Source organism: Noviherbaspirillum saxi (assembly GCF_003591035.1).
Classification (GTDB): Bacteria; Pseudomonadota; Gammaproteobacteria; order Burkholderiales; family Burkholderiaceae_D; genus Noviherbaspirillum; species Noviherbaspirillum saxi.
In genome coordinates, this window is sequence record NZ_QYUO01000001.1 from 908,189 (window position 1) to 1,369,561 (window position 461,373).

Here is a 461,373-nt window from a genome sequence, read left to right on the forward strand (position 1 = left end):
TCATGGCCCAGATACGCCCACGGCGATTGCGGCGCGAAAAAATATTCACAAACCTTGGCCATGCCGTTCTCCTGAAGAGGTTGAATGGTCCGGGCTTAGAGCGCTTTCACCCTGACCAGCTCGTCGATCCCGGTCGCCTTGCCCCCGGCACGGCGTTGCATCTCCTTGCCATGGCTCGCCATGTCGCGTCGCTGCGCCTTGTGCCACGGGCAATCCGCCTCGGCCTCGACTGAGCCGGTCAGGGTGAAAGCGCTCTAGAATGGCTTGACCACGACCAGGATCGTTACAAGCAGCAAACCGATGACCGGCACTTCGTTGAACCAGCGATACCATTTGTGGCTGCGGACATTGCGGCCGTTCTCAAATTTCTTCAGCAGCGAACCGCAAGCATGGTGGTAGCCGATCAGCAGCACGACGATGGTCAGCTTCGCGTGCAGCCAGCCGTTGCCCGGGCCCTTGCCGATGCCATAGCCGAGCCACAGCCACAGGCCCAGCAACAAGGCGGGAATCGCCAATATCGACATGAAGCGATACAGTTTGCGGGCCATCAGCAGCAGGCGCGTGGTGGCGGTCGCATCGGTTTCCATTGCCAGATTGACGAAGATGCGCGGCAGATAGAACAGGCCGGCGAACCACGAAGCGACAAATACGATATGCAGTGCCTTGACCCAGAGCATGCTCATTCCCGCACTTCGCCGTGGCCGAACACCACGTATTTCAGCGAAGTCAATCCTTCAAGTCCGACCGGGCCGCGTGCATGCAGCTTGTCGTTGGAAATGCCGATCTCGGCGCCCAATCCGTATTCGAAGCCATCGGCGAAACGTGTCGATGCATTGATCATCACCGACGCCGAGTCGACTTCGCGCAGGAAGCGCATCGCGCGGCTGTAGTCTTCGGTCACGATGGAATCGGTATGCTGCGACGAGTAGGTGTTGATATGCTCGATCGCTTCATCCATATCGCCGACTATCTTGACCGAGAGAATCGGCGCGAGGTACTCGGTGCTCCAGTCTTCCTCGGTAGCAGCAACCAGCCTTGGATAGGCGGCCAGGATAGTGCGCGCTTCATCGTCGCCGCGCAATTCCACTTCCTTGGTGTCGTACAGTTCGGCCAGCTTCGGCAGCACTTGCGCCGCGATGCCGCGCGCCACCAGCAGGGTTTCCATCGTGTTGCAGGTGCCGTAGCGATGGCACTTTGCATTAAACCCTATTTTCAGCGCTTTTTCGATGTCGGCCTTGTCGTCGATATACACATGGCAAATGCCGTCGAGGTGCTTGATCATCGGCACCTTCGATTCCTTCATCAGGCGCTCGATCAAGCCCTTGCCACCGCGCGGCACGATCACGTCGACATACTGGGGCATGGTGATCAGTTCGCCGACGGCGGCGCGGTCGGTGGTTTCGATGATCTGTACTGCGTCTTCCGGCAGACCGGCGCCGGCCAGTCCAGCCTTCACCAATTTTGCCAGTGCCTGGTTGCAATGAATGGCTTCGGAACCGCCACGCAGGATGGTCGCGTTGCCGCTCTTGATGCAGAGGCCGGCGGCATCGACGGTGACGTTCGGACGCGCCTCATAGATGATGCCGATCACGCCGAGCGGCACGCGCATCTGGCCGACCTGGATGCCGGTCGGGCGATATTTCATGTTGGACATTTCGCCGATCGGGTCGGACAGCGCGACGATTTGTTCCAGGCCTTCGGCCATGGTCGCGATTGCCTTGTCGGACAGGGTCAGGCGATCCAGCAGCGCCGGCGCAAGGCCGTTGGCGCGTGCGGCTTCCAGGTCTTTCTGGTTGGCGGCGCGCAGGGCGTCCGCCTGGTCACGGATGGCGGCGGCGATCAGCGACAGCGCCTTGTTCTTGGCGCCGGTATCGGCCTTGGCCATCGCGCGCGATGCCTTGCGTGCGCGCTGACCAACTTCGTTCATGTAGTGCTTGATGTCCATGTGTTGACTCTTGTAAATGCAGAATTCCCGGAGGGACTCCATGTAGATCGTAACCGCTCGCGCATCGCCGTTTTGCTCTCCTTGCAGGGCTATGCTATGCACATAAGCTTGTAATACATTGGATTGCTTGCATGCGGGTACCGACAGCTGACTTGCCAATGTCTTTTCCCCGTCGTCCTCGCGAAGGCGGGGACCCATAAGCCGGATGACCAAGCAAGCTCACATGGGTCCCCGCCTTCGCGAGGACGACGGGAGGCGTATGCAGCACGACCGACCACCAATACCCGCCAGCCTACCCCCGCGCCACCTTCAACCCCAACTGCAGCAACGCATCCCACGCATCCCCCGCGAACGCCTTTGCTCGTAATCCCTTGACCATCTTATCGATTTGCGCCGCTTCCTGCAGCGCCGTTTCCAGCGTCGACAGCTTCAGCCGCCGCAATGCCGGCTCCATCAGCCGCTCGCGCGGTCCCCAGATCCGGTATTCCTTGAGCAGCATGCCGACCGACTTTCCTTGCGCGGTGCCGGCCTTTATCTTCAGCAAGGTGCGGATTTCTTCCGCCATTGCCCACAGCACCAGCGGCAGCGCTTCGCCTTCGCCTTTCAAGCCTTCTATCATCCGCACCAGGCGGGCAGTGTCGCCCGACAGCATCGCTTCATTCAGCTTGAACACATCGTAGCGGGCGACGTTCAGCACTGCATCCTGCACCTGTTCGAACGCTAGCTTGCCTTCCGGATAGAGCAACGCAAGCTTTTGCAATTCCTGATGCGCGGCGAGCAGATTGCCTTCGACCCGGTCGGCGATGAAGTCGATGCCTTGTCTGTCCGCACTCTGTTTCTGCGCGGCCAGCCGTGTCCCTATCCATGCCGGCAACTGCGCGCGCTCGACCAGAGGAATGTCGATGTACACACCGGTTTGCTGCAGCGCTGCCACCCAGGCCGCCTTCTGCGTCTGCCAGTCCAGCTTCGGCAGCGTAATCAGCGTGACATTGTCCGGATTGAGCGCGCCGACATATTCCTGCATCGCCTGGCCGCCATCCTTGCCGGGCTTGCCGGTCGGGATGCGCAATTCGATCAGCTTGCGGTCGCCGAACAGGGATTGCGACTGGTTTGCCGCCAGCAGCTCGCCCCACTTGAAGCTGCGCTCGACGATCAGCACTTCGCGTTCCGAGTATCCCCGCGCCCGCGCGGCCTTGCGGATCTTGTCCGCGGCTTCGAGCGCGAGCAGATGCTCGTCGCTGGTGATCACATATAGTGGAGCAAGCGATTTCGCCAGATGCGTATCGAGTGCGTCAAGCCGTAATTGCATCCTTGTCCCGTTTGACAGTCATACCGATCAGTTCGCGATCAGGCCGGCTTGAGCGCAGCCATGCGGCGCAACACCTGTTGCACCGCGTCCGACTGCATGTCGCGATACAGCAAGTCTTCTTCCTTTTCCTTGGCGATCACTTGCGACTCGTTGAAACTGATATCGCGCTTCAGGATGATTTCGGTGGCCGGTAGCAATTCCTTTTCCGCGCTGTCCTTCACGCGAAAACGCATCCGGTAGTACAGCGAATACTCACGTATGCGGCCCTGGGTATTGAGCGACAGCGTCGCCTTTTCGCGCGCTTCACTCAATACATCGATGATCGCTTCAGCCTGGCGCGGGTCGGCAACAATAGCCGTGTTGCCACTGGCCCGGATGTAACGCTTGAGCTCGACACCGAGGGGGGACGATTCCGGCACGCCGATGTATACCGTCTTGAACGGCAGGGCCGATTTGCCATCCGCGCCGCGCAGCTGGAAGCCGCAGCCCGAGAGCGTGGCGGCGGCCGCCAGCGTAAGAAGCAATACCGCGCGTCGTGTCATCGGTTCTCCGGATCTCATGCAACGATATTGACCAGCTTGCCTGGCACGATGATGACTTTCTTCGGTGTGCCTTCGACAAACTTCTTGACGTTTTCATTGGCCAGCGCCGCCGCTTCGATCGCTGCCTTGTCGGCTTCCTTAGGCACCTTCACGCTGCCCCGCAGCTTGCCGTTGACCTGCACCATCAGTTCGATTTCCGCCTGTTCCAGCGCGCTTGCATCGACCTGAGGCCACGGCGCGTCGAGGATGTCGCCATGCACCTCGGACAGGCCGAGTTCGCCCCACAATACATGCGTGATGTGAGGAGCAACCGGATTCAGCACGCGCAGGAAGATCGACAAACCTTCGGCAATGACCGCGTTCGATGCCGTGGAATCATCCAGCTTGGCCGCTTCCAGCGTGTTGAGCGTCTTCATGCAAGCCGACACCACAGTGTTGTACTGGATACGCTTGAAGTCGTGGTCGGCCTGCTGCAGGATCTTGTGGATTTCGCGGCGTAAAGCCTTGTGTGTTTCCGGCAGCGCAGCGAAGTCAGCATCGCTTGCTGCAGCAATGCGGCCAGCCTGCGCATGGGCAAATGCCCACACGCGGCGCAGGAAGCGGTTCGCGCCTTCCACGCCGGCACCCGACCATTCCAGTGTCTGTTCCGGCGGCGACGCAAACATCGTGAACAGGCGCGCGGTGTCGGCGCCGTACTGGTCGATCTGTGCCTGCGGGTCGATGCCGTTGTTCTTGGACTTCGACATTTTTTCGGTGCCGCCGATTTCGACCGGCTTGCCGTCGGACTTGAGCAATGCGGACACCGGACGGCCCTTGTCATCGAAGCTCAGTTCGACATCGGCCGGATTGAACCAGGTCTTCTTGCTGCCGGCGTCTTCGCGATAATAGGTTTCATTGAGCACCATGCCCTGGGTGAGCAGGTTGACGAAAGGCTCGTCGAACTTGACCAGGCCGAAGTCGCGCATCACCTTGGTCCAGAAGCGCGCATACAGCAGGTGCAGCACCGCATGTTCGATGCCGCCGATATACTGGTCCATCGGCATCCAGTAATCGTTGCGCGAATCGACCATCGCTTCGTTGCTGCCCGGCGAGCAATAGCGCATGTAGTACCAGGACGAATCGACGAAGGTATCCATGGTGTCGGTTTCGCGCCGCGCCGGCTTGCCGCACTGCGGGCAATCGACGTGCAGGAATTGCTCATGCTTGTTGAGCGGATTGCCGCTGCCGTCCGGCACGCAGTCTTCCGGCAGCACGACCGGCAGATCCTTCTCGGGTACCGGAACATCGCCGCAAGTACCACAATGGATGATGGGGATCGGGGTGCCCCAGTAGCGCTGACGGGAAATACCCCAGTCGCGCAGGCGGTAAGTGACCTTCTTTTCGCCCAGGCCCTTGGCCGCGAGATCGGCTGCAACTGCATCGACCGCAGCCGCATAGTTCAAGCCATCGTACTTGCCGGACGCGACGCAGACGCCATGTTCCTTGTCCGCATACCATTCTTCCCAGGCGTCGGTCGAATAGCTCTTGCCTTCGACCGCGATAACTTGCTTGATCGGCAGATCATATTTTTTCGCGAACGCGAAATCGCGCTCGTCGTGACCCGGCACACCCATCACCGCGCCGTCGCCATAGGTGATCAGCACATAGTTGCCGACCCAGACCTCGACCTGCTCGCCGGTCAGCGGATGTGTGACGAACAGCCCGGTCGGCATGCCTTTCTTTTCCATCGTCGCCATGTCGGCTTCGATTACGCTGCCTTTCTTGCATTCGGCAATGAAGTCGGCGAGTTGCGGATTGCTTCGGGCGGCATGGGTTGCCAGCGCATGTTCCGGCGCAACCGCGCAGAAGGTGACGCCCATGATGGTGTCGGCGCGGGTCGTAAAGACCCACAGCTTGCCGTCATTGATCGCTTGGCCTTCGGCATCCTTGATGTCATGCGGGAACGCGAAGCGCACACCGGTCGATTTGCCGATCCAGTTGGATTGCATGATGCGCACGCGCTCAGGCCAGCCCGGCAGCTTGTTGTCGACGAAGTCGAGCAATTCTTCCGCGTAGGAGGTGATGCGGGCGTAGTACATCGGGATTTCGCGCTTTTCGATCAGCGCGCCGGAGCGCCAGCCGCGTCCGTCGATCACCTGTTCGTTGGCGAGCACGGTCTGATCGACCGGATCCCAGTTTACGGTACCGGTTTTCTTGTAGATGATGCCTTTTTCCAGCATCTTGAGGAACATCCACTGGTTCCACTTGTAGTAATCCGGCTTGCAAGCGGTCATTTCACGCGACCAGTCGATCGCCAGGCCCATCGACTGCATTTGCTGCTTCATGTACTCGATGTTCGAGTAAGTCCACTGCGCAGGCGGAACGCCATTGGCCATCGCGGCGTTTTCCGCGGGCATGCCGAATGCATCCCAGCCCATCGGCATCAACACGTTGTAGCCGTTCATCCGCAGGTAGCGGTACATCACGTCATTGATCGTGTAATTGCGCACATGGCCCATGTGCAGCTTGCCGGACGGGTAGGGCAGCATCGAGCAGGCATAGAACTTTTTCTTGTCCTGGCCGTTCTTGTCTTTGGCGTGTTCGACGGTCTTGTATGCGTCGATCGCGGTCCAGTGGTCTTGCGCCGCTTTTTCGACGTCGCCGGGGAGATATTTTTCTTGCATGACGGATGATGCTGAAAGTGAAATTGAACCCGTCATTATACTTGCTCGCCGGGAGCTGTTGCCGGCAACGGCAGCGGGAATTTCGCCGCAAAATCAATGCGGATGCGGTTTCAAGTCAGCGCAATACCAGGTCGACCGCCGGTTTTTCACCGTTTTCCGCAAATAACTGGTTGACTTCGGCGCTGCACTCTTCCAGTGCCGCAAGAATCTCGGGCGCGTCGCGCCGCAAGACATCGGAGTGAAGAATCTGGATCTGCAGCAGTTCGTCAGGGTGCAGAACGAAGGACGACATCCCGTCGCCGTCGCGCAGTCCGCTCAGGCAATCGATCCAGGCATCCATGTTGTTGCCGTAGAACTCAGGGAAGCCGAAAGCCGCCTTGCAGGTGCGGTGGAATCCAGCCCAGTCGGACATTGTGCGGCCATCGAGTTGTACGGCAGGCATGAAATTATTGTTTCTCTTTGGCGTCGGTCACGAAACCCATCTTGGTCATGCCGTTGTTCTGTGCGGTGGCCATGACTTGCGCAATGATTTCGTACCGTGTGGATTTGTCGGCGCGCAGCTGCAGGTCGGGTTGCGGCTGCTTCTTTGCTGCGACAGCCAGCCGGTTGCCGAGTTCCTGCTGCTCGATCGGGTCGTTGTTCCAGAAAATCGTGCCCTCGCCATTGATGGACAGTGAAATGGTTTCCGGTTTTTCCGGCGAGGCCGCCGATTGCGCATTGGGCAAATCGAGCTTGATTGCGTGGGTAAACAGCGGCGCGCTGATAATGAAAATCACCAGCAGCACCAGCATCACGTCCACCATCGGCGTGACATTGATATCCGCCATCGGTGCCTGCTTCTTGTCGTCGTTGAATCCGCCGAATGCCATGATGGTCCGCTCCGCTTGTGCTTTACTTGCCGACGCGCGCGCCGGTGGTCAGGTAGGCGTGCAGATCGTGTGCGAAGGCGTCGAGTTCCGCCAGCGTGACGCGATTGACGCGGGTGAATGCGTTATAGGCAAGCACCGCGGGAATGGCCACCACCAGCCCGAGCGCCGTCATGATGAGCGCTTCGCCCACCGGCCCGGCCACCTTGTCGATCTGTACCGTGCCCGCAGTCGATACCGCAACCAGCGCATGGTAGATGCCCCATACCGTACCGAACAGGCCGACGAAGGGAGCGGTGGAGCCTACCGATGCCAGCAAGGTCAATCCGCTTTCCAGCCGCGAGGAAACGCGGTTGATTTCCTGGCGCAGGGTGCGTGTGATCAATTCTCCCGGGTCGACATTCGCATTGAGCGAGCCTGCCTGAGCGGTGACATTGGCCGCTTCGGCGCTTTGCACGGCCAACGGCGCATACACTTGTTCGCTGTCGGCGTTCTTGACGATGGCGATGGCGTCGGTGAGCGTCGGCGCTTTCCAGAAGCCGTCGAGCGCGCCCGCGCTTCTGCGGATCCGCCATGAGCTCCAGGCCTTGGAAAAAATGTAATACCAGCTGACGACGGACATCAGCAACAGCAGGTATGCCACCGAATGCGTGACTGCATCGCCTTGGGCCCAGTAATGCGCGAATCCGAGTGTTTCGTTCATGGTGATCGTGAAATGTAAATTAGTTTTGCAGTTTAAACGGAATAGGAATCAGAAACCATTCACTGACCGGCTTGCCGTCGCTGGTTGCCGGTTCGAAGCGCCATGATTGGACCGCGTTTTTCGCCGACTGGTCGAGCAGCGGCGACCCGCTGGAAGTCCGGATTTCGACCGTGCCCGCATTGCCGTCGGCCTGCACGAATACGCGCAGTAACACGGTGCCTTCCTCTTCCATCTGGCGCGACATCCTTGGATATTCGGGCTTGCGGTTGCTTGCCGCATAACGGGCGGGAATCGATACCGGTGTTTTTGCGACAGGAGCAGGCGCCGGAGCTGGCGGCGCCGGTGGGGCCTGCACAACGGTGGTGTTCGATGGTGTCGGCTTGGCGTCGAATGACACTTCCGGTGTTTGAGCACGCGGTGCGGGCGTTTCTTTCGGTACCGGTTTGGGTGTCTGTTTGCGTTCGATGCGCGGCCTGGGCTCGGGTGGCGGCTTGACCGGCGGCTGTGCTGGCGGTTCGGGTAGCGGTTCGGGTGGCGGGGGTGGGGCAGGCGCCACCGGCAACGGTGCCGGCGGCGTCGGTTCCAGCAACGCCACTTCCATGGGTTTGGGCGGCGTGTCAGGCTTTTTCTTTCCAGTCAGTCCGGGCAGTACAATGCCTATCAACGCCGTATGCAGCAACAGGGCGGCGATAGCGGGAATGACCGATGCCGATCGCATGCGGGTTCCGGTGTTCGTCCGCCGTGTTGTCAGTGTCCGCTTACAGTCCGAGCACGGCCTGCATATCGTACAGGCCGGTCTTCTTGTCCGCCAGGAAGCGCGCGGCGCGCAAACTGCCCTGCGCATAGCTCATGCGGCTGGACGACTTGTGCGAAATCTCGATACGCTCGCCGATGCCGGCAAAAAGCACGGTATGGTCGCCGACGATGTCGCCGCCGCGGATGGTGGCAAAACCGATCGAAGAAGGATCGCGTTCGCCGGTCACGCCTTCGCGCGCATAGACGGCCACATCCTTCAGATCGCGGCCGATCGATTCGGCGATGACTTCGCCCATCTTCAATGCCGTGCCGGAGGGCGCATCGACTTTGTGGCGGTGATGCGCTTCGATGATTTCGATGTCGTAGCCGTGTGAAAAGTTTTTTGCCGCCATCTGCAGCAGTTTCATCGTCACGTTGACGCCGACACTCATGTTGGGTGCAAACACGATGGCGGTCTTTTCGGCGGCAGCGGCAATCGCCGCTTTTCCGGCGTCGTCGAAGCCTGTCGTGCCGATGATCACCTTGATGCCGTGCGCTGCGCAGTACTCCAGATGTTTCAGTGTGCCTTCAGGGCGAGTGAAGTCGATCAGGAATTCCGCATTTGCAAGCCCGGCAGCCAGTTCGGATTCGATCGCAACATTGGCCGGCTTGCCGAGAAATGCCGCGGCATCGGTGCCGATGCTGGGCGATCCAGGCACGTCGAGTGCTCCGGCCAGCACCGCATCGTCGGCATTTTGCACGGTTTCAATCAGCATGCGGCCCATGCGGCCAGATGCACCTGCGATGGCAATTTTCAATTGACTCATGATGGCTAGAAATTATTTGGCCGGTTTAGAGCCGGCGATGAATGCAAGATATTCCTGCTCGGTGGGCAGGGTGCCGCCGTCGATGCTGGCCAGGCGGTTATCCTTGAAAAATACCGAGACGCGGCTGGACAGCACTTCGCCTGTGCGCTTCTTGAGACGGAAGACATAATCCCAGCGGTCGGCATGGAAAATATCGGTCAGCAGTGGCGTGCCGAGTACGAAACGGACCTGCTCGCGTGTGACGCCTTCAGGACGCTGCATGCCTTCCTTCAACTGGGCGACCATTTCGCGGGAAACAAAATTGCCTTGCTGGATATCGACCCGATAAGGGGAAAAGACGCCGAGAAAGCGTTGCACGCCGGTCGGTCCGGTGGAGGTGACGCCGCTTGTCGGCGTGTTCGTTGCAGTGGCGGCTTGTGCAGATGCGGCTTCAACCGGTTTTCCCGCTGCTGCGGGCACCGCCGGTTCTTCCATCAACGGATTTTTCGATGCACATCCTGCCAGGCACATTGCAAGCGCCAAGCCTGCCACGCCGCTAACCGACGGTGTACGATCCAGTAAAGCAAACAACATTCGCATAGTGGGTCTCAATTCATTGAGCAATTGGGCCAAAACGCTATATGATAAAGCAGATAACCAGATTCCGACTAACAACATGCCTAGCAATCCTTCCGAACTGAAAGCCAGCGGACTCAAAGCAACCCTTCCGCGGCTCAAGATCCTTGATATTTTCCAGAACAGCTCTGTACGGCATCTGAGTGCCGAAGATGTGTACAAAATTTTGCTTACTGAAAATATGGATGTTGGTTTGGCAACGGTATACCGGGTCTTGACCCAGTTCGAGCAAGCCGGCCTGCTGCACCGTAATCATTTCGAAACCGGAAAAGCGGTCTTTGAATTGAACCAGGGTTCGCATCACGACCATCTGGTTTGTCTCGATTGCGGCCGCGTCGAAGAATTTTTTGACGCTGAAATCGAAAAACGCCAGCAAAGCGTTGCGAACGAGCGCGGCTTCCAGATTGCCGAACATGCGTTGGCGCTTTACGGTCATTGCACCAAGACCGATTGTCCGCATCGGAATCGATAGGCATAGCGGTCGATGATCTCTTTGCCGCGCGTATGACTATCGACACCAGAAGCTTCCCGCGCAAGATCATGCGCTGTCAGGCGATTGTCGTGATTCCGGGTGTGACGCCGATAAGTGCCCGCACGCTGGACATTTCACTCGGCGGCGTGAGTATTGTCATCGCCGAACAATTACGCGTCGGTCAGGAATGCAAGGTGGGATTCGAAGCGCCGCTGAATGGCAAAACCGTCAGGGTGATGGGCGCCGCGAAAGTGGTCTACAGCATACTGAGCGGCGCAGACGGCTTTCGGGTCGGCATGCAGTTTCTCAAGCTGGATCCCGCCAATCACAAGACGGTTGCCGAGCTGATGATGGGGTGAGGCCGGCATGCTGTGACGCAAATTGCGCGCGGCCAGCCGGAGGGTTCAGGTATGGCTGAGCGCGTTGGACAGCAGTTTCGCAGTGATATCGACAATCGGGATCACGCGCTCATAAGCCATGCGTGTCGGACCGATCACGCCAAGCGTACCTACAATCTTGCCATTGACTTCATAGGGTGCGGTGACCACGCTCATTTCATCGACAGGCAAGAGTTGTGAATCGCCGCCGATGAAAATCTGCACGCCGGCTGCTTTGCTGGAGACGTCGAGCAATTGCATCAGGCTGGTCTTTTGTTCGAACAGGTCGAACAGCTTGCGCAGCGAAGTCATGTTCGACGCCAGGTCGGTCACGCTGAGCAGGTTGCGCTCGCCGGAAATCACCATATCCTCGCCGCCCTCGGCCATGGCATCGCTGCCGGCCTCGACCGCCGCCTGCATCAGGCGCGTCATGTCATCGCGCAGCTGACGCAATTCTCCCTGCAGGCGAGTGCGAATTTCATCGAAACCCAGACCGGCGTAATGCTGGTTGATGTAATTGGCCGCCTGGATCAGCTGCGACGGCGTGTAATCGACGTCGGTCAGCAGCAATCTGTTCTGTACCTCGCCATTGGGAGCGACGATCACCAGCAGGATGCGCTTTTCCGACAGGCGCAGGAATTCAATCTGCTGGAAGATCGACTCGTGGCGCGGCGTCATGACCACGCCGGCAAATTGCGATAGCGACGACAGGATCTGCGCTGCATTGGAAATGATTTTTTGCGGCGACTTCAACTGCAGTCGCAGCTGCATCTTTGCTTCGACGGTCAATTCATCGATCGACTGCACGGTCAGAAGCGTATCGACAAATACCCGGTAACCACGCGGAGTCGGAATGCGTCCGGCCGACGTATGGGGGCTGGAGACGAATCCCATTTCCTCCAGGTCCGCCATGATGTTGCGAATGGTCGCGGGCGACAATTCAAGCCCGGAAATCTTGGAAAGCGCACGTGAACCGACTGGCTGCCCATCGGCGATATATCGTTCTACCAATGCTTTCAGCAAAGTTTGTGCGCGAGTATCGAGTTGCATACAGTTATTCTATGCGATGCAAGGCGGCAGGTGCCACCTTCTGTTGCCATCCAACGCCATAAAAAACTTGATTGTTATCAGAGTTTTACCGTTCCGGCTTTACTGGTTGTTACGCAGCCAGTCTTCCAATTCGAACAAGTCCGCGCAGATTGCATCCGGTGTAACGCCATCCGGCAGGGTGCGAACCGGTTCAAGTTCCCTGCGGTTCATCCAGGCGGCACGCAATCCGGCTTTTTGCGCGCCATCCACATCGAGCCAGGGATCGTCACCTACATAGATTGCTTCTTGTGGCTCTACTTTCAAGGCCTCGCAAGCGGCATGGAATATTGCGGCGTCCGGTTTCGCGCAGCCAAAACTGTGCGCCGCCACGGTGGCGTCGAACAGATGAGCAATACCGATCGCATGCAGATCGGACACACCGTTCGATACCGACGCCAGCGCGTAACGATGCCGCAGGCTGGTCAGCGACGGGGCGACATCGGCAAACAGCGGAACTTCGTTGCGGGCGCGGGAAAACACATGCATTGCCTGATCGACCATGCCCGGGTCCTCGCCGGCTGCAGTAAAGGCTTCTATCAGTACTGCATGCCGCAGCGCGCGCAGATCGAGCTGGTACACCGGATCGCTGTCCATCAAGGCTTGGCGCCGCGCGCGCATGCCGTCGATTGAAACGCGGTCGGCGACGCTGGGCACATGGGTTCTCAGCCATTCGAACAGCAGGTTTTCCGCGCGCTTGATGACCGGAACGATGGGCCACAAGGTATCGTCCAGGTCAAACAGCACGGCTTTGATTGTTGACATATCGGGTCCAGGGATCGGTTTCAGAGAGAATTCATGACTGCGCTAACACTCGCTTCCTGTAACAGGTACTGAAATTATGGTCTAATCTCCAGCATGTTGCCTGCCACGCCACCCTCCCGACCGCTTGCTTTCCAGACCATTGCCGTCATCGGCAAGTATATGGCTGCCGGCATTGAACAATCGCTCTCCGACATCGCCGCTTTCCTTTTGGAAAAGGGGCATAAGGTTGTGCTTGAAGCCGAGACCGCCCGCAACGTCGATTTGCCGGGCGTCGAATCGATGACGCCGCAGGAAATCGGCCAGCATGCCGACGTCGCAATCGTTGTCGGCGGCGACGGAACCATGCTGGGCATTGCCCGCCAACTCGCACCTTATCAGGTGCCGCTGATCGGCATCAACCAGGGCCGCCTCGGTTTCATGACCGATATCTCGCAAGACAGCATGATCGCTGTCCTGACCGAAATGTTGCGCGGCAATCTGGAGTCCGAGCAGCGAACGCTGCTTGAAGGTACGGTATTGCGTGACGGACAAGCGATTTTTCATGCATTGGCGTTCAACGACGTCGTGGTGTCGCGCGGTCCGACCACCGGCATGGCGGAACTCAAAGTCGAAGTGGACGGGCGCTTCATGTACAACCAGCGCTCCGACGGTCTGATTATCTCCACGCCCACCGGTTCCACCGCCTATGCATTGTCCGCGGGCGGGCCGCTGCTGCATCCCAGTCTGTCCGGCATTTCCCTGGTGCCGATTGCGCCGCATGCCTTGTCCAACCGGCCTATCGTGGTGCCCGATTCCAGCAATATCGTGATCGAAATCATGGGTGGCCGGGATATCAGCGTCAATTTCGACATGCAGTCGCTGGCAAGCCTGCAACATCACGACCGTATTGTGGTGCGTCGGTCCGCCCACACCATTACCTTCCTGCATCCGCAGGGCTGGAGCTATTACGATACCCTGCGTGAAAAGCTGCACTGGAATGAATATCCGTCAGTCACGGGGAAGTTAAAATAGCGGCCTTGCATCCGATCACCATGGCAAACAGGGAGGGCGCTGCAACCTCAGGTCGCAGCAGCTGCCCGATGCGCCATGATTTATACGATTGAAATAAAAACATGTTGCGCACACTTTCGATACGCGATTTTGTCATTGTCGATTCGATCGAACTGGAATTCGCACCGGGCTTTACCGTGTTTACCGGCGAGACCGGCGCGGGAAAATCCATCCTGATCGATGCCCTCGCGCTTGCTCTTGGCGGGCGCGGGGACGCCAGCGTCGTGCGCGAAGGTGCGGCCAAGACCGACATCACCGCCGAGTTCAGTACTGCACCGGAGATCGAGGACTGGTTATCCGAACACGAATTTGGCAATGAAGACGGCGGAGTCCTGATGCGACGGGTGATCGACAATGCCGGCCGCTCCAGGGCATTCATCAACGGTGTCGTCGCGACTGCCTCGCAACTGCGCGAACTCGGCGAAATGCTGGTCGACATCCATGGTCAGCATGCGCACCAGTCGCTGCTCAAGACCGATGCACAGCGCGTGCTGCTGGATAGCCAGGCTGGCTTGCTGGAAGACGCAAAAGCCGTTGCCTTCGCCTACAAATCCTGGCGCGCGCTGGCCAGACAAAGAGAAGAATTCGAGGCGAATGCAAAGAGTGTGCTGCTGGAGCGAGAACGGCTGGAATGGCAGGTCGGCGAACTGGAAAAGCTGGCGGTCAAGCCGGGCGAATGGGCCGAAATCAGCACCGAGCACAGCCGGCTGTCGCATGCGGCCAGCCTGATCGAAGGGGCGCAGGAAGCGCTCGATGTGATATCGGAATCGGATACCGGCCCTATCCTGTCGCAATTATCTTCGCTGGTACTCAAGCTGGGAAAGCTGGCCGATATCGATAATGCGCTCAAACCGGTGGTCGAAGCGCTTGAGCCTGCACGCATCCAGTTGCAGGAAGCGGTGTATGGACTGAATGACTATCTCGGTCGCGTCGAACTTGATCCCGAGCGCCTGCATGCGGTTGAGGCCAGGCTGGATGCGATTCACTCCACTGCACGCAAATTCCGTGTCGCACCGGACGATTTGCCGCAGGAATACGACAGCCTCTCGGCCCAGCTCAGGCAGTTGGCGGATGCAAGCGATCTCGATGCAATGCGGGCACAGGAAGAGAAGCTCAAGGACGCCTACATGAACGTGGCGCAGAAGCTGTCCAAGGCGCGCGCCAAGGCTGCCAAGGCGCTGGGGCAGGCAGTCAGTGCGGCGATGCAGGACCTGAGCATGGCAGGCGGGCGTTTCGACGTCGCGCTCAATGCCTGCGAGCCGGCCGCCTATGGGATCGAACAGGTGGAATTTCTGGTGGCGGCGCATGCCGGCACTTCCGCGCGGCCGCTGGCCAAGGTCGCTTCGGGTGGTGAACTTGCGCGTATCTCGCTCGCCATTTCCGTCATTACCTCCAGCGCCACGGCAACGCCGACCCTCATCTTCGATGAAGTCGACAGTGGCATTGGTGGCGGCGTTGCCGAAGTGGTGGGGCGCCTGCTCAAGCGCCTGGGGCAGGATCGACAGGTATTGTGCGTTACGCATTTGCCGCAGGTCGCCAGCCAGGCCAACCAGCATTTTCAGGTCAGCAAGCGCAGCAGTGAAGGCCGGACGATGTCGAACATCGATGCACTGGACGCCAAGACGCGTATCGAAGAAATCGCCCGCATGCTGGGCGGTATCGAAATCACCGCGACCACGCGCAAGCATGCGCGCGAATTGTTGGCTTCCTGAGGCTGGGTTCCTGAACCGCCAACCTACATTCCCGATGATTCGACCGGACTTCAAGGCAAGCAATGCGTCCTAACAAGGAACCTTCTTACAAGCATGGCATGATCGCCAGAACGGCTGTCGTGCTGGTCAACCTCGGCACACCCGATGCACCGACGGCGCCAGCCTTGCGGCGCTATCTGAGGCAGTTCCTGTCCGACCCGCGCGTGGTCGAGATCCCCAAAGCGGTCTGGTGGTTCATTCTGAACGGCATCGTCCTGCCGTTCCGCTCGTCGAAATCGGCGGCCAAGTATGCTTCGATCTGGACCAAGGAGGGCTCGCCGCTCCGGGTCCACACCGAGAAGCAGGCCAGCCTCCTGCGCGGTTATCTGGGCGAGCGCGGTCACGACGTACAGGTCGTCCATGCAATGCGTTATGGCCAGCCCGGCTTGCCGGAAGTGCTGGATAAATTGAAGGTCGACGGCTGCGACCGCATTCTTGTCCTGCCCGCTTACCCGCAGTATTCCGGCACCACCACCGCTTCCATCTTCGATGCGGTATTCAAGCATTACTCGCGTGTGCGCAATGTTCCCGAACTGCGGCTGGTCAAGCATTATCACGACCACGAAGGCTATCTGCTGGCATTGAAAAAGGCGATTCTCACGTATTGGGATATGCATGGCCGACCCGACAAACTGGTGATGAGCTTTCATGGCGTGCCGAAACGCACGCTGATGCTGGGCGATCCGTATCATTGCGAATGCCACAAGACGGCACGTCTGCTCGCCGCCCAATTGCAGCTTGGCGCGGAGGAGTATGTGGTGACCTTCCAGTCGCGTTTCGGCAAGGCGGAATGGCTGCAACCGTATACCGCACCGACCTTGAAGGCGCTTGCAAGGGAAGGCAGGCGGCGCGTCGACGTGATTTGTCCAGGCTTTATCAGCGACTGCTTGGAGACGCTGGAAGAAATCGCGATGGAAGCGAAGCAAGACTTTCTTACTGCCGGCGGCAAGGAATTCCATTACATCCCTTGCCTGAACGAAGACAATGCCTGGATTTCAGGAATGGCTGAAATTGCCGAGCAACACATGATCGGATGGCCGACGGTGCTGACCCCACTGATGCGCGATGACCTGCGCAAGGAGGCGGAAGTCTCGCGTCAGCAAGCCACAAGTCTTGGCGCGCGCGAATAGGTAGGAATAGGTAAAGAGAAAACGGCGCCAAATGACGGCAAAGGTCGACGGCCCGCACTGTCTGAAGCGATTCAATCAACAAGCGGCCAAGCGATAATGCAGCACTGCTGCGGGTGCCCGGCTTACAAAAGCGGCATCAGATCCGTACTGCAAATCCAGGCAGTCGCGAGCAGGACATAGGCGACGATAGACAGCGAAATAAGTGGAAGTTTCATGATCTCTGCATATCTGCATGCGGCCACGTAGAAGGCCGCAATGCCTGTAAATTCATGCTAGTACCATCCACGCAAAAATAAAGCAGGTCGAGGGGTAAAGAGTGTAACAAGGCTTAACTTTTAGATAAGCCGACTGGCATTCATCTACGACGGCGTTTGGGTGATTCATCGGAGCATTCAAAATCCCCCTTGAAAAAGTATGGAATACCCTCATGTAGTAAGGCAATTATCGCTAAGTCATTGATTGTTGGAGATTTTTTGTGATGCAAGATCAAGAGAAAATGCAAGAACAGGTGGAACAGTCCACTCAGCCGCAAGAAACCGTGGCAACAGAAGCGCCGGCTCCGCAGGTCGACAATTCGCTGAATGAAAAGCTGGCCGCCGCGGAAGCCAAGGTTGCCGAGCTTCAGGATGCTTTTCTGAGAGCCAAGGCGGATACGGAAAATATCCGTCGCCGTGCGCAGGAAGATATCGCCAAGGCGCACAAGTTCGCGATCGAGAGCTTTGCTGAAGCGCTGGTGCCAGTGAAGGACAGCCTTGAAATGGCGTTGAAACTGGAAACGCCGGCGGTAGAGTCGCTCAAGGAAGGCGTTGAAATGACGCTGAAACAGTTGTCGGCCGCCTTTGAGCGTAATCGCTTGCTCGAAATCAACCCGATGGCGGGCGACAAACTCGACCCGATGAAGCATCAGGCTATTTCCATGGTTCCTGCGGAGCAGGACGCCAATACGATCGTCAGCGTACTGCAAAAAGGCTACATGATTTCGGATCGTTTGCTGCGCCCTGCACTGGTCACGGTAGCGCAGTAAGCGACCAGGCATCAGGGCCTGAAAGATGGCCAAAAGCGTCTGAGCAGCCGCAAAAAAATGAAAAACCGGCGGCAAAAAGTCTTGAAACAGGCGCTTTGTTCCACATATTCAACGCATTAGAAATCCAGATTTTTAAAAGGACAGATTATGGGCAAGATCATTGGCATTGACTTGGGTACGACCAATTCCTGCGTCTCCGTCATGGAAGGCGGTACCTGGAAAGTCATCGAGAATTCCGAAGGTTCACGCACCACGCCATCCGTGGTTGCTTATCAGGATGACGGCGAGATCCTCGTCGGTGCGCCGGCCAAGCGCCAGGCCGTCACCAATCCGACCAATACCCTTTACGCAGTCAAGCGTCTGATCGGTCGCAAGTTCGACGAAAAAGAAGTGCAGAAGGACATCAACCTGATGCCTTACAAGATCGTCAAGGCAGACAACGGCGACGCCTGGGTGGAGGTACGCGACAAGAAGCTCGCGGCGCAGCAGGTTTCCGCAGAAATTCTGCGCAAGATGAAGAAGACTGCCGAAGACTATCTGGGCGAAGAAGTCACCGAAGCCGTGATCACCGTGCCGGCTTACTTCAACGATGCGCAGCGCCAGGCGACCAAGGACGCCGGCCGCATTGCGGGCCTCGACGTCAAGCGCATCATCAATGAGCCGACTGCGGCTGCGCTGGCTTTCGGTCTCGACAAGAGCGGCAAGGGCGACCGCAAGATCGCCGTGTACGACCTCGGCGGCGGTACCTTCGATATCTCCATCATCGAGATCGCGGACGTCGACGGTGAAATGCAGTTCGAAGTGCTGTCGACCAATGGCGACACCTTCCTCGGCGGCGAAGACTTCGACCAGCGCATCATCGATTACATCATCGACGAATTCAAGAAAATCAACGGCCTCGACCTGTCGAAGGACGCGATCGCGCTGCAGCGTATCAAGGCTTCCGCCGAGCGCGCGAAGATCGAGCTGTCTTCTTCGCAGCAGACTGAAATCAACGAGCCCTACATCGCAATGGTCAGCGGCGCACCCGTGCACCTGAACATGAAGATCACGCGTGCCAAGCTCGAATCGCTGGTCGAAGAATTGATCACCCGCACCATCGATCCTTGCCGCATCGCGATCAAGGATGCCGGCGTCAAGGTTTCCGACATTCAGGACGTGATCCTGGTGGGCGGCATGACCCGTATGCCGAAAGTGCAGGAAAAGGTCAAGGAATTCTTCGGCAAGGATCCGCGCAAGGACGTCAACCCGGACGAAGCCGTCGCTGTCGGCGCGGCGATCCAGGGTTCCGTTCTGTCGGGCGATCGCAAGGACTTGCTGTTGCTGGACGTGACTCCGCTGTCGCTCGGTATTGAGACACTGGGCGGCGTGATGACCAAGATGATCCAGAAAAACACCACGATCCCGACCAAGTTCAGCCAGGTGTTCTCGACTGCCGACGACAACCAGCCGGCCGTGACAATCAAGGTGTACCAGGGCGAGCGCGAAATCGCGACCGGCAACAAGCTGTTGGGCGAATTCAACCTCGAAGGCATCCCGCCGGCACCGCGCGGCATTCCGCAGATCGAAGTGACGTTTGACATTGACGCCAACGGCATTCTGCACGTCGGTGCGAAGGACAAGGCATCGGGCAAGGAAAACAAGATCACCATCAAGGCGAACTCCGGTCTGACCGAAGAGGAAATCCAGAAGATGGTGAAGGACGCCGAGCTTTACGCCGACGAAGACAGGAAGCTGAAGGAACTGGCCGACGCGCGTAACCAGGGCGATGCGCTGGTACACTCGACCAAGAAGGCATTGACCGAGTACGGCGACAAGCTGGACGGCGGCGAAAAGGAAAAGATCGAAGCAGCGGTCAAGGATCTGGAAGAAGCCCTCAAGGGTAACGACAAGTCCGATATCGACGCCAAGGTCGCCGCCCTGTCGACTTCCGCCCAGAAGCTCGGTGAGAAGATGTATGCCGACGCGCAGGCGCAGCAGGCAGGCGCCGACGGTGCGGCAGGTGCAGCCGGCGCGGCGGGCGGTGCTTCCGAGTCCAAGGCCAAGGAAGAAGACGTGGTCGATGCCGACTTCAAGGAAGTCAAAGATAAATAACCCAGTCACGCGGCTCGCGCCGTGCTGACCCGCCGAGCCGAAGATCGCGCTGCGATTCTCGACTCGGCTTTTTTGCTTAAATTCAGGATGCCGACAACATGGCAAAGCGCGATTTTTACGAGGTACTTGGTGTAGCGAAAAACGCCTCGGAAGATGAAATCAAGAAGGCATATCGCAAGCTTGCGATGAAATACCATCCGGACCGCAACCCGGACAGCAAAGGTGCGGAAGATAAATTCAAGGAGGCGAAGGAAGCCTACGAGATGCTTTCCGACGGCAGCAAGCGCGAGGCATACGACCGTTATGGTCATGCCGGCGTCGATCCCAACATGGGCGGCGGTGGCGCAGGCGCCGGATTCGGCGGCTTTGGCGACGCGTTCGGCGACATCTTCGGCGATATCTTCGGACAAGGTGCGCGTGGCGGTCGCAGCGCCGGACCGCAGGTCTATCGCGGTGCCGACCTGCGTTACAACCTCGAGATCTCGCTGGAACAGGCGGCACACGGCTATGACACGACCATTCGCGTACCGTCCTGGGACGGATGCGATACCTGTCACGGCTCGGGTGCCAAGCCGGGCACCTCGCCGACCACATGTACTACCTGTGGCGGCCAGGGTCAGGTGCGGATGCAGCAAGGCTTCTTCAGCATTCAGCAGACTTGCCCGAAGTGCCATGGCACCGGCAAGATCATTCCTACCCCCTGCCCATCGTGCAGCGGCGCGGGACGCATCAAGCGCAACAAGACCCTGGAAGTAAAGATCCCTGCCGGCATCGACGACGGCATGCGTATCCGTTCTTCCGGCAATGGCGAACCGGGCATGAACGGCGGTCCGCCGGGCGACCTGTATGTCGAAATCCGGATCAAGCAACACCCGGTATTCCAGCGCGATGGCGACGATCTGCATTGCGAGATTCCGGTGTCGTTCGCCAAGGCGGCGCTGGGCGGCGAAGTTGAAGTGCCTACATTGAATGGCAAGGCTTCGTTCACGCTTCCGGAAGGGACCCAGTCGGGCAAGACCTTCCGTTTGCGCAGCAAGGGTATCAAGGGAGTACGTTCGGGTTATGCGGGAGATCTGTTCTGCCACGTTGTGGTCGAAACTCCAGTCAAGCTCACGGATCGGCAGAAAGAGCTGTTGCAGGAGTTCGAGCAGCTGACCAACGCAGGCGGTTCAAAGCACAGTCCGCAAAGCAAGTCATGGAAGGACAAGGTCAAGGAGTTCTTCGAATAAGAGACGCCGCGCAAGCGTTTTGTGCGGTTTCCATCCAGCTCCATCAAGAAAGCCGCCGTCCCTTATGGGCCGGCGGCTTTTTTCATGAAAATTCGTGAAAACATGAATAAAAGAAACGGTTATTAGAGGTACGTCTCTATTTTTTCTCCGGATAATAAAACGCTCGTTCGTTCTTTTATGTGCCTACCCACATTCTTTCCCGGAGTAGATATGAAATCTGGCTTTTGCATTACCCGCGCACTTGCCGCCGTCGGCATCGCTGCCGCCATGATGTCAAACTCTTCTGCAATGGAAGTCGGCGGAATCAAACTCGATGACAGCGTGCGCCTTGCGAACCAGGATCTCAAGCTCAACGGTGCCGGCATTCGCTACAAGGCAATCTTCAAGGTATATGTTGCCGGTCTCTATCTCCCGGAAAAGAAAACATCGGTGCCCGACGTCCTTTCCGCGCCGGGCGCAAAACGGGTGACCATTGTCATGTTGCGCGACGTGAGCAACGAAGAACTGGGGCGCGGCTTCATGACCGGAATCAATCAGAACAGCGACAGGGCCGAAAAAACAAAATTCATCGGCCAGTTGCAGAAATTCGGCGAAATCTTCGCTTCCATCCCCGAACTGAAGAAGGGCGACGTACTGACCACCGACTGGATTCCGGGCAACGGCACGGTCATTCATGTCAATGGCAAGAAAGTGTCCGACGTGCTGCCCGATCCCACGTTCTACAATGCCTTGCTCAAGATCTGGCTGGGCGACAAGCCGGTTGACGCTGGACTGAAGCCTGCCATGCTTGGCGAAAAGCCGGAACAGTCGCAGCGCGGCAATAGCTGACACGATCTGAGCGCCGCCTTCCCATACCGCGTTCAACAGGCGCTTCATCCTGCCTTGCGATGGCCGCTTTCTGCGGCCATCAAGTTTGCATCTGTATAATTCCATCTGCGCATGGCGATTTCGCCTGCGCACTTCATCGGCCTCCCTACAGACCTTGATCGACGCGCCCTGATGGTCAGCGTAGTGATCGCGCATGGACGGGAGCGCCAGGATCGACGCGATGACAGCCCTGCCGATATACGCCAACATGGTGATGGTGCGCAATCGACCGTGCAGATTATTTCTGTACGCGTCCTTGCATACCGCTTGGCTGCGCGCTCATTGAACCTCTGGACAAGGCATCATGACGACACCGAACGACAACTCACTGGAACACCTGTTCCGCAACAACCGCAACTGGGCAGCGTCCATCGTGGCGAAAGACCCCGATTTTTTCAAAAAGCTTGTAGCCCAGCAATCGCCGGAATACTTGTGGATAGGCTGCGCCGACAGCCGTGTCCCGGCAAATGAAATCGTCGGGCTGCTGCCGGGCGAACTGTTCGTGCATCGGAACGTGGCCAATGTGGTCGTGCATACCGATCTGAACTGCCTGTCGGTACTGCAATTCGCGATCGATGTGTTACGCGTCAAGCACATCATCGTCAACGGCCATTACGGCTGCTCCGGCGTGCATGCCGCGCTGGCGCGCCGGCGCATCGGACTGGCCGACAACTGGCTGCGCCATGTGCAGGACGTGCATCAGAAGCACGAACGCTATCTCGGCGAAACGCTGCCGACCAAGGTGCGTCAGGACCGTCTATGCGAATTGAATGTGCTGGAACAGGTGGCCAACGTATGCCAGACCACCATTGTTCAGGATGCATGGGAGCGCGGCCAGCCCTTGTCCGTCCATAGCTGGATCTATGGCTTGCATGACGGGCTCGCGCGCGATCTCGGTTTGACTATCAGTAACGCGGATGAGCTTGCTGCCAAGCTGCCGGCTTGTTTGGCACGCTACGAAAATCCTTCTGAATGACTATCCGACCTTGATCCGGTCGCGGCCATATCAGCATACGGCCGGATCTTTGCTTCAAACACCGCCTTCAGAAACAATGCTCTGCGGCAGGGAATGATCGATCCTTGACCGCAGCGATATAGCCACGCACCGCTGCCTCGATGCTGGTCTGTCCATCCATGAAGTTTTTCACGAAGCGCGCCTTGCGTCCGGGGAAAACGCCGAGCATGTCGTGCATGACCAGTACCTGACCCGAGCAGTCGACACCCGCACCGATGCCTATGGTGGGCATGGCCAGCAACTCAGTCACTTCCTTGCCCAGTGCGCTGGGAATGGCTTCCAGCACCAGGATCGATGCTCCCGCTTCCTGCAGCGCGAGCGCATCCGCCTTCAGCTTTTCCGCACCTTCAGCCGTCTTGCCCTGCACCTTGAACCCGCCCAGCTGATGCACCGATTGCGGAGTAAGACCAAGATGCGCGCAGACCGGCACCGCGCGCTCGGTCAGAAAACGCACCGTATCGACCAGCCAGGCGCCGCCTTCCAGCTTGACCATCTGGGCGCCGGCCTGCATCAGCTTGACGGCATTGTCGAATGCCGTCTCAGGCGTTGCATACGTGCCGAACGGCATGTCGGCAATCAGCAACGCGTGCTTGTTGCCACGGGCAACCGATGCCGTATGGTAGGCGATGTCGGCCAGCGTAACGGGCAGGGTGGAACTATGTCCCTGGCAGACGTTGCCAAGCGAGTCGCCCACGAGCAGCGCATCCACGCCGCAACGGTCCATCAATGCCGCAAAGCTGGCGTCGTAACAGGTGAGCATGGCGATTTTTTCGCCTGCGGTGCGCATCGCCAGCAGCGATGGCGCGGTGACTGCCTTGACTCGGCCAGCCGGTTCGGCTTCTTGCAGATATCCCGCCATGATGATTATTCCCCGAGATTGAAAAATTCCCGCTTGCCGCGCATCGTGTCGATCCGCTTGAGAAGCAGGTGAAAGTCGTCGTCGCGCTCGATCGGATTCAGGTTTTCCGTATTCACGATCAGCAGCGGTGCGGCGTCGTAATGATAAAAGAAACGACTATAACTTTCACAGAGCCGGTAAAGGTACATTTCCGAAATGCCCGCTTCCATCGGAATCCCGCGCTTGCGCACGCGCTCGACCAGCGTTTCCGGCTGCGCCTGCAGATAGATCACCAGGTCGGGTATCGGTGCCTGCGGACGCAGGTGATCGTAGAGCTGCTGATACAGGTTCAACTCGTCGTCGCCGAGCGTAAGGCGGGCGAAGATAGGATCTTTGTCCAGCAGAAAGTCCGACACCACACGTGCATTGAACAAGTCAGTCTGTGCCAGCTCGCGTAACTGGTTCATGCGCTGGAACAGGAAAAACATCTGCGCCGACAGCGCGTAGTGTGTCGGATCGCGATAAAACTTTTCCAGGAAGGGATTGTCCTGCGGCTGCTCCTGCAGCGTGTGCGCGTGAAAGGCTTCGGCCAGCTTGCGTGTCAGCGTGGTTTTGCCGGCGCCGATAGGGCCCTCGACAACGATGTATTTGTAGCGATCGATACTCATGAACGGAAGATGAAGTAAACGGCGCCAACCAGGCAGAGCGCGGCCCAGACATAGTCCAGCTTGAATGGCTGGTTCATGTAAATCATGGCAAAGGGCACGAACACCGACAGGGTGATCGCTTCCTGCATGATCTTGAGTTGCGCCAGACTGAATTCGGTATAGCCGATGCGGTTGGCCGGGACCTGCAGCAGGTATTCAAACAGCGCGATCGACCAGCTGAGCAGCGCCGCCACCCACCATGGCTTGCTGGCGAGATTTTTCAAATGACCATACCAGGCCACCGTCATGAAGACATTCGACAGAGCCAGCAGACCGACTGTCTGGACGGATATCGGGATTTGCATCGCTTAAATTTTTTGGATCTTTTGCCCGGAGACGCCGGGCACGAAGGTATGCGCAGCGCCCCGGCCGGGAATATGGACAAAGGGATCCACCTGCAGCAAGGGAATGAGCACGAAGGCCCGCTGTATCATGCGCGGATGCGGCACGGTCAGCACATCGCTCGATATGATCTCTTGCCCGTACAGCAGAAGGTCAAGGTCCAGGGTGCGCGGCGCATTTGGATAAGGGCGTTCGCGTCCGAACGCATTTTCCATTGCCTGCAGATGGCCCAGTAGTGCAATCGCCGTGAGCGTGGTATCCAGCTTGGCTACCGCATTGACATAGTCGTCACCACCGGCATCCACCGGCGCCGTCCGAAACAGGCTGGAGCGCGCGGCAAGCGTCGTCGATGGCAGTTGCCCGAGTCCGGCAATCGCACGCTCGACCTGTTCCTGCGCATCGCCCAGATTGGCGCCTATGCCGATGTAGCAGGCCGTGCGCACTACGCTCATTGCGGACTGCCTTCGGCCGGAGTGCTTTTCTTGTTGCGCCCGCCGCGTCGACGACGCTTTTTCGGCGCCTGGCTGTCGCCTTCCGCTTTCGGCTTCCTGGTCAGCAACTCTTCGCGCTCGGCGCCATCGGCCGCCATGAACGCAGTCCACCATTCGCCGATCTCGGCATCGATCTCGCCGGATGCGCAGCGCAGCAGCAGAAAATCGTAGCCCGCACGCAGGCGCAGATGTTCCAGCATCTTGTAGGGCGACTTGCCGGCACGGCGTTCGAAGCGCGGCTGCATGGCCCAGATGTCGCGCATGTCGGTCGCGATCTTGCGCTGCAAGGCCAGCTTCTCGGTTTGCGTATTCAGCACGTCGTCGGCGGCCAGATGCAGCGCCGGAATCGGATATTCGCCGGCGGCCTGATAGGCGTTCCATTTTTCCAGCACCTGATGCCAGAGCAGGGCGGCGAATAGGAAGCCCGGCGACACCGGCTTGCCTTCGCGTACTCGCTGGTCGGTCCCGGCAAGCGCCAACGTGACGAATTTTTCACCCAGCGGCTGTTCCAGCACGACATCCAGCAAGGGCAGCAAGCCGTGGTGCAAGCCTTCCTTGCGCAACTGCTGCAGGCAAGCCAACGCGTGGCCGCTCATCAGCAGCTTGAGCATTTCATCGAACACGCGCGCGGCCGGCACATTATTGATCAATGGCGCCATGATCTGGATCGGCTCACGCGTGTCCGGAGCAATATCGAACCCGAGCTTGGCGGCGAAGCGCACCACGCGCAGCAGGCGCACTGGATCTTCGCGATAGCGCGCTTCCGGAATGCCGATGATGCGCAAGGTCTTGTTGCGGATATCGGCAATGCCCTGATGGTAGTCGAGCACTTCCTGGCTGGCCGGATCGTAGTACATCGCATTGATCGTGAAATCGCGCCGCACCGCGTCTTCGTGCTGTTCGCCGAAGGTATTGTCGCGCAGTACCCGGCCATGTTCATCCTTTGGCGCACTCTCCGCCGACGCGCCACGGAAGGTGGTGACTTCGATGAGGTCCTGGCCGAACATCACGTGCACGATTTGAAAGCGCTTGCCGATGATGAAGGCACGGCGAAACAATTTTTTGACCTGTTCCGGGGTCGCATTCGTCGCCACGTCGAAATCCTTGGGCTTGATGCCCAGCAGCAGGTCGCGCACCGCGCCGCCGACGACGAAAGCCTTGAATCCGGCATCCTGCAGCGTTTGCGTCACGCGTATGGCGTTGGACGACAGCAGTTGCGGATTGATGCCGTGGTCCTTTGCGCCAAGCACGACCGGCTTGTGGTGGCTGGGCGCTTTCTTCTTTACGCCAAGTATGCGATTGATGAACTTTTTAATCATTCGAACAGGGAGAGGATGGGCCAGCCTTGTGCCTGGGCATGGGCTTTCAGCAAGGCGTTCGGGTTGGTGGCGACCGGGTGGGAAACGGCGGAAAGCAAAGGAATGTCGTTTTGCGAATCGCTGTAAAAATAACTGCGCTCGAAGCTGGACAGGGTCTTTCCTTGCGCGCTCAGCCATTCATTGGTGTGCATGACCTTGCCGGGGCCGGAGGTCGGGATGCCGTGCAGCTTGCCGGTAATTTCGCCTTCCGGCGTTTCGACCGGCTCGGCCGCGATCAGATTGGTCACGCCCAGGGCTTGTGCGATCGGTGCGGTCACGAAGCGGTTGGTGGCCGTGATGATGACGACTTCGTCGCCCGCGTCCCGGTGGCGCGCGAGCAGATCGAGGGCAGCCGGCCTGATGCCGGGACGGACGACTTCATCCATGAATTGCCGGTGCCAGGCATCGAGTTGCCGGCGCGGGAATTGTGCGAGCGTGCCGAGTGCGAATTCCAGGTATTCAACCGGATCCAGCTTGCCGGCTTCATACTGCGCATAGAAAGCCGCATTGCGGCGGGCGAATTCGTCGGCGTCGACAGCGCCGATGCGAACCAGGAACTGGCCCCATTCGTAATCGGAGTCCAGCGGTATCAGAGTATGGTCGAGATCAAACAGGGCAAGATTCATTATGCTTTTGGTTCACCTTCGAGTTGCAGCAGGCTGCGTAACAGGGGCAACGTGATCGGGCGCTGGGTTTCCAGGGAATATTGGTCCAGCGCATCGAGCATGGCCGACAAGGAACGCATATCCCGGCGGAAATGGGTGATCAGGTAGGGTAACACGCCCGGCGACAGGTTGACGCCGCGCGCTTGCGCCGCCTGCGTCAGGGCGGCAATCTTTTCGTCGTCGGACAGACCGTGCAGCTGATAGATCAGGCCCCAGCCCAGGCGGGTACGCAAGTCTTCGCGCAACGCGAGTCCGATCGGCGGCTTGTCGCCGGCGCTGACCAGCAGGCCGCCGTTTTCCTTGACCTGATTGAATAGCGCAAAGGCAGCAATCTGCGTCTCGCTCGACAACAGATGACAATCGTCCATCAGGTACAGGCCGGTGCCAGTGTCGTACAGGTAATCATCCACCGCCGCGCCGGCGGGGATGTAGCGTGCGCCATTATTGCCTGCCATGGCATGCAGCAAATGCGTCTTGCCGGACCCCGCTTCGCCCCAGAGATATACGAAACGGTCGGATGGCAAGGCGGCGGTATTTGCTGCAAAAGCGCGCAGCAGCTGGATCAGCTCTGCATTCCTGCCTATGACGAAAGAATCGAGGGTTTGCGGCTTTGACGCACCCAGGTCGAGCAGCATTTGCCTCATGACGCTTGACGGAAGCTGCCGTATTGGTTGGGTTTCTGCTCGGAATGGAAAGAAAATGGCATGAAACTGGAAGCTTGGACGGATCGGTTTGTTAAAATAGCGGTTTGGTCGCCGGATTTTGGCCCCCAACCGCCTATTTTACCGCCTCTGCACCTATTCCTATCATGAGTTCCACTTCCAACGTCCCCCTTTCCTACCGCGATGCCGGTGTTGATATCGATGCCGGCGATGCCCTGGTCGAAGCGATCAAGCCCTTTGCCAAACGTACGATGCGCGAAGGCGTGCTCGGCGGCATCGGCGGCTTCGGCGCGCTGTTCGAGATCAGCAAGAAATACAAGGAGCCGGTACTGGTATCCGGCACCGACGGCGTGGGAACCAAGCTCAAGCTGGCATTCCACCTCAACAAGCACGACACGGTCGGTATCGATCTGGTTGCGATGAGCGTCAACGACATCCTGGTGCAAGGCGCGGAACCCTTGTTTTTCCTCGATTATTTCGCCTGCGGCAAGCTTGATGTGCCGTCCGCGACCGATGTGATCAAGGGTATTGCCAAGGGCTGCGAACTGGCCGGCTGCGCGCTGATCGGCGGCGAAACCGCCGAAATGCCGAGCATGTATCCGGATGGCGAATATGATCTGGCCGGTTTTGCGGTCGGCGCGGTAGAAAAGTCGAAGCTGATCGATGGCAGCAAGATCGTACCCGGCGATGTGGTCCTGGGCCTGGCTTCGTCGGGTGCGCATTCGAATGGCTATTCGCTGGTCCGCAAGATCATTTCCGTCGCCCAGCCCGACCTGAATGCCGACTTCCACGGCCGTCGCCTGGCCGACGTGCTCCTCGAACCGACACATATCTATGTCAAGCCATTGCTGGCGCTGATGCAATCCCTGGAAGTCAAGGGCATGGCGCATATCACCGGCGGCGGACTGGTGGAAAACGTGCCGCGCGTATTGCGTGACAATCTGACAGCGGTATTGCAGCGCGATGCATGGACGATGCCCCCCTTGTTCACCTGGCTGCAGCAGCATGGCAACGTGGCCGACGCGGAAATGCACCGCGTATTCAATTGCGGCATCGGCATGATTGTCATTGTGTCCAAGGAAAACGCCGACGCGGCGATCGCACAGTTGCAGGCCGCCGGCGAAACCGTCAGCCGGATCGGCGAAATCCGTGAACGCCAAGGCCAGGAAGCACAGACCATCGTGCTGTAATTGCAGGCATCAAGGCTTGAAAAGAAAAGGCGCCAATCGGCGCCTTTTCTTTTGGAGAGTCTTCAGTGCTGTTGTCGCGGCCGATTCTGCTCGGCCAAAGTCTGCAGCGGCGCCGGATCGGCATTCGGCGCGGCGATGGCGGCCGGTGGCGCGACACGAACCGGCTGGCTGCGCGACTCCATGGTGGAAAGCGCATTCGGCGACGTATCGGTCGCCGCATTCCATACCGGGTCGTCAATACCTTCGAAAACCGCCTTGAGCTGTTTGCCCCAGGTGGTGCGAATCATGTGGAAATACTGGTTCTTTTCATCGATTGTCACAAAGCGGGTCACGGAAAACTTGTCCGCCTCGTAGATCAGCAGATCCAGTGGTAGTCCGACCGAGACGTTCGAGCGCAGTGTCGAATCCATGGAAATCAGCGCGCATTTCGCCGCTTCATCGAGCGGCGTGGTGGTACTGATCACGCGATCGATGATGGGCTTGCCGTATTTGGCTTCGCCGATCTGAAAATAGGTATTTTCGTTATGCGATTCGATGAAATTGCCGGCCGAGTACACTTGGAACAGGCGGCAGCGCTCGCCCTTGATCTGGCCGCCGAAAATCAGGCTGACATTGAAGTCGATGCCGAATTCGCGCAATGACTTGGCATCCCGTTCATAGACGGTTCGCACCGCTTCGCCAACGATCTGTGCCGCTTCATCCATGGTCGACGCGGTCCAGATGCTTCTGCCGCCGACAGCGCTGCGATCCGCGATGATCTGGCGCACCGATTGCGAAATGGACAAGTTCCCGGCGCTCATCAGCACCAGCATACGGTCGCCGGGGTTTTCAAACACCGTCATCTTGCGGAAGGTGCTCACTTGGTCCACGCCCGCATTGGTACGGGAATCGGACAGGAAAACCAGCCCCGCTTCGAGGCGCATGGCGACGCAGTAAGTCATGATTGCAATACGGAATGCAAAATCCAAATTCTACAGGAAGCATTCTGCCTTCCCCGTGGAATCCGGATTCACTCCCTAATTTTTTGCTGCTTACGACATCGTAGCCACGGTTGGTAATACCAATCCTGACCCATAACGTGACAAATGAAATCGATGGATTTTTTCGTCTGGCAAGGCGCACTCGTCGTCAATAGCAGTGCTATTGACGACGAGTGCAACGCAGGCAGGCGGAAAAAGACGCGATTTCATGTCACGTTATGGGTCAGGATTGGTATAAGACCTCAACCCGGACACTGAGCGATTCATTGCCGCCGCCGCGCCGCACGCCACGGATCGGCGCCGCCGAATCATAGTCTCGCCCGATGCCAAGCCGACAATGCGATGCATCTGTGAAGCGCGCATGCGTCACATCGATGCTTACCCATCCGGAAAACCCGTCTTCATCTACCCACACATCGACCCAGGCATGGCTTTCCGCATGTGACGAGTCGCCGGGATCGATGTAGCCGGATACATAACGGGCAGGAATGCCGTGCACGTGGCAGCAGGCCAGGAAAAGATGGGCGTGGTCCTGGCAGACGCCTTGTTTCAGACGCAAGGCTTCTGCCGCGGTCGAGGTCACCACGGTGGCTCCGGTCTGATACAGCACCGCATCCTGGATGGCATCGGCAAGTTCGAGCAACAGCATGCTGTTTGCGCCTGCACCGGTCCGCAAGCGCGTATGCGCAAATTCCGTCAGCGCCGCATCGGCTTCCGTCAGGCGGGTCGGCACCGTAAATACCAGCGGCGAGAAATCGACCGGTGTCGCAAGCCGGCCGCGATCCAGCGCGGCAACGTCAACCGTGCCGGACGCGACGATACGCACTTCATCATGCCGGCCGCAGATGGTCAGCATATGGCATCGATTGCCGAAAGCGTCTGCGAAGTCGTGCATCCGGCCGGTGCTGCTGATGTTCCAGGACAGCAGGCGCTGATGCGGTTCCACGCGCGGTGTCAGCCGCAGCTGCTGAATGGTGTAATTGAGCGGCGCCGTGTAGTGGTACACCGTCTCATGGCGTATGGAAAGTGGCATGGTCAGGCGGCCAGCGGAACGAGGAAATCGCGGCTGACACGATTGCCCAATTCGTACACGCGCTCCAGAAATTGCGTCAGATAATCATGCAGGCCTGCTTTCAGGATTTCCTGAATATTGCCGAACTTCAGTTCTGCATGCAGGCGTCCGGCAAACCGCTCGGTATCGGACGATACATCGTTGTGAACATGCTGCAGATTGTTGACGACTTCTTCCAGGCAGGCGAGCAGCGAACGCGGCATATCGCCGCGCAGCATCAGCAGTTCGGCTACGCGCTCGGGTGTGATCACGTCACGGTATACCTTGCGGTAAATTTCAAAGGCCGAGACAGAGCGCAGGATCGCTGCCCAATAATAAAAATCCCGTTGCGCTTCTTCTTCTGGATGCGCATCGGTTTCGGTGGTCGACTGGGTGCCGTGAAACTTGACATCGAGAATACGCGCCGTGTTGTCGGCCCTTTCAAGAAAGGTGCCGAGCCGGATGAAATAAAAGGCCTCGTCCTTGAGCATGGTGCCTATCGTCACGCCGCGCGACAGGTGCGAGCGATATTTCACCCATTCAAAGAACTGGCTCGGGTCGTTTTCCAGCCAGCCGTTGCGCAGTTTGCTCTGCAGGTCGAGATAAGTGGCGTTCTGGGTTTCCCAGACTTCGGTGGTCAGCGTGCCGCGCACCGCGCGCGCATTTTCCCGGGCCTGGGTCAGGCATGAAACGATGGATGAAGGATTGTCCGGATCGCGCACCATGAAGTCGAGCACGTCCTTTGGCGTGAGCAATCCGTATTTGTGGTCGAATTCACTCAGCAATTCAGAAATGCCGAGCATGGCGCGCCAGCCCTGTTCAGCCGCTTCGGCCGATTGCGGCAGCAGCGCGGTCTGCACATTCACGTCCAGCATGCGTGCGGTGTTTTCCGCACGTTCGGTATAGCGGGCCATCCAGAATAAATGGTCTGCGGTGCGACTCAGCATGTCATCTCTCCAAAACCCAGGTGTCCTTGGTGCCGCCGCCTTGTGACGAATTGACCACCAGCGAGCCTTCGTTCAAGGCCACGCGGGTCAGGCCTCCCTTGACCATGGATACGGTTTTTCCTGATAGCACGAAAGGGCGCAGGTCGATATGGCGCGGCGCGATGCCGGCATCGACATAGGTAGGGCAGGCCGACAAGGCCAGCGTCGGCTGTGCGATGTAACCGTCCGGCTTGGCAAGCAGGCGCTGCCGGAACGCTTCGATTTCCGCCTTGGTCGATGCCGGTCCGACCAGCATGCCGTAGCCGCCTGCGCCATGGACTTCCTTGACGACCAGTTCCGGCAGATTGTCCAGCGTGTACTGCAGGTCTTCCTGCTTGCGACACTGGTAGGTCGGCACATTGTTCAGGATGGGATCTTCCGACAGATAGAACTTGATCATGTTCGGCACGTAGGGATAGATCGACTTGTCATCGGCCACGCCGGTACCAATCGCATTGGCCAGCGTGACCCGTCCGGCGCGATATACCGACAGCAGTCCCGGCACGCCCAGCGATGAATCGGGGCGGAAGGCAAGCGGATCGAGGAAGTCGTCATCGATGCGCCGATAGATCACATCGATGCGCTTCGGACCGCGCGTGGTGCGCATGTAGACTGCATTATCGTCGACGAACAAGTCCTTGCCTTCCACCAGTTCAACGCCCATTTGCTGCGCCAGGAAGGCATGCTCGAAATAGGCCGAGTTGTACATGCCTGGCGTCATGACCACGACGGTTGGATCTGACACGCCGACCGGCGCGACCGAACGCAGGTTATCCAGCAGCATGTCCGGATAGTGCGCGACCGGCGCGATCTTGTAATGCGCGAACAGTTCGGGGAAGAGGCGCATCATCATCTTGCGGTCTTCCAGCATGTACGACACGCCGGACGGCACGCGCAGGTTATCTTCCAGCACGTAGAACTCGCCTTCGCCAGCACGCACGATATCGACGCCGGCAATGTGCGCATAGATGTCGGACACCACCGAAATACCCTGCATCTCGGGGCGGTATTGGGCATTGCGGAAAATCTGCTCGGCCGGTACCACCCCCGCCTTCACGATATTCTGATCATGATAGATATCGTGAATAAACATATTCAACGCCTTGACGCGTTGCACCAGGCCGGCTTCCAGCTGTGCCCATTCCTTGGCCGGAATGATGCGCGGGATGATGTCGAAAGGGATCAGCCGCTCGGTGCCGGCGTCGTTTCCATAGACCGCAAACGTGATGCCCACCCGGCGGAATATGAAGTCGGCTTCGGTACGCTTGCGGTCTATGACCTCCGGCGGCTGCGTCGACAGCCAGTCCTGGAAGCGCCGGTAGTGGGTTCGGACAGAAGCTTCGTCCGCATACATCTCGTCGAAAAAGTTCGGCATGGCTTTGCTTGGATGGTTATGCAATCAGCTTAGCGCAGACGTTGCCGTCCGCGCTGAGTTTGATCATGGTTAATGCCAGAAACGTGCCAGTAAGGAAGTTTCCGCTGCTTTTCCGTGCGTGACCGACCTTGTTATGGCAAGCGGATATGGTCGACCAAGGCTTCGGTGCGCCGGTCCGGTGCGGCGGTGCACAGGCTGGCCAGCGCGATAGCCAGGAAGCCGGCAGGCACGCCGAACACGCCGGCGGAGATCGGGGCGATCCCGAACCACTGATTCAAGGATGAGCCGCCGAGTGCCGGATAGGTGCGGATCATGTAATACACGCATACGGCAAACCCGACCAGCATGCCGGCGATTGCACCCTGCTGGTTCGCCCGTTTCCAGAAAACGCCCAAAACCAGGGCGGGGAACAAGGTGGATGAAGCAAGCGAGAAGGCAGCGCCCACCATGGACAGGATATCGCCGGGCTTCAGCGAAGCTGCATAGGCGGCGATCAGCGCCACGACCAGCAACAGCAGTTTCGAGATCGTCACACGCTTCTGGGTGGATGCCGTCGGATCCACCGTCTTGTAATAAATGTCGTGCGACAGAGCATTCGAAATGGTCAGAAGCAGTCCGTCGGCAGTCGACAACGCGGCTGCCAGCCCGCCGGCCGCCACCAGTCCTGAAATCACGTAAGGCAGGCCGGCGATCTCGGGCGTCGCCAGCACCACGATATCGCCATCCATCACGATCTCGGCCAATTGCACGATGCCGTCACGGTTCATGTCGGTGATGGTGACAAGCGGATTGATCTTGTCCACGCTCGCCCAGTAGGACACCCAGGACGGCAGTTTGGAGAAGGGAGTGCCAACCAGCGAAGTGTAGATATCGTATTTCACCAGCACCGCCAGCGCCGGCACCGTGATGTACAGCAGCATGATGAAGAACAGCGTCCAGAATACCGATTTTCGTGCCTGCCGCACCGTGGGCGTCGTATAGAAACGCACCAGAATATGGGGCAGGGCGGCCGTTCCCATCATCAGGCACAGGACCAGCGCCAGGAAGTTGTTGCGCTTGGTATCGGATGCTTTCTGGGTCTTTCCGGGAAAGGGCGTTTCATGGGCGACCACTGGTTCCGAGCGCGCCAAGTTGTAGGCCTTTGCTTCGCGCCATTTGCGTTCGGCCTCGGCCACATCACGGGGATACGCCGCCAGCGTTCTGCCGGCGGCCTTTATTTCGATCAGCGACGCATTGCTGCGCTTGAGATCCTCGACATGGTGCTGCATGTCGACCAGGCCGTCTTCCCATGATTTGGGCAGGTTCTTCAGGCGATTGTCATATTCGGCCGCGCGTTGACGGAAGATATCGCGCACCTGCTGTTCCATCGGGTCGCTGTTGAGTTCCTTTTCGCGTTCGCTGAGCTTGGAAAGCGCGGAGCCATAGGCCAACTGCGGAATCGGGACGTTGGTATGCTTGACCGACAGCCACATCACCGGAATCATGTAGGCAATGATGATGATGATGTACTGCGCGACCTGGGTCCATGTGATCGCCCGCATGCCACCCAGAAAGGAGCACACCAGGATACTCGCCAGGCCGAGGAAGATGCCCACCGAAAAATCGACCCCGGTAAAGCGCGAAGTAATCAGGCCGACACCATAGATTTGCGCAACCACATAGGTAAACGACACTACCACGGTTGCAATGACTGCAAGCACGCGCACGATATTGCCGCTATAGCGCCCGGTGTAACGCGCCGCGAGAAAGTCCGGAATGGTGTATTGCCCGAACTTGTTGAGGAAGGGGGCAATCAACAGCGCCACCAGACAATAGCCGCCGGTCCAGCCCAGGATGTACGCCAGCCCGTCGAAACCCATGACGTACAGGCCGCCCGCCAGACTGATGAAGCTGGCTGCCGACATCCAGTCTGCGGCGGTTGCCATGCCATTGAATAATGGCGGCACGCGTCTTCCCGCCACATAGTATTCGGAAACATCCGAGGTGCGGCTGATCACCCCGATCCCGGCATACAGCACGATGGTCGAGAACATGAACATGTAGCCTATCCACGCACGCGGAAACCCTTCTTTCTCGAGGATGGCCAAGGCGATCAGGAATACGATGAAGCCGAGCGTGTACCAGCTGTAATAGATAGAGAGGCGGCGTGAAAACGATTTATTCGGCATCGGCAGGCTCATCGTCAAGCAGCCGGTCGAGGCGGCTCATGTGTTGCATATAAACGGCGACAATCACTAGGTACAACACCGTCAAGCCCTGGCCTGCCATATAAAAGGAAAATGGCCAGCCCAGGATGGTAAAGCCGGATAGTTCGCGCGCGAAGAAAGTCAACCCGAACGTCATCGAAAACCATATCGCAATCAGCACGCCGGTAAAACGCCGCACGCGGCGCCAATACAGGGCGCGGCGATACAAGACGGTCTGGGCATCCATCAGCCGATATCCTCGATGAAGTCGGGCCGCTGTTCCATGCGCAGGATGACGCGGAACAGGCTGCCCGGACGCTTGGGATCATGGCAATGCGGGTTGTTATAGATTTCGACCGTCGCTCCGTGCTGCTGGGCGATCTCGCGCACGATCGACAAACCGAGGCCGCTGCCCTCGACATTGCTGCCCAGGATGCGATAGAAACGCTCGAAGACGTGGCCGCGCTCGGCCGGTGGAATGCCTGGGCCGGTGTCCTCGACTTCAAGTATCGCCTGCTCTTCGGTCACGTTGGCACGCACGCGTACCGTGACGCTGCCGCCTGCCGGGGTGTACCGCAGCGCATTGTCGATCAGATTACTGAGCAACTCGCGCAGCATTACCGCGTTCCCCGTCACCATGATCGGGTGGCCGGGCTGTTCGAAACCGAGATCGATACGCTGGGTGAAGGATTGCTGCACCCAATCGTGCACGACATTGCGCGCCAGTTCCGACAGTTCCAGCGGCATGAGCGGTTTGGATTCCGGTGTCTCATTTTCCGCGCGTGCCAGGGCCAGCAATTGATTGACCAGGCGTGTCGCCGTTTCCGAGCTTTTTGATAATTGTTCGAGGGAGCGGTGGATTTCATCCGGACGGGTTTCGCGCAACGCCAGCTCGGATTGCATGCGCATGCCGGCCAGAGGCGTCTTCATCTGATGCGCAGCGTCGGCAATGAAGCGCTTCTGCATTTCTATGCTTTGCGATAGGCGCTCAAGCAAGTCGTTGAGCGACCGCACGAGCGGAGAAATTTCTTCCGGCACCTGACCTGATTCGATCGGACTCAAATCATCCGGCCGTCGGGCACGGATGCGTTGCTGCAGTTCCGCCAGCGGCGACAAGCCCCGTGACAGTGCGAACCACACCAGGGCCAAAGCGATGGGCAGGATGATGAACTGCGGCAGGATCACGCCCTTGATGATTTCATTGGCCAGTTGGGCGCGCTTGTCCAGCGTTTCGGCCACCTGTACCAGTGCCACATACGGCTCTCTTGCCTTGGGCGCATTGCGCGAGCGCCTGAGATCGACATACACATAGGCGACCCGCACCTCGGTGCCGCGCATGGTATCGTTGCGCAGCTTCACCGCACCGGTCGGCGGTCGTTCCTCATCGACGGGCAGCGGCAGATCATCGTCGCCGTCGATGAATTCCCCCTTGGGACCGATAATCTGAAAAAAGACATTGTCGATATCATCGGCGCGCAGGATATCGCGCGCGGGGCCCGGCAATTGCGGCACCACTTTGCCGTTGACTTCCTTTACCTGCTGGGCGAGAACGATCACATTGTCGTCAAGCGCGCGGTCGAAAGGATGGTTGGCGATCGATTTGGCGACGAGATAAGTGATGGCAATGCTCATCGGCCACAGCAACAGTAGCGGTACCAGCATCCAGTCGAGGATTTCTCCGAAGAGAGAGCGCTGTATATGCTCTTCCGGTTGGGTCGCAACATCGTCATAGGCCGCGAGCGGAGACAGTTCGGAAGCGGTCGGGCTGCCATCCTCACGCGGGGTGTCGCTCATGAGTCGGATCAGCTTGATGCCGGCGCACCATGTGCCGCAGCATCGGAATATTTCTCAAGGCAATAACCAAGGCCGCGCACCGTCGCGATCCGTACGCCGCCCAATTCGATCTTCTTGCGCAGGCGATGCACATACACTTCGATGGCGTTGTTGCTGACCTCTTCGCCCCACTCGCACAAGTGGTCGACCAGCTGTTCCTTCGATACGAGGCGGCCGGTGCGCTGCAAAAGCACTTCCAGCAGGCCGAGTTCGCGGGCCGACAAGTCCAGCATCTGCTCGTTCATGTAGGCGATACGTCCGACCTGATCGTAGGATAGCGGCCCATGCTTGATGACCGTAGGGCCGCCGCCGGCGCCGCGCCGCGTCAGCGCGCGCACCCGTGCTTCGAGTTCCGACAAGGCAAACGGCTTGGCCATGAAATCATCGGCACCCAAGTCCAGTCCCTTTACCCGCTGTTCGACCGAATCGCCGGCTGTAAGAATGAGCACCGGCAGGTGTGAATTACGTGCGCGCAGCCGGCGCAGCACTTCCAGACCCTGCATTTTCGGCAAGCCAAGATCCAGGATCAGCAAGTCGAAATCTTGGGTGGAGAGTGCGGAATCCGCTTCCAGGCCGTTTTTCACGCAATCGGTCGCATACCCGGATTGCCGCAAGGAGCGAGTGAGGCCATCGGCTAGTACACTGTCGTCTTCGGCAAGAAGGATGCGCATGATAGAAAGAACCGCAATCTAAGATAAGTAAGTCTATTGCCTTTAATCCATGTCGGCAAGGCGGCTGATTCCTTGGAGGCGGCAGCCACGCCTACCATCTTAATAAAGTTTGTCGGGATTGGAAAATCCTGCTTGCATCAATCACTGTTTTTTTATACAGTATGCCTTGTGACGTTGAAAGGCGCCTCAATATCCGAGACTCGCTATTCATTAATATTTAACCGTCGAAAGAACACTGTTATGGACGAAAAGAAAGCAGCGCAAAATCCCGAAAAAAGCAAGGCTCTTGCGGCAGCGCTTGCGCAGATTGAAAAGCAGTTTGGCAAGGGCTCCGTGATGCGCATGGTGGACGGCGCCGTTGCGGAAGAAGTGCAGGTGGTTTCGACGGGCTCGCTCGGTCTCGATATCGCACTCGGCGTTGGCGGCCTGCCACGTGGCCGTGTCGTTGAAATCTATGGTCCGGAATCTTCCGGTAAAACAACGCTGACCCTGCAGGCAATTGCAGAGATGCAGAAACTTGGCGGCACCTGTGCCTTTATCGATGCCGAACATGCGCTGGACGTGGTGTATGCCCAAAAACTGGGTGTCAATCTCTCTGAGTTGCTGATCTCTCAGCCTGACACAGGCGAGCAGGCGTTGGAAATCTGCGATGCGCTGGTGCGCTCCGGTAGCGTCGACCTGGTTGTTGTCGACTCGGTAGCGGCATTGACGCCACGTGCGGAAATCGAAGGCGACATGGGCGATTCCCTGCCTGGCTTGCAAGCGCGACTGATGTCCCAGGCGCTGCGTAAATTGACAGGCAGCATCAACCGTACCAATACCCTCGTTATCTTCATCAACCAGATTCGTATGAAGATCGGTGTGATGTTCGGTAATCCGGAAACGACGACCGGCGGCAATGCGCTGAAGTTTTACGCCTCCGTGCGTCTGGATATCCGCCGCACCGGTTCCATCAAGTCGGGCGACGAAGTCATTGGTAACGAAACCAAGGTGAAGGTAGTCAAGAACAAAGTCGCTCCGCCGTTCAGGGAAGCGCATTTTGACATTCTGTACGGAGAAGGTACTTCCCGTGAAGGCGAGATCCTGGATCTGGGCTCTGAAGCAAAGATCGTCGAAAAATCGGGCGCCTGGTACAGCTATAACGGCGAACGGATTGGGCAAGGCAAGGACAATGCACGCAACTACCTGAAAGAGCACCCGGAACTGGCTCGCGAAATTGAAAATAAGGTACGTGCATCGCTGGGCGTTCGGGAATTGCCCCCAACTGCAGCCGAAACTGCTACCGCATCAGACTCCGAGTAACCAGCAACAATGACGTGATTGTGTAGGGCGCATACCTGGTGCTCCCACACATCCTTAACTGCTTACTTCACGTGAAAGAGCCCGCGCCTGTCGCCGGAATATTTCATTGGCGTGCGAAGCAATGGCACCTGAATGCAGTGCTATGCTGCATTCAGATGCCATTATCGAGCAGCCTGTGGCACGAATGGCAATCCTTGTGGGTCGCGAGCCGCAAGGGCCAAACGGCCACTTCTTCCGGAGGTTGCGGAAGCCGATGAATTTTTAGCGCATATATCATGGCAAAATTGCAAATGAGCCTGAAGGCGCGGGCTCTGAAGTATTTATCCGCACGTGAACACAGCCGACTGGAACTAGGCCGCAAGCTGGCGCGCTATGCGCAGGATGGCGACGACATCGAAGCTTTGCTCGATTGGCTTGAAACATCCAAATTTCTATCCCAAACACGTTTTTCCGAATCGCTGATTCATCGTCGCGTAGCGCGCTTCGGGAATTCCCGTATCTTGTCCGAGCTCCAAATGCATGGCATTGCCGGCGATGCGCTTGGAGATATCAAAGCCAGCCTTTCGCAAGATGAGGCTTCCCGTGCGCGCGAAGTGTGGAGCAAGCGTTTCAAACAAGCGCCAGCCGATGCGGTCGAGCGTGCAAAGCAAATGCGCTTTCTGCAGCAACGTGGTTTTTCCAATGCTGCGATTCAGGCGGCCATGCGTGCCGCTGAAGAAGATGCAGACACGCTATAACCCTTCCAAGCCTGTAAGTGCAAGATATACCTTTTACCCAAGGTCTGGATATTCGTTGCGTGAATGACATAATCAAGAAGTTCTGTCATTTGTGCAAAAGCTTCCCCTCGCCAGCATTCTTCCCGTCTGAAAATACCAGGATGGCGATTCGCGCAATTCCTGTGCTACACTTTCGTGGTTTTTGCAGCGCCGCATGAGCGGCTGCTGTCGTAGAAACTGCGACAGCGACACGCAAATGCGGCAATTTTTATAGCCGCTTCACAGGCATTGGTCGTTATGCCCTTATCTCCGCCGTCTTCCCGCCGTGCGTTAAAGCACACGCGCGCAATCCAGATCGAAGCGTTCGCTCGCGACGATGGCTTGTGGGATCTCGACGCGCATATCTCCGATATCAAGACACGAGACAGCAAGCTTGCCTCAGGCATCCGCCAGGCAGGTGACCCGATCCATAGTCTCTACCTGCGCATCACCATCGACTTGCAACTGAATGTGGTCGAAGCCGAAGCTGTCTCTGACGCAGTACCGTATCCAGGCCATTGCGACGCCATAGGCCCCGACTATAAAAAGCTGATTGGCCTGAACCTGATGAAAGGGTTTCGCGACGGCGTCAAACGGCGGCTGTCCGGCACCAGCGGTTGCACGCATCTCACGGAGCTGGCGCAAGTGTTGCCGACCGCTGCCATTCAGGCTTTTGCCGGCGATGTCATCGACACCCGCGACGGCGCTTCCACGGACGACCAGACTCATAAGCCATTTCAATTAGACCGCTGCCATGCCTTGCGCACGGATGGCGAAGCGGTCGCGAAGTATTACCCGCGCTGGGCGGTAAAACCACAGGCAGTATCCGAATCAAGTTAATTTCAACAAGGTTATTTTTACTAAGCGTCTGAAGGGAAGCTCGCATGAAAATCCATGAGTATCAGGGCAAAGAAATCCTCCGTAAGTACGGAGTGACGGTTCCGCGCGGTATCCCGTGCTTTTCCGTAGAAGAAGCGGTCAAGGCGGCCGAAACTCTTGGAGGCCCGGTCTGGGTCGTCAAGGCGCAGATCCACGCGGGTGGCCGCGGCAAGGGCGGCGGCGTCAAGGTGGCCAAGTCGCTCGACCAGGTCAAGGAATACGCTGACGCGATCATGGGCATGCAGCTCGTCACGCACCAGACCGGCCCGGATGGTCAGAAGGTACGTCGCCTGCTGATCGAAGAAGGCGCCGACATCAAGAAAGAACTGTACGTCAGCATGGTGACCGACCGTGTCAGCCAGCGCGTGGTCTTGATGGCCTCCAGCGAAGGCGGCATGGATATCGAAGAAGTCGCGGAAAAGCATCCTGAACTCATCCACAAGGTCGTGATCGATCCGGCTACCGGCCTGACCGATGCCGATGCGGATTCCATCTCCGCCAAAATCGGCGTACCGGCCGGCTCCATCGCCGATGCACGCAAGCAACTGCAAGGCCTGTACCAAGCCTACTGGGAAACCGATTCCTCGCTGGCCGAAATCAACCCGCTGATCCTGACCGGCGACGGCAAGGTCATCGCACTCGACGCCAAGTTCAATTTCGACTCCAATGCACTGTTCCGTCGTCCCGACATCGTCGCGATGCGCGATCTGGACGAAGAAGATCCGGCGGAAGTCGAAGCTTCCAAGTTCGATCTGGCCTACATTTCCCTCGACGGCAACATCGGCTGCCTGGTGAATGGCGCCGGTCTGGCCATGGCCACCATGGACACCATCAAGCTGTTCGGCGGCGAGCCGGCCAACTTCCTCGACGTCGGCGGCGGCGCGACAGCAGAGAAGGTCACTGAAGCCTTCAAGATCATGCTGAAGAACCCCGGCCTCAAGGCCATCCTGGTCAACATCTTCGGCGGCATCATGCGCTGCGACGTGATCGCCGAAGGCGTGATCACCGCATCCAAGGCCGTTTCCCTCAAGGTGCCGCTCGTCGTGCGCATGAAGGGTACCAACGAAGACCTCGGCAAGAAGATGCTGGCCGAATCCGGCCTGCCGATCATCTCGGCCGACACCATGGAAGAAGCCGCGCAGAAGGTCGTTGCTGCGGCCAACGGAAAATAATCGAGGGAAGATAAATGTCGATTCTGATCAATAAAGACACCAAAGTCATTACGCAAGGCATCACCGGCAAGACCGGCCAGTTCCACACACGCATGTGCCGCGACTACGCGAATGGCAAGAATGCATTCGTCGCTGGCGTCAATCCGAAAAAAGCGGGCGAAGACTTCGAAGGCATCCCCATCTTCGCGAATGTGAAAGAAGCAAAAGACAAGACCGGTGCAACCGTATCCGTGATCTACGTTCCGCCCGCAGGCGCTGCCGACGCGATCTGGGAAGCGGTCGAAGCCGAGCTCGACCTCGCGATCTGCATTACCGAAGGCATCCCTGTTCGTGACATGCTCGCACTGAAAGACCGCATGGCGAAAGCCGGCAGCAAGACCCTGCTGCTCGGACCGAACTGCCCGGGCCTGATCACGCCGGACGAAATCAAGATCGGCATCATGCCCGGCCACATCCACAAGAAGGGCCGCATCGGCGTAGTTTCCCGCTCCGGCACGCTGACTTATGAAGCAGTCGGCCAGCTGACCGCACTGGGCCTCGGCCAGTCGTCCGCAGTCGGCATCGGCGGCGACCCGATCAACGGCTTGAAGCACATCGACGTGATGCGCATGTTCAACGACGATCCGGACACCGACGCCGTCATCATGATCGGTGAAATCGGCGGTCCTGATGAAGCCAATGCAGCACGCTGGATCAAGGACAACATGAAGAAGCCCGTCATCGGCTTCATCGCTGGCGTCACCGCGCCACCGGGCAAGCGCATGGGCCACGCCGGCGCGCTGATTTCGGGCGGCGACGACACGGCACAAGCCAAGCTGGACATCATGGAAGCCTGCGGTATCACGGTCACCAAGAACCCGTCTGAAATGGCGAAGTTGTTGAAGGCAGCGCTGTAATACGACTTTCTCCGGCGCTCGCCGGAAGAAATAAAAACGGGGAGCTTCGACTCCCCGTTTTTATTTGCTCTTTTTCCCATATGACGACTTCTGGATTTCAGGAAAGCCAGCGCTTGCGCACTGCAGCGTACGATCTCCCTTGGTGCATTCAAAAATCGTCGCGTCATGCACGTATAATCCGCACATGGCACACAGGCTCGAACTCCAAATCGCCGCAAAGACAGATACAGGAATGGTGAGATCGCACAACGAAGACGCGATCTTTTCCAGTCCTGAGGACGGCATTGCCATTCTTGCCGATGGTATGGGCGGCTACAACGCCGGCGAGGTTGCGAGCGCGATGGCAGTCGACGTGACGACGCAATATCTCAAAGCAGGTCTGCCCGAGCTTACTTCCCAGCGACGCGACACGCGGCTGCATCATCTGGTCGTTGAGTCCATACAGCGCGCCAATACCGCAATACTCGAAGCCGCACACGCCGACGAACGCTACGAGGGCATGGGGACCACCATTGTGGTCGCGATATTCCGCGAAGACAAGCTGACGCTTGCCCATGTCGGCGACTCGCGCGCTTACCGTTTGCGAGCGAATCAACTTACGCAGATCACACGTGACCATTCCTTGCTGCAAGAACAGATCGACGCTGGCCTGGTTGATCCCTCATGGGCTCCCTATGCACAGAACAGAAATCTGGTAACGCGGGCGGTCGGTGTCGATGCGAATATGGAGGTCGAAATCCATGAGCATCAGGTTGAAGAGGGAGATGTGTATCTGCTGTGTTCCGATGGCTTGTCCGACATGCTGTTGGACGAAAAAATCAGGGAAATCATGTCGCAAAGCGATATGCCGCTTGAGATAGCATGCGACACGCTGGTACAAGCTGCAAACGGTAATGGCGGGAATGACAATATTTCCGTCATGCTTGTCGGCGTGCATTTGCTTCAGGTCACACGCGGCGGTTTGTTTACTCGCCTGGCGAACTGGGCATCTCGTTTCACCACCACAATTTCGTAACCACAGGTTGGAGAATATTGTGGCAAAAATAATTCTGTCCTCGGGTAATGCAGTTTTGCGCGAGCTTCCGCTAGTAAAAGCCCGTATTACGATAGGCCGAGCGCCCCAGAATGACTTGGTGATCGACGATCCGGCCATCAGTGCCGAACATGCTGCCATCACGACGGCGCATGATGGATCGTATTTGGAAGACCTGAACAGTACCAATGGCACGGAGATCAATGGACAGCCTGTCAGGACGCATTTTTTGCAGGACAAGGACGTTGTCACGCTGGCGCGTTATACCCTTATTTATCTGTCCAGCAATTTGTCGCATTTTCCCGGATCCCTTGACCTCGATATCACAGTAGGCAGTAGCAATACCCGGGGCGCTGGAATCATAAAATTAAGAACCGAACTTGGTGCGGACCGAGAAATCGCTTTGTCCAAACCGCTGACGACAATCGGCTTACCCGGCTCCTGCGTTGCCTTAATTGCAAATGATGCAGGAAGCTATGCGGTGGCTCGCATTGAGGGCAGTATTCAGCCTTTGCTTAATGGACGTCCGCTCGGCGACATGCCGGAAACGCTCAGGCATGGCGATATGATCAAAGTTGCAAATAGTGAATTACACTTTCTTCTTCTTTAGATCTGTAACAACTTTTGCACACAATGTCGTTATGCTCGACAAAATTTGGTTCCTGGTTCTTGAAATGACAAAAATTGTCAGGAAGACTTAGAAATCACCTCCGACTGTGACAAATTTTATTCATTTGCATCGCTGAAACAAGAGTTTCTCACTGGCACGTCACTTGCTGTAAGGGAAGCAAGACAGACAAGCTGTCTTCTTTCAAAGGGAGAAACATTATGAAATCAATGAAAATGGTCCAAACAGCACAGCGCGGCTTTACTCTTATCGAACTGATGATCGTTGTTGCGATTATCGGTATTTTGGCTGCGGTTGCGTTGCCGGCGTATCAGGATTACACGAAGAAGGCGCGCTTCAGTGAAGTCCAAGGGTTGGCTGAAGGGCTGAAGAGCCTTGTTACGACGTGCGCTTCCGAAGATAGCGGAAGCTTTACCAATTGTGATAGTGGCAGCAGTGGCATCCCGGCTGCTCTTGCAGCGGCGACGACCAATACCGCTACGCTTTCGGTTGCGGACGGCGTGATTTCCGGGGCTGCTACTGCAGCGGCAGATAGCATTACGACTGAATTGCGCCCGGCCTTCAATTCCGCTTCTTCGATCATCACGTGGACCAACGCCGGCGGCTGCGTTGCTAAGGGCTGGTGCAAGGCTAACTAATTTCCTGATGCTTCTGTAATAGGAAACTGCTCTGTATAACCGGTGACCGAAAGTTGATCCCGGTTTGTTCGACAAGGCGGATAATTTACTCAGTCTTGGATGTATCCGACACCTCGATTCAACTTTGAATCGAGGTGTTTTTGTTTCCCTTTGAAAGTACGGAGTCTGGGAAGCAGGGTGATGAAACTGGGAGTCGAGAAAGCCGCGGCGAATATACGGTAGGCGCACGGGTTGGTGAAACACTTGCTTTGTAAAACTGTGCTCATCCGAACGATGAGCGGTCAGCATTGGAATAATAAAAACATGAAGCAAATTGCACTTGAAGATGTTGTCAAAACCTACCGACGTTATGCTCCATTTTATGACCGTCTCTTCGGGGCGGTTCTAGAGCCCGGTCGTCGTGCTTTAGCGGATGTAGTGTGTAAATCAAGTCCTGCTTCAATATTGGAAGTAGGGGTTGGAACAGGATTGATGCTCTCTCGCTATCCGGCTGATTCATCAATTGTTGGTGTCGACGTTTCAAGTGAAATGCTTGAGGTCGCAGGTAAAAGAATAAAAAGCGGCACTACACGTGAAATTCATCTCATCAAAATGGATGCAGAGACAATGAATTTCTACGATGCGCACTTTGATTGCGTGACCGTGCCTTACGTCTTATCTGTCACACCCAACCCCGACAAGCTGATCGCTGAAATAAGGCGCGTCTGTCGCAAAGGAGGACTAATTTTTATCCTTAACCATTTTAGCGGCAGCCATTTTTGGTGGTTTCTGGAGCGAGCCGTACGGTCGATTGCCGACAAAATCGGATTTCGTTCAGACTTCGGTTTCGATGAACAGATTCTCAAGCATGACTGGGAAGTACTGTCAGTAAAGAATGTCAACTTCCTGGGTCTTTCCAAACTCGTTGTTATTCGCAATGTTTAATATGCGAACAACGCAACTGATCAGACTAGCCGGAATGGATGTAGCGGTTTGGTATTGCATCCCATCGATTTTTCTCTTCTTTTACGTTCATTACCACGCTGTTTCCAGTGAGGCAATTGGCCCGCATCTTTATCTGTTGCTTATTGGCCTGTTGAGCCTTGTCCTGTCGAGGCTTGTGTTGTATCGGTTGATTCCTGATCGGCGCGTGGCACATATAGTTACGTCATGCGTGATTTCCGCCGTACTGTTGTCGATGCTGCTGTACTACGGACTGGTATTGATTGGCCTTGGGTCATGGGCACGCGTGATTTCATGGGACTTGATAACAAGTTATACGATGCAGTTGCCGGGACTGATGGACTCTCTTGGTGTCCCTGTGTATGTCATGTTTGCGCTCTTTGCTGTGGTCTATGTCGCTCTCACATATGCAACGCATGCCTACATCCAGAGGTTCGAGTGGGTGTCGCGCGTGCTGCCCGTAATTCCCGGTTGGCTCCACCTGTTTATTGTCACCGCCGGATTTGCGGTCTGCTCCATTGCCGTGTACCGGTTCATGCAATCCCCTCCAGTACAGAAATCCGAGCCGCTGAGCCTCACCTTCTTCCCGATGTTTGCGGCGAGAGATCTGCAAGGCCATGCGATTGACAAAATCATGGCGCAAAAGCTGGATCGCCTGGAAGACGCAGCCAGATCATCCTATATGGCGAAGAAAGAAGGGCTCGGGAAAAGGAATTTGATCCTGATCGTTGTCGATGCCCTTCGACCAGATCATATGGGAATCTATGGTTATCGGCGGAATACAACACCGAATCTCGCACACATGATTCAATCAGGACAGGCTCGCATAGTAAAGAATGTTCGGTCATCGTGTGGGGAGTCGGCGTGTGGCCTTCTCAGTCTGGCCAGTTCAAAGTTTGTATATCAATTTTCAAATAAGCCTTTTACACTGCAGCAGGTGTTGCGACGGCAAGGTTACCAAGTCCAAATGATATTGGGTGGTGATCACACCAGCTTCTACGGGCTCAAAGAGTTGTACGGAGAAGTTGATAGTTATTTCGATGGTTCGATGGCGACAGGCTACTACGTAAATGATGACCAACTTGTTCTCGACCACACCGGACGCCTTCCATCTTGGGACGGTAAGCCCGTCATGATGCAGTTCCATCTGATGTCCACCCATGTTATGGGAAAACGTCATGGTCGATTTGCACAATATGCTCCCTCGGAAAACTATATGTTTCATGCAAACCGCATTGCCAAGAACAACGACAAACATATCAATTTCTATGACAACGGTGTTGTACAGGCTGATGCAGTCATCCATGATCTGCTGGCTGCACTTCAGAGCAAGGGCTATTTGAAGGATGCCCTCGTTGTCATTACTGCCGATCATGGCGAAGCTTTAGGAGAACATGGTCTCTATGCCCATGCGAATAGCGTGCGCGAAGAAGCCTTGCGTATCCCCTTGATCTTTATTCCATACGGCTATCAATCCGGCCTCAGAGGCGAGTTTAGGACCGCTGCCGCACAAGTAGACATTGCGCCTACAATTCTCGCTGAGTTTGGTTTTTCTATTCCAAGTACGTGGGCGGGCAGTTCGATGCAAGACACACAACGCAAAAGCTATTCATATTTTCAGGAAGGGCAAGCTGCGGGGGTGATTGATTACCGTGACCCGGAGAATTTATGGAAATACTGGTTCGATGCGAAGAGCGGTCATGAGCATGCATATAATCTCACGCGCGATCCAATGGAGAAAGACAATGTAATCAGCCAAGTTGCATCGGGCCTAAAACAGGATTGGCGCTTGCAACAAATGCAATTAATGCCGGGTATTCAGGATGCTTCTCACCTAAGGCGGGAGTGAGGATTTTATTCAGTGCAAGTATTGCCTAAAATGTAGGCGTTTTTAGAAAACGTAATCGTTGACGATTCAATTGAAGATACAAAGATGCGCGCATCCATGAACCGGTTTACTGCCTCATTCGTTCATATGCTTGGCAGTGCATGTGTTGTTGCACTCGTTTTTTTATTGGTTTGGCTGGTCTGGTACCCGGGAAGAATGTTTGAGGCGGCCAGCGGCACCAATTTGATGATGATTCTGATTCTCGTCGATGTTACGCTCGGTCCGCTGATTACATTGATTATTTTCTCTCCGGGTAAGCCATCGCTCAAATCGGACCTGACAGTCGTGGTGGTATTGCAGATAGCTTTTCTGCTCTATGGTATATGGTCCATTTATTCGGCGCGGCCCGTATATATCCCTTTTGACGAGGATCGCTTTTACTTGGTGACGGCGAGCGACATCGATCCAGAGGACCGGAAAAAAGTAAAAGATCCGGTGTTTCAGTCGTTTCCCGCCTTAGGGCCGAAGATCGTCGGCACAGTACTGCCTGATGACCCGAAAATGCGGGAAAGAATCAAGTTTGGCGGATTGCTCGGCATGGGCATTCAGCTCTTGCCGCAATATTATGTGCCCTATGGACAGGCGGCAGCGAGCGTCAAGGCTGTCGCACTACCTGCCAAGCAACTCATGAAGAAGATGACTGGCGTCTCGGAGGACGATGTTTCCCGCTTGCATGCATATGAGGAGAAAAAACGCGTGGCCGGGAAGAACGTAGTTTTCGTCCGACTTGTGACCCGGAAATTCATGTTGTATGTTGCGGTGGATGAAGCCAGTGGCGAGGTCATCGAGATACTTTAATTTTCAGACTCAACTCCCGTCCGTGCAGTCGGTTCAGGCATGCCAGTCGCCAGATTTTCCGCCTCGCTTTTCCTGAACACACACATCGGTCATCACCATGCCACGGTCAACTGCTTTGCACATGTCATAAATCGTGAGCAGGCCAATCTGAACAGCGGTCAGCGCTTCCATTTCGACACCGGTTTTCCCGTAGGTTTCGACGACAGCTTCACAGCGTATGGACGATGCTTCGGGATCGCTGGAGAAATCGACAGTCACTTTCGTTAACGCCAGCGGATGACATAGCGGAATTAGATCACTCGTCTTCTTTGCGCCCATGATCGCCGCAATCCTGGCGATTCCCAGCACGTCTCCCTTCTTCGCCGAGCCTGACTGGATAATTGCCAGTGTCTCCGGCTTCATCCGTATGGTCCCGGTCGCCACTGCCATGCGGTGCGTTTCTGCCTTCGCGCCAACATTGACCATATGCGCTTGCCCGGTCGCGTCGAAATGCGTAAGACCGCCATTATCAGCGTCATTGTCTTTGTGTTCTTTTGTGTCCATAAGTAACAAACCTGAGTCCGTATTGAAGAGGTTGCGTGTACGGGTATCATAGCATCGTGAAATCCAAATTCTTTTTCCGAAACGGGGTTCCCGCAATGCGGGCGATGACGGCGCTGACGCTGGCAGCCGCGCTTGTCTTCCCTGCCTGGCATCCCTCCGTGGCAACTGCCCAAAACCTTCCCAGCCTCGGCGACACCGAGCGCGAAGCCCTGTCCCCGTTAATGGAACGCAAGCTCGGCGAGCAGATCATGCGGGAAATCCGCCGTGACCGCGATTTCCTCGATGACGATCCGACGCTGGAATATCTGAACAATTTCGGCACCAATCTGTTGGCGGTGCAGCCGGAAGCGCGCGGCGAGGCGCTCTACGATTTTTACTTTTTCGCAGTACGCGATTCCATGCTCAATGCCTTCGCCTTGCCAGGCGGATTCATCGGCGTACATTCGGCCCTCGTACTTGCCGCCCAGAACGAGTCCGAACTGGCCTCGGTAATGGCGCATGAAATCGGTCACGTCTCCCAGCGGCATATCGCACGCATGCTGGGCAAGCAAAAGCAGGATGCACTGATTCCTTTGGCTGCGGCCGTCCTGGCTGCCTTGGCTGCGCGCTCCAGCCCCGATACTTCGGCGGCCTTGCTGATGGGTGGGCAGGGCGTTGCCATCCAGCGGCAACTCAATTTCAGCCGCGATGCCGAGCGTGAGGCCGACCGGGTCGGGCTGCAGATTTTGCGGGATGCAGGCTACGATACGTCGGGCATGATCGCCTTCTTCGGGCGTATGCAGAATGCGACGCGGTCGTACACCGATTCGGCGCCGGCTTATCTGCGCTCGCACCCGTTGACGACCGAACGCATGGCAGACATCGAGGCGCGCACCCGTAATCAGCGTTACCGGCAACGCGCCGACAGCCTCGACTTTCATTTGATTCGCGCCCGTCTTCGCATCTTGCAGGATCCGTCCTCGCATGGATTGCGTACCGCTTCCACGGACTTCGACAATCAGTTGCAGCTCAAGACACGTATGCAAGTCGTGTCAGCCAAGTATGGTCAGGCCGTGATTGCGCTGCGACAGGGCAATGCCGGCAAAGCGCAAGCCTTGCTGCAGGAGGTATACGCAGCGGCCCAAGGACCTTCTGCTCCGGTGCAAAGTCCGGTACTGTCCAGCCTGGCGATCGAGATCAAGCTTGCAGTCAATGACGTGGACGCGGCATTGAAGGAAGCAGAAAGCGCCAAGGCAAAGTTTCCGCTTTCGCGCGGCATCGCAAGGCAATATACGGATGCACTGATACGCGCCGGTCGCAACGACGAGGCGGCGAATTACCTGCGCGACCAGATTCAGCTATACCGCACAGATGCCAAGCTGCAGGACCAGCTCGCGCGTGCCTATGCGGCGCAAGGAAAGCAGGCTCTGCAGCATCTGGCGTTGGCAGAGGCATATGCAATCAATGGCGCAATGCCGGCCGCAATCGACCAGCTAGGTATCGCGCGCCGGGCGCCTGATGCGTCGTTCTATGATCAGGCAGTGATCGATGCGCGCGAACGCGAGCTCAAGGCGCGCTGGATGGAAGAAATGAAGGAAGCGCGCGAACGTTAAGACGCTCTATGCTGCGGGCTTGCCGTCGGGTTGCGGCGCGCTGACAAAATTAAAACGTTCCGCGAGCGCATCGCGCCGGAGATATCCGACTGAAGTGCGCCGCCTACCATCGTCGAAATCGAGCTTGCCTGACTTGCCCTTGTCTTCAAGCCAGGCAAGCAATTCTTCGTCGCTGATGACGTTCCCGCCTGATCGCAAGAAGGGCAGGCATTGCGCCATATCTCGGTCGTCGACCAGCACGATTTTCTGTCCACTCCGGAATACCAGTTGCCCGCCATCGGTGAGCCATGCCTCATCGACCGCCGCCAGCGGATCGCCCGTATGCAGCACAAAGCCATGGGATGGATCGGTGCGCGCAATATAGGGCGTCGCTTCCAGGTTCACATACACCCTTTGCGGCCCGTTCTGGAAATACCATCGCCCCTGTTCATCCGAAGTGTAGTTGCGGTTGATGAATCCCAGCAGCGCGGCATTCGCTATCTTGTCGCCCGGCAGGCGCAGTGTCTGCGCGCGCTCATCGCGCATGCGCCAGACGCCGCGCGCATCGAGCCCCAGCCAGCCGTAGCAGTGCGGTACGTTCGGCCATTTGGTCATTGCCTGCTTGACGATCTCGTCCATGTGTCTTCTTTCTTATGCGATGCTTGCAGGTCTGCGAATGTGGACCTGCTCACGCGGCTTGCAGAAAATCCGTTATGCGCCTTGGCAGCCAATCGAGGCGGCCCGGCAATCCGCCGATCGCAAAACCGACATGCCCGCCCTCTGCAGGATAGTCGAGCGTTACGCTCGACGATGCCGATCGCGGCAAATGATGCGCGGGCAGAAAGGGGTCGTTCTTCGCGTTCAATACCAGCGTCGGCACCGTGATGTCGCTCAGTACATGCTTTGCGCTGGCGCGATGCCAGTAGTCGTCGGTATCGCGATAGCCATGCAGGGGTGCCGTCACGATATTGTCGAACTCGTAGAGGTTGCGCGCACGCAGCATGGTTTCCTGATCGAACAAGCCCGGAAACTGCTTCAGCTTTTGCATGCATTTCGGCTTGAGCGTTTGCAGGAAGACGCGTGTGTAAATCATGTTGAAACCGCGTGACAGTGCAGCACCGCCACCGGCCAGATCGAGCGGTGCGGAGACCGCGCACGCGGCGTCGATGATATTTGCCTGCTGCTGCGATTCGCCTAGCCAGCGCAGTAGCGCATTACCGCCGAGCGACACGCCGCTGGCATAAAATTTTGCGGCGGGATCCTGTGTCTTGCGCAGCGCATGCAAGCGCCGGATGATCCAGTCGACTTCGCCGGCATCGCCGGAATGATAGAAGCGCGGTGCATGGTTGAGTTCGCCCGAGCAGCCGCGAAAATGCGGCACTGCGCCCGACCAGCCGAGTGCGGCCGCTTGCGCCATCAGCGAGCGTGCATAGTGGCTGTCGGAAGAACCTTCCAGGCCATGGAATAAAACGACAAAGGGTTGCCCGCGCTTGCCGTCGACAAAATCGACATCGATGAAATCTCCGTCCGGTGTCGGCCAGCGTTCGCGCCGGAAATTCACATTCGGCTTGGGAATGCATTTGGCCGGGTAGATCGTTTGCAGATGTCCGCCGGGCAGCCAGGAAGGAGCAGGATAGTTCATCGATAAACTCAATGCAGCAATGCACTCACCGAAATATCGGGCGGCGCTTCGCCCGGCACTACCGACGCGTGGTGCGTCACGATCCGCCAGCCCATATGCGTCTTGACATAGACATTGGTCGCAAGGATGTGTATGTCGCGCTGGCGGGACACCGTGCGATGGACTTCCTCGATGATGTTGTGCACGGAGGTCAGCATGTTTTGCGTGACATGCAGTTGTACCGGCCGTATGTGTACGCCGCCTTGTTCAAAAATCGATTCCCAAGCCGTGCGGATCGATGCATGGCCAACCAGACGCGGCGCGCCGGGATGGATGCAGACGATGTCTTCTTCATCCGCCCAAAGCGCCATCACGGCATCCACATCGGCACGGCTGATCGCTTCATAGAATGCCGCTTCGGTTTCTTCAGGGGTTTCGAGTATTTTGTTGAATGTAGGCATGGTGGGTCGATGTCCTTTCCGGACGGAATGTGTCCGAAAGTAAAGCAGGAAAAGCTTACGCCGGAAAGAAGAGTATAGAGCAACGGCCTGTGGTCGAAGGTTCGCATCGCGAGGTATGTCGTGACGCTGTTCCGTGAAAAGGAAGGTGTCACGACAAGCGACTTTCAATATCAACCGCGATGGCGCTTAATGTCCTTTCACTACCGCACCCGGCTTGAGGCGATAGACGGTGCCGCAATACGAACACTTGCCTTCGCCGTGGTGATCCAGTGAGATAAAGACGCGCGGATGCGAAGACCAGATCGGCATGGCCGGGTTAGGGCAGTGTGCGGGAAGATCCTTGCCGTCGAGTTCGACGTAACTCATGTTCTGTTGCTGCTGTGCTTGGGTCATGGAATGTGTGCTTGAGAGTAGTTAAACCAGGGTCAGCCAGTGCTGGTATTGCGGCGCCTTGCCTGCGACGACATCGAAGAACAGTGATTGCAGCTTTTCGGTGATCGGGCCGCGCTTGCCTTCGCCGATCTGACGGTTATCGAGTTCGCGGATCGGCGTGATTTCTGCGGCGGTGCCAGTGAAGAAGGCTTCGTCGCAGCAATACATTTCATCGCGCGTGATGCGCTTCTCGATGACTTCGATACCCAGGTCGCGCGCCATGGTCAGCACCGCGTCGCGCGTAATACCGTCGAGGCAGGAGGCGAGGTCAGGAGTGTAGATCTTGCCGTTCTTGACGATGAAAACATTTTCACCCGAACCCTCCGACACATAGCCTTCGGTATCGAGCAGCAGCGCTTCATCGTAGCCGTCGGTCAGCGCTTCCTGATTGGCCAGAATCGAATTGATGTAATAACCGCAGGCCTTTGCGCGCACCAGCGAGACATTGACGTGATGGCGGGTGAAGGACGACGTCTTGACGCGAATGCCCTTGGCCAGACCGTCTTCGCCGAGATACGCGCCCCACGGCCATGCGGCGACGGCGACGTGGATGGTGTTGCCCTTGGCGGAAATGCCGAGCTTTTCGGAACCGATCCAGACCAGCGGACGCAGGTAGCAGGATTCGAGCTTGTTTTCGCGTACCACCTGAAGCTGCGCCTGCACGATGGTTTCCATGTCGAAGGGAATATTCAACTGGAAGATCTTGGCGGAATTGAACAGGCGCTGCGTATGTTCCTTGAGGCGGAAAATCGCCGTGCCCTTGTCGGTCTTGTAGGCGCGCACGCCTTCGAATACGCCCATCCCATAGTGCAGTGTATGAGTGAGCACATGCACCGTCGCGTCGCGCCAGTCGATGAGTTCGCCGTCTTTCCAGATTTTTCCATCGCGGTCGGACATGGACATAGTGAGGTCTCCAAAAATTGTCACAAAACTTCGATTTTAGCCCATCCCAACAGGGGTGAAAATTCATCTGTAGAATGAGGCCCCAAGGTTTCAGTATTCATTCACTTCATGACCGGTCGAGGATGACGATTCATCGCATTCGCAACAGCCACCGGTTGTCAATCAGACATGACAGCGTCACAAGCGCGGTTCTGCCTGCAGGCTAAACCATATGAGCAATACACAAGCAAGCACGACGGAGCTCATGTCCGCCGGCGTCGAAAAGCGCGCTTTCCGCGATGGCTTCAAGGCGTGCGCACCCACGATTCCGGGAATCTTCGCCTGGGGTATGGTCGCCGGGATGGCGATGGTCAAAAGCGATCTGTCGATTCTCCAGTCCTTGGGGATGACTTTCCTGGTATTTGCCGGTTCCGCACAGCTGGCATCGCTGCCGCTGATGGCAGCCAATGTACCGCTGAGCGTCGTGTTTCTCACCGCGCTGGTGGTCAATCTGCGTTTCGTGATCTTTGCTGCCGCCATTGCGCCGCATTTTGCGCATCTGCCTTGGTACAAGCGCTTGTGGCATGGCTATTTCAACGCCGACGTCACGATGGGATTGTTTCCGCAGCGGTTTCCGGCTGAAACGGTGCCGCACAAGGAAGGAAAGGTCGGTTACTTCACTGGCATTGGCTATCCAAACTGGTGTGCATGGCAGTCAGGTTCCGTGGCGGGTATTTTGCTGGCAAGCCAGATCCCGCAGAGCTGGGGCATCGGTTTCGCCGGGACGCTGGCGCTGCTGGCCATCACGATTCCGCTGACGATTAACATGGCGGCACTGGCTGGCGTGGTAGTGGCCGGCGCGGTGGCGGTTGCCGCCGCCGGGCTGCCGTACAAGCTCGGCCTGTTGGTGGCGGTCATCGTCGGCATGATGGCGGCAATGGCGGTCGATACCGTCCTCGACCGGAAAAAGGGGGAAGACGAATGAGCGATCTGGATGTCTGGGCTTCGATCGGACTGCTGTTGCTTGCCACACTGCTAACAAGGGGCTCGTTTTTCCTGTTCGGTCATGCCGTCAAGATTCCAGCCAAAGTGCAGCATGCGCTGCGCTACGCCCCGGCTGCCGCGCTGGCTGCGATTATCGTGCCCGACATGGTGTTGATGAACGGTGCGTTGCAACTGAACTGGATGAACCCGAAGCTGATGGCCGGCCTGGCGGCGACAGCCTTCTTCCTGGTCAAGCGCCACATGCTCGGCACCATCATTGTCGGCATGGCCGTGTACAGTTTGCTTAGAATCATCTTATAAGCTGAAAACGGTTCTTCGGGCAGTGCGGTGGAGTAAAATACGCGCTTTTCCATTCTTTCAATAATTGTCTGCCTGCCATGCAATTCAACCGTTTGAGCGACCTTACCGCAAGCAACCAACTCCAGGGAAAACGCGTTTTTATCCGCGCCGACCTTAACGTTCCCCAGGACGCCGCCGGCAATATCACCGAAGACACACGCATCCGGGCTTCGGTGCCGGCGATCCAGCAGGCGTTGCAGGCCGGGGCTGCCGTGATGGTGACTTCGCACCTCGGCCGCCCGACCGAAGGAGAATTCAAACCGGAAGACTCGCTTGCGCCGATCGCCGGGCGCCTGTCGGAATTGCTTGGCAAGCCGGTTGAGTTGAAGCAGAACTGGGTCGATGGCGTCGACGTCGCGCCGGGACAGGTCGTGCTGCTGGAGAACTGCCGCGTCAACAAAGGCGAAAAGAAGAACAGCGACGAATTGGCGCAGAAAATGGCCAAGCTGTGTGACGTCTACGTGAACGATGCATTCGGTACCGCGCACCGCGCCGAAGCCACCACGCATGGCATTGCCAAATTTGCACCGATCGCCTGCGCCGGCCCCCTGCTGGCCGCCGAACTCGATGCGCTCGGCAAGGCACTCGGCCAGCCGGCGCGTCCTCTGGTGGCGATCGTTGCAGGCTCCAAGGTCTCGACCAAACTGACCATTCTCAAATCGCTGGCAGACAAGGTCGACAACCTGATCGTTGGCGGCGGTATCGCCAACACCTTCATGCTCGCGGCCGGCCTCAAGATCGGCAAGTCGCTGGCCGAAGCCGATCTCGTCGGCGATGCGAAAGCCATTATCGATATGCTGTCCGCGCGCGGCGCCTCGGTGCCGATTCCGGTCGATGTCGTCTGCGCGAAAGAGTTCTCGCCGACTGCAGTCGCTACGGTCAAGGATGTCAAGGACGTGGCGGACGATGACATGATCCTCGATATCGGCCCGAAGACTGCGGCGCAGCTCGCGCAGCAACTCGCTACGGCCGGCACCATCGTCTGGAACGGACCGGTCGGCGTGTTCGAATTCGACCAGTTCGGCGAAGGCACCAAGACGCTGGCGATGGCCATTGCGGAATCGAAGGGCTTTTCGATCGCAGGCGGCGGCGATACGCTGGCTGCGATTGCGAAATACAACATCGCAGACAAGGTCGGCTATATCTCGACCGGCGGCGGCGCTTTCCTGGAATTCCTGGAAGGGAAGACCTTGCCTGCTGTCGATATCCTTTTGCAACGGGCGAAGTAATTGCGCTTGTCGCGGCGCGCGTCAGTATGGCGCGTCGCAGTCCGGTCTCCTCGTCCATTGAAAGTTTCATAATGATCAGAGCTACCAAAATCGTCGCCACCGTCGGACCTGCTTCCAGCGATCCCGATACGCTGACCAGAATGATCAAGGCCGGCGTCAACGTCGTCCGGCTGAACTTTTCGCATGGCAAGGCCCAGGACCATATCGACCGGGCCGGTCTGGTGCGCAAGGTGGCGACCGAGTGTGGTCGCGAGATTGCGATCATGGCTGACCTTCAGGGCCCGAAGATCCGCATCGGCAAGTTCGAGAACGGCAAGATCTTTCTCGAAAACGGCAGCAAGTTCATTCTCGATGCCGACTGCGAGCTGGGCAACCAGGCGCATGTCGGTCTCGACTACAAGGAATTGCCGCGCGACCTGAAGCCGGCGGATGTGCTGCTGCTCAACGACGGCCTGATCGTGCTAATCGTCGACAGGATTATCGGCAGCGCGATCCATACCACCGTTAAGATCGGCGGCGAGCTCTCCAACAACAAGGGCATCAACCGGCTCGGCGGCGGTTTGTCCGCTCCCGCGTTGACCGCGAAGGACATGGAAGACATCAAGACAGCGATGAGCTTCCATGCCGACTATATCGCGGTGTCGTTTCCGAAAAATGCGACCGACATGATCATGGCAAGGCAGCTTGCCAATATCGCCGGCGAAAGCAGTCGCCACAAGCCGCAGATGATCGCAAAGATCGAGCGTGCGGAGGCCATTCCCGCGCTGCAGGAAATCCTCGATGCCTCCGACGGGATCATGGTTGCGCGCGGCGATCTCGCGGTCGAGGTTGGCAATGCGGCGGTACCGGCACTGCAAAAGCGCATGATCAAGATGGCGCGTGCATCTAACAAGCTCGCCATCACCGCCACGCAGATGATGGAGTCGATGATCGTCAATGCGGTGCCGACCCGTGCTGAAGTCTCCGACGTCGCCAACGCTGTGCTGGACGGCACCGATGCCGTGATGACTTCCGCGGAAACCGCGTCCGGCAAGTATCCGGTCGAAACCGTCGAGATCATGGCTGCGGTCTGCCAGGAAGCGGAAAAGTCCGATGTCGTCAAACTGGATGCGGACTTCCTGAATGCAACATTTACCCGTATCGATCAGTCGATCGCCTACGGCGCGCTGTTCACCGCCTATCACCTTCGGGTGAAAGCCATCGCTGCGCTCACCGAATCCGGTTCGACTGCGCTGTGGATGAGCCGCCACAACATCGACATCCCGATCTATGCGATCACGCCGATTCTCGGTACTCAGCGCAAGGCTGCCCTGTACCGCAACGTGACCACCTTTGAACTTGCGCATTCGACCGACCGCGAAGCGGTATTGAAAGCTGCGCAGGATTTGCTCCTCGCCAAAGGCGTGGTTCAGAAAGGTGACATGATTGTTGTTACCTGGGGAGAACCGATGGGTCAGGTCGGCGGCACGAACGCCTTGAAGATCATGAAGATCGGTGAATACTAAGACTTAAGATCACGGATCGCTAAAAACGAATTTTATTGTTTGGAGAACATCATGCCTCTCGTATCCATGCGTCAACTGCTCGACCACGCTGCTGAAAACGGCTACGGTCTGCCCGCATTCAACGTCAACAACCTGGAGCAGGTCACTGCGATCATGGAAGCCGCCAATGAGGTCGGCTCACCGGTGATCATGCAAGCTTCCGCAGGTGCCCGCAAATACGCCGGCGAAGCCTTCCTGCGTCACCTGATCGAAGCCGCAGTCGAAGCCTATCCGCACATTCCGGTCGTCATGCACCAGGACCACGGCCAGTCGCCGGCGGTGTGCATGGCCGCGATCAAGTCCGGCTTCACTTCCGTGATGATGGATGGCTCGCTGATGGAAGACGGCAAGTCGGTCGCCAGCTATGAATACAACGTCGAGGTGTCGCGCAAGGTCGTGGAGTTCTCGCATTCGATCGGTGTCACGGTCGAAGCCGAACTCGGCGTGCTCGGTTCGCTCGAAACCATGAAGGGCGACAAGGAAGACGGCCACGGCGCGGAAGGCACGATGACCCGCGAACAGCTGCTGACCGACGTCAACCAGGCTGCCGACTTCGTCAAGCTGACCCAGTGCGATGCGCTGGCAATTGCAATCGGCACCTCGCACGGCGCCTACAAGTTCTCGCGCAAGCCGACCGGCGATATCCTCGCGATCGAGCGTATCAAGGAAATTCACCAGCGTATTCCAAACACCCACCTCGTGATGCACGGTTCTTCTTCGGTACCGCAGGAACTGCTGGCCGAGATCCGCGAGTTCGGCGGCGACATGAAGGAAACCTATGGCGTGCCGGTTGAAGAGATCCAGGAAGGCATCAAGCATGGCGTACGCAAGATCAACATCGATACCGACATCCGTCTGGCGATGACGGGCGCGATCCGTCGCTTCTTCATCGAAAATCCGTCGAAGTTCGATCCGCGCGAATACCTGAAGCCGGCGCGCGAAGCCGCAAAGAAAGTTGTCAAGTCGCGCATGCTCGCTTTTGGTTGCGAAGGTCAGGCAGCGAAGATCCAGCCGATTCCGCTCGAAAAAATTGCCGAAAAATACAAAAAAGGCGAGTTGTCGCAGATCGTGCAGTAAAATCCGGCCTTGGCAATAAACCAACCGGCGGCGTGCAGCGAGCACCCGCCGGTTTAGCTTTTTGAGAACCTCATGCACAGCCTCTACCAATCCACTATTTCTTCACTGCCGCTGCTCGGTCGCGGCAAAGTGCGCGACAACTATGCGGTCGGCGACGACAAAATATTGATAGTTACCAGTGACCGCCTGTCGGCCTTCGACGTCGTGATGAACGAACCGATTCCCGGCAAGGGCAGGGTGCTGAACCAGATGTCCGATTTCTGGTTCCAGAAACTTGGCGACATCGTGCCGAATCACCTCACAGGCATCGCGCCGGAATCGGTGGTGGCAGCGGAAGAAGCGGATCAGGTGCGCGGCCGTGCGGTCGTCGCCAAGCGCCTCAAGCCCATCCTGGTGGAAGCGGTGGTGCGCGGCTACATCATCGGCTCCGGATGGAAGGATTACCAGGCCACCGGCGCGATCTGTGGTATCGCCCTGCCTGCAGGCCTGCGTCAGGCCGACAAGCTGGCCCAGCCGATCTTCACGCCGGCCGCGAAGGCAGATCTCGGCGAGCATGATGAAAACATCAGCTTCGAAGAAATGGAAAAGCGCATCGGCAAGGAGCTCGCCGCCAAGATGCGCGACATCAGCATCCAGCTATACCAGACCGCGGCCGACTACGCGGCAACGCGCGGCATCATCATCGCCGATACCAAGTTCGAATTCGGTCTCGACGACAACGGCACCCTGCATTTGATGGATGAAGTGCTGACCGCCGACTCGTCGCGCTTCTGGCCGGCCGACTCCTATGCGCCCGGCATGTCACCGCCATCGTTCGACAAGCAGTTCGTGCGCGATTACCTCGAAACATTGAAAGACTGGAACAAGACAGCGCCTGCACCTGCGTTGCCTGCCGACGTGATCGACAAGACCGGCGCAAAATACCGCGAAGCCCTGGAACGCCTGACTGGAACAACGCTGAAGGATTGAGATGAGCACACCGTCTGCCGCGCCGCTGGTCGGCGTCATCATGGGATCGTCTTCCGATTGGGACGTGATGCAGCATGCGGTCGCCATGCTCAAGGAATTTGGCGTGCCGCATGAAGCGAAAGTGATTTCTGCGCACCGCATGCCGGACCAGATGTTCGCGTATGCCGAAGCCGCGCGCGGACGTGGCCTGCGCGCCATCATCGCCGGTGCTGGCGGCGCTGCCCATTTGCCTGGCATGGTTGCGGCGAAAACCATTGTGCCGGTGCTGGGCGTGCCCGTACCGTCGAAATATCTGCGCGGCGAAGACTCGCTGCTATCCATCGTGCAAATGCCCAAGGGTATCCCGGTCTCCACCTTTGCGATCGGCGAAGCTGGCGCCGCCAACGCCGCGCTGACCGCAATCGCAATCCTGGCCACGACCGACGATCAGCTTGCCGCGCGTCTGCAAGAGTTTCGCGCCAGGCAGACCCAGGCAGCAATGGATATGGCATTGCCGACATGAGCGACAACAAGTTTCCACCGCTGTCGCCAACCGCAACGCCGCCTACCTGGCTCGGCGTGATGGGCGGCGGACAGCTTGGGCGCATGTTCGCCCATGCCGCGCAAATGATGGGTTTCAAGGTCGCGGTGCTGGAGCCGTCCAGGGATTGCCCGGCCGGTCATGCAGCCGACCACCTGATCGCGGCCGACTACGGCAACGAGGCGGCGCTGGCCGAACTCGCCTTGCAGTGTGCCGCCGTGACGACGGAATTTGAAAACGTGCCGGCACAAAGCCTGTCGTTCCTCGCCGATCGCAGCTTTGTCGCACCGTCCGCATCCTGCGTATCGGTTGCGCAGGACCGCATCGCGGAAAAGCGTTTCTTCACCCAGTGCGCACCGACCTCCGGCGTCCTGCCCGCGCCATATCACATCGTCGCAGCCGAAACGGATATCGATACGATTCCGGACACACTGTTTCCCGGCATCCTCAAGACGGTGCGCATGGGTTACGACGGCAAGGGACAAGTGCGCGTCAAGACGCAGGACGAGGTACGCCAGGCCTTTGCGGCAATGAAGGGCGTGCCCTGCGTTCTCGAACAGATGCTGCCACTGGCCTACGAAGTGTCGGTGCTGACCGCGCGTGGCGCGGACGGCGAATCGGTTGTCTACCCAATCGCGGAAAACGTGCATCGCGACGGGATTCTATTCACTACGACTGTGCCCGGACCGAACGTGTCGGCCGCATCGGCCGAGCAGGCGCAAAAGGCCGCGCTCGCCATCGTCGCCCAGCTGGGTTACGTCGGTGTGCTGTGCATTGAATTCTTCGTGCTGCAGGATGGTTCGCTGGTGGTCAATGAAATGGCGCCGCGCCCGCACAACAGCGGGCACTATACGATCGATGCCTGCGTCACGAGCCAGTTTGCGCAGCAGGCGCGCGCGATGGCGCGGCTACCGCTGGGCGATGTACGTCAACACTCGCCGGCGGTGATGCTCAACATCCTTGGCGATATCTGGTTTGACGGCGACGGCGATCAGGTGCGTGAACCGGCCTGGGACAAGGTGCTCGCGCTGCCCGGTGCGAATCTGCATCTGTATGGCAAGGACGATCCGCGCCGCGGCCGCAAGATGGGGCATGTGAGCTTTGTCGCGCCGACGCTGGAAGCGGCACAGGCAAGCCTGCATGCCGCCTGCGCGATACTGCGGATCGCACTCTGAGAATACATCCGCGCCATGCCTGAGCACAATCCAGATCTGTCCGTGATCCAGCACGCCGCTCGCCAGCTCGAAGCCGGCGGGCTCGTCGCTTTTCCGACCGAGACCGTCTATGGCCTCGGCGCGGATGCGGAAAACCCGGAAGCGGTCGCCAAAATCTATGTCGCCAAGGGCCGTCCCTCGAACCACCCGGTGATCGTGCATCTCGCGCCGGGAGCCGACATCAGTTATTGGGCGAGCGATATTCCGGAACAGGCGAATAGACTGATTGCCGCATTCTGGCCGGGTCCGCTGACGCTGATTCTCAAGCGCGCCGCGCATATCCCGGACGCAGTCTCCGGCGGTCAGGATTCGATCGGCTTGCGCTGCCCTTCGCATCCCGTGGCGCAGGACTTGCTGCAGGCATTCAAGAACGGCAAGGGCGGTGTCGCCGCCCCATCCGCCAACAAATTCGGCCATGTCAGCCCGACTACCGCGCAGCATGTGCGCGACGAGTTCGGGATCGGCGCCGGCAGCCCGCTTGCAGCCGTACTAGACGGCGGCCAGAGCGCGGTCGGTATCGAATCCACCATCGTGGATTTGTCGCGCATGGCGACGCATGGTCCTGTGTTGCTGCGTCCCGGGCACATCAGTGCAGCGGATATTGCCAATGTTATCGGCGCCGAGCCGCGTCAGCCTGATGCCGCCGCTCCGCGCGCCTCGGGGACGCTGGAAGCGCACTACGCGCCCAGCACACCGGTCGCCCTGGTGAATCGTGCCGAGATCGGCAACACGCTGGCACAACTCGCCGCTGCGGGGAAATCGACGGCCGTGATTTCTTATGCGGCGAATGGACTGCCCGGACTCAAGACCGGGCTTGTGCTGCCATCCACCCCGGATGGTTATGCGCACGACCTCTATGCGGCCCTGCGTGCAGCCGATGCAGTTCGTGCCGACATCATTCTTGTGGAAGCACCCCCGCCTGACCCTTCCTGGCAAGGCGTCAACGATCGCTTGCGCCGCGCAGCGCATGACTCGACAGGCATCCTGTCGCGCATGTTGAATAGCTAAATTTGCTTGCAAAAAAAGCAATAAAACATATCTCTGTGACATAATGTTTGACGGAAATTCCGTTTCGTCAAACATTGATTTTTCTACAGGGAAGATTCATGCGCGCAAAACATGTCGGCGTCGTGGCGACTCTTATCGTACTGCTTGCCGCCGTCTACTGGTTCATTGCTCATCGCCAGTCCGACACTGATAGTGCGGCCGATCCGAATGCCGCCTTTATGCTGGTCGATGCCGCCGACCGCAGTTTCGATGGCGCGCCTGCACTCGCCCTGACATTCAGCCTGCCACTCGATAGCGGCAAGTCCTACGACAAATATCTGCGCGTTTTCGAAATGCCCGGTGCGATACAAGGCCAGGCACAGCAGGGCACCGAGGACGAAGACGACGAACCGCGCGCCAACAAGGGCGGGGGTTCGGTAGTCAGCACCGCGCCAGCCGATACCGACACCAAGGACGGCAAAGTCGTCGCCGGCGCCTGGGTCGTCGGCGAAAATCCACGCCTCTTGTACTTCCCGCATATCAAGCCTCAGACCCGCTACGTCGTACAGGTGCTGGTGGATCTGCCGGCGCGCAACGGCAAGAAGCTTGCATCCGAGTCCCGTTATTCCATCCTGACGGCGCCGGTCGCACCGGCCTATTATTTCGCGAGCAACGGCATGGTATTGCCCCCGAAGCAAAACGGCGGCGTGCCGGTAGTGACCGTCAACGTGTCGGAAGTCGACATCCAGTTCCTGCGCGTGAAAAGCGACCAGCTGCCGCGTTTTTTCGACCGCGTGATCAGCGGCGCCCCAAAGAAGCAGGAGATCGCACAAGGCGAAGAAGGCGAACAGGAAAACCATGATTGGCGCCGCAGCTCGCTGCGCGGCGCAGTGCACAATTACCAGCTCGACGATTTGCGTAACCTGACAGAAAGCGTCTACATGGGACGCTTTCTGACCGAGCAAAAAGCCAACCGTCGCAGCGTCACTTACATTTCCGTCGAAGACATCAAGGAATTGAAAGAACCCGGCGTGTATGTCGCCGTCATGAGCCAGCCCGGCCGCTTCCGTTACGACTACCAGACCACCTATTTCTACGTCAGCGATCTGGGTTTGCACGTGCGCCTGTTCGACAAGGGTGCGGATGCCTTCCTCAGTTCGCTCACCACAGGCAAGCCGCTCAAGGCGGTGGATGTCGCGTGGATCGACGAGCAAGGCAAAGTCCTCGCCCATGCCGAGACCGATGGCGATGGTCATGCCGCATTTGCCGAGCGGCCAAAGAATGCGCGCGTGATCATGGCGCGCAGCGACAAGCAGGTCGCCATGCTGGCGCTCAAGGAACCGGCGCTGGACCTGTCCGAATACGATGTGACCGGTGCGCCATTCAAGCCGGTGAGATTATTTGCCTATTCCGGCCGCAACCTGTACCGGCCCGGCGAAAGCTTCGATCTATCGGTGCTCGCGCGCGATGCCGACGGCAGGCCGGTACCGGCGCAACCGGTGCAGGCGGTACTCAAGCGACCTGACGGCAAAAGCCAGTTCACCGCAACCTGGCGCGCCGACGACCGGTTTGCCGGCTATTACGTAAAGCGGCTGGATTTGCCCGCCGATGCGCCGACCGGATTCTGGACGCTGGAATTGCGCAGCGATCCGGCCGACAAGGTGCCGGCCACGGTGTTTCGCTTTGGCGTCGAGGAATTTCTGCCTGAACGCATGAAGCTTGACCTCAATACGACACAGGCGACGCTGACCCCGGACCAGTCATTCACCATCGATGTGCGCGGCACCTATCTGTACGGTGCACCGGCCGCCGGCAACCGCCTGCTCGGAGTGGCGCAATTCGAGCGCAACAAGAACCCGCTGGCGAAGCAGTTTCCCGGATTCGAATTCGGCGATGTCGGAGACGACAGCGCCAGGACGCGCCAGGAAATCGCCGAGCAGACCCTGGACGACAAGGGTGCCGGCCAGACGGTGATCGATCTGTCCCCGATTGAAAAACGCCGCTCGCCCTTTACTGTGCGCGCGACGATGAGCCTGCTGGAAACAGGCGGCCGGCCCGTGGTGCGCAGCATCGACCGCGTGGTATGGCCAGGCAATGTACTGGTTGGCGTGCGGCCCATGTTTTCCGGCGACTATGCACCGGAAAACAGCCCGGTCGAGTTTGAAGTGGTGCGGGCCGACCGTGACGGTAAATTGCAGGCGGCTGCAGCGATGCCGGTGCGCCTGTTCCGCGAGAATCGCGACTATTACTGGCGCTTCGACGATCAGCGCGGTTGGAATTCAGGCTTCACCGAAACCGATGAACTGGTCGAGACTTCCTCTGTCAGCGTGCCGGCGAGCGGGCGCGGCAAGCTGCGTCTGCCGGTGCGCTATGGCCGCTACCGCCTTGAGATCGCCGATCCGGAAACGGGCTTGCAGACCGTGTACCGCTTCTACGCCGGCTGGAGCGCACGCACCGACGAAACCCAGGGCGTGCGTCCGGATCGGGTTGCACTCAAGCTGGACAAGGCCGCTTACCGCGACGGCGATACCGTGCGCTTGACAATCACGCCGCCGCATCAGGGCGAAGCGCTGGTATCGGTCGAGGGTGATCGCACACTCTGGTTCAAGCGCTTATCCGTTTCCGGCGGCAGCACCACGGTCGATATCCCCCTGCACCGAGACTGGAAACGTCATGACCTCTACGTGTCGGTCATGGTGCTCAGGCCCGGCAATGAAGGCGACCGCGTGACGCCGGCACGCGCGCTTGGCATGATGCACCTGCCATTGGAACGCGGGGAACGTAAATTGAATGTCAGCCTCGATGCACCGCAAAAGGTGCGGCCGGAAACAACGGTCAAGGTCAAGGTGAAAGCACCCGAGGCCAAGGGACAGAAAGCCTTCGTGACGCTGTCGGCGGTCGATGTCGGCATTCTCAATATCACGAAGTTCGCGTCGCCGGACCCGCATGGGTTCTTCTTCGGCAAGCTGCGCTATGGAGCTGACCAGCATGATATCTACGGCCGTCTGATCGAAAAGATGCAGGGCCAGAAAGGCAAGCTCAAGTTCGGCGGCGACAATACGCCGAAACCGACGCGCAGCCTGCCAAAGAAAGTCAGGCTGGTGGACCTGTTCAGCGGCCCGGTCATGCTCAACGAGCAGGGCGAAGCCGAGATACCACTGGCGCTGCCCGATTTCAACGGTACGCTGCGCCTGATGGCGGTGGTGGCCGCGCCCGATCGCTTCGGCGCGAAGGATGCGGAGATGACTGTCGCGGCGCCGCTGGTGGCGGAACTTGCGACGCCGCGTTTCCTGTCGTTCGGCGACAGCGCGATCATTGCGCTCGATCTGCATAACCTGTCCGGCGCCCAGCAGCAATTGAAGATCGCGGTTAGCGGCGGCGAAGGAATCAGCGTCCAGGAAGCCGAGCGCACGCTGACATTGAAAGACCAGGAAAAACGCACGCTGCGTTTCCCGGTCGATGCACGCGCCGTCCCCGGTTTGCATACGGTTGCAGTCAAGGTAAGCGGCGAGCAGATCAAGCTCGAACGCAGCTTTCCGCTGATGGTGCAGGCGCCCACGCCGCAGCAGCAATTCACTCAGCGCTATAGCATCAAGCCCGGTGAATCGCTCGACATCAAGGATGCCGAACTGTCGGGCCTGCACCGCAGCTCGGTACTGTCGCATATCGTCGTTTCCAACAAGGCGCCGATCGACGTCCGGTCCGCGATTCAGGGGCTGCTGACCTATCCGTATGGATGCGCAGAACAGACCACCAGCACCGCTTATCCGCATGTCTTCATCGACGAAGATGCAGCGCGTCGTTACGGCCTGAAGCCCTACACCCGCGAGAAGCGGGCGGAAATGCTCGATCAGGCGATTGCCCGCCTGGGCGCGATGCAGACGCAGAATGGTGGCTTCTCGCTTTGGGGCAACATGTCCGAGTATGAATACTGGCTGTCCGCACACGTGACCGGTTTCCTGCAGGATGCGCGCGAACAAGGCTTCGGTGTGCCGGATGCGATGTACGGCAAGGCGATGGACTTTCTGCTGCGCGGCTTGCAGGAAGGCGTATCGCGCCTGCCGTCCAATGCCGCGCCAAGCACCGCTTCGACCGGCGCCAACGGTTTGTGGCAGGAAGACCGGCAACGCGACAATGGCCGATTCGGCGTATTGAGCTATGGCGCCTATATCCTGGCCCGCGACAAGAAAGCGCCGCTGTCGACCATACGCCAGTTGCACGAATTGCGCGTGCAGGCGCATTCCGGCCTGCCGCTGGTCCAGCTTGGACTGGCGCTGCAATTGATGGGTGACCAGGAAAAAAGCAGGGTTGCCCTTGCCGAAGGCGTACGCAAGAACCGCAACGACGGCTACTGGTGGTGGGATTACGGCAGCACCTTGCGCGATGCGGCGATGTCGTATGCCTTGCTCGATCGTCATCAGGTCACGGTCTATGGCCGCGAAAACCTGGTGGCGGTGGTAGCGGGCGAAATGGAAAAAAACCGCTACTACAGCACCCAGGAAAAGCTTGCGCTCTTCCTGGTGGGCCGCAGCTATGGCACCGATTCAGGTCCATGGGCCGCGAACCTTGCCATCGGCGGCAAGGCCGATGACGTGAGCAGCAAAACCAGTCATTTCCGTGAGCTGTCTGCCGCCGAACTGGCCAGTGGCATCAAGATCGCCAATACGCACAAGGACCGTTTGTTTGTCGAACTGTCGCTGAGCGGTAATCCAATCAAGCTGCCCCCTGCAAAGAGCGATCCGATCGAGCTGACACGCACCATGCATGCGCCGGATGGCAGCGTCATTGCAGGACCCTCGCTGAAGGTTGGCGAAAGCGTGATCGTGCACCTGACCGCAAAATCGAAGACTGCAATCGGCACCGGCATGGTGGTCGACCGCATTCCCGCCGGCCTGGAAATCGAAAACCTGAACATCGTGCAAGGCGAGCAGATGGGCACCGTGACGATTGCAAATGTCAATCCGGCCCAGGCGATGTCGGACCCGCGCATCAAGCATGTGGAGTTCCGCGACGACCGTTTTGTAGCGGCAGTGCGGATGGACAGGAATGTACTGCACCTGTTCTATCGGGCGCGCGTCGTCACGCCGGGCAGGTTCAGTGTGCCGCCGCTCTATGCGGAAGACATGTATAGACCGGATCTGTACGGTTTGAGCGGAGGCGGAGAAAATCTGACCGTGATCGATGCCAACGCCAAACCCTAAGCCGGCAGGCAACCAGGCCGTGGTTAATTTATGGGATTGATTCCGGATTCGGCAAATCGCCTGCGCAATGTGTGGGCTCGCATTTGGTTTGCCATGATCCGGCCCTACCGCACATGGTGGATCGCTGCGTTGTGCGCGGCGTCTGCGGTGCTCATTCTCGACCGCATGTTTCCATTGCCCGCGCCGGGACGCGATTCACCTTACGCGGTCGTGGTCGTCGCGCGCGACGGCACACCGCTGCGTGCCTTTCCCGACAAGGATCATGTCTGGCGGCATCCGGTTGCGTTGAATGAAGTGTCGCCCCTTTACCTGGAAGCCTTGACCGCCTACGAAGACCGGGCGTTCTGGTGGCATCCGGGCGTCAATCCATTTGCACTGGTTCGCGCCGGCTGGCAATGGCTGGTGCACGGCAAAGTCGTTTCCGGCGGCTCGACCATCACAATGCAGGTCGCGCGCATCATCGATCCGACGCCGCGTACGGTGCACGGCAAACTGCGGCAGATCCTGCGTGCGTTGCAACTCGAACTGCATCATTCGAAGGCCGACATTCTCACCCTCTATGTCAACTATGCGCCGATGGGCGGTGTGCTGGAAGGCGTCGAAGCCGCCAGCCGCGCCTATCTCGGCAAGCCGTCCAACCGGCTCACGCATGCCGAAGCGGCGCTGCTGACGGTGCTGCCGCAGATGCCGTCGCTGTTGCGGCCCGACCGCTTTCCGCAAAGGGCACAGGTAGCCCGCGACAAGGTGTTGCGCCGCATGCAAGGGCGCTGGAGCGCGCCGGCGGTGGCCGACGCGCTGAGCGAACCGGTCTATGCGCAAAGCCTCAGGGAACCGATGCTCGCACCCTTGCTCGCGCAGCGGCTCAAGCGCAGCGAACGCCGGCAGAACCGGATCGGCACCACGATCGACGTGCAAGCGCAATCGACGGTCGAAGCCTTGCTGATCGATCGCGCCCGCATGCTGCCGCCGCGCGTCTCGCTGGCCGCGATGGTGATGGACAACGCGACCGCCGAAGTCCTGGCCTATGCGGGTTCGGCCGATTTCACGGACAGGGATCGCTTCAGCCATGTCGACATGGTGCGTGCCGCGCGCTCTCCCGGTTCCACGCTGAAACCCTTTCTGTATGCCTTCGCACTCGACGAGGGGCTGATCCATTCGGAATCTCTATTGTCGGATACGCCGCAATCATTTTCCGGCTACCAGCCCGGCAACTTCCAGCAAGCGTTCAACGGGCCGGTCAGCGTGTCCGAGGCGCTCGTCAAGTCGCTCAATGTGCCGGCGGTCGAAGTGCTCGACCAGCTGGGATCGGCGCGTTTTGTCGCGATGTTGCGGCGTGGCGGCCTGAAACTGGATTTTCCACGCGGCGCCGAACCCAGCCTCAGCGTCATTCTTGGCGGCGCGGCGGCACGGCTGGATGACATGGTGGGCGCTTATGCGGCGTTCGCACGCAAGGGGATGGCGGTGACGCCACGCTTTATCCCGTCGGCATCGAGACAGGAACAACGCATGATGAGCGAAGGCGCGGCATTCATCGTGCGCGATATCCTCGAGACCGGAGGACCGCTCGGACGTGCGGTCGAAGGGCAGGGCGCGTACCAGGGCATTGCCTGGAAGACCGGCACCAGCTTCGGTTTTCGCGATGCCTGGGCGGTGGGCGTGAGCAGCCGCTACAGCGTCGGCGTCTGGGTCGGGCGGCCCGACGGGACGCCGAATCCCGGTTTCTTTGGCGCGAATGTCGCCGCGCCATTGCTCGTGGATATCTTCAATGCCTTCCCCGACGGGCGCAGTCTCAACCCCGAACCTGTGCCTGCCGGAGTAAGCCAGGAAAAAATCTGCTGGCCGCTCGGCATGCGTGTTGCTGAAGGCGATGCGCATCTGTGTCCGGTCCAGCGTACTGCGTGGATATTCGGCGGCACCACCCCGCCGACCTTTGCCGATCGTGTGCGTAATGGCGGCCCCGTGCTGGCTTATTATGTCGACCGCCGCAGCGGCTTGCGCGTGATGCCCGATTGTGCGACTGCCGGATTCGACCGTCGCGAAACCGCACGATGGCCGTCGTCGCTGGAACCATGGCTCGAACCTGCGCTGCGCAAGCGCGTGCTGCCGCCGCCGTGGGCGCCGGAATGCGCGGGCGCCTACCGTCCAGATGGCGGGATCAAGATCGTCGGACTAAGCGATGGCGAAATCATTCGCCGCGCCCCAGGCAAGGCGAATCCCAGGGCGAATCTCGAAATCCGAGGCTCGCGTGCTGAACTGATGTGGATGCTTAACGGCCACTTGATTGGCCGCCAGCGTGGGACCGAAGTGCAGACGGTAGAGTTTCCGACCGCCGGGCGCTACGACATTACCGCCTTCGATGACTTCGGCCAGTTCGATCGCATTAGCGTTAGTGTGATGGCGGGAAACTAAACATGGTTGTGCTTCGGCGGCAATCAGCGTGACGCGGTCGTGGTGAATTTTCCGCCATGAAAAACGAGAGGCGGTTGCGGCGTTACCTCGCAGCGCTCGACTTCGCCGACAAAAATCACATGATCGCCTTCCGGGTAGCGACTGCGGTTATGGCATTCGAACCATGCCGACGCACCTTTGAGGATGGGCAGCCCAGTGTAGGACAGATCGAAGTCGACGCCGTCGAAACGGTTGTCGATGCGCATCGCGAACCGCTCGGCCAGTGCTGCCTGGTTGCCGGACAATATGTTGATCACGTAATGCGAATTGCCGCTGAATACAGGCATGCTGGTCGCGCCTTGCGCCAGGCTCCATAACACCAGGGGTGGATCGAGCGAAACCGAATTGAACGAACTGGCGGTCAGGCCGAGGAAACTGCCGTCCGCCAGCCGGGTGGTGATGACGGTGACGCCGGTGGCGAACTGGGATAGCGCGTGGCGGAAATGACGGGAGTCGAACTCCGGCGGGCCGGCGCTTGAAGATTGTGTAGACATCGAAAATCCGGAAAATATTGCCCATTATGCCCAAAAAGCCTGCGGCACGGAGAGCCCTTACTTCCGGCGATCAAGCAGCGCAGCGATCGATTGCTTCTGACATCGCTATGCGTGCCGCGAGATCCGCATAAGTAATGCCGCGCGCCTTGAGTTCGCGCTTGAGCGAGTCGACGAGGGAAGTGGCCTGGAGCATGATTGCCGTAAGTGAACGAGGAGCAAAAATGATATACCACCAGAGCAACGCTACTGGCGATGCTGCTGGTGCAGCAGTACATCGCCAACCGACTTCGCGCCGGGTGCATACAGCGCCATGGCCCAACCGGAAGCCGCCACCAGGAAAGCCGTCAGCATGAAGGGCCAGACGGTGCGACGCAGCGCCGTCTCCAGCCAGTGACGCGTTTCCAGACCTCGCAACCGGCGATACAGGCTTGCCGATAACACGCCGTCGACCAGCAACTCGGCGAAGAGCAGCGGGGCGGAGTAGACGATGAACAGCGATGAAAAGCACAATGCGGCAACAAGGACCACCGCAGCCAGCGGAATTGCGAATTCGTCGGCATCCGCGATCGAGCCGACCGCATCACCGACAGGGGTGTCGGCATCCTCGACAGCGCCGGTGGGCGTACTGCCCTCATCGGCGCTGTCGAAAGAAGCACTTGCGCCTCCACCGTCGAAGCTGCCGCCTTTGCCTACGACATGCGCGCCGGAATGCCCCGCGTTTCCCGATCCGGAAATAGGCAGATTCGTGAAATGCAAGACATCGGTATAGTCCTCCGCCCGGGTTCGCAGCCAAAGCCATAACAGGCCCAGGAACGCGAGATAGGCGACACCCAGAGCCGCGGGGTACCTGAGCCACATGTCGGTAAGTCCAGCGTGAAGGAAGATGTACGAAGCGATAAAGCCGACCGCGCCGGTCAGCATGACCAGCAATGTCATCTGGAGCCGAGGAAAACCGTCACGCTCGAGCTGGCCCCGAATCCGTTGTATTTGCCGATGACGATGATGAGATAGGGTGATTTTCATTTAGGAATGCATCACGGCGTGCGCGCTTTCTGATGTTGCGGCAGCTGATCCGACAATTTGATCCATCCTAGCCTGCTACGTGTATAGGTATGGTCTTTCGGAGGGACCGATTCCGGATCATCCAGGCTGCATGTCGTCACATCGATTTCGTCCGGGTAGTCTTCGGTCTCGAACGTCAGTTGCGTACCGCATACTGCGCAGAAGCTGCGCGTGGCGTTGGCAGTTGACTTGAAGCGTTTCGGTTCACCGCTCACGATGCGAAACTGCGCACGTCGCATGCTAAACCAGGTGACGAAAGCGGCTCCGGTAGTGCGACGACAGATCGCGCAATGACAGCTGGTCTCGTTGCAAGGCGTGCCATCCGCTTCATAACGAATCTGACCGCAAAAACATCCGCCTTTCAGCATGTCAGTGTCCTCCTTGAACGGGCTGTGTATCGTGCTTTTCTTGCGTTGGCGCTACCTTTGCAGCGCCAAGCTCAACGGCATCGCGGATCGTCGAAATGACCAGTTGCGGCTCCGTGAATTGAGGAAAGTGACCGCTGCTATGCACAATCACCTGTTTTCCGAATGGCGACAGCGACACCAGTTCTTTCTGGTGCTGTGCGCGCGCGGCCAAGGCTTGCGGTGCAGTGGCCCAAGCCATCGCCGGCTTGCCGCCAGAGATGACGGTCATGGGAATGGAAGGAAACGCCGGTGCACGCTGCAACTCGGCGACGGTAGCGGTGACGTGAAGGGTTTCGGCATGTGGATCCTGAGGCTGCAAAAAATTCAGTATGCTGTTCGCGAGTCGCTGCAGGCGTGTTTCATACTTGGGAAGAATCGCGACATCCTGCGGCGACGTCGCTTCCAGCATCACCACTGCGCGCACTTCCGATGGGTGCATCCTCGCATACAGATTGGCGATCAGTCCGCCGAGCGAATGGCCGACCAGCACATAAGGCGGCGCCAGGCCTGCGGTCTTCAACACCGTTCTGAGCGAATCGACCATATGCGAACCGGTCTGCGGTACGGCAGCTTTGGAACTGCCTCCGGTACCTGGCCGGTTGTAGGCGAATACCTTGGAGAATGTCGCCACCGTATCGAATACCTTGTGCCATCCCTCGATCGGTCCACCGGAACCGTTGATGAAAACGACGGCCGGCGCAGAAGTGCCGCTGCAGACGTATTCGATGGTTTCATTTTTCAGGATGGCTTTGGTCTTCGGTGGAAACTTGAACATGAGACGGGCTTCTCGATGTAAGAGGCGCAATCGCCGGGGTTTGCGAGACGCCAATTTAACATGATGGTATGTCACGCGTTCCCGGCTTTCGCATGGAGTTTACAGCGCTGCAGCAGGCGTTGCGTGTCGCCGCAATGGTCGATTTCCTTGCTCAAAGGCTAACTGGCAACATGCTCGACAAATAGTCGTTGTGCCAAAATTGATTCAAGTCAACTTTCTCGGATAGGCATTCTTGTCCGTTTGCGTTAAAGTCAATGTATAGAGATGGAGCACATCATGACGACGGAAATAGCAACACTCGGTGGTGGATGCTTCTGGTGTCTGGAAGCGGTCTACCAGGAATTGAAAGGCGTGCAGCATGTCGAGTCGGGCTATACCGGCGGACATGTCGCGAATCCGACTTATGAACAGGTATGCGACGGTAAGACCGGACATGCGGAAGTCGTGCGGCTGGAATTCGATCCGGCGCAGATCGGTTATCGCGAAATCCTCGAGATTTTCTTTACCATTCACGACCCGACCACGTTGAACCGGCAAGGCAATGATGTCGGCACCCAATATCGCTCGGTGGTCTACTACCATACACCGGAGCAGCACGAACTCGCGAAACAGGTTATCGCCTGCATGGCCAGTGTCTGGGACGCGCCGATTGTGACCGAACTGAGCCCCGCCGAAACCTATTACAAGGCGGAAGACTATCACCAGAATTATTTTCGCCAGCATCCGCTGCAAGGCTATTGCGCATTCGTCGTCGCGCCGAAGCTGGCGAAGTTCCGCAAGGTGTTTACCGACAAGCTCAACACGCCGGCTTAGGCGCGGTGCCTTAGTGGTGGAAACTCTCTCAGCTGCGACTCATTGAGCGTACATGTAGCGACGCGACCAGGGTAATGCACTGCCATTGTCGCCGGTTTTAGCGCAGGTGACCTGATGCAGTGACACCCAGTTATTGGCGAACGCATAGGCGCAGCCGGCCAAATACACGCGCCAGATGCGAAAGCGCCGGTCGTCGACCATCGTCTTCAATCGTTCGGCCTCGTTCTCGAAATTGTCGGCCCAGATGCCGCAAGTCTTTGCATAATGCTTGCGCAGGTTTTCGACGTCATAGGCTTCCAGACCGGCTTCTTGCATCGCCTTGAGGACGGTGCCGATGTGCTGCAGTTCTCCATGCGGAAACACATACTGTTCAATGAATTCCCCGCCGCCATAAGCCGTCTCGCCATCCTGCGGATCGGTGGTCGTGATGCCATGGTTCATCGCCAGGCCGCCATCGGCCAGTAGCTGACGCAGCTTCGTAAAATATTCGACCAGATGCCGTGCACCCACATGTTCGAACATGCCGACGCTGGTGATGCGATCGAAGCTGCCGGTGACATCGCGATAGTCTTGCAGCCGGATCTCCACCTGGTCGGACAGGCCGGCCTGCGCAATGCGTTCTTTTGCAAGATCGAACTGGTTCTGCGACAGCGTGATCCCGACGCACCGGGCGCCGAATTTCTCGGCCGCACGCTTGACCAGCGCGCCCCAGCCGCAGCCGATATCCAGCAGTGTGTCACCGGGATGCACGCGAATCTTGGTGAGGATGTGATCGATCTTCTTCAGTTGCGCGGTGGCGAGGTCTTCGGTGCCGGTTTCGAAATACGCGCAGGAATAGACCATGTTGTCGTCGAGCCAGGCGCGATAGAAATCGTTGGACACATCGTAGTGATAGCGGATCGCTTCTTCGTCGCGCTTCTTCGTATGGTGAAAGCTGCGCACGATGCGCGCAAACTTTCCTTCCGGCCGTAGCGTATGACGGGCCAGCGAATTGGCGACGGAAATGATTTCATTGGCACGGCCGTCGACCTCGATCTTGCCTTCGACATAGGCTTTGCCCAGATTGAAAAGCGAAGGCTTGAGCAGATAGCTCAACGCCGATACATGCGGCACCTTGATTGTGACTTGCGGTGTCGGCGCACCGAAGTCGAGTCGTTGGCCATTCCATAACTCCAGCCGCAATGGCACTATTGCCTGGCTGCGGATGCCTTCGGCCCAGCTTTCCAGTCTCGCTTCCCAAAACACGATATGTCCTCCGCAAGATACGGATTGATCGGGTGATGCGATGTCGTCGTGACAGCTGCGGTGTTTGGATTGCTACGGCTGCAGCCTTTGCCGTTGCCAGGAGCCGTCTTCCTGAAGGCGGTATGCGATCCGGTCATGGAATCGCGACGGACGTCCCTGCCAAAATTCTATGTAGTCGGGTACCAGACGATAGCCGCCCCAGTGCGCAGGGCGGGCCGGTTGTTCGCCAAATTGTTGTTCTATTTGCGCAAAACGCTGTTCCATCGCTTCGCGGCTGTCGATGGGCTGGCTTTGCGAGGAGGCGATCGCGCTCAGCCGGCTTTTCAGCGGGCGGCTTTGGAAGTACGTGTCGCTTTCAACCGCGGAGATGCGCTCGACGCGGCCTTCGATACGGACTTGCCGCTCCAGTTCTATCCAGTAGAACAGCAGGGCGGCATACTGGTTTTGCTGCAGCTCGTTTCCTTTCCTGCTGTCGTAATTGGTAAAGAAGGTAAAGCCGCGCTGATCCACATCCTTGATCAACAGGATGCGGGCCGCCGGCCGGCCGCCGGGGCCGACAGTCGACACGCTCATTGCATTGGCCTCGGGCACCTGAGCGGCAATGGCCTCCGCAAACCATTTCGAAAACTGTTCGATCGGGTTCGGGTTGACATCCTGTTCGGTCAGGCTGGCGCGGCTGTATTCTTTTCGCAGATCTGCTATGGACATCTTGATTCCTGTAACGTGGTTCATGCTGCGTCGCGCTGACGAAGCTGCGACGTGCTGTTTCTGAATTATCGCCGATCGGCAAGATACGGCCGAATCCATTCATGCAAACGCAATGGCCACACATTGAAAGATAGCGCGGCACGCCGAATTTTCCTTGTTTTAAATCAATAATTTCCTGCGGCTTTCGGGTATGACCGCTTAGTCTTGGCGCGCTTTACGCCAAGCCAATGGCAGGCCTGCGCTGATCAATGCACCCATTCCCCAGAACACGGCGCTCACGCCGATGGCCGTACCGGCGCCTCCGAATGCGAGCGGCAGGGCGACCTGGCATGCATTGCCGATCATGACCCGTACGCCGACCGCTTCGGCTTCGCGCCCTGTCGGTGCAAAGCGGTGCAATAGTGCGAGCATGTTCGGTTGGCTTGCGCCGACCGCAAGACCAAGGATCGCCGCCACAATAGCCAGTGACAAAGGTTGTCGGGTAAAGGGAAACAGCACATAACATACCGCCGCCAGCGCGAGCGCTGCAGTGAGTACTTGCCATTCGCTGCGGTGTCGCGCAATCCAAGGCATCGCCAGTCGCACGACAAAAGTCGCCACCGAAAAACAGCCGAGAATCAGTCCGATGGTGGAAGCCGAAAAGCCCGCACGCGTGCCGTGGATAGGCAGCATGAACGTGAACAGATCCCACGCCGACGAGAGCAGGGTGCCCACCAGATAGATACGGCGCATTTCCGGTGTGCGCAGCAGATCCAGCATGCTGCCGGCATGGCGGTCGTTTTCGGTCTTCGGCAGCGCGACATGAATCAGACGAAGTCGCCCGAACAGGCCAAGACCCAGCGCCACTGTCGCGAACAGGCCGAAGACGATATAGGAACTGGTGAAGCTCGCATGGTCGATCATGAAGCCCGCGATTACCGGCCCGCAAAAACCCGAAATGGAAAAGCCGAGCGCGAGCCAGCTGAAGTTGGCGGATCGATTTTCATTGCTGCTCATTGCGCCGACCGTATGCTGGGCCGCCACCTGAATCACCATGAAGCCGGTTCCAATCAACAGCGTCGCAAGGTAGAGCACCGGCAGCCCGCCGATGATGCCCGAGGCCATGCAACCGATTGCCATGGCAATGGCGCCGGCGACGATGGGCGTGACGATACCTATGCGATCGATGATGCGGCCGCTCGTCACGGCGAACAGCATGGGGAACAGAGAAAATAAGGCAATCAGTGTACCGACCGTGAACTCTGTTGCCTGCATGGAAAGGGCATACAGCGACGTGGTGATACGTGCTCCGGCAAGTGCAGCATGTGCCGCCAGCGAAACCAGAATCAGTTTGACAAGGGAAAGGGAAGGAAGCACTGACAAAGTGGAAAGGAAGCGATGTAATTGCCCGGAAAAATCATTCTAGAGGAAAATTTTCATGATTGCCTCGCGTTAAAATGACGGGATGAACGCAATTATTTCTTTCCCCCATCCGGCTGAATACTCTGATAACGACATTGATTTCGATCGTCGGTTCGGCGGCATTGCACGCCTCTATGGCGAAGCGGCGCTTGCCTGTTTCCGCAACGCGCATGTGTGCGTGATCGGTGTCGGCGGCGTCGGCTCCTGGGTAGTCGAAGCGCTGGCAAGAAGCGCGATCGGCCGCATCACCATGATCGATCTTGATAACGTTGCCGAGTCCAATGTGAACAGGCAGATTCATGCGCTGACCGCTACTTTGGGCATGGCAAAAGTCAGTGCGCTGGCTGCGCGCATCGCGCAGATCAATCCGTATTGCAAGGTGACCGAGATCGAAGACTTTATCGATCCTGATAACCTCGATCAAATGATAGGCGCCGGCGACTTTGACTATGTGATCGACGCCATCGACAGCGTCAAGGCAAAGACGGCATTGATCGCCTACTGCCGCGCGAAGAAGATTCCGCTGGTGACGATCGGCGGCGCGGGCGGACAGATCGATCCGACCAAAATTGAAATCCGCGACCTCTGCCGCACCGAGCAGGAACCGCTGCTGGCGAAGGTGCGCAAACGCCTGCGTGCGCAATATGGATTTCCGCGCGGGACCAAGAACAAGTTTGGTATCGATGCGGTGTTTTCTACCGAGCCTTTGCGCTTTCCTGAAATTGCGGAGGCGTGCGAGATTGATGCCGGGGAAGAAGACGGTAACGAGCGCGCTGGGGTGACCGGGTTGAATTGTGCGGGGTTTGGGTCGGCGATGGTGGTGACAGCGAGTTTTGGCTTGGTTGCGGCGGCGCAGGTATTGCGTAAGCTTGCGGTGGGTGCTGTTGAGGTGGAGGTTGTTCGGGTGGCTTGAGGTTGTTGGCTGATTTGTTGGTTTTTTCTTCGGTAATGCGGTGCTGATGTTTCTTCGTGGATGCTAGCGGGGACTGGCCCTGGCGGGCCACTTACGTTCTTTGCTTCGCCAAAGAACGTAAGCAAAGAAAGGCGACCGGCGCTCGCAGCCCCTTCGGGGTTCCCGCCATCTTGAGTGCGCAAGCGGGAGAGGTGCGAACCCCATCCCCACCCTGGCCCTCCCCTTGAAGGGGAGGGAACTGGAGCCTTCTTTACTTTTTCAAAGTTGGACGGTGCCTAGTTCCATGAGCTGCACAATTCTCGCTACCGCTGCAAGGTAAAGAACGCCTGATTCCCTCCCCTTCAAGGGCGCCCGGCGTAGGGGGAGGGTCAGGGTGGGGATGGGGTTCAGGCAGTTTCCCTTGTAGCGACGCCAAAAGACTGCCGTTCAAAACGGATAAGAAGCGCAGTTGTTTGGGCCCGCCGAGGGGAGCCGGAGGCGAGTTCTGCGCTTCCCGTTTTGAACGGCAGTCTTTTGGGCACCCCGAAGGGGCGACGATGCAGGGTTCGGCCTCGGCGGCCCCCCTATTTTTGCCTACTTTTTTGGCGAAGCAAAAAAGTAGGTGGCCCGCCGGGGCCAGTCCCGGTTAGCTCGTCCGAAGAAACACCAGAACAGAATCACCGAAGAGAAAAAACACCTAACCCCCTACCGCGCCCCTCCCGAAATCTGCTCCCCAATCACCTCCCCCGGCACCCTCAACACCTCTCCAAGCGAGCGTGAAGCCAGCACTCGATACTCTGACCCGCCAGCACCAGTAATCGACTGCACCAACGCCACTTCATCCGCACGCCAATCAATGGGATCAAACACCACATCCGGCGGCAACGACGCATCGCGCGCAAGCGTCACATGCGCCTTGAACGACGACGATGCGGTATAGCCAATGCCATGCTTCTTCAATTCCGTGCACAAGTCCTGATAGAGCGCTAACAGCGCTTCGGGCGTCTCGTGCGGTCCGACCCAGGCGATATGGTTGCGCGAGAAATAGCCGAGCTTGTCGAGCGTGATGAGAATGTCGGATGCCGCCAGATGTGCCAGGATTTCTTTGGCGGCTGGCAAAATTGCAGCAGCTTGCTGGCCAAGGAAGGCAAGCGTCAGATGGAAATTGTTGTACGACACCTTGCGCCCGTGCATCGACGTCTGCAACTGTGTCAGCGCGGTGCGCGTTGCATCGTCGGGCCATAGCGCAAAAAACAGGCGTGAAGAGGAAGAAGTGTTGTCTTTCATATTGGCTCCGGTGATGTCGTCGCGATCGTCGTCGGCATACTGCGACGTAAACCGCTCATCATCGTGATCATGCGAGGCCAGCACAAGTTCCGCACCGGTGGCCTGCAAGATGCGTCATGGCAAAACGTATGAACGAGAAAGAGCACGCCGTCACGCTCATCGGCATTCTTTCAGGTGGCGGGAAGCGCAGCTCTTGGATGCGCAGGCAGCAGGAAGCGTTTCTGCAGCAACAATTCCGCTTCGGCAGAGGGCACAGGCCGCGAAATGAAATACCCCTGGATTTCGTCGCAAGCCAGGGCGCGCAAGGCATGGAGCTGCTCTTCGGTTTCCACGCCTTCGGCGACGACGTGCATGCCGAGCGCGTGCGCCATCGACATGATGGCGCGGAAAAACACTTCGCCTTCAGGCTTTTTCACCAGTTCCGATGTGAACGCGCGGTCTACCTTGAGGCCATCCATATCGAGCCGCTGCAATTGCGACAAGGAAGAAAATCCAGTGCCGAAATCGTCCACCAGCAACTTGATGCCCATAGCCCGCAAAGCCGTCAGTTCCGCCGATACTTCGGCTTGCTCGCCCATCATCGACGATTCGGTGATCTCGATTTCGACCAGGGTCGCTTCCAGATCATGCCGCTTCAGGCAGGCGGCAAAAGTGCGGCGAATATCGCCATGGTTGAATTGATAGGGCGAGACATTGATCGATACCGGCACGACTGGCAAATGCAATTGCTTCCATCGCGCAATCTGGGCGCAGGCTTGTTCCAGCACGAGGTCGCCAAGCCGTAGAATCATGCCGGTTTCTTCCGCCAATGGAATGAAGCTGAGCGGAGGCACCAGCCCCAGATCCGGATGGTTCCAGCGCACCAGCGCCTCCAGCGAGCGCAATTCGCCGGTCATGGAATCGACGCGCGGCTGGTAATGCAGGACAAACTGGTTTTGTTCAAGTGCCTGATGCAGCGCGCGCTCCATGTTGAGCCGCGCTTGCAAGCGCTCGGCCAGGCTATGCTCATAAAAGCGAAACGCTCCCTTGCCGTCGGACTTGGTCTGATACATCGCGATATCGGCATTTTTCAACAAGGCTTCAGCATCATGTCCGTCGCGCGGAAACACGCTGATGCCTATCGAAGCACCGATCATATGTTTGCCGCGCGCCAGGTCGAAAGGATGATGGAACGCATCCGCGATCCGCGCCGCGACCGCCGCTATCTCGCCGTGATGAACGATAGGTTGCAGAATCACCGTAAATTCGTCGCCGCCAAGACGCACCACATGGTCGCTCGGCCGCACCACGGATTTCAGCCGATGGGCGGCGGCGCGCAGCAGTTCATCGCCCGCCGAATGGCCATGCGTATCGTTGACGTTCTTGAAGTTGTCGAGATCGACGAAGAGCAGGGCGAGCATGCAGTTCGCTGCGTCGACCGTCACCAGCATGTCGGGAAGATGCTGCTTGAGCCAGTTACGGTTGGGCAGGAAAGTGAGCGCATCTTCATTGGCCATGCGCGACAGTTCGCGCTCATGCGCCTTGATCTGCGAGATATCGCGAAAGGTAATGGCCAGCCCGGTTCCCGAGCGCACCAGCCGGCGATGCACCCATTCCACAATGATCGGGCTGCCCGGCGGGATTTTCATCTCGTCTTCGTAAAAGCCGGATTGCATCGCGCCGCAATAGGTATCCATGACGACGGGGAAGTAGGAAGGCGCATTCAATACCGATGAACGCGAGCCGACGAATTGTTCGCGCGACCGGCCGTAAAACCAGGCGCCGCGCTCATTGCAATCGACGACTTCAAAATCCACGACCACGCCGCTGCGATCGCGCAAGGCGCGCAGCATGTAGAACCCTTCGTTCCCTCCTTCGGTGGCCAACCGGTAGGCTTCCTGTACTTCCACCTGCTGCCGATGTTGCCAGGCATGCCGCGCTGACCAGACAGTCGCTGCCGCGCCAAGCAGAACGAGCAGGATCGTGGCTGAAATGCCGGTCTGGAGATAATTGTGGCGCGTCTGGGCGTAGCGGGCGAAATGCTCTTCCTGCGCCACGCCGGCCATCGCCACCAGCGGATACTTGTGCAACGGTGTAGAAGCGGCATAGCGCGCACGCGCGTCCGGGAACCATTGCGCACCGAGCAGCATGCCATTGCGGTGCGCATCGTCGAGCAAGGGCACGGCGCGCAAAGTATTTCCCGCCGCGCCGGAGGAATCGCCTTTTTCCGACAGACCGACCTTGGCGACACGCACTTCACCGTCGGTGCCGAGGATGGCCAGCATGCCGAGCCGGCCCAGTCCGGAGCCTTCATAAAACGCCGTCAGGTAAGCCGGTTCTATCGACACCAGAACAATGCCGTCGAATTCGCCGTTCGGCTTTTCCAGCCGACGGGTGAACTGAATGATCTTTTTCTGCGATATCCGGCCCAGGCTGGGCGTGCCGATGCGAAGATGACGTGATAGATCATCGCGATGGGAAGTGAAATACTCGCGATCGCTGACCTGGATGGAAATCGGTCCCAGCGGCCGGTTTGTCGTGATGGGTATTCCTTCAGCGCTGATGACGGCGACCAGTGCATAGTGGATGACCGAGAATGCACCCTGCTCGCTGAGTTCTTCCAGCTTGAGCGATTGGCGTGAACGTTCCGACTGATACCGGACCAGCAGCGTCAACTGATCGATTTGCTCGACCGTACGGGTTGCATAGTCAGCGTATGCCTGCGATAGGGACTTGGCTTCGTTAAGGGCGCTTTCTTCTGCGGAGCGCCGCTCGTCGTCGAGCTTGTATGCAATGGCTATCCATAGCGCTCCGCAAACCAGCAAACAGATCGCCGGCCAGGTTGCCATCGGTAGCCAGCTTTTCCCGGTCCGGAAAAATCCGCCATCGCGCAGCCATGCGATGATGCCTGTCGGCTGTTTTGGATCTGCATTGTGAACGCGGCGTTTCATCCAGTCTCTAAGGCATGGACAGTCAAGGTTGGAAATTCCCGGAGCCCGCTCATGGGCAATTTTTTCCAAGGCAATTTACCATATCAAGGCCCATGGTCGAAGCAATTGCTGAATAATGGCAAGAAAACGGACCCATTTGTCCCATGGGCTTTACCTGGAACAGGCGCATAAGAAAAATTCGCTGGCACAGCAGTAAAGTACCGTTTGAAGCTTGGCGTGTGAAGGATGGGAGCACGCTGCATTGCAGGGCGCCAAACTCTACGGTGTGGCGGGCGGCAGCGAATACGCAGGAAAAACCTATCGACTACGCGGATGCTGGCCCGATCCAGCGCTACCATGCCTTGCGGCGCTGGCCGTAGGGCCAGGCCACAATGCAGGGACCTTAAAATTCGTTCTCGGTGAAAGCGCGATTTGCCCGTGCTTCGGCTGCTTGCCATGCCTCGTCTTCGGTTGCGAATACGCCGGCCGGGATATATGTCTCGGCTACTTCGGGTTCGCGCGTCAACCGTACATACACTTGAGCTTCAAAGGTATCGTCGGGCTGTTTTACGGCCAGAATACGCGCCAGATGTGCCCCGCTTTGCAATATGCGACCGTCGGTAGCCGGGGTGCCTGCGTTCAAGTTCAGTTCGTCGCGCTCGACATCCCGCTGCCCCGGCGTTTTCTCTCCGCTGCCGATATCCGCTTCGTCCAGTAAGTGCTTGGTTTCAGGTGCCATGTAATCCTCCTTGGTAATGGCATTGCGCTCATGGCCGATGTCACGTCCATTGGACCAGGCCATCGGGCGTACCCATATGATGGCCGCCCCGGTAGATAGTTCGTCCGTACAAGCTTTCCGTCCTCCGCCAATACCGAACCATCATCGGACGCTCTCGTCTAAATCGAATTGGAGATGAACATGAGCAACGAAAAAAAGAGTACGCCTGAGGTAGGCAAGGGCGATCGTGAAGTCGTGCGCACCAAGGACTATCCGATAGGTATTGACGATATCGGCCTGCCGTCCGGAATGCCGCGCGACGAAGTAACGAAGCTTCAGGATATCCAGGCTGATCCTGACAAGGTAAAAGGCAAATAGATGTTGTCGGACGGACCGGATTCGTACGGCGTTTGTCAATTCGTTTGTCAATTCAAGCCAATAAATTAACTAACGATGCAGGAGAGTGCATATGGCAAGCAAGGCGGAATGCGACAAGTTCGCGGCGCAACTGGCCCAGCGGTTTCAGGAATACACCAAATGGGCGATCGGGCACTGGCCCAACAAGGATTTTCCATTATTGGAGTCGGATTTCAGTGCATCGCGGCGCGAGCTTAGTACTATTCTCGGGGCCAAGCTAAGTGAAGGCGAAGATCCCGCAACGCCAGCAGGAAATCCGGATGCCGGGCAGTTTCGCGATGTGACGCCGATGCCCTGGCCTTGAATGAATTCTACTTGGTTGGGTGGGTGCAGGCGCTGCGACGGCGATATTCCCTTCAAAGTGCGTCGTTATAGTTGGATTCCTTGGTAGTAGTTACGTAATGAGATAGGTGGGAAATAGGTGAACAGGCATGCCGTATGGACGGCATGCCTGTTCACGCCACATCAACGTTTCGGTACTTCAACACGAGTAATCCCTCCGGTAACGGGTACCGGATCGCTTGCAGGAAACGTCATCTCGACTGCATCGTCAAGATGCTCCTGTTCCCTTTCATCAGGATCATCCGAGGTAAGTTTTCTTTCAATAACATCCCTGGATGACGCGTCTTGTGGAGAGACATCCTTAGGTGTCACCGATGCGGAATGAATGCCTGGCGAGGAGCGTTCCTTCGGCTCCTTATCTTCATCCTGCTCGCGCGTTCTCTTTATATTCGACATGGTATTTCTCCGATTAAATGACAGATAGACGAGATTCATCGACCTGTTAACTTGCGATGATTGATAGGGGCGAAAGTTTCAATGACGCAGACGCATTTTTCAGTCATTTTTCAGTCAATAGAGGATTTTCTTCATTGTGAAATTGCGCTGCTTCCCTTGGGGAAAGGACGGCAACATACCGTATAACTTTCACCTCGTCATCCTCTTCTGCGCTTCATGAAAATGGACAACCCGATTATTCTCAAAGGCTATACGGCCTCTGCTTGAGGCGAGACAAGTCGTGCAACTTGCTAACAAGGCTTAATGAAAGCACTTGTCACTGTAAAGAGGAAATCATGTCACCGGCCGAAATAATGAAAATCATTAAGGGATATGAGGCCAATGTGGATGCCTCATGGACAACCATGGTGCGTGAGCACGCACGATGCCTGTCTTCAATCGCGAATAAGCTTTCCGCTGAAGAACTTGCCGGCCTGATTGAGGTCGCTGCCGCGTCCTACCAGAAGGCCAGGCAGGAATACCAGGCCAGCGTTGAATATGATCTGCTGGTTTTGCGTTTGAATGCCGAAGCGGCAAAGCGGCAGCGTTCCAAATAATATGCTTGCCTTATCGTCCAGCCAGCGTCACTGTTTGCGCGAAATCGCTTCGGTCCAGATTGCAGTTTCGCCTTCGCTCATATTGCCTAAGGGGTGGATGCGCGCGTCGCGATAACCCTGCTCCTCCACATCGACCAGATACTGTTCGCGTGACAGCAAGGTGCCTGCGCATATAGGTTGGCCCGTAGGCTGCGCCAGCGCTTCCTGACGCAAGCGATCCAGGAGTTCCACCATCAACCATGAGGGAATCATGTTGCGATGAGCGGGATAGACAAATCCGAACAATGTCAAGTGACTCAACAACACGCGCCAATGAAATGAGAAGCGGCGCAGCAGTCTGTGCCAGTCAATCCTGTCACTGCACGCACGCAGCAGATGAACGATGTCCGCTCCGTCATAACGCTCGCGCTCCATGATGAAGGCCTTGGACCAGATGGTTTCTTCAACCGGACAGATCAGGACGGGAACGCCCAGCACCGCGGCTTTGGGCGCATGTTCCAGCCAGGCATCGTCGACTTCGGCAATGCCGTTTCCCGAGCTGAAAATCAGGTCGACCAGATCGCCGTTCGCGCGAACCTTGGCAAGCCAGTGCGGATAGGGCGTTTCCATCGTGTATCCGGCATGCCGAAGCGTTTCTCCTATGCGTTCGGCATCGTGGCGTCGGATAAAAAGATCCAGATCCTTGGTAGGACGCACCACAGCGGTGTAGTAGCTGAGCGCATAGGCACCGCCGACCAGAAATGGAATATCCGCTTGTGTCAGTGTCTCCAGCACATCCTGGTAAAACGCAAGAGTCGGATCACCGTCCATGTCGCCTGCAGGCGAGTGTAACGAAGAGCTTGGCATAGGGCGCGCTTTAAAAAGATCTAGCAACAGAGAAAGACTGCATCGGGAAACAAAGCAAGAAGCACCGCTTGCGGCATCGTATGAGTAGCAGCAAGACCTGTGCCCGAAGCAAGTTCCTGTCGATGTTTCCGGTACAAGTCTTGCTGACCATTCATGCGCAACAGGTAATGCGCCTTGATCTATTGTTTACGTCAAAGGAGCCCGATGTGATATCCCAAGATAAAGTCCGCTTGGCCGCCGTAGGAGACCTTCATTTCACCGAATCATCAGGAGGACAGCTACGGTCGTTTTTTGCCCAGGCGGCCGATGATGCGGATATCCTGCTGCTCTGCGGTGACCTGACTGATTACGGCACGCCTGCCGAAGCGCATTTGCTCGCGCAGGAGCTCGATGCGGTGCGGATTCCGATTGCTGCAGTACTCGGCAACCATGACTTCGAATCGGGGCAGCAGGCGGATGTACAGCGTATTCTTACCGACGCGGGGGTTCGCGTACTCGATGGCGATGCTTGTGAAATTCATGGAATCGGCATTGCGGGGGTGAAGGGCTTTGCCGGTGGTTTCGGCCGCCGTGCTCTTGGCCCTTGGGGCGAACATGTCATCAAGCAGTTTGTCGACGAAGCGATCCGGGAAGCGCTGAAGCTAGAGCATGCCTTGGCAAAACTACGTACCAGCCAGCGCATCGCGATGCTGCATTACTCGCCGATCGAAGGCACGGTACAAGGCGAGCCAATGGAAATATTCGCTTTCCTTGGCACCAGCCGTCTGGAAGATCCCTTGATCCGTTATCCGGTAACAGCGGTATTTCACGGGCATGCGCACCGCGGCACGCTGGAGGGAAAAACCGTCAACGGCACGCCAGTCTATAACGTTGCCAAGCCGTTGTTGCAGCGTACGTTTCCGGATCGACCTGGCTATCGGATTGTAGAAATTCCAAAAGCCGAGCATGTAGATTTGTAAGAACGGATTTTGCGGGTGGATGAAAGTGCGCAGATATTGTGTAGGGAATACCAGCCCGCCTTGCATTACACCGATCAACGCAGGCTATAGTTTCATTGCTTCTGCTAAATCCGGTTAGTAGATCGTATAGCTCCGTTGACTGGGACTCGGCACTTCGGACCACGCGGGATAAGCTTCTACATCTGGTACTGATTGATTATTTTAATCAACAAGCAATAAAAACGCGGCAAATAAGGTAGCAAGGCACAGCAATATTTTGGAGAAAGTATTGCATCCGAGTGCCCTTTCGCTTCCATGCTCTTCGCAATACCAGTTGCGGCGGAGTTAGCGGAAACCCGCAGGCCGTACAACATGAAGCACTGGGGAAATTCTTTTTCTGGCACTGCGGACAGGAAGTGCTTGCATGGAAATTCCAAGATTTCAAAATGGCAATTAAATGCGGCGCAGGCAGGCGGCTCGGCGCCCCCGGAAGAAGACGCGATTTCATGTCACGTTATGGGTTGGGATTGGTATTACATCCCGACGTAGTTAGGTCCGCCGCCTTCCGGCGCGACCCACACGATGTTCTGCGTCGGATCCTTGATATCGCAGGTTTTGCAGTGCACGCAGTTCTGCGCGTTGATCTGAAGGCGCTCCTTGCCGTTTTCATTCGAAACGAATTCGTAGACGCCTGCAGGGCAATAGCGGCTCTCCGGGCCCGCATAGGTGGCGAGATTCACCTGCACCGGGATTTTCGGGTCGAGCAAAGTGAGGTGTGGCGGTTGATCTTCCGCGTGATTGGTATTACTCACAAAGACCGAGCTCAGACGGTCGAAAGTCAGCTTGCCGTCGGGCTTGGGATAGACGATGGGCTTGCACTGGTCGGCAGGTAGTAGACTCTTGTGGTCGGGTACCTTGCCATGGAGCGTCCAGGGTGGGGCGGAGATGCCAAGCTTGGGCATGAGCCACTGTTCGATGCCTGTCATCAGTGTTCCGACCGTCGATCCCTTTTTGAACCAGAGCTTAAAGTTGCGCGTCTGCTGGAGTTCTTCATACAGCCAGCTTTTCTCGTAAGCTTCGGGATAAGCGGTCAAGTCATCGTAGGCTCTGCCTTGTTTCAATGCGTCGGCCAATGCCTCGGCGACAAGCATGCCTGTCTTGATGGCAGAATGGCTTCCCTTGATGCGGGCGGCATTCAGGTAGCCGGCGTCGCAGCCGATAAGGGCTCCGCCCGGAAAGATGGTCTTGGGCAGGCTCTGCGGAAATCCGTTATTGATGGCGCGGGCGCCGTAACTCAGGCGCTTTCCGCCTTCGATATGCTTGCGAACTACCGGATGCTTTTTCCATTGCTGGAACTCTTCGAATGGGCTCATCCATGGATTGCGATAGTCTAGGCCGATGACGAAGCCGAGGGTCACGCGATTGTTTTCCTGGTGATACAGGAAACCACCGCCAAAGGTATCTGGGCTCATTGGCCAGCCCGCAGTATGCACCACACGTCCGGGTTGTGCCTGTGCCGGATCGACTTCCCAAAGTTCCTTGATGCCGATTGCAAAGCTCGGAGGATCGCGTCCTTCGTCCAGCTTGTAGTGAGCGATCAACTGGCGGCCCAGCTGGCCGCGCGCACCTTCCGCGAAAATGGTGTATTTGCCGCGCAGTTCCATGCCGAGCTGGAAATTATCGGTGGGCTGGCCATCGCGTCCGATACCCATGTCGCCCGTTACAACGCCGACGACGCGGTCCTGTTTATCGTACAGCACCTCGGTGGCGGCAAAGCCTGCAAAGATCTCCACGCCCATGCCTTCCGCCTGTTGGGCAAGCCATTTCACGACGTTGCTCAAACTGATGACATAGTTGCCCTCGTTATGAAAGCAACGCGGCAGCAGAAAATCCGGCGTGCGCCGTGCCCCGGTTTCGCTCAGGAAGTAAAAGTCGTCGCCGGTCACGGGTTGGTTCAGCGGTGCGCCTAGCGATTTCCAGTCGGGCAGGAGTTCATCGAGGGCACGCGGGTCCATCACCGCGCCCGACAGAATGTGCGCGCCGGGTTCACTGCCCTTTTCGAGCAGGGCAATCGATATGTCGGAATTGATCTGCCTGAGCCGGATCGCTGCGGCCAACCCGCCCGGGCCTCCCCCGACGATAACGACGTCATATTCTGCGGCGTCACGCGGCCCGTATCGTTCCAGAATCTCTTTTGTGGTCATGGGCACTTTCCAAATTGGGTTTTGAATGTCGATGGCGCGGCACGCGTCGGCTTGCTTTCAAAGCGAGGTATCCATTCTGGAAAACTGCCCGCCGTTGCAGATCGTCCTGATGGCATGCACGACGGTCGTCTCAGGAGTGGGCTTAGACACATAGCCAACCACACGACCACACGCTGATTGCGGTATATCGAGAAGCCTCATACTGCGGTAGCACATTATATGGCAGGGTCTTGCTACAAAAGCAAGCCATGACGAAATCAGTGGATAAGAGGGTTGAACGTTTAGCAGGTGCTACAAGCTTGCATCTATGCGTTTGCAATGGCCGGCCCTGTCAACTTGAGGCGATTCTCCTAAAGTCATCGAATTTCCCGAGAGCGAAGACAAGACTCTGTCGGCGTTCAAGTCAATGATCGAACTGACAGAGCACCCAAATTTTTTCGTTATTGGATGTGCGCGTAACGGCAATTGCGAACAGGCTGGAAAAGCGGGCTGCGGGCTTGTATGACTTTGCTGCACACGGCAACCCACGCGCCACGAAGTAGGTTGAGCACTCCTGATGTTCAATCCTTCTTGGCGTATTCCTCCAGTCCATGCTGTCGAAGCAAATCCTCAAGCTCCTCGTCTGGAATCTTTCTGCTAGCACGGAGGTTACTTATGACGTATCGGAGTTGGTAGCTACCCTCCACATCCTTGTCGTCAGCGGCATGACAGAGGATATGTCTCACGTGATCAGCCTTAAAGTCTGCGGAGAGTCTCATCATAAACTTACCCCAGTCATGTGCCTCTTCGAAGGAAGATAACTCAAGGTAGAGTGCGATAACGCGGCCTATGACCTCTCGAGGCATAGCGCGGGTTCCAATACGAAGTGCAACTGATGATTAATGAGGTCGGGTGGGAAGATACGATCGCATCCGAGCCTCCAGACCGCAAAGTCAAAGTTGCCCAGAATGCGCTATACACACCTTAGCCAAGACGAACGATACCAGATTCATATTCTCAACAAGGCAGGTCGTGACCAGAGCGAGATTGCCCGAGTGATGGAGCGAGACAAGCCCACCATCAGCCGCGAACTCAAGCGCAACTGCGGCCAGTGCGGCTACCGGCCCAGGCAAGCCAAGCGTTGTCTGTGGGCCGCATGCGCGCCACAGACAACGGTCGTCGGATTGCCGCCCACACGTGAGCATTTGCCGAGGCCCGGCTCGCCGACTGCTGGAGTCCGGAGCAAATCAGCGGTTACCTCAAGGTCAACAAGCTGCCCGGCGTCAGCCACGAAAGCCTCTACCAATACCTCTATGCCGACAAGCGGGCCGGCGGCACCCTGCATACTGCCCTGCGCTACCAGAAGGCGCGCAGGAAGCGCTACGGCGACTGGGAAGGCGATTTGGTCATCGGCGCCAGCCAGCAGCAGGCGCTGGTGACACTCAACGAACGCAAGTCGCGCTACACGCTCATTGGCAAGGTCGACCGTAAAACCGCCCAAGCCGTGTCCGACACCATGATTTCATTGCTGAGGCATTTTGCTGACTGCGTGCATACCCTGACAACCGACAACGGCAAGGAGTTCGCCCAGCATGAGCGCATCGCCACCAGTCTCGACACCCGATTCTTCTTTGCCCATCCGTGCTGCTCCTGGGAGCGCGGCGCCAACGAAAACATGAATGGCTTGATCCGCCAGTTCTTCCCCAAGAAAATGGCCTTCGACAACATCTCTTTCAGGGACATCGTGCTCGCCATGCGCAGCCTTTATCATCGTCCCAGAAAGTGCCTCAACTTCAAAACCCCGCATGAGGTCTTCATGAAACAGCTACACTCTCAATAACTCTTTGTTGCACTTCAGACGTGAATCCGCCAACGACCTTTGTGTTGCGAACAGCAATATCAGTCAGCGCCATAGTGTATGTGACGGTACTTGTGTAAAAAATGTCGAAAATACCGTCATAGATACCGCAACTGACGGTAGCTGATATTGGATCAGGTGAGGTGGATTTAGGCAACAAAAAAGCCGCAAACCGAGACGGCATGCGGCTTTCGCGACTTCTTGATATTTGGTAAGACTCCAATTTGGTGGAGACGGCGGGAATCGAACCCGCGTCCAGAAGCACTCTACAGACAGTTCTACATACTTAGTGCTGCCAATTGGTTTTAACCCAGCCAACGCGGACGCACACGCTTCGTCTAGGCGAGTCACCTAAATTTAACGTTATGCCAAGTAACCCGACATAACGCGATTCCCTGTAAATGACTCTACTGCTGTTGCCAGCCCGCCCCAGGGACAAGACGGTGTAGAGCTAGAAAGTTATTAAGTTTCTAGAGGATTACGCAGCCAGACGAGCTGGAGCGTAAGTTTCATCGTTTGCATTTAAGCATTTCCGGTTGGATTTACGAGGTAGCCAGTCCTCGGTATGCCCTGCGCTGCTTTGCAACCCCTGTCGAAACCAGGTCGTCCCCAAAACAGTACTACCATTGTACCTCAGGAGATGCGGCGCTATTCTCCGATTTCAAGAGGCCGAGCGAATTAATTCGACTACGTGGAGTGGTGATTCGGCAACGGCGTCGGCATCCCAACCTGTCGGCTCCGTATGGCCGCAATAGCCCCACGCGGCGGAGATAGTCGCCATGCCGGCTGCAATTCCGGCTTGAATGTCTCTTAAGTCGTCTCCAACGTACCAGCATTGTTCCGGAGGCAGCCCGAGACGTCGTGCTGCTTCCAGGAGAGGTGCTGGATGCGGCTTTGCATGCGGCGTCGTATCGCCCGAGATCACGCAGCCGGCGTGGCCAAGCCCTATCTTGGGCACAAGGAGGTCGGTAAAGCGCGCTGCCTTGTTGGTAACAATGCCCCAGCGGAGCTTGCGTGCTTCCATTTCCCTGATCAAGGTTTCGATGCCGTCGAACAGCCGGGTTTCCACCGCGATTGCACTTTCGTAGGTATCCAGAAAGGCCGTGCGCAATTCGTCGAAGCCGTCCTCGCCAGGCTTAATGCCGAACGATGCACCGATCAGTCCGCGTGCACCGGCCGAGGCGACGGGGCGCAATATATCGTAAGGCGTCGGCTGCAAGCCGCGTGCTACGCGGACCTGGTTCATTGCGCCGGCAAGGTCAGGCGCCGTATCGGCAAGGGTGCCGTCAAGGTCGAACAGGACAGCACGAGGAGAGGAAAGAGCCATGGTAGTCGCTTGTCGGTGAGCTGTACGGCTTGCGCAGGCAAGCCGCATCGGAGGCCGCCGCTGGCCGTATCAGGCAGGGCGGGTGCAGGCAACCAGGTAATTGACGTCGGTGTCCTGGTTGAGGGAGTAAATCTTCGTCAGCGGGTTGTAGCCCATGCCCTTTAGCTTATCGACGACCAACCCCGCATTGCGCGCAAATTGGGCAAGCTCGGCCGGCGTGATGAATTTGGCGTAGTCGTGTGTACCTTTCGGCAGCAAGCGAAGAATGTATTCCGCGCCTAACACCGCGAACAGATACGCTTTCGGATTGCGGTTGATGGTCGAGAAGTAGACCAGCCCGCCGGGTTTGACAAGCGTTGCGCAAGCCTTCACCACAGCAGCGGGATCGGGCACGTGCTCGAGCATTTCCATGCAGGTGACGACATCGTAACGGCCCGCTTCGCGCGCCGCCAGATCTTCTGCGGCGATCAATTCATAGCGTACCTGTATGCCGGTTTCCAGACTGTGCAGGTCTGCCACTTTCAGCGCTTTCTCGGACAGGTCGATGCCGGTCACATTGGCGCCCTTGCGAGCCATGGATTCGGCGAGGATGCCCCCGCCGCATCCAATGTCGACGACCGTTTTGCCGGCCAGCGACGCACGGGCATTGATCCATTCAAGCCGCAGCGGATTGATTTCATGCAGCGGACGGAATTCAGAGGTGGGATCCCACCATCGATGGGCAAGATCGCTGAATTTTTGCAGTTCTAGGGGATCGGCATTCATAGGGTAAATGATAGCGGGAATAGCGACTGGATGCTGCCCTTGGATAGGAAATTCCATTAGCGCTTTCGACAGAATCTGTTGCGCAAGGGCATAAAAAAACCCCGCCGAAGCGGGGTTGTGCCATCGGTGAATCGATTAGCGGTTACGTGTACCAACAACTTCGATTTCAACGCGGCGGTTCTTTGCGCGGCCAGCGGATGTCTTGTTGTCAGCGACCGGTTGCTTCTCGCCCTTGCCTTCAGTGTAGACGCGGTTGGCTTCAACACCCGTGGAAACCAGATAGGCCTTGACGGCTTCAGCGCGGCGAACCGACAGCTTCTGGTTGTAAGTGTCGGAACCGACGGAGTCGGTGTGACCAACAGCAATCACGACTTCCAGATTCATGCCCTTCAGCTTGGAGGACAGGTCATCCAGCTTCGCCTTGCCGTCCGGCTTCAGGACTGCCTTGTCGAAGTCAAAGAAGGCGTCAGCAGCAAAGGTGACTTTTTCAGAGATTGGAGCGGGAGCAGGTGCCGGAGCAGGTGCCGGAGCCGGAGCAGGTGCGGGAGCTGGAGCGGCAGCCGGTTTTGCGATTTCGCCGTCGCAACCTGGAACCGCATCAGCCGGTGTCCAGGTACCTGTACGCCAGCACAAACCGAACGGGTCACGAGCGATGACGCCGCGGCTGTCTTGCAGGTAGGCGCTGTTCGGAGTCTTGGCTTTGATGTCCTGCTGAGCCGAAGCAGAGAACGAAACAACTGCGGACGCAGCAAAGACGAGTGCTAATTTATTCATATTTTTCCTCTTGGTTGAGATATCCGCAGATTAACTGCGCTACAAGTGCCACTTTTTTAGAACTGAACTTCCGGTCGCTATTAGATCATCTTTTTACAAGGTTGTTCACCTGCAATGATCTTTAGTTAACTACATTTTGCCATAGGCGCGCAATACATCGATTGTTGCCGAATCAATGGTATGGCGATTTTAGCCACTCGTTGGGTTTTTGCAACGGATGCTCAAAAATTAATAGCATTTTCTAATCGATTTGCCAATCACCTTGGCAAATCGACTCAAACCACATCAATTATTTGGCAAAACCGCGTGCTTCAATCACTACGCGACGGTTCGGTGCCAGACACTCAATCAGTTGTTTTCGTGGCAATTTATCATTGCAGGCCTTGATTGATTGGGTCTTGCCGGCGCCAAGCGTATCGACTTCTGCGCGTACGCCTTTGCTCTTGATATAGGCGGCGACGGCATCGGCACGCTTTTCCGAAAGCTTTTGATTGTATTGCTGCGAACCAAGACGATCGGCATGGCCAGTGACGATGATCAGGTCGACCTTGGCGCAGGTATCCAGTTTGGTCATCACTTCGCTGTCGATACGTGTTTTGGCCGCGCCGCTGAGTACGGCCTTGTTGAAGGCGAAGCTCTCGTCGCTGCCTAGCGTAACGGCGAAGTCACAACGTTTCGGCGCAGGCGCGGGAGCCTGGGCGGTAGGGCCGGGGGGCGCGATGGGAGGCGCAATCGCCTTTGTCACTGGCGGCACCAGGTCGCCGTCGCAGCCGGGTACCGCATCGGCAGGGGTCCAGGTCCCGGTACGCCAGCAAAGGCCGAACGGGCTGCGTGCAATGACGCCGCGGCTGTCTTGCACGTATGCGCTGTTACCTTGCTTTGCCTGAATGTCGGTAAGGGATTGCGCGTGAACGCTGGTTGCGCCAATAAGTAAAAGCGCGAAAGCGGTAATTTTAAACATGAGACACCAAGGACTTTTTGAATATGTAGTTAATCTTCCGCAACATTTAATTTAAACACATTTTCCCGAAAACGTCCTGATTCACCGCTAATTCAATACCGATTGACCGCGCGGGCGCGGGAGTGGCGCTTTCCGCCATGCTAAAATCCAACGTTTGACGCGGTGTGATTTTATAAACCGCGTCGCCTGGGATAACCAGTCAACGACAGCACAGAGAAGCCGACTCGACAATGGATCAATTCGCCAAAGAGACTATCCCGATTTCCCTCGAAGAAGAGATGCGCAAGAGTTACCTCGATTATGCAATGAGCGTGATCGTGGGGCGGGCGCTTCCAGATGTGCGTGACGGCCTCAAGCCGGTGCATCGCCGCGTTCTGTTTGCGATGCACGAGACCAATAATGTCTGGAACCGCCCCTATGTAAAATGTGCGCGCGTCGTGGGTGAGGTCATGGGTAAGTACCACCCGCACGGCGACCAGGCGATCTACGACACGCTGGTACGAATGGCGCAGGACTTTTCTTTGCGCTATACCTTGGTGGACGGTCAGGGCAACTTCGGCTCGGTTGACGGCGACAACGCGGCAGCGATGCGTTATACCGAGTGCCGTCTCGACAAGATTTCCAGTGAACTGCTGGCCGACATCGAGAAGGATACGGTCGATTTTGTTCCTAACTACGACGGCAAGGAAAAAGAGCCGTCGGTGCTGCCGACGCGGATACCCAATCTGTTGATCAATGGGTCCTCCGGTATTGCAGTCGGCATGGCGACCAACATTCCCCCGCATAACATCACCGAAGTCATCGACGGCGCCTTGCACGTATTGCGCACGCCGGAATGCACGATCGATGATCTGATCGAAATCATTCCCGCACCCGACTTCCCGACTGCCGGCATCATTTACGGCGTGTCTGGCGTGCGCGACGGTTATCGTACCGGCCGCGGACGTGTGGTCATGCGTGCAAAGACGCATTTCGAGGAATTCGGCAAGGACAACCGAACCGCGATCATCGTGGACGAACTGCCGTACCAGGTGAACAAGAAGTCGCTGCTGGAACGCATTGCCGAACTGGTGCGCGACAAGAAGCTGGAAGGTATTTCTGACATTCGCGACGAGTCCGACAAGTCGGGCATGCGGGTGGTTATTGAACTCAAGCGTGGCGAAGTGCCCGAAGTGGTGCTGAATAACCTGTACAAGCAGACGCAGTTGCAGGATACCTTCGGCATGAACATGGTTGCCCTGGTGGACGGTCAGCCGAAGCTGCTGAACCTGAAGCAGATGCTGGAGTGCTTCCTGTCGCATCGCCGCGAAGTCGTCACCCGCCGTACGGTGTTCGAATTGCGCAAGGCGCGCGAGCGCGGTCACGTGCTGGAAGGCCTGGCTGTCGCATTGGCCAATATTGACGATTTCATCGCGATCATCAAGGCTGCACCGACGCCACCGATCGCGAAATCCGAATTGATGGCGCGTGCATGGGATTCTTCGCTGGTGCGCGAAATGCTTGCCCGTACCGGTGCTGAAAATGCCGGCGGTATTGAAGCCTTCCGACCCGAGAATCTGCCCAAGCACTACGGCATCCAGCCGGATGGACTTTACAAGCTGTCCGATGAGCAGGCGCAGGAAATCCTGCAAATGCGATTGCAGCGCCTGACCGGCCTAGAGCAGGACAAGATTGTCAACGAGTACAAGGAAGTCATGGCGCAGATCGCCGACTTGCTCGACATCCTCGCCAAACCGGAACGCGTCACGGCGATCATCACTGACGAACTGACGGCAGCAAAGAACGAATACGGCGATGGCAACAAGGACATACGCCGCTCGCAAATCGAGTTGAACGCGACCGACCTCGGAACCGAAGACCTGATCACGCCGCAGGACATGGTGGTGACGCTCTCGCACACTGGTTACATGAAATCGCAGCCGGTATCGGAATACCGCGCGCAAAAACGTGGCGGCCGCGGCAAGCAGGCGATGGCAACCAAGGAAGACGACTGGATCGACCAGCTTTTCATTGCGAACACGCATGACTACATCGTGTGCTTCTCGAATCGGGGCCGTTTGTACTGGCTGAAGGTGTGGGAAGTGCCGCAAGGCTCGCGCAACTCGCGCGGCAAGCCTATCGTCAACATGTTCCCGCTGCAGGATGGCGAGAAGATTACCGTGGTATTGCCGCTCTCCGGGGAAAATCGCACCTTCCCCGAAGACCGCTATGTGTTCATGTCGACCAGCCTCGGCACTGTCAAGAAAACGCCGCTGACCGAATTCAGCAATCCGCGCAAAGCCGGCATTATTGCAGTCGATCTCGATGAAGGCGATTTCCTGATCGGTGCGGCGCTCACCGACGGCAAGCATGACGTGATGCTGTTCTCCGATTCCGGTAAGGCGGTGCGTTTCGATGAAAACGACGTGCGTCCGATGGGACGCAATGCGCGCGGTGTGCGTGGGATGAGCCTGGAAGAAGGCCAGCAAGTCATTGCTTTGTTGGTCGCCGAGAACGAACAGCAGTCGGTGTTGACCGCGACCGAAAACGGTTTCGGCAAACGAACGCCTATTCTCGAGTACACACGCCATGGCCGCGGCACCAAGGGCATGATCGCGATTTCGACCAGCGAGCGTAACGGCAAGGTCGTGGCGGCAACCCTGGTTGAGCCGAACGACGAAATCATGATGATCACCACCGGTGGCGTGCTGATCCGTACCCGGGTGTCCGAGATTCGCGAAATGGGTCGTGCAACGCAAGGCGTGACACTGATCGCGGTGGAAGACGGCACCAAGCTGAGCGGCTTGCAGCGCATCGTTGAATCCGATGTGGAAGAAGAAAACGGCGGCGCGGAGGAAGAATGACACGCGTCTATAACTTCTCCGCAGGCCCGGCTGTGCTGCCTCAGGACGTGCTGCAGCAAGCGGCCGAAGAAATGCTCGACTGGCATGGCAGCGGCATGTCGGTGATGGAGATGAGCCATCGCGGCAAGGAATTCATTTCCATTTATGAAGCAGCAGAGCGCGATTTTCGCGAATTGCTCGGCGTGCCGGCAAACTACAAGATCCTGTTCTTGCAAGGCGGCGGCATCGGCGAAAATGCGATCGTGCCACTGAATCTGGTGGCTCGAAAGTCGCAGCCGGCGGTAGTCGACTTCGTGAATACCGGCTCGTGGTCTTCCAAGTCGATCAAGGAGGCGAAGAAATATTGCACGGTCAATGTCGCCGCTTCGTCCGAGGCACAGAAATTTACCGTGATTCCGCCGCGTGACAGCTGGAAGCTGTCGAAAGACGCTGCCTACGTCCATATTTGCACCAATGAAACCATCGACGGTGTCGAATTCCAGTACACACCGGAGATTGGTGCCGAGACTGGAAATGCGCCGCTGGTGGCCGACATGTCGTCGCACATCCTGTCGCGTGCAGTCGATGTGTCGAAGTACGGCGTCATCTTTGGCGGTGCGCAAAAGAACATCGGCCCGGCCGGCCTCACATTGGTGATTGCGCGCGATGACCTGATTGGTCATGCGTTGTCTATTTGTCCGTCGGCCTTCGACTGGAAACTGGTTGCTGAAAACCATTCGATGTACAACACGCCGCCGACGTATTCAATTTACATCGCCGGCCTGGTGTTCCAGTGGTTGAAGAAGCAGGGCGGGGTCGCAGCGATGGAGCAGCGCAACATCGCCAAGGCGGCATTGTTGTACGACTACTTTGACTCGACTGATTTCTACAGCAACAAGATTGCGAAGGATTGCCGTTCCCGCATGAACGTGCCGTTCTTCCTGCGCGACGAGTCCCTGAACGATATCTTTCTCGCCGGCGCGAAGGAACGTCACCTGCTGCAGCTGAAAGGCCACAAGTCCGTCGGCGGCATGCGTGCATCGATCTACAATGCGATGCCCGTCGAAGGGGTGCAGGCGCTGGTCGATTATTTGAAAGAATTTGAAAAGAAGCACGGCTGACGCCGTTACGGCGACGGGGGCAAACCGGCGATGCGCATTGCATGCAGTCAGGCGTGCGTATTCCTGCAAGTAGCTGTGCCTGCCGCGCACCTGAATGACCTCATACAATGATGACGGACGATAAACTTAAACCCTTGCGGGAACAGATCGATGCGATCGATGCCCAGCTGCTCGATCTCTTGAACCGGCGCGCACGCGTTGCGCAGGCAGTCGGCCACGTCAAGGCGGAAACCAATGCGCCGGTGTTCCGCCCGGAGCGTGAAGCGCACGTGTTGCAGAAGGTTGCCGACAATAACGGCGGTCCGCTGCATAGCGGCGATGTTCAGACGATTTTTCGCGAAATCATGTCGGCTTGCCGTGCGCTGGAACGTCGGGTGAACGTTGCTTATCTCGGTCCTGCGGGCACCTTCAGCGAACAGGCGGTTTACCAGCAATTCGGTCATGCGGTCGAAGGCGTGCCTTGCGCATCCATCGATGAAGTGTTCCGTGCAACCGAAGCGGGGACCGCGGACTTTGGCGTCGTGCCTGTGGAAAATTCATCCGAGGGCGCCATCAACCGCACGCTCGATTTGCTGTTGCAGACCACGCTGTCGATCAGCGGCGAACTGTCGATTCCCGTGCATCACAGCCTGATGACAGGCAGCGGCAATATGGAAGGCGTCATTCGCATCTGCGCGCATTCGCAAGCGCTGGCGCAATGCCATACCTGGCTCAATCAGAACTATCCACGAATCGAACGCCAGGCCGTTGCTTCCAACGGCGAAGCGGCACGCCTTGCAAGCGAAGATCCGACGACAGCCGCCATCGCTGGTGAAATCGCTGGCCAGCGCTATAACCTCGGCGTGGTGAAAGCTCATGTCCAGGACGATCCGCACAATCGCACCCGGTTTGCCGTCATCGGTCGATTGCAGCCCACGCCCAGCGGCAGGGACCAGACCTCGCTGGTGCTTGCAGTGCCCAACAAGGCGGGCGCGGTACACAACCTGCTTGCGCCGCTGGCTAAGCACGGCGTATCGATGACTCGGTTCGAATCGCGGCCCGCACGTATCGGCACCTGGGAATACTACTTCTACGTTGACGTGGAAGGACATGCCCAAGACGACAAGGTCATCAATGCGCTGGCCGAGCTCAAGCAGAATGCGGCTTTCTTCAAGGTTCTCGGTTCTTATCCATTCAGTCTTTATTGATTGCCGGCCGATTGTATGGGGAGCACGATTCCCCAATGCGGCCGTGTCGGCAGCTTATTTTTTGGAAACCATCATGACTATTCAATTCGGTCCCGATTACGTTCGTGCCATCGCTCCTTACCAAGGAGGCAAGCCGATCGCTGAAGTGGCGCGCGAGTTTGGCCTTGACGAAGCAAAAATCATCAAGCTAGCGTCCAATGAAAATCCGCTCGGCATGCCCGATTCCGCGAAACAAGCCATGCTTGCCGCGATGGGCGATATCGGCCGCTATCCGGACTCCAACGGTTTCGACCTGAAGCAGACCATCATCAACAAGTACAAGGTACCTGCAGACTGGATCACGCTGGGCAACGGCAGCAACGACATTCTCGAACTGGCTGCACATGCCTTCGTGCAACCGGGACAGTCGGTGGTATATGCGCAGTATTCATTTGCCGTGTATGCACTCGCGACGCAGGCGATCGGTGCGCGCGCAATCGTCGTGGCTGCCAAAGATTACGGGCACGATCTGCCCGCGATGGCGAAAGCGATTACCGCCGACACGCGACTGGTCTTCATCGCCAATCCAAACAATCCGACCGGGACCTTTATTCCGGCCGCCGAAATCGAGGCCTTCCTTGCCAAGGTGCCGCAAGACGTGGTTGTCGTGCTTGACGAAGCCTATAACGAATATCTCGCTCCGGAACTGCAATACGACTCGATAGCATGGGTGCAGCAGTATCCCAATCTGCTCGTGTCGCGCACGCTGTCCAAGGCATACGGCCTGGCCGGGCTGCGTGTCGGTTTCGGCATCGCCCAGCCTGTCATCACGGATTTGCTGAACCGCATTCGCCAGCCGTTCAACGTCAATTCGATGGCACAGGCAGCCGCCGTTGCGGCGCTGAATGACAGCGCATTCCTGCAAAAGAGTGCGCAACTGAATGCCGAGGGCTACCAACAGCTGACACAGGCATTCGATGCGATGGATCTCGAATACGTCAAGTCGTATGGCAATTTTGTGCTGGTGCGGGTTGGAAGCGACGATGCCGCCGGTGCGCGGGTCAATCTCGAATTGCTCAAGCGTGGCGTCATTGTCCGGCCCGTCGGCAACTACGGCTTGCCGCAATGGCTGCGCATCTCCATAGGCTTGCCGCAAGAAAACGCGGCATTCATCAAAGCGCTGAAAGCCGTTCTGTCCTGACGCAATCCTTTTGCCTGGCAACTCATTGTGTTCAAAAAAATATCAATTTTTGGTGTAGGCCTGATTGGCGGTTCATTCGCACTGGCACTCAAAAAAGCAGGTGTCGTTGACAAAGTCATCGGCGCTGGTCGTCGGATGGAAACGCTGGAGCGGGCCAGGCAGCTCGGCATCATCGATGTGGCCAGCAACTCGGTGGCGGAAGCAGTTGTCGACGCTGACCTGATTCTGGTCGCGGCCCCAGTTGCCCAAACTGAAGCCATCCTCGCTTCGATCGCACCGCACTTGCAGCCGGGTACCGTGGTCACCGATGCGGGCAGCACCAAGGGCGATGTCGTCGCGGCTGCACGCAGTGCGCTCGGCGACAAGATCGCGCAGTTCGTGCCGGGACATCCGATCGCCGGTCGCGAGCAAAACGGACCAGAGGCTGCAATTGTCGATTTGTATGTCGGCAAGAAAGCGGTGTTGGCGCCGCTACCCGAAAATACCGAAGAATCCGTCGAGCGCGTCGCGGCCGCTTGGAAACATTGCGGCGCGATCATCCATCGGTTGAGTGCCGAAGAGCACGACCGCGTGTTCGCTGCCGTCAGTCACTTACCCCACCTGCTGGCCTATGCCCTTGTCGACGATATCGCACGCAAGCCGCATGCGGATCTGCTCTTCCAGTACGCAGCGAGCGGGTTTCGCGACTTCACGCGGATTGCAGGCTCGTCGCCGGAAATGTGGCGTGATATTTCCCTGGCGAACCAGACTGCATTGTTGAGCGAGCTGGACGCTTATATGGAACAACTGACAGGTCTGCGGGCTCTACTGGCCCGGCAGGACGGGCAAGCCATCGAAGCGGTCTATGCAAACGCGCAACGCGCTCGGCATAACTGGATCAAGACGATCGAGGCGGCCGAACAACAGAACAAACAGGGCGGCGATTAATGAAGACTCATCCACATCATCTCGACTTGCAGCCGGCGCTACGGGCGCAGGGAACAGTACGCCTGCCCGGTTCCAAGAGCATTTCCAATCGAACCTTGCTGCTAGCGGCACTCGCGCAGGGTACGACCCGTATTCATGACCTGCTCGCGTCCGACGATACCCATGTGATGCTGATGGCCCTGCAAAAGCTGGGCGTGCAGTGGGAGCAGGTCGGCGAGTCGCAGGAATATATCGTGCATGGCGTCGATGGCGTTTTGCCTATCCATCAGGCAGACCTGTTCATGGGCAATGCGGGCACCGCGATCCGTCCGCTGACGGCTGCATTGGCCGCAATCGGGGGCGATTACACCTTGCACGGCGTTTCGCGCATGCATGAACGGCCGATCGGCGACCTGGTCGATGCGCTCAATGCCGTCGGCATGCGCATCGAATATACCGGTCAGCAGGGATTTCCACCCTTGCATATTCGTCGCGGCCAGATTCATACGCGCCGCATGCAGGTCAGAGGTAATGTCTCCAGCCAGTTTCTGACGGCGCTGCTGATGGCGGCTCCGCTGATGGCGCGCGAAGAGGTGGTAACGATCGACGTGATCGGCGATCTTATTTCAAAGCCTTATATAGAGATCACGCTCAATCTCATGCGCCGTTTCAGCGTCGAAGTCGAACGCGACGGATGGCAATCGTTCAGCATTCCTGCGGGGCAGCGATATGTCAGTCCTGGTGAAATCCATGTCGAAGGCGATGCCTCGTCGGCATCCTATTTCCTTGCGGCCGGTGCAATCGCCGGCGGACCGGTACGGGTGGAAGGCGTGGGCCGCGACAGCATCCAGGGTGATGTACGGTTTGTCGAAGCGCTCGAGCAAATGGGCGCGACCATCACCATGGGCGACAACTGGATGGAAGCGACGTCCAACGGCGTGCTCAAGGCAATCGACGCCGACTTTAATCATATTCCCGATGCGGCGATGACGATCGCCGTTGCGGCCCTGTATGCCGACGGCCCCAGCACGCTGCGCAATATCGGTAGCTGGCGCGTCAAGGAAACCGACCGCATCGCGGCAATGGCCACCGAACTGCGCAAGGTCGGCGCGGTCGTGGAAGAGGGCGACGACTATCTGCGCGTCACGCCTCCTGAGCAGATCAAGGCGGCAGCGATCGATACCTATGATGACCATAGGATGGCGATGTGTTTCTCGCTCGCCTCACTGGACGGCGCGGCACGTCGCGGCGCACCCGTCAGGATCAATGATCCTAAATGCGTCGCAAAAACCTTTCCTGACTATTTCGATGCCTTTGCCGCGATAACCCGCGGCGAACTGATCTGAGCGCAAGCGGACTTTACAATGCACACCCATCCGATTCCCGTCATCACGATAGACGGGCCGACCGCTTCCGGTAAAGGTACTGTCGCCCACCGGGTGGCGTTACAACTCGGTTTTCATTTTCTGGATTCCGGCTCACTTTACCGGCTTACTGCATTGAGCGCCTTGCGTCATCAGGCCAGCTTGAACGACGAACATGCCTTGGCCAAGCTTGCTGAAAAGCTGCCCTGCAAATTCGTCGGCGACCAAGTGTGGCTGGCCAATGAAAATGTCACTTCCGCCATTCGCGCTGAGGAAGTTGGCAATACGGCATCGAAGATTGCCGTTCTGCCAACCGTGCGCCGTGCGCTCGTCGGGCTGCAACTCGGCTTCCGGGCAGCGCCGGGACTGGTAGCCGACGGCCGCGACATGGGGACCGTCATCTTTCCGCAAGCAACGGTCAAAGTCTTCCTCACGGCAAGTGTGGAAGCACGTGCATATCGGCGGCATAAGCAATTGATTGACAAGGGTTTTCCTGCTACTATGGAAGACCTTCTCAAGGATTTGAGGGAGCGTGATGCGCGCGATTCCGGTCGCGCCATCGCCCCGTTGAAGCCGGCGGATGGGGCGTATATTCTGGACACTTCGGATATGACTGCAGATCAGGCAGTCGAGCAGGTGCTTCGGTGGTACGCAGCTGTAAAAAAACATGCGTAATCATTACGCTGCTTTTGTAGTGCGATTGGTGTCCGTCCTGGCGCAAGGCCTTGATGGATGTTGATAAACCTGACCCAGTATGCGATCGAAAAATTCCGATGGTGACTGGCTAACCCCTTTTCTAACTTATGTCTACTGCGCAACAAGAATCAACCGGTATGGAAAGCTTTGCAGCCCTGTTCGAGGAGTCGCTCTCCCGTCAGGACATGCGTTCCGGTGAAGTGATTTCTGCTGAAGTCGTTCGTCTCGACCACAACTTCGTGATCGTCAACGCCGGCCTGAAATCCGAAGCTTTCATCCCCGTCGAAGAATTCAAGAACGACAACGGCGAACTCGAAGTCCAGGTTGGCGACTTCATCTCCGTTGCGATCGAATCGCTGGAAAACGGCTTTGGCGACACTATCCTGTCGCGCGACAAGGCCAAGCGTCTGGCATCGTGGCTCTCGCTCGAAAAAGCGATGGAGTCTGGCGAGATCGTTACCGGCACAGTCAATGGCAAGGTCAAGGGCGGTCTGACCGTTCTGACCAACGGCATCCGCGCCTTCCTCCCGGGTTCGCTGGTCGACACCCGTCCGGTCAAGGACACCACGCCGTACGAAGGCAAGACCATGGAGTTCAAGGTCATCAAGCTGGACCGCAAGCGCAACAACGTTGTGCTGTCCCGCCGCGCCGTCATCGAAGCATCGATGGGCGAAGAGCGCGCCAAGCTGATGGAAACCCTGAAGGAAGGTACTGTCGTCACCGGTATCGTCAAGAACATCACCGACTACGGTGCGTTCGTTGACCTCGGAGGCATCGACGGCCTGCTGCACATCACCGACCTCGCATGGCGTCGTGTGCGTCACCCGTCCGAAGTCCTGTCTGTCGGCCAGGAAATCACTGCCAAGGTCCTCAAGTACGATCAGGAAAAGAACCGCGTTTCGCTGGGCGTCAAGCAACTGGGCGACGATCCTTGGACCGGTCTGTCCCGTCGTTACCCGCAAGGTACACGCCTGTTCGGCAAGGTTACCAACCTGACCGACTACGGTGCGTTCGTTGAAGTCGAACAGGGCATCGAAGGTCTGGTACACGTTTCCGAAATGGACTGGACCAACAAGAATGTGGCTCCGAACAAGGTTGTCCAGCTGGGCGACGAAGTGGAAGTCATGGTTCTGGAAATCGACGAAGAGCGTCGCCGTATCTCCCTCGGCATGAAGCAGTGCAAGCCGAATCCTTGGGATGACTTCGCGATGTCGCACAAGAAGGGCGACAAGGTTCGCGGCGCGATCAAGTCGATCACCGACTTCGGCGTGTTCATCGGCCTGGCAGGCAACATCGATGGTCTGGTGCACCTGTCCGACCTGTCCTGGACTGAAGCTGGCGAAGAAGCCGTTCGCAAGTTCAAGAAGGGCGACGAGCTGGAAGCTGTCGTTCTGGCAATCGATGTCGAGCGTGAGCGTGTTTCACTGGGCGTCAAGCAACTTGAAGGCGACCCGTTCAACAACTTTGCTGCAATGAACGACAAGGGCGCTATCGTAACCGGTACCGTCAAGTCGGTTGAGCCGAAGGGCGCCGTGATTCAGTTGTCCGAAGAAGTTGAAGGCTATCTGCGTGCGTCCGAAATCTCCCGTGATCGCGTGGAAGATGCCGGTACACACCTGAAGGTCGGCGACAAGGTTGAGGCTCTGGTCATCAACATCGACCGCAAGGCACGCAGCATCCAGCTGTCGATCAAGGCAAAGGACAATGCTGAAACGCAGGAAGCCATGCAGAAGATGTCTGCTGATTCCAATGCGGCTTCCGGCACCACCAGCCTTGGTGCATTGCTGAAAGCTAAGCTCGACAACAAGCAGTAAGTATCGAGAGTAATACATGACGAAGTCGGAGCTGATTGCCCGTCTGGCCGAGCGTTATCCGCAACTGGTAGCAAAGGATGCGGATTACGCGGTCAAAACTATCCTTGATGCAATGGCCGACGCCTTGTCGAACGGTCAGCGTATCGAAATTCGCGGATTCGGCAGTTTTGCGTTGAACAGCAGGCCGCCGCGTATTGGTCGCAATCCAAAATCGGGCGACAAGGTGATGGTCCCGGAAAAACGGGTGCCGCACTTCAAGCCCGGCAAGGAATTGCGCGAACGGGTAGACGCGATGGTAGGACAGCCAATCAAGGAAGATTGAGTCGCCACTTGCAGCGATAGACAGATACGGGCCACTGGCCGGTATAGTGAGCTTACTCGGCAAAACCAGAGCGCCGTAAGACGGCATCCTGATGAAGTCGACGCATTTTTGTTGTAGCGGATATTTGCAGGAAATCAAAACGGCATCCTCGGATGCCGTTTTTTTTCACGTACAATTTCATCTTCTTCTATACGCTCCAGCAACTTTTCATCTGCGACCGTATAAATCGGATCAGATACAAAAAGGAGCATCGCGGCATGAAAATTCTTTTTCGCATCGTAGCGGCAATCCTTTTCGTCGTTTTCTTTGGATTTGCACTGAAGAATACTCAAGAAGTTGCCTTGCGCTTCTTTTTTGATTACGAAATGCGTGGCCCGCTGGTTATGCTACTGCTCGCATTTTTTGCCGGTGGCGCTAGCCTTGGGATCCTCGCTATGCTGCCGACCGTATTCCGGCATCGACGTGAGTTGGCACGGCACAGGAAAACCATCACAACCATGGAACATGAACAGGTAGTGCAACAGCGCGCACGCGCGCAACCGCCACAACCTGACAGCGTGGTCAATAAATAATCTCCAACAACAAGAAACCGCATGGAATTTGAAACCTGGTGGCTGCTCGGCATCCCAGTCTTTTTCGGCCTGGGATGGATTGCCGCGCGCGTCGATATCAATCAATTGATCTCTGAATCCCGCAGTCTTCCACGAGGTTATTTCAAAGGTCTCAACTTTTTGCTTAACGAGCAGCCGGATAAAGCCATTGACGCTTTCATCGAGATCGTCAAGCTGGATCCCGAAACCATTGACCTTCATTTTGCGCTTGGCAATCTGTTCCGCCGGCGCGGTGAGATCGAACGCGCTATCCGCGTCCATCAAAACCTGCTGGCCCGGCCGGACTTGCCGCTGGAATCCAAAGTGCATTCGCAATACGAACTTGGACAGGACTATCTGAAAGCCGGATTGCTCGATCGCGCGGAAGAAACATTTAACGGCCTGGTCGATAGCCAGTACGGCGCACAGGCAAGACGCGCGCTCCTGGAAATCTACCAGCGGGAAAAGGAATGGATCCGCGCCATCGATGCGGCGCGTGCGTTGCAAGAGTCGGGTGCCGGCGCGCGGCAAAAGGAAATCGCGCAATTCTATTGCGAACTGGCACAGGATGAACTGGTGCACACCCATCCCGATGCCGCGCTTGCGATGCTGGACAAGGCGCTGGCAACCGACCGCAGTAATGTGCGTGCGGCGATGCTGATCGGCGATGCTTATCTCGCCAAGGGTGATACCGAAGCCGCGTTGATGGCGTGGCGCCGTGTGGAACAGCAAAGCGTACCGCATGTGGCGCTCGTGGCCCAGCGCCTGATGGATGGATATCGCGCCGTCGGAAGACCGCAGGAAGGTGTCAACCTGCTGAAAAACTATCTTGCGCAGGCGTCGTCGATCGACTTGCTTGAAGTCGTTTTCAAGGCAGTACTGGAACTCGACGGCGTCGATGCTGCCAATCAGTTGGTGAGCGATGAATTGCGGCGTATGCCGACCCTGCTGGGACTGGACAAATTCCTGGAAGCGAGATTGATGGAAGCGCCGCCTGAAGTGCGGCCCGAGCTATCGCTCGTGAAGAACCTGGTTCATGGGTATACGCAGAAACTGGCCCGCTACCAGTGCAATCATTGCGGTTTCAAGGCCCGTCAGTTTTATTGGCAGTGTCCAGGCTGCAGCCAGTGGGAATCCTATCCACCACGTCGTACGGAAGAACTGAATGTGATGAATTGAATTTTGCCTTTCAAGCCCCCTGATCGGCCAACCTGCAGTACGTGCTTGCCGCTGCCGGCAACATCAGAAGCATATCTCGGCGTAAAGGTCGTCGATCGCTTCGGAGATAATTTGAGCGGCCGGCATTTTGCGATCTGGGGTCTGGCGTTCAAGCCCAATACCGACGATATGCGCGAAGCACCGTCACGGGTACTGATTCACGAGCTGATTTCACCCGGAGCGACCGTCGCCGTCTATGATCCGCTTGCTTCGAAAGACGCACGCCACGTTCTTGAAGCGGATATGGGTGACATACCTGACGGTTATCAGCGCATCCGATTTTGCGATAATTCGAAGAATGCGTTGCAAGATGCCGACGCACTGATCATTATCACCGAGTGGAAAACATTTCGCAGTCCCGACTTTCAGCAAATCAAGGCCCTTTTAAAGAACCCCGTCATCTTCGATGGGAGAAACCTGTTCAAACCATGGGCAATGGCACATGCCGGTATTGAGTACCATGGCATCGGCCGCTCATCTACCAATGAATCATGAGTGAAACAACAATTTCTCTGAAGACGTCACGCGTGCTGGTCGTCGGCGATGTGATGCTGGACCGCTACTGGTTTGGTGAAGTCAATCGCATTTCCCCGGAAGCACCTGTCCCTGTAGTACGCATCGAGCGCCGCGAAGACCGACTCGGCGGTGCCGCAAATGTGGCGCGCAATGCAGTCGCCTTGGGTGCGCATACCGGATTGCTGGGGGTGGTCGGGCAGGATGAAGCCGGCGATGCCGTGCAACGGATGCTGACCGAACTGAACGTCAACGGCCATCTGAGTCGCGATAACTCGATTTCTACCATCATCAAGCTGCGTGTCATTGGGCGCCAGCAACAACTGCTGCGAGTCGACTTCGAACATCCGCCGACCGAAACCGTGCTGCGCGACAAGCTGACACGCTTCAATACCTTGCTGCCCGAATACGACGTGATCGTACTTTCCGATTACGCCAAGGGGAGCCTGGTTAATGTCGCCGAGATGATCGCCGCCGGCCGGGCGCTTGGCAAATGCATTCTGGTGGATCCCAAAGGAGAGGACTTCAGCCGTTACAAAGGGGCTTCCATCCTTACGCCTAACAAATCCGAAATGCGGCAAGTGGTCGGTTCCTGGAAGACGGAAGAAGAATTGACTGCCAAGGCGCAGCAGTTGAGGAAAACGCTGGAGCTGGAAGCCTTGCTGCTGACGCGCTCGGAAGAAGGCATGACCCTTTATACCGATCAGGCTGCCTTGCACATTCCCACCGTCGCGCGCGAAGTCTACGATGTGTCCGGAGCCGGGGACACGGTCATTGCAACCTTGGCTGCCATGCTGGGCGCAGGACGGCCGCTCGCTGAAGCGGTCTCGATTGCCAACCGTGCAGGTGGAATTGTCGTAGGCAAGCTTGGAACAGCTACGGTGACCAGTGAGGAACTATTCGGTAAGCACCCCTAAGGTCCGGCAAGTCAAAAAGTTAACATTTGGCTAATATATTTGTTGTATATTAGATAACCTTCCCGGGCGACATCCTGGGATTGTTAACTTTATCTATCTGGACTTTGGAGAAAAAATGTTGAAAAAACTACTGATTGCGCTCTCACTTATCATCACTTTCGGAACAGCCCTTGCACAGGTCGACGTCAATAAGGCGGATCAGGCCACATTAGAAGGTATCCGTGGCGTCGGGCCAAAGTTGTCGAAGGCCGTTCTCGATGAACGTAAGAAGGGCGGAGAGTTCAAGGATTGGAGCGATCTGGAGTCACGTGTGAAAGGCGTTGGCGATAAAAGCGCCGTCCGGCTTTCCAATGCTGGCCTGACCGTGAATGGTCAAAGTCGTCCAGGCGCTGCCCCGGCTGCGAAAGCCGACAAGCCCACACAAGCGAAAAAGGACATGAAAAAAGAAGACGCAAAGAAGGACGACATAAAAAAGTAATTCTGCGATAGTCGTTCGGCCCCGGAGACGATCGTTCCGGGGCTTTTTCATTTGACCTCCGGGCATTGCAGTATGCGGTAACGGCGGCACATGTTGCCGACTCCGATTAAAATGATGTTTTTATGGAAGCACCGAATCTGCCATGCCTTATCTGACTATAGAAGACACGATTGGCAACACGCCGCTCGTGCAGTTGAAACGACTTCCCGGCGAAGATGCAGCACGCCGCAATAATGTCATCCTGGGCAAGCTGGAAGGCAATAATCCGGCTGGATCGGTTAAGGACCGTCCCGCACTGTCGATGATCAAGCATGCCGAAGAGCGTGGAGAAATCAAGCCCGGCGATACGCTCATCGAGCCAACCAGTGGTAACACCGGGATTGCCCTTGCGATGGCGGCCTCCATACGCGGCTACAAAATGGTGTTGCTGATGCCCGAGAATCTAAGCGAAGAACGGCGCCAAAGCATGGCTGCATATGGCGCCAAGATCGTGCTTACTCCCAAAACGGGGGGTATGGAATATGCACGTGACCTTGCCGAACAAATGCAAAAGGAGGGGAAGGGCATCATCCTCGATCAGTTTGCCAATCCCGACAATCCCCGTTCCCACTATGAAGGTACGGGTCCCGAAATCTGGCGCGATACCGAAGGACGTATCACGCATTTCGTCAGCGCGATGGGGACTACCGGCACCATCATGGGGGTTTCACGTTTTCTCAGGGAAAAAAATCCGAAAGTGCGCATCGTTGGCGCCCAACCTGAAGAAGGTTCTCAGATCCCCGGCATTCGTAAATGGCCGGAAGCATATATGCCGAAAATCTTCGACAAGTCCGGTGTCGATCAGCTGGAATACGTTAGCCAGGCCGCTGCGGAACAGATGGCACGCCGGATGGCGGTAGAAGAGGGGATTTTTTGCGGTATTTCGGCTGCGGGCGCCTGCGAAGTCGCCTTGCGCGTCTCGCAGACGGTGGAAAATGCGACGATCGTATTTATCGTCTGCGACCGTGGCGACCGTTATCTCTCGACGGGAGTGTTTCCGGCTTGAGTGTGTGCTTTACCGGTCGCAATATGCGAAAGTATACTTGCGACCAGACGCGTGCAGAAGCATGTTTCACATGCTTGGTTGCGTGTCAGCCAACAGCGTTTTGCAGTAAAGGCTGGAGCAGGTTCAGAATGGGGAGCGTCCATAGCGGATGGAACGATGGTGCGTACGTCCGCCGTGTACTAATGGCGATAAGAATGCCGGGCCAAAAAGGGCACACTATCTATATGTGCACCTGGTCCGACTGAAACTTATTCCATATCGCCTGCAGGCGCATCCTTGGGCTTGAACTGCTTGTCGCTGATGCGGAATTTGTCGCGGCGATCACCCATGAGGATCCGCAAATCCTTGATGCTCAGGTCGCTGACTTCATGCATGCGGATTAGCAGAGAGGCGCCGACCGGCAGGCGGCGATGACGAATCTTGCTGATCACTGGGGGCGCAACTTCAAGAGCGCGCGACAAGGCAGCGTCATTCTTCAAATTCAGTTTTTCGATCAGCGCATCCAGCAAATTATTTGGATCGTATGCTACCTGATCTGCGAGTCGTGTACCGCGCTTCCCGTTTTCGTTATCGTCCATAACCTTGCCTAACTGAGTAGTCAATTCAATAATTCCCATATTGCAAGTTCATTGTACACAATAAAACTATTAGTGTAGAGACATGTTTCAACTTTGAAACATTATTCCTTTGACACACAATATGGGAAGCGAAAGATTCATGTCTTAAAGACATTAATTGCATCTACGCAATATAGTAACAAAATTCCATAATTACAATATTGATTTGATCTTGACTGCGTATGTAGCGGGGGTGACGCCATCATTCCAGCATATGCGCCACCGATTGCTTGCAAATATTCAACTGCATTCTAACGAAGCGGTCATTTGCGATTTTGATGCGTCGCAACGCTAGCCCGATGCGGCAAGTCTTGCGCAAACCTGACGGCTTACAGTGACTGGTCGTGTTTTGGCTCCGGTCCAACGTTCAAGGCAGCCCAGCCGTCTTTCCCCAGGCGCTTCATTGTTTCGATATTGTGTTCGAAAATGTCGCTGGCATCCGGAAAAGCCGCTACTGCGCGGTCGATGCTGTCCTCTCGTAACAGGTGAAGAATCGGATAGGGCGAACGATTGGTAAAGTTGTCGATGGCGTCCGGCTCGGAATCGGCAAATTGATAAGCAGGATGAAAACTGGCTATCTGGATTTCGCCCGTCAGGCCAAGCTCTTCCAGTACTGCGTCGGCGATGCTTAAAAAAGCGTTGTAGTCCAGGAATTCATTCAATACCCATGGATGCACTAGAACCGTGGTATCGATGACATCGGAGGCGCCGGCTTGCAAGCGTTGAAGTTCGCTTATCAGGTCCTGCATCAATTGATCCGTGTCGCGAGCGTCGCTCACTGCAAAGCGGATCTGCTGTTTGACATGCACAGCTTTTGCAAACGGACAAAGGTTAAGGCCGATGACCGCTTTCTCCAGCCAGCGGGTGGTCGCCGCAATGATTTCTCTAACGGGCGGCGTGAACTGCGATGGAGTGTCCTTGTCCGGGTCCAGGATAGTCATCAGATTCCAGTAACGTGAATGCAAAGCGCAGATTATCGCGCAACTGCATGATGGCGTCGGAATGCGCTTTACGGTACATTTGCGCCTCTACAATTTTGAATGACGCCGCAGCCATGGCCCTGAAATCAACCATTTTCAAAGCCGACCTTCAGGTCTCGGATATGGATCGTAATTATTACGGCACGCATGCGTTGACGATTGCGAGACATCCATCAGAGACCGACGAGCGCATGATGGTTCGCATACTCGCCTATGCATTGCATGCGCATGAGCTGCTTGCGTTTGGCAAGGGTCTCAGTACCGATGACGAACCGGACTTGTGGCAAAAAGACCTGACCGGCGCAATCGACTTATGGATCGAGGTCGGGCAGCCGGATGAAAAACGTTTGCTCAAAGCATGCGGACGCGCGGCCGAAGTGGTGGTGTATAGCTACAGTAGCGCAAGCAACGTATGGTGGAGCCAGTGCGCCGGCAAACTTGCGCGCGCGAAGAATCTTCGTGTGTTCAACCTGCCGGCGGACGCAAGTGCCGCGTTGTCATCGCTAGCACAGCGTACGATGCAGCTGCAGTGTACGGTGCAGGATGGTCAGATCTGGTTTAGCGGTGGCGACAATACCGTGCCAATCGAATTGTCGACATTCAAAGCTGACCGCGCATAACGAATCTTTTTCGGCATCCGGAATGCAGATTGCATACCGGATGCCTCCATCTTTATCGCGTGCGCGCCGCGCGCACCGCGCGTCCCAGATCGATGACCGACATCGCGTAGAAGAAACTGCGGTTGTACTGCGTAATGGCAAAGAAATTGGCCGCACCAAGCCAGTACTCGGTAGGCTCCCCACCGTTTTGCAGATCAACCAGGCCGAACTGCAAGTCGGCTGGCGGTTCCACGCCAGGCGTCACGCCTGCTGCCTTGAGTTCATCAAGCCTGAACTTGGCTTCGAGCCCCTGATTAATAAACATGTCCCAGCTGCGTCCGTTATCGGTGGCAGCAACCATGGCTGGAAACACCATCGGTTCGCCGCGCTTCCAGCCATGTTCGACCAGGAAGTTGGCAACGCTGCCGATGGCATCGACCGGAGAGCCGCGCAGATCGATTTTTCCGTCATCGCTGAAGTCGACCGCGAATTTACGTATGCTTCCCGGCATGAACTGCGGCCAGCCGATCGCACCGGCATAGGAGCCGAACAGTGAAAACGGATCGACATTCGTTTCGCGTGCAAGGAGCAGCGTGTTTTCCAATTCGCCGCGGAAGAACGCCATGCGCGCCTCGCGGTTCGGCGTCGGCGGATAGTCGAAGGCCAGCGTGGTCAGCGCATCCAGTACGCGGAAATTGCCGGTGTTGCGGCCGTACACGGTTTCGACGCCGATGATGCCGACAATGATTTCAGCAGGTACGCCATACCGTTCTTCGGCCTGGGCCAGCGCATCGGCATGCTTGTCCCAGAAGGCCAGGCCGGCATTGATGCGTACCGGTTCGACAAATCGCGCGCGATAGGCGCGCCAGTTCTTCGGCTTGCCGGGCGGCGCGGGTTTGATCAACTGGATAGTCGTATCGACATAGCGCACCTTCTTGAACATCGCTTCCAGCTCATCGCGATCGAACTGATGATTGGTTGCCATGCCGTCCATAAATGCCGCAACTTCTTTCCATTGCGTAAAGTTGGCGAACTCGCCAACCTCGTCGGGATTGGCGACAACCTTGCGAACAGGGGGCTGAGCAGTTTTTTTTGTTGGCGGCTTGGCGCAGGAAGCAAGCGGAAAGACTAGGCCAACAACGAGAGCAGCCGCGACCGCTGAGCAGGTGGCGGACTGGGAAAATTTCATCGACATTCGGCTAACAGGGATTTCAATGTGGAGAGATGGCCCGGACGCATGTTGCTGCCGGGAGCGCCATACCTCACAGTTTCATAGAGTTCGAGAAAGCGCGCAAGGGCCGCCTTCGTTTCAGGTAGCAAGGGCGAGGCATTTTCGGTCAAACGTGTTGCATAGGCACGCGGTCCTTCATGGATTTCACGCGGCAAACCTTTGCGTGCCATGCGCTTGCAGAATTTTTGATAAATGGCATCGACCGGATCGCGTTTCTGTTGCTGCAATATCAAAGGCAAAACTACGACCGCAACAGCGGCAATGCCGAAGGCCACCATCACCGAGATCATCGTACGCCAATCGACATCGGGAAAGCCGATCGATTCAAAGAAGCGCTTTTGTTTTTGCGGGGTGTAATTCAATACCCACTGGTTCCAAGCATTGGTCATTGCGTCAAGATTTTGCCGTAACGACATCCATTTTTGAACAAGCAGGTTCCCAGACCCGTCCAGCGTAAGCAGGCCGCCAAATACACGACGAGGGATGACGCTGCCGAGATTCTGTTCGACCCGGCTCGGTGCGACGGCCGCAGTGGGGTCGATCCGCACCCAGCCGCGTCCCTTGAGCCAGACCTCGGCCCATGCGTGCGCATCGGATTGCCTGACCGTCATGTAGCCATCCGCCGGATTGACTTCACCACCCTGGTAACCGGTCACCACACGCGCAGGGATGCCGACAGCGCGCATCAGCACGACGAAAGCGCCGGAATAGTGTTCGCAAAATCCTGCGCGCGTATCGAACAGGAATTCGTCGACAGCGTGGCGGCCAAGCGTCGGCGGCTCCAGCGTGTAACGAAAATTTTGCTCTCGAAAATCCTTGAGTACCGCATCGATCAGATCGACGTTGGTCTGGGCATTCCGGCTCAGGCGGCCGGCGTAGTCGAGCGTACGCGGATTGAATCCTGTCGGCAGAGCGAGCCATTGCTGCAGACTTGCGGGTGCTTCATTCGGCTGCAAGCGATAGTTGCGATGTGAGACGGCATCGTAGCGCAGGCGGTCGGTGATTGCGGTCGATGCGGATAGCTGCAACTCTTGCGATGCGTTTGCCGCATTGCCTTCCAACTGCGGAAGCTGACGCGGCACGTCCAGGGCAAACAGCCAGCGGCGGCCATGAGGTTCGAGTGTGACCTGGTAATGAAGCGGCTGATCCAGAAAGTCGACATGGATGGTGCTGCGCCGTGGCAGACTCTGCTTCAGTGCAGTCCAGGTTCTACCATCGAAGTCGCTCAACACGATGCCGCGCCAGTACAACTGCACCTTTTCCGGCACGGTGTCGGCAAACTTGACCCGGAATGCGACATCGTCGGAATTCACAAGTTTGGAAATATTCCCGGGTGCCATGGACTCGGACAAGCCGGTGCGACCGCTGCCCTGAGCATCGCCGGGCATGCCCCATAACGGCCCTTCAATGCGCGGAAACAGCAGGAACAGCACCAGTGTCAGCGGCGCGGCCAAGCCGAGTATCGTCGCGCCGACACGCAGCCGCTTACGCAGAGGAGGCACTACCCCGGTGTATTGGAAAGAGACTTGCGTAGTCAGTAACGCGATCACTGCCGTTACCGTGATCAGCGCGGTGCCGATCGACTGCGAATAGAAGAAACTCGACAGGATCAAAAAGAAGTTAAGGAACAGCACGACAAACAGATCGCGCTTGGCATGCATTTCCAGCAGCTTCAAGGTCAGCAACAGGGTGAGCATCGCCACCCCGGCATCGCGGCCAAAGAAGGTTTTGTGGGTCCAGTAGACGCCGGCCATTGCCAGCATCGCGACCGGCAGCAACAGCCAGCGCGGCGGCATGCGGTTGCCGCGGAATGTCACCCAGCCGCGCCATCCGAGTAAGAGCGCGCAACAAGCCATGATCCATGCAGGCAGATGACTGGCATGAGGCAGCAGCACCAAGGCGCAGGCACCGAGCAGGAGCAGCGTATCCGCTTTTTCGCGCGACATCGGCCGGGAGGTGCCCGCAGCAATGGAGCGGAAGATGGCAGTCGGGGTTTTCATGCATCCATCCGATACAGCGCGAGCGCGGTCAGGCAGGCTTCGCGGTGCGCCGGTCCCAGCGCTGCGGCGTAGCTGATCTCGTCGAGCCGGAACGCATAGGCCACGCCGCGTGCTTCTGCTTCGATGACCCAGCGGGTCATGCGCGACAGCTTTTCTTCGATATCGAGCGAGTGGGGCAGCAGCGTCAGATCGATCGCGATTTCAGCGGCAGCGCCACCTTCAAAATGCTTGGTGACGAGCGTGCCGCCATAGTCCACATCGACCCGTGCAATCTGCCGCCATGCCAGCCGTTTAAGCGAGTCGCCGGCTTGATAGCCGCGGATGCCGGCAAAATCGTCGTATCCGGCCGCGCCTTGTCCGTCGTTCTGTTCCGTGGGCGCAAGCGGGAGTTCGGGAGGATTTTCTTCGGGACGCGGATAAACCAATACCCGCGCATCCGGCTGCCAGTAACTCCATGCGCGCAGCAGCCCAAGCGGAAACCGGGTTTGCAGGCGCACCCGTGGCGCCTGCAGCCAGCCGCGCTGTTGTGCCGGCGTCGACAGCAGCACGTGCCGGGTGGCATTGGCCGCAACATCGGCCGCCTGGGCCAGATCGGGGCGATCGTTCGCGACAAAGTCCAGCCAGAGTGCATACCTGTCGTATCGGCGGCGGTTGATCAGGTGGAGTTCGAATTGTGCTTCTTCGCCGGCAAACACGGAAGACGCGCGTCCGGCGACGAGATGCAGGTGTGCCAGGTTGCGGAAAGTGAGATGCATGTCGATCAGCGCACAGCCGGCCAGCAGGAAGGTAAAGCCGAAGCCCAGACTCAGGTTGTAATTGATCGATCCGATGAATAGCGTCAGCAGCATCACGCAGAACAGGATGCCGGGATGCGTCGGCACGATAAAGACCCGGCGCTGGTGCAGAAATACTTCACCCGGCTCCGCACCGCGGCGCCGGTACAGCCATTTGCTCAGGTGCCCGCGTATGCTGTGCTCGAAGCGGGCGTAGAGGGAAAGTGGTTTGATCACACCGGTACGGATTTCATCAATTGCAGGACCAGGTCACGGCTGCCCAGAGCTGAACTTCCGGCTGACTTGAGCGGCCGCAGCCGGTGCGCGGCAATCGGGACCAGCACCGCCTGCACGTCTTCGGGAATGGCATGGTTGCGGCCTTCCATGGCAGCCCATGCACGCGCTGCCTGCAGCAGCGCGATCGATGCGCGCGGGCTCAGGCCTTCCGCAAACAAGCCGCCCTGGCGCGATGCCTGGGCAATGGCTTGAATATAGTCGACCAGGGCGGGCGAAACATGCACTTCGCGCAGCGCCGTCTGCGCGCTCATCAGTTCTTCCGGCTGCATGGCCACCGGTAGTGTCTTGAGCATGGCGCGGCGGTCCTCACCCATCAGCAGCGCGCGTTCTGCCGCGGCGTCGGGATAGCCGAGCGAAAGACACATCAGGAACCGGTCGAGCTGCGATTCGGGCAACTGAAAGGTGCCGATCTGATGCGCCGGGTTTTGGGTGGCAATCACGAAATAGGGGCGAGGCAGATCGCGCGTAATGCCGTCCGCGGTCACTTGCCGTTCTTCCATTGCTTCCAGCAGCGCTGACTGGGTCTTCGGCGTTGCCCGGTTGATTTCGTCGGCGAGCAGCACCTGGGTGAAGACCGGTCCCGGGTGGAAAATGAAGCCATTCTTTTCGCGATTGAAGATCGAGATGCCGACCACGTCCGCCGGCAACAGGTCGCTGGTAAATTGCAGTCGATTGAATTTCATGCCCAGCGAGATTGCCAGTGCGTGCGCCAGGGTGGTCTTGCCGACGCCGGGAACGTCTTCGATCAGCAAATGGCCCCCGGCCAACAGACAGACGAGAGATTGACGAATTTGTACATCCTTGCCGACGACGACCTGACTGACTTGTTTGGCAACGGCGTGAAGTTTCGCGAACATGGGCTTCCGTGATAAGGGTGACATAGCGTAGCGCCATATCAGAAACAGCATTCTTCCGGGCAGGTGCTTACGAAAACGCAATTACTGCCTGTCCGGTTTGTCAACAAAAGGACTGTGGTGGCGCGTTTTCTTCGTTACACTATCAATAGCGGTTTTCGCCGGTACGGTACTGCGATATCGACGGGACCAGCTCAAGATTCTATTCGAGAACTGCCGCATACGTTACCCTGCAGACATGACCACCGCGATTTATTCCCATCCTGATTGCAAGCGCCACGAAATGGGGGAGTGGCACCCCGAATCGCCCGCGCGCCTGCAGGCTATCGAAGACCAGCTCATCGCCAGCCGCATTGACTGCCTGCTGGATTACCGCGAAGCGCCCGTCGTCGATATTACCGATATCCGTCGTGTTCACAGCGAAGGCGCGGTTGCGCGGGTGCGCGAGCATGTGCAGGCGCTGGCCGCTTCGGGAGCCGATTATTACCCGCTCGATGCCGATACCATGGTCAACCGGCATAGCTGGAACGCTGCCTTGCGCGCTGCCGGTGCAGCAGTGGCGGCCACCGATGCGGTAATCGATGGCGAAATCGAGAATGCCTTTTGTGCAGTGCGTCCTCCGGGCCACCATGCGCGTCCGTCGGAAGCCATGGGTTTTTGCTTGTTTGGCAATGTCGCCATTGCCGCCAAGCATGCGATGGAAGTGCGCGGCCTGCAGCGGGTCGCGATTGTCGATTTCGACGTACACCACGGGAACGGGACTGAAGAAGCTTTTCTGACAGACCCGCGTGTACTGATGGTCAGTTTTTTTCAGCATCCTTTCTATCCTTATAGCGCGGTGCGCGATGATGTTCCCAACATGGTGAATTTGCCGGTGCCTGCCTATACCAAGGGCGATGAAGTCCGACGCCTGGTCCAGGAGCGGTGGCTGCCTGCCTTGCATGCTCACCGGCCGGAAATGATCTTCATTTCCGCGGGTTTCGACGCGCACCGCGAAGACGATCTCGGGCAGATGGGGCTGATCGAGGCCGACTATGCATGGATGACCCAACAAATCATGGAGGTCGCCCGTGAACATGCGAACGGACGCATCGTCAGCTGCCTCGAAGGCGGCTACAACTTGTCTGCGCTCGGCCGCAGCGTGGTCGCCCATGTAAAGGCGCTGGCTGCGATCGACTGATCCGTTCAGTGGGGAATACAGCCGCAGCGGTTAAAATAGCGGCTTACTTTCAGAACAGATTCCCGCATGTCCATACAATGGTTCCCCGGTCACATGAACGCCGCCCGCAAAAAGGCGGCCGAATCCATGGAAAAGACCGACCTCGTCATCGAGGTGCTGGACGCGCGCCTGCCCCAAGCCAGTTCCAATCCCATGATCGAACAGCTGCGCAAGGAAAGGCAGCGACCGTGTCTCAAGATACTCAACAAGGCTGATTTGGCCGATCCGGAAGCCACCAAAGCATGGATCGCGTATTACAGCGCACAGAAAGACGTGTTCGCGGTGGCGCTCAGTTGCAAGAAGCCGGCCGATGTGGCGAAGGTGCCCGGTCTAGCGTTGAAGGTCGCGCCGCATCGCGGAACCGCATTGAAGCCGTTGCGCATGATGATCATGGGCATTCCCAACGTCGGCAAATCGACGCTGATGAATGCCTTGCTGAAGAAGCGCGTTGCCGCCGTGGGGGACGAGCCTGCGGTGACCAAGACCCAGCAGCGCCTCTACCTCGGCAACAACATGGTGCTGATCGATACGCCAGGCATGTTGTGGCCCAAGATCGCGCATCCCACCGATGGCCTGATGCTGGCCGCCAGCCACGCGGTCGGCACCAATGCGGTGATCGAGGAAGAAGTCGCGACCTTTCTCGCCGATCAGCTGCTCGTATATTATCCGCGACTGGTATCGGCCCGTTATGGCTTTGCGACGGAAGGCATCGATGGCGTCAGCGTGATCGAAGGCATTGCCAAGCGCCGCGCGTTTCGTCTCAAGGGCGGGGATCCCGATTTCGAGAAGGCCGCGCATACCTTGCTGCAGGATTACCGCAGCGGCGCATTGGGGCGCATCAGCCTGGAAACCCCGGACAGCCGCGCGCACCTGCTGGCGACCTACAACCCGCCGCCGATGCTTGGCGAACGACAGCAACCCGATGTAGAGGACGACGATGAACGGTGATGCGCCTTATGTGCTGCAAGCGACGAATGCCGGTGTTCTGACACTGACGCTGAACCGCGGCGATAAATTCAATCCACTGTCGGAAGAAATGCTCGACGCCTTGCAGGCCGCGCTCGACGAAGCGAAGCGCGATGCCGAAGTGCGCGTCGTCGTTCTCGCTGCAGCGGGCAAGGCCTTCTGTGCCGGGCATGACTTGAAGCAGATGCGCGCGCAGCCATCCGAGGCGTATTACAAGCGCTTGTTCAATCAGTGCAGCAAGCTGATGCTGACCATTCAGCAGATGCCGCAGCCGGTGATCGCACGCGTGCAGGGCATCGCAACCGCAGCAGGCTGTCAGCTGGTAGCGATGTGCGATCTCGCGGTTGCCGCGAGCGATGCGCGCTTTGCAGTATCGGGTGTCAATTACGGCCTTTTCTGCGCCACGCCTTCGGTTGCCTTGTCGCGCAATGTCTCGCGCAAGCAGGCGATGGAAATGCTGCTGACCGGAGAATTCATCGATGCCCAGACCGCCCGCGAACGCGGACTGGTCAATCGCGTCGCGCCGGCCGAACAGCTCGATACGGAAATTGCTGCATTGTGCGCGAGCATACTTGCCAAGCCGGCGGTAGCGATTGCAATGGGCAAGCAACTGTTCTACAAGCAGATCGACATGGGGATCAGCGCCGCTTACCAGCTGGCCGGGCAAACCATGGCCTGCAATATGATGGATGAAGCGGCGCTGGAAGGCGTGCAAGCCTTCATTGAAAAACGTGAGCCGGGCTGGAAGAAATAGGCATTCAATACATACCCGGTTCACCCACCCACGAGAATAAGGCATGAAGGTATTTCTTGCATCGTCGGAACATATCGACTGGCATCATCCATCGATCAGGCTTAAGGCCGAGCAGCTTGCCGCCGATGCGCAGTCCGACCATGACATTGCCGAGCGCTGCTTCGAGTTTGTCCGTGATGGCATCAAGCACAGCTGGGATTACAGACTCAATCCGGTCACCTGTACCGCATCCGACGTGCTGATGCACGGAACCGGATATTGCTATGCCAAGAGCCATCTGCTGGCCGCTTTGTTGCGAGCAAATGGCATCCCGGCCGGACTGTGCTATCAACGCCTGACCATTGCCGACGACCGTCCTCCGTTCTGCCTGCATGGATTGAATGCGGTTTATCTGAAAGACTACGGCTGGTACCGTATCGATGCGCGGGGCAACAAGGCGGGCGTCAACGCCATGTTTTGTCCTCCCAAGGAACAACTGGCATTTCCGATACTGCACGAGGCGGAGCATGATTTGCCCGAAATCTGGCCCGAGCCGCTGCCGGTGGTCATACACGCATTGACTACCCATGCGACCGTGGAAGAGGTGATGACCAATCTTCCAGACGTCGAATTGTTCGCCCGCTGACCGTCATAGGGATTGTCGGATTATCGCGCAGGTATTTGTTGCCCGACACGTGTCGAACGCATAAGACAAAAGGCCCGCCAGACAATGTCTCGCGGGCCTTTCTTTAGCGTCTACAGGACTGCGAAAGGCATTGCTGCCCTTCGCCGGCCGGTAAAAATTACATCATGCCGTCCATGCCGCCCATACCGCCCATGCCACCCATACCGCCCATGCCTGCGCCGCCAGCCGGCTTGTCTTCAACCAGTTCGGACACGGTGCAGTCTGTGGTCAGCATCAGGCCTGCGATCGACGCTGCGTTTTGCAGTGCCGAACGAGTGACCTTGGCCGGATCCAGCACGCCCATTTCAACCATGTCGCCATAGGTGCCGTTGGCAGCGTTGTAACCGAAGTTACCCTTGCCTTCCAGAACCTTGTTGACAACGACCGAAGCTTCTTCACCGGCGTTGGACACGATCATGCGCAGCGGCTCTTCGATAGCGCGCAGAACGATCTTGATACCAGCTTCCTGATCGGCGTTGTCGCCTTTCACGGTGATGTTTGCACGAGCACGCAGCAGGGCAACGCCGCCGCCAGGAACGATGCCTTCTTCAACGGCGGCACGGGTTGCGTGCAATGCGTCTTCGACACGTGCCTTCTTCTCTTTCATTTCAACTTCGGTTGCAGCGCCAACCTTGATCACTGCAACGCCGCCTGCCAGCTTGGCAACGCGTTCTTGCAGCTTTTCACGGTCGTAGTCGGAAGTCGCTTCTTCGATCTGAACGCGGATCTGCTTGACGCGCGCTTCGATAGCGGGATGTTCACCGGCGCCGTCGATCAGCGTGGTGTTTTCCTTGCCGATTTCGATACGCTTGGCTTGGCCGAGATCGGTCAGCGTGGCTTTTTCCAGAGTCAGGCCGACTTCTTCAGCGATCACTTGTCCACCGGTCAGGATGGCGATGTCTTCCAACATGGCTTTGCGGCGGTCGCCGAAGCCAGGAGCCTTGACGGCGCAAGTCTTCAGGATGCCACGGATGTTGTTGACCACCAGAGTTGCCAGCGCTTCGCCTTCGATGTCTTCAGCGATGATCAGCAGCGGACGGCCAGCCTTGGCAACTTGCTCCAGTACCGGCAGCAGGTCACGGATGTTCGAGATTTTCTTGTCGAACAGCAGGATGAACGGGTTTTCCAGAACAGCGACTTGCTTTTCAGGATTGTTGATGAAGTACGGGGACAGGTAGCCGCGGTCGAACTGCATGCCTTCGACGATGTCGAGTTCGTCGTTCAGGGACTTGCCATCTTCAACGGTGATAACGCCTTCCTTGCCGACTTTTTCCATGGCTTCAGCGATACGGTCGCCGATGGATGCGTCGGAGTTGGCGGAAATGGCGCCAACCTGGGCGATTTCCTTGGAAGTGGTGCAGGGCTTGGCGATGTTCTTGAGCTGCTCGACGGTGGCAGTCACTGCCTTGTCGATGCCGCGCTTGAGGTCCATCGGGTTCATGCCGGCGGCGACATATTTCATGCCTTCGCGGACGATTGCCTGGGCCAGCACGGTAGCGGTAGTTGTACCGTCACCAGCGTTGTCAGATGTCTTGGAAGCGACTTCCTTGACCATCTGGGCGCCCATGTTCATGAGCTTGTCTTTCAGTTCGATCTCTTTCGCGACCGAAACGCCGTCCTTGGTGACGGTCGGGGCGCCGAAGGAGCGCTCCAGCACTACGTTACGGCCTTTCGGGCCGAGGGTGACTTTAACGGCGTTAGCAAGAATGTTGACGCCTTCAACCATCTTGGCACGGGCGGCATCGCCGAATACTACGTCTTTAGCTGCCATGTTCGATACTCCTTAATATGATTGTTTGGATATCTGTATTACTTCTGGACAACGGCCATGATGTCTTCTTCGCGCATCACCAGCAGTTCGTCGCCTTCGACTTTCACGGTTTGGCCGGAGTATTTGCCAAACAGGACTACGTCGCCGACTTTGACTTCCAGCGCGCGAACTTTGCCATCTTCGAGGATCTTGCCGTTGCCTACAGCGAGGATTTTGCCCTGATCCGGCTTCTCCGCAGCGGCTTCCGGGAGAACGATGCCGGACGCAGTCTTGGTTTCCTGGTCGAGGCGCTTGACGATGACGCGATCGTGCAATGGACGAAGGTTCATACAAACTCCTTAAAAATCAATAAGTTATAATTGTTTGCGGCTAGTGTGCTGCAAAGCGTATTTCACCGTGCAGCATGACCGCACTGGAAAAATTGGTAGGCTAGAGGAAATTGTTAGCACTCTCCCCTAACGAGTGCTAAGTATATGGGCGACAATTTGTTTTTTCAAGAGCGGCTGTTTTCATGTCATCTCAAACCGGCCGGGCGCTGGCGCAGAAATGCGAACAGGCAGGAATGAATTTTGGGAAAAAGATCGCATGGATGCGCGGCGGGCCCCATTTTAATGGCGGATAGGCGCCGGACTCGGAAGATCGTCGAATCTTTGATTTAAATAAATAACCGTTTCCTCAAAGGAAACTTTTATTCCAGCCTGTGGATGCGACCGATAAGTTATTAATCGCACATAAAACAAAAAGCCCTTTTGGAAGGGCCAAGGGCTTTTTCCCGATTCGCAAATCGCTTCGGTAGCTTTTTTCCAGACAATCAGGCCAGGCCGACCTTCACATCGATATTGCCACGGGTTGCGTTGGAATATGGGCAAACTTCGTGCGCCTTATTGACAAGCGCCTGGGCAGTGGCCTGTTCCAGGCCTGGCAAGGAAACGCTCAACTGTACTGCCAGGGCGAAACCGCCGCGATCGTTCGGGCCGATACCGACATGCGCAGTCACGGCGGCATCCGCCGGCAGCGAAGCCTTGGTTGCCATTGAGACAAACTTTAGCGCCGACAGGAAGCAGGCCGAATAACCTGCAGCAAACAGCTGCTCCGGGTTGGTGCCGTCGCCGCCCGCGCCGCCCAGTTCTTTCGGCGTGCTCAGTTTGGCTTCGAGTTTCTTGTCGCTGGTAACGGCGCGGCCATCGCGGCCGCCGGTTGCTGTTGCTTGCGCTGCGTACAGAATTTGCATGAGATTTTCCTTGGTGAGTTGGGTGCCTGACCGGTGGTTTCGCAGGCGATGGAGATAATATAGCACTCAATTAAATTGTGTGCAATTTAAATTCCGGCCGACTTGTTTGCCATATTCGACTCGTGTGTTCAGCCTTGGGTTTTTGCCAAGTCGTCGCGGATCGTCGATAACTGGCTGCGCAGCATTGCAAGCGCTTCCTGCGGCTGGCCGCTCGCGCACAGCACTTGATGCGGAATATTTTGCGCTTTCTTCTTCAGCGCGCGGCCTTCCTTCGTGAGTGTAATCCTTACTTGTCGTTCGTCGGTTTCGTCGCGCGTGCGGGCAATGAGTTCGGAGGCTTCCAGCCGTTTGAGCAGCGGCGTCAGGGTTCCGGAATCCAGGAAAAGCTTTTCGCCTATGGATTTGACCAGCACATCGTCTTCCTGCCACAACACCAGCATCACCAGGTATTGCGGATAGGTAAGCCCCAACTTGTCGAGAAAGGGTTTGTAGGTTTTGGTCATGGCCAGCGAAGCCGAGTACAGCGCAAAACAAAACTGATTATCCAGTGCAAGCGGGTCAATGGCTGACGGACGGGGAGGGGGGAGGGATTTGGACATGGTCTGCGGGCCCGGCGTGGGATAATCGATTGTGTGTAATCTAATATCCACCATCGTATGCGAATTTCAACCAGTCTCCAAGTTGCGTGTATGTTACTTGTACTCGCATTCCGCGCGCATGCCCAACAAATGCCGATTCCCGTTGCGGATGCCTTGCAACGCGCCGATATTCCCGCCAGTGCTGCCGGTATCTATGTGCAGGAAGTCGAAAATGGGGAGGTAATGGTGGCGTCGAACGACACTACGTCGCTCAATCCCGCGTCGACCATGAAACTGGTGACCAGCAATGCCGCGCTTGAAATCCTGGGCCCGACCTTTTCCTGGAAAACCCAGGCCTATGCGAGCGGCTCACTCCAAGGTGATGTCTTGAATGGAGATCTGATCATCAAAGGCAGCGGCGACCCGAAGCTGGTACTGGAAAACTTCTGGCTGTTCCTGCGCAGGATCAGGGCGCGGGGAATACGGGAAATCAAAGGACATGTCGTGCTCGACCGCAGTCTGTTCGAAAGCCTGCCGCATGACGCCGCGGCATTCGATGGCGACCCGGCCAAGCCTTATAACGTAGGACCGGATGCCTTGCTGTTGAATTACAAGGCGCTCGGTTTCCGCTTCACACCGGACCCGAGGACGCGCTCGGTGCAGGTGACCATCGACCCGCCGCTGGCGCCGTATTCCATCGCGGCGCCACGGCTCGGCAATGGAGATTGCGGAGACTGGCGCAATAGACTGCATGCCAGCATCGATGCTGCGGGAGCGCGGTTTCCCGGCACCCTGCCCGCATCGTGCGGCGAAAAAATCTGGTATGTACATCCGCACCAAATGACGCATACGCAGTACTTTGCGCTGATCTTCCGCAAGATGTGGGCCGACATGGGCGGCACGCTGCAAGGCGACGTGCGCAATGGCGCACTGCCTGCGGCGGCACAGCTTGTCGCCGAATGGGAATCGGCATCGCTGGCGGAAGTTATTCGCGATATCAACAAGTACAGCAACAACGTAATGGCGCGGCAACTGCTGCTGACGCTCGGGGCCGTCATAACACGACTGCCGGCGACGACTGAATACGGGGCCGCGGTGGTGCGGACCTGGCTAGGCAACAAGGGAATCGATGCGCCGGAACTCAGCATCGAAAACGGCTCCGGCCTGTCGCGTACGGAACGCGTATCGGCTCGCACACTCGGCCGCATGCTGGTGGAAGCATACCGCGGACCGACCATGCCGGAGTTCATGTCATCGCTGCCTCTCGTCGCTTACGACGGTACCATGCGCTCCCGTCTGGTGAACCAGAGCGTTGCCGGCAAGGCGCATATCAAGACCGGCTCGCTGAATGAAGTCCGCAGTGTTGCCGGCTATGTGCTCGCGGCGTCGGGCAAGCGCTATGCGGTGGCTTGCCTGATCAATCATCCGAATGCCGAGCGTGGACGCGAAGCGCAGGACGCGCTGCTGCAATGGGTCTACGAAAAAGGTTAGGTCCAGGCAAGACGACCGTTTGCATTCCCTGATTCTCCGATATAAAAACCTTGCTGCAGCGCGCCAGACAGATGGTATTCTTGCCAGCAAGACTGCGGCAACATAGCCCGGCAATACCATAAAAGCCAAATCAGGGATCATGCATGGCGGAGCTTACGATCGAGGGCGCGACCACGGCGCCGACGCTTGCCACGGAAGGCCGTGGGCAGCCGCCGCCTGCCGCTGGACAGCCTCGCCCTGCAAGGCCACAGCCCGATTTTGATCCCGCAGCGCCGCAGGCTTTCCAGTTTACCGGCACCGGTTCCGAATATTTCCGCATCTGGGTGGTCAACCTGCTGTTGACGATACTGACGGCCGGTATCTATTCTGCCTGGGCCAAGGTGCGCCGCCTGCAATACCTTTACCGCAATACGCGGGTAAACGGGACGGTGTTCGATTACCACGGCAATCCCATAGCCATTCTCAAGGGACGTATCGTTGCACTCGTTCTGGTAGCGGCCTACCACATTTCATTTGATATCTCGCCGGTGGTGGCGATTGCAGTCGGCGTCGTGCTGTGTGCGGTCATGCCCTGGCTGCTGGCGCGTGCATTTCGCTTCAAGATGGCCAATTCCAGTTACGGCGGGGTGCATTTCCACTTTCGCGGCACGGGGGGCGAAGCCTATCGCAAGCTGGTCATTTTTCCGGTGATGCTGGGCGCGATCGGCTTATTTGCCTGGAGTGTCGCTACTTCCTTTTCACGTAATCCCGGTATCGGCTTCATTGTTCTGGTCGCCCTGGTGCCCATGCTTGCGCTGGCTGCCACGGTGCCGCTCGCGCATTATTTTCTCAAGCGCTATCAGCACGAACATGCGGATTTTGGTACGACCGCCTTTTATTTTCACGGAAATGCCTCGGGCTTTTTCAAGACCTATGCAAAAGCGGTCGGTTTCCTGTTTCTTGGCTCGATCCCGGCCGGCATCTTCGCTTTCCTGACCGCGCGCGTTTACGCGCTGCTGGCCGATACCCTGTTCGGCTGGCTCTTTACACTGCTGTATGGCGTACTAAGCGCCTACGCGTTTTACCTGTTTGTACGCGCCTATCTGGAAAGCCGTATCCAGAACATGGTGTGGAACCATACCGAAATAGGGCAGCATCGATTCGAGAGCAAGGCAGGCGCACGCAAGCTGCTGTGGATACATGCGACAAATCTGCTCCTCATTACCTTTACACTCGGTCTGTACAAACCATTCGCCACGATCCGCCTGGTCCGGTACAGGGTGGAAAGTCTGAGTTTGGTTCCGGGCGGTCCTCTTGAAGACTTCATGGCCGACAGGATGGATGATAGGGTCGGCGCGGCCGGACAGGAAGCCGGTGATCTGTTTGATATCGATATTGCCCTATGATCGACGCTTATTTCTTCGACGGCAGCAGCACCCGCCGCCATGCGGTCCAATTGTTCATACACAAAGGCATCGTGGCAATGAGCGGCGAGGGCGTACGGCGTTCCGTGCGGCTGTCCAAGGTACAGGTTTCCGAACGGCTCGAACATGCGCCGCGCATACTGCGTTTGCCAGATGGCGGACACATCGAGAGCAGCGATCCTTCGCTTGAAAAGACGTTGCGACGCAACGGCTATCGCGAGCCGCGCGTGGTGCGCTGGCAGCGCAAGTGGCCGCTTTCGCTATGCGCGCTGGTATCGCTGCTGGCGCTGCTGATTGCCGGGTACCAGTGGGGCTTGCCCTGGGCTGCCGATACGCTGGTGCAGAATGTACCACCCGCGATGGAAAAACGTATCGGCGACGAACAATTGGCGCTGATCGATGCAGGCTGGATGGAAGCGTCGCGACTGGATCCGCAGGAACAGGCAAGGCTGCGCCAGCTGTTTGCCGGCCTCAAGCAGCCGCGCGGCGAACAGACGCCATACCGGCTTGAATTCCGCCACAGCACAATGGGACCGAACGCGTTCGCTCTGCCCAATGGCGTGATTGTGATGACTGACCAGCTGGTCAAGCTGGCCAAGGACGACAAGGCCGTGCTCGGCGTGCTGGGCCATGAGCTCGGTCACGTGCAGCGCCGCCATTCCTTGCGGCGCCTGTTTCAGGCTCTGGGTGTGGGCGTCGTGATCAACCTGGTGGTCGGCGATGTTTCCAGTGCGCTGGCAGCGGTACCGACTTTTTTGCTCGATCAAAAATATTCGCGCGACTTTGAGCGCGAAGCCGACCAGTATGCGATCGACATGATGCAGGCCAACGGCATTGCTCTGACCCCGATGGCGGAACTGTTTGAAAAAATGGCTGCGTCGCATGCCCATGACGATGATGCCGAGGACGATGAAGAACAAGAGGACGGACCGACAGCGCCCAACGGCAAGCAGGATGAGGAATCGCGTCTTGTCAAGTCTATTGAATACCTGAGCTCGCATCCCAGCGACGAAGAACGCATCGCGCGCCTGAAGGCGGCGGACGGACAGCGCGGCGTGCCGGGAGCAGGCGGCTGAGCGGATTGCGACTGTCTGCCGCTCTTACACTTTTACAGGACCATCGGTTGATCGGACAGCTGGTTTCTGGTGGAACCGTCATCCGGGTAATGTTGCTGAAGTAAGGCGTTCAAGCGCGTCAGTGCCGCCAGCGTACTGTTGTGATAATCACCGCGCGCAAATCCTTCGGTCATCGTACGGCAAATGGCTTGCCACTCGCTGGCGGGAACGATCTTGCCGACACCGCGATCGGCGACGATCTCGACCTGGTGATCGGCAAGGTTGACGTAGACCAGCACGCCGCAATTTTCTTCAGTATCCCAGACCCCGTATTGGGCGAACAGCGCGCGTGCACGTTCGCGCGGCGGCATCCCGGCCAGGACTTCCTGCAGACCTAACGCCGGCTCGACGATCAGCCTTACCTCGGCACGATGCCGACGTTCACCCTCGGTGATCGCTGCTTCGATCGCGTCGAGCGAATCCGGCGGAAATGCACGCCGTCCTGCGGCGGCAGTGGTGCAGAGATGTTTGAACAGACGATGAAAAGTACTCATTTACCAATTCCCCGATGCACCGCCGCCGTCGGCACCGCCACCGCCGCCGGAAAAACCGCCGCCAGAGCCGCCGCCGAATCCGCCGCCACCAAAACCACCGCCGCCGAATCCGCCTCCCAGACCGCCGCCGAGAATCACGCCCGGCACCGATCGTCCCCAGCCATCCCGGGAGCGTGCATGACGGCGTGAAGAACCGAAGCGCGACATCAGCAGAAACATCAGCACGAAAAAGATGAACACGCCAAGGGAAATTCCGTCGGAAGCTTCTTCCACAGCCGCTTGCCTACGCTCGGGCGCGGGAATACTCTCTTTGTCGAGCAGGCTGGTGATCGCCGACACGCCGGCCGCAAGTCCGCCGTAAAAATCATTTTGACGGAAATGCGGCGCGATCACATCCTGCAGGATGCGTTTCGATTGCGCATCGGTGAGCGAGCCCTGTACGCCGCGTCCGGCTTCGATGCGCAAGCGCCGCAGAGATGGCGGATTGTCTTTCGCCACCAGCAGCAGCACGCCGTCATCGACGCCCTTGCGGCCTAGCTTCCATTCATCGGCCACGCGTATGCTGTACTGCTCGATCGCCTCGGGTTCAGTCTTGCTGACGAGCAGAATCGCGATCTGGCTGCCGGTGCGAGTTTCATATTCCTTGAGGACGTTTTCCAGCGTGGCGCGCTGGCTTTCCGACAGCATGCCGACCTGGTCGGTCACGCGCGCCTGTAGCGGCGGCACCGGCACGAATTCCTGCGCGCCGGCGGATGCGAAGGCAAGGGCAAGGATCACGCCAAGCAGAGCGCCGGACAGCAATCGCAATAGGGAGGTCGGCATGTGCTTGACGTTACTTGCCGAAATTGACGGCCGGCGCGTTCGAAATGGCCTTTTCATTCTCGACCGTGAATGACGGCTTGACGTCATAGTTGAACATCATTGCCGTCAGATTGGTCGGGAAACTGCGCGCCAGCACGTTGTATTCGCGTACGGACTGGATGTAGCGTTGACGTGCCACGGTGATCCGGTTTTCCGTTCCTTCCAGTTGCGACTGCAGGTCGCGGAAGCTGGTATCGGCTTTCAATTGGGGATAATTTTCCGATATGGCCATCAGGCGCGACAGCGCTCCGGACAGTTCTCCCTGCACCTGCTGGAACTTGTTGAATGCTTCCGGGTTGTTCAATACCTCGGGCGTGATCTGGAAACTGGTCGCGGCGGCGCGGGCGCGGGTCACGGCTTCGAGCGTCTCGCGCTCATGGGAGGCATAGCCCTTGACGGTATTGACCAGGTTGGGAATAAGATCCGCCCGTCGCTGATACTGGTTGACGACTTCGCCCCAGGCCGCCTTCACGCGCTCATCCTTATCCTGGAAATCGTTGTAGCCGCAGCCGCCGAGCAGGGCGACTAGCAGGGAGATTGCCAGCCATCGGGTCCACCTTGTCATGATGTGTTTCCTCTTATCGTCCGGTTGAAAATCGCGCAGCCTGAGCAACGCAATTCTTGCATTCTATCCATTGTCTTTTATTTATGGGCGGCGTCTTTGGGTTTCAACAGAACAGTGCTCATTGCCACCAGAATCAAGCCCATCGCTGCATAGTCCTGCCAATGCGGCGTTTCCCCCAGGAACCATGCTCCGGAAAACACCCCAAGGACAGGAATCATCATCACTGACAGGCTGGATGCCACCGGAGGCAAGGTCCGCGCCAGCTTGAACCATACGACATGCGCAAAGCCGAAGATGAGGAGCGCGTTATATACGATCGCTGCCCATGCTGCTGGAGTCGGCCACTGCCATGCAGCGCTTTCCAGTAGGGTGGCCGCAATGGCCATCACCAATGTGGTCAGCGCCAGCATCCAGAAGGTGAGCGAGATGGTCGGCATATTGATGGACGAGCGTTTCATCACGACGGTTCCATAACCCCATCCGGCCGCGGCGACCAGCGCGAAGACCGTGCCGAGCGGATTGCCGGCAAGCGTGGAAAACTCGCTGGAAAGCAACAACAATGCCCCTGCGAATGCGCAAGCCACGCCGAGCCAGGCACTGCGCACCAGTCGTTCTCCAAAAAATGCCAGCGCAAAGAGCGTTGCCCACACCGGCATCGTGTAACCGAGAATGGCAGCACGTCCTGATGCCAGGAGCTTGACGGCAAGAATCATGAAGCTGTGCCAAATCAGCATGTTGGGAACCGCAAGCCAGGCAAGGTCACGAGCCCGCCCGGCGGGAATCGCGAGCGACGCGCCCTGCAGGCGAGCGGCAAGCCAGATGGTGGGCAGGCCGCCGAGCATGCTCAGGGTGCGGAAGCTGAGCGGAGGAAAATCCTGCACGCCGATTTTCATGATCGGCCAGTTGATGCCCCAGAATAAGGTCAGCAGGATGAGAAGGATCCAGTCCTTGCGCGTAAGGGTAGTCATGTCGGTCATGCCGGAACGATATCATGCCGGAACGGCAGGCCGGCACGTTACAATGCCCGGTATCGGTCATTCACTTCTTACTTTTCTGCCGTGACTTTCATAGAAAAACTTTCCGCCGCATGGACGGCGAACAACTCGCTGCTTTGCGTAGGCCTTGACCCGGATATTGCCAAGTTTCCCGCCGCGATCAAAACCAGGCCGGACCCGGTGTATGCCTTCTGCAAGGGCATCATTGACGCGACTGCCGACCTTGCCTGCGCGTTCAAGCCGCAGATCGCCTACTTCGCCGCCTTGCGTGCGGAAGACCAGCTTGAGGCGCTATGTGATTATGTGCGCGAAACCTATCCCCGTATTCCCATTGTGCTTGATGCCAAGCGTGGCGATATTGGCGCGACTGCCGAACAATATGCGCGCGAAGCATTCGAGCGCTACGGCGCCGATGCCGTTACGGTGAATCCGTATATGGGATTCGATTCGGTGGCTCCTTATCTGGAATGGAAAGACCGCGGCGCCATCATCCTGTGCCGCACGTCCAATCCGGGCGGCTCCGACCTGCAGTTCCTGACCGCAGACGGCAAACCCGTTTATCAGCATGTGGCGCAACTGGTTGCGGATAAATGGAATACCAATGGACAGTGCAGTCTGGTCGTCGGCGCAACCTTTCCCGACGAGCTTGCACAGGTTCGCCGCATCGTTGGCGATATGCCGCTGCTGGTCCCGGGGATCGGCGCGCAGGGCGGGGATGTACAGGCGACGGTGAATGCCGGACGCACCAGTGCCGGTACCGGCATGATGATCAATTCCTCGCGTGCCATCCTGTATGCGAAACCGGACCAGGCTGCTGGTGAAGACCATGCAAAGGCTGCGCGTCGCGTCGCTGCGGATACCAGGAACGAGATCAACCGTTTTCGCTAATACCAATCACGTTATGGACCGGGATTGGTATAAGTGTCAGGCGCTTTGCCTTCGTCAAAGAACGACGGCATTTTCCAGCATCATGTCTGCCCTAGAAAACGCAAAAGGCCCTGCAGCGCATGCTGCACGGTGCGCTCACGCACTTCCTGCCGATCGCCGTGAAATATGATGCGTTCGGTATGGGTGCGCCCGTCCAGCGCCCAGCCGAAACAGACGGTCCCGACCGGTTTGCCGGGCACTGCGCCGCCAGGCCCGGCAATGCCCGTGGTCGACAGCGCGACATGAGCATTGCTATGCGATAGCGCACCTGTCGCCATGGCGGCGGCAACTTCTTCGCTGACCGCTCCGCTTTCCTGGATCAGTATTGCGGGTACGCCGAGCATGTCGGTCTTCGCTGCGTTCGAGTAAGTCACGAATCCGCGCTCGAACCATTCCGACGAGCCGGCAATATCGGTCACCGCTTGCGCGACGCCCCCACCGGTACACGACTCGGCGGTTGCCAGCAGCATGCGCCTTGCCTGCAGGGCTTGGCCGACGCGTAGGGCCAGATCCATGATCTCGCTCATGTGATGATGCTCCTTGATCCAGATTCCGGATAAATGATGAGATAGCCTTACTTTACCATCGAGCCAGATTCACTTCGCCGGGCTTGCGTTTCCTGCGCCGCAATTCCAAAGCCGCCACCGCCGGGCGTCTCGATCACGAACACGTCACCTGCCTGCATCTCGGTGCTGGCTACAAAGCCGAGTTTTTCTATGCGCCTATCGTTGCGAATAACATAGTTCCGCCCACATTTGCCCGGCTCGCCGCCCGCGGCGCCGAATGGGGGAACGATGCGATTGTTGGACAGGATCGATGCATTCATCTCTTCGAGGAAGCGCAGCTTGCGTATCCCGCCGTTGCCGCCATGCCATTGGCCGTTGCCACCGGAATGCGGATTGATTTCATAGCTTTCCAGGCGCACCGGATAGCGCCATTCGAGAATTTCCGGATCGGTGAGCCGCGAATTGGTCATATGGGTCTGCACGACGTCGGTGCCGTTGAAGCCATCGCCCGCACCAGAACCGCCGGCGATGGTTTCGTAATACTGGTAAGTCGCATTGCCGAAGGTGAAGTTGTTCATCGTGCCCGGTGCCGACGCCAGTATACCCAGCGCGCCATAGAGCGCATTGGTGACGCAGCTCGATGTTTCCACGTTACCCGATACCACTGCAGCGGGATAGCGTGGATTGAGCATCGAGCCTTCCGGAATGATCACATTCAAGGGTTTCAGGCAGCCGGCATTCAGCGGTATTTCATTGTCCACCAGCGTGCGGAATACGTAGAGCACCGCGGCCATGCAGATTGCGCTCGGCGCATTGAAATTATTGTCGAGCTGCGGCGACGTGCCGGTGAAGTCGATGTCCGCAGCACGGTTTGCATGGTCCACGCGGATCGCGACCTTGATGACCGCACCGTTGTCGAGCCGGTATTCGTAGCTGCTGTCCTTGAGTGCAGTAATGACGCGGCGTACCGCTTCTTCCGCATTGTCCTGCACATGCTTCATGTAGGCCTGGACCACTTCAAGGCCGAAGTGATCGACCATTTTCAGGAGTTCATCGACGCCCTTCTGATTGGCCGCGATCTGTGCCTGCAGGTCGGCCAGATTCTGCCTGATATTGCGGGCAGGGTAGCGACCCGACGAGAGCACTGCGATCGCCTCTTCTTCCAGAAACCGTCCTGCCTTGACCAGCTGGAAATTGTTGATCAATACTCCTTCTTCTTCCACCACCGTGCTGTTCGCAGGCATCGAACCCGGTGTGATGCCGCCGATATCCGCATGATGGCCGCGCGAGCCGACATAGAACAATACGGTTTTACCCGCCTGGTCGAATGCCGGCGTAATAACCGTCACATCGGGCAGGTGTGTTCCGCCATGATAGGGATCGTTCAGCATGTACACGTCGCCGGGCTGCATGCTGGCTGAATTTTCCCGGATGATGGTTTTGATGCTTTCGCCCATCGAGCCGAGGTGCACCGGAATATGCGGCGCATTCGCGATCAGGTTGCCTGTGGCATCGAACAAGGCGCAGGAAAAATCCAGCCTCTCCTTGATATTCACGGAGAATGCGGTGTTCTGCAAACGCAGGCCCATTTGCTCCGCAATGCTCATGAATAGGTTGTTGAACATTTCCAGCATCACCGGATCGGCGGTGGTGCCGATGGCCTCGCGCTGCTTGCGCGCTTCGACGCGATTCAATACCAGATGATTGAGTTGCGTAACTTCCGCACGCCAACCCGGCTCGACGATATTCGTCGCATTCTTTTCTACGATGATGGCCGGGCCATGGATGATGTCGCCGGGACGCGTATCTTCGCGCCGGTATAGCGCCGTATCGTGCCATTGACCGCCCGAGAACAGGCGTACGGTTTCGGCTGCGCGCAAGGGACCGTCGCGTTCCGGGAGTTCTTCGAGGTTGACGGTGTGCTCGCCGGACAATCCGATCGCTTCGACCGAGATCGCCTCCACCACCAGATTCTTGTCCGGCATAAGAAAAGAATAGCGCTTCTTATAGGCAGTCTCGAATTGCGACACCATGGTGTCGACCGTGTCGAAGGGCACCACGATCACCGAATCGGTGCCGTCGTAGCGCAAGTGAACTCGCCGCACGACATCGATACGGGATGGTTCGACGCCTTGCGAAATCAAGTCGCCGCTCGCTTCTTCGGCCAGCAATTGCAGTTTGTCGCGCACGATAGGCAGGATCGCCGGCGCAAGCGTTAGCTCCATCGCCTGCTCGCGCATCGCCGTCTGGTCCGCCAGGCCCATGCCATAGGCCGACAGCACACCGGCAAAGGGATGGGCGAATACGCGTGTCATGCCGAGCGCATCGGCGACCAGGCAGGCGTGCTGTCCGCCCGCGCCGCCAAACGTCGTCAAGGTGTATTCGGTGACATCGTGACCGCGCTGTACCGAAATGAACTTGATCGCGTTGGCCATATTTCCGACCGCGATTTCGATGAATCCTTCTGCGACTTCCTCGGGCGTGCGGCGGTTGCCGGTCGCCTGAAATATTTCCTCGGCCATTTCGGCAAACTTGCGCACCACGATGTCGCGGTCCAGCGCCTGGTCGGCATTGGGCCCGAACACCGCAGGAAAATGATCAGGCTGGATCTTGCCAAGCATGACGTTGCAATCGGTGACAGCCAGCCTGCCGCCGCGACGGTAACTGGCCGGTCCCGGATTCGCGCCGGCGCTGTCCGGACCGACGCGATAACGCGATCCGTCGAAATGCAGGATCGAACCGCCGCCCGCCGCCACGGTATGAATACTCATCATCGGCGCACGCATGCGCACGCCGGCGACCTGCGTTTCGAATTGGCGTTCGAATTCGCCCGCGTAGTGCGAGACATCGGTCGAGGTGCCGCCCATGTCAAAGCCGATGACCTTGTCGAATCCGGCGCTTTGTGCGGTGCGTACCATGCCGACGATGCCGCCGGCCGGACCGGAAAGAATCGAATCCTTGCCCTGGAAGCGATGTGCATCGGTGAGTCCGCCATTGCTTTGCATGAACAGCAGCCGCACGCCATGCATCTGGCTTGCGACCTGGTCGACATAACGGCGCAGGATGGGGGACAGATAGGCGTCCACAACGGTCGTATCGCCGCGCGACACCAGCTTCATCATCGGACTGACCTTGCTGGACACGGAAACCTGGGTAAAGCCGATATCGCGCGCGATGCGTCCGATTGCTTCTTCATGGTGCGGGAAGCGGTAGCCGTGCATCAGCACCACGGCGACTGCGCGATAGCCTTGCGCATGCAAGGCTTGAAGTTCGCGCCTTATCTGCGCTTCATCCAGCGGCAGGATGACATCGCCTTGCGCGCTGACGCGTTCATCGACTTCCACTACCTTTTCATATAGCAGTTCGGGCAGCACGATGTGCCGGTCAAACAGGCGGGGACGGTTCTGATAGGCAATGCGGAGCGCGTCGCGAAAGCCTCTGGTGATGACGAGCGCCGTTGGATCTCCCTTGCGCTCCAGCAGCGCATTGGTGGCCACCGTGGTACCCATCTTGACCGCTTCGACCAGGGCAGACGGGATCGGCGCGTCGGATTCTATGCCCAGCAGGCGCTTGATGCCGGCCACGGCAGCATCCTTGTACTGTTCCGGATTTTCGGAAAGCAGCTTGTGCGTCATCAGCCTGCCGTCCGGCCGGCGCGCGACGATGTCGGTAAAAGTGCCGCCCCGATCGATCCAGAATTGCCAGCGTTTGTCCCGTTTTGGATGTTGCTGCATCATGTGGCTTCACCTTCCTGAAAGAATTGCGCCCGGCGGAACGGCGCGAGACCTTCTCGATGTGTTTTTCGATTGTGCTATTGCCGGAATCTTTGAAGCAGATGACGCCGAAGCCTAGCTGCTCGTGTCATAGGGATTCTACGACCGAGAGGTGCGCTCGGCGACCTCCATGTGATTTTCCTCAATGAGGAGACCGGTCGAAGCACGCACAATGAATTTGCACAGAGGTTGTCCTGATTGAGCGATCAGGCGGCCGGTTTGAGCAGCGATGTGCAGATTCGAGCTTTCGCGGTCTTCGGGCCGCGATTTTTTTTGTGCCAATCTTAAACCGGATACAGCGTGCGCCATAACGCAAACAGCAGCAAGGTATAAAACGCCGCAACGATATCGTCCCACATCACGCCGAAACCGCCCTTGAAGCGACGGTCGAAGTAGCGGATCGGCTCAGGTTTCATCATATCGAAAACGCGGAACCAAAAAAAAGCCAAGCACTGTGTCACCAAGTCCGCCGGTGAAAGAAATACCATCACTGACCAGAACGCAATGATTTCATCCCACACCATGCTGCCGTGGTCGGCGATGCCAAGATTGCGTCCGGTAATGCGGCAAGCCCAGATGCCGATAAAAAATCCGGCAACAATGATCAAAGTCCATATTGCCGGCGTGAAGACGCCCGGCCAGCGTGATGTGAGCACGGCATAGCTCAGCCATGAGAGCAAGGTCCCGGCAGTGCCGGGCATGATGCGCGACAAGCCGCTGCCAAAGCCTTGTGCTAGCAGGTGCGCCGGATGCGAGAGCATGAAGCGGGCGTTGGGCCTGACTATGACAGCGGTGCGCCCGGATTCCAGGGTATTCATGGGGTAGCGAAATGATCGAATGAAGCGGGTTGCAATGCCAGTGGCGCACCGTTGGCATCCAGGAGCCGCAGTCCGGCATCGGCGTCGATGCTGCCGACCCGCGTAACGGGAACGTTTGCTCGTTGCGCCGCAGTCAACACGGCATCGCGGTGATCGGCCGGCGCGGTAAAACACAATTCATAGTCGTCGCCGCCAGACAGCGTAAAGCGGCGCCGCAGCGCATCCGGCTGCAAGGACAGCATCGGTCCGGCAGGCAATGCGTCTACCATCAATGATGCCCCGGTGCCGGATCTGGACAGGATGTGGCCAAGATCGCCGGCCAGTCCGTCCGAGATATCGATCGCAGCATGTGCAATGCCGCTCAACGCCGTACCCAGTTCGACGCGCGGCGTCGGCCTATGCATGCGCTCGCCTGCCTTGTCCAGTGTCGCATCATCAAGAACGATTTCATTGCGGTACCCTGCCAGCGCAAGTCTGGCATCGCCCAGCGTTCCGGAAATCCAGATATCGTCACCCGGCAGCGCGGCATCGCGCCGCAATGTCAGGCCCGGCAGCGCTTCGCCGAATACCGTGATACAGATATTCAACGGGCCCTTGGTCGTGTCGCCGCCGATCAGCGCGCAGTGGTGTTGGTCCGCCAAAGCCAGCAATCCGGACGAGAAGGGCGCTAGCCATGCCGGATCGGCAGATGGCAGCGAGAGCGCCAGCGTGAATGCGAGCGGTCTTGCCCCCATCGCAGCCAGGTCGGAAAGGTTCACTGCCAGGCATTTGTGACCAAGCCTGCCGGCATCAGCCCCGGCAAAAAAATGGCGGCCTTCCACCAGCATGTCGGAGGAGATCGCCAGTTGCATGCCCGGCGAGGGGGTGATCAGCGCACAGTCATCGCCAATACCGAGCGCAACGGCGCTGCCTAAATTGTGCGAGGGGCGAGTGAAATAGCGGGAAATAAGGTCGAATTCTGACAGCATGCCCAGATTGTACCGAAGGAAATGCCATGTACATCGTCTTCTGTTGATGGCTCCTTGCGCATCTTCGCAACCATTTCGAGCCTCTCCTCTGTCTTATATATGTATGTGCAGACCATTTTCGCCATGCAGTATGAACGGCATGAGGTGGAATTGCGAGAATGGGGTGGGTCTGAAAAAATCCCATATCTGACTTATTCCCTATTTGGCATAGCAAAAAAGTGCGCCATGAGATCAGAGCCAATATTAATAAAATTAATTTAAATTAAAAAATCAATAGAAATCTTTATCGCAGACTGCGCAATTCTAGTACCAATGGTCAATCTATCTAGGACAAATACGTATGAATCGCGTCGATTCCCTCTGATAAAATCCAGTGTTTTCCGCAAGCTAAAAAGGAAGGCCACATCATGGAATCGTCGACCGATCAAAAAGAAGAACTTCGACAGCAGCTTCGACAGGCGGCGCTCGAGTACCATGAATTCCCCACCCCTGGAAAAATCAGCGTTACGCCCACCAAGCAACTGACCAATCAGCGCGACCTTGCCCTCGCATACTCGCCCGGCGTGGCTTCGGCTTGTGAAGAAATCGTCGTCGATCCCGCCAATGCGTTCAAATACACCGCGCGCGGCAACCTGGTTGCGGTAATTACGAACGGCACCGCGGTTCTCGGCCTCGGCAATATCGGCCCCCTGGCCTCCAAACCCGTCATGGAAGGCAAGGGCGTGCTGTTCAAGAAGTTCGCCGGTATCGACGTGTTCGATATCGAAATCAATGAAAACGACCCCGACAAGCTGTGCGACATTATCGCGTCGCTGGAACCGACCTTCGGCGGCGTGAACCTCGAAGACATCAAGGCGCCCGAGTGCTTTTATATTGAGCGCAAGCTGCGCGACCGGATGAAGATCCCGGTCTTCCACGACGACCAGCACGGCACGGCGATCATCGTCGGCGCGGCGATCCTGAACGGTCTCAAGGTCGTCGGCAAGGACATCAAGGAATGCAAACTGGTTGTCTCCGGCGCAGGCGCAGCCGCACTGGCCTGTCTCGACCTGATCGTCGACCTCGGCTTCCCGATTGAAAACATCTTTGTCACCGATTTGGCCGGCGTGGTCTACAAGGGTCGCACCGAGCTGATGGATCCCGACAAGGAACGCTTTGCCCAGGACACCAGCGCCCGCACCCTGGCGGAAGTCATTCCCGACGCCGACATTTTCCTCGGCCTGTCCGCCGGCGGCGTGCTTAAATCCGAGATGGTCGCCAAGATGAAGGCACGGCCGCTGATTCTGGCGCTGGCCAATCCGACCCCGGAAATCCTACCGGAAGAAGTGAAGGCGGTCCGCAACGATGCCGTGATCGCGACCGGCCGCTCGGACTATGCGAACCAGGTCAACAACGTTTTGTGTTTCCCCTACATCTTCCGCGGCGCGCTTGATTGCGGCGCCACGACGATCACGCGTGAAATGGAAATCGCCGTGGTCCATGCGATCGCCGACCTCGCGCAGGCCGAACAATCGGACATCGTCGCCACCGCCTACGGCATCAGCAACCTGTCGTTCGGCCCGGAATACCTGATTCCCAAGCCCTTCGATCCGCGCCTGATGATCAAGATTGCGCCTGCAGTCGCCAAGGCGGCGGAAGAGTCCGGCGTCGCGCTGCGTCCTATTCAGGACATGCAGGCCTATAGTAGCCGACTGCAGCAATTCGTCTATCGCAGCGGCACATTCATGAAGCCGATCTTCCAGATCGCGAAGAAGGCGCCGGCCGCGCGCAAGCGCATCGTGTTTGCCGAAGGCGAAGAAGAACGCGTACTGCGCGCGGTGCAAGTCGTGATCGATGAAAAGCTCGCGAAGCCGATTCTGGTCGGACGCCCCGCCGTGCTGGCGCAGCGCATCGAAAAATTCGGCTTGCGCATGCGTCCCGACGTGGACTTTGAAACCATCAACCCGGAATACGACGAGCGCTATCGCGAGTTCTGGCAGGAATACCTGGCGATGACGCGCCGCAAGGGCGTGACCGAGCAGTATGCAAAGCTGGAAATGCGTCGCCGCCATACGCTGATCGGCGCGATGATGATTCACAAGGGCGCCGCCGACGGCATGATCTGCGGAACCTTCGGCACCACGTCGCTGCATCTGCACTATATCGATCAGGTCCTGGGCAAGCGCGAAGGCGTCAATGTCTATGCCGCGATGAATGCACTGATCCTCCCGGATCGCCAGGTCGTCATGGTCGATACCCACGTCAACGAAAATCCGACCGCCGACCAGCTCGCCGAGATCACCATCCTGGCTGCGGAAGAAATGCGCCGCTTCGGCCTGTGCCCGCGTGCCGCGCTGCTGTCGCACTCGAACTTCGGCACCAGCAACAGCGAGTCGGCGCGCAAGATGCGTGCCGCGCTTGAAATCATTCGCGAGCGTGCGCCGGATCTGGAAATCGATGGTGAAATGCACGGCGACACCGCGCTCGATCCGAACTTGCTGAAGTCGGTCATGCCGGATTCACCGCTCAAGCGCGATGCCAACCTGTTGGTTCTTCCCAATATTGACGCGGCCAATATCTCGTACAACCTGCTGAAAACCGCGGCGGGCAACGGTATCGCGATCGGCCCCATCCTGCTGGGATGTGCAAAACCGGTCCATGTGCTGACGCCATCCGCGACCGTGCGCCGTATCGTCAACATGACCGCGCTGTGCGTGATGGACGCAGTGGCTGAGCGTTAATCGGCGGTTAAGCGCACCGATAAAAAAGCGGCTCTTCCATGCGGAAGAGCCGCTTTTTGCTATGGGGAAGGCCGTGTATTTGTGCGCGCACAATTGTTGACGCATGCCATCTATTCGGTGGTGAAATACATCCGCAGTCAGAGATATTGCCAAAAGCTTATTTTTGCCTGCCTATTTTGTCAGGCGGCCTTGCTCAAGCAAGGTTTTGAGCGGTACGCGCCCCGTCTGTACCAGGGGTGCAGCGCGATCGCAATGGCCGGGCTGGTCATCGAAGAAGATATGCGGCTTGAAGGCTGCCAGCACGTCTGACTTGCCAACTCCACCCATGAAGAAAGTCTCATCGATCGCAACATTCCATGCACGCAGCGTGCGGATAACCCGTTCATGCGCGGGTGAAGAGCGCGCGGTCACCAGTGCGGTACGAATAGGCGCGGAGCGTCCGTCGGCCGACTTGAAATTGTTCTGAATATACGAAAGGGCTTTCAGCAGGCGGGCGAATGGCCCTTCCGGCAGCGGCTTGAGGGCATTCTCGCGTTCGTGGTTTTCAAACGCTTCAATCCCTTGGGTTTGATAAATCAGTTCGGATTCATCCGAAAAAATCACGGCATCGCCATCAAAAGCGATTCGGATCTGATCGAGTTCCTCAAAGGCATTGTCCGGCTTCTGATACAGCAGTGCAGACGCCACGCCTGAATTGATCGCCGCCTGTACGTCGTCTTCATGCAGGGACAGAAAAAGACTGACATTGAACGCGTGCAGGTAGGGTGCGAGAGGCGCGCCACCCGACAGTACCGCCCGCGTAATGTCGAGATCGTAATGGCGAATGGAATTAAAAATACGCATTGACGTCTCAGACGAATTGCGCGACATGATGACGACTTCGACAAAGCGCTGATTGTGAACGAGTACGTTCAGCTTCAGCAGGGCACGCACGAGCGCAAAGCCGGAGCCCAGTTTCAGAATTTCGTTTTCATTATCAATCTGATGTTTCCTGTAGGCTTCGAGCCCCTGCGTACGGAAAATCGTTTCCTCGGCTTCGAGGTCAAACAATGCACGCGAGGAAATTCCTACGACCAGCAGGTTATCGAGAGAGACAGGCATGAAGTCGACTAAAGGCGAATGAGGGTGGTGACCGGTCAGTAAGTATAAACCGGGTGTCGAGCTGAGCTGGAAAGACCTGAAGAACAGCCAAAGAAAGACTGTATTGAACAACGAGACCAGAAATGAAAAACGCACCTCGAAGGGTGCGTATCCACTGTTATTGCGATTGGTGCCGAGAGCCGGAATCGAACCGGCACGCTGTCTCCAGCGCGGGATTTTGAGTCCCGTGCGTCTACCTATTCCGCCATCTCGGCGACGCGCCCGCTATTATCACCGATTTGCAGCAATCGAGCAACACGGGCTCCGCGCGATTGCATTGTCATACCGGAATCGAAAGGCGTATCATCGCCTACTTCCTGCCAATTACTATGCATAACAATAATGAAGCCCGCCAAAATCCGCGAAATCGTGCTCGGCAAAGCACTTGACCCGATGAAAACCGAGACCCGGCATTCCCTTGCGCTGGTCGCCTTTTTAGCTTGGGTCGGTCTCGGCGCGGACGGCTTGTCGTCATCGGCCTACGGACCGGAAGAGACATTCCGTGCACTCGGCGAGCACAGTCACCTCGGTCTCTACATGGCGCTTGCCACGGCCATTACCGTGTTCATCATCGCGCTTGCCTATAACCAGGTCATTGAATTGTTTCCCACCGGCGGGGGCGGATATCGCGTTGCCTCCATCCTGGTCGGTCCGTATCTCGGGCTCGTTGCCGGATGCGCGTTGATTCTTGATTACGTGCTGACCATATCGATCTCGGTCGCGGCGGGGGTCGAAGCGCTTGCTTCGCTGTTACCACTTGGATTCCACCCGTACAAATTAGCGGCGGAAGTCTTTTTCGTCGGACTGCTGATCATCCTTAATCTGCGCGGCATGAAGGAAGCGATCCGCATCCTGCTGCCGATCTTCCTCGGCTTCGTCATCACGCATTTTGCATTGATCGTCTACGGCATCTTTGCGCATGCATCTTATCTGCCCGATCTGATTCCCAGCACCTTGTCCGAAACCACTTCGCTTGCCAGCAACATCGGATGGATTAGCGTGGCCGGCATGCTGCTGCTGGCATATTCCCAGGGCGGCGGTACCTACACCGGCCTTGAAGCGGTGTCGAACAACGTCAACATCCTCGCTGAGCCGCGCGTATATACCGGCAAGATGACCATGTTCTACATGGCGCTGTCGCTTGCATTCACCGCCAGCGGCATCATCCTGTTATATCTGCTGTGGGATGCCAAGCCTGTTGCCGGGCAAACCCTGAATGCATCGACCTTCCGCGCCATCATCGAAAGCCTGGGCATGAGCGCGTGGAGCAACCAGATCATACTGACGCTGGTGCTGGCTTTCGAAGCCGGCCTGCTGTTTGTCGCCGCCAATACGGGATTTCTCGGCGGACCGGCAGTCTTGTCGAACATGGCAGCCGACTCCTGGGTACCGCATAAATTCCGTTATCTGTCCACGCGCCTGGTCACTCAGAACGGCATACTGGTGATGGGAATCGCCGCCCTCGCGATCCTGTTCTGGACTGGCGGCAGCGTGACCCTGCTGGTGGTGCTTTATTCCGTGTCGGTGTTTCTGACCTTTGCGGTCTCGCTGTTCGGCCTCTGCCTGTACTGGTGGCGTAATCGCGATCAAAAATACTGGGTACGCCGGCTGCTGCTCTCATTGACCGGTTTCATTATCTGCGCCGGCATTCTTGTAGTGCTGCTGGTGGAAAAATTTACCAAAGGCGGCTGGGCCGCCGCAGTCATCATCGGCGCCATTGCCGCGCTTTGCATCTATATCCGTAATCACTACCGCGATACCAAGAACGCCATTCATTCGGTCGACCAGGTATTCGCCAACCAGCCTTTCGGCGCACGTACCGGCGCGATCGATCCTGACCCCGATAGTCAGACCGCAGTGTTTATTGTCGGGTCATCGCGCGGTGGCGGCCTGCATGCCTTGCTCTGGGTGCAGCGCATGTTTCCCGGGCACTTCAAGAATTTCATTTTCGTGAACGCACGCACGGTCGACTCGCATGCCTACGGCGGTGAAGGTGCGGTGGAGCACATGCGCGCCGAAGCAAATGCCACTCTCAAGTTCTTTGTCGACTTCTGCCATAGCCATGGCATGGCATCCGCCGCCTACCTTGGCTTCGGTACTGATGTGGTGGATGAAGTGACCAAACTGTGTGAAACGGTGAGCAAGGAATATCCGAGTTCGATCTTTTTCACCAGTAAACTAATTTTCGAACACGACAACTGGTTCACCCGGCTGTTGCATAATCAGGCGGCATTGGCGATTCAGCGGAGACTGCATTTTGAGAGTTTGCAGATGGTGATTTTGCCGATGAAAGTGTAGGACCGTGCAGGCTGTTAGGAAATCGCCGATTCTGCGAATTCCAGGCGCATCAAACAAAAACGCCGCTCTTTAGGCGGCGTCTGTTTTAGTGCAAGCAGTATTAGTTGACGTTTGCTGCCTTACCGCCGCGAGCAAGGCGGGAGCCTGCGTTGCTGCCGTTGGTCAAACCTGGATACTGGCCGTCGAACTCCTGGTGCGCCAGTGCGTACGAGCCATCTTCCTGGGCTTGCTTGAGTTCGGCCATTACTTGCGCCCGTGTCTTGGTCGAAGCGAACCGGGCATCGGGCGCGGTAAATTCGTTGCCGCCAGCGACGTAAGTCCCTTGAGCTTGCGCATCCTTCAGTTCTGCGATCACTTCAGCGCGGGTTTTTGTCGATTGGAAGTCGATGAAGTCTACCCATTCAGCCGCAAAAGCGGAGCTTGTACCAGCGAGGATAGCGATAGCGGCAATCAGATTTTTAGCATTCATTTTGATTCTCCAGAAATAACGGTTAGTAACTCAGTCTCGGCGATTCAGGCAAACGTCTGCCGTCGGGGCCTGCCTCGGTGCGTCGCACTCGTTTTGTCGTGTGCTCATCGATGAAGCACAGTTTATTCATTGCGGGAATGGAGATAAACAGCGACTGTAGCAATTGGTTATTTCGAAAAGCGAAATGAAGTTCATCTAAAGGCTTGTTGATTCACAACCATTTGGCTACCAGTAATTGCGGGAGGGGCTATTCACTATTAACTGACCGTGCCTGCCGCCTTGACACCCTATTGCCCTAAAATGGTGTCATGAAACGACTCGCCGCCGCCGCGCTTACGCTCGCCATTCTGCTGGTCCTGGCAAGCTACTTCAGTCCGCACTGGACGCTATATCGCATGCGTAGCGCAATTGAAAACCGCGACTATGAATCCTTTTCCTCCTACGTTGATTTTCCGGCGCTTCGCAGTAGTTTGAAGGAGCAGGTGACCGGTACAACGGGTAGGAAGCCAGGCGTGAACCCGAACCACGGCAATTCCCTGGAATCGCTGACGGAGACCATCGTCAACGGTCTGGCCGGGCCGTTGATCGATGTCATGCTGACGCCGCCGGGCATCATCGAGATGCTCCATGTGGGCAAACCAGGCATCACACGGAATGTTGTTGTCAGCACGCTTACCCAAGTGCCTGATGCGACCGTCTTGCCCGCGATGACGGTGTCTTACCGTGGATGGGAGCGTGTCGTGTTTCGAGGGGCTAACTTGCCGGCCGAGAGCGGGAACTTCGTGCTTCGCCGTCAGAACTTGTGGACATGGAAACTGGCCGAAGTCGAACTGGAGCGTCAGTCCGGGAAAGCAGAGCCCGGATAGCCCATGATAGGGTTTCGCCTCCCATAGACATGGCATGTCATTGCCCGTCGTATACGCTTTAATTGCTCTCTTTGCAATTGCGTGTCGCATGAATTCCATGGAATACAAATTATTGCAGCTCTTGGGCGTGATCCTTCTGGCAGGTGGTTTGATAGCGGCCAACATGGATGCTGCCATGATATCGATTGCCGGGGTCATGATAGGCGCCATTGTCCTGCTATGCGGCCTGGCCGGCGCCTGGTTCAACGATGAATAGCGCAGCCTTCATCGGTGCGGGCGTCGAACCCGACTATTCTCCATCCGCTGTCCATCCAAGGTTTTCTCTTTTCAATGCCACTTCGCCAACAGGCATTGCCCGCCACTTTAAGCTATATTCTGCAGCGGCCGTATATGAAGCTATGAAGCGATCTGTATTGCTTTACGCAATCATGGTTGTCAGCCGACGCATACGGGCAAAGCTTATCAGGCATAAACAAGGAAAATCATGAAGGAAAAGGGCTGGACCATCATTCAAACCATGATCGCACTGCTGATCGCCGGCATTATCGGCAGCATCGCGGTGCGAGCCATTATCGATATGCGTTGCGAAGAGGATCCATCCAGATCGTTTTGCGCCAAGCGATAGCCCTCCCACCACTGCAAGCGTGAAGCGTCCTGCATTGCCAGGATGCGCTTCGCATCACTCCCCCACCGGTATCAACGAGCTTCCTCATTCACCGTAGCGGTCTTCACGGCGTGGTCATGACCCTTGAGTTTGCCGCGCAGGCGGCGCAATACCAGTTCAAGATCGTCGATATAGGTATAGACGGAGGGCACCACGAGCAGGCTGAGCAATGTTGAAGTAATCAAGCCGCCGATGACGGCAATCGCCATCGGTGACCGGAAGCTCGGATCCGCCCCCCAGCCCAGCGCCAGCGGCATCATGCCGGCGCCCATCGCAATGGTCGTCATGACGATCGGACGACTGCGCTTGTGGCAGGCATCGACCAGCGCATCGAAGCGATTCATGCCGGTGAAGCGCGCCAGGATTGCATAATCCACCAGCAGGATGGAATTCTTGGTGACGATCCCCATCAACATGATCAGGCCAATCATCGATGGCATGGACAAGGCTTTTCCGGTAATGAGCAAGGCGACGAAGGCGCCGCCGATCGATAGTGGGAGCGCGGCCAGAATAGTGATCGGCTGCATGAAATCCCTGAACAACAACACCAGCACGCCATAAATGCACAACACGCCGATCAGCATCGCAATACCGAAACTGGCGAACAAGGCCTGCATTTCCTGGGCGTCGCCAAGTTCGGCGATCTTGACTGAGGGCGGCAGATTCTTCATCGAAGGCAATGCTCTGGCTTCGGTATTCAGCTCGCCGAGCGAGCGGTTGCCGAGTTCCACTTCCAGCGTTACATTGCGGCTGCGGTTGAGCCGGTCGATCTGCGCCGGTCCGCTGTCGATGCTGACGTCGGCTACGGTGCCCAGCATGACGGGGCCATGGCGGCCGGGCACGGTAAGGCGTTCGATGGCCGCGAGATCGGCACGCACGGCGTCAGGCAGCTTGACGCGAATCGGTACCTGGCGCTCCGACAGGTTCAGTTTCGGCAGACTGATGTCATAGTCGCCGGCCGTCGCGACGCGGACTGTTTCACCTATGCTTGATGCGGTGACGCCGAGATCGGCCGCGCGCGCGAAATCGGGCCGCACGATGATTTCCGGTCGCACCAGTGAAGCGCTTGAACTGACATTGCCGATACCTTCCAGGGTGCGCAGGTCGCGTGCCACTTTTTGCGCAGCATCTTGTAACGCGACGGGATCTTCACTACGCAAGACCAGCTGCATCTTGACACCGGTATCCGGCGGACCCACGTTAAAGCGTGCGCCGGGAATGTCGGAAAGGCGCTGCCGCAACTCTTGCTCAAGGTCGGTCAAGGATTCGGCGCGCTCGGTGCGATGCACTGTCGACAAGGTCAATACCGCACGGCGCGCTTCCGCTGCAGCGCCGGGCACAAAGGCATCCCCGCTGGAGCCGCCGCCGATCGAGCTGAACACGCTGACAATGCCTTTGACTTGCATGGCTTCGCGCCGTGCACGTTCGGCGACCTCGGCGGTTTCCGCCAAGGTGCTGCCGGGCGGCAGTTCGAGGTTGATCTGTGTCTGGTTGCGGTCGGCGGAAGGAACAAAGCCGGTCGGCAGCAGAGGAACCAAGGCAAGCGATGTGAAAAAGAACACCGCCGAGCCGATCGCCGTTATCAGGCGGTGACGCAGGCACCATTGCATCACGACCAGGTAACGTCGCATGATCCAGCCATCCGTGTGTTCAGTCGGTTTTTCCGGTTTCAACAGGTAAGCCGCCATCATCGGCGTCAGCAATCGCGCGACGACCAGCGATGCAAGGATGGCGATCACCGCGGTCCAGCCGAACTGTTTGAAGAACAGGCCGGGAATGCCGCCCATAAATGCCGTGGGCAGGAACACTGCCACCAGCGCGAACGTGGTGGCAATAACCGCCATGCCGATTTCATCGGCTGCATCGAGTGCGGCCTGCATCGGGCTCTTGCCCATGTGCAGATGGCGTGTGATGTTCTCGATTTCCACGATTGCGTCATCAACCAGCACGCCAACCACAAGTGCTATGGCGAGCAGTGTCACGGTGTTGAGCGTATAACCGAAATAGGAGAGGCCGAGAAAGGTGGGGATGACCGACAGCGGCAGTGCCGCAGCCGAGACAAGTGTCGCACGCCAGTCGCGCAGGAACCACCATACCACCAGCACGGCGAGGAGCGCGCCCTCATAGAGCAGATGCATGGAACCGTCGAAGTTTTCTTCAACCGGCATGGCGTTGTCGATCACTTGCTTGAGCGCGATGTTCGGATACGCCTTCTGCAATTCTTCAATCGCATCGCGCGCGTCGCGTGCCACGGCAACTTCACTCGCACCCTTGGTCCTGAAGATTTCAAAGCCGACTACCTTTCGCCCGTCCTGAGTGGCTTCCGATCGCTGTTCTGCAACGGTATCGCTGACGTTGCCGATCTGGTCCAGTCTGATCCGGCGGCCATCGGCCAGTGGAATATGCAGAGAGGCAAGTTCGGAAGCGGTTTTCACCGTCGCAATGGTGCGCACGGCCTGCTCGGCGCCGCTCACATCGCCGCGTCCGCCCGGCGCTTCCTGTTGCACCAGCCGCAGCTGGCGCGATACATCGATCGCCGAGACGCCAAGCGCCGTCATTTTGCCGGCATCCAGTTCGATACGGATTTCACGCGTGGCGCCGCCGATCCGTTTGATCGCACCCACGCCAGGTACGGCAAGTATTCGCTTGGTGACGGCGTTATCGACGAACCAGCTTAGTTCTTGCTGGTCGAGACGGCTGTCGGCTCCGGCCGCGGTACTGGCAATGAAGCTTAGTACCGCGCGGCCGGCGGTGGGGTTCTTGGTTACAGTCGGATCACGCAGCTCGCTGGGCAGATCGGCGCGGACTCGAGCGACGGCGTCGCGCACATCGTTAACCGCATCGGAAATCTGCTTTTCCAGGATGAACTCGATCGTTATCTGTACTTCGCCGTCGAGCACCTTGGTATGCAGATTCTTCACACCCTGTACCGAAGCAATCGAGTCCTCGATCTTTCGCGCGACCTCGGTTTCGAGCTGGGCCGGCGCCGCACCCGGCAGCGAAGCATTTACGGTGACGATCGGCAGTTCAATATCGGGAAAGTCCTGCACTGCGTTGAAGCGATAGGCGAGCAAGCCGCCCAATGTCAGCAGGGCAAACAGCATGATCGCAGGAATAGGATTGCGGATGGAGAGGGCGGAAAAATTCACGCTACGTTCCTTATTTTGCTTTGGGCGACACGACCTTGACCAGATCGCCGTCATTCAGGAAGCCGGCTCCGCTTGCCACGATGGAGGCATCTTCGGCAATGCCCTCAAGTATCTCGACCCGGTCTGCAAGTCGACGACCGGTCTTTACCTTGACCTGGCTGACCCGATTGTCCTGATTAAGGCGGAAAACATAGCTGAACCCGTCGCGCACGACCAGTGCCTGCTGTGGCACGGTCAAGGCGGACGAGATGCCCAGATCGAATTCGCCTTTGGCAAACATGCCGGCTTTCGCCGGTGCGACATTGTCCGCCGTTGGCGTGAGGTCGACGTAGACGAGCGCGGAACGTGTTTGCGGATCGACCGTCGGCGCGAACTTGCGCACCCGGCCCTTGATTTCGGTGCCGTTGGCCGCAGTGATCAGCGCGGGAGTGCCGGTGCGCAGCTTGCCCAGTTCGGTAGAGGTGACTTCCGCCCGCCATTCCAGCCGACCCTGCCGGATCAGCCGGAACAGCTCGGTGCCGGCCGGTACCACGGCACCGACCGTCGCGTTGCGCGCGGAAATAATGCCGTCATCGGGTGCGATCAGGCGTGCGTATGTCAGCCTGAGTTGCTGCGCTGCGAGCGTGGCCTTTGCCGCCTCGACCTTTGCCTTTGCGGTTTGTTCGGTAGTCAGATATTGGTTGATTTGTTGCGTGCTGAGCGCGCCGGTCTGCTGCAGCGTACGGGCGCGCGCGGCGTTGCCCGCGGCATCGGCGGCATTCGCTTCGGCTTCCATCAGGCCTGCGCGCGCCTGCGCGACATCGGCCTTGACGGTATCTTCCGCGAAGGTGGCCAGCACCTGCCCGGCGCGTACCGTGTCGCCGACATTGACACGCACATCGGTCAGGCGCAAGCCATTGGATTCGCTGCCGATGATGGCTTCCTGCCAGGCGGCGATGTTGCCGTTGGCCGTCATGCGGACTGGCACCTTGGCCTGTGTCGGCTTGACTGTGGTGACTGTCAATGCCGGCTTGGGTGCGGATGGTTTTTTATCTTCAGCGGCGGCGCCCGGCCTGCCGGCGAAAAGCGCAATCCCGACTGCGGCCAGCACGGCGGCGACGATCAGGCCAATGGTCAGCGGCTTGAATTGAATACGTTTCATGTGATGTTTTTGCTCATCGTCATCGGAAATTTCAGGGTTGCGCAATGGCGTTCCAGCCGCCGCCGGCCGCGCGGTACAGGGCGATCCATGCCGCGATGCGTTCACGCTGAAGCGAGACCACGGCGAGTTCCGCGGCAAGGCGGGTGCGGCGCGATTCTTCCAGTTCGACCAGGCTGGCCAGACCGCCACCATACAGCGCCTCGGTAGCCGCAAATGAACGACGGTAGCCTTCGGCCGCAATGCGGGCATCGTCGCTGCGGGAACTGGTGCTCTGAAGACTGACCAGTGCTTGTTCGACTTCGCGCACCGCTTGCCGCACTTGCGCGCGATAACGGACGACCGCATCGTCGTATCGGGCCCGTGCCGCCTCTGCAATGGCGATGCGCCGGCCACCGTCGAACACCGGCACCGACAGCGCAAGCGGTCCGATCGACCAGGTCGTCAAATCCACTTCCGCGCCGCCGGTTCGGAACCGGGTCGCGCCCAGCGAGCCGCTCAGGGTCAGCCGCGGATAGCGCTGCGCCTGTGCACTGCCGAGATCGGCGCTGGCGGCGGCGACTTCGCGTTCCGTATTGAATATGTCCGGACGCTGGGCCAGCACGTTGGCTGGCAGGCGGTCTACCGAAAGCATAAAGCTCTGGGGTAGAACGGCCGACATTGCGCCGAGCCGCTGGCGCAGGGGCGTTTCGGATATTGCTGTGAGGGCGACCAGCGCCTTGACATCCAGCTCGCACTGCGCCTGTTGCTGGGTCGCGCGGCTATTCGCATCCGCCGCGCTGGCACGTGCAAGCGCGGCATTGGCCGGCGACTGAAAGCCGGCTTCGGCACTCAGCTTGGCAAGACGTGCAGTTTCGGCGCGCGAACCGGCATCGGAGCGGGCGATGGCCAGCAGCAGTTCACAGCTGCGCAAGCTGTAGTATTGGCTGGCGAGTTCGGCGGCAACGGAAACACGGGCTTCATGCCAACCTGCTTCCGCGCCTGCCAGACGTTCTTCGGCTGCTGTGCGTCCGGCGCGGTTGCCGCCGAACAAATCGATTTCCCATGCTGTTTGCATGCCTGCCTGTAGTGCACTTCCGGTGGGTGTAGGAGGCTGCGAACGCGCCCGGGTGGCGCTCAGCGATGCATCGGCCGTCGGCAGCAGGGCAGCGGCCGCAGCCACGCGATTGGCGCGCGCCTGCGCAATGCGGGCGCTTGCCGCGGAAACCGTTGGGCTGGCTTCCTGCGCAGCGGCAATCAGCTCGGTCAATAATGGGTCGTTGTGCTGGTTCCACCACTCCGCCAGCTTGTGCGGGTTGCCGTCATGCGGCAAGGGCGCATGCCATTGCGCCGGCGGGTTTGCATCGACCTTGGTCGGCACCGGTTGTATTGCGCAGGCCGTCAGCAAGGGTGTCAGGCAGGCAAGGGCAATGGCTTGAAATATATTCATGCGCTTTTCTTGAGAAGACTGCATGCATGGTGGCAGACAAAATAGCGGCCGCTGCCGGCGGGGGCGGCCTTGCCATTCATCATCGAAAAAGGCGAGTTGATGAAACTTCGCCATGGTATAGGCAAAGATTGTCGGTGACCATGGTCTTCATGCCGTCTGAGGTCGGCTATTCCGCTGGACAGTCCTCAGATACCAGAGCAGCCCGGCGGCGACCAGCGCCAGACTGGCGCTATTTCCCAGCCAGAAGCCAGCTGCACCATGCAGTGCGGGCGGGCTGATGCCGAACGGATCAAGACCGAGCACGTAGCCGCCGCCCAGCCCTATGCCCCATAACGCCACTGCATAAATCAGGGTGGGCACCACCGCGACCTTATAGGCTCGCAGCACGAATGCGGCGGTGACCTGTACCGAGTCGAACAACTGATAAAAGGCGATGAAGAAAAACAGCGGCAGTGCCGCAGCCACCACTGCCGGGTCAGGTGTGTAGGCTTGCACGATCAGACCGCGCAATAGCCAGACCATGCATCCTATGCTTACCGCCAGAATGGCAGCCAGCCGTATGCCGGACACCCCTACGCGGCGCGCGGTTTCCGGTTGGCCTGCACCGATCGCCTGGGCCACCAGTGTGCCGGTCGCATTGGCAATGGCTAGCGGCAGCATATAAAGGACGGTCGCAAAATTTGCCGTAATCTGGTGCCCGGCCAGAGAGGTGGCGCCCAGCCGGGCGATGAACAAGGCCATGAACGTAAAGGCAGTGACTTCGATCAGATAGCTCAGGCCCATCGGGATCCCGAGCCGCAGCAGCCCACGCTGCGCTTTCCAGCTTGGCCTGATAAAGCCGGTACCGAACAAGCCGTAGGCGCGATAAGCCGGGTTGGTATGCAAGATGACGACGCTGGCTATAAAGATCGTCCATGCAATGAGCGTAGTCGCGAGTGCGCATCCTGGGCCTCCCATTGCCGGTATGCCAAATCCGCCGAAAATGAACAGGGCATTCGCGGGAATTTTCAAGGCCAGACCGGCCACCTGCAGTCCCATGACCATCTTGGGCCGGCCGATTGCCGTGTTGAGCGATGCATATAAACGGAAGCCCATGGTGGCTGGCAGTGCCAGTGCCAGCGTGCGCAGGTATAGCGTCGCCTTGTCATTGAGTTCGGGCGAGGCATGTGCGAGCGATAGCAGCGGCGTAGGAAAAAGCAGGGCCATACAACCCGCAATGGTCAGAAACAGCCCCAGCCATGCACCCTGTTTCATTTCCACGCCGATGTCTCTGAACCGGCCGGCGCCGAACAGCTGGCCGATGACAGGAGAAATCGCCGCCAGCACGCCATTGAGTCCGACAAAAATGCTGACGTAAATGGAGGCACCCAGCGCCAGGGCAGCCAGATCGGTTGCCGAAAAGCGCGACGTCATCGCGGTATCGATGACGCCATTGGCGATCACCGCCAGTTGGCCGACGAGTATCGGCCATGCCAGCGCTGCGATCCGGGTCGTGTTGTTGCGCGTTTCTTTCAATTCAGCCGTTCATAAAGGCGAAAACGTTCATCCTTGTCGGACGGACGGCGACCTTCCCACAGCAGGCGCCACTGGTTGCCGGAATGCCGGATAAGTTTGGCGGCATCGCCACTGCGTCTGTTGTCCTGCAGAAGCAAAAACCTGCATGTGTCGTTATCAGAGCGTGAGAACGGTACCTCGCCGAAATACACAAACGAAGTACGCTGCGCTGGGCCGACATTGGTATCGATGCAATAATCCCCGGCCGGCAGGCGCTGTGCAAGCTGATAGGCCACACCAGCATAACTCTTGCCGTAATTAATCCAGGGCAGCCACAACGTCATCAGCAGCAGCCAGCACAGGATGACGCCGCCCGACGACAGCACGACTGCACGCCACAGCACGGATGGACGCCGCGATAACCGCCAGCGTACCAGCATGACCCATCCTATGCTGGCTCCCACCGCGACGATGAATGCGAGCAGGTTGAACTCCGGCTTGAATCCGGGCGCCAGCTTGAAGGCGTTCTTTGCAAGCTGCGCCGGCCAGCCGGTCTGCTTGGCGATCCAGCCGAGCCAGATGAACCCGGCACAAGTGGTCAGAGTCATGACCGAAAACCAGTCGACCGCATTGATCGCGCCGCGCTTCATGGTCGGCAGGCCGAAGGCGGCAAGAATTGCCAGCGGCGGCAGCATCGGCAGCAATACGCCTTCCTCCGAACGGGTATGGAACAGCGCCAGCAGCGCGCACGCGACAAAGAAGGTCAGCGGCAGGGTGATGTGCGGCGCCTGGTATTGACGCCGCCAGGCATATACCGCCCAGCCCGCGAATGGCCAGGCAGGCCATGCAAACCAGATGCCATTCTTGAAGAAGTTGCGCAGCGTGGTGTAGGAAGGCAATCCCAGCTGCCGGTAATTCCACAGCATCCATGCGTCATAAGGGGAACTGTCGAATGGACGCATGATGTTATTCGCGATAATCCACGGACTGGCAACCGCGATCGCAATCGGAAAGGATACCGCCGCCAGTCGCAACACGACGGCGCGCTCGCGAAACGATGCCAGGATCAGTAAGCCTAGCCACAGGGCAAGCGGCACGACCCAGCCGCGCGACAGGATCAGCAGACCGAGACTCAGGCCGAGCAGCGCAGCGGCGCGCAGGGAACGGGTATCGAACAGTAAGGTCGCGGCATACAGGCAAAGGGCGACCATCGATACCTGCAGCGCTTCGGTACTCGTACTATGGCTGTGCAGCAAGAGCCCCAGGCAGCCGAGAAAAATCAGCAGTGCGCCGTCGGCAAGCGTGCGGCCATAATCGCTGGGTTCGGGCTGTCCGCCAAAGGCCAGCTTCAGCGGCTGCGCTTCCGGCCGCCGTCCAAGCAGATACGTGGTGTACCAGACCGCGGACGACCCGAGCAAGAAGAATGCTGCCGGAGCGATGCGCGCGGCGCGTGCATCGCCCACCAGCCAGCCGAACAGCTTGATACAGACCGCACCTATCCAATAAGCAAGAGGCCCTTTTTCAGCCGCCGGCAAACCGACGATGTTCGGCCACAACCAGTCCTGGAGCGAACCATGCGCCATGGTCCACATGATGCCGAAGCCGACCGCATCGTCGGTTTTCCATGGATCGCGCCCGAGCAAGCCCGGAAGAATATACAGCAGGCACAGCGCGAACAAGGCCCAGCGGGGAAGCGCATTGGTAGCCGAGGCTGGGAGACGGACAGGCTTCATGATGGAAACGGGATTGTTCTTTATGCACCGGCCGTGGAATGTTGCCCGTATGAATAACACGCAAACGGGTTATTGGCAGGAAGCTGTTATTGAGTTCGGCGTCATTGTGCCGGAAAAGCCACACCCATGCTGCCTGAAAAACAAAAAAGGCAGCCAAAGCTGCCTTTTTGGGAGTCACGGAAGTACAGGGAATCAGCCTGCTGCTTGTGTCTTCGAACCGCGAGTGCCGAACTTCTGGCGGAATTTTTCCACGCGGCCGGCGGTGTCGACGATCTTGTGCTTGCCGGTGTAGAACGGGTGCGAGCTCGCTGTTACTTCGAGCTTGACGAGCGGGTATTCCTTGCCGTCAACGCTGATTTTTTCTTTGGTCTGGATAGTCGAACGGATGATGAATTTCTCGTCGTTGGACATGTCTTGGAATACGACTTCGCGATATTCCGGGTGTGCGCCTTCTTTCATGCTTTTCCTCTGATTAGTTTGGTAGCCAATCGGCACTTCGTCGGTCGTCCTGCTTCTTGACCCGATTGCCGGTCACTTGCCGGGGGGTGAAAACCGGCGATTATACAATGGAAGAAGGGCGACGCGATACGGTCTCCTATCTCTTGCCATACGATTCTAGCAATGAAGGCTTGTCAGTATTTCAATGACTTTGTCCAATTGCTGTTGAATATTGTTTTGCTGAGCAAATAAAAAGGGCGCCTGCAAAACGCCCTTGTCCCAGCATTCAGGAATGATACGGATCAGTTGCCGCCGCGTCGCATCATGTCGAAGAATTCCAGGTTATTCTTTGTCGACTTCATTTTGTCGAGGATGAATTCCATCGCCTCGATTTCATCCATGCCATACAGCAGCTTGCGCAAGACCCAGATCTTTTGCAACTGGTCTGGCTTGATCAGCAATTCTTCGCGGCGCGTGCCCGACTTGTTCAGATTGATGGATGGATAGACACGCTTTTCGGCCAAGCGTCGCTCAAGGTGGACTTCCATATTGCCTGTGCCCTTGAATTCTTCATAGATCACGTCGTCCATGCGGCTGCCGGTTTCGATCAGCGCGGTGGCGATGATGGTCAGCGATCCGCCTTCTTCGACATTACGTGCTGCGCCGAAGAAACGCTTCGGGCGCTGCAGCGCGTTGGCGTCGACACCACCGGTCAAGACCTTGCCGGAGGCTGGAATGACGGTGTTATAGGCGCGCGCAAGGCGGGTGATCGAATCCAGCAGGATGACCACGTCACGTTTCATTTCAACCAGGCGCTTGGCTTTTTCGAGCACCATTTCAGCGACTTGCACGTGGCGGGTAGCCGGTTCGTCGAAGGTCGACGCCACCACTTCACCGCGTACCGAACGCTGCATCTCGGTCACTTCTTCCGGACGTTCGTCGATCAGCAGCACGATCAGGACGGTGTCGGGATGGTTGGTCGTGATCGCATGCGCAATATGCTGCAGCATCACTGACTTACCCGATTTTGGCGATGCCACCAGCAAGCCGCGCTGGCCGCGTCCGATCGGCGCAATCATGTCGATGATGCGCCCGGTAATATTTTCCTCGCCGCGCATCTCGCGCTCCAGGTGCAGGAGCTTGTTCGGATGCAGCGGGGTCAGGTTTTCAAACAGGATGCGGTGCTTGGACGCTTCCGGCGGTTCGCCATTGACCTTGTCCACCTTCACCAATGCAAAATATCGTTCGCCGTCTTTCGGCGTGCGCACTTCGCCTTCGATCGAGTCGCCGGTGTGCAGGTTGAAACGGCGAATCTGGGACGGCGAAATATAAATGTCGTCGGTCGATGCCATATAGCTGGCATCGGGAGAGCGCAGGAAGCCGAAGCCGTCAGGCAATACTTCGAGGGCGCCATCGCCGAAAATCTGTTCGCCAGCCTTGGCGCGTTTCTTCAGAATGGCAAACATCAATTCCTGTTTGCGCAAACGTGCGGCGTTGTCGATTTCCAGGCCAATGGCCATGTCCAGCAGAGCCGAGACGTGGAGCGCCTTGAGTTCAGATAAATGCATAGTGGGTGTCCCGGGATGGGAAATAAAAGGTGGGGGAGGGAACTGCGAGGAGGGTTAAGCTAATTTATTAAATCAAAACAGTGCAAAAAACAGCGGCGGTGCAAATGCACCGCCGCGGCGATCTTAAATGTTGCTATCGATGAACGAAGTCAGTTGACCCTTTGCCATGGCGCCGACCTTCTGCGCTGCCGGCACGCCGTTCTTGAACAGGATCAGGGTAGGGATGCCGCGAATGCCGAATTTGGCAGGCACCGCTTGATTGGCATCCACGTCCATCTTCGCGATCTGCAGCTTGCCGTCGTATTCCTTGGCAACTTCTTCGAGGATGGGAGCGATCATTTTGCAAGGGCCGCACCATTCGGCCCAAAAATCGACCAGTACCGGCTTGTCGGACTTGAGTACGTCCGAATCGAAGGATGCATCCGTAATGTATTTGATGTTTTCGCTCATGGTTTCCTCGAAAGAGGTTCAAAGGTGTAAATCAGCGCCTGCAACTGACTGTTCTTGCTCGATCCCGTTGACTACTATGTCCGGAATTGCAATAAGCAAGTGGAGACGTCATTGCGCGATTTCAAGACCTTTGAAGGGTCTGCAAGACGTAGTGCGGCGGGGAGTTGGTAAATCATAACCGATTTTCATGAAAAGTGTAGCCGGCGCCTCAATTTTTGCCTTGGCTCACATAAAATGTAGAGCCTGTTATGAACTATCGCAGGGGTCGCGCAGCCCCGGGAACCAGTCGCATGCAAGGCGCAGCGACGCGTCGTAGCGGTGCTACGGCAAGGAGTTGCAACGCCGCAGGCGGCTGGTTCCCGGGGCTGCCCGCAGGGTTCCTCCCAAAAGGGTGCCCCGCGGTGTCGCAGGCCGCTTGCAGTGCTCGCACTGCGGCGCGTCCTGCTCCTAGCGGATGCATCCCTTTTGGGAGGAACCCGACCCCTGGGATAGTTCATAACAGGCTCTAGAGGCGACAGCGGATACATCGTCCTTACCTTCGCCACCCTTCGATATTTTTGAGACCCGATGCTGCCTACGCCCCTACTCATTCCTCCTTCGGCCGACTTCTGGCCGGTGCTTGCGCGGACATTGCTCAGGCAATGGAGGGAGTCGGGGTCGGACAGCGATGCCGGCGACTTCTCCAGTGTCCGGGTGCTGGTACCCAACTTCGTTCATGCGCAGTTGTTGAAGAACGCCCTGGCGAACGAATTGAAGCGCACCTTTATTCCGCCACGGATCACCACGCTGCAGGCATGGCTGAAGATGCTGCCGCCTGACCCGACGGAGCATGTCGTCAGCTCGAGTACCGAGCGAATGATGGCGTTGTATGCGGAGTTGCGTCAGCACGGATGGCTGAAAAAACTGTTTGCCGCACGGCGCAATGTCGATCTGCTGCCGCTGGCGCAAACCCTGATGACGCTGTTCGATGAATTGAGCGAGGCCTTGCTGCCCGCAATGCATCTTGAACCGGAGGCGGCGGAAGACAAATGGCAGGCGGCGCTCGAACACTTGCCATTGCCGGTACGAACCATATTGTCCGACGAGTCGCAGCTCGTATGGTCGCTCTGGAAGAGCCAGCTCGGAAGCAGCGATCCAACCGCCGCCTGTCTGGTACGCATGATGCGCCTGGCTGCCGAAGCCGACGCGCCGCTGGTATGGATCAGTCACGCGCCGGCCGATGCATTGCATGAGGCCTTCCTGAATGCCTATGCTGAATACCAGCCGGTTCTGCGCGTGATGCCCGACTGGCATAAGCACAGTGTTGCAGCGGCCTATGCGGCGGCATGGCCGGAATTGCCGGAACAGGCCCGGCATGAGAACGGCTCGCTTTTCGATACCGACGTTGCAGACATTGCGGCACCGTCCGGCGTCTCACTGCAGGCATGCGGCAGTCTCGAAGACGAAGCGCAGCGCGCCGCGAATACGATCATCAACTGGCTGCAGGCGGGCAAGACCTGCGTTGCCATCATTGCCCAGGACCGCGTGGTGGCCCGGCGCATGCGCGCGCTGCTTGAGCGGGCGGCGATCTATGTGTCCGACGAGACGGGATGGAAGCTGTCGACAACGCGCGCGGCAGCGTCCATCGCGGCGCTGCTCGATGTGGTCAGCACCCGCGCTGAAACCATTGCCTTGCTCGACTTGCTCAAGTCGCCATGCGTGTTTGCCGATATGCCGGACAAGGCCGATCGGGTCATGGAAATCGAACATGCGCTGCGCCGCTTCAATATTCTTGGCGGCTGGGATGCGGTACTGGGTGTACTGGACGACTCCCCGGCGGCGCGGCAACTTGTAGAAGTCATTTTCGAACAGGCGCGCACCTTCGCCGGCAGGAAGACGCTCAGTGAATGGGGTGCAGTCACCGATGACGCGCTGCGGGCGCTGGGCATGCGAGATGCACTGCAAAACGATGGTGCCGGCATACAGGTTGTGAAGCTGCTCGACATGCTGATCCATGATTGCGGCGGCATGCTGCATGCGTTTTCATTCGCCGAATGGCGCGCCTTCCTTAGCCTGCAACTGGAGTCGACGCCATTCGTGCCGGAAGTGTTCGACCGCCGCGTGGTCATGTTGCAGCTCAACGGCGCGCAGCTGCGCCGCTTCGATGCAGTCATCATGGTGGGCGCGGATGCCGACCATTTGCCTTCGCAATTGAATGACGTACTGTTCTTCGCCAATGCGGTGCGCCGCGAGCTCGGATTGGCGACCAGGGAGATGCGGCAACGCATGCAACTGCGCGATTTCGCCGAACTGCTCAGCGTCAATCCGGAAGTCGTACTGTCCTATCAGTCGTACCGTAATGGCGAACCGAACGCCGTCAGCAGCTGGATCGAACGCCTGCAGTTGACGCTTGAGCGGGCGGGCGCCGGCATGCTGCCGGTACATCGTGCCGATATGGCACTGCGTTCGTTGACGACTGCGCTGCCCCACATGCCGTCTCCGGCCGCGCCGCATTTGTTGCCGCGCAAATTGTCGGCCAGCGCGTACAACAGTCTCGTGGCCTGTCCCTATCAATTCTTTGCGACTCGCATGCTGGGGCTGGCCGGTCTCGACGAATTGTCGGACATGCCGGAAAAGCGCGACTATGGCGACTGGCTGCATGCGATTCTCAAGACCTATCACGAATCGATCCGGGATCACAAGGTCGCGCCGGCGGCACGCGAAGGATTGCTGCGCGAGATTTCGCAAAAGGTTTTCGACGAGGCGCTCGCGCGCAGCGCCGCCGCACTCGGGTACTACGCGCGCTGGCAAAAGGTGATCCCGGCCTATCTCGACTGGGCCAATGAGCGCGAGGAAAAAGGCTGGCGTTTCGCATTCGGAGAGCAGCCGTTTGAAAAGACCCTGAACTGGGATGGCGGCCAGATCACCTTGCGCGGATGCATCGACCGCATCGACGAGCATGAGGATGGGTCGCGCGCAATCCTGGATTACAAAACGCGCAGCCTGCAAGCCTTGCGCGACAAGGTCAAGGAGGCCGAGGATCACCAGCTCGCCTTTTATGGCGTGCTGTCGGATCTGCCGGTGTCGGCCGGGCATTTCGTCGCGCTCGAAGTCACGAAAGACAAGACCGGCGACGCGGAGGCAAAAAATTTCATTGAATGGCAGGCGATGCTGGAACAGCAGATTGTGAAAAACGTGCGCGCCATCGCTTCCGGCGCCCCACTGAAGGCCAGTGGCATTGAGCGCGTCTGCGTGTACTGTGAAGTGCGCGGGCTGTGCCGAAAGGGAGCCTGGTGATGAAACAAGCTGCATCGTCGCCGCGCGCCTATGAAGCCAATGGCGAGGCGGTCGGCACCGCGTCATTTACAAGCATGGCCTGCGATCCCATGCGTTCCGTCGTGGTCGAGGCGTGCGCCGGCAGCGGCAAGACCTGGTTGTTGGTTGCGCGCATGCTGCGGCTGCTGCTGGCCGGCGCCGAGCCTGCAGAGCTGCTCGCCATCACCTTCACCCGCAAGGCCGCGCAGGAAATGCGCGAACGTCTGATGCAATTGCTGCACGACCTCGCTTTGCATCCGGCGGATGCCGTGTCGGTATTGCTGCTGGAACGCGGCGTTTCCGAACACGACCTGCCGCGCCTGCTGCCCATGGCGCGCGGTCTGTACGAGCGCGTCCTTGCCAGCCCGCACAGTCTGTCGATCGATACCTTCCATAGCTGGTTCGCAAGGCTGGTACAGATCGCGCCATTGTCTTCCGGCGTGCCGCACGGTTACACACTGACTGAATCGACGGGCGAACTGATGCGCAGCGCCTACAGTCGATTCATGCAGGCGCTGACCGACGAAGAAAACGAGCATATCAAGTCGGCATTGATGCAGTTGTACCAGATGGTCGGCGACTGGAATGCAAGACGCCTGCTGGATGCATTTGTCGACAAACGTGCCGAATGGTGGGCCTCTACGCAGCAATCGGAGGAAGCGCCGATCGAGTGGCTGCGCGACCTATGCGGCGGAGACGGCATCAGCGATGCGCGCCTGAGCGTGTGGGAAGACGACAAGCTTCGTGCACGACTGCTGAATGTTTCCTGGCTACTGGGGCAGGGCGCCAAACGCAACCAGGAACGCGCGGTGGCCATTGAAAGCGCGCTCACGGCCGGCGCCTCCATCGAAGGCTTTGAACAATTGCTCATGCAGTTCTGCGACGACAAGGGCAATCCGCGCGGAAATGACCATCGGCGCGGCAAGCTGCTGACGGCCCTGGAAGCGCATATCGGTCCGGATGGCTGCAATGTGTTCGAAGAAGAATTCGCGGCGCTGGCCGAGACCTTTCTGCAATTGCAGCGGCGTAGCTGCGAACGGCAGGTACTGGCATTGAACGAGGCACTCTTCATCGTCGGTCCGGCGTATCTGGAACACTATCAGGCCGCCAAGGCGGAACAGCGGGTATTCGACTTTAGCGATCTCGAGTGGCAGGCCTATCGCCTGCTGACCGACAATGATCACGCCGCCTATCTGCAGAGCCGCCTCGATGCGCGTTACCGGCATATCCTGCTCGATGAATTCCAGGATACCAACCCGCTGCAATGGAGTATCGTGCAGGCATGGTTGAACGCCTATGGCGACGATGAGCAAAAACCGAGCGTCTTCGTGGTGGGCGATCCCAAGCAATCGATCTACCGCTTTCGGCGCGCCGAACCGCGTGTCTTTACCGCCGCGCGCGACATGCTGGCAACGCAAGGCGCCAGCGTGCTGCGCACCAATCAGACCCGCCGCAATGCGGCGGTCATCGTCGATGTGCTGAACACCGGCTTTATCGGCAACCCGATCTATGCGCCGCAGACCACGCTCGGCGCGGAAGGCGGCACGGTCTGGCGCTTGCCGCTCATTCGCAACGAAGCGGAAGCGCCGGTCGCGGCCGGCGGCTTCACCTTGCGCGATCCCTTGACCGAGGCCCGCGAAGAGGAAGAAGACGCCCGTCGCGTCGATGAGGGAAGCGCGGTCGCACGCGCCATTCAGGCTGCCATGGCTGAACTTGCCGCGTCGCAGGAACGTCCGGCGAAATGGTCTGACGTGATGTTGCTGGTGAAGAAGCGCAGCTACCTGAGCGCGTATGAAAGCGCCTTGCGCGCCGCCGGTATTCCCTTCGTATCCGACAAGCGCGGAGGCTTGCTTGAATCGCTGGAAGTGGCCGATCTGATCGCGCTGCTGAGTTTCCTGATCACGCCGGGCGACAACCGTGCGATTGCCCACGTACTCAAGTCGCCGATTTTCAGCGCGTCGGACGATGACCTGATCGTACTGGCACAGCGACCTGAACCCACATGGTGGAGAAGATTGCTGGCTGCCGCGCCGACCGCGTCACAGGCCTTGCAACGCGCGGTCCTGCTGCTGGAACAATGGCTGGCCGCGGCGCCACGCCTGCCTGTGCATGACTTGCTGGACCTGATTGCGCACCAGGGCGAACTGATCGCACGCTATGCGCAGGCGGCACCGCCCATCGTGCGCGCGCAAGTACTCGGCAACATCGATGCCTTCATCGAACTTGCATTGAATCTGGACGCCGGCCGCTATCCCAGCCTGCCGAAATTTATCGAAGCGGTACGGTTGCTGCGCCGGGGCGCGGAAAACGAAGCGCCCGACGAGGCCTCGGTCGACAGCGCGGTCGACGCAGTGCGTATTCTGACCATCCATAGCGCAAAGGGACTCGAAGCACCGATCGTTGTGCTGGTGGATGCCAACCATAGCGAACCGGCGCGCGACGATGCCGGTATTCTGTGCGACTGGCCTCAGCATGCGAATGCGCCGACGCACTTTTCCTGTTTCGGACGCAAGGCCGAACGCGGCGCCGCGCGCGATCCATTGTTCGCAGCCGAAGAAACTTTCAAACAGCAGGAAGACTGGAACCTGTTATATGTCGCGGCGACGCGCGCAAAGCAGATTCTGATCGTCAGCGGTGTCGCCGGAACTAGAGGCGCCCTGGATGACGGCTGTTATGAAGGCAGCTGGTACCACCGCCTGCAGGCGGTACCCGAGGTGGTGCCGGAGGTCACGGGTTCCGTGCGTGCACAGGCCGCATCGATGGAAACGGAATTCCTGCTTGCGCTCTTCGAGCCGCCGACGCTTCCCGGCGCATCGCGTCCTCCGCAGCAGTTCAGCAATCAAGCGATCGAGGAGGGGCTTGCGCTGCATGCCTTGCTGGAGCGGATGACGAGCGGACGCGACTGGCCACTGAGTCTGCCGGATACCCGCCAGCTTGCCCGCTGGCTGCGCTGCACCCCGGCGATCGCCGCAATCGTCCGCGACCAGGCCAAATGCATACTCTCGCATCCGGCGCTCGAACGGTTCTTCAATCCCGCGCATTTCCATGCCGCGTACAACGAACTGGAAATCATCACTTCTGACCAAGTCATGCGCTTCGACCGCGCGGTAATCAGCAGTGATGAAGTGTGGATCCTCGACTACAAACGCGACTTGCTGGATGCCGAACGCGCGGGATACCAGGGCCAGCTGGAGCGGTACCGAAGGGCGGCGGAAGAGGTTTTTCCCGGCAAGGTGCTCAGGGCGGCATTGATTACCGCCGATGGGCAGTTATGGGATATCGAGGAATTGTAGTCCCTGGCTACTGGAATAAAATTCAGCCGTCGCGCCGTAGTCGCTGGCGCAGCGTTGCGCCGATGTCATCAAGCGGAAGAATAAGGTCAGCAGCGTCGAGGTCCGCCGCGGCGCGTGGCATGCCATACACCGCGCTGCTCGCCATACACCGCGCTGCTCGCCTCCCGAATTTAAGGTAGGAGCATAATTTTGCCGTACCCGTTCCGCAAGCATAACCTTGCCTGCCCGGCAAACTTATTGTTCCAGCGACAGATAGGGCAGAAAGGAGAAGCCGCCATGGTGGAGCGGAGGAGGATCGAACTCCCGACCTTCGCATTGCGAACGCGACGCTCTCCCAGCTGAGCTACCGCCCCATCGATTCGATTGTAGGACGAGGCCGGCAGGGCGGCAAGACAGGCTGCCGCTGTCTTTAAAGAGACGACCCAAGTATTTGAATCTATTGACGGAAATTCCTTTGCCCCACTATAGTGGCAACATGATTGCCGAATTTCATCAACTATCCGACAAAATCACCCAGCTGGCCGAACTGGCGAAATCGCTGCGGCGTGAAAATGCCGACCTGCGTGCCAACCTGGCGTCGACGGCGGCCGAGAATGCCGATTTGTCCAGGCGTATCGAGGAAGCGTACCAGCGCGTCTCTGCGTTGCTGGAAAAGATTCCTGCGTCGGATGAAGCGAACGAGGAGCCTGCATGATCCAGCTTGACGTCACCATCATGGGCCAGCCCTACAAGCTCGCCTGCAAGGAAGGCGAGGAAGATGCGCTGAAGCAGGCGGTCGACTACCTGGACCGGAAAATGTGCGCGATCCGCGACGCCGGCAAGATCAAGGGGACTGACCGGATTGCGGTCATGGCTGCGCTGGGCATTTCGGCGGAATTGTTGTCGACGAAGTCATCCGAGGGGCCATTCGCCGGGATGACGCTGGCCGACGTGACGCAGAAAATTGCCGCGATGCATACAGTTCTCGATACTGCGCTGGCGCCTCAAGAGAACCTGTTTTAGTTCAATGGAAATATCGTCAAAATTTACTGCAAAGTCTTTGACATGCCGCTCGATTGCGGTACACTAAAACCTCCTGCCGTGTTCGCGATTGCCATATATTCCTTGAACCATTTATGTGCATCGGTTGCGGAATTTTGTTCGATGGGCGTGAGCGTCGCTAGTCCGATGGACCCGAAATTGAACTAACTGTGACCACCTTTGAACCGTAAGGTTCGGGATGCCGGCAAAGACGGCACAGGCGGGGCTAATTCCAGAGCGGCTGCATTTATGCAGCCGCTTTTTTGTGCGCGTCGCATTTGTCGCTGCGTGCCGTTTTTAGAGTCGGCGGTTTTGCTGCACTGCCGGATGCGCGCATACTGATCAATTTTCATTCAGGACAATAATCAATCCATGCAGTACTGGCTGATGAAATCGGAACCGGACGAAGTCAGCATCGACGATGCGCTTGCCGCACCGGGAAAAATCGTACCTTGGGTAGGCGTGCGCAATTACCAGGCACGCAATTTCATGCGTGATGCGATGCGCGTCGGCGATGGCGTGCTGTTTTATCACTCGAGTTGCGCCGAGCCGGGCATCGCCGGCCTTGCCGAAGTAGCGAGCACCGCCTACCCCGATCCCACGCAGTTCGATTCCGGCAGCAAGTATTACGACCCCAAATCCACACCCGACAATCCGCGCTGGATGCTGGTCGATGTACGAGCCACGCACAAGACGCGCTTGCTGTCGCTGCCGGAACTGCGCAGTTTGCCCGATCTCGCCGAGATGCAGATTCTCAAGCGTGGAAACCGCCTTTCGATCACACCGGTATCGGCTTTTGAATGGCGGTGTATCATCCAGCACATTCAATAATCTTCAGAAAGACCCGGATGGATATCTCCCTCGTCGCCGGCTTGCTGGCGCTTGGAGCTGCGGTTGGTTTTGCAGCCGGCATGCTCGGCATAGGCGGCGGCATGCTGCTGGTGCCTTTCATGACCATGATCCTGACGGCCAAGCAATTCCCGCATGAGCACATCGTACACATGGCGATTGCCACATCGCTTGCCACCATCATGTTCACTTCGATTTCATCGGTTCGTGCGCATCATGCACGCGGTGCGGTGTTGTGGAATGTGGTCAAGCTTCTCGCGCCCGGCATACTTATCGGCTCATGGATAGGACCGTGGATAGGCGCGCAACTGAATTCGTCGGCGCTGGCCTTGTCGTTCGCGGTCTTCGTCGCGTTTTCGGCCACCCAGATGCTGCTCGATAAGAAACCAGCCGCGGCGAGGAATCTTCCGGCCGCGCCCGGCATGTTCGCAGCGGGTGGCGGAATCGGCGTGTTAGCGGGACTGGTCGGCGCAGGCGGTGGCTTCGTGTCCGTTCCTTTCATGACCTGGTGTAATGTAAAAATTCACAATGCGGTCGCAACCAGCGCCGCGCTCGGATTTCCGATCGCGCTTGCAGGCACGCTGTCGAACGTGTATTTCGGCATGCGCGAGGCAAACCTGCCGAGCGGTTCGCTCGGCTTCATCTATCTTCCCGCACTGCTGGTCATTGCCCTTGCGAGCGTGATGACTGCGCCGCTGGGGGCGCGAACCGCGCACAAGCTGCCGGTCAAGACATTGAAAAAAGTGTTCGCCGTCATGCTGTACTCGCTTGCCGGGTACATGCTCTACAAGTCATTCAATTGATGTCTGCGGACGGCTATGGATGCCCCTTGAACTGATCGCGTAATACGTTCTTCTGTACCTTGCCCATCGTATTGCGCGGCAGGTCGTGTACGAAGAAAACCCGTTTCGGCACCTTGAAGTTGGCGATCCGAGACTTGAGATAGGCAATGACATCGTGTTCGTCCAATGCGGTGTCGGTCTTGGTCACCACGACGGCGATCACGGCCTCGCCAAACTCCGGATGGGGCAGGCCGATCACCGCGGATTCGACGACTTCATCCATCTCGTCGACAAACGATTCGATTTCCTTCGGATAAACGTTATAGCCGCCGGAAATGATCAGGTCCTTGCTGCGGCCGACGATGCTTAAATAGCCCCGTGCGTCGAAGCGACCTACATCCCCGGTCTTGAAATAGCCGTCCGGCGTGAATTCTTCCGCAGTCTTTTCCGGCATGCGCCAGTAGCCCTTGAACACATTCGACCCCTTGACCTGAATGTCCCCGATCTCGTCCATCGCGCAAGCCATGCTGTCGCCATTGACGACCCGTATCGACACGCCCGGTAGCGGCAAACCGACCGTGCCGCCGATGCGGTCGCCATCGTAGGGATTGGAGACCAGCATCGTGGTTTCGCTCATGCCATAGCGTTCGAGGATGGTGTGCCCGGTGCGTTCGGCAAAGCTGTTGAAGGTATCGGTCAGCAACGGCGCGGAACCGGATATGAACAGACGCATGTTCGCGCACAGGGCACGGTCGAATGCAGGCGCGGCCAGCAAGCGCACATAGTAGGTGGGCACACCCATGAATACCGTTGCGCGCGGCAGGGAGCGAAGCACTTCCGCAGTTCCGAAGCGCGGCAAAAAGATCATCTTGCTGCCGTTGAGCAGGGCGCCATGAGATGCGACGAACAAGCCATGCACGTGAAACAGAGGCAGGGCATGAAGCAGCACGTCGCCTGGTTGCCAGCGCCAGTATTCGTGCAGCACCAGGGCGTTCGACGCGAGATTGTCATGCGTGAGCATCGCGCCTTTGCTGCGTCCGGTGGTGCCCGAGGTGTACAGGATTGCCGCAAGATCGTCGGGATTGCGTTCGATTGTCTCGAAACTATTGGATTGCAAGGCCGCGCGTGTGAGCAGGGAACCGGTACGGTCGTCGCCTAGCGTGAAAACATGCTTTGCGTGGCTGGAAAAGGCGATTTGCGATACCCAGCCGAAATTCTGCGGCGAGCAGATCACTACTGAAGGCTCGGCATTCTCGATGAAATAGGCAACTTCGGCAGCACGATATGCGGTATTGAGCGGCAGATACACATAACCGGCGCGCAGCGTGGCGAGATAAAGAATCAGCGCTTCGGGCGACTTTTCGACCTGGGCCGCGATACGCGCGTCTTCCGGCAGGCCCAGGCCGGCAAGCAAATTGGCCATTTTGGCGCTGGCCCGATCGATATCGTTCCAGCTGTAGTAAAGACCGTCATGCGTCTCGATGCAGCATGCCGTCATGTCGCTCGGGAAATGGGCCTGGAACAGAGCGTACAGGTTTGCGTTCATTGTTTCATTTTCCTCTGAATACGGGTCTGCGCTTGGCGAGAAAGCTGTCCACGCCTTCACGGTAATCTTCCGATTCAAGCAGCGCAAAAGTATCCAGCAGTTCCTTGTCGTCCATGGGTGCAGCCGCCACGGAAAGACGCCGCGCCAGCTTTTTGTTCATGCGGGCCGCAAGCGGTGCACCTGCGGCAATACGCTGCGCCGCCTCATGCGCAGCGAGCGCGGGCTCGTCGGCAATGCGGGTAAGGAGCCCCTTTTCCTTTGCCTCGGTTGCGCCGAATACGCGGCCTTCGAGCAGGATTTCCAGGGCGGTGGCTTTGCCGACCAGCGCAAGAAAATGCTGCATCTCGCGTGGAGCCAGCGAAAAGCCGAGCCGGTTGATGGGAATGCCGAACCGCGCATCAGGCGCAGCGATCCTCAGGTCGCAGGCACTGGCGATTTCCAGGCCGCCGCCGACACAAACGCCTTCAATGGCTGCAATCGTCGGGTGGATGCAGCTTACGATGGCGTCCAGCGCCTTGGCAATTGCCTCTTCATGATAGTAAATGCCTTGCTGTACCGAATTGCGGACCTGGCGGAATTCTTCCACATCGGCGCCTGCGGCGAACTGATGATTTTCTCCCTGCACAATGATGCAACGCAGGCTCTCGTCGGCCGAGAGTTCCGTAAAAACCTGTTGCAGGGCCAGCCACATCGATAAGCTAAGCGCGTTCAGCTTTTCCGGGTTCGACAATGTGACGGTTGCGATGAGGTCCTGTCGATGGACGCGTATTTCTCCCATGCTGCTCAAGTGCGATACCTGCGATAAGTAATGATCAAGGCGATAACACCGAATGCGACCATCGGCAATGACAGCATCTGGCCTGCAGAAATCGTGAAGCCGGCAAAACTGACTTCGTAGTCGGGTGTGCGGAAATATTCGGTAAAGACGCGCGCCAGACCGTATAGCCCGACAAACATCGCGCCAACCGCAAGAGGAGGGCGCTGCTTGCGCGCATACATCCAGAGGATGATGAACAGCAGCAGTCCATCCACCAGCGCCTGGTAGATCGGCGACGGATGACGCGGAATCGCGTCGACATTCGGCCAGATCATCGCCCATGGCAGAGAAGGATCGGCAGGGCGGCCCGGCAGTTCGGCATTGATGAAATTGCCGATGCGGCCCGCGGCATAGCCGAGCGGGACCAGCGGAGCGATGAAATCGTAGACGGCGACGGTGCTGCGCCCCATTTTGCGTGCCCACAAGGCCATTGCGAGCAAGACGCCGAGAAAGCCGCCGTGGAAGGACATCCCGCCCTTCCAGATCGCGAAGATTTCCAGCGGATTGCTGAAATAGTATGCCGGGTTGTAGAACAGGACTTCCCCCAGTCGGCCGCCCAGCACGACGCCAAGCACGCCATAAAACAGCATGTCATCGAGATCATGCGGTTTCCATCCCGCCGCCGCCATGTGCGGCTGATTGGCCCGGATGCGGCCCAATATCAGAAATTGCACGAAAGCCAGCAGATACATCAATCCATACCAGTGAACGGACAACGGTCCGATAGAAAAGGCAATCGGGTCGGGAAGCGGGTGAGTCAGCATCGATCTTTCATCTCTTTCGCAGTAGTTCAAGGAAGGCGCGCAAGGCGGGCGACGGGTTGTCCCGTCGCCAGGCTAGTCCGGTTTCCACGGATACGGTCTTGTTGGACAAAGGTTTGTATTCCACCCCGGGCCGCTTGAGGTTCGACACCGATTGTGGCACAAGAGCAACGCCCATGCCGGCGGACACCAAACCCACGATAGTCTGCATCTGTATTGCTTCCTGGCCAATGCGCGGCGTCAACCCGGCATCACGAAAGCTGCCGAGGATCGTGTCATGAAAAGCCGGCGCGATGCGCCTGGGGAAGATGATCAGCGGCATGTCGGCGACTTGCTGCAGGCTTGCCGTCTTTTTCCCGCGCAAGTTCTTGATTCCCTGCGGCACGGCAAGGATCAGCGGTTCCAGCAATACGACCAGGTAATCGAGTTCAGCCTTCGCCTTGTCGTGCAGAGGCGGAATCAGCAAGCCGGCATCGATGCGACCTTGCATCAGGTCGTCAAGCTGCACATCGGTGGTTGCTTCGCGCAGGTCGATCTGGACACGCGGGTAGCGCTCGCGGAACTCGCGCAGCAGAGGCGGCAGCACGCTGTAGTCGGCGGTCGAGACAAAGGACAGGGATAACAGCCCGGATTCGCCGGAAGCGGCGCGGCGCGCGATGTCGGGCAAGCCCTCGGCCTGCAGCAGCAGGCGGCGCGCTTCTGGCAGCAAGGCGGTTCCGGCCGGCGTCAGTGCGACGCTGCGCTTGGTACGCTCGAATAGAGGCGTGCCCAAGGCGGTTTCTAGCGATTGTATGGTCTGCGACAGGGGCGGCTGAGTCATGTGCAGGCGCGCCGCAGCCCGGCCGAAGTGCAGTTCTTCGGCCACCGCTACGAAATATCGCAACTGTCTGAGTTCGATGCTCATCCGGTCTTGGGTTCAGCTTGGCGTTCGGCCAGTACGCTGATATGCAATTCGTCTTAATAAGGAATGAATCATATATTTGACACCTTACTGAGGGCAAGGCAATCTATCGTTCTTTGCCGCCATTTCTGCCGTTCCGGCCGGAATGGCGCGCCCGCCCTGACATCTCTGGAGATGAACATGCCGCAATACCGTTCCCGTACCACAACCCACGGCCGCAATATGGCTGGCGCCCGCGCTCTTTGGCGCGCCACCGGCATGAAGGATGGCGATTTTGAAAAGCCGATCATTGCGGTGGTCAATTCGTTCACGCAGTTCGTCCCGGGCCACGTTCACTTAAAAGACCTCGGCCAGATGGTGGCGCGCGAGATCGAAGCGGCCGGCGGCGTTGCCAAAGAATTCAACACCATTGCTGTCGATGACGGTATTGCAATGGGTCACGGCGGCATGCTGTATTCGCTGCCTTCGCGCGAACTGATCGCCGACTCGGTGGAATACATGGTCAATGCCCACTGCGCGGACGCGATGGTGTGCATTTCGAATTGCGACAAGATCACGCCCGGGATGTTGATGGCTGCCATGCGGCTCAACATTCCCGTCGTCTTCGTGTCTGGTGGACCGATGGAAGCCGGCAAGGTCATCGAGGCGCTGCACGGCAAGCAGGAAGGCATGCAAAAGATCATCAAGGTCGACCTGATCGATGCAATGATCCAGGCTGGCGATCCTACGGTGTCAGACGAGCAGGTGGCCAATATCGAGCGTTCGGCCTGTCCGACCTGCGGTTCCTGCTCCGGCATGTTCACCGCCAACTCGATGAACTGCCTGACCGAAGCGCTCGGCCTGTCCCTGCCGGGCAATGGCACCATCCTTGCGACGCACGCGGACCGCAAGCAATTGTTCCTGCGCGCCGGTCGCCTGGTGGTCGAGATCGCGAAGCGCTATTACGAGCAGGACGATGCGTCGGTCCTGCCGCGCAATATCGCGACCAAGACTGCATTCGAGAACGCAATGGCGCTCGATGTATCGATGGGCGGCTCCACCAATACCGTGCTGCACCTGCTGGCGGCGGCGCAGGAAGCAGGCGTCGACTTCACGATGGCCGATATCGACCGGATCTCGCGCAAGGTGCCGTGTCTGTGCAAGGTTGCGCCTGCGACTCAGGACTACCACATTGAAGACGTTCACCGCGCCGGCGGCATCGTCGCCATTCTCGGCGAACTCGATCGTGCAGGTTTGCTCGATACCAGCGTATCGACGGTGCACAGCAAGACCATGGCCGATTCCATTGCCAGCAACGACATCATGTTGAACAAAGGTGAGGCAGTACAGAAGCTGTTCCTGGCCGCACCGGGCGGGGTGCCGACCCAGGTCGCGTTTTCTCAGGACAAACGCTTCGACAAGCTGGATGACGATCGCGCGCATGGCTGCATCCGCGACAAGGAACACGCGTATTCGAAAGATGGCGGCCTCGCGGTCTTGTACGGCAATCTGGCTGAAAAAGGCTGTATCGTCAAAACAGCGGGCGTCGACGAAAGCATTCTCAAATTCACCGGTACCGCGCGCGTATTCGAAAGCCAGGACGCTGCGGTCGATGCGATCCTGGGCGATGTGGTCAAGGAAGGCGACGTCGTGATCATTCGTTACGAAGGACCGAAGGGCGGTCCCGGCATGCAGGAAATGCTGTATCCGACTTCGTATATCAAGTCCAAGGGCTTGGGCAAGAAGTGCGCGCTGTTTACCGACGGACGTTTTTCGGGCGGCTCGTCCGGTCTCGTGATCGGTCATGCATCGCCAGAAGCGGCAGAGGGCGGGGCGATCGGACTGGTCAACGATGGCGACATCATCGAGATCGATATTCCCGAGCGCCGTATGCATCTCAAGATCAGCGATGCCGAACTCGCGGCACGCCGCGCGGCGATGGAAGCGAAGGGCGACAAGGCATGGAAGCCGGAGAACCGTGATCGCGTCGTATCGCAGGCTTTGCAGGCATACGCGGCATTGGCTACATCTGCAGATCGCGGTGCGGTGCGTGACTTGTCGCAATTGAAGCGATAAGCAGGGCGCGCAAGCGCTTGAGGCATAACAATGGGGCGCCGCGGCGCCCCATTGTTATTTTGATACGTCTAGCTGGCTATTTTTTGAATGCCTTTCCAACGCGCTCCTTGCGTGCTTTCTCCAGCTGTTCGTGCGCCTTGCGCTTGTCGAGCCCTAGCATGCGCTCGATGAATTCGAACCAGATGAATGCCAGTAAAAACAGGCCGCCAATCCACCACCACGAAAACTCGGCAAAAGGTCCGACCTCGAAATAGCGCAGGATTGACAAGAGAACAATGGCAATGATGATGGGCATGACGACTCCTTTCCTGCAGGATAGAAGGAAACTTTGTAACGGTCAATTGCGACCGTCAACCAGCGTTTGATACGATGCGTTTCATTTACACGCGTTACGTGACCCGGATGAACGCTGTAAAATGATGCGGGTTTTTCTACTGGAGAAATGAATGAAACGTTCGTTGTTGGTATTCTTGGCTGCGGGTGTATTGGTGTCCAACGCCGCGATGGCAAACGCCGATCTGGCGAAGGCGAAAAACTGCATGGCCTGCCATGCGGTTGCTAACAAGGTTGTCGGTCCCGGCTTCAAAGAAGTGGCTGCAAAATATGCAGGCCAAAAGGATAGCGAAGACAAGCTCATGCAAAAGATCCTCAAGGGTGGTTCAGGTACGTGGGGCGCGGTCCCGATGCCGGCCAATCCACAGGTCAGCGAGGCCGAGGCACGCACGCTGGTCAAGTGGATTATGTCCCAGAAGTAGTACACGCACATACCGCGGTAAATACTGCGGTCAAGGCAGTTGGAACTGAAAAGCGCTCGAAAGGGCGCTTTTTGTTTTTGATGCGCTTGGTGCAGTGCCATTGGAATTGGTATAAGTACATTGTGCTGCCTGCGCGCCATGCGATAAGCAGGACGAAAAAAAGCCCCGGTCAATCGACCGGGGCTTTCAATCAGCGCGATGCAGATTACTTCACGACTGCCATTTGCGTACGCTTGCCACCCTTGTAGGTGTACAGCGTCAGAGTGCCGTCCTTGATATCGCCTTTGTCATCAAAAACGATATTGCCGGTCACGCCCTTGTAAGTGATCTTCTTCAGTTCAGGCAGGTACTTTTCCGGATCCGCGGAATTGGCTTTCTTCATCGCCTCGACCATGACCATGACGGAGTCATAGACGTACGGTGCATAGATCTGCACATCGACGTTGAATTTCTTCTTGAAGGCCGCACGGAAGTCGTCCATGCCTTTCTTCTGCGATTCTTCCACACCGCCTGCTTCGGCGCAGACGACCTGGCCTTCGCCGATCGCATCGCCAGCCAGTTGTGCCAGCGCTTCGGAACAGATACCGTCGCCGCCCATGAACTTGGCATTGATGCCCAGCGCCTTCATCTGGCGCAGCATCGGGCCGGCAACCGCATCCATGCCGCCGAAGAAGACGGTGTCAGGATTCTTGGCCTTGATGGCGGTCAGAATCGCGTTGAAGTCGGTGGCCTTGTCGTTGGTGTACTGCTGCGCAACGATCTCCGTGCCGCCGCCCTTGCTCTTGACACCCTTGATGAATTCTTCTGCCACGCCCTGGCCGTAGGCGGTACGGTCGTCGATTACCGCAACCTTCTTCGCCTTGTTGATCTGGACTGCATAGCGGCCCAATGTGCCGCCGAGCTGGCCGTCATTGGCCACCACGCGGAAGGCCGACTTGAAGCCTTGCTGGGTGTACTTGGGGTTGGTTGCCGATGGGGAGATCTGCGGAATGCCTGCATCGTGATAAATCTTCGATGCCGGGATGGTGGTGCCGGAATTCAGGTGACCGATCACGCCATTGACCTTGGCGTCGACCAGCTTCTGTGCTGCAGACGTACCCTGCTTCGGGTCCGCGCCGTCGTCTTCCGCCAGCAGTTCGAACTTGACCTTCTTGCCGCCGATGGTCACGCCCTTGGCGTTGAGTTCGTCGATCGCCATGCGGGCGCCGTTTTCGTTGTCCTTACCCAAGTGTGCAATCGCGCCGGAGATCGGGCCGACGTGGCCGATCTTCACGACTTGTTCCTGTGCCGACGCTGCGCCTGCAAAGGCAAACGCTACTGCACCAGCCAACGGAATCATTTTTGTAGTGAACTGCATAAAATATCCTCCTAAGGATTGATAAAACGCGGGGTAACTGCAACACTCACCTCTCAGGCCGCTGCATCGCTCATGCGTGCTTCGAATGGCCGGTTATATCCCCTTACCGCCCATTCGCTTCGCACGCACTGCCTTGCGGCAGCCCGTTGTCTATTCAGAAATCTGAACAGGCAGACGGTACAACAGAAAAAACGGTTCGCAAAGAGTTTTTCTGCGGTTTTTCGTAATTTTCGACAATTTTTATATGCCTAAATTTCATGCACTCGACAAGGTCGATCGCAAGCTTCTGAACCTTCTGCAGAAGGACAACCAGATACCGACCAGGACGCTTGCGGAGAAGGTGCATATCTCCCAGCCTACTTGTCTGAGGCGTATTCGCGAGCTGCGCGAAGCCGGGGTCATCAGTGCCGATGTCGCGATGGTCGATCCGTTCGCGCTCGGGTATGGAATGCTGGCGTTTCTTGAGGTGTCGCTGAACAACCAGTCCGACGAGCATATGCAGGAATTCGAGGCACGCATGGCCAAGGAAACCGAAGTCATGCAGTGTTATTTCGTGTCTGGCGACTATGATTATTTCCTTGTGGTCCATGTAGTCGATATGGATGCGTACTACCAGTTCGTGCGGCGCGTGATCTCGGGTTCGGGCAATGTCAGACACTTCCAGTCGCGCTTTCCGATGAAGCGCGCGAAATTCGCAACGCGCATCGCCTTCGACGAAAAGCAGGCCGAGGTACAGGTCCGCGTATCGAAGTGAACTGCCATGTCTTCGTTCTTACTCCCGCCGTTATCCCCGCCGTAATCCCATAACGCGCTGGCATGGCGACGGATGACAAAAGCCCTCTGAACTTCCATGCTTATCGCAAAAAGAAATTCAGAGGGCTTAATTTGGACGACGCAGATTAGGCGCGTGCCGGTAAGCTAGTAGTGAATTGTCCGGGCGCGCGGCGCGGAACGCCGATGAACGCAAAGTCGACCTCAGGCTGACGGCCGGACACGATATCCGCGATTGCACGTCCGGAACCGCAGCCCATGGTCCAGCCCAACGTGCCGTGGCCGGTGTTGAGGAACAGATTGCCGATGCGCGATTTGCCGATATACGGCACGTTCGACGGTGTAAGCGGACGCAAGCCTGTCCAGTACACGGGATTGTCGTAGTCGCAGGCGCCGGGGAACAATTCCCGGGTACGGCGAGTGATCGCCTCGCAGCGCATGGTATTCAGTTCACGCGTGTAGCCATTGAGTTCGCAGGTGCCCGCTACACGCAGGCGGTCGCCAAAGCGCGACACGACCAGCTTGTAGCCATCATCGGTCAGAGACACGGTCGGTGCGGCGTCGGGATTGGTGACGGCATACGTCGCTGAATAGCCCTTGCCGGGATAGATCATCAGGTCAATACCCAGCGGTTTCAGCAGCGGTACGGAGAAGCTACCCATTGCCATCACGAAGGCATCGGCATGCAAGACCTGATGCCGGCCATCGGGATGAATCACTTCCACGCCTGTTACCTTGGCCGATGCGCCGGAACCTTCGGTAATCAGGCGGGTAATCGTGGTGTTGAACCGGAATTGCACGCCTGCAGTTGCTGCACGCGCAGCAAGCCCGGTGGTGAATTTGTAGACGTCGCCCGATTCATCGGTCGCGGTGAAATCGCCGCCGACTATCTTGTCGCGAATACTCGCCAGCGCCGGTTCGATGCGCACCACTTCATCCGCGCCGATGGAGTCGCGCGGGCAGCCTAGATCGCGCATCAGCTTCGCAGCTGGCAGCGAATCGTCGAACTCTTTCTTGTCGGTGTAAAAATGCAGGATGCCGCTGGTCAGATGGTCGTAGTCAACCCCGGTTTCAGCGCGCACGGCTTGCAGCGTCTGGCGGCTGTACTCGGAAATGGCGACGATCTGGCGGATATTGTCTGCGGTACGGCCGGGCGTGCATTCGCGCAGAAACTGCAAACCCCAGTTCCATTGCAGCCATTCCGGACGGAAGCGATAGAGCAGCGGAGCGTCTTCCTTGCCCAGCCATTTCAGGATCTTGAGCGGCGCAGAAGGATTGGCCCATGGTTCGGCATGCGATACCGAAATCTGGCCGCCATTGGCAAAGCTGGTTTCCTGCGCGACGCCGGGTTGGCGCTCGATGACGGTCACTTCATGGCCTGCCTTGTTCAGAAACCATGCAGAAGCAGTGCCGATAATGCCTGACCCAAGTACGATAACTTTCATGACGACAGAATCTCCGGTTGACGATGACGGAATTGTAAAAAGTTATCGTTATTTTGGGTAATCAAGAAAGGCGTTTGAATTTTTATTCATGAACGCCCGTATAAAAATCTTGTTCAAAAACGTAAAAAACAGAGATCTGTTTTTATTTTTTTGAATTCTGCAGTTTTGTGATTTCCTGCGTGACCGCGCGCCTGACGACGTCCTTGATGGAATTGTGCAGGCCGTCCTTGATTTCCGACGCGAGCCGTTCCACTGCTACCTGTAGCGCATCGGCCAAACTGTCGCGCACACGTTGCTCAAGGACGAAGTCGACCCGTTCCAGGATCTGCACTAGCACGCGCTCCCTGACTTCACGCTCAAGTCGCTCCCATTCGGCCTCATCCCTGATGCTCTGCGTCTGCAAGGCTGGTGTCGCGAGACTTTCTTCGATCGGAGCCGGAACGCTGGTGTCCGAAAGAGGTGTCGCAATTGTCGCCGGCGCGGGAATGATTTCGGTCAGGACCGGGATGCCGGCATCGAGGGTAGGATTGCTCATGCCGGTTCCGCGACAAAGTGAGTAAGTGGATAACCGCGCTGCTGATAAAAGCGATAGCGATCCCGTCCGGCAGTCTTGTCCGCGTCTTCGCCCGAAATGATTTCAAACATGCGCTCGAAGCGAGCGAAATACGTAGGCGTAGTGCTCGACAGATTGATCAGGATCTGGTGATGCGGCAGCTCGGCATCGTCGTTATCGGTAAGGATGATCGGTGTGCTTGCAGCAAGCGGATCGCCGGCCGTCACATGCGGCAGAAAATCCAGTTCGGAAAAGGTCCAGAGCGTCTGGTCGAGGGTATCGAGCAACGGCTTGCCATCGACGCGCAGCACGATATTGAAGTTTGCCGCGCGCGCCTTGCGCACGAGCCGGCAGGCATACAGCAGCTTGTCCGGCACATTGCTATGGAAATCGATGCGGGTCATGGGCGCACGCCTGCGCCAGAGAGGCGGCCCATGTCAGAAGCGGAAACCCGGCGGGGCGTTGCCGATCGCGGGGGGAAGATCGGTCACGACCGGACGCGAGGCCGATGTTTCGGCCGTCTTGTTGCCGGTGATGCTGACGCTTCTCGGCGCGGGCGCAGCTGCCTGGGCCGGTGGATTGCGGTACGTCTTCGGCAGCTTGCTGGTTTCGGGATAACCGGCCGCGGTCAATACATTGCCCCACGCGCCTGCCTCAAAACCTTTTTCTTTGTTGCGTCCGACCGTCATCATCGGCAACTGGCCCTCGCCGCCGGCCTGCTTGTATTGCGCAATGTCGTCGTTGGTAGTGACGGTTTTTTCGCTGAACGGAATCCCGCGTTCGGACAGGAATTTGCGCGCCTCGTCGCAGGCCGCACAATCGCGCGTCGTGTAGAGCGTAACCGGATGAGCCTTGACAGCTTCCGCCAGTTCGAATGGCAGGTTGCTGCCGCCTGCTTCCCCAACCGCTAGCGCCTTGTTTTCAACCTTCGCTGCGTTCGATCGCGGCGGCACGTCGCTATAGGTGACCTTCCCATCCGGGCCGACCCACTTATACAGCTGTGCATGCGCTGCTGCGCTGCACAGCAACAGCAGTATCGAGCAGCCTTGCAGAAAAGCTTTCATTTCACTCCCTTGATGCTTTTTTTATGTCGTCATTCCGTTGTGTCGAAGCAACGCATCGATGCTGGGCTCGCGGCCGCGAAACGCCTTGAAGGAGTCCAAAGCGGGGCGTGCGCCGCCCATCGCCAGGATTTCTTCCAAAAATCTGCGTCCCGTATCGGCGGAAAGGATGTTGCCGCCCACGGCGCCAGCCTCTTCGAATGCGCCATACGCATCCGCGGACAATACTTCGGCCCATTTATAGCTATAGTAGCCTGCCGCGTAGCCGCCGGCAAAGATATGACTGAAGGAATTCTGGAAACGGTTGAACGGCGGCGGGACCATGACCGCAAAGCGATTGCGCACATCGTTCAAGACATCCTGTGCAGTCCGGTTGCCGTACGGGTCATGATCAAAGTGCAAATGCATGTCGAATAGAGCAAACTCGACCTGACGCAGGGTTTGCAGGCCGGACTGGAAATTCTTCGCGGCCGTCATCTTGTCAAACAACGCACGCGGCAGTGGCGCGCCGGTGTCGGCATGGGCAGTCATGTGCTGCAGCACATCCCATTCCCAGCAAAAGTTTTCCATGAATTGCGACGGCAGCTCGACCGCATCCCATTCGACGCCAGCGATACCTGATACGCCCAGTTCGTCGATCTGGGTCAGCATGTGATGCAAGCCATGGCCGAATTCATGGAATAGCGTGATCACTTCCCCATGCGTGAACAGCGCGGGCTTTGCCTTGCCGTTCATGACAGACGGCTCGGTGAAGTTGCAAGTCAGATAAGCGACCGGTGTCTGGATCGCCTCGCCGGTGCTGCGCCGGCCGCGCGCATCATCCATCCATGCGCCGCCGCGTTTGCCGTGACGCGCATACAGGTCGAGATAGAACTGGCCGATCAGCTGACCGTTGCGCTCGATGCGGAAGAACTTCACGTCCTTGTGCCAGGCGGCTGCGGTATCCGGCTTGACCTCGACGGCGAACAGGCTTTGGATCACGCGGAACAAACCTTCAATCACTTTCGGTTCCTGGAAGTACTGCTTCACTTCCTGTTCGGAAAACGCATAACGCTGCTGGCGCAGTTTTTCCGATGCATAGGTCACGTCCCAGGCTTCGAGCTTGTCGATGCCGAGTTCGGACTTGGCGAAGACGCGCAATTCCGCCAGATCGTCTTCGGCGAACGGACGCGCGCGTTTGGCGAGGTCTTCAAGAAAGCCGATCACCTGCTGCGGCGTTTCCGCCATCTTCGGCACCAGCGACACTTCGGCGAAATTGTTGAAGTCGAGCAACTTGGCTTCCTCGTCGCGAAGCTTGAGGATGTCGGCGATGTTTTGCGTGTTATCCCATTCCGGCTTGGCGCCGAGTTCGGACGCCTTGGTCACATTGGCGCGGTAGATCGTCTCGCGCAGTTCGCGCTTGTCCGCATATTGCAGAATCGGGAAGTAGGAGGGAACGTGCAGCGTGAACTTGTAGTCCGGCTTGCCATCCCTTTCGGCGGCTGCGCGCGCGGCATGTTTGACATCGTCCGGCAATCCGGCGAGATTGGCTTCATCGTCGACGAACAATGCGTAATCGTTGGTGGCGTCCAGCACGTTTTCGGAAAACTTCGTTGCGAGCGCTGCCTGCTTTTCCTGAATCTGGCCGTACCGTACTTTCTTGTCATCCGACAGTTCCGCGCCGCCAAGCCGGAAATCGCGCAGTGCGTTTTCAATGATTTTCTTGCGCGGTTCCGACAGTCCGGCGTACTCGCTGCCTTGCTTCAATGCCTTGTACTTTTCGAACAGCGCCAGATTCTGTCCCAGCTCGGTCCAGAACTCGGTGACCTTGGGCTGGTTCTCGTTATAGGCGGCACGCAGTTCCGGCGTGTCCGCCACCGAGTTCAAGTGGCCGACGATACCCCAGGCGCGGCCGAGTCTTTCGGTGGCGTTTTCAAGCGGTTCGACAAAGCTGGCCCAGCTCAGCTTTTCGATAGGCGCTTCAAGGCGCGTCACCACATCACGGGCTTGTTCCAGCAAGGTGGCAATGGCGGGAGTGACATGTTCCGGCTTGACCGCGTCGAAGCGTGGCAGATCGGAAAAATCGAGCAGGGGATTCAGGGCGCTATTCATCAGGTCAGGTTCTTTCCGCAGCTTCAATGGTGTTGACAAGCAGCATCGTAATCGTCATCGGACCGACGCCGCCGGGTACCGGAGTGATGTAGCCGGCGACTTCCTTGGCGTTGGCGAAATCGACGTCGCCGCACAATTTGCCTTCGTCGTCGCGATTCATGCCGACATCGATCACGACCGCACCCGGCTTGATCATGTCGGCGGTAACGATATTACGTTTGCCGGTGGCGACTACGAGGATATCGGCCTGACGTGTGTGATGGCCGAGGTCCCGGGTCTTCGAGTTACAGATGGTGACGGTGGCGCCGGCTTGCAAGAGCAGCATGGCTTGCGGCTTGCCGACGATGTTGGAAGCGCCGACCACGACCGCGTTGGCGCCGCGTACCGGAAAGTCGATCGATTCCAGCATCTTCATCACGCCATAGGGGGTGCATGGGCGGAACAGCGGTTGTCCTGTCATCAGCAGGCCTGCATTGCTGATATGAAAACCGTCGACATCCTTTTCCGGCGCGATGGCTTCGATCACCTTATGAGCATTGATGTGTGCAGGCAAGGGAAGTTGCACCAGGATGCCGTTAATTTTCGGGTCATTGTTCAGCGCATCGATGCGCGCCAGCAGCGCTTCTTCGCTCATGTCGGCATCGTATTTCTCCATCACCGAATGCAGGCCATTGTCTTCGCAGGCCTTGACCTTGTTGCGCACATAGACCTGCGATGCGGGATTGTCGCCGACCAGTACGACAGCCAGTCCCGGCTGCTTGCCTTTCGCGGTGAGCGCGGCGGCGCGGGCGGCGACATCGGCGCGGAGTTGTTGGGAGAGCAGGGTACCGTTGATGAGCTGAGCGGACATGGCGAATATGAAGAAAGGGTGAGAAGAGATAAGGACAGCCAAAGCGGGATTATAAAGCGCCGCGCTTTCAAGGCGTTCGCAGCGAGGATTAAAATGCTGCACTGCCGCAGTATATTTCACATTATAAAAAACCATATCGTAATTTGAAAAGTTGAAAAAGTGCTGTTAGAATCTTTTCACCGCGCACCATTCCGGCTATTTCTTGTCAAAAAAGCCCGACCGCCAACTCGGTCGGAAGGCCCATAACCAGGAGACACACATGTCCGCCCAGCTCGACCAAGTGTTGGCCCAAGCCGCCAACGATCCCGATGTAATGGAAACGCAAGAATGGCTCGACGCGCTCGAAGCCGTCATCGAAACCGAAGGTCCCGAGCGTGCGCATTACCTGATGGAGCGCATGGTCGATCTGGCCCGCCGCCGCGGCGCCCACATCCCGTTTTCCAGCAATACCGCCTACGTCAACACCATCCCCGCCCATCTCGGCGAACACTGCCCCGGCAATCTCGAATACGAAGAGCGTCTGCGCTCCTGGATGCGCTGGAACGCGATGGCGATGGTGGTCAAGACCAACCGTGCCGACGGCGATCTCGGCGGCCACATTTCCAGCTTCGCCTCGCTGGCCAACATGCTGGGCATCGGCTTCAACCACTTCTGGCACGCGCCGACCGAAGACCATGGCGGCGACCTGCTGTATATCCAGGGGCACTCTTCTCCCGGCGTCTATGCGCGCTCCTTCCTCGAAGGCCGCCTGACCGAAGACCAGCTGCTCAACTTCCGCCGCGAAGTCGACGGCAAAGGCCTGTCGTCATATCCGCACCCGAAGCTGATGCCGGATTATTGGCAGTTCCCGACCGTGTCGATGGGTCTCGGCCCGCTGATGGCGATTTACCAGGCGCGTTTCCTCAAATACCTGCACGCCCGCGACATCGCCAAGACCGACAACCGCAAGGTCTGGGCATTCTGCGGCGACGGCGAAATGGACGAACCGGAATCGATGGGTGCGATCGGCGTAGCCGGCCGCGAGCGTCTCGACAACCTGGTCATCGTCGTCAACTGCAATCTGCAGCGCCTCGACGGCCCGGTGCGCGGCAACGGCAAGATCATCCAGGAACTGGAAGCCGATTTCCGCGGCGCCGGCTGGAATGTCGTGAAGGTGATCTGGGGCAGCTACTGGGATGAATTGCTGGCGCGCGACAAGGAAGGCATCCTGCAGCGCGTGATGATGGAAACCGTCGACGGTGAATACCAGAACTACAAGGCCAAGGATGGCGCTTATGTGCGCAAGCATTTCTTCGGCAAGCATCCGAAGCTGCTCGAAATGGTGTCCAAGATGTCCGACGACGATATCTGGCGTCTGAATCGCGGCGGCCATGATCCGCACAAGATTTACGCTGCCTTCAAGCAGGCGCAGGAACATAAGGGCCAGCCGACCGTGCTGCTGGTCAAGACCATCAAGGGCTTCGGCATGGGCAAGTCCGGCGAGGCGCGCAACACCGCGCACCAGACCAAGAAGCTCGACGACCAGGCCGTGCGCGAAATGCGCGATCGTTTCAATATTCCGATTCCGGACGACAAGCTGGCCGAAGTGCCGTTCTTCAAACCGTCCGACGACTCGCCCGAAATGAAGTATCTGCACGAGCGCCGTCAAGCACTCGGCGGTTATCTGCCGCAGCGTCGCCAGCAAGCCGACGAAACCCTGCCGGTGCCGGAACTCAGCGCATTCCAGGCGGTGCTCGATCCGACCGCGGAAGGGCGCGAGATTTCGACGACACAGGCTTACGTCCGCATCATCACGACCTTGCTGCGCGACGCCAACCTCGGCAAGCGCGTGGTGCCCATCCTGGTCGATGAAGCCCGTACCTTCGGTATGGAAGGCTTGTTCCGCCAGATCGGTATCTTCAACCAGCAAGGTCAGCTGTACGAACCGGTCGACAAGGACCAGGTGATGTACTACCGCGAAGACAAGGCCGGCCAGATCCTGCAGGAAGGCATCAACGAAGCCGGTGCGATGAGTTCGTGGATTGCCGCGGCAACCTCGTATTCGACCAACAACCGGGTGATGATTCCGTTCTACATCTTTTACTCGATGTTCGGTCTGCAGCGCGTCGGCGACCTGGCATGGGCGGCGGGCGACATGCGTGCGCGCGGCTTCCTGCTCGGCGGCACCGCCGGCCGCACGACGCTCAATGGCGAAGGCTTGCAGCACGAAGACGGCCACAGCCATGTGCTGGCATCGACCATTCCGAATTGCATCCCTTACGACCCGACCTTCGCGCATGAAGTCGCCGTGATCATTCACGATGGTCTCAAGCGCATGATGGAGAAGCAGGAGGACGTGTTCTACTACATCACGCTGATGAACGAGAACTACAGTCATCCAGGCCTCAAACCCGGCACCGAGCAAGACCTGCTCAAAGGCATGTACCTGCTGCAGGAAGGCGGCAAGACAGGCAATCAGCGTGTGCAGCTGATGGGCTCCGGCACCATTCTGCGTGAAGTGATCGCGGCGGCCGATCTATTGAAGAACGACTGGGGCGTCGACGCCGATATCTGGTCCGCGCCTTCGTTCACACTGCTGGCGCGCGACGGGCAGGATGCCGATCGCTGGAACCTGCTGCATCCTACCGACGAGCCGCGCTTGTCGCATGTCGCAAAGCTGTTGCAAGGCACGATCGGTCCTATCGTTGCATCCACCGATTACATGCGCACCTTTGCCGAGCAGGTCCGGGCGTACATGCCTAAGGGACGCAACTACAAGGTACTCGGTACCGATGGCTTCGGTCGCTCCGACAGCCGCACGAAATTGCGCGAGTTCTTTGAAGTTAACCGCTACTATGTAACAGTCGCCGCCCTCAAGGCCTTGGCTGAAGACGGCGCCATCAAGCCGGCCGTTGTCGCGGAAGCGATTGCCAAATACGGCATCGATCCGAACAAGCCGAATCCGGTAACGCTGTAACTCTCACTTAACAAGACAAACAACCCCCTCCCCAGAGCGGGAGGGTCGGGTAACGATGGGTGCAATCGTCGCAATGACATCCTGTCTTTCCCGGCCTGCGCCCGATGGAGAGGGTGAGAACGGAGCAAACGCTATGAGTACAACGGTCAAGGTCCCGGATATCGGCGATTTCAAGGAAGTCGAAGTCATTGAATTGCTGGTCAAGCCGGGTGACACGGTGAAGGTCGACCAGTCGCTGATCACGGTCGAGTCCGACAAGGCCAGCATGGAGATTCCCTCCAGCCATGCCGGTGTCGTCAAGGAAATCAGTATCAAGGTCGGTGACAAGGTATCGGAAGGCAGCGTGCTGCTGGTGCTGGAAGAAAGCGCCGCGGCACCTGCGCCTGCAGCTGCATCTCCCGCGCCCGCACCGGTCGCCGCACCCGCGCCGGCCTCTGCGGCCTCCGCACCCGCCGCCGGTCCATCGACAGTTGAAGTACAAGTGCCCGACATCGGCGACTTCAAGGATGTCGAAGTGATCGAACTGATGGTCAAGCCGGGTGATGCGGTGAAGGTTGACCAGTCGCTTCTTACCGTCGAGTCGGACAAGGCCAGCATGGAAATACCATCGAGCCATGCCGGTGTCGTGAAAGAAATCAAGGTCAAGGTCGGCGACAAGGTATCGAAAGGTTCGCTGATCCTGACATTGAGCGCGGAAGGCGGCGCAGGCGCTGCCCCGGCACCGGCTGCCGCCGCACAGCCGGCACAAGCGGCTGCTACACCTGCACCGGCACCTGCACCGGAAGCGCGTCCCGCACCAACCGCGGCGCTTGAGCCGGTGCCGAGCAATGGCGCCAAGGCGCATGCATCGCCATCGGTACGCAAGTTCGCGCGCGAACTCGGCGTCGACCTCGGTCGCGTGAAAGGCAGCGGACCGAAAGGCCGCATCCTGAACGAAGACGTGCAAGGCTTCGTCAAGTCAGTGATGTCCGGCGTAGCTGCCGCACCGGGCGCTGCCGGCGCGAAAGGCGCGGGCGGCGGTCTCCAGGTGTTGGCATGGCCCTCGCTCGACTTCTCGAAATTCGGCGAAACCGAACTGCAAGCGCTGTCGCGCATCAAGAAGATCAGCGGCCCCAACCTGCATCGCAACTGGGTGATGATTCCCCATGTGACGCAGTTCGAGGATGCCGATGTCACCGAGCTGGAAGAATTCCGCAAGGATTCCAATGCGGCGATGGCAAAATCCGGCGTCAAGCTGACCATGCTCGCCTTCGTCATCAAGGCCAGCGTGTCCGCCTTGAAGAAATTCCCGGCCTTCAATGCATCGCTTGATGAAAAAGGCGAGAACCTGATTCTCAAGAAGTTCTACAACATCGGCTTCGCGGCCGATACGCCGAACGGCCTGGTCGTGCCCGTCATCAAGAACGCCGATGCCAAGAGCATTTCGCAGATCGCGCAGGAAATGGGTGACCTGTCGGCCCAGGCCCGCGACGGCAAGCTCAAGCCGGCCGACATGCAGGGCGCGACCTTCACCATCTCTTCGCTGGGCGGCATCGGCGGTACGGCATTCACGCCTATCATCAATGCACCGGAAGTCGCGATCCTGGGCCTGTCGAAATCCGCGATCAAGCCGGTATGGGATGGCAAGCAGTTCGCGCCGCGCCTGATCCTGCCGCTGTCGCTATCCTACGACCATCGCGTGATCGATGGCGCAATGGGCGCGCGCTTTGCGGCATACCTTGCCGAAGTGCTCGGCGACATGCGCAAGACATTGCTGTAATCCAATAGTGAAGGAAGGGCGCCGGGCCCTACGGAAAGTGAGAAAATCGCTCTCTTTTCCCTGAAGACCTGGCGCTTCAATCCTTGCTTACGGAGATCAACAATGACCACATGCGTCGTCGTCAAAAAGAACAATCAAATCGCCATTGCGTCCGATTCCCTGGTGACGTTCGGCGACACCCGCCTGTCCCACGCTTACGAAATCAATGAAAAGATTTTTCCGGTAGGGGATTCGTACGTGACGCTGGCCGGCACCGCCGCCCACTTCCCGGTGATGCGCAAGCTGCTGACCGGCATGGGCGAGGAGTGCAAGCTAGGCAGCCGCGATGAAGTGTTCGAGACGTTTTCGCGGGTGCATGAAATATTGAAAGAGAAGTACTTCCTCAATACGAAGGAAGACGAGGACGATCCTTACGAGTCTTCGCAGATCACAGCGCTGATCGCCAATCCCAACGGCATCTTCGGCGTCTATTCGTATCGGGAAGTATTCAGCTTCGACCGCTTCTGGGGCATAGGCAGCGGCCGCAATTTCGCGCTCGGCGCGATGTATGCAGTGTATGACAAGGCAGGCAGCGCACGGGAGATCGCCGAGATCGGCGTGCACGCCGGCGCCGAATTCGACAAGAGCACATCGGGACCTTTCCGGATCTATAGCATCCCGATGAGAGATTAATAATAAATCCCTTGCCCGATCGCGAGGGAAGAACGGAGCGAAAGCTATGAGCACGATTGAAGTGAAGATCCCCGATATCGGCGACTTCAAGGAAGTGGAAGTCATCGAGTTGCTGGTCAAGGCCGGCGACACCATCAAGGTCGACCAGTCGTTGATCACCGTCGAATCGGACAAGGCCAGCATGGAAATACCCTCGAGCCATTCCGGTGTCGTGAAGGAAATCAAGGTCAAGGTTGGCGACAAGGTATCGGAAGGATCATTGCTTCTGGTGCTGGAGGCCACCGAAGCGACGGCCTCCGCGTCCGGGCCGGCCCCTGCGAACGCTGCTGCCTCCGCTCCCGCACCTGCGGCCGCCCCGGTGCCTGCTCCTGCTGCCGCAAGCTTCAGCGGCAGTGCCGACGTGCAATGCGACATGCTGGTGCTGGGCGCAGGCCCCGGCGGCTATTCCGCGGCTTTCCGCTCGGCCGATCTCGGCATGAATACCGTACTGGTCGAACGCTTTGCCACACTGGGCGGCGTCTGCCTCAACGTCGGCTGCATTCCGTCCAAGGCATTGCTGCACGTGGCCGCCGTGATCGATGAAACCGCTTCCATGGCCGACCATGGGGTCACGTTCGGCAAGCCGCAGATCGACATCGACAAGTTGCGCGAATACAAGGACAAGGTCATCAAGAAAATGACGACCGGCTTGTCCGGCATGGCCAAGGCACGCAAGGTCAATGTGGTGCAGGGCATCGGTCAATTCGTCGGCGCCAATCATCTGGAAGTCACGGCCGCCGATGGCAGCAAGAAAACCGTGCAATTCAAGCAGGCGATCATTGCCGCCGGTTCGTCCGTGGTCAATCTTCCTTTCGTTCCAGAGGATCCGCGCATCGTCGATTCCACCGGTGCGCTCGAATTGCGCCAGGTACCCAAGCGTATGCTGGTCATCGGCGGCGGTATCATCGGCCTGGAAATGGCAACGGTGTATTCCACGCTCGGTGCGCGCATCGATGTGGTCGAAATGATGGATGGCTTGATGCAGGGCGCTGACCGCGACATGGTCAAGGTCTGGCAAAAGTTCAATGAAAAGCGTTTCGACAAAGTCATGACCAAGACCAAGACGGTTGCGGTCGAGGCATTGGCCGAAGGTATCAAGGTCACGTTCGAAGGCGCCGATCCTTCGGTGACGGCACCGGAACCGCAGGTCTACGACATGGTCCTGATGGCTGTCGGCCGCAGCCCGAACGGCAAGAAGATTGCCGCCGGCAAGGCTGGCGTCGCGGTGACCGATCGCGGTTTTATCAATGTCGATTCGCAGATGCGCACCAATGTGCCGCACATCTTCGCCATCGGTGACGTCGTCGGTCAGCCCATGCTTGCGCACAAGGCAGTGCACGAAGCGCACGTGGCAGCGGAAGCGGCAGCAGGGCAGAAATCGCATTTCGATGCGCGCGTGATACCGTCCGTTGCCTATACGGATCCAGAAGTCGCGTGGGTAGGTATTACCGAAGACGAGGCGAAAGCGAAAGGCATCAAGCTGGAGAAGGGCTTGTTCCCATGGGCGGCAAGCGGACGCGCGGTGGCCAATGGGCGCGATGAAGGTTTCACCAAGCTGCTGTTCGATGCGGAGACACATCGCATCGTCGGCGGGGCGATCGTCGGTACCGATGCCGGCAACATGATCGGTGAAATTGCGCTGGCGATTGAAATGGGCGCCGATGCGGTCGATATCGGCAAGACCATTCACCCGCATCCGACCTTGGGCGAATCGATCGGCATGGCGGCGGAAGTGTTTGAAGGCGTGTGTACGGATTTGCCGCCGATGCGGAAGAAGTAAATTTTCGCGGTACAAATAAAAAGGCGACGTGGGTTCACGTCGCCTTTTGTTTTTGACTGTTGTGCGGAAGAAAATAGGTGAGAAAAATCTGAGGTATCTGAAGGCGGGCTGCGTTGGTTGAACATCTCGCTTACTTTTCTCCGCCATTCCCACGAAAGTGAGAATCCATACTGAGTTTGCGCTTCAAGTGCCGATATTGAAAAGGACACTCTGAGCAACCGGGTTATGGATCCCCGCTTCCGCGAGGATGACGTGGAAAAGCAGGAAGATGGATGGACCGCAAATGACCGCGTGCGAAAGTCTGTGTTAATGCTCAAGTCGCATCTTCACAGACTCACACCGCGATGTCAGTTCCTGCAAGCCTCTCCAACGAGAGGCTTCCTTGCCCAAATCCTTAATGTCCCAGCTTGGTCAACACCTCCGACAACATATTCACCATCTGATCAATCTCTTCCTTGCTCACAGTCAAAGACGGCATGAAGCGCAACAGATCAGGCCTCGGAGAATTCAACAACAAACCCACCGGCTCCATATCGCGTGCCATCTCGACGATCTTCGGTCCGATATCCTTGCCGAGCTTCAGCGCTCGCAGCAAACCTTCGCCACGCTCGCCATCCAGTCCATGCTTTTCGCTCAGCTTGAGCAGTTCGGCACGCATGTAGGCGCCCTTGTCCTTTACCGACTGCAGGAATCCCGGCTTGAGCAATTCGCTCAGCACCGCAATGCCGACCGCCGTCATTACCGGGTTGCCGTTATAAGTGCCGCCTTGCTCGCCCGGCTCAAATACGGAAATCTCTTCTCGCGCCAGCAATGCAGCCAGCGGTACGCCTCCGCCGATGCCTTTACCCAGCGTCATGATGTCGGGTTCGATATTCGACAATTGGTAAGCAAACAGTTCACCGGTCCGTCCCATGCCAGCCTGCACCTCATCAACGATCAGTAGCATATTGCGTTGTTTGGTCAGAGCGCGCAGCGCCTGCATGAATTCGCGCGTAGCCGGGATCACGCCACTCTCACCCTGTACCGGCTCCAGCATGACAGCGACAGTCTTGTCAGTGATCAGACGTTCAACGCTGGCGATATCGTTCAACTCCGCTTTCAGAAAGCCCGGTACCTGCGGCGCGAACATCGTGTCCCAACCGGTCTTGCCGCTTGCCGACATGGTCGCCAGCGTGCGGCCATGGAAGGCGTGGTTGAAGGTAATGATTTCATAGCGGTTTTCACCGGCCGCATTCTTGTTGACCTTGCCCCATTTGCGCGCCAGCTTGATCGCCCCTTCATTTGCTTCCGCGCCGCTGTTGGCAAAGAACACGCGGTCGAACACCGAGTTCGCGGTCAGCAGCGAAGCCAGCACGATGGAAGGCTCGTTGTAGAAAGCCGGCGAGGGATTGAGCAGCTTGCCGGCCTGTGAAGTAATCGCATCGACGACGCATTGCGGCGAATGGCCAAGGCAGTTGACCGCCCAGCCCTGCAGGTAATCGAGATAGCGTTTGCCGTTATTGTCCGTCAGCCACATGCCATGACCCTCGGTAAATACCAGGTTTGGCCGGGTGGTAATTTGCATAAGGGCGTTGACGTCGTACTGGCTGAATTCCATCTCGAAGCTCCTGGTGAATGGCGATGAAGGTAAAAATCAAAATAAAAACGGGATCAAAAAAAAAGCCACAGGGTGGACCTGTGGCTTAGTGAGCAGCTAACACTTACACGCACGGTTTCCCTGGCTGAGGCAGCAGGGTACGGCGTCGCAAAAGTTTGGCTGTCGTATTCATGGCGGCAATGTTAAGACGTTTTGCGCAATGCGTCAAAAACTATTTCGCTCTCATTGGCTTATCAAATCGGCATCTGCGAGATCCGCTTCCGAGGTGAAGGCATCCGCATAGAACTCTTCTTCCGGCAGCTTGCATCGGGCGATAAAGTCGCGCTTGGCCGAATCCACCATCACTGGTGCGCCGCAGGCATACACTTGGTGCCCGGACATGTCCGGCAGGTCGGTCATGACCGCCTGATGCACAAAGCCGCTACGCCCTTGCCAGCCGTCTTCCGGCAAGGCGTCCGAGATCACCGGAACATAGGTGAAATTCGGCAGGGTGGCCGCCCATTCCTCGCACAGCGCATGCATGTAAAGATCATTGGGCCGGCGGCCGCCCCAGTACAGCACCATGGGCCGTGTGGTCTTGTTATGAATCGCCTGTTCGACGATCGCCTTGATCGGGGCAAAGCCCGTCCCGGAAGCCAGCAGCACCATCGGCTTGTCCGATTCTTCACGCAGGAAGAACGTACCGAGCGGACCTTCGAAGCGCAGGATGTCGCGTTCTTTCATGTTGTTGAACACATGGTCGGTGAACACGCCGCCGCGCATGTGGCGGATGTGCAGCGTTATGTGCTCATCGAGATGCGGTGCATTCGCCATGCTGTAGCTGCGGCGCTTGCCATCCTTCAGCATGAATTCGATGTACTGTCCGGCCTTGTATTGCAGCCGCTCGTTCGCGGGCAGCTGCAAGGCCACCACGGCCACGTCATCAGTCAGCTTGTCGATTTTAGCGACACGGGTCGGCAGTTTCTTGATCGGGAATTCGCCGATGCCCAGCACTTCACGCGCTTCGATCACAACGTCGGAGTGCGGCGTTGCGCAGCAGAACAATGACAAGCCTTTTTCTTCCTCGGCCACCGACAAAGCCTTCTCCTGATGTGCCCGGTGCGTGACCGAGCCATCGAGCAGCTTGCCCTTGCAGCTGCCGCAAGCGCCGTTCTTGCAGCCATAGGGCAGGCCGACGCCGGCACGAATGGCCGCGCTCAATACGGTTTCGTCTTCTTCGCAATGGAACTGCCGACCGCTCGGCTGAACTGTTACCTGGAAAGTCATACAATCCTGATCATGAAAAAAAATGAAATAAAGACCATGCCAAAGCTGGACCGCCCTCGGCTGCTGATCGTTGGGTGTGGCGATGTCGGCATGCGCCTGTTACCGCTGGTGCGTGACCGCTTTCGCACCTTTGCCGTCACCAGTCAGCCCTCACGCTGCGCGGAACTGCGCAAAGCCGGCGCCATTCCGCTGGTCGCCAATCTTGACGACCCGTCCAGTATTGCCCGTCTGGCAGGACTCGCCCACACTGTCGTGCATCTCGCGCCGCCGCAGCCCGAAGGGGTCACCGACCGCCGCACCCGGAATTTGACCGCCATTTTACCCGACGACGCGTCTCTGGTTTATGTCAGCACGACCGGCGTGTATGGCGATTGCCAGGGCGCATGGGCCGACGAGACGCGCCCGGTCAATCCGCAGAATGCGCGCGCCAAGCGCCGTGTCGATGCGGAACGGACCTTGCGGAAGTGGGCGGTGCGTTCCGGCTCGCGCCTGGCGATCCTGCGCGCGCCCGGAATTTATGCCGCCGACCGGCTGCCGATCGAGCGCCTGCAAAAAGGTACGCCGGCGCTGCATGCGGACGACGATGTCTATACCAATCATATCCATGCGGACGATCTTGCGCGCATCATCGCGCTGGCCTTGTTCCGTGCGCGATCCAATCGTATCTATCACGCGGTGGATGATACGGATATGAAGATGGGGGAATACTTCGATACGGTTGCCGATGCATTCAAGCTGCCGCGACCGCCGCGATTGAAGCGTGTGGAACTCAGTCAGGTGGTGTCGCCGATGCTGCTGTCATTCATGTCGGAATCGCGGCGGCTTGGGAACAAGCGTATTAAAGATGAATTAGGCGTGCGCCTGCGCTACCCAACAGTGCAGGCCACGCTTGATCGTGCAGCGCGGTGATGCGGTTCAAGATACGGTTGTCCGTAACACCGGATAGCCGGCTTCCTCTACCGCAGACTTGATCCGGTTAATGTCGGCTTGCGAAGCAATCGATACTTTTTGCTCCGCGAGCACGATATTGACCTTCGCCGCGGCATCGACGTCATGCACCGCCTGCGTCACCGCATTGATGCAGTGATTGCAGCTCATTCCTTCGACTTGTAGTTCATACATTGGCGCGATTCCTTTCGGCATGTTGATCGCCAGTCCATCAGGTCCTCGCCAGGCCAGAAAAATTAACCACCTTCAATCAGACGCCCGTGACTCATGCGTGGCAGCGGTTGGCATGGAGGTCTGCCGCAACAAACTCCTGACCGGCGTGTGTCGGATACTCCTCATGACAGGATATGCGACATGCCACAATCTGGAAAGCGCTCCGCTCTGGAGCTGAAACTGAGTGCGAAAGTTGACCGGGGTGGCGCCGTCATAACACGTGCGAGGAATCTGCTGCAGGGAAGAAGTGTTCAGGAATGCCGAACGGGCAACCGTGTACTGGTAAATAAAACCGCATTTCCTGGCGATCCCGCGCGCCTCTTCATCGGAATAGCCCCATGGCCAGGCGAGATGCCTGAAGTACGAACGTGGAAGACCCAACTCACCAGAAAGAAGCTCAAGCGAGCAGGATAAATCCGACGCCACCTGTGAACTGGTCTGGTCCGACAACTGCGCATGGGCATGCGTATGTGATTGAAATTCGATGAATCCGCCAGTCTGAAGCTCACGCACTTGCTGCCATGAAAGAAAAGCCGTCTCGGCCTCTTTCGGTGAGTGGGTTCGATTGACGGAGCGACGCATCTGCTTTGTCGCAGCGAAGCAGATCGACTTGAAGTTCAGGTTTTTCAAAACAGGAAGCGCTGCCGATGCAATGCTTTCATACCCGTCATCGAAGGTCAGCAGAAAGGACTTCGACGGCATACTGTTTTTACGATTCGCATAAAAGGCAAATTCCTCCGACGATAAGGATCTCCAGCCGTTTTCGGCAAGCCAATGCAAGTGCCTGGCGAATATGGATGGGCTGGTCGAGGTTGATAGTTGGTCGTCATCAATACGGTGATAAGTAAGAATCGGAATCCGTGTCCCCATTGAAAGTCTCCCTGGTGGTTGTTATTTTTCAATTTTAAAAATTAACGTCTGGTTACATTTGTCCATAGTCAATGTTTCTCAATAACAGCTTTCATTTAGGTCAATGGGATAGTAGGCACGTAAGGCACCGCACTTATTTCGCTCGGCGCCGGCAGGGAAAATTCTGATCAAGGATTGATGCGGTAACGTAAAAGACCCTGATCGCTTTCTCGATATGGAAAGCGGGCTTATCCGTCAATGCTTGTCGACGCCTTTGGCGTGCTTTGAGAACAGGAACTGCCACAACCAGCCTGCATGCCTGTCTTCTCCGGTAAGGATGTATTCCAGGGCATTTGCATTCTGCAAGGTCAGGCTGAGGGCAGAGCGGGCATCGTGCTGGCCGACAAGCAGCAGTGCATCGTCCGCTCTCAACAAAAAGTCATCGTCGGGAAGAAGATAGGATTTCCCCTCCCGCACAATCATGAGCACAGCAGCTGGTAATGCCACCTCGCGGTCCGCGTTGTCCCGCATCAATTGGCCAACACTAAGGGTGTGGTTTTCCATCAGAGCCTTGTACACCGCTGGCCCGACGCTGTTTTCAATCTTGATGTCCCAGACTTCCGGCACGATGCCTTCGCAGTTGCCTTCCAGAAGTGCAACAAGCCGTTGGCTCCAGCTTTCTTCAGTGTCACGCAAGGCGCCGAAAAATTGTGCCAGAAGGGGCGTGGTAAGAACAGAAACGCATTCCTGCGCGACCACCCGTGTGTGCACCATGCTGAAATCCGCGCGGAAGGTATCGAACAGCACATCGCTGGCAGCCTGGTTCTGGCGCGCCACAACAAAAATTTTCGGGTTCAGTTTTTTAGCCATCATGGCGATGGACAGGTTCTTCACATCGTTGTCGCTGCCTGCCACGATACCGCTTGCGACCATGATGCCGGCTTCTTCCAGCACACTCGCTTCAGTTCCGGTGCCGCGTACGGTGTGGCCATTTTCAGGCCCCTTGCCGTCCGGTTCGATGACGGTCATGTCTATGCCGGGTAGCGCCAGGTAACGCCCAATGGCCTTCCCGAATAGTCCATAGCCGCAGATGATCCAATGCCCTCGTGGCGGACGGTGTACCTCCGGAAGAGGCGTTCCCGGCAGTCCGGTAAGGATTTCGATAAGGCGAAAGCGTGCCGGGGATGCGACCGCCAGCGCAAGGTATTCGGCGAACCGCTCGTAGGCATTGACAATATGGTTCGTGCCGAACGATGCCATATTGGCTGATACCAATGGACTTCGGACCCGTGCCAGAACAGGAATCTCCGGATTGAGCAGGCGGACATTGATCGCAATGGCGAGGTTCGCCTCGTCGTCGTTGGTCACCGCCAGCACACCTCGACATTTCGGATGGCGCAGGCCCGCCATCAGCAGGTTGGTCGACAGGCGGCCATCGGCCGCAATGGCCGGATCATTGGTGATAAAGTCTTCCAGGTCCAGCTCTTCGACCCGCTGTTCATCTTTCTCCAGAATGACAAAGTCCCGACCCAGGACATCCAGGGCGCGACAAATCAGGCTGCCGGTCTCGCCGCATCCGCAAACGAGATAAAAGGGCGTTGTGATGCGCGCCACCCTGCGTGCGAAACGGGTAGCAACCACTGTCTGGTGAAACGCCTTGTCCTGTACCAGCGCCAGTATGGTCAGAATGGAGTAAGACCATGCGATGACCGTCATGTAGATGCATGCGGTGACCCACAAGCGCTGTCCGTCCGAGAATGCCTGCGGTATCTCGCCAAAACCGATGGTGGTGGCGGTATAGCTGATGAAGTAAAAAGCGTGAAAGAAACTTAAAGGCGGCGCCGGCGTGCCGTCTTCGTTCTCGCCAGGCACCAAGGTCAATCCCAGAACGGCAACCGCGTAAAAAACGATCAGCACGATGAGCGGCGCTCGCATGCGCCGCAATACCAGGAAAAAGACGCTGTTCACGCTTAACGCCGCATCATGACTGTTTCTACGATGAGGATGACGAGGGAGACTATATTTGCGAGCAGGGCGCCGCCGGATAAGGAAACAACACTGGACGTGTGCTCGGGCGTCATGCCGGTGCCGGTCACGTGTACCACCACGGCCCAGACAACCGCAGCCGCGATCAATTGAATATCGGCAACTAGACTGGTAGAAAGAAGCACTGCGCCGAGTTGCGTGCGGTCGCCAAACTTCAGCACCGTCGCAATGATGTTCACAACAATCGCGGCGAAGAGTTCATAGATATTGTGCAACTCCGGGCGATCGATTTCGCCGATGAAAAAGCCAAAGTTAAGTGTCGCGGCAAAAACAATGAAGAACGCAAAAATGACTTTTTCCAGGTTCATGCTTGGCTCCCGCCGGGTAGGAATGGATCATTTACTGTTTTGATTTATGCTGCTTCAAGAACAAGACAATTGTATTTAGTATAAGTTTTGCGTTTCTTGAGTTTCCGCCAAGTGGGTGATCGCGAAAGCGGAATGCGAACTCATGTGATAGTCGGGTTTATTTTTACGGATGGAAGCCCCGTTAATGGAATAGCGCCTTTACGCTATATCAAGCAAGCGCCGGAACGTGCCCAATTGGGTTGCTGTCTTAATTATTTAGCGCCGACGAACCATGAAATCCATTCCGACACTATTCAGCTATCTGCCGGCTATCATTGTCGTCGCCCTTTTTAGCTTGATAATTCTGTTCTTGCCTGACGTCCAGAATACGCTCGACGTTTCCGAGCAGTCGGTGTCTACTGAAAAGCAACCAGTACGTGTTGCACCTGGAACAGAAGGCACTGAAGAGTTAACTAGCTAACCACCCCCATTGCCTTGCTGAACCGGAAGACATCATGGTCGCGCGACTATCTGCAGCAACGATTGGTTTCCTTTTGGTGGCCACGGCTCTGGCCGGATGCGTTACACGAACCAGCTATCTCGATCTCTATGGCATGCCGGCCGATCCGCGCGCAGCTATACGTACGATAAACATTTTCCCTACTACGAATTACGTGAATGTGGAAGGCGGCGAAATCATCCGATTTGTATCTGGCAATCAGGAGTTTGGATGGCATTTCCTTGTCGCAAGAACGGTCAATTCATTCTCGCTGAACGAAGTCGCTCCGCCTGGTGCGCTAAATCGTCCGGTGGAAGCCTATGTCTCGCCTGATCCAAGATATATTAGTGTTCCGGGTGACTAAGTCGCTAGACAATCACGCGCTTGAGGACGGCATGCCAGCCACAAATAGCATGGCGGTTGATATAAAAGCCCTTCGGCGACCTCTTTTGAGTGCCAGACCGGCAATCTTCTCTTGACCGCTAGTTGAAGATCAACCCTATCCCGTGCCTGCCGTGTATCCCAGTTTTTTGTTGTCCGTATAACTAAACTGGCTGCGGAAAACTCAGGCCGGCCACCATTTCGTGACTTGCCGTTTGCAGTGCATAGCGGACAGCCCACTTGCTTATCCGCTTAACGCATCCGTATAAACTCTTTTTGTTAGGCATCTAAGCAATGTACGAATTGCTGTCATATCAGTTGTTGGCAAATGTCGTTCTGTTGCTGCATGTCACCATCGTCTTGTTTGTCATCGGCGGCTTGGTCTTGGTGGTAGTCGGCAATCTGCGATCCTGGCCGTGGGTCAATTCACTCTGGTTCAGGCTCGCTCACCTCGCCACCATCGCCATAGTTGCCGGGGAGGCTTGGCTTGGTTTCCTGTGCCCGCTCACTACGCTCGAAATGTGGCTGCGAGCCAAAGCGAAAACCACAACTTATGCGGGCGGTTTTATTGAGTACTGGCTCCAGACGCTTCTGTTCTGGCAGGCGCCGCCGTGGGCATTTACAGCGGCCTATACAGCCTTCGGTCTGGCGGTTGCTGCAGCCTGGTGGTACTTTCCCCCAAGGTTCGGGCGGCATCGGAGCAAAGCAGATGCCTAGCCCTTCCATCGAGAGGGCTCGCCCCGGCAAGCCGGGTAGAGACTCTCATGTCAAACGTTGGGCATCGCCGGAGGTGAGTAGTGCAACAATGGCTTGAAATAGGCCCGTTCAGCAAGGCGAAGGAAACGGCAACGCGATGTGGGGAAATTTCCGCGCGGAGTGTGAGCACAAGATTGGCAGTGGCATTGGCTGGGGAATGGGCAACTATACGCCCGCCATGGCAATGGCAAGTGGCGACTGATCGCTGGATTTCAAAAATGACTGCGTGCGCTCTTTAATAGCCGAACAGAGGTAGGGGTGGCAAAGGGAGTGCTGGTTAGAGATGGACGTTCGCGTGCGCCAGCAGTCCCGGATGTCTACATTGTGCCTACATGCCTTCTAGAAGCAAAAAGCCCAATCACATGGACTGGGCTAAGTGCTTGAATTCGTTGGTGGGCCGTGAGTGGCTCGAACACTCGACCTACGGATTAAGAGTCCGCTGCTCTACCAACTGAGCTAACGACCCAACGAGGACGGAATTATAGCAACAATCCGTCTAAACGGAAGAGTGTTTTCAACAATACTTTGGCAGCATACTTTTCATTGCGACTGCCTCTTGAATTGACGACTTGCAATGCTTTCTATCATTTCGCCGGACACGTGGGAAGACCGGGTCGGACATTGGCAAGTGCGGGCAGATCGTCAGGACCAGGCGTATTGATGACGTAGGTGCAACCATAATTCAGATGGGCAACGACAGTCGGTGTCAGCACGTCGTCCCCCGCAGGCTTGACAGCACGCTGTCACCCTCCGTCATTGCCTTGAACGCCTCTATCTGTTCCGCAACTGGAAAAGCGCTCTAGGCGGCCCGGATCACGTGTTGCGCCAGCAAAGTGTCCGTCTTTTTCTATCGCACGCTTGCGATAAATCTGTTCCATATGGAAAGTCGCGTACATATCGCCCAGCATATGCAGAGTGACTACCGGGCGCGTTGAATTCGGCATTGATCTTCGGTGCCCTGCACAAGCCGTCGCTGCGCAGGCCATTGGCATCGCATCGGCCACTGCCTTGGCGTAATACCAATCCCAACCCATAGCACGACATGAAATTACGTCTTTTTCCGGGGGCGCCGAGCCGCCTTCCTGCGTTGCACTCGTCGTCAATAGCACCGCTATTGACCCCCCCTGCGCCTTGCCGGTCAAAAAAAATGCATCGATTTCATTTTTCACGTTACCGGTCAGGGCTGGCATAACTTAGTATTAACGTGTAATTACTTTGTTTTCTTTGGTGAAAACTTTGTAGGTACATCACGCTGATTTCAATTGCAGCGCTCCGGCACGCAAAATAGTTCTGAAATATCGCGTGTAAAAGCTAACTCATTCGGCACAGGCCATCAAACCGGTGAAGGCGATAAGTAGGCGTGCAGAATGCCGTGGCTTTCGGGCGACGGTTGCGGAAATTGATCGAAGGGGCATCGTCACGGCTTCCGGCCGTGACGACATTCAGGTAAGGGTCGACGTGACCTTCAGCACTTCGTCAGCGGTGGTCATGCCTTCGGCGATTTTGAGCGCGCCCGCAATGCGCAGCGGCTTCATGCCATCGTGAATGCTTTGCTTGCGCAAGGCATGGATATCGGTCTCTTCCTTGATCAGCTTGGAGAACGGTTGCGTGATGTTGAGCAGTTCATACAGGCCGGTACGCCCGCGATATCCGGTCTGCCGGCATTCTGGGCAGCCGACCGGGCGGTAGATCGTCGCCGGTTTTGGCAGCGTCCAGCCTTCGATCAGGTTGTTCCATACATCGTCGTTCAAGTCGCCGTCGGGTTTCTTGCATTCATGGCACAGCGTGCGCACCAGGCGTTGGGCCATGATGCCGATCAGGGTGGCTTCCAGCAGGTAGTAGGGCACGCCGAGTTCAAGCAGGCGCATGACGGCCGATGGTGCGTCGTTGGTATGCAGGGTCGACAGCACGAGGTGGCCGGTGAGCGCGGCCTGTATTGCCATCTCGGCGGTTTCGAGGTCGCGGATTTCGCCGACCATGATGATGTCGGGATCCTGTCGCATCAGTGCGCGCACGCCGTCGGCGAACGACAGGTCGATGCCGTGCTGCACCTGCATCTGGTTGAACGAGCCTTCCACCATTTCGATCGGGTCTTCGACGGTGCAGACGTTGACCTCCGAAGTCGCCAGCGCCTTGAGCGTGGTGTAGAGCGTGGTGGTCTTGCCGGAGCCGGTCGGGCCGGTGACCAGGATGATGCCGTGCGGGCGGGTGGTCAGCGCATCCCAGCGCCGTGCATCGTCGGTCGGAAAGCCAAGTTCGGGCAAGGTCTTGACCACGACATCGGGGTCGAAGATACGCATCACGAGTTTTTCGCCGAAGGCGGTGGGCAGGGTCGACAGACGCAGTTCGATTTCCTGGCCGCCGGCCGTGCGCGTCTTGATGCGACCGTCTTGCGGACGGCGCTTTTCGATCACGTCCATGCGGCCCAGCAGCTTGATGCGGGCGGTCATTGCGATCATGACCGCGATCGGCACTTGATACACCTGGTGCAGGATGCCATCGATGCGGAAGCGGATCACCGCAAGTTCGCGCTTGGGCTCAAGGTGAATATCCGAAGCCCGCTGCTCGAACGCGTATTGCCATAGCCAGTCGACGATGTTGACGATGTGCTGGTCGTTCGCATCGAGTGTCTTGTTGGCCTTGCCCAGTTCGACCAGCTGCTCGAAGTTGCTGCGCAGCGCGACGTCCTGATTGCCGAATTTGTTTGCGCCCTTGATCGATTTGGCCAGCGTGAAAAACTGGCTGGTGTACTGGGCGATATCGAGCGGATTGGCAATCACCAGGCGAACCTTGCGGCGCGTGATCTTGGCGATCTCGGCTTCCCATTCGATCGATAGCGGTTCGGCGGTTGCAACCACGACTTCGGTTTGGGTGAGTTCGACCGGAAGGATATTGAAGCGCGCTGCATAACTGGCCGACATCACGTCGGCGACCCGGGTGAAGTCGATCTTGAGCGGATCGATGCGGAAGAACGGCAGCTTGACCTTGCCGGCCATCCACTCGGTCAGCCAGTCCAGCGTCAGCAGCTTGTGCGGCGGCTGGGCGGACTGCACCTTGCATTGCGCGAGCGCGGTCAGCGGATGCATGGTCATCGTCGCGTTGCGCAGCAAACCCTGCGCCTGGTTGTACAAGGCCTTGGCCTCGGCCTTTGCGATGATGCCGTCCGCCAGCAGCCAGGTAAAGATCTGCTGCAAGTCGGTTCCCTTGGAAGCGGTCTTGCTGCTCTGGCCCACTTGTTCGAGTCTGGCGTTCATCGCGGTGCTTCCTTTATTTTGCCTGCCGTGCCGTTTGCCAAGCCTTGAGTCCGTTCACCCATGATTTGGTCGGAAGTTTGGTCGCGCCGGTGATCTGCTTGGCGCGTTCGTGCAATGCGGCGAAATCCAGTTCGCGCGGGGTCTTGAAGCCGATCGCGACGACGTTGCCTTCATGTACCGGCGCCAGACACATCGTGTCGGGAAAGGCATGGCGCATGGACTTGTAATTCCTGGTGTAGCTGGGGTGGTCGCCGAACAGGTTAACCGTCAGGATGCCTTGCGGCGTCAGGCATGCGGAGCAAGCTTCATAGAATTCCGCCGTGTCGAGCACCGGGCCTTTTGCCGTCGCGTCGTACAGATCGACCTGCAGCGCATCGACGGTGCCGTGATTGCTCGGATCATTGACAAAGTCCAGCGCATCCATTTCAAGTACGGCAAGGCGTTCATCATCGTCAGGTAGCCGGAACATGGTGCGGCACACGGCGATCACGCTAGGGTTCAGGTCTACCGCGGTGATCTGCGCCTCTGGAAATTGCCGATAGCAGAATTTTGTCAGCGCGGCGGTGCCGAGTCCTAACTGCACGATGCGTTCCGGCTTTTCGATGAACAGCATCCACGCCATCATCTGCTGCGCGTATTCGAGTTCTATCCAGTCCGGCTTGCGTACCCGCATCGCCCCCTGTATCCACTCGGTACCGAAATGAAGAAAGACCACGCCATCCTGTTCGGACAGCGTGATCGGTGCAAATTTGGCCTTGCGCGGTTTGGGCTCGGCCTTGGCTTTGCCGGGACCTGCCCTGCGATTGGCCTGCGCTTCCATGGAATTGCGTTTGATGAGCATGAACTGGTCTGCCTGGGCAGAAAATGTTTCTGCCATTCTACAGAATGATGTTCTTTCATTGCGCCAGTTTTTCGGCAAACGCAACCGGGCGTTGACTGGATAAGACGAAGGAAGGAACGATGTTTCCAATCTGGCATGGCAAGCCGGCTTCATGTTTATCTGGTACGCGGCTGAAACCGCAGTTACCTTTTCATTTGTCCTTCATTTGTGCAATGAAGCGTGGCACTGTTTGCAGATGTAGTCTGCGAGTTTTTGCAAAACATGGGTCATGTCGCGTTGCACGTCGGCGAACCGCTCGTTCGGTTCCCGTGTCTTTTCATCCATATAGATAGGGCGGCGCGCCTCGATTTGCAAACTGTTGCGGCGCTTTGACGGATCGCCAATCCGCGCGATTAGTTCGACACCTTTGTATGGATCGTTGATTGCCACCGAATATCCAAGCGATCGCAATTCGGACGCCACTAGTTGTACAAACTCCGCATCACACGTGGTGCCGTCCCGGTCGCCCAGCACGAAGTCCGCCAATGGGTGTGGGCTGTTCATGCCGAGCCGCTCGTATGCATTGTTCGGCATCGAATGCAGGTTCAGGTGCCATACCGCACCGAACCGCTGGTAAGCCGTGTCAATCGCAGCGGACAAGCTCGCATGGTAAGGACGGTAATACTGGTCGATACGTGCCCGCACTTCATCCACCGTCAACTTGCGGCCATAGATGGGCGTGTTCTTGTCGATATTGCGCCAGATCAGGCCAAAACCCAGATGGGTTTTCGGTCCAGGTTGAAGTGGCTCCGGCCATGGCGTTTCCAACAGACTCTCATCCAGGTCGTCAAGCGTGCGGTTGGCATCGATATACACCCGTGGGAAATTCGCGGCCAGCAGAGTAGCGCCAAATTCTGGCGCCGCACGCCACAATGCGTCAACGTGCGTATCTTCGCCCTCGCGCAAGCGCGCCTGTGGGATCGCAGCCTGAAAATCGTCCGGATAGTACACGCCACTGTGTGGCGAATCGCACACCAGCGGGATAGCTTCTCCCGCAGGCAGATACAGCTCAAAAGGCTTCACAATCTTGTTCATCCGATCAATCGAGACTGATATTGGCTTTCTTTGCGACTTCGTCGTAGCGGGCAATTGCCGCCTTGATCTGAGCAAGGAACTGATCCGGCGTGTTCTGCACCGGTGTGCCGCCCATCTCTTTCAACTTCCGCTTGAATTCCGGCGCTTCCATGCCCTTGTGGATGGCTTGGTTGAGACGGTTGGCGATGGCTGCGGGAGTGCCGGCTGGCGCGACAATACCGAACCATCCTGCTTCTTTCATGTTGATGCCGAGTTCCGCGTAAGTCGGAATATCCGGCAGTTCAGGCGAACGCGTAGCGCTGAGAACGGCCAGAGGGCGCAGTTTGCCCTGCTTGATGAACGGCAGGCTCGACGACAGATTGTCGGTGAGCGCGTTGACTTGACCGGTGATCGCGTCGGTCACTGCCTGCCCGGCACCCTTGTAAGGCACATGCAGCAATTCAAATTTACCCTGCATCATCATGTTTTCGATGTTGACGTGCCCCAGCGAACCGATACCGGGGGACGCAAAGGTGTACTTGCCGGGGTTGGCACGCGCCAGTTCTATGAATTCCTTCATGGTCTTTGCCGGCACGTTCGGGTTCACGGAAAACACACTGGGTACTGCCGCGACGTTGGTGATCGGGACAAAATCCTTGATTGGATCGTATGGCAGCGCCTTGTACACAGCCGGGTTCGAACCATGCGTACTCACCGATGCCATGCCGATCGTGTATCCGTCGGCCTTGGCGCGCTTTACAAAGGCCATGCCCAGGCTTCCACCTGCGCCCCCGCGGTTTTCCACCACGATGGTCTGTCCCAATTGTTCACCAGCGTGCTGCGAAATCAATCTTGCGATCAAATCGGTGGAGCCACCGGCAACAAAGGGCACAATCAGCGTGATGGGGCGGTTCGGATAGTTTTCCTGCGCGAGGACGGACGTGCCTGGCAGGACGGAAAGAGCGAGGGAGGCGAGCAAGCTGCGGCGTATTGCGCTAGGACGTGGCATGGCAATTCCTTCTTATCGGATTTATTGGGGCTGCACCGGATACAGACTTGCAACTGCAGGCTGGAAACTTCGTGCAAACCGCTCTAGTGTCGCTTCTTTTATTCTTATAGAAAAGTAACGAAACGGTACAATCGCATTACCAAAGGTTATTCAAGAATTGCCATCGTGAAAATTCGCTCGCCGTCGATGTCGGAATTGCATGCATTTGTCACCGTGGCGCGCGTTGGCAGTTTTACGCGGGCAGCGGAGGAACTCTGCGTGACCCAGGCCGCGGTCAGTCGTGCGATCAACAGGCTTGAGTCTCATTTCGGCCAAGTGCTGTTGCGCCGCTCCGCCCATCTTCTGACCATAACGCCTGCCGGATGCGCATTCCTCGAGGCGATTCGCGGGCCTGTTGCAGCGATTGAAGAGGCGAGCGCAACGTTGATGTCCGGGAGCGACAACAAGCGGCTCACTTTATCGGTGGTGCCCACGCTCGCCGGTGTCTGGCTGTTGCCCCGGCTGCCGATATTCTCGCAGCGCCATCCGGGTATCGAGATCATTTTTGCACCGTACCGCCGCGATGAAGACTTCGCCGGCCCCCAACCGGACGCGGCCATTCTTACCGGCGCTGCTGGCGAATGGCCTGCCCGCTGGGATTGTGATTACGTCATTGGAAGGGAAATGGTGCCAGTGGCGCATCCTGCGCGACTGAGCCGGCGCCGCGCCGCAGGGCAATGGACAACGCCTGCCGAACTGATGAACGAGCAGTTGCTTTACCACACATCCACACCCACCAGGTGGCAACTGTGGTTGCGCGAGGCAGGCGTGCTGGAGGCTACACCAAAACTTGCGTCCGGCTTTGATCACGTCTCCATCCTGATACAGGCTGTCAAGACCGACATGGGAGTCGCGGTATTGCAGCGCTGCTTAATACAGGAGGAATTGGCGTCGGGCCAACTAGTGATACCGTTTAATTTACCGATCAGTCTCCCTAGGGGTTATTTTCTTTGCGCGCCCGTGCAGCGCCGCAACCACCCGGCACTCGTCGTGTTTCGTCAGTGGCTGCTCGAGACCGCAGAAGCAGACCGGACGCTGCTCATGCAAAATACGATGACTACGGCCTGACTTATCTGTTACGGGCCCTACCGAGCTGCGTTCATCGTTCAAGTTTGTATGCTGGAGAGCTGCAGTCCCGCAGGCTCCGCCAGGCAACCAATTTTTCAGGATAGGGCAGGGTATATGCCGGACTGCTCGACGGCAGCTTGATGATTTGATAGCGATCAGCGTAATTCGCAAGCGCCTTCAAACCGATGCGGGCGGCGGTTCCTCCATTGAATGCGATTGCAGCCAGATCAGGGAGTGCAGTTATCAGGCTGACGAGATCATTGCGGGCATGATCCCGGATTCTGCTGTCGAGGCTGCCTTCCCGATGCGTCTCAGCCACCACGTCCCACAAGCCGATGCCGTTTGCCAATAGCACTTCCAGGCGAAGCGGATAGCTGAGTGCCGATAAATTCGTGCCGATGACTTCGGACATCAACAACCAGAACTGATTGCGAGGATGGGCATAGTACTGTTCGGCGGCGAGCGAGGCCACGCCGGGAAAGCTGCCGAGGATGAGGATGCGGGTGGAGTGATCCAGCACCGGAGGAAATCCGGTGAGCAAGACAGGGGCGACGGAAAGTGACATGAGGCAATTGTATCGGAGCAGTTATGCGGGGCGCAGGCGGTTGATGTTATCTTTGGGGTTCTCTAGGATGTTGCAAGTTCCGCTTTTGTCGAGGGGATAAAGATGTCTAGAAAAGTCATGTTGATTACCGGCGGCAGCCGCGGCATCGGCGCCGCCACCGCCCAGTTGGCGGCAACGCGCGGTTATGCGGTATGCATCAGTTATCTGCGCAACCGGGACGCCGCCGACGAAGTGGTGCGGGCCATCGAGAATTCGGGCGGCGAAGCGATCGCGACTCAGGCCGACGTATCGTCGCAGGACGATGTGATCAGACTGTTCGAATCGGTCGACCAGACCCTGGGGTCCATCACTGCGCTGGTCAACAACGCCGGCATACTCGAACACCATATGCGCGTCGAGGAAATGGATGCCGGCCGCCTGAACCGTATTTTTGCCACCAATGTCACCGGCAGCTTTCTCTGCGCGCGTGAAGCGGTGCGTCGCATGTCGACCGCGCGCGGCGGCAACGGCGGCGCGATCGTCAATGTGTCGTCGGTCGCGGCCCGCCTCGGCTCGCCGAATGAATATGTCGACTATGCGGCGTCCAAGGCGGCAATCGACGCCATGACCATCGGTCTGGCCAAGGAAGTCGCAACTGAAGGTATCCGCGTCAATGCGGTGCGACCCGGCGTGATCTATACCGAGATCCATGCCAGCGGCGGCGAGCCCGGACGGGTCGACCGCGTGAAGGACGCAGTACCGATGAAACGCGGCGGCGATGCGGTCGAAGTGGCGAATGCCATTCTCTGGCTGCTGTCGGATCAGGCTTCGTACACCACGGGCGCCTGTATCGACGTGGCCGGCGGGCGATAACCCAAGTAGATGCCGCACCCCGCGCAGTCCATCACGGAGCAACGCCACGCCAGCATGTATCTGTGGCATGGGCACGCGCTGGTCATCGGTCCGGGAATCGACTCGACGCCACACGCGCATTTTGCGGTGCAGCTCACATTGGGTATCGACCGTCCTTTCCGCGCCCGGCTCGGACCGGACCAGAACTGGATCGAAACCCGTGCAGCCGTGTTTGCGCCTAACCAGTTTCATCAGATCGATTGCGGCGGCGACATGCTCGCTCATCTGCTGGTCGAACTGCCGCAGCGCCAGCAGACGGTTGCCACTGTCCTGCCCGCGCAATTCGATGCATTACCGCACTTTGCGCCAGTTCGCGCGGCAATCGATTCGGCGAAAGAGGGTACGCTCGATGCCGAGCTTGCCCGTGAGACTGCCCAGCAATGGCTCAATTGCGCGATTCCGCAGGCCCTGGTTCCGGCCGGCTTCGACCCGCGAATCGCAACAGTGCTGGACTGGATAGGCGCCAATCCCGGACAGGAGCCTAGCGGCGCATCGCTGGCCGACATGGTGCATTTATCCGAAAGCCGCTTTACCCACTTGTTTCGCCAGCAGACCGGCATGTCGCTCTCGCGCTATCTGTTGTGGACGCGCTTGCTGGGTGGGGTTGCGGCGGTAGCGCGCGGCGAAAACATGACCAGCGCCGCCCACTTCGCGGGCTTCGCTGACCTTGCGCACATGAGCCGCAGCTTCCGCAAAACTTTCGGCGTCGTCCCGTCGGAACTGCAAAAAATGACGATTGCGTTCAAGCAGAACGCCGCATGACGCACTAAGATGATTTTCAGAACGGCCCTGCAAAAAGCCGTCGCATTCATCAAGGAGACTGTCATGGAAACTGTAGCGCAACGTCAGATTCATAGCCTGCTGGCAAAGTATGGCGAGAGTCATCTCAATCACACCAATGAGTTGATCCACTTCATCTGCATTCCAGCCATTGTGTTTTCCTTTCTCGGCATGATCTGGGCGCTTCACCCGTTGGCGGCGATAGCGGTGACAGTCGTGTCCCTGTTGTACTACTTCCGCCTGTCGGTACCGTTCGCACTCGGCATGCTGCTGATGTCGGGCGCCATGCTGTGGATGCTATCGGTACTCTCGCAAGACCAGGTGCTGAAGGTGTCGCTCGCGGTGTTCGTGGTGGCCTGGATAGGGCAGTTCATCGGACACAAGATCGAAGGCAAGAAGCCGTCGTTTTTCGACGACCTGCGCTTTTTGCTGATCGGCCCGCTATTCGTGCTGAGCTTTCTGTACCGCCGTTTCCATATCGCCTATTGAGGCGTAATTCAAGATGAAGATTGCAGTCTTTGGCGCCGGCTCGATCGGTGTCTTTGTCGGTGCGTCGCTATCGGCGACCGGGGCCGATGTCGTGCTGATCGGACGCGCTTCCATGGGCGCGCGTATCGCCCGGCATGGCGTCACGCTCACTGACTTGCACGAATGGGAAGCGCGACTTCATCCTTCCAGCCTGACATATTGCGAAGATCCGTCCGCTCTTGCCGATGGAGAGCTTGTCCTGGTCACGGTGAAGAGCGCGGATACGCAAGCCGCGGCACAGGCGATTCGCGCGCACGCCAAGCCCTCGGTGCTGGTGCTCAGCCTGCAAAACGGAATAGGCAATGCGGATTTGCTGCGCAAAGAACTCCCGGGAGTTGCCGTCATCGGTGGCATGGTGCCGTTCAATGTCGTGCAGATGCCGGAGAGCCGCTTTCACCGAGGCACCGAAGGCGAACTGATGGTGGAAGCGTCGCCATCCCTGTCGCGCTGGCATGCGGATTTCGCCGCCGCGCGCCTGCCGTTGATGGAGCGCGAGGATTTTCTTGCGGTCCAGTGGGGCAAGCTGCTGCTGAACCTCAACAATCCGGTCAATGCGCTGTCGGACTTGCCGTTAAAGGCTGAACTGTCGCAACGCGCCTATCGACGCTGCCTGGCCTTGCTGATCGATGAAGCGCTGGCTGTGCTCAAGGCTGCCGGCATCAAACCGGCGAAGCTGGGGCGCGTCGCCCCGCACCTGTTGCCCACCGTATTGCGGCTTCCGGATTTTCTGTTCCTGCGCCTGGCCGCGGCGATGCTGCGCATCGACCCGGAAGCGCGATCCTCCATGTGGGAAGACTTGAAAGCCGGACGCAAGACAGAGATCGATTACCTGAATGGCGCCGTGATACGCCTGGGACAGGCGCAAGGGCTGGATACGCCGGCGAACGAACGCATGGTGGCGCTGGTCCATGTTGCCGAAAAACGAGGGGATTGCCGGCTGGACGGCGCATCACTGCTCGCAGCGCTGTCCAACGGCGGCCAGGCGCTTACTCCGGCTTCATGACATTCCATGCCGCCTCGGCAAATATTTCGCGATAGGCCTTGATGTCGGTTTTTGCGCGGCCCGACAGCCACAGACGCGCATAGTCGTGCGCCGGTCCGGTCATCAGTGAGCCTAGCACTTCCACCGGCAAGGCTTTCAGTTTGCCGGTGTCCAGGTAAGGCCGAAACCATTCCAGCACTTCAGCCACATGGGCACGCGTGCGTTCGCGCACGTCGGTCGCCATCTCGTTTCGGGCCAGCGCGCCACGGCTATAGAGTACGAACCGCGCCTTTTCCGGATTGGCCGATACCCAGTCGACATAGGCATAGGTAATGGCCTTGACGCCGTCCTGCGCGGTGGTCGCTGCCTCCAGCAATTGCTGCTGGTAGGCATGATGCTCTTCCAGCGCTGCGGTATAGAGCGCCGCCGCGATGCTCTCCTTGTTGCCGAAATGATGGTACATGCTGCCGACGCTGGCTTGCGAGCGTTCGCGGATCATGTCTATCGTCGTCGCTTCGATGCCGTGCTCGGTGAAGCATGCGAGTGCAGCATCCAGGATTTCCTGTTTCCTGCTTTTCTTGGTGTCCGTCATGATGAACTCAATTGACTAGAATAATGTTCTAGAATAGTATTCTAGTGCGGTTGCTGCGGAAGGTAGAAAACCGCACCTTACCGCGTCCCGGACGCGGCGGCAAACGGAACTGGCTACAGGAGAGAGGCATGAATCAGACACTGGCGATGTACACGCAGATGGGCAATGAAAGCTTCAGCAAGGCAGTTACCAATTTCGCCCCGTATTTTTCAACGATAGATCCGACCTTTGTCGCGTTGCGACCGGGTTATGCGGAAGTCAGGTTTTCCAATCGCAGGGAAGTCCATAACCACATCGGTACCGTGCACGCTATTGCCTTATGCAATGCCGCGGAACTGGCGGCCGGCACCATGACTACCGTGTCCATTCCGGAAGGACGGCAGTGGATTCCAGTGGGGATGAATGTGCAGTATCTTGCCAAGGCAAAAACCGACATGCGCATCGTCGCGGATGGTGCGGCTGTCGATTGGGAACAGGCCGGTAATGTGGAAGTTCCGGTGGATGCTTTCGATACCGAAGGTAAGCGCGTGTTTACCGCACGCATCACGATGAATCTGAAGTAATCGGAAGGAAACCGCGATGAATCTCTTGCTGCGCATGCTGTATGTGCTTGTGCTGTCATGTTTCAGGGAACGCTTGCCGGCGAATGCGCTGATCAGCCGGTTGCGCCTGCGGACCCTGCCGAATGATCTGGATATCAACCTGCACATGAACAATGGGCGGTATCTGACGATCTGCGATTTGAATCGGGTTGACCTGTTCATTCGTTCCGGGCTGGCGAAGCTGATGCTCAAGCGCCGGTGGATGCCGGTAATCGCGGAACACACGATGACTTACAAGAAGCCGCTGAAGCTGTTCGATGCGTTTGAAGTATCGCTGACGGTGACGCACTGGGACGAGAAGTTCTTTTACATGACGCATACCTTCATGGCCAGCGACCGCGTGGTGGCGATAGGTACGTCGAAGGGCGTGATACTGTCGCGTCAGGGTGTTGTGGATCCGCTGACGGTGATGCGGGCTGTGGAAGAGTCGCGCGGGATAGTTAGTACGGTGGTGTGAGGTTGAGATAGCGATTCACCGTAGGGCTCCTTCCCCCTTGCAGGGGCGCCCGGCGTAGGGGGAAGGGATTTAGTGGTCTTGCCAACTTGCGAGTAGTGATCATCTGATTACAGGGAATGTCAGGGCAGGAGTGGATATCAATACCATCGCCTTTTAAGCTGATCCCTGCCCCAGTCAAACGCCAAACTTAGACGTTTCCCGCACTACCGTACTTACTTCCCAGCCATCCCCAACAACATCTCATTCAGCCGCTTCACAAACCCGGCCGGATCCGCAAGATTGCCGCCCTCGGCCAGCGTCGCCTGATCGAACAGGATGTGCGCCCAGTCGTTGAACTTAGCTTCTTCATACTTCAATCGCTGAACCAGCGCATGATCCGGATTGATTTCGAGAATAGGCTTGGACTCAGGCGCATTCTGGCCGGCGGCCTTCAGCATGCGCAACAGGTTGCCCGACAGTTCATGCTCGTCCGCGACCAGACAGGCCGGCGAGTCGGTCAGGCGGAAGGTCACGCGCACATCCTTGGCCTTGTCGGACAGGGCGGTCTTCATCTTTTCGACCAGTTCCTTGTATTGCGATTCGGTCTCTTCATGCTGCTTCTTCTCGGCTTCGTCTTCCAGCTTGCCGAGGTCGAGATCGCCCTTGGCGACGGAGGCCAGTTCCTTGCCGTCGACGTCCTGCAGGAAGGACAGCATCCATTCATCGACGCGGTCGGTCAGCAGCAGGACTTCGACGCCTTTCTTGCGGAAGATTTCGAGATGCGGGCTGTTCTTGGCCGCCGCATAGTTGTCGGCGGTGACGTAGAAGATCTTGTCCTGACCTTCCTTCATGCGGCCGATGTAGTCGGCGAACGACACCGTTTGCGCATCGCTGTCGTTGTGCGTCGATGCAAAACGCAGCAGTTTGGCGATGCGTTCCTTGTTTCCCTGATCCTCGCCTATGCCCTCCTTGAGCACCTGGCCAAACTCGGTCCAGAATGTCGCATACTTGTCCTTCTGCTCCTGCTCGTCGTTGTTGGCGAGTTCTTCGAGCAGGCCCAGCACGCGCTTGGTCGAACCTTCACGGATCACCTTGACGTCGCGCGATTCTTGCAGGATTTCACGCGAGACGTTCAGCGGCAGATCGGCCGAGTCGATCACGCCCTTCACAAAGCGCAGATAGACCGGCATCAGCTGCTCGGCATCGTCCATGATGAAGACGCGCTTCACATACAGCTTGATGCCGCCGCGCTTGTTGCGGTCCCACAGATCGAAGGGTGCGCGCGTCGGAATGTACAGCAGCTGGGTGTATTCGCTGCGGCCTTCGACGCGGTTATGGGTGTAGGCGAGCGGGGCTTCGAAGTCGTGCGAAACGTGTTTGTAAAACTCTTCGTACTGTTCCGGCGTGATGTCGGATTTGCTGCGCGACCACAGGGCGCTGGCCTGGTTGACGGTCTCGAACTCGTCCTTGACGACGGTTTCCTTTTTCTCTTCGTCCCATTCTTCCTTCTGCATCAGGATGGACAGTGAAATATGGTCGGAATACTTGCGGATCACCGACTTCAGCTTCCAGACCGACAGGAATTCGTCTTCGCCTTCGCGCAGGTGCAGCGTGATGTCGGTGCCGCGCGATGCCTTGTCGATGGATTCGACGCTGAAGTCGCCTTCTCCGCCCGATTCCCAGCGCACGCCCTGATCGGCCGGAAGGCCGGCACGGCGGCTGTCGACCGTGATACGGTCGGCGACGATGAAGGCGGAATAGAAACCGACGCCGAACTGGCCGATCAGCGCCGCATCCTTCTGCTGGTCGCCCGACAGCCTGGAAAAGAATTCCTTGGTGCCCGACTTGGCGATGGTGCCGAGGTGCTCGATCGCCTCTTCGCGGCTCATGCCGATGCCATTGTCGGAAATGGTGATGGTGCGCGCCGCCTTGTCGAACGTGACCTTTATCTTCAGGTCGCCGTCGTTCTCGAACAGCGCATTATTGTTGATCGCTTCGAAGCGCAGCTTGTCCGCCGCGTCGGACGCGTTGGAGATCAGTTCGCGCAGAAAGATTTCCTTGTTGGAGTACAAGGAGTGAATCATCAATTGCAGCAGTTGCTTGACTTCCGCCTGAAAACCCAGGGTTTGCTTTTCGGCTACGACCATTTTTACCTCGAAATTCAATTGAAAAAAGTGTCACGGTCAACCGGCGACCCGAGCGCTTCAATGCGCGCAGCCAGGCCATGCCGGTATGACAACTCCTGCGAGTTGGGGACACTTTCTCCGATTTCAAGGCTTTGAGGGCAAGCCTAGCCGAGTTCACGCTCAAAAAAGCGCAATACCGCAATATCGCTGGTCGCGGCAACATTGATCCGCATCCGGGTCGACGGCAGCTGGCTGGGCGAAAACAGGCTGCCGGGCGCCAGCAGGATGCCTTGCTGCAGCGCCTTTTCGGTCAGGACGTTGGTATCGCGGCCGGTATCGGCCCAGACGAACATGCCGGCCGGCGAAGTGATATCGAGCTTGAGGCCGACCCGCTCCAGCTGCTTCAGCGTCTTGTCGCGGACGCTGTCGAGCTTGCTGCGCAGGCGGTCGACATGCTTGCGGTAATGGCCTTCGGACAGGATTTTGTAGATGATGCGCTCGCCGATATCCGACGTGGTCAGCGTGGACAGCATTTTGCGGTCGGACAGCTGCTTGGCCATGTCTTCGGACGTGGCGATGAAGCCGACCCGCAGGTTCGCCGCCAGGGTTTTCGAAAAACCGCCAAGATAAATGACCCTGTTCAACTGGTCCAGCGAAGCAATGCGCGTCGCGGGCTGGACCGCGCTGCCGGGGTGCAGGTCGCAATACACATCGTCTTCAACGATGGTGAAGTCGTGCTGCTCGGCGATCTTCAGGATTTGAAATGCCTTGGCCGCCGACAACGAGGTGGAGGTCGGATTGTGCAGGACGGAATTGATCACATACAGCTTGGGTTTGTGCAGCGCGGCCAGTTCCGCCAGCCTGGCGATATCGGGGCCATCCGGCAGGCGTGGAATGCCGACCACCTTGGCGCCAAGAGTGGCAAAGGAGCCGAACATCAGGAACCAGGCAGGGTCGTCGACAAAGATCGTATCGCCCGGTTGCGCGAAATGGCGTGCCACCAGATCCAGCCCCTGCGTGATGCCCGAGGTGGTGACGATCTGGTCGGGGGTGGCCGCGATTTCCAATTCTGCCAGTTTGAGTTGAAGCTGTTGGCGGAACGGAATGGAACCCTGCGGATTGCCGTACTGAAGCAACAGGTTCTGATTCTGACGGCTGATCGCACGCAAGCCGTTCGCGATCAGTTCGCCATCCAGCCAGTCGCTCGGCAGCAGGCCGGAACCGGGTGTATGTTGCGTCGGATGCTGACGAAACATGTTGCGCACCAGCCAGACCACATCCAGGCTTTTCGGCACCGCTTCGACCGGCAGGACGTTGCCTCCGGCCGCAATGATCGGCGAGCGTTCCCGCACATAAAAGCCGGACCCGCGCCGCGATTCCAGGAAACCCTTTGCCACCAGCCGGTCGTAGGCTTCGACCACGGTGAACCTGGACACGCGATGCGTCTCGGCAAATTGCCGGATCGATGGCATGCGCGCGCCGTTGCGCAGCAGCTTGTCGTCGATCCGCGCTTCGATCGAACGCACGATCTGGTCGACCAGCGATTCGCCGCCTTCGCGGGACAGTGCCTGTGGAGTGGCGACGCTGAGTGAGGTTTTACGCGAGTTGGCTGTATTGGTCATCTTGCCGTGACAGTGTTAAGGATTATTTGCGTAACTGTACTGGTACTGTATTGGTTTTGTCGTTTAGGATAGTCCAACCTTCCCTGAACTGCAACCGAGAGCCAGCCATGACCCTGCCTTTGCCCGATCGCGAACAACTCGAAATGACGGCTCGCATCGTGTACGACGCCATGCCTGCGACGCCGCAGTATTCATGGCCGTTGCTGAACGAAGCGCTCGGTACGGAAGTGTGGGTCAAGCATGAAAATCATACGCCGACCGGCGCATTCAAGGTGCGCGGTGGCCTGGTATACCTGCATGAACTGGCCCGGCGGTCGCCACATGTGCGTGGCGTGATTTCGGCAACGCGCGGAAACCATGGCCAGTCGGTGGCCTTCGCCGGCCGCCGTCACGGCTTGCAGGCGACCATTGTGGTCCCGCGCGGCAACAGCAAGGAAAAGAATGCCGCCATGCGCGCATTGGGCGCGAACCTGATCGAGCATGGCAATGAGTTCCAGGAAAGCCGCGAACACGCGATCCAACTCGCCGAGATGCAGCGGCTGCACATGATTCCTTCCTGTCATCAGGATCTGGTCTATGGCGTCGCCACTTACTGGATGGAGTTGTTGTCGGCGCAGCCGGATCTCGATACTGTATTCGTCCCGATAGGACAGGGTTCCGGCATCTGCGGCGCGATTGCCGCCCGCCACGCGCTGGGCTTGTCGACCCGTATCATCGGCGTCGTTTCCGCGCATGCGCTCGCCTACAAGCTGTCTTATGAACAGAAGCGCAAGCTGGAGTCCCCGGTCACCACGGTGACGGCGGACGGCATGGCTTGCCGTGTGCCGGACGAGGCATCGCTGGCGTGGGTTACGCGTTATGCCGACGACATTGTCGCGGTCACCGATGACGAAGTCGAAGAAGCCATGCGGCTCTACTACCTCGCAACGCATAACGTTGCCGAAGGCGCCGGCGCTGCGGCACTTGCTGCCGCCATGCAGATGAAGCAGCAACTGGCCGGCCGCAAGATCGGCGTCCCGCTCTGCGGCGGCAATGTCGATCATGACCAGTTCGCCCGCATCCTGAACAGACAACAACGCTGTCCCCAACCGCTCTCCTGAGGAACCGCTATGGAATCCCTGCTGCCGCTCGCACTCTTCGCATTCGTCTCGTCGATCACCCCTGGGCCAAACAACATCATGCTGACCTCGTCGGGCATTCTGTTCGGCTTTCAGCGCTCGATCCCTCACATGCTCGGCATCACCGTCGGCTTCGGCGTCATGCTGGCGCTTTGCGCGGCGGGCATCGGCAGTGTGATTCTTGCCGTTCCGGCGATTCATATTGTGCTTAAGGTACTGGGTTCGGCTTATCTGCTTTATCTGGCCTGGCAACTGCGCAGCATGGCGTTCCGCCAGGACCAGCAGGGCAGCGCCAGGCCAATGTCTTTTTTCGGTGCCGCGCTGTTCCAGTTTGCCAATCCCAAGGCATGGGTGATGGCGATCACCGGCGCTTCCGCCTTCCTGCCGCTGGTGCAGCCGGTATGGTTTGCCATCCTGCTGTTTTGCACGGTGTTTTGTGCAATCAATCTTCCCTGCATCGGCTTGTGGGCCGGTACCGGTGCCGCACTGCGCCGCTATCTCGCGCAACCGCAGTGGCAGCGCCTGTTTTGCGCGGTGATGGTACTGCTTACGATTTACTCCGCTATTGCTATCTGGCTGTAGACCACTACTGCGCGGCTTGCTTGCGAGGACCGAAGACTAAGCATGCAACCGTCCATAACCCGTCATCCTCGCGCAAGCGGGGATGACGGGGCAGAGTGGCAAGAAGGAATAACTGCCGGCGGCCGCAGGCAAATGCCGCAAGTTTAGAAACTTAGAAACACTATTTATTCCGCATGCCAGTGCACCACGGATGAGATGAGGAAAACACTATGAATGCAACGATGACGCAGGAAAGCCGTGGCATGTGGCTGGGCCTGGCCGGGGTCGCGATCTTTAGCCTGACCTTGCCGTTCACCCGCATGGCGGTGGCTGAACTCAACCCGGTGCTGGTGGCATTGGGCAGGGCGGTCGTTGCCGCGATCGCATCGGCTGCCTTGCTGTGGTGGATGGGTGCACCGCGTCCGACAACGGCGCAATGGCGCGCACTGGTCATCACTTCGCTCGGCGTGGTAATCGGTTTCCCAGTGTTTACCTCGATCGCGATGCGCTACGTACCGGCGTCGCACGGCGCGATCGTGATCGGCATCCTGCCGCTTGCCACCGCGCTGTTCGGTGCGCTCCGCTTCGGCGAACGGCCATCGATGGGATTCTGGATTGCAGCCCTGGTCGGCAGTGCGCTAGTCGTCGGTTTTGCGCTGTGGCAGGGCGACGGAGAGTTCCATGTCGCCGATCTCGCGCTGTTTGCGGCAGTCATCGCCGCTGCAATGGGTTATGCGGAAGGGGGACGCCTGTCGCAGTCCATGGGCGGCCAGCAAGTGATTTCCTGGGCCCTGGTGCTTTCCATGCCGGTATTGCTGCCGGTCACGGTATGGCTGGTCTGGACTTATGGGCTTGATGCGTCGCCGAAGGCATGGATAGGATTCGGCTATGTGTCGCTATTTTCGATGTTTATTGGGTTCTTCTTTTGGTATAAAGGGCTGGCCCTCGGCGGCATCGCCAGGGTTGGGCAGGTGCAACTGTTGCAACCTTTCCTGACCTTGCTGGCTGCGGCCTTGATGCTCGGTGAAGCCCTGGATGCGCGCAACTTTCTGTTTGCGATTGCGGTAATTGCGGTCGTCGCGGTCGGCAGGCAAATGGGCGTCCGGCGCTGAGCGGTAGAATTGCCGTCTTTTTCATCCCCGCCAATCCTTTTTTCGGAGACCATCTTGTCCTACTACGACAAACTGAAAGCCCTCAATATCGAACTGCCGGCCGTCGCCGCGCCCGCAGCCGCCTATGTGATGTTTGCACAAACCGGCAACACCGTCTTCCTGTCCGGCCATATCGCCAAGAAGGACGGCAAGCCATGGGTGGGCCAGCTTGGCAAGAACATGTCGACCGACGAAGGCAAGCAGGCCGCGCGCGCCGTGGCGATCGATCTGATCGCCACCTTGCAGGCAGCCTGCGGCGGCGATCTCAATCGCGTCAAGCGCATCGTCAAGGTGATGAGCCTGGTGAATTCGACCGCGGAATATACCGAGCAGCACCTGGTCACCAATGGCGCGTCCGAACTGTTCGGCGAAATCTTCGGCGAGCAGGGCAAGCATGCGCGCTCCGCATTCGGCGTGGCGCAAATTCCCTTGGGAGCCTGCGTTGAAATCGAACTGATCGCCGAACTTACCTGATTCTTTTTATCCCAACCCGCATCGAGGAGCATTCATGATCCAGCGCCGTTTTCGCCAAGTCGACGTCTTTACCGCCGTGCCTTACCTGGGCAATCCGGTCGCCGTCATCCTCGATGGTGATGGCTTGACGACGGAACGCATGCAGACCATCGCGCGCTGGACCAATCTGTCCGAAACGACTTTCGTTTGCTCCCCCACCGATCCCTCGGCCGATTACCTGCTGCGTATTTTTTGTCCAACCAATGAAATGCGTTTTGCAGGGCATCCGACGATAGGCAGCGCGCATGCCTTGCTGTCGTCCGGATTCATACCAAAGCAGGCCGGTACGCTGGTGCAGCAATGCGGGGTAGGGCTGGTACATCTGCAGACCGACGACGATGGCATTGCGATCGCGTTGCCGCCAGCTCTGATGACGCCGGTAGACGCCGCCACGCATAGGGAGGTCGAAGAAGCGATCGGCGCACGCCTGCTGGAAGCCCCCGTCATTGTCGATATCGGTGTCGAATGGCTGACCGGGCAGGTTGCAAGCGGCGAAGCCTTGCGCGCTTTGAAGCCGTCGATGGATGGTATGGCTGCAATAGCCAGGCGCGTCGGCGCCAATGTGAACATGTTCGGGCTGGACGGCGATACGGTGGAAGTCCGTTCATTCGCCCCGAATGAAAGCACGCCGGAAGATCCGGTCTGCGGCAGCGGCAATGGCGCGGTGGCGTACTACCTGCGCGAGCGTCGCGGAACGGTCGATTACCATGCGCGTCAAGGTCGCTGCGTCGGGCGCGACGGCCACATCCGCGTCAGCCATGACAAGGACACCATCTGGCTCGGCGGCCAGGCGGTCAATTGCATTGAAGGCATGATCCAGGCGTAATGCAGATTCGGCGCGGCCGGCTGATTCTGTCGCAATGATCGGAATCGGAACCGGGAGCGCGTCGCATGCACTACAATCTCAACTCCGGCCGGCATCTATCCGATGCTGTTCTGATAAAAGTCTGCCACGAGCGGACCTTCATAAGGTGAATGGTCGTTGCGACAACGTGAAGACATTTGCCATCAACCAAGCGAGACCAGTATGAAAATGGAAAATCCAACCCCGATCCAATGGCAATTCTCCGAGCGCGCTCAACAGCTGCAAAGCTCCGCAATCCGTGAAATCCTGAAGGTGACCGCGCGTCCCGAAGTCATCTCTTTCGCGGGTGGATTGCCTTCTCCCGAAACCTTCCCGGTCGAGCGCATGCGCGCCGCCTTCGACAGCGTTCTGGTCAAGCAGGGCAAGGTAGCGCTGCAGTACGGACCGACCGATGGTTACGGCCCGCTGCGGGAATGGATTGCTAATTCCTTGTCCGGCGACGGTGTCAAGATCGTGCCCGAGCAGGTGTTGATGGTGTCCGGTTCGCAGCAAGGCCTGGACCTGCTGGCAAAGGTGCTGGTCGATGAAGGCAGCAAGGTACTTGTCGAGACGCCCAGCTATCTCGGCGCGCTACAGGCATTTTCCGTTTATCGCCCCGAATTCGTCTCGGTGCCGACCGATGAGAACGGCCTGTTGCCGGATCGCCTGGACGACATCGGCAAGGGTGCGCGCCTGCTGTATGCACTGCCCAATTTTCAGAATCCCACCGGCCGCACGATGCCGGTCGAACGCCGCATCGCGCTGGTAGAAGCCTGTGCCCGCCTCGGCCTGCCATTGATTGAGGACGACCCGTATGGCGCATTGTGCTATCGTGGCGAACCCCTGCCCAAGCTGCTGGGAATGAACCCGAACGGCGTGATTTACATGGGTTCGTTCTCCAAGGTGCTGACGCCGGGTATTCGCCTCGGCTACGTGGTCGCGCCGGTACCGCTGATCCGCAAGCTTGAGCAAGCCAAGCAGGCGGCCGATCTGCACACTGCGACGCTGACGCAAATGGTGGTGTATGAGGCAATCAAGGATGGCTTCCTGACCGAACACATTCCGACGATCCGCAAACTGTATGCAGACCAGTGCGACGCAATGCTGGCCGCATTGACGGAATTCTTCCCGCCGTCCGTCACCTGGACCAAACCCGAGGGCGGCATGTTCATCTGGCTGACACTGCCCAAGCATATCGACAGCATGAAATTGCTCGATGAAGCGATCGAGCAACTGGTCGCCTTCGTGCCGGGCGCACCGTTCTATGCGAATGCGCCGGAACACAATACCCTGCGTCTGAGCTTTGTGACTGTGCCGCCGGCCAAGATTCGTGAAGGCGTTGAGAAGCTCGGCAAGCTGATCGCCGCGAAACTGTAATTGGCCTTTGCATCGGCTGTAAAAGCGCTCCGATCATGGAGCGCTTTTTTTCATTGTGACTTTTGCTACAAACCTGTCCAGACCCTGTTCGGGAGCGTGTTGTATAAAGGAATAATCTTTAAATTGCTTATAGAAAACCAATGGCTTGAGGCAATTGTTTTGCTAGACTCGGTTCACCGGCAAGCATATTTCCAGATTGAATGAATTTCTACGGCACCAGCGGCAACGATAATCTTACCGGCTCCACGGGCGATGACATGCTATCGGGAGGGAGCGGCAACGATACGCTGGACGGCGGCGCCGGCAATGATGAGCTGTATGGCGGCAGCGGTAATGATTTTTATATCATTCGCGACCGTTTCGATTTCGTCTACGACTCGAGCGGTACTGACAGTGGAATCATCTATGCGGATTTCTACAAGGCCGATGCGGACGTTGAAGGCTGGACCTGGGCAAGCGGCGTGCAAAAGCTGCCTTACTGGATAGATTCCATGCTACCGGGAAGCGCGTCGAGCTTTACTCCTCTGCTGGGCGGCAGCAAGACGATTTATTTCTGTTTTCCCACTGTAGCGCCGGCGCATTTTTCTTCAAGCGACGCTAGCGGATTCAGGGCATTCACCGCGCAACAGCAGGCATTTGCGAAACAAGCCTTTGCCTATATCTCCAGCGTCATCGGTATCCAGTTCGTGGAAACGAGCAATCCGGCTGCGGTGAACACCATGGTGCTTGCCAATAATATCCAGTCCGGGTCGGCCGGGTATGCCTACTATCCCTTCGACGATTACCAGGGCAGTGATGTGCTGCTCAACCATACCGGCAGCAGCGCACGCAATCTGACCCCGCAAGCCGGCGATTATTCCGCGTTGACGCTCATCCATGAGTTGGGGCATGCACTGGGACTGAAACATCCTTTCAAGGAAAGCGATTCGATCGGCAGCAGCAGCGACGGTCCTTTCCTGTCTGCGGCGGAAGATTCGTCGCAATGGACTGTCATGAGCTATAACAGCCGGCCGGCGGAATACAACCTGCTCTACTCGCCATTCGATATCGCCGCGTTACAGTATCTGTATGGACCAAGCACCGCGCAGACCGCGGACAATGTCTACACGCTGAGCGCCACGGCGCCCAACTTCATCTGGGATGGCGGCGGCAACGACAGCATCGATGCAAGCAGCATGACCCAGGGCCTTACCTTGTATCTTGAACCGGGTTACCACGGCTATGTCGGATCGCAATCCGCGCTGATGTCTTCGGCAGGTCAGGTGACCGTCAATTTCGGCACGGTGATCGAAAACGCGAGAGGCGGTTCGGCCGTCGACACGATTATCGGCAACGGCGCAGCCAATCATCTCTACGGCAATGGCGGCAACGACACACTGAGCGGCGGCGCCGGAAACGATATCCTCGAAGGCGGCGACGGCGATGACAATTTCATTGGTCTGTCCGGATGCGACGTCATTTATGGCGGAAACGGTTCCGACACGCTGTCGCTGGCTTCCGGCATCACGCAGGTACAGGTGCTGAAACTGCGTAACGATGCGCTGATGGTGAGCGACAACAATGGCAACGTGAACGTGTGCCGCAACGTCGAACAGATCCAGTTTGCAGATGGCGCGCTCGGAGCCAGCGCATTGAGCGCGACCGGTAACCTCGACGCTATTCTTGGGCAAATCTATGTGGCGGCTTTCCGCCGTGCGCCTGAAACCGAAGGTTATAACTATTGGTCGCAGGATGTGGCCGCCCGCGGCTATGCGGCGGTTGCCGAAACGATGTTTTCGCTGGATATTGTCAAGGTGATCTACCCAGTTGCAATGACGGCAAGCCAGTTCGTCACCGCCATCTACAACAACGTCTTCGACCGTGCTCCTGATGCGCAGGGCCTCGAATTTTGGATAGGGCATCTCGCCTCACGATCGCGCGGACAACTGGTGATCGATATGACCAATGCCGCCCTTACTACGGCCGATGGAACCAGCGGCAAGGACTTCTTTCAGAACCGGCTCGACTGGTCGCTATATGCGGTCAGTTATCAAAGCGAGCAACAGCGTGAAATGACGCCTGACCATCTCACGATGGTGACGAACAGCGTCAATGCAGATGCATCGACGCTGTTGACATTGATCGGGCAGGGCGAAAGCGGAATCGCCTTGTAGCGACGGCATCGCTCGCCGGGAAACGCGGATGAGTGGTCCCGGGAGACCTTACTGCAGCCGGAACCGTTTCCGGCCGGATCCGCTAGTTCGGCGCCAAGCCGGCAGGTTTGATCTTCGATTCCAGCGCCTTGCCCTTGCGCGCACGCTTGCCTATATGAGCCGCGAGTTCGTTCGCCGTCAATCGGACGTCCTGCGCCTTGCCGGCGCGTCCGGTACCGGACACTGTCACGCCTTTCTGGCTGATCGCTTGCGCCGCCAGGAGCTTCTCGTTCTTCTCCAGCTCCATCAGGATCACGCCGCGACCGCCACCCGACAGGGTCTTGATCTCGTCCATGCCGAATACCAGCAGCCGTCCCTTTTCGGACAGGCAGGCAATCGCGCTTGCATTGTCTGCAATCGTGCGCGGCGCGAGCGGCTCATCGCCATCTTCAAGAGTAATGAAGGCTTTGCCGGCCTTGACGCGGCTGACCATGTCGCCGGCCTTGGTGGTAAAGCCGTAGCCGGCGGTGGACGCGAGCAATAGCGCAGTCTCTGCCGGGCCGACGAAGTAGTGCAGCAGGCGCGTGCCGCTGGCCAGTTCGATCAGCGTGGTAACGGGTACGCCGTCGCCGCGCGCACCCGGCAGCGCAGTGACGGGCACGGAGTAAATCCGGCCGTTCGAGCCGAAAGCAAGCAGGGTATCGACGGTCCGGCATTCAAAGGTGCCGTACAGGTTATCTCCGGCCTTGAAGGTGAACTGCGCCGGATCATGGCCGTGTCCGGTACGTGCGCGCACCCAGCCCTTTTGCGAGATCACCACGGTGACCGGTTCGTCGATGACTTTCTGTTCGACGCTGGCCCGTTCCGCTTCCTTGATCAGGGTACGGCGTGCATCGCCAAACTGCTTGGCATCGGCTTCGATTTCCTTGATCACCAGTTTTTTCATCGACCCGGGATTGTCGAGCAGGTCGTGCAGCGATTCCTTTTCCTTGCGCAGCTCGTCCAGCTCCTGCTGGATCTTGATGGCTTCCAGCCTGGCGAGCTGGCGCAGGCGGATTTCCAGGATGTCTTCGGCTTGACGGTCGGATAGCTTGAACGCCTGCATCAACGCCGGCTTTGGCTCGTCCGATTCGCGGATGATCTTGATCACCTTGTCGATGTTGAGCAAGACTGCTTCGCGGCCTTCCAGGATATGAATCCGATCGTCGACTTTTCTGAGTCTGAACTGGGTGCGTCGGGTGATCGTCGCAAAACGGAAGTCTATCCATTCGCGCAGAATGTGGCCGAGACCCTTCTGGCGTGGCCGGCCGTCGCCGCCTATCATCACCAGATTGATCGAACTGCCGGTCTCCAGTGAGGTATGGGCCAGCAGGATATTCATGAATTCTGTCTGGTCCTGGTTCTTCGACTTCGGCTCCAGCACCAGCCGCACCGGTGCATCCTTGCCCGATTCGTCGCGCACGGTGTCGAGCACCGACAGGATCATCTGCTTGGTCGCGAGCTGTTCCGGTAACAGCGATTTCTTGCCGACCTTGACCTTGGGATTGGTCAGTTCCTCGATTTCTTCGAGGATTTTCTGCGACGATGTACCGGGTGGCAGTTCGGTTACGACCGCTTGCCACTGGCCGCGCGCGAGGTCTTCGATTTTCCAGCGTGCGCGCACCTTCAGCGTGCCGCGACCGCCTTCATACATTTCCGAGATTGCCGATGTCGGCGTGATGATTTGCCCGCCGCCCGGAAAGTCCGGTCCGGGTATGAACTCCATCAATTCCGCATGGCTCAGCTTGGGATTGCGGATCAGCGCGACGGCGGCTTTTGCCACTTCGGTCAGGTTATGAGACGGGATCTCGGTTGCCAGGCCGACCGCGATGCCGGATGCACCATTCAACAGGACAAAGGGCAGGCGCGCCGGCAGCAGCTTCGGCTCTTCGGATGTGCCGTCATAGTTCGGGGTGAAGTCGACGGTGCCCATGTCGATTTCATCGAGCAGCAGCCGCGAGATCGGCGTCAAGCGCGCTTCGGTGTAGCGCATGGCCGCCGCGCCATCGCCGTCGCGTGAACCGAAATTCCCCTGGCCGTCGATCAGCGGATAGCGCAGTGAAAAATTCTGCGCCATACGCACCAATGCGTCATATACCGACTGGTCGCCGTGCGGATGCAGTTTGCCCAGCACGTCGCCGACCACCGCCGCGGATTTGCGCGGTTTGGCGGTCGAGTTCAGTCCGAGTTCGTTCATTGCATACAGGATGCGGCGCTGTACCGGCTTCTGGCCATCGCTGACATCGGGCAGCGCCCGGCCCTTGACCACCGAGATCGCATAATCGAGGTAAGCGCGCTCGGCAAAGGTCGCCAGCGTCAGCGCCTCGCCGTCACCGGACGGCATCTCATCAAACAGGTTGGCTTGTTCAATCATTGTTGTCTGTGTTTATTCGAGTGCGGACACCGGCATGTTGCGGCGTCCGGGAATGGTCATGTGAATGCGTTTTGCCGTGGGAAGCGCGCCCGTCAGTTCGCCGGCCAGCGATGCAATTGCAAGCGTTTGCGCGCTTGGCTTGTACAGCTGGTAGAACTGCTTGACGATCTGCACGTAGTTGCGCGTCTCGGGGTAGGGCGGAATCGCATTCTTGTACTTCTGCACCGCGCCTTCGCCGGCGTTATATGAAGCGATCACCAGTTCAGGTTTTTCCGGAAACAGTTTGTGCAGGTCGCGCAAATAGCGCGCGGCCAGGCGGATGTTGGTTTTCGGATCGGTCAGTTTTTGCTCGATGCTGCGCTTGCGGTCGCCCTGCAAGCCGTAGCGCTCGGCGGTGGCAGGCATGATTTGCATCAGGCCGATGGCACCTTTGGGAGATACGGCCAGAGCATTGAACCCCGATTCGGCGGCCATGACTGCCTTGAGCATGGCCGGATCGAGCGAGAACTCCTGCGCTGTCTCGTGCACCAGAGTTTCGACTTTCTTCAGCCCCGGATGGCGCGAAAGGTAGCCCGACAGCGGTGTATGTACAGCTTGCGCCGGCATCGGCGCAAGCTGGGCGGTATCGAAGGACGTGCCTCCACGCAGAAAAAGCTGATAACGCTCGTCGATTTTTTCGGTCGAGAAATGCGCGATGCCCTCTGCATCGATATAACCGTAGACATCCGCGCGCGCGGACAATGCGGCGAACATCATGCACAGGGCAACGAGCAATCTCATCGGGCGCATGGAATCAGATATCGGCTTCCGCTTCGTTGCCGTGCTCTTCCAGCCATGCACGGCGGGCAGCGGCTTCGCCCTTGCCCATCAACATGTTGAAGCGCGATTCCGATGCAGCAAGGTCGAAGTCGCCCAACGCAACGGGCAGCAGACGCCGGGTATCCGGGTTCATCGTGGTTTCCCACAATTGCTCGGCATTCATTTCGCCCAGGCCTTTGAAGCGCGAAATGCTCCATCCGCCATCCTTCACGCCATCCTTGCGCAGCTTGTCTTCGATCGCTTCCAGTTCGCCGTCGTCCAGTGCATACAGTTTCTGCGCCAGTTTCTTGCCGCGCGCCGGCGCATCGACACGATAGAGCGGAGGCCGTGCGACACAGATATGGCCGCGTGCGATCAGTTGCGGGAAATGCTTGAAGAACAACGTCAGCAGCAGAACCTGGATGTGCGAGCCGTCGACGTCCGCATCGGACAGGATGCAGATCTTGCCGTAGCGCAGGCCGCTCAGGTCGGGTGTGTCGTTCGCCCCATGCGGGTCGACACCGATCGCCACCGCGATGTCGTGAATTTCATTATTGGCAAAGAGGCGGTCGCGTTCGGTTTCCCAGGAATTGAGGACCTTGCCGCGCAAGGGCAAGATGGCCTGAAATTCCTTGTCGCGTCCCATCTTGGCGGAACCGCCGGCCGAGTCGCCCTCGACCAGGAAGATTTCGTTGCGCGAGACATCGTCCGATTCGCAGTCGGTCAGTTTGCCGGGCAATACCGCCACGCCAGAGGATTTCTTTTTCTCGACCTTTTGCGCCGAACGCAGGCGCGACTGGGCTTGCTTGATGACCAGGTCGGCCAGTTTCTTGCCATAGTCGACATGGTGATTCAGCCATAGCTCCAGCGCCGGCTTGGTATAGGTCGAGACCAGGCGCACGGCATCGCGCGAATTCAGTCTTTCCTTGATCTGGCCCTGGAACTGCGGATCGAGCACCTTGGCCGACAGCACAAAGGAAACGCGTGCGAACACGTCTTCGGGCAGCAGCTTCACGCCCTTGGGCAGCAGCGAATGCATTTCGACGAAGCTCTTCACCGCGCCGAACAAGCCGTCGCGCAGGCCGGCTTCATGGGTGCCGCCGGCCGGTGTCGGAATCAGGTTTACGTAGGATTCGCGCACCACATTGCCGTCTTCAGTCCAGGCAACGACCCAGGCCGCGCCTTCGCCTTCGGCAAAGCCTTCCGCGTCGGCGCCCGCATACTGCTGGCCTTCGAACAGCGGGATCAGCGGCTCCGCATGCGAAGCCTGGGCCAGCGATTCGATCAGATAGCCGCGCAAGCCCTGGTCGTACTGCCAGGTTTGCGTGTCGCTGTTCTTTGCGTTGATCAGCGTGACTTTCACGCCGGGCAGCAGCACCGCTTTCGAGCGCAACAGGCGCTGCAGTTCAGCGGCCGGAATGATGGCGGAGTCAAAATATTTGGGGTTCGGCCAGACGGTGACGCGGGTGCCGGATTTCTTTTCATCCTTGGCCAGCGGGCGCGATTTCAGTTTCTGTACCACGTCGCCATCGGCGAACGTCAGCTGGTGCAAGCCGCCCTCGCGCCAGACCATGATTTCCAGTCGTGACGACAGCGCATTGGTGACTGACACGCCGACCCCATGCAGGCCGCCGGAGAACGAGTATGCGCCGCCGGAACCCTTGTCGAACTTGCCGCCCGCATGCAGGCGGGTGAAGACGATCTCAACGGTGGGTACCTTCTCTTCGGGATGCGGGCCGACCGGGATACCGCGTCCATCGTCTTCCACGCTGACGCTGCCGTCGGTGTTGAGGGTGACGACGATATTCTTGCCATGGCCGCCGAGCGCTTCGTCGGAGGCGTTGTCGATGACTTCCTGGATGATGTGCAACGGATTTTCGGTGCGGGTGTACATGCCCGGCCGCTGCTTCACCGGTTCAAGGCCCTTCAGGACCCGGATTGATGATTCGCTGTAATCGGAGGCAGAGGATTTTTTAGTTGCCATTCAAGTGAAAACGCCAAAGATACGATTATTTCCGGAGGGAATGTATTTAAACATAAGTCCCAGCATTCTAGAGCCAATCTAGAGCCAATTCAGTTCGACCTGCTCAGCCCGAAACGGCATAGACAAAAAGCTGTATAAGTGTACAGGTGTCGCTGTGTCTGACCAAGGCTATCTTGGGGATAAACCAAAGATTTGCAACATTGGAACTACAGCCCATGGCTGCCGTCATTAACGTTGGCGCGGGTTGCAGTCAGCCAGGTATTGAACTTTTTCATTCCTGTAAGAAATTTCAGTAGTACTACGACATGAAATATTTATAGAATGACATGCCATGTCGAATTCCATTTTTCCCTTTGCAGTGCGCTTGATCGGCTTTTCCGATGAGGAAACCGGCAGTTTCGACCTTGCGTTCGGCAGGCAGGAGGGAAAAGGATACGGCTATTTTCGTCTCGCGGAAGACAATCTTCAGGATCCTGACATGTATGTGGTCAATGCGGATCAACTGAAGGCCATGATTACGCTCGCTGATCTGCGTGCCAGCGAAGTGCGGCCGGCGTTGCTGGTCGGCAATCCACAAATCGATCTTTCGCATCCGCGCATTCCCCACCCAATTGTCTGGAATGTACTGTTTGCCGCCTTGGATGAGTTGGTTGAAAAACGGGCCGATGCGCTTTCCCGTCTGGAAGCGTCCGACATCGTGATCGTGCCGGAACGGCGTCGTCGCCATCGTCTCGATATCGACCTGACCGTCCCGGCCGAATACGAAAAAATGCGCGCAAAAATCCCGGAAGACGGCGCCGTCTTGATCGTCGACAAGAATACGGCTTCCCGCGATTACCTGTCGGATCTGCTGTCGCGCCAACAAGTGCCGGTACTCTGGGCCGGCGATGAATTGAGCGCAGTGGAACTGTGCAAGAAGCAATCGATCGCCGTCGTGATGATCAATACGTCAACCCCGGGCGTGGATCCGTATCGCTTGTGCTGGGGGGTCAAGGAAAAAAATTCCCCGGTAAAGATCAGCGTGATCCTTCTGGTCAGCAAACCCTTCGAATACGACGCGGAGCAGGCGCGCTACGTCGGCATCGAAGGTTTTCTGAACAAGCCGCTGGCCAGCCATCACCTGATCACCGTACTGAAGAAATTCCTGCCCCGGGGCCGCTGACAAACTGCCGGCTCGGGCACAGTTACTTGCTCAACAGCCGCATTCCACGCTCCAGGCCTTCGATCGTGACCGGGAACATCCGGTTGTTCATCAACTGCCGGATGACCGAGATCGATTGCCGGTATTGCCACAAGCCTTCCGGCTCCGGATTGAGCCAGATGAATTTCGGGAAGGTGCTGGTGAATCGCTGCAGCCATTCGGCGCCCGCTTCTTCGTTGTTGTATTCGACCGAGCCGCCCGGCTGCAGGATCTCATACGGGCTCATGGTCGCGTCGCCAACGAAAATCAGCTTGGTATCCGGCGTGTACTTGCGCAGGATATCCCAGGTCGGAAAGCGTTCCGCATGCCGACGCCGGTTGTTCTTCCACAGGTAGTCGTACACGCAGTTATGGAAGTAAAAAAATTCCATGTTCTTGAATTCCGTCTTCGCGGCAGAAAACAATTCCTCGGTACGGGCGATGTGGTCGTCCATGGTGCCGCCGACATCCAGCAGCATCAGCACCTTGATATTGTTCTTGCGCTCGGGCTGCATCTTGATATCGAGGTAGCCGGCATTGTTGGCGGTAGCGCGAATCGTATCGTCGAGCGCAAGCTCTTCCTCGGCACCTTCGCGCGCGAACTTGCGCAGGCGACGCAGCGCCACCTTGATATTGCGTGTGCCCAGTTCGCGTTCGTCGTCGTAGTCGCGATAGGCGCGCGCTTCCCACACTTTGACCGCCGAACGGTTGCCGCCTTCGCCGCCGATCCGTATGCCTTCCGGATTCTGGCCGCCGTTGCCGAACGGCGAAGTGCCGCCGGTACCGATCCATTTGCTGCCGCCTTCGTGGCGTTCCTTTTGTTCCTTCAGCAATTCCTTCAGCCGGTCCATCAGCTTGTCGTAGCCGAACTTCTCGATGGCGGCTTTCTGCTCCGGCGTGAGTTCGCGCTCCATGCGCTTCTGCAGCCATTCGAGCGGGATTTCAGGATGCTTTTCAAAGATCGCGTCGATGCCGCGGAAGTATAGTCCGAATGCCTTGTCGAACTTGTCGTAGTGCGCCTCGTCCTTGACCAGCGTGGTACGCGACAGAAAATAGAAATCGTCCAGCGAAGGACTGATCACATTCTCTTGCATGGCTTCGAGCAGGATCAGGAATTCCTTGATCGAGACCGGAATCTTGGCATCCTTGAGGGTAAAGAAAAAGTCAATCAGCATGGGAAGCTCCTGCCTCAAGTTTGAACTGCAGGTTGGTTTTCACGCCCGGCCATTCATTGCGGATGATGCTGTACACCACGGTGTCACGTACGCGGCCGTCGGCCATGATCATATGATTGCGCAGTATGCCATCGAGCTTGGCGCCGAGGCGCTCGATTGCGGCCTGCGAGCGTTTGTTGAACCAGTCGGTGCGGAACTCGACCGCGATGCAGTCAAGCTGCTCGAATGCATGCGTGAGCAGCATCAGCTTGCATTCGGTATTGATGCCGCTGCGCTGCATGCTCTTCGCATACCAGGTACCGCCGATTTCGACGCGTCGATTTACAGCATCGATGTTCAGGTAGCGTGTGCTGCCGACGATGCGTCCGCTTGCCTTGTCGCGTACCGCGAAAGGAAATGCCGAGCCGCGGTCGCGCAGGTCGAGCAATTGCGAGATGTAGGCGCCGACCGCTTCGGGGCTCGGTACCGTGGTAAAGAACAACTTCCACAGTTCGCCGTCTTGCACCGCAAGCCTGATCTCTTCTTCATGCTGCGGGCCGAGCGGCTCCAGCGTCACATGGCGACCTTCAAGCCGGACCTGTTCGACAAAGTTCATGGGCGGCTACCTTGTTCTTTCAACGGTTGGTGCGCGACATGAAGACCAGGCGCTCGAACAGATGCACGTCCTGCTCGTTCTTGAGCAGCGCGCCATGCAGCGGCGGCACGATGCTTTTCGTATCCTTGCTGCGCAGCGCTTCGGCAGGGATGTCTTCAGCCAGCAGCAGCTTCAGCCAGTCGAGCAGTTCCGATGTGGAGGGTTTTTTCTTCAGACCGGCGACTTCGCGCACTTCATAAAAGGTTTGCAGCGCCTGTGCCAGCAGATCCTTCTTCAGATCCGGGAAGTGCACATCGACGATCTGCTGCATCGTGTCCTTGTCCGGGAATTTGATGTAGTGGAAGAAGCAGCGGCGCAGGAAGGCGTCCGGCAATTCCTTTTCGTTATTGGACGTAATGATCACCAGAGGGCGATTCTTTGCCTTGACCATCTCGCGCGTTTCGTACACATAGAATTCCATGCGATCCAGTTCGCGCAGCAAGTCGTTCGGGAATTCGATATCGGCCTTGTCGATTTCATCGATCAGCAGCACCACTTGCTCGTCGGCGGTGAAAGCCTGCCACAGCACGCCCTTGACGATGTAATTGTGGATGTCCTTCACACGCTCATCACCGAGTTGCGAGTCGCGCAGGCGCGATACCGCATCGTATTCATACAGGCCCTGCTGCGCCTTGGTCGTCGATTTGATGTGCCACTGCAGCAGCGGCATGCCGAGGGCAGCCGCGACTTCTTCGGCCAACATGGTCTTGCCGGTGCCTGGCTCGCCCTTGATCAGCAAGGGACGCTGCAACGTCAATGCGGCATTGACCGCGAGCTTCAGGTCGTTAGTTGCAACATAATTTTGGGAACCTTCAAAGCGGGAATCTTGTCGCATAGCGTGGTGAAGTCAAGAAGAAGAAAGAATAAGTATAAGCGAGAACGCACCGCCCGGCAGAAAGCCTGCCGTAAGCCGAATTTGCACACTTTTCCTATTAAATAGCTACTGCATGAAAATTTCCCTGATGAAGTTGCGGGTGATCTGGCGTCGCTTCCGACGCTCTTCACCCGAGCACAATGAACACCATCTCCGATATGTCGCGCAAATCCAGGCCTTGATGCGCCGCGCCAACCCGTTCGCTTCATGGAATGAGCGCGCCAACTGGATGATCGATCTCGCGGAATGGCTGAGGCGAGCGCCGGCGCATTCTCGCCAGGATGCCGACGTATGGCAACGGGTCCGATACCAGCGGATACGCTTCCTGCTCGACTGGCTCGACAGGAATCGCGATACGAAAAGGGTAGTGCAGACCACTCTGCAAAAAACGCTGCGAGAGGCGGTCGGACCGGAACTGTTCTGCGCGACAGGTTTGCCGCGCGAACCGGCATTTTTCAGCGAACTATGGGAACGCGTGATCCGGTTGGCGTTGCCGCGGCCGCCGGGTCAGCAAGACCTCTCCACACTCTTCACGGCGATGTTTCCACGCGCTGCGGATGCCGACTGGCTGCTCGGCCTGGAGCAGGAAGACCTGACGCGCATCTGGAAGCTGTGTGCCGACGATGCGATTACACATAATTATCGCCAGCAGATCGACGAAGCCTTGACCTATCTGACGTCGATGATCATTGCCGTCGGCATCAGCTCCGAGTTTCGCCAGCGGCTGGAACCGCGCATGCCCTTGCAGGCGACGCCTTTTTTGGCCTTGCGGCGTGAACTGGAAAAATATCTGCTTTCCGGGACATACGACGAAGCTGCCTTGCGCAGCGTGCGCATGCTGATTGCGGTATGCCAGGCCCAAACCGATCGCATCTACGCGCATCTGGATGAATATGGCGTCTCAGTGAGCCTGGTCTATCGGGTCGAACGCATGCGCGCCCAGCTTGCACGGATGGCTCGGCTGCTCGACCTGCGTGCGGCGCCGCCGGGTGAGGAAGGCGCGGCGCAAGTTCATTCCCTCCTGGCCGATCTGATCGACTCCCATCATCATCGGTCCTCGGTGCATGGTCTGGTCAGTCGCAGCTTTTCCCTGCTGGCGCGCAAGATGGTCGAGCGCAATGCCGATCACGGCGAGCATTACATTGCGCGCGACCGCACCGAATATCGTGCCATGCTGACGGCGGCCATGCGCGGCGGCGCTCTTACTGCATTGACCGTATTGGTAAAGGGAGTGCTTCCTTCCGGTGGTGCCGCGCGTTTCTTTGAGGGCGCATTCGCATCGCTCAATTATGCGACGAGCTTCCTGCTGATTTCGGCCGTCGGCGGTACGCTGGCAACCAAGCAGCCGGCGATCACGGCGCCTGCACTTGCGGCACGCATGCAAGCGCTGGATACAGTGGAAGGCTTGCGCAAGCTGCTGCAGGAAATCGCCTATCTGCTGCGCTCCCAGGCTGCCGCCATTTTTGGCAATCTGGTCGCCGTCATCCCAACCATGCTGATGATTTCGGCGGCCTTCATTTTTCTGGCCGGTGTTCCGGTCATGCCGCCCGCCAAGGCGGTGGCCGCGATCCAGGGATTGTCGCTGGTTGGCCCCACGCCCTTGTTCGCCGCCTTTACCGGCATCCTGTTATGGCTGTCGAGTCTGATGGCGGGCTTTGCCGATAACTGGTTCGCCCTGCGCAACATGCGCGAAGCGATTGCCCATCACCGTCGGCTGGTACATGCGCTTGGACCGGCCCGGGCCGAGCGCTGTGCAAAATGGGTTGAAAGCGGCGTGGCCGGAGTGACCGGTAATATTTCACTGGCCCTGTTGCTCGGAATGTCGCCTGTGCTCGCGCAGTTCTTCGGCCTGCCGCTCGATGTCCGGCATGTGACACTTTCCACCGGAACTCTTACCGCAGCAGTTTCCAGTCTCGGATGGGGCGCCTTGCTGACGCCCGAGACCTGGCTGGCGATCTGTGGCGTTTTGCTGATCGGGTTGCTCAACGTCGGTGTCGCATTCGCCTGTGCGCTGGCTCTTGCCTTGCGTGCACGGGATGTTCCGCGCCGATTGCAGCGCCTGGTATTTCGAGCGGTGCTGCGGCGCTTTACCGCCACACCATGGCTATTCCTGTTTCCAGAGCGACGCGACGACAAGATGCCGGTCGCGCCGGAACCTCGCGTTGAGGAGGCGCCATCGGAGCGTCGGCGTACCGGATCGGATCGCTAGTGTAGTGTTTCACGTCGATTGAGACTTATAAAAGTGATGGATTTCGCGGCGAATCGAGGCGCACACCGCAGCAATAGCGAGCTATTGCGAGGATGTGCAACGAAGAGTCGGCGTGAAAGACGCACTTTTATGTCTCAAGAAGAGTGAAACACTACACTAGATCAGCCCCGGGGCGCCGCGTCATCTGTCGACGTGGACTCCCCGGGAGTCTTAATGTAGAATTAAACGGTTTTGGTGCGTGAAAGCAACAACCGACTGTATCAGCGGCCGCGCTCAAAGTTTATCCGTCAGCGATTCGACCGGCGCAATCCGCGAACCAGCTCCCAACCGGCCTTGGTGCTGTTGCCGGGACCGGCCGGATCCCTTGCGGATAAGTTTTGAAAATTCGTATTAATAATCCCCAGCTATCATGAAAAAACTCTTTGCGCTTCTCGCGCTTGCGGGTGTTGCAAACCTCGCCGCTGCAGCGGATGTGGTCGGCAACGCCAAGGCGGCGGAAAACAAGGTGGCCATGTGTATCGGCTGCCACGGCATTCCCGGATACAAGGCGACCTTCCCCGAGGTATATCAAGTGCCAATGATAGGCGGTCAGACCGCAAAATACATTGAGAGCGCGTTGAATGCCTACAAGAAGGGCGAGCGCAAGCACCCCAGCATGCGCGGCATCGCAGCCGGTCTGTCGGACCAGGATATCGCCGACGTCGCGGCGTACTACGCTCAGCAGAAATAAGAGGGAATCGATGATGAAAATGATTTTCGCAGGCGCAGCCGTATTGCTGTCGCTGAACGCATTTGCCGGCGGCAATATTGACGCCGGAAAGGCCGCCGCAGAGAAATTCAATTGTGCAGCCTGCCACGGCAAGGACTACAACACCCCGATCGATCCGAGCTATCCGAAACTCGCCGGTCAGCATAAGGATTACCTTGAGCAGTCCTTGATTTCCTATAAGCGCGGTGGTGATGGTGCCAATGGCCGCGGCAACGCGATCATGGGCGCACAAGCCAAACCGCTCTCGCGTCAGGACATCCAGAACATCGCCGCCTATCTGCATAGCCTTCCGGGAACACTGGTACTGCGTAAGTAATAACCAGGACGCAGCTTCTATGCGATACAAAAAATGCCACGCTAGTCGTGGCATTTTTGCGTTATGGCGATCCGATTCGGTTCGTCATACTCTAATGCTTCAAGTCTGCGCATTCCGGTTGAACACTGCACCTGCAAAGAAATCCAAGACTGTAGTCAGGCAGGCTGTCTCTGTTCACGACCGCCTGATACTTCACTCGCGGACGCAAGGAGGCAACGATGAAACTGGATGAACTCAAGCAAGGATTGTCGTCATTCTGGGATTCCATGGCAGAAGGGTGGCAACACATGCGACAGTCTGCCTCCACTGCACTGACTCGCTTCAAGCCTGGCGAAGCTACAAGTCTGCCTGTGAAGAGCGATGTTGACGACGCTTTCTTCATTCCATCCGGAACATGGTCCATGCTGGGCGGCGACATGTTCGAAGATGAGCGGCGTGTCGTGGTACGCCTTGAAATCCCGGGTCTGGACAAGAACGATTTCGTAATCGACGTGCAGGACGGTACATTGGTCGTCAGCGGAGAAAAACGCTTCGAGCGCGAAAGCACCGAGGGGCGCTATCGCGTACTGCAATGCGCATATGGCAGCTTCCGCAGGGCATTTCCCTTGTCTGTCGCGGTGCTGCCCGAGCAGGCGCAAGCCAGTTACAAGAATGGTGTGCTGCGCGTCGAATTGCCGAAGGCCAGCATGGAAGCGCCGCGCAAGACGTCGATCAAGGTAGAGTAATTTCGGCGACTGTATGCCGGAAAACGCGAGTCGCCTAGTGTAGTGTTTCACGTAGATTGAGACTGATAAAAGTGATGGATTTCGCGGCGAATCGAGGCGCACACCGCAGCAATAGCGAGCTATTGCGAGGATGTGCAACGAAGAGTCGGCGTGAAAGACGCACTTTTATGTCTCAAGAAGAGTGAAACACTACACTAGCGTCGTTTGACGCACTCGATATACGTGGCGCCATCCGGCGGCAAGCCGCTGCGCTGCGAATTCCAGATCATTTCACCCAGGCATTCCATCATTTCATGGTGGGCGTCATGTTCGGAGCCAAGCCGCTGCGCCAGGCTAAGAAAGGCGGAGCGAATGCCGGGCGGCTGGTCGATCGATATCTGCTCGGCGATCGACAAATGCATGGATAGATGGAGAAAGGGATTGCTTTGACCGCGCTCCACCGAGTAATCCGCCGCCAGGGCAGCTTCGGTATCTCCAAGTGCGTCAGCATATTCTTCGTGTTGCAGAATCCAGTCACGCGCGATCGCTTCGAGCGGAGTCAGAATTTCCCCTGAATGAACCTTGCGAAAGGTTTCGCAAAAGAAGCGTCGAACATCGTGCTGTGAAGGAGTGAACATCGGCGGTGTTTCGGAAGGGCGGAAAGCTTCATTGTATCGTCTGCGGCTGCCCGATGATGACAGCGGCTATACAGTCAGGACGATAGGACTCTAAATCCCCTTTTCCGGTAACGGTGTCTTGTCCTTGTATTCGCATAAATCGGCAATGATGCAATTCCAGCACTGCGGCTTGCGCGCAATGCAGGTGTAGCGGCCGTGCAGGATCAGCCAGTGATGCGCATCGTGCCGGAAATCCGTCGGGATGAACTTGAGCAGCTTGCGTTCGACCTCGTCGACGTTCTTGCCGGGGGCGATATTGGTACGGTTCGAAACGCGAAAGATGTGGGTGTCGACCGCAATCGTCGGTTCGCCGAATGCGGTGTTCAACACTACGTTCGCGGTCTTGCGGCCTACACCGGGCAAGGCTTGCAATGCTTCGCGCGAGCGCGGGACTTCGCCGTTGTGCTGCTCGATCAGCAAGCGGCAGGTTTCAATCACATTCTTCGCCTTGGTGCGGTACAGCCCTATGGTTTTGATATAGCTTTCGAGCTCTTCCGCTCCCAGCGCATGGATCGCTGCCGGCGTGTTTGCCACCAGATATAGCCGCCGTGTTGCCTTGTTGACCGATACGTCGGTTGCCTGTGCCGACAGGATCACCGCGATCAGAAGTTCGAAGGGCGTTGTGTACTCCAGTTCGGTGGTCGGCTGGGGATTCGCTTGGCGGAAGCGTTGGAAGATTTCCAGACGTTTTTCGGCGTTCATTGCTTGTCTTTGGCTTGTTCGTCGAGCTTGCTGTTGACTTCCGCTACCTGCTTGCGCACCGCAGGCGACAGATCTGCACATGTCGCCGTATCGGGTGCCGGCGTCGCAGCCATTTTTTCTTTTTGCAGGCGGGCGCGCTCCATAGCGGCCTGGATGATGGCTTTTTTCCGTTCCTGAGCCGCTTTTTCTTCAGGGTTTGGCGCCGCCTCGGCTTCCACTGTTTTCAGTTTCGCGGCAGCTTTGGCTGCGAGTCGCGCATCGTTTTCTTCCTTTTCGCGCCGCAGGCGAAACATGTGAAAGCGATGCCTTTCGCGCGCCGCATCGGCCTCTGCGCGCGACCATGCTCCCCATCCGCTCTTGCCCGGTGTGACATCGACCATGGAAATGCAGTCGACCGGACAGGGGGCTACGCACAGGTCGCAGCCGGTACACAGGTTGGCAACGACAGTGTGCATTTGTTTTGCCGCGCCAGCAATCGCATCGACCGGGCAAGCCTGGATGCACAAGGTACAACCGATGCACAAGGCATCATCGATCACCGCGACCGGGCGGACGCGTTCAACCCCGTTGATCGGATTCAGCGGAATGACGGGTTTGCCGAGCAGATTTGCCAGACGGGCAACGCCTTCGATACCACCCGGCGGGCATTGATTGTAGCCGGCGGTACCGGCCGCAATTGCCTCGGCATAGGGGCGGCATGCGGGATAGCCGCACTTCGTACATTGCGTTTGCGGCAGCAGGTCTTCGATCTGATCGGCGAGAGCGTTGGAGGAGGGCACGGCAGGGTTATGCAGGAAAAAACAGGATTATCCCGGTAAAACGGCGCGTCCACAAACGAAAAAGCCGTTCACCTTCACGGCGAACGGCTTGATGCGGGCGAAGACGCGGATCAGGCGTTGGCGCGGATGAACTCGCCGATCTTCGGGCAAATCACTTCACGCCAGCGACGGCCCGAGAAAATGCCGTAATGACCGCATTTGGGTGCAGTGAAATGCTGCTTCTTGTCTTTGGGGATGTTTGCGCAGAGATCATGCGCGGCTTGTGTCTGGCCGGTACCGGAAATGTCATCCAATTCGCCTTCGATGGTGAACAAGGCGACATTTTTGATATCTTGCGGACGTACCAGCTTGCCTTCGACTTCCCAAGTGCCTTTGGGCAACCGGAACTCCTGGAAAACCGTCTTGATGGTTTCCAGATAATATTCGGCCGGCATGTCGAGCACGGCATTGTATTCATCGTAGAACTTGCGATGCTCTTCAGCCGACTCGTTGTCGCCTTCGCGCAGATGCATGTAGAAATCCCAATGGCTTTGCGCATGGCGGCTCGGGTTCATCGCGACGAAACCTGCATGCTGCAGGAAGCCAGGGTAGACCTTGCGCCCGAATGCCGGATAGTTGGCCGGCACGCTGTAGATCACCTTGGTCTCAAACCAGGAAAACGGCTTTTCGGTTGCCAGGTTGTTGACCTGGGTCGGAGACTTGCGGGGGTCGATAGGGCCGCCCATCATCGTCATCGTTTTCGGCAGCTTCGGATCATTGGCACTGGCCATCAGCGAGATGGCGGCAAGAACCGGTACTGTCGGCTGGCAAACCGAAATGACATGCACATCAGGGCCGAGGCGGCGGATGAAATCCTGTACGTAGTAAATGTAGTCATGCAGATGAAACGCGCCTTCGCTCATCGGCACCATGCGTGCATCGGTCCAGTCGGTGATGAAAACGTCATGTTCCGACAACAGGGCGCGTACGGTATCGCGCAGCAGGGTGGAATGATGGCCGGAGAGCGGAGCGACCAGCAGCACGGTGGGCTGCTTCAGATTGGCGAATTGCTTGTCGCTCAAGTCTTTCTTGAAATGGATGAGTCGGCAGAACGGTTTCTGTTCGGCGATTTCTTCAAATACGCCAACCGATTTACCGGCGACGGGCACGGTCTTGATGCCGAATTCCGGTTTTTCGTAATCTTTGCCGAGGCGATAAAGTAGTTCGTAACCAGCCGCTATGCGCTGTGCATAGGGTGTATGCGCGAGAGGCGAAACTGGATTGGTAAAGAGCTTGGCCGAGGCTTCCGCCCATTGAATGAGCGGGTTCAGGAAAGTCCGATTCAACTCGTGAAATTGATAAAGCATAGTGGCCTCGTTCAAATGGTACCGGTGTCGCTAGATTCTGCAGTGAAATTTTCCGTGCTGCAATGCATCAACAACAATTTTTAGGTGTTTCTGTAAAAAAAGATGAGGCGGTAAATGTCGTACTCGTTTCTTTGTCAAGCAATTAAAGTTGGGACGGGAAACATCATTTCGAACTCTGCTCCTTTCCATAAAGTAACATAGCTTGAAAGCCTGCAGATACAAGTTTTCCGTATCGTTTTCGCTTTACGACAAACGACCTCACTGCAATGCACATAGGCGCCATGCAGTTTATTTAAGACCTATAAAGCGGCTGTCAATGTGATCTTCTACAGAGCAGCGGCATTTCCCGCTCCGCATGTCACTAAACGACGCAATATCGCAACACGGTGTATCGGTAAAGCACTACTTGATGAAAATTGCGGCTCTGACATTTGCCTTGCAACCAAAACCCAGCATAAGTTATGCCAACTTTTATCCAAGGCGTTGAACGCTCTTTTTCAGCTATTTATGCGCTTTTTCTTCGCTTGGCTGCGACATTAGACGATAATGTTGCGGTTTCGGTATCGGCCGGGTAAAGGCGTTAGCAAAGTCAATGTAATTTTTACTTCCATGATGTTCGCGGCAAACCAACATATGAAAATTAGGGTGTGGGCAGCAATCTTCATGCTGCTCATTCAGGCATTGCTGCCTTCCTTGATTCAGGCTGCTCCGAACTCAGGCTCGCTGGTCGAAATCTGTACCGCATTCGGCATCAAGAAAACAACGGTTTCCGAAGACGGTTCATCATCCTTTTCAAGCAATCCCTGTCCGATTTGCAACTTTGCGGACGCGTTTGCTTTGCCGGACGCTGCGCCGGCCATGCACGCGCCCACAGGTATTGCCAGGGCCTGTATTGCACCGATATCCACCGGTTACTCGCCGCACCCCATACTTTCACTGCATTTACGCGGTCCGCCCGCGACTCTCTGACTGGCAGTTGGCAAGCTCGTGTGCGGGTCGCGCTTCGATCTTGCGCATTACGTTTTCGACACACTGCCAAAGCCTTAACGAATTGACTGATATTCCGACGTTTGCGGAATGTCGGTTCCGCGTCATTTTGCTGGAACCCGGCGCGACAATTTCAATCCTTTCAACGACGTCTTGCTGCGCTGGTTGGCTCGGCGGGGCTTGTTGATGCTCAGTCTGAGTGTGGGCACATGCGTGATTCTATAAATCCTTCCCTTCGGCGGCAGCGGCGCTGCCTGCTGGTCTTTTCCATTTCTCCCTTATTCGTGGCGTCCGGATGGGCGCAAGGTATTGCCACTGAAAGAGCGCTGGAGCCGGTCACGGTTACCGCAACGCGTTCTCCCTTGGATCCGAATCTTCCGACCACGACGGAAAGCAGGACAGCGCAACAGTTACGTGAACAGAATTTCGTCAATGTGGAAGATGCGCTGCGGTATATGCCGGCGACGACTATCCGGAAACGCTATATCGGCGACCGCAATTCACTGATAGGCGGTCGCTCTTCGAGCGAGCTGCAGGCGCCGCGCGGTCTGGTGTATGCCGATGGCTATCTTGTCTCTCAGTTTCTCGGTCAGTTCAATGCACCGCGCTGGAACGTCGTTGCTCCGGAAGAACTGGCACGCATCGATGTGTTGTATGGGCCTTTTTCCGCGTTGTATCCGGGAAACTCGATCGGCACCACGGTAGTCATGACTACCCGTCAGCCCAAGCAATTCGAGGCATCTGCGCGCGTTCAGTACTTTACGCAAGACTTCGATGACGCCGGTTTTTCCGGGACTTATAGCGGCCATCAGGAAAGCGCATGGTTGGGGAACAAGAATGGCGACTGGAGCTATACGATCAGTGCCAATCGGCTCAAAAACAAAAGCCAGCCCATGCAGTATGTGACCCTGCAAACGCCGGCAACGGCGCGTGAAATTGCGGCAGCGGGTGTTATCCCAGCAGTAACCGGGGCGGTGGCTTCCACCGATCCCACCGGAAAACCCTGGTACCTCGCCGGTCCTATCGGCAGTGCAATCGAAGACAGCACCCAGGAACAGGTGAAGCTCAAGCTCGGCTACGATTTCACGAGCACGCTTTACGGAGAAGCCCTGTACACCTATTGGCATAACGACAGCCGGCGCAGCGGCGCAAGCATCTTGCGCGACGCGGCTGGCAATCCGGTGTACTCCGGCGTGGTGTCGATTGCCGGCACTCCCTATAACCTGCCGGCCAATGCCTATTCGCCGCAAAACGTGGAAGAAGGGCATGGCATGTTCGGCTTCACGCTCAAGACGCGTCACAAGACAGGCTGGAATGCTTCTGCCGTCGCAACGATCTACGACATTACTACCGATCTGACGCGCAGTGCGACCACCGCACCGCCCCTTGCATTGTCTGGCGGGCCAGGCACCTATGCCGACAACAGCGGCACCGGGTGGAAGACACTCGACCTGCAAAGTACCTACACGCCGGCGCTGGGCGAGGCGCATGCGATTGCGCTTGGCTACCACGTCAATCGTTATGACTTGCAGAACCGCACATCGGCAACTGTCGATTGGCGCAATGCCGGCCCGGCCAACAGCCTGTCCGCATTCGCCGGCAAGACCAGCCTGCAAGCCCTGTTTGCCCAGGATACCTGGAAGATCTCATCGCAATGGCTAAGCACTCTCGGCGTGCGCTATGAGGAATGGAAGGCGATGGAAGGCCGGCGAGAGAATGCGTCAGCGGTCGTGCCTTATGCGGACCGTAAGGAAAGCGCGTGGTCGCCCAAAGCCTCGCTGTCGTATATGCCGGGTGGAGATATCGTCGTGCGGGCATCGGTTGGCAAGGGTGTGCGCTTCCCGACCGTCGCGGAGCTGTTTCAGGGCTCCATCGTCGGCAATGTCCTGGTCAACAATAATCCGTTGCTGCAGCCGGAGAGTTCGCTGGCGAAAGAGCTGAATGTGGAAAAGGGATTCGGCTGGAATGAAATTGCCGGAACCTTGCGCGCATCGATATTCGAAGACGATATTCACGACACCATCCTCAGCCAGACCAATACCCTGGTTTTTCCCAATATCACCAACATCCAGAACATCGATCGCGTGCGCACACGAGGCATCGAATTCTCGGGCAACCTCAATGACTTCCTGCTCAAAGGCCTGGAGTTGACGGGAAACATCACTTTTGCCCGTTCCGTCATTCTGGAAAATACCAACAATCCGGCAAGCATAGGCAAAAAATGGGTGCGCGTGCCGCGCGTTCGTGCCAATCTGATTGCAAGCTATCGTGCGGGTGAACAATGGCTGGCCAGTGTCGCACTCCGTCATTCAGGCCGTCAGTACAATAATCTGGATAACAGCGACATCAATCCGAATACCTATGGCGGTACGTCCAGCTATACGGTGTGGGATGCCAAGGCGCGCTACCGCATCAACAAGCAGCTGGAGGCTTCGTTCGGTGTGAACAACCTGTTCGACAAGAAGTACTACGTGTTTCACCCTTATCCGGGCCGCAGCCTGTTTGGAGAATTGCATGCAAGCTTTTAAACGTGGCGCCGTCATCCTGCTGGGCTTGGCTGCTGCATGGATGTCGACTCAAGCTGCAACCGCCCAGCATCAACACGGCACGCAGCCTGCAGCAAAGGTGGAGTTGGGGACGTCTGCTGCAGTCGATCGCGAAGGCAAGCTCTGGATCGTCGGCAAGGAAGCATCCGGGCAAGCCCAATATGTATTCGTGCAGACGTCTAGCGATGGCGGAAAGACATGGTCCGCTGCGCGACGTGTACAGCAGCATCCGGAACCTGTATCGGCCGAAGGTGAGAATCGTCCCAAGATCGCTTTCGGTGGCGGAAACGACATCTACATTACCTACACCAAGCCCTTGGACAAACCCTATACCGGCGAAATCCGGATGGTGCGTTCGGTCGATGGCGGCAAGACCTATCTGCCGCCCGTTACCGTACATGCGAATCGCGATGTCATCACGCATCGCTTTGAATCCCTGATTGTCGACAAGGAGGGCAGGGTATATGTCGCCTGGATAGACAAGCGCGACATGCACGCCGCGCTCGCACGCAAGCAGAGGTATGCGGGTGCCGCGCTCTACTACGCGGTGTCGGAAGATGGCGGCGCGAGTTTCAAGGGCGACTACAAGATCGCCGACCATTCCTGTGAGTGCTGCCGCATTGCACTTGCACTCAATCCTCAAGGCCGCCCGGTCGCATTGTGGCGGCACGTGTTCGAACCCAATGCACGCGATCATGCATTGATGGAGCTGACGCCGGATGGCAAACTGAGCACTCTCTCCCGTGCCAGCTTCGACGATTGGCGTGTGGATGCATGTCCTCATCATGGGCCGGGTCTAGCGTTTTCCGCCGACGGCACGCGTCATCAGACCTGGTTCAATGTGTCGCAAGGGGAAGGCGGCGTGTTCTATGCGAGCACGGATGCAACGGGAAAACTTGGCAAACCGCAGCGCATCGGCTCGGCACAGGCCGCGCATGCCGATGTTGCCGTACACGGTGATAACGTCGTCGTAGTGTGGAAGCAGTTCGACGGCAAAGCCACCGCTATCCTCGGGAAAATGTCGTCGGATGGCGGCAAGGCTTGGGCGGAAACGACGCTCGCGCAAACTACGGGCGCATCCGATCAGCCGCGCCTGGTGGCGAGTGGCGCCGGCATAGTGCTGGTATGGCGCACGCAAAACGAAGGCGTGCAAACCGTGACGGTAGACAGGAGGCAGGCATGGCGATAAAAGCGCGTAATCTCGTGGCAAGCTTGCTGCTGGCAACAACGGCGGCAGCGGCACACGCTGCGACGATCCAGGCTTTCGAGCCCGATACGCTTGAGCGGATCGTCGCACAGCAAAAAGGCAAGGCCTTTGTCTTCGTGGTCTGGTCGCTTGACTGCGAATACTGTCAGGCGAGCCTGAAAACGCTGAGCCAGGAAAAGCGCAAGCGCAAGGATTTGCAAGTAGTCACGCTCGCCACCGATCCGGTAGCAGATCCGCAGGCGGTCGCGCTGATGAAAAAGAAACTCGAATCCGTCGGCATGAGCGCCAATGCCTGGGCATACGGCAATGCGCCGCCCGAGCAACTCAGATATGCGCTCGACCAGAAATGGCATGGTGAAAAGCCACGCAGCTACTGGTTCAATGCCAGGGGCGAACGGGTCGCCTACTCTGGAGTTATTACCGCGGAAACCATTGCGAAAATGACAGCGCGTTGACCGGTGGGGGAGGGCGCACGTGGTCAGCGGCGCTCGGCGTGCGCGTAACCCCGCATTGCGACATCGCCCGGCAGGGGGAAGGATTTGCGATTCGCTGCTTGCCAAAAGCCATGAATTCCTGCACTATTGGTCCAACCCGGCTATAACACTGCTGAAAAATCCATGTCTTTCGCACGCTTTTACTTTTATTTTCACTTTAGCTATTCCAGCCCAACGGCGGTGGAGAAGCGGTAAGCGCACGAAATAAAAGAGCCAAACCGAATCCTAGAAAAACCGCCAGTGATGGCGGTTTTTTCATTTGTACAGTTTTAAAACTTTTTACTGGAGAAGAAACATGCCGCGCACCGACGACTTACGCATCCGAGAAATGAAAGAACTGATTCCGCCTTCACATCTCATCCGCGAGTTTTCTTGCAGCGAGCATGTCGCCACCACGGCCGCGAATGCGCGACTGGCGTTACATCGCATTTTGCATGGGCAGGATGACCGGGTCATGGTCGTGATCGGCCCTTGCTCAATCCACGACACCAAGGCTGCGATGGAGTATGCGCGCCGCCTGGTCAAGGAGCGTGATCGCTTTGCCGGCGAACTCGAAATCATCATGCGCGTGTATTTCGAAAAGCCACGTACTACAGTTGGCTGGAAAGGCTTGATCAACGATCCGTACATGGATAACAGCTTCCGCATCAATGATGGTTTGCGCATGGCGCGCGAGCTGCTGATGAACATCAATGAACTCGGTCTGCCGGCAGGCACGGAATTTCTCGACGTGATCAGCCCGCAGTATGTGGCCGACCTGATCAGCTGGGGTGCGATCGGCGCACGCACCACCGAATCGCAGGTCCACCGCGAACTCGCATCCGGCTTGTCTTGCCCGGTCGGCTTCAAGAACGGCACCGACGGCAATATCAAGATTGCAGTCGATGCAATCAAGGCGGCATCGCAACCGCACCATTTTCTCTCCGTCACCAAGGGCGGTCATTCGGCCATCGTCTCCACTAGCGGCAACGAAGACTGCCATATCATTCTGCGCGGCGGCAAGGCGCCGAACTATGACGCGGCGAGCGTTGACACCGCCTGCAAGGAAATCGCCGGAAACGGTCTCGCATCGCGCCTGATGATCGACGCCTCGCACGCAAACAGCTCGAAGAAGCCCGAGAACCAGGTGCCGGTATGCGCCGACATCGGAAAGCAGATCGCTGACGGCGATACGCGTATCGTCGGCGTGATGATCGAATCGCACCTCGTCGCGGGTCGCCAGGATCTGGTACCGGGCAAGGAACTCACCTATGGTCAATCGGTGACTGATGGCTGCATCGACTGGGAGTCCAGTGTCAAGGTGCTCGAAGGGCTGGCGGAAGCGGTCAGGCAGCGTCGCTTGCAGGAACGCGATTAATATCGCCGTGCGATTGAGGCTGCGGATCGCGGAAACAATAGCGGTCCGCAGCCCAGCGTCTGCTGATGATGGAGACGGAAAGAGTCAGACGCTTAAAACCGCTTGGTCAACGTCATCTGCTCACCTTCGCGACGCATTTCGGTGCGGTTAAGGAACGACATGCCAAGCAGGATGATGGGCAGTCCCTGCTCCTGCACAACGGCGTCCACCTGGTTGAGTTCGATGTCGCCGACCTTGACCGTATTCAGCTTCACGCGATAGGCGGGGACTGCGCCGTTGGCCGTGTTGAGGTAAGCGACTTGTCCTTTGCGGTAATCGATGCCAAGTCGCACCGCATCGGACGCCGGCATGGCGATCATCGTCGCGCCGGTATCCAGCAACATGCGTACGCTGCCGCCATTGATCTGACCCGGAACCATGTAATGTCCACGTCCGTCGGCCTGCAGCGTCACGCTGGCACGGCCGGTTGACGACGAATTGCGGTTCACATGCTCGCCGATCGAGATCGTTTGGCGCTTGCCGTTGGCTTCAATCGTCGCCGACGACTCGGTCGCACTGACCAATCGCATTCCCTCTGTAATCGTGGCCCCGACCGAAAAGGTCTTCGGCGATCCGCCATCGATGACGAGTACCGCCTTGTTCGGAAACAGACCGACAACGCTGACGTCGGCCGCCTGGGCGAATGCTGTGCAACAGAAGAGACCGGCAAGGAAAGTCGAGCGCATGAGCTGGTGACGGCAAATTGAGTGAATGAATCTGGCGGCTGGCGCCGAACCTGCTCAAAGAATAGCATTAACTCTTGCCCATCAACAACTCGATCCAACGGACAATAATTTGCCGCCGTGTTCATTTCTGACTGGCTGACGAATGCCGGCCATGCCGGAAATGTTTGTCCTATCCGGTCAATCGCGGAAATTATTGAATTCCAGTGGTAGCTCGCTCACTTCCTTGCGCAGCAGTGCCATTGCCGATTGCAGGTCGTCACGCTTGGCGCCGGTAATGCGCACTGCATCGCCCTGAATGCTGGCCTGGACTTTCATCTTGCTGTCCTTGATGATGCGGACGATTTTCTTGGCCGCATCCGACTCGATGCCCTTGCGGATCTTGATGACCTGCTTCACCTTGTCGCCGCCGATTTTTTCAACCTTGCCAATATCAAGAAAACGGACGTCGACATTGCGCTTGACCATCTTTCCGGTCAGGACGTCGCGTACCTGACCGAGCTGGAATTCGCTGTCGGCATAGGCGGTCAGTTCATGTTCCTTTTGTTCTACGCGGGCATCGCTGCCCTTGAAGTCGAAGCGGGTGGTGATTTCCTTGTTCGACTGATCGATGGCATTCTTGACTTCAATGATATTGGCTTCGGAAACGACATCAAATGACGGCATGGCTATTCTTTCTTGCGATATATATGAGGATGTATAACCCGGCGGCGTAGTGATTTTTTTATTGCGCGCAGACTTGTCATGCTGAAAACACCGGCTCATTCTAGCTGACAAAAAATCGGGTGGCTAGATTCGCGACCCTCTATAATTTCAGCCCTATGACTGCAGCGCTTCCTATCCGGCACAATTTTCCCCTCAGGCATTTGAATACCTTCGGTATCGATGCGCAGGCTCACGCCTATCTTCCGGTCACATCGAACACCATGCTCGACATCATACGGCGCGATGCGCAATGGTCGACCATGCCACGCCTGGTATTGGGAGGCGGCAGCAATCTCATACTGACCGGCGACTATCCCGGTCTGGTGCTGCATATGGCAACCCAAGGCATAGCAGTGATTGCTGAAGACCAGCGGTTCACTTACGTGAAGGCGGCGGCCGGCGAGAACTGGCATCGCTTCGTATTGTGGACGCTGGACCACGGCATGGGCGGGCTGGAAAACCTGTCACTGATTCCGGGAAGCGTGGGGGCTGCGCCTATCCAGAACATCGGCGCCTATGGGGTTGAAATCAAGGACTGCTTCCATGCATTGACAGCCTATGATTTTAAGAGCGGCGAGCTGCTGACTCTCAACGCTGCCGATTGCGGTTTTGCCTACCGCGACAGCATCTTCAAACATGCATTTCGCGATCGCGCCGTCATCCTTGACGTGACGTTTGCGTTGCCTAAGCAATGGCAAGCGAATCTGCAGTATGCCGATGTCGCGCAGGAGCTTGCTTCAAGCGGCATTGCAACGCCGAGCCCGTCGCAAGTCAGCGACGCGGTGATTGCCATTCGCGCACGCAAATTACCCGACCCTGCCAAGATAGGCAATGCCGGAAGTTTCTTCAAGAACCCGGTCGTATCCAGGGAGCAGCGCGATGCATTGCTGACGCAGCATGCGCAATTGGTCAGCTATGCGCAGGCCGATGGTACATTCAAGCTGGCGGCCGGTTGGCTGATCGATCAGTGCGGCTGGAAGGGCAAGACGCTCGGCGCAGCTGGCGTCTATGAAAAGCAGGCTCTGGTGCTGGTCAATCGCGGCGGTGCGAAGGGCAGGGATGTGACCAGACTGGCAGAGGCGATCCAGGCGGATGTGATGGCACGTTTCTCAGTGAGGCTTGAGCCCGAGCCCGTATTCGTATGAACCGCCTTGCTGCATGATTGGTATAAGAATGTAAAAAAGGGCAAGCCTGAGCTTGCCCTTTTTTGTTTTCATCTCCCGCCGAGGGGACAGAATTTTACGCAGCTACAAAGTGGCAAACGTAATCCAGCGTTTCCAGCGTTTCGATATCGAAGCTGGAATTGCCTGGCACATTGAAGCTCTGGCCGCCTTCATAAGTGTTCCATGCCTCTTCACCCTTGAGACGAATGCGGCATTTGCCGGCATTCAGTTCCATCACTTCCGGTGCGCCGGTATTAAAGGTCAGCGAGGACGGAAAAATCACGCCTATGGTTTTCTTGGTGCCGTCCGCGAACAGAACGGAGTGCGAAACGCACTTGCCGTCGAAGTAGATGTTGGCTTTCTTGACGACGGAAACGTTGTCGAATTGTGTGCTCATGGTGTCGTGTCTGATGTTGAAATGGTTTTCGTTATTTATCGCCGTCATTGTCCAGGCGCGGCAGCGCAACGGACGGATTTGCCGTCAGCAAGCCGGCTTTGCCGTAGATGCCGAGCTTTTGGCGTGTATCGGTGATGTCCAGATTGCGCATCGTCAGTTGTCCAATGCGGTCTTGCGGCGTGAATGCACCTTCGCCTTTTTCCATCGTCAGGCGTTCCGGTTGATAGGTCAGGTTGGCCGATTCGGTGTTCAGGATCGAGTAGTCATTGCCGCGGCGCAGTTCCAGCGTGACTTCGCCGGTGATCGCGCGCGCGACCCAGCGCTGCGACGCTTCGCGCAGCATGATCGCCTGCGGATCGAACCAGCGGCCCTGGTAGAGCAGACGTCCGAGCTTGCGGCCGTTATCGCGGTATTGCTCGATCGTGTCTTCGTTGTGGATGCCCGTGACCAGACGTTCGTAGGCGATGAACAATAGCGCCAGACCAGGTGCTTCGTAGATGCCGCGGCTCTTCGCTTCGATGATGCGGTTTTCGATCTGGTCGCTCATGCCGAGTCCGTGGCGGCCGCCGATGCGGTTCGCTTCCATCAGCAGATCGACCGCATTCGAATAGGCGATGCCGTTCAGTGCGACCGGACGTCCTTCCTCGAAACGGATGCTGACTTCCTCGCGCTTGATCTCGACGTCGTCGCGCCAGAATGCGACGCCCATGATCGGCTCGACGATCTTCATGCCGCTGTTCAGGTGTTCGAGATCTTTCGCTTCATGCGTGGCACCCAGCATGTTGGAGTCGGTCGAGTAGGCCTTCTCGACCGACATCTTGTAGTTGAAGCCGGACTTGATCATGAACTCCGACATTTCCTTGCGGCCGCCGAGTTCCTGGATGAAGCGGTCATCGAGCCAGGGCTTGTAGATTCTCAGCGCTGGATTCACCAGCAAACCGTAGCGATAGAAACGTTCGATGTCGTTGCCCTTGAACGTGCTGCCGTCGCCCCAGATATCGACCTTGTCTTCCTGCATGGCGGCCACCAGCATGGTGCCGGTGACTGCACGGCCCAGCGGCGTGGTGTTGAAGTAGGTGATGCCGGCGGTCGAAATGTGGAATGCGCCGCTTTGCAGCGCGGCGATGCCTTCCGCGACCAGTTGTTCGCGGCAATCGATCAGGCGCGCCTGTTCGGCGCCGTACTGCCTGGCTTTTTCCGGGATCGCGTTGTAGTCAGGTTCGTCGGGCTGACCCAGATTCGCGGTGTACGCGTAAGGGATCGCCCCCTTCTGGCGCATCCAGTGCAGTGCTGCGCTGGTGTCTAGCCCGCCGGAAAAGGCGATGCCCACTTTTTGGTTGACGGGAACGGACTGAAGTATGGTCGACATGATTTTTGCTTCGCTTGCTGGAATTGTGATTGTGAATGGGACGATGGGAAACGTTACCGATTAATTGAGTTTGCCCAGGACCAGGTACTCAAGCAGCGCCTTCTGCACGTGCAAACGGTTCTCGGCTTCGTCCCACACCACCGATTGCGGGCCGTCGATCACTTCGGCGGCGACTTCCTCGCCACGGTGCGCCGGCAGGCAATGCATGAAGAGGGCGTCGGCATTGGCGCGCTTCATCTTCTCGGCGTCGACGATCCAGCCGTCGAAGGCTTTCAGTCGCGCCGCGTTTTCTTCTTCGTAGCCCATGCTGGTCCAGACGTCGGTGGTCACGAGATCCGCGCCCGCGCACGCATCGGACGGATTGGCGAAGAAGGTGTAATTACTGTTGCCCGATGCAACCAGCGACTGGTCGATTTCGTAGCCCTTCGGCGTCGAGACGTTGACATGGAAGCCGAAGATCTGCGCTGCCTGCAGCCAGGAGTAGAGCATGTTGTTGGCGTCGCCGATCCACGCGACAGTCTTGTCCTTGATGGAGCCGCGATGCTCGATATACGTGAACACGTCGGCCAGCACCTGGCAGGGATGATGTTCATTGGTCAGGCCATTGATGACCGGTACGCGCGAGTGGCCGGCAAAGCGATCGATGATGTCCTGCCCGAAGGTGCGGACCATGATGATGTCGCACATGCGGGACATGACCTGTGCCGCATCTTCTACCGGTTCGCCGCGGCCGAGCTGGCTGTCGCGGGTGTTCAGGTAGATCGCCGCGCCGCCGAGCTGATGCATGCCGGCCTCGAAGGACAGGCGGGTCCGCGTCGAGTTCTTTTCGAACACCATCACCAGAGTGCGGTCGAGCAGCGTGTGGTGCGGCTCGTAATTCTTGAATTTGCGCTTGATGATTCGGCTACGTTCGATCACGTAGTCGAATTCATCAAGCGTAAAGTCAGAAAACTGCAGGAAGTGTTTGATAGCCATAAATGGAAACGGCGGCAAGTGCTTGGTTGGCTCCTGCCGCCGGATGGTTGTAAGCCGTTCAATTATAAGAGATTTTCTGTCGAAAGGATAACAGACCGGTATCCTGGTCGGTACCTTGTAGCTTAGTAAAGCTTCTGCGAAGACTCATGCACCAGCTGTTGGTAAAGAGCATGACGCAGCGGCACAATCTCGCCCGATTCGACTGCTTCCAGCACGGCGCAACCCGGTTCGTTCAAATGATGGCAGTTGTAGAACTTGCAATTTCCCAGGCGTGGTCCGAACTCGAGGAATGCTCTTTCCAGCATGCCCTCGGTCAGGTGATACAGCCCGAACTCCTGGAATCCCGGTGAATCGATGATGGCGCTGTGGTCGTCAATGGCGAACAGGCGGGTGAAGGTCGTGGTGTGCTTGCCGGAATCAAGTGCCGCGGAAATTTCGCGCGTCGCCAGCTCGGCGTCCGGAACCAGCAGGTTGATCAACGACGACTTGCCCATGCCCGACTGTCCAATGAGAATCGTCGATTGACCGTCCAGCAAAGGCTTGAGCGTTGCGCAAGTCTGCTCGGGGTTCCTGCGGGCCGACACCTCATGGATCGGATAACCGAGCCGTGCATACATGCCCAGGCGCTCGCGGGTTTTGGGCAGCAGCTCCGTCACATCGACCTTGTTGAGGATGATGTGCGCATCGATGCCGCCCGCTTCGGCGGCTACCAGGGCGCGCGATACCAGATCGTCCGAATAGCCTGGCTCGGTCGCAACCACGATAAACAGCTGGGTCACATTGGCTGCAAGCAGTTTCGATTTGTATTGGTCGGAGCGATAGAGCAGGGTTTTGCGCTCGCCGATCGACTCGATCACGCCCTGATTGGCCGAAGTCTTTTTCAGTTCGACCATATCGCCTACCGCGACATCGCTTTTCTTGCCTCGCGTGACGCACTGCAATTTTTCATCGCCTGCCTGCACCAGGTAATGCCGTCCATGTGCGGCGATCACGGTGCCGGTACCGCATGCTCCTGCTACTGTCACTGCGCGGCTTGCCGGTAGATCGCGTCCAGCTTCGCGGCGCTGATGAAATCATTTTCCGAAATGCCGCCGCGTCCTCCATTGACGGAATGCGTATCGAACTTCGCGACGCAGCGGTTGTAGGTGATAATCAATTCCGGATGGTGGTCGTCGGCATGAATCACGTAGGCAATTGCATTCACGAACGCCAGCGTCTGGTAATAGTTCTTGAATGCAAAGGTCTTGACGACCTTGCCATCCTGCAGCGCCCAGCCGTCGACGGCGGCAAGGTGCTCGGTGATTTCGGCTTCGGTAAGCGCGGTTTCGGTATGCCGGCCTCGTTTTTGAATCAGTTCTGCAGCGGTGACCATGATGAATTCCTTATTGGCTGGCGAGTAGATGTTGGATGCGCACGCTCGCCGGCGGATGCGAATCGTAGAAGGCGGAATGCAAGGGATCCGGCGTCAGCGTGGATGCGTTGTCTTCGTACAGTTTGACCAGGGCCGATACCAGATCGTTGGCATCGGTGTATTGGGCGGCGAAGGCGTCCGCCTCGAATTCGTGCTTGCGCGATGTGATCGATGACAGCGGCGAAAACACGAAGGTAAAGACCGGCAAGACAAGCATGAACAGAATCAGGGCCATCGCGTCGTTATTTCCCAGCAGCATCGGGTCGACGCCAAGTCCGGTGTAGAACCAGACCTGCGTTTTCAGATAGCCGAGCAGTGCCAGGAAGGCGAGCGATATCGCGAACATCACCACGATGCGCTTGACGATATGCTTGAGCTTGAAATGCCCCAGTTCATGGGCGAGCACCGCTTCAATTTCCTGCGGCCCCAGGCGGGCAAGCAGAGTGTCGAAAAACACGATGCGCTTGGCCGCGCCAAAGCCGGAAAAATAGGCATTGCCATGCGCGCTGCGCTTGGAGCCGTCCATCACGAACAGGCCCTTGGACGCAAAACCGACACGCTGCATCAGGCCTTCGATGCGCGCACGCAGGCTTTCATCCTGCAGCGGCGTGAACTTGTTGAACAGCGGCGCAATGACAGTCGGGTAGAGCACCAGCATCAGCAACTGGAAGCTGATCCACACGATCCACGCATAGAGCCACCACAGATCGCCGGACTTGTCCATCAGCGTCAGGATCACCCACACCAGCGGCAATCCGATTACGACGCCGACGACAGTGTTCTTGATGAGATCGGTGATGAATAGACGCAATGTCATCTTGTTGAAGCCGAATTTTTCTTCCAGCACAAATTGCTTGTAATAGTCGAAAGGCAGCTCGATCAGCGCGGAAATCAAACCGAAACTGGCGAGCAGGGCAAGCTGGTATCCCATGCCGGGACCGGTGAGCTTGAACAGGCTGACCGACAGCCACTGGAGACCGCCAAACAGCGTGAAGCCGATCAGCACGATGGTATTGACCATCAGAGTGATCATGCCCAGCTTGGTCCGGGCGACCGTGTAATCGGCCGCTTTCTGGTGTGCATACAATGGAATCTTTTCCGCAAATTCGGCCGGAACCGCAGCGCGATGGGCCAGCACGTGACGGATGTGCCGCGAGCCAAGCCAGAAGCGCAGTAGCACGGTAAGTCCGAGGAAGCTGACGAACAAGACGGAAAACGCAAATGAAGACATGCTGTGCCTGTGAGAAAATGGCGGTTTACCAAGGAACAAATTATGTCACAAGCTACTGAAACCAATACCAATAACAGCACCGGCGCAAACGTTCGCCCGAATGAATTCAATCTGGTCTGGGTCGACATGGAAATGACCGGACTGGACCCCGACTCCGACCGCATCATCGAAATTGCGGTGATCGTCACCGACTCCAATCTGAATGTCCTGGCCGAGGGCCCGGTGTTTGCAATTCATCAACCCGATGAAGTGCTGGACAAGATGGATTCCTGGAACAAGGGCACGCATGGCCGTTCGGGGCTGATCGATCGCGTCAAGGCTTCCACCGTCACTGAAGCCGATGCAGAGGCAGCGCTTATCGAGTTTTTGAAGCGCTACGTGCCCTCGGGCAAGGCGCCGATGTGCGGAAATTCGATCTGCCAGGACCGTCGCTTCATGGTGCGCGGCATGCCCAAGCTGGAAGCGTTTTTCCATTATCGCAATCTCGATGTGTCGACGCTCAAGGAATTGTGCAAGCGCTGGAAGCCCGAGATCGCGTCCGGTTTCAAGAAGCACCAGAAACATACCGCCCTGGCCGACATTACCGAATCGATCGAGGAACTGCGCTATTACCGTGAGCATTTCATCAAGGTTTGAACCGCCTGCGAGTTGTCTTCCTGTTCATCGGCTTTTGGCATGACTACGCCGGATTCGACTTCGGGTCCGGGAGCCGGTAAACTTCAGTCCCCTTTTTTCAAAGCCGAAACATGGCCTCCGCTCCAGATACACCGTCGACCGAAGCGCTCGACGTCACCCCCGACACCCGCAAGGTTCCGACCGAACTGATCGCCAGGGAGGTCGCACGCCGTCGTACCTTCGGCATTATTTCCCACCCGGACGCCGGTAAAACCACGCTGACCGAAAAGCTTTTGCTGTTTTCAGGCGCGATCCAGCTTGCCGGTACCGTCAAGGCACGTAAAAGCGGCCGCCATGCGACTTCCGACTGGATGGAAATCGAAAAGCAGCGCGGCATTTCGGTTGCCAGTTCCGTCATGCAGTTTGAATACCGCGACCATGTGGTCAATCTGCTTGACACGCCGGGGCACCAGGATTTTTCCGAGGATACCTATCGCGTGCTGACGGCGGTGGATTCGGCGCTGATGGTGATTGACGCCGCCAAGGGCGTCGAGGAGCAGACGATCAAGCTGCTGAACGTCTGCCGCATGCGTGCGACGCCCATCCTGACGTTCATGAACAAGATGGACCGCGAGACGCGCGATCCGCTGGAATTGCTGGATGAAGTCGAATCGGTGCTGAAGATACAGTGCGCGCCGGTAACTTGGCCTATCGGCATGGGCAAGAATTTCCGTGGCGTCTACCATCTGTTGCGTGACGAAATCCTGTTGTTCAAGGCAGGCGAGGAACGGGCCGACCAGGAGTTCGAAGTCATCAAGGGCATCGACAATCCGCGTCTGACGGAAATGTTCCCGCTGGAAATCGAACAGCTGAAAATGGAAGTGGAACTGGTGCACGGTGCTTCGCATCCGTTCGACCTCGACGCTTTCCTGGCCGGTACCCAGACCCCGGTATTTTTCGGCTCGGCGATCAATAACTTCGGCGTGCGCGAGATTCTCAACGCGCTGCTCGACTGGGCGCCAGCCCCGCGTTCGCGCGATGCTTCCGTGCGGGCTGTCGAGCCGGTCGAAGCGCCGTTCTCGGGCTTCGTGTTCAAGATCCAGGCCAATATGGATCCCGCCCACCGCGACCGGATTGCATTTCTGCGCGTCTGTTCCGGGCGTTTCGAACGTGGCATGAAAGTCAAGCACCTGCGCCTGAACCGCGAAATCAAGGTCTCTAGCGTGGTCACCTTCATGGCGTCCAGCCGCGAACAGGTGGAAGAAGCTTATGCCGGCGACATCATCGGCTTGCCCAACCACGGCAACATGCAGATCGGCGACAGCTTCTCTGAAGGCGAATTGCTGCAGTTCACCGGCATTCCGTATTTTGCGCCGGACTTTTTCCGTTCGGTACGCATTCGCAATCCGCTCAAGATCAAGCAGTTGCATAAAGGCTTGCAGCAGCTGGGCGAAGAAGGTGCGGTGCAGGTGTTCAAGCCGGTGCATGGCGGCGACCTGGTATTGGGCGCGGTCGGCGTGCTGCAGTTTGAGGTGGTCGCCAGCCGCTTGCTGAATGAATACGGCGTCGATGCGGTGTTCGAGGGTACAAGCATCAGCAGCGCCCGCTGGATTTCCAGTGACGACAAGAAGGCCCTGGCTGACTTCGAGAGGTCGTCGGCCGGCGCCAATATTGCGTTCGACGCGGCAAACAACATGGCTTATCTGGCAACGTCCGGTGTCAATCTCAAGCTGACGCAGGAACGCTGGCCGCAATTGACCTTCCACGCAACCCGCGAGCATGCGGTAAAGGTCGGCTAGTGACTCACTAGAAAATAAGGCCGGCAGTCGTCAGGCTGTTCACGGTGAGAGTGCATGACAGACGTGGCATGCACCTGGTTTTCATAACAGTGCCTTGTTTACTGCAAGGCACTGTTATTTTAAGAGCAAGCTTTATTTCCTGGCGAAATTTTGCGTGTTCCCTACAGATATTTAGAGCGCTTTCGTCCTGACTATACCGTCAATCCCGGGCGATTTGCTTGCGGCACTGCGTTGCGCCTCCTTGCCATGGCTCGCCATGTCGCGTCGCCACGCCTTGTTCCGCAAGCAAATCGCCTCGGGCTTGCCTGATCCACTCAGGACGAAAGCGCTCTAGTATTTCCCTTCTATATACGGGGGAATAGGCGGACCTTGAAGATGCGTTTGAGGTAAATCAAACAGGCCGAAAGGCCACCGCCTATACTCTCCCAACGTTTTAAATCCTGCCATTTTCGCAATTATTTGATGCGTCGAAGCCGGCACGCTTCTCGCTCCATCTTTGCTATTGCGCTCCAACAGTCAAAGGATATGCATGCTTACTGCAACCTACGCCACTATTGCCATCGCTACCGAACAGGACAAAACCCGCAACATGCTTTGCCGCCTGCAGCAATACGTCGAGACGGCGTGGAAGAGTCTGCACAATCTTGATCTTGCCTTTCTGGATACGGCATTCGGCAAGCTCACTCAATTCGACCGCTATTTCCGCTCGCGCAAGATCGACTTGTACCTGATTCCTACATTGCAAGGAGTCAACAGGGAAGCCGACATCATCATCACCGAGATCGCGGGAAGCAGTTCGAAAGCGGGCAGCGTACTGCGTTCTGTCGGCGAGCAGCTGGGGAGCGTTTTCGAATTCCGCAGCGCCAAGGCGAATGAGTTATTCCATTCCATGTATATGTATTGCCGTCATGTGTCGGTGCGTATCGAGAGGGAAGAGAAAGAACTGCTGCCGCTATCGCGCAGGCTGCTTTCCGTCGACCAATGGTTTTCGATTGCTGCACAATTTCTTGCCGATGATGCAACCGGCCCGGGCAATCGGCATGGCCATGCTATAGGATCGTCTTCATCGTCTTCCTCCAGGAGCTCCCGCTCCACTATCAATCTGCATTAAGTCAGCATTAACAACGCTTCTCTCACTACCTGACTGAATCGTACTGACGTTCGGTTCAGTCAAGGCATGTACGCCGCGCGTAATTGATCGTGCTTTGTTCGCGGGTGTTTCTGCGCTTGCATAGTCATGTGTTTCTTGGCATGGTGTGGCCCATGATTTCAATCAGGTCACGCATGCCCAAGATGCTCAAGTTCACCCGGTTTTCCCTGCGCGATTTTCTGGTCGCTGCGGGACCGGCTGCCGTCGCCGTGCTGGCGACCTGCCTGCTGGCTTACTGGCTCGTCGATCCTTCGCCTCCGTCCAGCGTGACGCTGGCCACCGGTCAGGACAACAGTGCTTATCAGGCATTAGGAAAACAATATGCGGGCGCGCTGGCCAAGGTGGATATCCGAGTCGTGCAGCAGCCATCGCTGGGTTCGCAGGAAAACCTGCAGCGCCTGAAAGACCCGGCGTCGGCCGTCGATATCGCATTCGTTCAGAGCGGTTCGACCGAGCATGAGGAAGCCGAGCGTGTCGGTTTGGTGTCGCTTGGTAGTCTATTCACAGAACCGGTATGGCTTTTCCTTCGCAACGGCCGGAATGTGAGCAAACTGAGTCAGTTGAAAGGCATGAACATCAACGTCGGTCCGGAGGGTACCGGCGTGCCCAGTCTGTTCAGAAAAATCCTCTCGGTCAACGGCGTTGAAGCCATGGAGCTGAAACTTGGGGCACTGGAAGATACCCCGGCAACAGTGGAATTGCTCGCCGGCCGTATTGATGGCCTGGTATTCAGTTCGGCTCCCGATGCGCCGCTGATTCAGATGCTCTTGCAAACTCCGGGAATCAAGCTGTTCGACTTTGCCCAGGCCGAGGCCTACACCCGCCGCTTTCCCTTCCTGTCGCATGTAGTGTTGCCAAGGGGGATTGTCGATCTTGGTCGTGATCTGCCGCCGAAGGACTATCATCTGATCGCGCCGACCGCGACGCTGGTGGCCAAGGAAGATCTGCATCCCGCGCTGATTAACCTGTTCGTACAGGCGGCATCGAACATTCATGGAAACGCCGGCTGGTTTAACAAAAAGCAGGAATTTCCCACAGCGAGCTATACCGAGATTCCGGTATCGCCTGTCGCACAAAAATTTTACAAGGATGGGCCGCCGCTGCTGCAGCGTTATCTGCCGTTCTGGCTCGCTAATTTCTTTGAGCGCATGTGGGTAGTGGTGGTCGCGCTGGGTGCGCTGATCCTGCCGTTGTCGCGGATTATCCCTCCGTTGTACGTCTGGAAAGTGCGTTCGCGCGTGTACCGCTGGTATGGGCAGTTGCGCGCGGTCGAACAGGCGATCGAAGAGGTGGCGCCGGAAAAGCAGGCCGAAGTTTATCCCGCACAGCTGCAGCGTCTCAACGATATCGAAGAGCGCGTCAACCGGATTTCGATACCCTTGTCATTCGCGGACGAGCTCTATGGGTTACGCAGTCACATCAACTTTGTACGCCGGCGCGTCGCCGGCTTGATGCGCAGCGAGGCACAGTAGTAATACCAATCCCATGCCATAACGCGCCATGACATTGCGTCTTTTTCCGCCTGGCGGCGTTGCACTCGTCGTCAATAGCTCGCTATTGACTCCTCTTGCGCCTTGCCAGTCGAAAAAATCCATCAATGTCATCCGGCACCTTATGACATGGGATTGGTATAACTCGCCCACACCTGAAAGAGCGCAAGACGATGCACCCGGTTTGCCTTTTCAAGCGCCGATCCAGGGAAGCCCGGCCTTGCACCATCCCCCTTGGGTCTTGCGGTGACCGTCTGCATCCTTGTCGCCTTCAAAGCCTTCCAGGACGTCAAAGGAATTCGCATAGCCGTGCTCGGTCGCCATTTTTGCGGCATAGCGCGAGCGCACGCCGGACCGGCACAGGAACAGAAGCACATCGTCCTTGTTTGCTGTTTTTTCCAGTTCCTCGATGAAGGCGGGGTTTTGCACGCCGCCCGGATAGGTGTTCCATTGCACAGCCGCGTGCTGGTTTTCCGGCACGGCCACGCGGCCAACCCAGTCCCGTTCTGCATTCGTGCGTACGTCAACTACCTTGGCCTTGGGATTTGCCTGAAGTAGCGCAAAGGCTTCAGCTGGTGTGACGGCGCCTGCGTAAGGAAGCTTGTTTTCCTGCCCGCGTGCGCGGGCCTTGCCTAGTATGTCCATGACTGCTTAAAAAAGAGGTGAATGAATGATCAATATTTTATATTGGACTTCGGACCAATCGTCTTAGATCCTGAAATGTCCATAGACGCACAAAAACGGTGCGTTATTGTGCGAGTGAAGAAGCGAAACGTCCAAAAAGGTGCGTTAGGTAAATTTCGCACCGATTTGGTGAGTGGGGGGGTTGCTTAAACGCTAGCAAATTAGTTTCAACTTCGCACTATTTCCGTCAATTAGCATGCATCACGACGGTGCGCAGGGTTTGTGATTTCTCAAGTTGATGGCATGGAATCTGCTATCATTCCGGGCTGAGTTCTGGTCGCACTTCGATGTGTACCGCGGCTTCGTTTGACCGCGAACACCGTCGGCTCAAATCAACCACATAAACAAGTATCACTTTGCTCATCTTAGGAGATTCGCATGGCACGTACGGCCGCAGAGGTCTTGAAGTTGGCGAAAGACAACGAAGTCAAATTCGTTGATTTTCGTTTTGCAGACACCCGGGGCAAGGAACAACACGTTACTGTTCCTGTTTCGCAGTTTGGCATGGATAAATTCGACTCGGGCCACGCCTTCGACGGTTCCTCGATCGCCGGTTGGAAGGGTATCGAAGCTTCCGACATGCTGCTGATGCCGGATCCGAACACTGCCAACATCGACCCCTTCATGGAAGAAACCACACTGTTCATGCAGTGTGACGTCATCGAGCCGTCCGATGGCAAAGGCTACGATCGCGATCCGCGTTCCATCGCCAAGCGCGCCGAAGCCTATCTGAAATCGTCCGGCGTGGGCGATACCGCCTACTTCGGCCCGGAACCCGAATTCTTCATCTTCGACAGCGTACGCTGGAAGATCGACATGTCCGGCTGCTTCGTGAAGATCGATTCCGAAGAAGCTTCCTGGACCACAGGCGAAAAGCTCGAAGGCGGCAACACCGGCCACCGTCCGACCGTCAAGGGCGGCTACTTCCCGGTTCCTCCGGTCGACAGCTTCCAGGACATGCGTTCGGAAATGTCCCTGATCCTCGAAGCCATGGGCATCCCGGTTGAAGTTCACCACCATGAAGTTGCTGGCGCCGGCCAGAACGAACTCGGCACCAAGTTCTCGACACTGGTCGAGCGCGCCGACTGGACACAGAACATGAAGTATGTGATCTGGAACGTTGCTCACACCTATGGCAAGACGGCGACTTTCATGCCGAAGCCTATCGTTGGCGATAACGGTTCGGGCATGCACGTGCACCAGTCCGTCTGGAAGGACGGCCAGAACCTGTTCGCAGGCGACGGCTACGCCGGCCTGTCCGACTTCGCGCTGTACTACATCGGCGGCATCATCAAGCACGCACGCGCGCTGAACGCGATCACCAACCCGGGCACCAACTCGTACAAGCGTCTGGTTCCTGGCTACGAAGCACCGGTCAAGCTGGCTTACTCGGCTCGCAACCGCTCCGCATCGATCCGTATTCCGCACGTTGCCAATCCGAAGGGCCGTCGCGTTGAAGCGCGCTTCCCGGATCCCCTGATGAATCCATACCTGGGCTTCTCCGCACTGCTGATGGCAGGTCTGGACGGCGTGCAGAACAAGATCCACCCGGGCGAAGCAGCTTCCAAGGACCTGTACCATCTGCCGCCGGAAGAAGACAAGCTGATCCCGACCGTGTGCTCCTCGCTCGATCAAGCGCTTGAGTACCTGGACAAGGACCGTGAGTTCCTGACCCGCGGTGGCGTGTTCAGCGATTCCATGATCGATGCCTACATCGAGCTGAAAATGCAGGAAGTCCAGCGCTTCCGCATGACGACGCATCCGATCGAATTCGATATGTACTACTCGCTGTAATCCGCGATTCAAGGTAAATGTTGTGAAAAAGGGAGGCTTCGGCTTCCCTTTTTTGTTCTGTGGAACTGTTGTGCTATAAGACGTTCTGAGTACGAATGTTTGTAAAGACCTGTTTCTTCGCCTAAACTAAGAAGCACCTTTACTGTTTCCATGCAGAAAGATTATGAAACAACTCATTGTTGGCCTGTTGACCATTGGGGCTATGGCAGGGCAGGCGCATGCACAAAGCGAAGTGTTTCTTTGCGTCGATGATTTCGGCAAGAAGGAATACAAGAACACTGGCACCACCAAGGGATGCAAAAAGATCGACTTGCCGGGTATCACGATGATTCCCGCACCAGCATCCGTGCGCAAACCGGTTGTGCAGACCGCCGCCGCCAAGCCGGCGAATTCCCCCTCGGACTTTCCGAAAGTCGATGGCGATACGCAAAAGACACGCGACAACGATAGACGCCAGATTCTTGTCGATGAAATGAAGAGTGAAGAGCAGAAGCTTGCGAATCTGAAAAAGGAATTCAATAACGGTGAACCGGAGCGCCGCGGCGACGAGCGCAACTACGCGAAATACCAGGAGCGGGTTTCGGTCATGAAGGATGACATCGGCCGTACGGAAAAGAATATCGACGCGCTCAAACGCGAGATCGGCAATCTAAAATAGTCGAGCGCGCTGCGGGTATGACGCTTGCATGACAAGGGCCGCATATTGCGGCCCTTTATATTTTTGGACCACTGTGAAAACAACTCGAAACACCTTCGACGGCCTGGACCTGCTGTCGTCCGCCGTCATCATTCTCGATGCGGAAAGCCGGATCACCTATGCCAATGCGGCCGCCGAAAACCTTTTTGAAAGTTCGGCCAAGGCGCTCGTCGGGCACAAGCTGGAAGAGCTGTTCCTCAACGGTAGCCACCTGTCGGAAATCTTCCATGAAGCGGTCCAGCACCGCTTTGCGGACAAGCGGCTGGACCTGACGCTGGAGCGCGCCGGCCGCGAATCGCTGCAGGTCCATGTCATCGTCACCGCGCTCGACAATCCGGTGACGCCTGTCCTGATCGAGTTGCGCGAGAACGTGCAGCAGCTCAAGCTCGATCGCGAAGAGCGGCTGCTGGATCAGAGTCAGGCCAACAAGGAATTGATCCGCAATCTGGCGCATGAAATCAAGAATCCGCTCGGCGGCATACGCGGCGCTGCGCAGCTGCTCGAATTCGAATTGCCGGAACGGCAGCTGAAAGAGCTGCGCGAATATACGCAGGTCATCATCAAGGAAGCCGACCGTTTGCAGACGCTGGTGGACCGTCTGCTTGCCCCGCACCGTCGGCCGCATATCGTCGGCGACGTCAATATCCATGAAGTTTGCGAGCGTGTGCGCAGCCTGATCATGGCCGAATTCCCGACCGGCCTGACGATCAGGCGCGACTACGATTTGTCGGTTCCGGAATTCCGGGGCGACAAGGAGCAGCTGATTCAGGCCGTGCTCAACATCACGCACAACGCCGCGCAGGCACTATCGGATCGCATGAAAGCGGGCGATGCACTCATCACCTTGCAGACGCGCGTCGCGCGACAGGTCACGCTGGCGAAGATACGTTACAGGCTGGCATTAGACTTGCATATTATCGACAATGGACCGGGCATCCCCCCCGACATCCAGGACCGCATCTTCTATCCCTTGGTTTCGGGACGCGAAGGGGGTAGTGGATTGGGCCTGACACTCGCGCAGACATTCGTGCAGCAGCATATGGGCGTGATCGAGTGCGAGAGCAGGCCGGGATGTACCGACTTCAGGATACTGATACCGCTGCCTTGAACACCGGGCCGGGTTTGACCAATGTCTCATGACGCAGGATGCACAAGAAAATATGAAGCCGATCTGGATTGTCGATGATGATGAATCAATTCGCTGGGTACTAGAGAAAGCGCTGGCCCGCGAAAATCTCGCTACGAAAAGCTTCTCCAATGCGCGCGAGGCGCTCGATGCGCTGCAGACCAGCGTGCCGCAGGTGCTGGTGTCCGATATCCGCATGCCGGGCGAGTCAGGGCTCGAACTGCTGCAAGCGGTCAAGGCCAAGCATCCCGGCCTGCCGGTTATTGTCATCACTGCCTTCTCTGACCTCGATTCGGCGGTCGCCGCGTTCCAGGGTGGCGCATTCGAATACCTCGCCAAGCCTTTCGATATCGACAAGGCCGTCGAGCTGATCCGGCGTGCGCTGGAAGAAAGCCTGCGGGAATCAGGCGTCGAACAGGCGGCAGCCGAAACACCCGAGATTCTCGGGCAGGCGCCGGCCATGCAGGATGTGTTCCGCGCGATAGGCCGGCTGTCGCAATCCAATGTGACCGTGCTCATCACCGGCGAATCCGGCACCGGCAAGGAACTGGTCGCCCGTGCATTGCACAAGCACAGCCCGCGTGCGACGCAACCCTATATTGCGCTCAATACCGCAGCGATTCCAAAAGACTTGCTCGAGTCGGAGCTGTTCGGGCATGAACGCGGTGCGTTCACCGGCGCGCAGGCGACACGGCGCGGCCGCTTCGAGCAGGCGGAGAACGGCACGCTCTTCCTCGATGAAATCGGAGACATGCCGTTCGACCTGCAGACGCGCTTGCTGCGCGTGCTGTCCGACGGCCATTTCTATCGTGTCGGCGGACATCAGCCGCTCAAGGCAAATGTCCGTGTCATCGCTGCAACCCATCAGAACCTGGAACAGCGCGTCAAGGAAGGCTTGTTCCGCGAAGACTTGTATCACCGGCTCAATGTCATCCGTCTGCGTTTGCCCAGCCTGCGCGAACGGCGTGAAGATATTCCCTTGCTGACCCGGCATTTCCTTGCGCAGAGCGCCAAGCAGCTCGGCGTCGAGGCCAAGCGCATGTCGGACAGCGCCATGCATTTTCTCGCCAGTCTCGACCTTCCCGGCAACGTCCGGCAACTCGAGAATCTCTGCAACTGGATCACCGTCATGGCGCCCGGACAGACCGTCGAGGTCAAGGATATGCCGCATGACTTGACCCATGGACAGGAATTTTCCACAACGCCGGTGGCCTTGTCGTCTGCCCCCGCCGCCATGCCAATGCCGATGATGTCGGCTACGGCCGAGAATTCTTCGGCCAGCAGTCCAGAGTCGAATTTTCCGGCCTTTCCTCAATCCGCACCACCAGTCAATGGTCATGCCAATGCGGTGGCCGACAAGGCTGGATGGATTGCCTTGCTGGAGTCCGAGGCCGCGCACATGCTTGCCGCCGGGCAGCCTGAAGTCATGGACGCCCTGGGTCGCCAATTCGAATCCGCCCTAATCAAGACAGCGCTCAAGCATACGCATGGTCGCAAGAACGATGCCGCTATACGACTCGGCATCGGTCGCAACACCATTACACGCAAGATCCATGAACTTGGCATAGACGGCGCCAAGGAAGAGTAACCGACCTTGTCACAGGACGGCGTATTTGATAGTGCCGTCCCGTGCAGCAGTTCCCGGAAGTATTTCGCATCGGCAAGTACCCTTACGAATTGAAACCTTCTTCACGCATGCTCCAAATCGGGCACCTTTGCGCACCGGCATGAAGCTTTACAAATCGCAAGGCACCAGGATGTTGCAGGTAATACAGTAGTCCTATCGGTCTGTTATTCCCATGTAATGCATCCAGGTACTCTGCTTTTGTGAAACGCCGCTTCCACCTCATTCACCTTGGAGCCGCAGTGCTTCTTACACTGGCGGCGACACTGCTTGCGGTGAACCTGGCCGAGGGCGAGAAACGCATCGAAACGCGGGTGGAAAGTCTTTACGGCGTTACCGATGCGCAGTACCTGCGCTCCATGGGCGTGCTTCTCGGGCCAACCATCATCGAGGGCAATTCGGTTCAGCATCTGGAAAATGGCATTGAAATCTTTCCAGCGATGCTGGAAGCGATTCGCTCCGCGCGCAAGACCATTACCTTTGAAACCTATATTTATTGGTCCGGCGATGTCGGCAAGCGTTTTGCCGAAGCGCTGCGCGAGCGTGCCCAGGCTGGCGTCAAGGTGCATGTGCTGCTCGACTGGATAGGCAGCGCGAAAATGGATGAATCGCTGCTGGAAGAAATGCGCCGGGGCGGTGTCGAGGTCGAACGCTATCACGAGCCGCACTGGTATAACCTGGCGCGCTTGAATAACCGAACCCACCGCAAACTGCTGGTGGTCGACGGACTCGTCGGCTTTACCGGTGGCGTAGGCATTGCCGACCAGTGGGATGGCGACGCGCAGGACAAGGAGCATTGGCGCGACTCGCATTTCCGCGTGCAGGGACCGGCCGTATCCGAGTTCCAGGCGGTGTTTCTCGACAACTGGATCAAGGCGACCGGGCGCGTGCTGCATGCGGAGGATTACTTCCCCAAGATCGACAATGCCGGCACGATGCCGGCGCAAATGTTCAGCAGTTCGCCAACCGGCGGCAGCGAAAGCATGCATCTCATGTACTTGTTATCGATTGCATCGGCGCAGAAATCGATTCTGCTGTCGAGTTCCTATTTCGTTCCCGATGAATTGGCGCTCAATGCACTTTCTGCCGCCGCGAAGCGTGGCGTCAAGATCAGGATCATCACGCCGGGCGAAAAAATCGACGCGAGTGTCGTGCGGCGCGCGTCACGGGCGCGTTGGGGACAGTTGCTGGAGGCAGGCATCGAGATCTATGAATACCAACCGACAATGTTTCATTGCAAGATCATGATCGTGGATGGATTTCTCGTGTCGACCGGTTCGACCAATTTCGATAACAGGTCGTTTCGTCTGAACGACGAGGCCAACCTGAATATTTACGATGCGGGCTTCGCGGCTGAAATGACGAAAGAGTTCGAACAGGATGTGATGAAGGCGCGTCGCGTCACGCTGGAACAGTGGCGCAATCGGCCATGGAATGAAAAGCTGATGGAGCACGCATCTTCGCTGTTAGGCAGCCAGCTCTGACGGCTGTCAAGGCAGGTTTGCCATTCAGGACTGCCGGCGCGGATAACCTTCTGCCGTGATCCGCGTCCACACCTGTGCTTTTTCTTCTTCAGTCATGAACACCCAGTTTGCCACTTCGGCAACCGTACGACCGCACCCGCGGCAGATATCATCGAAGGTGGTAGAACAAACGGCAACACAGGGCGTGTCAGGGCGGGAAGGTTTTTGCATAGAATAGAGGTCCCAAACCACCAATGATAGGGCAAAACCTTGTACCAGCTCTACTACTATCCCGGTAACGCGAATCTCGCGCCACACATGCTGCTCGAAGAATTGTCAGTTCCGTACCAGCTGGTGCTGATTGACCGGGACAACAATGCGCACAAAGGCAAAGAATATTTGCGGTTGAATCCGACCGGGCGTATTCCCGTGCTGGTTGATGGCGACCTGGTGCTGTTTGAAACGGCGGCCATTTGTCTCCACCTGGTAGATCGGCATCCTGAAGCCGGGCTGGCGCCGGCACTCGGCACGGCTGAACGTGCGCATTTCTACAAGTGGCTGATGTATCTGACCAATACCTTGCAAGCCGAGTTGCTCACCTATTTCTACCCTGAGCGGCTGGCCAGTAGCGAGGCTGGTGCCGCAGATGTCAAGCAGCATGCTGAACAACGGGTAAGTGCGATGCTGGACCTGCTTGACCGGACGCTGGCTGAGCACGGTGGGCCTTATCTGCTTGGCCAGCAGTATACGGCGGTGGATCCCTATCTGATGATGTTGTCGAGGTGGACCAGGATGATGATGCACCCGGCGCGCAATCGCACACATCTTGGCCGCTTCCTGCAGCGGATGGTGGAGCGGCCAGCCGTCATGCGCGCATTCGAGCAGGAAGGTTTAAGCGAGCCGTTGTTTTAATCCCGTTTCATCGCGGATCATCTCGACTCAGGCGACGCCACAAGGTAGTACGGCTGATCCCTAGATGTTTCGCGGCGGCTTCCCGGTTGCCGCCAAAGCGCGCAAGTACCGTGTGAACCGTTTCCGAATAGCTAGCCGGCAAGGGCGGTGATGATGCGTTGTCCAGCGTCACGGCCGTTGGCCGAAACGCTGGCGCAGCCGTCGGACTTGAAACGGAAACCAGTTCAGGCGCGACCGCCGTAATGAACCCCGGCGACAAGGCCTGCAGCGGTTCCGCTGCAAGAAACAGGGCCACGCGCTCCATCAGATTGCGCAACTCGCGCACATTGCCCGGCCACGTATAACTGGCCAACAGCGGCACACAGGCGAGAATTTCCGCGTGCAGATTCGCATGCGGCCGCGTGCCCAGCGAAGCCAATGCGTTTTTCAATCCCCATTCGGCCAGCGATGCCAGGTCTTCCGTGCGCTCGCGCAGCGGAGGCAGCGTCAGGCGCAGTACGCCGAGCCGGTAGAACAGGTCAGCCCGAAAGCGTCCATCGCGCACGCGCTGGTCGAGATCGCAATGCGTGGCACTGATGATGCGCACATTCACCGCGATCGGGCGGGTGCCGCCGACGCGAACCACTTCCCGTTCTTCCAGTACGCGCAACAGACGCGTCTGCAATTGCAGCGGCATCTCGCCGATTTCATCGAGGAACAGCGTGCCGCGATTGGCGGCTTCGAACAAGCCGGCATGGCCTCCACGCCGCGACCCGGTAAACGCGCCTTCTTCATAGCCGAACAATTCCGACTCAAGCAGGGATTCGGCCACCGCGCCGCAATTGATTGCAACAAACGGTTGGCGCGCGCGCTGGCTTTCGCGGTGGATCGCCTGGGCTGCAAGCTCCTTGCCGGTGCCGGTTTCACCGTGGATCAGTACGGTCGCCGGGGATTTGGCAAATAATTCGATCGAGTGGCGCACCGCCTGCATCGCCGCGGAGTCGCCGCGCAAGTCGTTCAATCCATGCTTGGCGCGCAAGGCATCGGCAAGCGGATTGGCGCGCGCCCGTCCGGATTCGAGCTGCGTGAAACGTGCCAGTTCCAGCGCGTCTTCGAAGGCTTGCCGTATCGATGCCGCCGAGTACACGAAAACACCTGCAAGGCCGGCTTCTTCCGCCAGATCGGTGATCAGTCCGGCGCCGACGATGGCCTTGATGCCTGCGGCCTTGAGCTCATTGATCTGCGCGCGCGCATCTTCTTCGGTCACATAGGTGCGTTGCACGATTTGCAGACCGAAAGTGGTCTGGAATTCGACCAGTTCCGGCATCGGCTCCTGATAGGTGATCAGACCGATTGCCGAGGTGATCTTGCGCGCCCGGGCTAGTGCCTGCATGACATCGAAACCGCTGGCTTTGGCAATGACGACGGGCAGCGATAAACGCCCCTTCAGGTAAGCCGCGTTCGAGCCGGCGGCAATGACCGCATCGCAGCGCTCGGTTTCCATGCGTTCACGAATATGGCGTACCGCGTCTTCGAAGCCGAGATTGATCGGTTCTATGCTGGCCCGATCGTCGAATTCCAGCGTGATATCCCGAAACAGGTCGGATAAACGCGAGATGGCCACGGTCCAAATGACCGGTTTCTCATTCGGATCGGGTAAGGGATGGCTGCGCGGTCTCATGTTTCATGTTTCATTGCGATGTTTCAAGTGTAACGTGGATTGAAACATGGCTGCTCAGATATTTTTCAGATTACCTTTTCTTTAATCTATAACATATTGATTTTTAATAAAAATAAAAATATTCTGCAAAAACTTTCCTGTGTGGCACACCGCTTGCAATAAGGAGGCAGCATGCAAACTCATGAAACATCTCAGGAAGGTAAAAACATGACTGTCCAATCCGCTGGAGCAGCGTTTCGTCAGGCCGTAAAGGAAGAATCCCCGCTGCAAGTCGTCGGCGCAATCAATGCCAACCACGCTCTGCTGGCCAAGCGCGCCGGTTACCGTGCAATCTACCTGTCCGGCGGCGGCGTCGCGGCCGGCTCGCTCGGTTTGCCCGATCTCGGCATTTCCAATCTCGACGACGTTTTGACCGACGTGCGCCGCATTACCGACGTTTGCGACCTGCCATTGCTGGTCGACGTCGATACCGGATTCGGCTCTTCCGCATTCAATGTCGCACGTACGGTCAAGTCCATGATCAAGTTCGGCGCGGCCGCCATCCACATTGAAGACCAGGTCGGCGCCAAGCGCTGCGGCCATCGTCCCAACAAGGAAATCGTCAGCAAGCAGGAAATGGTCGACCGCATCAAGGCCGCTGTCGATGCGCGTACCGATGAAAACTTTGTGATCATGGCACGCACCGATGCGCTCGCGGTCGAAGGACTGGAAGCTGCGCTTGATCGTGCCCAGGCATGCGTGGAGGCGGGTGCCGACATGGTGTTCCCGGAGGCGATCACCAAGCTCGAAATGTACAAAACGTTCGCGGACGCAGTGAAGGTGCCGGTGCTGGCGAACATCACCGAGTTCGGCGCAACGCCGCTGTACACGGTCGAACAGCTCAAGGCCGTCGACGTGGGACTGGTGCTGTATCCCTTGTCCGCCTTCCGCGCGATGAACAAGGCTGCCGAGAACGTGTACAACGCAATTCGTCGCGACGGCACGCAGCAGAATGTGGTCGACACCATGCAGACCCGGATGGAACTGTATGACCGCATCAATTATCACGACTTCGAGCAAAAGCTCGACGCGCTGTTTGCCCAGCAAAAAGCCAAATAACTTAGTAACGCCTAGTAATACGCAAGATTATTTTTGATCCAGGAGACTTTTAATGAGCGAACAACAAGCCGCAGGCTTCAAGCCCAAGAAATCGGTTGCACTGTCCGGCGTTACCGCCGGCAATACCGCCCTTTGCACAGTAGGCAAGACCGGTAACGACCTGCACTATCGCGGCTATGACATTCTCGACGTGGCGGACACTTGCGAGTTCGAGGAAATCGCCCACCTGCTGGTGCATGGCAAGCTGCCGAACGCAGCCGAACTGAAAGGCTACAAGGCCAAGCTGAAATCGCTGCGCGGTTTGCCGGCCAATCTGAAGGCAGCCCTTGAGACGCTGCCCGCTTCCTCGCACCCCATGGATGTGATGCGCACCGGTGTGTCGGTGCTCGGTTGCGTGTTGCCCGAAAAGGATGACCACAACACACCGGGCGCGCGCGACATCGCCGACCGCCTGATGGCATCGCTGGGTTCGATGCTGCTGTACTGGTACCACTTCAGCCATAACGGCAAGCGGATCGAAGTCGAAACCGACGACGAATCGATCGGCGGCCACTTCCTGCATCTGCTGCATGGCAAGAAGCCATCCGCCATGTGGGAAAAGGCAATGCACACGTCGCTGATCCTGTATGCGGAGCACGAATTCAATGCATCGACGTTTACCGGACGCGTCGTGGCTGGCACAGGCTCTGACATGTATTCGGCCATTACTGGCGCGATCGGCGCGCTGCGCGGTCCCAAGCATGGCGGCGCGAATGAAGTCGCATTTGAAATCCAGAAGCGCTACGACAATCCGGATGAAGCGGAAGCCGACATCCGTCGCCGCGTCGAGAACAAGGAAGTCGTCATCGGCTTCGGCCATCCGGTGTACACCATTTCCGATCCGCGCAACAAGGTGATCAAGGAAGTGGCGCGCAACCTGTCCACGGAAGCCGGCTCGACCAAGATGTTCGACATCGCCGAGCGCCTTGAAACCGTGATGTGGGACATCAAGAAAATGTTCCCCAACCTCGACTGGTTCTCCGCTGTGTCGTACCACATGATGGGTGTACCGACTGCGATGTTTACACCGCTGTTCGTGATCTCCCGTACTTCCGGCTGGGCTGCGCACATCATCGAGCAACGCATCGACAACAAGATCATCCGTCCGAGCGCGAACTACGTCGGGCCGGAAGATCTGAAGTTCGTACCGATCAAGGAACGCAAGTAAATGAACACCGCCTACCGCAAAAATTTGCCCGGTACCAATCTGGATTACTTCGACACGCGCGCCGCGATCGAAGCCATCCAGCCGGGCGCTTGGGAAACGCTGCCGTATACCTCACGTGTGCATGCCGAGAACCTGGTGCGCCGCTGTGACCCCGCGATCCTCAACGACTGCCTGAAGCAGATCATCGAGGTCAAGCGCGAGCGCGATTTTCCGTGGTTCCCCGCGCGCGTCGTCTGTCACGACATTCTCGGCCAGACCGCGCTGGTTGATCTCGCCGGCTTGCGTGACGCGATTGCCGACCAGGGCGGCGATCCCGCCAAGGTCAATCCCGTCGTCCCGGTGCAGCTGATCGTCGACCACTCGCTGGCTGTCGAGTGCGGTGGCTACGATCCGCAAGCGTTTGAAAAGAATCGCGCCATCGAAGATCGCCGCAACGAAGACCGCTTCCACTTCATCGACTGGACCAAGCTGGCGTTCAAGAACGTCGACGTGATCCCGGCTGGTAACGGCATCATGCACCAGATCAATCTGGAGAAGATGTCGCCGGTGATCCATGCGCAGGATGGCGTTGCCTTCCCCGACACCCTGGTCGGCACCGACAGCCACACGCCGCACGTCGATGCGCTCGGCGTGATCGCCGTCGGCGTGGGCGGCCTCGAAGCCGAGAACGTCATGCTGGGCCGCGCCTCCTGGATGCGCCTGCCGGAAATCGTCGGTGTGGAACTTTCGGGCAAGCGCCAGCCGGGCATCACTGCCACCGATATCGTGCTGGCGCTTACCGAGTTCCTGCGCAAGTCGAAGGTGGTTGGCGCCTACCTCGAGTTCTACGGCGAAGGCGCTTTATCGCTGACGCTGGGCGACCGTGCAACCATTTCCAACATGGCCCCCGAGTACGGCGCTACCGCCGCGATGTTCTCGATCGATCAGCAAACCCTCGACTACCTGAGGCTCACTGGTCGCTCTGACGAAAACGTGAAGCTGGTCGAGACCTATGCCAAGGAAGCCGGCCTGTGGTCCGACACGCTGAAGAACGCGCAGTACGAGCGCGGGCTGACGTTCGACCTCTCGACCGTCGTGCGCAATATGGCCGGCCCGTCCAACCCGCATGCACGCGTGGCGACGACCGACCTCGCTGCCAAGGGCATCGCCGGCAAGTGGGAACAAGTCCCCGGCCAGATGCCCGACGGCGCAGTGATCATCGCGGCGATTACCAGCTGCACCAACACCAGCAACCCGCGCAATGTGATCGCCGCCGCCTTGCTGGCGCGCAATGCCAACAAACTTGGCCTCACCCGCAAGCCATGGGTGAAGAGTTCGCTGGCGCCCGGCTCCAAGACCGTTGAGCTGTATCTGGAAGAAGCCGGACTGAAGCAGGAACTGGAAAACCTGGGCTTCGGCATCGTGGCCTTTGCCTGCACCACCTGTAACGGCATGTCCGGTGCACTCGATCCCAAGATCCAGCAAGAGATCATCGACCGCGACCTCTACGCGACTGCTGTGCTGTCCGGCAATCGCAACTTCGACGGCCGTATCCATCCGTATGCGAAGCAAGCCTTCCTGGCTTCGCCTCCGCTGGTGGTGGCCTATGCGCTCGCCGGCACGGTTCGCTTCGATATCGAGAAGGATTCGTTCGGTACCGATGCCAATGGCAAGCCGATCATGCTGAAGGACCTCTGGCCATCGGATGAAGAGATCGATGCCATCGTCAAGTCCAGCGTGAAGCCGGAGCAGTTCCGCAACGTCTACATCCCGATGTTCGAGAGGAAGGGCGAGGCTACGGAATCGGTGAGCCCGCTGTACAACTGGCGCCCGCAGAGCACCTATATCCGCCGTCCGCCGTACTGGGAAGGTGCGCTGGCTGGCGAGCGGTCGCTCAAAGGCATGCGCCCCTTGGCCGTGCTCGGCGACAACATCACCACCGACCACCTGTCGCCGTCCAACGCGATCCTGCTCGATAGTGCAGCGGGCGAATACCTGGCGAAGATGGGTCTGCCGGAAGAAGACTTCAATTCCTATGCAACGCATCGCGGCGATCACCTCACCGCGCTGCGTGCGACCTTCGCCAACCCGACGCTGATGAACGAGATGGCAGTCGTGGATGGCAAGGTCAAGAAGGGTTCGCTGGCGCGTATCGAGCCGGAAGGCGAGGTCACGCGCATGTGGGAAGCCATCGAGACTTACATGGAGCGCAAGCAGCCGCTGATCATCATTGCCGGCGCCGATTACGGCCAGGGCTCGTCGCGCGACTGGGCCGCCAAGGGCGTACGCCTTGCCGGTGTGGAAGCCATCGTTGCCGAGGGTTTCGAGCGCATTCATCGCACCAACCTGATTGGCATGGGCGTGCTGCCGCTCGAGTTCAAGCCGGGTGTGAACCGCCTGAGCCTGAACATCGACGGTACCGAAACCTTCGACGTCATCGGCGAACGCAAGCCGCGCGCGGACCTTACCCTCGTGATCAACCGCAAGAACGGCGAGCGCGTGGAAGTGCAAGTGACCTGCCGTCTCGATACTGCGGAAGAAGTATCGATCTACGATGCAGGCGGCGTGTTGCAGCGTTTCGCGCAGGACTTCCTCGCATCGTCCGACGCGAAAGCTGCTTAACAAGCAACATGCGTAGGGCTCCTTCCCCCTAGCAGGGGGAAGGCTGGGATGGGGGTAGGGAGGTACAAATTTCGTACTGCGATGGTTTAACGTCACTACCCCCACCCTAACTCATGCGGGAGTAACTACCTCTCGAATTTCAGGAAATCATACGATGCCCCACACCCCCCAAATCAAAATCCCCGCCACCTACATCCGTGGCGGCACCAGCAAAGGCGTGTTCTTCCGCCTGCAGGATTTACCCGAAGCCGCACAGGTGCCGGGCGCGGCGCGCGATGCCCTGCTGATGCGCGTCATCGGCAGCCCCGACCCTTACGGCAAGCAGATCGACGGCATGGGTGCGGCCACCTCCAGCACCAGCAAGACGGTCATCCTGTCCAAGAGCAGCAAGCCCGATCACGACGTCGATTATCTGTTTGGCCAGGTGTCGATCGACAAGCCATTTGTCGACTGGAGCGGCAATTGCGGCAACCTTTCTGCCGCCGTTGGACCATTTGCCATCAGCAACGGCCTGATCGACGCCAGCCGCGTGCCGCAGAACGGCACCGCGACCGTGCGCATCTGGCAGGCGAACATCGGCAAGACCATCATTGCGCATGTGCCGATCACCAATGGCGCGGTGCAGGAAACCGGTGACTTCGAACTTGACGGCGTCACTTTCCCGGCCGCAGAAGTACAACTTGAATTCATGGACCCGGCAGCCGAGGAAGAGGGCGCAGGCGGTGCGATGTTCCCGACCGGAAATCTGGTCGACGATCTTGAGGTGCCAGGCATCGGCACGCTCAAGGCAACCATGATCAATGCCGGTATTCCCACTATCTTCGTAAATGCCGACGCGATCGGCTACACCGGTACCGAATTGCAGGATGCCATCAATGGCGATGCAAAGGCTCTCGCCATGTTCGAGACGATTCGCGCTTACGGCTCACTGCGCATGGGTCTGATCAAGAATGTCGATGAAGCCGCGAAACGCCAGCACACGCCGAAGATCGCGTTTGTCGCGAAACCGAGCGATTACGTATCCTCCAGCGGCAAGCAGGTCAGCGCCGGCGATATCGACTTGCATGTGCGGGCGCTTTCCATGGGTAAGCTGCACCACGCCATGATGGGAACGGCCGCCGTTGCCATCGGTACCGCCGCGGCAATACCGGGCACGCTGGTGAATCTTGCCGCCGGCGGCGACGCGCGCAATGCAGTGCGCTTCGGCCATCCGTCGGGCACCTTGCGCGTCGGCGCGGAGGCTACTCAAGCCGACGGCGAATGGAGCGTGACCAAGGCCATCATGAGTCGCAGCGCACGCGTGCTGATGGAAGGATGGGTACGCGTGCCCGGCGATGCATTCTGATCTCATCACCGTACGGTGGTGAACCGGAAAAAAGCGCCCCGGCAAGTTTGTCGCGGCGCTTTTTTTACGTTGACGGCCGCTGTGCGTAAGTGCTTAGTAAGTGATCGAATCCATACTTGAAGAATGAGAAACCGCCGGCATCCCGCCACGCACGGATGTCAATCAAATAGGAGACGCCATGAATTTTTCGGATTTCTACCAGCAATCGATCGATGATCCGCAAGCATTCTGGGACCAGGAAGCCAAGCGTATCGACTGGAACGAGCCTTACACCCAAGTGCTGGACCATTCCAAACCGCCTTTCGCGAAATGGTTTGTCGGCGGCAAGACCAACCTGTGCCATAACGCAGTCGATCGATGGGTGGCAAGCCAGGGCGACAAGCCGGCATTGATTGCGATCTCGACAGAGACCGACACGGAAAAGGTTTACAGCTTTAAGGAACTGCAGGCGGAAGTCATGCGTGCGGCAGCGATGATGCAATCGCTTGGCGTTAGCAAGGGCGATCGCGTTTTGATCTACATGCCGATGGTCGCTGAAGCGGCGTTCGCCATGCTGGCCTGTGCGCGTATCGGCGCAGTACATTCCGTCGTGTTCGGCGGCTTCGCGGCCAACAGTCTCGCCACGCGTATCGATGATGCCAAGCCGGTGCTCATCGTTTCGGCCGATGCGGGTTCACGCGCAGGCAAGGCAGTGGCATACAAGCCCTTGCTCGACGAGGCAATCAAGCTTGCGCAACACAAGCCTGCCCATGTGCTGCTGGTCGATCGAGAGCTCGTGCCCATGTCCATTGTTGAAGGGCGCGATGTCGCGTACGCAGCGCTGCGCGAGCAGCATATGCATGCCGAGGTGCCGGTCACCTGGCTGGAGTCCAACGAATCCTCCTATATCCTCTATACCTCAGGCACCACGGGCAAGCCGAAAGGCGTGCAGCGCGATGTCGGCGGTTATGCAGTCGCATTGGCTGCTTCGATGAAGCATATCTTTTGCGGTAATCCGGGCGAGACTTATTTTTCCACCTCGGATATCGGCTGGGTCGTGGGGCATTCCTATATCGTCTATGGCCCGCTGATCGCAGGCATGGCGACCGTCATGTACGAAGGCTTGCCGATCCGTCCCGATGCCGGCATCTGGTGGAGCATCGTCGAAAAGTACAAGGTTACGCGGATGTTCTCCGCACCGACGGCAGTGCGCGTACTGAAAAAGCAGCCGCCGGAATTCATGAAGAAGTACGACCTGTCGTCGCTGAAGGCGCTTTATCTTGCAGGCGAACCGCTCGACGAAACAACGTCGCAATGGATCGCATCGGAACTCGGCGTGCCCATCGTAGACAATTACTGGCAAACCGAAACTGGCTGGCCGATCCTGTCGATTGCACGCGGTATCGAAGACAAGGCAACACGACTGGGCAGTCCAGGCGTTCCGATGTATGGCTACAAGGTTAAGCTGCTCAACGAATCGACCGGCGCCGAATGCGGCCCGAATGAAAAGGGTGTGGTGGTGATCGAAGGCCCGCTGCCGCCGGGATGCATGCAAACCGTATACGGCGACGACGAGCGTTTCGTCAAAACCTACTGGTCGAACTTCAAGGAACAGGTGTACTCGACCTTCGACTGGGGCATACGCGACGCTGACGGTTATTACTTCATTCTGGGCCGCACCGACGATGTGATCAACGTCGCCGGGCATCGGCTGGGCACGCGCGAAATCGAGGAAAGCATTTCCAGCCATCCGAACGTCTCCGAAGTTGCCGTGGTCGGCGTCGAAGACAAGCTCAAGGGGCAGGTTGCGGTTGCTTTTGCGATTCCGAAAAACGGGGATGCCGTCGCGACCGCCGAGGGACGCAAGGCGCTGGAAGCAGAGGTGATGGCCGTGGTAGACAAGCAGTTAGGCGCAGTTGCCAGACCGGCGCGCGTGCACTTCGTCTCGTTGCTGCCCAAGACACGTTCCGGAAAACTGCTGCGTCGCTCGATACAGGCGATCTGCGAAGGCCGCGATCCCGGAGACCTGACGACGATCGAAGATCCGGCATCGCTGCAGCAGATTCGGTCGGTGCTGACGGAATAGCATTCTTTCATCCATGTCGCTGTATCGACTATACGAACGCCTGCGGCGACGTTGCGTCCCGCCGTCCGGCAACAACCGGTCTTTTCTGGTGCAGCAGCATGCCGTCGGACAGGTTCGTCACGAGACCGCTGAGAGGTTAAAGCGCTGGCCGGATATCTTTTCGGTCATGCCGCACCAGGTCGAATTCGCGCCGGGTTTGACAACGCCCACGGCGCGCACCGACGCCATTACGCATGTAGCGCATGCGATGCATCGCGACGGATTAGTTGCCGGCTGGCGGAATGAAAGTGTCGCCGTAGCTGCGGTTTTTGGTGAGGCACCGTTGTTTCATATCGAGCGTGCTGCCTTAAGGCACTTCGGACTAACGCTACATGCGGTGCACCTGAATGCGCTTACTGACTTCGATCGATCCGGTGAAATGTGGCTGGCGCGCCGCAGTCACAATAAGGCTACCGATCCCGGATGCTATGACACGATCGTGGGCGGCGGCCTTGGTAACGGCATGGGCATCACTGCAACCTTGATAAAGGAATGCTTCGAAGAAGCCGGCATGCCCGCCGACCTGGCGAGCCAGGCACGACCTGCCGGCGCGGTTCATGTCCGACGCGAAGTGCCCGAGGGCGTGCATGACGAAATTCTTTTCACGCACGATCTGGTAGTGTCGAAAGACTTTGTACCCAATAACCACGATGGCGAGGTCCAAGAGTTCGTGCGCCTGCCTTTGCAGGATGTTATCGAGCTTATCGGCAGCAGCGACGAGGTGACTGTCGAAGCAAGTTTCGTCATCACCGATTTCTTGCTGCGCAGCGGATTTATATCGCCCGACGTGCCCGGCTATCTGCCGCTATGCAAGCTGGTTCATCGCGGTGAAAAAAGAGCGGGATCGTGAATGACCCCGCTCCAAGCTCCGAAGACACTGGAGAACACCACTATGGAGATCAGGCAGCGATCGCTTCGTTGATACCTATTTCCGTCAACGCATCGCGCATGGCATTGATTGCCTGGCGTATTTCCGCTACACCGATAGCCCCAATACAACCGACACGGAAAGTCTCGGCTTGCGTCAGTTTTCCAGGATACAAAATGAAGCCTTTGTCGCGGACACGATTGTAGAAATCCTTGAAGCTGTAGCGTTCACTGTCAGGCGCATGAATGGTGACGATGATCGGCGCTTGGATCCCTGGATCGAGGAACTGCTTCAATCCCAACTCGTTCATGCCTGCCATGAGCGTTTCATAGTTCTTGGTATAACGGGCCAGCCGGGCGCGTTGACCGCCTTCCGCAAAGAACTGGTTGAGCGCCTCCTGAAATGCCAGCACGATATGCGTAGGCGGCGTAAAGCGCCATTGCGTGGTTTTTTCCATGTATGTCCATTGATCGTACAGATCGAGCGACAGCGATAGGGAATTACCCTCGCAGCGTTCGAGCACGCTTTTGCGTGCCAGCACGAATCCCATTCCCGGCGGGCCTTCGATGCATTTGCCGCTGGCAGCAATCACTGCGTCGAAGGCGACCTTTTTCGCGTCGATTTCGAGTGCACCGAAAGAACTCATTGCATCGATGATCAGGCTTTTTCCATGGAGCTTGACCACGTCCGCAATCTCTTGCAGCGGGTTCAGGATGCCGGTACTGGTTTCGCAATGGATCAGGCCGACATGGGTAATGGTCGTGTCGCTGGACAGCAGACGTTCGACGTCCTGCGATGTGGTCGGCACATGTTCCGGTGTTTCGAAGATAGTGACTTTGCGACCCATCATGCTGACCAGTTTTGCCATGCGTTTGCCGTAGGCACCGTTGATCAGTACCAGTACATGACCATCGCGCGGCACCAGCGTATTGAATGCAGCTTCCACCGAAAACGTGCCGCTGCCTTGCATCGGTACGCAGACATGCGTTTCATGGCCGTTCACGATATCGAGCAACTGCTTGCGTATCTTTGCGGTTACCGCATTGAACGCGGCATCCCATGATCCCCAGTCGCGCAGCATCGCGTTTTTTGTCTGCAGAGAAGTGGTCAATGGTCCTGGCGTGAGTAGTACGGGATCGCGGCTAACTAAACTCATGATTTTCATCCTTGATTAAAAAACAGCGGGGTGAAACAAACTGAATGAGCTACGGTGCATGCTCGGCCTATGTCATCCATGTGTGCGACGCCAAGCTTGTGTCCTCAGCAACAGAACGCGGGTGATCAATGCATACAGCAGACAGACGCCGGTGGAAGTGAAAACGATCAGGGTCGCCATCGCCGCTGCGGGACCGATTTCACCGGCTTCTTCCAGATTGAGGATGGCAACCGAAGCCAGCGTCGAATCGGGCGAATACAGAAATACGACTGCCGAAATGGTGGTCATCGCGTTCACGAACAGATAGCGCCCAATATCCAGTATGGCCGGCAGACATACCGGCACTGTGACCCTGAAGAATGTCTTGTAAAACGGGACCTTCAGCGATGCCGACACGGCTTCGAATTCGTTATCGATCGCTTTGAGGGCGGTGACTGCGGTCAGGTGCGAGGATGTGTAGTAATGGATCACGGTGGACACCACCAGGATCGCCATCGTGTGGTACAGGAAATTGAGGGGATTGTCTGGATTGTTGAACGCCAGGATGTAACCCAACCCCAGCACCAGTCCCGGGACGCCCATCGGCAGTACGGCCAACAGGCGCACGATCGGACGCACGCTTTCCATGCCGCGTGTTTTTTCTGTCAGATAGGCTCCCCCGAAGACCAGCGTAATTCCGGCAACGACTACCCAGAGGGCCATCTTCAGGCTATTGAAATACGATTCCAATACGCCGCCCTCCACCAGTCCGAAGTAATAATGGCGCAGGCTGAACGACAGGTCGTATGGCCACAGCTTGATGAAAGAAGTAAACATCGCCATGCCAAGTACTGCCAGCATGAAGAGCGAGATCACCGCGCAATACAGGAACATCAGGGTATCGAACAGCGGACGTTTCTTCGGCGCATAGGGGACCGCGCGCGCCGAAAGCTGAGCGCGCAATTTGCGGCGAACCACGATGTCGATGGCAAAGGCGACCAGCGCCGGCAGCAGCAACAACAGGCTCACGACGGCACCCTTGTTGAAATTTTGCTGTCCGATGACTTGCTTGTAGACATCGATCGACAGCACGTTGAAATTGCCGCCGATGACTTTCGGTACGCCGAAATCATTCACCGTGTAAGTGAAGACGACCAGCGCAGCGCTGATCAAACCGTATTTGGCGCCGGGCAGTGTAATGGTCCAGAACTTGCGCAGACGGCTGGTTCCTAAGGATTCGGCGGCTTCATACAGACGGCCGTCCGCCATCGAAAGTGCCGTGATGAGGATCATCAACGCATGCGGAAACACGCCGTAGCATTCGCTCATCACAATACCGACCGGACCGTAGATCGATACGCCGCCCAGCAGATCCTTCAGTATGCCTTGCGTGCCGAACCACTGGACAAAGGATATCGCCGCCAGCAGCGAAGGCGCCAGGATGGGCACCAGCGAAATGGTGCGGAACAGGGACTTGCACGGCATGGTGCTGCGCGTAAGCGCATAGGCAAACAGGAATGCCGCCGGAATCACGATGACGGTGACCGAACCTGCCATCAGCAAGGTGTTGACGATGGATTGCTGGAGCGCCGGCGTCGACATGTATTCGACAAATTGATGCAGGCCGACGAAGCGACCGTCCTTGTCCTGCACGCTCTTGATCAGGATCGCAGCGACCGGCAGCACCAGGAAAACGGAAAGAAACACGCAGACCAGCAGCAGCAATCCATGCGCGATCCGATCATGCCAGTGGTTCTGCTGGCGACCGGCGGTCGCCGAGCTGGGAGCGGCGGGCGGGGTGGCGGCAATCGTTGCCGCATTGGTGTTCACGCGGCCCTCGCGGCGGTTGGCGCTTCAAACACGCGGGCGCGGTCGGGCACGATATCGATCGCGGTCCGGCTGCCGACGGTAAATCCGTATTCCTCGAGCTGGCTGAGCGGAATCGAAGTCACCACCGGTTGGCTCTCTGCACCGTCGAGCGCCATCGTCAAATAGCTGTGCGCACCGAGAAACTCGATTTTTTGTATCTGCGCATGCATGTGGCACGGCATTGCTCCATCGACCTTGCGTGCTACCAGATCTTCCGGCCGCAGGTAAATCTTCACCGCTTGTCCGGCAGGCACATGGGCGTCCGAGCCGCAATGAAAGTCCATGCGGCCGAGCCGGAAGCGGCCGCCGCCGAGAGACTCGCCCTGTAATGTATTGATCTTGCCGACAAAAGAGGCGACGAACGGCGAACGCGGCTTGAGATAGATATCTTCGGGTGTGCCGATCTGTTCGATTGCGCCATGGTTCATGACCACGATGCGGTCTGCCATGCTGAGCGCTTCTTCCTGGTCATGCGTCACCATGATGGTGGTCACACCGAGGCGTTGTTGCAACTGGCGGATCTCGCCGCGCAGACGCACACGTTCCAGCGCGTCGAGCGCGGACAGCGGTTCATCAAGCAGCAGCAGGCCGGGTGACGTGGCGAGCGCGCGCGCCAGCGCGATGCGCTGTTGCTGCCCACCCGACAACTGGCCGGGATATTTGTTGCCGCTGCTCGGCAGGCCGGCGAGCGTCAGCAATTCCTGCACGCGCGCCTCGATCTTCGCCTTCGGCTGGCTGCGATTGACCAGACCGTAGGCAACGTTATCGTGGATGGTGAGATTGGGAAACAGCGCATAAGACTGGAACACGATGCCGTAGTCACGCTTGATCGGCGGCAGCCAGGAGATATCCTTGCCGGCCTGGCTGATGCGACCGGAGTCCTGTGCTTCAAGGCCGGCGATGATGCGTAGCAGCGTCGTCTTTCCGCAGCCGGAAGGCCCGAGGAAGCAAACGAATTCGCCTTTGTTGATATCGAGGTCGATGCTGCGCAGCGCCGTGAAACTGCCGAAGGATTTGGAAATGCCTTGCAGTGAAAGGTAGGTGGATTGCTTCGTCATAGGTGCTGTCTCCTTTGAATCGGTGATGCCGGTATTTCCTCTTCACCAAAGGGCGAAGGGAAGGAGAAGAGGGCGCAGCAAGGATTCACGCGTCTTGGTGCGCCCTCTTCTCCTGATGGAAGAGGGCCTACCCTTACTTGCCCGGCTCTGCCTTTGCGTTATAGCGCTTGCTCCACTCGGTCAGTATCCGGTCGCGGTTCTTTGCCGCCCAGTCGAAGTCATTCGGCTTCACCAGCAATGCTTCATAGTTTTCCGGAATTCCTTCCATCTTTTTCGCCACGCCCGGATAGGCGACGATTGCCCACCAGTTGGCGCTGATCTGGTTGGCTTCCTTGCTGGCCATCCAGTCGACCAGTTTTTTCGCGGCGTCGACGTGTTTCGTCTGCTTGATGATGCCGCTGCCTTCAATATCCCAGCCCAGCCCTTCCTTGGGGAAGATCAGTTCGATCGGTGCGCCGCTGCGCAGCACCTGATGGGCGCGGAATTCAAAGGAAATGCCGATCGGGAATTCGCCCGAACCGGCTTGCTTGCACGGCTTGGATCCGGAATGCACATACTGTGCAACGTTTTCATGCAATGCATCCATGTATTGCCAGGCTTGCTGCTCGCCCCACATCTGCAGCCAGGCGGTGACATCGAGATAGCCGGTGCCGCTCGATGCGGGGTGGGGCATGGTGATCTTGCCGCGATACACCGGCTTGGTCAGATCTTTCCAGCTTTCCGGTTTAGGCAAATTCAGTTTCTTGGCTTCGACGGTATTGAAGCAAACGACCGCGCCCCAGACATCCATGCCGACCCAGTGCGGCGGACGTTTCTGGTCGGAGAACATCTGATTCAGTTCCTTGAAGCCGGCCGGTTCATACGGGAGCAGCATGTTTTCCTGCGACAGTAAGGCAAGGCTGCTGGCGGCGACGCCGAGCACCACGTCGGCTTGCGGATTGGCCTTCTCGGACATCAGTTTGGCGGTGATCACCCCGGTGGAATCGCGGACCCAGCGGATCTCGATGTTAGGGTGGGCCTTTTCAAAAGCGGTCTTGTACATCTTCATCGCGTCGGTCTCGATGGCGGTATAGACCAGCAACGAGGTTTTCGACTGGGCGGAAGCATCGGCGGCAACCAGACCAAACGCCGACAAGGCGACTGCGCACGACTGCAAGAATTTAGCAAAGGGATGTTTCATCGCAAATCTTCTCCAAGTGGTTAAAACACATCATCAGAAGTAGCTACGTCCTCTATTTCTACTTATTTCCTGTCACCTATCATGGCTGTCATCAGGATTATTTATAAGTTTCCTGAAGGTACGTATCGAATACCACAATACCCATGAATTATTACCACAGGATGAATTGTATATCGTAGATTGTAGACAATCTACATTTTTTCACATAAAATTGTTTTCACTGATTTGGAGCATTCATGAATTCAACCATCCCTGACAACAACGCTATTGCCCTCTTGCAGCAGCATTCCCTTCCTTCCCTGGTGCAAAAGGAAATCGAGAAATTGATTTTGTCCGGCGAGCTGACCGCCGGGTCCAAGCTCAACGAAGTCATGTTCGCCGAACTGCTTGGCGTCTCCCGGGGGCCGGTGCGCGAGGCATTCCGTGCGCTGGAAGGCACCGGCCTGGTGCGCCAGGAAAAAAACCAGGGTGTGTTCGTGCGGCAAATCTCGATAGAGGAAGCCGATGAAATCTATGAAGTGCGCGGCGCTCTGGATGAACTGGTCGGGCGCAAGCTGGCAGAGATCATTACCGATGAGCAGATCGTGGAACTGCGCGATCTCTTAAGCAGTATGGACATGCAGGTCGAGGAAAAAAATGTGGATGGCTACCACGCCCTCAATCTTGAATTTCATGACCGGTTGGTCCGGATGACCGGCAACCGCAAGCTGCTCGATACCTATCGCCGCCTGGTCAATGAACTGAATCTGTATCGCCGTACGGCGCTCGCCCAGAAAGGCACGCTGCCGGTATCGACCCGTGAACACCACGAGATCGTGGACATGATCGCCAGCCGTGACATCAACGCGGCCGGCGAAATAATGCGTGCGCACGTCATTGAAAGCCGTCATCGAATGCATCGCGCGCAGGCCAGTACCACCCCCGATTGACTTCCCCATCTACCCTTGAAAGGTAATGCAATGACTGCCACTCCCCTTACCGTGAACGGACGTGCCTACCAATGGATGGAGCACCCCGTCGTCATCGTCTGCGTAGACGGTTGCGAACAAGAGTACATCAACCAGGCCATGCAGGCCGGTGCGGTACCTTTCCTGCAAAAACTGGCGGAGAGTGGCACGGTGTTGTCGGGCGATTGCGTCGTCCCAAGCTTCACCAATCCGAACAACCTGTCCATCGTCACCGGCGTGCCGCCTGCGGTCCATGGCATCTGCGGCAATTACTTTTACGATACGCAGGCTGATGCTGAAGTCATGATGAACGATCCCAAATACCTGCGCGCGGGGACGGTACTCGCTGCGTTTGCCGATGCCGGCGCCAAGGTCGCGGTCGTCACGGCAAAGGACAAGCTGCGTACCTTGCTCGGCTACAAGATGAAAGGAATCTGTTTCTCGGCCGAGAAGGCCGATCAGGCGGACCTTGCCGAGTACGGTATTCCGGACATCGTCAGTCTGGTCGGCATGCCTGTGCCATCGGTATACAGCGCGGAGCTGTCGGAGTTTGTCTTTGCTGCGGGCGTCAAGTTGATGGAAACGGCCAGGCCCGACTTGATGTATCTGTCCACCACCGACTATATCCAGCATAAGTATGCGCCCGGTACCGATGGCGCCAACAAGTTCTACGCGATGATGGACCGCTATCTCGCACAGCTCGATGCGCTAGGCGCGACGATCGCGCTGACCGCCGACCACGGCATGAACGCCAAGACCGATTCGGCCGGAATGCCGAATGTGGTCTTCCTGCAAGACGTACTGGACGAAGCTCTGGGCAAAGGCAGGACGCGCGTTATCCTCCCGATCACCGATCCGTATGTGGTGCACCATGGCGCACTTGGCTCGTACGCTACCGTGTATGCCGGCGAAGACATCGATCTTGGTGCACTGGCAAAACGCATCGCTGCTATTCCTGGCATCGAACTCGTGCTCGACCGCAAGAGTGCCAGCGAGCGCTTCGAACTGCCGCCGGATCGCATCGGTGATTTGGTCGTCGTCAGCGAGCGTCTGGCCGTGATCGGTACATCGTCGAGCAAGCATGACCTGTCTGGCCTGGAGCTGCCGCTGCGTTCGCATGGCGGCATCTCGGAACAGCGCGTGCCCATCCTGTTGAACCGCAAATTGCATGGCATGCCCGGCGCACAGCGTTTGCGCAATTTCGATGTGCTGCATCTGGCATTGAATCACGCACGGTAAGGACCCCGCAGCAGTGCCCGAAGCGCATGCGGTTGCAGCGCTTTCGGCAATCACATTCAAGACACCTGTTCAGGAAAAGGAGAGACATCATGTCATTGCTGACACAACTCGGCGCACTGCGCCGGGGCGAACCCTTGCACCAGAAAATGCGCATTGCCGGACAACTGATGGGCGGCGAACGCGTCATCGATGTGACCAACCCCTACACCGGCGCGCTGATCGGCACCATTCCCAAAGCGAGTGTCGCCGAGATCCAGCATGCATTTCGTACCGCGAAAAATTTCAAGTCGACGCTGACGCGTTATGACCGCTACAAGATCATGCTCCGCGCGTCCGAACTGCTGCGCGCCAACGCGGATGCGATCTCGGATCTGATCACCGCCGAATCCGGTCTGTGCAAGAAGGATACGCTGTACGAAGTTGGCCGCGCGTGCGACGTGTTCCAGTTCGCCGCCAACCAATCGTTGGTCGACGATGGCCAGGTTTTTTCCTGCGACCTGACACCGCACGGCAAACAGCGCAAGGTATATACGATGCGCGAGCCGCTACTCGGCGCGATCTCGGCCATCACGCCGTTCAATCATCCGCTCAACCAGGTTGCGCACAAGGTTGCGCCGTCGATCGCCACCAACAACCGGATGGTGCTCAAGCCGACGGAAAAGACGCCTTTCTCGGCATTGCTGCTTGCAGATATCCTGTACGAAGCTGGCCTGCCGCCGGAAATGTTTTCCGTGGTCACCGGCGACCCGCGTGAGATCGCGGATGAAATGCTGACGAATGCCGATATGGATCTCGTCACTTTTACCGGCGGCGTCCCGATCGGCAAGTACATCGCCGGCAAGGCAGTGTACAAGCGCCAGGTGCTGGAGCTTGGCGGCAACGATCCCATTATCGTGATGGAAGATGCCGATATCGAAGAAGCGGCGACACTTGCCGTTTCCGGATCCTACAAGAATTCCGGTCAGCGTTGCACCGCCGTCAAGCGCATGATCGTGCATGAAAAAATCGCCGACCGCTTTGTCGAACTGCTGGTGGAAAAGACGCGCGCGATCAAATATGGCGACCCGATGAATCCGGACAACGATATGGGTACGGTCATTGATGAACCAGCAGCGCGTGGCTTCGAATCAAAGGTGAACGATGCGATCGAGCATGGCGCCAAACTTTTGTATGGCAACGTCCGCAAAGGCGCGCTGTATTCACCGACGGTGCTCGATCATGTGCCGGAAACCTGCGCGCTGGTCGCCGAGGAAACCTTCGGTCCGGTGTCGCCGGTCATCCGCTGCAAGGATATTGCCGATGCGATCCGCATTTCGAACTCTACACCGTATGGCCTGTCATCCTCGGTCTGTACCAATCGCCTCGATTACATTACCCGCTTTGTGCGGGAGCTGGAGGTTGGCAGCGTCAACGTACGCGAGGTACCCGGCTATCGTCTGGAGCTGACGCCGTTTGGCGGCATCAAGGATTCCGGCCTCGGGTACAAGGAAGGCGTGCAGGAAGCGATGAAGAGTTTCTGCAATACCAAGACCTATTCACTTCCCTGGGCGTAAGCCATGCTGACGATAGAACAGATCTGTCATTTGTTCGAAAAGGGAGGCGACCGGACCTACGCCGGCGAGCCGGTTACGCAGCTCGAGCATGCGCTGCAATCGGCGGCGCTGGCGCAGCAGGCAGGCGCTGATGTCGAGCTGGTATGCGCCGCGCTGCTGCATGACCTCGGGCACCTGGTCAACGACAAGGGAGACACTCCCACTGCGCGCGGTATCGACGACCTGCATCAGTACTGCATGCTGCCGCTCCTGCGCAAGCTGTTCCGGCCGGCGGTACTGGAGCCGATCCGGCTGCATGTCGAAGCAAAGCGCTATCTGTGCGCGATCGATTTCGAATACCTGTTGCACCTGTCGGCCGATTCTCGCCGCAGCCTGCATTTGCAGGGCGGAGTCTTTACTCCGGAGCAGGCGGCGGAGTTCAGCAGGAAGCCGTTTGCCCAGGACGCACTGCGACTGCGTGCATGGGACGATCGTGCCAAGATGGCTCGCATGAAGACGCCGGCACTATCCGAGTTTGTTCCAGTCATGCAGACTTGCGCCGCGCTCAAGGCTGCCGAACAACCGCAATACTCCTGATACGGGAAACTTCATGATGCGTCCCTTTTGGATAGAGCAAGCACTGTTCCGCGACGGTGAATTGGCGCCGGCGCTGCAAGGCGATCAGACCGCTGATGTCTGTATTGTCGGAGGCGGTTTCACCGGCCTGTGGACAGCCTTGCAGTTGAAACAGCAGAATCCCGAGTTGGATATTGCGCTTATTGAAAGCGACTTGTGCGGCGCCGGCGCCAGCGGCCGCAACGGCGGCTGCATGCTGACCTGGTCGACCAAGTTCTTTACGCTGCGGCGCCTGTTCGGTGAGACCGAAGCGCTGCGCCTGGTCAAGGCATCGGAAGCGGCGGTCTATCATATCGCTGAGTTTTGCCGTCAGCATCATATCGATGCGGAACTGCGGCTTGACGGCACTCTATATACCGCCACTGCGCCGGCGCAGATCGGCGTGCTCGATCCGGTACTGCGAGAGCTTGAGGCGCATGGCATCAATTCCTTTCATCAGTTGCCGTCCCATGAGGTGCAGCGCCGGTCGGGATCCGCAAAAAATCTTGCCGGAGTCTATTCGCCGATCGCCGCCACGGTGCATCCCGGTAAATTGGTGCGCGGCTTACGCCGTGTTGCCATTGAAATGGGCGTTCGCATTTATGAACGTAGCCAGATGCTGGACTTCACTCCAGGGCCGACTGTCACGGTGCGTACACCGTCCGGAACCGTGCGTGCCGGGAAGCTGGTCTTTGCAATCAATGCATGGATGGCAAGCCGCTTTCCACAATTTGAGCGCACCATTGCCGTCGTATCGAGCGACATGGTGATCACTGAAAAATGTCCAGAACTGCTGCAGCGCATCGGGCTTGCCGATGGCGTGTCGGTGCTCGACTCGCGCACATTCGTCTATTACTACCGCACTACCGAAGACGGGCGTCTGATGCTGGGAAAGGGCGGAAACACCTTTGCCTGGCGTAGTCGGGTTTTGCCGGTGTTTGACCAGCGCTCGCCCTATGAAGCCGCGCTCACCGACAGTCTGCGGGCATTTTTTCCGGCATTGTCCGCGGTACCGATTACGGCAAGCTGGAACGGTCCATCGGATCGCTCGGTAACCGGCTTTCCGTTCTTTGGGGTGCTTAACGACGAGCCGAATATTTTTTATGGCTTCGGTTATTCCGGCAATGGCGTCGGTCCCACCTACATGGGAGGCCAGGTCTTGTCGTCGATGGTGCTTGGCGCGGACAACGAATGGACGCGTAGTCCGATCTCCAAGGGGCCGCGCGGCTATTTCCCGCCGGAGCCAATACGCTACATCGGTTCGATCATGGTGCGCAATGCGATACGGCGCAAGGAAATGGCGGAAGACCATCACCGGAATCCCTGGCTGTTCGACAAGATGCTAAGCAAATTTGCCAATGCCGCAGGCAAGGCCGATAAGGCCTGATACCAACTGAAGCGTAATCGTGAAACGCTTCTTCAAGGCGAATACCGACCCGTTTCATTCAACCGTCGCTATCACCGGCGTATGGTCTGAAGGCTGTTCCCATTTGCGCGGCACCTTGTCAACGATGCATGCAGTACAGCGGGCGGCAAGCGGCAGCGACAACAAAATATGATCGATGCGCAGCCCCATGTTGCGGCGGAACGCCATCATCCGGTAATCCCACCAGGTATATATTTTTTCCGGTTGTTCGAACAGCCGGAAAGAGTCTTTGAACCCTAATCCGATCAAGCGCTGGAATGCCGCGCGCTCAAGCTCGGAAACCAGCACCTGTCCCTGCCATGCGACGGGATCGTGCACATCGCGGTCTTCCGGTGCGATGTTGTAGTCGCCGAGCAGCGCCAGGTTTTCATGCACCTTCAGTTCATCGGCCAGCCAGTCATGCAGCGCTTCCAGCCAGCGCAGCTTGTACTGGTATTTGTCGGAGCCGACCGACTGTCCGTTAGGAATATAGGCGCATACCACACGCATTCCTTCGATGGTCGCGGCGATGAAGCGCTGCTGTTCATCTTCGAAGCGCGGGTTGTTTTTCACGATCTCGCTCATCGGATGTTTGGACAGGATGGCGACGCCGTTGTAGGTCTTCTGGCCGGTGAATACGACGTGGTAGCCGGCTGCCTCGATCTCGGCGGCCGGGAATTTGTCGTCGGTCAGCTTGGTTTCCTGCAGACACAGAACGTCGACCGGATTTTCGGAAAGCCACTGCAAGACTTGGGGGAGACGAACCTTAAGAGAATTGACGTTCCAGGTGACTAATTTCATATGTCGGTGAAAAGTAGGATGTATATCGGGCGCTGGCTATCGGCATCGATTTCCGCCTTCAGGCAACAGGCCTTTCAGAGGTGCATGCATTCGTGAACAGAATGCGCATATTACTCTGAGACCAGGGCGTATGCAGAGAGTCTTCCGGAAATCGCGCGCGCCTCGAAAGCCGGGCCGACGATGATCTACTTTCTTTCGACTGCTGGATGGACGCTACACCGTAAATTCCATTCCATTTTGCATGACGCCGATCAGAGCGGCTTTGTTCTCGGCGCTTTCACTGAACCCGAGCAAGACATCGGCCCGGCTCCACTGGTTCGATCCAAGAACAGTCGTCCAAGTGCTCATCCCGCCTGCATCGGGAGCCCGATGCAGGACGTTCTGATATAGCAGTGTTACAAAGCTCGACACTGGCACGTTGGAACCGTACTTCGATATGAATTCCGGTGTGGTCTGGAAGAATGCCGCAGCGTCCCTGAGGGCATTGCCCTGGTCGAGCCAGCCTATCCACGAACCCAGGCCGCCATTGTCCGGCTTCCGGTCGAATGCAGCCTGATAAAGCCGATATGCCTGACCGGCGGTGCCCTCGGTGTCAAATGCAAGATACTGATCCTGAAACTTGAGCCGCTCGATTCCGGACAGCGAGTCGCTTCCTTCGTTACCGGCCCTTGCGTTGACAGTCATGCCGGCGGTGTTCCGTGTAACGGTGAAATCGCTGCGGTTACGGTAGAACACGGCATAGTCCGTGCCCGTGCCGCCGGTGATGTTGTCATTGCCGCCCCAGCCGGCAAACCACTCATTTGCGCTTGAACCGGTGATGGCATCCGCGTAACCGGACCCCATGACTCCCTCGAAGCTGCCATACAGCCAGTCCAGCGTGGTGGAGGTGGCTGCGCCGTCTCTTGGCTCTGCGACCCCGATAGAAAAGGGCAGACCTCCACTTTGTTCTACGATACCCAGGTTGATGTTCCAGCCGTATTGCGAGGTGCTGGCATCGACATAGTCGGACCCCGACGGATCAAAGAATGTCTGAAACACGCCGGTGTTGGTCAGCATATGCCGGGTGTCGCCCGCATTTGTCGCAAGATTGGCACCGTAGATGGATTGCAGGGCAATCACATCCAGAATCATGGGAGAGGCAGGATGCAGGCTCAATGCCGAGAGCGGATTCGTCTCGTTGTACGACATGATGGTTGCTGCATCGATGTCCAGGAGCGACCCGCCGACGTCGTTGAAGGTCGGATGACCCGTGCCCCCATTGTCGTGGGGATGCTTGAGCCCCAGCGTGTGGCCTATCTCGTGCAGCAAAACATAGAATCCGGCCGCGCCTGGGGTGTAGCTTGCGGTCACGGCCGAAAAACTGGAAAGATTCATCCAGATGTCCCCGGGTGCGTTCGTGTAAACGGCCCTCAGGCTGGGCGGCAGCAAGGCCTGCGTCAGCTGGGAATTTGGAAAATATCCAAGTGCCCAGGTATTTGCACTGCTGAAGATGGTTCCCGTTCCATCAAGAGAGAAGACCATATCCGCATTTGCGGTATTCGGATCGGGGTAATGGCCGGTATATCGAAAATTGATATGGGCGAAGTAAGAGAAGGTATTGAATGCCTGCGTGATGGATGCCGCGGTAGCAGATGGGTTCGGCCAGGATTGGGAACCGAAATTCGCGAGAGCCCATGTGATGGTGCGTGACGGATCGAGATTCCAGTAGGTGCCGTTAGTCAAGGCATCTATACCGTTGGATCCTGTAAGAGGAAGAAGCCCAATACCCGGTGTCGCCATGTGCTCTCCTTGACCGGCTATGCAATGCGGGCTATCAGTCTATTTTTTCTTGCCACTTACTCCTTTGATTTGTCACAAGCGGTTCCTATCCACCCATGTCCTCGTATTCTTGATTGACGGCAAATGCCATGTCTCCGATTCATTGATGGCCGGCCAAGATGGCCATCAATGAACTGTTCTTAAGCCTGTTTCTTGCCGTTGCCGTTCGCACGATTCAGCAGGAAGGTGGTCAGCAAGGGCACCGGACGTCCGGTCGCGCCCTTTGCCGCGCCGCTCTTCCATGCCGTTCCGGCGATATCCAGATGCGCCCAGGTGTACTTGCGGGTGTAACGCTCAAGGAAGCAGGCCGCGGTGATGCTGCCGCCCGGAGGCCCGCCGATGTTCGCCATGTCGGCGAAGTTGGACTTGAGCTGCTCCTGATAGGCGTCCTCGATTGGCATGCGCCATGCGGTATCGCCGGTGGCCTTGCCGGCGGCCAGCAGTTCTTCCGCCAGGTCGTCATGCGCATCGTCGTGGCGCGTGAACAGGCCGGTGTTGTGGTGGCCGAGGGCTGTCACGCATGCGCCGGTCAGGGTCGCGATGTCGATCACCGCCGCCGGCTTGAAGCGCTCGACATAGGTCAGCGCGTCGCACAGGATCAGGCGGCCTTCGGCGTCGGTGTTGAGAATTTCAATGGTTTGTCCGGACATCGAAGTAACGATGTCGCCGGGCTTGGAGGCACGGCCGGACGGCATGTTTTCGCAGGCCGGGATCACGCCGATGACATTGAGCTTGAGGTTCATTTCACCAATGGCGCGGAAGGTTCCCAGCACCGATGCTGCGCCGCACATGTCGTATTTCATTTCATCCATGTTGGCGCCCGGCTTGAGGGAGATGCCGCCCGTGTCGAAAGTGATTCCCTTGCCCACCAGCACTATCGGCGCATCCTTGGCCTTGCCGCCCATATGCTTGAGCACAATGAATTTCGGCGGCTCGTCGCTGCCCTTGGTCACGGACAGGAAGCTGCCCATCTTCAGGGCTTCAAGCTGCTTGCGGTCGAGGATTTCGATGCCGAAGCCAAAGTCCTTGCCCAGCTGTTTGGCAGTATTGGCAAGATAGGTCGGCGTGCAGATGTTGGGTGGCAGGTTGCCGAGATCCTTGGTCAGCGCCATGCCGTTCGCCAGCGCGATGCCCTGCGCGATGCTGCTCTTCGCGGCAGCATCCATGCCGAGGAAGGCGATTTTCTTGACGCCGTTCTGTGGCGCATCTTTCTGGCTCTTGGTCGTATCGTAGCGGTAGCCGGCGTCACGCACGGCCAATATCGCGCCGCGAATGGCCCAGGCGGCGTCGCGGTTCTTGATCTGGTCAAGGGGAAGGGCGATCGCGCCTTCGCTTGCGCCCAGCGTCGAAAACGCCTTGGCAATCGACTGCATTGCAGAGGTAAAGGTTTTTTCCGAAAAATCACCTTCCTTGCCCAGGCCGACCAGCAGGATGCGCTCGGCCGTCACGCCATCGACGCCGCGCAGCAGCAGCGTCGAGCCGGCCTTGCCCGTGATGTCGCCGGACTTCAGCGCCGCGGCGATCTGGCCCTTGCGGTCCAGCGATTGCGCGGCTTGCGACAGTTTCTTATCTTCAAATACGCCTACTGCGAGGCAGCCGGTCTTGAAACCGGAGAGGCCGGTTTTTGCGTCGTATGGTTTTATGCTAAAGTCCATGGTCACTCCTTCTTGAGACGCAATTATAGTCTTCAAATCAATGATTTTTCAGCGCGCTCTTCGTCGCGAACTGGTAAGTACCGCCGGCGCTGTGTTCACCACGCTTTTCACGATCACGATTACCGTGATGCTGATCAAGATCCTCGGACAGGCTGCCGGCGGTCGGGTCGCATCGCAGGACGTCATTGCCCTGATCGGTTTTGCCGCATTGAGGTACCTGTCCGTGATCCTGATCCTGACCGGATTCATTTCGGTGCTGGTGGTCGTCACGCGAAGTTACCAGGATTCCGAAATGGTGGTGTGGTTTGCCTCGGGCATGAGCCTGACGAGGTGGGTCGTGCCCGTCATGTCATTCGGCGTGCCTATCGTCATATTGACTGCCTTGCTTAGTTTCGTCGTGACGCCATGGGCAAACCGGCAGAGCGCCGAGTTTCGCGAGCGCTTCGAAAAGCGCGAGGATATCGCCAAGGTTTCGCCCGGCAAGTTCCAGGAATCGTCGTCGGCCGACCGGATCTTCTTCGTCGAAGGCGTCAATGGCGACGCCGCCAAGGTCAGAAATGTATTCGTCAATACCATCCAGGACGGGCGGACCAGCGTGGTGGTTGCCAAGGAAGGCACGATCGGCATCGACGAACGCGGCGACAAGTTTCTGTTGATGGACAAAGGCCGGCGCTACGACGGCGTCGCCAATCAATCCGATTTCCGCGTGATCGAATTCGAGCGCTACGGTGTGTTGGTGTCGCGGCAGTCGAAGGCCGTGGTCGGCGATATGTCGGCACGTTCTCTATCGACTCCGGCACTGCTCGCCGATCTCAACAATTTCAACAGCGGTGAGTTCGTATGGCGGTTGTCCTTGCCCATCATGGGACTGCTGCTGATGCTGCTCGCGATCCCGCTGGGATTCGCGAATCCGCGCGGTGGTCGTTCGGCCAACCTGCTGATTGCCTTATTGCTCTTCATTATCTATAGCAACATGGTAAGCGTGTTCCAGGCAGCGGTGGTGCAAAAGCGGCTTCCGCTGGACATGGCCTGGTGGCCGCTGCATCTGCTGGCCGCCGTGCTGATCGCCTTCCTGTTTTCATGGCGGCTGTTCGTCAATCATCCCTATCACCCTGCAAGCATGTGGGCTACATTCAAGCGCGCCTGTTCGTTCAAGAAGGCGGTGGCGCGATGAAAGTCCTGCATCGTTATGTCGCGCGCGAAATCATCGGCGCAGTTATCTTTGCGCTGGTAGCGTTTCTCGCGCTGTTCGCATTCTTCGACCTGATCGGCGAATTGCCGCAGGTAGGGCGAGGCAACTACAAGCTGCAGCATGCGTTTCTGTATGTGACGATGGGTTTGCCGGGATATGTCTATGACCTGATGCCGATCGCGGCGCTGATCGGTAGTATCTACACACTGGCCCAACTGGCAGCGAAGTCCGAATTCACCATCATGCGCGCTTCCGGACTGTCGACCGGCATGGCCGGGTGGATGCTGGCTCGTGTCGGCATCGTCTTGGTGCTCATCACCTTTCTGTTCGGTGAATTCATTGCGCCGGCCAGCAGTGCAATGGCGGAGAAATGGAAACTGCAGGCGCAAGGCGCATCCGTATCGCAGGAATTCCGCACCGGGCTTTGGACCAAGGATGTGGTTCGCGAGAACGGTCTGGTGGGCGAAACCGTGGGCACACGCTTTCTGAACGTGAGAGAAGTGACGCCCACCGGACGGCTGCAGCAGGTAAAACTTTATGAATTCGACAAGGAATTCCGGCTGACTGCCGTGGTGACTGCCGCATACGCCGACTATCGCGACCAGAATGTCTGGCGTCTTGCCGATGTGGTCGAGACCAGCTTTGCCACGAATGCAACCGATATAACGGCGACGGTATCGACCAAAAGCATGCCGACGAAAGAACTCGTTTCGGAAATCACGCCGAACATCCTGTCGGTACTGTTTGCTGATCCGGACCGCATGTCGGCTTACGGGTTGGCGATGTACACCCGTCATCTTGCGGAAAACAACCAGACCACCGAGCGGTATCAGATCGCCTTCTGGAAGAAACTGTTTTATCCATTCGCAGTATTGGTCATGATGGCGTTGGCGCTGCCGTTCGCCTACCTCCATTTCCGCGCCGGCGGCGTGAGCCTCAAGATCTTCATCGGCATCATGATCGGTGTCAGCTTTCAGCTGCTCAACAGTTTGTTTTCCCATTTGGGATTGCTCAATACCTGGCCGCCCCTGGCGACCGCGGTCCTGCCCAGCATGACCTTCCTGCTGATTGCGATCGGATCGCTTTGGTGGGTCCAAAAACATTAGGGAACATCATGAGCAATCACGCCCTTGTCCTGTTCGCCCATGGCGCCCGCGATCCTCGCTGGGCTGAACCTTTTGAGCGCTTGCGGCAGATCGTCGAGGAACAGAAACCTGGGCTTGTCGTCTCGCTAGCGTTTCTTGAACTGATGACACCGCGATTGCCGGAATTGATTGCCCAGCTTGTACAGGATGGATGCACAGAAGTGACGGTCGTGCCGGTCTTCTTTGGTCAGGGCGGGCATGTATTGCGTGACTTGCCGGTGATGATCGATGAAATCAGGCATCAGTATCCGTTACTGCAGATAACGGTGGCGCCAGCAGTAGGGGAAAGCCTGGATGTGTTGAATGCGATCGGGCGGTATTGTGTGGGGATGCTGGGGAATGGCTAGTGGATCACTAGTTGCCGTGGTCAATGCGGGGGCCGCTTGTCCGAATTACGTTTCTTTGTTCGTCGGATTTGCTATTCGATATTGGTGAACTTAGTTTATGTAACTCCTTACACCGCCCAAATTAGGAAATCAAACGGCAGAATTGTTTATTGTGGGGGAAGTCTCAATCGGTCGGTCTCCATACATCATCTGCCATAGGTCACGTAGATCGTCCGCAACTTCCGCTTCGTTCTCAAAATCAAGGCTCGTCAATTGTTCATACTCCGTAATTGAAAAACTCTTGTTCAGAATTGCGTCTGCGAGAAATTGAATAAATTCTTCTTCATTGATTGGATGCAGCGGATTGCGAAGATCGTTTAACAGCATTGTGCCAGTATCTCTGGCTTTGATCTCAAAATGCCAGTAGTTCGCAATGTCTTCTTTAAATTCATTTGGTTTGTCAGTCGTTGCTAAACTCCGGACGCAGGGTATGGTCATTCCAATGTCCATTCGGATTTCTTTTGAAAGCACTGCTGCATCAGCCATTTGAAGATCATAGGACAGAAGTGTCTACAGCGCCCCGAGTAGCCCAATCGGGCGATCGCCATACAGCATCCACCATAAGTCACGTAAATCTTCCGCAACTTCGTCATCGCTCTCGAAATCAAGACTCGTCAATTGCTCATATTCCATGATCGAAATGGACTTATTCAGAATGGCATCTGTTAAAAATTGAATAAATTCCTCTTCATTGATCGGATGACGTGCCTTACGAAGATCATTTAGTAGCATTAGGCCAGTATCTTTGTCTCGGGCTTCACAATGCCAGTAGGTAGCAATATCCTCTTTAAATTCAGTTAGCTTGTCAGTCATCATTGCGGCTCCGGATACATGGTATGAAGGTTCCAATTCCCATTCGCGTTTTTTTTAAAAATGCTGATGTATGTTCCATTCGTAAAATCAATATATGCAGTTCCTGTTGGATTGTTTATTGAACCGAGTCTTGTCTTGCCATAGACAGACGATAAGTAATTTGGACCTAACGCGTCTTGTAATTTCAATCCGTCAACAACAACTTGATCTCTATCGTTCGCTACTGCAGCTGTTATTTTATTGCTGAATTCTTGTGATTGTCTCGCATATCCTTCCGCAGAGATCATTGCCTCTCTGCTCAAGAACTGCGTTGCATTCTTTGAAGCCCTGTGAGGCATCCGTGTATAGAAGTCTGTCGTTGTCCCCGTCATTGGATCCCTTTTATACATCGCCCGATTATCAAGAGCCATCTCCGTCACCCGCGGTCCATGCCGCCCGACCGCATGCCCTTCAACGGCTAATCGGTCAAATTCGGTTTGACGTATAGCATCTTGCTCTCCTCGAAAATTAATATCTGCATTGAGATCGCTCGTACGGCCAAACTTGTGATTAAGATAGGCGCGACGCTCTGATTCTGATCTATTGACTGTTGCGTCGAACGATACCTTTTCTGTGCTTGCTGCCTTTGCAGTGGCTATATTACTGCCCCTGGCCTTACCACCTAAAAATACGCTGCCCAGCATCGTCCACTTCTGGCCGTCAGACCCGTTTCCGAATGCCTTGCCACCAAGCCACTCTATGCCGATGTCACCAACAATCCCGCCAATGAGTCCAGCTGTTGCAGCGATTGGGCCGCCTAATGTAATTGCACCGCCAACGCCGACTACTAGCAGACCTGTGTGTATTGCGCCTGGAACAAGGTTTTCAGGACAGATTATGTCGGTCTGGATAGCGGCACTGCCTATGAACACATTCTCAGAGCCGTCGGAGATAACTGCAGAGCAGCCGGTCTTGTCGCCCATTCTCGCTGCGGCTTGACCATTGATATAGACCGTGGCACTGCCTGTGGCAATTGGGAGGAAAGATGAGCTGTGCTTGGCGCAGTTGACCACATCCACATGCGCTCTTGCCGCAGGTATCCCATTAATAAATACGTTACTTGAGCACTTGCCACTGATAACACCACAAGCTTCTTTTGGAGCCCAGCTCATAGTGCTGAGCAGTTCACCAACCTCCGCCCCGGTGGCTGCGAGCCCGCCAATAATGGCTGCAGCTGCTACGCCACCAGTACCTATAACTGCAACCGACGCCATGCCAATTGCAGCCCCGACGACCACGCCCTTCAATAGCCAATTCATGGTCGGGCTATGGCCGATCGAGTCACCTAAGCGGGCGGCTTGCGGCATGCGAACCTTTCCTCTCTAGTTGTTTTATTGATAATTCATGTTGCATTATCAATAACATTTGGCTCAAATGCAATAAATGTTCTTTAATGTTTTTTTGCCCAGAGTGATCACGACTTGAGCATATATGTGAGAGTTGCGGCGTTTTACATAGAAAGAACAAGAAGAGGGTATGCGATACGTCCGTAAGAATCATCGCAAGAAAATGCGAGGCGGCGGCTGATTAGCAGCGCCGAATGCTATTTCATCCGGAAATAAGCTAAATATGAGGAAGTGAAAGGGGTAACGAGGGAGTAGAGCAGAACATGCAGGCATGTGAACGACCGCGCAACAATGAGGCAGCTATCGGCGAGGCTACATGGGAGAAGAACGTGGATGTCCTTAATCATCCAGTTATGTGAAGACCTTTAGCTGTGGTGTTCTAGCGTGGCTCGAAAGCGTCACCAATCATCACCAGCACCGGCCCATGGCAGCTTGCAAGACCTTGTTCAAGCTCGCACAACCGCAGGCGCATGACACGCTCATTGTCACGGCTGCAATTTTCCACTACGACTACTGGTAAATCGGGCGAACGCCCTTGCGCAAGAAGCTTGCGTGCAGTGGCGATGGCTTCCTTTCCGCCCATGTATTGAATCAAGGTGTCGCAATCCGGCAGCGTTGTCTGTTCGGGATGATTGGGTGCGGTGCTTGAGGTAAAGAACGCGACACTGCGTGCGATGCCGCGCTTGGTCAGCGGCTGCTTGGTGGAGGCGGCAGCGGCCAGGGCGGCGGTAATGCCGGGAACGATTTCCACTTCGATGCCTTCGGCCTCCAGTGCGCGCAACTCTTCATCGGCGCGTCCGAACATCATCGGATCGCCGCCTTTCAGACGCACTACCAGCCGGTATTTTTTTGCGCAGGCGACCAGCTGTGCATTGATGACGTCTTGCGCGGTCGATCGTTGCCCCGAGCGCTTGCCGACCGAGATTTTTTCTGCCTGGGGACAGAGAGCGAGCATCTCGTCGGTGACGAGCGCGTCGTATAGCACTACCTCGGCTTGAGAGAGTATGCGTGCGCCGCGGACCGTGATCAGGTCTGCGACGCCGGGGCCGGCGCCGATCAGGACGACTTTGCCGGTCGCATGCGGCACGGCCGGCTTGGATGACATCGTGCTATCCGGATTAAGCCAGGCGAATCATGCCGGCCGCGACGGTCTGGTGCGTGACTTCATCGATCAGGATGAATGCACCGGTCGAACGAATCGCTTCGTATGCATCTGCAGCCAAGGGCTGCTGGACGTTGATCGATACGGTGGCGATATCGTTGAGCTTGAGCGCCTCGGCGTTGCGGCGCTCTTGCGTGTTGATATCGAGCAGCGTATCGATTGCGGTCACGCGTGCTGCTACCTGCTTGGTGGTGTGCTTGAGCCAGTATTTGCGACGCATGTCCAGCGGCTCTTCCGACAGCCAGCAGATGTCGGCTGCGACGGTCTTGAGCAGTGTGGCCGGCGCATCGGCAGCGGCCAGCATGTCGCCGCGCGAAATGTCCAGATACTCGTCCAGCAAGATGGTGACCGACTGGCCGGACGTTGCAACGTCGAGCGAACCATCAAGGGTAATGATCTCCTTGACAGTGGCCGTCTGGCCGCTTGGCTGCACGACCAGCTTGTCGCCCTTGTGCACCTTGCCGGCTTCGATGCGGCCCATATAGCCACGGAAATCGTTCGCTTCATGGCCATTGTGGCGTGCCACCAGTTGGACAGGAAAACGCAAAGGTTCATCGTGCGCGTCTTCATAGACCGACAGCGATTCCAGCAGGTTGATCAGGGTAGGGCCCTGGTACCACGGCATCTTGTCGCCGGCTTCGACGACGTTGTCGCCGGCCAGTGCGGACAGGGGAATCGGGCGCACGTCTTTCAGGCCAAGCTGGTTCGCAAACTCCTGGTATGCACCGACGATACGGTCATACACGGTCTGGTCGTAGTCGACGAGATCCATCTTGTTGACCGCGACGATCACGTGTTCGATGCGCAGCAGATGCGCGATCGTGGAATGACGCTTGGTTTGAGTGAGCAGCGTCACGCTGCCATCGTCGCCCAGCTTCACTTTCGATACGTCGATCAGGATGATCACGGCATCGGCGGTCGAGGCACCGGTCACCATGTTGCGGGTGTACTGTTCGTGTCCCGGCGTATCGGCGATGATGAACTTGCGCTTTGGCGTTGCGAAATAGCGATAGGCGACGTCGATCGTGATGCCTTGTTCGCGCTCGGCTTCCAGACCATCGGTCAGCAGCGACAGGTCGACGGTATCGCCCACGGTGCGCTTGTGCTTGGCACGCGAAATCGCGTCGAGCTGGTCGGCGAAAATTCCCTTGCTGTCGAACAGCAGGCGTCCGATCAGCGTGCTTTTGCCATCGTCGACCGAACCCGCGGTAATGAAGCGCAGCAGGCCGCGCTCGGCTCCGGCGCTGGTGGACAAGGCTTGTTGTGCAACTACGGCGTTCATCAGAAATACCCTTCTTTCTTGCGTTTTTCCATCGATGCTTCGGATGTCTGGTCATCCATGCGGGTCGCGCCGCGTTCGGTGATCTGCGTTACTGCCGTCTCGGCGATGATGGCATCCACGTCAGCTGCGTCGGAAGCGACCGGGCAGGTGCAGGAAATATCGCCGACCGTGCGGAAGCGCACGACGCGTTTTTCGACTGCTTCACCTTCACGCGGCGGTGTTAGGTCGGTCAATGGCACCAGCAAGCCGTTGCGCGGAATAACTTCGCGCTCATGGGCGAAATAGATCGGCGGCAGTTCGAGTTTTTCGCGGGCGATGTATTGCCAGACATCGAGCTCGGTCCAGTTCGAGATCGGGAACACGCGCATGTTTTCACCGGGGTGGACGCGGGTGTTATACAGATCCCACAGTTCCGGGCGCTGTGCCTTCGGATTCCACTGGCCGAATTCGTCGCGGAAGGAAAAGATGCGTTCCTTGGCGCGTGCCTTTTCTTCATCGCGGCGTGCGCCGCCGATGCAGGCGTCGAACTTGTGTTCGGCAATGGTTTCAAGCAGCGTCACTGCCTGCGCCGCATTGCGCGAATCGGTTTGCGGATTGCGCAGGCGTACGGTGCCGCGCTTGATCGAATCTTCCACCGAACCGACGATCAGGCGCTCGCCCAGTTCGGCCACGCGCTTGTCGCGGAAAGTGATGACTTCCGGGAAGTTGTGGCCGGTGTCGATATGCACCAGCGGGAAAGGGAATTTGCCGGGGCGGAAAGCCTTCTCGGCGATGCGCAGCAGCACGACCGAATCTTTGCCGCCCGAGAAGAGCAGGGCAGGGTTGGTGCACTCGGCGGCGACCTCGCGCATGATGTGGATCGCTTCCGATTCCAGCCAGTCAAGATGACGGTTGCTGGCGGCATCCAGGAAAAGTTTTTCGACTGCGGTGTTCATATATATGTCGACCTTCGATTGATTTCGTTACTTCCTCTTCTTCATAGGAGAGGAATGTGTTCTTAAGCGTGTGAAACAGCCTTGATCCTCACCAGCTTGCCATCGACCACATGCAAGCCGCATTCCTTGGATTCCGGATTTTCCCACCACCAGCGTCCGGCACGCACGTCTTCGCCGGGTTGAATCGCGCGCGTGCAAGGTTCGCAGCCGATCGAGGGATAACCCTTGTCGTGCAGCGGGTTGTAGGGGACGTTGTTGGTACGGATGTAATTCCATACGTCGTCTTCGGACCAATCCGCCAGCGGATTGAACTTGGTCATGGCATGCGCGGCATCGTCTTCCTGCACGGCCAGTTCGGCGCGTGTAGTGGACTGTGCGCGGCGTTGGCCGGTGATCCAGGCCTTGTTGCCGGCGAGCGCGCGATTGAGCGGCTCGACCTTGCGGATGCGGCAGCATTCCTTGCGCATCTCGACGCTGTCATAGAAGGCGTTCAGGCCGTTCTGCTTGACATAGGCATCCACGGCATCTGTCTCGGGCTTGTACAGCGCGACGTCATAACCGTAGGTTTCCTTGATGCGATCGACCATGCCCAGGGTTTCCTTGTGCAGGCGGCCGGTTTCCAGCGTGAAAATGCCGATAGGCAGTTTCGCGCGCAGGATCAGGTCGGTCAGCACCATGTCTTCCGCGGCAAGGCTGGACGCGAATACCGCCGGCGTGAACTCGTCGGCGATACGCTGCAGCGTCGCCTTCGTGGCCTCGACCAGGGCGTTCAGGTCGCTCATGCCGGCGCTCCCGTGCGCTGCGCACGGCGGAACAGCGGCGACTTCTGGTCCCACGAGGTTTGATATACCTCGGAGAAGTCGGTCAGGCCCTTGAGTGCATCATGAATGTTCTTGTCCTCGCGCACCGCGAACGTGTCGAAACCGACGCGCTGCATGTAGAATAATTGGTCGCGCAGCACATCCCCGATCGCACGCAGTTCGCCGGTATAGCCGAGGCGTGCGCGCAGGTTGTAGGCGATCGAGTAACCGCGACCATCGGCAAACTTGGGAAAGTCGACCGCCACCACCTTGAAGCGCGACAGCTCACCCTTCAATTCTTCCGGGCGCTCGCTGCTGGCGATCCATACGCCGAGCTCGGCGCGGCCTTCCAGCGTCGTGCGTTGCGCCTGCCATACCTTCAGCGGCACGATGACCTTGCCTTCGGGGATGGCGACCGTTTCCGGCGTATCGGTTTCGGCAAGGCGCAATACGGTCCAGTCATCCGACACGACAGCCTTGTTCTTGATGATGTCACGCATATGCGTCTTCTCCTGCTTTGTGTTCGATGACGATGGGTGTGGCGTAGACGAATTCCTTGAACGGTGTCACACCGATGCGGCGGGCAGTATCGATGAAGCGCTCGTCTTCGTTGCGCTCGAGCAGGTAGACCTGCAGGATGCGGTCGATCACTTCCGGCATCTGGTGCGCGGAGAACGACGGGCCGATGATCTTGCCGATGCTCGACTGATTGCCCTGCGCTCCGCCGACTGATACCTGATACCACTCGCTGCCATCCTTGTCGACGCCGAGAATGCCGATATGGCCGACGTGATGATGGCCGCAGGAATTGATGCAGCCCGAAATGTTCAGTTCGATCTCGCCGATGTCATGCTGGAAATCCAGGTTGTCGAAACGCTCGGCGATGTCGGCCGCGATAGGAATCGACTTCGCATTGGCCAGCGCGCAGAAATCGCCGCCGGGGCAGCAGATCATGTCGGTCAGCAGGCCGATGTTCGGCGTTGCCATGCCGTGCGCCTTGGCTTCTTCCCACAGTCTGATCAGGTCGGATTGCTTGACGTCGGACAGCACAAGGTTCTGCTCGTGCGTCACGCGCAGTTCGCCGAAGCTGTAACGGTCGGCCAGTTCCGCTGCGAAATCCATTTGTTCAGCCGTGGCGTCGCCGGGCGGCACGCCGGTTTTCTTCAGCGACAGCACAACCGCTGCGTAACCGGGCACCTTGTGCGGCTTAACGTTGCGCTTGATCCAGTTCGAAAACGCTTTGTTGTCGCTCTTGAACTGCTCGACCGCCGAATCGGTCGCCGGCAGCGACTCGTAAGCGGGAGCGGTGAAGTAGGCGGCGACGCGGGCGAGTTCTTCCTCGGTCAGCGTGCTCGGGCCATCTTTGATGTCGGCCCATTCCTCTTCGACCTGGCGTGCGAATTCTTCCGCGCCGATCGCCTTCACCAGGATCTTGATGCGCGCCTTGTACATGTTGTCGCGGCGGCCGTACTGGTTGTAGACGCGCAGGATCGCTTCGATATAGCTCATCGCATGCTGCCACGGCAGGAAGGCGCGGATCTCGCTGCCCAGGATGGGCGTACGGCCCATGCCGCCGCCGACCAGCACGCGGAAGCCGACTTCGCCCTGTTCATTCTTGACGACGGACAGGCCGATGTCATGCACCATGATGGCAGCACGGTCTTCCAGCGCGCCATTGATTGCGATCTTGAACTTGCGCGGCAGATAGGCGAACTCGGGATGGAAGGTGCTCCACTGGCGCAGGATTTCCGCATAGGGACGCGGATCGACGATCTCGTCGGGCGCGATGCCGGCGTATTCGTCGGAAGTGATGTTGCGCACGCAGTTGCCCGACGTCTGGATTGCATGCATTTCGACCGATGCCAGCTTGGACAGGATTTCCGGCGTTTCTTCGATCTTGATCCAGTTGAACTGGATGTTCTGGCGTGTCGTGAAATGGCCATAACCGCGATCATGCTCGCGCGCGATATGGGCAAACATGCGCATCTGCTTCGATGACAGCAGGCCGTAAGGCACGGCAATGCGCAGCATGTAGGCATGGCGCTGGTAGTACAGGCCGTTCTGCAGACGCAGTGGACGGAATTCGTCCTCGCTTAGTTCATCGGAAAGACGGCGGCGAACCTGATCGGCGTACTGCGCAACGCGTTCCTTGACGATCAGATGATCAAATTGGTCGTAGCGATACATCTTTTTCTTCCAATCTTAAAAAACCATTTTGGCGGCGATGCCCGTGAGCGTAGTAGCTAACAGGGCGCGCAGGAATTTTTCCGGTACCGCTTTCGCGGCGAGTGAACCGAGGGTGATGCCGGGAACGGAGCCGATCAGCAGCGTGGCCAGCAATTCCCAGTTGATCGAACCCAGGTACCAGTGGCCGGCTGCCGCGATCGCGGTCAGCGGGACCGCATAGGCGATATCGGTTCCGGCAATTTCCGCGGGGGACAGGCGAGGATACAGTAATACCAAAATGGTCGCACCTACCGCGCCCGCACCGATCGAGGAAATCGTCACCAGGGTGCCGAGCAGAGCGCCGACAATCACGGTAACGATGGCCAGTTTGGTGCCCTGAAGCTGTTTTTCGGGATGCGCCAGCACCCATGCCTGCATGCGGCTGCGAAACAGCAGCGCGCAGACGGTCAGCAAAACGGAACCGGCGATGGAATAGCGGATGATCTGGCCGATTTCCTTGTCGAGTGCGCCGAAATATTTCAGTGCAAAGGTTGCCACCAGCGCAGCCGGAAGGGCGCCATAGCAGAGGTGGCGCACGATGCCCCAGCGCACCGTGCCGCGCACGCGATGTGCGAGCGTGCCAGCGGTCTTGGTGGCGGAGGCAAATGCCAGGTCGGTGCCGACGGCAACCGTGGGCGATACGCCGAACATCAGGGTAAGAAGTGGGGTCATCAGCGAACCACCACCGACGCCAGTAAGGCCGACCAGCAGGCCGACAGCAAATCCAGAAACTATGTAAGTTACAGTCATGTCACCTCGCGCAAAGGAGTGTGAATCGTAATAAACTTATTCCTTATTCCAAACTACTTAGTATTTATTTGCTTATATGCCTATTCGGTATAAATAAGTATGAAAAATAAGATAGTGTTGCCACAAGGGAAACAATGAATCTTCACCAATTGCGGTTCGTGCGCGAGGCCGTAAGGCAAAATTTCAATCTGACCGAAGCCGCCAAAGCCCTTTTTACCTCGCAACCCGGGGTATCCAAAGCCATCATCGAACTGGAAGAAGAGCTCGGCGTCGACATCTTCACCCGTCATGGCAAGCGCATTCGCGGCCTGACGGAACCGGGTCGGGCAGTGCTGCGCTCGGTCGAATTGATCATGCAGGAAATCGACGGCCTCAAGCGTATCGGCAAGGAATTCGCCGCACAAGACAGCGGCAGCTTCACGATTGCCACCACGCATACGCAAGCACGTTATGCCTTGCCCAAAGTGGTGCAGGCATTTACACAGAAATTCCCCAAAGTGCGCTTGTCGCTTTTGCAAGGCAATCCCAAGCAGATCGCGGAGATGGTCTTGAAGGACCAGGCCGACATGGCCATTGCGACCGAAGCGATTGCCAGTGTTGACGGTTTGATCACCTTGCCATGCTATCAATGGGAGCACGTGGTCGTCGTGCCGCACGCGCATCCTTTGCGGGAAGCCAAGCCGATCACGCTGGAAGAGATTTCCCGCTACCCCCTGATTACCTACGACAGCGCGTTTACCGGTCGTGCAAAGATCGATCATGCATTTGCGATACGAGGACTCAAACCCGACATCCTGTTGGAAGCCATCGATGCCGATGTGATCAAGACGTATGTCGAACTGGGCATGGGCGTGGGAATTATTGCCGGCATGGCCTTCGATGCCGATCGCGACAAGGGTTTGGAGGCTATTTCTGTCGGCCACTTGTTCGGATCGAACGTGTCCCGCGTTGCATTGAAGCAAGGGGCTTATCTGCGCAGCTATGTATACAGCTTCATCGAACTGTTGACACCGACTCTCAATCGCAAATTGATCGAGCAAGTGATGAACGGTGAAAAAGATAGTTACGAGTTATGACCGCAATGGGCAAGCTGCGGCCTTTGGCCGAGTGGCCGGTCGAGCAGCGCCGCCAGCTATGCGGCGTACTGACTGATATCGACGACACGCTGACGACTGACGGCGCATTGACGCCGGAAGTGCTTGCGGCCATCAATAGTCTGCGCGAGGCCGGGCTGCGCATCATTGCCGTCACCGGCCGTCCAACCTATTGGGCAATGCCCTTGTTGAAGCTTTGTCGCTTCGATGCAGTCATTGCCGAAAACGGCGCCAGCGCATTTTGGCATGACGCGGACGGCGCTATGCAATCCTGGTTTTATGCCGATGTGGCAACCCGGCGCCAGCATCGTGCGAGGCTGGAGGATTTCGTGCCTGTGCTGCAGCAACAGTTTCCCGATTTGCCGGTGGCCGATGACGCGCCGCAACGGGTGGGCGACCTCGCGTTCGATATCGGCGAACATGTTCCGCCAAGGTCGGCGGTCGAGGTTGAGGAAATCGTCCGCTTTATCGGCGCCAGCGGCTTCCACACGACGGCAAGCAGCATCCATGTGCATGCCTCGCTGGTTCGATTTTGCAAACAGGCAAGCACCGATCGCATACTGCGCATGGCGTTCGGCATCGACGATGCGGCGGCGCGCGATCAATTTGCATTTGTCGGCGATTCCGGGAATGACGCCGCCATGTTCGCGCATTTTCCTTTTGCGATCGGCGTAGCCAATATTGCAAGACATCTGGGGCGCATCGACATCCCGCCGGCCTACGTGACGACACAGGCATGCGGTGCCGGATTCGTCGAGGCCGCACTCGCCATACTTTCCGCGCACCAGACGGCATAATCTCGAAGTATTTCTGTCCGATAATCCCGTGTTTGGGTTAAAATCCCGGCGTCATTGGGGAGTAGCCGCCCTCCGAAAGCGAGAGGGGCTTGCGTCAACAGACTTAATCCGCGTCATCGGCGCCGGGTTATGGCGTAAGCGATCCAGGTTTGGCGAGACCTTTGACCATGCCGCCTCAGCTTCGGGCCGGAAGGCGCATGGTCATTGGTATTCATCCGGCCCTGGAGTTTTCATGGAAGCTTTCTTCATCTCGACCGGAATCGTTGCCCTTGCAGAAATGGGCGACAAAACGCAACTACTGTCCCTGCTGCTCGCAGCCAAATTCCGGCGTCCCATCCCCATCATCATCGGCATACTCGTCGCTACGCTTTTCAATCATGCATTTGCCGGAGCGGTTGGCAGCTGGCTCACCGAGTTTATCGGCAAGGATGCATTGCGCTGGATCCTCGGCCTGTCCTTTCTGGCAATGGCGGCGTGGACAATGATTCCCGACAAGCTGGACGATGTGGATGCGAAGCCTGTGTGCTTCGGCGTCTTCGGCGCGACGCTGGTTGCCTTCTTCCTCGCCGAAATGGGCGACAAGACACAAATCGCCACTATCGTCTTGGCCGCAAAGTATTCTGCTTTCTCCGCCGTGGTTGCCGGCACGACGCTGGGCATGATGCTGGCGAATGTGCCTGCCGTGCTGATCGGCAACCGGATCATGCAAGTCGTTTCGCTAAAGCTGGTGCATGGAATAGCCGCAGTCATCTTTGCCGTGCTTGGCGTTCTGACCTTGCTGAACGTGGGCAATTTCCTGTAACAGTCTGCCAGGCGTTTATCTCGGACGATAACCCAGCCGCCGTGACAGTTGTTCCGCGTGCGCCTGGGTCGCCCGGGCGATCCCGCCTTCCCAGCTTTCATCGATATGCGCGGCCGACCCCACCACGGTCAGCGCAAAACGCATGCATCCGTCCTGGTCGAACACCGGGGCGGAAAAAGCGTTGAATCCGGCTAGCAGCCGTTCGGCCGCGCGCGTTGTTCCGGCAGGACGCACTGCGGTCGGGTCTAGATGGCCAATGACGCGCGCCATGCCATGTTGCCGGGTTTCTTCAAGCAATGGCTCCAGCGCCTTGCGCGACTGCGGCGCATCGAGCTTTTCGCTACGGTTTAACGCCAGCTCCGCACGCAACAAGGTTTCGGTTTCCGCAGCCGGCATGAAGGCGGCAAAACACAAGCCGCTGGCGGTGTAGGTCATCGGCATCACGCTGCCGATCTGCAGATTGATCGTGATCGGCCGCCGCGATTGCAGCAGCCGTATATAGGTCGGCCCGAAATTTCCCCATGTCGCCAGCGCCACGGTTTCGCTGGTTGCATCACGCAGCGCGGCCATGATTTCATCGGCCAGCTTTACCGCATCCAACCGTCCGAGCGCGACCAGACCCAGTTCCAGTGCCATCGGCCCCAGATCGTAGAGTCCGGTGGCGGCATCCTGACGCACAAGTCCCACCCGGATCAGACTGACCAGGTAGCGATGGGCTTTGGCCGCCGGCATTGCCGCTGTTTTTGCCAGGCCCGACAAGGGAATCGGGCCGGCAGCGCCGGCAAGGGCAGCCAGCAGTGGGGCGGCCACCTCGATGGATTGAATGCCCTGCCGGGTAGAGGCTTCCTTGTCGTCATCGTCGGCGATCGGGTTCACGGTGCTTTTCATACAATGCTAGAATGCGAAAAATTACGAAATAGTGAATTGATTTAATAATGCGTAATTAGTGTAAGGCAAATCGTGGCGCACGGCTGATTCAGCTTAGGCCGCGCCGCCGACTTTCCGAAAGCATCGCAACAATACCGCCGACAGCCAGTTCGGCATAAAGGAGACCCATGCGTACCCCAACACTCGTCAAGTTCGTCTTCGGCACCATGCTGGTCGCCGCCAGCGCCTTTGTCCAGGCGCAGTCCTATCCCGCCAAGCCGGTGCGCTGGCTCGTGCCTTATCCGCCGGGCGGCGGTTCCGATGCGATTGCACGCACCATAGGCGCACAGTTGTCGAAGCAGGTCGGCCAGCCGGTGGTGATCGAGAACAAGCCGGGCGCAGGTACCATCATCGGTGCGGAAACGGCCGCACGTTCGGCCGCCGACGGCTATACGATTTTTTCCGGCGACAATGGCTCCTATGTTTTCAATAGCGCGCTGTACAAGAAGCTACCTTACGACCCGCAAAAGGACTTTGCGCCGATTTCGCTGATCGCACGCTTCCCGCTGCTACTGGTGGCCAATCCTTCGGCCGGCTTCAAGGATGCGAAAGATTTGATCGGCAAGATCAAGGCTGCGCCCGGCAAGTACAACTATGCGTCGGTCGGCGCCGGCAGTCCGCATCACCTCGCGATGGAAATGTTCAAGCAGCGCACCGGGGCCTTCATCGTGCACATCCCTTACCGTGGAGCGGGTCCGGCGGTGCAGGATGTGCTGGCCGGACAAGTACCGATGATGATCCTCGATCTGGCTACCGCGCTGCCGCATATCAAGAGCGGCAAACTCACTGCGCTGGCAGTAGCTTCGGGTAACCGGTTGGCCTTGCAGCCCGATGTGCCGACCCTGAAGGAACTGGGTTACAGCGATCTGGAAATGTATGCATGGCAGGGAATCGCAGTACCCGCCGCAACACCGAAAGATATCGTCGCCCGCCTCAACACCGAAGTGACCAAGGCGCTCGCCGCGCCGGAGGTCAGCAAGCGCCTGACCGACCTTGGTATCGAACCGCTATCCGGCACACCCGAACAGATGGCTTCCTATATCAAGAGCGAAACCGTGCGCTGGCATGCGCTGATCAAGGAACGCGGCATCACGCTCGACTGAAACAAACCAGGACGGGAATACGGATGAAACTTGCGACTCTCAAAGACGGAAGCCGGGACGGCCAGCTGGCGGTCGTGTCACGCGATCTCAAGACCGCGCATCTGGCGGATGGCATTGCGTTGACCATGCAGCGCGCGCTCGACGACTGGTCGTTCATCGCGCCGCAGCTGGAACAGTTGTATGAACAGCTCAACGAAGGCAAGGCCCGGCGCAGCTTCGATTTCGATCCCAAGCGTTGCATGGCGCCGCTGCCGCGCGCCTTCCAGTGGGCCGACGGTTCTGCTTATGTCAATCACGTTGAACTGGTGCGCAAGGCGCGCAATGCCGACATGCCGGAATCCTTCTGGCACGACCCGCTGATGTACCAGGGCGGCTCCGACGATTTCATCGGTCCGATGGACGACATCGTGCTGGCATCGGAAGAGTGGGGCATCGATTTCGAAGGCGAGATCGCTGTCATTACCGATGATGTTCCGATGGGATCGACGCCGGCGCAGGCGGCATCGCATATCAAGCTGCTGATGCTGGTCAACGATGTATCGCTGCGCAACCTGATTCCGGCGGAACTGGCGAAGGGCTTCGGATTTTTCCAGTCCAAGCCGGCATCGAGTTTTTCGCCGGTGGCGGTGACGCCCGACGAATTAGGTTCCTCCTGGCAGGATGGCAAGGTGGACCTGTCTTTGCGCACGACCTGGAACGGGGCATTGGTTGGCCAGCCGAACGCGGGTACCGATATGGTGTTCAGCTTTCCGCAATTGATTGCGCATCTTGCCAAGACGCGCAATGCGCGTGCCGGTTCCATTATCGGTTCCGGTACCGTGTCGAACAAGGATTCGGCCAAAGGCTATACCTGCATCGCTGAAAAACGTTGCCTGGAAATGATTGCCAACGGCGAAGCAAAAACGCCCTTCATGAAGTTCGGCGACACGATCAGGATCGAGATGCTGGATGCCAATGGCAAATCGATCTTCGGCGCCATCAACCAGCAGCTGGTGCAAGCGACTGCGCCGAAGGCGCGATAGAAGCGTAATGCGTGCGGTAGGATTGGAAAAAGACCTGTTTCACCGACACGGAATTGTGCTGTCATAATCTGTTTTTACGATTGCCGTTCCCGGTCCGACTTCAGGAGAAACCTATGCTTAGCCTGTTCCCCGCATGGCCGTTGATGCTTGCCTTCCTGTTTGCCAGTCTAGCGCTGGCATTGACACCTGGTCCTGCGGTCATCTACGTGGTAACAAGAACGCTGGCGCAAGGACGGCGTGCCGGTATCGCTTCGGTCGCAGGCGTTGCGTTGGGAAATTTCGGTAATGCAGTCGGCGCCGCTATCGGCCTGGCGGCCCTGTTTGCGATTTCTTCCATCGCATTCAGCGTCGTCAAATATGCCGGTGCCGCTTACCTGATCTATCTCGGCATCAAGGCTCTGCGCGCGCCTGATGCGCAAGCAGTCGAGCAACGCTTCGGCGCTGCGCGCATCGGACGGGTCTTCCGTGACGGATTCGTTGTCGCACTGCTCAATCCCAAGACCACTATTTTCTTTGCCGCTTTCCTGCCGCAGTTCATGGACCCGTCTGCGCCGGTGATCGGGCAAAGCATTGTGCTGGGTGCGGTATTCGTGGCGATTGCCGCGACGACCGATTGCTTTTATGTGTTCGCCGCCGGCGCAATTGCACCGATGCTGGGCCGCATGCGGGGCGCCAATGTCGTCGGACGTTATGTGACGGCTGGCGCTTTCATCGGGCTTGGGGTGTTTACCGCTGCGGTCGGTGGCCGTTCGGCAAAGTAGATGGCCTCGCCGTTGAGCGAACGAACATGAAAAAGCCCGGCCAGCATCGCTGACCGGGCTTTTTGTCGATGCGACCGACTCAGGCTGCCAGACGCGATGCGGTTGTGACCTTGCAACCGTCAAGCAGGAAGGCAAGGCTGATCACCAGGACCAGTTCGCCTTCCGCGGAGCGGGCGGTGCCATTTACGCCCGGAACGGCAAGCGCCGTCAGCGGCTTGATCACCAGGTCGGCGGTGCCATCGACCGCTTCCACCGCCAGGATGTAAGGCTGCGGCGCGGCGATGACGATGCCGACCTTTTCCTTGCACTGTTCATAGCCGAGAATGCCTGCCAGCGAGCGTACCGCCAATGGCCGCCCCTGATCGCGCAACACCGGCGCACCGCCGACTTCGGAAAATGACTCCGGCAATTCCACCACGCGCTGCACCACTGCCATCGGCATTGCCAGCGCCGCACCGGCGGTACGTACCAACATTGTCGGAACGATCGACAACTCGATAGGCAGGCGGATCGTGAAGCGTGTTCCTTCGCCCAGTACGGAGTCGATACGGATCGCGCCGCGATGCTTTTCCACGGCGGTCTTCACGACGTCCATGCCGACGCCGCGTCCGGACACGCTGGAAGCGACTTCCTTGGTCGAAAAACCGGGCAGGAAGATCAGTTGCAGCGATTCTTCTGTGGTCTGTGCAGCGTTGTCGCTGATCAAGCCTTTTGCCAGCGCCTTGGTGCGCAGCTTGACCGGATCCATGCCCTTGCCGTCGTCCGAAATCTCGATCATGACACTGCTGCCTTCCTGCCATGCTTTCAGCAGGATGGTGGCCTTTGCCGGCTTGGCAGTGGCTCCGCGTTCGTCGGCGGTTTCGATGCCATGGTCGAGCGCATTGCGCAGCATGTGCACCAGCGGATCGTACAGACTGTCAACCACGACGCGGTCGACTTCGGTCTCGGCGCCTTCGATGACCAGATCGACATCCTTGCCCAGATCCTTGGCCAGTTCGCGCACCAGGCGCGGGAATTTCTGGAACAGGCGTCCGACCGGCTGCATGCGTGTCGACAGGGTCGCGCGCTGCAATTCGGTGGAGTAGCGCGAGGCGCGGCTGAGCGTTTCCTGCAGCGTTGCCATCAGCGCGGCGGCCTGGCCATCGAACTTGAATTGCGTCAGTTTTTCGAGCAGCACGCTGGCCTGGTTTGCGGCCTGCACCGATTCGCCTGCAACTTCGAGCAAGGCATCCAGCTTGACCGCATCGATACGGATGCTGTCTTCCTTCACCTGTGCGGTGATGGGGCGGATGTTTTCGTCGGGAGCGGGCTTGGCCAGCGGTGTAACGTTGGCTGGCGCGCTGGCCGCCAGTACGGTAGCGGTCGGCGCATCGGGCAGGGTGCCGGCAGGGACCACGGCACGGTAGAGCGCTTCCCAATCCAGGCCGTCGGGCGAGGTCGTTATAGCCGCGGCGCTTGCAACAGGCGCTTCGGGAACCAGGGCAGCGGGAGCGGCAGGCACTGGTGCAGGCTCAGCGGCCTTGCCTTCGATCGCCTGAGTGAGAATATCTTCAAGCGCCGCAGGCATCGCCGGCAAGGCATCCGGAGAGGCGCCATTGGCCAGCTGCTTGAGCTGGTCGCCGACGAATCCGCTTGCCTGCAGCCCGGCTTCGATCGCGGTCGGCGTGACCGGCACCTGACCGGTACGCAAGCCGTCGAACAGGTTCTCCGTCAGGTGGCACGCCGACACGATGGCCGGCAGGTTCATGAATCCGGCGCCGCCCTTGATCGTATGGAAGGAGCGGAACAGCGCATTCAGCGTATCAGTGTCGTTGGGATGCCGCTCCAGGGAGAGCAGGTGCTCCTCAACGTTCGTCGCCAGGTCAAGCGCCTCGACAACGAATTCCTTGAGCATGTCGTCCATCAGAACCCCAAATCAGCAAGCAAGCTGTCCACATCATCCTGGGCCATGGCTGCGCCGGGCGCTGCGGGGCCCGACATCAATTCCACCGGTTTGCTTTCGGCGGCAGCCATCGCGGCTTTCACTTCCGGCGGTGCATTGTCGCGCAGCAGCTGCGCCAGTTCTTTTTCCGCAGTGCTGGTGATGTGGACGATTTTCTTGATCAGCTGGCCGGTGATGTCCTGGAAATCCTGCGCCATCATGATATCGAGCAGGCGTGCCTTCTCGGTTTCGGTGGCATCCATCACGACAGTGGCAAACTGGCGCGAATCGCCGGCCAGCGCCTTGAATTCGTCGATGCTGAGCTTGCCGTCGAACAGCATGGCCCAGCGGGTTTCCATGTCCTTGGCCTTCTTGGACAAGGCTTCCTGTTCGGGAAGGCAGGTGTCGACCGTGTTGAGCACCTTGTTGGCCGCCTGTTCGGTCAGCGCGGCGACATGCTCCAGCCGTCCTTGGGCGTCGGTGATCTGGCTGGCGACATCCGACAGCGAACGGTCGTAGCCCAGTTCGCGCAGCGAGTCGTGCAGCATGCGCACGATGCCGCCGAGGCGCTCATACATACCCTTGTCCGACTGGTCTTCAGGGGCCTCGGATGCATTGTCGACCACCTCGGCGACGGGTTCTTCGCCATCATCTTCCATCACTTCCGGCGCGGATTCCGCCGGGACCACTGTTTCCACGGTTTCCACGCGTTGCGCGGCTACTTCGTCAAACAGTGCTTCAAGATCATCTGCAGCGTCGCTCATGTCGGTACTTCCCTTTGTTCGTAGTCAGCCTGTTATCGGTGTCGGTCAAAAGCTGGTTGCAGTGCACGGACTTGCGCAACTCACCACGCCTTAGCCGCACACCCTGTAAAAGACGCTTCAGCGGAGATGCGCCTGCGATACCTGCAGGCGTGCGATACCCAGCTATTCTTCAATACGATTATCAGTCACGAATTTCTTCTGCGCAACACGAACTTGCAGCGCGCACAAATGCGCGGCCGTAAACTGTTGCGATGAGGTTCCGTCAAGACAGAATCCACGCTATATGCTTGTTAAAAGATCAATGGTCGCTTGGCACAAAGGATGACCCGGCGTTGCAAACGCATCGCAGATCGTCAGGTGATTCAGTCCAGGGAGGGGAACGGCGGCGCGGTGCGCAGGCTTCCAGGCGTTTTCAAGCAGTTCCGTCTGGCGCCTGAACTCGTCCGATTCCAGCGCGCCATAGGCGGTAATGAAGGGCGCAGGATGCGGCTGAGGCATCAGGACCGGCGACAACGGGGCAACGTCCTGTTCGGTCAACTTGAGGTCGACATTGACAAACTCCGCATGCCGCACCGGTTCCAGGTCGTACAGTCCCGACATCAGCACGCCGCCCTTGATCAGGTCGGCCGGCAGGTCGCTGCCATAGACAGTCCAGTGCGCGGCCATCATCATTGCAGCCAGGTGCGCGCCGGCCGAATGACCCGCCACCACGATGCGGCGCGGATCGAAATCGTATTTGTCGGCGTTGCGGTATAGCCATGCCACCGCGCGCAGTTGCTGACACACGATCTCGGCGATCGACGCATGCGGCGCCAAGGTATAGTTGGTCAGCGCGACATTGAAGCCGGCGCGGGTAAAGGCCGGCGCCATGAAAGAAAAATCGGATTTGTCGAGCGAGCGCCACCAGCCGCCATGAATGAATACCAGCAGCGGCGCATCGCTGCGGCTCGCCGGAAAAAAGTCCAGACGTTCGCCGCTGGATTCGCCAAAGGCCAGATCGAACAGTGCAGCATGCGAGCGGCGCACCTGCATCGAGTCTTTCAGCCAGCGTGTGAAAATATAAGGGTGGTCGGGAATGGAGGCACGGGCGTTGTATTGCTGGTTGTAGTATTCGGCTTTGTTTTTCATAAATGACGCGTGAAGGGCAGGGCAAATGCCTAGTCTACTGTCTATTCATCGATATGGCCCGCCCGGCTTGCCGAATTGACTCCGTTCGGCGCGCACCTTACACTGCCTGCATTCTGGTGCCCGCAGCCGCAGTCGCGACTGCAGTTAAACGGGAAACACGCTGCTCCCTGGAGTACAACGTGTGCTGCCCCCGCAACGGTAAGCAAGCGTTATGACGGAAGCCGCAAGGCGACTGCCTGACAGACGGTCCCTCGTACCACTGTGCAGTCTGCATGGGAAGGTCGACCGGTTCATCTTGCCAGCCCGGATACCGGCCGGAATGGTTGGCGGACAGTTGTTCAGTTCGCCGGCGCAGTGCATGCAGACGGGGTTTTCTGCTGTCCCGACCTTCCTATATAAATCACATGCCTATTCCATCTGTCGAACCGACGGTCAATGCTGCGCTATCCACGCTGCTTGAAGCCGCCATCAACAACAAGACCAAGCCGCCGGGCAGTCTTGGCGAACTCGAATCGCTGGCGCACCGGATCGGATTGATTCAGCGTACGGTACATCCGCGTATCGTGGCGCCCGCCGTCATCGTATTCGCCGGCGACCATGGCATCACTGCCGAAAACGTGTCTCCGTATCCGCAAAGCGTCACCTGGCAGATGGTGGAGAATTTTCTTGCCGACGGCGCCGCGATCAATGTGTTCGCGCGTCAGAATGGCTGCGCCTTGCATGTGGTCGATGCCGGCGTCAACCACGATTTCGGTATACGTGACGGGCTGCTGGATCGAAAGATAGGCCGCGGGACGCGCAACTTCGCGCAGCAGCCCGCGATGAGTCATGATGAATGCATGCTTGCGATCGAGCGCGGCGCTGCGTTGGTCGGACGGCTGGACGGCAACGTGATCGGTTTCGGCGAAATGGGAATCGGCAATACGACCGCTGCCGCAGCATTGATGCACAAGATGACCGGCGCGCCGCTCAGCCAATGCGTGGGTGCGGGCGCCGGCCTCTCGGCCGATGGCGTTGCACATAAATTGCAAGTCCTCGAACGTGCGGTTGCGCTGCATGAGCATGCCAGCGAAGCAATCGATGTGCTGACCACCTTCGGCGGGTATGAGATCGCCATGATGGTAGGCGCCATGCTGGCCGCTGCCGAGAAGCACATGGTGTTGATGATTGACGGATTCATTGTCACCAGCGCCTTGCTGGTGGCGGCGAAACTGCAGCCGGCGATACTCGACTACTGTGTGTTCTCGCATTGTTCCGATGAACGCGGACACCGGCTGATGCTCGCGCATCTTGGCGCGCGTCCCTTGCTGCAGCTGGGATTGCGTCTGGGCGAGGGCAGCGGCTGCGCGCTGGCGTTGCCGCTGGTGCATGCAGCGGTCAATTTTCTCAATCGCATGGCGACCTTCGAATCTGCGCAGGTCAGCGGCAAGGAGCGCTAGGCGCCATGCATCAGCTCAGGCTGTTTTTCACCGCGCTGCAATTCTTCACGCGCCTGCCGATTCCGCGCTGGGTCGGATTCGAGCCGGAATGGCTGCATCATGCAAGCCGGTATTTCCCTGCAGTGGGCATCGTGGTCGGTGCGGTCACTGCCAGCGTCTATGCACTGGCGAGCCTGTGGCTGCCGCCCCTCGTCGCGGTCATGTTGTCGACGATTGCGGGCATTTACCTGACCGGCGCGTTTCATGAGGACGGTTTCGCCGATACCTGCGACGGGATGGGCGGCGGCATGACGCGCGAACGGGTGCTGGAGATCATGACCGATTCGCGCATCGGCGCTTACGGTGCGATCGGTATCGTGCTGATACTGGGCCTGAAATCTGCAACGCTCGCGCAATTGCCTCCACAGGCGGCTATCGCTGCACTGTTGCTGGGGCATCCACTGTCGCGCCTGGCAGCCAGTGCCTTGATATGGAAGCTCGCCTATGTCAAAGGCGAGGGCAAGGCAAAGCCTCTGGCGCAAGGCATGACACACGGGGAGTTTCTTGTTGCGGTCCTGTCGACGGCCGTACCGGTGGCGGTCTTGCTGACACTAGGCTGGCTGAACCTGCAAGCCTTGCTTGCTGCCCTTGCGGCGGTAGTCCTTGTCACTCTTTGGCTTGCGCGCAAATTCGTTCGCCGTCTCGGCGGCTACACCGGTGATTGTCTTGGCGCAGTCCAGCAGGTCGCTGAAGTCGTCTGCTACCTTGCCGTCCTGGCAGCCGCACACTGAAATGCGTTTGTATCTGATCCGTCATGGCAAGCCCGAGGTTGAGCCTGGCGTCTGTTATGGCAGCACCGATCTCCGTGTATCGGAGCCTGAACATGCACGCGTGCTGGCGTCGCTATTACCCGCACTGCCGCATGGCCTACCGGTCTATTGCAGTCCGCTGCAACGCTGTCGCGCATTGGCGGTCGCCATCGCCGACGCAAATGGCAGTGCTAATGCGATCGTCGACCCGCGTCTCGCAGAGATGGATTTCGGCGCCTGGGAAATGCGCCCCTGGCAAAACATTTCTCAAGCCGAAGTCGACGCTTGGGCTGCCGATGTCGTCCATTACCGTCCCGGCGGCGGCGAAACCGTGCTTGAAGTGGCGACGCGCGTCCGCGACTTTCATGAAAGCTTGCGTGCGCAATCAGTGCAGACAGCGATCGTCGTTTGCCATGCGGGAAGCTTGCGCCTGCTTAGCCAATGTCCACACTACGGTTCTGTTGCTGAAGTGGCGCGCCATGCCGCTGCTGTGATGCATGATATTGGTTACGGGACACTCTCTATCCTTGATTGTCAGTAAGGCAAGTTCCGGTTTGGCCGGCACGAGAAATTCTGTTTGCGGCTAGTCCTCAAGCGCTTACGCTTGTTGTCGGCGTGTACTGCAAGCTTTACAATAGCCGGGTTTTGGTGCCCGCCTGCATATTCATGCAGGCAGTTAAACGGGAAACACGATGCTTTTCGGAGTACAACGTGTGCTGCCCCCGCAACGGTAAGCAAGCGTCATGACGGAAGCCGCAAGGCGACTATCTGACAGACGGTCCCTCGTACCACTGTGCAGTCTGCATGGGAAGGTCGACCGGTTCATCTTGCCAGCCCGGATACCGGCCAGAACAGGTGGAAGCATGCGGACGGGGACCGTCGCAACGCAGGTTGACCGGCACATCGATCGTGCACGGCAACCTCTTTCGACATACACGTCCAGTTCGAATGCTTTCTTTCAATCCGGCCTGCGGGGAAGCGGGCGATTGGCTATTCACTGGAATCACATCATGTCTTCATCCGTATCCCTGGCCGCTCAGGCAGCAGGCAAGCCCTTGGTCATGGCGCTCGCCATTTGCTCCGCGTTTTCCGCATCGTCGCTCGCAACTGCTCAAGAAAAACAACTTGAATCCGTAGTCGTCACCGTGTCGAGGATGCCGAAGATTGCGACTGAAGTACTCAGCGACTATGCAATCATTACCTCGGACGACATTGCCAAGTCCGGTCACAAGTCGCTGGTCGATTTGCTGCAACGCCAGCGCGGCCTCGAAGTCGTGCGCAATGGAGGCCCTGGTGCGTCTTCTTCGGTTTTTCTGCGCGGGACAGACAACAAACAGAATATTGTCCTGATCGATGGGGTGCGCGTAGGTTCTTCCACCAGCGGCGGTGCAACCTGGTCATCCATTCCCTTGTCGCAGATCGACAGGGTCGAAATCGTGTACGGCCCGGCAAGCACCATGTATGGCGCCGATGCGGTCGGCGGTGTGATCCAGATCTTCACCAAGCAGGGCGATGGGCCTCCTGCACCGACCGTGTCGGCCGGATTCGGCAGTCACAATACCTACAAGCTCGAAGCGGGCGTGTCGGGATCGCATGAAGGCTTCCGTTATGCGCTGCGCGCATCGCATGACGAATCGGACGGCTTTTCGGCGACCAAGCCCGGCGCATTCGGTTTCAATCCGGATCGCGACGGCTTCGATAACGACAGCGTGAGCGGACAACTCGGTTTGCAGCTTGCGAAAGGCCATGATATCGGTCTGACTTTTCTGCATAGCGATCTCAAGAACCGGTTCGACAATAGCGCGACCTTCGACGACCGCAGCAGCACGAAGCTGGCTTCCTATGGCGTCTACAGCAAGAACCAGATCCTGCCGAACTGGACCAGCCAGGTGCAGGTATCACAATCGCAGGATCGTGTCGTATCGAACATGCGCTCCGGTCGCACCTTGTTCGATACCACCCAGACGCATGTTAGCTGGCAAAATAATTTCACAGTGTTCGGCACCGATATCCTGCAATTGATCGCCGAGCATCGCAGGGAAGAAGTCGACTCCACCACCCGGGAGCTGATAGGTGCGCGCACCACCGAATCGCTGGCCGCCGCCTATCAATTGAAGCGTGGCGCTCACCTGGCTGCCGCAGGTATTCGCTACGACGACAATTCGCAGTTCGGTTCCAAAACCACCGGCAACTTGTCCTACGGCTACCGTCTGACAGGCGCATTGCGGGCCAGCGCCAGCGTCGCGACCAGCTTCCGCGCGCCGACCTTCAACGACTTGTATTTCCCGGGTTTCGGCATTGCAAGCAACCGTCCGGAGAAGGGCAGAAATGCCGAGATCGGCTTGTACTACGATAACGGCAAGTCGCAGTACAGCGCCGTGTATTACCGCAACCGACTGTCCGACATGCTGGTCAATACCACCGTCTGTCCGATCGAGCAAGCGACCCATCCATTCGGCTGCGCGTACAACGTCAACAAGGCATTGCTGACAGGCTTGAGTTTCAATGCCGCCGTACCACTGGGTGATTTCAAGCTGCGCGGTGCGTTCGATCTGCAGGATCCGAAGGACGAGACGACCGGACGGCAACTTGCCCGCCGCTCCAAAAAACATGGCACCCTTGGGCTGGAATACGGCCTCGGCAAGCTGACCACGGGAAGCGAAGTCGTGTTCTCTGGCCACCGTTTCGACGATACCAACAACCGCAATCGCCTGGGCGGCTACGGCTTGGTCAACCTGTACGCGCACTATGATTTCGCGCCAGGCTGGTCGGTGTTCGGACGCTGGGAAAATGTGTTCGACAAGGAATATGAACTGGCGAGAACCTACAACACGGTCGGTTCCAGCGTCTTTGTCGGAATCCGTTACGGCATACGTTAAGCAACGGGAGCAACGTGCATAGCAGCGCTATTTCACTGCCGTCCTTTCGCGAGCGCCGCCGCGCGGTGACGATCTTGTCTGCGCTGGCCGCGGCCGGCGCCGCAACCATACTGTTCGCCTGCGCCATCGGTTCTGTATCGCTGTCAGTGCCCGAACTGTTCGGGGCATTGGCCGACATCCTGGCCGGTCGGCCGGCGTCACTCGCGGCAACCCTGCTTGAATTGCGATTGGGCCGTGCCTTGTCCGCTTTCGTGACCGGGGCGACACTCGCACTGGCCGGCGTCATGATGCAGGCCTTGCTGCGCAATCCGCTTGCCGATCCCTATGTGCTCGGGGTGTCAGGCGGTGCGGCGGTTGGCGCGCTGGCCGCCATCCTGTTCATGGCCGCTGCATGGATGGTGGACCTGGCCGCATTCGCCGGCGCGATCGCGGTCGCCTTCCTTTTGTTGATTCTTGCCTATCGCGACCTGCGCGGCAGCGGAGGCGACAGCAATGCGCCCATGCTGCTGCTGACCGGCGTCATCGTGGCTGCCGGTTGCAGCGCGCTCGTCACGCTCATGTTGTCGATCGCACCCGACAACCGGCTGCGCGGGATGGTGTTCTGGCTGATCGGCGATTTGTCGGCCACGCAATTGCGCGGGCTGCCGTGGCTGATCTGGGCTATCGCGCTGGTTTTCGCGGTGCGTGTGGCGCGCGCGGTGAATGTGATGGCCTTGCATGCGGAAGCGGCTGCCACCCTGGGCATTTCGGTGGCCAGGTTGCGTCAGGGCCTGTTCCTGTGCGCGGCGCTGCTGACTGCCAGCGCCGTCAGCAGCGCCGGCAGCATCGGCTTTGTCGGCCTGATCGTACCGCACGCATGCCGCTTTGCATGGGGGCCCGACCATCGGCTGCTGTTGCCGGCTGCAACCTTGGCCGGCGGCAGTTTCCTGGTCCTCGCCGATACGCTCGCGCGTACTATCATCGCGCCGCAGCAGTTGCCGGTCGGCGTCATCACGGCATTGATCGGCGTGCCGGTTTTCCTGGTGCAATTGCACCAGTTGCACAGGAAATAAGTGTATGCAGGCGAATCAACTTTCCTTGCACATCGGCGCGCGCAAGCTGGTCATTGGATTGAACTGGCAAGTAGAGACCGGACAGTGCTGGTGCGTCATCGGGCGCAACGGCGCTGGCAAAAGTACCTTGCTGCGCACGCTGGTCGGGATGCGTCCCCCCGATAGCGGAAACGTCAGCATCAAGGGACGTTCTCTTGCCGACTGGCCATTGAACGCGCTGGCGCGCGAACGGGCTTATCTGGCGCAGGGCCGTAACGATGCCTTCGGCTATCGTGCCATCGAAACCGTGCTGGCGGCGCGTCATCCTTATCAGGACGATCGTTACTGGGATGCGGAAGACGATTACCGTGTTGCGATGACTGCATTGCGTGCACTGGATGTCGCCGAACTAGCGGAACGCGACGTACGTACGCTGTCCGGCGGCGAGCGCCAGCGGGTAGCCATCGCGGCGACGCTGGCGCAGGACGCGCCGCTCCTGTTGCTTGATGAACCCGCCAGCGCGCTCGATCTGGCGCACCAGGTCGGTGTCATGGAATTGCTGTCCCGGCTGTGCCGGGCCGAGCAAAAGGCGGTGATCCTGGTCAGCCATGACCTTAATCTCGCGCATAGCGTGGCAACCCATGCGTTGTTGCTGATGGGCGATGGCACCTGGCAGGCGGGACCGGTCAACGAGGTGATGACTGCAGAACGCTTAAGCCATTGCCTCGGCTATCCGATCGATATCGTCCGGCACGGCAAACGCAGCATCTTTATTCCAGCGGAGAACACGCATCATGAGTGATGACATCAACGAGCGCCATCGCGTGCGCATGCAGCGCAAAAAGGAAGTGGTCGATCAAAAGATCGATGCGGCCAAGCGCGACGCCGGCGTGCTGCTGGTGAATACCGGCAATGGCAAGGGGAAAAGTTCCAGCGCCTTCGGCATGGCGATCCGCGCGCTCGGCCATGGCATGAAAGTCGGCGTCGTGCAATTCATCAAGGGCGCCAAGTCGACCGGGGAAGAGTTGTTCTTGCAGCGCTTCCCCGACGAAGTCAGTTTCCATGCGATGGGCGACGGCTATACCTGGGAAACGCAGAATCGCGAGCGCGACATTGCCAGCGCCGAGCGGGCCTGGGAAAAGGCAAAGAGCTTTTTATCCGACCCTGCCATCGGATTCGTCGTACTTGACGAGTTGAATATCGCATTGAAGTACAAATACCTGGATGTGCAGCAAGTGATCGCCGACCTGCAGGCCCGTCCGGTCATGCAGCATGTCGTCGTCACCGGCCGCGCGGCGCCGCTCGAACTGATTGCCGTTGCCGATACTGTGACGGAAATGCAGCCTGTCAAGCATGCATTCGCCGCAGGTATCGCGGCGCAAGCCGGCGTTGAATGGTAAAGCCATGACGACAGCTCCCGCTTCTGCACGTGTCGTGCTGATCTCGGCCATTGCGTCCGGCCAGGGAAAAACCACGGTGACGGCGGCGCTCGCCCGCAAGCTGCGCCAGCAGGGCAAGCGCGTACGCGTGTTCAAGACCGGACCCGATTTTCTCGATCCGATGATGCTGGAGCGGGCTTCCGGTCATCCCGTGTACTCGCTTGACTTGTGGATGGTGGGTCATGCAGCCAGCCGCAGATTGCTGGCGCGGGCGGCCGCCGAGGCCGATGCGATCCTGATCGAAGGCGTCATGGGCTTGTACGACGGCACGCCCTCATCCGCTGATCTTGCCGGAGCCTTCAATGTGCCGGTGCTGGCGGTGCTCGATGCGTCGGCCATGGCGCAGACTGCCGGTGCCGTGGTGCACGGCTTGCGAGACTATGGGCCGGTGGACCTGGCCGGCGTTATCGCCAATCGCGTCGGCAGTGCGCGTCATGCGCAAATGATAGATGAAGCGATGCGTGATATCCCTTTGCTGGGCACGCTCGCGCGCCAGGAGAAGTCCCTGCCCGAGCGGCATCTTGGTCTGGTGCAGGCCGATGAGGTGAGCGATCTGGAGTCGTTGCTCGATGGCTTGGCCGGGCAGCTGGACATGCCTGAACATGCATGGGATCTTTTTCCCGTCACCACGCTTGCGTATGATCCGCAGGACGAGACGATCGAACCTGTGCTGAAAGGCAAGACGATAGCGATCGCGCGCGACGCCGCATTTGCTTTCCTGTATCCGGCGAACATCGATTGCCTGCAGGCGTTGGGCGCACAGTGCGTCTTCTTTTCGCCGCTGGCTAATGAAGCCATACCGCCGCACGCCGATGGCGTCTATCTGCCGGGCGGCTATCCTGAGCTGCATGGACAAGCCTTGGCGGATGCGACTCAATGGCAGCAATCGATATTGCAGGCACATGCCGCGCAAGTTCCCATTCTGGCCGAGTGCGGCGGCATGATGGCCTTGGCCGATGAGTTGACCGGACTCGATGGCGCAACCTGGCCCATGGCCGGTGTGTTGCCGGGCCGCGTGAGCATGCAAAAGCGTCTTGCTGCATTGGGACCGCAGGCCTGGGCGACTGAACACGGCGAATTGCGCGGACATGCGTTTCACTATTCCTCTCTTGATTCCTCGCTCGCGCCGGCTGCGTATGCGATCAAGCATTCGACCGGTACGCAGGGTGAAGCGATCTATCGCCTCGGTTCACTGACCGCATCTTACTTTCATGCCTATTTTCCCTCCTGTCCTGAGGCGGTAGCCGGCGTGTTCAATGGGCAGGAAAGAACATGACAGCGACTCTTGTGATTGGCGGCGCACGTTCGGGCAAGAGCGCGCATGCGGAAGCGCTGGCAGCATCCAGCGGTAAAAAGGTGGTCTACCTTGCGACTGCGCACGCGCGCGACGCCGAGATGGCTGCGCGTATTGCACTGCATCGACAGCGCCGGCAGGCCGACTGGATAAGTGTCGAAGAGCCGCTTGCCCTCGGCGCCGCGATTGCGCGATGGGGCGCACCGGACTGTGTGGTGCTGGTCGACTGCCTGACCGTATGGTTATCCAATCTGCTGTTTTCAGAGCAGCGAGATTACCCCGACGTCGGCGTCATCATGCCGCCTCCGGCGTTTTCCCGTGAACGGCAAGCCTTGCTCGAGTCACTGGAGCAGGCAGGCGGCGACGTGATCCTCGTATCCAATGAAGTCGGCATGGGGATCGTTCCGCAAGGCGCGATCTCGCGCTGGTTTGTCGATGAAGCAGGGCGGCTGAACCAGGCCGTTGCCGTGCGATGCGATTGTGCGGTGCTCATGGTTGCCGGATTGCCCATGCAGCTGAAGGGTGCCGCATGATGACCGGCATGTCTGCGTTGGCATTGGCCTTGCTGATGGCGGCAGGTGTCGCCCTCGACTGGCTGCTCGGCGAAGCGCGACGCTTCCATCCATTGGTCGGCTTCGGCAAGCTCGCGGTGACCATCGAGCGTGCGCTCAATCATGGCAACGGACGCTATGCAAGAGGTATTCTCGCCTGGTGTGCAGCCGTACTGCCGTTGGTGGCCGGCTCCATTGTGCTGATTCATTTCGCGGCGCAAATCCATATCCTCTTCGCAGCCGCAATCCATGCGACGTTGTTATACCTCTGCATAGGCTTGCGCAGCTTGCGCGACCATATGCTTCCGATTGCCACCGCCTTATCCAATGCCGATCTGCCGCTTGCGCGCATGCTGACCTCGCGCATCGTCAGTCGCGATACGGTGCGAGCTGAAGAAGGCGACCTCGCCAAGGCTGCGGTCGAGTCGACACTGGAAAACGGCAATGACGCGGTATTCGGCACGTTGTTCTGGTTCGCCGTCGCCGGCGGCCCGGGTGCATTGCTGTTTCGCCTTGCCAATACACTCGACGCGATGTGGGGTTACCGTAATGAACGCTTTTTTGCCTTCGGCTGGATGGCCGCGCGTACCGATGATGCCTTGAACTGGATTCCTGCACGGCTCACCGCCTTGTCGTATCTGTTGTTGGGTGACGCGCGGCGCGCATGCCAATGCTGGAGGACGCAGGCCGCTGCATGGCCGAGTCCCAATGCAGGTCCGGTGATGTCGGCGGGCGCGGGCGCGCTCGGACTCGCACTCGGAGGTGCGGCCGAATATGACGGTGCGATCGAAACTCGCCCGCCGCTCGGTGCCGGGCACGCGCCCCGGAGCGGCGACATTGCGCGCGCATGGAGCCTGGTGGCGCGCACGACGGTGTTGTGGCTGATCGTATTCATGGTGCTTGCGGTACTTGCAGTGCTGGCGGAAAGGATGCCTGATGCTTGAACACGGCGGCAATCTGCGCGAAGCAGCGTTACGTTTCGGACGGCCGGAAAGCGAGTGGCTGGATCTGTCGACCGGTATCAATCCGGTCGGTTATCCGGTGCCCACAATCGCGGCCGATGCCTGGCATCGGTTGCCGCAAGCTAGCGATACCTTGCTCGCTGCCGCCCGCACCTACTACGGCGCGCCGCACCTGCTGCCGGTCGCGGGTACGCAGGCGGCCATTCAAGCCTTGCCGCGCATAAGGAAACAATCGAAAGTCGTGCTGTCGGCGCCATCGTATGCGGAACACGCGCATTGCTGGCGACAGGCCGGACATACGGTGCAGGAAATCGCCTATGACCATCTTGCAGCTCATATCGACCAAGCCGACGTGATGGTCATCTGCAACCCCAACAACCCGACAGGCGCGACTATCGCCCCCGGCATGCTGCTCGACTGGGCCGGTCGCCTGGCTGCACGAGACGGTTGGCTGGTGGTCGATGAAGCATTCGGCGACACCGTGCCGAAAAACAGTGTGGCATGCCATACGCACCGTCAGGGATTGATCGTATTGCGCTCCATCGGAAAATTTTTCGGCCTGGCCGGCTTGCGGCTGGGGTTTGTCGCAGCCGATCATGCTTTGTTGCACAGGCTAGCCGACTGGATAGGACCATGGACCGTCAGCGGGCCGGCACAGGACATCGGCTGTGCCGCCTTGTCGGATCGCCAGTGGCAACAAGAAGTGCAATCGAAGCTGATACGGTCAGGCGACCGTCTGCACCGTCTGCTGGCCGAGTATGGGATCGACGCTAACGGGACCGCGCTGTTTCAATGGTGGCCCGAAGAGCAGCCAGAAGTCTTTGCTCATCATATGGCCGAGCGCGGGATCTGGGTACGTTTGTTCGCGCGGCAGGCGCGCGGCATACGCCTGGGTCTTCCGGGAGATGAAGCGGGTTGGCTCCGGCTGATGCAAGCCTTGGAGGCATGGAAAAGGAATACACAATGATCGGAAAACTTTGCCGGAAGTACATGGTGCGCATGGCACTCATCGCGCTGGCAGTGCAAGCCATGCCGGCGCAAGCGGTGATCAGCATACACGACGATGCGGGCGACCTGGTCACGCTGGCACAGCCGGCGCGACGCGTGATTTCGCTGTCGCCGCATGTGACCGAAATGTTGTTCGCCGCCGGCGGCGCGGCTCGCATTGTCGGCACCGTCAACTACAGTGATTATCCGCCCGAGGCGAAAACCATTCCGCGCGTCGGCGACAACCGCGCGGTCGATGTCGAACGCCTGCTTTCCCTCAAACCCGATCTGCTGGTGGTATGGCGCCACAATGCCTCGTCACGCCAGATGGAGCAGTTGCGGCGCCTCGGCATCCCGTTGTTTTACAGCGAGCCGCACAAGCTCGACGACATCCCCAGATCCGTTGTCCGGCTCGGTCAGTTGATGGGCACCGAACAGCAGGCGCAACAAAGCGCGGGAGCATTGCAGCGCCAGCTCGACGGCCTGGTGTCGCGCTACCGCAACCGTCCTCTGGTGCGCGTGTTTTACCAGGTCTGGGACAAGCCGCTCTACACGCTGAATGAAAAGCACATCATCAGCGATGCGATCCGTATTTGTGGCGGAGAAAACATCTTTGCCGCCTTGCCGATGGCCGCGCCCAGCATTACCCAGGAAGCTGTGCTCAAGGAAAACCCCGAAGTCATCGTCAGCGGCGACCGCAATGACCAGCCCGTCAGCGGAATCGAGATCTGGAAGCAATATCCCTCCATGCTGGCCGTCAAGCGTGGCAACCTGTTCGCCATCGATGGCAACCTGATCAATCGCTCCGGCCCGCGCATTATTGAAGGCGCCACCGAATTATGCGCACGCCTGGAACAGGCGAGAAGCCGCCGGGGAGCGGGGCAATGAGCAACTATCGTCGCATCGCCTGTCTGAGTACCGAAGCAGTCGAAACGCTGTATGCGCTCGGCGCCGAAGAGCTGGTCGCCGGCATTTCCGGCTTTACCGTGAGGCCCGCGCGTGCACGCGCCGAAAAACCGAAAATCAGCGGCTTTTCCTCTTCGCGCATCGAACGCATTCTTGCGGTCGAACCGGATCTGGTGATCGGTTTTTCCAACATGCAGGCCGACATCTGCCGCGAACTCGCAGCGGCGGGCGTTGAAGTGCATCTGTTCAATCAGCGCGATCTCGCCGGTATCCTGCGCATGGTCCGCGTTGTGGCGGCGTTGGTTGATCGGGTAGAAACTGGCGAGCGATTGGTCGTTGAATTGCAGTCACATATCGATGCCGTCGCAAGGAAGGCAAGCGTGCATGCAAAGCGCCCCAAGGTGTATTTCGAGGAATGGAACGAGCCGCTCATCAGCGGCATAGGATGGGTGTCCGAGATGATCGCCATTGCCGGCGGCGAGGACGTGTTCGCCGACCTGGCAGCGCATTCCAGCGCCAAGCAACGCATCATCGCCGATGCCAATGAAGTCGTGCGCCGCGCGCCTGATATCATCATCGGTTCGTGGTGCGGCAAGAAGTTTCGTGCCGAAACCGTTTGCACGCGCGATGGCTGGAATGCGATTCCCGCAGTACGCAACGGCATGGTTGTCGAAATCAAGTCGGCCGACATCCTGTCGCCCGGACCATCGGCCATCACCGAAGGCCTGACACAACTCGCCGACCTGATCGGCCGCTGGCATCAGGAACAGACATGAATCTCTTTTCGACATTGATGGTGCAGGGCACGACCTCCGATGCCGGCAAGAGTACGTTGGTCGCTGCGCTATGCCGGTTGCTCGCGCGCGACGGCATCAAGGTCGTACCTTTCAAGCCGCAAAACATGGCGCTCAATAGCGCGGTGACGACGGATGGCGGTGAGATCGGCCGGGCTCAGGCATTGCAGGCGCAGGCCGCCGGCCTTCAGCCGCACACCGACATGAATCCCGTATTGCTCAAGCCATCGAGCGACACCGGCGCGCAAGTCATCATCCACGGCCAGGTGCGCGCCGACATGAATGCGCGCGACTATCATCAATACAAGACGATCGCGATGCAGGCGGTGCTCGAATCGCATCGCCGCTTGAGTGCGCAGTATCAGTCCGTCATCGTCGAAGGCGCGGGCAGTCCCGCAGAGATCAATCTGCGCGACCGCGACATCGCGAACATGGGTTTTGCCGAGGCAGTCGACTGTCCGGTGATCCTGATCGCTGACATCGACCGGGGTGGCGTATTCGCTCATATCGTTGGTACTCTGTCGTGCCTGTCGGAGAGCGAGCGCAAGCGCATTGTCGGATTTGTCATCAACCGGTTTCGCGGCGATATCAGCCTGTTGCAACCAGGTCTTGACTGGCTGGAAGGGGAAACCGGCAAACCGGTGCTCGCGGTACTGCCTTATCTGCATGGTCTGTATCTGGATGCAGAGGATGCGGTAAAGCCCGAGCAAAGCGAGCAGGGCGGCTTCCGCGTCGTGGTGCCGGTCATTCCGCGCATCAGCAACCATACCGATTTCGATGCCTTGCGCGCGCAGCCTGACGTCGATTTGCGCTTCGTCGGGCCGGGGCAGCCAATTCCGCCGGCCGACCTGATCGTTTTGCCCGGCAGCAAGAACACCCGCGCGGATCTTGAATGGCTGATTGGCAATGGCTGGCAGGATGCCCTGCGCAAGCATGTGCGCTACGGCGGCAAGGTGATCGGCATCTGTGGCGGCTATCAAATGCTCGGCCGTACCGTGAGCGATCCGCATGGCGTTGAAGGTGCGCCGGGCACGACAGCAGGGTTGGGCCTGCTTGACGTCGACACCGAAATCACGCAAGCCAAGCGGCTGGCAAGGGTGCAGGGGCGATGCATATTCGCCGATGCAGAGGTAAGCGGCTATGAAATCCATATGGGCCGGTCCGACGGCCCGGCGATGGCAAGGCCGGCGTTTGAAATCGATGGCCGTACGGAGGGCGCAAGATCGGATGATGATCTGGTGCTGGGTACCTATTTGCACGGTGTGTTCGATGCGCCGCAAGCGATGCATGCCTTGCTGTCGTGGGCGGGGCTGAAGAATGTCAAGCCGGTCGACCTGGCTGCATTGCGCGAGCAAAGTATCGACCGGATTGCGGATGCGGCGCTGCCTTTGTACAAGGCTTTGCAGGAGCGCGCGGGGTAAAAAATCAGGAAGCGGCGTGCATCCTCTGCACGATATCGACGCCTATCCCGTTCGGGTCGACCACAACGAAATGCCGGTCGCCCCATGGTTCGTCGCGCAACGCGACTTCGATGGGAAAACCCAGTTCCCGCACGCGCCGATATTCCTTCTCCACATCGTCCACATCGACCGCAAACCACATACCTTGGCCCTGAAAGGCCGGTCGAAAGACGGCGGCTTGCGATTCCAGGCCGGGCTTCATGAACCCGATTTCGCTGCTTCCGAGTTGTAGTAATACAACCCAGCTGTCTTCACCTTCGTAGATGACGTCGCAGCCGAGCAGGCGAACGTAGAAGTCTTTGGATTCCTGCACCTTTTCAGTAATGACGCCAGACCAGATTTTCATCGTTATCTCCTTGAGGTTGTAATGGGGAGTTGTCATTCTCCGGGGGCGGCAAGGGCTGGTCTAGCAAGAATGCGACATCGCTCTTTGCAAGCTTTGCCGGCGAGATATTGATCAGGCGTCTGAATTCATTGCCCATGTGGCTTTGGTCGGTATAACCGGATTCAAATGCAATATCGGCCAGGGAATAGGCTTGTCGTTTGATAAGCGTCGCGGCATGGTGAAACCGCATGATGGAAGAAAAGAGTTTGGGAGAAATGCCCACCGTCTCAAGAAACACGCGTTCAAACTGGCGGCGGCTGGTGCCAAAGTTGGAAGCGGCTTCTTCGATTCTTCCGGTGCCATAAGTCGCTGTTATCTGTGCGACGGCATTGTCGATTCTGGATGGAAGCGGCTGTGTCCGTGCCACCTGTTTTTCAAATAGCGTATCAAGTCGGGTGAAGATATCGAGTCCGGCAATATTGTCCGTTATGTTCTCCAGGGAAAAACGGAGCAGCCCCTCCACCGGCTCGCAGCGGTCAGCCAGTTCTTTGGCCGCCGCTTTGATGAAGTGACGGCTTTGTCCAGGTTTGAAGCGAATGCCGAGGTAATGGCTGTTTGGCGCAAGCGCCACATCGGTAGCAGACGTCGATGTGCCGTATACCCGGCCTTGCACTTGCGCACCTTGCTGATGAATGACCAGATCGATAGCGCCGTCGGGCACCATCGGATAGGTCGGATTCAGGTTGCCTATACTCAACCAGTAATGACTGATCAGGCCGCGAAGCGGGATTGAGGGCAGGATCGTGAAAAACCGGGGACCGGGGAACGTAGCGTCCATCATCGGTGGATGTTGATGCTTGTGAGCGTCGGTCCGGCAATTGTATATCGGGCTGCAGGCCGGGATTGGCATTAGGCCGCTTTTTCCGCCCTCCGCTGCAACACGAAAATCGGTTGCGCCCAATGCGATTCCTTTTTCTTCTTGCTGGTGATCAGCGTTAGTTCCGAAGGATCGTAGACATCGGTATTGTGCGTCAGCGGCGTCGTCATCAGATATTGCGCATCGGTGTTCTTCAGGAACTCGCCGACGAGCTGGATATTGCGGATATCCAGGTGGGCAAAGGGCTCATCGATGAACACAAAGCCGCCTGAGCCGTCATCGGATTTCAGCAGGCCGATCAGCAGGATCAGCGACTTCATCACTTGCTGCCCACCCGAGGCTTCACCATCGTTCAAGCCGATTGGGCCCTTGCCATCGAACTTGAAGCGTACCTGCAAGCCTGCCTGCGCAAGCTGCACATCGTCGTTTTCCAGACGTACTGGATCGGTATGTACTTCGATGTTTGCCAACTCGCCCAATTCCTTAATGTTGCGGCTATAGGTTTTGATCGTATAGCGCAGGCGTTCGATGTAGGCGCCGCGCGCATTGGTTGTGGCTTCGATCGCGCGATTATTTTGATAGCGGCGTTCTTCGGTTTCGGCCTGACGGCCCTGCAGCAGCGCGGTCAGGCGTACATGCTGGTCGACCACGGTGGAATCGGTTTCCCAGTCTTCGCGCGCAAGATCGGTGGCGAGATGGCCGATGCGCAGATTGACCTGGTGCGCATTCTGATGCTGCTCGACCAGCTCGGCGCGGCGGGCAGGGCGGCGCCATGCAATCGGTAGATGACGCCAGTTCTTGCGGATGTCGATCAAGGCGCGTGCATGTGCGGAGCGTTCCTCTTGCGTGCGCTTTTGCGACAGGCGACCATGCGCCTCGCTGTCGGCCAGCGAACGCTTGGCGTTTTGCCAGGCATTGTCGGCGAGCGTGCGTTCTTCGGTTGTCTTCTTGATCAAGGGGAACAGTTCGCCGAGCCGCGATCCGACCTCGGTACGTGTCGCTTTCAATGGTGCGGCATTATGCGTGGCTTCATCGAATTCGGGCTGACGCGCAACCAGTTCCTTGGCCGCATCGACGCCGGCGATCCGTGCTTTCAGGGCGCTGACCTCGCCGGCCAGCTTGCTGATGCGAATCGTCAGTTGGTCTTCCTGCGCTTCTAGCTTGGGAAGCGACTGTTGCAAGGCCGCCAGACGCTGGGCGCGTCCTGCTTGTCCGAAGCGGTAGCGCGCCGCCTCGACGAATACCGAGCGTCCGCCGCGTCGTTCGCGGTGATAGGCGTCCGGCGTGATCCATTCTTCGTTCGCCGGCAGCCTGGCGCCGGCTTCGGCCGAGTCGACTCGTGTGACGCGTGCCAGTTGGTCAATCAGCCAGCCGGGTGCCTTGGCGCTAAAGCGTACGACAGCCAACAGGCTTTGGTCTTTCACTTCCGGCGCGGTCACGCGATCGGGTACGATGAAGTGGCCATAGCGTTCTTTTTCGCCGATGCGATATGCGGCGGCGGCATCGCGCGCATATTCAAGCAACACCACCGAGGTATAGCTGCGCAGCATGCCTTCCACCGCGCCTTGCCAGCGCGGATCGGTCACCTCGACGATGTCGGGCAGCATGGTATGCGCGATATTGGCGTCGCTTAATGCGCGTCGCATCACGCGCACATTTTCCGGGTCCGGCAAGCCCGATTTGCTTTCCAGTGCGGCGATGGCGCTGCGTTCGCCGGCGATGCGCGAGGCGAGCTCGTCGCGCGCCTGGCGCTGACGCATGTAATCGGCTTCCTTCTGCTCCAGCTCGGCCGCGACATCGGCGATACCGGCACCCGCGTCGGCCGCCAGTTTCTGCAATCGCGTTTTCTGTTCCAGCAGGCTTTCCAGCGGTTTGAGCTTGCCGTTGATTTCACCGAGGCGTTTTTCGAGTATGGTCTTTTCTTCTTCCAGCGTGGACTCATGCTGGTGCGCGGTGCTTAATGCGGAAGCTCGCTCGGCGAGGTCGACGCGCTTTTCCGACAATTGCTTATCCTGTGCCGCCAGCGAGTTGCGCGCCTCGTGCAAGGCGGTGCTGTTCGCCTGCGCCTTTTCGCGGATCTCGTGGTATTGCAGTGTCGGCAGGATTTCTTCCTGCAGATCGCGCTGCTCCTTGATCAATCCTTCCCACTGATGGTAGTTCGCGGCGCGCAGGCGCAAGCGTTCCTGGTTGGTCTGCGCCGATTCCAGTTCCGCCTCGAAGCGCTGCAATTCGGTTTCAGTATCGCGCTGATGGCGCTTGGCTTCATCATAGGCATCGAGCACTTCCTTGTCGCCGAACACTTGGAACACCAGGTCCAGCAACTGGCGCGGCGCATACTCGCATAGTTTGTCGGTCTCACCCTGTTCCAGCGCCAGCACTTTGGCCATGGCCGGCGAAAGGCCGGCATTGGCCAGGCGCTTGCGATAGCTTTCCAGGCCCAGCCAGTCGGTCGCTTCCTGCACTTCCTCGATCTCGACCGCGCCGGCGCGCATCAGATATTGACGCTTCCAGTCGCCGCCGTTTTTCTGGATCTGGCAAAACAGGGTGACTTCATCTTCACTGAAGAAACCGGACGCGCGAAACGGCCGGTTCGACAGTTGCCGTCCGGTCGCGCGATTGTCGACCACAGCGCGCAGCCAGGAGGTCTGCTGGCCCGCATGACGCGCATAGTGCTTGTACGAACGCCCCATCGAACAATCCAGCCCGAACAGCGTGCGCAGTGCGTCGAGCAGGGTGGTCTTGCCCGAGCCGTTCTGGCCGGCGATGGTGATGATCTTCGCATCCAGCGGAATGTTCTTGACGCGTTGCCAGTAGTCCCAGTGGACCATCTCCAGCGATTTGATATGAAACATGCGAATCCTGTTGCTTATTGTTCGGTGTGCACAACCTGCGAAGATGCCTGCGCGTCGGGCTGAGGGAAGTGGATGATCGCGGCTTCCTTGGGCGGCGGCCGGTGGAAGATATCGGCCAGCGCGCCGTTGATGATCCGGTCTTTCAATGCATCGGTATCCATCATCAGGTCGAGCAGCGGGCCTTCGACAATCATGTCGCCGCGCCGCTCGATGAAGCCGAGCTTGTTGAGCTGGCCGAGATTGATGTCCATGCGCGTCTTCTTGCCGAGCTTGTCGCCGAAGTCGGCCAGTAGCGCCTTGTAGGAAATGCCCATCGACGCATCTTCGGCGCGCGGCATCGGTTTTTCCTTGCCGAACATGTCTTCCTGATCTTCCAGCGCATGCTGATGCGCTTCCTGGCGTTCGCGCTTGGGCAGGATGATCATCGCCCACAGCACCACCAGCAGGGCCACGCCGTCACGCGCAAGGCCCATGTTGTTGTTTTGCCAGACTTCACGCGAGCCAAAGATCTTCGGCTCGATTTCGCGGGCCAATGCCAGTGTGACGTTGTCCGCGTAGACGTTGTCGAGAAATTTCAGTCCGCACGCCGCCAGTCGGGTATCGAGATCGAGGCGAAACACTTCGTCGGTGAGTGCGCGCTTGACCAGCTTGTTTTCGCGCGACAGGGTCTGGTGCGTCATCAGTTGCGCAATCAGGATTTGTGCGTCGTCAGTCATGCTTGGTATCCGGTGGAGTTTCTGTAAGAGGAGTCAGGCTCGCATTGGAAATTGCGGCCACATGCGGGTCTTTCAGCTTGATCATGCCGTCCTGCGGTTCGAAGGCGAGCGGCAGACGCGCCATCGCGGCGGTGCCGCCCTGCAAGGCCGCTTCGCTTTCATCGCCGAGCAAGGGCAGCAGCGAAGCCCGATAAGACGCCACGGCAAAATTCGCCGGCAGCAGCGTGTCGTGCACCCTGGTCGAGGCATCGATCGATGCGGCAAATGAAGAGAGCCGGTTGAGCCAGGCATCGAGTTCGACCGGTGTCACGCTCGTCTTGCTTTCCATGACGGATGCATCTTCGCCGGCGGGAAGTTCCGCGACTGGCGCGGTGTTCTTGTCGGCGAACAGTTCGGCTTCGGCGACGTCGATCATTTCCGATGGCGTGATGAACATCGGCGTCACCGGCAATGCGATCGCATCGCGCGCAAGGCCAGCCAGATCTTCATGCTGCATCAGCCAGGTCTTGATATCGGTGGTCGACAGCCCCGATTGGCCGAGATGCACGCGCTGGCGTTCGATCTGATTGAGCGCGCGCGAAAACATGCCTTGCATATTGAGCAATGCGCTCTGCGCGCGGCCGATCGCCTGTGCCGCTCGGTGTGTGGCCGTGTCGGCGTTGGGATCGTTGGTGATTGCGTGCAGGACTTCGGAGCCTTTTTCGACCCAGTCGCAGGCGGTATTCCATTTTTCCTGGGCCTTGCGCAGGCGGAATTCCGAGCCGGAGGCGATCGCATCGCGGAATTCCTCGGTCAGGTCCACCAGCCGTCCCAGCAAATGCTGGAGCTGTTCGACCGTGACACCGCCAACCGCCTGCGAGCCGGCCACCTGCGACAGCAGGAAGCCGATGTCGCCCTCGTCCTCATCCTGCGCCAGCGCCATCAGACTGTCGATCGCTGCCAGCACGTTGCGCGCCAGCGGCGTGATCCGGTACACCCCTTGCGGGGCGTCCCAGGACAGCAGCTGGTGCGAGCGCAGGCGATATAGCACGGTTTCCAGGCTTTCCGGCTCCAGATAGCCCAGCCTGGTATTGATATCGGCGCGGGTCAGCGCCGGTGCTGCAGCATCCGATGCCAGTTCCTGCAAGACCAGAAGCCGCACCAGCACTGCATCCGAACCGCCGTAGAACAGGGCCGTAAAGGCCGTCAGCAAGGGCTGCGCCCGCCTGAGGCGGTGTACCTGCTCGATATCGTCAGGGGAAATATTGGGCCTGAAGAAGGCTTGTAGAGAAGTCTGCTGCTCCTCATCCGGCATCGCGGCCGCATTCGGTGAAAAATTCTGCATCCCGGTATTTTAAGGCACCCCATGTGCCGCCCAGAAACAAAACGCTTCCTCCTCTGTAACAGTGTGAAAAAACCTCATGCTATGCTTGCAATAGTGTTGTCCATATGAAATTTTCGCAATTTCTCTATCGCCACATCAGCTGCGGAGGAAACCCATGCCAGTCATCGTCATTGCCAATCCAAAGGGAGGTGTGGGCAAGAGCACCATCGCCACTAATCTGGCCGGCTATTTCGCAAAGCAGGGGCATAAGGTTATGCTCGGCGATATCGATATCCAGCAAAGCTCGCGTGCCTGGCTGGCATTGCGGCCGCCAAGCCTGCCGCCGATCGCCGCTTGGGAAATTGCCAATGGCCACATGGCGAAGCCACCCAAGGGAACCACGCATGTCGTACTGGATACGCCGGCCGGTCTGAACGGGAGCCGTCTGGATGACGTGATGAAGCTGGCTGACAAGCTCGTCGTTCCGTTGCAGGCATCGATGTTCGATATCCTCGCAACCCAGGAATTTCTGCAGCGACTGGCCGGCCGGCAAGAAAAGAACCAGGTGGGGGTGGTCGGCATGCGGATCAATGTCCGGACCCGTGCAGCGGATCAGCTCGCGCATTACATGGGCAATCTGGGTTTGCCGGTGCTAGGCTATCTGCGTGACACGCAAAATTACGTGCAATTGGCTGCGCATGGCGCAACCCTGTGGGATGTGGCGCCTTCTCGGGCTGAGCGCGATGTGGAGCAATGGCAAGAGCTTGTGAACTGGGTGCAGCAATAGCGATGCCTCCAATGAATGGAGACATCGATGCGGGCGGGACAGATCTTTTTTGATGCCTGTTTGACGGGCGTCTTTATTTACTTGATTGCCTTGTCGGTATCCTCGCGCTCCGGACCCGCTTCACTGCGCGCAGCCTGAGACCCTCCGGAAGAAGGTGTGTCGTTGCCGGCGGCAAGCAGATGACCGTTCGTGGTGCGCTGCCCATCGCGGAATTCTCCTTCCCACACACTGCCGTTGGCCCAGCTGAAGCGGCCCTGGCCGTTGCTTCGTCCACGCGCGACCGTGCCGACATAGACATCGCCATTCTTGAAGCGTGTTACACCTTGGCCATGAGGCAGACCGTCCCTGATATCGCCTTCATAGCGGGTGCCGTCGGCAAATACATGGATACCTTTGCCGTTCGGCACGCCGTTTCGGATCTGTCCCTCATACCGCGAGCCATCGGAAAATATCAGTACGCCACGACCATCGGGCAAGCCGTTCCTGACCTCGCCCTCGTAGCGATTGCCGTTGGCAAACACGAGCGTGCCGCGTCCATTCGGCTCGTTCCTGAGCCAGTCGCCGTTATAGCGCTGACCATTGCTCCAGACGAACTGGCCTTTGCCTTCCTTCGAGCCTTTGACCAGCGTGCCATCGAAGCGGTCGCCGTTGTTCCAGACAATACGCCCGGTCCCGGATACCAGGCCGGTCACCGGATCTGCATTGAAATCCCCGCTCATCGTTTGATCCGCGTGCTTGTAGGTTTTGCGCGGCGTTGCGCTTGCCGCATCGGGTGAGGGGGCTGGCGGTGGCAGCTTATCCGTTGGCTGTTTGAAGCCTGAAGGAACAGAGGGAGAGGATGCCGGAGGCGGCGTGCGCTCGGTTCTCGAAGCGACCTGTGTGTCCGGTTCGCGCGGGGTGCTGCGCGACGGGTTCTCGGTTGGCTGGCTTGCTGCCGGCTGCGGACTCGCACTTCCGGTCGCGGCACTGCCTGCCGCTGCGTTGCCGGACGATGCGCGGTCGGTTTCGCTTGCCTGCGGCGGCCGTGATGCGACTTGCGCCTGAGGCTTCTCGACTTTTGACCGCAAGCGGATCTCGGCCAATCGCTGACGTGCGTCTATTGCATTGGCGCCATAGGGAAAACGATTCAGGTAAGCCTCGTAGGCCGGCGCTTCATCAAGATTGCGCGCAATTCTCCATTGCTCCCGCTCCGCAGCGATTTTGGCAGTCTCTTTTTGCTTCGCCGCTTCGGTCGGGGTCGCCGGTATCGAAGGTGCCGGCTTCGCAGGTTCAGGCACAGGCTCTTTCTCCTTTGTAAGAGAAGCCAGCGGCGCGGTTGGTGCAGGCGGGGTTGCAGGCACGTCGCTGGCAGGTTTCTCGGCCCTGTGCTCCGGGCGTGCTTCGGGCAAGCGTGCGGGCGGCGGCGCAGCTTCTTCACTGCGCGCAATCACGGGTGCCGGCGGCATCACCGCCGGAGCTGTCTGTTGCGGCGGTATCGCGCGCGCGATGCCGGTATCCATGGATTCCGCGCTATTGTCGGTTGAGCCGGCAATAGAGTTGCTTGCATGGTTTGCATCCGGCTCGAGCAGGCTTCCCTCGCCGATGATCAGGCCTGCGGCAATTCCGGCGACCAGCACGATACCCGACACGATCATTGCCGAACGGCGTGGCGGCGATGAATTGGGCGAAATCTTTTTCTCGAACGGCATCGGCTTTTGCCGGCCGTGCGACGCTGGCGCTTCGACGCCGACGGTCGTCATGCCGGATGGCTGTGCCATTGTCGTATCGCCTCTGGCACGGGTTTGCGCCGCGAGTGCCTCGCGGTGCAGGCGTATCGCCTCGCGTGCGTTGGTCGCGCCGTGATAAGCAGACGGTTCCAATACAGTGCTGTCGCTCTTGAGTGCCGTGCGCATTGCATTTACCGATCGTATGCGCTCGTCCGGCCGTACGGCCAATGCATGATCGAGCGCGGCGAGCAGGTTATCGCTATAGACATTGCGTCCGACTTCGCACGCAGGCCGCATGGTGTCATTGACGATGCGCTGGGTTGCGGGCGGCGGCGGCTTGCCGGCGATCAGGTAATACGCAACGGCAGCGACTGCATAGATATCCGTCCATGCGCCTTGCTCCAGATCCGGCATGTCCGGATAGAGCTCGATAGGCGCAAATCCAGATACCAGCGTACCGGATCGCACCTGGGTAAGTTCCGCGATCATTGCCTGCGCAGAATCGAATTCCAGCAATAGGGGGCGGCCGGTTTCACGAATCAGAATATTGCCTGGCGATATATTCCCATGGCAGGATTGGGCACGATGCACGGCTTCGATGGCATGCAACAGGTCGCTCACCAAGGTTTTGATCCACTCGTCATTCAAGGGCGCCCTATGCTCGGCAACGGTTTGCTTGAGCGTGATGCCTTCATAGAGCGGCATTGACGCATAGGCGGTGCGATGTGCTTCCCAATAGCGCTGGACCTTGACCAGCGAAGCAGACTCAGTCCGGTTCAGCACCAATGCTTCATTGATGAAGCTGCGCAATCCGGCATCGAAGTTGGTGCTGTCTTGCCCGGAAGCCGGTTCTACCGACATGTCGGGTGTACGAACGGCAATACCTCGCGGCATGTATTCTCTCAGCGCAACATGCCGCCGTTGCGAATGATCATAGGCAAGATACAGAATCGACGCAGCACCTTCATTGATCACTTCGACAATGTTGAAGCTCTCTATGCGTGTACCGGTATTCAGGGCTCCGGAAGTCTCGCCCTGTCCACGCGACGTCGTGGACGGTTTCGTTGCGGACGAGCCGATGTGGCCTTCGATGGAAGTCTTGGTGTTGTCGTCTTGCATATCGATCACTTGAAGATGAGTCGCCTGGCAGGATCGCAGGAAAGGAATGGCCAGATCAGAAATGTGGATGTGCTATGGCGCTTGATTCGGTAGCCGATCCGGAGGAAGCCTGTGTCATCTAGGCACGTCTGCTGCGAGCCGCTCCAGCATTTAGAGAGCGGCTTCAGCCTGCCCAGCATAGCCTTCGCATGCGCCAAGGTATCGATATTGCTCAAACATGATGTCGTCAGGGGGGATGACTAGGGCGTGTCATCACTTGGTATGGGAGTGCGAACCATACCAAGTGATGGCACGCCCTAACGTTAAGAATCAGGATTTCTTGCGTACCGCGTCGAGTTGCTTGCACAGGGCCTCGGTTCCATCCAGTATGCGAGGTCCCGAGCGGTTGAGCAGTTCGCCGTCGATCAGCAGCAGGTTGCCGCGCTTGACCGCGGCCATACCCGGAAAGCGGCGCCACGCTGCCAGAACATCGTCCTGTTCACCGCTGCTGGCAATGATGGCTTCGGGATCGGCCTTGATCACGGCTTCGATGCTCACGGTCGGTGCGAGCTGGCTCAGGCCGGCAAAGACGTTTTCACCGCCGCAAGTGCGCAGCGCGGCCGAGACCATATGGGCACCGTTGAGTGTCATCAGCGGCGTGCGCCAGATCTGATAGAACACGCGTACCTTGCGCCGTTTTTGATAGGTTTCCTGTAGTTGTCCGAGTCGATGACGAAATGTATCCGCCGCCTTCTTGCCCATCATGTCGGTGCCGGCGAGGTGAGCCAGCCTTTCCATGGACAGGGCGATCGCGGCATAGTCGTAAGGCTCGCTTTTGTAAACGGGAACGCCCAGCGATTCCAGTTTTGCCAGCTGCAATGCTGCATTGCCATTGTTCCAGCCGACCACCAGATCCGGCTTGAGCGCCAGTATGCGTTCGAGGTCCAGTGTGACGCCGTTGCCGACTGAGGGAATGCGTTTTGCCTCCGGCGGAAAATCACTGAATTCGGTGACGCCGACTACCTGTGAACCGGCGCCGGCGGCAAACAGCATTTCGGTGACATGCGGCGCGACGCTGACGATACGGCGTGCGGGAGCGGGGAGGGTGATGGTGCGCTTGACATCGTCCACTACGGTGACGGAGGCGGATGCCGGCGCAACCCATGCCAGCGAGACGGCAGCGACAAGAAAAGCCGGGATGAAGACTCGCATAGCGAGACCAACCGCCCGCCGCGCCAACGATTTTGCCGACATGGCGGGCATGGTCTTGTCAGGCTCAGATTTCGAGATTATCGATCAGACGGGTTGCGCCAAGCTTGGCGGCCGCGACCACGACGAGCGCTTCGCCTTTCGCAATGTCGCCGGCCGAAGGCGGCTGCAGATCCGCGCGTTTGCGGATGGAAATGTAGTCCGGCTTCCAGCCGCGTGCGGCCAGTTTTGCCATCGCATGGCGTTCCAGCTCGAATACATCCAGATGGCCGGCGCGCACTTCGCCGGCGACTTCATTGAGCAGTTGGTACAGGGCGGGAGCTTCGGCGCGCTCGGCTTCGGACAGGTAGCCATTGCGCGAGGACAGCGCCAGCCCGTCTTCGGCGCGATAAGTGTCTGCGGCGATGATTTCGGTGGGCAGGGCAAACTGTTTTGCCATGTTCCGCACAATCATCAACTGCTGATAATCCTTCTTGCCGAATACAGCGACGCGCGGCTGTACGCAGGAAAACAGTTTCAGCACCACGGTCGTCACGCCCACGAAGAATCCTGGACGGAATTCACCTTCCAGGATATTGCCCAGGTCGTCCGGCGGACGGACGCGGTATTCCTGGGGTTCCGGATACAGGTCCTTTTCGGTTGGGGCAAACAGCACGTACACGCCTTCCTTTTCCAGCTTTTCGACGTCGGCCTGAAAGGTGCGCGGATACTTGTCGAAGTCTTCGTTGGGCCCGAACTGCAGGCGGTTGACGAAGATGGATGCGACCACCGGATCGCCATGCTTGCGCGCCAGGCGCATCAGCGACAGATGGCCCTCATGCAGATTGCCCATGGTTGGCACGAAAGCGGTGCGCAACTGCCCGCGCAACTGGTCACGCAATTCATCGATGGAAGAAATGATTTTCATGGTTCACCGGGTAGAAAAAGAATGGTTTCGTGCCGTCCTGCCGGGCGCAAACGCCGCCCGCGCAAGCCGCTTGATGCGTCTGCCTGAAACGTCAGGTTGGAGAATAGGCCAGCCGCACGTAAATCGGTGCAAACGCTTCGGCCTGGGTAATTTCGATCAAGGTTTCCTTTGCCAGCTCCAGCAGCGCGATGAAATTGACGATCACTACCGGCACGCCGCGCGACGGGTCGAACAGATCAGCGAACTCGACGAACCTGGCCGACTGCAGCCGACGCAGGATGCCGGTCATGTGCTCGCGCACCGACAATTCCTCGCGGCTGATCGTATGGTGGGCGGTCAGCTTTGCACGCTTGAGGATGTCGGCCCACACTGCTTGCAATTCGCTCATGCTGACTTCCGGCCAGCGGGTGACGACATTCTGTTCGATATAGATCTGCGCACGGACATAGTCCCGTCCGAGTTGTGGCAGTGCATCCAGTTCTTGTGCGGCGACCTTCATCTGCTCGTATTCGAGCAGGCGGCGCACCAGTTCGGCGCGCGGATCTTCCGCTTCTTCGCCGGTATCGGCTTTCTTCACCGGCAGCAGCATGCGCGACTTGATTTCGATGAGCATGGCCGCCATCAGCAGATATTCCGCCGCCAGCTCCAGATTACGTACACGGATCTGATCGACGTAATCGAGATACTGGCGCGTTACCTGCGCCATCGGGATGTCGAGAATATTGAAGTTCTGCTTGCGGATCAGGTACAACAGGAGATCGAGCGGGCCCTGGAATGCTTCCAGAAAAACCTCGAGCGCATCGGGCGGAATGTAGAGATCCGTCGGCAGCTTGAACAGCGGTTCGCCGTACAGTTTTGCGTAAGCCATGCCATCAACGACATCAGGTGTCGTGTCCGGCTGTCCCGCGAGCGCAAGCTCGGGCGCGTCAGCCGGCAAATGCGCTAGCAGCGCGTCCTGCTGCGCCGACATCAGAACTTGTTCTGATAAACGTAGGGCTGCTGCATGATGCGCGATTCCTCAGCACGCTTGCGGGCGTCGAGATCGATCGGTGCCTTGTCCCAAAAGATGGCGCGGCCGGCGCGCTGCTTCTGCTCCAACTCGGGATCCTTTTGCTTCAGCTCGTTCAGGAACTTGGTGAATTCAGACTCGTATTGCGAGAATTTCATGGTGTTTAAGGTCACAGGATGAATGCTGTCGTTATTCTACCTTGTCTTGCCCGTAAATCCTGTACTTCGGCACACACTGTGACGATGCGACAGGTATTGCGTATTAGACAATAAGAGCTCGATGCAAGATGGCAATCTTAATACCCAAGCATCCGACGCATTACGGTCGGTGCCGGCTCCAGCGGGTTGGCATGCGTGTATTCCAGTTCCGGTGCAAGTTCGAAGCCATAGGCTGCGTACAGGTCGAGCAGCCGTACCTGATCCGAGCGAACGCCCAGTCGCAGCTCGGTCACATCGGAAGCCTGAGCGCGATGAATGACCGCTTCGAGCAAGTGCTGAGACAAATGCTCACCCCGAAATTGCGGCAATACGCCCATGCGCATGATTTCCCAGATGTCCGGATCCACCTCGAGTGGACCCCAGCGCGCCGAGCCTATCGGTTCCTCATCGCGCAACAGAATAAAGCCACCGCCCTGTTCCAGGTCGTGCCGCACCCGCACCGCGGTTTCGCGGTGTCCGCTGGACGTCACCGCCACCTTGCTCGCCCACGCCGCGCGGGTCAGGTCGGCAATGAGCTGGGCATCATCGAACGTGGCTTCGCGGACAACAATATTCATGTGCAGAGTCTCGCCGGAAAAAGGGAAACGATACGCATGTCAGGTGTCATTGCATACTCCACCTAGCGCACACGCATGCCGGGTTCGGCACCGGGCCAAGGGTTGAGTACGTAAATGCCGGGATTGCTTTTTTCGTCTGCAGCGGAAGCCGCCAGCACCATGCCTTCCGACATGCCGAACTTCATCTTGCGCGGCGCCAGATTGGCCACCATCACGGTCAACTTGCCGACCAGGTCTTCCGGCTTGTATGAAGACTTGATGCCGGAAAATACGTTGCGCATCCGGCCTTCGCCGACATCCAGCGTCAGGCGCAGTAGCTTGTCGGAGCCGTCGACGTGTTCGCAATTGACGATCTTCGCAATGCGCAGGTCGATTTTCGCAAAGTCGTCGATCTTTATTTCCGGGGCGATCGTTTCCATTGCGCCGCCATCCTCACTGTTTCCTTGTGCAGCAGCAGGCGTGGAATCCGCACCCGCGCCGGTCAAGGCCGTAGCCTGTTCCGGCAATTCAAACAAGGCATCCAGCATCTTCGGATCGACCCGCTGCATCAAATGCTCGAACGTTCCGATCGCCGAAGGTGCATTCTGCAAATCAGCCCAGGTCAGGTCGCGCTCGATGCCGAACAGCGTCGATACCTTGCGTGTCATGGCCGGAAGTATCGGGGCCAGATATATGGACAGTTTGAAGAAGGCGCGCAGCAGGTTGCTGCACACTTCCTGTAGCTGTTGATTGTTGGCCGCATCCTTCGCCAGTTCCCATGGCTTCTTGGTGTCGACGTATTGGTTGACTTCATCCGCCAGCGCCATGACCAGACGGATCGCCTTGCCGTATTCGCGCGCTTCAAAAGCTTCGCGGATAGCCGACTCTTCCTCGGCAAAGCGAGGGCTCCAGGTTACCGCCGGGCTCAGTGCGCCGCCGAAACGCTTGGTAATGAAACCGGCCGCGCGGCTGGCGATATTGACGTACTTGCCGATCAGGTCGGAATTGACGCGTGCGACAAAGTCTTCCGGATTGAAGTCGACGTCTTCGACCTTCGCATTCAGCTTGGCCGCGATGTAATAGCGCAGCCATTCCGGGTTCATGCCGATATCCAGATAGCGCAGCGGCGAGATGCCGGTGCCGCGCGACTTCGACATCTTTTCGCCGCTGACCGTGATGAAGCCATGCACGAAGACATTGTTCGGCACCTTGAGACCGGAAAATTTCAGCATCGCCGGCCAGAACAGCGTATGGAAATAGATGATGTCCTTGCCGATGAAGTGATACTGCTCGGTGGTCGGATCATTCATGAACGCGGTGTAATCGCGCCCCGTCTTGTCGAAATAGTTTTTCAGTGAGGCCAGATAGCCGACCGGCGCATCCAGCCACACATAGAAATACTTGCCCGGCGCATCAGGGATTTCGATGCCGAAATAGGGGGCGTCGCGGCTGATATCCCAGTCGCCCAGACCTTCTTCGCCTTCCAGCCATTCCTTGGCCTTGTTGAGCACTTCCGGCTGCAGTCGTCCCGGCTCTTGCGACCATTCGCGCAGGAAGCTGACGCATTTGGGATCGGATAGCTGGAAAAAATAATGCTCGGAAGTCTTGAGGACTGGCGTCGCACCCGACAACGTGGAGTAGGGATTCTTCAGGTCGGTTGGTGCATAGACCGCACTGCATACTTCGCAGGAATCGCCGTATTGATCCTTGGCGCCGCATTTCGGGCATTCGCCCTTGATGTAGCGGTCCGGTAGAAACATATTTTTGACCGGATCGAAGAATTGTTCGATGGTCTTGGTCGTGATGAGCTTCGCCTGGTCGCGCAACCGGCGGTAGATGTCTTGCGACAACTCGTGGTTTTCGGCGGCATCGGTGGAATGCCAATTGTCGAAGCTGATATGAAAACCGTCCAGGTACTGCTTGCGGCCGGCAGCAATGCGGGCCACAAATTCCTGCGGCGTCACGCCAGCCTTCTCGGCTGCGATCATGATCGGCGCGCCATGCGCATCGTCGGCGCCGACGAAATGCACTTCGTTGCCCTGCATACGCTGAAACCTGACCCAGATGTCGGCCTGGATATATTCCATGATATGACCGATGTGGAATGCGCCGTTGGCATACGGCAGGGCAGTGGTGACGAACAGCTTGCGGGACGGTGTGGTGCTCATTTGGCAATGCTTATGGGAGGAATAAAACTGGCATTTTAGCAGTGCGGACCGGTCACACGCTGCACCATGAACAAAGCGGCAGTCTGAGGCTGTGGTTTGGATCCCCGTTGTCGACAGGGTAAAATAGCGAATCTTTCACACATCACGGCTTTGGCGTCCCAAGGCCGTTTTTATTTGCCATGACCGTCCGCACCCGTTTCGCTCCCAGTCCGACCGGCTATCTCCACCTCGGCGGCGCCCGTACCGCACTGTTCTCCTGGGCCTATGCCCGACATTTCGGCGGTACCTTCATCCTGCGCATTGAAGATACCGACCTGGAACGTTCGACGCCGGAAGCCGTGCAAGCCATTCTCGAAGGCATGAACTGGCTTGGCCTGCACCATGATGAAGGCCCGTTCTATCAGATGCAGCGCATGGACCGCTATCGCGAAGTCGTCGCGCAAATGCTGCAGGCGGGAACCGCCTACCATTGTTATTGCACGCCCGAAGAAGTCGAAGCGATGCGCGAGCGCCAGCGCACTCTCGGCGAAAAACCCCGCTATGACGGTACCTGGAGACCGGAGGCGGGCAAGACGCTTCCCTCTGTGCCGGAAGGCCGCAAGCCGGTAGTGCGGTTCAAGAATCCGCTGGACGGCGACGTGACCTGGAATGATGTGGTCAAAGGCCAGATCACGATTTCCAACCGCGAGCTCGACGACCTCGTCATTGCACGTCCGGACGGTACGCCGACGTATAACTTCTGCGTGGCAGTCGACGACTGGGACATGAAGATCACGCATGTCATCCGCGGCGACGACCATGTGAACAATACACCGCGTCAGATCAATATCCTGCGTGCGCTTGGCGCACCGTTGCCCGAATACGGACATGTGCCGATGATCCTGGGTGCCGATGGCGAAAAGCTTTCCAAGCGCCATGGCGCGGTCAGCGTGATGGAATATCCGGCGCAGGGCTTCCTGCCGGAGGCCATGCTGAACTACCTTGCACGCCTCGGCTGGAGTCATGGCGACGATGAAATTTTTTCGATGGAGCAGTTCCGCGAATGGTTCGACCTCGATCATCTGTCCAAGTCGCCCGCACAGTTCAATCCGGAAAAGCTGGCCTGGCTGAATAACCACTACATCAAACTGGCGGATAACGCGCGCCTCGAAGCTCTTGTGCGGCCGGTGATGGAGCGGGAGGGTGCGCAATTCGCCGGCGCGCCCGATCTGCAAGCGGTTATTGCGTTAATGAAAGAACGTACCAATACCATCAATGAACTGGCAGATGCCGCAATGCTGTTCTATCGGCAGCCGACCCCGGACGCGGCATTGGTGACGCAGCATGTGACAGATGTCGTGAAGCCGGCATTGGTCCAGTTTGCAACGCAATGCAAGGACATCGAATGGAACAAGGCCGCCATTTCGGCAGCAATGAAAGAAGTGCTTGCTGCACACAAACTGAAAATGCCACAGCTTGCCATGCCGTTGCGTCTGTTCATTACCGGCCAGTTGCAGACGCCGGCAATCGATGCAGTACTTGAACTGTTCGGACGGGAAGTCGTGCTCGCACGCCTCGAACAGTTTGCCGGTTAAATTTTTGCTTTCTGCGGCAAAGGGATTTACACCGGAGAAAAAACTTTGCTATACTCTCGTTTCTTCGCAAGGGGGGTATAGCTCAGCTGGGAGAGCGCTTGCATGGCATGCAAGAGGTCAGCGGTTCGATCCCGCTTACCTCCACCAGCAGAAGATAGCGAAAAAGAAGAAGTACAATAGGCTGCAGTAACGACAGGTCACTGTCCCCATCGTCTAGAGGCCTAGGACATCACCCTTTCACGGTGAGTACCGGGGTTCGAATCCCCGTGGGGACGCCACTTAAAACGCCACGCTTATGCGTGGCGTTTTTCTTTTTCCGCAACGTTTTTTTCGTGTTCCTATGACACACTTGCGGCCATCCTCATGAAGAATATGAGTGTGCGACAAAAGTCCGGACGAATGGTCTGGCGCGTATCCTCGACATGTTTTGCCGTTGAAGCCGAACCCCGGCTGCGGCGGGAACGAAACGCCACGATTTCTGCGCTTCTGGAATCAAGACATCAAAAATGTTCCTCGATAAAAATCAGCCAGGCTCATTGGCCATATTCTGCAAAGTCGTCGATAACTATGGCGACATCGGTATCTGCTGGCGCCTGGCAAGGCAACTGCAACAAGAGCATGGGATTGCCGTCACCTTGTGGGTGGACGATTTGCAAAGCTTTCGGCGGATTTGTCCGGACGTCACGATCAGCGCAGAAGTTCAACAGCTTGCCGGTGTGACGGTGCGCCACTGGTGCAATCAGGAGGGCGTATTTTCAGTTGGCGATGTCGACGATATCGTCATTGAATTTTTCGCATGCGATATCCCGCCAGGCTACATTGTCGCAATGGCGGAACGCGATCCGCGTCCCGTGTGGCTCAACCTGGAAGGCTTGAGCGCCGAGGAATGGGTTGAAGGGTGTCATACCTTGCCGTCACCCCATCCGCGCTTGCCGTTGACGAAATATTTTTTCTTCCCTGGTTTCACAAACAAAACGGGCGGCTTGCTGCGCGAATCTTCATTGGACGAAGCGCGTCGGCAATTTCAAGCAGACCCGGCGATCATCGCCGATTTTCTTGCGCAGTTTGGCGTCACATCGACGGAAATGGCGTCGTTGAAAGTGTCCTTATTTTGTTATCCGCACGCGCCAGTTTCGGCGCTGTTTAAAGCATGGCAAAGCGGTGATACGGCAATCACCTGCCTGGTGCCCGAGGGGGTTGCCGCAGACGCGGTTCAGGAATTTCTTGAAGGAGAGGGCAAACCGGGAGCGGCGCGAACACGCGGCGCGCTCACCGTACACGTCTTGCCATTTGTCGCTCAACCGGACTACGACAAGCTTTTATGGGCGTGCGATCTCAACTTCGTACGTGGAGAGGATTCCTTCGTTCGTGCGCAGTGGGCAGGCAAGCCGTTCATCTGGCATATCTATCCGCAAGATGAAAACCTGCATCACAAGAAATTGCGCGCGTTTTTGCAACGCTACTCGGTCGGCACGCAAAGTTTGGCCAGACTCTCATTGCAATGGAATGGAGCGACGGCCGAGAACATGGAAGAGCAAGCCGACTGGTCCGCGCTATGGTCGTCATATCAGGCAGACATGCCAGACATTACACGCAGGTCTGCCGAGTGGCAGCGGCAAATGTTGGGAAATGGTGATCTGGCATCCAACCTGCTGAAGTTTGTGCGTTCGCTTCAGTCGGTGGTCGCAGAAAAGAAGGTATAATGCGCGGTTAATCTATAACGTTTAAGTTTGATCGAACGTAAGCTTACGGCGCTGTTGGCCATGAGGCGACAGATGATTTTCATGCAACCTATTTTTTACGTACATTCTCTATGAAATTCGCAAAAGAAATTCGTGTTGGCAACATCATTATGGTTGACAGCAAGCCTTTCATCGTGCTGCGTTCTGACGTCAACGGTTCGAGCCGCACCGGCTTCACTTACAAATGGAAGATGAAAAATCTTCTGACGAACGCGCCTCTGGAAAACGTATTCCGCGGCGACGACAAATTCGATGTCGTCGTTCTCGACAAGAAGCCGGTGACCTTTTCGTATTTCGCCGACCCGTTGTATGTCTTCATGGACGAAGAATACAACCAGTACGAAATCGAAGAAGAAAACCTGGGCGATGCACTGCATTACCTGAAAGACGGCATGGAATGCGAAGCCGTGTTCTATGATGGCAAAGCGATTTCCGTTGAGTTGCCGACGACTATCGCTCGCAAGGTGGTGTACTCCGAGCCTGCAGTCAAGGGCAACACTTCCGGCAACGTGCTGAAAGAAGCCAAGATCGAAAATGCCGTCGAGGCGCATTGCCATATCGTTCAAGTGCCATTGTTTGTCAGCCAGGACGACGTGATTGAAATTGATACTCGTACCAACGAATACAAGCGCGTGGTTCGTAACTAAATCACCAGAAATTAAAAAAAACGCTGCCGATATCGGCAGCGTTTTTTTTTGCTCATTTGTTTGATAGTCTTCGGAAGCGCGGCTTTGCAATCGCGCATCTGTGCGGTATAAACTGATGGCTGCCCTCCGTCATTTGTCACTATTGAAAGCCTTGTACATGAAGCGACTGCTGCCGATTGCTGTTTTGACCGCCACCTTGCTGACCGCCTGCGCTTCTTTGCCAGGATATTCGGACACGAGTGCTGTGGCTTCTTCGCCTGCGCCGGCGATGGCCTCGCACAAGCAATCGGCCAATTCGCCTCGCAACGCGATACAGATCCAGGATGGGGCTGGTGGCGTAACCGTGCAAACAGTCGAATTTCAGCCAGGCGTTTCATCCGCTTCAGTAGAGCGACTTGCAAGGCGCTTTGGCTGCACCGGTTCCAATGGAGCGGGTCTGGTGACCGAAAAGGGGCCGGTGGAGGTTTATCGCATGCGCTGCGACAACGGCACTACCTTTATTGCGCAATGCGAGTTGCGGCAGTGCAGGCCGATGAGATAACGTCTCTTCTGTATCGATTTCGCTCCAGGTATGTATGAGCCCGTTCGGCAGTAGCTGGACGGCCTGATTGAAGGAGCAATCCAGCCGGATTCTGCGTTTCGCTTTTCGACGATGGTGGCAAATGCCGACGAACTAATTCCATTCTTGGTCAGTATGGCAACGGGAAATTCGTCGGCCTCCCGCATTTGCGTTCAATAAACGGAAGTACAAAAAAATGGCACGGGATTCCGTGCCATTTTTCATTTCAGGAATTTCGAGCAACAAGAATACTTAGTTGTCGTCCGCGACCTGCAGAATAAGTTTGCCGAAGTTCTTACCCTCAAACAGCATCAGCAGCGCTTCCGGAAACTTGTCGATGCCCTGCACGATATCCTCGCGCGTCTTGAATGTGCCTTCCTTCATCCACTTCGCCATTTCGGCCACACCCAGGTGGTAGCGATCCGCATAGTCAAAGACTACGATGCCTTCCATGCGTGCACGGTTCACCAGCAGGGACATGTAATTGGCCGGTCCCTTGACCGGAGTCGTATTGTTGTATTGCGAAATCGCGCCGCAAATGACAATGCGCGCTTTCATTGCTAGCTTTGCCAGCACATGGTCGAGGATCTCGCCGCCGACGTTGTCGAAATAGACGTCGACGCCCTTTGGACAATGCGTCTTCAGGCCTTCACGGACGGACTCGTTCTTGTAATCGATGCAGGCATCGAACCCTAATTCGTTGACGACGAAATCGCATTTGTCCTTGCCGCCGGCAATACCGACGACGCGGCAGCCTTTATGCTTGGCGATCTGGCCGACCGTTTGGCCGACCGCGCCGGCAGCGCCGGAAACCACTACGGTTTCTCCGGCCTTCGGTTGACCTACGTCGAGCAGACCGAAGTAGGCGGTCATGCCCGGCATGCCAAGGGCGTTCAGATATTTGGGCAGCGGCGCCATCTTCGGATCAACCTTGTAAAAAGCGCCTGCCTCATCGTCTGCCTGGCCGATCCAGAATTGCTGGACGCCGATCGTACCCGAAACATAATCGCCTACCGCAAATTTCGAAGACTTCGATGCAACCACCTTGCCGATGCCGCCTGCGCGCATCACTTCATCAATGGCAACCGGACGAATATACGATTTGCCTTCATTCATCCAACCGCGCATCGCCGGATCGAGTGAAAGATACAGTGCCTTGACGGCAATTTCGCCATCGGCAATCTCGCGTACTGGTTCGCTCGTCAATTTCCAGTCGGTGGGTTTGGGCATTCCGACCGGGCGCGCTGCGAGGCGGACTTGTCGGTTATCAGTGGTAACTGCAGTCATTGTTGTCTCCTTGGTGGCGATGGGTGAAAGCACTATACCGCAAAATGAACGGTCGTGCTTTTTTGGAAAGTGTAACAGAGTAAAATCGTTTTGAACTTTCCTAGGAGCATGCGGACAAAGTGAGAAGCCGCAACATTGCCGCGGCTCAAGAGGTGGGGAGTTGGAGTCAAGGACTCTTTTTCCTGCAGCGCAAACGCGAGTTAAGTGTTGCCTCGTTTTCAATGTAACAGGAGTGCCGATGCATTCCATGACATTGCGATCGCCACACGTACTAACCACACAGATTTTTTAGGAGTTCACATGCTTCGTTCCGAAACGCTCTTTGGCAAGCGCGATGCCAATACGCCAAACTCTCCCCTCAATACCGCCAGCGGCATCGTCCCGACCGGCACCTCGGGTCTCAGCAAGACTATCTCCGCATCCGTCGGCAGCGTCGGTTCCAGCACCAGCAACGTTGACACGACTTCCAGCACCAACGAAGGCGGCAGCAAGTTGATCGTCGGACCGAATATCAAGCTGAAGGGCGTTGAAATCACCGATTGCGACACGCTGGTTGTCGAAGGCCGTGTCGAAGCAACCATCGATTCCCGCGTGATCCAGATCGCCGAGCGCGGTGCGTTCAAGGGTTCCGCAGAAATCGATATCGCCGAAATCCACGGCGAATTCGACGGTGATCTGACAGTGCGCCAAAAGCTGGTCATCTATTCGACCGGCAAGGTGACCGGCAAGGTCCGCTATGGCAAGGTTGTTATCGAAGAAGGCGGCCAGTTGGCTGGCGACATCCAGGTTGGTACCGCAAGCGCGACCAAGGGCTTGTCCGTCGCAAAAGTAGGCTGATAACCGCTGCATCAGCTGCGAACAGCGCGCGTCACAAACCTGGGTTTGTCTTAAAGGTCTTGTGACGCAAGCGCAAAACATTTTCACAATAATAAAGAAACCGACGCCAGCGCTTGGAGTAACCGCACTGGCGTCCGGTTTCCATGCATATCATTCGCCGGTAGACCAGATGTTTGCCGTCACTAGCCGGGCCGGACAGGTCTCGGATGACCCGGATCACGCCTCGCGTATCCGGGTTTTCTTTTGTTCGTGAAGGCGGACGCAATCGAATGTCGGAGCTCGCGGCATGCCGGGCGCATCCAAGTAGTCGCGGCATGCGACAATAGCGCACTTTGGTTTGCCGCAATATCGAAAATATCACCATGACGCATCCGGAATATATTCTCACTTTGTCCTGCCCCGATCATCGCGGAATCGTTCACCGCGTCTCGGGCTTCCTCGCCGAGCATGGCTGCAATATCATCGATTCCGCACAGTTCGGCGATGCGCAGTCCCAGCTCTTTTTCATGCGGGTGCATTTTGCAGCCGAAGATCCTGCGATAAGCGATACCACGCTGCGGCAGGATTTTGCCGCCGTTGCAGACGAATTGAATATGAATGCGCAACTGCATGATGCCGGTAAGAAGCCGCGCATGATGCTGATGGTGTCGAAGATAGGTCATTGCCTGAACGATCTGCTATTCCGCTACAAGAGCGGCTTGCTGCCGGTCGAGATTCCGGCGATCGTGTCCAACCATACGGATTTCTACCAGCTATCGGCAAGCTATAACATTCCGTTCCATCATCTGCCGCTGGCGGCCGGCGCATCGCCGGAAGCCAAGCGCGCACAGGAAGAGCGGGTGCTTGAAATCGTCAAGGCCAATGACATCGATCTCGTTGTGCTGGCGCGTTACATGCAGATCCTGTCGCCTGAAATGTGCAATGCGCTCAAAGGCAAGGCGATCAACATCCATCATTCCTTCCTGCCGAGCTTCAAGGGCGCCAAGCCGTATTATCAGGCACATGAGCGCGGCGTGAAACTGATCGGTGCCACTGCGCACTTCGTTACCAGCGATCTGGATGAAGGTCCGATCATCGAGCAAGATGTCGAACGCGTCGATCATTCAATGGACCCGGACACGCTGACCGCGATTGGACGCGATGTCGAATGCGTGGTGCTGGCACGGGCGGTGAAGTGCTTTGTCGAGCATCGTATCCTGCTGAACGGTCACAAGGCTGTCGTCTTCAAGTAATCCGGGCAGGCACGACAACGGTGCGCGTTCTACACGGCGCACCGGTTCGAATTCCTTATCCGTTACGTCAGCACCCGCTTGAGCCAAGTGCTGATGTCATCCACTTCTTCCGGGCAAACCGAGTGCGGCATCGCATAGGAATGCCATTCGACCTGATAGCCAAGCGCCTCCAAGATGTCCCGTGACTGCTCGGCACGGGACAGGGGAATGATGGGATCGCTGCGGCCATGAACAAGAAAGATCGGCGTGTCGTGATTGGCGCTGTGACGCTCGTCGGGTACCACTGCGTGTAGCGGCAGATAGCCCGACAAACACAACAGGCCTCCCAGTTTTTCCTGATGACGCAGGCCAGTCTGCAAGGTCATCGCGCATCCCTGTGAAAATCCCGCAAGAATGATCCTGTTCGCCGGAATCCCGCGCGCCTTTTCTTGCGCAATCAAAGTCTCGACCATCGTTTGCGATTTGCGCAAGCCTGCCTCGTCTTCGCGTCGCGTGAGGTCGGTCCCGAGAATGTCATACCAGGCGCGCATGACATAGCCATTGTTGATAGTGACCGGCATGGTCGGTGCGTGCGGAAAAACGAAGCGAATTCCCGGGCACCCGGTCAGATCGAGCTCACGCACGATGGGTACGAAATCGTTGCCATCGGCTCCCAATCCGTGCAGCCATATGACCGATACGCTGGGATCGGGCGTGGTGTCGAGCTGGATCATTTCCAGGGAGGTCGTTGTCATCTGCTTCCTTCAGTCAAGCCGCCGCATATAGGCGCACGGCCTTGTTATTTTTGCCGGATTGCCGACTTGGGACGGAACGCCTTGCACACGGCGTCGTTGGTCTCGATATACGGTCCGCCGATCAGGTCGATGCAATAGGGGACGGCGGCGAAGATGCCGGCAACCACCTGCTTACCGTCCGCATCTTTCAAGCCTTCGAGCGTCTCCTTGATCGACTTTGGCTGACCGGGAAGGTTCATGATCAGGGCCGCATGATTCGCGGTTTCGCGAATGACGGCAACCTGGCGCGACAGGATGGCTGTCGGTACGAACTTCAGGCTGATCTGGCGCATCTGTTCGCCAAAGCCCGGCATCTCCTTGGTGGCGACCGCCATCGTTGCTTCCGGCGTTACATCGCGCCGCGCCGGGCCGGTGCCGCCGGTCGTCAGTACGAGGTCGCAGCCTACGGTATCCACCAGTTCGATCAGCGCCTGCTCAATCTGCGCGCGTTCGTCCGGTATCAGACGCGTTTCCATTTTCCATGGGCTGGTCAGCGCCGAGGCAAACCAGTCGCGTAGCGCTGGAATGCCTTGGTCTTCATAGACGCCGCTGGATGCGCGATCCGAGATCGACACGAGGCCGATCAGCAGTTCGTCAGGATTACTCTTCTTCGGGTTCGTCATGCTCGTCAGAGGTCGATGGTTGAGCTGGCTTTGCAGACTTGCCTTGCAGCTGCTTCAGAATCTGAAATATTTCTCGATAGGCTTTGGGAGGCTTGTTTTCCGCCTGTTCCTTGCGCGCATTGCGGATCAGCGTGCGCAATTGCTGAACGTCGATTTCGGGGTGCTGTTCCTTCAGGTCGGTCAAGGACTTGTCGTCGGCGAGCAGTTTGTCGCGGCGGCGTTCAAGCGCATGCATGGCGGCCGTCTCGGCCTTGGATGCACCTTTCCAGCTATCGAGCACTTTCTGGATCGCGGCGATTTCGTCTTCCTCAAGCGTGCGCATTTTTTTGCCGACGAACTGCATCTGCCTGCGCCTGCCTTCATGGTCCTTGATCTTCTGGCACTCGAGGATGACGTCGCGCACGTCTTCGGGCATGGGAACGCGCATGACGCGATCCTTGGGTTCATTGACGAGTTCTTCGCCGAGTTTCTGCAGCGCTGTCATGTCGCGCTTGAGCTGCGACTTGGACGGACGATCGTATTGCTGTTCAAACTCGCTCGACTTGAAGCCGACCGCACCTCTGTTTGGATTAACCATGATGAATTGAAGCCATTCTGTAAACGACTGATATGATAACTGTTTTAAAACGATATCCAAAAAAACCGGCCCATGAGCACACCCGTATTTACCCACAGTCACGACCAGCTCAAGCAGCTTGCAGAAGATGTCCTGCGTTTCGCCAAGGAAATCGGTGCATCCAATGCTTCAGTGGAAATCAATGAAGGGAATGGATTGTCGGTGGCGGTGCGCAAGGGCAAGATCGAGACCATCGAGCAAAACAAGGACAAGGGCATGGGAGTGACGGTATACCTCGGCCCAGAAAAGCATGTGCGCCGCGGCAATGCCAGCACATCGGATTTTTCCCAGACGTCATTGAAAGCAACGGTGGAAGCCGCCTACAACATTGCGCGCTTCACAGCTGAAGACGACTGCGCCGGACTGCCGGACGAGGATTCGCTGGAGATGGATCCGCAAGATCTGGCGCTATGTTACCCATGGCTTATCTCGACCGAAGAGGCGGTGGCGCTTGCCACTCGCTGCGAAGCTGCGGCATTTGCGGTCGACCGGCGTATTGCCAATAGTGAAGGCGCCAGCGTATACGCGCAGCAGACGCATTTCGTCTATGCGAATTCGCGCGGATTCATGGGTGGCTATCCGGCGTCGCGGCACACGATCTCGGTGTCGCCGATCGCGGGCAAGGGCGCCAACATGCAGCGCGACGACTGGTATTCATCCGGACGTGACCCCGGCAAGCTAGCCCGGCCCGAAGATATCGGTCGCTATGCCGCCGAGCGAGCGCTCGCCCGTCTCAATGCGCGCAAGCTGGACACGCGCAAGTGCCCGGTACTGTTCGAAGCGCCTTTGGCCGCGGGCCTGGTAGCCGCGTTCATACAAGCGATTTCCGGCGGCGCCTTATATCGCAAGTCGACCTTTCTGCTCGATTCGATCGGCAAGCCGGTCTTCGCCCCGCATATTCAGGTGGTGGAAGATCCGTACATTATCGGAGCTGTCGGCTCGTCGCCGTTTGACGAAGAGGGTGTAAAAACCAACCGGCGCGAGATCGTGAGCGACGGAGTGGTGCAGGGATATTTCCTCTCTACGTATTCGGCTCGCAAGCTTGGCATGAAAACGACTGGCAATGCCGGTGGTGCGCACAACCTGACTTTCGCATCTACCCAGACCCGCCCGGAAGACGATTTCAAGGCGATGCTCGCCAAGCTTGGCACCGGCCTGCTGGTAACCGAATTGATGGGGCAGGGCGTCAACTATGTGACCGGCGACTATTCGCGCGGCGCATCCGGTTACTGGGTGGAGAACGGGGAAATCCAGTATCCGGTGGAAGAAATCACGATTGCAGGCAACATGCAGCAGATGTTTCAGCAAATCGTTGCCGTCGGTGCGGATACGCTGGTGCGCGGGACCAGAACGACCGGTTCCATCCTGATTGAAAACATGACGGTTGCCGGAAGCTGATCAGACCGACGCTTGTATCGCCTTCGCCGTCGCCCATTCTGCCGCGTAGAACGGGCGTGCAAGCCTCAGGCCACGCTTGTCGCGGACCAGAGGCTTGCTGCGTGCCGGCGTTTAGCTTACCGGCGTTGGCTCGCTGTCTTCCGGCATGCTGGCTGCGGATGCATCCAGGGCGACCGGCTCGGCAGTGTCGCTGGACATGCCGACAACCGAGCTGACGTTGCCTGTGAATGCATCGGCTGCCGGTGCGGTCGCGACCGGCGCCGGCGCCGGCGTCGTGGCAACCGGCGCCGGCGTCGTGTCGGTTGCGGCGATATCACCTCCACCGTTACCTCCACCTCCGCCGCAGGCGGTTAGTGCCGCCAGTATCGGGAATAAAAACAAAAGCTTTTTCATGATGCACTCCTTGTCGGGTATAGATAAGCTGCATGTTCAATGCTTGACTGAGCCCGGCAGAGGATTCTTCAGGTAAGGAAAGGCGGCATCGACGAAGCTGCTATCGATATAGGCGCCATCGGTGAATTCGATATCGCCTGCCGGTGCATCCGCGGGCGCACAGCCGAGATTGAGGCGGCACAGCTTGCCCATCACCACGCGCAATGCGATGTCCACTACGTCATCGCCCGGACGTCGTCCGTTCGGGAAACCTGCGGTGTCGCCGCCGATGACGCCCAGTCGGTGCTGAGCGCTTGCCACGGCAATGCCTGTGTTCAGGCGCAGCATTTCCGATGGCGTGCCATTCGCTGGCTTGTTCAAGCCCGGTACGCCGGTCAGGAATGCCGTAACCAAATCATTGCGCGGGAAGTTGGTCGGCGCTTTGACGCCGGCGCTGCCGAACAGTACTTCGACCAGGGCTGGCAGAGTCGGATTGGTGACATAGTCGATGAATTGCGTGTCGCCGCCCGGCTTGCTGTGGTTGAACTGATCCTTGTCCTTGAGGCCGATCACGACTTCATTGACGAGCGGCATGCCCAGGCGCGAGACTTGGGTCCATGCGCCGCCTTCCTTCGATGCCGCATTGCTGTTGGGAGTCGGATTAAGCAGGCGACCCTGGCGCAGGCTGGCCGTGGTCCAGCCGCCAACGACGGTTTCGGAACCGCTGGCCAGACAAGAGATTGGCACTTCCAGTGCGATCGAGGTCACATTCTTGTGCGCGAGCGAATCGCTGGCGGCGCGCTCGGCATTGGGATCGAATGCGGTGGCCGGTGCCTTGATGTTGATGAGGTCAAAGGTCTCGCCGAGATTCACGACGAAGGGATCCTTGCGTTGTCCCACGAACATCCGCGCTGCCGTACCGCATCCGGGAATATTGATGTTGTAGCGATGCTTTGCCGCATACGACGCGTAATCGGAAATCGACTTGTTGCCGATGTTATCGACAGGTTTGTCGAAGGTGCTTGCGCCACCGGCAGCATTGGTCACTGCCGCACGCGTACCGCTGCGGCGGTCACCGCGTACCACGGTGACGGAATAGGTTTCGCGCTGGTTCAGGCCCGCCGCGTTGGGTTCATTGATATCCGAGGCGCCATTGATGATCAGGGGAATCGATACCTGTTTGCCGCCAACATTGAGCTTGGTGTCCTTGTTCTCATTCTTGAAGCGGAACTGGAAGGTCAGGTCCTCCTTGGCATCGCCATTGTTGTCCACGTGTATTTCGTACAGCGCGTCCGGGTCCATGGAAAAATAATTTGGACCGCCGTAGGCATCCTGCAGCGGAATGTAATTTGCGATTAGTGTGACATAGTCGCCGCGCCCCGTTTCATAACTACGGAACATGTAGAAATCGGTCGCGTCCACCTTGGGCTGACGCGTGATGTATGGCGCTTCGCGGTGACTGGACGCGGCCGCCGGTATGCTGGCCAAGCCAAGCAGGGCGGTCGCGGCGATGCCGGCACCTACCGCGCTTTTGCTGATAACTGTGAACATGTCTGTCTCCTGCAAGAAAAATGAACGGAATTCCGTTTGATGCAGAGTTCTATACGCAGCGCGGTGTAGACCGGATTCATAGGATTCAAAAAAAATCTTGGGAATGTTGCAGGAGCAACGCCGATAGATAACCCGGCTTGATTCGTAGCGCGGTCAAACTTATGATGCGTGCGCGCCTGATACTTTTATTGCCGTTGTCCGTACATATTTACACGTCCAATGCGCATGCTTTATCCAACTCCTACTTAGTCCCGCAATGCCAGGCTCTTCCATCTCGGACATCGGGCTGGCGCAATCCCCTCTACGTATTTTTACCTAAGCACTGCTACGAGGAAGCACTTTTCGTGTTGCCTCCGGTATATCCGCACACCTAGAATCCTTAGGCTCGCGATCCGGCTATCCGCCGATCATCAAAGCTCGGTTCCGCATGACCTGTGTGTTCAATTCTCAAGGAGACAAAATGGAACGTCGTTCGTTTATTAAAAAGGCGGCAGTCGGCGCGACTGTCGGAGCAGTCGCTGCTCCCGCGCTCGCGCAGACTCTGCCGACCATCAATTGGCGTCTGGCATCTAGCTTTCCCAAATCGCTCGATACCATCTACGGCGCAGCGGAAGTCTTTTCGAAGCGCGTAGCAGCCTTGACCGGCGGCAAATTCAACATTCGCGTTTTCTCAGGCGGCGAAATCGTTCCCGCGCTGCAGGTCATGGACGCAGTCCAAGCCGGTACGGTCGAAATGGGCCACAGTGCTTCGTACTACTACTTCGGCAAGGATCCGACGTTCGCATTCGATGGCGTGGTGCCGTTTGGCCTGAACTCCCGTCAGCAGACGGCGTGGTGGGACCAAGGTGGCGGCAAGGCGCTGACACGAGAATTCTTCAAGGACTACGGCATCGTCAACTTCATGGGCGGCAACACCGGCACGCAGATGGGTGGCTGGTTCCGCAAGGAAGTCAAGACAGTCCAGGATCTCAACGGACTAAAAATGCGTATCGGTGGCTTCGCCGGTCGTGTGATGCAGAAACTCGGCCTGGTGCCGCAGCAGATTGCAGGCGGTGATATTTATCCGGCACTGGAAAAGGGCACGATCGATGCGGCCGAATGGATCGGACCGTATGACGATGAAAAGCTCGGCTTCAACAAGGTTGCGCCTTTCTACTACACACCGGGCTGGTGGGAAGCCGGTCTGCAAGTGTCCTTCTACATCGGCATCAAGGAATGGGAAAAGCTGCCGAAGGAATACCAGGCTGCAGTCGAAGCGGCGTCGTATGAATCGCATGTCGTCATGCAGGCGGAATATGATGCGCGCAATCCTGCCGCGCTGGCGCGCTTGTTGAAGAACGGTGTGAAGCTGCGTCAGTTCTCCAGGGAGATCATGGAAGCTTGCTACAAGGCGACTAATGAAGTCATGGAAGAAGAAGCCGCGAAGAACGCCAAGTTCAAGAAGGTCTATGAGCCTTGGAAGCGTTTCCGTCAGGATCAGAACCAGTGGTTCTCGGTAGCGGAAGTGCCGCTGCAAAACTTCATGACGACCCGCAAGTAATTCATGCGGCAAGTTTGAAGAAGCAGCTGTAATGACGAAGCCCGCTGCATACCAATGCGGCGGGCTTCTTGCCATTGGGAAGCTGCCGGACGAGATGTGTTTTTTATGGCATGCTTCTAAGCGCACAGGAATTGAACACCGTGTGCCTTGCCATGCAGGGTATCCGGTAGTTGACCTGCAGGTTCAATGCAAAGCCATGCCCGTATCAAGTACACATATCGCGCATCTGCGCGTTCGTGAGTGCGTGCATGGTCGACATCGATTTGATGCCTTACTCAACAGGAGACAAAATGGAACGTCGTTCCTTTCTAAAAAAAGCAGCGGTCGGCGCATCGGTTGGTGCAATTGCCGCACCGGCGCTTGCGCAAACCCAGCCGACTATTAACTGGCGCCTCGCATCGAGCTTCCCTAAATCGCTTGACACACTGTTTGGTACTGCTGAAGTTTTCAGCAAGCGGGTTTCGGCTCTTACCGGCGGCAAGTTCAATATCCGCGTTTTCGCCGGCGGTGAAATCGTTCCGGCTCTCCAGGTTGTCGACGCCGTGCAAAACAGCACCGTGGAGATGGGCCATACCGCGCCTTACTACTACTTCGGCAAGGATCCTACATTTGCATTTGATTGCGCGGTGCCGTTCGGGATGAATTCCCGTCAGCAGACCGCGTGGTTCGATCAGGGTGGAGGGCGCGAATTGCTGCGCGACTTCTACAAAGAGTACGGCATCGTCAATTTCCTCGGCGGGAATACCGGTGCGCAGATGGGCGGCTGGTTCCGCAAGGAGATCAAGACCCTGAACGACATCAAGGGTCTCAAGATGCGTATTAGCGCATTCGCTGGCAAGGTAATGGCGCCGCTGGGCCTGGTCCCGCAACAGCTCGCTGGTGCGGACATTTATCCCGCGCTGGAAAAGGGCACGCTGGATGCGGTCGAGTGGACCACGCCGTACGACGATGAAAAGCTTGGGTTCTATAAGGTCGCGCCATACTATTACGCACCGGGCTGGTGGGAAGCCGGTGCGCAGCTTGCGTTCTACGTCGGCATGAAGGAGTGGGAAAAGCTGCCCAAGGAATACCAGCAGGCGATCGAGGCTGCATCCTACGAAGCCCACGTGACCATGCAGGCCGAGTATGACGCGAAGAACCCGGCAGCGCTGGCGCGCTTGATCAAGGGCGGCGCCAAGCTGCGTTTCTTCTCGAAAGACATCATGGAAGCCGCCTACAAGGCGGCCGTAACAACGATGGAAGAAGAAGCGGCGAAGAACGCCAAATTCAAGAAGATTTACGAGCCATACAAACGATTCCAGCGTGATCAGAATCAGTGGTTCTCGGTCGCTGAAGTGCCTCTGCAAAACTTCATGACTTCGCGTAAGTAAGTCTCTGTCTTATCCTGCGGTACACATCGTTGTGCCGCAGGTTGCCTTGCGCATTCTGCGTTCTCCTCTCCCTTGCTTCCTGTTCGCGTGCCTCGCGACGCTGTCATTTCTTGCGTTTCATTCTGAAACGGCACCCTCCATCCGACCGCTTTCAGATGCTGCTTCACGTCGTCTCTTTGCCGCCAGTGCTCTACAGCCTTTATTACGTGCCTTGCAGGTAGAGGCCTTTTGTGGCAATGGTGCGGTGCAATATCTGTTTTGATTGCATCCGAGATATTAGTAACCATACAATCGGCCGAAGCCGGAGGGGACGATGACCCGAATGGGTTAGTGCCGGTCACAAATCAAGACTATGGTTCAATCACAGGAGAGAAAATGGAACGCCGTTCCTTTATAAAAAAAGCAGCTATCGGCGCAACAGTCGGGGCAGTTGCAACCCCGGCATTTGCGCAAGCCCAGCCGACTATCACTTGGCGGCTTGCATCAAGCTTTCCGAAATCGCTGGACACGATTTTTGGCGCTTCGGATGTCTTTTCCAAGCGAGTGGCTCAGCTGACTGGTGGCAAATTCACGATTCGGGTATTCGCTGGCGGTGAGATCGTTCCGGCATTGCAGGTAATGGATGCAGTCCAGGCTGGTACGGTGGAAATGGGCCATAGCGCCTCGTACTATTATTTCGGCAAGGATCCGACGTTCGCATTCGATTGTGCCGTTCCTTTCGGCCTGAATTCGCGCCAACAGACAGCATGGATCGATCAGGGCGGTGGCCGTGAATTGATGCGTGAATTTTTCAAGGACTACGGTATTGTCAATTTCCTCGGCGGAAATACCGGTACCCAAATGGGCGGCTGGTTCCGGAAGGAAGTCAAGACCGTCAAAGACCTCAATGGCTTGAAGATGCGCATCGGCGGTTTCGCCGGAAAGGTGATGCAAGAGCTCGGTGTGGTGCCGCAACAGATTGCTGGTGGCGACATTTATCCTGCGCTGGAAAAGGGCACGATCGATGCGGCCGAATGGGTTGGTCCGTACGACGACGAGAAACTCGGCTTTAACAAGGTCGCGCCTTTCTACTATGCGCCCGGATGGTGGGAAGCTGGTCCGCAACTGTCCTTTTACGTTGGCCTGAAGGAATGGGAAAAGCTGCCCAAGGAATACCAGGCGGCCATCGAAGTAGCGACCTATGAAGCTCACGTCGTCATGCAGGCTCAATACGACGCTCGCAATCCGGCAGCACTGGCACGACTGTTGAAAAGCGGCGTCAAGCTGCGCAGCTTCTCCAAGGAAGTCATGGAAGCATGCTACAAGGCAGCAAACACCGTCATGGACGCAGAGGCTGAGAAGAATGCCAAGTTCAAGAAAGTGTACGAGCCATGGAAGCGATTCCGCCAGGACGAAAACCAGTGGTTCTCCGTTGCAGAAGCTCCGCTGCAGAACTTCATGATTACGCGTAAGGGCAGTAACGGTTCCTGATATTCAGGGCGGCTTAGGCTCGGTATAAGAAGAAAAAAGCCCCGCGACTTCACGTCGCGGGGCTTTTGTTTTATGGAAAGCGGCTTACGAAAGCGCCTTACTTTTTCTCGGTATCGGTAGAGAAGTTGAGTTGCGGCTCGCTTTCTTCCTTCTTTTCCGTATCAGTAGAGAAGTTCAGTTCAGGAGCCTCTCCTTCTTCCCTCTTTTCTTCTTCCATCGCCGGTCGCTCGATGACCAAGCCTTCGGATGGCGTCGATGCGATGCCTTTGTCCAGGAATCCGGTCACCATTTGCGGGAAAGTAGCCACCAGGCCAACCATGATGACCTGCAGTACGACCCACGGCACAGCGCCCCAGTAAATATCCGAACTCTTGACTTCTTTCGGCGCAACGCCTCTCAGATAGAAAAGCGCAAATCCGAACGGCGGGTGCATGAACGAGGTTTGCATATTGACGCAAAGCATCACGCCAAACCACACCAGTGCCGCCGAGGCCGCAGCCTCTGGACTGCCCATGCTCTCAAGCAGTACTGGAGCCAGCACCTTCTCTGCCACCGGAGCAATCATCGGCACAACGATGAAAGCAATCTCAAAGAAATCGAGGAAGAAGGCCAGGAAGAACACGAACAGATTGACCACCACCAGGAAGCCGATCCACCCGCCGGGCAAGCCGGTGAACAGATGCTCGACCCACAATCCGCCATCCACACCCATGAAAACGACCGAGAAGCAGGTCGAGCCAATGAGGATGAATACGACCATGGATGTAAGGCGCATGGTCGACTGGTACCCGAGCACGATCAGGTCGCGCAACTCATTGATACGGCTGGCGCGAATGATCATCCAGACGAGAGCGACATACGCCGCGACCAGTCCAGCCTGCAGGAATGGAATGGCAACCTTGCTGACGCCGATTTCCGATGTATAGAATATTGCGCCGATCACGCCCGCTGCGGCCAGGCCGACCATGCCGATGCGGAATACCGCGCGGTCCTTGCTGGTGAATTCCTTGTTTCGCAGCACAGCGAGCACAACGGCGCCGAGCGCGCCCATGGCACCGGACTCTGTTGGTGTCGCGACGCCGAGCATCATGGTTCCAAGCACCATGAAGATCAGCACTGCCGATGGGATGATGCCGCGAAGGCATTTCTTCCACAGTTCCCAACCTTGCACTGTGCGTGCTTCTTTCGGGATTGCAGGTAACCATTCCGGCTTGATGCGAGACAAGATGAATGTGTACAGAATAAACAAGCCGATCTGCACAAGCGATGGTCCCCATGCGCCGAGATACATGCTGCCAACGTCGGCGCTTGCGGTCTGCGTGCGGAGTTGGTCAGCCAGCACAACCAGCACCAGCGAAGGCGGCACCAGTTGGGTAATGGTGCCGGAGGCGGCCAGTACGCCGGTGGTGTAGCGCATGTTATAGCCGTACCGCATCATGACCGGCAGGGAAATCATGGCCATGGTGATGACCTGTGCGGCTACCGTTCCGGTAATCGCGCCCAGGATGAAGCCGACCAAGATGACCGAATAGCCAAGACCGCCGCGAATGGGGCCGAACAACTGACCCATGGAGTCAAGCATCTCTTCGGCCAGGCCGCACTTTTCTAGAATCGCCCCCATGAAGGTAAAGAAGGGAATCGCTAACAATAGATCGTTGGCAAGGACGCTTCCGAATATTCGCTGCGGTACCGCCTGCAGGAAATTCACGCCAAAAAATCCAAGTTCAATGGAGATGATGCCGAAGAACAGCCCCAGCGCAAGCAAGGAGAAGGCGACTGGAAAGCCGATCAGCATAAACAGGACCAGACCGCCGAACATCAGCGGCGGCATATACTCGAGCGGGATCATTGGACGGGTCTTTCGTATTTGGTATCGAGGTGCACTTTGCCCGCCAATGCGGCAATGCGTTTGATGAGTTCCGAGATGCCTTGCAGTGCAAGCAGCGCGAAGCCAACCGGGACGATCAGCTTGATCGGATACCTGGGCAGGCCGCCTGCGTTCGCCGACTGTTCAAGGATGTCCCATGAAGGAAGAAACAATGCTTTCCATGAAAGCCAGGTAAACAACAGGCAGGCGGGAAGCAGGAAAACAATGATGCCGAATACGTCGATCCAGAACTGCGTGCGTTCGGAGACGTGGCCATAAATCAAATCAACCCGTACGTGCTCATTCTTTTGAAACGTATAGGGAGCGCCCAGCATCACCGCCGCGCCAAACAAGTACCACTGAAGCTCGAGCGGCCAGTTATTACTCCAGTTAAATCCATACCTGACCAGTGCATTGGTAGCACTGACAACACAGGAAAGAAGGATCGCTATATTGGCGACCTTGCCTATCCGGTAGCCGATGAAATCGATCCAGCTTGAGAGCTTTAGCAATGATTGCATGATGCAAGCCCTCTCAGGAATGGCAGCCGGGCCTGAAGCCGGGCATGGGGAGGTGGAGTAATTTCCCGCTGCGCGTATGGCGGCAGGGGAGAGAACGGCAGGTATTGATCCGACCGGCGTGATCAAACGCACGGACAGAGCAAGCCAGGGGCGCTCGTGGCGATGACATGGTGCTTGTCTCCATGAAAGAAAAACTCTGAATCAGGGTTGGGATCTTTTATGCGATGGGCTGTCTTATGGCACCCCGCTTTTAATTCGGGGGAGTATATGACAATTCTAGATACAAACGAACACACCGAAGGCGTGTTCGCCATTCTTTTCATGGTGCGATGCAAAACATGAAGTTTTTTTCAGGCTTATACCGGATTTTAAGGTAGTAGCGCGTACGTGATAGTACGCAAACCGATTGAAATGTCGCGTTGCAGCATTGTGTGAATGCACTGGTCGGATCGAAGGGGCGGGCGACATATTCAACCAACGCCGCTCAATTTGCGGCAATCCGCATTGGGCTCTTTCCAGCATACGGCCATTACAAAGTTTGCGCTTCAGGGATTTGCAAAAACGTGCTTTTCACGCGACAGAGGTGCGCGCCATACCGCGCGTACCTCTGCCGTGTGAATCAGGATAGATGGCTGCGTAGATGTTCAATCGCTGCGCGCACCTGAGCAGGAGCGGTGCCTCCGACATGATCTCGTGCCGCGACCGAACCTTCCAGCGTCAGCACCTTGAATACATCGGCTTCAATCAATTGCGAGAAGGCGCGCATCTCATCCAGCGTCAGATCCGTCAGATCGCAGCCCCGCTGTTCGCAGGTGCGCACCGCATGCGCGACGGCCTCATGCGCGTCGCGGAAGGCAAGGCCTTTCTTTACCAGGTAATCGGCCAGGTCCGTCGCGGTTGCATAGCCTTGCAGGGCGGCGGCGCGCATTGCGTCCGGCTTGACCGTAATACCGCGTGCCATATCGGCAAAGATGCGTAGCGTATCGACCACGGTATCGACCGTGTCGAACAGCGGTTCCTTGTCTTCCTGATTGTCCTTGTTGTAGGCCAGCGGCTGGCCTTTCATCAAGGTCAGCAAGCCGACCAGGTGGCCGTTGACGCGGCCGGTCTTCCCGCGCGCGAGCTCGGGAACGTCAGGATTTTTTTTCTGCGGCATGATCGAAGAGCCAGTGCAGAAGCGGTCGGCGATATCGATGAAGCCCACGCGCGGGCTCATCCAGATCACCAGTTCTTCAGACATGCGCGAGATATGCGTCATGACGAGAGCCGCCGCCGCGCAGAATTCAATCGCGAAGTCGCGGTCCGACACAGCATCCAGCGAATTGCGGCAGACTTCATCGAAGCCGAGGGTTTTCGCGACACGTTCGCGGTCGATCGGGAAGGTGGTTCCGGCCAGCGCGGCGGCGCCGAGCGGCAAGCGGTTGACGCGCTTGCGGCAGTCGGCCATGCGTTCGGCATCACGATTGAACATTTCGACGTAGGCGAGCATGTGATGGCCGAAGGTGATCGGCTGTGCCACCTGCATGTGTGTGAATCCGGGCAGGATGGTGTCGGCATGCTGCTCGGCGAGATCCAGTAGCGCCAGGCGAAAATCACGCAGCAGGCCGCTGATGTCGTCGATGGCACCGCGCATGTAGAGGCGGATATCGGTTGCCACCTGGTCGTTGCGCGAGCGACCGGTATGCAGGCGCTTGCCGGCATCGCCGACCAGTTCGGTCAGGCGCTTTTCAATGTTCAGGTGGACGTCTTCCAGGTCGAGCAGCCATTCGAACTTGCCGGCGTCGATTTCGGCCTGGATCTGCGCCATGCCGCGCTGGATGTCGGCATAATCCTGGGCGCTGATGATGCCTTGATGCGACAGCATTTCGGCATGGGCAAGCGAGCCCTGGATATCGGCATTCGCCATCCTCTTGTCGAAGAACACGGAAGCGGTGTAACGTTTGACCAGGTCCGAGACCGGTTCGGAAAAGCGTGCCGACCAGGCCTCGCCCTTTTTGGAAAGTTGTGCTGTCATAATGGAATTCCGGTGAATCCGTGATTATAAAACAAGCGCTGGACCGTATGCCGCTATCTCATGCCCGCACGGCGCCCCGTCCGACCGATATTGTCATCCCCGATTGCTGCAACCTTGGCGTCGTGCTGCGCACGCTGATCGGCGTCAATGCGGCAGCATTCGGCTGGGTCATGCTGCACGCCATACACTGGCGTGCCGGCATGCTCGAATTCGCCGAAGTGTCGATCGTGGTCGAACTGTCATGTCTCTGGTCGTTATTCGCCATGTGTCTGCTGCGGCGCAGTCTTCCGGCCATCGGCATGCACCGCGCGGATGTTCTTTGGGCGCAGCGGCTCGCCTGTGTCATTGCGCCGGCGGTGGTGACGGCAATCGTTGTCTATTTGTTTACGACGGTCGATTGGCTGATCAGCAGCTTCGTGCGCATGACGCTTGGCAAGAGCATCATGCTTGCCGCCTTGTTCGGCGCGCTGTTTCAGCATTATTTCGAATTGAGGACACGGGCTTTTTCGCCGGCTTTGGTAGAGGCACGGCTGCAGGCTTTGCAGGCGCGGATCCGTCCGCATTTCCTGTTCAATAGCCTGAACGCAGTGCTGTCGCTGATCAGGACCGAGCCGCAGCGTGCGGAAACGACACTGGAAGACCTGGCCGACCTGTTTCGCGTGCTGATGAGCGATCCGCGCAGCATGACGACGCTCGAACAGGAAATTCGGCTGTGCGAACAATATCTGTCGATAGAACAGATACGCTTGGGCGAGCGACTGCAAGTAACATGGGCCAGCGAAAATCTCGACAGTCAGGTGATGCGCAAGTCGCAGATACCGGTGCTTTTGCTCCAGCCTCTGCTGGAAAATGCAGTGCACTACGGCGTCGAGCCGGCAAGCGGGCCGACGCAGGTCCAGATTCACATGAGCCGCTCGCTCGACCGGATCGAGATCGTCGTCATCAACCCGTATCATGGCGAGGTGAGCGTCGCCGGCAATCACATGGCGCTGGAAAACATCCGTGAACGCCTGGCTTTGCTGTATGACGTCGAAGGGCAGCTCACCACAAGGATTGCGCGCGGATTCTTTGAAGTGAAGCTGCGCTTTCCGTATGTGAAGGGAGCGCAATGATGCCGCGTCTTTTCATCGTGGATGACGAAGCGCCGGCACGCGTGCGCTTGAAAACGCTGCTGTCCGACATCGCCGCGACCTGTCCGCATCAACTCGTCGGCGAGGCGGAGCATCCGCAAGGCGCGCTCGACGGCATAGCGGCTACGTCACCCGACATTGTGCTGCTGGATGTGCAGATGCCCGGCATGACAGGGCTGGAGCTGGCGAAGCATCTTGCCAGGCTGCCTCTGCCGCCGGCTGTCATTTTTGTGACCGCCTATGATGAATTCGCCTTGAAAGCCTTTGAGGTGCATGCGCTCGATTACCTGCTCAAGCCGGTACGCGCGGCGCGCCTGGCGGACGCCTTGCAGCGGGTTGGGGAATTGCGCGGCAAGGGTGGCGCTCCGACGCCGGTTCCCCATTCAGTGCGACAACATTTCTCGGTGCAGGAACGCGGCCGGCTGCTGCTGGTGCCGATTGCGGAAGTGCTTTATCTGAAGGCGGAACAAAAGTACGTGACGCTGCGTACCCGCTCGCAGGAATATCTGTTTGAGGAATCCCTGACCTCGATTGAAGACGAGCTCGGCGCCACGTTCGTGCGCGTACATCGCAATGCCCTTGTGGCGCGGCAGGCTATCGTGGGGGTTGAACGCGGATCGGCGTCTATCGATATCGAGAGCGAACACGACAAGGCCCAGGAGTCCTGGCAGGTGATCTTGCGCGGTATTGAGGAACGCCTGCCGATTTCCCGGCGGCAGTGGCCAGTGGTCAAGGCGCTGGTGAAGTAAAAAGCCCGCATGCCCGTTGGACGCATGCAGGCATGGGTCCAACGGGCATGCGGGCTTTTTTTCAGGGGGCTTCAGCCGGTATTGCGCAATCCAGCAGCGATGCCGTTGATCGACAAGTGGATGCCACGCCGTACCCGTTCATCCAGCTTGCGTCCATCGGCTGTCGCGGCGCGATGGCGCTTGATCAGTTCGACCTGCAAGTGGTTGAGCGGATCAAGATAGGCAAAGCGGTTCTTGATCGAACGCGCCAGCAGGGGATTGCCGGCCAGCCTTTCCTTGGCGCCGGTGATCGTTGCCAGGCAGACGGTGGTGCGCTCATGCTCTTCAAGAATGCGCTTGAAGATACTGTTTCGCAGCTTTCTGTCCGAAACCAGGTCGGCATAGCGCGACGCGACCGCCAGATCGGTTTTTGCCAATACCATATCCATGTTCGACAGCAGTGTTGCAAAGAACGGCCATTCCTTGACCATCGCCCGCAACTGCGCGACGCGGCGCTTCTGCTCCTTGCCGTCGCTGTCTTCTTCCAGCCAGGATGCGATCGCGCTGCCGAAACCATACCAGCCCGGCAAGAGCAATCGGCACTGGCCCCATGAGAAGCCCCATGGAATGGCGCGCAAGTCTTCAATGCGGCGTGTCGATTTGCGCGATGCTGGACGGGAGCCGATATTGAGCTCCGCGATTTCCGCGATCGGCGTGGCGGCAAAGAAGTAATCGGTGAAGCCCGGCGTTTCATACACAAGGTTGCGATAGGTGTGATAGGCGCGTTCCGACAATTCTTCCATCACGCGTTCGAAACCGGCCAGTTTCCTGGCTTCCTTGCTGTCCGCCGCATTCGGCATCAGGCTGGCTTCGAGCGTAGCCGCCACCAGCAGCTCCAGATTGCGTCGACCGATTTCCGGATTGGAGAACTTGGATGCGATGATTTCGCCTTGTTCGGTCAGACGGATCTGGCCGTTGACCGTACCCGCCGGTTGCGCGAGGATAGCCTCGTAGCTCGGACCGCCCCCCCGGCCTACGGTGCCGCCGCGTCCATGGAACAGGCGCAACTTGACGCCCGCATTGTTGAACAGTTCGATCAGGCGGGTTTCTGCCTTGTACAACTCCCAGGTGGAGGTCAGGAAACCGCCATCCTTGTTCGAGTCCGAATAGCCGAGCATGACTTCCTGCAGTTCGCCCTGCTTGGCAATCAGGTGCCGCACCTGCGGTATCGCCATGAAACGCTGCATGATGTCGGTGGCGCAGCGCAAATCCGGAATCGTCTCGAATAGCGGAATGACCATCAATTCCATTTCCGCTTGCGGTCCCGAATTCGACGCGGCATCCCACTGGACATGCAGCAAGCCGGTTTCCTTTTGCAGCAGCAGGACTTCCAGCAAGTCCGAGACAGTTTCGGTGTGCGAGATGATGTAGTTGCGGATCGCGCGCTCGCCATAGCGCTGCCGCACGTCGCGGGCAGTGCGCAGGATGGCCAGTTCGGAATCGGTCTCGGTCGAATATTCGAGATAAGGCGAGTACAGCAGGCGCGGCTTGCCCAGTTCATCGAGCAGCAGCTTGATTTTCGCTTCTTCGCCAAGCCCGGCATAGTTGTCCGCCACACGCGCGCGCGCAAACATTTCAGCCAGCACGCGTTCATGCACGTCCGAGCTTTGCCGCATATCCAGTGTGGCCATATGAAAGCCAAAGATTTCCGAAGCACGCTTGAGCGTTGCCAGGCGCGGCTTGATCAGCGCCGCGCCATGATGGGCCTTGAGCGAGTCGACCAGAATTTGCAGGTCGTCGCTGAATTCGGCCGCTGTCGCATAGGGCGCCGCAGTCCCGACTTCCTGGCGCAGCACGTGTGCCGCGCCGAGTGTGCGGGCAGTCGCCGCCAGCCGCGCGTACAAGCCGATCAGCGCACGCCGGTAGGGCTCGTCCATCCGGTGATTGGACTGATCGGGCGAACGTTCGGCCAGCGCCTGCAGTTCGGGACTGACGCCGACCAGCAGCGTCGATATCGAAAGTTCGGCACCGAGTGCGTGAACTTCGTCGAGGTAGAAATCGAAGATCGCCGTCGACTGACGCACCAGCGCATGCCGCATGGTGCCGGCGTTGACGTTGGGATTGCCGTCGCGGTCGCCGCCGATCCAGCTTCCCATCTGCACGAAAGGCGGGTGTTCTTTTTCGGCAGTCTGGCGCTGCGGGAATTGCGCGGCAAGTTCGGTTTCGATATCGTCGTACAGTCCCGGCAATTCGCGCAGGAAGGTAATGCGATAGTACGAGAGTGCATTGTCGATCTCGTCCGCCACCGTAAGCTTCGTATAGCGCAGCATGCGCGTCTGCCAGAGCGTGGCGACGCGTGCATGCAGCAATTGGGTATTGTGGGCGAGTTCCTTGTGCGTGAGCGGGTGATCACGCTCTGCAAGCAGACGCGCAATTTCGCGCTCCGCATCCAGAATGCTCTTGCGCTGGACTTCGGTCGGGTGTGCGGTCAGCACCGGGGAAATCAGCGCATCCTTGAAGAAGTTGCGCACAGTCGCTCCGGAGACGCCGGCGTCGTCGAGTCGCGACAAGGCCCAGGCGATACTGCCGCGCTGCGGCGCCGAGCCTGCCAGCAGGTGGGCGCGACGGCGGCGGTTGTGATGCTGGTCTTCGGCGATGTTGGCGAGATGCGAGAAATAGGAGAAGGCACGTACTACCGACACGGTCTGGTCGCGCGTCAGTTTTTTCAACATCCGGTTGAGTTCGGTGCCGGACTGGGCGTCGGATTCGCGGCGGAAGCGCACTGCGGTTTGACGGATGGTCTCGACGACCTGATAGACGGCATCGCCTTCCTGCTCGCGCAGGACGTTGCCCAGTAGACGGCCCAAGAGGCGGATATCTTCTTTCAACGGGGCGTCTTTATCTGCCACCGGCTTTTTTACGGCGGGCAGGGTGTTCACTTGTTTTGCCATGGTGAATGCTTATCAGAAGGAACGAAAGCGGCTTGTGACCGGGGACTGCAGGCGCACGCATGATAAAATCTGCGCGCTGGTACGACCAGCACCAATGAATTCGAAAGAGCCCGTCGTGAAAGTTTCTCCTCCCTCCAAGTTAATCATCGCCTCGCGCGAAAGTCGTCTGGCCATGTGGCAAGCAGAGCATGTCCGTGCAAAACTTTCGGCATTATATCCGCAGTGCAGTATTGAAATTCTCGGAATGACAACGAAAGGCGATCAAATTCTTGACCGCACCTTGTCCAAGGTCGGCGGCAAGGGCTTGTTCGTCAAGGAACTGGAAGTCGCGATGGAAGAGCGCCGCGCCGATCTCGCCGTGCATTCGTTGAAGGACGTTCCGATGGAGTTGCCCGAGGGCTTTGCGCTGGCTGCCGTCCTTGAGCGTGAAGACCCGCGCGACGCCTTTGTCTCGAACGACTATGCGTCGCTGGCCGATCTTCCTGATGGCGCGGTGGTAGGCACCAGCAGTCTGCGCCGTCAGGCACTGATTGCGGCGCGCTTTCCGGGGCTCATTGTCCGTCCCTTGCGCGGCAACCTCGATACGCGGCTCGGCAAGCTGGATCGCGGCGAATATGCGGCCATCATCCTGGCCGCGGCCGGACTCAAGCGCCTAGGTGTGCCGCAGCGCATCCGGGCATACATCGAACCGGAACAGAGCTTGCCGGCGCCCGGCCAAGGCGCGATGGCGATAGAGATTCTTGCAGGCCGCGATGATCTGACGCAGTTGCTGGCGCCGCTCAACCATGAAGCGACCGCACAGGCAGTGCGCGCCGAGCGCACCGTATCCCGCGTGTTCGGCGGGAGCTGCCAGATTCCGTTGGCTGCATTCGCCACCGTCAGCAACGGCGCCATGCATTTGCGCGCCATGGTAGGTACGCCCGACGGAACGCGCATTGCCGTGGCCGAAGTCGACGGCGCAGCCGGCACGCCCGAGGCTGTCGGGCAGCAGGTCGCCGCATTGCTTGAAGCAAAAGGCGCAGGCGACATTCTTGCCGCATGCCGGGCCATGGAGGCGGGCTAATCTGTCGCTCCGATCTTTCCGATTTTTCCTGCCATGACCGACGCACGGCTTCCACCGGTTGTCATTACCCGGCCTCTGACGCAAGCCAGGCCGCTCGCTGAACGCCTGCGTGCGGCTGGCCGCGACGCCGTTGTCTTTCCATTGCTGGAAATCCGGCCGCTGGAAGATCAGGGCCGTCTGCGAACAATCCTGTCGCGGCTGGAAGAATATGCGATGGTGGCTTTCGTCAGCCCGAATGCCATCGATGCCGCGTTTGCCCATATAGCGGCATGGCCGGCACAGGTCGCTGTCGCAGTAATGGGGGAGGGCAGCCGGGCTGCTCTTGCAAGCTACGGTGTGACACCGGCCAATGCACATATCATCAGTCCGGCGAACCGCCAGCGCACCGATTCGCAGACCTTGCTGGAAGTGCTCGATATCGATGCATTGCGCGGCAAGCGCGTTTTGATCATTCGCGGAGAAACCGGCCGCGAACTGCTGGCCGACGCCTTGCGCCTGCAAGGAATAGAAGTCGAACAGCTGGCCGCATACCGTCGCGTCGCGCCGCATCTTGATCCGGCTGGGCAGCAAGGGCTGCTTACCTTGATCGAGTTCGAATCGGAGTGGATCATCACCAGTTCGGAAGCGCTGCGCATCCTGATTGATCTCGTCGGCACAGCGGCCGGCTCTGCTGCAGTGGTTAAAATGCAACAGCAACGCCTGATTGTGCCGCATGTCCGTATTGCGGAAACCGCCCGATCGTTGGGTTTTCAATGGATTGTCGAGACAGGATCAGGCGACGATCAGCTTATAGCCGCGTTACAATTTCACGCATGAATGAAATGCCATCTTCCTCGAACGGCGGTCAGCCCGCATCTCCCCAGGTACCATCACAGCAGCCCGGCGTTGCGGGGTCCAGCGCGGCTGTTCAAAATGATAATGCGTCGATGACGCAGTTGCGAAAATTTACCTATGCCGGCCTCGGTGTGCTGGTTGTGCTGCTGCTTGCGCAGTGGTGGGCTACCCAAAGGGAAATCGGCAACCTGCGCGAAGACATGGCGCAACGGCTCAGGTCGGGCGAGTCCGTCAGCACCGAAACCAAGCTTGTCGCCAAATCGCTGCAGGATTCCACCAAAGAGCTGCAGGCAAAGGTCAATGTGCTTGAAAGCAGGCAAACCGAGGCACAAAGCCAGCAACTCGCGCTGGAACAGCTTTATCAGGAATTGTCACGCAATCGCGACGACTGGGCACTGGCTGAGATTGAACAGGTGTTGTCGACGGCAGGACAGCAGTTGCAGCTGGCCGGAAATGTGCAGGGTGCGGTGATCGCCTTGCAAAATGCGGACAATCGACTGTCGCGCACGGACAAGCCGCAATTCATCATCATCCGCCGCGCGATCGCGAAAGACCTGGAGCGCTTGAAGGCATTGCCGGTGGTGGACCTGACCGGTATCGCGTTGCGGCTTGACAGCATCATCGGGCAGATCGACGCGATGCCCTTGCTCTCCGACGAAAAGCCGGCACTTCCGGCGACCCAGCCGAAGCCGTCGCGCCGCGCGGAAAAAAATGCCGCCGCCTCGCCCACCGGAAAAGGAAATGGCAATTCCGACTGGATCGCCGACCTTGAAGACAAATGGCATAGCTGGACCAATGAAATGTGGACAGAGATCCGGCAATTGATCCGCGTGCGCAATGTCGAATCGCCCGACGCCTTGCTGCTGTCGCCGACGCAGGCTTACTATGCGCGTGAAAATCTCAAGCTGCGCCTGCTCAATGCCCGGTTGGCGTTATTGACGCGCAATGAGCCGGCATTCCGCAGTGATCTCAACGCGGCACAGGACGTGATTGCGAAGTATTTCGATACGCGCGCGCGGCAGACCCAGACCACACAGGCGCTGCTGCGACAGGTGCAGGCAAGTAACCTCTCGATTGAAATGCCGACGCTGTCCGAAAGCCTGAACGCGGTGCGCAACTATAAGGCAAAGCCATAACGATGCGTATCTTCATTTCGCTCGTCATCCTGTTTGCCGTCGCCATCGGTCTTGCCGTCGGAGCCCGCTTCAATCCGGGCAATGTGGTGTTCTTCTATTCGCCTTATCGGATCGACCTGTCGCTTAATCTGTTTCTGGTGCTGCTTGTACTGTTGTTCGTTCTGGTCTACGCGCTCATAAATGCGTTGCGCAGCACGCAGCAAATGCCCCAGCGGGTCGCTGCCTATCGGCGCGAAAAGCGCGAACGCGAAGGCAACCGTGCAATGCGCGATGCACTGAAGGCCTTGTTCGAAGGACGCTTCGGCCACGCGGAAAAAGCCGCCACGCGCGCCGCTGAATCGCCGGAAAACGCGGGCCTGTCGGCAATGATTGCCGCGCGTGCCGCCCATCGCATGGGGCAATCCGCCCGTCGCGAAACCTGGCTTGCGAAGGCGCAGGAACCGAGCCTGAAAACCGCACGGTTGATGACCACCATCGAATTGCTGACCGACGGCCACGAACCGGAATCTGCACTGGAAGCCGTACGAGAACTCAATTCCAGCGGCACTCGCCATATCCACGCATTGCGGCTCGCCCTCAAGGCCAACCAGCGCGGCAAGAACTGGCCGGAAGTCCTGCGACTGGTACGTTTGCTCGACAAGCGCAATGCCTTGCATCCGGCCCTGTCGCGCCGCCTGCGCGAACTAGCCTATGAAGACCTGTTGACGACCCAGGCGCACGATGCCGAATCGATCCGTCGCGTGTGGTCCGGCATTCCTCTGGAAGACCGGATCCAGCCGTCGGTCGCCATCCGCGGCGCCAAGGCATTCAATGCTAAGGGCTTGCATGACGAGGCGAGGGTGGTGGTCGAAAAGGCCCTGGCAAGCGAATGGGACGACCGCCTGGTCAGGATGTACGGTGAATCGGCCGCCGCCGAAGGTTCGCCCGCGTTGCTGGCCCAGATCGAACGCTGCGAAGAATGGTCGCAAAAGCATCCCGGCGATCCGGAACTGGATCTGACGCTAGGGGCGCTCTGCCTGAGGCAAAAACTCTGGGGCAAGGCGCAGCGCCACCTGGAGCAGGCGCTGTATGACGCGACCGACTCGGATACCGTGCGTGAAGCCCATCTCAAGCTTGCGCAATTGCACGAGGCATTGAACCAGCCGGAACAGGCGGCATCCCATTATCGGCAGTGCGCGCTGGCGACAATGCTCTGAATAACCGACGGGTTATTTCCTGTCGGCTATTCAGCATGGCGTAAGCGGCGCCTGCTATCGTGCGCAGCGATTCACGCTTTGTTTTCCGACGCCGGCATTGATGCTGCGGTGCGGAAGCGCCGGGCAAAGCCGTTATAATCGCGCATTACCGAATTTTCTTTACCTTTTGAGAGAGCAACATGAGCTTGAATAATGTGCCGGCCGGCCGCAGCCTTCCCGACGATTTCAATGTGGTCATCGAAATCCCCATGAATGCCGACCCGATCAAGTACGAAGTGGACAAGGACACCGGCGCCATTTTCGTCGACCGCTTCATGGGTACCGCGATGCATTACCCATGCAACTACGGCTATATCCCGCAAACGCTTTCGGATGACGGCGACCCCGTGGACGTGCTGGTCATTACGCCGTTCGCGCTGATTCCGGGTGTCGTCGTACGCTGCCGCCCGATCGGCGTGCTGAAGATGAACGACGAGGCGGGCGGTGACGCCAAACTGCTGGCTGTTCCTGTCGACAAGGTCCTGCCGATCTATAAACACTGGCAAAAGCCGGAGGACATCAATGACTTGCGCCTGCAGCAGATTCAGCATTTCTTCGAGCACTACAAGGATCTGGAAAAGGGCAAGTGGGTGAAGATCGAGGGCTGGTATGGACCGGAAGAAGCCAAAAAGGAAATCCTTTCCAGCGTGGAAGCCTACAAAAAGTCGCAGGAAAAATAAGCTTCCGGCGCTAAGCCAAGCGATGCCGGATGTACTTACACGAAAGCGCACTCGACGAGTGCGCTTTTTTATTTGGCAAGGGTGTTACTACGCAAATGACCCAAAACACTTTTGGTTGACTATTCTCCGGATGGAAAGGACGCTATGGCAAACGAGGGGATTTGCGTGCCGCGCAGGCGCATCGCGTTATCGTTCAACCGGAGAACATGCGCATCGGTCAACCCCGGTAACACATGCGTTTCCAGACCATCTGTGGCGCTGGTCAAACGCGCGCAGGCAATGATCCTGCCCAACGCGTGCGACTCTTGCGGAACGCCGATCTCGCTGAGTTATTGAGAAAAAGAAATCTCGCCCCATCAATCAATCCTTCAATTGTTGTGAAGGAGTATGTATTCCCAATAAGATGAGTCAGACATTGTGCGTAGTCAGAGGCTTCCTGGCACCAATGCTGGAATTTGATTTATCTCAAATGCCGCCATCTCATTTTCACCCGCTGGTGATGCGATAACGGCCCTGCAGAGTTAAGCTTTCGCTGAATCGGCATTGCGCGCTTTACCTTCAAATGCCAATGATCGAAAGCTCGACATCATGTCAGCCACATCTCTTCTTGCCTATGGCCATCGCCTGCTCGGGCGGTGCGTGATTATTTTCTTACGTTTGGGATTGTTGCCTGTGGCGGCCGTAGGGAAGACGAATCCAACGAATCCCGAGCAGATGCCATCACGCAGCCACAATTATTAGCGCAGGCAGCCAGCGATCATACATAGCGCAAGGAATTGCGATGAGCATTCGCTCCGATTACTCCGACTACAAAGTAAAGGACACGGTCATGTTAGCCGCTAATTGGGTTCGCCACCTATCTATGAAGGCGTTCGATAAAACATCCCTAAAACAATGTCGTCCATTGTTTTTCCGGATGCGTCTTTTGTTCATTGCAACAGCGTTGGCGACGGGAGGAATATCTGCGACACAGGCCCAGGTGTTGAGTCCCGGCACGGTCACAGCCTGGGGCCGCAACGACTTCGGGCAGAGTAACGTTCCCGCCGGGCTCACAGGGGTTGCCGCGATCGCCGCAGGTTTTGGGCATAGTTTGGCCCTCAAGAGCGATGGGACTGTAGTCGGTTGGGGATTTAATTGTTGTGGACAGGTTACCATCCCTGCCGGATTGACAGGCGTGACCGCAATTGCGGCAGGTACCACCCACAGCCTGGCTGCCAAGAACGATGGATCCGTCTTGGGATGGGGTACTAATAGTTTTGGACAAACTACCATCCCCTCCGGATTGACGGGCGTGACCGCAGTCGCGGCAGGTACCAGTCACAGCCTCGCCCTCAAGAGCGATGGGACAGTAGTGGCCTGGGGTGATAACTCCACGGGTCAGTTGAATATTCCCGCCGGATTGACCGGCGTGACTGCGATTGCCGCAGGTAGCTTTTACAACTTGGCCCTCAAGAGCGATGGGACCGTCGTAGGATGGGGTGATAACACCTTTGATCAGACTAATATCCCCGCCGGATTGACGGGCGTGACTGCGATCGCAGCAGGTCACGGGCATGGTTTGGCCCGCAAGAGCGATGGGACCGTCGTTGGCTGGGGATGGAATGCCCTTGGACAAATCAACCTGCCTGCCGGATTGACAGGCGTGACCGCAGTCGCGGCAGGTAACCACCATAGCTTGGCTGCCAAGAGCGATGGAACCGTCGTGGCATGGGGGAGTAATACTTTTGGACAAACTAACCTCCCCGCCGGATTGACGGGCGTGACGGCGATCGCGGCAGGCGGGGCAGGCGGCGGGGACCACAGCCTGGCCGCAAATCTTGGTCCTGCTACTCAACCCTATACCTTTATCGGCTTCTTCGAGCCGGTCAATAACCCGGAGGTTATCAATCTTGGCAAGGCGGGCAGGACTTACCCGGTCAAATGGCAGTTGAAAAATGCCAGCGGCGAGTTCGTCAGCGACCTGAGCGCGGTCAAATCGATCACGTTCAAGCCATCGCAGTGCGGCTCCTTTACCGGGGATCCGACGGATTCGCTGGAAGTGGTCGCGACCGGCGGCACCGGACTGCGATACGATGTCACCAGCAACCAGTACATTTACAACTGGAAGACGCCGTCCGTAGGCTGCTACACGTTATTTTTGACCCTGGATACCGACCAGGTGCAATCCGCCTACTTTAACTTGAGCAGATAGATGCCGTGGATGGTTCGCCATCGGACCTGCTCATTGCGATAACCGACGGCACAGACCAAAAGACGCCCTTTACATTTACAAAGGGGTCGGGCGTGAGCCGAGATGACTATCTTCGGAGGCCACTTGGACCGCCTTTTGGCGGAATCAGGGGGGATTGATTCTTGGTTTTCTGATGTGGCAAAAAACCTTAAGAATCATTCCAAAATCCGTCCAGCCATTTGATTTAAAAGATAGTTCGTCATTTGCGTAGTAATGGTCGTCGAAGGTGCGCCGATTCTTTAATGTGGTCGAAAGCGGTTTGCAGCAGGCGCCTCAATATTGTGGCATTCATGCCGTTAAAGGCAGAGAAGCGCATCGCCAAGCTTGATGCGCATCGACAAGTCGCAGGCTATGGGTCATCATAGGTTGTATCAGAGGAAGCATACTCAGGAGCCTTACGTGGTTTTGGACAATACGGCATCGGTTGGCGCGGCGGCAGGAACGGCCACTGCGGCCGGTCTGGATGCGGGCGACACGGCTGTCAACGCGCGCGACCGCTTGCTGCGAAAGATCAGTGCCGAAGCAGACTTGCCGGCGCTTGGCAGTTCGGTATCGCGCGTTGTGCAGATGGCATCATCGGATGACGAAGCGGTACGCGATCTGGCGCACTTCATTCTTTCCGATGTCGCGCTCACGCAAAAGGTACTGCGCGTCGCCAATACGGTGTCGTATCGCACCTCATCCGGGACGCCGGTCACGACGGTGTCCAAGGCGATTTTCCTGCTCGGCTTCGAAGTCGTGAAGACGACAGCGCTGGCCATGCTGCTGGTCGATGGCATGTCGACCAAGCACGCCAAGAATGTACGCACCGAACTGAATCATGCATTATGCGCCAGCATCGTTGGACGCGAAATGGCGCGTCGCAGCCAGTACAGGGATGCGGAAGAGGCGGCCATTGCTGCTCTGTTCAAGAACATAGGACGGCTATTGGTCGCATCGCACGACCATCGCTTGTACAGCGAAATTTCACGTCTGGTCGAAAGCGGCAAATTCACGCCGGCACAGGCTTCGATGCAGGTTCTCGGATGCAGCTTCGACCTGTTGGGCGAAGCGGTGCTGCGTGAGTGGAATATCCCCGAAACCATCGTACTCGCACTGGCCTCGCCACCGGCAGGCGTACTCAAGCCGGCCAAGGCGCGGCAGGAATGGCTGCAGCAGGTCGCCGCTTTCAGTTCGGCGGCGGCGCGCCTGATCCCGGACATGAATGAACCAGGGCAGGATGCCGCAGCCAAGGCAGTGCTGACGCGTTTCGGACATGCGCTCAATCTTGATCAGGCAAAGCTCGGCCAACTGTTTGCCAGCGTAGCCGAGGAAACCCGGGTCCTCGCCAGCAATGCACAGCTCACGATGCAGACGGATGAGCATGTTGAAGCGGCAAGTGCAATTGCAGGCGATTCCAAGACTGTTGCGCCGGGCTCCGCGAGCGACGCCACTGATACAGGCCTGCCGAGCGAGTTGCTGCTCGATCTGCTTGATGACAATCAGCCGCTTCAGGTCAGCGATCGCCATGCCAGCGGCAAGCCGATGAATGCGCGCGACCTGCTGCTGGCCGGGGTACAGGATGTGACGCATATGATGGCGTCAGGACGCTGCAAGGTGAATGACTTGCTGCTGCTGGTGCTGGAAACGCTGTATGGCAGCATGGGTTTTCGTTTTGCCACGATCTGCCTGAAAGATATGCAGACACAGCAATTCCGCGCGCGTATTTCGATGGGAGACAATCACGCCGCAAGACAGGCCGGTTTTGCTTTTCCAATTGCGTCTGCACGCGACCTGTTTCATCTGGCGATGGACAATGATGCCGATCTGATGATTTCGGATGCCAGCGCGCCGAAGATCCGCGATCTGCTGCCGGCATGGCATCGTTCGCTGTTACCGGATGCGCGCAGCTTCATCGTGTTGCCCATGGTCGTGCAAAAGAAACAGCTGGGCCTGTTTTATGCAGACCGCACTCAATGTGCGCCGGAAGGCGTGCCGCCGGATGAAACTGCTTTGATCAAGACCTTGAAGGGGCAGGTACTGACTGCGCTGCAATCGCGATAAGGCAAGGGTCGCATTCCGCGCCGGTAGCGGGGAGCAGGTTTGCTCCGGAGCCCACTCGTATTCGGCAATCTTCCGTTCAGCGCAGGAAGAGATAGGCGCTACTCGCGACCGCGACAGCTGTTGCGGCGCCTATGGCAACCGCGCGCAGGCGAAGCGTGCCGAACTGCGCAATCCATTCGGGACCGGAAGCGGCAGCCGAAGGCAGCTCCAGCCGGACGCGCCGTCGAGCGCGTCTTTCCTTCAAGAGATAGCGCTTGAGGTCCAGTGCCATTTCCTCTGCGGTCTGATAGCGTTTTTCCGGGCGCTTGGCCATTGCCTTCATGACGATGTGCGACAGGGCGGCGGGAATCCGCGCGTCGATTTCGGTTAACCGCGGCACGGCCTTGTATGCAATCTGCTGAAGCAGCTTGTCGGCCCGTTCGGCCTGGAAGGGCGTGCGGCCGGTAAGCATTTCATAGGCCACTGCGCCGAGCGAATAAATATCGGTCCGGCTGTCGACGGGTTTGCCTGCAGCCTGTTCCGGCGACATGTAGTTCGGCGTGCCCAGCAACCGATTATTGCCGATCATCGTGTACGGTTCGTCGGGCGGCGCATCGCGTTCCGCAAGCCGGTTGGGTGAGCGTGCAATGCCGAAGTCGATCAGCTTGGGATGGTCGTCCTTCACGATGAAGATATTGGATGGTTTGATATCGCGGTGAATGACTTCGCGCGAGTGCGCATGATGCAAGGCATCGGCGATTTTCCATGCAATGGACGCTACCTGATCCGGCGTATAACGATGCCCGCTTTCCAGGATGCGGTTGAGTTCGCGCCCCTGCAGATATTCCATCGCCAGATAGGTTGTGCCGCCTTCGCTCGATGCATCATAGATCGTCACAATGTGCGGATGCGACAGGCGCCCGGCCGCCCGCGCCTCGTTGATGAATTGCCGTTCGAAGCGGTTCTTTTCCGCCACGCCGAGACGGGGAGTGAAAGTCTTTACTGCGATATCGCGCGCGATGACCGGATCATGCGCCAGATAAACGCAGCCTGCCGTACCTCTTCCCAGTTCGCGCGTCACGCAAAATCGCCCGATCCTGCTATTGGCAGGGAGGCTGGGAGAAAACACGGTTTGTACGGGCGTCATGATGCGTGAGGATGCCGTGAAGTTTTATTTTTGGCAAGCAATACGCGTAATGCTTGCATTGTATTTTTAATAAATGCCCGGCGACGACCATCTGTCTGGAGTCTTGTGCGTACTCCTGGTTATTTCGCGCCTCGAAACGGGCTGTGTTCGTTTAGTTCATCGAGATAGGCATCGATGCCATCGGCTTCACGTTCAAGATAACGTTCTATGGCATCGGCAAAAGCAGGATGGGCCAGCCAGTGCGCGGACCAGGTTTTTTGCGGCAAGAAGCCGCGCGCCATCTTGTGTTCCCCCTGTGCTCCGCCTTCGAAGCAGGCGATCCGGCGATCGATACAGAACTCCAGCGGCTGGTAATACGCTGTTTCGAAATGCAGGCAGGGTACTTCCTCTATCGCTCCCCAATAGCGGCCGTACAAGGTGGCGGCATCGTGGATGAGCAGCGATGATGCAAGCGGTTTGCCTTCGCGTTCTGCGACCACCAACAGGATATTGTCCGGCATGGAAGCGCCTATGCGCCGGAAGAAGTCCAGGTTCAGATAGGGTGTCGAATAATGCGCGGCATAGGTCTGGTCGTAGCAACGCTTGAAAAAACGCCAGTCCGCATCGACCGCCTCGCAGCCAGCGATGCGGCGGAAACGGATGCCTGCTTCCGCGACCTTGCGGCGTTCGGCGCGGATATTCTTGCGCTTCTTGCGATCCAGCGTCTCGATGAATTCATCGAAGCTGCGGTATCCCTGATTCAGCCAATGGAATTGCACGCCGCTGCGCAGCATGAAGCCCGCCGCCTGCAATGCCTGCGCTTCAGCTTCTGGCGGAAACAGAACATGCGTCGACGACAGTTCATTGGCGACTTGTAGCGTGGTAAGCGACTCGATCAGCGCTGCCCTTGCTGCGGGATTGCGCGCCAGCAACCGGTTACCTGAAACCGGCGTAAAGGGAATGGCCGACAATAGCTTGGGGTAGTACGGCAGGCCATTGCGCTTGTAGGCGTCCGCCCATGCCCAGTCGAATACATATTCGCCGTAAGAATGGGATTTGACATACAGCGGCAAGGCCGCTTCAAGTGTATCTGCGTGCCAAAGCGTCAGGTATTGCGGCTGCCAGCCGGAATCGGCGGACGCCGACCCGGATTCATGCAAGGCATCCAGAAAAGCGAAGGAAAGAAAAGGCGTGCTGTCCGCTTGCCCAAAGACAAGAGAATCCCATGCCGTCTGGCCGATCTCCGAAAGAGAAGAGACGATTCGCGTGCGATAATTCACTATTGATATTTAACTATGTAACTGTCCGGTTTGATGCTGTCGTCATAGGCCCATAGGGCAGGCAAAGCTGACATTGCCCGGTCATTCTACGCAAAAACCGTTCAAGCATTCGACGATGGCAAGAGCGTGACTTTGTGAAAATTCGACATACACCATCACGATGGAAACAGGGCGCTCATAGTCTGCCACCGGTCTCCGTCGTTTTCTTGAGGTAACGCCAAAAGATGAGCAAGCCATTCTTCAGCATCTATTCCCACGATTTCGCACGCGTTGCCGTAGGCGTGCCGCGTTGCCGCGTCGCCGACCCGGCCGCCAATGCTGCGGAAACGCTTGCACTTGCCGCGGAAGCCGAGAAGAACGGTGCCGCCCTTGTGGCATTTCCCGAACTGGGCTTGTCCGCATATACCTGCGACGACCTGTTTCATCAGCGCGCGCTGCTCGATGCCTGCGTCGATGCCTTGGCTACCGTCGTCAAGGCGTCTGAAAATCTCTCCATTGCCATGGTGGTCGGGCTTCCGCTGCGCGTTGAACACCTGCTGTTCAACTGCGCGGTCGTCGTATCGGGCGGACGGATACATGGTGTCGTGCCGAAGAGTTATTTGCCGAATTACGGCGAGTTTTACGAGGCACGGCAGTTCAGTCCGGCCGACAGCGCGATGACTACTGACATGATGCTATGCGGGCAGACCGTGCCGTTCGGCGCTGCCCTGATTTTCGAAGCAGCAAACCTGCCGCTCTTCAAATTTCATGTGGAGATCTGCGAAGATGTATGGGTTCCGATTCCTCCGTCTTCGTTTGCGGCGCTTGCCGGCGCCACCGTGCTCGTCAATCTGTCCGCATCCAATATCGTTGTCGGCAAATCGGGATACCGCCATCAACTGGTGTCGCAGCAATCAGCGCGCTGCTTGTCCGCCTATCTTTACTCGTCCGCAGGCAAGGGCGAGTCGTCGACCGACATGGCTTGGGATGGGCAGGCGCTGATTTATGAGAATGGCGAAATGCTAGCGGAGTCGGAACGGTTTTCGGATGACTCGCACTTGATTTACGCCGACGTGGACCTCGAGCGATTATCTCGGGAGCGCATGCGGACCAGCACCTTCGGGCACTCGGTGCGACGGCACCGCGATGAAGTAGCGGCGTTCAGGCATGTTTCCTTTCACCTTGATCTACCGGTCGAGAAAACCTATCCGCTCAAGCGCAACGTCGAGCGATTTCCCTATGTACCTGCCGATTCCAGGCGGCGCAATGAGCGTTGCGAAGAGGTCTACAACATCCAGGTACAGGCTCTGGTTCAACGCCTGTCGGCCTCCGGTATATCGAAGGTGGTGATCGGCGTATCGGGCGGACTGGACTCGACGCATGCCTTGCTGGTCTGCGCCAAGGCGATGGATCGCCTTGGCCTGCCGCGCACCAACATCATCGGCGTCACCATGCCGGGCTTCGCTACCAGCGACAGGACGCTGCTGCAGGCGAGGCAGTTGATGGAAGTTGTCGGTTGTTCCGCCAGCGAAATCGATATCCGGCCAAGCTGCCTGCAAATGCTGAAAGACCTGGGACATCCGTATAGCGAAGGCAAGGAAGAGTACGACATCACCTTTGAAAACGTACAGGCCGGGGAACGCACCAATCATTTGTTCCGCATCGCCAATTTCCGCAACGGGATCGTGATCGGAACCGGCGACCTGAGCGAACTGGCGTTGGGATGGTGCACCTATGGTGTTGGCGATCATATGTCGCACTACAACGTGAACGCCAGCGTTCCCAAGACTCTGATCACCCACCTCGTGCGCTGGGTCGCCGAGACCGGGCAGATCGGCAATTCCGGTTCTGACGTGCTGATCAATGTTCTGGATACCGATATCAGCCCTGAGCTTGTGCCCGGCAAATCCAGCAATCGTCCCGAGCAAAAGACGGAAAGCGTGATCGGTCCGTATGAGCTGCAGGACTTCAATCTCTACTACACGCTGCGGTTTGGATTCGCGCCGACCAAGGTGGCGTTTCTCGCGCTCTCAGCGTGGGGCGACCGCGAGGCGGGCCGTTGGCCGGAGGAGGTGCATGTCACCCGTAACGAGTATGACCTGGGAGCGATCAAGCGCAACCTCGGCATCTTCCTGCATCGATTCTTCAAGACCAGCCAGTTCAAGCGTTCCTGCGTGCCCAATGCGCCCAAGGTCGGCTCCGGCGGCTCCTTGTCTCCGCGCGGAGACTGGCGCGCTCCCAGCGATTCGGAAGCCACGGTATGGCTGGACGAGTTGAAGAATATTCCCGAGCAGTGAGTTTCGGCGGTCCGTATAGGCGTGACTATCGGGACAAAGTCGATGTAAGAAGGTATTCTCTTGCAATTGCCGCAGGATTTTGTGAGTGACTTATCAAAGAAGGAGCTGTTATGAAGCTGATTACCGCAGTCATCAAACCTTTCAAGCTGGACGAAGTGCGCGAAGCGCTTGGTGAAATCGGCGTGACCGGCCTGACTGTCACTGAAGTAAAGGGATTCGGCCGTCAGAAAGGCCATACCGAGCTGTACCGTGGTGCGGAGTATGTGGTCGATTTCCTGCCCAAGGTCAAGATCGAGGCAGTCGTCGACGACAAGCAGGTTGAGCAGGCAGTCGACGCGATCATCAAGGCGGCCCGTACCGGCAAGATCGGCGACGGCAAGATCTTTGTGCGCGATGTCGAACAGGTGATTCGCATTCGCACCGGTGAAACAGGACCGGACGCGGTTTAAGATAGCTTTCAGGAGCGGTGTGGAAGGGTAGTAAAAGCGTAGTGACGAGCTCGCGGATACCCGCCATATCCGCCGCAGTTCACTTGAGGTCCGCTCTTCGGTTGACTTTAGCTCATCCGGATCACTCCGAGACCGTTTTACAGGCGTTTCCAGCTGGACTGCCTCACTCCAGCCGCACACCCCGATGCCAGGTAAGCAGCCGCGCCACCACAATGGCGAGCGCGCTGGTCCATAAAGAAAAATCCGGCGGAACGCCGGTTTTTTGCATCAGCAGATACATCCAGCAGCCGCCGAACGAACAGATTGCATAAGGCTTCCCGTCGCGCAGCACCATCGGGATTTCATTGCAGACGATATCGCGCAGCACGCCGCCGAAGATTCCAGTAATTACTCCCATCATCGATGCGATAAAAATCGGCATGCCGGCTTCCAATGCCTGCGACACGCCTACGATGGAGAAGAGACCAAGGCCGAGCGCATCGGCGACCACGATCAGACGCTCGGAAATAATCTTGCGCAATGTCCGAATGGCCGGGACGGCAACCAAGGCAAGCAGGAAGATCAGGATTGCGTATTCCTGATGGGTCACCCAGAACAGCGGCCGCTTGTCGAGCAGGATGTCGCGCAAGGTGCCGCCGCCAAATGCAGTGATGAACGCCACGGTAAAGACCCCGACCACGTCCATCCGCTTGCTGCGCGCTTCGATGAAGCCGGAAAAGGCGCCCACGAGAATGGCGAGGATCTCAAGGATCTTGATCAGGGACATGCGAGGCAGATGAAGTGGCCGATGTCCGCATCATACTGGGGAAGGGTAGGAAAGCAAACCGGCGTGCAACGAGGAGCCTGCCTGCCCTGGCGTGCATGAAGAAGGCGTAATCGCGATAATGCTAAGCCTTCAGCAACACCACCAACGCGCCCGCTCCGCCGTCAGCCGCACGCGCCTGGCAAAAGGCAATGACCTCTTCTTTTTGCACCAGCCAGCTGCGCACCTTGCTCTTCAGGACCGGTTCCTTGTTCACCGAGCCGAGACCCTTGCCATGGATCACGCGCACGCAACGAACGCCGCGCTTGACTGCATTGCGCAGAAACTCGGCCAGTGCTTCGCGCGCCTCTTCCCGGCGCATGCCGTGCAGGTCCAGCTGCGACTGGATCACCCAGTGGCCGCGCCGCAATTTGCGCAATGTATCAGGACCGATGTTACTGCGCGCATAGCTCAGCGCTTCGTCGGTATCGAGCAGGGTGTCGACATTAAATTCATCGGAAAGCGATTCGGCCAGTGCGGCCTGTTCGTCGGCGAGGTGCTGGCGTGCGATCGGCAGCGGGCGTGCCGGAGGGGATTCCGCCTTATCGTGGGATGCCAATGGCGCAACTTCACCGATGGACCGGCGAAACAGGTCGGCGTCGCGCCGGTTCTCGTGTTCGCGCCGAAGACGTTCCTCTTCGGCAGCCTTGCGTGCATCTTCCTGTGCCTTCAGTTCCGCGCGAAGCGATTTGAGCGAGGCAAAATCCTTGATGGGGCCGGACATGTCGGTAATTCCTTTGACCGCAGGCGCTCGGGTTGAATTGAGCGGGCCTGCCGCTTGCTGCTTGCACGGAATCCACAATGCAGATTCCGTGCCCAACCGGTGTCAGCCTTCCAGGCTTTCCAGGTAGCGTTGTGCATCCAGTGCGGCCATGCAGCCGGTGCCGGCGCTGGTGATGGCCTGGCGGTAGACATGGTCCTGCACGTCGCCGGAGGCAAATACGCCGGGAATGCTGGTCGCCGTCGCCATACCCTCAAGGCCGGTCCTGGTCTTGATGTAGCCGTTGTGCATCTCGAGCTGACCTTCGAAGATGCCGGTATTCGGCTTGTGGCCGATGGCGATGAACAGGCCGTGCACGTCAAGCTTGCGGGTCTCGCCATCCTTGACCGACTTGATTCTGATCCCCGTCACGCCGCTGTCGTCGCCAAGCACTTCATCGAGTGTGTGGTCCCATTTGACTTCGATCTTGCCTTCGGCAACCTTGGCCATCAAACGATCGACCAAGATCGGTTCTGCACGGAACTTGTTGCGGCGATGGATGAGCGTCACTTTGGTCGCGATATTGGAGAGGTACAGCGCTTCCTCGACCGCGGTATTGCCGCCGCCGACCACGGCCACGTTCTGCCCCTTGTAGAAGAAGCCATCGCAGGTTGCGCAGGCCGACACGCCCTTGCCCATGAAGGCTTCTTCCGACGCCAGGCCCAGATATTGCGCAGATGCGCCGGTTGCAATGATCAGCGAGTCGCAGGTGTATTCGCCGGAATCGCCGATCAGGCGCATCGGCTTTTCCGTCAGTTTCGCGGTATGGATGTAATCGAAAATGACATCGGTATTGAAACGTTCGGCATGCTGCAGCAGGCGCTGCATCAGCTCCGGACCCTGCACGCCCATCGGATCGCCCGGCCAGTTTTCAACATCGGTGGTTGTCATGAGCTGGCCGCCTTGTTCGACGCCGGTGATCAGGACCGGCTTCAGGTTGGCGCGCGCGGCGTAGACGGCCGCGCTATAGCCGGCCGGACCGGAACCGAGGATGAGAACGTTGGCGTGTTTGGTGGTTGCCATGGCAGTGTGGGAGTAAGGAGTTGACAAATAATGCGCGATAAATCAAGAAAATACGCAAGTAAAAACGCAGCAAAAGTGCGTGGGGCGCGATGAAAGCGGCGCCTTTGCGATGCATATGTCGCCAAAAGGCAAAATTTCAACAGCTCATCAGTATTGCACCCGAAAAACTGGTTAAGATTATAGACGAACATGCCTTGCGAGGCGGAGCGCCGACCGAATTCCGCTTATCTCCCGCCCGAACGCGGCTCTTCCCCGAATCTAATCTATGACCCGAACAAGCCAAGCCTATACTCGAAATACCAGCGCGCAGGAGGCCAATCCGCTTCCCGGCCGACTGGTGCGGCTGCTGTCGGAAGCGCGCTGGTTCGTGCTTGCCGTCGTTACCGTCTATCTCGTCCTGATTTTCATGACGTATGACAAAACCGATCCGGGCTGGTCACAAGCCAATGTAGTGCCGCACCTGCATAACTGGGGTGGCCGCATTGGCGCATGGCTGGCCGATCTGATGCTGTTCATCTTTGGCTTTTCCGCCTGGTGGTGCTGCGTATTTCTCTTGCGGTCGGTGCTCAAGGGTTACCGCCGGTTATCGCAGCGCTTCCTGCTCCAGACTGAACCCGAACCCGAACATCATCATGAAGTCTGGGTGCGCGCGATCGGCTTTGTCCTGATGTTGCTGGGCAGCGTAGCGATCGAATATCTGCGCATGTATTCCCTCAAGGCGGATTTGCCGCGCAAACCCGGCGGCGTGCTGGGCGAGTTGATCGGGGGCGCGGCCCAGCATGCGTTCGGCTTTACCGGCGCGACGTTGTTCCTGCTGCTTCTCTTTGGTGTTGGCTTCAGCCTGTTCTTCCAGGTGTCCTGGCTGGCGGTGGCCGAACGGATTGGCGGCGTCATCGAAAATGCGGTCAGCCGGGTGCAAAGCCTGTATTCGGCGCGTGAAGATCGCAAAGTTGGCCAGGTCGCCGCAGTCAAGCGGGAAGAAGTGGTCGTGCAGGAGCGCGCCAAGATCGTCGAAGCGCCGCCGATCCGCATCGAGCCGCAAGTCGTCGCGGTGCCGAAATCGGAGCGCGTCGAAAAGGAAAAGCAGGTCTCGCTGTTTGCCGATTTGCCCGACACCAACCTGCCGCCGCTGGCGCTGCTGGATGAACCGCCGCCGGCACAGGAAACCGTCAGTGTCGAAACCCTGGAATTCACCAGCCGCCTGATCGAAAAGAAACTCTCCGACTTCGGCGTCGAAGCCAAGGTGGTGGCAGCGTATCCCGGCCCGGTGATTACCCGTTACGAGATTGAGCCGGCTACCGGCGTCAAGGGTAGCCAGATCGTCAACCTGGCGCGCGACTTGGCGCGATCGCTATCGCTGACCTCGATTCGCGTGGTCGAAACCATTCCCGGTAAGAATTACATGGGACTGGAACTGCCCAACCCGAAACGGCAGATCGTGCGCCTGACCGAAATCCTCGGTTCCAAGGTGTACAACGATAGTGCGTCATCGCTGACAGTCGCGCTCGGCAAGGACATCGCCGGTCATCCCGTGGTCGCCGATCTGGCAAAGATGCCGCACCTGCTGGTCGCCGGCACCACCGGTTCCGGTAAATCGGTCGGTATCAATGCGACGATCCTGTCGCTGCTTTACAAGTCCGACCCGAACAATGTGCGCATGATTCTGATCGACCCGAAGATGCTGGAAATGTCGGTCTATGAAGGCATTCCGCACCTGCTGGCGCCGGTCGTGACCGACATGCGTCAGGCCGGTCATGCGTTGAACTGGGCGGTGGCCGAAATGGAGCGCCGCTACAAGCTGATGTCCAAGCTGGGCGTACGTAACCTCGCCGGCTACAACACCAAGATCGCCGATGCGGAAAAGAAGGAAGAAAAAATTCCCAATCCGTTCAGCCTGACGCCGGATGCGCCTGAGCCGCTGGAAAAGCTGCCGACGATCGTCATCATCATCGATGAATTGGCCGACCTGATGATGGTGGTTGGCAAGAAGGTCGAAGAACTGATTGCGCGTATTGCGCAAAAGGCGCGCGCCGCCGGCATTCACCTGATCCTGGCTACCCAGCGTCCGTCGGTCGACGTGATTACCGGCCTGATCAAGGCCAATATTCCGACCCGCATTGCCTTCCAGGTCAGCAGCAAGATCGACTCGCGTACCATTCTCGACCAAATGGGCGCGGAAGCGCTGCTTGGCATGGGCGACATGCTGTACATGCCGCCGGGAACCGGCTTGCCGGTGCGAGTGCATGGAGCCTTTGTATCGGATGACGAAGTGCATCGCGTGGTCGAGCACCTCAAGGCCCAGGGGGAACCGAATTACATTGAAGGAATCCTAGAGGGAGGCGTAGCCGAAGAGGGCGGTGATGCTGCATTCGGCGGGGAAGTAGCCGCAGGCGGCGGAGAATCCGACAATCTCTACGACCAGGCGGTTGCCGTGGTCTTGAAGAATCGCCGCGCTTCGATCTCGCTGGTGCAGCGGCATTTGCGTATCGGCTACAATCGCGCAGCCCGGCTTTTGGAACAAATGGAGCAAAGCGGTTTGGTTTCCTCGATGCAATCCAATGGCAACCGCGAAATTCTTGTTCCGGCCGGCAATACCCAGGAATAGGATAACGCTTTGAACCGGACTCAATCCCGCAACTTCAATATCAACAAGGCAGCCGCCATTTGCGCCGCTGCCTTTGCGTTGGCTTTACCCGCCTTGGCCAGTGCCTCGGCGCTCGATCAATTCAAATCCTTTGTGTCAACGACCAAGTCGGCAAAAGGAGAGTTTTCGCAACGTCAGGTCAAGATGACGGACGGCAGCGCAAAGATTTCCAATCAGTCGACCGGGACCTTCATCTTTGCCCGTCCCGGCAAGTTCATCTGGACCTATCAAAAGCCCTATGAACAGCTGTTGCAGGCGGATGGCGAAAAACTGTACATCTACGACAAGGACCTCAACCAGGTGACGGTACGCCAGCTCGGCAACGCGCTTGGCTCGTCGCCGGCAGCGATCCTGTTCGGCAGCAACGACCTGGAAAAGAACTTTACGCTGAAGGAGGCCGGCACCAAGGACGGCCTGGAGTGGCTGGAAGCGACGCCCAAGACCAAGGACACCACCTTTGACCGCATCGGCATCGGCCTCAAGGATGGCGTGCCGATGGCGATGGAATTGCGTGATTCCTTCGGCCAGGTGTCGCTGCTGACATTCAAGAAATTCGAAAAGAATCCGGCCATGGCCGCCGACCAGTTCCGCTTTGCGGTGCCTAAAGGCGCCGACGTGTTTCAGCAATGATGGCAGACGGCGCAAAGGCGCCGTCTTCGTTTGCAGTCAAAAGAAGAAAGGCGGGGCAGACCCGCTCCCCGACATGAATTCCATTCCGCTCGCCGAAAGGCTACGCCCGCAAACGCTCGATGACGTGATCGGTCAACAGCATCTGCTCGGTCCCGGTAAACCCTTGCGCGTCGCCTTCGAGTCAGGCGAGCCGCATTCCATGATTCTCTGGGGACCGCCCGGCGTTGGCAAAACGACGCTGGCGCGGCTCATGGCCGACAGTTTCAACGCCGAGTTCATCGCGCTGTCCGCAGTCCTGTCGGGCGTCAAGGACATCCGCGAAGCGGTCGAGCGGGCGCAGATCGTGCGCGCCAATTCCGGACGCCGGACCATTCTGTTCGTCGATGAAGTGCACCGCTTCAACAAGAGCCAGCAGGATGCGTTTTTGCCGCATGTGGAAAGCGGCTTGTTTACCTTCATCGGCGCGACTACCGAAAATCCCTCGTTCGAGGTCAATGGGGCGTTGTTGTCGCGTGCTGCGGTATATGTTTTGAAATCTTTGTCCGACGAAGATCTCGATGCGCTGATCGACCGGGCCTGCATACAGGAACTCGACGGACTGGATTTCGCGCCGGAGGCAAAATCGACGCTGGTGGCCAGCGCTGATGGCGACGGCCGCAAGCTGTTGAATAACCTTGAAATCGTCGCTCGCGCGGCTGCCTCGAAGGGGCAGGACGAGGTCGATGAAGCATTGCTGGGGACTGCGCTTGCCGAGAACCTGCGCCGCTTCGACAAGGGAGGCGATGCTTTCTACGACCAGATATCGGCCTTGCACAAGAGCGTACGCGGTTCCAATCCCGATGCCGCGCTGTACTGGTTCTGCCGCATGATAGACGGCGGCGCCGACCCGAGATATCTGTCGCGGCGCATAGTCCGGATGGCCTGGGAAGACATCGGCATTGCCGATCCGCGCGCCATGCAGATTGCGAACGATGCGGCGGCTACCTATGAACGACTCGGCTCGCCCGAAGGAGAGCTGGCGCTCGCGCAGGCGCTGATTTACCTATCGATGGCAGCCAAGAGCAATGCCGGTTACAACGCCTACAACGAGGCAAAAGCCTTCGTGAAGCAGGACAAATCGCGCCAGGTGCCGGTGCACTTGCGCAATGCCCCGACCAAGCTGATGAAGGAACTCGGCTATGGTCATGAATACCGTTATGCGCATGATGAGCCGAACGCGTATGCCGCCGGAGAAAGCTATCTGCCGGACGGCATGCGAGAGCCGCGCTGGTACCGGCCGACAGACCGCGGGCTCGAAGCCAAGATAGGCGACAAGCTGAACTGGTTAAGAGACCTTGATGCAAAGGCAGGCAAGAAATAAGAAGGCGTGATGGCTTGAAACCATCACGCCTTTTTGCAATTTCAGCCCGCCCCTTTACTGTCAGCGCAAGGCTTCCACCATCTTTTCCAGCTTGACCACGTCCGCGCAGAACAGGCGTATGCCCTCGGACAGTTTTTCCGTTCCCATTGCATCGTCGTTCAGCATGTAACGGAAGGTTTTTTCATCCAGCGTCAGTTTCTGCAGGTCTGCCGATTTGGCCTCGTCCGTACTGAGCTTGCGTGCAACAGGCGCATCGCTGTCCGCCAGTTTTTGCAGTAGATCGGGGCTGATGGTCAGCAGGTCGCAGCCAGCCAGTTCGACGATCTGCGAAGTGTTGCGGAAGCTTGCACCCATGACTTCGGTTTTGTAGCCGAACTTGCGGTAGTAGTTGTAAATGCGCTTGACCGACTGCACGCCCGGATCGTCCGCGCCTGTATATTCCTGGCCGGTCGACTTTTTGTACCAGTCATAGATGCGACCGACGAAGGGCGAGATCAGCTGGACTTGCGCATCCGCGCAAGCGATTGCCTGCGGCAGTGAAAACAGCAGGGTCATGTTGCAGCGTATGCCTTCCTTTTCCAACACTTCGGCTGCACGAATGCCTTCCCAGGTCGACGCAATCTTGATCAGAATGCGTTCGCGCGGGATGCCGGCGGCTTCATAGAGCGCGATCAGGGCGCGCCCCTTGGTGATCGTACCTTCGGTATCGAAGGAAAGGCGAGCATCGGTTTCGGTGGATACGCGTCCGGGAATGATTTTCAGGATCGCGGTGCCGAATGCCACCAGCAGGCGATCGATGATGTCGCCAGTCGGTTTGCCTGCATTGTCGCGTACCGCCTGTTCCAGCAGCGGACGATAGTCGTCTTTCTGCACCGCTTTCAGGATGAGCGAAGGATTGGTGGTGGCGTCGCGCGGCGCGAAGGCCTGAATCGACTGGAAATCCCCGGTGTCGGCGACGATGGTGGTGTACTGCTTCAGTTGTTCAAGCTGGTTCATGGAAGTCGGGCAAAAAGTCGAACGGAAAACTGCATGATAACCGCATAGCAAGCCCTTGGTTAGATATGCATCAGGACAACTTTCGTTTGCTGTGTCGCTAAATCTTTGGCGGATGACGCAGGAACGAGTCGAATTGCATATCCAGCTTTTGCAATGCTTTTTGCGCATTCTGCATCTTTTTGCGGAATTCGGGGCCGCCTTTCAAGGCGAGTCCCACCGCCAGAATATCGATCACCACCAGATGCGCAAGACGCGCCGAAATCGGCGTATAGGGATCAATGTTGAAGCTGAGATCGATCGGCACCAGCACTGTGGCCAGGTCCGACAGTGGCGTGCCGCTCGGCGTTAGCGCGACGACGTCGGCGCCGACCTTGCGCGCCAGCTGTACGCTGTGCAGCAGCGAAGTACTGTTGCCGCGTTGGGAGATCGCCACCACTGTATCGCCTTTTTTCAAAAGCGCCGCGGAGATTGCATGGATATGCGGATCGGCATAGGCAACCGTGGGCACGCCGGACCGGAAAAACTTGTGCTGCGCGTCGGCGGCAACGATACCCGAGGTTCCCTGGCCCCAGAATTCGATCTTGTGCGAACGCGCCAGAACATCCAGCGCACGCTCGATGGCCGCCGGCTGCAGGTTGTTGCGCAGGTCGAGCAAGGTGTTGATCGAGCGGCTGCAGATTTTGTTGACCAGATCGGCCGCCAAGTCGTCCTGCAGCGGCGATTCGTCGCCTTGCGGCAGTGCCAGCGCCAGAGTCTGCGCAAGCTTGAGCTTGAATTCATGCCAGCCGTCATAGCCGAGCGCGCGGCAAAACCGCACCACGGTCGGCTCCGAAACCTGGGCATTCTTCGCGAGCGCGGTGATGTTGCCGGACACCGCAAGGTCGGGGTTTTTGAGTACGACCAGCGCTACTTTCTTTTCCGACTTGGAAAGCGCGTCGAGCTGGGTGCGGATGGAGTCGAGCAGCATGGCTTACATTTCAGGGTTGAATTCGTCCCGCCATTGTATGTCGTCGCGGGTGAACAAGGCAGCAGGCATTACCCCGAATGCTATCGCAGCGAGCCGCGCGCTCCAGGTTCCCATTCGTCTGCAGAAGGACTCATTTTCCAAGCGCAGCTTTCGCCCGAGCGATCAGTCCATTGGTGGAACTGTCATGCGCTTCAGGACGCAAACTGCCATTGATTTCCGGTTCAATGTTTTTTGCCAGGACTTTGCCCAGTTCGACGCCCCATTGGTCGAAACTGTTGATGCCCCATACCACGCCTTGCACGAAGACCTTGTGCTCATATAGGGCAATTAGCGCGCCCAGGGTAGGGGGAGTCAATTGATCCATCAGAATGGTGTTGCTAGGCCGGTTGCCGGGAAATACCTTGTGCGGCAGCAGTGCCGCTAGCTCGTCGTCGGTTATTCCTTGCGATGCGAGTTCCGCGCGTACCTCGGCAGCGTCCTTGCCGCGCATCAGCGCCTCCGACTGTGCGAAGCAATTGGCCAGCAGTACCGCATGATGCACAGGCAGAACATGAGTGGGTTTGAGCGCTGCAATGAAGTCGACCGGCACCATGTCGGTCCCCAGATGCAGCAACTGGAAATAGGCGTGCTGCCCATTGGTGCCCACATCGCCCCAGACCAGCGGACCGGTGGCAATATCGACCGGATTGCCGATCATCGAAACCTGCTTGCCGTTGCTTTCCATATCAAGCTGCTGCAGATAGGCGGGAAACTGGGCCAGATCTTGATGGTAAGGCGCGATCGATAGCGAGCCGCACTGGAAGAAGTTGCGATACCACACGCCGAGCATGCCGAGAATCACCGGCATATTGCGCTCAAGCGGCGCGGTACGAAAATGCCTGTCCATTTCGTGCGCGCCGGCAAGAAATTCCCTGAAGCCGTCGATGCCTATCGCAAGCGCCACAGGCAATCCGATGGCGGACCAGACCGAGTAGCGACCGCCTACCCAATCCCAAAACGGAAACATGTTCTCGGTATCGATGCCGAATTCGGCGACTGCTTTTGCATTGGTCGATACCGCGACAAAATGCTTCGCAAGCTCGGCTTCGTTGCCGGTTTGCAGGAACCAGTCGCGCGCCGATTGCGCGTTCAGCATGGTTTCTCGCGTGGTGAAGGTTTTCGATGCAACGACGAACAGCGTAGTGTCGGGATCCAACTTGGCCAATACGGCGTCCAGATCGTGCCCGTCGACATTGGCGACAAAGTGCAGGTTCAAGCCTTGCTTCGCACGGCTGCGTAGCGCGCGGCATACCATTTCCGGTCCAAGGTCCGAGCCGCCGATGCCGATGTTCACTATGTCGGTAATCGGTCTGGAACTGCGGCCCAGCCACTTTCCTGATCGAACCCGCTCCGCAAACTCGCCGACATGGTCGAGCACTGCATGAACCTCTTGCATCACCTCCTGTCCATTGACGACCAGCTTCCTATCACGCGGCGCGCGCAATGCGGTATGCAAGACCGAGCGGCCTTCCGTAGTATTAATCTTTTCGCCGGCAAACATTGCATCCCGATGCTCTTCAACATGGCGTTCCCGCGCCAGCTCCATGAGCAAGGAGAGCGTCGTATCGTCCAGTCGGTTCTTGGAATAGTCGAGAAAGAGTCCGGCTGCGTCGAGCGACATGCGGGAAAAGCGTTCAGGCTGATGCGAAAACAGATCGCGCATATGCCAGTCGCTTGCATCATCGTAATGTCGGCGCAATGCCTGAAAGGCGGGGGCGTCAGTGAGCGGAATCAGGTGCATGGTGAAGGATTGGAGGCTGGACAATGAATCGGCATCGCGTTGAACTATACAATATTCTTTGGTAATTTCACTACATAATATTGCAGTCTGCCTTGCTGGTTCTTGAGTTTTCTCATTGAAATTTCTCACTTTCTCTCTCGAAATCCTGCGCTGTTTTTTTGCAAGAGTTTGAGGGCACCAATGTTTCAATGCTCGGCCGTTATGAGAAATGCGTAGTAAAATTACGAAATTACAAGCGGAGCAAGATCATGTCACTTCATCCCGTCATTCATGCCGTCACCCGGCGCATCATCGAACGCAGCAAGCCTTATCGCTCGGCCTACCTTGCCAGGATAGAGGCGGCCCGCCTGCAAGGTGTGCACCGCGGCGCTCTGGCCTGCACCAACCTCGCACACGGTTTTGCAGCTTTTTCCGCTGACGACAAGCTCAAACTCAAAGAACAAAAAGCGCCGTCGGTCGCAATCGTCTCGGCATACAACGACATGCTGTCGGCGCACCAGCCGTTCGAACGATTTCCTCCCATCATCAAACAAGCGGTGCGAGATGCGGGAGGCGTCGCCCAATTCGCAGGCGGCACGCCAGCCATGTGCGACGGCGTTACCCAGGGTCAGCCTGGCATGGAACTGTCCCTGTTTTCCCGCGATACGATCGCCATGTCCACTGCAGTTGCACTGTCGCATAATATGTTCGACGCTGCCGTATATCTTGGCGTCTGCGACAAGATCGTGCCCGGCCTGCTGATCGGCGCGCTGCACTTCGGTCATTTGCCGGCGGTATTCATTCCTGCGGGGCCCATGACGACCGGTATATCCAATTCCGAAAAAGCCAAGGTGCGCCAGCTTTATGCGCAAGGCAAACTAGGGCGTGAAGCTCTGCTGGAGTCCGAATCGCAGTCCTATCACGGCGCCGGTACCTGCACCTTTTACGGCACGGCCAACAGCAACCAGATGTTGATGGAAGTCATGGGATTGCATTTGCCCGGCACCGCCTTCGTCACACCGAATACCGACTTGCGCGATGCATTGACTGCCGCCGCCGCGCGCCGCGCAGTCGATATCAGCCAGCAGGGCAAGGAATATATTCCCATAGGGCGCATCGTCGATGAAAAGGCGATTGTGAATGCCATCGTGGCCTTGCTGGCGACGGGCGGATCAACCAACCACACGCTGCACCTGGTGGCGATGGCGCGCGCCGCGGGTATCGTGATCGACTGGAACGATTTCGATGAACTGTCGGGTGTCGTGCCGCTGCTCACCCGCATCTATCCGAACGGCGAAGCCGACGTCAATCACTTCCATGCCGCTGGCGGCACCGGCTTTGTCATCCGCGAACTGCTGGATGGCGGACGGCTGCATGAAGATGTAACCACCGTGATGGGGCAGGGCTTGCGCGCGCATTGCGCAGAGCCTTTCCTCGACGGCGATACGGTGACATGGAAGGCGCCGCCCGCAGCCAGCGCCGATATCAATGTCTTGCGCACCGTACAGCAACCGTTTTCCGCCGATGGCGGTTTGCGTCTGCTGTCCGGCAACCTCGGCCGCTCGGTCATCAAGGTTTCCGCAGTCAAGCCGCAGCACCGCGTGGTCGAAGCGCCGGCCCTGGTCTTCAATTCTCAGGAAGATTTCATGGATGCCTATAAGACGGGCAAGCTGGATCGCGATTTTGTGGCCGTGGTCCGCTTCCAGGGGCCACGCGCAAATGGCATGCCGGAGCTGCATGCGATGACGCCGGCGTTGGCCAACCTGCAGGATGCGGGACGGCGTGTCGCGCTGGTGACCGATGGACGCATGTCGGGTGCATCGGGCAAGGTTCCCGCCGCCATTCATGTCACCCCCGAAGTGCTGGCTGGCGGTCCCTTGGGCCGGGTGCGCGACGGCGACCTGATTCGCCTGGATGCCGAAGCAGGCACTCTGCAGGCACTGGTCGCCGAATCCGAATGGAATGCACGCACCATCGCCACCGGCGACCTGTCGGCCAGCCATGTCGGGATGGGGCGCGAATTATTTGCCGTGTTCCGCAGCGCGGTCAGTGCTGCGGAAGAAGGCGCGGCCAATTTCGGCCTGCCGCCGCCGCTCAACATGCCGCAAGAGCAGGATAATCCGCTTGCGGTGCCCGAGCAGCAGTCGTTCTCGGATGAAGATTCCCTTATCACCCGTCGCTAATTCACTTTCAACAGATCATGAACCTCCTCGATATCATGCGTAGTTCGCCGGTCATTCCGGTCATCGCCATCGATCGCATTGAAGATGCCGTCCCGCTGGCCCAAGCTTTGGTCGCAGGCGGTATTCGCGTGCTGGAAGTTACCCTGCGTACCGAGCACGGATTGCCGGCAATCCGCGCCATGGTCGACCAGGTGCCGGACGCTTTCGTCGGCGTCGGCACGCTCACCCAGCCGGATGAGTTTCGTGCCGCCCGCGATGCCGGTGCGGCATTCGGCGTGTCGCCGGGATTGACACCGAGCCTGATCGACGCGGCGAAGTCCAGCGGACTGCCTTTGCTGCCCGGTGTCATGTCGCCGTCGGAAGTCATGGCGGCGCGCGAAGCCGGGTTCCGTCAGCTCAAGCTGTTCCCTGCCGTCCCGGCGGGTGGTATCGGCATGCTCAATGCGATCGCCGGGCCGCTGCCAGACGTCACGTTCTGCCCGACCGGCGGCATTTCGCAGGAAACGGCGTCGCAATTCCTGGCCTGTAAAAATGTGGCCTGTGTCGGTGGTTCATGGCTGACGCCCAAGGAAGTGATACGGGCGGGGGATTGGGCAATGATTACTTCGCTGGCGGCTGCGGCGGCCAGCTTGGGCAAATAGCCTGCCTGCTACGCGGTTTTTCTGCCTTCGGTGTACACCATCACGCAGTTCCGGCCCGACCGTTTAGCCTGATACAAGGCGCGGTCGGCCGCGTGGACCAGGCTACTGGTCGCCGTTGTGTGTTCCGGCACCAGCGTGCTGACACCGACGCTGATGGTCACATGCTTCGCCACGCCGGAAAAGCCGTGTTCGACGCCGAGAGCCTCGACTTCCGCACGCATCGCTTCCGCGACTTGCAAGGCGCCGTCGGCGCTCGTGTCCGGCAGGATCACGGTGAACTCTTCGCCGCCGTAGCGTGCGACCAGGTCGCGCGCGCGATTGAGAACGCGTACGAGGGCGCCGGCAATCGTTACCAGGCAATCGTCGCCGCGCTGATGGCCATAGTTGTCGTTGAAATCCTTGAAGGAATCGACGTCGATCATGAGCAGCGAGATCGCCGATGCATTCCGCTTCGCGCGGCGGAATTCATCGTCCAGGTGCAGGTCGAAGCGCCGGCGGTTGGCAATGCCGGTCAATCCGTCGACCAGTGTTTGTGATTCCAGTTCGACCGCCATTTCGCGCAACTTGCGCTCGCGCGAGACCGCCATGCTGACATCGGAAATCTGTACCAGGCAATGCCGCGGCAAGTCATCCACTGCCAGCGGCATCACGTGCACCGCCTGCTGCATGCGCACGCCGTTGGCGGCATCGGCAGGACTGGCAAACAGCGGGAAGGGCGCCTTGTTCAGTGTTTGAGAAAGAAGGGACGCGAAGTTGTGCTGCAGGGCGGTATCGATCGCGACGTGGGTGCGGCCATTGACCATGTCCGAGAAGATGTCGGAAAACCGCCTGCCCAGCACCGCTGAAGCGGCCAGATGCGAGTGCTGCTCCATCCAGTGGTTCCACAGCACGACCCGCTGCTCGGCATCGAACACGATGATGCCGGCACGGACCGCCTTCAGCACACCTTGTAGCAAGCTTTGCATGAAATCTCTTTCGACGTTTAGTGTAGTGTTTCACTCTTCTTGAGACATAAAAGTGCGTCTTTCACGCCGACTCTTCGTTGCACATCCTCGCAATAGCTCGCTATTGCTGCGGTGTGCGCCTCGATTCGCCGCGAAATCCATCACTTTTATCAGTCTCAATCTACGTGAAACACTACACTAGACGGTCAGCTTGGCCAAATAGCCGTCAATGTATTGTTGCAGGTCGTGCAACGCTGGCATGTCGAGCAGGAAGGCCACATAACCGTAGATCAGGTGGCGCTCGATATTGAAATCGATCTTCAGCGTCAGCACCATGCCATCCCATTCCTTGCCGGCCTGGCCGAGGATGTCATCGCCGGTGCCGACGTGGTACATCGGCAGCGAGCCCTGCAGCTCGCGTCCCGAGGCATTGGCCAGCGTCGCCATGCAGGAGTTCAGGATGATGTTGCCGATCTCGCTCATGGCTTCCTGTTCCATCTCGCTCAATTCTTCCAGCGAGAGGCTCTGGCCAACCATCAGCCGGACAATTTCCAGGCTTTTCTCTTCCGGGAACATCAGGAAGGCTTCGGTATTGAATGCGCCGTCGAAGCGCTGCGCGATGGCGCAGATGCGCCGGCCTTCGTTGCTGCCCAATGTCCTCGCCACTTCGGCCCGGCTTTGGAACAGCACCATGGGCACCGACATCGTGACTTCTTCCTTCACGATGCGACTCATCGCTGCGGCAGCCTGCCCAACGCCCTGGTTGAAAATTTCCACCAGCGCGTCATGCTGAAGGTCGGTGAGCTTGAACATTACGAGTCTTTGAAGGAAGCGATGATCTGGTCGATACGGGCTTCGGTAATCGGCTTTTCGGCAAAGCCGATGCCCATGATCCTAGCCTTGTCGCGGATGGAATCCTGGACATTGGCAGTCAACAGCGTAATGCGTGCGGTCGGGCATTTGGCCTGGATTTTTTCGACAGCCGCCAGGCCACCCATTCCGGGCATGTTCAGATCCAGCAGCACCAGGTTCGGCGTGACGGTATCAAGCCTTTCGATCGCTTCTTCGCCGCTGGCCGCCTCGGCAATAATCCATCCCGGTTGCTTCTGCAAGAGGAATTGCCGGGACAGCATGCGCGACACCTTGCTGTCGTCCACCACCAATACGGTTGTCATTTTCACATCGATTCAGAACGGATTTATACAGATAATGCATTACAGCAAGTCTACCATTCGATTGCCTTGGGTCGGGCATGTCCTTGGATAAAAAAGCTGATTCTGCACGTGCGAGCCCGTAAAATACCGGCTTCCGCCCAACCAGTACTGCATCATGACCCAAGACGAACTGAAACAAGCCGTGGCACGCGCCGCGATCGAATATGTCCCTTCCGGCGAAATCATCGGTGTCGGCACCGGTTCCACCGCCAATTTTTTCATTGATGAACTCGGCAAGATCAAGGACCGCGTCAAGGGTGCGGTCGCATCATCCGAGGCAACCGCCGAGCGCCTGCGCTCGCACGGGATTCCGGTGCTGGACCTGAACGAGGTGGAATCGATGTCCGTCTATATCGACGGCGCAGACGAAATTACGGCCACGGGTGCAATGATCAAGGGCGGCGGGGCTGCCCTGACGCGTGAAAAGATCGTCGCTTCTGTCGCGCGCCAGTTCATTTGTATCGCCGACGGTTCCAAGTTGGTCGATGTGCTCGGCAACTTCCCCTTGCCTGTCGAAGTGATCCCGATGGCACAGGCCGCCGTCGCGCGGCGCCTGAAGGCCCTGGGCGGCGAACCGCGCCTGCGTATGAAGGACGGCAAGCCGTTGCTGACAGATAACGGTTGCATGATTATCGACCTGCATGGCCTGAAAATCGCGGATCCGACGCAACTGGAAGCCGAGATCAACAACATCGTCGGCGTGGTGACGGTCGGCTTGTTTGCGCAACGCGGTGCGGATGTGGCCTTGCTGGGCACTGCGGACGGCGTGAAGAAATTGACGTTCTGATATTGGCGCAAGGCCAAAAACAAAAGCCCGCGGCTTGATGCCAGCGGGCTTTTTTACACGCAGACTGGATGCCGCGCTTATTCCGTCGGCGGCACGTAGCCCGATGCGGCATCCGCACCGGAACCGAAGAAATGATTCTCCATCTGGGTCGCCAGATACTTGCGGGCGCGCGCATCGGCGAGGTTCAGCCGGTTTTCATTGACCAGCATGGTCTGGTGCTTGAGCCAGCCGGCCCAGGCTTCTTTCGAAACGCTTTCATAAATCCGTTTGCCGAGTTCGCCGGGATAAGGCGGGAAATCGAGTCCTTCGGCTTCCTTGTTCAGCTTGACGCAGTGGACCGTGCGGGCCATGTTTTACTCCTTGTTGATTCAAAAGGTGTTCCGGTTGAGGAACACGTGGGTTTCAAAGTTGCTTGACTAGTACCAGCGATTTGCGTTGCCAGTTATACATGTGTTGTCTGTCTTTCGGCAGGTCGTCGACGGTGGCCGGGACGAATCCGCGTTTCATGAACCAGTGTGCGGTGCGTGTCGTCAGCACGAACAGCTTTTCGAAGCCGGCCGCACGCGCCCGGTTTTCCATGTGCTTGAGGATGCGTTCGCCATCGCCCTGGCTTTGCACTTCCGGATTCACCGTCAGGCATGCCATTTCCGCCATCTTTTCTGCAGGGAAAGGGTAAAGTGCCGCACAGCCGAAAATGACGCCGTCGTGCTCGATGACCGAGAAATAATCGATTTCGCGCTCGATCAGTTCGCGTCCGCGCTTGACCAGCGTGCCGTCGGCTTCCAGCGGTTCAATCAATTTGAGGATGCCGCCGACATCCTCAATGGTTGCCTCGCGCAAGGTTTCGAGATTTTCGGTACTGACCATTGTGCCCACGCCGTCGTGCGTAAAGATTTCCAGCAGGGCAGAACCATCCATCTCGAACGGGACGATATGCGAGCGCGGCACGCCACTGCGCGAAGCCTTGACGCAATGCCGCAGGTAGAACGCGGTGTCGGGCGGAAGTACGCTGGCGCGCAGCAGGGCATCCGCCTGCGCGGCGGTCAGTTCCCGCACGTCGCGACCATCGGCGTCGGTCATCAAGGGCGTTTCGGTAATGAAAATCAGCTTGTCGGCGCGCAGCGCGCTTGCCGCCGAGACTGCCACGTCTTCCATGGTCAGGTTGAACGCTTCGCCGGTCGGCGAAAAGCCCAGCGGCGACAAAAGAACCAGGCCGCCGGCACTTAAGATCGGGCCCAAGGTCTCATAGGCAATCTTGCGCGCCACCCCGGTAAATTCAAGGTCGACGCCATCGATCACGCCAATCGGGCGCGCCGTCACAAAGTTGCCGGAAATGATACGGATAGCCGCATGGGCCATCGGCGTGTTGGGCAAGCCCTGGCTGAAAGCGGCCTCGATATCGAGGCGCAGTTCGCCGGCGGCTTCCTTGACGCATTCCATCGCCGGCGCATCGGTAATGCGCAGACCGTTGTGATAGCGCGCTTTCAGATTGCGCAAGCCGAGCTGTTCTTCGACCTGGGGTCGCGAGCCGTGCACGATCACGACCCTGATCCCCAGCGCATGCAGTAACGACAAGTCTTGCGCAAGGACGGGCAGGGCGCCGGACATCACCAGTTCGCCCGGAAACGCCACCACGAAGGTCTTGCCGCGAAATGCGTGAATATACGGCGCAACCGAGCGCAACCATTGTACGAACTGTATTGGATTTTCCATGATGCGCATTATATACAGAGCTTGCCAAGTCCCTGTGTGCCGCGGCTCTGTATAATTCGCCCCGATATGTCAGCACCAGAACAAGCCCAAAAAACATCGCAAAAGCCGCGCCATTCGCAGCCGAAAGCAGCTCCAGCTGCCGCAGAGATCGTGCGCAATCCGCTGCCGCCGATCACCTTTCCTGAAGAACTGCCGGTATCGGGCAGGCGCCGCGAGATTGCCGACGCGCTGCGAACAAATCAGGTCATCATCGTTTCCGGCGAGACCGGTTCGGGCAAGACCACGCAATTGCCGAAAATCTGCCTGGAACTCGGACGCGGCCAGAAAGGCCTGATCGGCCACACCCAGCCGCGCCGGATCGCCGCATCTTCCACCGCCAAGCGGATTGCGCAGGAACTCGGCACGCCTCTGGGCGAACATGTCGGCTTCAAGGTGCGCTTCACCGATACGCTATCCAAGGGCGCATCCGTCAAACTGATGACCGACGGCATCCTGCTGGCGGAGACGCAGACCGATCCGCTGCTCAGGCAATACGACACCATCATCATCGACGAGGCGCATGAGCGCAGCCTCAACATCGACTTCCTGCTGGGCTACCTCAAGCAGCTCTTGTCAAAGCGGCCGGACCTGAAAATCATCATTACCTCGGCTACCATTGACGCCGATCGTTTTGCGCGCCACTTCGCCAAGGGCGACAAACTGGCGCCGGTGATCGAAGTCTCCGGCCGGCTTTATCCGGTGGAGGTGCGCTACCGGCCGGTCGAGCCGTCGGAAAAGAACGAAGGCAGGCCGTCCGCACAGAAAGAGCAGCGCGACCTGATGGATGCGGTGGTTGATGCGGTGGACGAACTGGCGCGCATCGGATCGGGCGACGTGCTGGTATTTCTGCCGGGCGAGCGTGAAATCCGCGATGCCGCCGAAGCCTTGCGCAAGCATCATCCGCCGCATGTCGAGATCCTGCCGCTGTTCGCGCGTCTGTCGGTGCAGGAACAGGAGCGGGTATTCAAGACCTCGAACGCACGGCGCATCGTGCTGGCGACCAACGTAGCGGAAACCTCGCTGACGGTACCGGGCATCCGTTATGTGGTCGATGCCGGACTGGCGCGCGTCAAGCGTTACAGTTATCGCAACAAGGTCGAACAGTTGCAAATCGAAGCGGTCGCGCAATCGGCGGCGAATCAGCGCGCCGGTCGCTGCGGCCGGGTCGCTGCTGGTGTCTGCATCCGCTTGTACGATGAGCAGGATTACCTGCAGCGTCCGAAGTTCACCGACCCGGAAATCCTGCGCTCGTCGCTGGCCGCCGTCATTCTCCGCATGAAATCGCTGAGGCTGACCGATGTCGAGACTTTTCCTTTCATCGAACCGCCGATGGGCCGCGCGATCGCCGACGGCTATCAGCTGTTGCAGGAACTCGGTGCGGTCGACGATGCAAACCAGTTGACGCCGCTGGGCAGGCAGCTCGCCAAGCTGCCGCTCGATCCGCGCGTCGGCCGCATGATTCTCGCGGCGCGAGACAATGCGGCATTGAGCGAGGTGCTGATCATCGCCTCCGCGCTGTCGGTGCAGGATCCGCGCGAGCGCCCGGTCGAAGCGCAGGATGCAGCCGACAATGCACACAAGAAGTTCGCCGATGACAAGTCCGAATTCCTGACCTACCTGAAAATCTGGAAGTGGTTCGAGGAAGCGATCGAACACAAGAAATCGAACCGGCAATTGATGGACAACTGCCGCGCCAACTTCCTGTCGCAACTGCGGCTGCGCGAATGGCGCGACGTGCATTCGCAATTGCTCACGCTGGTGCGCGAGCAGGGCTGGCGGCTCAATGAATCGCCCGCCACCTATGAGCAATTGCATACCGCACTGCTGACCGGCTTGCTGGGCAATGTCGGATACAAGGCTGACGACGAACCGCATTATCTTGGCGCGCGCGGCATCAGGTTTTATATTTGGCCGGGATCGAGCCTGGCGAAGAAATCCGGACGCTGGATCATTGGTGCGGAACTGGTCGAGACGACACGCCTGTATGCGCGCTGTATCGCGCAGATTCAGCCGGAGTGGCTGGAGCGCGTTGGCGGCCATCTGCTGAAGAAATCCTATGGCGACCCGCGCTGGGAAAAGCGTAGCGCGCAGGTTATCGCCAGCGAGCGCGCCACGTTGTATGGGCTGGTCGTCTATAGCCAGCGCCGCATCAATTTCGGTCATATCAATCCGGAAGAGGCGCGCAATATTTTCATACGTAGCGCGCTGGTCGGCGGCGAGTATGAAACGCGTGCACCTTTTCTTGCCCATAACCAGAAGCTGGTGCGCGAAATCGAAAACCTCGAACACAAGTCGCGCCGGCTCGACGTCCTGGTGGACGAGGAACTGATCGCGGCGTTTTACGACAAGCTGATTCCGAAAGAAATCCATGCCGGCATCGCGTTCGAGAAGTGGCTGAAGGAAGCGACCGCAAAGGAGCCGAAACTCCTTCATCTCAATCGTGATGACCTGATGCGCCACGAAGCCGCCGGCATCACGACCGACCTGTTCCCGAAGACGATGACGGTGGCTGGTGTCGCGATGACGTTGTCATATCACTTCGAGCCAGGCAGTACGCGCGATGGCGTAACGCTCGCCGTGCCGTTGTACGTACTGAACCAGGTGTCGGCTGACCGTTGCGAATGGCTGGTGCCGGGCATGCTGAAGGAAAAAGTGCATCTGCTGCTGAAGTCGCTGCCGCAAAAATTGCGCCGGCATTGCGTCCCGCTGCCGGATTACGCGGCAGGCTTCTGCGAACGCACCGATTTCGGCAAGGGCAACCTGCTCGATACCGTGATCGCCGATGTGCGCGAACAGACCGGCGTCACGCCGAAAACGACGGATTTCAAGCTGGAGACACTGCCTGCCCACCATTTCATGAACTTCAAGATTATTGACGAACATGGACGGCAGCTGGAAATGGGGCGTAATCTCTCCCAGCTGCAGGCCGAATTCGGCGGACAGGCGCGCGAAAGTTTTCAAAAGATTGCGGAAAAAACCGCCGTTGCTTCAGGGACGGGCGACGGCTCCCCCAACCCTGTGCAGGCATTGTCTTCAACCGTGCAGGCTGCTCAGGGCACGACCTCCAAAACGGCGGGAGCAGACCAGCAAAATCTTACCTCCTGGTCGTTCGGCGAACTGCCTGAGCTGCTGGAAATTCAGCAAGGCAAGCAAAGCCTGATAGGTTTTCCGGCGCTGGTCGACAAGACCAGCCACTGCGATCTTGAAGTCTTTGACGATCCGGCGGAAGCGGCGCGCGTGCATCGTGCCGGCCTGCGCAAGCTGTTTGCGCTCCAGCTCAAGGAACAGATCAAGTTCCTGGAAAAGAATATTCCGAATGTGCAGCAAATGGGCATGCAATATATGACGCTGGGCTCGCAGGAAGAATTGCGTGACCAGATCATCCAGGCCGCGCTGGAGCGCGCCTGCATGCAGGATCCGTTGCCAAAAAATGCACAGGAATTCAGCCAGCGCAAGGATGAGGGCAAATCGCGGATCGGCTTGCTGGTCAACGAAATTGCCAGGCTTGCCGCGCAAGTATTGGCCGAGTACTACACGCTGCCCAAGAAACTGCAAGGCGCCAAGGCGCATGCGGCCAGTGCGGCCGACATGCAGTCGCAACTGCAGGCGTTGGTAGGCAAGCGCTTCATCGCCGACAACGATTACATACAGCTCAGCCATTTTCCGCGTTATCTCAAGGCAATCAATGTCAGGCTGGAAAAACTGCGCGCCGATGCCGTCCGCGATACGCGTCTGATGGCCGAATGGACACTGGTGGCAGCACCCTGGCAGCGCGCGTTGAAGGACCGGCAAAAGAGCGGTGATCCCAAGATGACCGAATTCCGCTGGCTGCTGGAAGAACTGCGGGTATCGCTGTTTGCGCAGGAACTACGTACTCCGATGCCGGTCTCGGTCAAGCGACTGCAGAAGGTGTGGGAGTCGATGCAGCGCTGACATGGAAATAGCGGCTGCTTCGGCCGGAATGACATAGCGACATTATTCATTCCTTGCGGCCCGTGTTTTTATCAAACAGGCCGCAAACTTTCTTCGGCGTTTGTTCCAGATCAAATTGCAGCGTTGATCTGATTCAACGGATCGCATCATCACCTCGATATAGTCGATTGGGTAACTCCTCATCCCCAAGGAGAAGGAAATGCCCGCATCCACCACCGCCTTACGCATCCCCGCCGCTCTCGAACAAAGGAGGGCAGGCGAATGAAACACGTCATCCTCGGCAATGGACCGGCCGGTGTGATCGCCGCCGAAACCCTGCGCAAGAATGCGCCCGCCGACGAGATCGTGCTGATCGGCGACGAACTGGACATGCCTTATTCCCGCATGTCCATTCCCAATCTGATTTCCGGCGAGATCAGCGAGACCGGCATGCACCTGCGCCGCGATAAGGATTATTTCTCTCGTCTGCACATAACACAGCGTTTCGGAAGAGCCGCGCATATCAGCAGCCGCACGCGCACGGTAAAGATGGAAGACGGCAGCGTAGAGGATTTCGACAAGCTCCTGATCGCAACCGGCTCTCGTCCTCGTGTTCCTCCGATTCCGGGAATAGAATTTCCCGGCGTGCATGCATGCTGGACATTGGACGATGCCCGACAGATTGTCCAGCTCGCCCGTCCGCGTTCGCGGGTCGTACTGATAGGCGCAGGTTTCATTGGTTGCCTGATGATGGAAGCGTTGGCCTCGCGAGGCGTCGACCTGACCGTGGTCGAAAAGCGCGACCGCATGATGGCGGGCGCCCTGAGCAAGGGCGCGGGAGATATCGTGCAGCGCTGGTGCGAGAAAAAAGGCGTGAAAGTCCGTATCTCTACACGCGTCGTTGCGATCGGCAGCAACAGTCTTCAGCAGATCGGCTCGCCGCGCATTGTGCGCCTGTCCAATGGCGTGCAATTGCAGGCCGACCTGGTGGTGTACTGTACCGGCAGCACCCCTAATATCGATTTCCTACGGGGCAGCGGTATCAAGTTCGTGCAGGGCGTGATGGTCGATGCCTCCATGCAGACCAATATTCCCGGCATCTATGCGGCGGGCGATTGCGCGGAAACCTTCGACGAGGCAAGCGGGCACAATATCATCGCGGGCGTGCAGCCGAATGCTGCCGACCAAGCCTATTGCGCCGCGCTTAACATGAGCGACAAGCATGCGTTCCAGCGTGGAGTACGACATATCGACGTGTTCGACACGATGGGTCTGGTCTCGTTGTCGTTCGGGCACTGGCAAGGCATACGCGGCGGACAATGGGTCGAAGTCGCCGACGATGCGCATTTTCGCTACATGCGGCTGGAATTCAGCCGCGACATCCTGATCGGCTGCAATGTGGTCGGCAATACCGAGCATGCCAACATCCTGCGCGGCCTGATCCAGCATCAGGTCCGGCTGGGCGAATGGAAGGACCGCCTGCTGCAAGACCCGACGCTGCTCAAGCAGGCCTATGCCGAATGCGCGCAACAGCAGTTCGTCGATCAGGCATCGACCTTCCACACGCCTTACGGCTCGCCGCCGGAGCCGGTCAGTCAGTCCGTCTAGTCGACAAAAGCAGGTTCAGCCCCTGATTTCGCGTAAAATCGCGGGAATTCCACGCAGCATGCCGCGTCCGCCGGTAATTCGCCGGCGCTGCGGCAATGCGCTGTCCCCGATTTTCATCAAACCCGCGAAAACAATGAGCATCAAATCCGACAAGTGGATCCGGCGCATGGCGCAAGAGCACGACATGATCGAACCTTTCGAAGCCGGCCAGGTGCGCAGCGTCGACGGCCACAAAATCGTCAGCTACGGCACGTCGTCCTATGGCTACGATATCCGCTGCGCCGACGAATTCAAGATTTTCACCAACATCAACAGCACCATCGTCGATCCGAAAAACTTCGACGAAAAATCCTTTGTCGATTTCAAGGGCGACGTCTGCATCATTCCGCCGAATTCCTTTGCACTGGCGCGCACGGTCGAATACTTCCGTATTCCGCGCAGCGTACTGACCATCTGCCTCGGCAAATCGACCTATGCCCGCTGCGGCATCATCGTCAACGTTACGCCGTTCGAGCCGGAATGGGAGGGTTACGTGACACTGGAATTTTCGAACACGACGCCGTTGCCTGCAAAGATCTACGCGGGCGAGGGTTGTGCGCAGGTGTTGTTTTTCGAAAGCGACGAAATCTGCGAAACCTCGTACAAGGATCGCGGCGGCAAGTATCAGGGACAGCGCGGCGTCACCCTGCCCAAGACCTGAGCATCGGGCGCCGGCATGCGGCTGTCGCAAGCTATCCGGCCAGCGCCGGCCAAGCTATGTTCAGGCAAAAAAAACCCCTCTCCCCGCGAGGGGAGAGGGGCAGGTAAGGGGCGAGGCTACATGCGATACGACGTACTTCACGCATTCGCGCCCCCACCCTAAACCTCCCTGTTTAAAGGGAGGCAGCCCTCCTCAGGAGCCGTTACTGCTGCAAGTCAAAACTTCATGCCATAAACCCGAGATCCCGGTTCGGGAAATTCACAATGTTCGGAAACACGTCCGCAATCTGCGTATCGCTGAGCCCGAACCACTTCGCCATCGTGCCGCCATACTGATCCACCGAGATCGCAGGCAGCAGGCTGCCGGAGCCGACGTCCTGGTCGTGGTTCAGGCCTGTCACCGGGAAGGTGCCGTAGATATCCTTGCCTTTGACCGCACCGCCGACAACGAAGTGATGCGAGCCCCATCCGTGGTCCGTGCCGTCGCCATTGCTGGTGAAGGTGCGGCCAAAATCGGACGCGGTGAACAAGGTGACCTGACTGCGCAAGTCCGCACCGCCCAGCGTCGACAGCGTGGTGTCGAAGTAGGACAGCGCATGCGCAAGCTTGGCCATCAGGTCTGAATGGTTGGTCTTTTCGAAGTCGTGGGTATCGAAGCCGCCCATGCTGACGAAGAATATCTGCCGGCGTGCACCGAGACCGCCTCTGCCGCCGATTACCCGTGCCACTGTCTGCAACTGCGTGGCAAGCGAATTATTGGCCAGTGCTCCGGTATTCGGATTCGTATATTGCGTCGGATCCGCGACACCGCTGGCACCGGCCGGTAGCATGGCAGTGCTCAGCACGCCTTGGGCGTCGATCGAGCGCTTGACGATGGCCGCATGGTCGCGTTCAAACACATTCGCGCGCGATCCGGCCACAATGGCCTGCAATGGGTTCGAACCGGCCGGCGCGCCGAACAGCGAACCGGTGATCCCGCCGATGGGCACCGCACCGGATGCATTGACCTGATATTGATTGATGGTCTGGCCGGCGAGAAATACCGCATTGCCCGATGCCGAGATCGACGTGAAGGTCGTGTTGGTATTCATCGATGCCAGCAGGTCGCCCATGCGGCCGCCCCAGCCGAAGGTCGCGCCTTCCGGCTTGTAGGATTGCCATAACGATTGCTGGTCGTTATGCGAGAACAGCTTGGGCGGCAGGGCCACGCTTTGCGCCCTGTATTGCGCGCGCGTGGTCGGCATGATCAGCGGGCCGACATTGGCGACAATGCCAGCGCGGCCTGCATCGAACAGATCCTTCAGTGGACCGAGGCTGGGATGCAAGCCGAACTCGCGGCCCGTCTGCACGGTGTTAGGTACCACGGGCAGTATACCGCCTGCCATACCCACTGCAGGCAAGGCAATCGAGCCTGCTTCGCTCGTGGTGCGTACCGATGTGTAAGAAGTCCATGAAGTCGGGTCGGTCGCCAGCACAGTGTTGGCGTGGTCGTTGCCGCCGGATAGAAACAGGCAAACGATGGCCTTGTAATCGCTGGTGGTTTGCGCGGCAGCCGCGCCCATGGTCAGCAGATTGAGCGCGAACGGTACTCCTGAGGCGCCAACCAAGGACATGACGGAAGCATTTCGCAGGAAGTTGCGGCGAGAGGCGTCGATTTTACGAGACATGGCTGTTTCCTATTTCTGAACCAGATACTCGGGCGAGGCCATCGTCAGGAAGATCGCGAGGTTCACGCGGTTCTTGCGGGCGGTCGCTGCATTCGTGGCATTGGTGGTCGAGATGGCTACTGAGTTGACCGCCGCGATGATTTGTCCGCGCAATGTAACGGGCATCTGATTTGCCAATAGCAGCAGGTTCACGCGATCGACCAGGGCATCGGGCGTGTCGGCCAGCGACAGTTCTATCGTGTAGTCGGGGTTGACATCGCGCGAACTGCCGGTGCCATTCGGTATGGCATCGCGCATGAAGTTCAGGTAGCCGACCACGGACGTCTCGCCGGTAATCTGCATTTCCGGAGAAACCAGCCCCGCACCTGCGATCGCGGTATTGGGAGGCACATATCCCGGGCGATAGAAGTTGAAGACGGAAGGACTGCGCATCGGTGTCTGTCCAATCGAATTCAAGGGATCGTCCATGTTGGGCATCAGGAATCGTCCGGATGTCGACTTGGCGTTGAAGGCACGCATCCAGTGCGCGAGCCGCACCACGGGTTCACGCAACTTGCCCGCGTTCGGGTTGGTCAGGGCAAGGTCGGCGCGCGCTTCCTGATCGAGCAGGATGGCCTTGATCACTGCCTGCATGTCTCCGCGTACGCCTTGACCGTTGTTGGCGAAGGCGGCAGCGACGCGTGCCACGTATTGCGGACTTGGATTGCTGGTCACCAGCCGCTGGATCAGCTGCCGGCCGATGAAAGGGCCGACGTTCGGATGATTGAACAGGGTGTCAAGCGCGGTCTTCAGGCTGACTTCCGGCGTGGCGCCGGCGGGCACGGTCGCACCGAGGAATTTCTTTTCCGATACCGAATGGTATTTCGGATAGCTTTGCATGGGTAGCCAGTCCCGGTTGGGATCGGCGCTGCCGCCGAAGAAGCGCGAATCGCTCTTGTCGGCTCCGGCCCAGCTCCATCCTGTAAAAACCTTGGCCAGCGCAGTGATATCGGTATTGGTATAGGTTTCGATCGGCTTGCCGTTGGCCGTCTTCGGCGTGCCGTCCGGATTGAGTTCATACAGGCCGATGGTGAACAGCTGCATGACCTCGCGCGCATAGTTTTCATCCGGAACGCGGGTGCCGGATTCCTTCTGGTTGCGCATCGATGTCAGGTAGATACCCATCATCGGATGTAGCGTCACGGCTTCCAGCAGGCTGCGGAAATTGCCGAATGCATGGGCAGCAAGTGTGTCGTAATACGATGCCACACCGCGCGGGTAATTGGCGACTGTGCTGTCTTGCAGGGAAACGACGAAAAGCTGCGAGAGGGCGAAGCTTACGCGTTGGCGCAACTGATCTTCGCCGTTTGCAGCTTGTTGCCAGAACGATTCGTAGAAATGGTTTTGCGAAGCACCCTGGGCTGTGGCGGCGGTGATGTTGTCGATATAGCTGCGGTGCAGGATTTGCGGCTTGCTGAATTGTTCGTTGAGCCATGCGCTGTAGCCGGCGCTTGTGAGGCGGTCGATTTCGGTGGTGGTGGCGCCGAAGCTTGCCTGGGAGAGCAGGCGGGATGCTTGCGGGGCGCTTGGGATGTCGGTGGCGGGTGCGGTGCCTGCGATGTTGTCGCTGCCGCTGCCATTGCTGACGGTGCTGCTGCCGTTACCGCTGCCTCCGCCGCATGCGGTCAGCAGAACAAAGGCGCTTGCTGCCAGGGCGGCGCGTAGTTTGGGTTGTTGCATGAACTTTCTCCGTGCATCGCCGCTCTGCGGAATCTAAAGGCATGATGCGGGGAAATGGAAAAAGGGGATGTATCGGAGATGCTAGAAGTGTTGCGAAATGTAAGTGGGAGGGTGTTGGTTTGTTAATTTTCGAGTGGGTGGTTTTTCTTCGGTGATTCGGTGCTGTTTTTTCTTCGTGGATGCTTGCCGGGACTGGCCCCGGCGGGCCACCTACTTTTTTGCTTCGCCAAAAAAGTAGGCAAAAAAGGCGAACCCTGCATCGCCGCCCGCTTCGCGGGTTCCCAAAAGAGCACGGGCCGAAACGGGAAGCGCAGAACTCGCCTGCGGCTCAGACAACTGCGCTTCTTTTCCCGTTTCGGCCCGTGCTCTTTTGGCGTCGCTACAAGGGGAACTGCCTAAACCCCATCCCTACCCTGGCCCTTCCCTTGAAGGGAAGGGAACACTCCTATTCTTTACTTTGCAACCATAGTTAATGACTTGCCTGCACTGATCTTTCTAATTTTTGCTACTTCAACACTCTACCTAATCACCAATTTCAAAAAGATAAAGAACAGTCCAGTTCCCTCCCCTTCAAGGGGAGGGCTAGGGTGGGGATGGGGGTGCAGGCAGTTCCTCGCTGTGGCCCGCCGGGGCCAGTCCCGGCAAGCTCGTCCGAAGAAACAACAGAACGGAATCACCGAAGAGCAATTCCTAAAAACTCTCAATCATCCTGCCTCACACAATCCACATAATACCCACGCCGCCCCGCAATCTCCTGCGTAACAAGCCCATGCACATCCGTCTCAAACCCCGGAAACTTCTCATTAAAGTCCCGTGCAAACTTCAGATAATCGACGATGGTCTTGTTAAACCGCTCACCCGGAATCAGCAGTGGAATGCCCGGCGGATAAGGCGTCAACAGAATCGCCGTGACGCGGCCTTCCAGTTCATCGATCGCCACGCGCTCGATCTCGCGATGCGCCATCTTGGCGAAAGCATCAGACGGCTTCATCGCCGGCTGCATGTCGGACAAATACATCTCCGTGGTCAGGCGCGCCACGTCGTAAGTCTTGTACATGTCATGGATCTGCTGGCACAGATCACGCAGGCCGATGCGCTCATAGCGCGGATTGGCCGCCGCAAACTCCGGCAGGATGCGCCACATCGGCTGGTTCTTGTCATAGTCGTCCTTGAACTGCTGCAGCGCGGTCAGCAGCGTGTTCCAGCGGCCCTTGGTGATGCCGATCGTGAACATGATGAAGAACGAATACAAGCCTGCCTTTTCGACAATGACGCCATGCTCGGCCAGGTACTTGGTGACGATCGATGCCGGAATGCCGGAATCGCCGAACTTGCCGTCCAGCGCCAGACCCGGCGTGACGATTGTGGCCTTGATCGGATCAAGCATATTGAAGCCCGGGGCGAGCTTGCCGAAGCCGTGCCACTCGTCTTCCGCGCGGATCATCCAGTCTTCGCGCGAGCCCATGCCGTTCTCGGCGAAATTGTCCGGTCCCCAGACCTGGAACCACCAGTCCTGGCCCCATTCCTCATCCACCTTGCGCATCGCGCGGCGGAAGTCGAGCGCTTCCAGAATGCTTTCCTCCACCAGCGCAGTGCCGCCGGGCGGCTCCATCATCGCTGCGGCAACGTCGCAGGAAGCGATGATCGCGTACTGCGGCGAGGTCGAGGTGTGCATCAGATAGGCTTCGTTGAACATGTCCTGATCCAGCTTCACGGTCTGCGAATCGCGCACCAGGATCTGCGATGCCTGCGACAGGCCGGCCAGCAGCTTGTGCGTGGATTGCGTCGAGAAGATCAGCGACTCTTTCGCGCGCGGGCGATCCTTGCCGATCGCATGCATGTTCTTGTAGAAGTCATGGAAGGTCGCATGCGGCAGCCAGGCTTCGTCGAAATGCAGGGTGTCGATTTGGCCGTCCAGCATTTCCTTGATGGTTTCGACGTTGTACAGCACGCCGTCGTAGGTCGACTGAGTGATGGTCAGGATGCGCGGCTTTTTGTTCTTCGCTTCGCGCGCGAACGGATTGGCCTCGATCTTCTTCATGATGTTTTCCATCTTGAATTCTTCGAGCGGAATCGGGCCGATGATGCCGAGGTGATTACGGGTCGGCATCAGGAACACCGGGATCGCGCCGGTCATGATGATCGAGTGCAGGATGGACTTGTGGCAGTTACGGTCGACGACCACGATGTCGCCGGGGCCCACGGTCGAATGCCAGACCATCTTGTTCGAGGTCGAGGTGCCGTTGGTCACGAAGTAGCAGTGATCGGCATTGAAGATGCGTGCCGCATTGCGCTCGGAGGCAGCGACCGGCCCAGTATGGTCGAGCAGCTGGCCGAGTTCTTCGACCGCATTGCAGACGTCCGCGCGCAGCATGTTCTCGCCAAAGAACTGGTGGAACATCTGGCCGATCGGCGACTTCAGGAAGGCGACGCCGCCCGAGTGGCCGGGGCAGTGCCAGGAATAGGAGCCGTCTTGCGCATAGTGCACCAGTGCGCGGAAGAAGGGCGGCGCCAGGCTGTCGAGGTAGGACTTGGCTTCGCGGATGATATGGCGCGCCACGAATTCCGGCGTGTCCTCGAACATGTGAATGAAGCCGTGCAGCTCGCGCAGGATGTCGTTGGGGATGTGGCGCGAAGTACGCGTTTCTCCGTACAGATAGATCGGAATGTCGGCGTTCTTGTAGCGGATTTCCTCGACAAAGGCGCGCAGCGACTTCAGTGCGATGTCGGTTTCTTCCGATGAACCGGCGCCGAACTCTTCGTCGTCGATCGATAGGATGAAGGCGGAGGCACGCGACTGCTGCTGGGCGAACTGCGACAGGTCGCCATAGCTGGTCACGCCCAGCACTTCCATGCCTTCCTTCTCCATGGCGTCGGCAAGTGCGCGAATGCCCAGGCCCGACGTGTTCTCGGAGCGGAAGTCTTCGTCAATGATGACGATGGGAAAGCGGAATTTCATGAGGTCTCCAAGAAGAAGATAGCGAGGGAGACGCCTGGGCGGGAGAGCTTGCGCGCCGAAAATTGCGAAAACCGCGATTTTCGCAGATATGAGCGAAATGTGTGTGAAAAGTGCCGGCCCGATATCGAATTCGTCGCTTGCCGGCGGCACAAGGGCGACCGCCGGCCAAGTTATGCGTCAGCCGATAAATGTTATCGGCTTGATATCGGCTGGCTTATAAATGCAGCCAGGCTGCGATACCAAGCGCAACGCCTACGCCTGCCAGGCCGTAGGAGGCATATTCGAGCCACTTCTTGCGCGTCAACAGCGTGATCGCCGCCAGTGAAATCGCGATCTGCTCGGCCGTCATCGCCTGCGCCCAGCGGTGATGCTGATGCATCTGGTCGTCGGATTTCTTGTCCCAGTCCAGCGATACCGCTTCCAGTTTTTCGGCATCGGCCTTGATATCGGCCTTTTCCTTTTTGTAGCGATCGACCTCGGACTTGTACTTGTCGACGTCGACATTGGGCAGCGTCATCGCCAGTTCGGCCAGATTCTGCTTGTTCGACTTCGCCTGGTAATAGTTCCACTGGTTGGAGGCTTCGGTTTTCTTGATCGCGGCATTGTTCTTGAACAGCGCCGCATTGTTTTGGGTGTCTCCGGCCTGATAGCCGAACAGGGCGCCAATGGTGGCGAGTATCGCGGTCGTGACGGCAATCTTGCTGGAAAAACCATCGCTGCCATGCGCGGCATGTTCAACTTCGTGGTCGTGCGGGCCGTGCACATGAAAACCGTGTCCTGACATTAGTTCTCCTGAATTCTTTCGTAAGTAACGAACGCGTAGTCAAACCCGTTCTCCTGGGAATGATACTGTTCGCGCGTCACTTCTTTCCACCGCTTTGTATCGATCTCGGGGAAAAACGCATCGCAGTCGAAGGTCTTGCCGATCTCGGTCACGATCAGGCGGTCGGTCAGGGGAAGTGCCTCCGCATAGATCTGCGCGCCGCCGATCACGCAGGCCGGTACCGCGCCGATCAGGCCCAGGGCCGCATCAATCGACGTCACCGCTTCCACGCCTTCATGCCGCCAGTCCCGATTGCGGCTGATCACGATGTTGCGGCGGTTCGGCAAGGGCTTGCCTATCGATTCGAAGGTCTTGCGGCCCATGATGACGGGATGGCCCATCGTGGTGCGCTTGAAGTGCGCCATGTCTTCCTTCAGACGCCAGGGCAGGGAGTTGCGGATGCCGATGCCGCGCTGCGCATCGGTGGCGACGACAATAGTGAGTTTCGACTGGATCATGCGAATGGGCTTGACTGAATGTTAAGTGTGGGAAGCAATGCGGCCTAGCGTGATATCTGCATACTGGAATCTTTTCCGATATGCAGACTGGAAGCTTCATGACTCATGCCGACCGTCATTATACGAGGGCGGCAATGTCACGTTCCAATTGCAAGGTCAACGCGCATATCGCCTGACAATAAAAGTACGATCAGAAAATTATAATGAGGTCCGTTTTTGCCCCGATGCATGTTTCGAATTAACAATCATGTCCCGGGAATAACGGGCCAAGGATGGGCGAAGGGCAAGGAAACGAATTGGTGGTGCACTTGCACAGGTCTGCGCGGGAACCGAGGCAGACGGAAGGTAACGGAACAGGGATGACAGCTCAGCCTTCGTATCGAGCACGGATGCGGAAAGCCTGTACGGAACTCATGGGATAATTCCTTGACCTCATTCGTTGCGGGACAGCAGCCTGCCGCTTACCACCATGATCTCCGTTCCCACCATTCCCGCAAACGAAATCGAACTCACAGCGATACGCGCGCAGGGAGCCGGCGGCCAAAACGTCAACAAGGTCTCCAGCGCCGTGCATCTGCGTTTTGACATACTCGCATCGTCATTGCCGGAGGTGCTGAAGGAACGCCTGTTGAGATTGTCCGATCATCGCATCACCAAGGATGGTGTCATTGTCATCAAGGCGCAAACGCATCGCAGCCAGGAAAAGAACCGGGAAGAAGCGCTGCAGCGTCTGCATGAACTGGTCGCAAGCGTCGCGGTGGTGCAGCGCGTGCGACGTCCGACCAAGCCGACAAGAAGCTCGCAGGAACGCCGGCTTGGCAGGAAAAGCGAACGGGGTCTGGTCAAGTCCTTGCGTGCGAAGGTTTCGGAGTGACTTGACGTATCGCACACTTTTAATTCTGCTTCAAGGCTCTGTAAAGTCTTCTTTTGGCGTTCAACTTTATTCAGTTGTTTGTCCAGACGTGCTTCACGCCGCTGTAATCAACGGTCGGGTTATCGTGGCTTCACACCAACCACTTGATTCACTGAAGCGTGAGTGCCAGTGAACGGCACTTTCCAAGTGTCATGTCCGATTGGCCGCTTTGCAATCGCCCACTTTATATAGAAGTTACTTTTGGGGTTAAGGTAGTTCGCCACGAACCATGTAGCGCTATGCAGTTAAACGCGGCAAAGAATCCACCCTCGAGAAACAGAGGGATTGCAAAAGTGGCAATATGCAGGCTTGTTTAATGGTCAGCTCAAAAATAGCAGAACTCATTCGAACGGCTACCCTCCAAGCAGTAACATTAGCTTCTATATTTCTCTTGACCTTCCTCTCACGGGAAGGTCTACACTGTCGCTAAGGTTGATGATAACCAACTAGAGCGATGTGCTAGACTTTAAATATGAATCGCGTTTTCAAGACATTTTTGCTCTGGCTGATGATAGCCGCTCTGCCCATCCAGGGCATGGCTGCTGTCGCCAAAGCGTCTTGCGGGCCGAAACATCACGATATGCCGTCTGTCGTGATGCAAATCGTCGATCATCATCATGGCTTCAGTTCAGCTCCTCACCACCATGACATGGGTGACATGAGCACTGCTACGCAAGATGTTGAGAACGCAGATACTGCTTCGGATAGCTCGGCAAATCCGAAACAGGTTCACAAAACGTCATACTGCAGCGCCTGTGCTGCATGTTGCGTTGGGGCTGCGGCACCTCCTTCTTCTGTCTCTTTGACTCCTACATTCAGTACTGTCGAAGCGGCAGCAGTATCTCCCGTGGTTTCCTTCACCGGCTTTATCCCTGCTGGCTTAGAACGTCCCCCAAGACACCTTTCCGCTTAATCGTCGTCGAGAGCTGACAACAGGCTTTACTCGCTTGTCTTGTCCCGCGCTCACGTAGTTACGCGTGCTTACGCACGTCCGTTCTGCCGATTTTGAGGAAAATAATGTCATCCAAGCAATGGCTTGCGATTGCCGCATGGGTCTTCGTGCCCATCGCCGCTACTGCACAACAAAAGCAAACACAATACGCGCCCACTGACCCAAACGCGCCCGTCACCACCATTGGTTACGAGTCCGCGTTTAAGAGTTATCGCGCATCCAGCGACGATGCAGAGACGCCAGACAAGGTTTGGCGTTCTGCTAACGACGAGATGGGCAAGCTCGGTGGTCATGTTGGCCAGATGAAGGGCAGCCCAGGTACTCCGGCTACGCCGCGTGCATCTGGTAACAAGGCGCCTGAGCAAGGTGGTAATGCTGACCACAGCAAGCATCATTAAGGGGCCGAGATGACCGTTAAACACTATCTCCCCGGACGCTCGGTCGCTATCACTGGCCTGCTTACTTTGGTACTCAGCGGCTGCGCTACTTTCTCGAAGGATGGCGGGCTGGATTCTGTTTCGGCGATGACCAAGGACCGTACCGGTCAGGCCGTGCAGATTTCCAAGCCAACTGCTGAGGTGAATATCACCTCTGATGCTGTAACTGCTTTGCTTGCCAAGCCGCTAACGCCTGACACTGCAGTGCAAATTGCGCTGCAGAACAACAAGGGGTTCCAAGCTTCACTTGCTGAACTTGGCGTGGCGGAAGCTGATTTGGTTCAAGCCGGTCGTCTGCGTAACCCGAGTTTTTCCTTCGGCCGTATGCGGGGCGGCGAGGACGTCGAAATTGAACGCAGTGTTATGTTCGACCTGATTGGTCTTTTAACAATTCCAATTCGTAGCGGTATCGAGCAACGACGCTTTGAGCAAGCCAAGTTGCAAACTGCCTCACAAGCGGTGCAGCTTGCAGCCGATACAAGACGCGCCTACTTCAATGCCGTAGCTGCTCAGCAAACAGCGCAATACATGGAACAAGTACAAGCAGCTGCGGACGCTGGTGACGAACTGGCACGGCGGCTGGCGAAGGTCGGAAACTACAGCAAGCTTGACCAGGCACGACAGCAAGTGTTTTACGCTGACGCTACTGCCCAAGTAGCCCGTGCTCGCCACAATGCTACAGCGGCCCGCGAACAGCTTACGCGGCTACTCGGTCTGTGGGGCGCTAATACGGCTTTCAAACTACCAGAAAGGCTGCCAGATTTGCCCAAGGCTCCCAACGATATAGCCAATGTAGAGCAGTTGGCGATGTCGCAACGCCTTGATGTACAGATGGCCAAGTATGACGCTCATGCCACCGCTAGCGCATTGGGGCTGACCAAGGCGACACGCTTCATCAACGTGCTCGACGCTGGCTACACGAACAAGAGCGAAACAGGAGCACCACGTGCCAACGGTTACGAAATTGAACTGGAGCTCCCTATTTTTGACTGGAGCGGTGCTCGCACTGCCAAGGCTGAAGCCCTGTACATGCAGTCCGTACACCGAACAGCCGATTTAGCAGTACGTGCGCGTTCACAGGTACGTGAAGCCTATTCCGGCTATCGCACTACTTACGACTTGGCGAAGCACTACCAAAGCGAGGTAGTGCCGCTCCGGAAGAAGATTTCGGATGAGGTACTTCTTCGCTACAACGGGATGCTTGCCAGTGTCTTTGAATTGCTTACAGATGCCCGCGATCAAGTTAGCAGCGTCAATGCTGCAATCGAAGCTCAGCGTGATTTTTGGATAGCTGAAACAGACTTGCAGGCCGCTATCAACGGTACTGGCGGTAGTAACGTACAAATCCGCAGTGCAGCGCCTGCTGCGGCTGGCGCCGCAGAACACTAAGGAAGGAATAGAAATGGTTTCACGTAGAGATTTTTTCACCGGTGCCGCAGCATTGGTCGGCGCAGGAATGGTTAGCCGTGTCGGGGCAGCTTCTTTGCCCGAGGCACCGATAATGGAAGGTGCTGCGACACAAGCACCGCTCATACCGCCCAACGGTCGTCCCTATAACCCAGTCGTGACATTGAACGGATGGTCGCTACCATGGCGTATGAACAACGGCGTGAAGGAATTCCACCTCATCGCCGAACCGGTGGTGCGTGAACTCGCACCTGGCATGAAAGCCAACCTGTGGGGCTACAACGGTCAGTCGCCCGGACCTACTATCGAAGTGGTTGAAGGCGACCGTGTACGAATTTTTGTGACGAACAAGCTGCCCGAACACACCAGTATCCACTGGCACGGTCAACGGCTGCCAAACGGCATGGACGGTGTCACCGGTTTGACCCAGCCAGGCATCAAGCCTGGGAAGACGTTTGTGTACGAATTCGTCGCCAAACGGCCTGGGACATTCATGTACCACCCGCATGCGGACGAGATGATCCAGATGGCAATGGGGATGATGGGATTTTGGGTAACACACCCCAAGAACCGAGATTTCATGAAAGTCGACCGGGACTTCGTTTTCCTGCTCAGCAATTACGACATTGAGCCGGGAAGCTTTACACCCAAGGTCAACACAATGTTGGACTTCAACCTGTTCACTTTCAATAGTCGGGTCTTTCCGGGCATTGACTCGATGAACGTGCGACAAGGGGACAAGGTACGAATTCGGTTCGGTAATCTGACGATGACCAATCACCCGATTCACCTGCATGGACACGAATTTTTTGTGACCGGCACTGACGGTGGATGGACTCGCCCGGAATCTCGCTGGCCAGAGGTTACAACCGACGTAGCGGTTGGGCAGATGCGTGCCATCGAATTTGAAGCTACTGACTTGGGCGACTGGGCCTTTCATTGCCACAAGTCACACCACACAATGAATGCGATGGGACACGACGTTCCTACCATGATTGGTGCCGACCACCGAGGCGTCGCACAGAAGATTAACAAGCTAGTACCTGACTATATGGTCATGGGCGAACGAGGAATGGCGGACATGGGTGAAATGGAAATGCCGCTGCCCGACAACACCCTGCCGATGATGGGTGGCCAAGGTCCGTTTGGTGGCATCGAGATGGGAGGCATGTTCACAGTTGTAAAAGTGCGCAAAGAACAGAAGCCTGGGGACTACAAGGACCCGGGTTGGTACAAGCACCCGGCAGGCACCGTCGCTTACGAATGGACAGGAGAAACTCCAGCACCTACGCGTAGTGGCTCAGCGGGCGGTCAGTCAATGCCATCAGCAAATAAAGCGGGGAACGTTGAATTGACAGTGCGAAAGCCGACTGGTCACGGCGGACATCACTAAAACGGATACTAAACTACACAAGGAAAAACTAGATGAACAAGCAAACAACAATTAAAGCTCTGTCCGCAATCGTGATGTCGTTGACAGTCGCAATTGGGGCGTCCGCAGCATATGCACACTCTGGCGAGACTCATAAAAAGGCCACTGCCAATACGCCTATCTCTACAGATGAACACGCATTTGGCAAGCAAGGAGACCCGAAAAAAGCCACGAGAACAATATCAATCGACATGGCAGACACCATGCGTTTTGGTCGAGCGGATATCACTGTCAAGGAAGGTGAAACCATTAAGTTCGTCGTTACGAACAAGGGAAAGATGATGCACGAGATGGTCATCGGCACTATGGACGAATTGAAGGCGCATGGTGAGCTGATGAAAAAGCATCCGGGTATGGAGCATGACGAGCCTTATATGTCCCATGTCAGCCCCGGTAAGAAGGAAGAGATGGTATGGCAGTTCACCAAAGCCGGTGAGTTTTACTATGCATGCCTAATTCCAGGTCACTTCGAAGCTGGCATGGTCGGAAAAATCAAAGTCACGAAAGGTTGAGCATGAAGAAACACTTACTGTTCAAGGCGGCTCTTGTCGCAGTGCTAGCTGCACATCTGGGGGCTAATGCAGCCAATCCGGTAATCGAAGTGTTCAAGAGCGAAAGCTGTGGCTGCTGCTCCGAGTGGATCAAACACCTAGAGACCAACGGGTTCACCGTCAAAGCACAGAACGTGGCGAATCCGTCGGATTACAGAGAGAGGTTTGGAATCCCCGAAGAGCTTGGCTCATGCCATACCGGCGTTGTTCAAGGCTATGCATTGGAAGGCCACGTGCCAGCCGCTGAAATCAAGAAGCTTCTTGCAGAAAGGCCGAAAGCAAAGGGCTTGGCAGTTCCTGCAATGCCTTTGGGTTCGCCTGGTATGGAAGGGCCGCGCAAGGACCCATACGACGTGATGCTGGTGCAGGCAAATGGCCGCTATTCCGTCTACAAGCATTACAACTAAGTTCAACCGAAAGGAATCGACAATGAAGACAATCGCAAAACTGGCATTCGTCACCGCAATTCTTGCTGCTCCTTTTAGTCTGTATGCGGGATCGCATTCCGCTGCACCGGCTAGCGCCTCATCGTCGGCAAACGAGAAAACTGAGGGAGAAGTCCGTAAGGTCGATAAGGATGCGAAGAAAATCACCATCAAGCATGCCGAGCTTAAGCATCTCGAAATGCCTGCCATGACTATGGTATTTCAAGTGAAAAACCCAGCGATGCTCGATAAAGTAAAGCAAGGCGACAAGGTAATCTTCGTTGCCGAGAAAGTGGGCGGTCAGTTTACCGTTACCCAAATCGAAGCTAAGCAGTAATTGTAGTTTTCACCTCATCTGGCGCGCTTCTCTGCGCGCCAGATCTCTCACCTGTACGATGGTTTATTAATCCACGATGACGCGCACACACACGCAAATACGCACTCACACCGGTGTTAAAAAAATACTCATAAAAGCTTGACGAATTGAGAACAATTTTCGACAAGTGCACTCCTACCACTTGATATCGAGTTATGCATTCATCGCTTAGCCGCAGGCTATATGGCTCGGGGAAGCGAAATGGCAGCCGCAATTTGCCAAGCATGTGCAGATGTCCGTGATGCATGCGGAGACGAATGTACGAAACATGAAATGACACATTGCCAGGAATGCGCACAGGCTTGTCGCCGTTGTTCTGAGGAATGCCGTCGAATGTCTGGTGGTTCTAGGATGAGCAGAGTTAGCGCGCGGCGCAGCTTGTGGTTGCTGTAAGCACGTAACCGCTAGAACATGGATTGAACGTTTCAAATGCAGCACCTCACAAGGAGGTCCTATGAAAAACCAAACTGACGAACATCATCACCATAACCACAGCGATGACCATGGCTCGGCCAGCCATGGTCATCATCATGAGCACCATGAACATGCTCACGGTGAAGCAGGTGCATCGGTTGTTTCGGAAAAGCCTTTCACAGACCCAGTATGCGGGATGAAAGTAAGTGCCAATCCTGAAAAAACGGTCGAGTACAAGGGAGACACCTATCATTTCTGTAGCGCCAAATGCATGGAGAAGTTCAAGGGCAACCCTGAAGTTTACGTAGGTTCAAGCAAGGAGGAACCTGCTCAAGCGGTGCCGGAAGGTACGATTTATACCTGCCCAATGCATCCAGAAATCCGGCAGCCAGCTCCTGGCAGTTGCCCAAAATGCGGCATGGCGCTTGAGCCGATGATGCCTTCGCTGGAAGAGGAAGAGAACCCCGAGTTGGTCGATTTCCGCCGTCGCTTTTGGTGGACACTACCACTTACAGTCATCGTTACGGTTCTGGCGATGTTCGGCCATCAGATTTTTCCTCAAGGACTGCCTGTACAAAGCTGGATAGAACTTGCTCTCAGTACGCCGGTAGTCCTGTATGCCGGATGGCCATTCTTCGTGCGTTGGGCTCAGTCCATTGCTAACCGCAGTCCAAACATGTGGACGCTGATTGGCACCGGGACGGGCACTGCCTATGTCTACAGCGTGATGGCGACTATCGCGCCTGAATTGTTTCCATCCACTTTCCAAACGCATGGCCGCGTCGGCGTGTATTACGAAGCCGCAGCCGTCATCATTTCGTTGACGCTTCTGGGCCAGATTCTCGAGCTACGAGCACGTTCGCAAACGTCCGCGGCTATCAAATCGCTCCTCGGGCTCGCTCCTAAAACTGCACGCCGGATGCAGGCAGACGGAACCGAGGAAGACGTCCTGCTCACCCACGTCCATATCGGCGATATGCTTCGTGTCCGCCCTGGCGAAAAGGTGCCAGTGGACGGTGAAGTATTAGAAGGCGAAAGTGCACTGGATGAGTCCATGTTGACCGGCGAGCCCGTGCCGGTTACCAAGCGAGCTGGGGACAAGCTAATAGGCGCCACCATCAACACCAGTGGCAGTCTCGTCATGAGGGCTGAGAAGGTCGGTTCACAAACCATGCTCTCACAGATTGTCCAAATGGTGGCCATTGCCCAGCGTTCACGCGCACCGATGCAGCGGTTGGCTGATGTGGTCGCCGGGTACTTCGTCGTAATCGTGGTGGCAATTGCAGTGCTAACACTACTCGGATGGGGTTTCTTCGGCCCCGAACCAAGTTGGGTCTACGGTTTCGTCAACGCGGTGGCTGTTCTCATCATCGCTTGTCCCTGCGCCCTTGGGCTGGCTACACCGATGTCCATCATGGCAGCCACTGGACGCGCGGCGACTCAAGGCATACTTTTTCGGGATGCTGCAGCCATCGAAGCAATGCGCCAAATTGATACCCTTATCGTCGACAAGACTGGAACCCTTACCGAGGGCAAACCAGCTTTTGACCGGGTCGTTGCAGCACCGGGATTCACTGAAAAAGACGTCTTGCAGATTGCTGCAAGCATCGACCAAGGAAGTGAGCACCCCTTGGCCCATGCCATTGTCGAAGAAGCGCGCAAACGCGGTCTCGCACTGGAAAAGCCGGAGACCTTCGAGTCATCAAGCGGGATAGGCGTACGAGGCATTGTCGCTGGGAAACGCATCGCCTTGGGCAACACCGCGCTGATGGACTTGGAAAAGGTTGACTGGAGTGCGCTTGTCAATGAGGCAGAAGCGTTACGAAATGAAGGCGCTAGCGTCATGTATCTTGCCGCCGACGCCCGCCTTGTTGGATTGTTGGCGGTTTCCGACCCTGTTAAAGCTACGTCTCCAGAAGCTCTGGAGACGTTGAAGGCAGCTGGTCTGAAGGTTGTCATGGCGACAGGCGATGGCTTAACCACTGCTAAGGCGGTTGGAAAGAAGCTCGGCATAGACGAGGTGTACGGCGAAGTGAAGCCTCAGGACAAACTAACTCTGGTAGAGCGCCTTCAAAAGGAAGGCAAGGTCGTAGCAATGGCGGGGGACGGCATTAACGACGCCCCCGCGCTCGCCAGGTCCAATGTCGGCATTGCGATGGGGACCGGCACCGATGTAGCCATCAATAGTGCCCACGTGACGTTAGTCAAAGGTGACTTACGAGCAATCGCCCGCGCCCGCATCCTCTCTGTCGACACTGTACGCAATATGCGTCAGAACTTGGGATTTGCGTTTATCTACAATGCACTGGGAATTCCCTTAGCGGCAGGTTTGCTTTTTCCATTCACGGGCCAGTTGCTCTCGCCGATGATTGCGGCGCTTGCGATGAGCCTGAGCTCGGTATCGGTTATCGCCAATGCACTGCGACTGCGCGGCACCGGGACGTAATTCTTTCGCAGTATGCTCAACAAGCTGTCGGATAAGTCATATCAGTGGTTGAGTTCAAAGAAAAGACGAGGCATTCAATGTTGAAGAAAAGACTATGCGTTTCCTTATTGCTGGCGGCAATTTCGCTTGGTACGCATACCTATAGCATCGCCCAGCAGTCCACCGCACCAGGCATACAGAAAAGGCTTGGCGACCTATTTTCAAGCTCGAAAGAAGAAGAACTTCTGGAGCCCGACCAAGCATTCAAGCTGACGGTTACGGCGTCCGGGCCGACGACGCTAGTAGTAGACTTGATACCGGCCAATGGTTACTACCTCTACCGGGACAGAATCCGCTTTGCCCTTAAAAATACTCGTGGCGTGGCTATCAAGTCAGTCAAACTCCCTGCAGGCAAGGTGAAAAATGACCCTACGTTCGGTAAGATGGAAACATACGAAAAACCTGTCCAAGCCGAAATTGCTTTGGAAAGAACACCTAATGCGAAGGCCGTAACGTTGGTCGCTGGATATCAAGGATGCAATGAAAAAAGCGGGGTCTGCTATCCACCGATAGACAAAGAGGTCAGTCTTACATTGCCGTAGTCAATTGTCGACTTTTTCATTCCTTGCGCTAGGCGAGCTGGGTGCTATCTGACGGGGAGCAAGCATTCCTGTTGCGACGGCGAAGTGCGGCAGGGTCGCATCACTCCGGTCGAAAAGAACACCTTTGGCAAAACAAAAGTTTTTCGCTGAGCGAATCACCTCCGCTTGAAATACAAGTGACCCGCTCGCCTTTGCCAAGCTCAGAAATTGCACTGACAGTTCCAGCGTTACGAGGGCGGTGCCCGGCGCCTCGAAGGCTCCTTCGAAACCAAACTACTGTAGTTCCTTCCGATAGTTGAATTGCTCCAAGCGCTGACCTAAACGCTCTGGTGGCAGTCGAATTGGGATAGCGGATGCATTCATTTTGGTCTTTGCATCAATGCGCGCAGTGAGCGGAAACTGTGGATTCTTCGTTTTCCAAACCAATCAATATTGGACAATCTGGTCGATGGTCACCCGCACAATTCTTGACCAGGTGAGTGAGCGTATCGCGCATCTCGGTCAATTCAGCGATACGCCTGTCCAGGTCGGCAACATGTGCCTTTGCCACTGCTTTGACGTCCTTGCTTGCACGGCTGGGGTCCTGCCAAAGTGAGAGCAGGTCACGAATCTGTTCAATTGAAAAGCCAAGTGTACGCGCCCGTTTGACGAACCGCAGGGTATGTAAATCTTTTGAACCATACGTGCGATAGCCTGAGTCCGTTCTGGAGCTTTCCTTGATAAGACCGATGCTCTCATAATAGCGAATCATTTTAGCGGTGACGCCAGTCGCGTTGGCAGCTTGTCCAATGTTCATATCGAACCTCCTTCCATCTGTATTATTTTAAATAGGCCTTGGTTATTTCATAGTCAAGAAAGGCTCGTCGGCCAAAGAGCCCTTCCGGTCTATTAATACTATTGCCCGGTTCCGTTTTCAGGCTTCCAACGTTTCAGTAAAAGTGCATTGCTTACGACACTAACTGAGCTGAATGCCATGGCTGCACCGGCAATCATTGGATTGAGCAAGCCCAGCGCCGCCAGCGGGATGCCGATCAGGTTATAGATGAAAGCCCAGAACAGGTTCTGCCGGATCTTGCGATAGGTGCGCCGGGAAATGTCGATGGCATCGGCTACCAGTGCGGGATCGCCGCGCATGAGCGTGATGCCGGCGGTGTGCATGGCGACATCGGTCCCCGTCGACATCGCGATCCCGACGTCGGCCGCCGCCAGCGCAGGTGCATCATTGATGCCGTCGCCGACCATTGCCAGCTTTTGGCCGTTGCGCTTGAGGCTGGTAATGACGTCGGCCTTATCGGCCGGCAAGACTTCCGCCCGAAACTCCTTGATGCCAAGCGCGTTCGCAACCGCTGCGGCGCTGCCCTGATTGTCTCCGGTCAGCATGACGGTTCTTATGCCTTTCTGTGCAAGTCGTGCGACGGCATTGCGCGCTGACGCCTTGACGGTATCGCCGAATGCCAGCAAGCCGCGCAATTCAATTCGCCCGGCCCGGTCCGACGCAAGCCATGAGACAGTCCTGCCCGCGGCTTCGTGCCTTTGCGCCGATGCATCCATGGCATCGGTTGCCACGCCGAGTTCCTGCATCAGACGCCGGTTGCCGAGATAGGTGGTCGCGCCGGCCACATCGGCCTGCACGCCTTTTCCCGGCAATGCCCTGGCATTGGTCGCCGCAGGCAGTGCGATGCCGCGTTGCCCGGCAGCGTCGCGCACCGCTTTTGCCAGCGGATGGTCGCTGTATTGCTGTACCGCACCGGCCAGTTCCAGTACCGAGGCCTCCGACGGTCCGGCGCTTTCGACCGCAACGATGGCGGGCTTGCCTTCGGTCAGTGTGCCGGTCTTGTCGAACGCAACCGTGGAAATCGCATGCGCGGTTTCCAGCGCTTCGGCATCCTTGATCAGGATCCCATGCCTGGCCGCGACCCCGGTGCCTGCCATGATCGAGGTCGGCGTGGCAAGGCCAAGCGCGCAAGGGCAGGCGATGACTTGCACCGCGACCGCATTGAGCAATGCCTGCTGCCAGTCGCCGGTGAACAGGCCCCAGCCGAAAAAAGTGATGACCGAGACCAGCAGCACGACCGGGACAAAGATCGCACTGACCTGGTCCACCAAACGCTGGATCGGGGCCTTGACGGCTTGCGCGTCTTCGACCAGCCGGATGATGTGCGACAGCATGGTTTCGCCCCCGACCGCGGTGGCTTCCAGCATCAGCATGCCTTCGGCATTGATGGCGCCGCCGGTCACCTTGTCGCCGACGGCTTTGGCGACGGGCAGGCTTTCGCCGGTCAACAGAGATTCGTCCAGATGACTGCTGCCGTCGATGACGCGTCCATCGATCGGAACGCGGTCACCCGGGCGGACCAGTACGATATCGCCTACATGCACAGCGTCGAGCGCCACTTCGGTATCCCTTCCGTCGCGCCGAACAATCGCACTGGTGGCACGCAAGGATTCCAGCGCGCGCAGCGCCGCAACGGTCTGCTGCTTGGCGCGTGCCTCAAGCCATTTGCCCAGCAATACCAGAGTGATCACGACTGCCGAGGATTCGAAATATAGATGCAGCATGTCGCCATGACCGCCATGCGCAAGCAGCAGGTAGACCGATAATCCGTAAGCCGCGCTCGTTCCTATCGCTACCAACAGGTCCATGTTGCCGGTGCGCGCAAGCAGGGCTTTCCAGCCAGCCTTGTAAAAGCGTGCGCCCAGCCAGAATTGCACCGGGGTCGCCAGCAGCCATTGCAGCCAGCCGGGCAGCATCCATTCCTTGCCGAATGGCATGCCGAGCATGGGAGCAATCAAAGGAAGGCTCAACAGGGCGGACAGAGCAACCGGCCACCAGCCGGGTAAGGCCGATGCAGTAGTTGTCGGCGTCGTGTGGTCCTGAGCCAGCGATGCGTCGTAGCCTGCCTTGCGTACACCGGCAATCAGCAATTCGGTCGACACACCCGCCGATTTGACGAGGGCTTTCTCGGTTGCGAGATTGACCGTGGCGTCGGTCACGCCGGGGATTTTCTTGAGCGCTTTTTCCACGCGTGCCACACAGGAAGCGCAAGTCATTCCGGAAATGGCAAGCGAAACCTGCTCGCCGGGTAGTTCGTAGCCGGCCTTTTCCACGGCGGCAGACAATGCCTGCGGTGACAGATCCGGCACGACACTGACCGTCGCCTTCTCGGTGGCAAGATTGACTGTAGCGCTCGCGACGCCGGGAACGGCTTGCAATGCTTTTTCCACGCGCCGCACGCAAGAAGCGCACGTCATGCCTTCTACCTTGAATGTCAGTTCGGTGGTGTCCTGCCTCATTGATGCAGTATTCATTGCGCCCTCCATATGTGTACTGTAAAGATAAACTTTCCAGTGATGGGAAGGTCAAGCGGAATTTTGATTGATTTCGCCTGGCAGTGCTCCCCGGCGCTGTTTTCACAAAGGCAACTTACGCCAGCAGAATGAGCTTTCCGGTTCGACGCGCAATGCGGCCTTTCTGTTCCAGACTGGCAAGGGTCCGGTACAGCGCTTCATGCCTCAGGCCGATATCCTCCGCAAGTTGCTTGAGATTGCCGTCCAACTCCCATTCGCCGTGCGCTTTTGCACGCAGCCGCAGGAATTGCAGGACACGTTCGGTCGCGGAACGCGTCGGCCTGAGCTGCACTTGCGTTCTCAGGCCACGAATTCTATCGATCTTTCCACGACGATATTATTTTTTGGAATTGGCATTTCTCTAACTACTTTGATTCGGATTCTACGTATAGTTGTTTCTAACCAGAAATATGGGCCAATGTATGCCCTGCTCAGGTTCGAACTTATGGGTATTCGTTAAGCTGGTTAAGGTAGCTGAACATGTTTAAAAACGTCACGATCAAAGCACGTCTTATTTTTATCATCGTCCTGTTATCCGTAGTCTCGACGTTGATCGGCGCAGTGGGCATGCGCAACCTGAACACAACCAACGAGGCGTTAGAGACGGTCTACAACGACAGGCTGGTAGCTACCGGCCAGTTGAGCGAAGTGCTATCGCTTATCCAGCAAAGTCAAGGCGCCTTGTCCAAGAGTGTCAGCGGCAATCCTGAGCAGTTTCCTGCAATGATCGAAGAAGTTGAAAAGCGCATTGAAGCGATCACCGGCATCTGGAACAGCTACATGGCTACTTATCTCACGCCGGAGGAAAAGCTGCTCGCCAAGACATTTGCCGACAACCGGAAGAAATTTGTCGAGGAGGGACTCCGGCCTGTGCTTGCCGCGATGCGCGGCAATGATATTGCGACGGCAGTCAGTCTGGTGCATGGGCCTCTCACCCAGACTTATGTACCTGTACAAGACAGTATGAAAGCGCTGGTGAAATTACAGCTCGACGTCGGGAAGATGGAATATGAGCAAGCGATCGTGCGCTACCGGTCCGCGCAAATCCTGGCTATTTCCTTGAACGTGATTGGTGTGCTGATTGGTGTCGTCGTCGGATGGATTTTGATCCGTGGTATCACCGGCGCGATTAAGGAAGCGCTGAATTTCGCCAGCAATGTCGCGGAAGGGAATCTGGCGCAGCGCATGCAGATTTCATCGAATGACGAAATGGGAAAACTGCTGGCATCGCTGCAAAAAATGAATGATGGATTGATCACCATCGTTTCTCAGGTCAGGAGTGGCACCGACACGATTGCAACTGCCTCCGGTCAAATCGCGGCAGGCAGCCAGGACCTCTCTTCGCGCACCGAGGAGCAAGCCAGCTCCCTCGAAGAAACCGCGTCCTCCATGGAAGAACTAACGTCCACTGTGAAACAGAACGCGGATAATGCACGTCAGGCCAACGCGCTGGCCGTGACCGCATCGGGCGTCGCCGAACGAGGCGGTGAAGTTATCGGCCAAGTGGTTCAGACAATGGGAGGCATCAACGACTCCGCCAAGAAAATTGGCGACATCATCGGGGTAATCGACGGAATCGCCTTCCAGACAAACATTCTCGCATTGAACGCTGCGGTGGAAGCGGCGCGTGCAGGCGAACAAGGCCGTGGTTTTGCAGTAGTCGCAAGCGAAGTCAGAAATCTTGCACAGCGGTCCGCCGCTGCCGCAAAGGAAATCAAGATCTTGATCGACAACTCGGTCGAGCGCGTTGAAACAGGCAGCAAGCTGGTCAATGACGCCGGCGCGACCATGCGCGATATCGTTGACAGCGTGCGTCGGGTCACTGACATCATCGGTGAAATCACCGCCGCGAGCGATGAGCAGACCGCGGGCATCGAGCAAATCAATCAAGCCGTGTCCCAGATGGACGAGGTTACCCAGCAAAACGCTGCGCTGGTCGAAGAAACCGCGGCAGCGTCGGAAGCGATGCAAGACCAGGCAGCCAAGCTGGCAAAGGTTGTCAGCGTGTTCAAGCTCTGATAACCATCTCACCGCATGACCCGACATGCCGTCGCGTCTTTTCCGTGCGCTTCTCCCCAGTCGAAAAACCAATAATCCTATTTGCAGTTTTACAGGGCGAATGGGTTTAGGCTGGCGGTTCTCAATACAAAATACTAAACCGCCATCGGTGCGGCAATCGGCGCGTGATGCTCGTAGCCCTCGAGCGAAAAATCGCCCGGCTCGATTTTTTCCAGCCATTCCGGTGCATAGACGCCTGTCTTTGCGTAATCCGGAATCCGGTCCGACATGACAAAGCGGGGTGCGGGGAAAGGCGTGCGCGCTAACTGTTCCTTGACCATGCCGAGATGGTTTTCATAGATGTGTGCGTCGCCGATGAAGTAGGTAAACCAGCGCGGTGTGTAGCCGGTGAGCCGGCCGACCAGATGCAGCAGGGCTGCGCCTTCCGCCAGATTGAACGGCGTGCCGAGACCGACGTCGTTGCTGCGGATGTACAGGCAGAGCGAAATTTCCCTGGTCGACGCATTCGGCAGGAACTGGTACAGCAAATGGCATGCGGGCAGGGCGATGGCATCGAGATCGGCGCAATTCCAGCCATGGAACAGGATGCGGCGGCTGCCCGGATTCTTGATGATCGTGTCCAGGCATTCGCGCAACTGATCGACTGCCTTGTAGAGCAGGACCTTTTGCTTGCCCTCGTCTTCAACCGCCGACACGAAACGGAAGCCGCGTTGCTGCGCATCGGCGATCTGCGGCGCCTGTTCGGCGTCGAGCAGCTTGTAGGCCGGCCAGGCGCGCCACTGGACGCCGTAGACCGGACCCAGGTCGTCTTCGCCCATCCGGTAGGGATTGGCCAGCCAATCCGCGTTTTCGTTCGCATTCTGGTCCCACACCTTGCAGCCCAGCGCGCGGAAATCCGCGGCGCTGCGCGTGGCGCGCAGGAAGCCGACCAGTTCGCCCATCACCGACTTGAACGCCAGCTTCTTGGTGGTCACTGCAGGGAAACCATCTTGTTGCAGATCGAAGCGCATCATTGCGCCCGGAATACTGATGGTACGGATGCCGGTGCGGTTTGCCTGCCAGCTGCCGGTGTCGAGAATGGTCTGGATCAGGTCGAGATATTGTTTCATGGAGAGCGGCGGTGAATTGGCAGGGATTGCAGTTGCGGTATTTTAAAGTAAATCGACCCGATACCGCCCGTCCTGGAGCAGGCGATCGCTTGCTTGCTCCTTCGTTTATTCTTGTGAAAACTGCAACGACGCGAGGCTCGCATACAAGCCTCCACGCGCAATCAGCGACGCATGGGTACCGCTTTCGATCACCCGTCCATGTTCCAGCACGATGATGCGGTCGGCCCGCTGCACGGTCGCCAGCCTATGTGCAATGACCAGCGTGGTCCTGCCCACCATCGCCGCTTCCAGGGCGGCCTGGACCAGCCGTTCCGATTCGGCATCGAGCGCACTGGTTGCTTCGTCCAGCAGCAGCAAGGGCGGGTTCTTGAGCAAGGCGCGCGCGATGGCAATTCTTTGCCGCTGGCCGCCGGACAGGCGTACACCGCGCTCGCCAAGAAAGGATTGGTACTTTTCCGGCAGGCGTTCGATGAATTCATGCGCAGCGGCTTGCCGGGCAGCGGCCATCACTTCTTCATCGCTGGCGTCGGCGCGTCCGTAGCGGATGTTCTCCATTGCGTTTGCGGAAAAGATGATGGTGTCTTGCGGCACCACGCCGATTGCATCGCGCAAGGCATGCAGGTCGATCTGCCGGATGTCGACGCCGTCCAGCAAAATGCATCCCTGCTGCGGATCATAAAAGCGCAGCAAGAGCTGGAACAGTGTCGTCTTGCCCGCGCCGGACGGACCGACGATGGCGACCGTTTCACCGGCCACAATGTCGAGCGTCAGGTCCGCGATGGCGGCTGATTGCGGCCGCGAAGGATAATGAAAGCCGACATGCCGCAAGTTGAGCGATGCACCGCCGGCTAGCCGATGCGGCAAAGGGAGCGGGTGCGGCGGCGACTGGATGGGTGAACGCACCGCCAGCAATTCCAGCAGGCGTTCCGCCGCACCGGCTGCTCTCTGCGCCTCGCCCAGCACTTCGGACAAGGCACCGATCGCGCCGGCGACGATCGATGCATACAGGATGAACTGCCCCAGTTCACCCGCTGTCATGCGGCCCTCGATCACTGCATGCGCACCCAGCCAGAGCACGAAGACGATGGCCCCAAATACCAGCAGGATGGCCATCACGGTGAGCAGGGAGCGCGCACGGATACGCCGCATCGCTGCCTTGAATGCGCGCTCGATGGAGTTGCCAAAGCGGGTCGCTTCCTGATGCTCGCGGGTATACGCTTGTACGGTCGGCATCGCGTTCAGGATTTCTCCGGCCAGGGCGGATGCATCGGCAACCCTGTCCTGCGAATCGCGCGACAGCGTGCGCACCCGGCGTCCGAACAGCACGATGGGTAGCACCACGGCAGCCAGCATGACGAGGATGATCGAGGACAGCTTGACGCTGGTGACAAACAGCATTGCAAGGCCGCCGACGAACAGCAGGGCGTTGCGCAGCGCCATGGAGATGCTGGTGCCGACCAGGGTTTGAATCAGCGTGGTATCGGTGGTCAGGCGCGACAGTACTTCCCCGGTTTGCGTGGTTTCAAAGAATTCGGGGCTTTGCATGACGACGTGGCGATATACCGCGCTGCGCAGGTCGGCAGTCACGCGTTCACCCAGCCACGACACCATATAGAAGCGCGCGGCAGTCGCGATCGCCAGCACGCAGGCAACGCCGAACAAGGCCAGGAAGTACAGGTCGATATGCGCGCTGCTTTGCGTCCCGGCCGCGCCGAAACCCAGATCGATCATCTGCTTGAATGCATAGGGAATGGCTAGCGTCGCACCGGCGGCAAACAGCAAGGCTATGCCGGCCAGCATGAATTGCTTGCGGTAGGGACGCAGGAAGGGCAGCAGGCCCTTCAACGTGGAGATACTGCTTTTCTGTCGCTCGCGGGTATCGGTGGCGGTCATAGTTTCATGGGTTTCAAATAGCCTGTCAGTTCGAGATAGCCGCGTCCGACGCGCTGCCCGTCGCGCGTCAAGGTGACCGCGCCCTCCCAATATACCGATCCGGTCGACTGACGGGAATCGAGTTCCTGGTCATCCTGCAAGGGTTCCAGTTCCCAGACCGAGGATCCGGCTTCGATACGCATGGCAACCGGATAACTTGCGCCGGTGCGCGCAGAGCGCCAGTTGCGACGGGGAATGAAGCGGATCTGTTCGGGCGGGATGTGATTCACTTTGCCGTTGCGGTCGCGTACCGCTGCATGCGCCCACAGCATGCCGCCATCCTTGCCGCGAATCCGGAACGCCATCAACGCCGACCCGTCGTCAAGGTTCGCGCCTACCCAATCCCAACCGGCGGCGTTTTGATCGAGCACGCTGGTCGACCATTCGTGGTCCAGCCATGCGGTGCCGGTGACCTGTACCGGCTTGCCATTGCGCTGCACGGAACCGGACACCTTCAGATGCGGCTCGCTGTAGTAGTAACTGGCCTGCTCGCGGCTGGGCCCCTTGCGCGAAAAGCCCTTGTCGCCTTGCAGCATGACGGGTTGCGACGGCTGCAACGACAAGCTGAAACTGAATTCACGTGCGTTTATTTCAGTGCGATAAGTCCCGTTTTCCTGGCGTTTGAATATCCATTCGCCGAGACGCACATCGGTGTCGCCTTGCCTTGCATAAGCGAGATCAAAGCCCTGGCGGGCCGACTTTTGGTCATGCAACAGTTTTCCGAGCGCAGGGTCGGACAGCGCGGCATGGGCAATGATCAATTGCTTGGGCGCGAAGTTGCTGGGATTGGCTGCATCGTGATCCGTGGCCGAGCGAAAAAACGTCACCTGAAAACCTAATGGCTTGCTGTCAGGCGTTTCCAGCCAGCCGGTGACATACCACCATTCGGTACGATAGTCGGGATGCGCACCGAAATCGCGCGGAAACGCCAGCGTCCGGCCGGGCACGACTGCCGATAACACCGGAGGAGCGGCGAGGGCTTGTGCGGCAAGCAGATAGCAAGAAGCCAGCATCACTGTCAGCTTGAACAAGGCAGCGCTGGCGGAACGCAGGAATCGGTTCATTGCAACAGAAAAGAAATAAGGGAAACGTCCGGAGTAATGCCTCATCACCAATCCTCCCTGACGGCGCGTACCGCATCCTGCGATACCGCATAACGCCCGGCGATCAATGCCGTCAGCGCGGCAGAGATCAGCAGCAAGCTTGCGATAGTCATCAGAAGCAGCACGGGAAGATGCAGCTGCATGGTCCAGTGAAACGATTGCGGATTGACGACAAACACCAGAATCAGACTGATCGCCCCGCCGAGCACAAAGCCCACCGCGATGCCCAGCAAGGTCAGCAATGTGCCCTCGATCGCCAGCATCGCGAGTATCTGACGGCGCAGTACGCCGACGTGGCGCAGCATGCCGAATTCCTTTGCGCGCGCCAGCGTCTGCGCCGAGAACGTGGCGGCGATGCCGAACAGCCCGATAACGACCGCGACCGCTTCCAGCAGATACGTTACGGCAAAGCTGCGATCGAATATGCGCAGACTGATGGCGCGGATTTCACCCGGCTCGGACGCTTCGAGCGCATCGCCGAACGGCAACTGCCTTAACGCCGTCGAGATTTGTTCCGCGCTGGCGCCAGCCTCCAGCCATAGCGCGGCGTCATTGACTTGCTGGTCGCCGCTCAATACGCGGTAATCCGACAAGCGAATCTGTATCGCTCCAGCCTGTCTTGCATAATCGCGCCAGATGCCGGCCACTACAAAACCGCGCGGCTTTCCCGCGATGGTAAGAGTCGCGTCAGCGCCGACGCGATAACCGTACAAGTCCACGATGGCCTCCGATATCCAGATCGGCATCCGCCCTTGCAAAGTGGCCTCGTCAGTGAGGGCATCGCCTATCAACGGCAACGCCTTGCCCGGATTGCTGACATCGATGGGCCGCGCAATCAGCGCGACCGATGGCCGGGCCGGATCGAGGATCAATTGCGATTGCCGCAGGAAATGCGCCTGCCTGACGCCGGTGATGCCGGCAATGGCGTCTTGCTCGGCGAGAGAAAGGCCGGCGGTATTGCCGCTGGCCGCCGAACGCACATACAGGTCGGCCGGCAATACCTGGGACAGCCAGTCGTCCAGCGACACGCGGAAACTGGCGACCATGATCGCCATTGCCACCATCAGGCTGAAACTCGATAGCACGCCAGCCAATGCGATCGATGCCTGATTCGGCGCATTGGCCAGGCGTGCGATGCTGAGCATGGCCAAGGGCGTGCGCGGCGTGCGGGCGGACAATAAAGAAAACACCAGCGACGCAACGCGCGGCATCAAGGCGATGCCGCCGATCAACAGCAAGGCGATGGCAAGATAGCCGAACAATGCAAGCTCGAACACCGGAGGCAGTTGCGTCATGACGGTGCCGGTCGCGATGCAGATCAGCGCAGGCCAGGGCGTCGACAGCCGCGCCAGGACGGTATCTTCCGCGCCTGATTTGAGCGCATGCGCGGGTTTGGCGCGCGCCGCTTCCCATGCGGGTCCGATGCACCCCAGTACGGCCGCAGCGGTACCAAGCAGAAAGAACACGCCGGCTGCCAGCGGCGCGAAGCGCGCAACCGGTTGTACCCCTGGAAAATAACCGCCGCCAAGATCGCCGCCGAAAAGGCGCAGCGCGCCGGCGGCCATCAGATAGCCGCCTGCCAGACCCAGCAGCGAGCCGAGTACGCCAAGGCTGCTTCCTTCCAGCAGGATCTGCAACAGCATCTGCCGGCGCGTCATGCCGATCACGCGCAACAGGGCAAGCTGGCTGCGACGCCGGATCACTGACAGCGCTTGGGTCGAAAATACCAGGAAGGCTCCGGTAAACAAAGCCACCAACGCCAGCACGTTGAGGTTGACGCGATAGGCGCGCGACATGTTGGCGGTACGTGCCTCTTCATCCTGGGGCACGCTGATCACATGAGCGGGCTGCAGTTCGCGCGCCAGGGTTTCGCGGAATGCACCGTGGTTGACTCCGGTCGCCAGTTTTAGATCGATGCGCGACAGGCGTCCGATGCGGTCGAGCCGCCATTGTGCTGAACCGATATCCATGACCGCGATACGCTGCCCGGCGCGGGCGCGCACCAGACCACCCGCCACCCGCAGCGACACCAGCCGCGTGCCGATGCGCACTTCCAGCCGTTCGCCTTGCTTGACACCGAGCCAGGTCATGGCGGCAGGCGACAGAAACACTGCATCGTCGGCCAAGGTGTCGTATGGCTTATCTTCCGCAGGAAGCCCCACCAGGTCCGGCGCGATCGCGGCCGAACTGAAGATATCAATGCCGATGACTTTCAATGCTTCGCGCCGGCCGGGTATGCCCGCGTCCACTTCCAGCACGGGACTGGCGACCGCCACTTCGCGCCGGGCGGCGACACGGGCATAGACCGCTTCATCCATCAGCGCCTGCGTGCCGCGCACTTGTAAATCGGCCTGGCCGGACAGACTTTGGATCGCCGCTGAAAACTCGTTGTATGCCGCCGCGTTGATCAAATGAATTGCATAGCCGAGCGCAACGCCGATGGCAATTGCCGCGATGGCGACCAGCGCGCGCACCGGATGGGCACGCCACTCACCGATTAGCAGCCATCGCAACAGGGATTGCGACCGTGCAGAAATCATCCTTCAGGTCCCGTCGCGATCGGATGCAATCCGGTCTTGGTCAGTTCCAGCACGCGATCGGCTGTGGCGGCGGCGCTATGCGAATGGGTCACGATAATGGCCGATGCACCGTTTTCCTTGATCTCGTCGCGCAGCAGCCTTAATACTTCGGCGGCGGTGTCGGGATCGAGGTTGCCCGTAGGCTCGTCGGCAAGGATCAGCTTGGGTTGATGAATCAGCGCGCGCGCGATGGCGACACGCTGCATTTCGCCGCCGGATAGCTGGCGCGGAAAATCATGGCCCCGTCCGTCCAATCCGACTGCTTCCAGCATCTGCTCGGCGCTGCGGACCTTGCTGCGATTGCCGGCACTCATGCCATTCAACAAAAGGGGCAGGGCGACGTTTTGGGCAACCGTCAGATGCGGGAGTACATGAAAGGCCTGGAACACGAAACCGAATTTTTCGCGGCGCAGCAAGGTCGCTGCATCGTCGGTCAGGGTCGCGATGTCAATGCCATCAATTTCGATTGCGCCGCTGTCGGGCGCATCCAGTCCGGCGATGAGGTTTAGCAGCGTCGACTTTCCAACGCCCGATTCGCCCATCACTGCAACATATTCTCCGGATTCAAGCCGATAGCTCAGGCGGCTTAGCACCTGTCTGCCATTTGCATAGGATTTTGTCAGCTCGCGTAATGTCAGCATGGAGAACCAGGTTTGTCCTTCTGCAAGAAAGAAATGAAAGTAGGTTGGTGCTGTGCAAGCTCAATAAGCTTGTAAGCTTGCTTAGATGGTTTCGACATATCGATATACCGAAAACACTTGTGTCCGCTCAAGAAGGTTGATGACTTGTTCACTATGATAGCTAAAAACCTTGCTGTTCATTCTCTATTGCCCATGCTATCCGACGGGCACTCTTGCATTGCGGAATTCATGGCACCTTTCACTTCTCCGGATTTGTCGCATAGCGACTTCATTCAACTCTATCGGCGGGACGACGAGGCTATCCGCGCGGAACTCCGTGCCGGCATGATGGCTGATCGGGCGATGACTTCGCCGAAGTTTCTGTATGACGCACTCGGTTCGAAACTGTTCGAGGCGATCTGCGAATTGCCCGAATACTACCCCACACGAATCGAGCGAGCCATCTTCGATACCTATCTGTATGACATTGCGCGATCGGTAGGGCGCGGTGCGACCCTGATCGATCTGGGTGCGGGAAATTGCGCAAAGGCGGCCTATCTGTTTCCCTTGCTGCAGCCGCTACAGTATGTGCCGGTCGATATTTCAGTGGACTTCCTGAAGGACGCAGTCGAAGCCCTGCGCCAGCGGTTTCCGCAGATCCGGATGACCGGAATCGGAATGGATTTTTCGAGTACGATGGAATTGCCGTCGGCCGTGCGCCGTGAAAAGCGCGTGTTTTTTTATCCGGGTTCATCCATCGGCAACTTCTCACCGGAAGATGCCGGCGTCCTGCTGGGCCGTATCCGCGACGCCTGCCAGACAGACAGCAGCTTGCTGATCGGGGTCGACCTGGTCAAGGACAAGGCGGTACTCGATGCCGCTTACGATGATGCCCTCGGCGTTACAGCGTCGTTCAACCTGAATCTGCTGGTGCATCTCAATACGCTGATGGGTGCGGACTTCAATGTGCGGGACTGGCGGCACCGTGGTTTTTTCAATGAAGCGGAAAGCCGGATCGAAATGCATCTCGAAGCGCGCCGTGACCTGACCGTGCATTGGCCCGATGGCCTGCGCCGCTTCGTCGAAGGCGAGCGCATCCATACCGAGAATAGTTACAAATACACGCAGCCGGGCTTTCAGCAATTGCTGGAACGCACTGGTTTTTCCGCTGCCCAGACCTGGACCGATGAGCGCGGCTGGTTCATGGTATGTCATGCCCGCGCCGCTTGAATCATGATGGATACCGACATTCTGCTGGAACGTTTTCGCAAGGTGCGCGGCGACAGCCGCCGGCTCGCCGAACCGCTTTCCGATGAAGACTGCTGTGTGCAATCCATGCCAGATGCCAGTCCGATCAAGTGGCATCTGGCACATACGACCTGGTTCTTCGAAACCTTTGTCCTCGAACAATACGAAAACAATTTTCAGCCGTTTCAACCGGCATTTCGTGTGCTGTTCAATTCCTATTACAACGGCGTCGGTGAAAAGCATCCGCGTCCGCAACGAGGCCTGCTGACGCGTCCCGCTCTGGGCGACGTGCTTGCCTATCGTCGCAACGTGGATGAACGCATTGCGGCGTTGCTCGCCGATACAGGACAGGGCGAGGCGATTGCTCGCCTGATCGAGATGGGCTTGCACCATGAGCAGCAGCATCAAGAGCTGATGCTGACCGACGTCAAGCATATGCTCTCGATGAATCCGCTCTATCCAGCCTATCGCGAGAGCGAGCTCGCCGCTGCCGGGGCAGTGCCTGCCATGCATTGGCAGGCTTTCGAAGAGGGGGTTGTCGAGATCGGTCATGCCGATGCAGGCTTCTGCTTTGACAATGAACTGCCGCGCCATAGGCAATTCGTTGAGGCTTATGCGATCTCGTCGCGATTGGTCACCAATGGCGAATACCTCGAGTTCGTGCAGGACGGTGGCTATGCCGAACCATCGCTATGGCTGTCGGAAGGCTGGGATTGGGTACGCACCAACACCCTGGAACAGCCACTGTACTGGCGGCAGGACGACAGCGACTGGAATGAATTCACGCTACAGGGATTGCAGCGACTGGATGCGCATCGACCGGTCACGCATCTCTCTTTTTTTGAAGCGGACGCTTATGCCCGCTGGAGCGGCGCGCGTTTGCCTACCGAGGCCGAATGGGAAAATGCTGCAGCGTCCTGCCGCAGCCTCGGTGAACCGGCACTGCATCCTCCTGCCGTGGAAAACGGAGAACAGGAAGAGTTGGCGCAATTGTTCGGTTGCGGCTGGCAGTGGACGCTGAGCAGTTATTCGCCTTACCCCGGCTATCAAACCGCTGCCGGCGCAATCGGCGAGTACAACGGCAAATTCATGTCGAACCAGTACGTGCTGCGAGGTTCATCTTGCGCAACACCATCCGGACATGCGCGAGCGACCTATCGCAATTTTTTCCCGGCGACCGCACGCTGGCAGTTCACAGGGATACGGCTTGCAAAGTCGCTTTGAATCGCCAGCGCCTGTCCGTTATGCTGCAATCGCTTCCGTGCCTGCCTCGTGTCGCAACTGACGATTCACTGCACTCAGCACGGCTTTGAACGAAGCGGTCACGATATTGCTATCGACGCCAACACCGAACAAGGTCGGGCCGTTGTCGACACGCAGCTCGATGTAACAGGCGGCGCGTGCATCCGCACCGGCTCCGATCGCATGTTCGTGATAATCCATGACGGTAATGTTCACGCCGAGCGCCTGTACGAAGGCATCGATCGGTCCGTTGCCTAAGCCCGCGACTGCCGCACGACGCCCATCCCGCTCGATGTCGGCCTTGATTTCGACGCGCTGCGTCGCGCCGGCTTCCTGCAACATCTGATGACCGTGATAGGCATAGGGCGTATCGAGACGCAGATACTCGTTCTCGAAAATCGCATGGATATCGCTTGCGCCTACCTCTCTGCCGCTGGCATCGGTGATGCGCTGGATCGCCCGGCTCAACTCGATCTGCAAGCGGCGCGGCAACTTGAAGCCGTATTCCTGTTCCAGCAGATAAGCCATTCCACCCTTGCCGGACTGGCTATTCACCCGTATCACTGCATCGTAGCTGCGGCCGACGTCGGCCGGATCGATAGGCAGATAGGGGACTTCCCAAATCTCGTCGGCTTTTTGCTGCGCAAAGCCCTTCTTGATCGCATCCTGATGCGAACCCGAAAACGCGGTGAAGACAAGATCGCCGACATACGGATGGCGCGGATGCACGGGCAGCTGGTTGCATTCTTCCACGCACTTGCGCACTTCATCGATGTCCGAAAAATCCAGGCCGGGATGGACGCCTTGCGTGTAGAGATTGAGTGCCAATGTCACCAGGTCGACATTGCCGGTACGTTCGCCGTTACCGAACAGGCAGCCTTCGACCCGGTCAGCGCCGGCCATCACCGCCTGTTCGGCCGACGCGACTGCGGTGCCACGGTCGTTATGCGGATGCACGCTCAACACGATCGCATCGCGCCGTGCGAGATGACGATGCATCCATTCGATCTGGTCCGCATAGACATTGGGCGTGCTGCACTCGACGGTGGAGGGGAGGTTGACGATCATCTTGCGCTCCGGCGTTGGCTGCCACACTTCCGACACTGCATCGCAGACTTCCGTCGCGAATTCAAGTTCGGCCATGCTGAAGGTCTCGGGCGAATACTGGAACACCCATTCGGTTTCCGGGCGTTCATCGGTCAATTGCTTGATCAGGCGGGTTCCCGAGACGGCGATTTCCTTTACCTCTTCACGCGACATGCCGAAAACAATGCGGCGGAACGAAGGACAAACTGCGTTGTAAAGATGAACGATCGCGCGACGCGCACCGGTCGCGGAATCCACGGTGCGGCGGATCAAATCCTCGCGCGACTGCGTGAGCACTTCTATCGTCACATCATCTGGAATATGGTTTTCTTCAATCAGCTTGCGTACGAAATCAAAGTCGGTTTGCGATGCCGACGGAAACGCGACTTCGATTTCCTTGATGCCGATCTTGACCAGCATCTCGAAAAAGCGCAGCTTGCGCTCGGGATTCATCGGCTCGATCAGCGACTGGTTGCCGTCGCGCAGGTCGGTGCTCATCCAAATTGGCGGCGTCGTGATGGATTTGTCGGGCCACGTTCGATCGGTGAGTCGAACAGGAGGAAAGGCGTGATATTTCGCTGCCGGGTTTTTCAACATCATCTTGGTACCTCGTTATGAATGCGGAGTAGTACAGATAGAGGCCTTTGCAACGTCGGAGTATGACGCGGCAGAAGCCGAGAGATGTGGCGGATTGGCTGCCTGACTGCCACTAGCGCAAGGCCAGGCAACCGATCGGTAGCGGCAGAAGCGATAGCGCGCGTGCAAAGATCGTCGCGGCAATGAGTCTGCCTTGAATGAATGTCACGGGAATGCGCTTGAAATGCATGAGTTGTCGACCTTGGAGAACCTTAATGTCGCAATCGGTAGAGATTGCGGGTACAGCACACAACAGCAGGGGGAGGTATCAGCGTGCCAGGCGTAGTCGCGCTAGCGCTAGCAGGGAATCTGCTAGTAGCGATAGGGACAGGAGTTGTGCGTGTGCGGTCAACATGCATCGAATGTAAAAGATGAGGCTGACCGCTGTCAAGCGAAAGCTTCGATAGATATCCAGCTTATATCCAGCTTCACTGCGTGGCCACGCGGGCATTCATTCCAGTTCAAGTTCGTAATGGAAGAATTTGCGGTCCCGGACGTATCCTTGCGACTCATACAATTTTTGCGCAGGATTATCGTGTGCGGTCGAAAGCGCCAGCCGCTTTGCGCCGGTCCGCACCGCATGTTCCCTTGCCGCATCGAGAAGCATCTTGCCTACACCACGGCCACGCGCAGTTGCAGCGACAAACAGGTCATTGAGGATCCAGATACGTCGCGCGCTTACCGAAGAAAACGATGGATACAGTTGGGTAAAGCCAAGCGCCTTGCCCTCATGGTCTTGGGCGATAAAGATCACGGATTCGTTCAACGCAAGACGCTCGGCAATGAATGTCCGGGCAGCAGCCGGATCCGTGGTCTTGCCATAGAAGCAGCGGTAGCCGTCGAACAGCGGAACAATTGTCTCCAGATCGGCTAACACAGCTTGCCGGACAGATATTGCAATCGAGCGAGGCGCAGGAGTCTCCGAGGTTTCAGATATGCGGTTGGTATGCATGGCAGGGTTCCGAATGAAATACTTGCTAAAGTAGCATAATTAATACGGCCTGCAAGAGCGCTGGCATTTCCTTGCAAGCGCGCCAATAATACTAATCGATTTACCCTTGCGAGCCGCTTCCTCCAATGAATGCTTCCTTTCGAACCGCATCTCCGTCGGAACTTGCTGCAGCGCTGCAGCAGGCGCACCGCGATACGCTTGCCTTGTTCGATGCGTTTGCATCCGTTGGCCTGGACGATGCGGCTCGGGTGCCGGTGCGAAGCGAACTTAATCCGCCGCTTTGGGAATTGGGACATATCGCCTGGTTTGCCGAGTGGTATGTATTGCGTGACGCGCAATCGAGCGACCCGGTCGCCGCACAGCGCACGTGCATGCTGACCAAGGGCGATGACTGGTTCGATGCGAATACCGTGCCGCACCGTGCACGTTGGAAACTGGAGTTGCCGCGTCCGGGCGGACTCAAGACCTATAGTCATGAAGTGCTTGACCGTGTACTCGACAGGCTGGCGCACACAGGAAAGGACGATAAGGAGCTTTATCCATTTCGCCTCGTACTGGCCTACGAAGACATGCGTGGAGAAGCCATGATGCAGGCCCTGCAGACACTGGGCGTAGGCATGCCGCCGCAATTGGCGGAGCAGATGACGCCGACCTGGGCGCAAGGTGAAATCCGTTTTCCTGGCGGCACGATACAGCTTGGGAGCGCACGTCGCACCGGCTTCGTATTTGATAATGAAAAATGGGCGCATGCCTGCCATGTGCCCGGTTTTACGATGGATTCGACCCTGGTCACGAATGCGCAGTACGGTGAGTTTGTCGCCGATGGCGGTTATCAGACGCCGAACTTCTGGACTGCAAGCGGGCAGGCATGGTTGATGGCCAGGGATCGTTCTGCGCCGCGCGACTGGCTGTCTGACGGAAGACGATGGCTCTGTCACCGCTTCGGTCGCGAAATGGTATTGCCGGCCAATGAACCGGTACGGCATCTCAGTCTGTACGAAGCGCAGGCTTACTGCATGTGGGCAGGCCGGCGCTTGCCGACAGAACCCGAATGGGAGTACGCCGCATTGTCCGCGCATCCGGCATTGCGATGGGGGGACTTGTGGGAGTGGACCTGCTCGCCGTTCGAGCCGTATCCGGGTTTCGTGACCGACGCCTACCGTGAATATTCGCAGCCGCACTTCATGACGCATCAGGTGCTACGCGGCGCATCGTTCGCAACGCGTGTGCGCCAGCGGTCCGCAAAGTTTCGACAGTTCAGCCTGCCTGAGCGCGACGATCTGTTTGCCGGCTTTCGGACCTGTACGTTGTAGCTGCTTAAGCGGCTTCAGTCGTTAAAGACATGGAAGGCGCAAAGTCGATTTGCAAAAGAAAACGGCCACGCGGTTTCCCGGTGGCCGTTTTAATCTTGACGAGCGCAATGATGCGTTCGTCAGTCAGCTTGACTCAGCAATCGATCAGTGATCGCCGAACGTGCGGCGGTTGCCGCTGTTGTCGCCAAAGCGCGAGCCCTTGTTGAAGCCGCCGCCTTCCTTGCGCGGAGCGCCCGGCTTGCTGAAGGTGCGCTGACCTGGCTTGCTGTTGCTGCGGTTATCGCCCGGCTTCCAGCCGCCCGGCTTGCGTGCGCTGCGCGGTGGCGATGCTGTCTTCTTCGGCTCGAAACCTTCGATGATATCGACCGGGATCAACTGCTTGGTAAAGCGCTCGATACGCTTGATGTTGATGTTTTCGGCGTGGTTCACCAGCGAGATCGCCAGACCGTTGCGGCCTGCACGGCCGGTACGGCCGATGCGGTGCACATAGTCTTCCGGAAACTTAGGCAAGTCGTAGTTCACCACGTGAGTAATGCCGGGTACATCGATACCGCGTGCCGCCACATCGGTTGCCACCAGTACACGTACCTGACCGCGACGCAATGCGTCAAGGGTGCGGTTACGCGCGCCCTGGTGCATGTCGCCATGCAGTGCGGCAGCCGCGAAGCCGGCAATGTTCAAACGGTCGGCAATGGTGTCCGCATCGCGCTTGGTTGCGGTGAATACCACAGCCTGATCGAGCGTCGTATCGCGCAGCAGGTGATCGAGCAGGCGATTCTTGTGCGACAGGTCGTCGACGAAGTGCACGCGCTGCTGGATGTTTTCATGCTTGTTGCCGGCGCTGGCGATCTGGATCACCATCGGTTCGCGTGTGATGCGCTTGGCCATGTTGCCGACGACGCCATCCAGCGTGGCCGAGAACAGCATGGTCTGGCGTGTTTCCGGTGTGGCTGCAACGATCTTTTCGATGTCTTCGATGAAGCCCATGTCCAGCATGCGATCGGCTTCGTCCAGCACCAGAATTTCCAGTTGCGAGAAGTTGATTTTGCCGGATTCCATATGGTCGATCAGACGGCCCGGTGTCGCCACCAGGATCTCGGGATTCTTGGCCAGCAACTGCATCTGCTTCGGATAGGGCATGCCGCCCAGAATCGATACGGCACGTACGCGGCGCAGGTTCGCGCCGTATTTGGTGGTTGCGTTCGTTACTTGCAATGCGAGTTCACGTGTCGGCGTCAGTACCAGCATCTTGGGCTGGGCCGGCTGGAAGCGGGGACGATCGCCACGGGCACGGGCCGCCTGGCGTTCCTGGTTCGCGGTTTTTGCGCCTGACTGTGGCTGCTCTTCTGCCAGCGCGAACTTGTTCAGCGCTGGCAGCATGAACGCTGCAGTCTTGCCCGAACCCGTCTGCGACGACACCATCAGGTCGCGGCCTTGCAGCGCTGCAGGAACGGCCTGCTCCTGAACCGTAGTGGGTTTGGTATAGCCAGCTTCTGTCAGTGCTTTGAGAATAGACGTGTTCAGACCTAGTGCTTCAAAAGTCATTGTGGTTCTTTCTTAAAAATCAACGCCGCGACCACGAACGGTACGGATCTGCGAGCGTATTGAAAAGGCAACGCCAACCAACGAAACAGCTGAGAAATGTTCTGAGAAATTTCGGCACAAAAGCTTTGCGCCAGGACGGTGTCTGTTAAGGCGACACCAGGGGCGGGAGGGCTTTATCGTTTATTGCTAAAGGGTTGCGATGCTGCGAAGTGCTCGTCTGTTGCGATGCACCGGGACGCATTATACAGACGAATGCATCCCGCTGCCCGACTATTTTTTGCACTGCAAAACGCATGGAGCAACGACTACTGTCATTCGGCTGCCGGTTCGGCGATACCTCCGACCACATGCGAGAAGCCGCCATCGACATAGGTGATTTCACCGGTGATGCCGCCGGCGAGGTCCGACAGCAGGAAGGCTGCGGTGTTGCCGACGTCTTCGATCGTGACATTGCGACGCAAGGGCGCGTGGGTCTTCACGAAGTTGAGAATCTTGCCAAAGTCCTTGATGCCGCTGGCTGCCAGCGTCTTGATCGGGCCGGCCGAGATGCCGTTGACGCGCACGCCTTTTTGACCAAGCGATTCGGCCAGATAGCGCACACTGGCTTCGAGCGATGCCTTGGCCAGCCCCATCGTGTTGTAGTTGGGAAGAGCGCGGATGGAGCCGAGATAACTCAGTGTCAGCAGGGCGGAATTCTGGCTCAGCAAGGGCAGGGCGGCCTTGGCCATTGCGGGAAAGCTGTAGGCCGAAATGTCATGGGCAATGCGGAAGTTTTCGCGGGACAGGCCGTCGAGGAAATCGCCAGCGATGGCTTCGCGCGGAGCGAAGCCGATGGCGTGCACGAGCCCGTCCAGCTGATTCCAGGATTTGCCCAGGTCTGCGAATACCGCATTGATCTGCTCATCGCTGCCCACGTCGCAATCGAATATCAGCTCGCTGTCGAACTCCTTCGCGAATTCCGTGATACGGTCCTTGAAGCGGTCTCCCACATAGGTAAAGGCCAGCTCGGCGCCTTCACGCTTGCAGGCCTGCGCGATGCCGTAAGCGATGGAGCGGTTGGACAACAGGCCGGTGATCAGAATTTTTTTGCCTTGCAGGAATGCCATAGATGACTCCAGATGAATTGGTCGTATTTTACGCTTTCCGGCTAAAGCATCGCCGCGAAAGCCGGCCGGAGCGGCCCTGATTCAATGAATTGGGCAAGATTGTAGGGAGAGTTGATGATGTGGGCAACTTTTCATGTGGAGCGGGGATATGGCAAAAATCAAGTTTCCGGGGCATTTCCCGTGATACAACAAGGAAATCCCCTTAACAGAAGGCAAGTTTGTTGAAATACGGGCAAAACAGGCACCATCTGAGTTCCCTTTCTGTAAAATAGCCCGACTTCCGGGCCGGGCTGCCAGATCGCATCTATCCGCACCTTTCATTCAGGCGAATGCGTACTTTCCTCTACTCCCTTCTGTTTCTCTTCGTTCTTCCCCATAGCGGCGACGCGCTTGCCGCCCATGCTTTTTCCCTCTATGACACGCCGAAGTATCCTGCGGGATTCAAGCACTTCGAATACGTGAATCCCGAGGCGCCGCGCGGCGGGGAGCTTTATCTTGCCAATCCGGACCGTCGTACCAGCTTCGACAAGTTCAATCCGTTTTCGATGAAGGGCGTCGCCGCCGCCGGGGTGTCGAACCTGATGTTCGAAACGCTGGCGACCGGGTCGTCGGACGAGGTGGCGACGATGTACGGCTTGCTGGCCGAAGACATGGAGCTTGCCCCCGATCGCATGTCCATGACCTTCCGGTTGAATTCGAAGGCGAAGTTCAATAACGGCGATCCGGTCACGGCCGCCGACGTCAAGCATTCCTATGACATGCTGGTCTCGAAGGGGGCGCCGCAATTCAAGTCCATCTTTGCCGATGTGAAGGAATGCGTGACCGTCGACGAGCGCACGGTGCGCTTCGACTTCAAGGCGCTCAACCGCGAGTTGCCGCTGATCGTCGGCGGCGTGCCGGTCTTTTCGAAGAAATGGGGCGCGAACACATCGTTCGACAAGATCCAGCTTGAAGCGCCGATCGGCACCGGTCCTTATCTGATCGAACGCTACGATGTCGGACGTTCCATCATCTACAAGCGCAATCCCGACTATTGGGGCAACGAGGTGGCGGCGCGCAAGGGCATGTTCAATTTCGGCCGCATCATCTATCGGTTTTACAAGGACGATGTCGCCCGGCTGGAAGCATTCAAGGCCGGCGAATTCGACGTGGTGGTCGAGTACAGCGCCAAGAACTGGGCGCGCAGTTACATCGGTCCCAAGTTTACCAGCGGAGAGATCGTCAAGCGCGAGCTCAAGCATTCCAATGCCGCCGGCATGCAGGGCTTCGTGATGAATCTGCGCCGCGCGCAATTTCAGGACATCCGGGTACGCAAGGCACTCGGGCTTGCACTCGACTACGAATGGATGAACCGCCAGCTTTTCTATAACCAGTACAAACGCATTTACTCTTACTTCAACAACAGCGATCTGGCTGCGGTCGGCTCGCCTTCGGAAGAGGAGCTCAAATTGCTGGAGCCGATGCGCGCTCAGATCGATCCGCTCGCATTCGGACCCGCTCCGGTGCAGCCGCGCACTGATTCGCCTTCGTCGCTGCGCGCCAATCTGTTGCAGGCGCTCGCCTTGTTCAAGGAAGCAGGCTGGGAATATCGTGACGGTGCGCTGCGCAACAGCAAGGGTGAGCAATTCGCCTTTGAAATTCTCGACGACCAATCGGCCTTGTCGCGCGTCATCAGCGTATACGTGCGCAATCTGCAAAAGCTGGGAATACGTGTCAACCAGCGCACCGCCGACTATGCGCTCGTGCAGAAAAGGATGGAAGAGTTCGATTTCGACATGACCAGCATCCGCTTTCCGGACACGACCAGCCCCGGCAACGAATTGTTCGACATGTTCAGTTCCAAGGCGGCCGATGAAAAGGGTTCCAACAATGCCTGGGGCCTGAAGGATCCCGTGGTCGACAAGCTGGTGGCCAATCTGGTTGCAGCCGACTCGCGCAAGGAGCTGATAGGCGCGGCGCGCGCGCTGGATCGTGTCCTGCTGCACAAATACATCGTCGTGCCGCACTGGTTTTCGTCGACGCATAGAGTTGCCTATCGCAGCCGCTTCGGCATTCCTGAAACGATGCCCCTGTACTATGCGGCCGATCCCTATGTGATATCCAGCTGGTGGCAAGTCAAGCCGAGGTAAGCGATGAATATCTGGTCCTATATTGCCAAGCGCATTTTGCTGATGATCCCGACACTGCTCGGCGTCATTGCCATCACTTTCGCCGTCATCCAGTTCGTGCCCGGCGGTCCGGTCGAACAGGCCTTGATGGAATTGAAGAAAGGACAGGTCGGTGCCGGTGAAGCAGGCGGAGGCGGAGCCTCCGAATACCGCGGCCGCCAGGGCATCGATGCGGAGCGGGTAAAGGAAATCCAGGCGCTCTACGGTTTCGACAAGCCGCCGCTGGAGCGCTTTGCACAGATGCTGAAAGGCTTCGCCACCTTTGACCTTGGCAACAGCTTCTATCACCACAAGGATGTCTGGGATCTGGTCAAGTCCAAGCTGCCGGTGTCGATCAGTCTGGGCTTGTGGACTTTCTTCCTGACCTACTTCATTTCTCTGCCGCTCGGCATTGCCAAGGCGGTACGCGAGGGCAGCCGTTTCGATGTCGCGTCCAGCATCGCCGTGTTGATCGGCTATTCGATTCCCGGTTTCGTGCTGGGGGTGTTCCTGCTGGTGATGTTTGGCGGCGGCAGCTTCGTGCAATGGTTTCCGCTGCGCGGGCTGACTTCCGACAATTGGGAACAGCTGTCGTGGTTCGGCAAGGTGACCGATTACCTGTGGCACATTGCCTTGCCGGTCACGGCATCGGTTGCCGGCTCGTTTGCCGTGATGACCATGCTGACCAAGAACACTTTCCTCGAAGAGATACGCAAGCAATATGTACTCACTGCACGTGCCAAAGGCTTGAATGAAAACACCGTGCTATACAAGCATGTCTTCCGCAATGCACTGATTCCGCTGGTGACCGGCTTTCCGGCCGCATTCATCGGCGCATTCTTCGCGGGTAGCCTGCTGATAGAAACCTTGTTTTCGCTCGACGGCCTCGGACTGCTGTCGTACGAATCGGTGATACGCCGCGACTATCCAGTCGTCATGGGTACGCTCTACCTGTTCACGCTGATCGGCCTTGTCGTCAAACTGCTGGGAGACCTGTGTTATGTGTGGGCTGATCCGCGCGTGCAATTCGAAAGCCTGAGCCGATGAATCCAAGCAAACCGACCACATCGATTTCACCGGGAAAGCGCGTCTGGCTGCGCTTCAAGCAAAACCGTCGGGGCTACTGGAGCCTGATCCTGTTCTGCATTCTGTTCGGCATCAGCCTGCTGGGGGAGGTTGTCTCCAACGACAAGCCGCTGATCGTGCGTTACAACGGTCAGATCATGTTTCCCATCGTGACCACGTATTCGGAAAAAGCCTTTGGCGGCGACTTCGATTCGCCGGCCGATTACCTTGATCCCTTCATCGAGGATCAATTCCGGAAGGACGGCAACTGGGCGATCTATCCGCTCAATCGCTACCGTTTCGATACCCTGAATTACTTTGCCAAATCACCCAATCCCGCGCCGCCATCGGCGGATAACTGGCTGGGTACGGACGACCGCGGGCGCGACGTGTTTGCCCGCTTGCTATACGGTTTCCGGGTATCGGTGCTGTTCGGCATGGCGTTGACCATTACGGGAGTCATACTCGGCCTGGTCACCGGTGCGATTCAGGGTTACTTTGCTGGCAAGACGGACCTGTTCTTCCAGCGCTTCATGGAAATCTGGGGTTCGATGCCCGAGCTTTATCTGCTCATCATCTTCGCTTCCATTTTCGAGCCGGGGCTGGGGCTGCTGCTGATCCTGCTTTCCTTATTCGGATGGATGGGATTGTCCGACTATGTACGGGCCGATTTTCTGCGCAACCGCAACCTGGAATATGTGCAGGCGGCGCGCGCACTCGGTTTGTCGAACGGCCAGATCATCTGGCGACATGTACTGCCCAACAGCATGACGCCTGTCGTCACCTTTTTGCCTTTCCGCATGAGCGCTGCCGTTCTGGCATTGACCAGTCTCGATTTTCTGGGGCTGGGTGTGCCGCCGTCGACGCCCAGCCTTGGCGAATTACTCGCTCAGGGAAAGAACAATCTCGACGCCTGGTGGATCGCCGTGTCGACCTTTGTGGTGCTCACCATGACCCTGCTGCTGTTGACCAATATCGGCGATGCCTTGCGCAATGCCCTCGACGTGCGGAGGAAGGCATGAGCCTGCTCGACGTACAGAACCTGCGTGTCGGATTCGGCCCGGCCACGGTCGTCAACGATGTCAGCTTCAGCATCGCCCCCGGCGAAAAATTTGCGCTGGTGGGCGAGTCCGGTTCGGGAAAAACGGTCACATCGCTATCCATCCTCAGGCTGAATCATGATGCCGACTATGGCGGCCGTATCCGGTTTGAAGGCGAAGATCTGTTGCAAAAACCCGAGCGCACCATGCGTGCGGTACGCGGCAAGGATATCGCGATGATTTTCCAGGAGCCGATGACCGCGCTCAATCCGCTGTTCACCATCGGTAACCAGATCGCCGAAGTGCTCATGCTGCATGAAGGCATCAGCGCCAAGCTTGCCGCGCAGCGCACCGTGGAGTTGCTGGACAAGACCGGTATACCGGAGCCGCAGCGTAGGGCGCTCGCATTCCCTCACCAACTGTCCGGCGGCCAGCGCCAGCGTGCGATGATCGCCATGGCGCTCGCCTGCAAGCCCAAGCTGTTGATTGCCGACGAGCCGACCACGGCGCTCGACGTGACGATACAGGTACAGATTCTGGAGCTGCTGAACCAGTTGCAGCGTGAAGAGAACATGGCGGTGCTGATGATCACGCACGACCTGAATCTTGTGCGGCATTTCGCCAATCGTGTCGGCGTAATGGAAAAGGGACGTTTGGTAGAGACTGCAACGACCACCGAGCTCTTTGCCAATCCGCGCGAAGAATATACTCGCAAGCTGCTTGCCAGCCATCCCACACGTATCGTCGACGATGTACGTGATGACATGATGCCGATGCTTGCGACCGACAGCCTGCGCTGCACCTTCTCGATCAAGCGCGGCATGTTCAAGAAAGTGCCGTTCGTGGCGGTCGACGGCGTCGAGGTGCAACTCAAGCCGCACGAGACGCTCGGCATCGTCGGGGAATCGGGTTCAGGCAAATCCACGTTGGGGATGGCGCTTGTACGCCTGTCCACCGCCGCCGTCAGCGGCCGCATTTCCTTCGTCGGCCATCCGATCAGCGAAATGACGAGTTCGCAGTTGCGTCCGTTGCGGGCGAAGATGCAGGTGGTTTTCCAGGATCCGTTTGCGTCGCTTTCGCCGCGCAGGACGATCGAGCAGATCGTGGGCGAAGGTTTGGCATTGCATCAGCCGCAATTGGGAAGGGATGGCTTGCGTGCAGCGGTCGCGAATGCGTTGACCGAAGTCGGTCTGGTACCGGAAATGATGTCCCGCTATCCGCACGAGTTTTCAGGCGGGCAGCGTCAGCGTATTGCGATTGCCAGGGCACTGGTCCTGAAACCGGAACTGATCCTGCTCGATGAGCCGACATCGTCGCTCGATGTCTCGGTGCAGCAGCAAGTGCTGCTGTTGCTTGCCGAATTACAGCGCAAATATGGGATTGCCTATGTATTCATCAGCCATGATCTTGCCGTCATACGTGCAATGGCGCATCGCGTGATGGTGATGAAGGACGGGAAGGTGGTTGAGAGCGGCGCGACGGATGAGGTGTTGTCGCGACCGAAGGAGATGTATACCAAGCGTCTGCTTGCTGCTGCTACGTACTCGACGCTGGAGTGATGGTGGGGGCTTCCCCGCATGGCTATCCGAATACCGCTACGTTATTAGTTTACGCTGCATGGCTCCTTCCCCCCCTTGCAGGGCTATGCTATGCACAGATCTTTGCAATACATTGGATTGCTTGCATGCGGGTCATGGCCTATCAGGCATGCCACCTGCTCTCCCCCGTCATGCCCGAGAAATCGGGTATCCATACCGAGCCTGCACTTCAGCGACAACTATTCACGTAGCTGCCTTGTTCTATCGGCTGATCGATTCCCACTTTTGTGGGAATGACGAGGAGAAGCAGGGACGTGCATCAAACGCAAACAGGGGACGTAGGCAGCACGACCACCCACCCATACCCGCCTGCGAACGCATGTTGCAAAGATCTGTGCATAGCATCGCCCTAGAAGGGGGAGTGAGTCCGACAGCGACGGTCTTTTGGCGCAGAGAGTACTAGCTCTTGCTCTTCTTGTTGTTCGTCGCCGCAGTCTTCTTCGCCGGAGCGGGCGCTGCCTTGCGATAGGTGGGAGCAGGTTTTGCAGCCTGGCGGGTCGGTGCCGGAGCAGCCTTGCGCACCGCCGCTGGCGCCGGACGGAAAGGCACATTCAACTGGAGACTCGCGCCGGCATTGACCTTGTCCTGCTTCAGATTATTCCATTGCTTGATCTGCTCGACCGTCACGCGATTGCGCTGGGCGATTGATTCGAGTGAATCTTTCTTTCCTACCTTGATGTAGACACGCCGCGTATCCGGCACATCGGGTGCCGTGATCATTGTTGCCGTGTCGACCAGCTCGGGAGCGATGTCATGTTCCGGGCCATGGTCGGATTTCGGAACAAGCACGGTCGAGCCGGCTTTCAGCAAGGTTCGCGGCGGAATATTGTTCGCTTCGCGGATCACTTCCGGTGTCGTGCCGAATCGTGATGCGATGGTCTCGATCCGCTCTTTCGCGCCGGTGACCTTGTGCGCGGTCCACGACGACAGGGCACGACCCCATTTGCCTAAGTTGGCCTTGAATTTTTCAGCGTTGCTTTGCGGCAGAAGGATCTTGGTGTCCGAACTGCCCGCGATCACCGGGCGGTTGAATTGCGGATTGAGCGCCTTGAATTCGTCGATCGACAGCTCGGCCAGTTGTGCCGCGACCTTGATATCGATGTCGCGCGTCTTGCCGATGGTGACGAAGTAGGGCTGGTTGTCGACCTTGGGCAAGGTAATGCCGAAATCGGCGGGCGCGGCAATGATATTTTTTACCGCCTGCAGCTTGGGAACATAGTTCTTGGTTTCCAGCGGCATGTACTGCGACAGGCTGTTGAAGTCGGTTCCCTGGCCGGCGGCGCGTGCCTTGTTGATGGCACGCTGTACCGAACCTTCGCCCCAGTTGTAGGCGGCCAGCGCGAGTTGCCAGTCGCCGAACATGCCGTACAGTCTTTCGAGATAGGTGAGGGCGGCGTCGGTCGAGGCGAGCACATTGCGGCGCTCATCCTTGAACATGCTCTGCGTCAGGTTGAAGTCGCGCCCGGTCGAAGGAATAAACTGCCACATGCCCGACGCATGCGCGGAGGAATATGCCTGCGGATTGAATGCAGACTCGATGAAAGGCAGCAGGGCCAGCTCGGTCGGCATGTTGCGCTTTTCAAGTTCCTGCACTACATGGAACAGGTAGCGCGATGCACGCGTGGTGGTACGCTGGATATAATCCGGCCGTGTGCTGTACCACTGGGTCTGGCTGACCACAAGCGGGTTGTCGAGATTGGGAATGCCGAAGCCCTTGCGGATCCGGGCCCATACATCGATCTCTTCCATTGCCAGCACTTGGGCCAGCGGGTCGTTCGGATCGTAGGCCCGCTCCATCGCGGATACCTGCGACCAGTTGTAGAGTGGAAGGGATAAATCTGCTGCCTGAGTGGCGATCGGGCCGCCGAGGAGGAGAAGCGCTGTAAATGGATATATTCTTCTTTTCAGCGGATGCATATTTCCTCGCTTGCAATGGGTGTTCGGGCCAAACCTGCGCCCGGCTTAATCGACGGAGTTTACGTAATGGTGTTTTCCTGCGTCAAGATTTATCGCGCTTCAATAGCAAAAAGATAACTGCCCAGCGTGTTTCAACGGTAGGAATTTTTCCATTGCCTTAAGGCAGCAAACACGGCGATTGGTTCCCTACTAGAAACATATCCTGCATCCATCAACCGATCCGCGATCACCGGCTCGCGGTAACGCAGAAATGGATTTGTTTCTTTTTCGATTGCAATGGTCGACGGTACGGTGGGCTCGCCAATATCCCGTCTGGCTTTCTCGCGCGCGATGCGTGCGGTCAATGCGGTATTGCCTGGTTCGACTTCCTGCGCAAAACGCAGGTTGGACAAGGTGTATTCATGTGCACAATACAGCTTGACGTTGTCCGGCAGAGCCGCAAGTTTTTCGAGCGACTCCACCATTTGCGCCGGCGTGCCTTCAAACAACCGGCCGCATCCGCCTGCGAACAGCGTATCTCCGCAGAACAGCCATGACTGCTCCGGCGAGTAGTAGGCGATGTGCCCACTGGTATGACCGGGAACATCGATCACCTCGAACCTGAGATCCAGGCCGGGGACCGAAATTGTATCTCCCTGTTGCAAAGGATAGGTCATTCCGGCAATCGCTTCTTGACGCGGGCCAAAAACCGGTACGTTAAAGCGCTCCAGCAATTGCGGTACGCCGCCGACATGGTCAGCATGATGATGTGTCAGTAGAATAGCGGCAAGGGAGAGCCCCTGTGCGGCAAGGGTATCGAGGATCGGCGTGGCGTCGCCTGGGTCGACCACTGCGGCGCGAATGCCATCGTGAATCAGCCACAGATAGTTGTCCTGGAACGCGGGAACAGTCAATACACTTAACATACGATGGATCACCGGTTACCTGAAAAGGCCATTATAGCCCTCGGTCCGTGGCTGGAGACCCCGGTGGGTAGCTACGTCCGCGCCTGGCAGCAGGAAAGCCTGGACATGTTGACCGCGGATATCTTCGGCTTCAATGCCATGCAGGTCGGCTTGCCGCAGATAAATGCCCTTCAGGCCAATCGCATGCCCAACAAATGGCTGACCGATACCCATCTTCCCAAGGACGGCGACGGCAATGA

General features: G+C 57.8%; 411 protein-coding genes, 5 tRNA genes, 2 other RNA genes, 2 pseudogenes and 3 riboswitches (2 of these 423 only partly in view). Of the genes and pseudogenes, 209 read left to right on the plus strand and 211 right to left on the minus strand.

Annotated elements, in window-relative coordinates:
• The 12 genes from D3871_RS04380 to D3871_RS31520 all read right to left on the minus strand — a co-directional run.
• Positions 1–62, minus strand: partial view of a 2-hydroxychromene-2-carboxylate isomerase gene (locus D3871_RS04380; RefSeq protein ID WP_119767789.1) — the start only. 541 nt of this gene lie to the left of the window's left edge; 62 of the gene's 603 nt are visible here — the first part of the coding sequence; its start codon is at positions 60–62; its stop codon lies off the left edge, out of view.
• A gap of 192 nt (positions 63–254) precedes the next feature.
• A complete protein-coding gene (locus tag D3871_RS04385; protein WP_119769883.1) occupies positions 255–677 on the minus strand; it encodes a CopD family protein in 423 nt (140 codons plus the stop codon).
• A 2-nt stretch (positions 678–679) separates the two neighbouring features.
• On the minus strand, positions 680–1,987 hold the full coding sequence (locus D3871_RS04390; protein WP_420799655.1) for a glutamate-5-semialdehyde dehydrogenase: 1,308 nt from the start codon (positions 1,985–1,987) through the stop codon (positions 680–682).
• 250 nt (positions 1,988–2,237) lie between these two features.
• Positions 2,238–3,254 carry a DNA polymerase III subunit delta gene (gene holA / locus D3871_RS04395; protein ID WP_119767790.1) on the minus strand — a complete coding sequence of 339 codons (1,017 nt, stop codon included), beginning with the start codon at positions 3,252–3,254 and terminating at the stop codon, positions 2,238–2,240.
• 38 nt (positions 3,255–3,292) lie between these two features.
• Positions 3,293–3,796, minus strand: a complete 504-nt coding sequence (locus D3871_RS04400) for an LPS-assembly lipoprotein LptE (protein WP_119767791.1) — start codon at positions 3,794–3,796, stop codon at positions 3,293–3,295.
• A gap of 14 nt (positions 3,797–3,810) precedes the next feature.
• On the minus strand, positions 3,811–6,459 hold the full coding sequence (gene leuS / locus D3871_RS04405) for a leucine--tRNA ligase (protein WP_119769884.1): 2,649 nt from the start codon (positions 6,457–6,459) through the stop codon (positions 3,811–3,813).
• 115 nt (positions 6,460–6,574) lie between these two features.
• Positions 6,575–6,901, minus strand: coding sequence for a barstar family protein (locus D3871_RS04410; protein WP_119767792.1), 327 nt, complete (start codon positions 6,899–6,901; stop codon positions 6,575–6,577).
• Positions 6,902–6,905: 4 nt separating this feature from the next.
• Positions 6,906–7,328, minus strand: a complete 423-nt coding sequence (locus D3871_RS04415; protein ID WP_119767793.1) for an ExbD/TolR family protein — start codon at positions 7,326–7,328, stop codon at positions 6,906–6,908.
• Between the two features lie 22 nt (positions 7,329–7,350).
• The gene (locus D3871_RS04420; RefSeq protein WP_119767794.1) at positions 7,351–8,028 is read right to left on the minus strand and encodes a MotA/TolQ/ExbB proton channel family protein; all 678 of its coding nucleotides are present in this window, start codon (positions 8,026–8,028) and stop codon (positions 7,351–7,353) included.
• 19 nt (positions 8,029–8,047) lie between these two features.
• Positions 8,048–8,746 carry an energy transducer TonB gene (locus tag D3871_RS04425; protein ID WP_119767795.1) on the minus strand — a complete coding sequence of 233 codons (699 nt, stop codon included), beginning with the start codon at positions 8,744–8,746 and terminating at the stop codon, positions 8,048–8,050.
• 40 nt (positions 8,747–8,786) lie between these two features.
• The gene (gene dapB, locus D3871_RS04430; RefSeq protein ID WP_119767796.1) at positions 8,787–9,590 is read right to left on the minus strand and encodes a 4-hydroxy-tetrahydrodipicolinate reductase; all 804 of its coding nucleotides are present in this window, start codon (positions 9,588–9,590) and stop codon (positions 8,787–8,789) included.
• A gap of 12 nt (positions 9,591–9,602) precedes the next feature.
• Positions 9,603–9,947: an outer membrane protein assembly factor BamE gene (locus D3871_RS31520; protein WP_338016831.1), complete on the minus strand. Its 345-nt coding sequence runs from the start codon at positions 9,945–9,947 to the stop codon at positions 9,603–9,605.
• Between the two features lie 298 nt (positions 9,948–10,245).
• On the opposite strand from D3871_RS31520, the gene fur reads away from it, so the two are divergent.
• On the plus strand, positions 10,246–10,677 hold the full coding sequence (gene fur, locus D3871_RS04440; RefSeq protein WP_119769885.1) for a ferric iron uptake transcriptional regulator: 432 nt from the start codon (positions 10,246–10,248) through the stop codon (positions 10,675–10,677).
• Between the two features lie 32 nt (positions 10,678–10,709).
• Complete coding sequence (locus D3871_RS04445; protein WP_147376745.1) at positions 10,710–11,036, plus strand: PilZ domain-containing protein; 327 nt, start codon at positions 10,710–10,712, stop codon at positions 11,034–11,036.
• Positions 11,037–11,081: 45 nt separating this feature from the next.
• Here the strand turns inward: D3871_RS04445 and hrcA are convergent, their stop codons facing one another.
• Positions 11,082–12,104 carry a heat-inducible transcriptional repressor HrcA gene (gene hrcA, locus D3871_RS04450; RefSeq protein WP_119767798.1) on the minus strand — a complete coding sequence of 341 codons (1,023 nt, stop codon included), beginning with the start codon at positions 12,102–12,104 and terminating at the stop codon, positions 11,082–11,084.
• 99 nt (positions 12,105–12,203) lie between these two features.
• Positions 12,204–12,905, minus strand: a complete 702-nt coding sequence (locus D3871_RS04455) for an HAD family hydrolase (protein WP_119767799.1) — start codon at positions 12,903–12,905, stop codon at positions 12,204–12,206.
• A 93-nt stretch (positions 12,906–12,998) separates the two neighbouring features.
• Between D3871_RS04455 and D3871_RS04460 the strand changes: the two genes are divergently transcribed.
• The 8 genes from D3871_RS04460 (at position 12,999) to can (ending at position 23,026) form a co-directional block, all read left to right on the plus strand.
• Complete coding sequence (locus tag D3871_RS04460; protein ID WP_119767800.1) at positions 12,999–13,916, plus strand: NAD kinase; 918 nt, start codon at positions 12,999–13,001, stop codon at positions 13,914–13,916.
• Between the two features lie 101 nt (positions 13,917–14,017).
• Positions 14,018–15,667, plus strand: coding sequence for a DNA repair protein RecN (gene recN, locus D3871_RS04465; protein ID WP_119767801.1), 1,650 nt, complete (start codon positions 14,018–14,020; stop codon positions 15,665–15,667).
• A 62-nt stretch (positions 15,668–15,729) separates the two neighbouring features.
• Positions 15,730–16,836 (plus strand): ferrochelatase, encoded by a 1,107-nt coding sequence (gene hemH, locus D3871_RS04470; RefSeq protein ID WP_119767802.1) that lies wholly within the window; start codon positions 15,730–15,732, stop codon positions 16,834–16,836.
• Positions 16,837–17,314: 478 nt separating this feature from the next.
• Positions 17,315–17,860, plus strand: a complete 546-nt coding sequence (gene grpE, locus D3871_RS04475) for a nucleotide exchange factor GrpE (protein WP_274381745.1) — start codon at positions 17,315–17,317, stop codon at positions 17,858–17,860.
• A 147-nt stretch (positions 17,861–18,007) separates the two neighbouring features.
• Positions 18,008–19,954, plus strand: a complete 1,947-nt coding sequence (dnaK, locus tag D3871_RS04480) for a molecular chaperone DnaK (RefSeq protein WP_119767803.1) — start codon at positions 18,008–18,010, stop codon at positions 19,952–19,954.
• Between the two features lie 98 nt (positions 19,955–20,052).
• Entirely contained in the window at positions 20,053–21,183 is a 1,131-nt protein-coding gene (gene dnaJ, locus D3871_RS04485) for a molecular chaperone DnaJ (RefSeq protein ID WP_119767804.1), read from the plus strand.
• A gap of 210 nt (positions 21,184–21,393) precedes the next feature.
• Positions 21,394–22,011, plus strand: coding sequence for a chalcone isomerase family protein (locus tag D3871_RS04490; protein WP_119767805.1), 618 nt, complete (start codon positions 21,394–21,396; stop codon positions 22,009–22,011).
• Between the two features lie 343 nt (positions 22,012–22,354).
• On the plus strand, positions 22,355–23,026 hold the full coding sequence (gene can / locus D3871_RS04495) for a carbonate dehydratase (protein WP_119767806.1): 672 nt from the start codon (positions 22,355–22,357) through the stop codon (positions 23,024–23,026).
• A gap of 67 nt (positions 23,027–23,093) precedes the next feature.
• Here can and panB read toward each other — a convergent pair whose 3' ends face one another.
• From panB to hda, 7 genes are read right to left on the minus strand one after another with little or no spacing between them, the layout of a single operon-like run.
• Positions 23,094–23,924, minus strand: a complete 831-nt coding sequence (gene panB / locus D3871_RS04500; RefSeq protein WP_119767807.1) for a 3-methyl-2-oxobutanoate hydroxymethyltransferase — start codon at positions 23,922–23,924, stop codon at positions 23,094–23,096.
• A gap of 5 nt (positions 23,925–23,929) precedes the next feature.
• On the minus strand, positions 23,930–24,571 hold the full coding sequence (locus D3871_RS04505) for a deoxynucleoside kinase (protein ID WP_119767808.1): 642 nt from the start codon (positions 24,569–24,571) through the stop codon (positions 23,930–23,932).
• Positions 24,568–24,915 carry a DMT family protein gene (locus tag D3871_RS04510; protein ID WP_119767809.1) on the minus strand — a complete coding sequence of 116 codons (348 nt, stop codon included), beginning with the start codon at positions 24,913–24,915 and terminating at the stop codon, positions 24,568–24,570. The genes D3871_RS04505 and D3871_RS04510 overlap by 4 nt, the downstream gene beginning before the upstream one ends.
• 3 nt (positions 24,916–24,918) lie before the next feature.
• A complete protein-coding gene (folK, locus tag D3871_RS04515; RefSeq protein ID WP_119767810.1) occupies positions 24,919–25,404 on the minus strand; it encodes a 2-amino-4-hydroxy-6-hydroxymethyldihydropteridine diphosphokinase in 486 nt (161 codons plus the stop codon).
• Positions 25,401–26,762 carry a polynucleotide adenylyltransferase PcnB gene (gene pcnB, locus D3871_RS04520; RefSeq protein ID WP_119767811.1) on the minus strand — a complete coding sequence of 454 codons (1,362 nt, stop codon included), beginning with the start codon at positions 26,760–26,762 and terminating at the stop codon, positions 25,401–25,403. Before pcnB ends, folK begins: the two co-directional genes overlap by 4 nt.
• Complete coding sequence (locus D3871_RS04525) at positions 26,759–27,427, minus strand: histidinol-phosphatase (protein ID WP_119767812.1); 669 nt, start codon at positions 27,425–27,427, stop codon at positions 26,759–26,761. The genes pcnB and D3871_RS04525 overlap by 4 nt, the downstream gene beginning before the upstream one ends.
• Positions 27,427–28,110, minus strand: coding sequence for a DnaA regulatory inactivator Hda (gene hda / locus D3871_RS04530; protein ID WP_119767813.1), 684 nt, complete (start codon positions 28,108–28,110; stop codon positions 27,427–27,429). The genes D3871_RS04525 and hda overlap by 1 nt, the downstream gene beginning before the upstream one ends.
• Before the next feature lie 164 nt (positions 28,111–28,274).
• Between hda and purM the strand changes: the two genes are divergently transcribed.
• Complete coding sequence (gene purM / locus D3871_RS04535) at positions 28,275–29,318, plus strand: phosphoribosylformylglycinamidine cyclo-ligase (RefSeq protein WP_119767814.1); 1,044 nt, start codon at positions 28,275–28,277, stop codon at positions 29,316–29,318.
• Positions 29,319–29,380: 62 nt separating this feature from the next.
• Here purM and D3871_RS04540 read toward each other — a convergent pair whose 3' ends face one another.
• From D3871_RS04540 to D3871_RS04575, 8 genes are all read right to left on the minus strand, one after another.
• Positions 29,381–30,259, minus strand: coding sequence for a proteasome-type protease (locus D3871_RS04540; RefSeq protein WP_119769888.1), 879 nt, complete (start codon positions 30,257–30,259; stop codon positions 29,381–29,383).
• A 262-nt stretch (positions 30,260–30,521) separates the two neighbouring features.
• Complete coding sequence (locus D3871_RS04545; RefSeq protein WP_119767815.1) at positions 30,522–31,331, minus strand: transglutaminase family protein; 810 nt, start codon at positions 31,329–31,331, stop codon at positions 30,522–30,524.
• A 2-nt stretch (positions 31,332–31,333) separates the two neighbouring features.
• Positions 31,334–32,296: an alpha-E domain-containing protein gene (locus tag D3871_RS04550; protein ID WP_119767816.1), complete on the minus strand. Its 963-nt coding sequence runs from the start codon at positions 32,294–32,296 to the stop codon at positions 31,334–31,336.
• A gap of 1 nt (position 32,297) precedes the next feature.
• The gene (locus D3871_RS04555) at positions 32,298–33,710 is read right to left on the minus strand and encodes a circularly permuted type 2 ATP-grasp protein (protein WP_119767817.1); all 1,413 of its coding nucleotides are present in this window, start codon (positions 33,708–33,710) and stop codon (positions 32,298–32,300) included.
• Positions 33,711–33,841: 131 nt separating this feature from the next.
• On the minus strand, positions 33,842–35,878 hold the full coding sequence (locus D3871_RS04560) for a sodium:solute symporter family protein (protein WP_119769889.1): 2,037 nt from the start codon (positions 35,876–35,878) through the stop codon (positions 33,842–33,844).
• Positions 35,868–36,143 carry a DUF4212 domain-containing protein gene (locus tag D3871_RS04565; RefSeq protein ID WP_119767818.1) on the minus strand — a complete coding sequence of 92 codons (276 nt, stop codon included), beginning with the start codon at positions 36,141–36,143 and terminating at the stop codon, positions 35,868–35,870. The genes D3871_RS04560 and D3871_RS04565 overlap by 11 nt, the downstream gene beginning before the upstream one ends.
• Positions 36,143–37,690, minus strand: a complete 1,548-nt coding sequence (locus D3871_RS04570) for a sensor histidine kinase (protein WP_119767819.1) — start codon at positions 37,688–37,690, stop codon at positions 36,143–36,145. The genes D3871_RS04565 and D3871_RS04570 overlap by 1 nt, the downstream gene beginning before the upstream one ends.
• 8 nt (positions 37,691–37,698) lie before the next feature.
• Positions 37,699–38,400, minus strand: coding sequence for a response regulator transcription factor (locus D3871_RS04575; RefSeq protein ID WP_119767820.1), 702 nt, complete (start codon positions 38,398–38,400; stop codon positions 37,699–37,701).
• A gap of 240 nt (positions 38,401–38,640) precedes the next feature.
• Here D3871_RS04575 and recA point away from each other — a divergent pair, with 240 nt between their 5' ends.
• From recA to tfpZ, 11 genes are all read left to right on the plus strand, one after another.
• A complete protein-coding gene (gene recA, locus D3871_RS04580; RefSeq protein WP_119767821.1) occupies positions 38,641–39,702 on the plus strand; it encodes a recombinase RecA in 1,062 nt (353 codons plus the stop codon).
• 275 nt (positions 39,703–39,977) lie between these two features.
• Positions 39,978–40,439, plus strand: coding sequence for a recombination regulator RecX (gene recX, locus D3871_RS04585; RefSeq protein WP_119767822.1), 462 nt, complete (start codon positions 39,978–39,980; stop codon positions 40,437–40,439).
• Between the two features lie 276 nt (positions 40,440–40,715).
• On the plus strand, positions 40,716–41,297 hold the full coding sequence (locus D3871_RS04590; RefSeq protein ID WP_119767823.1) for a DUF2889 domain-containing protein: 582 nt from the start codon (positions 40,716–40,718) through the stop codon (positions 41,295–41,297).
• Between the two features lie 44 nt (positions 41,298–41,341).
• On the plus strand, positions 41,342–42,508 hold the full coding sequence (gene sucC, locus D3871_RS04595; protein ID WP_119767824.1) for an ADP-forming succinate--CoA ligase subunit beta: 1,167 nt from the start codon (positions 41,342–41,344) through the stop codon (positions 42,506–42,508).
• A gap of 14 nt (positions 42,509–42,522) precedes the next feature.
• Positions 42,523–43,404: a succinate--CoA ligase subunit alpha gene (gene sucD / locus D3871_RS04600; RefSeq protein ID WP_119767825.1), complete on the plus strand. Its 882-nt coding sequence runs from the start codon at positions 42,523–42,525 to the stop codon at positions 43,402–43,404.
• A gap of 184 nt (positions 43,405–43,588) precedes the next feature.
• Positions 43,589–44,419 carry a Stp1/IreP family PP2C-type Ser/Thr phosphatase gene (locus tag D3871_RS04605; RefSeq protein WP_119769890.1) on the plus strand — a complete coding sequence of 277 codons (831 nt, stop codon included), beginning with the start codon at positions 43,589–43,591 and terminating at the stop codon, positions 44,417–44,419.
• Positions 44,420–44,438: 19 nt separating this feature from the next.
• Positions 44,439–45,047, plus strand: coding sequence for an FHA domain-containing protein (locus D3871_RS04610; protein ID WP_158597867.1), 609 nt, complete (start codon positions 44,439–44,441; stop codon positions 45,045–45,047).
• A gap of 218 nt (positions 45,048–45,265) precedes the next feature.
• A complete protein-coding gene (locus tag D3871_RS31275; protein ID WP_274381700.1) occupies positions 45,266–45,703 on the plus strand; it encodes a pilin in 438 nt (145 codons plus the stop codon).
• Between the two features lie 303 nt (positions 45,704–46,006).
• Positions 46,007–46,627, plus strand: coding sequence for a class I SAM-dependent methyltransferase (locus tag D3871_RS04620; protein ID WP_158597868.1), 621 nt, complete (start codon positions 46,007–46,009; stop codon positions 46,625–46,627).
• Positions 46,628–46,661: 34 nt separating this feature from the next.
• A complete protein-coding gene (locus D3871_RS04625; protein WP_158597869.1) occupies positions 46,662–48,494 on the plus strand; it encodes a sulfatase-like hydrolase/transferase in 1,833 nt (610 codons plus the stop codon).
• Between the two features lie 96 nt (positions 48,495–48,590).
• Positions 48,591–49,331 carry a TfpX/TfpZ family type IV pilin accessory protein gene (gene tfpZ / locus D3871_RS04630; protein WP_147376747.1) on the plus strand — a complete coding sequence of 247 codons (741 nt, stop codon included), beginning with the start codon at positions 48,591–48,593 and terminating at the stop codon, positions 49,329–49,331.
• Positions 49,332–49,364: 33 nt separating this feature from the next.
• Here the strand turns inward: tfpZ and moaC are convergent, their stop codons facing one another.
• Entirely contained in the window at positions 49,365–49,874 is a 510-nt protein-coding gene (gene moaC, locus D3871_RS04635; RefSeq protein WP_119767830.1) for a cyclic pyranopterin monophosphate synthase MoaC, read from the minus strand.
• A gap of 95 nt (positions 49,875–49,969) precedes the next feature.
• Between moaC and D3871_RS04640 the strand changes: the two genes are divergently transcribed.
• Positions 49,970–51,466, plus strand: coding sequence for a M48 family metalloprotease (locus tag D3871_RS04640; RefSeq protein WP_119767831.1), 1,497 nt, complete (start codon positions 49,970–49,972; stop codon positions 51,464–51,466).
• A 6-nt stretch (positions 51,467–51,472) separates the two neighbouring features.
• Here D3871_RS04640 and D3871_RS04645 read toward each other — a convergent pair whose 3' ends face one another.
• The 5 genes from D3871_RS04645 to D3871_RS04665 all read right to left on the minus strand — a co-directional run bounded on the left by D3871_RS04645 (position 51,473) and on the right by D3871_RS04665 (position 54,862).
• Positions 51,473–52,084, minus strand: coding sequence for a DUF2946 family protein (locus tag D3871_RS04645; RefSeq protein WP_119767832.1), 612 nt, complete (start codon positions 52,082–52,084; stop codon positions 51,473–51,475).
• A 49-nt stretch (positions 52,085–52,133) separates the two neighbouring features.
• Positions 52,134–53,087, minus strand: a complete 954-nt coding sequence (locus D3871_RS04650; protein WP_119767833.1) for a YheT family hydrolase — start codon at positions 53,085–53,087, stop codon at positions 52,134–52,136.
• Positions 53,088–53,095: 8 nt separating this feature from the next.
• Positions 53,096–53,527, minus strand: coding sequence for a YybH family protein (locus tag D3871_RS04655; protein ID WP_119767834.1), 432 nt, complete (start codon positions 53,525–53,527; stop codon positions 53,096–53,098).
• Positions 53,528–53,713: 186 nt separating this feature from the next.
• Positions 53,714–53,920, minus strand: coding sequence for a zinc-finger domain-containing protein (locus D3871_RS04660; protein ID WP_119767835.1), 207 nt, complete (start codon positions 53,918–53,920; stop codon positions 53,714–53,716).
• A gap of 21 nt (positions 53,921–53,941) precedes the next feature.
• Positions 53,942–54,862 (minus strand): branched-chain amino acid transaminase, encoded by a 921-nt coding sequence (locus tag D3871_RS04665; RefSeq protein ID WP_119767836.1) that lies wholly within the window; start codon positions 54,860–54,862, stop codon positions 53,942–53,944.
• Between the two features lie 211 nt (positions 54,863–55,073).
• On the opposite strand from D3871_RS04665, the gene D3871_RS04670 reads away from it, so the two are divergent.
• The 11 genes from D3871_RS04670 to pbpC all read left to right on the plus strand — a co-directional run bounded on the left by D3871_RS04670 (position 55,074) and on the right by pbpC (position 71,335).
• A complete protein-coding gene (locus tag D3871_RS04670; RefSeq protein WP_119767837.1) occupies positions 55,074–55,826 on the plus strand; it encodes an AzlC family ABC transporter permease in 753 nt (250 codons plus the stop codon).
• A complete protein-coding gene (locus tag D3871_RS04675; RefSeq protein ID WP_119767838.1) occupies positions 55,823–56,146 on the plus strand; it encodes an AzlD domain-containing protein in 324 nt (107 codons plus the stop codon). Before D3871_RS04670 ends, D3871_RS04675 begins: the two co-directional genes overlap by 4 nt.
• 77 nt (positions 56,147–56,223) lie before the next feature.
• A complete protein-coding gene (locus D3871_RS04680; protein WP_119767839.1) occupies positions 56,224–57,414 on the plus strand; it encodes a phosphoglycerate kinase in 1,191 nt (396 codons plus the stop codon).
• A gap of 71 nt (positions 57,415–57,485) precedes the next feature.
• Positions 57,486–58,919 carry a pyruvate kinase gene (pyk, locus tag D3871_RS04685; RefSeq protein ID WP_119767840.1) on the plus strand — a complete coding sequence of 478 codons (1,434 nt, stop codon included), beginning with the start codon at positions 57,486–57,488 and terminating at the stop codon, positions 58,917–58,919.
• A gap of 51 nt (positions 58,920–58,970) precedes the next feature.
• Complete coding sequence (gene fba / locus D3871_RS04690) at positions 58,971–60,035, plus strand: class II fructose-bisphosphate aldolase (protein WP_119767841.1); 1,065 nt, start codon at positions 58,971–58,973, stop codon at positions 60,033–60,035.
• Between the two features lie 72 nt (positions 60,036–60,107).
• Positions 60,108–61,004: a phosphoribosylaminoimidazolesuccinocarboxamide synthase gene (locus D3871_RS04695; protein WP_119767842.1), complete on the plus strand. Its 897-nt coding sequence runs from the start codon at positions 60,108–60,110 to the stop codon at positions 61,002–61,004.
• Between the two features lies 1 nt (position 61,005).
• Complete coding sequence (gene purE / locus D3871_RS04700; protein WP_119767843.1) at positions 61,006–61,506, plus strand: 5-(carboxyamino)imidazole ribonucleotide mutase; 501 nt, start codon at positions 61,006–61,008, stop codon at positions 61,504–61,506.
• On the plus strand, positions 61,503–62,699 hold the full coding sequence (locus D3871_RS04705) for a 5-(carboxyamino)imidazole ribonucleotide synthase (RefSeq protein ID WP_119767844.1): 1,197 nt from the start codon (positions 61,503–61,505) through the stop codon (positions 62,697–62,699). Before purE ends, D3871_RS04705 begins: the two co-directional genes overlap by 4 nt.
• Before the next feature lie 15 nt (positions 62,700–62,714).
• The gene (locus D3871_RS04710) at positions 62,715–63,746 is read left to right on the plus strand and encodes an L-threonylcarbamoyladenylate synthase (RefSeq protein ID WP_119767845.1); all 1,032 of its coding nucleotides are present in this window, start codon (positions 62,715–62,717) and stop codon (positions 63,744–63,746) included.
• A gap of 98 nt (positions 63,747–63,844) precedes the next feature.
• Positions 63,845–68,926 carry an alpha-2-macroglobulin family protein gene (locus D3871_RS04715; protein ID WP_119767846.1) on the plus strand — a complete coding sequence of 1,694 codons (5,082 nt, stop codon included), beginning with the start codon at positions 63,845–63,847 and terminating at the stop codon, positions 68,924–68,926.
• 93 nt (positions 68,927–69,019) lie between these two features.
• On the plus strand, positions 69,020–71,335 hold the full coding sequence (gene pbpC, locus D3871_RS04720; RefSeq protein ID WP_119769892.1) for a penicillin-binding protein 1C: 2,316 nt from the start codon (positions 69,020–69,022) through the stop codon (positions 71,333–71,335).
• Between the two features lie 23 nt (positions 71,336–71,358).
• On the opposite strand, the gene D3871_RS04725 is transcribed toward pbpC, so the two are convergent.
• From D3871_RS04725 to D3871_RS04745, 5 genes are all read right to left on the minus strand, one after another.
• Positions 71,359–71,868, minus strand: a complete 510-nt coding sequence (locus D3871_RS04725; RefSeq protein WP_119767847.1) for a flavin reductase family protein — start codon at positions 71,866–71,868, stop codon at positions 71,359–71,361.
• Positions 71,869–71,938: 70 nt separating this feature from the next.
• The gene (locus tag D3871_RS31280) at positions 71,939–72,061 is read right to left on the minus strand and encodes a hypothetical protein (protein WP_274381702.1); all 123 of its coding nucleotides are present in this window, start codon (positions 72,059–72,061) and stop codon (positions 71,939–71,941) included.
• 50 nt (positions 72,062–72,111) lie between these two features.
• A complete protein-coding gene (locus D3871_RS04735; RefSeq protein ID WP_233575511.1) occupies positions 72,112–72,891 on the minus strand; it encodes a hypothetical protein in 780 nt (259 codons plus the stop codon).
• A gap of 11 nt (positions 72,892–72,902) precedes the next feature.
• Positions 72,903–73,298 carry a GFA family protein gene (locus D3871_RS04740; RefSeq protein ID WP_119767849.1) on the minus strand — a complete coding sequence of 132 codons (396 nt, stop codon included), beginning with the start codon at positions 73,296–73,298 and terminating at the stop codon, positions 72,903–72,905.
• Between the two features lies 1 nt (position 73,299).
• Positions 73,300–74,112 carry an alpha/beta fold hydrolase gene (locus tag D3871_RS04745; RefSeq protein WP_119767850.1) on the minus strand — a complete coding sequence of 271 codons (813 nt, stop codon included), beginning with the start codon at positions 74,110–74,112 and terminating at the stop codon, positions 73,300–73,302.
• Between the two features lie 276 nt (positions 74,113–74,388).
• Here D3871_RS04745 and msrA point away from each other — a divergent pair, with 276 nt between their 5' ends.
• Positions 74,389–74,925: a peptide-methionine (S)-S-oxide reductase MsrA gene (msrA, locus tag D3871_RS04750; RefSeq protein ID WP_119767851.1), complete on the plus strand. Its 537-nt coding sequence runs from the start codon at positions 74,389–74,391 to the stop codon at positions 74,923–74,925.
• Positions 74,926–74,964: 39 nt separating this feature from the next.
• Here the strand turns inward: msrA and D3871_RS04755 are convergent, their stop codons facing one another.
• The 3 genes from D3871_RS04755 to D3871_RS04765 all read right to left on the minus strand — a co-directional run bounded on the left by D3871_RS04755 (position 74,965) and on the right by D3871_RS04765 (position 78,234).
• On the minus strand, positions 74,965–76,170 hold the full coding sequence (locus tag D3871_RS04755; protein ID WP_119767852.1) for an SAM-dependent methyltransferase: 1,206 nt from the start codon (positions 76,168–76,170) through the stop codon (positions 74,965–74,967).
• 72 nt (positions 76,171–76,242) lie between these two features.
• Entirely contained in the window at positions 76,243–76,878 is a 636-nt protein-coding gene (gene pdxH, locus D3871_RS04760) for a pyridoxamine 5'-phosphate oxidase (protein ID WP_119767853.1), read from the minus strand.
• A 198-nt stretch (positions 76,879–77,076) separates the two neighbouring features.
• Complete coding sequence (locus D3871_RS04765; RefSeq protein ID WP_119767854.1) at positions 77,077–78,234, minus strand: MFS transporter; 1,158 nt, start codon at positions 78,232–78,234, stop codon at positions 77,077–77,079.
• Between the two features lie 88 nt (positions 78,235–78,322).
• On the opposite strand from D3871_RS04765, the gene tcdA reads away from it, so the two are divergent.
• Positions 78,323–79,192, plus strand: coding sequence for a tRNA cyclic N6-threonylcarbamoyladenosine(37) synthase TcdA (tcdA, locus tag D3871_RS04770; RefSeq protein WP_119767855.1), 870 nt, complete (start codon positions 78,323–78,325; stop codon positions 79,190–79,192).
• A 684-nt stretch (positions 79,193–79,876) separates the two neighbouring features.
• Here the strand turns inward: tcdA and thpR are convergent.
• The 3 genes from thpR to D3871_RS30715 form a co-directional block, all read right to left on the minus strand.
• A complete protein-coding gene (thpR, locus tag D3871_RS04775; protein WP_119767856.1) occupies positions 79,877–80,566 on the minus strand; it encodes an RNA 2',3'-cyclic phosphodiesterase in 690 nt (229 codons plus the stop codon).
• A gap of 62 nt (positions 80,567–80,628) precedes the next feature.
• Positions 80,629–83,388, minus strand: a complete 2,760-nt coding sequence (locus D3871_RS04780; RefSeq protein WP_233575512.1) for a bifunctional diguanylate cyclase/phosphodiesterase — start codon at positions 83,386–83,388, stop codon at positions 80,629–80,631.
• Positions 83,389–83,770: 382 nt separating this feature from the next.
• Entirely contained in the window at positions 83,771–84,169 is a 399-nt protein-coding gene (locus D3871_RS30715) for a hypothetical protein (RefSeq protein WP_233575513.1), read from the minus strand.
• Positions 84,170–84,286: 117 nt separating this feature from the next.
• Here D3871_RS30715 and D3871_RS30145 point away from each other — a divergent pair, with 117 nt between their 5' ends.
• Together D3871_RS30145 and D3871_RS04790 are read left to right on the plus strand one after the other, a co-directional pair.
• Positions 84,287–84,463 (plus strand): hypothetical protein, encoded by a 177-nt coding sequence (locus tag D3871_RS30145; RefSeq protein ID WP_158597870.1) that lies wholly within the window; start codon positions 84,287–84,289, stop codon positions 84,461–84,463.
• A 91-nt stretch (positions 84,464–84,554) separates the two neighbouring features.
• Positions 84,555–84,806, plus strand: a complete 252-nt coding sequence (locus D3871_RS04790; RefSeq protein WP_119767857.1) for a hypothetical protein — start codon at positions 84,555–84,557, stop codon at positions 84,804–84,806.
• A gap of 161 nt (positions 84,807–84,967) precedes the next feature.
• Here the strand turns inward: D3871_RS04790 and D3871_RS04795 are convergent, their stop codons facing one another.
• On the minus strand, positions 84,968–85,240 hold the full coding sequence (locus D3871_RS04795) for a hypothetical protein (protein WP_119767858.1): 273 nt from the start codon (positions 85,238–85,240) through the stop codon (positions 84,968–84,970).
• A 335-nt stretch (positions 85,241–85,575) separates the two neighbouring features.
• Between D3871_RS04795 and D3871_RS04800 the strand changes: the two genes are divergently transcribed.
• The gene (locus D3871_RS04800; protein WP_119767859.1) at positions 85,576–85,836 is read left to right on the plus strand and encodes a hypothetical protein; all 261 of its coding nucleotides are present in this window, start codon (positions 85,576–85,578) and stop codon (positions 85,834–85,836) included.
• A gap of 27 nt (positions 85,837–85,863) precedes the next feature.
• On the opposite strand, the gene D3871_RS04805 is transcribed toward D3871_RS04800, so the two are convergent.
• Positions 85,864–86,646, minus strand: coding sequence for a nucleotidyltransferase (locus D3871_RS04805; protein ID WP_233575514.1), 783 nt, complete (start codon positions 86,644–86,646; stop codon positions 85,864–85,866).
• Between the two features lie 116 nt (positions 86,647–86,762).
• Between D3871_RS04805 and D3871_RS04810 the strand changes: the two genes are divergently transcribed.
• A complete protein-coding gene (locus D3871_RS04810) occupies positions 86,763–87,641 on the plus strand; it encodes a metallophosphoesterase family protein (RefSeq protein ID WP_233575515.1) in 879 nt (292 codons plus the stop codon).
• A gap of 512 nt (positions 87,642–88,153) precedes the next feature.
• Here the strand turns inward: D3871_RS04810 and D3871_RS04815 are convergent.
• Positions 88,154–89,824, minus strand: coding sequence for an electron transfer flavoprotein-ubiquinone oxidoreductase (locus D3871_RS04815; protein WP_119767861.1), 1,671 nt, complete (start codon positions 89,822–89,824; stop codon positions 88,154–88,156).
• 560 nt (positions 89,825–90,384) lie between these two features.
• Positions 90,385–90,669, minus strand: a complete 285-nt coding sequence (locus D3871_RS04820; protein WP_119767862.1) for a hypothetical protein — start codon at positions 90,667–90,669, stop codon at positions 90,385–90,387.
• A gap of 102 nt (positions 90,670–90,771) precedes the next feature.
• On the opposite strand from D3871_RS04820, the pseudogene D3871_RS31610 reads away from it, so the two are divergent.
• A pseudogene (locus D3871_RS31610) lies at positions 90,772–91,643 on the plus strand (IS30 family transposase).
• A gap of 243 nt (positions 91,644–91,886) precedes the next feature.
• Here the strand turns inward: D3871_RS31610 and ssrA are convergent.
• From ssrA to D3871_RS04855, 5 genes are all read right to left on the minus strand, one after another.
• Positions 91,887–92,272, minus strand: a transfer-messenger RNA (tmRNA) gene (ssrA, locus tag D3871_RS04835).
• Between the two features lie 50 nt (positions 92,273–92,322).
• The gene (locus D3871_RS04840; protein ID WP_119767865.1) at positions 92,323–92,988 is read right to left on the minus strand and encodes an HAD family hydrolase; all 666 of its coding nucleotides are present in this window, start codon (positions 92,986–92,988) and stop codon (positions 92,323–92,325) included.
• Positions 92,989–93,057: 69 nt separating this feature from the next.
• Positions 93,058–93,753, minus strand: coding sequence for a bifunctional 2-polyprenyl-6-hydroxyphenol methylase/3-demethylubiquinol 3-O-methyltransferase UbiG (gene ubiG, locus D3871_RS04845; protein WP_119767866.1), 696 nt, complete (start codon positions 93,751–93,753; stop codon positions 93,058–93,060).
• A gap of 135 nt (positions 93,754–93,888) precedes the next feature.
• Positions 93,889–94,527: an outer membrane protein OmpA gene (gene ompA / locus D3871_RS04850; protein WP_119767867.1), complete on the minus strand. Its 639-nt coding sequence runs from the start codon at positions 94,525–94,527 to the stop codon at positions 93,889–93,891.
• A gap of 289 nt (positions 94,528–94,816) precedes the next feature.
• A complete protein-coding gene (locus tag D3871_RS04855; protein WP_119767868.1) occupies positions 94,817–95,488 on the minus strand; it encodes an OmpA family protein in 672 nt (223 codons plus the stop codon).
• Positions 95,489–95,718: 230 nt separating this feature from the next.
• Between D3871_RS04855 and gyrA the strand changes: the two genes are divergently transcribed.
• The 15 genes and pseudogenes from gyrA (at position 95,719) to cysM (ending at position 111,661) form a co-directional block, all read left to right on the plus strand.
• Positions 95,719–98,331, plus strand: coding sequence for a DNA gyrase subunit A (gene gyrA, locus D3871_RS04860; protein WP_119767869.1), 2,613 nt, complete (start codon positions 95,719–95,721; stop codon positions 98,329–98,331).
• Positions 98,328–99,431 (plus strand): 3-phosphoserine/phosphohydroxythreonine transaminase, encoded by a 1,104-nt coding sequence (gene serC, locus D3871_RS04865; RefSeq protein ID WP_119767870.1) that lies wholly within the window; start codon positions 98,328–98,330, stop codon positions 99,429–99,431. The genes gyrA and serC overlap by 4 nt, the downstream gene beginning before the upstream one ends.
• A 110-nt stretch (positions 99,432–99,541) precedes the next feature.
• Positions 99,542–100,618 carry a prephenate dehydratase gene (gene pheA, locus D3871_RS04870; RefSeq protein WP_119769896.1) on the plus strand — a complete coding sequence of 359 codons (1,077 nt, stop codon included), beginning with the start codon at positions 99,542–99,544 and terminating at the stop codon, positions 100,616–100,618.
• Between the two features lie 73 nt (positions 100,619–100,691).
• The gene (gene hisC, locus D3871_RS04875) at positions 100,692–101,798 is read left to right on the plus strand and encodes a histidinol-phosphate transaminase (RefSeq protein ID WP_119767871.1); all 1,107 of its coding nucleotides are present in this window, start codon (positions 100,692–100,694) and stop codon (positions 101,796–101,798) included.
• 27 nt (positions 101,799–101,825) lie between these two features.
• Positions 101,826–102,725: a prephenate dehydrogenase gene (locus D3871_RS04880; protein WP_119767872.1), complete on the plus strand. Its 900-nt coding sequence runs from the start codon at positions 101,826–101,828 to the stop codon at positions 102,723–102,725.
• Positions 102,725–104,050 carry a 3-phosphoshikimate 1-carboxyvinyltransferase gene (gene aroA, locus D3871_RS04885; protein ID WP_119767873.1) on the plus strand — a complete coding sequence of 442 codons (1,326 nt, stop codon included), beginning with the start codon at positions 102,725–102,727 and terminating at the stop codon, positions 104,048–104,050. Before D3871_RS04880 ends, aroA begins: the two co-directional genes overlap by 1 nt.
• 18 nt (positions 104,051–104,068) lie before the next feature.
• Positions 104,069–104,743 (plus strand): (d)CMP kinase, encoded by a 675-nt coding sequence (gene cmk / locus D3871_RS04890; RefSeq protein ID WP_119767874.1) that lies wholly within the window; start codon positions 104,069–104,071, stop codon positions 104,741–104,743.
• A gap of 128 nt (positions 104,744–104,871) precedes the next feature.
• Positions 104,872–106,578 carry a 30S ribosomal protein S1 gene (rpsA, locus tag D3871_RS04895; RefSeq protein WP_274381703.1) on the plus strand — a complete coding sequence of 569 codons (1,707 nt, stop codon included), beginning with the start codon at positions 104,872–104,874 and terminating at the stop codon, positions 106,576–106,578.
• Positions 106,579–106,594: 16 nt separating this feature from the next.
• Positions 106,595–106,900 carry an integration host factor subunit beta gene (locus D3871_RS04900; RefSeq protein WP_057289648.1) on the plus strand — a complete coding sequence of 102 codons (306 nt, stop codon included), beginning with the start codon at positions 106,595–106,597 and terminating at the stop codon, positions 106,898–106,900.
• Between the two features lie 257 nt (positions 106,901–107,157).
• Positions 107,158–107,472 carry a LapA family protein gene (locus D3871_RS04905; protein WP_119769897.1) on the plus strand — a complete coding sequence of 105 codons (315 nt, stop codon included), beginning with the start codon at positions 107,158–107,160 and terminating at the stop codon, positions 107,470–107,472.
• A gap of 21 nt (positions 107,473–107,493) precedes the next feature.
• Positions 107,494–108,669 (plus strand): lipopolysaccharide assembly protein LapB, encoded by a 1,176-nt coding sequence (gene lapB, locus D3871_RS04910; RefSeq protein ID WP_119767876.1) that lies wholly within the window; start codon positions 107,494–107,496, stop codon positions 108,667–108,669.
• Positions 108,670–108,744: 75 nt separating this feature from the next.
• Positions 108,745–109,203, plus strand: a pseudogene (locus tag D3871_RS04915) (UDP binding domain-containing protein); the annotation flags it as partial.
• A complete protein-coding gene (gene rfaE1 / locus D3871_RS04920; protein WP_119767878.1) occupies positions 109,200–110,138 on the plus strand; it encodes a D-glycero-beta-D-manno-heptose-7-phosphate kinase in 939 nt (312 codons plus the stop codon). The pseudogene D3871_RS04915 and the gene rfaE1, both read left to right, overlap by 4 nt.
• A gap of 115 nt (positions 110,139–110,253) precedes the next feature.
• Positions 110,254–110,616, plus strand: a complete 363-nt coding sequence (locus tag D3871_RS04925; protein WP_119767879.1) for a ComEA family DNA-binding protein — start codon at positions 110,254–110,256, stop codon at positions 110,614–110,616.
• A gap of 142 nt (positions 110,617–110,758) precedes the next feature.
• Entirely contained in the window at positions 110,759–111,661 is a 903-nt protein-coding gene (gene cysM, locus D3871_RS04930) for a cysteine synthase CysM (protein ID WP_119767880.1), read from the plus strand.
• A 248-nt stretch (positions 111,662–111,909) separates the two neighbouring features.
• On the opposite strand, the gene D3871_RS04935 is transcribed toward cysM, so the two are convergent.
• Positions 111,910–112,239 (minus strand): hypothetical protein, encoded by a 330-nt coding sequence (locus D3871_RS04935; protein WP_119767881.1) that lies wholly within the window; start codon positions 112,237–112,239, stop codon positions 111,910–111,912.
• 368 nt (positions 112,240–112,607) lie between these two features.
• The gene (locus tag D3871_RS04940; RefSeq protein ID WP_119767882.1) at positions 112,608–113,219 is read right to left on the minus strand and encodes a DUF1415 domain-containing protein; all 612 of its coding nucleotides are present in this window, start codon (positions 113,217–113,219) and stop codon (positions 112,608–112,610) included.
• Between the two features lie 113 nt (positions 113,220–113,332).
• Between D3871_RS04940 and D3871_RS04945 the strand changes: the two genes are divergently transcribed.
• Entirely contained in the window at positions 113,333–113,878 is a 546-nt protein-coding gene (locus D3871_RS04945; protein WP_119767883.1) for a YaeQ family protein, read from the plus strand.
• A 52-nt stretch (positions 113,879–113,930) separates the two neighbouring features.
• Here D3871_RS04945 and mltB read toward each other — a convergent pair whose 3' ends face one another.
• Genes mltB through D3871_RS04965 form a run of 4 tightly spaced genes read right to left on the minus strand, consistent with a single transcriptional unit; the run spans position 113,931 to position 119,015 of the window.
• Positions 113,931–115,052: a lytic murein transglycosylase B gene (gene mltB, locus D3871_RS04950; RefSeq protein WP_476638919.1), complete on the minus strand. Its 1,122-nt coding sequence runs from the start codon at positions 115,050–115,052 to the stop codon at positions 113,931–113,933.
• Complete coding sequence (locus D3871_RS04955) at positions 115,043–117,088, minus strand: transglutaminase TgpA family protein (RefSeq protein ID WP_119767884.1); 2,046 nt, start codon at positions 117,086–117,088, stop codon at positions 115,043–115,045. Before D3871_RS04955 ends, mltB begins: the two co-directional genes overlap by 10 nt.
• Positions 117,085–118,098, minus strand: a complete 1,014-nt coding sequence (locus D3871_RS04960) for a DUF58 domain-containing protein (RefSeq protein WP_338016832.1) — start codon at positions 118,096–118,098, stop codon at positions 117,085–117,087. Before D3871_RS04960 ends, D3871_RS04955 begins: the two co-directional genes overlap by 4 nt.
• Positions 118,095–119,015, minus strand: coding sequence for an AAA family ATPase (locus tag D3871_RS04965; RefSeq protein WP_119767885.1), 921 nt, complete (start codon positions 119,013–119,015; stop codon positions 118,095–118,097). The genes D3871_RS04960 and D3871_RS04965 overlap by 4 nt, the downstream gene beginning before the upstream one ends.
• A 235-nt stretch (positions 119,016–119,250) precedes the next feature.
• Between D3871_RS04965 and D3871_RS04970 the strand changes: the two genes are divergently transcribed.
• From D3871_RS04970 to D3871_RS04985, 4 genes are all read left to right on the plus strand, one after another.
• Positions 119,251–120,192 (plus strand): histone deacetylase family protein, encoded by a 942-nt coding sequence (locus D3871_RS04970; RefSeq protein WP_119767886.1) that lies wholly within the window; start codon positions 119,251–119,253, stop codon positions 120,190–120,192.
• Positions 120,193–120,258: 66 nt separating this feature from the next.
• The gene (ylqF, locus tag D3871_RS04975; protein ID WP_119767887.1) at positions 120,259–121,179 is read left to right on the plus strand and encodes a ribosome biogenesis GTPase YlqF; all 921 of its coding nucleotides are present in this window, start codon (positions 120,259–120,261) and stop codon (positions 121,177–121,179) included.
• Positions 121,169–121,951: an enoyl-CoA hydratase gene (locus tag D3871_RS04980; RefSeq protein ID WP_119767888.1), complete on the plus strand. Its 783-nt coding sequence runs from the start codon at positions 121,169–121,171 to the stop codon at positions 121,949–121,951. Before ylqF ends, D3871_RS04980 begins: the two co-directional genes overlap by 11 nt.
• A gap of 43 nt (positions 121,952–121,994) precedes the next feature.
• On the plus strand, positions 121,995–122,576 hold the full coding sequence (locus D3871_RS04985; protein ID WP_119767889.1) for a transglutaminase-like domain-containing protein: 582 nt from the start codon (positions 121,995–121,997) through the stop codon (positions 122,574–122,576).
• Positions 122,577–122,733: 157 nt separating this feature from the next.
• On the opposite strand, the gene groL is transcribed toward D3871_RS04985, so the two are convergent.
• The 4 genes from groL to D3871_RS05005 form a co-directional block, all read right to left on the minus strand.
• A complete protein-coding gene (gene groL, locus D3871_RS04990) occupies positions 122,734–124,386 on the minus strand; it encodes a chaperonin GroEL (protein ID WP_119767890.1) in 1,653 nt (550 codons plus the stop codon).
• A gap of 38 nt (positions 124,387–124,424) precedes the next feature.
• Positions 124,425–124,715, minus strand: a complete 291-nt coding sequence (groES, locus tag D3871_RS04995; protein ID WP_057289664.1) for a co-chaperone GroES — start codon at positions 124,713–124,715, stop codon at positions 124,425–124,427.
• Positions 124,716–125,197: 482 nt separating this feature from the next.
• Positions 125,198–125,617 carry an organic hydroperoxide resistance protein gene (locus tag D3871_RS05000; protein ID WP_119767891.1) on the minus strand — a complete coding sequence of 140 codons (420 nt, stop codon included), beginning with the start codon at positions 125,615–125,617 and terminating at the stop codon, positions 125,198–125,200.
• Between the two features lie 128 nt (positions 125,618–125,745).
• Positions 125,746–126,216, minus strand: coding sequence for a MarR family winged helix-turn-helix transcriptional regulator (locus D3871_RS05005; protein WP_119769900.1), 471 nt, complete (start codon positions 126,214–126,216; stop codon positions 125,746–125,748).
• A 129-nt stretch (positions 126,217–126,345) separates the two neighbouring features.
• Here D3871_RS05005 and dacB point away from each other — a divergent pair, with 129 nt between their 5' ends.
• From dacB to D3871_RS05020, 3 genes are all read left to right on the plus strand, one after another.
• Positions 126,346–127,686 (plus strand): D-alanyl-D-alanine carboxypeptidase/D-alanyl-D-alanine endopeptidase, encoded by a 1,341-nt coding sequence (dacB, locus tag D3871_RS05010; protein WP_233575516.1) that lies wholly within the window; start codon positions 126,346–126,348, stop codon positions 127,684–127,686.
• A gap of 143 nt (positions 127,687–127,829) precedes the next feature.
• Positions 127,830–129,071, plus strand: coding sequence for a YjgN family protein (locus D3871_RS05015; protein ID WP_119767893.1), 1,242 nt, complete (start codon positions 127,830–127,832; stop codon positions 129,069–129,071).
• Positions 129,068–130,165, plus strand: coding sequence for a M48 family metallopeptidase (locus D3871_RS05020; protein ID WP_119767894.1), 1,098 nt, complete (start codon positions 129,068–129,070; stop codon positions 130,163–130,165). Before D3871_RS05015 ends, D3871_RS05020 begins: the two co-directional genes overlap by 4 nt.
• A gap of 32 nt (positions 130,166–130,197) precedes the next feature.
• On the opposite strand, the gene D3871_RS05025 is transcribed toward D3871_RS05020, so the two are convergent.
• From D3871_RS05025 to D3871_RS05040, 4 genes are all read right to left on the minus strand, one after another.
• A complete protein-coding gene (locus D3871_RS05025; protein WP_119767895.1) occupies positions 130,198–130,698 on the minus strand; it encodes a TPM domain-containing protein in 501 nt (166 codons plus the stop codon).
• Entirely contained in the window at positions 130,699–131,520 is an 822-nt protein-coding gene (locus D3871_RS05030) for a TPM domain-containing protein (protein ID WP_119767896.1), read from the minus strand.
• A 10-nt stretch (positions 131,521–131,530) separates the two neighbouring features.
• Positions 131,531–132,124 carry a LemA family protein gene (locus D3871_RS05035; RefSeq protein WP_119767897.1) on the minus strand — a complete coding sequence of 198 codons (594 nt, stop codon included), beginning with the start codon at positions 132,122–132,124 and terminating at the stop codon, positions 131,531–131,533.
• Between the two features lie 77 nt (positions 132,125–132,201).
• A complete protein-coding gene (locus tag D3871_RS05040; RefSeq protein WP_119769901.1) occupies positions 132,202–133,092 on the minus strand; it encodes a DMT family transporter in 891 nt (296 codons plus the stop codon).
• Positions 133,093–133,182: 90 nt separating this feature from the next.
• On the opposite strand from D3871_RS05040, the gene pyrF reads away from it, so the two are divergent.
• Complete coding sequence (pyrF, locus tag D3871_RS05045; RefSeq protein WP_119767898.1) at positions 133,183–134,007, plus strand: orotidine-5'-phosphate decarboxylase; 825 nt, start codon at positions 133,183–133,185, stop codon at positions 134,005–134,007.
• Positions 134,008–134,087: 80 nt separating this feature from the next.
• Here the strand turns inward: pyrF and D3871_RS05050 are convergent, their stop codons facing one another.
• The 4 genes from D3871_RS05050 to thiL form a co-directional block, all read right to left on the minus strand.
• On the minus strand, positions 134,088–134,573 hold the full coding sequence (locus D3871_RS05050; RefSeq protein WP_119767899.1) for a CinA family protein: 486 nt from the start codon (positions 134,571–134,573) through the stop codon (positions 134,088–134,090).
• A gap of 47 nt (positions 134,574–134,620) precedes the next feature.
• Positions 134,621–138,289 carry a hydantoinase B/oxoprolinase family protein gene (locus D3871_RS05055; protein ID WP_119767900.1) on the minus strand — a complete coding sequence of 1,223 codons (3,669 nt, stop codon included), beginning with the start codon at positions 138,287–138,289 and terminating at the stop codon, positions 134,621–134,623.
• A gap of 320 nt (positions 138,290–138,609) precedes the next feature.
• Positions 138,610–139,143, minus strand: coding sequence for a phosphatidylglycerophosphatase A family protein (locus D3871_RS05065; protein ID WP_233575517.1), 534 nt, complete (start codon positions 139,141–139,143; stop codon positions 138,610–138,612).
• On the minus strand, positions 139,140–140,111 hold the full coding sequence (gene thiL / locus D3871_RS05070) for a thiamine-phosphate kinase (protein WP_119767902.1): 972 nt from the start codon (positions 140,109–140,111) through the stop codon (positions 139,140–139,142). The genes D3871_RS05065 and thiL overlap by 4 nt, the downstream gene beginning before the upstream one ends.
• A 407-nt stretch (positions 140,112–140,518) precedes the next feature.
• On the opposite strand from thiL, the gene D3871_RS05075 reads away from it, so the two are divergent.
• The gene (locus D3871_RS05075; RefSeq protein ID WP_119767903.1) at positions 140,519–142,831 is read left to right on the plus strand and encodes an NADP-dependent malic enzyme; all 2,313 of its coding nucleotides are present in this window, start codon (positions 140,519–140,521) and stop codon (positions 142,829–142,831) included.
• 171 nt (positions 142,832–143,002) lie between these two features.
• Here D3871_RS05075 and D3871_RS05080 read toward each other — a convergent pair whose 3' ends face one another.
• Positions 143,003–143,932 carry a 5'-nucleotidase gene (locus D3871_RS05080; RefSeq protein WP_119767904.1) on the minus strand — a complete coding sequence of 310 codons (930 nt, stop codon included), beginning with the start codon at positions 143,930–143,932 and terminating at the stop codon, positions 143,003–143,005.
• 167 nt (positions 143,933–144,099) lie between these two features.
• Positions 144,100–144,186, minus strand: a tRNA-Leu gene (locus D3871_RS05085).
• 127 nt (positions 144,187–144,313) lie between these two features.
• Here D3871_RS05085 and D3871_RS05090 point away from each other — a divergent pair.
• Entirely contained in the window at positions 144,314–146,269 is a 1,956-nt protein-coding gene (locus D3871_RS05090; protein WP_119767905.1) for an APC family permease, read from the plus strand.
• A 100-nt stretch (positions 146,270–146,369) separates the two neighbouring features.
• On the opposite strand, the gene D3871_RS05095 is transcribed toward D3871_RS05090, so the two are convergent.
• A complete protein-coding gene (locus D3871_RS05095; RefSeq protein ID WP_119767906.1) occupies positions 146,370–146,738 on the minus strand; it encodes a DUF4148 domain-containing protein in 369 nt (122 codons plus the stop codon).
• Positions 146,739–147,046: 308 nt separating this feature from the next.
• Here D3871_RS05095 and D3871_RS05100 point away from each other — a divergent pair, with 308 nt between their 5' ends.
• The 3 genes from D3871_RS05100 to D3871_RS30155 all read left to right on the plus strand — a co-directional run bounded on the left by D3871_RS05100 (position 147,047) and on the right by D3871_RS30155 (position 148,229).
• Positions 147,047–147,604: a DUF2939 domain-containing protein gene (locus D3871_RS05100; protein ID WP_119767907.1), complete on the plus strand. Its 558-nt coding sequence runs from the start codon at positions 147,047–147,049 to the stop codon at positions 147,602–147,604.
• Between the two features lie 97 nt (positions 147,605–147,701).
• Positions 147,702–147,860 (plus strand): hypothetical protein, encoded by a 159-nt coding sequence (locus tag D3871_RS30150; RefSeq protein WP_158597873.1) that lies wholly within the window; start codon positions 147,702–147,704, stop codon positions 147,858–147,860.
• 228 nt (positions 147,861–148,088) lie between these two features.
• Positions 148,089–148,229, plus strand: a complete 141-nt coding sequence (locus D3871_RS30155) for a hypothetical protein (RefSeq protein ID WP_158597874.1) — start codon at positions 148,089–148,091, stop codon at positions 148,227–148,229.
• Positions 148,230–148,300: 71 nt separating this feature from the next.
• Here the strand turns inward: D3871_RS30155 and D3871_RS05105 are convergent, their stop codons facing one another.
• The 8 genes from D3871_RS05105 to trxA form a co-directional block, all read right to left on the minus strand.
• Positions 148,301–151,417 (minus strand): efflux RND transporter permease subunit, encoded by a 3,117-nt coding sequence (locus tag D3871_RS05105; RefSeq protein ID WP_119767908.1) that lies wholly within the window; start codon positions 151,415–151,417, stop codon positions 148,301–148,303.
• Between the two features lie 10 nt (positions 151,418–151,427).
• A complete protein-coding gene (locus tag D3871_RS05110; RefSeq protein WP_119769903.1) occupies positions 151,428–152,558 on the minus strand; it encodes an efflux RND transporter periplasmic adaptor subunit in 1,131 nt (376 codons plus the stop codon).
• 31 nt (positions 152,559–152,589) lie between these two features.
• Positions 152,590–153,984: an efflux transporter outer membrane subunit gene (locus D3871_RS05115; protein ID WP_119769904.1), complete on the minus strand. Its 1,395-nt coding sequence runs from the start codon at positions 153,982–153,984 to the stop codon at positions 152,590–152,592.
• A gap of 147 nt (positions 153,985–154,131) precedes the next feature.
• Positions 154,132–155,499: an MATE family efflux transporter gene (locus D3871_RS05120; protein WP_119767909.1), complete on the minus strand. Its 1,368-nt coding sequence runs from the start codon at positions 155,497–155,499 to the stop codon at positions 154,132–154,134.
• The gene (locus tag D3871_RS05125) at positions 155,496–157,211 is read right to left on the minus strand and encodes an ArnT family glycosyltransferase (protein WP_119767910.1); all 1,716 of its coding nucleotides are present in this window, start codon (positions 157,209–157,211) and stop codon (positions 155,496–155,498) included. The genes D3871_RS05120 and D3871_RS05125 overlap by 4 nt, the downstream gene beginning before the upstream one ends.
• A 192-nt stretch (positions 157,212–157,403) precedes the next feature.
• Positions 157,404–157,670, minus strand: coding sequence for a type B 50S ribosomal protein L31 (locus tag D3871_RS05130; RefSeq protein WP_119767911.1), 267 nt, complete (start codon positions 157,668–157,670; stop codon positions 157,404–157,406).
• Between the two features lie 281 nt (positions 157,671–157,951).
• Positions 157,952–159,217, minus strand: a complete 1,266-nt coding sequence (gene rho / locus D3871_RS05135; RefSeq protein ID WP_119767912.1) for a transcription termination factor Rho — start codon at positions 159,215–159,217, stop codon at positions 157,952–157,954.
• 123 nt (positions 159,218–159,340) lie between these two features.
• A complete protein-coding gene (gene trxA, locus D3871_RS05140; RefSeq protein WP_040039314.1) occupies positions 159,341–159,667 on the minus strand; it encodes a thioredoxin TrxA in 327 nt (108 codons plus the stop codon).
• A 567-nt stretch (positions 159,668–160,234) separates the two neighbouring features.
• Here trxA and D3871_RS05145 point away from each other — a divergent pair.
• Together D3871_RS05145 and D3871_RS05150 are read left to right on the plus strand one after the other, a co-directional pair.
• Positions 160,235–162,943, plus strand: a complete 2,709-nt coding sequence (locus D3871_RS05145; protein WP_119767913.1) for a PD-(D/E)XK nuclease family protein — start codon at positions 160,235–160,237, stop codon at positions 162,941–162,943.
• The gene (locus D3871_RS05150) at positions 162,943–166,254 is read left to right on the plus strand and encodes a UvrD-helicase domain-containing protein (RefSeq protein WP_199724729.1); all 3,312 of its coding nucleotides are present in this window, start codon (positions 162,943–162,945) and stop codon (positions 166,252–166,254) included. The genes D3871_RS05145 and D3871_RS05150 overlap by 1 nt, the downstream gene beginning before the upstream one ends.
• Before the next feature lie 22 nt (positions 166,255–166,276).
• On the opposite strand, the gene D3871_RS05155 is transcribed toward D3871_RS05150, so the two are convergent.
• Both D3871_RS05155 and D3871_RS05160 read right to left on the minus strand, forming a co-directional pair.
• Positions 166,277–166,399, minus strand: a complete 123-nt coding sequence (locus D3871_RS05155; RefSeq protein WP_420799625.1) for a hypothetical protein — start codon at positions 166,397–166,399, stop codon at positions 166,277–166,279.
• A 132-nt stretch (positions 166,400–166,531) separates the two neighbouring features.
• Positions 166,532–166,607, minus strand: a tRNA-Ala gene (locus D3871_RS05160).
• Between the two features lie 101 nt (positions 166,608–166,708).
• Between D3871_RS05160 and D3871_RS05165 the strand changes: the two genes are divergently transcribed.
• The 5 genes from D3871_RS05165 (at position 166,709) to D3871_RS05185 (ending at position 168,926) form a co-directional block, all read left to right on the plus strand.
• Positions 166,709–166,948, plus strand: coding sequence for a DUF904 domain-containing protein (locus D3871_RS05165; protein WP_147376749.1), 240 nt, complete (start codon positions 166,709–166,711; stop codon positions 166,946–166,948).
• The gene (locus D3871_RS05170; protein ID WP_119767916.1) at positions 166,945–167,256 is read left to right on the plus strand and encodes a cell division protein ZapA; all 312 of its coding nucleotides are present in this window, start codon (positions 166,945–166,947) and stop codon (positions 167,254–167,256) included. The genes D3871_RS05165 and D3871_RS05170 overlap by 4 nt, the downstream gene beginning before the upstream one ends.
• Positions 167,257–167,323: 67 nt before the next feature.
• Positions 167,324–167,505, plus strand: a non-coding RNA gene (gene ssrS, locus D3871_RS05175) — 6S RNA.
• Between the two features lie 141 nt (positions 167,506–167,646).
• Complete coding sequence (locus tag D3871_RS05180; protein WP_199724730.1) at positions 167,647–168,105, plus strand: EVE domain-containing protein; 459 nt, start codon at positions 167,647–167,649, stop codon at positions 168,103–168,105.
• A 17-nt stretch (positions 168,106–168,122) separates the two neighbouring features.
• Positions 168,123–168,926 carry a sulfite exporter TauE/SafE family protein gene (locus D3871_RS05185; RefSeq protein ID WP_119767917.1) on the plus strand — a complete coding sequence of 268 codons (804 nt, stop codon included), beginning with the start codon at positions 168,123–168,125 and terminating at the stop codon, positions 168,924–168,926.
• Between the two features lie 13 nt (positions 168,927–168,939).
• Here D3871_RS05185 and D3871_RS05190 read toward each other — a convergent pair whose 3' ends face one another.
• Genes D3871_RS05190 through D3871_RS05205 form a run of 4 tightly spaced genes read right to left on the minus strand, consistent with a single transcriptional unit; the run spans position 168,940 to position 172,933 of the window.
• Positions 168,940–170,451: a malonate--CoA ligase gene (locus D3871_RS05190; RefSeq protein WP_119767918.1), complete on the minus strand. Its 1,512-nt coding sequence runs from the start codon at positions 170,449–170,451 to the stop codon at positions 168,940–168,942.
• Between the two features lie 4 nt (positions 170,452–170,455).
• The gene (locus D3871_RS05195; protein WP_119767919.1) at positions 170,456–171,229 is read right to left on the minus strand and encodes an enoyl-CoA hydratase/isomerase family protein; all 774 of its coding nucleotides are present in this window, start codon (positions 171,227–171,229) and stop codon (positions 170,456–170,458) included.
• 5 nt (positions 171,230–171,234) lie between these two features.
• On the minus strand, positions 171,235–172,032 hold the full coding sequence (gene lgt, locus D3871_RS05200) for a prolipoprotein diacylglyceryl transferase (protein ID WP_119767920.1): 798 nt from the start codon (positions 172,030–172,032) through the stop codon (positions 171,235–171,237).
• A 7-nt stretch (positions 172,033–172,039) separates the two neighbouring features.
• The gene (locus D3871_RS05205) at positions 172,040–172,933 is read right to left on the minus strand and encodes a LysR family transcriptional regulator (protein WP_119767921.1); all 894 of its coding nucleotides are present in this window, start codon (positions 172,931–172,933) and stop codon (positions 172,040–172,042) included.
• A gap of 177 nt (positions 172,934–173,110) precedes the next feature.
• Between D3871_RS05205 and ilvD the strand changes: the two genes are divergently transcribed.
• Positions 173,111–174,985, plus strand: coding sequence for a dihydroxy-acid dehydratase (gene ilvD, locus D3871_RS05210; protein ID WP_119767922.1), 1,875 nt, complete (start codon positions 173,111–173,113; stop codon positions 174,983–174,985).
• 76 nt (positions 174,986–175,061) lie between these two features.
• Here the strand turns inward: ilvD and D3871_RS05215 are convergent, their stop codons facing one another.
• A complete protein-coding gene (locus tag D3871_RS05215; RefSeq protein WP_119767923.1) occupies positions 175,062–175,280 on the minus strand; it encodes a TIGR04438 family Trp-rich protein in 219 nt (72 codons plus the stop codon).
• Positions 175,281–175,431: 151 nt separating this feature from the next.
• Here D3871_RS05215 and D3871_RS05220 point away from each other — a divergent pair, with 151 nt between their 5' ends.
• Positions 175,432–175,740: a c-type cytochrome gene (locus tag D3871_RS05220; protein WP_119767924.1), complete on the plus strand. Its 309-nt coding sequence runs from the start codon at positions 175,432–175,434 to the stop codon at positions 175,738–175,740.
• A gap of 205 nt (positions 175,741–175,945) precedes the next feature.
• On the opposite strand, the gene D3871_RS05225 is transcribed toward D3871_RS05220, so the two are convergent.
• A complete protein-coding gene (locus tag D3871_RS05225; RefSeq protein ID WP_119767925.1) occupies positions 175,946–177,097 on the minus strand; it encodes a branched-chain amino acid ABC transporter substrate-binding protein in 1,152 nt (383 codons plus the stop codon).
• Positions 177,098–177,341: 244 nt separating this feature from the next.
• Here D3871_RS05225 and D3871_RS05230 point away from each other — a divergent pair, with 244 nt between their 5' ends.
• Entirely contained in the window at positions 177,342–177,851 is a 510-nt protein-coding gene (locus D3871_RS05230; protein WP_119767926.1) for an Lrp/AsnC family transcriptional regulator, read from the plus strand.
• Between the two features lie 145 nt (positions 177,852–177,996).
• Here the strand turns inward: D3871_RS05230 and D3871_RS05235 are convergent, their stop codons facing one another.
• The 6 genes from D3871_RS05235 to folD all read right to left on the minus strand — a co-directional run bounded on the left by D3871_RS05235 (position 177,997) and on the right by folD (position 183,868).
• Positions 177,997–179,313: a D-amino acid dehydrogenase gene (locus D3871_RS05235; protein WP_119767927.1), complete on the minus strand. Its 1,317-nt coding sequence runs from the start codon at positions 179,311–179,313 to the stop codon at positions 177,997–177,999.
• Positions 179,314–179,455: 142 nt separating this feature from the next.
• Positions 179,456–179,848, minus strand: coding sequence for a hypothetical protein (locus tag D3871_RS05240; protein WP_119767928.1), 393 nt, complete (start codon positions 179,846–179,848; stop codon positions 179,456–179,458).
• A complete protein-coding gene (locus D3871_RS05245; protein ID WP_119767929.1) occupies positions 179,845–180,270 on the minus strand; it encodes a DNA polymerase III subunit chi in 426 nt (141 codons plus the stop codon). Before D3871_RS05245 ends, D3871_RS05240 begins: the two co-directional genes overlap by 4 nt.
• 33 nt (positions 180,271–180,303) lie before the next feature.
• On the minus strand, positions 180,304–180,930 hold the full coding sequence (locus D3871_RS05250) for a glutaredoxin family protein (protein ID WP_119767930.1): 627 nt from the start codon (positions 180,928–180,930) through the stop codon (positions 180,304–180,306).
• 21 nt (positions 180,931–180,951) lie between these two features.
• Positions 180,952–183,018, minus strand: coding sequence for a M3 family metallopeptidase (locus D3871_RS05255; protein ID WP_119767931.1), 2,067 nt, complete (start codon positions 183,016–183,018; stop codon positions 180,952–180,954).
• Positions 183,019–183,022: 4 nt separating this feature from the next.
• Positions 183,023–183,868 carry a bifunctional methylenetetrahydrofolate dehydrogenase/methenyltetrahydrofolate cyclohydrolase FolD gene (folD, locus tag D3871_RS05260; protein WP_119769906.1) on the minus strand — a complete coding sequence of 282 codons (846 nt, stop codon included), beginning with the start codon at positions 183,866–183,868 and terminating at the stop codon, positions 183,023–183,025.
• A gap of 259 nt (positions 183,869–184,127) precedes the next feature.
• Here folD and aceE point away from each other — a divergent pair, with 259 nt between their 5' ends.
• The 4 genes from aceE to lpdA all read left to right on the plus strand — a co-directional run bounded on the left by aceE (position 184,128) and on the right by lpdA (position 191,074).
• Positions 184,128–186,824, plus strand: coding sequence for a pyruvate dehydrogenase (acetyl-transferring), homodimeric type (aceE, locus tag D3871_RS05265; protein ID WP_119767932.1), 2,697 nt, complete (start codon positions 184,128–184,130; stop codon positions 186,822–186,824).
• 133 nt (positions 186,825–186,957) lie between these two features.
• Positions 186,958–188,583: a dihydrolipoyllysine-residue acetyltransferase gene (gene aceF / locus D3871_RS05270; RefSeq protein WP_119767933.1), complete on the plus strand. Its 1,626-nt coding sequence runs from the start codon at positions 186,958–186,960 to the stop codon at positions 188,581–188,583.
• Positions 188,584–188,685: 102 nt separating this feature from the next.
• On the plus strand, positions 188,686–189,255 hold the full coding sequence (locus tag D3871_RS05275) for an Ntn hydrolase family protein (protein WP_119767934.1): 570 nt from the start codon (positions 188,686–188,688) through the stop codon (positions 189,253–189,255).
• 46 nt (positions 189,256–189,301) lie between these two features.
• A complete protein-coding gene (gene lpdA / locus D3871_RS05280) occupies positions 189,302–191,074 on the plus strand; it encodes a dihydrolipoyl dehydrogenase (protein ID WP_119767935.1) in 1,773 nt (590 codons plus the stop codon).
• Between the two features lie 394 nt (positions 191,075–191,468).
• Here the strand turns inward: lpdA and D3871_RS05285 are convergent, their stop codons facing one another.
• Positions 191,469–192,671, minus strand: a complete 1,203-nt coding sequence (locus tag D3871_RS05285; protein ID WP_119767936.1) for an acetylornithine transaminase — start codon at positions 192,669–192,671, stop codon at positions 191,469–191,471.
• A gap of 222 nt (positions 192,672–192,893) precedes the next feature.
• Positions 192,894–193,937, minus strand: coding sequence for a CDP-6-deoxy-delta-3,4-glucoseen reductase (locus D3871_RS05290; RefSeq protein ID WP_119767937.1), 1,044 nt, complete (start codon positions 193,935–193,937; stop codon positions 192,894–192,896).
• A gap of 36 nt (positions 193,938–193,973) precedes the next feature.
• On the opposite strand from D3871_RS05290, the gene D3871_RS05295 reads away from it, so the two are divergent.
• Positions 193,974–194,846 carry an SDR family oxidoreductase gene (locus D3871_RS05295; RefSeq protein WP_233575518.1) on the plus strand — a complete coding sequence of 291 codons (873 nt, stop codon included), beginning with the start codon at positions 193,974–193,976 and terminating at the stop codon, positions 194,844–194,846.
• Positions 194,847–194,852: 6 nt separating this feature from the next.
• Here D3871_RS05295 and D3871_RS05300 read toward each other — a convergent pair whose 3' ends face one another.
• From D3871_RS05300 to D3871_RS05315, 4 genes are all read right to left on the minus strand, one after another.
• Positions 194,853–195,059 (minus strand): heavy-metal-associated domain-containing protein, encoded by a 207-nt coding sequence (locus tag D3871_RS05300; protein ID WP_119769907.1) that lies wholly within the window; start codon positions 195,057–195,059, stop codon positions 194,853–194,855.
• A gap of 72 nt (positions 195,060–195,131) precedes the next feature.
• Positions 195,132–195,968 carry a polysaccharide deacetylase family protein gene (locus D3871_RS05305; RefSeq protein ID WP_119767939.1) on the minus strand — a complete coding sequence of 279 codons (837 nt, stop codon included), beginning with the start codon at positions 195,966–195,968 and terminating at the stop codon, positions 195,132–195,134.
• 234 nt (positions 195,969–196,202) lie between these two features.
• The gene (locus D3871_RS05310) at positions 196,203–197,915 is read right to left on the minus strand and encodes a potassium channel family protein (protein ID WP_119767940.1); all 1,713 of its coding nucleotides are present in this window, start codon (positions 197,913–197,915) and stop codon (positions 196,203–196,205) included.
• Positions 197,916–197,917: 2 nt separating this feature from the next.
• Positions 197,918–198,301, minus strand: a complete 384-nt coding sequence (locus D3871_RS05315; protein WP_119767941.1) for a DUF6394 family protein — start codon at positions 198,299–198,301, stop codon at positions 197,918–197,920.
• 271 nt (positions 198,302–198,572) lie between these two features.
• On the opposite strand from D3871_RS05315, the gene D3871_RS29710 reads away from it, so the two are divergent.
• From D3871_RS29710 to D3871_RS05325, 3 genes are all read left to right on the plus strand, one after another.
• On the plus strand, positions 198,573–198,761 hold the full coding sequence (locus D3871_RS29710) for a hypothetical protein (protein WP_147376750.1): 189 nt from the start codon (positions 198,573–198,575) through the stop codon (positions 198,759–198,761).
• Between the two features lie 34 nt (positions 198,762–198,795).
• Positions 198,796–199,143, plus strand: a complete 348-nt coding sequence (locus tag D3871_RS05320) for a CzcE family metal-binding protein (RefSeq protein ID WP_119767942.1) — start codon at positions 198,796–198,798, stop codon at positions 199,141–199,143.
• Positions 199,144–199,454: 311 nt separating this feature from the next.
• Positions 199,455–199,877, plus strand: coding sequence for a DUF2784 domain-containing protein (locus D3871_RS05325; RefSeq protein WP_119767943.1), 423 nt, complete (start codon positions 199,455–199,457; stop codon positions 199,875–199,877).
• Positions 199,878–200,306: 429 nt separating this feature from the next.
• On the opposite strand, the gene D3871_RS05330 is transcribed toward D3871_RS05325, so the two are convergent.
• The 6 genes from D3871_RS05330 to D3871_RS05355 form a co-directional block, all read right to left on the minus strand.
• A tRNA-Lys gene (locus tag D3871_RS05330) sits at positions 200,307–200,382 on the minus strand.
• A gap of 277 nt (positions 200,383–200,659) precedes the next feature.
• Positions 200,660–201,106, minus strand: coding sequence for a hypothetical protein (locus tag D3871_RS05335; protein WP_119767944.1), 447 nt, complete (start codon positions 201,104–201,106; stop codon positions 200,660–200,662).
• 252 nt (positions 201,107–201,358) lie between these two features.
• The gene (gene tfpB / locus D3871_RS05340) at positions 201,359–203,170 is read right to left on the minus strand and encodes a type IV pilus assembly ATPase TfpB (RefSeq protein WP_119767945.1); all 1,812 of its coding nucleotides are present in this window, start codon (positions 203,168–203,170) and stop codon (positions 201,359–201,361) included.
• Positions 203,171–203,183: 13 nt separating this feature from the next.
• Positions 203,184–204,011 carry a spermine/spermidine synthase domain-containing protein gene (locus D3871_RS05345; RefSeq protein ID WP_119769908.1) on the minus strand — a complete coding sequence of 276 codons (828 nt, stop codon included), beginning with the start codon at positions 204,009–204,011 and terminating at the stop codon, positions 203,184–203,186.
• Positions 204,012–204,212: 201 nt separating this feature from the next.
• Positions 204,213–205,085: an N-formylglutamate amidohydrolase gene (locus tag D3871_RS05350; protein WP_119767946.1), complete on the minus strand. Its 873-nt coding sequence runs from the start codon at positions 205,083–205,085 to the stop codon at positions 204,213–204,215.
• A gap of 4 nt (positions 205,086–205,089) precedes the next feature.
• Entirely contained in the window at positions 205,090–206,073 is a 984-nt protein-coding gene (locus D3871_RS05355; RefSeq protein ID WP_119767947.1) for a tripartite tricarboxylate transporter substrate binding protein BugE, read from the minus strand.
• Between the two features lie 165 nt (positions 206,074–206,238).
• On the opposite strand from D3871_RS05355, the gene D3871_RS05360 reads away from it, so the two are divergent.
• Positions 206,239–207,180: a LysR substrate-binding domain-containing protein gene (locus D3871_RS05360; RefSeq protein ID WP_119767948.1), complete on the plus strand. Its 942-nt coding sequence runs from the start codon at positions 206,239–206,241 to the stop codon at positions 207,178–207,180.
• Positions 207,181–207,211: 31 nt separating this feature from the next.
• Here the strand turns inward: D3871_RS05360 and D3871_RS05365 are convergent, their stop codons facing one another.
• The gene (locus tag D3871_RS05365) at positions 207,212–207,745 is read right to left on the minus strand and encodes a DNA-deoxyinosine glycosylase (protein ID WP_119767949.1); all 534 of its coding nucleotides are present in this window, start codon (positions 207,743–207,745) and stop codon (positions 207,212–207,214) included.
• Between the two features lie 102 nt (positions 207,746–207,847).
• On the opposite strand from D3871_RS05365, the gene D3871_RS05370 reads away from it, so the two are divergent.
• The 4 genes from D3871_RS05370 to D3871_RS05385 all read left to right on the plus strand — a co-directional run bounded on the left by D3871_RS05370 (position 207,848) and on the right by D3871_RS05385 (position 210,947).
• The gene (locus D3871_RS05370; RefSeq protein ID WP_119767950.1) at positions 207,848–208,597 is read left to right on the plus strand and encodes an SDR family oxidoreductase; all 750 of its coding nucleotides are present in this window, start codon (positions 207,848–207,850) and stop codon (positions 208,595–208,597) included.
• A gap of 54 nt (positions 208,598–208,651) precedes the next feature.
• Complete coding sequence (locus D3871_RS05375; protein WP_158597875.1) at positions 208,652–209,398, plus strand: helix-turn-helix domain-containing protein; 747 nt, start codon at positions 208,652–208,654, stop codon at positions 209,396–209,398.
• A gap of 63 nt (positions 209,399–209,461) precedes the next feature.
• A complete protein-coding gene (locus tag D3871_RS05380; RefSeq protein ID WP_119769909.1) occupies positions 209,462–209,905 on the plus strand; it encodes an Mpo1 family 2-hydroxy fatty acid dioxygenase in 444 nt (147 codons plus the stop codon).
• A 13-nt stretch (positions 209,906–209,918) separates the two neighbouring features.
• On the plus strand, positions 209,919–210,947 hold the full coding sequence (locus D3871_RS05385) for a 2-dehydropantoate 2-reductase (RefSeq protein ID WP_119767952.1): 1,029 nt from the start codon (positions 209,919–209,921) through the stop codon (positions 210,945–210,947).
• On the opposite strand, the gene D3871_RS05390 is transcribed toward D3871_RS05385, so the two are convergent.
• Positions 210,931–211,518: a TetR/AcrR family transcriptional regulator gene (locus tag D3871_RS05390; protein ID WP_119767953.1), complete on the minus strand. Its 588-nt coding sequence runs from the start codon at positions 211,516–211,518 to the stop codon at positions 210,931–210,933. The two genes, D3871_RS05385 and D3871_RS05390, sit on opposite strands and share 17 nt — an antisense overlap.
• Before the next feature lie 128 nt (positions 211,519–211,646).
• On the opposite strand from D3871_RS05390, the gene D3871_RS05395 reads away from it, so the two are divergent.
• Together D3871_RS05395 and D3871_RS05400 are read left to right on the plus strand one after the other, a co-directional pair.
• Positions 211,647–212,081 (plus strand): hotdog fold domain-containing protein, encoded by a 435-nt coding sequence (locus D3871_RS05395; RefSeq protein ID WP_119767954.1) that lies wholly within the window; start codon positions 211,647–211,649, stop codon positions 212,079–212,081.
• A gap of 16 nt (positions 212,082–212,097) precedes the next feature.
• A complete protein-coding gene (locus D3871_RS05400; protein ID WP_199724731.1) occupies positions 212,098–212,577 on the plus strand; it encodes an acyl-CoA thioesterase in 480 nt (159 codons plus the stop codon).
• Between the two features lie 212 nt (positions 212,578–212,789).
• On the opposite strand, the gene htpG is transcribed toward D3871_RS05400, so the two are convergent.
• Together htpG and D3871_RS05410 are read right to left on the minus strand one after the other, a co-directional pair.
• Positions 212,790–214,703 (minus strand): molecular chaperone HtpG, encoded by a 1,914-nt coding sequence (htpG, locus tag D3871_RS05405; RefSeq protein WP_119767955.1) that lies wholly within the window; start codon positions 214,701–214,703, stop codon positions 212,790–212,792.
• Positions 214,704–214,846: 143 nt separating this feature from the next.
• Positions 214,847–216,304: an aminotransferase-like domain-containing protein gene (locus D3871_RS05410; RefSeq protein ID WP_119767956.1), complete on the minus strand. Its 1,458-nt coding sequence runs from the start codon at positions 216,302–216,304 to the stop codon at positions 214,847–214,849.
• Positions 216,305–216,411: 107 nt separating this feature from the next.
• On the opposite strand from D3871_RS05410, the gene D3871_RS05415 reads away from it, so the two are divergent.
• The 7 genes from D3871_RS05415 to D3871_RS05450 all read left to right on the plus strand — a co-directional run bounded on the left by D3871_RS05415 (position 216,412) and on the right by D3871_RS05450 (position 224,021).
• Positions 216,412–217,404, plus strand: coding sequence for a threonine dehydratase (locus tag D3871_RS05415; RefSeq protein ID WP_119767957.1), 993 nt, complete (start codon positions 216,412–216,414; stop codon positions 217,402–217,404).
• A gap of 9 nt (positions 217,405–217,413) precedes the next feature.
• Positions 217,414–218,004, plus strand: coding sequence for a LysE family translocator (locus D3871_RS05420; protein WP_119767958.1), 591 nt, complete (start codon positions 217,414–217,416; stop codon positions 218,002–218,004).
• Between the two features lie 209 nt (positions 218,005–218,213).
• The gene (locus D3871_RS05425) at positions 218,214–219,095 is read left to right on the plus strand and encodes a DMT family transporter (protein WP_233575519.1); all 882 of its coding nucleotides are present in this window, start codon (positions 218,214–218,216) and stop codon (positions 219,093–219,095) included.
• A gap of 54 nt (positions 219,096–219,149) precedes the next feature.
• Entirely contained in the window at positions 219,150–219,608 is a 459-nt protein-coding gene (locus tag D3871_RS05430; protein ID WP_119767959.1) for a RidA family protein, read from the plus strand.
• Between the two features lie 34 nt (positions 219,609–219,642).
• Positions 219,643–220,473: a PhzF family phenazine biosynthesis protein gene (locus D3871_RS05435; RefSeq protein ID WP_199724732.1), complete on the plus strand. Its 831-nt coding sequence runs from the start codon at positions 219,643–219,645 to the stop codon at positions 220,471–220,473.
• A 201-nt stretch (positions 220,474–220,674) separates the two neighbouring features.
• On the plus strand, positions 220,675–221,868 hold the full coding sequence (locus D3871_RS05440) for an aminotransferase-like domain-containing protein (protein ID WP_119767960.1): 1,194 nt from the start codon (positions 220,675–220,677) through the stop codon (positions 221,866–221,868).
• A 200-nt stretch (positions 221,869–222,068) separates the two neighbouring features.
• The gene (locus D3871_RS05450; RefSeq protein WP_119767962.1) at positions 222,069–224,021 is read left to right on the plus strand and encodes a DUF4214 domain-containing protein; all 1,953 of its coding nucleotides are present in this window, start codon (positions 222,069–222,071) and stop codon (positions 224,019–224,021) included.
• 82 nt (positions 224,022–224,103) lie between these two features.
• Here D3871_RS05450 and parC read toward each other — a convergent pair whose 3' ends face one another.
• From parC to D3871_RS05465, 3 genes are read right to left on the minus strand one after another with little or no spacing between them, the layout of a single operon-like run.
• On the minus strand, positions 224,104–226,413 hold the full coding sequence (gene parC / locus D3871_RS05455) for a DNA topoisomerase IV subunit A (RefSeq protein ID WP_119767963.1): 2,310 nt from the start codon (positions 226,411–226,413) through the stop codon (positions 224,104–224,106).
• A gap of 12 nt (positions 226,414–226,425) precedes the next feature.
• Positions 226,426–227,193 (minus strand): lytic transglycosylase domain-containing protein, encoded by a 768-nt coding sequence (locus tag D3871_RS05460; RefSeq protein WP_233575520.1) that lies wholly within the window; start codon positions 227,191–227,193, stop codon positions 226,426–226,428.
• A 13-nt stretch (positions 227,194–227,206) separates the two neighbouring features.
• The gene (locus D3871_RS05465) at positions 227,207–229,195 is read right to left on the minus strand and encodes a DNA topoisomerase IV subunit B (RefSeq protein WP_119767965.1); all 1,989 of its coding nucleotides are present in this window, start codon (positions 229,193–229,195) and stop codon (positions 227,207–227,209) included.
• A 331-nt stretch (positions 229,196–229,526) separates the two neighbouring features.
• Here D3871_RS05465 and D3871_RS05470 point away from each other — a divergent pair, with 331 nt between their 5' ends.
• Positions 229,527–230,357 (plus strand): response regulator, encoded by an 831-nt coding sequence (locus tag D3871_RS05470; protein WP_119767966.1) that lies wholly within the window; start codon positions 229,527–229,529, stop codon positions 230,355–230,357.
• Between the two features lie 22 nt (positions 230,358–230,379).
• Here the strand turns inward: D3871_RS05470 and D3871_RS05475 are convergent, their stop codons facing one another.
• From D3871_RS05475 to D3871_RS05485, 3 genes are read right to left on the minus strand one after another with little or no spacing between them, the layout of a single operon-like run.
• Positions 230,380–231,549 (minus strand): vWA domain-containing protein, encoded by a 1,170-nt coding sequence (locus D3871_RS05475; RefSeq protein WP_119767967.1) that lies wholly within the window; start codon positions 231,547–231,549, stop codon positions 230,380–230,382.
• Positions 231,539–232,144, minus strand: coding sequence for a GNAT family N-acetyltransferase (locus D3871_RS05480; protein WP_119767968.1), 606 nt, complete (start codon positions 232,142–232,144; stop codon positions 231,539–231,541). The genes D3871_RS05475 and D3871_RS05480 overlap by 11 nt, the downstream gene beginning before the upstream one ends.
• A 19-nt stretch (positions 232,145–232,163) precedes the next feature.
• Positions 232,164–233,018 (minus strand): AAA family ATPase, encoded by an 855-nt coding sequence (locus tag D3871_RS05485; RefSeq protein WP_119767969.1) that lies wholly within the window; start codon positions 233,016–233,018, stop codon positions 232,164–232,166.
• Positions 233,019–233,130: 112 nt separating this feature from the next.
• Between D3871_RS05485 and D3871_RS05490 the strand changes: the two genes are divergently transcribed.
• The 4 genes from D3871_RS05490 to D3871_RS05505 all read left to right on the plus strand — a co-directional run bounded on the left by D3871_RS05490 (position 233,131) and on the right by D3871_RS05505 (position 237,076).
• The gene (locus tag D3871_RS05490; protein WP_119767970.1) at positions 233,131–235,266 is read left to right on the plus strand and encodes a site-specific recombinase; all 2,136 of its coding nucleotides are present in this window, start codon (positions 233,131–233,133) and stop codon (positions 235,264–235,266) included.
• Between the two features lie 409 nt (positions 235,267–235,675).
• Entirely contained in the window at positions 235,676–235,996 is a 321-nt protein-coding gene (locus D3871_RS05495) for a c-type cytochrome (protein WP_119767971.1), read from the plus strand.
• Positions 235,997–236,009: 13 nt separating this feature from the next.
• Positions 236,010–236,351, plus strand: coding sequence for a c-type cytochrome (locus D3871_RS05500; RefSeq protein ID WP_119769913.1), 342 nt, complete (start codon positions 236,010–236,012; stop codon positions 236,349–236,351).
• A gap of 218 nt (positions 236,352–236,569) precedes the next feature.
• Entirely contained in the window at positions 236,570–237,076 is a 507-nt protein-coding gene (locus D3871_RS05505) for an Hsp20/alpha crystallin family protein (RefSeq protein WP_119767972.1), read from the plus strand.
• Between the two features lie 194 nt (positions 237,077–237,270).
• Here D3871_RS05505 and D3871_RS05510 read toward each other — a convergent pair whose 3' ends face one another.
• The 4 genes from D3871_RS05510 to D3871_RS05525 all read right to left on the minus strand — a co-directional run bounded on the left by D3871_RS05510 (position 237,271) and on the right by D3871_RS05525 (position 240,559).
• A complete protein-coding gene (locus D3871_RS05510; protein ID WP_119767973.1) occupies positions 237,271–237,693 on the minus strand; it encodes a DUF1841 family protein in 423 nt (140 codons plus the stop codon).
• Between the two features lie 90 nt (positions 237,694–237,783).
• A complete protein-coding gene (gene nth / locus D3871_RS05515) occupies positions 237,784–238,434 on the minus strand; it encodes an endonuclease III (RefSeq protein ID WP_119767974.1) in 651 nt (216 codons plus the stop codon).
• On the minus strand, positions 238,431–239,213 hold the full coding sequence (rsxB, locus tag D3871_RS05520; RefSeq protein WP_233575521.1) for an electron transport complex subunit RsxB: 783 nt from the start codon (positions 239,211–239,213) through the stop codon (positions 238,431–238,433). Before rsxB ends, nth begins: the two co-directional genes overlap by 4 nt.
• A gap of 110 nt (positions 239,214–239,323) precedes the next feature.
• Positions 239,324–240,559, minus strand: coding sequence for a polyhydroxyalkanoate depolymerase (locus D3871_RS05525; RefSeq protein WP_119767976.1), 1,236 nt, complete (start codon positions 240,557–240,559; stop codon positions 239,324–239,326).
• Between the two features lie 633 nt (positions 240,560–241,192).
• Between D3871_RS05525 and D3871_RS29715 the strand changes: the two genes are divergently transcribed.
• From D3871_RS29715 to aroG, 5 genes are all read left to right on the plus strand, one after another.
• Positions 241,193–241,528, plus strand: coding sequence for a DUF2946 family protein (locus D3871_RS29715; RefSeq protein ID WP_338016833.1), 336 nt, complete (start codon positions 241,193–241,195; stop codon positions 241,526–241,528).
• A gap of 227 nt (positions 241,529–241,755) precedes the next feature.
• Positions 241,756–244,074: a TonB-dependent receptor gene (locus D3871_RS05530; protein WP_119767977.1), complete on the plus strand. Its 2,319-nt coding sequence runs from the start codon at positions 241,756–241,758 to the stop codon at positions 244,072–244,074.
• Positions 244,061–245,281, plus strand: a complete 1,221-nt coding sequence (locus tag D3871_RS05535) for a sialidase family protein (RefSeq protein ID WP_119767978.1) — start codon at positions 244,061–244,063, stop codon at positions 245,279–245,281. The genes D3871_RS05530 and D3871_RS05535 overlap by 14 nt, the downstream gene beginning before the upstream one ends.
• Entirely contained in the window at positions 245,272–245,754 is a 483-nt protein-coding gene (locus D3871_RS05540; protein WP_119767979.1) for a thioredoxin domain-containing protein, read from the plus strand. The genes D3871_RS05535 and D3871_RS05540 overlap by 10 nt, the downstream gene beginning before the upstream one ends.
• A gap of 334 nt (positions 245,755–246,088) precedes the next feature.
• Positions 246,089–247,150, plus strand: a complete 1,062-nt coding sequence (aroG, locus tag D3871_RS05545) for a 3-deoxy-7-phosphoheptulonate synthase AroG (RefSeq protein ID WP_119767980.1) — start codon at positions 246,089–246,091, stop codon at positions 247,148–247,150.
• Positions 247,151–247,242: 92 nt separating this feature from the next.
• Here aroG and D3871_RS05550 read toward each other — a convergent pair whose 3' ends face one another.
• Positions 247,243–247,875, minus strand: coding sequence for a retropepsin-like aspartic protease family protein (locus D3871_RS05550; RefSeq protein ID WP_119767981.1), 633 nt, complete (start codon positions 247,873–247,875; stop codon positions 247,243–247,245).
• 177 nt (positions 247,876–248,052) lie between these two features.
• Positions 248,053–248,538 (minus strand): YajQ family cyclic di-GMP-binding protein, encoded by a 486-nt coding sequence (locus tag D3871_RS05555; protein ID WP_119767982.1) that lies wholly within the window; start codon positions 248,536–248,538, stop codon positions 248,053–248,055.
• A gap of 155 nt (positions 248,539–248,693) precedes the next feature.
• Between D3871_RS05555 and murB the strand changes: the two genes are divergently transcribed.
• Positions 248,694–249,722 (plus strand): UDP-N-acetylmuramate dehydrogenase, encoded by a 1,029-nt coding sequence (murB, locus tag D3871_RS05560; protein ID WP_119767983.1) that lies wholly within the window; start codon positions 248,694–248,696, stop codon positions 249,720–249,722.
• Positions 249,723–249,816: 94 nt separating this feature from the next.
• Here murB and ppnP read toward each other — a convergent pair whose 3' ends face one another.
• The 6 genes from ppnP to D3871_RS05590 form a co-directional block, all read right to left on the minus strand.
• The gene (gene ppnP, locus D3871_RS05565) at positions 249,817–250,137 is read right to left on the minus strand and encodes a pyrimidine/purine nucleoside phosphorylase (protein WP_119769914.1); all 321 of its coding nucleotides are present in this window, start codon (positions 250,135–250,137) and stop codon (positions 249,817–249,819) included.
• Positions 250,138–250,168: 31 nt separating this feature from the next.
• Entirely contained in the window at positions 250,169–251,506 is a 1,338-nt protein-coding gene (gene argG / locus D3871_RS05570; protein ID WP_119767984.1) for an argininosuccinate synthase, read from the minus strand.
• A 60-nt stretch (positions 251,507–251,566) separates the two neighbouring features.
• On the minus strand, positions 251,567–252,481 hold the full coding sequence (gene argF / locus D3871_RS05575) for an ornithine carbamoyltransferase (protein WP_119767985.1): 915 nt from the start codon (positions 252,479–252,481) through the stop codon (positions 251,567–251,569).
• A 122-nt stretch (positions 252,482–252,603) separates the two neighbouring features.
• On the minus strand, positions 252,604–253,506 hold the full coding sequence (gene rsgA, locus D3871_RS05580; RefSeq protein ID WP_119767986.1) for a ribosome small subunit-dependent GTPase A: 903 nt from the start codon (positions 253,504–253,506) through the stop codon (positions 252,604–252,606).
• Positions 253,503–253,853, minus strand: coding sequence for a 4a-hydroxytetrahydrobiopterin dehydratase (locus D3871_RS05585; RefSeq protein ID WP_119767987.1), 351 nt, complete (start codon positions 253,851–253,853; stop codon positions 253,503–253,505). The genes rsgA and D3871_RS05585 overlap by 4 nt, the downstream gene beginning before the upstream one ends.
• Positions 253,854–253,863: 10 nt before the next feature.
• Positions 253,864–255,123 carry a M48 family metallopeptidase gene (locus tag D3871_RS05590; protein WP_119767988.1) on the minus strand — a complete coding sequence of 420 codons (1,260 nt, stop codon included), beginning with the start codon at positions 255,121–255,123 and terminating at the stop codon, positions 253,864–253,866.
• Between the two features lie 42 nt (positions 255,124–255,165).
• On the opposite strand from D3871_RS05590, the gene orn reads away from it, so the two are divergent.
• The 4 genes from orn (at position 255,166) to D3871_RS05610 (ending at position 260,159) form a co-directional block, all read left to right on the plus strand.
• Complete coding sequence (gene orn / locus D3871_RS05595; RefSeq protein ID WP_119767989.1) at positions 255,166–255,759, plus strand: oligoribonuclease; 594 nt, start codon at positions 255,166–255,168, stop codon at positions 255,757–255,759.
• Positions 255,760–255,869: 110 nt separating this feature from the next.
• Entirely contained in the window at positions 255,870–257,537 is a 1,668-nt protein-coding gene (locus D3871_RS05600; RefSeq protein WP_119767990.1) for a peptide chain release factor 3, read from the plus strand.
• A 529-nt stretch (positions 257,538–258,066) separates the two neighbouring features.
• Positions 258,067–258,648, plus strand: a complete 582-nt coding sequence (locus D3871_RS05605) for a hypothetical protein (protein ID WP_119767991.1) — start codon at positions 258,067–258,069, stop codon at positions 258,646–258,648.
• A 173-nt stretch (positions 258,649–258,821) separates the two neighbouring features.
• On the plus strand, positions 258,822–260,159 hold the full coding sequence (locus D3871_RS05610; protein WP_119767992.1) for a TAXI family TRAP transporter solute-binding subunit: 1,338 nt from the start codon (positions 258,822–258,824) through the stop codon (positions 260,157–260,159).
• 210 nt (positions 260,160–260,369) lie between these two features.
• On the opposite strand, the gene D3871_RS05615 is transcribed toward D3871_RS05610, so the two are convergent.
• Positions 260,370–260,822 (minus strand): rhodanese-like domain-containing protein, encoded by a 453-nt coding sequence (locus D3871_RS05615; protein WP_119767993.1) that lies wholly within the window; start codon positions 260,820–260,822, stop codon positions 260,370–260,372.
• Positions 260,823–261,239: 417 nt separating this feature from the next.
• On the opposite strand from D3871_RS05615, the gene glnA reads away from it, so the two are divergent.
• From glnA to cls, 5 genes are all read left to right on the plus strand, one after another.
• Positions 261,240–262,655, plus strand: a complete 1,416-nt coding sequence (gene glnA / locus D3871_RS05620; RefSeq protein ID WP_119767994.1) for a type I glutamate--ammonia ligase — start codon at positions 261,240–261,242, stop codon at positions 262,653–262,655.
• A 163-nt stretch (positions 262,656–262,818) separates the two neighbouring features.
• Positions 262,819–263,313 carry a DUF4124 domain-containing protein gene (locus D3871_RS05625; protein WP_119767995.1) on the plus strand — a complete coding sequence of 165 codons (495 nt, stop codon included), beginning with the start codon at positions 262,819–262,821 and terminating at the stop codon, positions 263,311–263,313.
• Between the two features lie 73 nt (positions 263,314–263,386).
• Positions 263,387–264,460 (plus strand): nitrogen regulation protein NR(II), encoded by a 1,074-nt coding sequence (gene glnL / locus D3871_RS05630; protein WP_119767996.1) that lies wholly within the window; start codon positions 263,387–263,389, stop codon positions 264,458–264,460.
• A 52-nt stretch (positions 264,461–264,512) separates the two neighbouring features.
• Entirely contained in the window at positions 264,513–266,066 is a 1,554-nt protein-coding gene (gene ntrC / locus D3871_RS05635; RefSeq protein ID WP_119769915.1) for a nitrogen regulation protein NR(I), read from the plus strand.
• Between the two features lie 278 nt (positions 266,067–266,344).
• Positions 266,345–267,586, plus strand: coding sequence for a cardiolipin synthase (gene cls, locus D3871_RS05640; RefSeq protein ID WP_420799626.1), 1,242 nt, complete (start codon positions 266,345–266,347; stop codon positions 267,584–267,586).
• Positions 267,587–267,610: 24 nt separating this feature from the next.
• On the opposite strand, the gene D3871_RS05645 is transcribed toward cls, so the two are convergent.
• Positions 267,611–267,796 (minus strand): DUF1289 domain-containing protein, encoded by a 186-nt coding sequence (locus tag D3871_RS05645; RefSeq protein WP_119767997.1) that lies wholly within the window; start codon positions 267,794–267,796, stop codon positions 267,611–267,613.
• 39 nt (positions 267,797–267,835) lie between these two features.
• Here D3871_RS05645 and D3871_RS05650 point away from each other — a divergent pair, with 39 nt between their 5' ends.
• Positions 267,836–268,477, plus strand: coding sequence for a glutathione S-transferase family protein (locus tag D3871_RS05650; RefSeq protein ID WP_119767998.1), 642 nt, complete (start codon positions 267,836–267,838; stop codon positions 268,475–268,477).
• A gap of 7 nt (positions 268,478–268,484) precedes the next feature.
• Here D3871_RS05650 and prpR read toward each other — a convergent pair whose 3' ends face one another.
• Complete coding sequence (prpR, locus tag D3871_RS05655; RefSeq protein ID WP_119767999.1) at positions 268,485–270,137, minus strand: propionate catabolism operon regulatory protein PrpR; 1,653 nt, start codon at positions 270,135–270,137, stop codon at positions 268,485–268,487.
• A gap of 207 nt (positions 270,138–270,344) precedes the next feature.
• On the opposite strand from prpR, the gene prpB reads away from it, so the two are divergent.
• The 6 genes from prpB to D3871_RS05685 all read left to right on the plus strand — a co-directional run bounded on the left by prpB (position 270,345) and on the right by D3871_RS05685 (position 279,342).
• Positions 270,345–271,235, plus strand: coding sequence for a methylisocitrate lyase (prpB, locus tag D3871_RS05660; RefSeq protein WP_119768000.1), 891 nt, complete (start codon positions 270,345–270,347; stop codon positions 271,233–271,235).
• A gap of 52 nt (positions 271,236–271,287) precedes the next feature.
• Positions 271,288–272,442 (plus strand): bifunctional 2-methylcitrate synthase/citrate synthase, encoded by a 1,155-nt coding sequence (gene prpC, locus D3871_RS05665; protein ID WP_119768001.1) that lies wholly within the window; start codon positions 271,288–271,290, stop codon positions 272,440–272,442.
• Positions 272,443–275,043 carry a Fe/S-dependent 2-methylisocitrate dehydratase AcnD gene (gene acnD, locus D3871_RS05670; protein ID WP_119768002.1) on the plus strand — a complete coding sequence of 867 codons (2,601 nt, stop codon included), beginning with the start codon at positions 272,443–272,445 and terminating at the stop codon, positions 275,041–275,043.
• A gap of 154 nt (positions 275,044–275,197) precedes the next feature.
• Entirely contained in the window at positions 275,198–276,388 is a 1,191-nt protein-coding gene (gene prpF / locus D3871_RS05675) for a 2-methylaconitate cis-trans isomerase PrpF (protein ID WP_119768003.1), read from the plus strand.
• Between the two features lie 178 nt (positions 276,389–276,566).
• Entirely contained in the window at positions 276,567–278,453 is a 1,887-nt protein-coding gene (locus D3871_RS05680; protein ID WP_119768004.1) for a propionate--CoA ligase, read from the plus strand.
• A 13-nt stretch (positions 278,454–278,466) separates the two neighbouring features.
• The gene (locus tag D3871_RS05685; protein ID WP_119768005.1) at positions 278,467–279,342 is read left to right on the plus strand and encodes a DUF4743 domain-containing protein; all 876 of its coding nucleotides are present in this window, start codon (positions 278,467–278,469) and stop codon (positions 279,340–279,342) included.
• A 49-nt stretch (positions 279,343–279,391) separates the two neighbouring features.
• On the opposite strand, the gene D3871_RS05690 is transcribed toward D3871_RS05685, so the two are convergent.
• From D3871_RS05690 to D3871_RS05705, 4 genes are all read right to left on the minus strand, one after another.
• Entirely contained in the window at positions 279,392–280,516 is a 1,125-nt protein-coding gene (locus tag D3871_RS05690; RefSeq protein WP_119768006.1) for a 2-aminoethylphosphonate--pyruvate transaminase, read from the minus strand.
• 72 nt (positions 280,517–280,588) lie between these two features.
• Positions 280,589–282,304 (minus strand): putative 2-aminoethylphosphonate ABC transporter permease subunit, encoded by a 1,716-nt coding sequence (locus tag D3871_RS05695; RefSeq protein ID WP_119769917.1) that lies wholly within the window; start codon positions 282,302–282,304, stop codon positions 280,589–280,591.
• A gap of 17 nt (positions 282,305–282,321) precedes the next feature.
• A complete protein-coding gene (locus D3871_RS05700) occupies positions 282,322–283,422 on the minus strand; it encodes a putative 2-aminoethylphosphonate ABC transporter ATP-binding protein (protein ID WP_119768007.1) in 1,101 nt (366 codons plus the stop codon).
• Positions 283,423–283,555: 133 nt separating this feature from the next.
• Complete coding sequence (locus tag D3871_RS05705) at positions 283,556–284,602, minus strand: putative 2-aminoethylphosphonate ABC transporter substrate-binding protein (RefSeq protein ID WP_119768008.1); 1,047 nt, start codon at positions 284,600–284,602, stop codon at positions 283,556–283,558.
• 236 nt (positions 284,603–284,838) lie between these two features.
• On the opposite strand from D3871_RS05705, the gene D3871_RS05710 reads away from it, so the two are divergent.
• The 5 genes from D3871_RS05710 to D3871_RS05730 all read left to right on the plus strand — a co-directional run bounded on the left by D3871_RS05710 (position 284,839) and on the right by D3871_RS05730 (position 290,322).
• Entirely contained in the window at positions 284,839–285,531 is a 693-nt protein-coding gene (locus tag D3871_RS05710; protein ID WP_119768009.1) for a phosphonate utilization associated transcriptional regulator, read from the plus strand.
• Between the two features lie 30 nt (positions 285,532–285,561).
• Complete coding sequence (gene phnA / locus D3871_RS05715; protein ID WP_119768010.1) at positions 285,562–286,788, plus strand: phosphonoacetate hydrolase; 1,227 nt, start codon at positions 285,562–285,564, stop codon at positions 286,786–286,788.
• Between the two features lie 89 nt (positions 286,789–286,877).
• Positions 286,878–288,341, plus strand: coding sequence for a phosphonoacetaldehyde dehydrogenase (gene phnY, locus D3871_RS05720; protein ID WP_119768011.1), 1,464 nt, complete (start codon positions 286,878–286,880; stop codon positions 288,339–288,341).
• 3 nt (positions 288,342–288,344) lie between these two features.
• Positions 288,345–288,917 (plus strand): phosphonate degradation HD-domain oxygenase, encoded by a 573-nt coding sequence (locus tag D3871_RS05725; RefSeq protein WP_119768012.1) that lies wholly within the window; start codon positions 288,345–288,347, stop codon positions 288,915–288,917.
• A 16-nt stretch (positions 288,918–288,933) separates the two neighbouring features.
• Positions 288,934–290,322, plus strand: coding sequence for an FAD-dependent oxidoreductase (locus tag D3871_RS05730; RefSeq protein WP_119769918.1), 1,389 nt, complete (start codon positions 288,934–288,936; stop codon positions 290,320–290,322).
• A 54-nt stretch (positions 290,323–290,376) separates the two neighbouring features.
• Here D3871_RS05730 and xth read toward each other — a convergent pair whose 3' ends face one another.
• The 3 genes from xth to D3871_RS05745 form a co-directional block, all read right to left on the minus strand.
• A complete protein-coding gene (xth, locus tag D3871_RS05735) occupies positions 290,377–291,141 on the minus strand; it encodes an exodeoxyribonuclease III (RefSeq protein WP_119768013.1) in 765 nt (254 codons plus the stop codon).
• A 213-nt stretch (positions 291,142–291,354) separates the two neighbouring features.
• A complete protein-coding gene (locus D3871_RS05740) occupies positions 291,355–292,920 on the minus strand; it encodes a DUF4214 domain-containing protein (RefSeq protein ID WP_119768014.1) in 1,566 nt (521 codons plus the stop codon).
• A gap of 179 nt (positions 292,921–293,099) precedes the next feature.
• Positions 293,100–294,614, minus strand: coding sequence for a leucyl aminopeptidase (locus D3871_RS05745; protein ID WP_119768015.1), 1,515 nt, complete (start codon positions 294,612–294,614; stop codon positions 293,100–293,102).
• Positions 294,615–294,654: 40 nt separating this feature from the next.
• Between D3871_RS05745 and lptF the strand changes: the two genes are divergently transcribed.
• From lptF to D3871_RS05760, 3 genes are read left to right on the plus strand one after another with little or no spacing between them, the layout of a single operon-like run.
• Positions 294,655–295,788 carry an LPS export ABC transporter permease LptF gene (lptF, locus tag D3871_RS05750; RefSeq protein ID WP_119768016.1) on the plus strand — a complete coding sequence of 378 codons (1,134 nt, stop codon included), beginning with the start codon at positions 294,655–294,657 and terminating at the stop codon, positions 295,786–295,788.
• A complete protein-coding gene (lptG, locus tag D3871_RS05755; RefSeq protein WP_119769919.1) occupies positions 295,785–296,912 on the plus strand; it encodes an LPS export ABC transporter permease LptG in 1,128 nt (375 codons plus the stop codon). The genes lptF and lptG overlap by 4 nt, the downstream gene beginning before the upstream one ends.
• Before the next feature lie 8 nt (positions 296,913–296,920).
• The gene (locus D3871_RS05760; RefSeq protein WP_119768017.1) at positions 296,921–297,298 is read left to right on the plus strand and encodes a sirohydrochlorin chelatase; all 378 of its coding nucleotides are present in this window, start codon (positions 296,921–296,923) and stop codon (positions 297,296–297,298) included.
• A 129-nt stretch (positions 297,299–297,427) separates the two neighbouring features.
• Here the strand turns inward: D3871_RS05760 and D3871_RS05765 are convergent, their stop codons facing one another.
• The 10 genes from D3871_RS05765 to D3871_RS05810 all read right to left on the minus strand — a co-directional run bounded on the left by D3871_RS05765 (position 297,428) and on the right by D3871_RS05810 (position 306,690).
• Positions 297,428–297,823: a hypothetical protein gene (locus D3871_RS05765; protein WP_147376752.1), complete on the minus strand. Its 396-nt coding sequence runs from the start codon at positions 297,821–297,823 to the stop codon at positions 297,428–297,430.
• Positions 297,824–297,847: 24 nt separating this feature from the next.
• Entirely contained in the window at positions 297,848–298,153 is a 306-nt protein-coding gene (locus tag D3871_RS05770; protein WP_119768019.1) for a hypothetical protein, read from the minus strand.
• Positions 298,150–299,496, minus strand: a complete 1,347-nt coding sequence (locus tag D3871_RS05775) for a PAAR domain-containing protein (protein WP_119768020.1) — start codon at positions 299,494–299,496, stop codon at positions 298,150–298,152. Before D3871_RS05775 ends, D3871_RS05770 begins: the two co-directional genes overlap by 4 nt.
• A 418-nt stretch (positions 299,497–299,914) precedes the next feature.
• The gene (gene cobA, locus D3871_RS05780) at positions 299,915–300,640 is read right to left on the minus strand and encodes a uroporphyrinogen-III C-methyltransferase (RefSeq protein ID WP_119768021.1); all 726 of its coding nucleotides are present in this window, start codon (positions 300,638–300,640) and stop codon (positions 299,915–299,917) included.
• Positions 300,641–300,653: 13 nt separating this feature from the next.
• Positions 300,654–301,979: a sulfate adenylyltransferase subunit 1 gene (locus D3871_RS05785; RefSeq protein WP_119768022.1), complete on the minus strand. Its 1,326-nt coding sequence runs from the start codon at positions 301,977–301,979 to the stop codon at positions 300,654–300,656.
• On the minus strand, positions 301,979–302,914 hold the full coding sequence (gene cysD, locus D3871_RS05790; protein ID WP_057290425.1) for a sulfate adenylyltransferase subunit CysD: 936 nt from the start codon (positions 302,912–302,914) through the stop codon (positions 301,979–301,981). The genes D3871_RS05785 and cysD overlap by 1 nt, the downstream gene beginning before the upstream one ends.
• 62 nt (positions 302,915–302,976) lie before the next feature.
• On the minus strand, positions 302,977–303,696 hold the full coding sequence (locus tag D3871_RS05795; protein ID WP_119768023.1) for a phosphoadenylyl-sulfate reductase: 720 nt from the start codon (positions 303,694–303,696) through the stop codon (positions 302,977–302,979).
• Complete coding sequence (locus D3871_RS05800; RefSeq protein ID WP_119768024.1) at positions 303,693–304,214, minus strand: DUF934 domain-containing protein; 522 nt, start codon at positions 304,212–304,214, stop codon at positions 303,693–303,695. The genes D3871_RS05795 and D3871_RS05800 overlap by 4 nt, the downstream gene beginning before the upstream one ends.
• Complete coding sequence (locus D3871_RS05805) at positions 304,207–305,901, minus strand: nitrite/sulfite reductase (protein ID WP_119768025.1); 1,695 nt, start codon at positions 305,899–305,901, stop codon at positions 304,207–304,209. The genes D3871_RS05800 and D3871_RS05805 overlap by 8 nt, the downstream gene beginning before the upstream one ends.
• Positions 305,902–305,916: 15 nt before the next feature.
• Positions 305,917–306,690, minus strand: coding sequence for a sulfite exporter TauE/SafE family protein (locus D3871_RS05810; RefSeq protein WP_119768026.1), 774 nt, complete (start codon positions 306,688–306,690; stop codon positions 305,917–305,919).
• Between the two features lie 134 nt (positions 306,691–306,824).
• On the opposite strand from D3871_RS05810, the gene D3871_RS05815 reads away from it, so the two are divergent.
• The 3 genes from D3871_RS05815 to D3871_RS05825 all read left to right on the plus strand — a co-directional run bounded on the left by D3871_RS05815 (position 306,825) and on the right by D3871_RS05825 (position 309,383).
• A complete protein-coding gene (locus tag D3871_RS05815) occupies positions 306,825–307,766 on the plus strand; it encodes a CysB family HTH-type transcriptional regulator (protein WP_119768027.1) in 942 nt (313 codons plus the stop codon).
• Positions 307,763–308,581: an HAD-IIB family hydrolase gene (locus D3871_RS05820; protein WP_119768028.1), complete on the plus strand. Its 819-nt coding sequence runs from the start codon at positions 307,763–307,765 to the stop codon at positions 308,579–308,581. Before D3871_RS05815 ends, D3871_RS05820 begins: the two co-directional genes overlap by 4 nt.
• Positions 308,582–308,625: 44 nt before the next feature.
• Positions 308,626–308,811: riboswitch (yybP-ykoY riboswitch) on the plus strand.
• A 2-nt stretch (positions 308,812–308,813) separates the two neighbouring features.
• Complete coding sequence (locus tag D3871_RS05825) at positions 308,814–309,383, plus strand: TMEM165/GDT1 family protein (RefSeq protein ID WP_119768029.1); 570 nt, start codon at positions 308,814–308,816, stop codon at positions 309,381–309,383.
• A gap of 15 nt (positions 309,384–309,398) precedes the next feature.
• Here D3871_RS05825 and D3871_RS05830 read toward each other — a convergent pair whose 3' ends face one another.
• On the minus strand, positions 309,399–310,259 hold the full coding sequence (locus D3871_RS05830) for an IclR family transcriptional regulator (protein WP_233575522.1): 861 nt from the start codon (positions 310,257–310,259) through the stop codon (positions 309,399–309,401).
• A 179-nt stretch (positions 310,260–310,438) separates the two neighbouring features.
• Here D3871_RS05830 and D3871_RS05835 point away from each other — a divergent pair, with 179 nt between their 5' ends.
• The 3 genes from D3871_RS05835 to D3871_RS05845 all read left to right on the plus strand — a co-directional run bounded on the left by D3871_RS05835 (position 310,439) and on the right by D3871_RS05845 (position 313,196).
• Positions 310,439–311,413: a Bug family tripartite tricarboxylate transporter substrate binding protein gene (locus tag D3871_RS05835; RefSeq protein ID WP_119768031.1), complete on the plus strand. Its 975-nt coding sequence runs from the start codon at positions 310,439–310,441 to the stop codon at positions 311,411–311,413.
• A gap of 23 nt (positions 311,414–311,436) precedes the next feature.
• Positions 311,437–312,435: a fumarylacetoacetate hydrolase family protein gene (locus D3871_RS05840; RefSeq protein ID WP_119768032.1), complete on the plus strand. Its 999-nt coding sequence runs from the start codon at positions 311,437–311,439 to the stop codon at positions 312,433–312,435.
• Between the two features lie 113 nt (positions 312,436–312,548).
• A complete protein-coding gene (locus D3871_RS05845) occupies positions 312,549–313,196 on the plus strand; it encodes a LysE family translocator (protein WP_119768033.1) in 648 nt (215 codons plus the stop codon).
• Between the two features lie 79 nt (positions 313,197–313,275).
• On the opposite strand, the gene D3871_RS05850 is transcribed toward D3871_RS05845, so the two are convergent.
• The 3 genes from D3871_RS05850 to D3871_RS05860 all read right to left on the minus strand — a co-directional run bounded on the left by D3871_RS05850 (position 313,276) and on the right by D3871_RS05860 (position 317,009).
• Positions 313,276–315,099, minus strand: a complete 1,824-nt coding sequence (locus tag D3871_RS05850; RefSeq protein ID WP_119768034.1) for a chemotaxis protein CheA — start codon at positions 315,097–315,099, stop codon at positions 313,276–313,278.
• A complete protein-coding gene (locus tag D3871_RS05855) occupies positions 315,099–315,881 on the minus strand; it encodes a protein phosphatase CheZ (protein ID WP_119768035.1) in 783 nt (260 codons plus the stop codon). Before D3871_RS05855 ends, D3871_RS05850 begins: the two co-directional genes overlap by 1 nt.
• A 279-nt stretch (positions 315,882–316,160) precedes the next feature.
• The gene (locus tag D3871_RS05860; RefSeq protein ID WP_119768036.1) at positions 316,161–317,009 is read right to left on the minus strand and encodes an alpha/beta hydrolase; all 849 of its coding nucleotides are present in this window, start codon (positions 317,007–317,009) and stop codon (positions 316,161–316,163) included.
• Positions 317,010–317,106: 97 nt separating this feature from the next.
• A riboswitch (cobalamin riboswitch) is annotated at positions 317,107–317,342 on the plus strand.
• A 71-nt stretch (positions 317,343–317,413) separates the two neighbouring features.
• Here D3871_RS05860 and cobT point away from each other — a divergent pair.
• The 14 genes from cobT (at position 317,414) to D3871_RS05930 (ending at position 331,500) form a co-directional block, all read left to right on the plus strand.
• Positions 317,414–318,448, plus strand: a complete 1,035-nt coding sequence (gene cobT, locus D3871_RS05865) for a nicotinate-nucleotide--dimethylbenzimidazole phosphoribosyltransferase (protein WP_119768037.1) — start codon at positions 317,414–317,416, stop codon at positions 318,446–318,448.
• A gap of 5 nt (positions 318,449–318,453) precedes the next feature.
• The gene (locus D3871_RS05870) at positions 318,454–319,218 is read left to right on the plus strand and encodes an adenosylcobinamide-GDP ribazoletransferase (RefSeq protein ID WP_119768038.1); all 765 of its coding nucleotides are present in this window, start codon (positions 318,454–318,456) and stop codon (positions 319,216–319,218) included.
• Between the two features lies 1 nt (position 319,219).
• Entirely contained in the window at positions 319,220–319,777 is a 558-nt protein-coding gene (locus D3871_RS05875; RefSeq protein ID WP_119768039.1) for a histidine phosphatase family protein, read from the plus strand.
• An 88-nt stretch (positions 319,778–319,865) separates the two neighbouring features.
• Positions 319,866–320,101, plus strand: a riboswitch (cobalamin riboswitch).
• A 145-nt stretch (positions 320,102–320,246) separates the two neighbouring features.
• Positions 320,247–322,115 carry a TonB-dependent receptor domain-containing protein gene (locus D3871_RS05880; RefSeq protein ID WP_119768040.1) on the plus strand — a complete coding sequence of 623 codons (1,869 nt, stop codon included), beginning with the start codon at positions 320,247–320,249 and terminating at the stop codon, positions 322,113–322,115.
• Between the two features lie 14 nt (positions 322,116–322,129).
• On the plus strand, positions 322,130–323,167 hold the full coding sequence (locus D3871_RS05885) for a FecCD family ABC transporter permease (RefSeq protein WP_233575523.1): 1,038 nt from the start codon (positions 322,130–322,132) through the stop codon (positions 323,165–323,167).
• Between the two features lie 4 nt (positions 323,168–323,171).
• Entirely contained in the window at positions 323,172–323,948 is a 777-nt protein-coding gene (locus D3871_RS05890; RefSeq protein ID WP_119768041.1) for an ABC transporter ATP-binding protein, read from the plus strand.
• Complete coding sequence (cobO, locus tag D3871_RS05895; protein ID WP_119768042.1) at positions 323,941–324,546, plus strand: cob(I)yrinic acid a,c-diamide adenosyltransferase; 606 nt, start codon at positions 323,941–323,943, stop codon at positions 324,544–324,546. Before D3871_RS05890 ends, cobO begins: the two co-directional genes overlap by 8 nt.
• A 4-nt stretch (positions 324,547–324,550) precedes the next feature.
• Complete coding sequence (locus D3871_RS05900; RefSeq protein WP_119769921.1) at positions 324,551–325,861, plus strand: cobyrinic acid a,c-diamide synthase CobB; 1,311 nt, start codon at positions 324,551–324,553, stop codon at positions 325,859–325,861.
• Positions 325,858–326,412: a bifunctional adenosylcobinamide kinase/adenosylcobinamide-phosphate guanylyltransferase gene (gene cobU, locus D3871_RS05905; RefSeq protein ID WP_119768043.1), complete on the plus strand. Its 555-nt coding sequence runs from the start codon at positions 325,858–325,860 to the stop codon at positions 326,410–326,412. The genes D3871_RS05900 and cobU overlap by 4 nt, the downstream gene beginning before the upstream one ends.
• On the plus strand, positions 326,409–327,374 hold the full coding sequence (gene cbiB / locus D3871_RS05910; RefSeq protein WP_119768044.1) for an adenosylcobinamide-phosphate synthase CbiB: 966 nt from the start codon (positions 326,409–326,411) through the stop codon (positions 327,372–327,374). The genes cobU and cbiB overlap by 4 nt, the downstream gene beginning before the upstream one ends.
• On the plus strand, positions 327,367–328,359 hold the full coding sequence (cobD, locus tag D3871_RS05915; protein WP_119768045.1) for a threonine-phosphate decarboxylase CobD: 993 nt from the start codon (positions 327,367–327,369) through the stop codon (positions 328,357–328,359). The genes cbiB and cobD overlap by 8 nt, the downstream gene beginning before the upstream one ends.
• Positions 328,356–329,267 carry a cobalamin-binding protein gene (locus D3871_RS05920; RefSeq protein ID WP_119768046.1) on the plus strand — a complete coding sequence of 304 codons (912 nt, stop codon included), beginning with the start codon at positions 328,356–328,358 and terminating at the stop codon, positions 329,265–329,267. Before cobD ends, D3871_RS05920 begins: the two co-directional genes overlap by 4 nt.
• Positions 329,264–330,061, plus strand: a complete 798-nt coding sequence (locus tag D3871_RS05925) for an ABC transporter substrate-binding protein (RefSeq protein WP_119768047.1) — start codon at positions 329,264–329,266, stop codon at positions 330,059–330,061. Before D3871_RS05920 ends, D3871_RS05925 begins: the two co-directional genes overlap by 4 nt.
• The gene (locus tag D3871_RS05930) at positions 330,058–331,500 is read left to right on the plus strand and encodes a cobyric acid synthase (RefSeq protein ID WP_233575524.1); all 1,443 of its coding nucleotides are present in this window, start codon (positions 330,058–330,060) and stop codon (positions 331,498–331,500) included. Before D3871_RS05925 ends, D3871_RS05930 begins: the two co-directional genes overlap by 4 nt.
• 4 nt (positions 331,501–331,504) lie before the next feature.
• Here D3871_RS05930 and D3871_RS05935 read toward each other — a convergent pair whose 3' ends face one another.
• From D3871_RS05935 to D3871_RS05955, 5 genes are read right to left on the minus strand one after another with little or no spacing between them, the layout of a single operon-like run.
• Positions 331,505–331,885, minus strand: coding sequence for a VOC family protein (locus D3871_RS05935; RefSeq protein WP_119768048.1), 381 nt, complete (start codon positions 331,883–331,885; stop codon positions 331,505–331,507).
• A complete protein-coding gene (locus tag D3871_RS05940; protein ID WP_147376753.1) occupies positions 331,857–332,825 on the minus strand; it encodes a helix-turn-helix domain-containing protein in 969 nt (322 codons plus the stop codon). The genes D3871_RS05935 and D3871_RS05940 overlap by 29 nt, the downstream gene beginning before the upstream one ends.
• Entirely contained in the window at positions 332,774–335,593 is a 2,820-nt protein-coding gene (locus D3871_RS05945) for an ATP-binding protein (protein ID WP_119768050.1), read from the minus strand. The genes D3871_RS05940 and D3871_RS05945 overlap by 52 nt, the downstream gene beginning before the upstream one ends.
• Positions 335,594–335,607: 14 nt before the next feature.
• Entirely contained in the window at positions 335,608–336,309 is a 702-nt protein-coding gene (locus tag D3871_RS05950) for a hypothetical protein (protein WP_119768051.1), read from the minus strand.
• Complete coding sequence (locus tag D3871_RS05955) at positions 336,302–337,633, minus strand: hypothetical protein (protein ID WP_233575525.1); 1,332 nt, start codon at positions 337,631–337,633, stop codon at positions 336,302–336,304. Before D3871_RS05955 ends, D3871_RS05950 begins: the two co-directional genes overlap by 8 nt.
• A 154-nt stretch (positions 337,634–337,787) precedes the next feature.
• Between D3871_RS05955 and D3871_RS05960 the strand changes: the two genes are divergently transcribed.
• The gene (locus D3871_RS05960) at positions 337,788–338,399 is read left to right on the plus strand and encodes a ParA family protein (RefSeq protein WP_119768052.1); all 612 of its coding nucleotides are present in this window, start codon (positions 337,788–337,790) and stop codon (positions 338,397–338,399) included.
• Between the two features lie 77 nt (positions 338,400–338,476).
• Here the strand turns inward: D3871_RS05960 and D3871_RS05965 are convergent, their stop codons facing one another.
• The 7 genes from D3871_RS05965 to metG form a co-directional block, all read right to left on the minus strand.
• The gene (locus tag D3871_RS05965; protein ID WP_147376754.1) at positions 338,477–341,224 is read right to left on the minus strand and encodes a protein kinase domain-containing protein; all 2,748 of its coding nucleotides are present in this window, start codon (positions 341,222–341,224) and stop codon (positions 338,477–338,479) included.
• A gap of 309 nt (positions 341,225–341,533) precedes the next feature.
• A complete protein-coding gene (locus D3871_RS05970) occupies positions 341,534–342,415 on the minus strand; it encodes a cobalamin-binding protein (protein ID WP_119768054.1) in 882 nt (293 codons plus the stop codon).
• A 64-nt stretch (positions 342,416–342,479) separates the two neighbouring features.
• Positions 342,480–343,319 (minus strand): pantoate--beta-alanine ligase, encoded by an 840-nt coding sequence (gene panC / locus D3871_RS05975; protein WP_119768055.1) that lies wholly within the window; start codon positions 343,317–343,319, stop codon positions 342,480–342,482.
• A gap of 91 nt (positions 343,320–343,410) precedes the next feature.
• Positions 343,411–344,289, minus strand: coding sequence for a segregation and condensation protein A (locus tag D3871_RS05980; protein WP_119768056.1), 879 nt, complete (start codon positions 344,287–344,289; stop codon positions 343,411–343,413).
• Positions 344,289–344,501: a DUF3460 family protein gene (locus D3871_RS05985; protein ID WP_420799627.1), complete on the minus strand. Its 213-nt coding sequence runs from the start codon at positions 344,499–344,501 to the stop codon at positions 344,289–344,291. The genes D3871_RS05980 and D3871_RS05985 overlap by 1 nt, the downstream gene beginning before the upstream one ends.
• 122 nt (positions 344,502–344,623) lie before the next feature.
• Entirely contained in the window at positions 344,624–345,103 is a 480-nt protein-coding gene (locus D3871_RS05990; RefSeq protein ID WP_119768058.1) for a GNAT family N-acetyltransferase, read from the minus strand.
• A 62-nt stretch (positions 345,104–345,165) separates the two neighbouring features.
• Positions 345,166–347,250, minus strand: coding sequence for a methionine--tRNA ligase (metG, locus tag D3871_RS05995; protein WP_119768059.1), 2,085 nt, complete (start codon positions 347,248–347,250; stop codon positions 345,166–345,168).
• 179 nt (positions 347,251–347,429) lie between these two features.
• Here metG and gltX point away from each other — a divergent pair, with 179 nt between their 5' ends.
• The 6 genes from gltX to D3871_RS06025 all read left to right on the plus strand — a co-directional run bounded on the left by gltX (position 347,430) and on the right by D3871_RS06025 (position 351,754).
• Entirely contained in the window at positions 347,430–348,824 is a 1,395-nt protein-coding gene (gene gltX, locus D3871_RS06000) for a glutamate--tRNA ligase (protein ID WP_119768060.1), read from the plus strand.
• A gap of 71 nt (positions 348,825–348,895) precedes the next feature.
• A tRNA-Ala gene (locus D3871_RS06005) sits at positions 348,896–348,971 on the plus strand.
• Positions 348,972–349,026: 55 nt separating this feature from the next.
• Positions 349,027–349,102 (plus strand) — tRNA-Glu (locus tag D3871_RS06010).
• Positions 349,103–349,330: 228 nt separating this feature from the next.
• Positions 349,331–350,527 carry an elongation factor P maturation arginine rhamnosyltransferase EarP gene (earP, locus tag D3871_RS06015; RefSeq protein ID WP_119768061.1) on the plus strand — a complete coding sequence of 399 codons (1,197 nt, stop codon included), beginning with the start codon at positions 349,331–349,333 and terminating at the stop codon, positions 350,525–350,527.
• A 110-nt stretch (positions 350,528–350,637) separates the two neighbouring features.
• Positions 350,638–351,213 carry an elongation factor P gene (locus D3871_RS06020; protein WP_119768062.1) on the plus strand — a complete coding sequence of 192 codons (576 nt, stop codon included), beginning with the start codon at positions 350,638–350,640 and terminating at the stop codon, positions 351,211–351,213.
• 115 nt (positions 351,214–351,328) lie between these two features.
• The gene (locus D3871_RS06025; RefSeq protein WP_233575526.1) at positions 351,329–351,754 is read left to right on the plus strand and encodes a hypothetical protein; all 426 of its coding nucleotides are present in this window, start codon (positions 351,329–351,331) and stop codon (positions 351,752–351,754) included.
• Positions 351,755–352,024: 270 nt separating this feature from the next.
• Here D3871_RS06025 and D3871_RS06030 read toward each other — a convergent pair whose 3' ends face one another.
• Positions 352,025–353,059, minus strand: coding sequence for an NADP-dependent oxidoreductase (locus D3871_RS06030; protein ID WP_119768064.1), 1,035 nt, complete (start codon positions 353,057–353,059; stop codon positions 352,025–352,027).
• Positions 353,060–353,359: 300 nt separating this feature from the next.
• Between D3871_RS06030 and D3871_RS06035 the strand changes: the two genes are divergently transcribed.
• The gene (locus D3871_RS06035; protein ID WP_119768065.1) at positions 353,360–353,896 is read left to right on the plus strand and encodes a bactofilin family protein; all 537 of its coding nucleotides are present in this window, start codon (positions 353,360–353,362) and stop codon (positions 353,894–353,896) included.
• A 362-nt stretch (positions 353,897–354,258) separates the two neighbouring features.
• Positions 354,259–355,128 carry a formyltetrahydrofolate deformylase gene (gene purU / locus D3871_RS06040; RefSeq protein WP_119769924.1) on the plus strand — a complete coding sequence of 290 codons (870 nt, stop codon included), beginning with the start codon at positions 354,259–354,261 and terminating at the stop codon, positions 355,126–355,128.
• A 62-nt stretch (positions 355,129–355,190) separates the two neighbouring features.
• Here the strand turns inward: purU and D3871_RS06045 are convergent, their stop codons facing one another.
• The 3 genes from D3871_RS06045 to yjgA are packed head-to-tail and all read right to left on the minus strand — an operon-like array spanning position 355,191 to position 357,101.
• On the minus strand, positions 355,191–355,862 hold the full coding sequence (locus D3871_RS06045; RefSeq protein ID WP_119768066.1) for an alpha/beta hydrolase: 672 nt from the start codon (positions 355,860–355,862) through the stop codon (positions 355,191–355,193).
• 44 nt (positions 355,863–355,906) lie between these two features.
• Positions 355,907–356,524 (minus strand): molybdopterin adenylyltransferase, encoded by a 618-nt coding sequence (mog, locus tag D3871_RS06050; RefSeq protein WP_119768067.1) that lies wholly within the window; start codon positions 356,522–356,524, stop codon positions 355,907–355,909.
• On the minus strand, positions 356,502–357,101 hold the full coding sequence (gene yjgA, locus D3871_RS06055) for a ribosome biogenesis factor YjgA (RefSeq protein ID WP_119768068.1): 600 nt from the start codon (positions 357,099–357,101) through the stop codon (positions 356,502–356,504). The genes mog and yjgA overlap by 23 nt, the downstream gene beginning before the upstream one ends.
• Positions 357,102–357,173: 72 nt before the next feature.
• Between yjgA and pmbA the strand changes: the two genes are divergently transcribed.
• Positions 357,174–358,538, plus strand: a complete 1,365-nt coding sequence (gene pmbA, locus D3871_RS06060) for a metalloprotease PmbA (RefSeq protein ID WP_119768069.1) — start codon at positions 357,174–357,176, stop codon at positions 358,536–358,538.
• Between the two features lie 111 nt (positions 358,539–358,649).
• Here the strand turns inward: pmbA and D3871_RS06065 are convergent, their stop codons facing one another.
• Together D3871_RS06065 and D3871_RS06070 are read right to left on the minus strand one after the other, a co-directional pair.
• Positions 358,650–358,931: a hypothetical protein gene (locus D3871_RS06065; protein ID WP_119768070.1), complete on the minus strand. Its 282-nt coding sequence runs from the start codon at positions 358,929–358,931 to the stop codon at positions 358,650–358,652.
• A gap of 36 nt (positions 358,932–358,967) precedes the next feature.
• Positions 358,968–360,461 carry a DUF4331 domain-containing protein gene (locus tag D3871_RS06070; protein WP_119768071.1) on the minus strand — a complete coding sequence of 498 codons (1,494 nt, stop codon included), beginning with the start codon at positions 360,459–360,461 and terminating at the stop codon, positions 358,968–358,970.
• Positions 360,462–360,921: 460 nt separating this feature from the next.
• Here D3871_RS06070 and D3871_RS06075 point away from each other — a divergent pair, with 460 nt between their 5' ends.
• The 3 genes from D3871_RS06075 to D3871_RS06085 all read left to right on the plus strand — a co-directional run bounded on the left by D3871_RS06075 (position 360,922) and on the right by D3871_RS06085 (position 364,841).
• The gene (locus D3871_RS06075; protein WP_119768072.1) at positions 360,922–362,001 is read left to right on the plus strand and encodes a TRAP transporter substrate-binding protein; all 1,080 of its coding nucleotides are present in this window, start codon (positions 360,922–360,924) and stop codon (positions 361,999–362,001) included.
• A gap of 290 nt (positions 362,002–362,291) precedes the next feature.
• Positions 362,292–363,371, plus strand: coding sequence for a TRAP transporter substrate-binding protein (locus tag D3871_RS06080; protein ID WP_119768073.1), 1,080 nt, complete (start codon positions 362,292–362,294; stop codon positions 363,369–363,371).
• A gap of 375 nt (positions 363,372–363,746) precedes the next feature.
• Positions 363,747–364,841 (plus strand): TRAP transporter substrate-binding protein, encoded by a 1,095-nt coding sequence (locus tag D3871_RS06085; protein ID WP_119768074.1) that lies wholly within the window; start codon positions 363,747–363,749, stop codon positions 364,839–364,841.
• Positions 364,842–364,938: 97 nt separating this feature from the next.
• Here the strand turns inward: D3871_RS06085 and D3871_RS06090 are convergent, their stop codons facing one another.
• From D3871_RS06090 to argH, 3 genes are all read right to left on the minus strand, one after another.
• Positions 364,939–366,690 (minus strand): TRAP transporter large permease, encoded by a 1,752-nt coding sequence (locus D3871_RS06090; protein WP_119768075.1) that lies wholly within the window; start codon positions 366,688–366,690, stop codon positions 364,939–364,941.
• Positions 366,687–367,229 carry a TRAP transporter small permease subunit gene (locus D3871_RS06095; RefSeq protein WP_119768076.1) on the minus strand — a complete coding sequence of 181 codons (543 nt, stop codon included), beginning with the start codon at positions 367,227–367,229 and terminating at the stop codon, positions 366,687–366,689. Before D3871_RS06095 ends, D3871_RS06090 begins: the two co-directional genes overlap by 4 nt.
• A 619-nt stretch (positions 367,230–367,848) precedes the next feature.
• On the minus strand, positions 367,849–369,243 hold the full coding sequence (argH, locus tag D3871_RS06100; protein ID WP_119768077.1) for an argininosuccinate lyase: 1,395 nt from the start codon (positions 369,241–369,243) through the stop codon (positions 367,849–367,851).
• A gap of 20 nt (positions 369,244–369,263) precedes the next feature.
• On the opposite strand from argH, the gene D3871_RS06105 reads away from it, so the two are divergent.
• Together D3871_RS06105 and D3871_RS06110 are read left to right on the plus strand one after the other, a co-directional pair.
• Positions 369,264–370,355 (plus strand): sensor histidine kinase, encoded by a 1,092-nt coding sequence (locus D3871_RS06105; protein WP_233575527.1) that lies wholly within the window; start codon positions 369,264–369,266, stop codon positions 370,353–370,355.
• Positions 370,352–371,122: a LytR/AlgR family response regulator transcription factor gene (locus D3871_RS06110; protein WP_199724733.1), complete on the plus strand. Its 771-nt coding sequence runs from the start codon at positions 370,352–370,354 to the stop codon at positions 371,120–371,122. Before D3871_RS06105 ends, D3871_RS06110 begins: the two co-directional genes overlap by 4 nt.
• A 71-nt stretch (positions 371,123–371,193) precedes the next feature.
• Here the strand turns inward: D3871_RS06110 and ppc are convergent, their stop codons facing one another.
• Complete coding sequence (gene ppc, locus D3871_RS06115) at positions 371,194–374,052, minus strand: phosphoenolpyruvate carboxylase (RefSeq protein ID WP_119768078.1); 2,859 nt, start codon at positions 374,050–374,052, stop codon at positions 371,194–371,196.
• A gap of 115 nt (positions 374,053–374,167) precedes the next feature.
• On the opposite strand from ppc, the gene hemC reads away from it, so the two are divergent.
• The 7 genes from hemC (at position 374,168) to D3871_RS06150 (ending at position 383,273) form a co-directional block, all read left to right on the plus strand.
• The gene (gene hemC / locus D3871_RS06120) at positions 374,168–375,115 is read left to right on the plus strand and encodes a hydroxymethylbilane synthase (protein ID WP_119769927.1); all 948 of its coding nucleotides are present in this window, start codon (positions 374,168–374,170) and stop codon (positions 375,113–375,115) included.
• Between the two features lie 33 nt (positions 375,116–375,148).
• Positions 375,149–375,931 carry a uroporphyrinogen-III synthase gene (locus tag D3871_RS06125; protein WP_119768079.1) on the plus strand — a complete coding sequence of 261 codons (783 nt, stop codon included), beginning with the start codon at positions 375,149–375,151 and terminating at the stop codon, positions 375,929–375,931.
• A 110-nt stretch (positions 375,932–376,041) separates the two neighbouring features.
• Positions 376,042–377,085 carry a uroporphyrinogen-III C-methyltransferase gene (locus tag D3871_RS06130; protein ID WP_233575528.1) on the plus strand — a complete coding sequence of 348 codons (1,044 nt, stop codon included), beginning with the start codon at positions 376,042–376,044 and terminating at the stop codon, positions 377,083–377,085.
• A gap of 2 nt (positions 377,086–377,087) precedes the next feature.
• Positions 377,088–378,281, plus strand: coding sequence for a heme biosynthesis protein HemY (locus D3871_RS06135; protein WP_119768081.1), 1,194 nt, complete (start codon positions 377,088–377,090; stop codon positions 378,279–378,281).
• A 179-nt stretch (positions 378,282–378,460) separates the two neighbouring features.
• Positions 378,461–379,000, plus strand: a complete 540-nt coding sequence (gene ppa / locus D3871_RS06140) for an inorganic diphosphatase (RefSeq protein WP_119768082.1) — start codon at positions 378,461–378,463, stop codon at positions 378,998–379,000.
• Positions 379,001–379,781: 781 nt separating this feature from the next.
• A complete protein-coding gene (locus D3871_RS06145; RefSeq protein WP_119768083.1) occupies positions 379,782–381,191 on the plus strand; it encodes a PxKF domain-containing protein in 1,410 nt (469 codons plus the stop codon).
• 438 nt (positions 381,192–381,629) lie between these two features.
• Positions 381,630–383,273 (plus strand): HDOD domain-containing protein, encoded by a 1,644-nt coding sequence (locus tag D3871_RS06150; RefSeq protein ID WP_233575529.1) that lies wholly within the window; start codon positions 381,630–381,632, stop codon positions 383,271–383,273.
• Between the two features lie 76 nt (positions 383,274–383,349).
• Here the strand turns inward: D3871_RS06150 and D3871_RS06155 are convergent, their stop codons facing one another.
• On the minus strand, positions 383,350–384,333 hold the full coding sequence (locus tag D3871_RS06155) for a serine/threonine-protein kinase (RefSeq protein ID WP_233575530.1): 984 nt from the start codon (positions 384,331–384,333) through the stop codon (positions 383,350–383,352).
• A 185-nt stretch (positions 384,334–384,518) separates the two neighbouring features.
• Entirely contained in the window at positions 384,519–385,658 is a 1,140-nt protein-coding gene (locus D3871_RS06160) for a GNAT family N-acetyltransferase (RefSeq protein WP_119768085.1), read from the minus strand.
• Between the two features lie 224 nt (positions 385,659–385,882).
• On the opposite strand from D3871_RS06160, the gene D3871_RS06165 reads away from it, so the two are divergent.
• Together D3871_RS06165 and D3871_RS06170 are read left to right on the plus strand one after the other, a co-directional pair.
• The gene (locus D3871_RS06165; protein ID WP_119768086.1) at positions 385,883–387,934 is read left to right on the plus strand and encodes an NAD(+) synthase; all 2,052 of its coding nucleotides are present in this window, start codon (positions 385,883–385,885) and stop codon (positions 387,932–387,934) included.
• Positions 387,935–388,044: 110 nt separating this feature from the next.
• Complete coding sequence (locus tag D3871_RS06170; protein ID WP_119768087.1) at positions 388,045–388,383, plus strand: P-II family nitrogen regulator; 339 nt, start codon at positions 388,045–388,047, stop codon at positions 388,381–388,383.
• A 163-nt stretch (positions 388,384–388,546) separates the two neighbouring features.
• Here D3871_RS06170 and D3871_RS06175 read toward each other — a convergent pair whose 3' ends face one another.
• The 3 genes from D3871_RS06175 to trxB form a co-directional block, all read right to left on the minus strand.
• Positions 388,547–389,149: a trimeric intracellular cation channel family protein gene (locus tag D3871_RS06175; RefSeq protein ID WP_119768088.1), complete on the minus strand. Its 603-nt coding sequence runs from the start codon at positions 389,147–389,149 to the stop codon at positions 388,547–388,549.
• Positions 389,150–389,270: 121 nt separating this feature from the next.
• The gene (locus D3871_RS06180; protein ID WP_119769929.1) at positions 389,271–389,909 is read right to left on the minus strand and encodes a Smr/MutS family protein; all 639 of its coding nucleotides are present in this window, start codon (positions 389,907–389,909) and stop codon (positions 389,271–389,273) included.
• A 102-nt stretch (positions 389,910–390,011) separates the two neighbouring features.
• A complete protein-coding gene (gene trxB, locus D3871_RS06185; RefSeq protein ID WP_119768089.1) occupies positions 390,012–390,968 on the minus strand; it encodes a thioredoxin-disulfide reductase in 957 nt (318 codons plus the stop codon).
• A gap of 265 nt (positions 390,969–391,233) precedes the next feature.
• Between trxB and D3871_RS06190 the strand changes: the two genes are divergently transcribed.
• The 3 genes from D3871_RS06190 to D3871_RS06200 all read left to right on the plus strand — a co-directional run bounded on the left by D3871_RS06190 (position 391,234) and on the right by D3871_RS06200 (position 395,602).
• Positions 391,234–393,573 carry a DNA translocase FtsK gene (locus D3871_RS06190; RefSeq protein ID WP_119768090.1) on the plus strand — a complete coding sequence of 780 codons (2,340 nt, stop codon included), beginning with the start codon at positions 391,234–391,236 and terminating at the stop codon, positions 393,571–393,573.
• A 39-nt stretch (positions 393,574–393,612) separates the two neighbouring features.
• The gene (gene lolA, locus D3871_RS06195; RefSeq protein WP_274381746.1) at positions 393,613–394,242 is read left to right on the plus strand and encodes an outer membrane lipoprotein chaperone LolA; all 630 of its coding nucleotides are present in this window, start codon (positions 393,613–393,615) and stop codon (positions 394,240–394,242) included.
• A 73-nt stretch (positions 394,243–394,315) separates the two neighbouring features.
• On the plus strand, positions 394,316–395,602 hold the full coding sequence (locus tag D3871_RS06200) for a replication-associated recombination protein A (RefSeq protein WP_119768092.1): 1,287 nt from the start codon (positions 394,316–394,318) through the stop codon (positions 395,600–395,602).
• 60 nt (positions 395,603–395,662) lie between these two features.
• Here the strand turns inward: D3871_RS06200 and tal are convergent, their stop codons facing one another.
• The 3 genes from tal to pgi form a co-directional block, all read right to left on the minus strand.
• A complete protein-coding gene (gene tal / locus D3871_RS06205; RefSeq protein ID WP_119768093.1) occupies positions 395,663–396,598 on the minus strand; it encodes a transaldolase in 936 nt (311 codons plus the stop codon).
• A 97-nt stretch (positions 396,599–396,695) separates the two neighbouring features.
• Entirely contained in the window at positions 396,696–397,565 is an 870-nt protein-coding gene (locus D3871_RS06210; RefSeq protein ID WP_119768094.1) for an SIS domain-containing protein, read from the minus strand.
• Between the two features lie 130 nt (positions 397,566–397,695).
• Positions 397,696–399,345: a glucose-6-phosphate isomerase gene (pgi, locus tag D3871_RS06215; protein ID WP_119768095.1), complete on the minus strand. Its 1,650-nt coding sequence runs from the start codon at positions 399,343–399,345 to the stop codon at positions 397,696–397,698.
• 248 nt (positions 399,346–399,593) lie between these two features.
• On the opposite strand from pgi, the gene edd reads away from it, so the two are divergent.
• Positions 399,594–401,507 (plus strand): phosphogluconate dehydratase, encoded by a 1,914-nt coding sequence (gene edd, locus D3871_RS06220; RefSeq protein WP_119769930.1) that lies wholly within the window; start codon positions 399,594–399,596, stop codon positions 401,505–401,507.
• 17 nt (positions 401,508–401,524) lie between these two features.
• Complete coding sequence (gene eda / locus D3871_RS06225) at positions 401,525–402,148, plus strand: bifunctional 4-hydroxy-2-oxoglutarate aldolase/2-dehydro-3-deoxy-phosphogluconate aldolase (RefSeq protein WP_199724734.1); 624 nt, start codon at positions 401,525–401,527, stop codon at positions 402,146–402,148.
• Positions 402,149–402,156: 8 nt separating this feature from the next.
• On the opposite strand, the gene D3871_RS06230 is transcribed toward eda, so the two are convergent.
• From D3871_RS06230 to D3871_RS06240, 3 genes are all read right to left on the minus strand, one after another.
• Entirely contained in the window at positions 402,157–403,113 is a 957-nt protein-coding gene (locus D3871_RS06230; protein ID WP_119768097.1) for a diguanylate cyclase, read from the minus strand.
• A gap of 177 nt (positions 403,114–403,290) precedes the next feature.
• The gene (locus tag D3871_RS06235) at positions 403,291–403,905 is read right to left on the minus strand and encodes a chemotaxis protein CheC (protein ID WP_119768098.1); all 615 of its coding nucleotides are present in this window, start codon (positions 403,903–403,905) and stop codon (positions 403,291–403,293) included.
• Positions 403,905–404,267 carry a response regulator gene (locus D3871_RS06240; RefSeq protein ID WP_119768099.1) on the minus strand — a complete coding sequence of 121 codons (363 nt, stop codon included), beginning with the start codon at positions 404,265–404,267 and terminating at the stop codon, positions 403,905–403,907. The genes D3871_RS06235 and D3871_RS06240 overlap by 1 nt, the downstream gene beginning before the upstream one ends.
• Positions 404,268–404,421: 154 nt before the next feature.
• Between D3871_RS06240 and rpiA the strand changes: the two genes are divergently transcribed.
• Positions 404,422–405,093 carry a ribose-5-phosphate isomerase RpiA gene (gene rpiA, locus D3871_RS06245; protein ID WP_119768100.1) on the plus strand — a complete coding sequence of 224 codons (672 nt, stop codon included), beginning with the start codon at positions 404,422–404,424 and terminating at the stop codon, positions 405,091–405,093.
• A gap of 77 nt (positions 405,094–405,170) precedes the next feature.
• On the opposite strand, the gene D3871_RS06250 is transcribed toward rpiA, so the two are convergent.
• Both D3871_RS06250 and argA read right to left on the minus strand, forming a co-directional pair.
• The gene (locus tag D3871_RS06250) at positions 405,171–405,443 is read right to left on the minus strand and encodes an oxidative damage protection protein (protein WP_119768101.1); all 273 of its coding nucleotides are present in this window, start codon (positions 405,441–405,443) and stop codon (positions 405,171–405,173) included.
• 52 nt (positions 405,444–405,495) lie between these two features.
• The gene (gene argA, locus D3871_RS06255) at positions 405,496–406,806 is read right to left on the minus strand and encodes an amino-acid N-acetyltransferase (protein ID WP_119769931.1); all 1,311 of its coding nucleotides are present in this window, start codon (positions 406,804–406,806) and stop codon (positions 405,496–405,498) included.
• A gap of 66 nt (positions 406,807–406,872) precedes the next feature.
• Between argA and hrpA the strand changes: the two genes are divergently transcribed.
• The 3 genes from hrpA (at position 406,873) to dcd (ending at position 413,065) form a co-directional block, all read left to right on the plus strand.
• Complete coding sequence (hrpA, locus tag D3871_RS06260) at positions 406,873–410,778, plus strand: ATP-dependent RNA helicase HrpA (protein ID WP_119768102.1); 3,906 nt, start codon at positions 406,873–406,875, stop codon at positions 410,776–410,778.
• Positions 410,779–411,039: 261 nt separating this feature from the next.
• Entirely contained in the window at positions 411,040–412,365 is a 1,326-nt protein-coding gene (locus D3871_RS06265; RefSeq protein WP_119768103.1) for an NAD(P)/FAD-dependent oxidoreductase, read from the plus strand.
• Positions 412,366–412,498: 133 nt separating this feature from the next.
• The gene (dcd, locus tag D3871_RS06270; protein ID WP_119769932.1) at positions 412,499–413,065 is read left to right on the plus strand and encodes a dCTP deaminase; all 567 of its coding nucleotides are present in this window, start codon (positions 412,499–412,501) and stop codon (positions 413,063–413,065) included.
• Positions 413,066–413,288: 223 nt separating this feature from the next.
• Here dcd and D3871_RS06275 read toward each other — a convergent pair whose 3' ends face one another.
• The 5 genes from D3871_RS06275 to D3871_RS06295 form a co-directional block, all read right to left on the minus strand.
• Complete coding sequence (locus D3871_RS06275) at positions 413,289–414,731, minus strand: DUF1501 domain-containing protein (protein WP_119768104.1); 1,443 nt, start codon at positions 414,729–414,731, stop codon at positions 413,289–413,291.
• 9 nt (positions 414,732–414,740) lie between these two features.
• On the minus strand, positions 414,741–416,450 hold the full coding sequence (locus tag D3871_RS06280) for a DUF1800 domain-containing protein (protein WP_119768105.1): 1,710 nt from the start codon (positions 416,448–416,450) through the stop codon (positions 414,741–414,743).
• A gap of 700 nt (positions 416,451–417,150) precedes the next feature.
• Entirely contained in the window at positions 417,151–419,409 is a 2,259-nt protein-coding gene (locus tag D3871_RS06285; RefSeq protein WP_119768106.1) for an arginine/lysine/ornithine decarboxylase, read from the minus strand.
• A gap of 214 nt (positions 419,410–419,623) precedes the next feature.
• Complete coding sequence (locus tag D3871_RS06290) at positions 419,624–420,193, minus strand: DUF4337 domain-containing protein (protein WP_119768107.1); 570 nt, start codon at positions 420,191–420,193, stop codon at positions 419,624–419,626.
• Positions 420,193–420,690, minus strand: a complete 498-nt coding sequence (locus D3871_RS06295) for a dihydrofolate reductase (protein ID WP_119768108.1) — start codon at positions 420,688–420,690, stop codon at positions 420,193–420,195. The genes D3871_RS06290 and D3871_RS06295 overlap by 1 nt, the downstream gene beginning before the upstream one ends.
• Positions 420,691–421,159: 469 nt before the next feature.
• Here D3871_RS06295 and arfB point away from each other — a divergent pair, with 469 nt between their 5' ends.
• Positions 421,160–421,564, plus strand: a complete 405-nt coding sequence (arfB, locus tag D3871_RS06300; protein ID WP_119769933.1) for an alternative ribosome rescue aminoacyl-tRNA hydrolase ArfB — start codon at positions 421,160–421,162, stop codon at positions 421,562–421,564.
• 505 nt (positions 421,565–422,069) lie between these two features.
• Here the strand turns inward: arfB and D3871_RS30160 are convergent.
• Positions 422,070–422,222: a hypothetical protein gene (locus D3871_RS30160; protein WP_158597876.1), complete on the minus strand. Its 153-nt coding sequence runs from the start codon at positions 422,220–422,222 to the stop codon at positions 422,070–422,072.
• A 398-nt stretch (positions 422,223–422,620) separates the two neighbouring features.
• On the opposite strand from D3871_RS30160, the gene D3871_RS06305 reads away from it, so the two are divergent.
• The 9 genes from D3871_RS06305 to D3871_RS06345 all read left to right on the plus strand — a co-directional run bounded on the left by D3871_RS06305 (position 422,621) and on the right by D3871_RS06345 (position 430,624).
• On the plus strand, positions 422,621–422,953 hold the full coding sequence (locus tag D3871_RS06305) for a hypothetical protein (protein WP_119768109.1): 333 nt from the start codon (positions 422,621–422,623) through the stop codon (positions 422,951–422,953).
• 9 nt (positions 422,954–422,962) lie between these two features.
• On the plus strand, positions 422,963–424,381 hold the full coding sequence (locus D3871_RS06310) for a TolC family protein (protein WP_233575531.1): 1,419 nt from the start codon (positions 422,963–422,965) through the stop codon (positions 424,379–424,381).
• A gap of 13 nt (positions 424,382–424,394) precedes the next feature.
• On the plus strand, positions 424,395–425,792 hold the full coding sequence (locus D3871_RS06315) for a multicopper oxidase family protein (protein WP_119768110.1): 1,398 nt from the start codon (positions 424,395–424,397) through the stop codon (positions 425,790–425,792).
• Positions 425,793–425,824: 32 nt separating this feature from the next.
• A complete protein-coding gene (locus D3871_RS06320; protein ID WP_119768111.1) occupies positions 425,825–426,343 on the plus strand; it encodes a cupredoxin domain-containing protein in 519 nt (172 codons plus the stop codon).
• A 2-nt stretch (positions 426,344–426,345) separates the two neighbouring features.
• Entirely contained in the window at positions 426,346–426,789 is a 444-nt protein-coding gene (locus tag D3871_RS06325; RefSeq protein ID WP_119768112.1) for a DUF411 domain-containing protein, read from the plus strand.
• 22 nt (positions 426,790–426,811) lie between these two features.
• Complete coding sequence (locus D3871_RS06330; RefSeq protein WP_119768113.1) at positions 426,812–427,144, plus strand: copper-binding protein; 333 nt, start codon at positions 426,812–426,814, stop codon at positions 427,142–427,144.
• A 198-nt stretch (positions 427,145–427,342) separates the two neighbouring features.
• Positions 427,343–427,576, plus strand: a complete 234-nt coding sequence (locus D3871_RS31845; RefSeq protein ID WP_476638923.1) for a four-helix bundle copper-binding protein — start codon at positions 427,343–427,345, stop codon at positions 427,574–427,576.
• 61 nt (positions 427,577–427,637) lie between these two features.
• Positions 427,638–430,043, plus strand: coding sequence for a heavy metal translocating P-type ATPase (locus D3871_RS06340; RefSeq protein WP_119768115.1), 2,406 nt, complete (start codon positions 427,638–427,640; stop codon positions 430,041–430,043).
• A 77-nt stretch (positions 430,044–430,120) separates the two neighbouring features.
• Positions 430,121–430,624, plus strand: a complete 504-nt coding sequence (locus tag D3871_RS06345; RefSeq protein ID WP_119768116.1) for a protein-disulfide reductase DsbD N-terminal domain-containing protein — start codon at positions 430,121–430,123, stop codon at positions 430,622–430,624.
• 376 nt (positions 430,625–431,000) lie between these two features.
• Here D3871_RS06345 and cueR read toward each other — a convergent pair whose 3' ends face one another.
• The 3 genes from cueR to D3871_RS06360 all read right to left on the minus strand — a co-directional run bounded on the left by cueR (position 431,001) and on the right by D3871_RS06360 (position 434,264).
• Entirely contained in the window at positions 431,001–431,420 is a 420-nt protein-coding gene (gene cueR / locus D3871_RS06350) for a Cu(I)-responsive transcriptional regulator (protein ID WP_119768117.1), read from the minus strand.
• 98 nt (positions 431,421–431,518) lie between these two features.
• Positions 431,519–433,933, minus strand: coding sequence for a heavy metal translocating P-type ATPase (locus D3871_RS06355; RefSeq protein WP_119769935.1), 2,415 nt, complete (start codon positions 433,931–433,933; stop codon positions 431,519–431,521).
• A gap of 115 nt (positions 433,934–434,048) precedes the next feature.
• Positions 434,049–434,264 carry a cyclic nucleotide-binding domain-containing protein gene (locus D3871_RS06360; RefSeq protein ID WP_119768118.1) on the minus strand — a complete coding sequence of 72 codons (216 nt, stop codon included), beginning with the start codon at positions 434,262–434,264 and terminating at the stop codon, positions 434,049–434,051.
• 188 nt (positions 434,265–434,452) lie between these two features.
• Here D3871_RS06360 and D3871_RS31285 point away from each other — a divergent pair, with 188 nt between their 5' ends.
• Complete coding sequence (locus tag D3871_RS31285) at positions 434,453–435,991, plus strand: methyl-accepting chemotaxis protein (RefSeq protein WP_119768119.1); 1,539 nt, start codon at positions 434,453–434,455, stop codon at positions 435,989–435,991.
• 134 nt (positions 435,992–436,125) lie between these two features.
• Here D3871_RS31285 and D3871_RS06370 read toward each other — a convergent pair whose 3' ends face one another.
• The 5 genes from D3871_RS06370 to D3871_RS06390 form a co-directional block, all read right to left on the minus strand.
• The gene (locus D3871_RS06370; protein ID WP_119768120.1) at positions 436,126–437,100 is read right to left on the minus strand and encodes a thymidylate synthase; all 975 of its coding nucleotides are present in this window, start codon (positions 437,098–437,100) and stop codon (positions 436,126–436,128) included.
• 105 nt (positions 437,101–437,205) lie between these two features.
• Complete coding sequence (locus tag D3871_RS06375) at positions 437,206–438,993, minus strand: ABC transporter transmembrane domain-containing protein (protein ID WP_119768121.1); 1,788 nt, start codon at positions 438,991–438,993, stop codon at positions 437,206–437,208.
• Complete coding sequence (locus D3871_RS06380) at positions 438,990–440,096, minus strand: lipocalin-like domain-containing protein (RefSeq protein WP_119769936.1); 1,107 nt, start codon at positions 440,094–440,096, stop codon at positions 438,990–438,992. Before D3871_RS06380 ends, D3871_RS06375 begins: the two co-directional genes overlap by 4 nt.
• A gap of 44 nt (positions 440,097–440,140) precedes the next feature.
• Complete coding sequence (locus tag D3871_RS06385) at positions 440,141–442,675, minus strand: FtsX-like permease family protein (RefSeq protein ID WP_119768122.1); 2,535 nt, start codon at positions 442,673–442,675, stop codon at positions 440,141–440,143.
• Positions 442,672–443,355: an ABC transporter ATP-binding protein gene (locus D3871_RS06390; protein ID WP_119768123.1), complete on the minus strand. Its 684-nt coding sequence runs from the start codon at positions 443,353–443,355 to the stop codon at positions 442,672–442,674. Before D3871_RS06390 ends, D3871_RS06385 begins: the two co-directional genes overlap by 4 nt.
• Positions 443,356–443,583: 228 nt before the next feature.
• On the opposite strand from D3871_RS06390, the gene egtD reads away from it, so the two are divergent.
• Positions 443,584–444,564 carry an L-histidine N(alpha)-methyltransferase gene (gene egtD / locus D3871_RS06395; RefSeq protein WP_119768124.1) on the plus strand — a complete coding sequence of 327 codons (981 nt, stop codon included), beginning with the start codon at positions 443,584–443,586 and terminating at the stop codon, positions 444,562–444,564.
• 6 nt (positions 444,565–444,570) lie between these two features.
• A complete protein-coding gene (gene egtB / locus D3871_RS06400; protein ID WP_119768125.1) occupies positions 444,571–445,806 on the plus strand; it encodes an ergothioneine biosynthesis protein EgtB in 1,236 nt (411 codons plus the stop codon).
• Between the two features lie 18 nt (positions 445,807–445,824).
• Here the strand turns inward: egtB and leuA are convergent, their stop codons facing one another.
• Together leuA and D3871_RS06410 are read right to left on the minus strand one after the other, a co-directional pair.
• On the minus strand, positions 445,825–447,510 hold the full coding sequence (gene leuA, locus D3871_RS06405; RefSeq protein WP_119768126.1) for a 2-isopropylmalate synthase: 1,686 nt from the start codon (positions 447,508–447,510) through the stop codon (positions 445,825–445,827).
• Between the two features lie 487 nt (positions 447,511–447,997).
• Positions 447,998–448,423, minus strand: coding sequence for a GNAT family N-acetyltransferase (locus tag D3871_RS06410; protein WP_233575532.1), 426 nt, complete (start codon positions 448,421–448,423; stop codon positions 447,998–448,000).
• Between the two features lie 200 nt (positions 448,424–448,623).
• On the opposite strand from D3871_RS06410, the gene senA reads away from it, so the two are divergent.
• A complete protein-coding gene (senA, locus tag D3871_RS06415) occupies positions 448,624–449,811 on the plus strand; it encodes a selenoneine synthase SenA (protein WP_119768128.1) in 1,188 nt (395 codons plus the stop codon).
• Positions 449,812–449,955: 144 nt separating this feature from the next.
• Here senA and D3871_RS06420 read toward each other — a convergent pair whose 3' ends face one another.
• Together D3871_RS06420 and fabI are read right to left on the minus strand one after the other, a co-directional pair.
• The gene (locus D3871_RS06420; protein ID WP_119768130.1) at positions 449,956–451,356 is read right to left on the minus strand and encodes a DEAD/DEAH box helicase; all 1,401 of its coding nucleotides are present in this window, start codon (positions 451,354–451,356) and stop codon (positions 449,956–449,958) included.
• A 311-nt stretch (positions 451,357–451,667) separates the two neighbouring features.
• On the minus strand, positions 451,668–452,462 hold the full coding sequence (gene fabI / locus D3871_RS06425; RefSeq protein WP_119768132.1) for an enoyl-ACP reductase FabI: 795 nt from the start codon (positions 452,460–452,462) through the stop codon (positions 451,668–451,670).
• Positions 452,463–452,791: 329 nt separating this feature from the next.
• On the opposite strand from fabI, the gene D3871_RS06430 reads away from it, so the two are divergent.
• From D3871_RS06430 to D3871_RS06445, 4 genes are read left to right on the plus strand one after another with little or no spacing between them, the layout of a single operon-like run.
• Complete coding sequence (locus tag D3871_RS06430) at positions 452,792–454,591, plus strand: extracellular solute-binding protein (RefSeq protein WP_119768134.1); 1,800 nt, start codon at positions 452,792–452,794, stop codon at positions 454,589–454,591.
• Positions 454,592–454,594: 3 nt separating this feature from the next.
• A complete protein-coding gene (locus D3871_RS06435; RefSeq protein ID WP_119768135.1) occupies positions 454,595–455,656 on the plus strand; it encodes a microcin C ABC transporter permease YejB in 1,062 nt (353 codons plus the stop codon).
• Positions 455,653–456,696, plus strand: a complete 1,044-nt coding sequence (locus D3871_RS06440; RefSeq protein ID WP_119768137.1) for an ABC transporter permease — start codon at positions 455,653–455,655, stop codon at positions 456,694–456,696. The genes D3871_RS06435 and D3871_RS06440 overlap by 4 nt, the downstream gene beginning before the upstream one ends.
• The gene (locus tag D3871_RS06445; protein ID WP_119768138.1) at positions 456,693–458,273 is read left to right on the plus strand and encodes an ABC transporter ATP-binding protein; all 1,581 of its coding nucleotides are present in this window, start codon (positions 456,693–456,695) and stop codon (positions 458,271–458,273) included. The genes D3871_RS06440 and D3871_RS06445 overlap by 4 nt, the downstream gene beginning before the upstream one ends.
• A gap of 438 nt (positions 458,274–458,711) precedes the next feature.
• Here the strand turns inward: D3871_RS06445 and D3871_RS06450 are convergent, their stop codons facing one another.
• Together D3871_RS06450 and gloB are read right to left on the minus strand one after the other, a co-directional pair.
• Positions 458,712–460,229, minus strand: a complete 1,518-nt coding sequence (locus D3871_RS06450; protein WP_119768140.1) for a transglycosylase SLT domain-containing protein — start codon at positions 460,227–460,229, stop codon at positions 458,712–458,714.
• A 131-nt stretch (positions 460,230–460,360) separates the two neighbouring features.
• Complete coding sequence (gene gloB / locus D3871_RS06455; protein ID WP_119768141.1) at positions 460,361–461,134, minus strand: hydroxyacylglutathione hydrolase; 774 nt, start codon at positions 461,132–461,134, stop codon at positions 460,361–460,363.
• 3 nt (positions 461,135–461,137) lie between these two features.
• Here gloB and D3871_RS06460 point away from each other — a divergent pair, with 3 nt between their 5' ends.
• Positions 461,138–461,373, plus strand: the start of a protein-coding gene (locus D3871_RS06460; protein WP_119768142.1) for a class I SAM-dependent methyltransferase. 541 nt of this gene lie beyond the right edge of the window; only the first 236 of its 777 coding nucleotides appear in the window; the start codon lies at positions 461,138–461,140; its stop codon lies beyond the right edge, outside the window.

Coding starts and splice junctions, on each gene's coding strand:
- D3871_RS04385 (WP_119769883.1), bottom strand. CDS start 677: ATGCTCTGGGTCAAGGCACTGCATATCGTATTTGTCGCTTCGTGGTTC.
- D3871_RS04390 (WP_420799655.1), bottom strand. CDS start 1,987: ATGGAGTCCCTCCGGGAATTCTGCATTTACAAGAGTCAACACATGGAC.
- holA (WP_119767790.1), bottom strand. CDS start 3,254: ATGCAATTACGGCTTGACGCACTCGATACGCATCTGGCGAAATCGCTT.
- D3871_RS04400 (WP_119767791.1), bottom strand. CDS start 3,796: ATGACACGACGCGCGGTATTGCTTCTTACGCTGGCGGCCGCCGCCACG.
- leuS (WP_119769884.1), bottom strand. CDS start 6,459: ATGCAAGAAAAATATCTCCCCGGCGACGTCGAAAAAGCGGCGCAAGAC.
- D3871_RS04410 (WP_119767792.1), bottom strand. CDS start 6,901: ATGCCTGCCGTACAACTCGATGGCCGCACAATGTCCGACTGGGCTGGA.
- D3871_RS04415 (WP_119767793.1), bottom strand. CDS start 7,328: ATGGCATTCGGCGGATTCAACGACGACAAGAAGCAGGCACCGATGGCG.
- D3871_RS04420 (WP_119767794.1), bottom strand. CDS start 8,028: ATGAACGAAACACTCGGATTCGCGCATTACTGGGCCCAAGGCGATGCA.
- D3871_RS04425 (WP_119767795.1), bottom strand. CDS start 8,746: ATGCGATCGGCATCGGTCATTCCCGCTATCGCCGCCCTGTTGCTGCAT.
- dapB (WP_119767796.1), bottom strand. CDS start 9,590: ATGAGTCAATTGAAAATTGCCATCGCAGGTGCATCTGGCCGCATGGGC.
- fur (WP_119769885.1), top strand. CDS start 10,246: ATGCCTAGCAATCCTTCCGAACTGAAAGCCAGCGGACTCAAAGCAACC.
- D3871_RS04445 (WP_147376745.1), top strand. CDS start 10,710: ATGACTATCGACACCAGAAGCTTCCCGCGCAAGATCATGCGCTGTCAG.
- hrcA (WP_119767798.1), bottom strand. CDS start 12,104: ATGCAACTCGATACTCGCGCACAAACTTTGCTGAAAGCATTGGTAGAA.
- D3871_RS04455 (WP_119767799.1), bottom strand. CDS start 12,905: ATGTCAACAATCAAAGCCGTGCTGTTTGACCTGGACGATACCTTGTGG.
- D3871_RS04460 (WP_119767800.1), top strand. CDS start 12,999: ATGTTGCCTGCCACGCCACCCTCCCGACCGCTTGCTTTCCAGACCATT.
- recN (WP_119767801.1), top strand. CDS start 14,018: ATGTTGCGCACACTTTCGATACGCGATTTTGTCATTGTCGATTCGATC.
- hemH (WP_119767802.1), top strand. CDS start 15,730: ATGCGTCCTAACAAGGAACCTTCTTACAAGCATGGCATGATCGCCAGA.
- grpE (WP_274381745.1), top strand. CDS start 17,315: ATGCAAGATCAAGAGAAAATGCAAGAACAGGTGGAACAGTCCACTCAG.
- dnaK (WP_119767803.1), top strand. CDS start 18,008: ATGGGCAAGATCATTGGCATTGACTTGGGTACGACCAATTCCTGCGTC.
- dnaJ (WP_119767804.1), top strand. CDS start 20,053: ATGGCAAAGCGCGATTTTTACGAGGTACTTGGTGTAGCGAAAAACGCC.
- D3871_RS04490 (WP_119767805.1), top strand. CDS start 21,394: ATGAAATCTGGCTTTTGCATTACCCGCGCACTTGCCGCCGTCGGCATC.
- can (WP_119767806.1), top strand. CDS start 22,355: ATGACGACACCGAACGACAACTCACTGGAACACCTGTTCCGCAACAAC.
- panB (WP_119767807.1), bottom strand. CDS start 23,924: ATGGCGGGATATCTGCAAGAAGCCGAACCGGCTGGCCGAGTCAAGGCA.
- D3871_RS04505 (WP_119767808.1), bottom strand. CDS start 24,571: ATGAGTATCGATCGCTACAAATACATCGTTGTCGAGGGCCCTATCGGC.
- D3871_RS04510 (WP_119767809.1), bottom strand. CDS start 24,915: ATGCAAATCCCGATATCCGTCCAGACAGTCGGTCTGCTGGCTCTGTCG.
- folK (WP_119767810.1), bottom strand. CDS start 25,404: ATGAGCGTAGTGCGCACGGCCTGCTACATCGGCATAGGCGCCAATCTG.
- pcnB (WP_119767811.1), bottom strand. CDS start 26,762: ATGATTAAAAAGTTCATCAATCGCATACTTGGCGTAAAGAAGAAAGCG.
- D3871_RS04525 (WP_119767812.1), bottom strand. CDS start 27,427: ATGAATCTTGCCCTGTTTGATCTCGACCATACTCTGATACCGCTGGAC.
- hda (WP_119767813.1), bottom strand. CDS start 28,110: ATGAGGCAAATGCTGCTCGACCTGGGTGCGTCAAAGCCGCAAACCCTC.
- purM (WP_119767814.1), top strand. CDS start 28,275: ATGAGTTCCACTTCCAACGTCCCCCTTTCCTACCGCGATGCCGGTGTT.
- D3871_RS04540 (WP_119769888.1), bottom strand. CDS start 30,259: ATGACTTACTGCGTCGCCATGCGCCTCGAAGCGGGGCTGGTTTTCCTG.
- D3871_RS04545 (WP_119767815.1), bottom strand. CDS start 31,331: ATGCCACTTTCCATACGCCATGAGACGGTGTACCACTACACGGCGCCG.
- D3871_RS04550 (WP_119767816.1), bottom strand. CDS start 32,296: ATGCTGAGTCGCACCGCAGACCATTTATTCTGGATGGCCCGCTATACC.
- D3871_RS04555 (WP_119767817.1), bottom strand. CDS start 33,710: ATGCCGAACTTTTTCGACGAGATGTATGCGGACGAAGCTTCTGTCCGA.
- D3871_RS04560 (WP_119769889.1), bottom strand. CDS start 35,878: ATGCCGAATAAATCGTTTTCACGCCGCCTCTCTATCTATTACAGCTGG.
- D3871_RS04565 (WP_119767818.1), bottom strand. CDS start 36,143: ATGGATGCCCAGACCGTCTTGTATCGCCGCGCCCTGTATTGGCGCCGC.
- D3871_RS04570 (WP_119767819.1), bottom strand. CDS start 37,690: ATGAGCGACACCCCGCGTGAGGATGGCAGCCCGACCGCTTCCGAACTG.
- D3871_RS04575 (WP_119767820.1), bottom strand. CDS start 38,400: ATGCGCATCCTTCTTGCCGAAGACGACAGTGTACTAGCCGATGGCCTC.
- recA (WP_119767821.1), top strand. CDS start 38,641: ATGGACGAAAAGAAAGCAGCGCAAAATCCCGAAAAAAGCAAGGCTCTT.
- recX (WP_119767822.1), top strand. CDS start 39,978: ATGGCAAAATTGCAAATGAGCCTGAAGGCGCGGGCTCTGAAGTATTTA.
- D3871_RS04590 (WP_119767823.1), top strand. CDS start 40,716: ATGCCCTTATCTCCGCCGTCTTCCCGCCGTGCGTTAAAGCACACGCGC.
- sucC (WP_119767824.1), top strand. CDS start 41,342: ATGAAAATCCATGAGTATCAGGGCAAAGAAATCCTCCGTAAGTACGGA.
- sucD (WP_119767825.1), top strand. CDS start 42,523: ATGTCGATTCTGATCAATAAAGACACCAAAGTCATTACGCAAGGCATC.
- D3871_RS04605 (WP_119769890.1), top strand. CDS start 43,589: ATGGCACACAGGCTCGAACTCCAAATCGCCGCAAAGACAGATACAGGA.
- D3871_RS31275 (WP_274381700.1), top strand. CDS start 45,266: ATGAAATCAATGAAAATGGTCCAAACAGCACAGCGCGGCTTTACTCTT.
- D3871_RS04620 (WP_158597868.1), top strand. CDS start 46,007: ATGAAGCAAATTGCACTTGAAGATGTTGTCAAAACCTACCGACGTTAT.
- D3871_RS04625 (WP_158597869.1), top strand. CDS start 46,662: ATGGATGTAGCGGTTTGGTATTGCATCCCATCGATTTTTCTCTTCTTT.
- tfpZ (WP_147376747.1), top strand. CDS start 48,591: ATGAACCGGTTTACTGCCTCATTCGTTCATATGCTTGGCAGTGCATGT.
- moaC (WP_119767830.1), bottom strand. CDS start 49,874: ATGGACACAAAAGAACACAAAGACAATGACGCTGATAATGGCGGTCTT.
- D3871_RS04640 (WP_119767831.1), top strand. CDS start 49,970: ATGCGGGCGATGACGGCGCTGACGCTGGCAGCCGCGCTTGTCTTCCCT.
- D3871_RS04645 (WP_119767832.1), bottom strand. CDS start 52,084: ATGGACGAGATCGTCAAGCAGGCAATGACCAAATGGCCGAACGTACCG.
- D3871_RS04650 (WP_119767833.1), bottom strand. CDS start 53,087: ATGAACTATCCTGCTCCTTCCTGGCTGCCCGGCGGACATCTGCAAACG.
- D3871_RS04655 (WP_119767834.1), bottom strand. CDS start 53,527: ATGCCTACATTCAACAAAATACTCGAAACCCCTGAAGAAACCGAAGCG.
- D3871_RS04660 (WP_119767835.1), bottom strand. CDS start 53,920: ATGACCCAAGCACAGCAGCAACAGAACATGAGTTACGTCGAACTCGAC.
- D3871_RS04665 (WP_119767836.1), bottom strand. CDS start 54,862: ATGTCCATGTCCGACCGCGATGGAAAAATCTGGAAAGACGGCGAACTC.
- D3871_RS04670 (WP_119767837.1), top strand. CDS start 55,074: ATGAGCAATACACAAGCAAGCACGACGGAGCTCATGTCCGCCGGCGTC.
- D3871_RS04675 (WP_119767838.1), top strand. CDS start 55,823: ATGAGCGATCTGGATGTCTGGGCTTCGATCGGACTGCTGTTGCTTGCC.
- D3871_RS04680 (WP_119767839.1), top strand. CDS start 56,224: ATGCAATTCAACCGTTTGAGCGACCTTACCGCAAGCAACCAACTCCAG.
- pyk (WP_119767840.1), top strand. CDS start 57,486: ATGATCAGAGCTACCAAAATCGTCGCCACCGTCGGACCTGCTTCCAGC.
- fba (WP_119767841.1), top strand. CDS start 58,971: ATGCCTCTCGTATCCATGCGTCAACTGCTCGACCACGCTGCTGAAAAC.
- D3871_RS04695 (WP_119767842.1), top strand. CDS start 60,108: ATGCACAGCCTCTACCAATCCACTATTTCTTCACTGCCGCTGCTCGGT.
- purE (WP_119767843.1), top strand. CDS start 61,006: ATGAGCACACCGTCTGCCGCGCCGCTGGTCGGCGTCATCATGGGATCG.
- D3871_RS04705 (WP_119767844.1), top strand. CDS start 61,503: ATGAGCGACAACAAGTTTCCACCGCTGTCGCCAACCGCAACGCCGCCT.
- D3871_RS04710 (WP_119767845.1), top strand. CDS start 62,715: ATGCCTGAGCACAATCCAGATCTGTCCGTGATCCAGCACGCCGCTCGC.
- D3871_RS04715 (WP_119767846.1), top strand. CDS start 63,845: ATGCGCGCAAAACATGTCGGCGTCGTGGCGACTCTTATCGTACTGCTT.
- pbpC (WP_119769892.1), top strand. CDS start 69,020: ATGATCCGGCCCTACCGCACATGGTGGATCGCTGCGTTGTGCGCGGCG.
- D3871_RS04725 (WP_119767847.1), bottom strand. CDS start 71,868: ATGTCTACACAATCTTCAAGCGCCGGCCCGCCGGAGTTCGACTCCCGT.
- D3871_RS31280 (WP_274381702.1), bottom strand. CDS start 72,061: ATGCTCCAGGCCACTTCCCTCGTCGACTCGCTCAAGCGCGAACTCAAG.
- D3871_RS04735 (WP_233575511.1), bottom strand. CDS start 72,891: ATGAAAATCACCCTATCTCATCATCGTCATCGGCAAATACAACGGATT.
- D3871_RS04740 (WP_119767849.1), bottom strand. CDS start 73,298: ATGCTGAAAGGCGGATGTTTTTGCGGTCAGATTCGTTATGAAGCGGAT.
- D3871_RS04745 (WP_119767850.1), bottom strand. CDS start 74,112: ATGTTCAAGTTTCCACCGAAGACCAAAGCCATCCTGAAAAATGAAACC.
- msrA (WP_119767851.1), top strand. CDS start 74,389: ATGACGACGGAAATAGCAACACTCGGTGGTGGATGCTTCTGGTGTCTG.
- pdxH (WP_119767853.1), bottom strand. CDS start 76,878: ATGTCCATAGCAGATCTGCGAAAAGAATACAGCCGCGCCAGCCTGACC.
- tcdA (WP_119767855.1), top strand. CDS start 78,323: ATGAACGCAATTATTTCTTTCCCCCATCCGGCTGAATACTCTGATAAC.
- D3871_RS04780 (WP_233575512.1), bottom strand. CDS start 83,388: ATGAAACGCCGCGTTCACAATGCAGATCCAAAACAGCCGACAGGCATC.
- D3871_RS30715 (WP_233575513.1), bottom strand. CDS start 84,169: ATGGCCTGGTCCAATGGACGTGACATCGGCCATGAGCGCAATGCCATT.
- D3871_RS30145 (WP_158597870.1), top strand. CDS start 84,287: ATGAGCAACGAAAAAAAGAGTACGCCTGAGGTAGGCAAGGGCGATCGT.
- D3871_RS04790 (WP_119767857.1), top strand. CDS start 84,555: ATGGCAAGCAAGGCGGAATGCGACAAGTTCGCGGCGCAACTGGCCCAG.
- D3871_RS04795 (WP_119767858.1), bottom strand. CDS start 85,240: ATGTCGAATATAAAGAGAACGCGCGAGCAGGATGAAGATAAGGAGCCG.
- D3871_RS04800 (WP_119767859.1), top strand. CDS start 85,576: ATGTCACCGGCCGAAATAATGAAAATCATTAAGGGATATGAGGCCAAT.
- D3871_RS04805 (WP_233575514.1), bottom strand. CDS start 86,646: ATGGACGGTGATCCGACTCTTGCGTTTTACCAGGATGTGCTGGAGACA.
- D3871_RS04810 (WP_233575515.1), top strand. CDS start 86,763: ATGAGTAGCAGCAAGACCTGTGCCCGAAGCAAGTTCCTGTCGATGTTT.
- D3871_RS04815 (WP_119767861.1), bottom strand. CDS start 89,824: ATGACCACAAAAGAGATTCTGGAACGATACGGGCCGCGTGACGCCGCA.
- D3871_RS04820 (WP_119767862.1), bottom strand. CDS start 90,669: ATGCCTCGAGAGGTCATAGGCCGCGTTATCGCACTCTACCTTGAGTTA.
- D3871_RS04840 (WP_119767865.1), bottom strand. CDS start 92,988: ATGGCTCTTTCCTCTCCTCGTGCTGTCCTGTTCGACCTTGACGGCACC.
- ubiG (WP_119767866.1), bottom strand. CDS start 93,753: ATGAATGCCGATCCCCTAGAACTGCAAAAATTCAGCGATCTTGCCCAT.
- ompA (WP_119767867.1), bottom strand. CDS start 94,527: ATGAATAAATTAGCACTCGTCTTTGCTGCGTCCGCAGTTGTTTCGTTC.
- D3871_RS04855 (WP_119767868.1), bottom strand. CDS start 95,488: ATGTTTAAAATTACCGCTTTCGCGCTTTTACTTATTGGCGCAACCAGC.
- gyrA (WP_119767869.1), top strand. CDS start 95,719: ATGGATCAATTCGCCAAAGAGACTATCCCGATTTCCCTCGAAGAAGAG.
- serC (WP_119767870.1), top strand. CDS start 98,328: ATGACACGCGTCTATAACTTCTCCGCAGGCCCGGCTGTGCTGCCTCAG.
- pheA (WP_119769896.1), top strand. CDS start 99,542: ATGACGGACGATAAACTTAAACCCTTGCGGGAACAGATCGATGCGATC.
- hisC (WP_119767871.1), top strand. CDS start 100,692: ATGACTATTCAATTCGGTCCCGATTACGTTCGTGCCATCGCTCCTTAC.
- aroA (WP_119767873.1), top strand. CDS start 102,725: ATGAAGACTCATCCACATCATCTCGACTTGCAGCCGGCGCTACGGGCG.
- cmk (WP_119767874.1), top strand. CDS start 104,069: ATGCACACCCATCCGATTCCCGTCATCACGATAGACGGGCCGACCGCT.
- rpsA (WP_274381703.1), top strand. CDS start 104,872: ATGTCTACTGCGCAACAAGAATCAACCGGTATGGAAAGCTTTGCAGCC.
- D3871_RS04900 (WP_057289648.1), top strand. CDS start 106,595: ATGACGAAGTCGGAGCTGATTGCCCGTCTGGCCGAGCGTTATCCGCAA.
- D3871_RS04905 (WP_119769897.1), top strand. CDS start 107,158: ATGAAAATTCTTTTTCGCATCGTAGCGGCAATCCTTTTCGTCGTTTTC.
- lapB (WP_119767876.1), top strand. CDS start 107,494: ATGGAATTTGAAACCTGGTGGCTGCTCGGCATCCCAGTCTTTTTCGGC.
- rfaE1 (WP_119767878.1), top strand. CDS start 109,200: ATGAGTGAAACAACAATTTCTCTGAAGACGTCACGCGTGCTGGTCGTC.
- D3871_RS04925 (WP_119767879.1), top strand. CDS start 110,254: ATGTTGAAAAAACTACTGATTGCGCTCTCACTTATCATCACTTTCGGA.
- cysM (WP_119767880.1), top strand. CDS start 110,759: ATGCCTTATCTGACTATAGAAGACACGATTGGCAACACGCCGCTCGTG.
- D3871_RS04935 (WP_119767881.1), bottom strand. CDS start 112,239: ATGGACGATAACGAAAACGGGAAGCGCGGTACACGACTCGCAGATCAG.
- D3871_RS04940 (WP_119767882.1), bottom strand. CDS start 113,219: ATGACTATCCTGGACCCGGACAAGGACACTCCATCGCAGTTCACGCCG.
- D3871_RS04945 (WP_119767883.1), top strand. CDS start 113,333: ATGGCCCTGAAATCAACCATTTTCAAAGCCGACCTTCAGGTCTCGGAT.
- mltB (WP_476638919.1), bottom strand. CDS start 115,052: ATGTCGATGAAATTTTCCCAGTCCGCCACCTGCTCAGCGGTCGCGGCT.
- D3871_RS04955 (WP_119767884.1), bottom strand. CDS start 117,088: ATGAAAACCCCGACTGCCATCTTCCGCTCCATTGCTGCGGGCACCTCC.
- D3871_RS04965 (WP_119767885.1), bottom strand. CDS start 119,015: ATGTTCGCGAAACTTCACGCCGTTGCCAAACAAGTCAGTCAGGTCGTC.
- D3871_RS04970 (WP_119767886.1), top strand. CDS start 119,251: ATGACCACCGCGATTTATTCCCATCCTGATTGCAAGCGCCACGAAATG.
- ylqF (WP_119767887.1), top strand. CDS start 120,259: ATGTCCATACAATGGTTCCCCGGTCACATGAACGCCGCCCGCAAAAAG.
- D3871_RS04980 (WP_119767888.1), top strand. CDS start 121,169: ATGAACGGTGATGCGCCTTATGTGCTGCAAGCGACGAATGCCGGTGTT.
- D3871_RS04985 (WP_119767889.1), top strand. CDS start 121,995: ATGAAGGTATTTCTTGCATCGTCGGAACATATCGACTGGCATCATCCA.
- groL (WP_119767890.1), bottom strand. CDS start 124,386: ATGGCAGCTAAAGACGTAGTATTCGGCGATGCCGCCCGTGCCAAGATG.
- groES (WP_057289664.1), bottom strand. CDS start 124,715: ATGAACCTTCGTCCATTGCACGATCGCGTCATCGTCAAGCGCCTCGAC.
- D3871_RS05000 (WP_119767891.1), bottom strand. CDS start 125,617: ATGCAAATTCTGTACGCAGCGCAAGCAACAGCAACCGGCGGCCGCGAT.
- D3871_RS05005 (WP_119769900.1), bottom strand. CDS start 126,216: ATGTCCAAATCCCTCCCCCCTCCCCGTCCGTCAGCCATTGACCCGCTT.
- dacB (WP_233575516.1), top strand. CDS start 126,346: ATGCCGATTCCCGTTGCGGATGCCTTGCAACGCGCCGATATTCCCGCC.
- D3871_RS05015 (WP_119767893.1), top strand. CDS start 127,830: ATGGCGGAGCTTACGATCGAGGGCGCGACCACGGCGCCGACGCTTGCC.
- D3871_RS05020 (WP_119767894.1), top strand. CDS start 129,068: ATGATCGACGCTTATTTCTTCGACGGCAGCAGCACCCGCCGCCATGCG.
- D3871_RS05025 (WP_119767895.1), bottom strand. CDS start 130,698: ATGAGTACTTTTCATCGTCTGTTCAAACATCTCTGCACCACTGCCGCC.
- D3871_RS05030 (WP_119767896.1), bottom strand. CDS start 131,520: ATGCCGACCTCCCTATTGCGATTGCTGTCCGGCGCTCTGCTTGGCGTG.
- D3871_RS05035 (WP_119767897.1), bottom strand. CDS start 132,124: ATGACAAGGTGGACCCGATGGCTGGCAATCTCCCTGCTAGTCGCCCTG.
- D3871_RS05040 (WP_119769901.1), bottom strand. CDS start 133,092: ATGACTACCCTTACGCGCAAGGACTGGATCCTTCTCATCCTGCTGACC.
- D3871_RS05050 (WP_119767899.1), bottom strand. CDS start 134,573: ATGAGCGAGATCATGGATCTGGCCCTACGCGTCGGCCAAGCCCTGCAG.
- D3871_RS05055 (WP_119767900.1), bottom strand. CDS start 138,289: ATGATGCAGCAACATCCAAAACGGGACAAACGCTGGCAATTCTGGATC.
- D3871_RS05065 (WP_233575517.1), bottom strand. CDS start 139,143: ATGAATACCCTGGAATCCGGGCGCACCGCTGTCATAGTCAGGCCCAAC.
- thiL (WP_119767902.1), bottom strand. CDS start 140,111: ATGCTGTCAGAATTCGACCTTATTTCCCGCTATTTCACTCGCCCCTCG.
- D3871_RS05075 (WP_119767903.1), top strand. CDS start 140,519: ATGGAATCGTCGACCGATCAAAAAGAAGAACTTCGACAGCAGCTTCGA.
- D3871_RS05080 (WP_119767904.1), bottom strand. CDS start 143,932: ATGCCTGTCTCTCTCGATAACCTGCTGGTCGTAGGAATTTCCTCGCGT.
- D3871_RS05090 (WP_119767905.1), top strand. CDS start 144,314: ATGAAGCCCGCCAAAATCCGCGAAATCGTGCTCGGCAAAGCACTTGAC.
- D3871_RS05095 (WP_119767906.1), bottom strand. CDS start 146,738: ATGAATGCTAAAAATCTGATTGCCGCTATCGCTATCCTCGCTGGTACA.
- D3871_RS05100 (WP_119767907.1), top strand. CDS start 147,047: ATGAAACGACTCGCCGCCGCCGCGCTTACGCTCGCCATTCTGCTGGTC.
- D3871_RS30150 (WP_158597873.1), top strand. CDS start 147,702: ATGGAATACAAATTATTGCAGCTCTTGGGCGTGATCCTTCTGGCAGGT.
- D3871_RS30155 (WP_158597874.1), top strand. CDS start 148,089: ATGAAGGAAAAGGGCTGGACCATCATTCAAACCATGATCGCACTGCTG.
- D3871_RS05110 (WP_119769903.1), bottom strand. CDS start 152,558: ATGAAACGTATTCAATTCAAGCCGCTGACCATTGGCCTGATCGTCGCC.
- D3871_RS05115 (WP_119769904.1), bottom strand. CDS start 153,984: ATGAATATATTTCAAGCCATTGCCCTTGCCTGCCTGACACCCTTGCTG.
- D3871_RS05125 (WP_119767910.1), bottom strand. CDS start 157,211: ATGAAGCCTGTCCGTCTCCCAGCCTCGGCTACCAATGCGCTTCCCCGC.
- D3871_RS05130 (WP_119767911.1), bottom strand. CDS start 157,670: ATGAAAGAAGGCGCACACCCGGAATATCGCGAAGTCGTATTCCAAGAC.
- rho (WP_119767912.1), bottom strand. CDS start 159,217: ATGCATTTATCTGAACTCAAGGCGCTCCACGTCTCGGCTCTGCTGGAC.
- trxA (WP_040039314.1), bottom strand. CDS start 159,667: ATGAGCGAAAACATCAAATACATTACGGATGCATCCTTCGATTCGGAC.
- D3871_RS05145 (WP_119767913.1), top strand. CDS start 160,235: ATGCTGCCTACGCCCCTACTCATTCCTCCTTCGGCCGACTTCTGGCCG.
- D3871_RS05150 (WP_199724729.1), top strand. CDS start 162,943: ATGAAACAAGCTGCATCGTCGCCGCGCGCCTATGAAGCCAATGGCGAG.
- D3871_RS05155 (WP_420799625.1), bottom strand. CDS start 166,399: ATGGCGAGCAGCGCGGTGTATGGCATGCCACGCGCCGCGGCGGACCTC.
- D3871_RS05170 (WP_119767916.1), top strand. CDS start 166,945: ATGATCCAGCTTGACGTCACCATCATGGGCCAGCCCTACAAGCTCGCC.
- D3871_RS05180 (WP_199724730.1), top strand. CDS start 167,647: ATGCAGTACTGGCTGATGAAATCGGAACCGGACGAAGTCAGCATCGAC.
- D3871_RS05185 (WP_119767917.1), top strand. CDS start 168,123: ATGGATATCTCCCTCGTCGCCGGCTTGCTGGCGCTTGGAGCTGCGGTT.
- D3871_RS05190 (WP_119767918.1), bottom strand. CDS start 170,451: ATGAACGCAAACCTGTACGCTCTGTTCCAGGCCCATTTCCCGAGCGAC.
- D3871_RS05195 (WP_119767919.1), bottom strand. CDS start 171,229: ATGGGAGAAATACGCGTCCATCGACAGGACCTCATCGCAACCGTCACA.
- lgt (WP_119767920.1), bottom strand. CDS start 172,032: ATGCTGACTCACCCGCTTCCCGACCCGATTGCCTTTTCTATCGGACCG.
- D3871_RS05205 (WP_119767921.1), bottom strand. CDS start 172,933: ATGAGCATCGAACTCAGACAGTTGCGATATTTCGTAGCGGTGGCCGAA.
- ilvD (WP_119767922.1), top strand. CDS start 173,111: ATGCCGCAATACCGTTCCCGTACCACAACCCACGGCCGCAATATGGCT.
- D3871_RS05215 (WP_119767923.1), bottom strand. CDS start 175,280: ATGCCCATCATCATTGCCATTGTTCTCTTGTCAATCCTGCGCTATTTC.
- D3871_RS05220 (WP_119767924.1), top strand. CDS start 175,432: ATGAAACGTTCGTTGTTGGTATTCTTGGCTGCGGGTGTATTGGTGTCC.
- D3871_RS05225 (WP_119767925.1), bottom strand. CDS start 177,097: ATGCAGTTCACTACAAAAATGATTCCGTTGGCTGGTGCAGTAGCGTTT.
- D3871_RS05230 (WP_119767926.1), top strand. CDS start 177,342: ATGCCTAAATTTCATGCACTCGACAAGGTCGATCGCAAGCTTCTGAAC.
- D3871_RS05235 (WP_119767927.1), bottom strand. CDS start 179,313: ATGAAAGTTATCGTACTTGGGTCAGGCATTATCGGCACTGCTTCTGCA.
- D3871_RS05240 (WP_119767928.1), bottom strand. CDS start 179,848: ATGAGCAATCCTACCCTCGATGCCGGCATCCCGGTCCTGACCGAAATC.
- D3871_RS05245 (WP_119767929.1), bottom strand. CDS start 180,270: ATGACCCGCATCGATTTCCATAGCAATGTGCCGGACAAGCTGCTGTAT.
- D3871_RS05250 (WP_119767930.1), bottom strand. CDS start 180,930: ATGAAAGCTTTTCTGCAAGGCTGCTCGATACTGCTGTTGCTGTGCAGC.
- D3871_RS05255 (WP_119767931.1), bottom strand. CDS start 183,018: ATGAATAGCGCCCTGAATCCCCTGCTCGATTTTTCCGATCTGCCACGC.
- folD (WP_119769906.1), bottom strand. CDS start 183,868: ATGTCCGCTCAGCTCATCAACGGTACCCTGCTCTCCCAACAACTCCGC.
- aceE (WP_119767932.1), top strand. CDS start 184,128: ATGTCCGCCCAGCTCGACCAAGTGTTGGCCCAAGCCGCCAACGATCCC.
- aceF (WP_119767933.1), top strand. CDS start 186,958: ATGAGTACAACGGTCAAGGTCCCGGATATCGGCGATTTCAAGGAAGTC.
- D3871_RS05275 (WP_119767934.1), top strand. CDS start 188,686: ATGACCACATGCGTCGTCGTCAAAAAGAACAATCAAATCGCCATTGCG.
- lpdA (WP_119767935.1), top strand. CDS start 189,302: ATGAGCACGATTGAAGTGAAGATCCCCGATATCGGCGACTTCAAGGAA.
- D3871_RS05285 (WP_119767936.1), bottom strand. CDS start 192,671: ATGGAATTCAGCCAGTACGACGTCAACGCCCTTATGCAAATTACCACC.
- D3871_RS05290 (WP_119767937.1), bottom strand. CDS start 193,937: ATGACTTTCCAGGTAACAGTTCAGCCGAGCGGTCGGCAGTTCCATTGC.
- D3871_RS05295 (WP_233575518.1), top strand. CDS start 193,974: ATGCCAAAGCTGGACCGCCCTCGGCTGCTGATCGTTGGGTGTGGCGAT.
- D3871_RS05300 (WP_119769907.1), bottom strand. CDS start 195,059: ATGTATGAACTACAAGTCGAAGGAATGAGCTGCAATCACTGCATCAAT.
- D3871_RS05305 (WP_119767939.1), bottom strand. CDS start 195,968: ATGGGGACACGGATTCCGATTCTTACTTATCACCGTATTGATGACGAC.
- D3871_RS05315 (WP_119767941.1), bottom strand. CDS start 198,301: ATGAACCTGGAAAAAGTCATTTTTGCGTTCTTCATTGTTTTTGCCGCG.
- D3871_RS29710 (WP_147376750.1), top strand. CDS start 198,573: ATGAAATCCATTCCGACACTATTCAGCTATCTGCCGGCTATCATTGTC.
- D3871_RS05320 (WP_119767942.1), top strand. CDS start 198,796: ATGGTCGCGCGACTATCTGCAGCAACGATTGGTTTCCTTTTGGTGGCC.
- D3871_RS05325 (WP_119767943.1), top strand. CDS start 199,455: ATGTACGAATTGCTGTCATATCAGTTGTTGGCAAATGTCGTTCTGTTG.
- D3871_RS05335 (WP_119767944.1), bottom strand. CDS start 201,106: ATGCCAGCCCTGACCGGTAACGTGAAAAATGAAATCGATGCATTTTTT.
- tfpB (WP_119767945.1), bottom strand. CDS start 203,170: ATGAACGCCAGACTCGAACAAGTGGGCCAGAGCAGCAAGACCGCTTCC.
- D3871_RS05345 (WP_119769908.1), bottom strand. CDS start 204,011: ATGCTCATCAAACGCAATTCCATGGAAGCGCAGGCCAATCGCAGGGCA.
- D3871_RS05350 (WP_119767946.1), bottom strand. CDS start 205,085: ATGAACAAGATTGTGAAGCCTTTTGAGCTGTATCTGCCTGCGGGAGAA.
- D3871_RS05355 (WP_119767947.1), bottom strand. CDS start 206,073: ATGCCACGTCCTAGCGCAATACGCCGCAGCTTGCTCGCCTCCCTCGCT.
- D3871_RS05365 (WP_119767949.1), bottom strand. CDS start 207,745: ATGTCACTTTCCGTCGCCCCTGTCTTGCTCACCGGATTTCCTCCGGTG.
- D3871_RS05370 (WP_119767950.1), top strand. CDS start 207,848: ATGTCTAGAAAAGTCATGTTGATTACCGGCGGCAGCCGCGGCATCGGC.
- D3871_RS05375 (WP_158597875.1), top strand. CDS start 208,652: ATGTATCTGTGGCATGGGCACGCGCTGGTCATCGGTCCGGGAATCGAC.
- D3871_RS05380 (WP_119769909.1), top strand. CDS start 209,462: ATGGAAACTGTAGCGCAACGTCAGATTCATAGCCTGCTGGCAAAGTAT.
- D3871_RS05385 (WP_119767952.1), top strand. CDS start 209,919: ATGAAGATTGCAGTCTTTGGCGCCGGCTCGATCGGTGTCTTTGTCGGT.
- D3871_RS05390 (WP_119767953.1), bottom strand. CDS start 211,518: ATGACGGACACCAAGAAAAGCAGGAAACAGGAAATCCTGGATGCTGCA.
- D3871_RS05395 (WP_119767954.1), top strand. CDS start 211,647: ATGAATCAGACACTGGCGATGTACACGCAGATGGGCAATGAAAGCTTC.
- D3871_RS05400 (WP_199724731.1), top strand. CDS start 212,098: ATGAATCTCTTGCTGCGCATGCTGTATGTGCTTGTGCTGTCATGTTTC.
- htpG (WP_119767955.1), bottom strand. CDS start 214,703: ATGGTCGTAGCCGAAAAGCAAACCCTGGGTTTTCAGGCGGAAGTCAAG.
- D3871_RS05410 (WP_119767956.1), bottom strand. CDS start 216,304: ATGACCAATACAGCCAACTCGCGTAAAACCTCACTCAGCGTCGCCACT.
- D3871_RS05415 (WP_119767957.1), top strand. CDS start 216,412: ATGACCCTGCCTTTGCCCGATCGCGAACAACTCGAAATGACGGCTCGC.
- D3871_RS05420 (WP_119767958.1), top strand. CDS start 217,414: ATGGAATCCCTGCTGCCGCTCGCACTCTTCGCATTCGTCTCGTCGATC.
- D3871_RS05425 (WP_233575519.1), top strand. CDS start 218,214: ATGAATGCAACGATGACGCAGGAAAGCCGTGGCATGTGGCTGGGCCTG.
- D3871_RS05435 (WP_199724732.1), top strand. CDS start 219,643: ATGATCCAGCGCCGTTTTCGCCAAGTCGACGTCTTTACCGCCGTGCCT.
- D3871_RS05440 (WP_119767960.1), top strand. CDS start 220,675: ATGAAAATGGAAAATCCAACCCCGATCCAATGGCAATTCTCCGAGCGC.
- D3871_RS05450 (WP_119767962.1), top strand. CDS start 222,069: ATGAATTTCTACGGCACCAGCGGCAACGATAATCTTACCGGCTCCACG.
- parC (WP_119767963.1), bottom strand. CDS start 226,413: ATGATTGAACAAGCCAACCTGTTTGATGAGATGCCGTCCGGTGACGGC.
- D3871_RS05460 (WP_233575520.1), bottom strand. CDS start 227,193: ATGAGATTGCTCGTTGCCCTGTGCATGATGTTCGCCGCATTGTCCGCG.
- D3871_RS05465 (WP_119767965.1), bottom strand. CDS start 229,195: ATGGCAACTAAAAAATCCTCTGCCTCCGATTACAGCGAATCATCAATC.
- D3871_RS05470 (WP_119767966.1), top strand. CDS start 229,527: ATGTCGAATTCCATTTTTCCCTTTGCAGTGCGCTTGATCGGCTTTTCC.
- D3871_RS05475 (WP_119767967.1), bottom strand. CDS start 231,549: ATGCTGATTGACTTTTTCTTTACCCTCAAGGATGCCAAGATTCCGGTC.
- D3871_RS05480 (WP_119767968.1), bottom strand. CDS start 232,144: ATGAACTTTGTCGAACAGGTCCGGCTTGAAGGTCGCCATGTGACGCTG.
- D3871_RS05485 (WP_119767969.1), bottom strand. CDS start 233,018: ATGCGACAAGATTCCCGCTTTGAAGGTTCCCAAAATTATGTTGCAACT.
- D3871_RS05490 (WP_119767970.1), top strand. CDS start 233,131: ATGAAAATTTCCCTGATGAAGTTGCGGGTGATCTGGCGTCGCTTCCGA.
- D3871_RS05495 (WP_119767971.1), top strand. CDS start 235,676: ATGAAAAAACTCTTTGCGCTTCTCGCGCTTGCGGGTGTTGCAAACCTC.
- D3871_RS05500 (WP_119769913.1), top strand. CDS start 236,010: ATGAAAATGATTTTCGCAGGCGCAGCCGTATTGCTGTCGCTGAACGCA.
- D3871_RS05505 (WP_119767972.1), top strand. CDS start 236,570: ATGAAACTGGATGAACTCAAGCAAGGATTGTCGTCATTCTGGGATTCC.
- D3871_RS05510 (WP_119767973.1), bottom strand. CDS start 237,693: ATGTTCACTCCTTCACAGCACGATGTTCGACGCTTCTTTTGCGAAACC.
- nth (WP_119767974.1), bottom strand. CDS start 238,434: ATGAACGCCGAAAAACGTCTGGAAATCTTCCAACGCTTCCGCCAAGCG.
- D3871_RS05525 (WP_119767976.1), bottom strand. CDS start 240,559: ATGCTTTATCAATTTCACGAGTTGAATCGGACTTTCCTGAACCCGCTC.
- D3871_RS29715 (WP_338016833.1), top strand. CDS start 241,193: ATGAAAATTAGGGTGTGGGCAGCAATCTTCATGCTGCTCATTCAGGCA.
- D3871_RS05530 (WP_119767977.1), top strand. CDS start 241,756: ATGCGTGATTCTATAAATCCTTCCCTTCGGCGGCAGCGGCGCTGCCTG.
- D3871_RS05535 (WP_119767978.1), top strand. CDS start 244,061: ATGCAAGCTTTTAAACGTGGCGCCGTCATCCTGCTGGGCTTGGCTGCT.
- D3871_RS05540 (WP_119767979.1), top strand. CDS start 245,272: ATGGCGATAAAAGCGCGTAATCTCGTGGCAAGCTTGCTGCTGGCAACA.
- aroG (WP_119767980.1), top strand. CDS start 246,089: ATGCCGCGCACCGACGACTTACGCATCCGAGAAATGAAAGAACTGATT.
- D3871_RS05550 (WP_119767981.1), bottom strand. CDS start 247,875: ATGCGCTCGACTTTCCTTGCCGGTCTCTTCTGTTGCACAGCATTCGCC.
- D3871_RS05555 (WP_119767982.1), bottom strand. CDS start 248,538: ATGCCGTCATTTGATGTCGTTTCCGAAGCCAATATCATTGAAGTCAAG.
- murB (WP_119767983.1), top strand. CDS start 248,694: ATGACTGCAGCGCTTCCTATCCGGCACAATTTTCCCCTCAGGCATTTG.
- ppnP (WP_119769914.1), bottom strand. CDS start 250,137: ATGAGCACACAATTCGACAACGTTTCCGTCGTCAAGAAAGCCAACATC.
- argG (WP_119767984.1), bottom strand. CDS start 251,506: ATGTCGACCATACTTCAGTCCGTTCCCGTCAACCAAAAAGTGGGCATC.
- argF (WP_119767985.1), bottom strand. CDS start 252,481: ATGGCTATCAAACACTTCCTGCAGTTTTCTGACTTTACGCTTGATGAA.
- D3871_RS05585 (WP_119767987.1), bottom strand. CDS start 253,853: ATGGTCACCGCTGCAGAACTGATTCAAAAACGAGGCCGGCATACCGAA.
- D3871_RS05590 (WP_119767988.1), bottom strand. CDS start 255,123: ATGTCTTCATTTGCGTTTTCCGTCTTGTTCGTCAGCTTCCTCGGACTT.
- orn (WP_119767989.1), top strand. CDS start 255,166: ATGTCACAAGCTACTGAAACCAATACCAATAACAGCACCGGCGCAAAC.
- D3871_RS05600 (WP_119767990.1), top strand. CDS start 255,870: ATGGCCTCCGCTCCAGATACACCGTCGACCGAAGCGCTCGACGTCACC.
- D3871_RS05605 (WP_119767991.1), top strand. CDS start 258,067: ATGCTTACTGCAACCTACGCCACTATTGCCATCGCTACCGAACAGGAC.
- D3871_RS05610 (WP_119767992.1), top strand. CDS start 258,822: ATGCCCAAGATGCTCAAGTTCACCCGGTTTTCCCTGCGCGATTTTCTG.
- D3871_RS05615 (WP_119767993.1), bottom strand. CDS start 260,822: ATGGACATACTAGGCAAGGCCCGCGCACGCGGGCAGGAAAACAAGCTT.
- glnA (WP_119767994.1), top strand. CDS start 261,240: ATGGCACGTACGGCCGCAGAGGTCTTGAAGTTGGCGAAAGACAACGAA.
- D3871_RS05625 (WP_119767995.1), top strand. CDS start 262,819: ATGAAACAACTCATTGTTGGCCTGTTGACCATTGGGGCTATGGCAGGG.
- ntrC (WP_119769915.1), top strand. CDS start 264,513: ATGAAGCCGATCTGGATTGTCGATGATGATGAATCAATTCGCTGGGTA.
- D3871_RS05645 (WP_119767997.1), bottom strand. CDS start 267,796: ATGCAAAAACCTTCCCGCCCTGACACGCCCTGTGTTGCCGTTTGTTCT.
- prpR (WP_119767999.1), bottom strand. CDS start 270,137: ATGAGACCGCGCAGCCATCCCTTACCCGATCCGAATGAGAAACCGGTC.
- prpB (WP_119768000.1), top strand. CDS start 270,345: ATGACTGTCCAATCCGCTGGAGCAGCGTTTCGTCAGGCCGTAAAGGAA.
- prpC (WP_119768001.1), top strand. CDS start 271,288: ATGAGCGAACAACAAGCCGCAGGCTTCAAGCCCAAGAAATCGGTTGCA.
- acnD (WP_119768002.1), top strand. CDS start 272,443: ATGAACACCGCCTACCGCAAAAATTTGCCCGGTACCAATCTGGATTAC.
- prpF (WP_119768003.1), top strand. CDS start 275,198: ATGCCCCACACCCCCCAAATCAAAATCCCCGCCACCTACATCCGTGGC.
- D3871_RS05680 (WP_119768004.1), top strand. CDS start 276,567: ATGAATTTTTCGGATTTCTACCAGCAATCGATCGATGATCCGCAAGCA.
- D3871_RS05685 (WP_119768005.1), top strand. CDS start 278,467: ATGTCGCTGTATCGACTATACGAACGCCTGCGGCGACGTTGCGTCCCG.
- D3871_RS05690 (WP_119768006.1), bottom strand. CDS start 280,516: ATGAGTTTAGTTAGCCGCGATCCCGTACTACTCACGCCAGGACCATTG.
- D3871_RS05700 (WP_119768007.1), bottom strand. CDS start 283,422: ATGACGAAGCAATCCACCTACCTTTCACTGCAAGGCATTTCCAAATCC.
- D3871_RS05705 (WP_119768008.1), bottom strand. CDS start 284,602: ATGAAACATCCCTTTGCTAAATTCTTGCAGTCGTGCGCAGTCGCCTTG.
- D3871_RS05710 (WP_119768009.1), top strand. CDS start 284,839: ATGAATTCAACCATCCCTGACAACAACGCTATTGCCCTCTTGCAGCAG.
- phnA (WP_119768010.1), top strand. CDS start 285,562: ATGACTGCCACTCCCCTTACCGTGAACGGACGTGCCTACCAATGGATG.
- phnY (WP_119768011.1), top strand. CDS start 286,878: ATGTCATTGCTGACACAACTCGGCGCACTGCGCCGGGGCGAACCCTTG.
- D3871_RS05725 (WP_119768012.1), top strand. CDS start 288,345: ATGCTGACGATAGAACAGATCTGTCATTTGTTCGAAAAGGGAGGCGAC.
- D3871_RS05730 (WP_119769918.1), top strand. CDS start 288,934: ATGCGTCCCTTTTGGATAGAGCAAGCACTGTTCCGCGACGGTGAATTG.
- xth (WP_119768013.1), bottom strand. CDS start 291,141: ATGAAATTAGTCACCTGGAACGTCAATTCTCTTAAGGTTCGTCTCCCC.
- D3871_RS05740 (WP_119768014.1), bottom strand. CDS start 292,920: ATGGCGACACCGGGTATTGGGCTTCTTCCTCTTACAGGATCCAACGGT.
- D3871_RS05745 (WP_119768015.1), bottom strand. CDS start 294,614: ATGGACTTTAGCATAAAACCATACGACGCAAAAACCGGCCTCTCCGGT.
- lptF (WP_119768016.1), top strand. CDS start 294,655: ATGATTTTTCAGCGCGCTCTTCGTCGCGAACTGGTAAGTACCGCCGGC.
- lptG (WP_119769919.1), top strand. CDS start 295,785: ATGAAAGTCCTGCATCGTTATGTCGCGCGCGAAATCATCGGCGCAGTT.
- D3871_RS05760 (WP_119768017.1), top strand. CDS start 296,921: ATGAGCAATCACGCCCTTGTCCTGTTCGCCCATGGCGCCCGCGATCCT.
- D3871_RS05765 (WP_147376752.1), bottom strand. CDS start 297,823: ATGGCTGATGCAGCAGTGCTTTCAAAAGAAATCCGAATGGACATTGGA.
- D3871_RS05770 (WP_119768019.1), bottom strand. CDS start 298,153: ATGATGACTGACAAGCTAACTGAATTTAAAGAGGATATTGCTACCTAC.
- D3871_RS05775 (WP_119768020.1), bottom strand. CDS start 299,496: ATGCCGCAAGCCGCCCGCTTAGGTGACTCGATCGGCCATAGCCCGACC.
- cobA (WP_119768021.1), bottom strand. CDS start 300,640: ATGTCATCCAAGCCGGCCGTGCCGCATGCGACCGGCAAAGTCGTCCTG.
- D3871_RS05785 (WP_119768022.1), bottom strand. CDS start 301,979: ATGAACGCCGTAGTTGCACAACAAGCCTTGTCCACCAGCGCCGGAGCC.
- cysD (WP_057290425.1), bottom strand. CDS start 302,914: ATGAACACCGCAGTCGAAAAACTTTTCCTGGATGCCGCCAGCAACCGT.
- D3871_RS05795 (WP_119768023.1), bottom strand. CDS start 303,696: ATGAGCGACCTGAACGCCCTGGTCGAGGCCACGAAGGCGACGCTGCAG.
- D3871_RS05800 (WP_119768024.1), bottom strand. CDS start 304,214: ATGCGTGACATCATCAAGAACAAGGCTGTCGTGTCGGATGACTGGACC.
- D3871_RS05805 (WP_119768025.1), bottom strand. CDS start 305,901: ATGTATCGCTACGACCAATTTGATCATCTGATCGTCAAGGAACGCGTT.
- D3871_RS05810 (WP_119768026.1), bottom strand. CDS start 306,690: ATGACTGTAACTTACATAGTTTCTGGATTTGCTGTCGGCCTGCTGGTC.
- D3871_RS05815 (WP_119768027.1), top strand. CDS start 306,825: ATGAATCTTCACCAATTGCGGTTCGTGCGCGAGGCCGTAAGGCAAAAT.
- D3871_RS05820 (WP_119768028.1), top strand. CDS start 307,763: ATGACCGCAATGGGCAAGCTGCGGCCTTTGGCCGAGTGGCCGGTCGAG.
- D3871_RS05825 (WP_119768029.1), top strand. CDS start 308,814: ATGGAAGCTTTCTTCATCTCGACCGGAATCGTTGCCCTTGCAGAAATG.
- D3871_RS05835 (WP_119768031.1), top strand. CDS start 310,439: ATGCGTACCCCAACACTCGTCAAGTTCGTCTTCGGCACCATGCTGGTC.
- D3871_RS05840 (WP_119768032.1), top strand. CDS start 311,437: ATGAAACTTGCGACTCTCAAAGACGGAAGCCGGGACGGCCAGCTGGCG.
- D3871_RS05845 (WP_119768033.1), top strand. CDS start 312,549: ATGCTTAGCCTGTTCCCCGCATGGCCGTTGATGCTTGCCTTCCTGTTT.
- D3871_RS05850 (WP_119768034.1), bottom strand. CDS start 315,099: ATGGACGACATGCTCAAGGAATTCGTTGTCGAGGCGCTTGACCTGGCG.
- D3871_RS05855 (WP_119768035.1), bottom strand. CDS start 315,881: ATGAGCGACGCTGCAGATGATCTTGAAGCACTGTTTGACGAAGTAGCC.
- D3871_RS05860 (WP_119768036.1), bottom strand. CDS start 317,009: ATGAAAAACAAAGCCGAATACTACAACCAGCAATACAACGCCCGTGCC.
- cobT (WP_119768037.1), top strand. CDS start 317,414: ATGCCTATTCCATCTGTCGAACCGACGGTCAATGCTGCGCTATCCACG.
- D3871_RS05870 (WP_119768038.1), top strand. CDS start 318,454: ATGCATCAGCTCAGGCTGTTTTTCACCGCGCTGCAATTCTTCACGCGC.
- D3871_RS05875 (WP_119768039.1), top strand. CDS start 319,220: ATGCGTTTGTATCTGATCCGTCATGGCAAGCCCGAGGTTGAGCCTGGC.
- D3871_RS05880 (WP_119768040.1), top strand. CDS start 320,247: ATGTCTTCATCCGTATCCCTGGCCGCTCAGGCAGCAGGCAAGCCCTTG.
- D3871_RS05890 (WP_119768041.1), top strand. CDS start 323,172: ATGCAGGCGAATCAACTTTCCTTGCACATCGGCGCGCGCAAGCTGGTC.
- cobO (WP_119768042.1), top strand. CDS start 323,941: ATGAGTGATGACATCAACGAGCGCCATCGCGTGCGCATGCAGCGCAAA.
- D3871_RS05900 (WP_119769921.1), top strand. CDS start 324,551: ATGACGACAGCTCCCGCTTCTGCACGTGTCGTGCTGATCTCGGCCATT.
- cobU (WP_119768043.1), top strand. CDS start 325,858: ATGACAGCGACTCTTGTGATTGGCGGCGCACGTTCGGGCAAGAGCGCG.
- cbiB (WP_119768044.1), top strand. CDS start 326,409: ATGATGACCGGCATGTCTGCGTTGGCATTGGCCTTGCTGATGGCGGCA.
- cobD (WP_119768045.1), top strand. CDS start 327,367: ATGCTTGAACACGGCGGCAATCTGCGCGAAGCAGCGTTACGTTTCGGA.
- D3871_RS05920 (WP_119768046.1), top strand. CDS start 328,356: ATGATCGGAAAACTTTGCCGGAAGTACATGGTGCGCATGGCACTCATC.
- D3871_RS05925 (WP_119768047.1), top strand. CDS start 329,264: ATGAGCAACTATCGTCGCATCGCCTGTCTGAGTACCGAAGCAGTCGAA.
- D3871_RS05930 (WP_233575524.1), top strand. CDS start 330,058: ATGAATCTCTTTTCGACATTGATGGTGCAGGGCACGACCTCCGATGCC.
- D3871_RS05935 (WP_119768048.1), bottom strand. CDS start 331,885: ATGAAAATCTGGTCTGGCGTCATTACTGAAAAGGTGCAGGAATCCAAA.
- D3871_RS05945 (WP_119768050.1), bottom strand. CDS start 335,593: ATGTTTCATATCAAATCGCTGGAGATGGTCCACTGGGACTACTGGCAA.
- D3871_RS05950 (WP_119768051.1), bottom strand. CDS start 336,309: ATGACTGACGACGCACAAATCCTGATTGCGCAACTGATGACGCACCAG.
- D3871_RS05955 (WP_233575525.1), bottom strand. CDS start 337,633: ATGCAGAATTTTTCACCGAATGCGGCCGCGATGCCGGATGAGGAGCAG.
- D3871_RS05960 (WP_119768052.1), top strand. CDS start 337,788: ATGCCAGTCATCGTCATTGCCAATCCAAAGGGAGGTGTGGGCAAGAGC.
- D3871_RS05965 (WP_147376754.1), bottom strand. CDS start 341,224: ATGCAAGACGACAACACCAAGACTTCCATCGAAGGCCACATCGGCTCG.
- D3871_RS05970 (WP_119768054.1), bottom strand. CDS start 342,415: ATGCGAGTCTTCATCCCGGCTTTTCTTGTCGCTGCCGTCTCGCTGGCA.
- panC (WP_119768055.1), bottom strand. CDS start 343,319: ATGAAAATCATTTCTTCCATCGATGAATTGCGTGACCAGTTGCGCGGG.
- D3871_RS05980 (WP_119768056.1), bottom strand. CDS start 344,289: ATGTCGGCGCAGCAGGACGCGCTGCTAGCGCATTTGCCGGCTGACGCG.
- D3871_RS05990 (WP_119768058.1), bottom strand. CDS start 345,103: ATGAATATTGTTGTCCGCGAAGCCACGTTCGATGATGCCCAGCTCATT.
- metG (WP_119768059.1), bottom strand. CDS start 347,250: ATGAGCACCACACCGTCCCGCAAGCTGTTCGTCACCACTGCCCTGCCG.
- gltX (WP_119768060.1), top strand. CDS start 347,430: ATGACCGTCCGCACCCGTTTCGCTCCCAGTCCGACCGGCTATCTCCAC.
- earP (WP_119768061.1), top strand. CDS start 349,331: ATGTTCCTCGATAAAAATCAGCCAGGCTCATTGGCCATATTCTGCAAA.
- D3871_RS06020 (WP_119768062.1), top strand. CDS start 350,638: ATGAAATTCGCAAAAGAAATTCGTGTTGGCAACATCATTATGGTTGAC.
- D3871_RS06025 (WP_233575526.1), top strand. CDS start 351,329: ATGGCTGCCCTCCGTCATTTGTCACTATTGAAAGCCTTGTACATGAAG.
- D3871_RS06030 (WP_119768064.1), bottom strand. CDS start 353,059: ATGACTGCAGTTACCACTGATAACCGACAAGTCCGCCTCGCAGCGCGC.
- D3871_RS06035 (WP_119768065.1), top strand. CDS start 353,360: ATGCTTCGTTCCGAAACGCTCTTTGGCAAGCGCGATGCCAATACGCCA.
- purU (WP_119769924.1), top strand. CDS start 354,259: ATGACGCATCCGGAATATATTCTCACTTTGTCCTGCCCCGATCATCGC.
- D3871_RS06045 (WP_119768066.1), bottom strand. CDS start 355,862: ATGACAACGACCTCCCTGGAAATGATCCAGCTCGACACCACGCCCGAT.
- mog (WP_119768067.1), bottom strand. CDS start 356,524: ATGACGAACCCGAAGAAGAGTAATCCTGACGAACTGCTGATCGGCCTC.
- yjgA (WP_119768068.1), bottom strand. CDS start 357,101: ATGGTTAATCCAAACAGAGGTGCGGTCGGCTTCAAGTCGAGCGAGTTT.
- pmbA (WP_119768069.1), top strand. CDS start 357,174: ATGAGCACACCCGTATTTACCCACAGTCACGACCAGCTCAAGCAGCTT.
- D3871_RS06065 (WP_119768070.1), bottom strand. CDS start 358,931: ATGAAAAAGCTTTTGTTTTTATTCCCGATACTGGCGGCACTAACCGCC.
- D3871_RS06070 (WP_119768071.1), bottom strand. CDS start 360,461: ATGTTCACAGTTATCAGCAAAAGCGCGGTAGGTGCCGGCATCGCCGCG.
- D3871_RS06075 (WP_119768072.1), top strand. CDS start 360,922: ATGGAACGTCGTTCGTTTATTAAAAAGGCGGCAGTCGGCGCGACTGTC.
- D3871_RS06080 (WP_119768073.1), top strand. CDS start 362,292: ATGGAACGTCGTTCCTTTCTAAAAAAAGCAGCGGTCGGCGCATCGGTT.
- D3871_RS06085 (WP_119768074.1), top strand. CDS start 363,747: ATGGAACGCCGTTCCTTTATAAAAAAAGCAGCTATCGGCGCAACAGTC.
- D3871_RS06090 (WP_119768075.1), bottom strand. CDS start 366,690: ATGATCCCGCTCGAGTATATGCCGCCGCTGATGTTCGGCGGTCTGGTC.
- D3871_RS06095 (WP_119768076.1), bottom strand. CDS start 367,229: ATGCAATCATTGCTAAAGCTCTCAAGCTGGATCGATTTCATCGGCTAC.
- argH (WP_119768077.1), bottom strand. CDS start 369,243: ATGACAGCACAACTTTCCAAAAAGGGCGAGGCCTGGTCGGCACGCTTT.
- D3871_RS06110 (WP_199724733.1), top strand. CDS start 370,352: ATGATGCCGCGTCTTTTCATCGTGGATGACGAAGCGCCGGCACGCGTG.
- ppc (WP_119768078.1), bottom strand. CDS start 374,052: ATGGCAAAACAAGTGAACACCCTGCCCGCCGTAAAAAAGCCGGTGGCA.
- D3871_RS06125 (WP_119768079.1), top strand. CDS start 375,149: ATGACCGACGCACGGCTTCCACCGGTTGTCATTACCCGGCCTCTGACG.
- D3871_RS06130 (WP_233575528.1), top strand. CDS start 376,042: ATGACGCAGTTGCGAAAATTTACCTATGCCGGCCTCGGTGTGCTGGTT.
- D3871_RS06135 (WP_119768081.1), top strand. CDS start 377,088: ATGCGTATCTTCATTTCGCTCGTCATCCTGTTTGCCGTCGCCATCGGT.
- ppa (WP_119768082.1), top strand. CDS start 378,461: ATGAGCTTGAATAATGTGCCGGCCGGCCGCAGCCTTCCCGACGATTTC.
- D3871_RS06145 (WP_119768083.1), top strand. CDS start 379,782: ATGAGCATTCGCTCCGATTACTCCGACTACAAAGTAAAGGACACGGTC.
- D3871_RS06165 (WP_119768086.1), top strand. CDS start 385,883: ATGAGCAAGCCATTCTTCAGCATCTATTCCCACGATTTCGCACGCGTT.
- D3871_RS06170 (WP_119768087.1), top strand. CDS start 388,045: ATGAAGCTGATTACCGCAGTCATCAAACCTTTCAAGCTGGACGAAGTG.
- D3871_RS06175 (WP_119768088.1), bottom strand. CDS start 389,149: ATGTCCCTGATCAAGATCCTTGAGATCCTCGCCATTCTCGTGGGCGCC.
- D3871_RS06180 (WP_119769929.1), bottom strand. CDS start 389,909: ATGTCCGGCCCCATCAAGGATTTTGCCTCGCTCAAATCGCTTCGCGCG.
- trxB (WP_119768089.1), bottom strand. CDS start 390,968: ATGGCAACCACCAAACACGCCAACGTTCTCATCCTCGGTTCCGGTCCG.
- D3871_RS06190 (WP_119768090.1), top strand. CDS start 391,234: ATGACCCGAACAAGCCAAGCCTATACTCGAAATACCAGCGCGCAGGAG.
- D3871_RS06200 (WP_119768092.1), top strand. CDS start 394,316: ATGAATTCCATTCCGCTCGCCGAAAGGCTACGCCCGCAAACGCTCGAT.
- tal (WP_119768093.1), bottom strand. CDS start 396,598: ATGAACCAGCTTGAACAACTGAAGCAGTACACCACCATCGTCGCCGAC.
- D3871_RS06210 (WP_119768094.1), bottom strand. CDS start 397,565: ATGCTGCTCGACTCCATCCGCACCCAGCTCGACGCGCTTTCCAAGTCG.
- pgi (WP_119768095.1), bottom strand. CDS start 399,345: ATGCACCTGATTCCGCTCACTGACGCCCCCGCCTTTCAGGCATTGCGC.
- edd (WP_119769930.1), top strand. CDS start 399,594: ATGTCACTTCATCCCGTCATTCATGCCGTCACCCGGCGCATCATCGAA.
- eda (WP_199724734.1), top strand. CDS start 401,525: ATGAACCTCCTCGATATCATGCGTAGTTCGCCGGTCATTCCGGTCATC.
- D3871_RS06230 (WP_119768097.1), bottom strand. CDS start 403,113: ATGCAAAGCTTGCTACAAGGTGTGCTGAAGGCGGTCCGTGCCGGCATC.
- D3871_RS06235 (WP_119768098.1), bottom strand. CDS start 403,905: ATGTTCAAGCTCACCGACCTTCAGCATGACGCGCTGGTGGAAATTTTC.
- D3871_RS06240 (WP_119768099.1), bottom strand. CDS start 404,267: ATGACAACCGTATTGGTGGTGGACGACAGCAAGGTGTCGCGCATGCTG.
- rpiA (WP_119768100.1), top strand. CDS start 404,422: ATGACCCAAGACGAACTGAAACAAGCCGTGGCACGCGCCGCGATCGAA.
- D3871_RS06250 (WP_119768101.1), bottom strand. CDS start 405,443: ATGGCCCGCACGGTCCACTGCGTCAAGCTGAACAAGGAAGCCGAAGGA.
- argA (WP_119769931.1), bottom strand. CDS start 406,806: ATGGAAAATCCAATACAGTTCGTACAATGGTTGCGCTCGGTTGCGCCG.
- hrpA (WP_119768102.1), top strand. CDS start 406,873: ATGTCAGCACCAGAACAAGCCCAAAAAACATCGCAAAAGCCGCGCCAT.
- D3871_RS06265 (WP_119768103.1), top strand. CDS start 411,040: ATGAAACACGTCATCCTCGGCAATGGACCGGCCGGTGTGATCGCCGCC.
- dcd (WP_119769932.1), top strand. CDS start 412,499: ATGAGCATCAAATCCGACAAGTGGATCCGGCGCATGGCGCAAGAGCAC.
- D3871_RS06275 (WP_119768104.1), bottom strand. CDS start 414,731: ATGTCTCGTAAAATCGACGCCTCTCGCCGCAACTTCCTGCGAAATGCT.
- D3871_RS06280 (WP_119768105.1), bottom strand. CDS start 416,450: ATGCAACAACCCAAACTACGCGCCGCCCTGGCAGCAAGCGCCTTTGTT.
- D3871_RS06285 (WP_119768106.1), bottom strand. CDS start 419,409: ATGAAATTCCGCTTTCCCATCGTCATCATTGACGAAGACTTCCGCTCC.
- D3871_RS06290 (WP_119768107.1), bottom strand. CDS start 420,193: ATGTCAGGACACGGTTTTCATGTGCACGGCCCGCACGACCACGAAGTT.
- D3871_RS06295 (WP_119768108.1), bottom strand. CDS start 420,690: ATGATCCAGTCGAAACTCACTATTGTCGTCGCCACCGATGCGCAGCGC.
- arfB (WP_119769933.1), top strand. CDS start 421,160: ATGATCTCCGTTCCCACCATTCCCGCAAACGAAATCGAACTCACAGCG.
- D3871_RS30160 (WP_158597876.1), bottom strand. CDS start 422,222: ATGATGATGATCGACGATTTGCATCACGACAGACGGCATATCGTGATG.
- D3871_RS06305 (WP_119768109.1), top strand. CDS start 422,621: ATGTCATCCAAGCAATGGCTTGCGATTGCCGCATGGGTCTTCGTGCCC.
- D3871_RS06310 (WP_233575531.1), top strand. CDS start 422,963: ATGACCGTTAAACACTATCTCCCCGGACGCTCGGTCGCTATCACTGGC.
- D3871_RS06315 (WP_119768110.1), top strand. CDS start 424,395: ATGGTTTCACGTAGAGATTTTTTCACCGGTGCCGCAGCATTGGTCGGC.
- D3871_RS06320 (WP_119768111.1), top strand. CDS start 425,825: ATGAACAAGCAAACAACAATTAAAGCTCTGTCCGCAATCGTGATGTCG.
- D3871_RS06325 (WP_119768112.1), top strand. CDS start 426,346: ATGAAGAAACACTTACTGTTCAAGGCGGCTCTTGTCGCAGTGCTAGCT.
- D3871_RS06330 (WP_119768113.1), top strand. CDS start 426,812: ATGAAGACAATCGCAAAACTGGCATTCGTCACCGCAATTCTTGCTGCT.
- D3871_RS06340 (WP_119768115.1), top strand. CDS start 427,638: ATGAAAAACCAAACTGACGAACATCATCACCATAACCACAGCGATGAC.
- D3871_RS06345 (WP_119768116.1), top strand. CDS start 430,121: ATGTTGAAGAAAAGACTATGCGTTTCCTTATTGCTGGCGGCAATTTCG.
- cueR (WP_119768117.1), bottom strand. CDS start 431,420: ATGAACATTGGACAAGCTGCCAACGCGACTGGCGTCACCGCTAAAATG.
- D3871_RS06355 (WP_119769935.1), bottom strand. CDS start 433,933: ATGAATACTGCATCAATGAGGCAGGACACCACCGAACTGACATTCAAG.
- D3871_RS31285 (WP_119768119.1), top strand. CDS start 434,453: ATGTTTAAAAACGTCACGATCAAAGCACGTCTTATTTTTATCATCGTC.
- D3871_RS06370 (WP_119768120.1), bottom strand. CDS start 437,100: ATGAAACAATATCTCGACCTGATCCAGACCATTCTCGACACCGGCAGC.
- D3871_RS06375 (WP_119768121.1), bottom strand. CDS start 438,993: ATGACCGCCACCGATACCCGCGAGCGACAGAAAAGCAGTATCTCCACG.
- D3871_RS06380 (WP_119769936.1), bottom strand. CDS start 440,096: ATGAACCGATTCCTGCGTTCCGCCAGCGCTGCCTTGTTCAAGCTGACA.
- D3871_RS06385 (WP_119768122.1), bottom strand. CDS start 442,675: ATGATTTCTGCACGGTCGCAATCCCTGTTGCGATGGCTGCTAATCGGT.
- D3871_RS06390 (WP_119768123.1), bottom strand. CDS start 443,355: ATGCTGACATTACGCGAGCTGACAAAATCCTATGCAAATGGCAGACAG.
- egtD (WP_119768124.1), top strand. CDS start 443,584: ATGGCACCTTTCACTTCTCCGGATTTGTCGCATAGCGACTTCATTCAA.
- egtB (WP_119768125.1), top strand. CDS start 444,571: ATGGATACCGACATTCTGCTGGAACGTTTTCGCAAGGTGCGCGGCGAC.
- leuA (WP_119768126.1), bottom strand. CDS start 447,510: ATGATGTTGAAAAACCCGGCAGCGAAATATCACGCCTTTCCTCCTGTT.
- senA (WP_119768128.1), top strand. CDS start 448,624: ATGAATGCTTCCTTTCGAACCGCATCTCCGTCGGAACTTGCTGCAGCG.
- D3871_RS06420 (WP_119768130.1), bottom strand. CDS start 451,356: ATGACTTTTGAAGCACTAGGTCTGAACACGTCTATTCTCAAAGCACTG.
- fabI (WP_119768132.1), bottom strand. CDS start 452,462: ATGGCATTCCTGCAAGGCAAAAAAATTCTGATCACCGGCCTGTTGTCC.
- D3871_RS06430 (WP_119768134.1), top strand. CDS start 452,792: ATGCGTACTTTCCTCTACTCCCTTCTGTTTCTCTTCGTTCTTCCCCAT.
- D3871_RS06435 (WP_119768135.1), top strand. CDS start 454,595: ATGAATATCTGGTCCTATATTGCCAAGCGCATTTTGCTGATGATCCCG.
- D3871_RS06440 (WP_119768137.1), top strand. CDS start 455,653: ATGAATCCAAGCAAACCGACCACATCGATTTCACCGGGAAAGCGCGTC.
- D3871_RS06445 (WP_119768138.1), top strand. CDS start 456,693: ATGAGCCTGCTCGACGTACAGAACCTGCGTGTCGGATTCGGCCCGGCC.
- D3871_RS06450 (WP_119768140.1), bottom strand. CDS start 460,229: ATGCATCCGCTGAAAAGAAGAATATATCCATTTACAGCGCTTCTCCTC.
- gloB (WP_119768141.1), bottom strand. CDS start 461,134: ATGTTAAGTGTATTGACTGTTCCCGCGTTCCAGGACAACTATCTGTGG.